The sequence below is a fragment of the Ramlibacter montanisoli genome (assembly GCF_013087525.1).
GTDB classification, from domain to species: domain Bacteria; phylum Pseudomonadota; class Gammaproteobacteria; order Burkholderiales; family Burkholderiaceae_C; genus Ramlibacter; species Ramlibacter montanisoli.
The window spans coordinates 666,257-1,114,156 of record NZ_JABFCS010000001.1; the positions used below are offsets into that span (position 1 = coordinate 666,257).

At 69.3% G+C, this 447,900-nt stretch carries 396 protein-coding genes, 3 tRNA genes and 94 pseudogenes (2 of these 493 only partly in view); 288 read left to right on the forward strand and 205 right to left on the reverse strand.

Annotated features, from left to right (window positions below; translation table 11 throughout):
- Positions 1–383 precede the first annotated feature (383 nt).
- Genes HK415_RS23760 through HK415_RS23770 form a run of 3 tightly spaced genes read left to right on the forward strand, consistent with a single transcriptional unit; the run spans position 384 to position 1,533 of the window.
- The gene (locus HK415_RS23760; RefSeq protein WP_216369724.1) at positions 384–857 is read left to right on the forward strand and encodes a helix-turn-helix domain-containing protein; all 474 of its coding nucleotides are present in this window, start codon (positions 384–386) and stop codon (positions 855–857) included.
- 2 nt (positions 858–859) lie between these two features.
- The gene (locus HK415_RS26125) at positions 860–1,243 is read left to right on the forward strand and encodes an integrase core domain-containing protein (RefSeq protein ID WP_216369725.1); all 384 of its coding nucleotides are present in this window, start codon (positions 860–862) and stop codon (positions 1,241–1,243) included.
- Entirely contained in the window at positions 1,240–1,533 is a 294-nt protein-coding gene (locus HK415_RS23770; RefSeq protein WP_216369726.1) for a hypothetical protein, read from the forward strand. Before HK415_RS26125 ends, HK415_RS23770 begins: the two co-directional genes overlap by 4 nt.
- A 21-nt stretch (positions 1,534–1,554) precedes the next feature.
- On the opposite strand, the gene HK415_RS03495 is transcribed toward HK415_RS23770, so the two are convergent.
- On the reverse strand, positions 1,555–2,022 hold the full coding sequence (locus tag HK415_RS03495; RefSeq protein ID WP_171556792.1) for a hypothetical protein: 468 nt from the start codon (positions 2,020–2,022) through the stop codon (positions 1,555–1,557).
- Between the two features lie 571 nt (positions 2,023–2,593).
- Positions 2,594–2,893 carry a hypothetical protein gene (locus HK415_RS03505; protein WP_171556794.1) on the reverse strand — a complete coding sequence of 100 codons (300 nt, stop codon included), beginning with the start codon at positions 2,891–2,893 and terminating at the stop codon, positions 2,594–2,596.
- 1,250 nt (positions 2,894–4,143) lie between these two features.
- Here HK415_RS03505 and HK415_RS24450 point away from each other — a divergent pair.
- The 3 genes and pseudogenes from HK415_RS24450 to HK415_RS03515 form a co-directional block, all read left to right on the forward strand.
- Positions 4,144–4,419: pseudogene (locus HK415_RS24450) on the forward strand (acyl-CoA dehydrogenase family protein); the annotation flags it as partial.
- A 61-nt stretch (positions 4,420–4,480) separates the two neighbouring features.
- Positions 4,481–5,346 (forward strand): annotated as a pseudogene (locus tag HK415_RS24455) (acyl-CoA dehydrogenase family protein).
- Complete coding sequence (locus HK415_RS03515) at positions 5,343–6,557, forward strand: CoA transferase (RefSeq protein WP_171556795.1); 1,215 nt, start codon at positions 5,343–5,345, stop codon at positions 6,555–6,557. Before HK415_RS24455 ends, HK415_RS03515 begins: the two are co-directional and overlap by 4 nt.
- A 10-nt stretch (positions 6,558–6,567) precedes the next feature.
- Here HK415_RS03515 and HK415_RS03520 read toward each other — a convergent pair whose 3' ends face one another.
- Entirely contained in the window at positions 6,568–6,780 is a 213-nt protein-coding gene (locus tag HK415_RS03520) for a hypothetical protein (RefSeq protein WP_171556285.1), read from the reverse strand.
- Between the two features lie 217 nt (positions 6,781–6,997).
- On the opposite strand from HK415_RS03520, the gene HK415_RS03525 reads away from it, so the two are divergent.
- The 4 genes from HK415_RS03525 (at position 6,998) to HK415_RS03540 (ending at position 8,657) form a co-directional block, all read left to right on the forward strand.
- The gene (locus tag HK415_RS03525; RefSeq protein ID WP_171556796.1) at positions 6,998–7,276 is read left to right on the forward strand and encodes a hypothetical protein; all 279 of its coding nucleotides are present in this window, start codon (positions 6,998–7,000) and stop codon (positions 7,274–7,276) included.
- Positions 7,277–7,487: 211 nt separating this feature from the next.
- Complete coding sequence (locus tag HK415_RS03530; protein ID WP_171556797.1) at positions 7,488–7,670, forward strand: CsbD family protein; 183 nt, start codon at positions 7,488–7,490, stop codon at positions 7,668–7,670.
- Entirely contained in the window at positions 7,667–7,996 is a 330-nt protein-coding gene (locus tag HK415_RS03535; protein ID WP_171556798.1) for a hypothetical protein, read from the forward strand. Before HK415_RS03530 ends, HK415_RS03535 begins: the two co-directional genes overlap by 4 nt.
- Positions 7,997–8,057: 61 nt before the next feature.
- Complete coding sequence (locus tag HK415_RS03540) at positions 8,058–8,657, forward strand: VIT1/CCC1 transporter family protein (protein WP_171556799.1); 600 nt, start codon at positions 8,058–8,060, stop codon at positions 8,655–8,657.
- 31 nt (positions 8,658–8,688) lie between these two features.
- Here HK415_RS03540 and HK415_RS03545 read toward each other — a convergent pair whose 3' ends face one another.
- The 3 genes and pseudogenes from HK415_RS03545 to HK415_RS24460 form a co-directional block, all read right to left on the reverse strand.
- Positions 8,689–9,738, reverse strand: coding sequence for a lipocalin-like domain-containing protein (locus HK415_RS03545; RefSeq protein WP_171556800.1), 1,050 nt, complete (start codon positions 9,736–9,738; stop codon positions 8,689–8,691).
- Positions 9,738–12,304 (reverse strand): annotated as a pseudogene (locus HK415_RS23775) (ABC transporter permease). The gene HK415_RS03545 and the pseudogene HK415_RS23775 overlap by 1 nt, the downstream one beginning before the upstream one ends.
- Before the next feature lie 78 nt (positions 12,305–12,382).
- A pseudogene (locus HK415_RS24460) lies at positions 12,383–12,763 on the reverse strand (hemerythrin domain-containing protein); the annotation flags it as partial.
- Positions 12,764–12,988: 225 nt separating this feature from the next.
- Here HK415_RS24460 and HK415_RS03560 point away from each other — a divergent pair.
- From HK415_RS03560 to HK415_RS03570, 3 genes are read left to right on the forward strand one after another with little or no spacing between them, the layout of a single operon-like run.
- Positions 12,989–13,249, forward strand: a complete 261-nt coding sequence (locus HK415_RS03560; protein ID WP_171556801.1) for a hypothetical protein — start codon at positions 12,989–12,991, stop codon at positions 13,247–13,249.
- Positions 13,250–13,309: 60 nt separating this feature from the next.
- The gene (locus tag HK415_RS03565) at positions 13,310–13,702 is read left to right on the forward strand and encodes a response regulator (protein WP_309246563.1); all 393 of its coding nucleotides are present in this window, start codon (positions 13,310–13,312) and stop codon (positions 13,700–13,702) included.
- Positions 13,699–14,289 (forward strand): thioredoxin fold domain-containing protein, encoded by a 591-nt coding sequence (locus tag HK415_RS03570; protein WP_171556803.1) that lies wholly within the window; start codon positions 13,699–13,701, stop codon positions 14,287–14,289. Before HK415_RS03565 ends, HK415_RS03570 begins: the two co-directional genes overlap by 4 nt.
- A gap of 3 nt (positions 14,290–14,292) precedes the next feature.
- Here the strand turns inward: HK415_RS03570 and HK415_RS03575 are convergent, their stop codons facing one another.
- Both HK415_RS03575 and miaA read right to left on the reverse strand, forming a co-directional pair.
- Complete coding sequence (locus tag HK415_RS03575) at positions 14,293–14,937, reverse strand: ABC transporter ATP-binding protein (RefSeq protein ID WP_171556804.1); 645 nt, start codon at positions 14,935–14,937, stop codon at positions 14,293–14,295.
- Positions 14,937–15,875 carry a tRNA (adenosine(37)-N6)-dimethylallyltransferase MiaA gene (miaA, locus tag HK415_RS03580; protein ID WP_171556805.1) on the reverse strand — a complete coding sequence of 313 codons (939 nt, stop codon included), beginning with the start codon at positions 15,873–15,875 and terminating at the stop codon, positions 14,937–14,939. The genes HK415_RS03575 and miaA overlap by 1 nt, the downstream gene beginning before the upstream one ends.
- A gap of 118 nt (positions 15,876–15,993) precedes the next feature.
- On the opposite strand from miaA, the gene HK415_RS03585 reads away from it, so the two are divergent.
- The 3 genes from HK415_RS03585 (at position 15,994) to aroD (ending at position 17,539) form a co-directional block, all read left to right on the forward strand.
- On the forward strand, positions 15,994–16,380 hold the full coding sequence (locus tag HK415_RS03585) for a response regulator (protein WP_171556806.1): 387 nt from the start codon (positions 15,994–15,996) through the stop codon (positions 16,378–16,380).
- A 109-nt stretch (positions 16,381–16,489) separates the two neighbouring features.
- Positions 16,490–16,696, forward strand: a complete 207-nt coding sequence (locus HK415_RS03590; RefSeq protein ID WP_171556807.1) for a hypothetical protein — start codon at positions 16,490–16,492, stop codon at positions 16,694–16,696.
- Between the two features lie 117 nt (positions 16,697–16,813).
- Positions 16,814–17,539, forward strand: coding sequence for a type I 3-dehydroquinate dehydratase (gene aroD / locus HK415_RS03595; RefSeq protein ID WP_309246564.1), 726 nt, complete (start codon positions 16,814–16,816; stop codon positions 17,537–17,539).
- Here the strand turns inward: aroD and HK415_RS03600 are convergent.
- Together HK415_RS03600 and mutL are read right to left on the reverse strand one after the other, a co-directional pair.
- Positions 17,526–18,371 carry an alpha/beta hydrolase gene (locus HK415_RS03600; RefSeq protein ID WP_171556808.1) on the reverse strand — a complete coding sequence of 282 codons (846 nt, stop codon included), beginning with the start codon at positions 18,369–18,371 and terminating at the stop codon, positions 17,526–17,528. The genes aroD and HK415_RS03600 overlap by 14 nt on opposite strands.
- Positions 18,372–18,438: 67 nt before the next feature.
- Positions 18,439–20,251, reverse strand: a pseudogene (mutL, locus tag HK415_RS03605) (DNA mismatch repair endonuclease MutL).
- A gap of 32 nt (positions 20,252–20,283) precedes the next feature.
- Between mutL and HK415_RS03610 the strand changes: the two are divergent.
- Positions 20,284–20,931, forward strand: a complete 648-nt coding sequence (locus tag HK415_RS03610) for a DedA family protein (RefSeq protein WP_171556809.1) — start codon at positions 20,284–20,286, stop codon at positions 20,929–20,931.
- Positions 20,932–20,950: 19 nt separating this feature from the next.
- Here the strand turns inward: HK415_RS03610 and mddA are convergent, their stop codons facing one another.
- Positions 20,951–21,727 carry a methanethiol S-methyltransferase gene (gene mddA / locus HK415_RS03615; RefSeq protein WP_171556810.1) on the reverse strand — a complete coding sequence of 259 codons (777 nt, stop codon included), beginning with the start codon at positions 21,725–21,727 and terminating at the stop codon, positions 20,951–20,953.
- Positions 21,728–21,815: 88 nt separating this feature from the next.
- Here mddA and HK415_RS03620 point away from each other — a divergent pair, with 88 nt between their 5' ends.
- Positions 21,816–22,538, forward strand: coding sequence for a TetR/AcrR family transcriptional regulator (locus HK415_RS03620; protein WP_171556811.1), 723 nt, complete (start codon positions 21,816–21,818; stop codon positions 22,536–22,538).
- A 9-nt stretch (positions 22,539–22,547) separates the two neighbouring features.
- Here the strand turns inward: HK415_RS03620 and HK415_RS03625 are convergent, their stop codons facing one another.
- Positions 22,548–22,925 carry a hypothetical protein gene (locus tag HK415_RS03625; RefSeq protein WP_171556812.1) on the reverse strand — a complete coding sequence of 126 codons (378 nt, stop codon included), beginning with the start codon at positions 22,923–22,925 and terminating at the stop codon, positions 22,548–22,550.
- Between the two features lie 409 nt (positions 22,926–23,334).
- Positions 23,335–25,090, reverse strand: a pseudogene (locus HK415_RS03630) (cytochrome D1 domain-containing protein).
- A gap of 204 nt (positions 25,091–25,294) precedes the next feature.
- Here HK415_RS03630 and HK415_RS03635 point away from each other — a divergent pair.
- From HK415_RS03635 to HK415_RS03645, 3 genes and pseudogenes are all read left to right on the forward strand, one after another.
- A complete protein-coding gene (locus tag HK415_RS03635; RefSeq protein WP_171556813.1) occupies positions 25,295–27,562 on the forward strand; it encodes a TonB-dependent hemoglobin/transferrin/lactoferrin family receptor in 2,268 nt (755 codons plus the stop codon).
- 75 nt (positions 27,563–27,637) lie between these two features.
- Positions 27,638–28,965: pseudogene (locus HK415_RS03640) on the forward strand (aromatic ring-hydroxylating dioxygenase subunit alpha).
- On the forward strand, positions 28,962–29,441 hold the full coding sequence (locus tag HK415_RS03645; RefSeq protein WP_171556814.1) for an aromatic-ring-hydroxylating dioxygenase subunit beta: 480 nt from the start codon (positions 28,962–28,964) through the stop codon (positions 29,439–29,441). The pseudogene HK415_RS03640 and the gene HK415_RS03645 overlap by 4 nt, the downstream one beginning before the upstream one ends.
- A gap of 82 nt (positions 29,442–29,523) precedes the next feature.
- Here the strand turns inward: HK415_RS03645 and HK415_RS03650 are convergent, their stop codons facing one another.
- The 3 genes from HK415_RS03650 to tsaE form a co-directional block, all read right to left on the reverse strand.
- Positions 29,524–29,730, reverse strand: a complete 207-nt coding sequence (locus tag HK415_RS03650) for a YMGG-like glycine zipper-containing protein (protein WP_171556815.1) — start codon at positions 29,728–29,730, stop codon at positions 29,524–29,526.
- A gap of 195 nt (positions 29,731–29,925) precedes the next feature.
- The gene (locus tag HK415_RS03655; protein ID WP_171556816.1) at positions 29,926–31,251 is read right to left on the reverse strand and encodes an N-acetylmuramoyl-L-alanine amidase; all 1,326 of its coding nucleotides are present in this window, start codon (positions 31,249–31,251) and stop codon (positions 29,926–29,928) included.
- Positions 31,248–31,739 carry a tRNA (adenosine(37)-N6)-threonylcarbamoyltransferase complex ATPase subunit type 1 TsaE gene (tsaE, locus tag HK415_RS03660; RefSeq protein WP_171563132.1) on the reverse strand — a complete coding sequence of 164 codons (492 nt, stop codon included), beginning with the start codon at positions 31,737–31,739 and terminating at the stop codon, positions 31,248–31,250. The genes HK415_RS03655 and tsaE overlap by 4 nt, the downstream gene beginning before the upstream one ends.
- On the opposite strand from tsaE, the pseudogene queG reads away from it, so the two are divergent.
- A pseudogene (queG, locus tag HK415_RS03665) lies at positions 31,722–32,796 on the forward strand (tRNA epoxyqueuosine(34) reductase QueG). The gene tsaE and the pseudogene queG sit on opposite strands and share 18 nt — an antisense overlap.
- A 72-nt stretch (positions 32,797–32,868) precedes the next feature.
- Here queG and HK415_RS03670 read toward each other — a convergent pair.
- A complete protein-coding gene (locus tag HK415_RS03670) occupies positions 32,869–33,792 on the reverse strand; it encodes an AEC family transporter (RefSeq protein ID WP_309246565.1) in 924 nt (307 codons plus the stop codon).
- Between the two features lie 73 nt (positions 33,793–33,865).
- On the opposite strand from HK415_RS03670, the pseudogene HK415_RS03675 reads away from it, so the two are divergent.
- The 8 genes and pseudogenes from HK415_RS03675 to HK415_RS03710 all read left to right on the forward strand — a co-directional run bounded on the left by HK415_RS03675 (position 33,866) and on the right by HK415_RS03710 (position 39,927).
- A pseudogene (locus tag HK415_RS03675) lies at positions 33,866–34,836 on the forward strand (tripartite tricarboxylate transporter substrate binding protein BugE).
- Between the two features lie 22 nt (positions 34,837–34,858).
- A pseudogene (gene xerD, locus HK415_RS03680) lies at positions 34,859–35,734 on the forward strand (site-specific tyrosine recombinase XerD); the annotation flags it as partial.
- A gap of 16 nt (positions 35,735–35,750) precedes the next feature.
- Positions 35,751–36,731, forward strand: a complete 981-nt coding sequence (locus HK415_RS03685; protein WP_171556817.1) for a Bug family tripartite tricarboxylate transporter substrate binding protein — start codon at positions 35,751–35,753, stop codon at positions 36,729–36,731.
- A gap of 106 nt (positions 36,732–36,837) precedes the next feature.
- A pseudogene (locus HK415_RS03690) lies at positions 36,838–37,363 on the forward strand (DUF4142 domain-containing protein).
- Between the two features lie 16 nt (positions 37,364–37,379).
- Entirely contained in the window at positions 37,380–37,679 is a 300-nt protein-coding gene (locus HK415_RS03695) for a cupredoxin domain-containing protein (RefSeq protein ID WP_171556818.1), read from the forward strand.
- 5 nt (positions 37,680–37,684) lie between these two features.
- On the forward strand, positions 37,685–38,377 hold the full coding sequence (locus HK415_RS03700; RefSeq protein WP_171556819.1) for an RNA polymerase sigma factor: 693 nt from the start codon (positions 37,685–37,687) through the stop codon (positions 38,375–38,377).
- Between the two features lie 39 nt (positions 38,378–38,416).
- Positions 38,417–39,229: a DsbA family protein gene (locus HK415_RS03705; protein ID WP_171556820.1), complete on the forward strand. Its 813-nt coding sequence runs from the start codon at positions 38,417–38,419 to the stop codon at positions 39,227–39,229.
- Entirely contained in the window at positions 39,211–39,927 is a 717-nt protein-coding gene (locus HK415_RS03710) for a hypothetical protein (RefSeq protein ID WP_216369727.1), read from the forward strand. Before HK415_RS03705 ends, HK415_RS03710 begins: the two co-directional genes overlap by 19 nt.
- Here HK415_RS03710 and HK415_RS03715 read toward each other — a convergent pair.
- Positions 39,917–40,816 (reverse strand): LysR family transcriptional regulator, encoded by a 900-nt coding sequence (locus HK415_RS03715; RefSeq protein WP_171556821.1) that lies wholly within the window; start codon positions 40,814–40,816, stop codon positions 39,917–39,919. The two genes, HK415_RS03710 and HK415_RS03715, sit on opposite strands and share 11 nt — an antisense overlap.
- A 111-nt stretch (positions 40,817–40,927) precedes the next feature.
- Here HK415_RS03715 and HK415_RS03720 point away from each other — a divergent pair, with 111 nt between their 5' ends.
- The 4 genes from HK415_RS03720 (at position 40,928) to HK415_RS03735 (ending at position 44,121) form a co-directional block, all read left to right on the forward strand.
- Positions 40,928–41,842, forward strand: a complete 915-nt coding sequence (locus tag HK415_RS03720; RefSeq protein WP_171556822.1) for a pyridoxamine 5'-phosphate oxidase family protein — start codon at positions 40,928–40,930, stop codon at positions 41,840–41,842.
- A gap of 61 nt (positions 41,843–41,903) precedes the next feature.
- On the forward strand, positions 41,904–42,794 hold the full coding sequence (locus tag HK415_RS03725; protein WP_171556823.1) for a transglutaminase-like domain-containing protein: 891 nt from the start codon (positions 41,904–41,906) through the stop codon (positions 42,792–42,794).
- 242 nt (positions 42,795–43,036) lie between these two features.
- Positions 43,037–43,324 carry a translation initiation factor IF-1 gene (gene infA / locus HK415_RS03730; protein WP_171556824.1) on the forward strand — a complete coding sequence of 96 codons (288 nt, stop codon included), beginning with the start codon at positions 43,037–43,039 and terminating at the stop codon, positions 43,322–43,324.
- On the forward strand, positions 43,321–44,121 hold the full coding sequence (locus HK415_RS03735; protein WP_171556825.1) for a trypsin-like peptidase domain-containing protein: 801 nt from the start codon (positions 43,321–43,323) through the stop codon (positions 44,119–44,121). The genes infA and HK415_RS03735 overlap by 4 nt, the downstream gene beginning before the upstream one ends.
- Here HK415_RS03735 and HK415_RS03740 read toward each other — a convergent pair.
- Positions 44,118–44,786, reverse strand: coding sequence for a ferritin-like domain-containing protein (locus HK415_RS03740; protein ID WP_373684527.1), 669 nt, complete (start codon positions 44,784–44,786; stop codon positions 44,118–44,120). The genes HK415_RS03735 and HK415_RS03740 overlap by 4 nt on opposite strands.
- A gap of 168 nt (positions 44,787–44,954) precedes the next feature.
- Here HK415_RS03740 and HK415_RS03745 point away from each other — a divergent pair, with 168 nt between their 5' ends.
- Positions 44,955–45,476 carry a gamma carbonic anhydrase family protein gene (locus HK415_RS03745; RefSeq protein WP_171556826.1) on the forward strand — a complete coding sequence of 174 codons (522 nt, stop codon included), beginning with the start codon at positions 44,955–44,957 and terminating at the stop codon, positions 45,474–45,476.
- Positions 45,476–46,436 (forward strand): annotated as a pseudogene (gene hslO, locus HK415_RS03750) (Hsp33 family molecular chaperone HslO). The gene HK415_RS03745 and the pseudogene hslO overlap by 1 nt, the downstream one beginning before the upstream one ends.
- Before the next feature lie 9 nt (positions 46,437–46,445).
- Here hslO and HK415_RS03755 read toward each other — a convergent pair.
- Positions 46,446–47,261: a DUF4399 domain-containing protein gene (locus HK415_RS03755; RefSeq protein ID WP_171556827.1), complete on the reverse strand. Its 816-nt coding sequence runs from the start codon at positions 47,259–47,261 to the stop codon at positions 46,446–46,448.
- Positions 47,262–47,436: 175 nt separating this feature from the next.
- Between HK415_RS03755 and HK415_RS03760 the strand changes: the two genes are divergently transcribed.
- Positions 47,437–47,817, forward strand: a complete 381-nt coding sequence (locus tag HK415_RS03760) for a MerR family transcriptional regulator (RefSeq protein ID WP_171556828.1) — start codon at positions 47,437–47,439, stop codon at positions 47,815–47,817.
- Positions 47,715–48,326: a cobalamin B12-binding domain-containing protein gene (locus HK415_RS03765; protein ID WP_171556829.1), complete on the forward strand. Its 612-nt coding sequence runs from the start codon at positions 47,715–47,717 to the stop codon at positions 48,324–48,326. The genes HK415_RS03760 and HK415_RS03765 overlap by 103 nt, the downstream gene beginning before the upstream one ends.
- Here the strand turns inward: HK415_RS03765 and HK415_RS03770 are convergent, their stop codons facing one another.
- The 6 genes and pseudogenes from HK415_RS03770 to pyrG all read right to left on the reverse strand — a co-directional run bounded on the left by HK415_RS03770 (position 48,327) and on the right by pyrG (position 53,468).
- Positions 48,327–49,004 carry an AAA family ATPase gene (locus tag HK415_RS03770; protein ID WP_171556830.1) on the reverse strand — a complete coding sequence of 226 codons (678 nt, stop codon included), beginning with the start codon at positions 49,002–49,004 and terminating at the stop codon, positions 48,327–48,329. It abuts the gene before it with no gap.
- Between the two features lie 4 nt (positions 49,005–49,008).
- Complete coding sequence (locus HK415_RS03775; RefSeq protein ID WP_171556831.1) at positions 49,009–49,284, reverse strand: septum formation initiator family protein; 276 nt, start codon at positions 49,282–49,284, stop codon at positions 49,009–49,011.
- A 3-nt stretch (positions 49,285–49,287) separates the two neighbouring features.
- A pseudogene (eno, locus tag HK415_RS03780) lies at positions 49,288–50,570 on the reverse strand (phosphopyruvate hydratase).
- A 37-nt stretch (positions 50,571–50,607) separates the two neighbouring features.
- Positions 50,608–50,913 carry a DUF1330 domain-containing protein gene (locus tag HK415_RS03785; protein WP_171556832.1) on the reverse strand — a complete coding sequence of 102 codons (306 nt, stop codon included), beginning with the start codon at positions 50,911–50,913 and terminating at the stop codon, positions 50,608–50,610.
- Between the two features lie 13 nt (positions 50,914–50,926).
- Positions 50,927–51,783 (reverse strand): annotated as a pseudogene (kdsA, locus tag HK415_RS03790) (3-deoxy-8-phosphooctulonate synthase).
- Positions 51,784–53,468 (reverse strand): annotated as a pseudogene (pyrG, locus tag HK415_RS03795) (CTP synthase).
- Between the two features lie 119 nt (positions 53,469–53,587).
- On the opposite strand from pyrG, the gene coaBC reads away from it, so the two are divergent.
- The 3 genes from coaBC to HK415_RS03810 all read left to right on the forward strand — a co-directional run bounded on the left by coaBC (position 53,588) and on the right by HK415_RS03810 (position 55,921).
- Positions 53,588–54,802, forward strand: coding sequence for a bifunctional phosphopantothenoylcysteine decarboxylase/phosphopantothenate--cysteine ligase CoaBC (gene coaBC, locus HK415_RS03800; protein ID WP_171556833.1), 1,215 nt, complete (start codon positions 53,588–53,590; stop codon positions 54,800–54,802).
- 10 nt (positions 54,803–54,812) lie between these two features.
- The gene (gene dut / locus HK415_RS03805; protein ID WP_171556834.1) at positions 54,813–55,259 is read left to right on the forward strand and encodes a dUTP diphosphatase; all 447 of its coding nucleotides are present in this window, start codon (positions 54,813–54,815) and stop codon (positions 55,257–55,259) included.
- Between the two features lie 161 nt (positions 55,260–55,420).
- On the forward strand, positions 55,421–55,921 hold the full coding sequence (locus HK415_RS03810) for an outer membrane lipoprotein (protein ID WP_171556835.1): 501 nt from the start codon (positions 55,421–55,423) through the stop codon (positions 55,919–55,921).
- Between the two features lie 59 nt (positions 55,922–55,980).
- Here HK415_RS03810 and HK415_RS03815 read toward each other — a convergent pair whose 3' ends face one another.
- Positions 55,981–56,475, reverse strand: a complete 495-nt coding sequence (locus HK415_RS03815; RefSeq protein ID WP_171556836.1) for an FKBP-type peptidyl-prolyl cis-trans isomerase — start codon at positions 56,473–56,475, stop codon at positions 55,981–55,983.
- Between the two features lie 24 nt (positions 56,476–56,499).
- On the opposite strand from HK415_RS03815, the gene HK415_RS03820 reads away from it, so the two are divergent.
- The 3 genes from HK415_RS03820 (at position 56,500) to HK415_RS03830 (ending at position 58,543) form a co-directional block, all read left to right on the forward strand.
- Complete coding sequence (locus HK415_RS03820; protein ID WP_171556837.1) at positions 56,500–57,633, forward strand: cupin domain-containing protein; 1,134 nt, start codon at positions 56,500–56,502, stop codon at positions 57,631–57,633.
- Positions 57,630–58,142: a hypothetical protein gene (locus HK415_RS03825; RefSeq protein ID WP_171556838.1), complete on the forward strand. Its 513-nt coding sequence runs from the start codon at positions 57,630–57,632 to the stop codon at positions 58,140–58,142. Before HK415_RS03820 ends, HK415_RS03825 begins: the two co-directional genes overlap by 4 nt.
- A 158-nt stretch (positions 58,143–58,300) precedes the next feature.
- On the forward strand, positions 58,301–58,543 hold the full coding sequence (locus tag HK415_RS03830) for a hypothetical protein (RefSeq protein WP_171556839.1): 243 nt from the start codon (positions 58,301–58,303) through the stop codon (positions 58,541–58,543).
- Between the two features lie 65 nt (positions 58,544–58,608).
- Here HK415_RS03830 and HK415_RS03835 read toward each other — a convergent pair whose 3' ends face one another.
- The 7 genes and pseudogenes from HK415_RS03835 to HK415_RS03855 all read right to left on the reverse strand — a co-directional run bounded on the left by HK415_RS03835 (position 58,609) and on the right by HK415_RS03855 (position 64,131).
- The gene (locus tag HK415_RS03835; RefSeq protein ID WP_171556840.1) at positions 58,609–59,385 is read right to left on the reverse strand and encodes an MBL fold metallo-hydrolase; all 777 of its coding nucleotides are present in this window, start codon (positions 59,383–59,385) and stop codon (positions 58,609–58,611) included.
- Between the two features lies 1 nt (position 59,386).
- Positions 59,387–60,465, reverse strand: a pseudogene (gene bamC / locus HK415_RS03840) (NlpB/DapX family lipoprotein).
- Between the two features lie 31 nt (positions 60,466–60,496).
- A complete protein-coding gene (dapA, locus tag HK415_RS03845) occupies positions 60,497–61,384 on the reverse strand; it encodes a 4-hydroxy-tetrahydrodipicolinate synthase (RefSeq protein ID WP_171556841.1) in 888 nt (295 codons plus the stop codon).
- Between the two features lie 35 nt (positions 61,385–61,419).
- Positions 61,420–61,905: a class I SAM-dependent methyltransferase gene (locus HK415_RS24465; protein ID WP_373684528.1), complete on the reverse strand. Its 486-nt coding sequence runs from the start codon at positions 61,903–61,905 to the stop codon at positions 61,420–61,422.
- A 53-nt stretch (positions 61,906–61,958) separates the two neighbouring features.
- Positions 61,959–62,772: pseudogene (locus HK415_RS24470) on the reverse strand (SDR family oxidoreductase).
- Between the two features lie 10 nt (positions 62,773–62,782).
- Positions 62,783–62,914 (reverse strand): hypothetical protein, encoded by a 132-nt coding sequence (locus tag HK415_RS25845; protein WP_256373038.1) that lies wholly within the window; start codon positions 62,912–62,914, stop codon positions 62,783–62,785.
- Positions 62,911–64,131 (reverse strand): MFS transporter, encoded by a 1,221-nt coding sequence (locus HK415_RS03855; protein WP_171556843.1) that lies wholly within the window; start codon positions 64,129–64,131, stop codon positions 62,911–62,913. The genes HK415_RS25845 and HK415_RS03855 overlap by 4 nt, the downstream gene beginning before the upstream one ends.
- Before the next feature lie 161 nt (positions 64,132–64,292).
- On the opposite strand from HK415_RS03855, the gene HK415_RS03860 reads away from it, so the two are divergent.
- The 9 genes and pseudogenes from HK415_RS03860 to HK415_RS03900 all read left to right on the forward strand — a co-directional run bounded on the left by HK415_RS03860 (position 64,293) and on the right by HK415_RS03900 (position 73,880).
- Positions 64,293–66,257, forward strand: a complete 1,965-nt coding sequence (locus HK415_RS03860; RefSeq protein ID WP_171556844.1) for a DNA topoisomerase IV subunit B — start codon at positions 64,293–64,295, stop codon at positions 66,255–66,257.
- Positions 66,258–66,267: 10 nt separating this feature from the next.
- Positions 66,268–66,819, forward strand: a complete 552-nt coding sequence (locus HK415_RS03865) for a GNAT family N-acetyltransferase (protein ID WP_253261756.1) — start codon at positions 66,268–66,270, stop codon at positions 66,817–66,819.
- Positions 66,816–67,657, forward strand: a pseudogene (locus HK415_RS03870) (lytic transglycosylase domain-containing protein). The gene HK415_RS03865 and the pseudogene HK415_RS03870 overlap by 4 nt, the downstream one beginning before the upstream one ends.
- A gap of 54 nt (positions 67,658–67,711) precedes the next feature.
- Complete coding sequence (locus HK415_RS03875; protein ID WP_171556845.1) at positions 67,712–68,857, forward strand: diguanylate cyclase domain-containing protein; 1,146 nt, start codon at positions 67,712–67,714, stop codon at positions 68,855–68,857.
- A 16-nt stretch (positions 68,858–68,873) separates the two neighbouring features.
- Positions 68,874–71,232, forward strand: a pseudogene (gene parC / locus HK415_RS03880) (DNA topoisomerase IV subunit A).
- The gene (locus tag HK415_RS03885) at positions 71,232–71,432 is read left to right on the forward strand and encodes a hypothetical protein (protein WP_171556846.1); all 201 of its coding nucleotides are present in this window, start codon (positions 71,232–71,234) and stop codon (positions 71,430–71,432) included. The pseudogene parC and the gene HK415_RS03885 overlap by 1 nt, the downstream one beginning before the upstream one ends.
- A 74-nt stretch (positions 71,433–71,506) precedes the next feature.
- Positions 71,507–72,271, forward strand: a complete 765-nt coding sequence (locus HK415_RS03890; protein WP_171556847.1) for an alpha/beta fold hydrolase domain-containing protein — start codon at positions 71,507–71,509, stop codon at positions 72,269–72,271.
- A gap of 323 nt (positions 72,272–72,594) precedes the next feature.
- On the forward strand, positions 72,595–73,005 hold the full coding sequence (locus HK415_RS03895) for a GreA/GreB family elongation factor (protein WP_309246566.1): 411 nt from the start codon (positions 72,595–72,597) through the stop codon (positions 73,003–73,005).
- A complete protein-coding gene (locus HK415_RS03900) occupies positions 73,002–73,880 on the forward strand; it encodes a universal stress protein (RefSeq protein WP_171556848.1) in 879 nt (292 codons plus the stop codon). Before HK415_RS03895 ends, HK415_RS03900 begins: the two co-directional genes overlap by 4 nt.
- Before the next feature lie 7 nt (positions 73,881–73,887).
- Here the strand turns inward: HK415_RS03900 and HK415_RS03905 are convergent, their stop codons facing one another.
- The 3 genes and pseudogenes from HK415_RS03905 to HK415_RS03915 all read right to left on the reverse strand — a co-directional run bounded on the left by HK415_RS03905 (position 73,888) and on the right by HK415_RS03915 (position 77,938).
- Positions 73,888–74,343, reverse strand: a complete 456-nt coding sequence (locus HK415_RS03905) for a RidA family protein (protein WP_171556849.1) — start codon at positions 74,341–74,343, stop codon at positions 73,888–73,890.
- A gap of 25 nt (positions 74,344–74,368) precedes the next feature.
- Positions 74,369–75,280 (reverse strand): transglutaminase family protein, encoded by a 912-nt coding sequence (locus HK415_RS03910; RefSeq protein ID WP_171556850.1) that lies wholly within the window; start codon positions 75,278–75,280, stop codon positions 74,369–74,371.
- 8 nt (positions 75,281–75,288) lie between these two features.
- Positions 75,289–77,938 (reverse strand): annotated as a pseudogene (locus HK415_RS03915) (circularly permuted type 2 ATP-grasp protein).
- Between the two features lie 275 nt (positions 77,939–78,213).
- Between HK415_RS03915 and HK415_RS26130 the strand changes: the two are divergent.
- Positions 78,214–78,558 carry a hypothetical protein gene (locus HK415_RS26130; protein WP_309246567.1) on the forward strand — a complete coding sequence of 115 codons (345 nt, stop codon included), beginning with the start codon at positions 78,214–78,216 and terminating at the stop codon, positions 78,556–78,558.
- 184 nt (positions 78,559–78,742) lie between these two features.
- On the opposite strand, the gene HK415_RS03925 is transcribed toward HK415_RS26130, so the two are convergent.
- The 3 genes and pseudogenes from HK415_RS03925 to HK415_RS03930 form a co-directional block, all read right to left on the reverse strand.
- Positions 78,743–81,229, reverse strand: a complete 2,487-nt coding sequence (locus HK415_RS03925) for a transglutaminase family protein (RefSeq protein WP_444965409.1) — start codon at positions 81,227–81,229, stop codon at positions 78,743–78,745.
- Positions 81,230–81,290: 61 nt separating this feature from the next.
- Positions 81,291–82,469, reverse strand: a pseudogene (locus HK415_RS27400) (transglutaminase family protein); the annotation flags it as partial.
- Positions 82,427–83,428, reverse strand: coding sequence for a hypothetical protein (locus tag HK415_RS03930; protein ID WP_171556851.1), 1,002 nt, complete (start codon positions 83,426–83,428; stop codon positions 82,427–82,429). The gene HK415_RS03930 and the pseudogene HK415_RS27400, both read right to left, overlap by 43 nt.
- Here HK415_RS03930 and HK415_RS03935 point away from each other — a divergent pair.
- From HK415_RS03935 to HK415_RS04025, 22 genes and pseudogenes are all read left to right on the forward strand, one after another.
- Entirely contained in the window at positions 83,415–84,098 is a 684-nt protein-coding gene (locus HK415_RS03935; RefSeq protein ID WP_171556852.1) for a serine/threonine-protein kinase, read from the forward strand. The genes HK415_RS03930 and HK415_RS03935 overlap by 14 nt on opposite strands.
- Positions 84,099–84,177: 79 nt before the next feature.
- Entirely contained in the window at positions 84,178–84,939 is a 762-nt protein-coding gene (locus HK415_RS03940; RefSeq protein ID WP_171556853.1) for a serine/threonine-protein kinase, read from the forward strand.
- Positions 84,936–85,463 carry a hypothetical protein gene (locus HK415_RS03945; RefSeq protein WP_171556854.1) on the forward strand — a complete coding sequence of 176 codons (528 nt, stop codon included), beginning with the start codon at positions 84,936–84,938 and terminating at the stop codon, positions 85,461–85,463. Before HK415_RS03940 ends, HK415_RS03945 begins: the two co-directional genes overlap by 4 nt.
- On the forward strand, positions 85,427–85,819 hold the full coding sequence (locus HK415_RS03950; RefSeq protein WP_171556855.1) for a response regulator: 393 nt from the start codon (positions 85,427–85,429) through the stop codon (positions 85,817–85,819). Before HK415_RS03945 ends, HK415_RS03950 begins: the two co-directional genes overlap by 37 nt.
- A complete protein-coding gene (locus HK415_RS03955; protein ID WP_171556856.1) occupies positions 85,816–86,178 on the forward strand; it encodes a response regulator in 363 nt (120 codons plus the stop codon). Before HK415_RS03950 ends, HK415_RS03955 begins: the two co-directional genes overlap by 4 nt.
- A 17-nt stretch (positions 86,179–86,195) precedes the next feature.
- Positions 86,196–88,412 (forward strand): chemotaxis protein CheA, encoded by a 2,217-nt coding sequence (locus HK415_RS03960; RefSeq protein ID WP_171556857.1) that lies wholly within the window; start codon positions 86,196–86,198, stop codon positions 88,410–88,412.
- 181 nt (positions 88,413–88,593) lie between these two features.
- Positions 88,594–89,838, forward strand: coding sequence for a methyl-accepting chemotaxis protein (locus HK415_RS26010; protein ID WP_309246568.1), 1,245 nt, complete (start codon positions 88,594–88,596; stop codon positions 89,836–89,838).
- Positions 89,769–90,326, forward strand: a complete 558-nt coding sequence (locus HK415_RS26015) for a methyl-accepting chemotaxis protein (RefSeq protein WP_309246569.1) — start codon at positions 89,769–89,771, stop codon at positions 90,324–90,326. Before HK415_RS26010 ends, HK415_RS26015 begins: the two co-directional genes overlap by 70 nt.
- A 208-nt stretch (positions 90,327–90,534) precedes the next feature.
- Entirely contained in the window at positions 90,535–91,044 is a 510-nt protein-coding gene (locus tag HK415_RS03970) for a chemotaxis protein CheW (protein ID WP_373684629.1), read from the forward strand.
- Between the two features lie 59 nt (positions 91,045–91,103).
- Positions 91,104–92,459: a methyl-accepting chemotaxis protein gene (locus HK415_RS03975; RefSeq protein WP_309246570.1), complete on the forward strand. Its 1,356-nt coding sequence runs from the start codon at positions 91,104–91,106 to the stop codon at positions 92,457–92,459.
- A gap of 15 nt (positions 92,460–92,474) precedes the next feature.
- Positions 92,475–94,115, forward strand: coding sequence for a methyl-accepting chemotaxis protein (locus HK415_RS26020; protein WP_171556859.1), 1,641 nt, complete (start codon positions 92,475–92,477; stop codon positions 94,113–94,115).
- A 206-nt stretch (positions 94,116–94,321) separates the two neighbouring features.
- On the forward strand, positions 94,322–94,702 hold the full coding sequence (locus HK415_RS03985) for a hypothetical protein (protein WP_171556860.1): 381 nt from the start codon (positions 94,322–94,324) through the stop codon (positions 94,700–94,702).
- A 211-nt stretch (positions 94,703–94,913) separates the two neighbouring features.
- On the forward strand, positions 94,914–95,381 hold the full coding sequence (locus HK415_RS03990; RefSeq protein WP_171556861.1) for a cache domain-containing protein: 468 nt from the start codon (positions 94,914–94,916) through the stop codon (positions 95,379–95,381).
- Between the two features lie 78 nt (positions 95,382–95,459).
- Positions 95,460–95,987, forward strand: a pseudogene (locus tag HK415_RS27405) (MCP four helix bundle domain-containing protein); the annotation flags it as partial.
- 96 nt (positions 95,988–96,083) lie between these two features.
- Positions 96,084–97,179: pseudogene (locus HK415_RS27410) on the forward strand (methyl-accepting chemotaxis protein); the annotation flags it as partial.
- A 13-nt stretch (positions 97,180–97,192) separates the two neighbouring features.
- Positions 97,193–98,476 (forward strand): methyl-accepting chemotaxis protein, encoded by a 1,284-nt coding sequence (locus HK415_RS04000; protein WP_171556863.1) that lies wholly within the window; start codon positions 97,193–97,195, stop codon positions 98,474–98,476.
- Positions 98,473–99,309: a CheR family methyltransferase gene (locus HK415_RS04005; protein WP_171556864.1), complete on the forward strand. Its 837-nt coding sequence runs from the start codon at positions 98,473–98,475 to the stop codon at positions 99,307–99,309. The genes HK415_RS04000 and HK415_RS04005 overlap by 4 nt, the downstream gene beginning before the upstream one ends.
- Positions 99,310–99,318: 9 nt before the next feature.
- Positions 99,319–99,846 (forward strand): annotated as a pseudogene (cheD, locus tag HK415_RS26825) (chemoreceptor glutamine deamidase CheD); the annotation flags it as partial.
- 70 nt (positions 99,847–99,916) lie between these two features.
- A pseudogene (locus tag HK415_RS24505) lies at positions 99,917–100,983 on the forward strand (protein-glutamate methylesterase/protein-glutamine glutaminase).
- A 52-nt stretch (positions 100,984–101,035) separates the two neighbouring features.
- A complete protein-coding gene (locus HK415_RS04015; RefSeq protein WP_309246571.1) occupies positions 101,036–103,474 on the forward strand; it encodes a DNA internalization-related competence protein ComEC/Rec2 in 2,439 nt (812 codons plus the stop codon).
- Positions 103,475–103,545: 71 nt separating this feature from the next.
- Positions 103,546–105,041, forward strand: a pseudogene (locus tag HK415_RS04020) (circularly permuted type 2 ATP-grasp protein).
- A 14-nt stretch (positions 105,042–105,055) separates the two neighbouring features.
- Complete coding sequence (locus HK415_RS04025; RefSeq protein WP_171556866.1) at positions 105,056–106,009, forward strand: alpha-E domain-containing protein; 954 nt, start codon at positions 105,056–105,058, stop codon at positions 106,007–106,009.
- A gap of 98 nt (positions 106,010–106,107) precedes the next feature.
- Here the strand turns inward: HK415_RS04025 and HK415_RS04030 are convergent, their stop codons facing one another.
- The 6 genes and pseudogenes from HK415_RS04030 to HK415_RS04055 form a co-directional block, all read right to left on the reverse strand.
- Entirely contained in the window at positions 106,108–106,380 is a 273-nt protein-coding gene (locus tag HK415_RS04030; protein WP_171556867.1) for a hypothetical protein, read from the reverse strand.
- Positions 106,381–106,508: 128 nt separating this feature from the next.
- Complete coding sequence (locus HK415_RS04035; protein ID WP_171556868.1) at positions 106,509–107,135, reverse strand: HD domain-containing protein; 627 nt, start codon at positions 107,133–107,135, stop codon at positions 106,509–106,511.
- Positions 107,132–108,256, reverse strand: coding sequence for a lytic murein transglycosylase B (mltB, locus tag HK415_RS04040; RefSeq protein WP_171556869.1), 1,125 nt, complete (start codon positions 108,254–108,256; stop codon positions 107,132–107,134). Before mltB ends, HK415_RS04035 begins: the two co-directional genes overlap by 4 nt.
- A 3-nt stretch (positions 108,257–108,259) precedes the next feature.
- Positions 108,260–110,211 (reverse strand): annotated as a pseudogene (locus HK415_RS04045) (transglutaminase TgpA family protein).
- Positions 110,212–110,260: 49 nt separating this feature from the next.
- Positions 110,261–111,315: pseudogene (locus HK415_RS04050) on the reverse strand (DUF58 domain-containing protein).
- Positions 111,315–112,234 (reverse strand): annotated as a pseudogene (locus HK415_RS04055) (AAA family ATPase). Before HK415_RS04055 ends, HK415_RS04050 begins: the two co-directional pseudogenes overlap by 1 nt.
- 45 nt (positions 112,235–112,279) lie before the next feature.
- Between HK415_RS04055 and HK415_RS04060 the strand changes: the two are divergent.
- Genes HK415_RS04060 through HK415_RS04070 form a run of 3 tightly spaced genes read left to right on the forward strand, consistent with a single transcriptional unit; the run spans position 112,280 to position 115,309 of the window.
- Entirely contained in the window at positions 112,280–113,233 is a 954-nt protein-coding gene (locus tag HK415_RS04060; protein ID WP_171556870.1) for a histone deacetylase family protein, read from the forward strand.
- Positions 113,234–113,261: 28 nt separating this feature from the next.
- Positions 113,262–114,047, forward strand: a complete 786-nt coding sequence (locus tag HK415_RS04065) for an enoyl-CoA hydratase (RefSeq protein ID WP_171556871.1) — start codon at positions 113,262–113,264, stop codon at positions 114,045–114,047.
- Entirely contained in the window at positions 114,044–115,309 is a 1,266-nt protein-coding gene (locus HK415_RS04070; protein WP_171556872.1) for a mechanosensitive ion channel family protein, read from the forward strand. Before HK415_RS04065 ends, HK415_RS04070 begins: the two co-directional genes overlap by 4 nt.
- On the opposite strand, the gene HK415_RS04075 is transcribed toward HK415_RS04070, so the two are convergent.
- Positions 115,290–116,018: an aspartate/glutamate racemase family protein gene (locus HK415_RS04075; protein ID WP_171556873.1), complete on the reverse strand. Its 729-nt coding sequence runs from the start codon at positions 116,016–116,018 to the stop codon at positions 115,290–115,292. The genes HK415_RS04070 and HK415_RS04075 overlap by 20 nt on opposite strands.
- A 310-nt stretch (positions 116,019–116,328) precedes the next feature.
- Here HK415_RS04075 and HK415_RS04080 point away from each other — a divergent pair.
- The 6 genes and pseudogenes from HK415_RS04080 to HK415_RS04105 all read left to right on the forward strand — a co-directional run bounded on the left by HK415_RS04080 (position 116,329) and on the right by HK415_RS04105 (position 122,978).
- Positions 116,329–117,870: pseudogene (locus HK415_RS04080) on the forward strand (ABC transporter substrate-binding protein).
- Positions 117,871–117,877: 7 nt separating this feature from the next.
- A pseudogene (locus tag HK415_RS04085) lies at positions 117,878–118,830 on the forward strand (ABC transporter permease).
- A gap of 51 nt (positions 118,831–118,881) precedes the next feature.
- Complete coding sequence (locus HK415_RS04090; RefSeq protein ID WP_171563145.1) at positions 118,882–119,736, forward strand: ABC transporter permease; 855 nt, start codon at positions 118,882–118,884, stop codon at positions 119,734–119,736.
- Positions 119,733–120,769, forward strand: a pseudogene (locus HK415_RS04095) (ABC transporter ATP-binding protein). Before HK415_RS04090 ends, HK415_RS04095 begins: the two are co-directional and overlap by 4 nt.
- Entirely contained in the window at positions 120,766–121,770 is a 1,005-nt protein-coding gene (locus tag HK415_RS04100; RefSeq protein ID WP_171556875.1) for an ABC transporter ATP-binding protein, read from the forward strand. Before HK415_RS04095 ends, HK415_RS04100 begins: the two are co-directional and overlap by 4 nt.
- Positions 121,767–122,978: an amidase gene (locus tag HK415_RS04105; RefSeq protein WP_171556876.1), complete on the forward strand. Its 1,212-nt coding sequence runs from the start codon at positions 121,767–121,769 to the stop codon at positions 122,976–122,978. The genes HK415_RS04100 and HK415_RS04105 overlap by 4 nt, the downstream gene beginning before the upstream one ends.
- 91 nt (positions 122,979–123,069) lie before the next feature.
- Here HK415_RS04105 and HK415_RS04110 read toward each other — a convergent pair whose 3' ends face one another.
- Entirely contained in the window at positions 123,070–123,558 is a 489-nt protein-coding gene (locus tag HK415_RS04110) for an ureidoglycolate lyase (RefSeq protein WP_171556877.1), read from the reverse strand.
- Between the two features lie 33 nt (positions 123,559–123,591).
- Here HK415_RS04110 and HK415_RS04115 point away from each other — a divergent pair, with 33 nt between their 5' ends.
- A complete protein-coding gene (locus tag HK415_RS04115; RefSeq protein WP_171556878.1) occupies positions 123,592–124,830 on the forward strand; it encodes a Zn-dependent hydrolase in 1,239 nt (412 codons plus the stop codon).
- Positions 124,831–124,882: 52 nt separating this feature from the next.
- Here HK415_RS04115 and HK415_RS04120 read toward each other — a convergent pair whose 3' ends face one another.
- Complete coding sequence (locus HK415_RS04120) at positions 124,883–125,095, reverse strand: hypothetical protein (RefSeq protein WP_171556879.1); 213 nt, start codon at positions 125,093–125,095, stop codon at positions 124,883–124,885.
- 396 nt (positions 125,096–125,491) lie between these two features.
- Between HK415_RS04120 and HK415_RS26830 the strand changes: the two are divergent.
- Both HK415_RS26830 and HK415_RS04130 read left to right on the forward strand, forming a co-directional pair.
- Positions 125,492–126,139, forward strand: a pseudogene (locus HK415_RS26830) (MCP four helix bundle domain-containing protein); the annotation flags it as partial.
- Positions 126,140–126,326: 187 nt separating this feature from the next.
- A complete protein-coding gene (locus tag HK415_RS04130; protein ID WP_290427339.1) occupies positions 126,327–127,139 on the forward strand; it encodes a methyl-accepting chemotaxis protein in 813 nt (270 codons plus the stop codon).
- Between the two features lie 33 nt (positions 127,140–127,172).
- Here HK415_RS04130 and HK415_RS04135 read toward each other — a convergent pair.
- From HK415_RS04135 to HK415_RS24510, 4 genes and pseudogenes are all read right to left on the reverse strand, one after another.
- Positions 127,173–128,463 (reverse strand): annotated as a pseudogene (locus tag HK415_RS04135) (TRAP transporter large permease).
- The gene (locus tag HK415_RS04140) at positions 128,460–128,945 is read right to left on the reverse strand and encodes a TRAP transporter small permease (protein WP_253261759.1); all 486 of its coding nucleotides are present in this window, start codon (positions 128,943–128,945) and stop codon (positions 128,460–128,462) included. Before HK415_RS04140 ends, HK415_RS04135 begins: the two are co-directional and overlap by 4 nt.
- An 89-nt stretch (positions 128,946–129,034) precedes the next feature.
- Positions 129,035–129,826, reverse strand: a complete 792-nt coding sequence (locus tag HK415_RS04145; protein ID WP_309246572.1) for a TRAP transporter substrate-binding protein — start codon at positions 129,824–129,826, stop codon at positions 129,035–129,037.
- Positions 129,823–130,008, reverse strand: a complete 186-nt coding sequence (locus HK415_RS24510) for a hypothetical protein (protein WP_253262374.1) — start codon at positions 130,006–130,008, stop codon at positions 129,823–129,825. Before HK415_RS24510 ends, HK415_RS04145 begins: the two co-directional genes overlap by 4 nt.
- A 301-nt stretch (positions 130,009–130,309) precedes the next feature.
- On the opposite strand from HK415_RS24510, the pseudogene HK415_RS04150 reads away from it, so the two are divergent.
- The 4 genes and pseudogenes from HK415_RS04150 (at position 130,310) to HK415_RS04165 (ending at position 134,997) form a co-directional block, all read left to right on the forward strand.
- Positions 130,310–131,061 (forward strand): annotated as a pseudogene (locus tag HK415_RS04150) (electron transfer flavoprotein subunit beta/FixA family protein).
- Positions 131,062–131,994 carry an electron transfer flavoprotein subunit alpha/FixB family protein gene (locus HK415_RS04155; protein ID WP_171556880.1) on the forward strand — a complete coding sequence of 311 codons (933 nt, stop codon included), beginning with the start codon at positions 131,062–131,064 and terminating at the stop codon, positions 131,992–131,994. It abuts the pseudogene before it with no gap.
- A 125-nt stretch (positions 131,995–132,119) separates the two neighbouring features.
- Positions 132,120–133,910, forward strand: a complete 1,791-nt coding sequence (locus HK415_RS04160; RefSeq protein ID WP_171556881.1) for an acyl-CoA dehydrogenase — start codon at positions 132,120–132,122, stop codon at positions 133,908–133,910.
- A gap of 112 nt (positions 133,911–134,022) precedes the next feature.
- Positions 134,023–134,997 (forward strand): annotated as a pseudogene (locus HK415_RS04165) (NAD(P)H-dependent flavin oxidoreductase).
- 40 nt (positions 134,998–135,037) lie between these two features.
- On the opposite strand, the gene HK415_RS04170 reads toward HK415_RS04165, so the two are convergent.
- The 3 genes and pseudogenes from HK415_RS04170 to HK415_RS04180 form a co-directional block, all read right to left on the reverse strand.
- Positions 135,038–136,051, reverse strand: a complete 1,014-nt coding sequence (locus tag HK415_RS04170) for a cytochrome d ubiquinol oxidase subunit II (RefSeq protein ID WP_171563152.1) — start codon at positions 136,049–136,051, stop codon at positions 135,038–135,040.
- Positions 136,052–136,096: 45 nt separating this feature from the next.
- Positions 136,097–137,449: pseudogene (locus HK415_RS04175) on the reverse strand (cytochrome ubiquinol oxidase subunit I); the annotation flags it as partial.
- 2 nt (positions 137,450–137,451) lie between these two features.
- Positions 137,452–138,036, reverse strand: a complete 585-nt coding sequence (locus tag HK415_RS04180; protein ID WP_171556882.1) for a GbsR/MarR family transcriptional regulator — start codon at positions 138,034–138,036, stop codon at positions 137,452–137,454.
- 104 nt (positions 138,037–138,140) lie between these two features.
- On the opposite strand from HK415_RS04180, the gene HK415_RS04185 reads away from it, so the two are divergent.
- Positions 138,141–139,253, forward strand: coding sequence for a PA0069 family radical SAM protein (locus HK415_RS04185; RefSeq protein WP_216369729.1), 1,113 nt, complete (start codon positions 138,141–138,143; stop codon positions 139,251–139,253).
- Between the two features lie 9 nt (positions 139,254–139,262).
- Here HK415_RS04185 and HK415_RS04190 read toward each other — a convergent pair whose 3' ends face one another.
- The 15 genes and pseudogenes from HK415_RS04190 to HK415_RS04260 all read right to left on the reverse strand — a co-directional run bounded on the left by HK415_RS04190 (position 139,263) and on the right by HK415_RS04260 (position 154,778).
- On the reverse strand, positions 139,263–139,727 hold the full coding sequence (locus HK415_RS04190) for a phosphoethanolamine transferase domain-containing protein (protein WP_171556883.1): 465 nt from the start codon (positions 139,725–139,727) through the stop codon (positions 139,263–139,265).
- 209 nt (positions 139,728–139,936) lie between these two features.
- A pseudogene (gene dnaJ, locus HK415_RS04195) lies at positions 139,937–141,090 on the reverse strand (molecular chaperone DnaJ).
- A 94-nt stretch (positions 141,091–141,184) separates the two neighbouring features.
- Positions 141,185–143,131: a molecular chaperone DnaK gene (gene dnaK / locus HK415_RS04200; protein ID WP_171556884.1), complete on the reverse strand. Its 1,947-nt coding sequence runs from the start codon at positions 143,129–143,131 to the stop codon at positions 141,185–141,187.
- A 105-nt stretch (positions 143,132–143,236) separates the two neighbouring features.
- Positions 143,237–143,722, reverse strand: a pseudogene (gene grpE / locus HK415_RS04205) (nucleotide exchange factor GrpE); the annotation flags it as partial.
- Between the two features lie 257 nt (positions 143,723–143,979).
- A complete protein-coding gene (locus HK415_RS04210; protein ID WP_171556885.1) occupies positions 143,980–144,330 on the reverse strand; it encodes an FKBP-type peptidyl-prolyl cis-trans isomerase in 351 nt (116 codons plus the stop codon).
- A gap of 31 nt (positions 144,331–144,361) precedes the next feature.
- Positions 144,362–145,528 (reverse strand): fumarylacetoacetate hydrolase family protein, encoded by a 1,167-nt coding sequence (locus HK415_RS04215; RefSeq protein WP_171556886.1) that lies wholly within the window; start codon positions 145,526–145,528, stop codon positions 144,362–144,364.
- Entirely contained in the window at positions 145,528–145,848 is a 321-nt protein-coding gene (locus tag HK415_RS04220) for a winged helix-turn-helix transcriptional regulator (protein ID WP_171556887.1), read from the reverse strand. Before HK415_RS04220 ends, HK415_RS04215 begins: the two co-directional genes overlap by 1 nt.
- Before the next feature lie 124 nt (positions 145,849–145,972).
- Positions 145,973–146,413 (reverse strand): annotated as a pseudogene (locus HK415_RS04225) (MarR family winged helix-turn-helix transcriptional regulator); the annotation flags it as partial.
- Between the two features lie 59 nt (positions 146,414–146,472).
- Positions 146,473–147,219: an ABC transporter ATP-binding protein gene (locus HK415_RS04230; RefSeq protein ID WP_171556888.1), complete on the reverse strand. Its 747-nt coding sequence runs from the start codon at positions 147,217–147,219 to the stop codon at positions 146,473–146,475.
- The gene (locus tag HK415_RS04235) at positions 147,219–148,988 is read right to left on the reverse strand and encodes a branched-chain amino acid ABC transporter ATP-binding protein/permease (RefSeq protein ID WP_171556889.1); all 1,770 of its coding nucleotides are present in this window, start codon (positions 148,986–148,988) and stop codon (positions 147,219–147,221) included. The genes HK415_RS04230 and HK415_RS04235 overlap by 1 nt, the downstream gene beginning before the upstream one ends.
- Positions 148,988–150,022 (reverse strand): annotated as a pseudogene (locus tag HK415_RS04240) (branched-chain amino acid ABC transporter permease). Before HK415_RS04240 ends, HK415_RS04235 begins: the two are co-directional and overlap by 1 nt.
- Before the next feature lie 140 nt (positions 150,023–150,162).
- Positions 150,163–151,283, reverse strand: a pseudogene (locus tag HK415_RS04245) (ABC transporter substrate-binding protein).
- Positions 151,284–151,314: 31 nt separating this feature from the next.
- Positions 151,315–152,100, reverse strand: a complete 786-nt coding sequence (locus HK415_RS04250) for an SDR family NAD(P)-dependent oxidoreductase (RefSeq protein ID WP_171556890.1) — start codon at positions 152,098–152,100, stop codon at positions 151,315–151,317.
- Complete coding sequence (locus tag HK415_RS04255; protein ID WP_171556891.1) at positions 152,097–153,977, reverse strand: feruloyl-CoA synthase; 1,881 nt, start codon at positions 153,975–153,977, stop codon at positions 152,097–152,099. Before HK415_RS04255 ends, HK415_RS04250 begins: the two co-directional genes overlap by 4 nt.
- A 25-nt stretch (positions 153,978–154,002) precedes the next feature.
- Positions 154,003–154,778, reverse strand: a pseudogene (locus HK415_RS04260) (crotonase/enoyl-CoA hydratase family protein).
- 103 nt (positions 154,779–154,881) lie between these two features.
- Between HK415_RS04260 and HK415_RS04265 the strand changes: the two are divergent.
- Both HK415_RS04265 and HK415_RS04270 read left to right on the forward strand, forming a co-directional pair.
- Positions 154,882–155,744 (forward strand): annotated as a pseudogene (locus tag HK415_RS04265) (amidohydrolase family protein).
- 89 nt (positions 155,745–155,833) lie between these two features.
- Positions 155,834–157,648, forward strand: a complete 1,815-nt coding sequence (locus HK415_RS04270; protein WP_171556892.1) for an AMP-binding protein — start codon at positions 155,834–155,836, stop codon at positions 157,646–157,648.
- 71 nt (positions 157,649–157,719) lie between these two features.
- On the opposite strand, the gene HK415_RS04275 is transcribed toward HK415_RS04270, so the two are convergent.
- On the reverse strand, positions 157,720–158,328 hold the full coding sequence (locus tag HK415_RS04275) for a 2-hydroxychromene-2-carboxylate isomerase (protein ID WP_171556893.1): 609 nt from the start codon (positions 158,326–158,328) through the stop codon (positions 157,720–157,722).
- A 150-nt stretch (positions 158,329–158,478) separates the two neighbouring features.
- Between HK415_RS04275 and HK415_RS23780 the strand changes: the two genes are divergently transcribed.
- The 8 genes and pseudogenes from HK415_RS23780 (at position 158,479) to HK415_RS04305 (ending at position 166,510) form a co-directional block, all read left to right on the forward strand.
- Positions 158,479–158,799 (forward strand): hypothetical protein, encoded by a 321-nt coding sequence (locus HK415_RS23780; protein ID WP_216369731.1) that lies wholly within the window; start codon positions 158,479–158,481, stop codon positions 158,797–158,799.
- Positions 158,799–158,996 (forward strand): annotated as a pseudogene (locus tag HK415_RS26835) (BadF/BadG/BcrA/BcrD ATPase family protein); the annotation flags it as partial. The gene HK415_RS23780 and the pseudogene HK415_RS26835, both read left to right, overlap by 1 nt.
- Positions 158,962–159,366: a hypothetical protein gene (locus tag HK415_RS24515; RefSeq protein ID WP_253261760.1), complete on the forward strand. Its 405-nt coding sequence runs from the start codon at positions 158,962–158,964 to the stop codon at positions 159,364–159,366. The pseudogene HK415_RS26835 and the gene HK415_RS24515, both read left to right, overlap by 35 nt.
- The gene (nagA, locus tag HK415_RS24520; RefSeq protein ID WP_309246573.1) at positions 159,363–160,496 is read left to right on the forward strand and encodes an N-acetylglucosamine-6-phosphate deacetylase; all 1,134 of its coding nucleotides are present in this window, start codon (positions 159,363–159,365) and stop codon (positions 160,494–160,496) included. The genes HK415_RS24515 and nagA overlap by 4 nt, the downstream gene beginning before the upstream one ends.
- Positions 160,486–161,496 (forward strand): SIS domain-containing protein, encoded by a 1,011-nt coding sequence (locus HK415_RS04290; protein ID WP_171563162.1) that lies wholly within the window; start codon positions 160,486–160,488, stop codon positions 161,494–161,496. Before nagA ends, HK415_RS04290 begins: the two co-directional genes overlap by 11 nt.
- Before the next feature lie 193 nt (positions 161,497–161,689).
- Positions 161,690–163,612: a PrkA family serine protein kinase gene (locus tag HK415_RS04295; RefSeq protein WP_171556894.1), complete on the forward strand. Its 1,923-nt coding sequence runs from the start codon at positions 161,690–161,692 to the stop codon at positions 163,610–163,612.
- 70 nt (positions 163,613–163,682) lie between these two features.
- A complete protein-coding gene (locus HK415_RS04300; RefSeq protein WP_171556895.1) occupies positions 163,683–164,960 on the forward strand; it encodes a YeaH/YhbH family protein in 1,278 nt (425 codons plus the stop codon).
- On the forward strand, positions 164,960–166,510 hold the full coding sequence (locus HK415_RS04305; RefSeq protein WP_253262070.1) for a SpoVR family protein: 1,551 nt from the start codon (positions 164,960–164,962) through the stop codon (positions 166,508–166,510). Before HK415_RS04300 ends, HK415_RS04305 begins: the two co-directional genes overlap by 1 nt.
- 63 nt (positions 166,511–166,573) lie before the next feature.
- Here the strand turns inward: HK415_RS04305 and HK415_RS04310 are convergent, their stop codons facing one another.
- Positions 166,574–167,044 (reverse strand): hypothetical protein, encoded by a 471-nt coding sequence (locus HK415_RS04310; protein ID WP_171556897.1) that lies wholly within the window; start codon positions 167,042–167,044, stop codon positions 166,574–166,576.
- A 137-nt stretch (positions 167,045–167,181) separates the two neighbouring features.
- Between HK415_RS04310 and HK415_RS04315 the strand changes: the two genes are divergently transcribed.
- On the forward strand, positions 167,182–168,057 hold the full coding sequence (locus tag HK415_RS04315) for a DMT family transporter (protein WP_171556898.1): 876 nt from the start codon (positions 167,182–167,184) through the stop codon (positions 168,055–168,057).
- Between the two features lie 31 nt (positions 168,058–168,088).
- Positions 168,089–168,991, forward strand: coding sequence for an SDR family oxidoreductase (locus tag HK415_RS04320; RefSeq protein ID WP_171556899.1), 903 nt, complete (start codon positions 168,089–168,091; stop codon positions 168,989–168,991).
- Positions 168,992–169,075: 84 nt separating this feature from the next.
- On the opposite strand, the pseudogene HK415_RS04325 reads toward HK415_RS04320, so the two are convergent.
- Positions 169,076–170,071: pseudogene (locus HK415_RS04325) on the reverse strand (integron integrase); the annotation flags it as partial.
- Between the two features lie 299 nt (positions 170,072–170,370).
- Between HK415_RS04325 and HK415_RS04330 the strand changes: the two are divergent.
- Positions 170,371–170,823, forward strand: a complete 453-nt coding sequence (locus HK415_RS04330; protein ID WP_171556901.1) for a hypothetical protein — start codon at positions 170,371–170,373, stop codon at positions 170,821–170,823.
- 217 nt (positions 170,824–171,040) lie between these two features.
- Positions 171,041–171,406, forward strand: a complete 366-nt coding sequence (locus HK415_RS04335) for a hypothetical protein (protein WP_171556902.1) — start codon at positions 171,041–171,043, stop codon at positions 171,404–171,406.
- A gap of 735 nt (positions 171,407–172,141) precedes the next feature.
- Here the strand turns inward: HK415_RS04335 and HK415_RS04340 are convergent.
- Positions 172,142–173,293, reverse strand: coding sequence for an integrase core domain-containing protein (locus HK415_RS04340; protein ID WP_253261761.1), 1,152 nt, complete (start codon positions 173,291–173,293; stop codon positions 172,142–172,144).
- Between the two features lie 632 nt (positions 173,294–173,925).
- On the opposite strand from HK415_RS04340, the gene HK415_RS04345 reads away from it, so the two are divergent.
- Positions 173,926–174,267, forward strand: coding sequence for a YciI family protein (locus HK415_RS04345; RefSeq protein WP_171556904.1), 342 nt, complete (start codon positions 173,926–173,928; stop codon positions 174,265–174,267).
- Positions 174,251–174,523, forward strand: coding sequence for a PCC domain-containing protein (locus tag HK415_RS27510; RefSeq protein ID WP_507236447.1), 273 nt, complete (start codon positions 174,251–174,253; stop codon positions 174,521–174,523). The genes HK415_RS04345 and HK415_RS27510 overlap by 17 nt, the downstream gene beginning before the upstream one ends.
- On the opposite strand, the gene HK415_RS04350 is transcribed toward HK415_RS27510, so the two are convergent.
- Positions 174,468–174,854, reverse strand: a complete 387-nt coding sequence (locus HK415_RS04350; protein ID WP_171556905.1) for a VOC family protein — start codon at positions 174,852–174,854, stop codon at positions 174,468–174,470. The genes HK415_RS27510 and HK415_RS04350 overlap by 56 nt on opposite strands.
- Positions 174,855–175,195: 341 nt before the next feature.
- Between HK415_RS04350 and HK415_RS04355 the strand changes: the two genes are divergently transcribed.
- From HK415_RS04355 to HK415_RS04390, 8 genes and pseudogenes are all read left to right on the forward strand, one after another.
- Positions 175,196–175,579 carry a hypothetical protein gene (locus tag HK415_RS04355; protein ID WP_171556906.1) on the forward strand — a complete coding sequence of 128 codons (384 nt, stop codon included), beginning with the start codon at positions 175,196–175,198 and terminating at the stop codon, positions 175,577–175,579.
- A gap of 165 nt (positions 175,580–175,744) precedes the next feature.
- Positions 175,745–176,470: a P-loop NTPase family protein gene (locus HK415_RS04360; protein ID WP_171556907.1), complete on the forward strand. Its 726-nt coding sequence runs from the start codon at positions 175,745–175,747 to the stop codon at positions 176,468–176,470.
- Between the two features lie 137 nt (positions 176,471–176,607).
- Positions 176,608–176,775 (forward strand): class I SAM-dependent methyltransferase, encoded by a 168-nt coding sequence (locus HK415_RS04365; RefSeq protein WP_309246574.1) that lies wholly within the window; start codon positions 176,608–176,610, stop codon positions 176,773–176,775.
- Between the two features lie 48 nt (positions 176,776–176,823).
- Positions 176,824–176,961, forward strand: coding sequence for a hypothetical protein (locus HK415_RS04370; RefSeq protein ID WP_171556908.1), 138 nt, complete (start codon positions 176,824–176,826; stop codon positions 176,959–176,961).
- A 158-nt stretch (positions 176,962–177,119) separates the two neighbouring features.
- Complete coding sequence (locus HK415_RS04375) at positions 177,120–177,320, forward strand: hypothetical protein (protein WP_171556909.1); 201 nt, start codon at positions 177,120–177,122, stop codon at positions 177,318–177,320.
- Between the two features lie 77 nt (positions 177,321–177,397).
- Positions 177,398–177,962 (forward strand): annotated as a pseudogene (locus tag HK415_RS04380) (dihydrofolate reductase family protein).
- Positions 177,959–178,480: a GNAT family N-acetyltransferase gene (locus HK415_RS04385; protein ID WP_171556910.1), complete on the forward strand. Its 522-nt coding sequence runs from the start codon at positions 177,959–177,961 to the stop codon at positions 178,478–178,480. Before HK415_RS04380 ends, HK415_RS04385 begins: the two are co-directional and overlap by 4 nt.
- Before the next feature lie 25 nt (positions 178,481–178,505).
- Positions 178,506–178,772, forward strand: coding sequence for a hypothetical protein (locus tag HK415_RS04390; RefSeq protein WP_171556911.1), 267 nt, complete (start codon positions 178,506–178,508; stop codon positions 178,770–178,772).
- Positions 178,773–178,779: 7 nt separating this feature from the next.
- Here the strand turns inward: HK415_RS04390 and HK415_RS04395 are convergent, their stop codons facing one another.
- From HK415_RS04395 to HK415_RS04425, 7 genes and pseudogenes are all read right to left on the reverse strand, one after another.
- Positions 178,780–179,766: a Vgb family protein gene (locus tag HK415_RS04395; protein ID WP_253261762.1), complete on the reverse strand. Its 987-nt coding sequence runs from the start codon at positions 179,764–179,766 to the stop codon at positions 178,780–178,782.
- A 53-nt stretch (positions 179,767–179,819) separates the two neighbouring features.
- On the reverse strand, positions 179,820–180,158 hold the full coding sequence (locus HK415_RS04400) for a hypothetical protein (protein ID WP_171556913.1): 339 nt from the start codon (positions 180,156–180,158) through the stop codon (positions 179,820–179,822).
- 166 nt (positions 180,159–180,324) lie between these two features.
- The gene (locus HK415_RS04405; protein WP_171556914.1) at positions 180,325–180,867 is read right to left on the reverse strand and encodes a response regulator transcription factor; all 543 of its coding nucleotides are present in this window, start codon (positions 180,865–180,867) and stop codon (positions 180,325–180,327) included.
- 63 nt (positions 180,868–180,930) lie between these two features.
- A pseudogene (gdhA, locus tag HK415_RS04410) lies at positions 180,931–182,275 on the reverse strand (NADP-specific glutamate dehydrogenase).
- Between the two features lie 77 nt (positions 182,276–182,352).
- Entirely contained in the window at positions 182,353–183,465 is a 1,113-nt protein-coding gene (locus tag HK415_RS04415; RefSeq protein WP_171556915.1) for a 5-methyltetrahydropteroyltriglutamate--homocysteine S-methyltransferase, read from the reverse strand.
- 40 nt (positions 183,466–183,505) lie between these two features.
- Entirely contained in the window at positions 183,506–184,462 is a 957-nt protein-coding gene (locus HK415_RS04420; RefSeq protein ID WP_171556916.1) for a PDR/VanB family oxidoreductase, read from the reverse strand.
- A 4-nt stretch (positions 184,463–184,466) separates the two neighbouring features.
- A complete protein-coding gene (locus HK415_RS04425; RefSeq protein WP_171556917.1) occupies positions 184,467–185,507 on the reverse strand; it encodes an aromatic ring-hydroxylating dioxygenase subunit alpha in 1,041 nt (346 codons plus the stop codon).
- A 172-nt stretch (positions 185,508–185,679) separates the two neighbouring features.
- On the opposite strand from HK415_RS04425, the gene HK415_RS04430 reads away from it, so the two are divergent.
- From HK415_RS04430 to HK415_RS24530, 10 genes are all read left to right on the forward strand, one after another.
- A complete protein-coding gene (locus tag HK415_RS04430; RefSeq protein ID WP_171556918.1) occupies positions 185,680–186,432 on the forward strand; it encodes a GntR family transcriptional regulator in 753 nt (250 codons plus the stop codon).
- A 165-nt stretch (positions 186,433–186,597) separates the two neighbouring features.
- Entirely contained in the window at positions 186,598–187,770 is a 1,173-nt protein-coding gene (locus HK415_RS04435) for an ABC transporter substrate-binding protein (protein WP_171556919.1), read from the forward strand.
- A 130-nt stretch (positions 187,771–187,900) separates the two neighbouring features.
- Positions 187,901–188,764, forward strand: coding sequence for a branched-chain amino acid ABC transporter permease (locus HK415_RS04440; RefSeq protein ID WP_171556920.1), 864 nt, complete (start codon positions 187,901–187,903; stop codon positions 188,762–188,764).
- A complete protein-coding gene (locus HK415_RS04445) occupies positions 188,764–189,720 on the forward strand; it encodes a branched-chain amino acid ABC transporter permease (RefSeq protein ID WP_171563165.1) in 957 nt (318 codons plus the stop codon). Before HK415_RS04440 ends, HK415_RS04445 begins: the two co-directional genes overlap by 1 nt.
- The gene (locus HK415_RS04450) at positions 189,717–190,511 is read left to right on the forward strand and encodes an ABC transporter ATP-binding protein (protein WP_171556921.1); all 795 of its coding nucleotides are present in this window, start codon (positions 189,717–189,719) and stop codon (positions 190,509–190,511) included. Before HK415_RS04445 ends, HK415_RS04450 begins: the two co-directional genes overlap by 4 nt.
- On the forward strand, positions 190,504–191,208 hold the full coding sequence (locus HK415_RS04455) for an ABC transporter ATP-binding protein (RefSeq protein ID WP_171556922.1): 705 nt from the start codon (positions 190,504–190,506) through the stop codon (positions 191,206–191,208). The genes HK415_RS04450 and HK415_RS04455 overlap by 8 nt, the downstream gene beginning before the upstream one ends.
- 4 nt (positions 191,209–191,212) lie before the next feature.
- Positions 191,213–192,190, forward strand: coding sequence for a Bug family tripartite tricarboxylate transporter substrate binding protein (locus HK415_RS04460; protein WP_171556923.1), 978 nt, complete (start codon positions 191,213–191,215; stop codon positions 192,188–192,190).
- A 9-nt stretch (positions 192,191–192,199) separates the two neighbouring features.
- Positions 192,200–193,105: an NAD(P)-dependent oxidoreductase gene (locus tag HK415_RS04465; protein WP_171556924.1), complete on the forward strand. Its 906-nt coding sequence runs from the start codon at positions 192,200–192,202 to the stop codon at positions 193,103–193,105.
- Between the two features lie 25 nt (positions 193,106–193,130).
- Positions 193,131–193,664 (forward strand): AEC family transporter, encoded by a 534-nt coding sequence (locus HK415_RS24525; RefSeq protein ID WP_253261763.1) that lies wholly within the window; start codon positions 193,131–193,133, stop codon positions 193,662–193,664.
- Entirely contained in the window at positions 193,625–194,086 is a 462-nt protein-coding gene (locus tag HK415_RS24530; protein ID WP_373684631.1) for an AEC family transporter, read from the forward strand. The genes HK415_RS24525 and HK415_RS24530 overlap by 40 nt, the downstream gene beginning before the upstream one ends.
- Before the next feature lie 32 nt (positions 194,087–194,118).
- On the opposite strand, the gene HK415_RS04475 is transcribed toward HK415_RS24530, so the two are convergent.
- Complete coding sequence (locus HK415_RS04475) at positions 194,119–195,099, reverse strand: LysR substrate-binding domain-containing protein (RefSeq protein WP_171556925.1); 981 nt, start codon at positions 195,097–195,099, stop codon at positions 194,119–194,121.
- A gap of 97 nt (positions 195,100–195,196) precedes the next feature.
- Between HK415_RS04475 and HK415_RS04480 the strand changes: the two genes are divergently transcribed.
- The 9 genes and pseudogenes from HK415_RS04480 (at position 195,197) to HK415_RS04520 (ending at position 203,304) form a co-directional block, all read left to right on the forward strand.
- The gene (locus HK415_RS04480) at positions 195,197–195,904 is read left to right on the forward strand and encodes a substrate-binding domain-containing protein (protein ID WP_171556926.1); all 708 of its coding nucleotides are present in this window, start codon (positions 195,197–195,199) and stop codon (positions 195,902–195,904) included.
- Between the two features lie 2 nt (positions 195,905–195,906).
- Positions 195,907–196,934, forward strand: a pseudogene (locus HK415_RS04485) (amidohydrolase family protein).
- A gap of 1 nt (position 196,935) precedes the next feature.
- Positions 196,936–197,619, forward strand: coding sequence for a 4-carboxy-4-hydroxy-2-oxoadipate aldolase/oxaloacetate decarboxylase (gene ligK / locus HK415_RS04490; protein WP_171556927.1), 684 nt, complete (start codon positions 196,936–196,938; stop codon positions 197,617–197,619).
- 8 nt (positions 197,620–197,627) lie between these two features.
- Positions 197,628–198,431 (forward strand): transporter substrate-binding domain-containing protein, encoded by an 804-nt coding sequence (locus HK415_RS04495; RefSeq protein ID WP_171556928.1) that lies wholly within the window; start codon positions 197,628–197,630, stop codon positions 198,429–198,431.
- 21 nt (positions 198,432–198,452) lie between these two features.
- Positions 198,453–199,391: an amidohydrolase family protein gene (locus HK415_RS04500; protein ID WP_171556929.1), complete on the forward strand. Its 939-nt coding sequence runs from the start codon at positions 198,453–198,455 to the stop codon at positions 199,389–199,391.
- Positions 199,388–201,094, forward strand: coding sequence for a tannase/feruloyl esterase family alpha/beta hydrolase (locus tag HK415_RS04505; protein ID WP_171556930.1), 1,707 nt, complete (start codon positions 199,388–199,390; stop codon positions 201,092–201,094). The genes HK415_RS04500 and HK415_RS04505 overlap by 4 nt, the downstream gene beginning before the upstream one ends.
- A gap of 16 nt (positions 201,095–201,110) precedes the next feature.
- Positions 201,111–201,497 carry a protocatechuate 4,5-dioxygenase subunit alpha gene (gene ligA / locus HK415_RS04510; RefSeq protein ID WP_171556931.1) on the forward strand — a complete coding sequence of 129 codons (387 nt, stop codon included), beginning with the start codon at positions 201,111–201,113 and terminating at the stop codon, positions 201,495–201,497.
- Positions 201,497–202,354, forward strand: a complete 858-nt coding sequence (locus HK415_RS04515) for a class III extradiol dioxygenase subunit beta (RefSeq protein ID WP_171556932.1) — start codon at positions 201,497–201,499, stop codon at positions 202,352–202,354. The genes ligA and HK415_RS04515 overlap by 1 nt, the downstream gene beginning before the upstream one ends.
- On the forward strand, positions 202,351–203,304 hold the full coding sequence (locus tag HK415_RS04520) for a Gfo/Idh/MocA family oxidoreductase (RefSeq protein ID WP_171556933.1): 954 nt from the start codon (positions 202,351–202,353) through the stop codon (positions 203,302–203,304). The genes HK415_RS04515 and HK415_RS04520 overlap by 4 nt, the downstream gene beginning before the upstream one ends.
- Before the next feature lie 21 nt (positions 203,305–203,325).
- On the opposite strand, the gene HK415_RS04525 is transcribed toward HK415_RS04520, so the two are convergent.
- Entirely contained in the window at positions 203,326–203,691 is a 366-nt protein-coding gene (locus HK415_RS04525; protein ID WP_216369734.1) for a nuclear transport factor 2 family protein, read from the reverse strand.
- A gap of 247 nt (positions 203,692–203,938) precedes the next feature.
- Positions 203,939–204,724, reverse strand: a complete 786-nt coding sequence (locus HK415_RS04530; protein WP_171556934.1) for a transglycosylase SLT domain-containing protein — start codon at positions 204,722–204,724, stop codon at positions 203,939–203,941.
- Positions 204,725–205,052: 328 nt separating this feature from the next.
- Here HK415_RS04530 and HK415_RS04535 point away from each other — a divergent pair, with 328 nt between their 5' ends.
- On the forward strand, positions 205,053–206,021 hold the full coding sequence (locus tag HK415_RS04535) for an AfsR/SARP family transcriptional regulator (protein WP_171556935.1): 969 nt from the start codon (positions 205,053–205,055) through the stop codon (positions 206,019–206,021).
- Here HK415_RS04535 and HK415_RS23785 read toward each other — a convergent pair whose 3' ends face one another.
- The 5 genes from HK415_RS23785 to HK415_RS24535 all read right to left on the reverse strand — a co-directional run bounded on the left by HK415_RS23785 (position 206,022) and on the right by HK415_RS24535 (position 211,211).
- Positions 206,022–207,488, reverse strand: coding sequence for a hypothetical protein (locus HK415_RS23785; RefSeq protein ID WP_216369735.1), 1,467 nt, complete (start codon positions 207,486–207,488; stop codon positions 206,022–206,024). It abuts the gene before it with no gap.
- Entirely contained in the window at positions 207,457–207,861 is a 405-nt protein-coding gene (locus tag HK415_RS04545; protein WP_171556936.1) for a hypothetical protein, read from the reverse strand. Before HK415_RS04545 ends, HK415_RS23785 begins: the two co-directional genes overlap by 32 nt.
- A gap of 458 nt (positions 207,862–208,319) precedes the next feature.
- Complete coding sequence (locus HK415_RS04550) at positions 208,320–209,537, reverse strand: hypothetical protein (protein ID WP_171556937.1); 1,218 nt, start codon at positions 209,535–209,537, stop codon at positions 208,320–208,322.
- A 21-nt stretch (positions 209,538–209,558) separates the two neighbouring features.
- A complete protein-coding gene (locus HK415_RS04555) occupies positions 209,559–210,869 on the reverse strand; it encodes a hypothetical protein (protein WP_171556938.1) in 1,311 nt (436 codons plus the stop codon).
- Between the two features lie 27 nt (positions 210,870–210,896).
- Positions 210,897–211,211: a hypothetical protein gene (locus HK415_RS24535; RefSeq protein ID WP_253261764.1), complete on the reverse strand. Its 315-nt coding sequence runs from the start codon at positions 211,209–211,211 to the stop codon at positions 210,897–210,899.
- 116 nt (positions 211,212–211,327) lie between these two features.
- On the opposite strand from HK415_RS24535, the gene HK415_RS24540 reads away from it, so the two are divergent.
- Positions 211,328–211,495: a hypothetical protein gene (locus HK415_RS24540; RefSeq protein WP_253261765.1), complete on the forward strand. Its 168-nt coding sequence runs from the start codon at positions 211,328–211,330 to the stop codon at positions 211,493–211,495.
- A 147-nt stretch (positions 211,496–211,642) separates the two neighbouring features.
- Entirely contained in the window at positions 211,643–211,801 is a 159-nt protein-coding gene (locus tag HK415_RS24545; RefSeq protein ID WP_253261766.1) for a hypothetical protein, read from the forward strand.
- 161 nt (positions 211,802–211,962) lie between these two features.
- Here the strand turns inward: HK415_RS24545 and HK415_RS04565 are convergent, their stop codons facing one another.
- The 8 genes from HK415_RS04565 to HK415_RS04600 form a co-directional block, all read right to left on the reverse strand.
- On the reverse strand, positions 211,963–213,972 hold the full coding sequence (locus tag HK415_RS04565) for a hypothetical protein (protein ID WP_171556939.1): 2,010 nt from the start codon (positions 213,970–213,972) through the stop codon (positions 211,963–211,965).
- Positions 213,973–213,985: 13 nt separating this feature from the next.
- Positions 213,986–215,371 carry a S8 family peptidase gene (locus HK415_RS04570; RefSeq protein ID WP_171556940.1) on the reverse strand — a complete coding sequence of 462 codons (1,386 nt, stop codon included), beginning with the start codon at positions 215,369–215,371 and terminating at the stop codon, positions 213,986–213,988.
- Positions 215,368–216,168, reverse strand: a complete 801-nt coding sequence (locus HK415_RS04575) for a hypothetical protein (protein ID WP_171556941.1) — start codon at positions 216,166–216,168, stop codon at positions 215,368–215,370. Before HK415_RS04575 ends, HK415_RS04570 begins: the two co-directional genes overlap by 4 nt.
- Positions 216,165–216,413 carry a hypothetical protein gene (locus tag HK415_RS04580; RefSeq protein ID WP_171556942.1) on the reverse strand — a complete coding sequence of 83 codons (249 nt, stop codon included), beginning with the start codon at positions 216,411–216,413 and terminating at the stop codon, positions 216,165–216,167. The genes HK415_RS04575 and HK415_RS04580 overlap by 4 nt, the downstream gene beginning before the upstream one ends.
- Complete coding sequence (locus HK415_RS04585; protein WP_171556287.1) at positions 216,413–217,183, reverse strand: hypothetical protein; 771 nt, start codon at positions 217,181–217,183, stop codon at positions 216,413–216,415. The genes HK415_RS04580 and HK415_RS04585 overlap by 1 nt, the downstream gene beginning before the upstream one ends.
- Positions 217,074–222,167: a papain-like cysteine protease family protein gene (locus HK415_RS04590; protein ID WP_171556943.1), complete on the reverse strand. Its 5,094-nt coding sequence runs from the start codon at positions 222,165–222,167 to the stop codon at positions 217,074–217,076. The genes HK415_RS04585 and HK415_RS04590 overlap by 110 nt, the downstream gene beginning before the upstream one ends.
- Positions 222,168–222,186: 19 nt before the next feature.
- Complete coding sequence (locus HK415_RS04595) at positions 222,187–222,519, reverse strand: hypothetical protein (RefSeq protein WP_171556944.1); 333 nt, start codon at positions 222,517–222,519, stop codon at positions 222,187–222,189.
- 248 nt (positions 222,520–222,767) lie between these two features.
- Entirely contained in the window at positions 222,768–223,178 is a 411-nt protein-coding gene (locus HK415_RS04600) for a hypothetical protein (RefSeq protein WP_171556945.1), read from the reverse strand.
- A gap of 199 nt (positions 223,179–223,377) precedes the next feature.
- Here HK415_RS04600 and HK415_RS04605 point away from each other — a divergent pair, with 199 nt between their 5' ends.
- From HK415_RS04605 to HK415_RS04640, 8 genes are all read left to right on the forward strand, one after another.
- Positions 223,378–224,757 (forward strand): c-type cytochrome, encoded by a 1,380-nt coding sequence (locus HK415_RS04605; protein ID WP_171556946.1) that lies wholly within the window; start codon positions 223,378–223,380, stop codon positions 224,755–224,757.
- A complete protein-coding gene (locus HK415_RS04610; protein WP_171556947.1) occupies positions 224,754–226,553 on the forward strand; it encodes a cytochrome c oxidase subunit I in 1,800 nt (599 codons plus the stop codon). The genes HK415_RS04605 and HK415_RS04610 overlap by 4 nt, the downstream gene beginning before the upstream one ends.
- Positions 226,554–226,557: 4 nt before the next feature.
- Complete coding sequence (locus tag HK415_RS04615; protein WP_171556948.1) at positions 226,558–227,253, forward strand: cytochrome c oxidase subunit 3; 696 nt, start codon at positions 226,558–226,560, stop codon at positions 227,251–227,253.
- 24 nt (positions 227,254–227,277) lie between these two features.
- Entirely contained in the window at positions 227,278–227,994 is a 717-nt protein-coding gene (locus HK415_RS04620) for a heme-copper oxidase subunit III family protein (RefSeq protein ID WP_373684632.1), read from the forward strand.
- A 13-nt stretch (positions 227,995–228,007) separates the two neighbouring features.
- Positions 228,008–228,397, forward strand: coding sequence for a cytochrome C oxidase subunit IV family protein (locus HK415_RS04625; protein WP_171556950.1), 390 nt, complete (start codon positions 228,008–228,010; stop codon positions 228,395–228,397).
- Between the two features lie 8 nt (positions 228,398–228,405).
- Entirely contained in the window at positions 228,406–229,890 is a 1,485-nt protein-coding gene (locus HK415_RS26135) for a hypothetical protein (RefSeq protein ID WP_309246575.1), read from the forward strand.
- Between the two features lie 82 nt (positions 229,891–229,972).
- Positions 229,973–230,452, forward strand: a complete 480-nt coding sequence (locus tag HK415_RS04635; RefSeq protein WP_171556951.1) for a VOC family protein — start codon at positions 229,973–229,975, stop codon at positions 230,450–230,452.
- A 6-nt stretch (positions 230,453–230,458) separates the two neighbouring features.
- Entirely contained in the window at positions 230,459–230,887 is a 429-nt protein-coding gene (locus HK415_RS04640; protein WP_171556952.1) for a YciI family protein, read from the forward strand.
- Between the two features lie 5 nt (positions 230,888–230,892).
- On the opposite strand, the gene HK415_RS04645 is transcribed toward HK415_RS04640, so the two are convergent.
- From HK415_RS04645 to HK415_RS04675, 7 genes and pseudogenes are all read right to left on the reverse strand, one after another.
- A complete protein-coding gene (locus HK415_RS04645) occupies positions 230,893–231,537 on the reverse strand; it encodes a ProQ/FINO family protein (protein WP_171556953.1) in 645 nt (214 codons plus the stop codon).
- A gap of 87 nt (positions 231,538–231,624) precedes the next feature.
- A pseudogene (gene bktB, locus HK415_RS04650) lies at positions 231,625–232,807 on the reverse strand (beta-ketothiolase BktB).
- A gap of 50 nt (positions 232,808–232,857) precedes the next feature.
- Positions 232,858–233,217, reverse strand: a complete 360-nt coding sequence (locus tag HK415_RS24550) for a VOC family protein (RefSeq protein ID WP_373684633.1) — start codon at positions 233,215–233,217, stop codon at positions 232,858–232,860.
- Positions 233,162–233,542: pseudogene (locus HK415_RS26840) on the reverse strand (VOC family protein); the annotation flags it as partial. The pseudogene HK415_RS26840 and the gene HK415_RS24550, both read right to left, overlap by 56 nt.
- 124 nt (positions 233,543–233,666) lie before the next feature.
- A pseudogene (locus HK415_RS26845) lies at positions 233,667–234,065 on the reverse strand (class I SAM-dependent methyltransferase); the annotation flags it as partial.
- 54 nt (positions 234,066–234,119) lie between these two features.
- The gene (locus HK415_RS04670) at positions 234,120–234,323 is read right to left on the reverse strand and encodes a hypothetical protein (RefSeq protein ID WP_171556955.1); all 204 of its coding nucleotides are present in this window, start codon (positions 234,321–234,323) and stop codon (positions 234,120–234,122) included.
- Positions 234,324–234,556: 233 nt separating this feature from the next.
- Positions 234,557–235,300 (reverse strand): hypothetical protein, encoded by a 744-nt coding sequence (locus HK415_RS04675; RefSeq protein ID WP_171556956.1) that lies wholly within the window; start codon positions 235,298–235,300, stop codon positions 234,557–234,559.
- Between HK415_RS04675 and HK415_RS04680 the strand changes: the two genes are divergently transcribed.
- Together HK415_RS04680 and HK415_RS04685 are read left to right on the forward strand one after the other, a co-directional pair.
- The gene (locus HK415_RS04680) at positions 235,281–236,234 is read left to right on the forward strand and encodes a hypothetical protein (protein ID WP_171556957.1); all 954 of its coding nucleotides are present in this window, start codon (positions 235,281–235,283) and stop codon (positions 236,232–236,234) included. The genes HK415_RS04675 and HK415_RS04680 overlap by 20 nt on opposite strands.
- Before the next feature lie 111 nt (positions 236,235–236,345).
- A complete protein-coding gene (locus HK415_RS04685; protein ID WP_171556958.1) occupies positions 236,346–238,007 on the forward strand; it encodes a hypothetical protein in 1,662 nt (553 codons plus the stop codon).
- A gap of 6 nt (positions 238,008–238,013) precedes the next feature.
- On the opposite strand, the gene HK415_RS04690 is transcribed toward HK415_RS04685, so the two are convergent.
- Positions 238,014–238,442 (reverse strand): VOC family protein, encoded by a 429-nt coding sequence (locus tag HK415_RS04690; protein WP_171556959.1) that lies wholly within the window; start codon positions 238,440–238,442, stop codon positions 238,014–238,016.
- A 148-nt stretch (positions 238,443–238,590) separates the two neighbouring features.
- Here HK415_RS04690 and HK415_RS26140 point away from each other — a divergent pair, with 148 nt between their 5' ends.
- The 9 genes from HK415_RS26140 to HK415_RS04720 all read left to right on the forward strand — a co-directional run bounded on the left by HK415_RS26140 (position 238,591) and on the right by HK415_RS04720 (position 244,753).
- Entirely contained in the window at positions 238,591–238,845 is a 255-nt protein-coding gene (locus tag HK415_RS26140; protein ID WP_309246868.1) for a hypothetical protein, read from the forward strand.
- A complete protein-coding gene (locus HK415_RS04695) occupies positions 238,761–240,251 on the forward strand; it encodes a sensor histidine kinase (protein WP_309246806.1) in 1,491 nt (496 codons plus the stop codon). The genes HK415_RS26140 and HK415_RS04695 overlap by 85 nt, the downstream gene beginning before the upstream one ends.
- Positions 240,248–240,928 carry an ATP-binding response regulator gene (locus HK415_RS04700; RefSeq protein WP_171556961.1) on the forward strand — a complete coding sequence of 227 codons (681 nt, stop codon included), beginning with the start codon at positions 240,248–240,250 and terminating at the stop codon, positions 240,926–240,928. Before HK415_RS04695 ends, HK415_RS04700 begins: the two co-directional genes overlap by 4 nt.
- 135 nt (positions 240,929–241,063) lie before the next feature.
- Positions 241,064–241,411 (forward strand): serine hydrolase, encoded by a 348-nt coding sequence (locus HK415_RS26850; protein ID WP_373684529.1) that lies wholly within the window; start codon positions 241,064–241,066, stop codon positions 241,409–241,411.
- Positions 241,378–241,902 (forward strand): serine hydrolase, encoded by a 525-nt coding sequence (locus HK415_RS04705; RefSeq protein ID WP_256373084.1) that lies wholly within the window; start codon positions 241,378–241,380, stop codon positions 241,900–241,902. Before HK415_RS26850 ends, HK415_RS04705 begins: the two co-directional genes overlap by 34 nt.
- A 127-nt stretch (positions 241,903–242,029) precedes the next feature.
- On the forward strand, positions 242,030–242,509 hold the full coding sequence (locus HK415_RS04710; RefSeq protein ID WP_171556963.1) for a hypothetical protein: 480 nt from the start codon (positions 242,030–242,032) through the stop codon (positions 242,507–242,509).
- On the forward strand, positions 242,509–243,582 hold the full coding sequence (locus HK415_RS04715) for a hypothetical protein (RefSeq protein ID WP_171556964.1): 1,074 nt from the start codon (positions 242,509–242,511) through the stop codon (positions 243,580–243,582). Before HK415_RS04710 ends, HK415_RS04715 begins: the two co-directional genes overlap by 1 nt.
- A complete protein-coding gene (locus HK415_RS25850; RefSeq protein WP_256373039.1) occupies positions 243,579–243,713 on the forward strand; it encodes a hypothetical protein in 135 nt (44 codons plus the stop codon). The genes HK415_RS04715 and HK415_RS25850 overlap by 4 nt, the downstream gene beginning before the upstream one ends.
- 197 nt (positions 243,714–243,910) lie before the next feature.
- Complete coding sequence (locus HK415_RS04720; protein WP_171556965.1) at positions 243,911–244,753, forward strand: hypothetical protein; 843 nt, start codon at positions 243,911–243,913, stop codon at positions 244,751–244,753.
- A 14-nt stretch (positions 244,754–244,767) separates the two neighbouring features.
- Here the strand turns inward: HK415_RS04720 and HK415_RS04725 are convergent, their stop codons facing one another.
- Positions 244,768–245,700 carry a hypothetical protein gene (locus tag HK415_RS04725; RefSeq protein ID WP_171556966.1) on the reverse strand — a complete coding sequence of 311 codons (933 nt, stop codon included), beginning with the start codon at positions 245,698–245,700 and terminating at the stop codon, positions 244,768–244,770.
- 56 nt (positions 245,701–245,756) lie between these two features.
- Here HK415_RS04725 and HK415_RS04730 point away from each other — a divergent pair, with 56 nt between their 5' ends.
- Positions 245,757–246,599: a formate/nitrite transporter family protein gene (locus HK415_RS04730; protein WP_309246577.1), complete on the forward strand. Its 843-nt coding sequence runs from the start codon at positions 245,757–245,759 to the stop codon at positions 246,597–246,599.
- On the opposite strand, the gene HK415_RS04735 is transcribed toward HK415_RS04730, so the two are convergent.
- Together HK415_RS04735 and HK415_RS04740 are read right to left on the reverse strand one after the other, a co-directional pair.
- A complete protein-coding gene (locus HK415_RS04735; protein ID WP_171556967.1) occupies positions 246,596–247,240 on the reverse strand; it encodes a glutathione S-transferase family protein in 645 nt (214 codons plus the stop codon). The genes HK415_RS04730 and HK415_RS04735 overlap by 4 nt on opposite strands.
- A 121-nt stretch (positions 247,241–247,361) precedes the next feature.
- A complete protein-coding gene (locus tag HK415_RS04740) occupies positions 247,362–247,691 on the reverse strand; it encodes a hypothetical protein (protein WP_171556968.1) in 330 nt (109 codons plus the stop codon).
- Positions 247,692–247,962: 271 nt separating this feature from the next.
- On the opposite strand from HK415_RS04740, the gene HK415_RS04745 reads away from it, so the two are divergent.
- Genes HK415_RS04745 through HK415_RS04755 form a run of 3 tightly spaced genes read left to right on the forward strand, consistent with a single transcriptional unit; the run spans position 247,963 to position 250,502 of the window.
- Entirely contained in the window at positions 247,963–248,451 is a 489-nt protein-coding gene (locus HK415_RS04745) for a hypothetical protein (protein ID WP_171556969.1), read from the forward strand.
- 57 nt (positions 248,452–248,508) lie between these two features.
- Positions 248,509–249,201: a hypothetical protein gene (locus tag HK415_RS04750; RefSeq protein WP_171556970.1), complete on the forward strand. Its 693-nt coding sequence runs from the start codon at positions 248,509–248,511 to the stop codon at positions 249,199–249,201.
- Positions 249,198–250,502, forward strand: coding sequence for a M16 family metallopeptidase (locus HK415_RS04755; RefSeq protein WP_171556971.1), 1,305 nt, complete (start codon positions 249,198–249,200; stop codon positions 250,500–250,502). Before HK415_RS04750 ends, HK415_RS04755 begins: the two co-directional genes overlap by 4 nt.
- On the opposite strand, the gene HK415_RS04760 is transcribed toward HK415_RS04755, so the two are convergent.
- The 3 genes from HK415_RS04760 to HK415_RS04770 all read right to left on the reverse strand — a co-directional run bounded on the left by HK415_RS04760 (position 250,499) and on the right by HK415_RS04770 (position 252,281).
- Complete coding sequence (locus HK415_RS04760; protein ID WP_171556972.1) at positions 250,499–251,764, reverse strand: DEAD/DEAH box helicase; 1,266 nt, start codon at positions 251,762–251,764, stop codon at positions 250,499–250,501. The genes HK415_RS04755 and HK415_RS04760 overlap by 4 nt on opposite strands.
- Complete coding sequence (locus HK415_RS04765; protein ID WP_171556973.1) at positions 251,761–251,988, reverse strand: hypothetical protein; 228 nt, start codon at positions 251,986–251,988, stop codon at positions 251,761–251,763. The genes HK415_RS04760 and HK415_RS04765 overlap by 4 nt, the downstream gene beginning before the upstream one ends.
- Positions 251,989–252,104: 116 nt before the next feature.
- Positions 252,105–252,281: a hypothetical protein gene (locus HK415_RS04770; protein WP_171556974.1), complete on the reverse strand. Its 177-nt coding sequence runs from the start codon at positions 252,279–252,281 to the stop codon at positions 252,105–252,107.
- 245 nt (positions 252,282–252,526) lie between these two features.
- Between HK415_RS04770 and HK415_RS04775 the strand changes: the two genes are divergently transcribed.
- Positions 252,527–253,402 (forward strand): L,D-transpeptidase, encoded by an 876-nt coding sequence (locus HK415_RS04775; RefSeq protein ID WP_171556975.1) that lies wholly within the window; start codon positions 252,527–252,529, stop codon positions 253,400–253,402.
- A 1-nt stretch (position 253,403) separates the two neighbouring features.
- On the opposite strand, the gene HK415_RS04780 is transcribed toward HK415_RS04775, so the two are convergent.
- Both HK415_RS04780 and HK415_RS04785 read right to left on the reverse strand, forming a co-directional pair.
- Positions 253,404–254,189 (reverse strand): MBL fold metallo-hydrolase, encoded by a 786-nt coding sequence (locus HK415_RS04780; RefSeq protein WP_171556976.1) that lies wholly within the window; start codon positions 254,187–254,189, stop codon positions 253,404–253,406.
- 262 nt (positions 254,190–254,451) lie between these two features.
- Complete coding sequence (locus tag HK415_RS04785) at positions 254,452–255,864, reverse strand: S41 family peptidase (protein WP_171556977.1); 1,413 nt, start codon at positions 255,862–255,864, stop codon at positions 254,452–254,454.
- 103 nt (positions 255,865–255,967) lie between these two features.
- Here HK415_RS04785 and HK415_RS04790 point away from each other — a divergent pair, with 103 nt between their 5' ends.
- Positions 255,968–256,351 (forward strand): hypothetical protein, encoded by a 384-nt coding sequence (locus HK415_RS04790; RefSeq protein ID WP_171556978.1) that lies wholly within the window; start codon positions 255,968–255,970, stop codon positions 256,349–256,351.
- A 9-nt stretch (positions 256,352–256,360) separates the two neighbouring features.
- On the opposite strand, the gene HK415_RS04795 is transcribed toward HK415_RS04790, so the two are convergent.
- Positions 256,361–256,909: a YceB family lipoprotein gene (locus tag HK415_RS04795; RefSeq protein WP_171556979.1), complete on the reverse strand. Its 549-nt coding sequence runs from the start codon at positions 256,907–256,909 to the stop codon at positions 256,361–256,363.
- Between the two features lie 80 nt (positions 256,910–256,989).
- Here HK415_RS04795 and HK415_RS04800 point away from each other — a divergent pair, with 80 nt between their 5' ends.
- From HK415_RS04800 to HK415_RS04825, 6 genes are all read left to right on the forward strand, one after another.
- Entirely contained in the window at positions 256,990–257,994 is a 1,005-nt protein-coding gene (locus HK415_RS04800) for an aldo/keto reductase (protein ID WP_171556980.1), read from the forward strand.
- A gap of 139 nt (positions 257,995–258,133) precedes the next feature.
- The gene (locus HK415_RS04805) at positions 258,134–259,174 is read left to right on the forward strand and encodes an ABC transporter substrate-binding protein (protein WP_171556981.1); all 1,041 of its coding nucleotides are present in this window, start codon (positions 258,134–258,136) and stop codon (positions 259,172–259,174) included.
- Positions 259,175–259,193: 19 nt separating this feature from the next.
- Positions 259,194–260,945 carry an ABC transporter permease gene (locus HK415_RS04810; protein ID WP_171556982.1) on the forward strand — a complete coding sequence of 584 codons (1,752 nt, stop codon included), beginning with the start codon at positions 259,194–259,196 and terminating at the stop codon, positions 260,943–260,945.
- Positions 260,942–262,012: an ABC transporter ATP-binding protein gene (locus HK415_RS04815; RefSeq protein WP_171556983.1), complete on the forward strand. Its 1,071-nt coding sequence runs from the start codon at positions 260,942–260,944 to the stop codon at positions 262,010–262,012. The genes HK415_RS04810 and HK415_RS04815 overlap by 4 nt, the downstream gene beginning before the upstream one ends.
- Before the next feature lie 19 nt (positions 262,013–262,031).
- Positions 262,032–263,237 carry a CaiB/BaiF CoA transferase family protein gene (locus HK415_RS04820; RefSeq protein ID WP_171556984.1) on the forward strand — a complete coding sequence of 402 codons (1,206 nt, stop codon included), beginning with the start codon at positions 262,032–262,034 and terminating at the stop codon, positions 263,235–263,237.
- On the forward strand, positions 263,234–264,028 hold the full coding sequence (locus HK415_RS04825; protein ID WP_171556985.1) for an enoyl-CoA hydratase: 795 nt from the start codon (positions 263,234–263,236) through the stop codon (positions 264,026–264,028). Before HK415_RS04820 ends, HK415_RS04825 begins: the two co-directional genes overlap by 4 nt.
- Here the strand turns inward: HK415_RS04825 and HK415_RS04830 are convergent.
- Positions 264,025–264,996, reverse strand: coding sequence for a DMT family transporter (locus HK415_RS04830; RefSeq protein WP_171556986.1), 972 nt, complete (start codon positions 264,994–264,996; stop codon positions 264,025–264,027). The two genes, HK415_RS04825 and HK415_RS04830, sit on opposite strands and share 4 nt — an antisense overlap.
- Before the next feature lie 99 nt (positions 264,997–265,095).
- Between HK415_RS04830 and HK415_RS04835 the strand changes: the two genes are divergently transcribed.
- From HK415_RS04835 to HK415_RS04845, 3 genes and pseudogenes are all read left to right on the forward strand, one after another.
- Positions 265,096–265,461, forward strand: coding sequence for a protocatechuate 4,5-dioxygenase subunit alpha (locus tag HK415_RS04835; RefSeq protein WP_171556987.1), 366 nt, complete (start codon positions 265,096–265,098; stop codon positions 265,459–265,461).
- An 11-nt stretch (positions 265,462–265,472) separates the two neighbouring features.
- Positions 265,473–266,310 (forward strand): annotated as a pseudogene (locus HK415_RS04840) (class III extradiol dioxygenase family protein).
- Between the two features lie 73 nt (positions 266,311–266,383).
- On the forward strand, positions 266,384–266,629 hold the full coding sequence (locus HK415_RS04845; protein WP_171556988.1) for a hypothetical protein: 246 nt from the start codon (positions 266,384–266,386) through the stop codon (positions 266,627–266,629).
- Here the strand turns inward: HK415_RS04845 and HK415_RS04850 are convergent, their stop codons facing one another.
- On the reverse strand, positions 266,630–267,757 hold the full coding sequence (locus HK415_RS04850; protein ID WP_171556989.1) for an NAD(P)/FAD-dependent oxidoreductase: 1,128 nt from the start codon (positions 267,755–267,757) through the stop codon (positions 266,630–266,632).
- A gap of 60 nt (positions 267,758–267,817) precedes the next feature.
- Here HK415_RS04850 and HK415_RS04855 point away from each other — a divergent pair, with 60 nt between their 5' ends.
- Both HK415_RS04855 and HK415_RS04860 read left to right on the forward strand, forming a co-directional pair.
- Complete coding sequence (locus HK415_RS04855; protein WP_171556990.1) at positions 267,818–268,312, forward strand: DUF3299 domain-containing protein; 495 nt, start codon at positions 267,818–267,820, stop codon at positions 268,310–268,312.
- A 31-nt stretch (positions 268,313–268,343) separates the two neighbouring features.
- Complete coding sequence (locus HK415_RS04860) at positions 268,344–269,663, forward strand: M20/M25/M40 family metallo-hydrolase (protein WP_171556991.1); 1,320 nt, start codon at positions 268,344–268,346, stop codon at positions 269,661–269,663.
- An 85-nt stretch (positions 269,664–269,748) separates the two neighbouring features.
- Here HK415_RS04860 and HK415_RS04865 read toward each other — a convergent pair whose 3' ends face one another.
- The 3 genes and pseudogenes from HK415_RS04865 to dnaG all read right to left on the reverse strand — a co-directional run bounded on the left by HK415_RS04865 (position 269,749) and on the right by dnaG (position 274,931).
- Positions 269,749–270,273: a hypothetical protein gene (locus HK415_RS04865; protein ID WP_171556992.1), complete on the reverse strand. Its 525-nt coding sequence runs from the start codon at positions 270,271–270,273 to the stop codon at positions 269,749–269,751.
- Between the two features lie 192 nt (positions 270,274–270,465).
- Positions 270,466–272,835 (reverse strand): annotated as a pseudogene (rpoD, locus tag HK415_RS04870) (RNA polymerase sigma factor RpoD).
- Between the two features lie 243 nt (positions 272,836–273,078).
- Positions 273,079–274,931 (reverse strand): annotated as a pseudogene (dnaG, locus tag HK415_RS04875) (DNA primase).
- 68 nt (positions 274,932–274,999) lie between these two features.
- Here dnaG and HK415_RS04880 point away from each other — a divergent pair.
- Complete coding sequence (locus HK415_RS04880; protein WP_171556993.1) at positions 275,000–276,646, forward strand: acyl-CoA synthetase; 1,647 nt, start codon at positions 275,000–275,002, stop codon at positions 276,644–276,646.
- Here the strand turns inward: HK415_RS04880 and HK415_RS04885 are convergent.
- Positions 276,643–277,620 (reverse strand): Bug family tripartite tricarboxylate transporter substrate binding protein, encoded by a 978-nt coding sequence (locus HK415_RS04885; protein ID WP_253261768.1) that lies wholly within the window; start codon positions 277,618–277,620, stop codon positions 276,643–276,645. The two genes, HK415_RS04880 and HK415_RS04885, sit on opposite strands and share 4 nt — an antisense overlap.
- A gap of 132 nt (positions 277,621–277,752) precedes the next feature.
- On the opposite strand from HK415_RS04885, the gene HK415_RS04890 reads away from it, so the two are divergent.
- A complete protein-coding gene (locus tag HK415_RS04890) occupies positions 277,753–278,613 on the forward strand; it encodes a YihY/virulence factor BrkB family protein (RefSeq protein WP_309246578.1) in 861 nt (286 codons plus the stop codon).
- Here HK415_RS04890 and ggt read toward each other — a convergent pair.
- The 3 pseudogenes from ggt to HK415_RS04905 all read right to left on the reverse strand — a co-directional run bounded on the left by ggt (position 278,610) and on the right by HK415_RS04905 (position 282,394).
- Positions 278,610–280,405 (reverse strand): annotated as a pseudogene (ggt, locus tag HK415_RS04895) (gamma-glutamyltransferase). The gene HK415_RS04890 and the pseudogene ggt sit on opposite strands and share 4 nt — an antisense overlap.
- A gap of 70 nt (positions 280,406–280,475) precedes the next feature.
- Positions 280,476–281,233: pseudogene (locus HK415_RS04900) on the reverse strand (3-hydroxyacyl-CoA dehydrogenase).
- A gap of 118 nt (positions 281,234–281,351) precedes the next feature.
- Positions 281,352–282,394 (reverse strand): annotated as a pseudogene (locus tag HK415_RS04905) (extracellular solute-binding protein).
- Positions 282,395–282,497: 103 nt separating this feature from the next.
- Here HK415_RS04905 and HK415_RS04910 point away from each other — a divergent pair.
- Positions 282,498–283,380, forward strand: a pseudogene (locus HK415_RS04910) (patatin-like phospholipase family protein).
- Between the two features lie 193 nt (positions 283,381–283,573).
- Here HK415_RS04910 and HK415_RS04915 read toward each other — a convergent pair.
- Positions 283,574–284,127: pseudogene (locus HK415_RS04915) on the reverse strand (phasin family protein).
- A 169-nt stretch (positions 284,128–284,296) separates the two neighbouring features.
- On the opposite strand from HK415_RS04915, the pseudogene HK415_RS04920 reads away from it, so the two are divergent.
- The 3 genes and pseudogenes from HK415_RS04920 (at position 284,297) to HK415_RS04930 (ending at position 286,393) form a co-directional block, all read left to right on the forward strand.
- Positions 284,297–285,225 (forward strand): annotated as a pseudogene (locus HK415_RS04920) (histone deacetylase family protein).
- Entirely contained in the window at positions 285,222–285,668 is a 447-nt protein-coding gene (locus HK415_RS04925) for an acyl-CoA thioesterase (protein ID WP_171556995.1), read from the forward strand. Before HK415_RS04920 ends, HK415_RS04925 begins: the two are co-directional and overlap by 4 nt.
- Complete coding sequence (locus tag HK415_RS04930; RefSeq protein WP_171556996.1) at positions 285,665–286,393, forward strand: nitroreductase; 729 nt, start codon at positions 285,665–285,667, stop codon at positions 286,391–286,393. Before HK415_RS04925 ends, HK415_RS04930 begins: the two co-directional genes overlap by 4 nt.
- 7 nt (positions 286,394–286,400) lie before the next feature.
- Here the strand turns inward: HK415_RS04930 and HK415_RS04935 are convergent, their stop codons facing one another.
- Both HK415_RS04935 and HK415_RS04940 read right to left on the reverse strand, forming a co-directional pair.
- Positions 286,401–286,973, reverse strand: coding sequence for a hypothetical protein (locus tag HK415_RS04935; RefSeq protein ID WP_171556997.1), 573 nt, complete (start codon positions 286,971–286,973; stop codon positions 286,401–286,403).
- A 13-nt stretch (positions 286,974–286,986) separates the two neighbouring features.
- Positions 286,987–287,262, reverse strand: a complete 276-nt coding sequence (locus tag HK415_RS04940; RefSeq protein WP_171556998.1) for a CsbD family protein — start codon at positions 287,260–287,262, stop codon at positions 286,987–286,989.
- 203 nt (positions 287,263–287,465) lie between these two features.
- Here HK415_RS04940 and HK415_RS04945 point away from each other — a divergent pair.
- From HK415_RS04945 to HK415_RS04960, 4 genes and pseudogenes are all read left to right on the forward strand, one after another.
- Positions 287,466–288,882 (forward strand): annotated as a pseudogene (locus HK415_RS04945) (sodium:proton antiporter).
- Positions 288,883–288,892: 10 nt separating this feature from the next.
- A complete protein-coding gene (locus HK415_RS04950) occupies positions 288,893–289,858 on the forward strand; it encodes a 2-hydroxyacid dehydrogenase (RefSeq protein ID WP_171563174.1) in 966 nt (321 codons plus the stop codon).
- A gap of 17 nt (positions 289,859–289,875) precedes the next feature.
- A complete protein-coding gene (locus HK415_RS04955; protein ID WP_171563176.1) occupies positions 289,876–291,195 on the forward strand; it encodes a DNA recombination protein RmuC in 1,320 nt (439 codons plus the stop codon).
- 10 nt (positions 291,196–291,205) lie between these two features.
- Entirely contained in the window at positions 291,206–292,354 is a 1,149-nt protein-coding gene (locus tag HK415_RS04960) for an MFS transporter (protein ID WP_171556999.1), read from the forward strand.
- Here HK415_RS04960 and HK415_RS04965 read toward each other — a convergent pair.
- Positions 292,332–293,239, reverse strand: a pseudogene (locus HK415_RS04965) (LOG family protein). The gene HK415_RS04960 and the pseudogene HK415_RS04965 overlap by 23 nt on opposite strands.
- Positions 293,240–293,641: 402 nt before the next feature.
- Between HK415_RS04965 and HK415_RS04970 the strand changes: the two are divergent.
- Complete coding sequence (locus HK415_RS04970; RefSeq protein ID WP_171557000.1) at positions 293,642–293,827, forward strand: hypothetical protein; 186 nt, start codon at positions 293,642–293,644, stop codon at positions 293,825–293,827.
- Entirely contained in the window at positions 293,800–294,015 is a 216-nt protein-coding gene (locus tag HK415_RS04975; RefSeq protein WP_171557001.1) for a hypothetical protein, read from the forward strand. Before HK415_RS04970 ends, HK415_RS04975 begins: the two co-directional genes overlap by 28 nt.
- 3 nt (positions 294,016–294,018) lie before the next feature.
- Here the strand turns inward: HK415_RS04975 and HK415_RS04980 are convergent, their stop codons facing one another.
- From HK415_RS04980 to earP, 5 genes are all read right to left on the reverse strand, one after another.
- Positions 294,019–294,615: an AEC family transporter gene (locus tag HK415_RS04980; RefSeq protein ID WP_171557002.1), complete on the reverse strand. Its 597-nt coding sequence runs from the start codon at positions 294,613–294,615 to the stop codon at positions 294,019–294,021.
- A 65-nt stretch (positions 294,616–294,680) separates the two neighbouring features.
- Complete coding sequence (locus tag HK415_RS04985) at positions 294,681–294,896, reverse strand: hypothetical protein (RefSeq protein ID WP_171557003.1); 216 nt, start codon at positions 294,894–294,896, stop codon at positions 294,681–294,683.
- A complete protein-coding gene (locus HK415_RS04990) occupies positions 294,896–295,687 on the reverse strand; it encodes a heme-dependent oxidative N-demethylase subunit alpha family protein (protein WP_171557004.1) in 792 nt (263 codons plus the stop codon). The genes HK415_RS04985 and HK415_RS04990 overlap by 1 nt, the downstream gene beginning before the upstream one ends.
- A gap of 49 nt (positions 295,688–295,736) precedes the next feature.
- Positions 295,737–296,291 carry an elongation factor P gene (gene efp, locus HK415_RS04995; RefSeq protein WP_171557005.1) on the reverse strand — a complete coding sequence of 185 codons (555 nt, stop codon included), beginning with the start codon at positions 296,289–296,291 and terminating at the stop codon, positions 295,737–295,739.
- 117 nt (positions 296,292–296,408) lie between these two features.
- Positions 296,409–297,452, reverse strand: coding sequence for an elongation factor P maturation arginine rhamnosyltransferase EarP (gene earP / locus HK415_RS05000; RefSeq protein ID WP_171557006.1), 1,044 nt, complete (start codon positions 297,450–297,452; stop codon positions 296,409–296,411).
- Positions 297,453–297,472: 20 nt separating this feature from the next.
- Between earP and uvrC the strand changes: the two are divergent.
- The 3 genes and pseudogenes from uvrC (at position 297,473) to HK415_RS05015 (ending at position 301,095) form a co-directional block, all read left to right on the forward strand.
- Positions 297,473–299,587, forward strand: a pseudogene (uvrC, locus tag HK415_RS05005) (excinuclease ABC subunit UvrC).
- Positions 299,588–299,622: 35 nt separating this feature from the next.
- Positions 299,623–300,189, forward strand: coding sequence for a CDP-diacylglycerol--glycerol-3-phosphate 3-phosphatidyltransferase (gene pgsA, locus HK415_RS05010; protein WP_171557007.1), 567 nt, complete (start codon positions 299,623–299,625; stop codon positions 300,187–300,189).
- 3 nt (positions 300,190–300,192) lie between these two features.
- Positions 300,193–301,095, forward strand: a complete 903-nt coding sequence (locus HK415_RS05015) for a DMT family transporter (RefSeq protein WP_171557008.1) — start codon at positions 300,193–300,195, stop codon at positions 301,093–301,095.
- On the opposite strand, the gene HK415_RS05020 is transcribed toward HK415_RS05015, so the two are convergent.
- Positions 301,049–302,014: a LysR substrate-binding domain-containing protein gene (locus HK415_RS05020; RefSeq protein ID WP_253261769.1), complete on the reverse strand. Its 966-nt coding sequence runs from the start codon at positions 302,012–302,014 to the stop codon at positions 301,049–301,051. The two genes, HK415_RS05015 and HK415_RS05020, sit on opposite strands and share 47 nt — an antisense overlap.
- 76 nt (positions 302,015–302,090) lie before the next feature.
- On the opposite strand from HK415_RS05020, the gene HK415_RS05025 reads away from it, so the two are divergent.
- From HK415_RS05025 to HK415_RS05045, 5 genes and pseudogenes are all read left to right on the forward strand, one after another.
- On the forward strand, positions 302,091–302,975 hold the full coding sequence (locus HK415_RS05025; protein WP_171557009.1) for an alpha/beta fold hydrolase: 885 nt from the start codon (positions 302,091–302,093) through the stop codon (positions 302,973–302,975).
- Positions 302,972–304,057 carry a tartrate dehydrogenase gene (locus HK415_RS05030; protein ID WP_171557010.1) on the forward strand — a complete coding sequence of 362 codons (1,086 nt, stop codon included), beginning with the start codon at positions 302,972–302,974 and terminating at the stop codon, positions 304,055–304,057. Before HK415_RS05025 ends, HK415_RS05030 begins: the two co-directional genes overlap by 4 nt.
- Positions 304,058–304,342: 285 nt before the next feature.
- A pseudogene (locus HK415_RS05035) lies at positions 304,343–304,613 on the forward strand (HU family DNA-binding protein).
- A 16-nt stretch (positions 304,614–304,629) separates the two neighbouring features.
- Positions 304,630–304,705: transfer RNA gene (locus HK415_RS05040), tRNA-Val, on the forward strand.
- Between the two features lie 65 nt (positions 304,706–304,770).
- Positions 304,771–306,687 (forward strand): SurA N-terminal domain-containing protein, encoded by a 1,917-nt coding sequence (locus tag HK415_RS05045; protein ID WP_171557011.1) that lies wholly within the window; start codon positions 304,771–304,773, stop codon positions 306,685–306,687.
- A 10-nt stretch (positions 306,688–306,697) separates the two neighbouring features.
- On the opposite strand, the gene HK415_RS05050 is transcribed toward HK415_RS05045, so the two are convergent.
- Positions 306,698–307,162 carry a thioredoxin family protein gene (locus HK415_RS05050; protein WP_171557012.1) on the reverse strand — a complete coding sequence of 155 codons (465 nt, stop codon included), beginning with the start codon at positions 307,160–307,162 and terminating at the stop codon, positions 306,698–306,700.
- A 136-nt stretch (positions 307,163–307,298) separates the two neighbouring features.
- On the opposite strand from HK415_RS05050, the gene HK415_RS05055 reads away from it, so the two are divergent.
- Together HK415_RS05055 and HK415_RS05060 are read left to right on the forward strand one after the other, a co-directional pair.
- Complete coding sequence (locus HK415_RS05055; protein WP_171557013.1) at positions 307,299–307,697, forward strand: hypothetical protein; 399 nt, start codon at positions 307,299–307,301, stop codon at positions 307,695–307,697.
- Between the two features lie 64 nt (positions 307,698–307,761).
- A complete protein-coding gene (locus tag HK415_RS05060; protein WP_171557014.1) occupies positions 307,762–308,733 on the forward strand; it encodes a transporter family protein in 972 nt (323 codons plus the stop codon).
- 59 nt (positions 308,734–308,792) lie between these two features.
- Here the strand turns inward: HK415_RS05060 and HK415_RS05065 are convergent.
- Both HK415_RS05065 and HK415_RS05070 read right to left on the reverse strand, forming a co-directional pair.
- A tRNA-His gene (locus tag HK415_RS05065) sits at positions 308,793–308,868 on the reverse strand.
- Positions 308,869–308,904: 36 nt separating this feature from the next.
- Entirely contained in the window at positions 308,905–309,891 is a 987-nt protein-coding gene (locus HK415_RS05070; protein ID WP_171557017.1) for an NADPH:quinone oxidoreductase family protein, read from the reverse strand.
- A gap of 94 nt (positions 309,892–309,985) precedes the next feature.
- Here HK415_RS05070 and surE point away from each other — a divergent pair, with 94 nt between their 5' ends.
- The 6 genes and pseudogenes from surE (at position 309,986) to rlmD (ending at position 315,678) form a co-directional block, all read left to right on the forward strand.
- On the forward strand, positions 309,986–310,759 hold the full coding sequence (gene surE, locus HK415_RS05075) for a 5'/3'-nucleotidase SurE (RefSeq protein WP_171557019.1): 774 nt from the start codon (positions 309,986–309,988) through the stop codon (positions 310,757–310,759).
- Positions 310,756–311,526: a protein-L-isoaspartate(D-aspartate) O-methyltransferase gene (locus HK415_RS05080; RefSeq protein WP_256373040.1), complete on the forward strand. Its 771-nt coding sequence runs from the start codon at positions 310,756–310,758 to the stop codon at positions 311,524–311,526. Before surE ends, HK415_RS05080 begins: the two co-directional genes overlap by 4 nt.
- Positions 311,527–311,537: 11 nt before the next feature.
- Positions 311,538–312,414: pseudogene (locus HK415_RS05085) on the forward strand (peptidoglycan DD-metalloendopeptidase family protein).
- Between the two features lie 2 nt (positions 312,415–312,416).
- Complete coding sequence (rpoS, locus tag HK415_RS05090) at positions 312,417–313,427, forward strand: RNA polymerase sigma factor RpoS (RefSeq protein WP_171557024.1); 1,011 nt, start codon at positions 312,417–312,419, stop codon at positions 313,425–313,427.
- A gap of 30 nt (positions 313,428–313,457) precedes the next feature.
- Entirely contained in the window at positions 313,458–314,255 is a 798-nt protein-coding gene (locus HK415_RS05095; protein ID WP_171557026.1) for a 3'-5' exonuclease, read from the forward strand.
- 4 nt (positions 314,256–314,259) lie between these two features.
- Positions 314,260–315,678: pseudogene (gene rlmD, locus HK415_RS05100) on the forward strand (23S rRNA (uracil(1939)-C(5))-methyltransferase RlmD).
- Positions 315,679–315,722: 44 nt separating this feature from the next.
- Here the strand turns inward: rlmD and HK415_RS05105 are convergent.
- Positions 315,723–316,421, reverse strand: a pseudogene (locus HK415_RS05105) (Bax inhibitor-1/YccA family protein); the annotation flags it as partial.
- A gap of 145 nt (positions 316,422–316,566) precedes the next feature.
- On the opposite strand from HK415_RS05105, the gene HK415_RS05110 reads away from it, so the two are divergent.
- A complete protein-coding gene (locus HK415_RS05110) occupies positions 316,567–316,974 on the forward strand; it encodes a GlcG/HbpS family heme-binding protein (RefSeq protein ID WP_171557031.1) in 408 nt (135 codons plus the stop codon).
- 4 nt (positions 316,975–316,978) lie between these two features.
- Here the strand turns inward: HK415_RS05110 and hemP are convergent, their stop codons facing one another.
- The 12 genes and pseudogenes from hemP to ppsR form a co-directional block, all read right to left on the reverse strand.
- A complete protein-coding gene (gene hemP / locus HK415_RS05115) occupies positions 316,979–317,140 on the reverse strand; it encodes a hemin uptake protein HemP (protein ID WP_253262080.1) in 162 nt (53 codons plus the stop codon).
- Between the two features lie 32 nt (positions 317,141–317,172).
- Positions 317,173–317,585: pseudogene (locus HK415_RS05120) on the reverse strand (ExbD/TolR family protein).
- Positions 317,586–317,587: 2 nt separating this feature from the next.
- Positions 317,588–318,301 carry a MotA/TolQ/ExbB proton channel family protein gene (locus tag HK415_RS05125; protein WP_171557036.1) on the reverse strand — a complete coding sequence of 238 codons (714 nt, stop codon included), beginning with the start codon at positions 318,299–318,301 and terminating at the stop codon, positions 317,588–317,590.
- An 11-nt stretch (positions 318,302–318,312) separates the two neighbouring features.
- The gene (locus HK415_RS05130) at positions 318,313–319,005 is read right to left on the reverse strand and encodes an energy transducer TonB (protein WP_171557038.1); all 693 of its coding nucleotides are present in this window, start codon (positions 319,003–319,005) and stop codon (positions 318,313–318,315) included.
- Positions 319,006–319,096: 91 nt separating this feature from the next.
- Entirely contained in the window at positions 319,097–319,357 is a 261-nt protein-coding gene (locus tag HK415_RS05135; RefSeq protein ID WP_171557041.1) for a (2Fe-2S)-binding protein, read from the reverse strand.
- 93 nt (positions 319,358–319,450) lie between these two features.
- Positions 319,451–320,500, reverse strand: coding sequence for an alpha-hydroxy acid oxidase (locus HK415_RS05140; RefSeq protein WP_171557043.1), 1,050 nt, complete (start codon positions 320,498–320,500; stop codon positions 319,451–319,453).
- 1 nt (position 320,501) lies between these two features.
- Positions 320,502–321,179: a Fe2+-dependent dioxygenase gene (locus HK415_RS05145; RefSeq protein ID WP_171557046.1), complete on the reverse strand. Its 678-nt coding sequence runs from the start codon at positions 321,177–321,179 to the stop codon at positions 320,502–320,504.
- A gap of 10 nt (positions 321,180–321,189) precedes the next feature.
- The gene (locus HK415_RS05150) at positions 321,190–323,424 is read right to left on the reverse strand and encodes a TonB-dependent receptor (RefSeq protein WP_309246581.1); all 2,235 of its coding nucleotides are present in this window, start codon (positions 323,422–323,424) and stop codon (positions 321,190–321,192) included.
- 179 nt (positions 323,425–323,603) lie between these two features.
- A complete protein-coding gene (bfr, locus tag HK415_RS05155; RefSeq protein WP_171557048.1) occupies positions 323,604–324,083 on the reverse strand; it encodes a bacterioferritin in 480 nt (159 codons plus the stop codon).
- An 80-nt stretch (positions 324,084–324,163) separates the two neighbouring features.
- Positions 324,164–325,708, reverse strand: coding sequence for an alkyl hydroperoxide reductase subunit F (gene ahpF, locus HK415_RS05160; RefSeq protein WP_171557051.1), 1,545 nt, complete (start codon positions 325,706–325,708; stop codon positions 324,164–324,166).
- A 96-nt stretch (positions 325,709–325,804) separates the two neighbouring features.
- Positions 325,805–326,375, reverse strand: a pseudogene (ahpC, locus tag HK415_RS05165) (alkyl hydroperoxide reductase subunit C).
- A gap of 143 nt (positions 326,376–326,518) precedes the next feature.
- Positions 326,519–327,340: a posphoenolpyruvate synthetase regulatory kinase/phosphorylase PpsR gene (ppsR, locus tag HK415_RS05170; RefSeq protein ID WP_171557053.1), complete on the reverse strand. Its 822-nt coding sequence runs from the start codon at positions 327,338–327,340 to the stop codon at positions 326,519–326,521.
- Between the two features lie 143 nt (positions 327,341–327,483).
- On the opposite strand from ppsR, the gene ppsA reads away from it, so the two are divergent.
- Complete coding sequence (gene ppsA / locus HK415_RS05175) at positions 327,484–329,874, forward strand: phosphoenolpyruvate synthase (protein ID WP_171557056.1); 2,391 nt, start codon at positions 327,484–327,486, stop codon at positions 329,872–329,874.
- Here ppsA and HK415_RS05180 read toward each other — a convergent pair.
- Positions 329,813–330,367, reverse strand: a complete 555-nt coding sequence (locus HK415_RS05180) for a hypothetical protein (RefSeq protein ID WP_171557058.1) — start codon at positions 330,365–330,367, stop codon at positions 329,813–329,815. The two genes, ppsA and HK415_RS05180, sit on opposite strands and share 62 nt — an antisense overlap.
- Positions 330,368–330,535: 168 nt before the next feature.
- Between HK415_RS05180 and HK415_RS05185 the strand changes: the two are divergent.
- The 4 genes and pseudogenes from HK415_RS05185 (at position 330,536) to HK415_RS05205 (ending at position 336,079) form a co-directional block, all read left to right on the forward strand.
- Positions 330,536–332,608, forward strand: a pseudogene (locus HK415_RS05185) (VC_2705 family sodium/solute symporter).
- Between the two features lie 379 nt (positions 332,609–332,987).
- A complete protein-coding gene (locus tag HK415_RS05195; protein ID WP_309246582.1) occupies positions 332,988–333,572 on the forward strand; it encodes a tetratricopeptide repeat protein in 585 nt (194 codons plus the stop codon).
- A 103-nt stretch (positions 333,573–333,675) separates the two neighbouring features.
- The gene (locus HK415_RS05200; protein ID WP_171557060.1) at positions 333,676–333,933 is read left to right on the forward strand and encodes a DUF4212 domain-containing protein; all 258 of its coding nucleotides are present in this window, start codon (positions 333,676–333,678) and stop codon (positions 333,931–333,933) included.
- Positions 333,934–333,937: 4 nt separating this feature from the next.
- Positions 333,938–336,079 carry a sodium:solute symporter family protein gene (locus tag HK415_RS05205; RefSeq protein ID WP_171557062.1) on the forward strand — a complete coding sequence of 714 codons (2,142 nt, stop codon included), beginning with the start codon at positions 333,938–333,940 and terminating at the stop codon, positions 336,077–336,079.
- A gap of 49 nt (positions 336,080–336,128) precedes the next feature.
- On the opposite strand, the gene HK415_RS05210 is transcribed toward HK415_RS05205, so the two are convergent.
- Positions 336,129–336,518 (reverse strand): hypothetical protein, encoded by a 390-nt coding sequence (locus tag HK415_RS05210; protein ID WP_171557065.1) that lies wholly within the window; start codon positions 336,516–336,518, stop codon positions 336,129–336,131.
- A 145-nt stretch (positions 336,519–336,663) separates the two neighbouring features.
- Between HK415_RS05210 and HK415_RS05215 the strand changes: the two genes are divergently transcribed.
- From HK415_RS05215 to HK415_RS05260, 10 genes and pseudogenes are all read left to right on the forward strand, one after another.
- A complete protein-coding gene (locus HK415_RS05215; RefSeq protein ID WP_309246583.1) occupies positions 336,664–338,487 on the forward strand; it encodes a DUF294 nucleotidyltransferase-like domain-containing protein in 1,824 nt (607 codons plus the stop codon).
- Between the two features lie 2 nt (positions 338,488–338,489).
- Positions 338,490–339,128, forward strand: a complete 639-nt coding sequence (locus HK415_RS05220; protein ID WP_171557070.1) for a 3'-5' exonuclease — start codon at positions 338,490–338,492, stop codon at positions 339,126–339,128.
- A 120-nt stretch (positions 339,129–339,248) separates the two neighbouring features.
- A complete protein-coding gene (locus HK415_RS05225) occupies positions 339,249–339,725 on the forward strand; it encodes a hypothetical protein (protein ID WP_171557072.1) in 477 nt (158 codons plus the stop codon).
- A 115-nt stretch (positions 339,726–339,840) separates the two neighbouring features.
- Positions 339,841–340,206, forward strand: coding sequence for a 30S ribosomal protein S6 (gene rpsF, locus HK415_RS05230; protein WP_171557074.1), 366 nt, complete (start codon positions 339,841–339,843; stop codon positions 340,204–340,206).
- A 32-nt stretch (positions 340,207–340,238) separates the two neighbouring features.
- Positions 340,239–340,525: pseudogene (priB, locus tag HK415_RS05235) on the forward strand (primosomal replication protein N).
- Between the two features lie 19 nt (positions 340,526–340,544).
- Positions 340,545–340,826: a 30S ribosomal protein S18 gene (gene rpsR / locus HK415_RS05240; protein WP_171557076.1), complete on the forward strand. Its 282-nt coding sequence runs from the start codon at positions 340,545–340,547 to the stop codon at positions 340,824–340,826.
- Between the two features lie 10 nt (positions 340,827–340,836).
- Positions 340,837–341,289 carry a 50S ribosomal protein L9 gene (gene rplI, locus HK415_RS05245; protein ID WP_171557079.1) on the forward strand — a complete coding sequence of 151 codons (453 nt, stop codon included), beginning with the start codon at positions 340,837–340,839 and terminating at the stop codon, positions 341,287–341,289.
- 247 nt (positions 341,290–341,536) lie between these two features.
- Complete coding sequence (gene dnaB / locus HK415_RS05250) at positions 341,537–342,943, forward strand: replicative DNA helicase (RefSeq protein WP_171557081.1); 1,407 nt, start codon at positions 341,537–341,539, stop codon at positions 342,941–342,943.
- Positions 342,944–343,026: 83 nt separating this feature from the next.
- Positions 343,027–343,212: a hypothetical protein gene (locus HK415_RS05255; protein WP_171557084.1), complete on the forward strand. Its 186-nt coding sequence runs from the start codon at positions 343,027–343,029 to the stop codon at positions 343,210–343,212.
- Complete coding sequence (locus tag HK415_RS05260) at positions 343,179–343,385, forward strand: hypothetical protein (protein ID WP_171557086.1); 207 nt, start codon at positions 343,179–343,181, stop codon at positions 343,383–343,385. The genes HK415_RS05255 and HK415_RS05260 overlap by 34 nt, the downstream gene beginning before the upstream one ends.
- 46 nt (positions 343,386–343,431) lie before the next feature.
- Here the strand turns inward: HK415_RS05260 and HK415_RS05265 are convergent, their stop codons facing one another.
- From HK415_RS05265 to HK415_RS05275, 3 genes and pseudogenes are all read right to left on the reverse strand, one after another.
- Positions 343,432–345,084, reverse strand: a complete 1,653-nt coding sequence (locus tag HK415_RS05265) for a PhoH family protein (RefSeq protein WP_253261770.1) — start codon at positions 345,082–345,084, stop codon at positions 343,432–343,434.
- 245 nt (positions 345,085–345,329) lie between these two features.
- A pseudogene (locus tag HK415_RS05270) lies at positions 345,330–345,807 on the reverse strand (peroxiredoxin).
- A gap of 120 nt (positions 345,808–345,927) precedes the next feature.
- Positions 345,928–346,302, reverse strand: coding sequence for an Mth938-like domain-containing protein (locus HK415_RS05275; RefSeq protein ID WP_171557089.1), 375 nt, complete (start codon positions 346,300–346,302; stop codon positions 345,928–345,930).
- A gap of 103 nt (positions 346,303–346,405) precedes the next feature.
- Between HK415_RS05275 and HK415_RS05280 the strand changes: the two genes are divergently transcribed.
- The 7 genes and pseudogenes from HK415_RS05280 (at position 346,406) to moaE (ending at position 352,962) form a co-directional block, all read left to right on the forward strand.
- The gene (locus HK415_RS05280) at positions 346,406–347,632 is read left to right on the forward strand and encodes a pyridoxal phosphate-dependent aminotransferase (protein WP_171557091.1); all 1,227 of its coding nucleotides are present in this window, start codon (positions 346,406–346,408) and stop codon (positions 347,630–347,632) included.
- Positions 347,629–348,953 (forward strand): annotated as a pseudogene (locus tag HK415_RS05285) (homoserine dehydrogenase). Before HK415_RS05280 ends, HK415_RS05285 begins: the two are co-directional and overlap by 4 nt.
- A gap of 11 nt (positions 348,954–348,964) precedes the next feature.
- A complete protein-coding gene (gene thrC, locus HK415_RS05290; RefSeq protein WP_171557093.1) occupies positions 348,965–350,377 on the forward strand; it encodes a threonine synthase in 1,413 nt (470 codons plus the stop codon).
- Positions 350,374–350,907, forward strand: a complete 534-nt coding sequence (gene mobB, locus HK415_RS05295) for a molybdopterin-guanine dinucleotide biosynthesis protein B (protein WP_171557095.1) — start codon at positions 350,374–350,376, stop codon at positions 350,905–350,907. Before thrC ends, mobB (HK415_RS05295) begins: the two co-directional genes overlap by 4 nt.
- A 95-nt stretch (positions 350,908–351,002) precedes the next feature.
- The gene (locus HK415_RS05300) at positions 351,003–352,229 is read left to right on the forward strand and encodes a molybdopterin molybdotransferase MoeA (protein ID WP_171557098.1); all 1,227 of its coding nucleotides are present in this window, start codon (positions 351,003–351,005) and stop codon (positions 352,227–352,229) included.
- Positions 352,226–352,477 (forward strand): molybdopterin converting factor subunit 1, encoded by a 252-nt coding sequence (gene moaD / locus HK415_RS05305; protein ID WP_171557101.1) that lies wholly within the window; start codon positions 352,226–352,228, stop codon positions 352,475–352,477. The genes HK415_RS05300 and moaD overlap by 4 nt, the downstream gene beginning before the upstream one ends.
- Positions 352,478–352,485: 8 nt before the next feature.
- Positions 352,486–352,962 carry a molybdopterin synthase catalytic subunit MoaE gene (moaE, locus tag HK415_RS05310; protein ID WP_171557103.1) on the forward strand — a complete coding sequence of 159 codons (477 nt, stop codon included), beginning with the start codon at positions 352,486–352,488 and terminating at the stop codon, positions 352,960–352,962.
- Between the two features lie 19 nt (positions 352,963–352,981).
- Here the strand turns inward: moaE and HK415_RS05315 are convergent, their stop codons facing one another.
- Both HK415_RS05315 and HK415_RS05320 read right to left on the reverse strand, forming a co-directional pair.
- The gene (locus HK415_RS05315) at positions 352,982–353,935 is read right to left on the reverse strand and encodes a Bug family tripartite tricarboxylate transporter substrate binding protein (RefSeq protein ID WP_171557105.1); all 954 of its coding nucleotides are present in this window, start codon (positions 353,933–353,935) and stop codon (positions 352,982–352,984) included.
- Between the two features lie 10 nt (positions 353,936–353,945).
- Complete coding sequence (locus tag HK415_RS05320; RefSeq protein WP_309246584.1) at positions 353,946–354,497, reverse strand: MarR family winged helix-turn-helix transcriptional regulator; 552 nt, start codon at positions 354,495–354,497, stop codon at positions 353,946–353,948.
- A gap of 94 nt (positions 354,498–354,591) precedes the next feature.
- Here HK415_RS05320 and HK415_RS05325 point away from each other — a divergent pair.
- Positions 354,592–355,556 (forward strand): annotated as a pseudogene (locus HK415_RS05325) (tripartite tricarboxylate transporter substrate binding protein).
- A 2-nt stretch (positions 355,557–355,558) separates the two neighbouring features.
- A complete protein-coding gene (locus HK415_RS05330) occupies positions 355,559–356,788 on the forward strand; it encodes a flavin-dependent oxidoreductase (protein ID WP_171557108.1) in 1,230 nt (409 codons plus the stop codon).
- 1 nt (position 356,789) lies between these two features.
- On the opposite strand, the gene HK415_RS05335 is transcribed toward HK415_RS05330, so the two are convergent.
- Positions 356,790–357,359 (reverse strand): hypothetical protein, encoded by a 570-nt coding sequence (locus tag HK415_RS05335; protein WP_171557111.1) that lies wholly within the window; start codon positions 357,357–357,359, stop codon positions 356,790–356,792.
- A gap of 101 nt (positions 357,360–357,460) precedes the next feature.
- On the opposite strand from HK415_RS05335, the pseudogene clpB reads away from it, so the two are divergent.
- From clpB to HK415_RS05350, 3 genes and pseudogenes are all read left to right on the forward strand, one after another.
- A pseudogene (gene clpB / locus HK415_RS05340) lies at positions 357,461–360,084 on the forward strand (ATP-dependent chaperone ClpB).
- Positions 360,085–360,269: 185 nt separating this feature from the next.
- Positions 360,270–360,914 (forward strand): response regulator, encoded by a 645-nt coding sequence (locus HK415_RS05345; protein ID WP_171563181.1) that lies wholly within the window; start codon positions 360,270–360,272, stop codon positions 360,912–360,914.
- 4 nt (positions 360,915–360,918) lie between these two features.
- Positions 360,919–362,242, forward strand: a pseudogene (locus tag HK415_RS05350) (NAD(P)/FAD-dependent oxidoreductase).
- 7 nt (positions 362,243–362,249) lie between these two features.
- On the opposite strand, the gene HK415_RS05355 reads toward HK415_RS05350, so the two are convergent.
- The 3 genes from HK415_RS05355 to HK415_RS24555 form a co-directional block, all read right to left on the reverse strand.
- Positions 362,250–363,200 carry a radical SAM protein gene (locus HK415_RS05355; protein ID WP_171557114.1) on the reverse strand — a complete coding sequence of 317 codons (951 nt, stop codon included), beginning with the start codon at positions 363,198–363,200 and terminating at the stop codon, positions 362,250–362,252.
- Between the two features lie 194 nt (positions 363,201–363,394).
- Complete coding sequence (locus HK415_RS05360; RefSeq protein WP_171557117.1) at positions 363,395–363,538, reverse strand: hypothetical protein; 144 nt, start codon at positions 363,536–363,538, stop codon at positions 363,395–363,397.
- Complete coding sequence (locus HK415_RS24555) at positions 363,487–363,930, reverse strand: MarR family winged helix-turn-helix transcriptional regulator (protein WP_171557119.1); 444 nt, start codon at positions 363,928–363,930, stop codon at positions 363,487–363,489. The genes HK415_RS05360 and HK415_RS24555 overlap by 52 nt, the downstream gene beginning before the upstream one ends.
- Positions 363,931–364,093: 163 nt before the next feature.
- Here HK415_RS24555 and HK415_RS26855 point away from each other — a divergent pair.
- The 6 genes and pseudogenes from HK415_RS26855 to HK415_RS05385 form a co-directional block, all read left to right on the forward strand.
- Positions 364,094–364,285: pseudogene (locus tag HK415_RS26855) on the forward strand (protocatechuate 3,4-dioxygenase); the annotation flags it as partial.
- A gap of 76 nt (positions 364,286–364,361) precedes the next feature.
- On the forward strand, positions 364,362–364,814 hold the full coding sequence (locus HK415_RS26145) for a DODA-type extradiol aromatic ring-opening family dioxygenase (RefSeq protein ID WP_309246585.1): 453 nt from the start codon (positions 364,362–364,364) through the stop codon (positions 364,812–364,814).
- Between the two features lie 32 nt (positions 364,815–364,846).
- Positions 364,847–365,203: pseudogene (locus HK415_RS26150) on the forward strand (DODA-type extradiol aromatic ring-opening family dioxygenase); the annotation flags it as partial.
- Positions 365,203–366,378 carry a 4-hydroxybenzoate 3-monooxygenase gene (locus HK415_RS24565; RefSeq protein ID WP_253261772.1) on the forward strand — a complete coding sequence of 392 codons (1,176 nt, stop codon included), beginning with the start codon at positions 365,203–365,205 and terminating at the stop codon, positions 366,376–366,378. The pseudogene HK415_RS26150 and the gene HK415_RS24565, both read left to right, overlap by 1 nt.
- A gap of 12 nt (positions 366,379–366,390) precedes the next feature.
- Entirely contained in the window at positions 366,391–367,389 is a 999-nt protein-coding gene (locus HK415_RS24570) for a Bug family tripartite tricarboxylate transporter substrate binding protein (RefSeq protein ID WP_253261773.1), read from the forward strand.
- Between the two features lie 101 nt (positions 367,390–367,490).
- Positions 367,491–368,186: a hypothetical protein gene (locus HK415_RS05385; RefSeq protein WP_171557122.1), complete on the forward strand. Its 696-nt coding sequence runs from the start codon at positions 367,491–367,493 to the stop codon at positions 368,184–368,186.
- A 4-nt stretch (positions 368,187–368,190) separates the two neighbouring features.
- On the opposite strand, the gene HK415_RS05390 is transcribed toward HK415_RS05385, so the two are convergent.
- Positions 368,191–368,391 carry a DUF3079 domain-containing protein gene (locus tag HK415_RS05390; RefSeq protein ID WP_171563182.1) on the reverse strand — a complete coding sequence of 67 codons (201 nt, stop codon included), beginning with the start codon at positions 368,389–368,391 and terminating at the stop codon, positions 368,191–368,193.
- A 119-nt stretch (positions 368,392–368,510) separates the two neighbouring features.
- Between HK415_RS05390 and HK415_RS05395 the strand changes: the two genes are divergently transcribed.
- Positions 368,511–368,648 carry a DUF3096 domain-containing protein gene (locus HK415_RS05395; protein ID WP_171557125.1) on the forward strand — a complete coding sequence of 46 codons (138 nt, stop codon included), beginning with the start codon at positions 368,511–368,513 and terminating at the stop codon, positions 368,646–368,648.
- A 1-nt stretch (position 368,649) separates the two neighbouring features.
- Here the strand turns inward: HK415_RS05395 and HK415_RS05400 are convergent.
- Positions 368,650–369,434 (reverse strand): annotated as a pseudogene (locus HK415_RS05400) (SDR family oxidoreductase).
- Positions 369,435–369,669: 235 nt separating this feature from the next.
- Here HK415_RS05400 and HK415_RS05405 point away from each other — a divergent pair.
- Complete coding sequence (locus HK415_RS05405) at positions 369,670–370,095, forward strand: hypothetical protein (protein WP_171557128.1); 426 nt, start codon at positions 369,670–369,672, stop codon at positions 370,093–370,095.
- A 28-nt stretch (positions 370,096–370,123) separates the two neighbouring features.
- On the opposite strand, the gene HK415_RS05410 is transcribed toward HK415_RS05405, so the two are convergent.
- Positions 370,124–370,507 (reverse strand): NUDIX domain-containing protein, encoded by a 384-nt coding sequence (locus HK415_RS05410; RefSeq protein ID WP_216369736.1) that lies wholly within the window; start codon positions 370,505–370,507, stop codon positions 370,124–370,126.
- A 147-nt stretch (positions 370,508–370,654) separates the two neighbouring features.
- A pseudogene (locus tag HK415_RS05415) lies at positions 370,655–371,514 on the reverse strand (MBL fold metallo-hydrolase).
- A gap of 92 nt (positions 371,515–371,606) precedes the next feature.
- Here HK415_RS05415 and HK415_RS05420 point away from each other — a divergent pair.
- The 4 genes from HK415_RS05420 to HK415_RS05435 are packed head-to-tail and all read left to right on the forward strand — an operon-like array spanning position 371,607 to position 373,638.
- Positions 371,607–371,945, forward strand: coding sequence for an ArsR/SmtB family transcription factor (locus HK415_RS05420; RefSeq protein WP_171557131.1), 339 nt, complete (start codon positions 371,607–371,609; stop codon positions 371,943–371,945).
- Positions 371,942–372,373 carry a YeeE/YedE family protein gene (locus HK415_RS05425; RefSeq protein ID WP_171557134.1) on the forward strand — a complete coding sequence of 144 codons (432 nt, stop codon included), beginning with the start codon at positions 371,942–371,944 and terminating at the stop codon, positions 372,371–372,373. Before HK415_RS05420 ends, HK415_RS05425 begins: the two co-directional genes overlap by 4 nt.
- Before the next feature lie 11 nt (positions 372,374–372,384).
- A complete protein-coding gene (locus tag HK415_RS05430) occupies positions 372,385–372,825 on the forward strand; it encodes a YeeE/YedE family protein (RefSeq protein ID WP_171557136.1) in 441 nt (146 codons plus the stop codon).
- Between the two features lie 3 nt (positions 372,826–372,828).
- Complete coding sequence (locus HK415_RS05435) at positions 372,829–373,638, forward strand: sulfite exporter TauE/SafE family protein (RefSeq protein WP_171557139.1); 810 nt, start codon at positions 372,829–372,831, stop codon at positions 373,636–373,638.
- Position 373,639: 1 nt separating this feature from the next.
- Here the strand turns inward: HK415_RS05435 and HK415_RS05440 are convergent, their stop codons facing one another.
- A complete protein-coding gene (locus HK415_RS05440; protein WP_171557141.1) occupies positions 373,640–374,464 on the reverse strand; it encodes an AraC family transcriptional regulator in 825 nt (274 codons plus the stop codon).
- Positions 374,465–374,535: 71 nt separating this feature from the next.
- Between HK415_RS05440 and HK415_RS05445 the strand changes: the two genes are divergently transcribed.
- The 4 genes from HK415_RS05445 to HK415_RS25855 all read left to right on the forward strand — a co-directional run bounded on the left by HK415_RS05445 (position 374,536) and on the right by HK415_RS25855 (position 378,119).
- Positions 374,536–375,765 carry an MFS transporter gene (locus HK415_RS05445; protein ID WP_171557144.1) on the forward strand — a complete coding sequence of 410 codons (1,230 nt, stop codon included), beginning with the start codon at positions 374,536–374,538 and terminating at the stop codon, positions 375,763–375,765.
- Between the two features lie 52 nt (positions 375,766–375,817).
- A complete protein-coding gene (locus tag HK415_RS24575) occupies positions 375,818–376,267 on the forward strand; it encodes an ExeA family protein (protein ID WP_253261774.1) in 450 nt (149 codons plus the stop codon).
- A 526-nt stretch (positions 376,268–376,793) separates the two neighbouring features.
- Positions 376,794–377,414 carry a peptidoglycan-binding protein gene (locus HK415_RS24580; protein WP_253261775.1) on the forward strand — a complete coding sequence of 207 codons (621 nt, stop codon included), beginning with the start codon at positions 376,794–376,796 and terminating at the stop codon, positions 377,412–377,414.
- Positions 377,415–377,894: 480 nt separating this feature from the next.
- A complete protein-coding gene (locus tag HK415_RS25855) occupies positions 377,895–378,119 on the forward strand; it encodes a general secretion pathway protein GspB (protein ID WP_171557146.1) in 225 nt (74 codons plus the stop codon).
- A gap of 6 nt (positions 378,120–378,125) precedes the next feature.
- Here HK415_RS25855 and HK415_RS05460 read toward each other — a convergent pair whose 3' ends face one another.
- The 3 genes from HK415_RS05460 to HK415_RS24595 are packed head-to-tail and all read right to left on the reverse strand — an operon-like array spanning position 378,126 to position 379,596.
- Positions 378,126–378,713 (reverse strand): DUF6064 family protein, encoded by a 588-nt coding sequence (locus tag HK415_RS05460; protein ID WP_171557148.1) that lies wholly within the window; start codon positions 378,711–378,713, stop codon positions 378,126–378,128.
- Positions 378,710–379,075: an aldo/keto reductase gene (locus HK415_RS24590; protein WP_253261776.1), complete on the reverse strand. Its 366-nt coding sequence runs from the start codon at positions 379,073–379,075 to the stop codon at positions 378,710–378,712. The genes HK415_RS05460 and HK415_RS24590 overlap by 4 nt, the downstream gene beginning before the upstream one ends.
- Positions 379,075–379,596: an aldo/keto reductase gene (locus tag HK415_RS24595; protein ID WP_253261777.1), complete on the reverse strand. Its 522-nt coding sequence runs from the start codon at positions 379,594–379,596 to the stop codon at positions 379,075–379,077. Before HK415_RS24595 ends, HK415_RS24590 begins: the two co-directional genes overlap by 1 nt.
- A 68-nt stretch (positions 379,597–379,664) precedes the next feature.
- On the opposite strand from HK415_RS24595, the gene HK415_RS05470 reads away from it, so the two are divergent.
- The gene (locus tag HK415_RS05470; protein ID WP_171557151.1) at positions 379,665–380,210 is read left to right on the forward strand and encodes a histidine phosphatase family protein; all 546 of its coding nucleotides are present in this window, start codon (positions 379,665–379,667) and stop codon (positions 380,208–380,210) included.
- A gap of 6 nt (positions 380,211–380,216) precedes the next feature.
- Here the strand turns inward: HK415_RS05470 and HK415_RS05475 are convergent, their stop codons facing one another.
- Complete coding sequence (locus HK415_RS05475; RefSeq protein ID WP_171557154.1) at positions 380,217–380,930, reverse strand: hypothetical protein; 714 nt, start codon at positions 380,928–380,930, stop codon at positions 380,217–380,219.
- Between the two features lie 214 nt (positions 380,931–381,144).
- Between HK415_RS05475 and HK415_RS05480 the strand changes: the two genes are divergently transcribed.
- Positions 381,145–381,693: a bactofilin family protein gene (locus HK415_RS05480; protein ID WP_171557156.1), complete on the forward strand. Its 549-nt coding sequence runs from the start codon at positions 381,145–381,147 to the stop codon at positions 381,691–381,693.
- A gap of 4 nt (positions 381,694–381,697) precedes the next feature.
- Here the strand turns inward: HK415_RS05480 and HK415_RS05485 are convergent.
- The 5 genes and pseudogenes from HK415_RS05485 to HK415_RS05505 all read right to left on the reverse strand — a co-directional run bounded on the left by HK415_RS05485 (position 381,698) and on the right by HK415_RS05505 (position 386,680).
- Positions 381,698–382,575 (reverse strand): annotated as a pseudogene (locus tag HK415_RS05485) (sugar phosphate isomerase/epimerase family protein).
- 2 nt (positions 382,576–382,577) lie between these two features.
- The gene (locus HK415_RS05490; RefSeq protein ID WP_171557159.1) at positions 382,578–383,762 is read right to left on the reverse strand and encodes a dihydrodipicolinate synthase family protein; all 1,185 of its coding nucleotides are present in this window, start codon (positions 383,760–383,762) and stop codon (positions 382,578–382,580) included.
- Positions 383,763–383,772: 10 nt separating this feature from the next.
- Positions 383,773–384,936: a Gfo/Idh/MocA family protein gene (locus HK415_RS05495; protein ID WP_171557161.1), complete on the reverse strand. Its 1,164-nt coding sequence runs from the start codon at positions 384,934–384,936 to the stop codon at positions 383,773–383,775.
- Positions 384,937–384,955: 19 nt separating this feature from the next.
- Entirely contained in the window at positions 384,956–385,930 is a 975-nt protein-coding gene (locus tag HK415_RS05500; RefSeq protein ID WP_171557164.1) for a tripartite tricarboxylate transporter substrate binding protein, read from the reverse strand.
- 100 nt (positions 385,931–386,030) lie between these two features.
- A pseudogene (locus tag HK415_RS05505) lies at positions 386,031–386,680 on the reverse strand (TetR/AcrR family transcriptional regulator).
- Positions 386,681–386,719: 39 nt separating this feature from the next.
- Here HK415_RS05505 and HK415_RS05510 point away from each other — a divergent pair.
- A pseudogene (locus HK415_RS05510) lies at positions 386,720–388,423 on the forward strand (thiamine pyrophosphate-binding protein).
- A gap of 3 nt (positions 388,424–388,426) precedes the next feature.
- On the opposite strand, the gene HK415_RS05515 reads toward HK415_RS05510, so the two are convergent.
- The 5 genes from HK415_RS05515 to HK415_RS05535 form a co-directional block, all read right to left on the reverse strand.
- Positions 388,427–388,816 (reverse strand): thiol-disulfide oxidoreductase DCC family protein, encoded by a 390-nt coding sequence (locus HK415_RS05515; protein ID WP_171557166.1) that lies wholly within the window; start codon positions 388,814–388,816, stop codon positions 388,427–388,429.
- Entirely contained in the window at positions 388,813–389,247 is a 435-nt protein-coding gene (locus HK415_RS05520; protein WP_309246587.1) for a DUF4166 domain-containing protein, read from the reverse strand. Before HK415_RS05520 ends, HK415_RS05515 begins: the two co-directional genes overlap by 4 nt.
- 106 nt (positions 389,248–389,353) lie before the next feature.
- Positions 389,354–390,466: a saccharopine dehydrogenase family protein gene (locus tag HK415_RS05525; protein WP_171557169.1), complete on the reverse strand. Its 1,113-nt coding sequence runs from the start codon at positions 390,464–390,466 to the stop codon at positions 389,354–389,356.
- 77 nt (positions 390,467–390,543) lie between these two features.
- Complete coding sequence (locus HK415_RS05530; RefSeq protein ID WP_171557171.1) at positions 390,544–390,993, reverse strand: SWIB/MDM2 domain-containing protein; 450 nt, start codon at positions 390,991–390,993, stop codon at positions 390,544–390,546.
- Positions 390,994–391,185: 192 nt separating this feature from the next.
- Complete coding sequence (locus HK415_RS05535; protein WP_309246588.1) at positions 391,186–392,046, reverse strand: EamA family transporter; 861 nt, start codon at positions 392,044–392,046, stop codon at positions 391,186–391,188.
- Between the two features lie 87 nt (positions 392,047–392,133).
- Here HK415_RS05535 and HK415_RS05540 point away from each other — a divergent pair, with 87 nt between their 5' ends.
- Entirely contained in the window at positions 392,134–392,631 is a 498-nt protein-coding gene (locus tag HK415_RS05540) for an Lrp/AsnC family transcriptional regulator (protein WP_171557174.1), read from the forward strand.
- A 24-nt stretch (positions 392,632–392,655) separates the two neighbouring features.
- Here HK415_RS05540 and HK415_RS05545 read toward each other — a convergent pair.
- Positions 392,656–393,569, reverse strand: a pseudogene (locus HK415_RS05545) (DMT family transporter).
- 30 nt (positions 393,570–393,599) lie between these two features.
- On the opposite strand from HK415_RS05545, the gene HK415_RS05550 reads away from it, so the two are divergent.
- The 16 genes and pseudogenes from HK415_RS05550 (at position 393,600) to HK415_RS24605 (ending at position 408,444) form a co-directional block, all read left to right on the forward strand.
- Positions 393,600–394,001 carry a gamma-glutamylcyclotransferase family protein gene (locus HK415_RS05550; RefSeq protein ID WP_171557176.1) on the forward strand — a complete coding sequence of 134 codons (402 nt, stop codon included), beginning with the start codon at positions 393,600–393,602 and terminating at the stop codon, positions 393,999–394,001.
- A 236-nt stretch (positions 394,002–394,237) separates the two neighbouring features.
- The gene (gene aceA / locus HK415_RS05555; protein ID WP_373684530.1) at positions 394,238–395,578 is read left to right on the forward strand and encodes an isocitrate lyase; all 1,341 of its coding nucleotides are present in this window, start codon (positions 394,238–394,240) and stop codon (positions 395,576–395,578) included.
- Between the two features lie 107 nt (positions 395,579–395,685).
- The gene (locus HK415_RS05560) at positions 395,686–395,889 is read left to right on the forward strand and encodes a hypothetical protein (protein ID WP_171557178.1); all 204 of its coding nucleotides are present in this window, start codon (positions 395,686–395,688) and stop codon (positions 395,887–395,889) included.
- A 186-nt stretch (positions 395,890–396,075) separates the two neighbouring features.
- A complete protein-coding gene (gene thrS / locus HK415_RS05565) occupies positions 396,076–397,983 on the forward strand; it encodes a threonine--tRNA ligase (protein WP_171557181.1) in 1,908 nt (635 codons plus the stop codon).
- 77 nt (positions 397,984–398,060) lie between these two features.
- Positions 398,061–398,687 carry a translation initiation factor IF-3 gene (gene infC / locus HK415_RS05570; RefSeq protein WP_171563186.1) on the forward strand — a complete coding sequence of 209 codons (627 nt, stop codon included), beginning with the start codon at positions 398,061–398,063 and terminating at the stop codon, positions 398,685–398,687.
- Positions 398,688–398,848: 161 nt separating this feature from the next.
- Positions 398,849–399,052: a 50S ribosomal protein L35 gene (gene rpmI / locus HK415_RS05575; RefSeq protein ID WP_171557183.1), complete on the forward strand. Its 204-nt coding sequence runs from the start codon at positions 398,849–398,851 to the stop codon at positions 399,050–399,052.
- Between the two features lie 24 nt (positions 399,053–399,076).
- Positions 399,077–399,436 (forward strand): 50S ribosomal protein L20, encoded by a 360-nt coding sequence (gene rplT, locus HK415_RS05580; protein WP_171557186.1) that lies wholly within the window; start codon positions 399,077–399,079, stop codon positions 399,434–399,436.
- Positions 399,437–399,535: 99 nt separating this feature from the next.
- Positions 399,536–400,594 (forward strand): phenylalanine--tRNA ligase subunit alpha, encoded by a 1,059-nt coding sequence (gene pheS, locus HK415_RS05585; protein ID WP_171557188.1) that lies wholly within the window; start codon positions 399,536–399,538, stop codon positions 400,592–400,594.
- Between the two features lie 18 nt (positions 400,595–400,612).
- Positions 400,613–403,028, forward strand: a pseudogene (gene pheT, locus HK415_RS05590) (phenylalanine--tRNA ligase subunit beta).
- Positions 403,029–403,075: 47 nt separating this feature from the next.
- Complete coding sequence (locus HK415_RS05595; RefSeq protein WP_171557191.1) at positions 403,076–403,405, forward strand: integration host factor subunit alpha; 330 nt, start codon at positions 403,076–403,078, stop codon at positions 403,403–403,405.
- Positions 403,406–403,563: 158 nt separating this feature from the next.
- On the forward strand, positions 403,564–404,013 hold the full coding sequence (locus HK415_RS05600; RefSeq protein WP_171557193.1) for a MerR family transcriptional regulator: 450 nt from the start codon (positions 403,564–403,566) through the stop codon (positions 404,011–404,013).
- A gap of 35 nt (positions 404,014–404,048) precedes the next feature.
- Positions 404,049–404,125 (forward strand) — tRNA-Pro (locus tag HK415_RS05605).
- 80 nt (positions 404,126–404,205) lie between these two features.
- Complete coding sequence (locus tag HK415_RS05610; protein ID WP_171557196.1) at positions 404,206–405,096, forward strand: adenylate/guanylate cyclase domain-containing protein; 891 nt, start codon at positions 404,206–404,208, stop codon at positions 405,094–405,096.
- Between the two features lie 4 nt (positions 405,097–405,100).
- A complete protein-coding gene (locus tag HK415_RS05615; RefSeq protein ID WP_171557198.1) occupies positions 405,101–406,198 on the forward strand; it encodes a type VI secretion system-associated FHA domain protein in 1,098 nt (365 codons plus the stop codon).
- 69 nt (positions 406,199–406,267) lie between these two features.
- A complete protein-coding gene (locus HK415_RS24600; RefSeq protein ID WP_309246589.1) occupies positions 406,268–407,263 on the forward strand; it encodes a serine/threonine protein kinase in 996 nt (331 codons plus the stop codon).
- The gene (locus HK415_RS24605; RefSeq protein ID WP_253262375.1) at positions 407,245–408,444 is read left to right on the forward strand and encodes a hypothetical protein; all 1,200 of its coding nucleotides are present in this window, start codon (positions 407,245–407,247) and stop codon (positions 408,442–408,444) included. The genes HK415_RS24600 and HK415_RS24605 overlap by 19 nt, the downstream gene beginning before the upstream one ends.
- A gap of 12 nt (positions 408,445–408,456) precedes the next feature.
- Here HK415_RS24605 and HK415_RS05625 read toward each other — a convergent pair whose 3' ends face one another.
- The 8 genes and pseudogenes from HK415_RS05625 to HK415_RS05660 all read right to left on the reverse strand — a co-directional run bounded on the left by HK415_RS05625 (position 408,457) and on the right by HK415_RS05660 (position 416,444).
- A complete protein-coding gene (locus tag HK415_RS05625) occupies positions 408,457–409,005 on the reverse strand; it encodes an NUDIX hydrolase (RefSeq protein WP_171557201.1) in 549 nt (182 codons plus the stop codon).
- Positions 409,006–409,059: 54 nt separating this feature from the next.
- A pseudogene (locus HK415_RS05630) lies at positions 409,060–410,128 on the reverse strand (TRAP transporter substrate-binding protein).
- Positions 410,129–410,193: 65 nt separating this feature from the next.
- The gene (locus HK415_RS05635; protein ID WP_171557203.1) at positions 410,194–411,513 is read right to left on the reverse strand and encodes a TRAP transporter large permease; all 1,320 of its coding nucleotides are present in this window, start codon (positions 411,511–411,513) and stop codon (positions 410,194–410,196) included.
- Positions 411,510–412,004: a TRAP transporter small permease gene (locus tag HK415_RS05640; protein WP_171557206.1), complete on the reverse strand. Its 495-nt coding sequence runs from the start codon at positions 412,002–412,004 to the stop codon at positions 411,510–411,512. The genes HK415_RS05635 and HK415_RS05640 overlap by 4 nt, the downstream gene beginning before the upstream one ends.
- Before the next feature lie 139 nt (positions 412,005–412,143).
- Positions 412,144–412,845: a fumarylacetoacetate hydrolase family protein gene (locus tag HK415_RS05645; protein WP_171557208.1), complete on the reverse strand. Its 702-nt coding sequence runs from the start codon at positions 412,843–412,845 to the stop codon at positions 412,144–412,146.
- Entirely contained in the window at positions 412,842–413,897 is a 1,056-nt protein-coding gene (gtdA, locus tag HK415_RS05650) for a gentisate 1,2-dioxygenase (protein WP_171557210.1), read from the reverse strand. Before gtdA ends, HK415_RS05645 begins: the two co-directional genes overlap by 4 nt.
- A 10-nt stretch (positions 413,898–413,907) precedes the next feature.
- Positions 413,908–415,251, reverse strand: coding sequence for an FAD-dependent oxidoreductase (locus tag HK415_RS05655; RefSeq protein ID WP_171557212.1), 1,344 nt, complete (start codon positions 415,249–415,251; stop codon positions 413,908–413,910).
- Positions 415,251–416,444 (reverse strand): 3-hydroxybenzoate 6-monooxygenase, encoded by a 1,194-nt coding sequence (locus HK415_RS05660; protein ID WP_171557215.1) that lies wholly within the window; start codon positions 416,442–416,444, stop codon positions 415,251–415,253. The genes HK415_RS05655 and HK415_RS05660 overlap by 1 nt, the downstream gene beginning before the upstream one ends.
- A gap of 97 nt (positions 416,445–416,541) precedes the next feature.
- Here HK415_RS05660 and HK415_RS05665 point away from each other — a divergent pair, with 97 nt between their 5' ends.
- Together HK415_RS05665 and HK415_RS05670 are read left to right on the forward strand one after the other, a co-directional pair.
- Positions 416,542–417,030 (forward strand): MarR family winged helix-turn-helix transcriptional regulator, encoded by a 489-nt coding sequence (locus HK415_RS05665; protein ID WP_171557217.1) that lies wholly within the window; start codon positions 416,542–416,544, stop codon positions 417,028–417,030.
- Between the two features lie 75 nt (positions 417,031–417,105).
- Positions 417,106–417,762 (forward strand): annotated as a pseudogene (locus HK415_RS05670) (YiaD family glycine zipper/OmpA-like lipoprotein); the annotation flags it as partial.
- A gap of 99 nt (positions 417,763–417,861) precedes the next feature.
- Here the strand turns inward: HK415_RS05670 and HK415_RS05675 are convergent.
- The 5 genes from HK415_RS05675 to lipP1 form a co-directional block, all read right to left on the reverse strand.
- Positions 417,862–418,164, reverse strand: coding sequence for an antibiotic biosynthesis monooxygenase family protein (locus HK415_RS05675; RefSeq protein ID WP_171563188.1), 303 nt, complete (start codon positions 418,162–418,164; stop codon positions 417,862–417,864).
- Positions 418,165–418,174: 10 nt separating this feature from the next.
- Positions 418,175–418,498, reverse strand: coding sequence for a 2Fe-2S iron-sulfur cluster-binding protein (locus tag HK415_RS05680; RefSeq protein WP_171557220.1), 324 nt, complete (start codon positions 418,496–418,498; stop codon positions 418,175–418,177).
- Positions 418,498–419,976 carry a glutamine synthetase family protein gene (locus tag HK415_RS05685; protein ID WP_171557223.1) on the reverse strand — a complete coding sequence of 493 codons (1,479 nt, stop codon included), beginning with the start codon at positions 419,974–419,976 and terminating at the stop codon, positions 418,498–418,500. Before HK415_RS05685 ends, HK415_RS05680 begins: the two co-directional genes overlap by 1 nt.
- On the reverse strand, positions 419,973–421,361 hold the full coding sequence (locus HK415_RS05690; RefSeq protein WP_171557225.1) for a Rieske 2Fe-2S domain-containing protein: 1,389 nt from the start codon (positions 421,359–421,361) through the stop codon (positions 419,973–419,975). Before HK415_RS05690 ends, HK415_RS05685 begins: the two co-directional genes overlap by 4 nt.
- 80 nt (positions 421,362–421,441) lie before the next feature.
- A complete protein-coding gene (lipP1, locus tag HK415_RS05695) occupies positions 421,442–422,380 on the reverse strand; it encodes a LipP1 family hormone-sensitive lipase (RefSeq protein ID WP_171557228.1) in 939 nt (312 codons plus the stop codon).
- 59 nt (positions 422,381–422,439) lie between these two features.
- Here lipP1 and maiA point away from each other — a divergent pair, with 59 nt between their 5' ends.
- Together maiA and pgeF are read left to right on the forward strand one after the other, a co-directional pair.
- Positions 422,440–423,081, forward strand: coding sequence for a maleylacetoacetate isomerase (gene maiA / locus HK415_RS05700; protein ID WP_171557230.1), 642 nt, complete (start codon positions 422,440–422,442; stop codon positions 423,079–423,081).
- A gap of 4 nt (positions 423,082–423,085) precedes the next feature.
- A complete protein-coding gene (gene pgeF, locus HK415_RS05705) occupies positions 423,086–423,823 on the forward strand; it encodes a peptidoglycan editing factor PgeF (RefSeq protein WP_171557233.1) in 738 nt (245 codons plus the stop codon).
- Here pgeF and HK415_RS05710 read toward each other — a convergent pair.
- Positions 423,755–424,045, reverse strand: a complete 291-nt coding sequence (locus tag HK415_RS05710; protein WP_171557236.1) for a hypothetical protein — start codon at positions 424,043–424,045, stop codon at positions 423,755–423,757. The genes pgeF and HK415_RS05710 overlap by 69 nt on opposite strands.
- Positions 424,046–424,208: 163 nt before the next feature.
- Here HK415_RS05710 and phaC point away from each other — a divergent pair, with 163 nt between their 5' ends.
- Genes phaC through phbB form a run of 3 tightly spaced genes read left to right on the forward strand, consistent with a single transcriptional unit; the run spans position 424,209 to position 427,828 of the window.
- Complete coding sequence (gene phaC / locus HK415_RS05715) at positions 424,209–425,807, forward strand: class I poly(R)-hydroxyalkanoic acid synthase (protein WP_373684634.1); 1,599 nt, start codon at positions 424,209–424,211, stop codon at positions 425,805–425,807.
- A 56-nt stretch (positions 425,808–425,863) separates the two neighbouring features.
- Positions 425,864–427,045, forward strand: a complete 1,182-nt coding sequence (locus HK415_RS05720; protein WP_171557238.1) for an acetyl-CoA C-acetyltransferase — start codon at positions 425,864–425,866, stop codon at positions 427,043–427,045.
- 45 nt (positions 427,046–427,090) lie between these two features.
- Complete coding sequence (gene phbB / locus HK415_RS05725) at positions 427,091–427,828, forward strand: acetoacetyl-CoA reductase (protein ID WP_171557240.1); 738 nt, start codon at positions 427,091–427,093, stop codon at positions 427,826–427,828.
- Between the two features lie 57 nt (positions 427,829–427,885).
- Here phbB and HK415_RS05730 read toward each other — a convergent pair whose 3' ends face one another.
- From HK415_RS05730 to HK415_RS05745, 6 genes are all read right to left on the reverse strand, one after another.
- Positions 427,886–428,290, reverse strand: a complete 405-nt coding sequence (locus HK415_RS05730) for an RNA-binding protein (RefSeq protein ID WP_171557242.1) — start codon at positions 428,288–428,290, stop codon at positions 427,886–427,888.
- 105 nt (positions 428,291–428,395) lie between these two features.
- Positions 428,396–429,739 carry a sigma-54-dependent transcriptional regulator gene (locus tag HK415_RS05735; RefSeq protein WP_171557244.1) on the reverse strand — a complete coding sequence of 448 codons (1,344 nt, stop codon included), beginning with the start codon at positions 429,737–429,739 and terminating at the stop codon, positions 428,396–428,398.
- The gene (locus HK415_RS05740) at positions 429,702–430,736 is read right to left on the reverse strand and encodes a sensor histidine kinase (RefSeq protein WP_216369737.1); all 1,035 of its coding nucleotides are present in this window, start codon (positions 430,734–430,736) and stop codon (positions 429,702–429,704) included. Before HK415_RS05740 ends, HK415_RS05735 begins: the two co-directional genes overlap by 38 nt.
- Entirely contained in the window at positions 430,622–431,098 is a 477-nt protein-coding gene (locus HK415_RS23790) for a hypothetical protein (protein ID WP_216369738.1), read from the reverse strand. Before HK415_RS23790 ends, HK415_RS05740 begins: the two co-directional genes overlap by 115 nt.
- Positions 431,065–431,196 carry a hypothetical protein gene (locus tag HK415_RS25860; protein ID WP_256373041.1) on the reverse strand — a complete coding sequence of 44 codons (132 nt, stop codon included), beginning with the start codon at positions 431,194–431,196 and terminating at the stop codon, positions 431,065–431,067. The genes HK415_RS23790 and HK415_RS25860 overlap by 34 nt, the downstream gene beginning before the upstream one ends.
- On the reverse strand, positions 431,193–432,047 hold the full coding sequence (locus HK415_RS05745; protein WP_171557247.1) for a substrate-binding domain-containing protein: 855 nt from the start codon (positions 432,045–432,047) through the stop codon (positions 431,193–431,195). Before HK415_RS05745 ends, HK415_RS25860 begins: the two co-directional genes overlap by 4 nt.
- 264 nt (positions 432,048–432,311) lie before the next feature.
- Here HK415_RS05745 and HK415_RS26860 point away from each other — a divergent pair.
- The 11 genes and pseudogenes from HK415_RS26860 to HK415_RS05790 all read left to right on the forward strand — a co-directional run.
- Positions 432,312–432,530 (forward strand): annotated as a pseudogene (locus tag HK415_RS26860) (4Fe-4S dicluster domain-containing protein); the annotation flags it as partial.
- 482 nt (positions 432,531–433,012) lie between these two features.
- Entirely contained in the window at positions 433,013–433,462 is a 450-nt protein-coding gene (locus tag HK415_RS24610; RefSeq protein ID WP_253261778.1) for a 4Fe-4S dicluster domain-containing protein, read from the forward strand.
- A complete protein-coding gene (locus tag HK415_RS05755; RefSeq protein WP_171557251.1) occupies positions 433,459–435,927 on the forward strand; it encodes a molybdopterin-dependent oxidoreductase in 2,469 nt (822 codons plus the stop codon). Before HK415_RS24610 ends, HK415_RS05755 begins: the two co-directional genes overlap by 4 nt.
- Before the next feature lie 24 nt (positions 435,928–435,951).
- The gene (locus HK415_RS05760; RefSeq protein WP_216369739.1) at positions 435,952–436,722 is read left to right on the forward strand and encodes a 4Fe-4S dicluster domain-containing protein; all 771 of its coding nucleotides are present in this window, start codon (positions 435,952–435,954) and stop codon (positions 436,720–436,722) included.
- Positions 436,719–437,420, forward strand: coding sequence for an NrfD/PsrC family molybdoenzyme membrane anchor subunit (gene nrfD, locus HK415_RS23795; protein ID WP_216369740.1), 702 nt, complete (start codon positions 436,719–436,721; stop codon positions 437,418–437,420). The genes HK415_RS05760 and nrfD overlap by 4 nt, the downstream gene beginning before the upstream one ends.
- Entirely contained in the window at positions 437,417–437,866 is a 450-nt protein-coding gene (locus tag HK415_RS23800) for a hypothetical protein (RefSeq protein ID WP_216369741.1), read from the forward strand. The genes nrfD and HK415_RS23800 overlap by 4 nt, the downstream gene beginning before the upstream one ends.
- 26 nt (positions 437,867–437,892) lie before the next feature.
- Positions 437,893–438,705 (forward strand): molecular chaperone TorD family protein, encoded by an 813-nt coding sequence (locus tag HK415_RS05770; RefSeq protein ID WP_171557253.1) that lies wholly within the window; start codon positions 437,893–437,895, stop codon positions 438,703–438,705.
- A 10-nt stretch (positions 438,706–438,715) separates the two neighbouring features.
- Entirely contained in the window at positions 438,716–439,288 is a 573-nt protein-coding gene (mobB, locus tag HK415_RS05775) for a molybdopterin-guanine dinucleotide biosynthesis protein B (protein ID WP_171557256.1), read from the forward strand.
- 51 nt (positions 439,289–439,339) lie between these two features.
- Complete coding sequence (locus tag HK415_RS05780) at positions 439,340–439,666, forward strand: ArsR/SmtB family transcription factor (protein ID WP_171557258.1); 327 nt, start codon at positions 439,340–439,342, stop codon at positions 439,664–439,666.
- 10 nt (positions 439,667–439,676) lie between these two features.
- A pseudogene (gene arsB / locus HK415_RS05785) lies at positions 439,677–440,748 on the forward strand (ACR3 family arsenite efflux transporter).
- On the forward strand, positions 440,732–442,015 hold the full coding sequence (locus tag HK415_RS05790; RefSeq protein WP_171557261.1) for a hypothetical protein: 1,284 nt from the start codon (positions 440,732–440,734) through the stop codon (positions 442,013–442,015). Before arsB ends, HK415_RS05790 begins: the two are co-directional and overlap by 17 nt.
- Before the next feature lie 7 nt (positions 442,016–442,022).
- Here the strand turns inward: HK415_RS05790 and HK415_RS05795 are convergent.
- From HK415_RS05795 to yghU, 3 genes and pseudogenes are all read right to left on the reverse strand, one after another.
- Positions 442,023–442,855 (reverse strand): annotated as a pseudogene (locus tag HK415_RS05795) (aldo/keto reductase).
- Positions 442,856–442,864: 9 nt separating this feature from the next.
- Entirely contained in the window at positions 442,865–443,497 is a 633-nt protein-coding gene (locus tag HK415_RS05800) for a glutathione S-transferase family protein (RefSeq protein WP_171557263.1), read from the reverse strand.
- A pseudogene (gene yghU, locus HK415_RS05805) lies at positions 443,494–444,345 on the reverse strand (glutathione-dependent disulfide-bond oxidoreductase); the annotation flags it as partial. The gene HK415_RS05800 and the pseudogene yghU, both read right to left, overlap by 4 nt.
- A 144-nt stretch (positions 444,346–444,489) precedes the next feature.
- Here yghU and dusA point away from each other — a divergent pair.
- Positions 444,490–445,490, forward strand: a pseudogene (gene dusA, locus HK415_RS05810) (tRNA dihydrouridine(20/20a) synthase DusA).
- A gap of 95 nt (positions 445,491–445,585) precedes the next feature.
- Positions 445,586–447,900, forward strand: a pseudogene (locus HK415_RS05815) (bifunctional salicylyl-CoA 5-hydroxylase/oxidoreductase) (it continues 15 nt past the right edge of the window).
- A protein-coding gene (locus HK415_RS05820) for an enoyl-CoA hydratase family protein (protein WP_171557268.1) crosses the window boundary here: on the forward strand, positions 447,899–447,900 show a 2-nt sliver of it. The gene runs 859 nt beyond the window's last position; only 2 of the gene's 861 nt are visible here; its start codon straddles the right edge of the window (only 2 of its three bases are visible, at positions 447,899–447,900); the stop codon falls past the right edge of the window. Before HK415_RS05815 ends, HK415_RS05820 begins: the two are co-directional and overlap by 17 nt.

Genomic DNA, 447,900 nt, shown 5'->3' on the forward strand with positions numbered 1-447,900 from the left:
CATCGGAAGCACAAGAGCGAGGTCTTGAAAGCGCACGCGGTTCGGCGACCAAGAGCCAGACGTCATCCACGCTACCAGCCCCAACGGCAGTAAGGCAACAAGCGCCGATACAAGAAATGCCAGGACGAACTGCGCACGGCTCACGTGAGGTCTAACGTCGGAGTTGACCGGCACGCAGTGGCATTGCGCCGCGGGGCGTACCCTTGCCGACACGCCTCGCGGCGCAATGCCGCTGCGTGTCCGCGTCGAACGACCTGTTAGCGGGCATAGGGGTACGACCGGGGCGGATAGGTGACACTTTCCTCGGGGCGGATGGGTAACACACCGATGGACCATGGGATCCGGACTGGAGGATCCCTATGCCATGGAGTGAGGCCACTGCAATGGGTGAGAGAAAGAAGTTCATTGACGATCTGCTGGATCGGCGGTACTCGGTAAGCGAACTCTGCGCCAAGTATGGCATCAGCCGCAAGACCGGCTACAAGTGGATCGAGCGATTCAGGCTCGAAGGGGTGCAGGGCCTGGAGGACCGCAGCCATGCGCCTGCGGTGGTGCACAACCGCACCAGACCGGAGATCGAACAGGCGCTGATTGCCGCCAGGCACCGGCACCCGACCTGGGGCCCGGCCAAGCTGCTTTATGAGGTGGGCCAGAAGCAGCCGCAGTGGCTGCTGCCACACGAGTCGACGGTGTGCGACATCCTCAAGCGCAATGGGCTGGTGCGAGCGCGGGTTCGTCGGCGTCCTTACGGCCATCCAGGTCGGCCGACGCAGGAAATTGCCCGCCCGAACGACTGCTGGAGCGCCGACTTCAAGGGCCAGTTTCGGCTGGGCAACGGCCAGTACTGCTACCCCTGACTGTGACCGACAACTACAGCCGCTACCTCTTGGAGGTGCGTGGACTCAACGGAACGGTGCACGACGACAGCAAGCGCGTGTTCGCGAGGCTGTTCAAGGAATACGGGCTGCCAGCGCGAATCCGAACAGACAACGGCGTGCCGTTCGCCGCAGCGAGCTTAGGCCGATTGAGCCGGCTGTCGGTATGGTGGATCAAGCTGGGCGTACTGCCCGAGCTGATCGAGCCGGGCAAACCGCAGCAAAACGGCCGCCATGAGCGCATGCACAAGACGCTCAAGGACGAGACCACGATGCCGCCGGCGTACAGCCTGGCCGGCCAGCAGAGAAAGTTCGATCACTTCCGCGGCGAATTCAATGACGACGCCCTCACGAAGCGCTGGACATGACGCCACCGGCGAGCTGGTACCAGCCTTCCAATCGCAGCATGCCGGACAAGCTGCTCGAACCAGACTACCCCGACAGATTCGAAGTGCGATTGGTCAGCGGAAACGGAGGTGTTCGATGGCGCCAGCACTGGGTCAATGTGACCAGCGTGCTGGTGGGCGAGTACATCGGATTTGAAGAAATGGCCGATGGACTATGGGACGTCTACTTCGGTCCGATGCGAATCGGCCGCTTCCACGAAAGGCTACTCAGAATCGAAGACAGCCTTAGTAAACTTAAACGACGCGTGTAACCCATCCGAGGGGGATTCTTGTCACCTATCCGCCCGGTCGCTCAGTACTTCATGTGCCCGAGCGTCCTGTTCGAGAGGAGCGTCACGATAGCCGACCGAGGCGATCTGCGCCAGGTAGACAGGCATGAACGCCTCGATGCTTCCGAACGCCTCGTACTGCTGTACGTGACGCAGTTCATGGGACATTAGCCTTACGTCCCCATAGCCGTCTACGACGAAGATGCCATGACCCAAAGTTAAACCGACCATACCCGGACCGAGAAGGCCTGTACCCAAGGCGACCTTTCGGAGTTCGGGGTCGTCGGGCACCGGTAACTGTGAAACGTACCTGACGCGGACCAATTCCGGACTAAGAACACCAACCTGACGGGCGATCGCGAAGCCCTTCTCGTTCAAGGAGTAGCCCGTGCTTCGGATGTGCTCGGACTGGATCTTCGCCCAAGCAATCGCCTTGGGCACAAGTTCCGGCAGTAGAGGCTGGAGGTCCATCTAGCGGTCTAACGGCGGAGTTGACCGGCGACCTGCGGAGAGGTCCGGAGCGAAGCGAAGGTCCGCCGCTGGGCGTCCGTGTCGAACGACCTGTTAAAGCTCATCGAGCGACTCTCCGGAAATCCACGACAGCCGCGGATTCGCACGCGAATGAGCCGTGGAGCCCATAAGCGGCCTCCAAGCGTACCTCCATGGGAGAGCCATCGGTGAGAACCAGAGCGTCAAGGACATTCTGCTCTCGCAGTTCGTCGAGCTCAGCCCGGGTCACCCGCTCGAAGCGCAGATCGACCTCGCCAGAGCGGCCAGTCATTGCGTCTCCATACCTGACGCTGAGTGAGATGGTGCCAGGTGATTCGAAGAGGAATCGCAGCACCGTTCCGTCTGCGAATTCCGGCCAGTAGCCGAAGTACGAGACGACGGGCTCTGAGTTGGCGACCATGTTCAAGTGAGCTCTAACGTCGGAGTTGACCGGCTCGCAGCGGCATTGCGCCGCGAGGCGTACGCTTACCAGCACGCCTTGCGGCGCAATGCCGCTGCGTGTCCGCGTCGAACGACTTGTTAGGCAGCTTGCTCATGGGACCTCCGAACTGCCGCGCAACGCCCACCTCAGCACGCCAAGGTTCAGACCCACAATGAACGCGAATATTGGCAAAGCCATCGGGTTCAACGCGCCGGTGCAGTTGTGTTCACAGTAGTGGAACATGACATATGCAAAAGTTCCGAACAGCAGTAGCGCGCCCCATCCAAGGAAGACTAGGAAGCGAACTAGAGACTGCCGCCATGAGCCGGTTGACCTTTGCCAGCCGACGACCTGCCCCACGAACGTCGCGAGCCCGAGGGCAATGGAAACATAAAACAGTGCGTGGCCCATGCTGCCTAACGTTGGAGTTGACCGGCGAACAGTAGGCGGGCAACGCCCGCCGATAGTACGTCCGTGTCGAACGACCTGTTATGCGGCACGGCGCTTATGCCTTCGCGCCCTTCGCTCTTGTCGCCGCTCCTCACGCCTTTTCTCCCGCTCCGCAGCGTCTCGGCCAAGCTTCCGGATCTCGTACGAACAAAGAATAAGTCCCAGCAGCACCCAGCCGCCGCAAGCGAAGAACCTGTACCAGAACGCCGTTTCGGAGGGTGAGGTGGCGACCACGCCATAGTTGGAGCCGCGCATGAACCGCAGCGCAGGGTCCGGGACCTCTGGGTAGATCGCGACCAAGTAGATCGGAATCACGAAATACACGAGAAGGTACAAGAGCCCCAGCCAGCTCCGAAAGAAGGCGAGAACTGTCTTCATGCCGCATAACTTGATTTAGACCGCGACCCCGCCGCATAACACCCGTCGATCCTCTTCACAATCCGCCTCCAGTTCCCTTCGCAACCACTCGATTTATAGCAACTACCCGCCGTCCCGCCTACCGCTTCCTCTTCCTAAAACCATCCCAAACCCCGCATTTCTGCGGAATAACATCAGCCACCTGCCTTGGCGTTTTCCGAGGTCAGCTCGCCGTAGGCACGCCCCCTAAGACGCTCCAACCGGAAGTAGGCGACAGCTCGCCGCGAATAACAAGATCCCCAAACCTCGCAGCCGACCGCTCCCCGTGGCCGCGAAGGGGCCCCGCCCGCTGGCGCAAAATCTCCCCAGGAGACGCCATGCAAGACACCCCCGACCGACCACTGGCGGCTGCCCGTCGCAGCCTCGCCGCCCTCCGCGCCGCCTTCGACACCGCCGCCGCCTCCCTCGCCGAGCGCTGCAGCGCCAACGGCAAGCTCAGTGGCCGCAAGCTCGACGCGGAACAGGTCGCTTCCTTCGAGCTCGCCTGGGCCGCCGCCGACCTGCTGGCCGCCGAGAACGCGATCGCCACGCTGCGTGCCGGCAGTCCCGCCCTCGACACCCAGCTCGCGCTGCTGTTCGCCGCCGACGCCGGTGTCGCCGTCCTGTCCCGCCTCGAGTCCCTCTACCTGGACCTGGGCCTGCCGCTCGCCCCGCTGCGCACCCTGCGCGACGACGCCACCTGGGAGTCCCTGCGCCAATCCGCCGCCTGCTCGCAAGCCCTCGACGCGGCCGGCCGCGCCGTTGCCGCCGCGCAAGGCGAGGTCGGCGTGGTCCCGCTCGACGAGCCGCATGCCATGGCGCAGGACTCCTTCCGCCGCTTTTCCGAGGAAGTGGTCGCGCCGCTGGCCGAGCAGATCCACCGCGAGAACCTCACCGTGCCCGAGTCGCTGCTGCAGCCGCTGCGCGAGATGGGCGTGTTCGGCCTGTCGGTGCCGGAGCAGTACGGCGGCAGCGCGCCCGACGAGCACGAGGACTCGCTGCTGATGGTGCTGGTGACCGAGGCCCTGTCCGAAGGCTCGCTGGCCGCGGCCGGCAGCCTGATCACGCGGCCCGAGATCCTCACGCGCGCGCTGCTGGCGGGCGGCACGCGCGAGCAGCAGGCGCATTGGCTGCCCAAGCTGGCAGTGGGCGATCCGCTGTGCGCGATCGCCATCACCGAGCCGGACTACGGCTCCGACGTCGCCGGCCTGTCTCTGCGCGCCACGCGCGCGCCGGGGCTGGCGGCTCACCGGCGCCAAGACCTGGTGCACCTTCGCCGGCAAGGCGGGCGTGCTGATGGTGGTGGCGCGCACCGATCCCGATCGCTCGCTGGGCCACAAGGGCCTGAGCCTGCTGCTGGTGGAGAAGCCTTCCTTCGACGGCCACGACTTCACGGTGCGGCAGGACGCGGGCGGCACGCTCACGGGCCGCGCGATTCCCACCATCGGCTACCGCGGCATGCATTCCTTCGACCTGTCCTTCGAGAACTTCTTCGTGCCCGATGCCAACCTGGTGGGCGGCGAGGGCGGCCTGGGCAAGGGCTTCTACTACACGATGGCCGGCATGGTGGGCGGGCGCATGCAGACCGCCGCGCGCGCTTGCGGCGTGATGCGCGCGGCGCTGCGTTCGGCCATCCGCTACAGCGAGGACCGCAAGGTGTTCGGGCAGGCGCTGGCCGACTATCCGCTCACGCGCGCCAAGCTCGCTCGCATGGGCTCGCGGCTGGCGGCGTGCCGGCAGCTCGCCTGCAAGGTGGCTGGTCTCGTCGACAGGGGGAAGGGCGCATGGAGTCCAGCCTGGTGAAGTTGCTGGCCTGCCGCTCGGCGGAGCTGGTCACGCGCGAGGCGCTGCAGCTGCACGGCGGCATGGGCTACGCGGAGGAGTCGGCGGTCAGCCGCTACTACGTCGATGCGCGCGTGCTGTCGATCTTCGAGGGCGCCGAGGAGACGCTCGCGCTGAAGGTGGTGGCGCGCAGCCTGCTGGAACGCGCCCTCGGCCTGGAAGCGAGCGCGGCATGAGCAAGAGCAACGGCATCCTTTCCGGCATGCGCGTGGTGGAAGCCGCGGCCTTCGTCGCGGCGCCCCTGGGCGGCATGACCCTGGCGCAGATGGGCGCCGACGTGATCCGCATCGACACGCTGGGCGGCGGCCTCGACTACCGCCGCTGGCCCGTCACCGAGGACAACACCAGCCTGTTCTGGTGCGGCCTGAACAAGTCCAAGCGCTCGGTGGCGCTCGATCTTTCCTCGCCGGAAGGGCGCGAGCTCGCGATGGCGCTGGTCACGGCACCGGGCGAGGACGCGGGCCTGTTCCTCACCAACTTCCCGCCGCGCGGCTGGCTGGACCACGACAAGCTGCGCGCGCGCCGCGCCGACCTGATCCAGCTCACGCTGATGGGCGACCGGCATGGCGGCTCCGCGGTGGACTACACGGTGAATGCGCGCGTCGGCGTGACTATGTTCACCGGCGATCCGGGCAGCGAGGAACCCGTCAACCACGTGCTGCCCGCCTGGGACCTGGTCACCGGGCAGATGGTCGCCGTGGGCCTGCTGGCGGCGGAGCGGCACCGGCGCCTGACGGGCGAGGGCCAGCATGTGAAGCTCGCGCTGCAGGACGTGGGCCTGGCCGTGATGAACCACCTGGGCTTCATCGAGGAAGCGCGCCGCGGCCAGCCGCGCCAGCGGCACGGCAACGAGCTGTTCGGAGCGTTCGGGCGCGACTTCGTCACGGCAGACGGGCAGCGCATCATGCTGGTGGGCCTGACGCACAAGCAGTGGCGCACGATCTGCGAATCGCTGGACATGCAGGCGGAAGTGGACGCGCTGGCAGCGCGCACAGGCCTGGACCTGAATCAGGAAGGCAATCGCTTCCGCGTGCGCAAGGAGCTGGGCGAGATCGCCGCTGCGCGCATTTCCAGGCGCAGCTTCGCCGACCTGCAGCAGGTGTTCGACCGCCTGGGTGTGTGCTGGGACCGCTACCAGACCGTCGAACAGCTGGTGCGCGACGACCCGGAGTGCTCTCCGGCCAACCCCATGTTCAGCGCCATCACGCAGCCGGGCGTGGGCGAGACGATCGCGGCCGGCATCCCGCTGGACTTCTCGGCGCGCGGGCGCATTCCCGCGCAGCCGGCGCCGCGGCTGGGCGAGCACACCGAGCAGGTGCTGCAGGAGCTTCTGGGCATGCCGGCTGCCGAATACGGCCGGCTGCATGACAAGGGCGTGGTGCGCTAGCGGCGGTGCTTCAGCGTCGCGCCTTCTTGCGCGGCGTCGAGGGGATCCTGGCGGGCTGCAGCGTCCACAGGTCCAGGAACTGCTGCAAGGAATTGGCTTGCGCCGTGGCGACCTGCCGCCTCGCCGCCGACGTCGCCTTGCCGCGTGCCATGCCGGCCGACCGGTTGAAGGCACTGAGCCACATGCTCATGAAAGGGTTCTTGCTGGTCCAGGGATTCATCATGGGGGCCTTTGGTGTGTCAGCAGAAAGCATGAGGCCGGGAAAGGGCGACGGCACACGGGCATGGGCCCGTTCGCTCGTCGCTCCTGTCCTACGGCTGGCGGCCGATTCGCGCCGCTCCTGATCTGCGTCAATTGCGTTGCCGGGGACGGCTGATGTACGTCAGCCGGCCCCTTGTCTTGCAGGGCGACCATGGGGGCAAGACAAAAGGAGTCCCACCATGGCACGCGTTGCCCACCTCGAACAAACTTTCCACGTCCCGCACATCGGCACTGCCACCGCCGTGGGTGGCGTGCTGTCGGTCCTGGCCGCCGTCGGCTCGGTCGCCTTCAAGGCGGCGGGCGGCGTGCAGCACGCCCTGGCCCACTGGCAGGAGCGTCGCCACGCGCGCGAGGAAGACCGCAAGCTGTGGCAGCTGGCCTGCGAGGACTCGCGGGTGATGGCGGACCTGGTGGCCTTGAGCCAGGCGACGTCGCGGGCCTGGCCGCCGGCGCACTGAGCTGCAAGCTGGGGTTCGCTTTGCTCACCGCCAGCCCACGGGTTCCGGGTTCCCGTAGGCTGGGGTGACGAAGGAACCCCAGCGCTTTCACGGTGCGCGTTAAGTACGCCCGCGTACAGACACGCGCGTGGGCCTGGGGGACATTTTCCGCAGCAGCTGGTCGCGGCAACTCGGCCGGCGTCCCGTCCGTTCTCACTCCAGGGAGGTTGCGATGAACAGGAACCAGGTGAAAGGTGCCGTGAAGGAGGCCGCCGGCAAGGTGCAGGAGCAAGCCGGCAAGGCCATCGGCAGCACGCGGCAGCAGGCCAGGGGCCTGGGAAAACAGGCGGCAGGCAAGATGCAGAAGGCCTTTGGTGACGTCCAGCAGGCCGTCAAGACCCCGGAGCGTTCATGAGCGCCGGCCCGACCGACTCCCGCCCGTCCAAGGCGGCGACCGAAGCGCTCGAGCGCAGCAGGCAATACGCCACCGAGGCGGCCGGCAAGATCCGTGAGGCAGCGCGTGACCTGGGCGGCAGCGCCGGCGACCTGGCGCGCACTGGCGCGGAGTCCGTGAGCGAAGCGGCCGCCGGGGCGCAGCGCCAGCTCGGGAAGTACGCAAGGTCGGCGCGCCGCCACGTGGCCAGGGAGCCCTTGCAGTCGACCCTGATCGCCGCCGCCGTCGGAGCCGCCGTGGCCGTGCTGGTCATGGCGCTCTCCCGCAGCCGGCGCGACGGGGACTGAGGCGCCGCGGGAGGCGGTCCTGCCCCGTCCGCGCGCCACCAGGCTTCACGCATAGCCGCCCATGCGCCACGGAGAACTCCACCGGTCCGACCGCATCGGATGGCTGCGAGCTGCTGTCCTCGGCGCCAACGACGGGATCGTGTCCACCGCCAGCCTGGTGCTGGGCGTGGCGGCGGGCGGCGCCGCGCCGGCCGCAGTCATGATGGCCGGCCTCGCGGGCACCGTGGCGGGCGCCATGTCGATGGCCGCCGGCGAGTACGTCTCCGTGAGCTCGCAGTCTGACACCGAGAAATCGGACCAGCGCCGCGAGCAGCAGGAACTGCTGGCCCAGCCCGCGGCCGAACAGCAGGAGCTGGCGGCCATCTACGTCGCCCGCGGCCTCGACCGCGATCTTGCCGCCCGGGTGGCGGAGCAGCTCATGGCCAAGGACGCCCTCGGGGCGCACGTGCGCGACGAACTCGGCATCTCCCACGCGACGCGGGCGCGTCCCGTGCAGGCCGCTTTCGCGTCGGCCGCCGCGTTCACGGCGGGCGCCGTCGTGCCGCTGGGAGTGGCCGGGCTCGCGCCGGCGGCCGCCGGTGCGTCGCGCGTGGGCTTCTGGGGAGCGCTGGCCATGGCGCTCACCTATGGGGTCGGTGCGTTGTTCGGCGCGGTCGCCTAGGCGCGCCGGCCGTGGGCGGCGCGAACGCCGCTCACATCCGCAACTTGCTCGCATACCCGGTCATCTCCAGGTACCCGCGCCCCACGCGCCGGCCGTTGCTGTCCAACAGGTCGGCGAGCCCCTCCCAGTAGATCGCGCCCGTGGACCCGCGGCTGTCCAGCTCCTGGTTGTCCACCACCGCGCGCACCGTGTAGAAATCCGCCGGCGTGCGCACGGTCCATTCCACCGGATAGGTCGCGTTCGACGCGGCACTCGTCCACTTGCGCTTGGGCCGGAACTCGGTCTCGCCCGGGCTGGCGATGTACACGTCGCCCTTGGCGCTGCGGAACGCGCCGCCATCCCACAAGGTGCTGCCGTCCTTGCGCCGGATGCGAAAGCCCATGAGCGCGCCGCCGTCGTCGAGGTTCATGCCGATCCAGTCCCAGCCCACGGCTTCCGAGGCCAGGTACTCGTCGCTCCATTCGTGGTCCATCCACGCCTTGCCGCTGACCTGGAAGTCCTTGCCCTGCAGCGACAGCTTGCCGCTCACCGCCAGCTGCGGGTGGCTGTAGTAGTAGCTGGCCTGCTTTTCCAGCGGCCCCTTGCGCGACAGGCCCTGCTTGCCTTGCAGCAGCACGGCTTGCGTCGCCGCGCAGCGCAGGTCCAGCGCGAATCCGCTGGCGGGGACCACGGCGCGCCACGCATCGCCTTCGCGCACCAGCGACCAGTCGCGCAGGCGCAAGTTCGCGTCCGTGGTCGCCGCTTCCGCGATGCCGAAGCCCGCGCGCGCGATGCGGTCGTCGTGCCAGAGCTTGCCGCCCTGCACGTCGGTGACGGCGGCATGCGCGAACAGGATCTGCCTGGCCGCGAACTGCGACTGCATGTCCTGCGTGGCGTCCACGCGGCTGCGGAAGAAGGTGACCTGGAAGCCGAACAGCCGATCGCCCGCTTGCGCCTGCCCGGTGATGTACCACCACTCCGTGCGCAGGTCGGGATGCGCGCCGTGGTCGCGCGGGAACTCCATGCGGCGCGGCGGCAGCGCCCAGGCGGCGCGCGCGAAGGCCAGCGCGGGCAGGGCGGCGATCAGGGGGCGGCGGCGCATCACCAATCTTCCTTCACCGCCAGCACCGCGTCGCGCCCGGCCGCGGCGCGGCCCGCGATCCACGCGGTCAGCGTGCCGGCCACCACCACCGCGGCGCACAGCGCGAGCAGCCGCCCCCAGGGCAGCAGCAGGTCCATCGTCCAGTGGAAGCTTTGCGGGTTCACCACGTGCACCAGCACCACCGCGACCGCGAGCCCGAGTCCCAGGCCCGCGAGCGCGCCGATGAAGGTCCAGGCCGCGCCTTCGCCCGCGACCACCGTGAGGATCTGCCGGCGCGTGAGCCCCAGGTGCGCCAGCAGGCCGAACTCCTTGCGCCGCGCCAGCACCTGGGCGCTGAAGCTGGCGGCCACGCCGAACAGGCCGATGGCTATGGCCACCGCCTGCAGCCAGTAGGTGACGGCGAAGCTGCGGTCGAAGATGCGCAGCGAGATGGCGCGCACCTGCGCGGCGGAGGCGAACTCCACGAGGTCGCGGCTGCCCGCCTCGCGCGCGACCAGTTCGCGCACACGGCCCTGCACCTCGTCGGCGGAGGATCCGGGCGCCAGCCAGAGCTGCGCGTCGTTGATGCGGCGGTCGCCCGTCAGGCGCAGGTAGTCGCGCTGGTCGATGATCACGGCGCCGGTCTGCCGCACGTAGTCGCGCCAGACGCCGGCGACCACGAAGGGGCCGGCACCGAGCGCAGGCTCCAGCACGCGCAGCGGCTCGCCGCGCCGCGCGCCGTACAGGTCCACCATCGCTTCGCTCACGTACACGGGAACGGCGCCGGCCGGCACGGGGGCCGTCGCGCCCACCAGCGGCAGCGAGCGCGACGCGTCGTCCACCGAGCGCGCCAGCAGCGTCACCGGCGGCCGCGAGGGATCGAGCAGCAGGCTGCGCACGCGCTGGGTGTTGACGCGCGCCACGCCGGGCAGTTGCGCCAGTCCCTGCACCAGCTGCGGCGTGAGGAAGGCGGTGTCGCCCGCGGCGGTGCTGCTGCTGGTGCGCACATACAGGTCGGCCGGCAGCAGCACGTCCAGCCAGTCGGCCACCGATTGCCGGAAGCTGGCCACCATCACGGTCAGCGCCACCGCCAGGCTGAGCGCCGCCACCACGCCGCTGACAGCGACGGCGGCGCTCTCGCGCACGCGCCGCGCGCGCTCCACCGCCAGCAGCGGCAGCAGGCGATGCGCCACCGCCGGCGCGATGCGGTCGTACAGCGCACCCACCGCGCCGGGCAGCACCGAGATGCCGCCCACCAGCAGCAGGCCGACCGACACATAAGCCGCCAGCGGGATGCCGGCCACCGGCGGCATCAGCGCCAGCACGAAGGCCGCGAGCAGCGCGCCCCATCCGAGCAGGTGGCGCCGGCCACGCGGCAGCGCGGTGCCCAGGCCCTTGAGCGTCTGCGCCAGCGGCAGGCGCGCGGCGCTGCGCGCGGGCAGCCAGCCGCCGGCCATGGCCGCCGCGACGCCGAGCGCGCCGTAACCGGCCGCGGCCAGCGCGCTCCATTGCAGCTTGGGCTGCACGCCGGGGAAGTAGCCGCCGCCGAGATCACCCCCAGCAGCGAGAGCGCGGCCGCGGCCAGCGCGGTGCCGAGCGCGATGCCCGCGGCGCTGCCGATCACGCCCAGCACCGCCGACTCGGCCAGCACCAGTTGCAATCGCTGTTTCGCGGTGAGCCCCAGCACGCCCAGCAGCGCGAACTGCTGCGCGCGCCGCGCGACGCTCAGCGCGAGCACGGAGAACACGAGGAAGGCGCCGGTGAACAGGGCGACCAGCGCCAGCACCGTGAGGTTGACGCGGTAGGCGCGCGACAGCTCGCTGACACGCTCGCCGGCATCGCCGGGCTCCGCAGCCTGCACGTTGGCGGGCAGCTGCAGCTCGCGCAGCCAGGCCGCGTGCGACACGCCGGGCTTCAGGCGCACGTCGATGCGCGAGAGCTGGCCGCCGCGGCCGAACAGGTCCTGCGCCGCGGCGATGTCCATCACCAGCATCGGCCCGCCACCGGCTGTGGTGGTGCCCGCGACGCGCAGCTCGCGCATCGCCAAGCCGGTCTGCAGGTTCAAGCGGCCCGCGGGCAAGAGGCGCTGCGCGGCGGGATTGAGGAACACCGCGTCGGGTGAGAGCACCGACAGGCGATCGACGCCGTCGCCGGGCACCGGCATCAGCTGCGGGGCGACGGTGGCGACCACCAGCGCATCGACACCGAGCACGCGCACGGAGCTGCGCTTGCCCTCGCGGGTGAGGGCGAGCGTCTGCAGTTCGAGGATGGGGCTGGCGGTGGCGACGCGCAGGTCGCCGGCGACGCGGCCATAGAGCGCTTCGTCCATCGCGCCCTGCGCGGCACGCAGTTCGAGGTCCGGCTGGCCGCCGGCGGAGCGCGCGGCGCTGGAGAACTCCTCCAGCGCGGACGCGTTGATCAGGTGGACCGAAAAGGCGAGGGCGACGCCCAGCATGACCGCCAGCACCGCGGTGGCGCTGCGCCAGGCGTGGTGCCGGACTTCCTGCCAGGAATAGGTCGCGAGGAGGGGGGAGCACGGCGGTATTGTGCCGCCGTGCGGGTGGATGGCCTTAGGCCATCTCCCCATCAACTCCTCCTTGCGCGCCATCAACTCGTCGCGCATCGCCACCAGGTCCAGCTTGCGGGCCGAGCGCGCCTTGGGGAACATCTCGTTGCGCTCCTCCTTCACGTGGTGGTCGATGTACTCGCCCAGCACCTTCACCTTGGCGTCGAACATCTCGTCGGCCTCGCCCATGCCCTCGATCTGCGCGATCAGGTCCTTGGCGGTCTGGTGCTCCACTTCCGCCTCGGCCAGCAGGTCGGTGTCCTTGAACACGGCGCGCAGCGCGGGATAGAAGATCTCTTCCTCGATCTGCGCATGCACGGTCAGCTCGTGGCAGATCTGGCGGGCCAGGTCCATCTTCTTCTGCCCGACGGTGCGGCCGCGCGAATTGGTGAGTTCGTCGTACTCCTTGAACATCTTCTTGACCGCCTTGTGATCGGCATCCAGCAGGTCGCAAGCGTCTTTCTCGGCACGGGTCGCCATGGGTCGTTCTCCTTGGAATAAACGTATCAGCACATGATGGACAGCCGCTGTGCCGCGCCTTGTAGGAAAACGGCGGCAGCTTTCCTTGCGCAAAACCGACGGCCGTGCGCTCCTTCTTTCCGGCTTGAAGGGGTTGGTCCGGCGGCGCGGCGCGCACTCGCCTGACGGCTGAGTCTTTCGGCCGGCCCTACCCTTCAGGCGATCGTCAGGAACGAAAGGACCCGTATGACCCGGCTGCCCACCCACACCATCGACGTCGCCAAGTCCAAGACCGACCAGGTGCAGCGCGACCTCGAGGTCGCGAGCGCCGAACTGGGACTCACCCACGGCGCGCTGGAACGGGAACTGCCGCCCGAGGCGAAGACCGGCGACGTTGCCTGGGCCATCGAGCAGAACAAGGTGCTGGAACGCAAGGTGCAGCAGGCCGCGGAGGAGCTCGAGGAGGTCACGGAACTGCTGGAACAGGCACAGTCCGCCCAACCCTGAGGGCCACCCCCGCCGCCGGACTAGAATCCGCTTCGCTGAACATACGGGAGGCAATGCCCAGTGACCGTCCGCGTATTCCTTGTCGAGGACATGAAGCACGTGCAGGAGATCGTGGCGGAACTGCTCACGAGCCTCGGTGATTTCCGCCTGGTCAAGGCCATCGGCAACGAGGCCGAAGCCGGGCTGTGGCTGAGCGAGCACGCCGGCGACTGGGACCTCACCGTCATCGACCTCGTCCTCGACCAGGGCAGCGGCATGGGCGTCGTCTCGCGGGCGCGCGAGTCGGCCGGCCGCGATGGCAGGGTGATCGTGTTCAGCGACTATGCCAGCGACGGCATCCGCAAACACTGTCTGCGGCTGGGTGCCGACGCCGTGTTCCTCAAGTCGCAGACCCGGGAATTCATGGACTACTGCTCCGAACTCGGCGGCCTCGAAGCCGCCCGCGCCTCATGAAGCGGCGCCTCGTCCTCACCGCGGCCGCTTCCGCGGCCGTGCTGGCCGCCTGCGGCAAGAAGGAAGGCGCCGGCGGCGCCGCCGGCGGCAAGGCCGCCGCCACGGTGCCGGTCTCGGTGGAGGCCATCGCCGCCGAAGGCAAGGGCTTCAACGTGGGCTCCACCATGAGCACGCGGGTGATCTACGTGTTCTTCGACACGCAGTGCCCGCACTGCGCGGTGCTGTGGGAAGCCACCAGGCCGCTGCGTCCGCAGGCCCGCTTCGTGTGGATCCCGGTGGGGCTGATCGGCGACAAGAGCGTCGCGCAAGGCGCGGCCATCGTGTCGGCGGCCGACCCGATCGCCACCATGGACGAGAACGAGAAGTCGGTGATGGCCAAGGGCGGCGGCATCGCCGCCATGGGCGTGACCGATGCGCAGAAGGACGTGGTCAAGAAGAACACGGAGCTGTTCAACCGCTTCGGTTTCAGCGGCGTGCCCACCATCGTGGGCAAGCACGCGACCACCGGCGAGATCGTCACCATCGAAGGCTCGCTGCCGGCTCCGGGCCTGGCGCAGCGCTTCGGGCTGAGCCAGCCCGGCGGCTGACGCCTAAGGCGCGATCCCGTCGCTGCGCAGGTGCAGCACGCGGTCGGCCTGCGCGGCCGCCGCGGCGGAATGCGTCACCAGCACCAGCGCGGCCCCGCTCTCGCGGGCCTGCGTGCGCAGCACGTCCAGCACCCGGCCCGCGGTCGCGGGGTCGAGGTTGCCGGTCGGTTCGTCCGCCAGCAGCAGCTTGGGGCCGTGCACCAGCGCGCGCGCGATCGCGACGCGCTGCAGCTGCCCGCCACTGAGTTCCTGCGGCAGCCGGTGGCCGAGCCCGGCCAGCCCCACCGCGTCCAGCATCGCTTCCACCCGCGCCGCATCCGGGCGCTGGAGCAGCAGCAGGGGCAGGCCCACGTTCTGCGCCACGTCCAGGTGCGGCAGCACGTGGAATGCCTGGAACACGAAGCCCAGTTTCTCCCGCCGCAGCAGGGCGCGCGCGTCGTCGCCCAGCGTCGACAGGTCGGTGCCGTCGGCGACGATGCGGCCTTCGTCCCAGACGTCCAGCCCGGCCATGCAGTTGAGCAGCGTGGACTTGCCGACGCCCGATTCGCCGACGATGGCGACGAACTCGCCGGCCGCCACCGAGAGCGACACGTCGCGGAAGACGGCCACTTCGCCGTAGCGCTTGGCCAGGCGCTGCACGTCCAGCATCAGGCGCGCACTCCCGCGGCGCGCAGCACCTGCGCCTGCGCGTCCGGCGCATCGCAGGCGATTACCTGCCGCTGCGGCAGGCCGCGCAACCAGGTGAGCTGGCGCTTGGCGAGCTGGCGGGTGGCGGCGATGCCGCGTTCGCGCACGCTGGACAGCGGCCATTGCCCCTCAAGGGCTTCCCAGGCCTGCCGGTAGCCCACGCAGCGCATGCTGGGAAGCTCCGCGTGCAGGTCGCCGCGCGCCCGCAGCGCGCGCACTTCGTCCAGGAAGCCGGCGGCCAGCATCGCGTCGAAGCGCCGTTCGATGCGTTCGTGCAGCCAGGCGCGGTCGGTGGGTTCGAGCGAGAGGAACAGGTCCGGTTGCAGCGCGGGCTCGCGGGTGGCCGCCTGGTGCACTTCGGACAGCGGCTGCCCGGTGAGCCGGTGCACCTCCAGCGCGCGCTGGATGCGCTGGGCGTCGTGGGGCGCCAGCCGTGCGGCCGTGGGCGGATCGACCTTCGCCAGCTGCGCGTGCAGCGCGGGCCAGCCGGCGTGCGCCGCTTCGCGTTCGATCTGCGCGCGCAGTCCGGCGTCGGCCGCCGGCATCTCGGCCAGCCCTTCGAACAGCGCCTTGAAATACAGCATGGTGCCGCCGGCGAGCACCACGCGCTTGCCGCGTCCGCGGATCTCGCCCACCAGGCGGCGCGCATCGGCGGCGAATTCGGCGGCGCTGTAGGCCTGCGCGGGATCGCGGATGTCGAGGAGGTGGTGCGGCACGCGCGCGCGTTCCTCGCGGGTCGGCTTGGCGGTGCCTATGTCCATCTGCCGATAGACAAGGGCCGAATCCACGCTCACGATCTCGCCATCGAGGGCCTGCGCCAGCAGGAGGGCCGCGGCGCTCTTGCCGGAGGCCGTCGGGCCGGCGAGCGCCACCAGGGCGGGCAGCGCGTCGGTGGACATCCGGTCGAGGTTAGCAGATGCGACAGCCGTGCTGCGGGTACGCAATTGGTTGCAACGCCAACCGTTCGGCAGCGTGTGCACCGAGAATGCGTAAAGTTAATTTTGGATGGAGTTCGGCGTGGAACTGAGGGTGTTCCTGGTGGAAGACCTCCAGCGCATGCGTAGTTTGCTGGCCGACCTCTTCTCGTCCATGGGTGGACTGAAGGTCGTCGGGTCGTCCAGCACCGAGGCAGAAGCGAAGCTCTGGCTCGAGGAACACGGCGGCGAATGGGATGTCGCGGTGATCGACCTGGTGCTCGACCAGGGCGCAGGCATGGAAGTGATCCGCCGCTGCAAGGCGGATCCCGGCGGTGGCAAGATCGTCGTCTTCAGCAGCTATGCGACCCCGGGCGTGCGGCAGCACTGCCTGGACCTGGGCGCGGACGCGGTGTTCGACAAGAGCGAGACCGCGGGCTTCATCTCCTGGTTCAGCGAGCTGAACGACCGCGAGAACTCCGGCCCCTGAGCCGCTGTCCCGCTGTCGGACACTTCGTACAGCAATCTCCGCGCCAGATGACAGCATCGGCCCGGCCAGCCGTTAGATTTACAGTATGAATGGAGATCGATCAGGGGGCATGCACGACGACGGCGACTCGGGCACGTGGACGAGCGAGACGCTACCCCTTTCCGTGCGCAAGGAGTTGCTGGAACGCGAGCTGAAGAAGCTCGGTTTCCGCAAGGGTGGATCCCACGAGGGCGGCAGCGCGCAACAGCAGCAGCCCCAGGGTGGCAGCAGCAGCCATCCCAGCGCCGACGGCGACGGCGCCGGCCACGGCGACTGACCTCCCTTCTTCCCGCTTCTCCCCGCTTCGTACAATTCGCCCCGCGCATCCAGCGCGGGAGCGGCACTTGCATCCACGAGCGATCATCCTGGGGGACGTCCCCTGGCCGGCGGGCGCGTGCCCGCCATCTGCGCGCCCCTGGTCGGGCGCACGCGGGCCGCGCTGGCGGCCGAAGCCGCGGCGGTGGCCGCGCGCCAGCCGGACCTGATCGAGTGGCGGGTCGATTTCTTCGAGCCGCTGGCCGACACCGGCGAAGTGCTGGCGGCGGCCGCGGCGGTGAAGCAGGCCGCCGCCGGCATCCCGATCCTGTTCACGCGCCGCGCCCAACGCGAAGGCGGCCAGCCCATCCCCTTGTCCGAATCCCGGGTCCTCGACCTCTATGCTGCCGTGGCGGCCAGCGGCACCGTGGACGCGATGGACTTCGAGATGGAGAACGCGCCGGCCGACGTGGCCCGGGTGCGCGAACTCACGCGCGCCCACGGGCTGGCGCTGGTCCTGTCCTTCCACGACTTCCAGCGCACGCCGCCCACGCCCGACCTGCAGCAGCGCTTCGCGCAGGCCCAGCGCCTGGGCGCCGACGTGGCCAAGCTGGCGGTCATGCCGCAGTCCATGGAGGACGTGCACCGGCTGCTGGGCGCCACGCTGGCGGCCAGCCAGTCGCTGACCATTCCCGTGGTCAGCATGGCGATGGGCGGGCTGGGGGCGGTCAGCCGCTTGTGCGGCGGGGTGTTCGGTTCGGCCCTGACCTTCGCGGTGGGCGCGGCGGCCTCGGCGCCGGGGCAGGTCCCGATCGACGAAGTGCGGGCCACCCTGGCCGTGCTGCAGCGCGCTACTGGAGCCTGAACAGCTGCGCCAGCGCCTCGCGGTACTGGGAGTGGCCCACCGCCATGGTGCTGAAGTGCGAGCCGCCCTCGACCAGCAGGAAATGCTTGCGCCCGGTGGCCGCCTCGTAGAGCTTGCGCCCCAGCTCGCTCTGGATCAGCGAGTCGTTGGCGCCGTGCACCACCAGCAGCGGCGACTGCAGCTTCGCCACCTTGCGGATCGATTCGAAGCGCTGCGTGATCAGCGGCCCCACCGGCAGCCAGCCCCACTTCATGGAACTGGCGACGTCCGGGATGGAGGTGAAGGTGCCTTCGACGATCACGCCCTTCTCGTCCTCGACCTTGGAGGCCAGGTCGATGGCGATCGCGCCGCCCAGCGAATGGCCGAACACGTAGCGGGCGCGCTGGGGGTACTGCTGCGCCAGCCAGTCCCAGGCCGCGCGCGCGTCCTCGTAGGCCATGTCCTCGGAAGGCAGGCCGGGGCTGGACTTGCCGAAGCCGCGGTAGTCGATGGCCAGCACGGAAAAACCGAGCTGCTGCATGCGGCGGATGCGCGGCGCCGAGCCGGTGACGTTCCAGCGGGCGCCGTGCAGGTAGAGCAGCACGGGGGCGGTGTCGGGCCGCTGGTCGGCGGGCAGCCAGAGGCCGTGCAGCTTCGCTTCCTCGCCGGTCACCTTGGAAGGGAAGGCGATCCAGATGTCCTGCATGCCCTCGGCCAGGGCCGCGCTGCCGCCCCAGCTGCGGTCGCCGGGCTGGAAGATCCACTCGCGCTGGCGCTCGTCCAGCGTGCCGCAGCCGACCGTGAGGGCGGCGGCCACGGTCACGAGGGCGGCGAACAGGTAGGGACGCTTCATGGGAAAGGCAGAGTAACGCGAATCGGTAAAGTTCGCGTGTCTGGGGCTATGCCCGGGCGTCGGGCGACTAGCGGCCGCGCAGGAACAGGGCGTCGAGCTCGCGCAGGGTGAGCTGGCGCCAGGTCGGCCGGCCGTGGTTGCACTGGTCGGAGCGCTCTGTCTCCTCCATCTGCCGCAGGAGGGCGTTCATCTCCTCCAGCGTCAGGCGCCGGTTGGCCCGCACGGCGCCGTGGCAGGCCATGGTGGCCAGCAGCTCGTTGCGGGCGCGCTCGACCACGCTGCTGGCGTCGTGCTGGGCGAGCTCCGCCAGCACGCTGCGGGCCAGTTCCACCGCATCGCCCTGCGCCAGGGTGGCCGGCACGGCGCGCACTGCGAGCGTCTTGGGCGTGAAGGGCGTGATCTGCAGGCCCAGGGTCTCCAGGGCGTCCTGGCAGGCTTCGGCGGTCGCGACTTCGGCCGGCGTGGCCGGGAAGGTGGCGGGGATCAGCAGCGGCTGGCTGCGGATGGCCTGCGCGTCCATCTGGGCCTTCAGGCGCTCATAGACGATGCGCTCGTGGGCGGCGTGCATGTCGACCACGATCAGGCCGTGGGCGTTCTCGGCGAGGATGTAGATGCCTTGCAGTTGGGCGATGGCCTTGCCGAGGGGCCAGGCTCCCTCGGGCATGGGAACCGCGGAACTCGTAGGCTGGTGGTGAGCGGAGCGAACCCCAGCATCCTCCGAGGGCGCGCCGCGCGCATCGCTGGGGTTCCTGTCGTCACCCCAGCCTACGGGTTTCCATGGCGGGCGGGACTCATGCGCGAACGCGATCCCCGGCTGCCGCCACGCGGGCTCCGCCACCGGCAGCTCCGCCTGCGCCCAGCGGCACCGCCGCCGCCCGCGGGGCCGACAGCGCCGACTCCACGGCACGGCGCACCGCCTGGTGCACCTCGCGGCTGTCGCGAAAGCGCACCTCGATCTTGGTCGGGTGCACGTTCACGTCCACCCGCGTGGGGTCGATCTCCAGCTGCAGCGCGTACACCGGCTGGCGCTGGCCGTGCAGCAGGTCCTCGTAGGCGCTGCGGGCCGCGTGCGTGATCACCTTGTCGCGCACGTAGCGGCCGTTGACGTAGGCGAACTGCCAGTCGGCGCGCGAGCGCGCTGCGTCGGGGATGCCGGCGCGGCCGGTCACGCGCAGGGGACCGGCCGTGTGGTCGATCACGACGCTGTCGGCGAGGAACTCCTCGCCCAGCACGTCGGCCAGGCGCTGGTCGCGCGAGCCGGGACGCCACTGCTCGCACAGCTTGCCTTCGTGCCAGACGGTGAAGCCGACGTCGGGCCGCGCCAGCGCATGGCGGCGCACCGCTTCCAGGCAGTGCGCCAGCTCGGTCGCATCGGTCTTGAGGAACTTGCGGCGCGCCGGCGTGCTGAAGAACAGCTCCTTCACCTCCACCGTGGTGCCGGTGGAGCGCGCGGCGGGCCGCAGTTCGCCGCTGGTGGCGTCGAGCAGGAAGGCGCTGGCCTGGCCCGCCGTGCGCGACAGCAGGTGCAGCTCGGACACCGAGGCGATGGCTGCCAGCGCCTCGCCGCGAAAGCCCATGGTGGCCACCGATTCCAGGTCGGCGAGCGAGCCGATCTTGCTGGTCGCGTGGCGCTTCAGGGCCAGCGGCAGCTGCTCGCGATCGATCCCGCCGCCGTCATCCTCCACCGAGATCAGGCGCACGCCGCCGGCCAGCAGGCGCACCGTGACCTGCGTGGCGCCGGCGTCCAGAGCGTTGTCGACCAGCTCGCGCACGACCGACGCGGGCCGCTCCACCACCTCGCCGGCCGCGATCTGGCTGACCAGCTCGTCGGGCAGTTCCCGGATCGGTCGGCGCGGGGCGGGGGAGAGCACGGCACTCATCTGTTCCATTGTAGGCAGGGATAATCGGCCCCATGGAACTCGTCTCCTTCCTCATCGACTTCATCCTGCACGTGGACAAGCACCTGGAGGCCTTCGTGACGAATTACGGCGCCTGGGTCTATGCGCTGTTGTTTCTCATCATCTTCGTGGAAACCGGCGTGGTGGTCATGCCCTTCCTGCCCGGGGACTCGCTGCTGTTCGTGGTGGGCGCGCTGTGCGGCGTGGGCCTCATGAGCTATCCGCTGTCGGTGGGCCTGCTCACCGCCGCCGCCATCATGGGCAACCAGAGCAACTACGCGATCGGCCGCTACTTCGGGCCGCGCGTGTTCCAGTGGGAGGACTCGCGGCTGTTCAACAAGCGCGCCTTCACCTCCGCCCACCTGTTCTACGAGAAGTACGGCGGCATCACCATCGTGCTGGCGCGCTTCATGCCTTTCCTGCGCACCTTCGCGCCCTTCGTGGCGGGCGTGGCGCAGATGACGCGCAGCAAGTTCACCTTCTACGACGTCACCGGCGGCGCGCTCTGGGTGGGCAGCATCGTCACCGCCGGCTATTTCTTCGGCAGCATCCCCTGGGTCAAGGAGAACCTGGACAAGATCATCTGGGCGATGATCCTGATCCCCGGCGTGATCGTGCTGGCCGGCGCCTGGCAGGCCAGGCGCAACGCCGCGCAAGCCTAGGGCCTGCGCGGCAGGGCGGTCAGCGGCCCGCGTGCAGCGGTGCCTCCGGCTGCACCGGCAGGTCGCCCTGCGCGCCCGGCAGGCCGGGGACGAAGGCCGGCGTCCTGCGGCGGTACTGCACGTAGTCCTTGCCGAGCGAGCGGACCAGGTCGCGTTCCTCGTGGTGCACGCCCACCAGGATGTAGACCGTCATGCCGGCGGCGAACAGCAGGTGCCCCACCGTCATGTGCGGCGTGAACCAGAACGCCAGCAGGAAGCCCAGCATGATCGGATGGCGGACGATCCGGTACAGCAGGGTGGTCCGGAAGGCCAGGGGCACCAGCGGGCGATCGAGCAGGTGCATCCAGCTTTGCCGCAGGCCGAACAGGTCGAAGTGGTTGATGAGGAACGTGGACAGCAGCACGGTCGCCCAGCCCAGGGCGAACAGCGACCACAGCAGGATCGCGACGCCGCCTCCCGCCTGCCACACGGTGGCGCCGAGCGGACGCCACTGCCAGAACAGCAATGCGAGCACCAGCGACGCGGCCAGCACGAAGGTGCTGCGCTCGATGGCGGGCGGCACGATGCGCGTGATGCGCCGCTTGAAGGCCGGCCGCGCCATGACGGAGTGCTGCAGGCCGAACAGGGCGATCAGCAGCAGGTCGATCGCCAGCGCGGTCGCGGTGTCGGCGCCCGGGCCGACATCCACCGAGCGCGGCACGCCCAGGTTGCCGACGAAGGCGATCAGGTAGAGGAACACGGCCAGGAACAGGCCATAGGCTCCGAGGCTGTAGAGGAACATCGCTGCGCGGGCCATGGGGGACTCCCTTGCGTGAATTGAACGGACGTTTAAATTAATCCTCCCGGACCGCCACGTCAAATCCCATGAACAAAGGGTGGTTGCCTTGCTGCCGGCTTGCCAGTACCATCAAAACGTTATACATGCGTTCAACTGCCACCCCTCCCATCCCGGCTGCCGACACGGCCCCGCGCGCGGCGACACCAAGGCGCGCATCCTCGAGGCGGCCTACCAGCGGCTGGCGCGCGAGGGCTACGCCGCCCTGAGCGTGCGCGAGATCGCGCGCGACGCCGGCGTGAACTTCGCGCTCATCAACTATCACTTCGCCAGCAAGGACAAGCTGGTGCTGGCCGTGCTGGACGAGGCGAACCGGCGGCTGCTGGAGCGCCAGCAACGCATGTACCGCTCCGGCGGCGGCTACGCGGAGAAGTGGGCGCAGGCGCGGCGCTTCTACGAGAACGACCTGGCTTCCGGCTTCGTGCGCGTGCTGATGGAGCTCTATGCGGCCAGCATGTCCAACCCCTCGCTGCGCGAGGAGTTCCGCCCGCGCATCAACGCCTGGTTCGACGTGATCGGGCAGGTGGTGCGCGAAGCGGTGGCGGAGTACCGCCTGGACCTGCCAGTGCCGCCGGAGGTGATCGGCTGCTGGATCAGCAATTTCTGGATGGGGATGGAGCTGGCCATGCTGGCCGGCACCGGCGATGCGAAGCTGCACCTGCAGTCGCTGGACGCCATGGAGGCGATCCTGCGCAAGCTCGATGACGCGCACCGACCGGCGCCTGCCAGGCGCGCCGTGAAGCCGCGCAAGCCGGCCACCCGGCCGTCCTGAGCCGCGGCCTCAGCAGCCCGCGACGCACTCCAGCGTGGAGCGATCGATGACGACGGTCGCCTCGCCGCCGGCCCGTTCCACCACGACGCTGAGGGTTGCCGCCGCGGTGTCCGCGCGCACCGAGCGCACGGCGCCGATGGCGAAGGTGCGCAGCACCCGGGCTGCCGTGGCATCGACCACCTGCAGTCCCTGGTCACCGCCGACGGCGAGCAGCTCGCTGCCGTCCCGCGCGAACAGCGCCGTGGTCCCGGTGGAGGGCCGCCCTTCGATCGCGGTGCGGGCGATGCGCCGGCGCACGTCCAGGTGCACGAGGTCCAGCCAGGCGCCGCCGCCTGCCCGCGCCGTGGTGGCCAGCACGTGCCGGCCGCCGCCCGCGATGGCCAGCACCGCCAGCGGCGCTGCCAGCGGGTGCGCCGCACGCCGAGGAAGCCGCTGCGCGCGATGCCTTCGCCCATGCGGTAGTCGTGCACCAGGCCGTCGAAGATCGGCTCGGCCTGCAGGTCGTAGGAGATCTCCCAGAGTTCCGGCAGCGTGGTGAAGCTCACCAGGAAGCTGCGGCGCGCCGGGTTGTCGCGCACCTCGGCCACCTCCGAGACGGTGCGGCCATCCAGGCTGGAAGCCTGCCAGGTGCGTGCCCTCTCCAGGGTGGCGTCGTACAGCACCAGGGTGGTGGGCTCGGGAGCAGCCAGCAGCCAGCGGCCGTCGCTGGAGACGGCCGCCGTGCTGCCGGTGGCCGCCCCCGCCGGCGCAAGGCAGGCGAGGGCGAGCAGGGCAGCGAGGAAGCGCCGCCTGTCCGTCAGTACACGTCCTTCTGCGTGTTGTACACGTTGAAGTGGCCGGTGGGCGTGATCAGGCGCGGGTCCTTGATCACGGTCTTGAGCTTCAGGGTCTTGTCGTCCACCACGACCAGGGCCGAGGCCTTGTCCTTGGCCGACCACACCGAGAACCAGACCTCGTCGCCGGCCTTGTTGAACTCCGGTTGCACGACGCGCTTGGCGCCGCCGTCGTTGGGCAGCCCGGCCCATTCGGCGATCGGCAGCACGGTGTAGCCCTTGTCCAGGTTGTTGATGTCGTACACCACCACGGACTGCGAGATCTTCGGGTCCGGGTTCAGCGGTGCGTCCGAGTACAGGTGCCTGGACTTCGGGTGGCTCTTGATGAACAGCGCGCCGCCACCGGGGCCCTTGAGGCTCTGCACCATCTTGAAGGCCGTGGCCTTGCGCTTCGGGTCGGTGGCGATCAGCGCGATGCTCTCGTCGCCCAGGTGGCCGGTGGCCCAGACGGGACCGTACTTCGGGTGGATGAAGTTGGCGCCGCGGCCCGGGTGCGGGATCTTGCCCACGTCCACGATCGCCTGCAGCTTGCTGTCCTTGGCGTCGATCACGCCGATCTTGTTGCTGTTGTTGGCGGCGACCATGAAGTAGCGCTTGCTGGAGTCCCAACCGCCGTCATGCAGGAAGCGGGCGGAACCGAGCTCGGTCACCTTCATCGCGTCGATGTTGCTGTAGTCCACCAGCAGGGTCTTGCCCGTCTCCTTGACGTTGACGATGAATTCGGGCTTGTAGTGCGAGGCGACGATCGAGGCCACCCGCGGCTCCGGGTGGTACTCCTGCGTGTCCACGGTCATGCCGCGGGTGGAGACGATCTTCAGCGGCTCCAGCGTGTCGCCCTTCATCACCACGAACTGGGGGCGGCCAGTAGGCGCCGGCGATCGCCAGCTTGTCGGTGAAGTCGCCCTCCTTGCCCTTGTACTTGGAGGTGTCCACCGAGCGGGCTTCCAGGCCGATGCGGATCTCGGCCACGTTGTCCGGCGTGGGCAGCCACAGGTCGATCATGTTGACCTTGCCGTCGCGGCCGATCACGAACAGGTAGCGGCCCGAGGCCGACATGCGCGAGATGTGCACCGCGTAGCCGGTCTTGACGATGTTGATGATCTTCTTGGTGTCGCCGTCGACCAGCGCCACCTCGCCCGTGTCGCGCAGCGTGGTGGAGAAGATGTTCTCGATGTTGTAGTTGTTCATCTTCCGCTTCGGGCGGTCCTTGGGCGCGACGATGACCTTCCAGGACTTCTTCATGTCGGCCATGCCCCACTCGGGCGGCTGCGGCGGCTCGTGCTGGATGTAGCGCGCCATCAGGTCCACTTCCTTGGCGGTCATCTCGCCGGAGGTCTCCCAGTTCGGCATGCCCGCGGGGGAGCCGTAGGAGATGAAGACCTTCAGGTAGTCGGTGCCCTTGGCGGTGGTGAGGTCCGGCGTCAGCGGCTTGCCGGTGGCGCCCTTGCGCAGCACGCCGTGGCAGCCGGCGCAGCGCTCGAAGTAGATCTTGCGGCCCACCTCGAACTCCGCCATGGTCATCGGCGGTGCCTTCGGGTTGGTGCTCTGGACCATGGGCTCGGCGGCCAGCGGCGAGGGCGCGCCCTGGTAGCCCACCTCGGGCGGCGTCAGGGTCTTGTGCTGCTGCTGTGCCGGGGCCGGTGCCTGCGCGAAGGCGGTACCGAAGGCGGACAGGACCAGTGCAGCCAGGGTGGCCGTTCTTCTCGTTCGCGTTCTCATCTGATCTCCTGTGCGTTCTCACGCAACGATCCGGCACGCGTGCCGTGGGCGCTCCCCGCCGCCCTCCTCGGCGACCGGGGAGCGAGTTCATATTCCCAAAACTGGAATCGCATGGGATTGCGTTGGCTCAAATGAATGCGTCGGTGCGATGGAATAGGCGCGGCGGTCCGCCCGAATAATCGGCCAGCAGACTTCGCCGAGCACATGCAAGAACTCCAACGATTTCCCCCGCGCGCACGGCCTGTCGCGCTCGTAACATCCCTCCTGTGCCTGCTGGCTTCCGGCGTTGCGGCGCAGCCCATCGCCACCTTGCGCGAAGTGGTGGTCAGCGGCAGCCGCAGCGAGCAGTTCAGCGACGAACTGCCCGTGTCCACCGACGTCGTCGGCGAGCGCGCAATCGAGCGGCAGCAGATCCAGGACATCCGCGACCTCGCGCGCGACCTGCCCAACGTCACGGTGCGGCATGCGCCCTCGCGCTTCGCGGTGACCGGGCCCGCCAACAGCACCGGCCGCGACGGCAACGCCGGCTTCAACATCCGCGGGCTGGGCGGCAACCGCGTGCTGATGATGGTGGACGGCATCCGGCTGCCGCGCAGCTATGCCTTCGGCGGCAACGCCTTCGGCCGCGACTCGCTCTCGCTGGACCTGGTCAAGCGCGTGGAGCTGGTGCGCGGCGCCGGCTCGGCGCTGTACGGATCGGACGCGATGGGCGGCCTGGTGCACTTCATCACCTACGAGCCGGCCGACTTCCTGGCCATGCCCGACGGAACGCGCAAGGCGATCGGCGGGCGCGTCGCCGCCGGCTGGAGCGGCGACGACAACGGCCGCAGCCTCGCGGGCACCGTCGCGGCGCGCGCCGGCGACAGCGCCGAATGGATGCTGACCGCCTCGGCGCGGCGCGCGCATGCGCTGGAGAACCAGGGCACGATCGGCACGCCCGACGTGAACCGCACCACCCCCAATCCGCAGGAGGACCGCGACGACGCGCTGCTGGCGAAGGTGGTGCTGCGGCCCACGGGCGCGCAGCGCCACGTCCTGGCCTTCGAGCGGGTGGAGCGCCAGTCCGAGGTGAACCTGCTGTCCAGCCGCGCGGTGCGGCCGCTGACCGGTAACGCAACGACCATTGCATCGGCCGTGCTGGACGAGCGCGGCTCCATGGACATGGTGCGCAACCGGCTGACCTGGGACGGGCGCTGGCGCATCGACACGCTGCTGGCCGACCAGGTGCAGGCGGTGATCGGCCTGCAGGATGCCGCCTCGCGCCAGCTCGGCTCCAGCGACCTCAACACGCGGCCCGACCGCTTCCGCGACGTGCGCTACGAAGAGCGCACCTGGCAGGCGGGCCTGCAGGCGCAGCGCAGTTCGGCGCTGGGCGCGGGCTGGGGGCGCACCGTCACCTATGGCGTGGACTTCACGCGCGCCAAGATCACCAACCTGTACACCGGCATCAACTCGCTGCCGCCGGAGGTGTTCCCGCTCAAGCGCTTCCCCGACACGCGCGAGACCACCGCTGCCCTGTACGGGCAGGCCGAATGGGCGTCGGACCGCTGGAGCGTCGTGCCGGGACTGCGCTACGACCGCTTCGAGCTGGACGTGCTGTCTCAGGACCTGTTCTTCCCGCCCGCGGCGCGGCCGGCGCGCTCGCTGTCGGGATCGGCGCTGTCGCCCAAGCTGGGCGTGCTGTACCGCGCCACGCCGGCCTGGAGCGTGTTCGGCAGCTACGCCGGCGGCTTCCGCGCGCCCAACGCGAACCAGATCAACGGCTATTACGAGAACGCCGCGGAGTTCGTGCAGGTCGTGCCCAACCCCGACCTGCAGCCGGAGAAGAGCCGCACGCTGGAGCTGGGCCTGCGCGGACGCCTGCCCGGCTTCGAACTCGATGCGGCGGTGTTCACCGGCCACTTCTCCAACCTGATCGTGGACAACGTGCTGCTCTCGGGCACCGGCGTCGCCGGCGATCCCAAGCTGTTCCAGACCCGCAACATCGAACGCGCGCGCATCCACGGTTTCGAGCTCAAGGGCCACGCCGGCCTGGGCAACGCGCTCGGCGGCGCCTGGATCACGCACTTCGCCTATGGCCAGGCGCGCGGCACCAACAGCACGACCGGCCGTCCGCTCAACTCGATCGATCCGGCGCAGGCCAGCCTGGGGCTGGAGTACCGCCGCGCCAGCTGGGACCTGCGGCTGGATGCGCGCCACCGCGAGGCCAAGCCGGCCGAGGACATCGACAGCGGCGGCCTGGTGAAGCCGCCCAACACGCAGTTCACCGTGCCAGCGTCCACCACCTTCGACCTGTCGGCGCAGTGGCGCATCCGCCCCGGCCTGCGCCTGACCGGCTCGGTGGTGAACCTCACGGACCGCAAGTACTGGGTGTGGGCGGACGTGCAGGGGCTGGCGGCATCGACGCGTGTAGCCGATGCTTACACGCAGCCGGGCCGGCACCTCAAGATCTCGCTGGTCGCCGACTTCTGAAGCAGGCCGGCCCCCGCGGGCCGGCCCGCCGGACCGGATTGCCAGGCATGCAATGATTGGCGGCAGGAGACCGCCATGAACGCCCCCGAAACCCTGTCGCGCTGGCCAGGCGCCGGCGCCAGCCGCGTGCCTTTCTGGGCCTATACCGACCGCCGCTGTACGCCAAGGAGCTGGAGAGGATCTTCTACGGCCCGCACTGGTGCTACGTCGGCCTGGACATCGAGGTCCCCAACATCGGCGACTACCGGCTCACGTGGGTGGGAGAGCGGCAGGTGATCATGGTGCGCGATCGCGTCGCGCCCAAGGACCGCGGCAGCGACCACGGCATCCGCGTGGTGGAAAACCGCTGCGCCCACCGCGGCGTGCGTTTCTGCCAGCAGCCGCAGGGCAGCGCGCGCAGCTTCGTCTGCCCCTACCACCAGTGGACCTACAAGCTCAATGGCGACCTCGCCGGCCTGCCGTTCAAGGACGGCGTGCAGGCCACCGACGAACAGGGCCAGCCTTGCGTGAACGGCGGCATGCCGGCCGGCTTCGACCTGAAGGACCATGGCCTGACCAAGCTGCGGGTCGCGGTGCTGCATGGGCTGGTGTTCGCCACCTTCAGCGAGGACGCCGAGCCCATCGAGCAGTACCTCGGCCCCGCGGTCATGCCCTGGCTGGAGCGCATCTTCCAGGACCGCCAGCTCACGCTGCTGGGCTACAACCGCCAGCGCATCCCGGGCAACTGGAAGCTGATGATGGAGAACATCAAGGACCCCTACCACCCGGGACTGCTGCACACCTGGTTCGTCACCTTCGGCCTGTGGCGCGCCGACCAGAAGAGCCGCATGGTGATGGACGGCCACGGCCGGCACGCGGTGATGATCTCGCGCCGCAACGAAGGCGGCGAGAACAAGGCGGTGACGCAGGGCGTGACCAGCTTCAAGGCCGGCATGGCGCTGAACGACACGCGCCTGCTCGACGTGGTGCCGGAACCCTGGTGGAAGATCGCCGACCCCTCCAACCCCGGCACCGAGATCACGCCGACGGTCACCATGCTCACGCTGTTCCCGAGCGTGATCATCCAGCAGCAGGTGAACTCGCTGTCCACCCGGCACATCGTGCCGCGCGGCGAGGGCGAGTTCGATTTCGTCTGGACGCACTTCGGCTTCGCCGACGACAGCGAGGAGGAGATGCAGCGGCGCCGGCTGCGGCAGGCCAACCTGTTCGGCCCCGCCGGCTTCGTGAGCGCCGACGACGGCGAGGTGATCCAGTTCAGCCAGGAGGGCTTTCGCCAGTGGGGCGAGGAGGGCGAGACGCTGTGCGAGCTGGGCGGCACGGACACGCAGGGCACCGAGCACATGGTGACCGAGACGCTGATCCGCAGCATGTACGCCTACTGGCGCAAGGTGATGGGCGTATGAACGAGCGCCTGCTGCTGCAGCTGGAGATCGACCAGCTCAATGCCGCCTATGCCGCCGCGCTGGACGAGCGCCGCTTCGACGACTGGCCGCGCTTCTTCCTGGAGGACGGCCGCTACACCGTGCAGGCGCGCGAGAACTTCGACCGCAAGCTGCCGCTGGCGCTGATCGCGCTGGAGAGCCAGGGGATGATGAAGGACCGCGTGTACGGCATCACGCAGACGATCTACCACGGGCCCTACTACACGCGGCACGTGCTGAGCCCCCGCGCGCAGCTGCTGGGGGAGGAGGGCGGCCGCATCCGCGCGCAGGCCCACTACGCGGTGTTCCGCACCCGGCCCGGCGACGCCAGCGAGGTCTACAACGTGGGGCGCTACATCGACGAGATCGTGCGCACGCCCGACGGCCTGAAGTTCGCGAGCCGCAGCTGCGTGTACGACAGCGAGATGGTGCTCAACTCGCTGATCTACCCGATCTGAAAAACGAAAGAGGGCACGGGAGACCCCGGGCCCTCTTCGTCGGTTCGGAAGGCGATGGCCTCAGGCCACGCCTCGAGCCCGATCAGCGCTTGGCAGCCTGGTTGCCCAGGTAGGCACCGGCGCCGGCGCCCAGGATCGTGGCACCCGTGCCACCCACCGCGCTACCGACCAGGCCGCCGACGACGGCGCCGCCCACGGTACCCACGGTCGTGCGGTCCATGGTGGCGCAGCCACCCAGGCCCAGCAGGGAAATCGACGTCACGACAGCAGCAATGAATTTCGTCTTCATGAGGATCACCTTCCAATCGAATTATTCGAACACCGCTCGAGGCGCGGCAACCTGTGCGAATAACTCTAAGGACTCACCGCATGCGGAACTGTAGGAACCGCTCCACCCCCGTGTCGTCGTGCGGCACCGGCCTTTGCAGGGGAGCGGATCAGTGGCTGAGGCAGGATGGGCGCGGTCCTGGCCCAGCCGGGAGGATCAGAGCGGGCGGCTGCGCGCCAGCGGCGGGTTCTTCGCGAAATAGCGCTCGATACCGCGCATGAGCGCGTCGGCCAGCTGCTCCTGGTAGTCGCCGCTGCGCAGCTTGGCTTCTTCTTCCGGGTTGCTGATGAACGCCGTTTCCACCAGCACGCTGGGGATGTCCGGCGCCTTCAGCACGGCGAAGCCCGCCTGCTCCACCTGCGCCTTGTGCAGGCGGCCGACGTTGCCGATCTCGCCCAGCAGCGCGCTTCCGAGCTTGAGGCTGTCGTTGATCTGCGCGGTGGTGCTCATGTCCAGCAGCGCGCGCTTGACGTGCATGTCGTGCGTCTTGATGTTCAGGCCGCCGATCAGGTCCGCCTTGTTCTCCTTGTCCGCCATCCAGCGCGCGGCGGTGCTCGACGCGCCGTTCTGGCTCAAGGCGAACACGCTGGCGCCGCGCGCGGTGGGCGTCATCCAGGCGTCGGCGTGGATGCTCACGAACAGGTCGGCCTGCACGCGCCGCGCCTTGTCCACGCGCACGTGCAGGGGCACGAAGAAGTCGGCATCGCGGGTGAGGAAGGCACGCATCGGGCTGCCCTTGACGCTGGTGGCGTTGATGCGCTCGCGCAGCATGTGGGCGATGCGCAGCACCACGTCCTTCTCGCGCGTGCCGCCGGGGCCGACGGCGCCGGGGTCCTCGCCGCCGTGCCCGGGGTCGAGCGCGACGATGATCAGGCGGTCGGTCTTGGCCATGGACAGCGCAGGCCGGGCCACTTCGGAGGCTTGCACGCGGGTGGTGCGCTGCGTCTGCTGCGCGATCAGCTCGCCCAGCGGGTCGTTCGTGACCTGCGACGGCGGCTCGGGCGCGGTCACCAGCGGCCTGTCCTTTTCCTTCAGGCGCTCGGCGATCAGGGCCGCCAGCGGGTCGGCCGCCTTGGGCGGGAAGAAGTCCACCACCAGCCGGTGCTTGTACGCGGCCACGGGCGGCAAGTTGAACAGCTGCGGCAGGGTGGACTGCTTCAGGTCCACCTGCAGGCGTACCGTGTTGGCCGCGTGCTGCATGACGCGGATGCCGGCAATGTAGGGGTCGTCGGCGCGCACCTTGGCGACCAGTTCGCGCAGCGTGGGGTCGAGCGCGATGCCCTCGATGTCCAGCGCCAGGCGCTGGGGCGAGTGCACCAGCTTGCTGGTGAGGAGGCCATCGGACTCGATGGTCAGGCGCGTGTACTCAGGCGCCGGCCACAGTCGCACGGCGACGATGGTGGCGCCGCGCGCGATCTGGTGCGCGCCCAGCAGCAGTACCACGCTGCCTGCCTGGAGGATATTGCGGCGTTTCAGGCTCATGACAGCAGCTCCGACCCGCGCGCCGTGTTGGCCTGCAGCCGGACGTGTCGGCGCCCATCGTCGGCCAGGGTGAGGTGGATGTCGAGGTCGGCCACCGGCAGCATGGCCGCGGCCTTCTCGGGCCATTCGGCGACCTTCAGGCCGGCGCCGGCGAACACGTCGCGAAAGCCCGCGTCCTCCCATTCGCGCGGGTCGTCGAAGCGGTAGAAGTCGAAGTGCCAGGCGGCCAGGCCCGGGAGTTCGTAGGGTTCCACCACCGCATAGGTGGGCGACTTGATGCGGCCCTGCGCGCCCAGCGCGCGCAGCAGGTGACGCACCAGCGTGGTCTTGCCGGCACCCAGTTCGCCGTGCAGCGCGATGAAGGCGTCGGCGATCGCCGGGTGGCGCGCGAGCCGCTCGGCGAACACGCGCGTGTCCTCCTCACCCTCCCACACGAGGGGTCGGGAGGCGCTTCCTACAATCGGCGCGTGATGAACGACGGCAGTCAGGGCGATGGTCCTTTGCGGGTGCACGATATCCGGGACTGGGCCCGCGCGCTCGGATTTTCCCAAATTGGCGTGACCGGCGTGGACCTTTCTGCGGCCGAACCCGGTCTGCTCGCCTGGCTTGCCAACGGTTTTCACGGCGAGATGGCCTACATGGAAGCCCACGGTGTGCGCCGCGCGCGCCCCGCGGAACTGGTGCCGGGCACCACCTCCGTGATTACCGCACGCATGGATTACCTCCCCGCCACACCCGAGGGCTGGCAGGAGGTGGAGTTCGCGCGTCTGGAGCGGCCCGCCGAGGGCGTGGTCTCGCTTTACGCACGGGGACGCGACTATCACAAGGTGTTGCGTTCGCGCCTGCAGAAACTGGCCGAGCGCATCGCGGCGGCGGTCGGGCCCTTCGGCCATCGCGTCTTTACAGACTCGGCGCCGGTGCTGGAGGTGGAACTCGCCGCGCGCAGCGGCCAGGGGTGGCGGGGGCGCCACACGCTGGTGCTGAACCGCGAGGGCGGCTCCATGTTCTTCCTGGGCGAGATCTACGTGGACCTGGCGCTGCCCGCCACCGAGCCGACCGGCGACCACTGCGGGACCTGCCGCGCCTGCCTGGACATCTGCCCGACCGGCGCCATCGTCGCCCCCTACCGGCTCGACGCCCGCCGCTGCATCTCCTACCTGACCATCGAGCACGCCGGGCCCATCCCGGTGGAACTGCGGCCCCTCATGGGCAACCGCATCTACGGCTGCGACGACTGCCAGCTGGTGTGCCCCTGGAACAAGTTCGCGCAGGCGGCGACGCTACCGGACTTCGCGCCGCGCGAAGGGCTGGTCGGCCAGCCGCTGGTGGCCCTGTTCGCGTGGAGCGAGGAGGAGTTCCTGCGCTTCACCGAGGGCAGCCCGATCCGGCGCATCGGCCATGAGAGGTGGCTGCGCAACATCGCGGTGGCGATGGGGAATGCGCTGCGGCGGGGGAGGACGGGGGATCCGGGAAGCCTTGCAGTCACGGGCGGACCATCCGAGTGATTTGGTGCGCGAACACGTGGCCTGGGCACTCTCCTCATAGGCTGGGGTGACGCAGGAACCCCAGCTTGCTGGCGGCGCCCGATCGCTGGGGTTCGCTACGCTCACCACCAGCCTACGCGGAGACCACGAGCCCCCGCAAGAACCCCAACGCGAACGGCAAGCTCGCCAAGCCCAGCAGCGTCGACAAGGTCACCAGCCCCGCCACGTAGGCCCCGTTGTAGCCCATCCGCGAGGCCAGCACATAGCAGCTGGACGCCGTCGGCAGCGCCGAGAACGCCAGCAGCACCGTGGCCTGCGCCGCATCCAGACTGAAGGCCCAGGCCAGGCCGGCGGCCACCAGCGGCAGCAGCAGGTGCCGGATCGCCAGCACCCCCGTGGTCAGCGCCTTCTGCTGCGCCAGGTGCGCCAGCCGCATGCCGGCGCCGGCCGCCATCAGTCCCAGCGGGATCGAGGCGCCGCCGACCCGGGAGACCGTGGGCTCCAGCCACACCGGCACGCGGAAGCCGGCGAAGTTGGCGGCCAGGCCCAGCGCCGTGGCGATGATCAGAGGATTGCGCACCAGCGCGCGCAGGAAGCCGGTGTCGGAATGGCGGGCCATCGGCCACACCGCGCCCACGTTGAACAGCGGCACGCACACCCCGATCAGCACCGCGATCAGCAGCAGGCCCTGCGTGCCCGCCACCCGCTCCGACAGGGCCAGGGCGATGTAGGAGTTGAAGCGGAAGGCGACCTGCGCGGCGCCGGCGTGCTCGCGCCGGTCGATGTGGCGGCCCAGGCCCGGGAGGTGCGGCAGCAGGTAGGACAGGCCGATGCCGCTGAGCCCCAGCAGCAGGCCGGCGCCGATCAGGCTGGACGTGGCCCCCAGGTCCAGCGGGCTGCGCACGATGGACTGGAACAGCAGGACCGGGAACAGGAAGAAATAGACCAGGCTTTCCACCTGCTCCCAGACCGTGCGGTTCAAGGCGGTGTAGCGGCAGACCAGGTAGCCAAGCAGGATGAGCGCGAAGTCGGGCAGGAGCAGCTGGAGAAAATTCACGGGAGGCAGGATAGCTGTTTACGTTCTGCACTTAGGATTGCAGCTTTCGCATTCCATCGAACCAGGAGAAGCAATGAAACGTCGTGTGTGGATCGCCTTCGCCGCCGCCGGCCTCGCAGCGGCGGCCGGCCCCGTGCTGGCCCAGAGTTATCCGAACAAGGTGGTCCGGCTGCAGGTGCCTTTCGCGCCCGGCGGCACGACCGACATCATCGCCCGCGTGATTTCCGAGCCGCTCGGCAAGAACCTCGGCCAGAGCGTGATCGTGGAGAACAAGGCCGGCGGCGGCGGCGTGGTGGGCGCCACCGAGACCGTGCGCGCGACGCCCGACGGCTACCTGCTGGGCGTGGCCACCGTGTCCACGACGGCCGCGAACCCGGCGATCAACCCGAAGATCCCGTACAACCCGCTGACCGACTTCACGCCGATCATCAACATCGCGCCACGCCCAACGTGATCGCCGTGCATCCGAGCTTCCCGGCCAAGGACTACAAGGCCTTCCTGGCGGAGCTCAAGCGCAACCCGGGCAAGTACTCCTACGCCTCCTCCGGCACCGGCGGCATCGGCCACCTGCAGATGGAGCTGTTCAAGAGCATGTCGGGCTCTTTCGTGACGCACATCCCGTACCGCGGCGCCGGCCCGGCGCTGAACGACACGGTGGCCGGCCAGGTGCCGATGATCTTCGACAACCTGCCCTCGGCACTGCCCTTCATCCAGTCCGGCAAGCTGGTGCCCATCGTGGTGGCCGCGCCGCAGCGCCTGAAGGAGCTGCCCAACGTCCCGACCTTCAAGGAGATGGGGCTGGAGCCGGTGAACCGCATGGCCTACTACGGCATCCTGGGTCCCAAGGGCCTCCCCAAGGACGTGGTGGACAAGGTGCACGCCGCCACCGTGAAGTCGCTGCAGGACCCGGCGGTGCGCAAGCGCATCGAGGACACCGGCTCGATCGTCATCGGCAACACCCCGGAGCAGTTCGGCGCGCAGATCAAGGCGGAGTACGAGGTGTACAAGAAGGTCGTGGATTCGGCGAAGCTGAAGCTCGATTGATGCGCGACACCGACGGGACGCCATGAGCGACGCCGTCAACGCCTTCATCGACGCCCTCTGGCTGGAGGAGGGCCTGTCGCGCAACACGCTCTCGGCCTACCGGCGCGACCTGGAGCTGTACGAGAAGTGGCTGGCCGAACACGGCCGGCCGCTCCAGGCCACCACCGAGTCCGACCTGCACGGCTATTTCGCCGCGCGCCACGCCGACACCAAGGCCACCTCGGCCAACCGTCGCCTGACCGTCTTCAAGCGCTACTTCCGCTGGGCGCTGCGCGAGCGCCTGGTCGACGCCGACCCGACGCTGCGCCTGCAGTCCGCCAAGCAGCCGCTGCGCGTGCCCAAGACCCTGACCGAAGCGCAGGTGGAGGCGCTGCTGGACGCGCCCGACGTGGACACGCCGCTGGGCCTGCGCGACCGCACGATGCTGGAGCTGATGTACGCCAGCGGCCTGCGCGTGAGCGAGCTGGTGGGCCTGAAGACCTTCAACGTCGGCATGAACGAAGGCGTGCTGCGCGTCATGGGCAAGGGCAGCAAGGAGCGGCTGGTCCCCTTCGGGCAGGTCGCGCGCGACTGGATCGTGCGCTACCTGGCCGAGGCGCGCGCCGCCATCCTGGGCGGCCAGCAGACCGAGGACCTGTTCGTCACCGCCCGCGGCGAGGGCATGACGCGCGCGATGTTCTGGGTGATCGTGAAGAAGCATGCGCTGGCCGCCGGGATCACGGCGCCGCTGTCGCCGCACACGCTGCGGCATGCCTTCGCCACCCACCTCCTGAACCACGGCGCCGACCTGCGCGCGGTGCAGATGCTGCTGGGACATGCGGACATCTCCACCACCACCATCTACACCCACGTCGCCCGCGAACGGCTGAAGGTGCTGCACTCGCAACACCACCCGCGCGCGGCTGAGGCCTGCCATGACACGCGCACCCACCCCGATCTCCCGCCGCATGCTGCTGGCCGCGCTCGCCGCGCTAGGCCTTCCGGCGCACGCGCAGCTGTGGCCCGCGCGGCCGCTGCGCATCATCGTCCCTTACCCCACGGGCGGCATCAGTGACCTGGTCGCGCGCGCGATGGCCGAACGGCTGGCCGCGCAGCTCGGTCAGCCGGTGGTGGTGGAGAACAAGGCGGGCGCCAGCGGCACCATCGGCATGGATGCGCTCGCCAAGGCGCCGGCCGACGGCTACACGCTGGCCTTCTCGGCGATCAGCCCGATCGCGCTCAGTCCCGCCCTGGGCAAGGTGCCTTACGACCCCGAGCGCGATTTCACGCCGGTGGCCAGCGCGATGGTGTCGCCGGTGCTGCTGCTGGCGACCAGCGCACTCGCCGCGCGCGACTTCGGCGAGCTGGTGGCGCGCGCCAGGGACTGGCCGGACACGATCCGCTGGGCGACCTCGGGCCAGGCCTCGCTGGGCCACCTGATGCTGGAGCAGCTGCAGGCCGCGGCGAAGCTGCGCATGGTGCACATCCCCTACAAGGGCGGCGGCCAGCAGATCACCGATGCGCTCGGCGGCCAGTTCGAGGTGCTGTCGGTCAACACCAGCCCGGTGCTGATGGAGCACATCCGCGCCGGGCGGCTGCGGCCGCTCGCCGTGGGCGGGCCGCGCCGGCTGGACAGCCTGCCGCAGGTGCCGACGCTGGCGGAGCTGGGCCATCCGGCCGCCAACCTCGCATCGCATTTCGGCGTGTTCGCGCCCGGCAACCTGCCGGTGCGGCTGCTCGACCGCCTCAACAGCGAAGTGAATACCGCGCTGGAACATCCGGACGTGCGCGGCCGGCTGTTGGCCAGCCAGAACGTGCCGACCGGCGGCACCGCGCGCGAGTTCGCGCGGCAGATCGCCTCCGAGGCGGACAACACCGCCCGGGTCGTGCGCGCCGCCAACATCAAGGCCGAGTAGCCGGCCAGGGCGCGCCGCGGGAACGCCGGCGGAACTCGCGGCGTCTATCCCTGCAGACCCGGTGCGGACCTTGATGGTGCGGCCGGGCAACCAGGAGATCTTCCCCATGCGAATGTTCCAGTCCGCGCTGCTCGCCTTCGTCGCCGCCGCCTTCCTCCCCGTCCAGGCCCAGCAGGGTCCCAGCGATCCGCAGATCGCCGCCATCGTCGTCACGGCCAACCAGGTGGACGTGGATGCCGGCAAGCTCGCCAAGCAGCGCAGCAAATCGAAGGACGTGCGCCAGTTCGCGCAGCAGATGATCACGGACCACACCGGCGTCAACAAGCAGGCCACCGCGCTGGTGAAGAAGCTGAAGGTGAAGCCCGAGGCGAGCGACACCAGCCGCAGCCTGAAGAAAGGCGGCGACGAGAACATCGCCCGCCTGAAGACGCTCAAGGGCAAGGAATTCGACAAGGCCTACGTCGACCAGGAGGTGGGCTACCACCAGGCCGTGCTGGACGCGATCGATCGACAAGACGCTGCTGCCCTCCGCGAAGAATGCCGAACTCAAGGCGCTGATCGTCAAGGTGCGGCCGGCGATCGCCGCCCACCTGGAACATGCGAAGCACCTGCAGGCCGACCTGGGCAAGTGACATGCAATTCGCGCGCATGGCGACACTGGGCTTCCTGCTGGCGGCGGCCTTGCCGCTCGCAGCAGGGGCGGCCACCCACACCGTCACCATCGAGGGCATGAAGTTCGTGCCCGACACGCTCACGGTGAAGAAGGGCGACCGCGTGGTCTGGAAGAACAAGGACGTCGTTCCCCACACGGCCACGGCGAAGCGCGGGTTCGACTCGCGCTCGATCGCGGCCGGCAGGAGCTGGAGCCACGTGGCGCGCAAGCCGGGACGCCACGACTACGTGTGCAGCTTCCACCCTGGCATGAAGGCGACATTGGTGGTGCAATGAACCGCATGAAACCCCTGCAGGCGGAAACCCTCCGCCCGGACAACGACGACGCCTCGCTGGCCGCGCGCGTGCTGGCGGGCGACACCGCCGCCTTCGAGCTGGTGATGCGCCTGCACAACCGGCGGCTGTACCGCGTGGCGCGCGCCATGCTGCGCAACGCGGCCGACGCCGAGGACGCGCTGCAGGACGCCTACCTGTCGGCCTTCCAGGCCATGGGCAACTTCCGCGGCGAGGCGAGCCTCGCCACCTGGCTGTCGCGCGTGGTCGTCAACCAGTGCCTGGGCCGCCTGCGGCGCCAGGCGCGCCGCGACAACATCGTGCCGATCGTCAGCATGGGTGCCGCGGAGGAACAGGAGCAGGCCGCCATGCCGAGCGAAGACACCGAAACACCCGACCAGGCCCTGGTGCGTGCGGAACTGCGGGCGGTGCTGGAGCGCAAGCTGGACGAACTGCCCGAAGCCTTCCGCACCGTCTTCGTCATGCGCTGCGTGGAGGAACTGAGCGTGGAGGAGACGGCGCAGAGCCTCAACATCCCCGAGGCGACCGTGCGCAGCCGCCACTTCCGCGCGCGCAGCATGCTGCGCGAGTCGCTGGCGCAGGACATCGACGTGGCCGAGCGCGACGTGTTCTCCTTCGACGGCGAACGCTGCGACCGCATCGTCGCCCGCGTGCTGCAAAGGCTGCGCGACGAAGGCTAGCCGCAACGGGGTGCCGGGGCTGCGTATCATCCTGCGCCCATGAGCACCCGAATCTTCCTCGCCGTCCTGGCGATCGCGCTGGCCGCCGCCATCGGCGGCGCCACCTGGTTCTACTCCGCGGACCGCGCGGGCTCCGGCCCCGCCGTCGTGCGCAACCAGGAGGCGCTGGTGCGGCCGCACGCGCCCACGCTGGGCAACGTGCAGGCGCCGGTGCACATCGTCGAGTTCCTCGACCCCGCCTGCGAGACCTGCGCGGCCTTCTATCCGCTGGTCAAGCAGGTGATGGCGCGCCATCCGGACCGCATCCGCCTGACCATCCGCTACGCGCCCTTCCACCGCGGTTCCGCCGACGTGGTGCGCATCCTGGAAGCCAGCCGCTTGCAGGGCCGTTACTGGGAGACGCTGGAAACGCTGCTGCGCAAGCAGGCCGACTGGACGCGCAACCACAGGGCGCATCCCGAGCTCGCGCTGCAGGCCGTGGCCGGCACCGGGCTGGACCTGCAGCGGCTGCAGGCGGACATGCGTTCGCCGCAGATCGACCGCATCCTGGCGCAGGACGAACAGGACGCGCGCGCTGGAAGTCGAGAAGACCCCCGAGTATTTCGTCAACGGCCGGCCGCTGCCCGAATTCGGCATGGAGCCGCTGGTGGCGCTGATCGAGCAGGAGCTGCGCCGGACCGCCGCGGCGGCGGCCCGCTGACCCGCCCCGACCGCGTTTCCGCGCGGCAATTGACGCAGCGCAAGCGGGCGCGTCGCCCCGGCGTTCGACCGGGCGCGCGGCTCCCTAGAATTTCCGCATGCCAGGCGCTCCCGCCCGGCCCGAAGGAGATCCCGTGTTCCGTTCCGTCCTGATCGCCGCCGCCGCGCTCGCCGTGCTGGGTGGCTGCGCCAAGAAAGACTCCGACGCCGCTTCCGCCGCGGCCCCCGCTCCCGTGACCGCCGCCCAGGCGCCGGCCGCGCAGTCGAACGCCATCTTCGCCGCCGCGCCCGCGCAGCAGGCGCCCGCGCGCAACCTCGGCAAGGTGCTGCAGGCGCAGGACGGCGGCGGCTATACCTACGCGGAAGTGCAGACCGCCGCCGGCCAGAAGGTCTGGATCGCCGGTTCGCAGATCGACGCCAAGCCGGGCACCGAAGTGCAGTGGGGCAATTTCGCCGTCATGCGCAACTTCGAAGCCAAGTCCATCGGCAAGAACTTCCCCGAGATCCTGTTCGTGGACCGCTGGGGCCCGGTCGGCCAGGCGGCCAAGGCGGTCGCGCCGCACGGCACCTTCCCGCAGCCGCAGGCGGCCGTCTCGGGCGCTGCCCCTGCCGCTGCCGGCTCCGGCGCCGGCGGCACCGTCAAGAGCGTGACCAATGCGGGCGGCTACAGCTACATCGAGGTGGACCAGGGCGGCCAGACCGTCTGGGTCGCCGCGACCGAGACGCCGATGAAGAAGGGCGACAAGGTCGAATGGCAGGGCGCCAGCCAGATGAGCAACTTCACCGCGCGCTCGCTCAACCGCACCTTCGACAAGATCATCTTCGCGCAGTCGGTCGCCGTCACGAAGTAGGCGCGCGAAAGCGCGTCAGCTCGCTGCGCGCGAAGGCGATGAAGGCCCGCGTGCGCGCCGGCAGCAGGCGCGCGTGCGGGTAGACGATGCTGATCGGCCGCGGCGCCAGCTCGTAGTCCTGCAGCACGACGCGCAGCTTCTTCTGCGCCAGCAGCGGCTCCACCTGGTAGGAAAAGAACATCCCGAAGCCGGCGCCCTCGGCGCAGGCCTGCACCGCCGGCCAAAGGTGGTTGAACTCCAGGTTGCCGGTCACCGGTACCTGGAACACCCGGCCGTTCTCCTGGAAATCGCCCCAGCCCGTGCGCGTGGACAGCACGCGGATGCAATTGGCCCGCAGCAGGTCGCGCGGGTGGGCGGGCACGCCCGCGCGCCGCAACAGGTCCGGCGTGGCCACCACCACGCGCCGCACCTGGCCGATCGGCTGCGCCACCAGCGAGGAATCCTCCATGCGGCCGATGCGGATGCCCAGGTCCAGGCCTTCCTCCAGCAGGTTCACCACGCGGTCGAAGAGCAGCAGCGAGCAGCCCATGCCCGCATGCTGCTGCACGAAGCGCGTGACCAGAGGCGCCACGTACATCTGCCCGAACAGCACCGGGGCCGTGATGCGCAGCTGGCCGCTGGGCGTGGCCGCACCCGCGCTCAGCGCCGACTCGGCATCCTCCAGCGCCGCCAGCACCTGCCGTGAGCGCTCCAGGTGCTGCCGCCCTTCGTCGGTCAGGGTGATGCGGCGGGTGGTGCGCTGGAACAGCCGCACGCCGAGCTCCCGCTCGTAGGCAGCCAGCGCGCGCACCACCGCCGGCAGCGAGCTGCCCATCCCGCGCGCGGCGCCCGTCAGGCTGCCCGCATCCGCGATCCGCACGAAGGTCTGCATGGCCTTGAACTTGTCCATGGCCCGGGATTATTGCTGCGTGCAGCGCAGGAGTGTTATCCGTTGGACACCATTTATTCAGGGAAATGGAGCAAACAGAATCGGCCCGTCTTCCCTCCACGAAAGCGAACGATGCATCCCGCAGCCACTGCCCGGTCGGTCTGGCACGAGGGCGAACGCGCGCTGCAGCAGCGCACCGGCGTGGCCGCGCGGCTGGCGGAGATCGGCCCGCGCGTACTGCGGGACCACATGCCGCAGCAGCACCGCGAGTTCTTCGCGCTGCTGCCCCTGCTGTTCACCGGCACGCTGGATGCGCAGGGGCAGCCCTGGGCCTCGCTGCTGGCCGGACCTCCGGGCTTCCTGTCCGCGCCGGCGCCGGAGCTGCTGCAAATCGCGGCAGGGCCGCTGCCCGGGGACCCTGCCGCGGACCACTGGAACCAGGGCGCAGCGGTGGGCCTGCTCGGGCTGCAGGCGCACACCGGCCGCCGCAACCGCTTGAACGGCTGGATCGACGGGACCGGGGACGCCACGGCGGTGCGGGTGGGCCAGAGCTTCGGCAACTGCCCGAAGTACATCCACCCGCGCGAGGCCGAGTACGCGCCGCAGGCGCAGGCCCCGGCGCAGGTGCACCGGTCCGGGCAGATGGACGAGCCATCGTTGCGGATCGTGCGCGAGGCCGACACCTTCTTCATTGCCAGTGCCCATCCGGAAGCGGCGGTGTCGCAGGATCCGGCCCGGGGCGTCGACGTGTCCCACCGCGGCGGGCCGGCCGGCTTCGTGGCGGTGGACGGCGACCGGCTGCTGGTGCCGGACTACGCGGGCAACACCTTCTTCAACACGCTGGGCAACCTGCAGCTGCAGGCGCGCTGCGGCCTGCTCTTCATCGACTTCGCGCGCGGCACCCGCGTGCACCTGGCGTGCCGTGCGCAGCTGCTGCCCGATGCCCCCGACCCCGGTCGCTGGCCCGGGGCGCTGCGCCTGCTCGCGCTGCAGGTGCACGAATGCGTGCGCATCGAAGGCGGGCTGCCGCTGCGCTGGCACGGCTGAGAGCCACTTCGGCGTGCGGGACTACGACTGGCGCGGCCGGCGGCGCGTAAACTGTCCAGCCATGCCCAATGAACACCGCGTTTGCCTCGCGTACGAGGTGGAACTCGGTTACCAGGTCGAGGCGCCGGACGCCGATTTCATCTTCAACGTCCAGCCCGCCCGCACCCCGCGCCAGCGGATCGTGCACGACCTGCTCACCGTTTCTCAACCCGTCGCCCGGCACGAATACACCGACCCGGCGACCGCCAGCCGCTTCCTGCGCCTGCGCGCCGGGGTGGGCCCGCTGACGCTGCGTTACTCCGGCACCGTGGAGCTGACGCCGTTCCACGAGGAACCCGAGCGCATTCCGGAAACCTGGATCCCCAACCTGCCCGGCGAGGTGCTGCCCTACCTGTACCCCAGCCGCTATTGCGAGTCCGACGTGCTCAACGGCTTCGCGATGAGCCAGTTCGGCAGCCTGTGGCAGGGCTACGGGCGGGTGCAGGCGATCTGCGACTGGGTCAGCAGCCACGTGGCCTTCGTCTCCGGCAGCTCCAGCGGCACCACCAGCGCCGCCGAGACCCTGCGCACGCGCCAGGGCGTGTGCCGCGACTTCGCGCACCTGATGATCGCCTTGTGCCGCGCCATCAACATCCCCGCGCGCTTCACCACCGGGCTGGACTACGGCGCCGACCCGGCCCTGGGCCCCACCGACTTCCACGCCTACGTCGAAGCCTACGTGGGTGGCCGCTGGTACATGTTCGACCCTTCCGGCACCGCCATCCCGATGGGCTTCGTGCGGCTGGCCTCGGGCCGCGACGCCGCCGATGCGGCCTATGCCTCGATGTTCGGCAAGGTGACGCCCACCACGCGCTGGCTCGGCATCCAGCCGGTCACCGCCAGCGACGGCGTGCTGCGCATTCCCGTCCGCGTGCCGCACGCGATCTCCACCGACGACGGCCCGCCCCACTGAAGGGGCGTGCCGGGAGCGGCTCCAGCGCCACGGGGCGTTCGCCGGTACAATGAGGGACCCGTTCACGTAACGGCGTCCCAGCCAGACCTCTGGCCTCCGCGCGAGGACCACCCCCAAGTCTGCACACCACCGGTCCGCCAGGACCGGCCTGTTGCTCCCGGAATCCAGCCGCCTGGCACGTGCTCCGGCAACGCAGCGTCAAGAAAGCCCAGCGCCAGCTGCTGTGCGAATGAAGGGGCTCCATGGCCAAGGAAGAACTGATTGAAATGCGCGGACGCGTGGAAGAAGTGCTGCCCGACTCGCGCTTTCGCGTCGTGCTGGAAAACGGGCACACGCTGGTCGCGTACAGCGGCGGCAAGATGCGCAAGCACCGCATCCGCGTGATCGCCGGTGACGACGTCACCCTGGAACTCTCGCCCTACGACCTGAACAAGGGGCGCATCATGTTCCGCCACCTGCCGGAGCGCCGCCCCATGGGTGCGCGACCCGGTGCCCCCTCCCGTCCCGGCGGCCCGGGCGCGCGGCGGTGACCGAGCCGCTGCTCCTCAGCACCACGCGGATTTCCACCTTTCGCGGAAAACAACTGCTGACGGCAGCGACGGCCTTCTTCTTCAAGCGATCGGAGCGGCTCTACCTGGTCACCAGCCGGCACGTGCTGCACGATCCGCCCACGGGCCACTTTCCCGACCGCATCGAGATGCGGCTGCACGTGGACCCGCAGAACCTCACCCGCACCGAAGTCCTGTCCGTACCGCTGTACCAGGACGCGCTGGCACTGTGGCGCCAGGGCCGTGACTCCTTCGGCGAGGTGGACGTGGCGGTGGTGGCGCTCGACCGGGACGTGCTGCCCAAGGCGCTGGTGCTGCATGCCTTCGAGCCCGAGCACCTGCTGCACGCCTTCGAGGAGGCCGAGGTCGGCGCGCACCTGCTGGTCACCGGTTTTCCGCTGGGCTTCTACGACACCGTGCACCACCTGCCCGTGGTGCGGCACGCGATCATCGCCTCGGCGTTCGGCGTGCGCTTCCAGGGCGAGGGCTATTTCCTCACCGACGGCCGCATGCACCGCGGCTCCAGCGGCGCGCCGGTCGTGATGCGCCGGCACGCGCCGGGCAGCACCTTGCCCTGGCGCCTGCTGGGCGTGCACTCCGGCCGCATGGACATGGGCACGCGCGACGCCGTGATGGACGAGTCGCTGGGGCTGAACTGCGCCTGGTACGCCGACATCCTGATGACCCTGACCGCCGACACGGCGGAGCCCAATCCCGCGGCCATGGGCCCGCGGCGCGACAAGCGCTCGCCGCTGCGCAGCACCGAACGCAACACCTAGGGTGTTCCGCCGGCCGAGAGCCAGGCGAGCTCCTCCGCACTGAAGCCCGCCCGCAAGCGGGCTTCTTCGTTGAAGGGGGATGCAGGCGCGGCGCGGCGTAGCGCTCCACCAGGGCTTGCGTAATGCGCCACCGGATCCAGCCCGTCGCGCGCGCACAGCCAGCGGTACCAGCGGTTGCCGATCGCCACGTGGCCGACCTCGTCGCGCAGGATCACGTCCAGGATCTCCACCGCGCGCAGCGCCGCCGGCGTTCCCACCTGCCGCAGCTTCGCCTGGATCTGCGGCGTGGCGTCCAGCCCGCGCGCTTCCAGCGTGCGCGGCACCAGCGCCATGCGCGCGACGATGTCGCCCGCCGTCTTCTCGCACATGGACCACAGGCCGTCGTGCGCGTCGAAGTCGCCGTAGGAAAAGCCCAGCGACTGCAGGTGATCGGCCAGCAGCGTGAAGTGAAAGGCCTCTTCGGCCGCCACGCGCAGCCAGTCGTGGTGGAAGGACTCGGGCATGCCCTCGAAACGCCACGCGGCGTCCAGCGCCAGGTTGATCGCGTTGAACTCGATGTGTGCGATCGCATGGAGCAGGGCGGCCAGGCCCTCGGGCTTGGCGGGCGACCGCCGCGGCACCTTGGCGGGATGGATCAGCCGCGGACGCTCCGGCCGGCCGGGCAATCCCTTCGGGGCGGGGGTGCGGTTGGGGACAGCGTCAACTGCGTCGCATGCCCGTGCAGCGAGCGCGCCAGCGCGGCCTTCTCGCGCGGGTCGGCCGTGCAAAGGACCCGCAGAGCCTGTTGGCGTAACTCCATCCCTACAATTGTAGTTTTGCCCCTGGAACAAAGAATGGCTCTCTACGAACTCGACGGCATGGCGCCGCAACTGGGACAAGGCGCCTGGGTCGCCGACAACGCGGAGGTGATCGGGCAGGTCGAGCTGGGCGACAACGCCAGCGTCTGGTACGGCTGCGTCGTGCGCGGCGACACCGAGAAGATCCGCATCGGCCGCAACACCAACATCCAGGACGGCTCCGTGCTGCATGCGGACTTTGGTGTACCCCTGGTCATCGGCGACAACGTGACGGTGGGCCACCAGGTCATGCTGCACGGCTGCACCATCGGGGAGGGTTCGCTGATCGGCATCCAGGCGGTGGTGCTGAACCACGTGAAGATCGGCAGGAACTGCATCGTGGCTGCCGGCAGCCTTGTGCCCGAAGGCAAGGAATTCCCGGATAACTCGATGATCATGGGCTCGCCCGCCAAGGCGGTCCGCACGCTGGATGCGGACCAGATCGCGCGCTTCCAGCCCATCACGCAGCACTACGTGGAAAACGCCCAGCGCCACGCCCGGCGCAAGAAAATCGGCTGATGTCCGAGCTGCACAAGTTCCTGTTCGAAGGCCTGCCGGTGCGCGGGATGATCGTGCGGCTGACCGATGCCTGGCAGGAGATCCTCACGCGGCGCCATGCCGACGACGCGAGCGCGCCCTGGCCCTGGCCGGTGACCTGCATGCTGGGCGAGATGGCCGCCGCCGGCGTGCTGATGCAGTCCAACATCAAGTTCAACGGCGCGCTGGTGATGCAGATCTTCGGCGAGGGCCCGGTGAAGGTGGCCGTGGCCGAGGCAGCACGACCTGAGCCTGCGCGTCACCGCCAAGGTGGTGGGCGAGGTGGCAGCCGATGCGCACCTGCAAGAGCTGGTGAACGTCAACGGCCGCGGCCGCTGCGCCATCACGCTCGACCCCAAGGACCGCGTGCCGGGCCAGCAGGCCTACCAGGGCGTGGTGCCGCTCAACGCCACCTATGGCGCGGGGCAGCCCAACCTGGCCGACGTGCTGGAGCACTACATGCGGCAGTCGGAGCAGCTGGACACCAAGCTGGTGCTGGCCGCCGACGGCAAGGTCGCCGCCGGCCTGCTGATCCAGCGCCTGCCGGCCGAGGGCAAGGGCAACCTCGGTGACCAGGACATGGACGCCGCCGAGCAGCTGGAGCACTTCAACCGCATCGCCACGCTCGCCTCCAGCCTGACCGGCGAGGAGCTGCTGCAGCTGGACGTGGAGACCATCCTGCGCCGCCTGTTCTGGCAGGAGAAGATCCTGCGCTTCGACGCGCAGGCGCCGCGCTTCGCCTGCACCTGCAGCCGCGAGCGCGTGGCCGGCATGATCCGCGGCCTCGGGCAGGAGGAAGCGGAGAGCATCCTGGCCGAGCGCGGCGAGATCGACGTCAGCTGCGACTTCTGCGGCCAGCATTACCGCTTCGACGCGGTGGACGCGGCGCAGGTCTTCATGGCGCCGGGGGACCGGCCGCCGGCGACCTCGACGATGCAGTAGCCGCTGCGCTCACATCGGCGAGCCGCCCACCACCAGCCGCTGCGCCGGCGTCGCGGCGAGCACCGCGTCCTCCTTGTGGCCCACCAGCTCCAGCTGCAGCTGGTACTCGCCCTTGGGCGGGTTGAGCCAGACCTCGGTCTGGCCGCCGCGGAAGTCCAGCACTTCGGCGGGCTTGCCCGCGCGCGCCAGCGTCAGCCGGAAGCGGCCGGTGCCCGGCACCTGCGCCGCCGCGTGCGCCACCTGGAAGCCGCTTGCATGGAACTGCACGCGCAGCGGGCCGCGCACGTTCTCGCCGGGGGCGGGCCGCAGGATCTCGACGCGGGCCGGGCCGGTCGCGCTCTCCGTGGGCGCCAGGGTGCGCCGCTTGGCGACGGTCAGCCGCAAGGGCTTGCTGAACACGAAGTAGGGGATGTGGCCCTGGTCCGCCAGCAGCAGGTTGAAGGTGTAGGTGCCCGGCGGCAGGTCCACCACGTGCTCCATCTGCCCCTTGCCGAAGTGGATGTACTTGTCGGTGAAGGGCAGCGGCTTCTTGAAGTCCAGCGGCAGCGGCTGGTTCACGAGCAGGTGGTGGTGGCCCGCCCGGCCCGCGGTCTTTCCCGCCGGGACCAGGCCGCGCATCGACAATCCGAAGCGCAGCACGAAGGGCGCCTCCACCACGTCGCCGTCCTTCGCGTTGGTGAAGTAGGCCTCCGGTTCGCGGTTGGGCGGGGGCACCACCCAGGGGTGCGCGAGCACCTCGGGTTCGGAGGCGGCCGCCGTGGGAACCACGGCCAGGGCAGCGGTCCCGGCCAGCAGCAGCGCAGCCAGCTTGCGTTCGATATTCATCACGACGTCCTTTGATAAGTGTGTAGCATTGTCGTACGACAAAGATACAATTGCTTGCCTTTGGTCGGAGGCGGGCGGGGCCGGGTTTGGCCGGCGCCCGCCCGTGGTCCACGGCGCGCGAAAATAGACCGATGCCCCCCTGCCCATCGCCGAAGAAGGCCTGCCGATCGCCGCCGTGGAACAGGCCACCGGCATCGCGCGCGCCACCCTGCGCATCTGGGAGCGGCGCTACGGCTTTCCCCAGCCCGGCCGCGACCTGCGCGGCGAGCGCAGCTATCCGGACGAACAGGTCCGCAAGCTGCGCCTGATCGCCGACCTGATGGCGCGCGGCCACCGCCCCGGCCGCCTGGTCGAACTGAGCGCCACGCAGCTCGCCTCCCTGGCGGGCCCGTCGGGGAGCGGCCGCAGGCGGCCGCGCGCAGCGCCTCGCCCTCGGCCGATCCGGTGCTGGCCATGCTTCGCGACCATGACGTTCCGGGTGTCGTCCGGCTCCTCGAGGAATCGATACGCAGCGAAGGGCTGGCCGGATTCATCACCGGGCGGGTGCCGGCGCTGAACGTGGAGGTGGGGCGCGCCTGGGCCTGCGGCGAGGTGCAGGTGTACGAGGAGCACCTCTACACCGAGGTGCTGCAGCAGGTCCTGCGCTCGCACATGGCGCGCATCGGGGAGCCGGCCGCGACCGGGCCGCGCGTGCTGCTGGCCACCTTTCCGGAGGAGTCGCACGGCATCGGCCTGCTGATGGCGCAGTGCATGCTGGCGCTGGCCGGCTGTCCCTGCACCTCGCTGGGCGTGCGGGTGCCGGTGCAGCAGATCGTGGCCGCCGTCTCGGCCTTCCGCGCCGATGCGGTCGGCCTGAGTTTCACCGCCAGCCTGAACCCGGCGCACGTGCTGCGCGGGCTGGAGCAGTTGCGCGGCGAGCTGGCGCCGCACGTGGCCATCTGGGCCGGCGGCAGTTCGCCCGTGCTGGCGCGGCACCGCGTCGCCGGCGTGCAGCACATGCCGCACATCCGCGACCTGCAGCCCGCCGTCGCACAGTGGCGCGGCACGCGCGCCGCCCTGGCCTGATCAGCGCGCCGCGGCGTCCTCGTCGCCCGAGCGCGCCAGCTTGAACAGGCGGTGCTCGCAGGCCGGGTCGCTGCATTTCTCGCAGACCCACACCCAGGCGCGCCGCGCATCTGTGTCCACCGTGCGATCGACGATGCCCGCGGGCAGCACGCCGGCGGAGACCAGCGCCTGCAGCGCCGAGTCCAGCCGCTGCGGGCCCTGGCCGTAGATCACCTGGAAGGCAAGCTGCGCGCCCTGCAGCAGCGAACGCAGCAGCGCGTCCACCTCTTCGCGCGGCTGCGCGGCGTCGCGCTGCAGGCCGTCGGCCACCCAGGGCAGGTCCAGGCCGGTGAGCAGGGTGGTGTCGTAGCGCTTCTGGCGGTCGATGGCGAAGCGCAGCAGCTCGCCCTCGGGGAAGAGCATGCCGGCGTAGACCGCCACCATCAGCGCCGTCGTGTCGGCGATGACGATGTCTGCCTGCGCCGCCGCATCGTCCGTGCGCCGCTCCTGTTCCTGCGCGATGGCGAGCTGTTCCTCCGGCCGGGGCGTGCGTCCCTCGCGGGTGCACCATTCGCGCAGCACTTCGGGCACGGCCACGGCGCGCAGGCCGCGGCCCCGCAGGTGCGCGGCGAGCTCGGTGGAGAGCCGGGTCTTGCCGGTGCTTTCGGCACCGAGCAGGGCGATGCGCCGCGCGCTCACGGCATCACTTCACGATTTGTACGAGGATCTCGTTGGGCTTGACCATGCCCAGTTCGCCGCGCGCCTTCTCCTCGACCATGTCGAGGCCCTCGCGCAGGTCGCGCACCTCGGCGGCCAGGCGCTCGTTGGCGGACTGCGCGATCGCGTTGTGCGCCTTCTGCTCGTCCAGCTTCTGCTGCATCTGCGCGACGTCGCCCACGCTGCCCCGGCCGATCCAGAGCTGCGCCTGCACCACGGCCAGCAGGCCGACGAGCAGGGCGGCGACGACGCGGCTGTTCAACGCCTAGCGCAGGTTGTAGAAGGCCGAGAGGCCCGGGTACTGCGCGATGTCGCCGAGGTCTTCCTCGATGCGCAGCAGCTGGTTGTACTTCGCCATCCGGTCCGAACGCGAGAGCGAGCCGGTCTTGATCTGGCCCGCGTTGGTGCCCACCGCGATGTCGGAGATGGTGGAGTCCTCGGTCTCGCCCGAACGGTGGCTGATGACCGACGTGTAGTTGGCGCGCTTGGCCATCTCGATGGCGGCGAAGGTCTCGGAGAGCGTGCCGATCTGGTTGATCTTGATGAGGATCGAGTTGGCGATCTTCTTCTCGATGCCTTCCTTCAGGATCTTGGTGTTGGTGACGAACAGGTCGTCGCCCACCAGCTGCACCTGGCGACCCATGCGCTCTGTCAGCAGCTTCCAGCCGTCCCAGTCGCCCTCGGCCATGCCGTCCTCGATGCTGATGTCGGGTACTTGCTGGCCCAGGACTGCAGCACCGAGGCCCAGTCGGCGGCATTGAGGCGCTCGCCTTCGGCCGACAGGTCGTACACGCCGTCCTTGTAGAACTCGCTGGACGCGCAGTCCAGGCCCAGCGCGATCTGCTCGCCCGGCTTGTAGCCGGCCTTCTCGATCGCCTGCAGGATCATCTGGATCGCCGCCTCGTGGTTCTCCACGTTGGGCGCGAAGCCGCCTTCGTCGCCGACGGCGACGCTCATGCCCTTGTCGTGCAGGATCTTCTTGAGCGCGTGGAACACCTCGGCGCCGTAGCGCAGCGCCTCGCGGAAGCTGGGCGCCCCCACGGGGATGATCATCAGCTCCTGCAGGTCGAGGTTGTTGTTGGCGTGGGCGCCGCCGTTGACGACGTTCATCATCGGCACCGGCAGCTGGCAGCCGTTCATGCCGCCGAAGTAGCGGTACAGGGGCAGGCCGGATTCTTCGGCCGCGGCGCGGGCGACGGCCATCGAAACGGCCAGCATCGCGTTGGCGCCCAGGCGGCTCTTGTTCTCGGTGCCGTCCAGGTCGATCAGCGTCTTGTCCAGGAAGTTCTGCTCGCTGGCGTCGAGGCCCAGCACCGACTCGGAGATCTCGGTGTTGATGTGCTCCACGGCCTTGAGCACGCCCTTGCCCAGGTAGCGCTTGGGATCGCCGTCGCGCAGCTCGATCGCTTCGCGCGAGCCGGTGGACGCGCCGGAGGGAACCGCCGCGCGGCCCATGGTGCCCGACTCCAGCAGGACGTCGCATTCCACGGTGGGGTTGCCGCGCGAGTCCAGGATCTCGCGGCCGACGATGTCAACGATGGCGCTCATTCAGGTTTTCTTCTTTGAAGTTTTGGGAATCCGCGTCTCAGACCGGGGCTGCCACACCCTCGACCAGGACCATGTTGAAGTATTCGGTGGCGCCCTGGCGGAAGCTGCGCGCCTGCGTGTACATCTCGCCGTCGTAGAAGGCCTTGGCCTGCTCGTAGCTGGGGAAGCGCAGCATCGCCACGCGGTGCGGCTGCCAGTCGCCTTCCAGCGTCTCGTGCTTGCCGCCGCGCACCAGGTACTCGCCGCCCGCCGCCTTCACGGCCTGCGGCGCGCGCGCCATGTATTCCTTGTACTGCTCGGGATTGGAGATGTTCATCTCCACGATCAGGTAGGCAGCGGGCATGGGTCCTCTCCTGTCAGGCCGAGAAGCTGTTCTCGAGGAAGCCGTTCTTCTTGGTGATGCGATCGAGCTCCACCAGAGTTTCCAGCAGCGCGCGCATGTGCTTCAGCGGCACCGCGTTGGGACCGTCGGACAGCGCCTTGGCGGGATCGGGGTGCGTCTCCATGAACAGGCCGGCGACACCGACCGCGACCGCGGCGCGCGACAGCACCGGCACGTGTTCGCGCTGGCCGCCGGAACTGGTGCCCTGGCCGCCGGGCAGCTGCACGGAGTGGGTGGCGTCGAACACCACGGGCGCACCGGTCTCGCGCATGATCGCCAGCGAGCGCATGTCCGAGACCAGGTTGTTGTAGCCGAAGGAGGCACCGCGCTCGCAGGCCATGAAGCTGTCTTCCGGCAGGCCCTTCTCGCGCGCGGCGTCGCGGGCCTTCTGGATCACGTTCTTCATGTCGCCGGGGGCGAGGAACTGGCCCTTCTTGATGTTCACCGGCCTGCCCGACTGCGCCACCGCGCGGATGAAGTCGGTCTGGCGGCACAGGAAGGCGGGCGTCTGCAGCACGTCCACCACTTCGGCGACGGTGGGGATCTCCGCTTCGGTGTGCACGTCGGTGAGGATGGGAACCTTCAGTTCCTTCTTCACCTTGGCCAGGATCTCCAGGCCGCGCGTCATGCCCGGGCCGCGGAAGCTGGTGCCCGAGGAGCGGTTGGCCTTGTCGTAGCTGCTCTTGAAGATGAAGGGGATGCCCAGCGCGGAGGTGATCTCCTTCAGCTGGCCGGCCACGTCCATCTGCAATTGTTCGGATTCGACCACGCAGGGTCGGAAATGAGGAAGAAGGGCTTGTCCAGCCCGGCTTCGAAGCCACAGAGCTTCATTTAAGCGACTGCCTTGAGGGGTTTGCCGCCCGCGCCCTTGTGGGCGCCGGCCTGGTGCTCGCAGGCGGCATGGATGAAGGAGTTGAACAGCGGATGTCCGTCCCAGGGCGTGGACTTGAATTCCGGGTGGAACTGCACGCCCATGAACCAGGGGTGCACGTCCTGCGGCAGTTCGACGATCTCGGTCAGGTGCTCGCGCTGGGTCAGCGCGGAGATCACCAGGCCCGAAGAGCGCAGCTGGTCGAGGTACTTCACGTTCGCTTCGTAGCGATGGCGGTGGCGCTCGGTCACCACGTCGCCGTAGATCTGGTGGGCCAGCGTGCCCTTGGAGACGTCGGAGCTCTGCGCGCCCAGGCGCATGGTGCCGCCCAGGTCGGACTTCTCGGTGCGCGTCTTGATGGTGCCGTCGGCGTCCTGCCATTCGGTGATCAGCGCGATCACGGGGTGCGGCGTCTCGGGATCGAACTCGGTGCTGTTGGCGCCGGGCAGGCCGGCGACGTCGCGCGCGTACTCGATGGTGGCCACCTGCATGCCCAGGCAAATGCCGAGATAGGGCAGCTTGTTCTCGCGGGCGAAGCGGGCAGCGAGGATCTTGCCTTCGATGCCGCGCTTGCCGAAGCCGCCGGGCACCAGGATCGCGTCGAAGCGCGAGAGCTGGTTGACGGTCTCGGGCGTGATCGTCTCGGAGTCCATGTAGTCGATCTTCACGCGCACGTGGTTCTTCAGGCCGGCGTGGCGCAGCGCTTCGTTGAGCGACTTGTAGCTGTCCGACAGGTCCACGTACTTGCCGACCATGGCGATGTTGACTTCGCCCTTCGGGTGCTCCACCTCGTACACCAGGTCGTCCCAGCGCTTCAGGTTGGCGGGCGGCGTGTTCAGGCGCAGCTTGTCGCAGATCAGGCCGTCCAGGCCCTGCTCGTGCAGCACGCGCGGCACCTTGTAGATGGTGTCCACGTCCGGCATGGAGATCACGCCCCAGCGCGGCACGTTGGTGAACAGGCTGATCTTCTCGGCCTCGTCCTCGGGGATCTTGCGGTCGGCGCGGCACAGCAGGGCGTCGGGCTGGATACCGATCTCGCGCATCTTCTGCACGGTGTGCTGCGTGGGCTTGGTCTTCAGCTCGCCGGCGGCCTGGATGAAGGGCACGTAGGTGAGGTGGACGAAGGCGGCGTTGTTGGGGCCGAGCTTGAGCGCCATCTGGCGCACGGCTTCCAGGAAGGGCAGGGACTCGATGTCACCCACCGTGCCGCCGATCTCCACGATCGCGACGTCCACCTGGGTGGAGGTGCCGACGCCGGCGCCGCGCCGCACGAATTCCTGGATCTCGTTGGTGACGTGCGGGATGACCTGCACCGTCTTGCCGAGGTAGTCGCCGCGGCGTTCCTTCTCCAGCACCGACTTGTAGATCTGGCCGGTGGTGAAGTTGTTGGCCTTGCGCATGCGCGTGGACACGAAGCGCTCGTAGTGGCCGAGGTCCAGGTCGGTTTCCGCGCCGTCGTCGGTCACGAACACCTCGCCGTGCTGGAAGGGGGACATCGTGCCCGGATCCACGTTGATGTACGGGTCGAGCTTGATCAGGGTGACTTTGAGGCCCCGCGACTCCAGGATCGCTGCGAGGGAGGCTGAGGCGATTCCCTTGCCCAGGAGGACACCACACCGCCGGTGACGAAGACGAATTTGGTCATGTCAGGTCGGGAGGGCCGCTCCCGGGGAGGTGGTAAAGCGAGATTATAAGGAAGGTGCTCATCCTGGCTTCCTGCTGTGCCGAAAAAGCCGCAGTCGAGGCCCCTTACACTCCCGCCTCATGAACGACCTTGCGGGCAAGCACATCGTCCTGGGACTCACCGGCGGCATCGCCTGCTACAAGTCCGCGGAGCTTTGCCGGGCGCTGGTCAAGGAAGGCGCCACCGTGCAGGTGGTGATGACCGAGGCGAGCGAGCAATTCATCACGCCCGTGACCATGCAGGCGCTGTCCGGACGGCCGGTGTACACCTCGCAGTGGGACCCGCGCGAGCCGAACAACATGCCGCACATCAACCTGTCGCGGCAGTCCGACGCCATCCTGATCGCCCCCTGCAGCGCCGACTTCATGGCCAGGCTGGTGCACGGGCGGGCCGACGAACTGCTGTCGCTGATGTGCCTGGCCCGCCCGATCGACCGCGTGCCGCTGCTGATTGCCCCGGCCATGAACCGCGAGATGTGGGCGCATCCGGCCACCCAGCGCAACATGGAGCAGCTCGCGGCCGACGGCGCCACCATCCTCGGCGTGGGCAGCGGCTTCCAGGCCTGCGGCGAAACGGGCGACGGCCGCATGCTGGAGCCGCAGCAATTGCTGGAGGACCTGGTCGCCTTCTTCCAGCCCAAGGTGCTGGCGGGCCGCAAGGTGGTGATCACCGCCGGCCCCACCTTCGAGGCGCTCGACCCGATCCGCGGCATCACCAACCACTCCTCGGGCAAGATGGGTTTCGCGATCGCCCGGGCGGCGCGCGAGGCCGGGGCCGAGGTCGCCCTGATCGCCGGGCCGGTGAGCGTGGCCACGCCGCGCGGCGTGCGCCGCATCGACGTGAAGTCCGCGCGCGACATGCTGGCGGCGACGCAGGCGGAAGTGCCGGCGGCCGACATCTTCATCGCCGCCGCCGCCGTGGCGGACTGGCGGCCCGTGGCCGAGGCGGACCAGAAGATCAAGAAGGACGGCAGCGGCGAGGTGCCCGTGCTGCGCTTCACCGAGAACCCCGACATCCTCGCGACCGTCGCGCAAGGCGAGCGCGCCAAGAGCAGGGCGCTGTTCTGCGTCGGCTTCGCGGCCGAAAGCCACGACCTGGTCAAGCACGCCAAGGCCAAGCGCGAACGCAAGGGCATCCCGCTGCTGGTGGGCAACATCGGGCCGCTGACCTTCGGCCAGGACGACAACCAGATGCTGCTGGTGGACGAGAAGGGCGTGCAGGAGCTGCCGCGCGCGCCCAAGATCGAATGCGCCCGCCAGCTCGTGGGCGAGATCGCGCGCCGCCTGCCCCGTTGAACGAGAACCCATGAAAGTCGACGTCAAGATCCTCGATCCGCGCATGGCGGACCAGTTGCCCACCTATGCCACGCCGGGCAGCGCCGGGCTGGACCTGCGCGCCTGCATCGACAAGCCGCTGGACCTGGCGCCCAACGCCTGGCAGCTGGTGCCCACCGGCATCGCCATCTGGCTGAAGGACCCGGGCTATGCCGCGATGATCCTTCCGCGCTCGGGCCTGGGGCACAAGCACGGCATCGTGCTGGGCAACCTGGTCGGCCTGATCGACAGCGACTACCAGGGCCAGCTCATGGTGAGCGCCTGGAACCGCAGCGACACGGCCTTCACGCTGCAGCCGATGGAGCGCCTCGCGCAGCTGGTGATCGTTCCGGTGGTGCAGGCCTCGTTCCACGTGGTCACGGAGTTCCCCGCCACGCAGCGCGGCGCGGGCGGTTACGGCTCTACAGGGAAGAGCTGATGTATGCCGGCGTGCGCGCCGGCTGACACCTTGTCCATCGATCTCCTACGCCAAGGAGGGAGATTCCCTGCGCCCGCGCATGTCTTTCCCCCGATTCAATGGCTGTACAGGGCGCCTGCCGGGCTGCCATGTGGAACACGTTTCGAATCAAGGAGAATTTCATGCGCAAGATTTCCCGTCTGTCCTCGCTGGTCCTCGGCGGCGTCGCCGCGTCCATGCTGGCGGCCTGCTCGTCCTATGGCCCGACCGCCCCGGTCTATCCGACGGTGTCGTCCCCGACCTATCCCGCCGCTTCCTACCCGGTCGCCGGCATGGAGTACGGCCGCATCGTGAACATCGAATACATGCCGGTCGGCACCAGCGCACCGCGCAACACGAGCATCCTGGGTGCCGTGGTCGGCGGCGTGGCCGGCGCCGTGCTGGGCAATCAGATCGGCAGCGGCTCGGGCCGCACCGCGGCGACCGTGCTCGGTGGCGTGGCCGGCGCGGCCGTCGGCAACCAGATCGCCCGCAACCAGCAGGGCGTGACCACCACCCCCGGCTACCGCATCACGATGCAGACGGACCAGGGCGTGATCCGCACGTACGAAGTGCCCGCCACGGGCGACCTGCGCGTGGGCGACCGCGTGCGCGTCGACAACGGCGTCATCTACCGCGGCTAAACCCCGCGCATGATGGCAAAACGCCCGGCAGTGCCGGGCGTTTTTCATGGGGGAGGCACTCAGTCGCCGATGCGGAAGAAGCCCGCGCCCAGCGTCCCGCGGCCGGTTTCCTCCTCGGTCGCTTCGCGCACGGCTTCGACCTTGACGTGCAGCCGCAGCGCGATGCCCGCCAGCGGATGGTTGCCGTCCAGCACCACGTGTTCGGGATAGATCTCGGTCACGGTGTAGAGGAGGTTCTGCGGAGCGTCCGGGCTGGTGGCGCCCGCCGGCATGCCTTCGTAGGTCATGCCTTCCTCGAGTTCCTTGGGAAACACCGAGCGCGGCTCGAGGAACACGCGCGTCTCGTCGTAGTCGCCGAAGGCGTCCTCGGGTTCCAGGTGCAGGTCCAGGAGGTCGCCGGGTTCGTGCCCTTGCAGGGCGTCCTCGATCTTGGCCAGCAGGTCGCGGCCGCCGACCAGGAACTCCACGGGCTCCTCCAGGCGATCGAGTTCCTCGCCCAGCGTGTCCTTCAGGGTCCAGGTGAGCGCGACGACGCAGTGCGGTGTGATTTCCATAGGAGAATTGTCGCACCACGCCCGATGCACACCGACCGACCCCTGCCCCTGCTCGGCGGCCTCACGCCCGCCCAGTTCATGAAGCGGCACTGGCAGAAGAAGCCGCTGCTGGTGCGCAACGCCATCCCCGGATTCCAGCCCCTGCTGCCGCCGCGCGAGCTGTTCGCGCTGGCCGCGCGCGAGGAGGTCGAGTCGCGCGTGGTGGTGCGTGAGGGCGCCGGCTGGCGGCTGCAGCGCGGCCCCTTCGCGCGCCGTGCACTGCCGCCCCTGAAGCAGCGCGAGTGGACCCTCCTGGTGCAAGGCGTGGACCTGCACGACCGCCGCGCCCACGAGTTGCTGCACGGCTTCTCCTTCGTGCCGGCCGCGCGCCTGGACGACCTGATGATCAGCTTCGCCAGCGACGGCGGCGGCGTGGGACCCCATTTCGACAGCTACGACGTGTTCCTGCTGCAGGCCCAGGGGCAGCGCCGCTGGCGCATCGGCCGGCAGAAGGAACTGCGGCTGCAGCAGGGCGTGCCGCTGAAGATCCTGGAGGATTTCGAGCCGGAAGAGGAATACGTGCTGGACCCCGGCGACATGCTCTACCTGCCGCCGCGCTATGCGCACGACGGCATCGCGGTGGGCGAGTGCCAGACCTACTCGATCGGCTTTCGCGCGCCGGCGCAGGCGGAGCTCGCGCGCGAGCTGCTGCAGCGCATCGCCGACGAAGCCGCGGAGGAAGAGGGCGAACCGCGCCTGTATCGCGATGCCGGCCAGGAGGCGACCGACGCGCCGGGGGCGATCCCCGCGGGGCTGGGCGCGTTCGCGCGGCAGGCGCTGGCCGCGGCGCTGAAGGACCCGTCCGCGCTGGACAGGGCGCTGGGCGAATACCTCAGCGAACCCAAGTCCAACGTGTGGTTCGAGCCCGGCGCCGCGCCGCGCCGCCTGCGGTCGATCGAACTCGACGCGCGCACGCGGATGCTGCACGATCGCCTGCATGTGTTCATCAACGGACAGGCCTGGCGCGCCGGCGGCCGGGATGCGACGCTGATGCGGCGGCTGGCCGACCGCCGCCGGCTGGATGCGCGCGAGCTCGAAGGCGCGAGCGAGGCCGCGCGCGAGCTGCTGCTGTCCTGGTGCGAAGCCGGCTGGGCGCACGCCAATGGAGGTGCCACATGAACGACGACAAGCCATCGGGTTCCCCCGCGGCACTGCCTTCCCGGCGCTTCGAGGGCCGCGAGGAATTCCGCCAGCTGGTGCGGGACGCGCTCGCCACGGCCGCGCGCGACGGCTGGCACGAGATCATCCTCAGCGATGCCAGCTTCGACGAATGGCCGCTGGGCGAGCGAGCCGTGGCCGACTCGCTGCAGGCCTGGGCGCGCGGCGGCCGGAGCATGGTGCTGCTCGCGCGGCAGTATGACCGCGTGGTGCGGCAGCATGCGCGCTTCGTGCAGTGGCGGGTGACCTGGTCGCACATCGTGACGGCCCACGTGTGCCCGAGCGCCGATCCGCTGGACCTTCCCAGTGCCATCTGGAGCCCGGCCTGGGTGCTGGAGCGGCGGGACATCGAGCATTCCAACGGCTTCTGCGGCAGCGAACCGGAGCGGCGCGTCGCCCTGCGCGAGACGCTCAACGAGTGGCTGCGCAAGTCCACGCCGGGTTTCGCGGCCAGCACCCTCGGCCTCTAGGTCGCGGGCAGCCCGCACCCCACGCTGCAAATGCGGATCAAGCTATAATCGTTGGCTGAGCTGGAAAGGGCTCGAGCCTCTCCGCTCGGTCACTAGCGGCCCCGACCGCCTGGACAAACTTCCGGAAATTGCGTCCCATCCCTAAGAAGGAAACTGAAATGAAGAAATCCCTCGTTCTCGCCATGCTGGTTGCCGCCGCTGCCCTGGCCGCCTGCGGCAAGAAGGAAGAGCCGGCGCCTGCCCCGGCCCCCGCTCCCGCTGCTGCTCCGGCGCCCGCCCCGGCCCCGGCCGCTGCTCCCGCCGCCGATGCCGCCGCTTCCGCTGCTGCTGGCTCCGCTTCCGCTGCTGCCGGCTCTGCCTCCGCCGCCGCGGGTGCTGCTTCCGCTGCCGCTTCGCGCTAAGCACTGCACGCTTGCAGAAAAGCCGCCCTCGGGCGGCTTTTTCTTTGGGCGTTCGAAGAGGGCGATCAGGCGCTGAGCCAGCCGCAGCCGGAAGGCCCGTCGGCCACGTGGACCTCCACCGCGCTGCCCAGCGCATCGGCCAGCGCCTGGCGCACCAGTTCGGGCTTGTTGTTCTGCTCGCTCAGGTGCGCGGCCAGCACCTGGCGCAGCATGCCGGCGCCCACCAGCGATTGCGCCAGCGCGGCCGCGGCACTGTTGGCCAGATGGCCCCAGGCACCGCCCACGCGGCGCTTGAGGAAGGGCGGATAGGACGAGCTCGCCAGCATGGCCTCGTCGTGGTTGCATTCCAGCAGCAGGGTGGCGCAGCCTGACAGTTCCTGCAGCACGTGCGCGCTGACGTGGCCCAGGTCGGTGGCCAGTCCCAGGCGCACGTCGCCGTCGGTGCAGGTGAGCTGCAGGGGCTCGCGCGCGTCGTGCGGGACGGTGAAGGGCCGCACCTGCAGGTCGCCGATGGCGATCGCCTGCGCGTCGCAGGCCAGGCGCAGCAGGCCTTGGAAGTCCGGCTGGCCGAGCGCGGCATAGGTGCCTTCGCTCATGTACACGGGGATGCGCTCGCGCAGGGCGAGCTGGCGCGCGCAACCGATGTGGTCGCCGTGCTCGTGGGTGACGAAGATCGCGTCGACCTGCTCGGCCAGCATGCCGGCGGCACCGAGGCGCTTGTCCAGCTCCCGGATGCCCAGGCCGCAATCGACCAGCAGGTGCGTGAGCCCCGTGGCGCCGCGCGCCTGGATGACGGTGGCGTTGCCGCTGCTGCCGCTGCCCAGGCTCTTGAAGCGCAGCACCTTACTTCAGGTCGTCGGCGATGACCTGCACGATGCGCTGCGCGTTCTGGGAAGCCTCGGGCGCGCCGTTGGCATTGAGCACGGAGACCGTGGTGGTCTGGCCTTCCGTCTTCAGGTTGATGCGGTACTTCAGCGGCTGCTCGGCGGGCGCGTTGCGGCTGAAGATGCGGCCCAGGAAGCCGGGCTCCTTCTTGTCGGCGTTCGGCGGCACGTAGCGCACGAAGTAGGTGCCCTGGCTGCGGTCGCGGTCCTCGACGGTGAATCCGGTGCGGTCCAGCGCCAGGCCGACGCGGCGCCAGGCGCGGTCGAAGGGCTCGTCGATCACCACCACCGGCTGGCTGTTGAGGGAGGCGACGCGCGAGGTCGGGCGCTCGCTGGCCACTGCGGTGGCGGCCTGCGCCTGCACCTGCGGCGCGCCCAGGCGCACCATCAGGCGGCGCAGGAATTCGGCTTCCAGCTCGGGGTCGGCCGCGCGCGGCTGCCAGACCGTCTGGTCCTTCTGCGCATTGGAGTACACCTCGATCATGCCGCGGTGGCTGACGAAGATCTCGGTGCCGCCGGTGGGCGAGCGCTCCAGGCGCGTGCGGAACTTGTCGCGCTCGGCGGTCGAATAGACGGAGTCGAGCACCTTGCCGATCGCGTTGCGGATGAAGTCCTGCGGGATCTTGGCGCGGTTCTCGGCCCAGTCGGTTTCCATGATGCCCAGGTTGGGCTGGTCCATCGCCAGCAGGAAGCCGCTTTCCTGCCAGAAGTCGCGCACGGCGGGCCACACCTGGTCGGCCGGGCGGTTCACCACCAGCCAGCGCTGGTTGCCCGCGCGTTCCACGCGCACGTCGCCGATGGCGTGTGGGCGGTCGGCACGCCGGGCAGCGTCTGCCCGAGGGCATAGGTGCTGGCGGACACCGGGCCGCCGGGCACGACGTAGCGCGAGTCGCGCGACAGCTGGGTCAGGTCGGGCGGCACTTCCAGGGTCTGGCCCTTGGTCGCGCTCCTGTAATCGATCTTGTCGCCGTCCAGCACGGAACAGGCGGACAGGGCGGCAGCCACGGCAACGAGGCCGAACTTCACGGTCAACTTCATGGGATTCCTCTAACTCTCTTGCTCGCGGCGCTCAGCGCAGCAGGCCGCAGGCGCGCAGCGCCTGTTCGACCACGGCTTCGTTGCCCTTGGCCAGCGGCGTCATCGGCAGGCGCAGCGCGCCGCCCATCAGGCCCATGCGGGCCATCGCCCATTTCACCGGGATCGGGTTGGCTTCCACGAACAGGTGCTTGTGCACCGGCATCAGCTGGAACTGGATTTCCATCGCGCGCTTGGCGTCGCCGGCGATCGCCGCGTCGCACAGCTCGTGCATCAGGCGCGGCGCCACGTTGGCGGTGACGCTCACGTTGCCCTGGCCGCCGCACAGCATCAGCGCCACCGCGGTCGGGTCGTCGCCGGAATAGATCGCGAAGCCCTTGGGCGCCTCGCGGATCAGCCACTGCGCGCGCTCGATGTTGCCGGTGGCTTCCTTGATGCCGACGATGCCCGGCACTTCGGCCAGGCGCAGCACGGTGTCGTGCAGCATGTCCGCGACCGTGCGGCCGGGGACGTTGTACAGGACCATCGGCAGGTCGCCGGTCGCTTCCGCGATGGCGCGGAAGTGCTGGTACTGGCCTTCCTGCGTCGGCTTGTTGTAGTAGGGGACGACCTGCAGCTGGCAGTCGGCGCCGACCTTCTGGGCGTACCTCGCCAGCTCGATGGCTTCGAGGGTGGAGTTCGCGCCGCAGCCGGCCATGATCGGCACGCGGCCGTTGGCCTGTTCGACGGCCACGCGGATGATCTCGCGGTGCTCCTCGACGTCCACGGTCGGCGACTCGCCGGTGGTGCCGACCACGCCGATGCAGTCGGTGCCTTCCTGGATGTGCCAGTCGACGAGCTTGCGCAGCGCCGGGTAATCGACGCTGCCGTCGTCGTGCATCGGCGTCACGAGCGCCACGATGCTGCCAGTAATCGGTGTCATGGGGTTGTTGTTCCCGGGGAATACGAGATTCTAGGCTAGAGCAGGTATCGGTTCGGTGTACGGCTGGGCCGCTCGCGCACGGCCGCGATCCGCTGGACGAAGCGGTCGGGCTCCGGGAGGAAGCCATCCTCGTACGCCAGGATGCGCAGGCTGGGGTAGGCCTGCAGCAGTTCCCCCGGCGCCAGCAGGAAGTCCGGCCGCGAGGGCTTGCCCACGGTCTCGTTCCCCTGGGCGAAGGTCTCGTGCAGCAGCAACCCGCCTTCGGCCACCGATTCGAGGATGCGCGGGAACAGCGGCCGCCACAGGTAGTTGGTGACGACCACGGCGGCGAACTGCCGGCCGGCCAGCGGCCAGGGCCCGTTCTCGATGTCGGCGGCGACGGTCTCGCCCACGCCCTGCAGCGTGGCCAGCGCTTCGGCATCGCGGTCGACGCCGACCACCGGGTGGCCGCGCGCGGCGAACCAGCGCAGGTGGCGCCCGCGGCCGCAGGCGAGGTCGAGCACCGTGCCGCCCGCAGGCACCAGCGGGCCGAAGCGGACGATCCAGGGGAGGGGGCTTCGCTTCCGTGCATGGTCTAGTGCGGACGCGCCTCGTCCTTCAGCGCCGCCAGGGCCATGTCGTCCACCACGCCCGGCGCCAGCAAGCTTCAGGAAGCGGCCCAGCTTGCCCTTGGCCGTCATCACCACCTCGCGCTGGCGGCGCTCCATGCCGTCGACGATCAGGCGGGCGCATTCCTCGACCGACATGGCGTCGTCTTCCTTCAGCCCGCTCTTGCCCAGCGGGCGGCCCTGCGCGTTGTAGCCGCGCACGCGGATGTTGGTGGTGACCACGCCGGGGAAGGCGGTGGTGACGCTCACGCCGCGCAGCTTCACTTCGGCCCGCAAGGCCTCGAAGAAACCGGTCATGGCGAACTTGGTCGCGGCGTAGGCGGTGCGGCCCGGCACGCCGATCAGGCCCGACAGCGAGCTGACGGCGACGATGCGGCCGCGGCTTTCCAGCAGGTGCGGCAGGGCGGCGTGCGTGCACCAGACGGCGCCCCACAGGTTCACCCGCATCAGGTCCTCGTACCAGTGCAGGTCCTCGGCCTTCACTTCCTCGAACAGCGCCTGCGCCGACATGCCGGCGTTGTTGACCAGGGCGTCGATGCGGCCGAAGCCCGCCACCGCCTGGTCCACCAGCGCGCGGCACTGCGCTTCATCGGCCACGTCCATGGCGACGCACAGCACCTGGGCGCCGTGCGCGCGGCACTGGGCAGCCACCGCATCCAGCTTCTCGCTGCTGCGCCCGGCCAGGACCAGGGCAATGCCCTGCCGGTGCTTGCCGGCGAGCTGGCGGGCCATCTCGGCGCCGATGCCGTCGGAGCCGCCGGTGATGATGGTGACGTTCATGGGCCGCAATCTACTGGAAGCAGGCCCAGATCATGTCTCCCAGCGCCACCATCATCTGCGGGCGCGTGTAAAGGGCGAACACGGCGAGCAGCGCCACCACGGCGGCGGACCAGGCGGCAAGCTTCTTCGCGCGCAGGCTCATGCCGGCTGCGGCGCGGGGCCGCGTGCGATCGGCGCCTCGCGCACCGGCAGGTTCACCAGGGCCGCGAACACGCCCAGGGCGATGGCGATGTACCAGACGATGTCGTAGCTGCCGGTGCGGTCGTACAGCAGGCCGCCCAGCCAGACCCCCATGAAGGAGCCGATCTGGTGGCTGAAGAACACGAAGCCGCCCAGCATGGACAGGTGGGCCACGCCGAAGATCTGCGCGATCGTGGCGTTGGTCGGCGGCACGGTGGACAGCCACAGCACGCCCATCACCGCGGAGAAGATGTACACCGACATCGGCGTCAGCGGTGCCCACAGGAAGAGGGCGATGGCGATCGAGCGCCCGAGGTAGATCGCCGCCAGGATCTTGCGCTTGGCCAGCTTCTGGCCCAGGCTGCCGGCGAGGTAGGTGCCGAACACGTTGAACAGGCCGATCAGCGCCAGCGCGTAGCTGGCGACCTGCGGCGACAGGCCCTTGTCCTTCAGGTAGCTGGGCATGTGCACGCCGATGAACACCACCTGGAAGCCGCACACGAAGTAGCCCGCCATCAGCAGCTGGAAGCTGGGGTACTTGAAGGCTTCGCGCAGCGCCTGCAGGATGGTCTGGTCCCGCTGGGGCGCCGACACGCCGCCGAAGCCCGGCTCGCGCAGGCCGAAGGCCAGCGGCACGATCAGCAGCACGAACAGCGACAGCGCCAGCAGCGCCTGCTGCCAGCCGAAGCCGCCGATCAGGAAGCCTTCCACCGGCACCATCAGGAACTGGCCGAAGGAACCCGCCGCGGCCGCCACGCCCATGGCCCACGAGCGCTTCGAAGGATCGATCTGCCGGCCGATCACGCCGTAGATCACCGCATAGGTGGTGCCGGCCTGCGCGGCGCCGATCAGCACGCCGGCGGTCAGGGCGAACACCAGCGGCGTGGGCGACAACGCCATGCCCGCCAGGCCGAGGCCGTACAGCACGGCGCCCCCGACCAGCACGCGGAAGGCGCCGAAGCGGTCGGCCGCCATCCCGGCGAAGATGCCGAAGAAGCCCCAGGCGATGTTCTGGATGGCGATGGCGAAGGAGAAGGTCTGGCGGCTCCAGTCCTGCGCCTGCGTGATCGGCTGCAGCCACAGGCCGAAGCCGTGCCGGATACCCATGGAGAGCGTGACGATCATGGCGCCGCAGGCCAGGACCTGCATCATCGACAGCTTGCGTTCGGCGGATTGCATGGGCGGCAACTGTAGCGAGAAGGCCTCACGCCCGCTTGCCGCGCGCCTGACAACCCTGTTGAAATGTTTTCGCGGGATTGATGACGGTGCCGCATGAATGGTATCTTGGCTGTACATTCATCCAGTGGCCGGCGCGGCGCCGACTACAATCCCCACCCTCTATGGCGACCAAACCGAACGAGTACTCCGAAGGTTCGATCCGCGTGCTCAAGGGCCTGGAGCCCGTCAAGCAGCGGCCCGGCATGTACACGCGCACCGACAACCCCCTGCACGTGCTGCAGGAAGTCGTGGACAACGCCGCCGACGAAGCGCTGGCCGGCCACGGCAAGCGCATCCGCGTGACCATGCATGCCGACGGCTCGGTCAGCGTGGAGGACGACGGCCGCGGCATCCCCTTCGGCCTGCACCCGGAGGAAAAGGCGCCGGTGATCGAGCTGGTGTTCACCCGGCTGCACGCGGGCGGCAAGTTCGACAAGGGCAAGGGCGGCGCCTACAGCTTCTCCGGCGGCCTGCACGGCGTCGGCGTCTCGGTCACCAACGCGCTGGCGCGCCGGCTGGAAGCCACCAGCTACCGCGACGGCGAGGCCGCCACCATCACCTTCTCCGGCGGCGACGTCACCGAGAAGCTGAAGAAGCGCAAGGCCGGCGCGGACGACCGCAAGCAGGGCACCACGGTGCGCGTGTGGCCGGACCCGAAGTATTTCGACAGCATCGCGGTGCCGATGGCCGAACTGGCCCACCTGCTGCGCAGCAAGGCGGTGCTGATGCCCGGCGTGACCGTGCAGCTGACCGACGAGAAGAAGAAGGACACCCAGACCTGGCAGTACAAGGGCGGCCTTCGCGACTACCTGATGCAGACCCTGCCGGCGGACCCCGTGATCCCGCTGTTCGAGGGAGAGGGCTACGCGGACAGCAACGAGAACTTCGCCGAGGGCGAGGGCGCGACCTGGTGCGTGGCCTTCACCGAGGACGGCAACCCGGTGCGCGAGAGCTACGTCAACCTGATTCCCACCACCGCCGGCGGCACCCACGACAGCGGCCTGCGCGACGGCCTGTTCAACGCCGTCAAGAGCTTCATCGAGCTGCACAACCTGCAGCCCAAGGGCGTGAAGTTGCTGCCGGAAGACGTGTTCGCCCGCGCTTCCTACGTGCTCTCGGCCAAGGTGCTCGATCCGCAGTTCCAGGGCCAGATCAAGGAGCGGCTGAATTCGCGCGACGCGGTGCGGCTGGTCTCCAGCTTCGTGCGGCCGGCGCTGGAGCTCTGGCTGAACCAGCACGTCGAGTACGGCAAGAAGCTGGCCGAGCTGGCGATCAAGGCCGCGCAATCGCGCCAGAAGGCCGGCCAGAAGGTGGAAAAGCGCAAGGGCTCGGGCGTCGCCGTGCTGCCCGGCAAGCTGACCGACTGCGAGAGCAAGGAGCTCTCGCACAACGAGATCTTCCTGGTCGAGGGCGACTCCGCCGGCGGCAGTGCCAAGATGGGCCGCGACAAGGAATGCCAGGCCATCCTGCCGCTGCGCGGCAAGGTCCTGAACACCTGGGAGGTCGAACGCGATCGGCTGTTCGCCAACACCGAGATCCACGACATCGCGGTGGCGATCGGCGTCGACCCGCACGGCCCGAACGACACGGTGGACCTCTCCGGCCTGCGCTACGGCAAGATCTGCATCCTGTCGGACGCCGACGTGGACGGCTCGCACATCCAGGTGCTGCTGCTCACGCTGTTCTTCCGCCACTTCCCCAAGCTGATCGACTCGGGCAACGTGTACGTCGCGCGGCCGCCGCTGTTCCGCGTGGACGCGCCGGCGCGCGGCAAGAAGCCGGCCTCCAAGCTCTATGCCCTGGACGAAGGTGAACTCACCGCCATCCTGGACAAGCTGCGCAAGGAAGGCGTCAAGGAAGGCTCCTGGACCATCAGCCGCTTCAAGGGCCTGGGCGAGATGAGCGCGGAACAATTGTGGGAAACCACGCTCAATCCCGACACCCGGCGCCTCCTGCCCGTCCAGCTGGGCAAATTCGACTTCACCGGGACCGAGAATCTGATCACCAAGCTCATGGGCAAGGGCGAAGCCGCCGCCCGCCGCGAGCTGATGGAACTGCACGGCGATGCCGTGGAAATCGACATCTGAGACGCACCGCATGATGAACGCCGCAGCCGCTTCCTCCCTCCAGCCGATGCGCGTGCGCCTGCGCCCCACCATGCAGAGCGACCTGGACTACGTGCTCTCGCTGGAGCGCGACCCGGAGAACCTGCCCTACATCACGCCCTGGGAGAAGATCCAGCACGAGGCGGCCATCCGCTTCCCGGACTTCCGCCACTTCATCATCGAGGCCGGCCCCGAGCTGGAGCGCGGCGGCTTCCTGATCCTGATCGGCTGCCGCAACCAGCACCAGTCGATCGAACTCAAGCGCATGGTGGTGCAGAACAAGCACCAGGGCGTGGGCCGCGCGGCGCTGCGCGTGGTCAAGAAGATCGCCTTCGACGACCTCGGCGCCCACCGTTTCTGGCTGGACATCAAGAAGCGCAACACCCGCGCGCAGGCGCTGTACGTCAGCGAAGGCTTCGTGTTCGAGGGCAAGCTGCGCGAGGCGGTCAAGGTGGAGGACGGCTACGACTCGCTGGTCGTCATGTCCATGCTGCAGGACGAGTACGCCCGGCGCCGCAAGACGGCGATGGAGCTGGCGGGATGAACGCCCGGCGGGCCCTGGCCCTGCTGGCCGCGGTGGTCGCCACCACCTGGCTGGCACCCGCGCGCGCGGAGGTCTGGGGCTACGTCGATGAAAAGGGCGTGGCGCACTTCGCCGCCGAAAAGCTCGACGAGCGCTACGAGCTGTTCTTCCGCGGTGGCGAGAGCTTCGACACGGCCAGTGGCGTGCAGACGCCGCGCTCGGTGGCCGTGCCGACCCGCTCCCTGACCAAGCTGCACGCCTACTTCGACATCTCGCCGAAGTACAAGCAGGTCAAGCACCACCTGCGCGAAGCCTCGCAAGAGCACGGCGTGGACCTCGAATTGCTGCAGGCGCTGATCGCCACCGAATCCGGCTTCGACCCGCAGGCCGTGTCGCCCAAGGGCGCCGTCGGCCTGATGCAGATCATGCCGGCCACCGCGCAGCGCTACGGCGTGAACGCGGACCGCAAGGCGCCGATCGCGCTGAAGCTGACCGACCCCGGACCAACGTGCGCACCGGCACCCGCTACCTGCGCGACCTGATCCGGCGCTACCCCGGCCAGCTGGACCTCGCCCTGGCCGCCTACAACGCGGGCGAGGGCGCCGTGCAGCGCGCGGGCAACCGCATCCCCAATTACCGCGAGACCCAGAACTACGTGAAGACGGTCATGCAGCTCTATGGCATGTTGAAGCCGCCGGCCATGGCGGCCGCGGCCGCCAAGCCGCCCGTGCGCGTGCAGATGCAACTGCCGGCGCCGCCCTCCGTGACGGTCGCCCGCCGCAACATGCCCGCGGGCCTGTCGCCCGCGCCGGTGCCCATCCTCGCGCCCGAGGAGCCGCAGGCCGTCCTGGACTACTGAAGGCATGAGCGACTCGCCCGCAGGCGGCCGCTGCCGCCCCGTCCCCTCGCGCGCATGACGGACCCGATCGATCCGGCGCAGCTCTGGCTGGGCGCCTTCGTGGGCGCGCAGGTTCTGCTGGTCTTCTTCTGCGTGATCAAGGCCAACGTCTACCGCGAGCGCGCGCTGCTGCTGCACGGCGCCGCCACGCTGATGTCGGTGGTGGCGGTGCAGTCGCTGATCGGCCAGCATCCGCTGCTGCCGGCCGCCGTGCTGCTGCTGGTGCCGGCGCTGGCCGGCCTGCAGCTGCTGGACCTCATGAGCCACGCGGGCTCGCTGCGCCAGGCGCGGCGCTGGCTGCTGGCGGTGAGCGCCGGCGTGCTGCCCGCACTGGCGGTGGCGGCGGCGTACACCTTGTGGGCGCTGGCCGCCGGCATGGTGGTGTGGGCGGCCGTGGTGTTCCTGCTGCTGCTGCGGGCCTGGCGCCAGAGCCAGCCCTGGGTGTGGTGGCTGGTGCCCGGCTACGCGGCGCTGGTGCTGGCCAGCGGCGTGGTCGCCTTCGACGCGTCGCCGCATTCGATCGAGGACGCGGTCCTCTATGCGGCGTTGCTCACGGTCTGGTCGGCCTGCACCTACCTGGGCACCGGCTGGCGCGGGCGCATCTTCGGCGAGACGCGCGCGCGCGTCCATGCCCGCAACAGGGTGGACCCGCTCACCGGCCTGGCCACGCCGCTGGTGCTGGCCGAGCGCATCATCGCGGCGCGCCACCTGGTGCGCCGCTATGGCCACCCGAGCACGGTGATGGTCGTGCACATCGAGAACCTCCCGGCGCTGGCCGCGGAGTTCGGGCCGGAGGCGGCGGAGTCCGCGGTGCTGGCGGCGGCCAGCCGCGTGCGCGACGCGCTGCTGCGCGACGGCGACGTGGCGGCGCGCCTGACCCACGCCCGCATCGGCGTGCTGGCCGAAGGCACGGCCCCCGCCCAGGCGGCCGCCAGCGTGGCAACGCGTATCCTCTCGGCGGGGCTCAAGGAGCCGCTGGCCGCGGTGAAGGCCGAGTACCTGCGCTTTCGCATCGTGCTGTCGGGCGTGCCGACGGAGGAGATCCCGCCCAAGCTGCTGCTGAACCGCCTGAATTCGCGGATGGACCAGGAGCTGAGGATGGCCTCGGAGCGGCGCATCGCGACGGTGCCGCAGGAAGAACTGACAGTCGACTTGATCTGATCACCAGAAGAAGAGCATGGAGCAGGAACTCATCACATTCGGCAGCGGCGGCGACGACGACAGCGGCCTGGACCTCGCCACCTACGCGCAGCGTGCCTACCTCGAATACGCGCTCAGCGTCGTCAAGGGCCGGGCGCTGCCCGACGTGGCCGACGGCCAGAAGCCGGTGCAGCGGCGCATCCTGTACTCGATGTACCGCATGGGGCTGGCCTTCGGCGGCGGCTCCGGCGCCAAGCCGGTCAAGAGCGCGCGCGTGGTCGGCGACGTGCTGGGCCGCTTCCACCCGCACGGCGACCAGGCGGCGTACGACGCGCTGGTGCGCATGGCGCAGGACTTCGCGCAACGCTATCCGCTGATCGACGGCCAGGGCAACTTCGGCAGCCGCGACGGCGACGGCGCCGCGGCCATGCGCTACACGGAAGCGCGGCTGGCGCGCATCTCCAACCTGCTGCTCGACGAGATCGACGAGGGCACGGTCGAATTCGTCCTCAACTACGACGGCAGCACGCAGGAGCCGGTGGTGCTGCCCGCGCGCCTGCCCTTCACGCTGCTCAATGGCGCCAGCGGCATCGCCGTCGGCCTGGCCACCGAGATCCCCTCGCACAACCTGCGCGAGGTGGCCGAGGCCTGCGTGGCGCTGGTGAAGAACCCCAAGCTGTCCGACGAGGACCTGTTCGCCCTCATTCCCGGGCCGGACTACCCGGGCGGCGGGCAGGTGATCAGCAGCGCGCAGGACATCGCCGATGCCTATGGCACCGGCCGCGGATCCCTGAAGGTGCGCGCGCTGGAAGATCGAGGAGCTGGCGCGCGGCCAGTGGCAGCTGGTGGTGACCGAGCTGCCGCCGGGCGTGAGCTCGCAGAAGGTGCTGGAGGAGATCGAGGAACTCACCAACCCCAAGGTGAAGGCCGGCAAGAAGGCGCTGTCGCAGGACCAGGTGCAGCTGAAGCAGTCCGTGCTGTCGGTGCTGGACGCCGTGCGCGACGAATCGAGCAAGGACGCCGCCGTGCGCCTGGTGTTCGAGCCCAAGACCAGCCGCATAGCGCAGAACGAACTGACCACGACGCTGCTGGCGCACACCAGCCTGGAGACCTCGGCGCCGGTGAACCTCACCATGGTGGGGCTGGACGGCAAGCCGACCCAGAAGTCGCTGCGCCAGATGCTGGTGGAGTGGATCGAGTTCCGCCAGCGCACGATCGAGCGACGCTCGCGGCACCGCCTGGAAAAGGTGCTGGACCGCATCCACATCCTCGAGGGCCGGCAGCTGGTGCTGCTGAACATCGACGAGGTGATCGCGATCATCCGCGCGGCCGACGAGCCCAGGCAGGCGCTGATGGCGCGCTTCCGCCTGTCCGAGCGGCAGGCCGAGGACATCCTGGAAATCCGGCTGCGCCAGCTCGCGCGGCTGGAAGCCATCAAGATCGAGCAGGAACTGAAGGAACTGCGCGGCGAGCAGGCGAAGCTGGAGGAGATCCTCGGTTCGCCCGCGGCGCTGCGCCGCCTGATGATCAAGGAGATCGAGGCCGACACCAAGCAGTTCGGCGATCCGCGCCGCACGCTGATCCAGGCGGAGAAGAAGGCCGTCGCGGAAGTGAAGGTGGTCGACGAGCCGGTGACGGTGGTGGTGTCGCAGAAGGGCTGGGTGCGCGCGCGCCAGGGCCACGGCCACGACGCATCCACCTTCGCCTTCAAGGCCGGCGACGGCCTGTACGGCACCTTCGAATGCCGCACGGTCGACACGCTGCTGGCTTTCGGCAGCAACGGGCGCGTGTACACGGTGCCGGTGTCCATCCTGCCGGGCGCGCGCGGCGACGGCCAGCCGCTCACCACCTTCGTCGAACTGGAGGCCGGCACGCAGCTGGTGCACTACTTCGCGGGCGCCGGCAACGTGTGGCTGCTGCTGTCCAACTCGGGCGGCTACGGCTTCGTCGCCACGGTGGAGAACCTCACGTCGCGGCAGAAGGGCGGCAAGTCCTTCCTCTCGCTGGGCGCGGGCGAGACGGTGTGCCGGCCCTCGCTGGTGGGCGTGCCCCCGGCCGATGGGGCGGCGGCCAGCGGCGGCCCCGGCGGCTTCGCGACGCACGTGTGCTGCGCGTCCACCGGCAAGCGCATCCTGACCTTCGAGATCAAGGAGCTCAAGCCCATGGCCAACGGCGGCCGCGGCCTGATGCTGATGGACCTGGAGCCCAAGGAGGAACTGGCGGGTGCCGCCGCCTACACGCGCTCGGTGAAGATCACCGGCCTGGGCCGGGGCGACAAGGACCGCGAGGAAGTCCTGGAGATCCGTTCTCTGAACAACGCCAAGGGGGCGCGCGGGCGCAAGGGCAAGGTCGCGGACCTCGGCTTCAAGCCGCTGGCGGTGACCCGCGTCGAGTGATGGAACGCCGCAAGCTGCGCGCGGGCCAGCCGATCACGCCGCAGGAGTTCGACGAGCTGTCGGACGAGGAGCTGGAGCGGCTGGTGCCCAGGCGCTACCGGGAATTCTTCCCCGGCAAGGACGGCTGCGCCGACGGCTTCTTCTACCTGCACGATGGCACGGCCTACAGCTTCTACCGCGGCGGCCTGCTCGACGAGTAGCCACCCGCCCCCGGAACTGCGCGATTTCCTTAAGATCAGCCCGCCCCGGCCGTGCCGGAACACGGAGCTTTCGCATGCGGTTTTCGAGGTGGTCGCCCCTGTTGCTGGCTGCAGGCCTGCTGGCGGGATGCTTCCCGCGCAGCGATCCCTCGCAGGCGGTGCCCACGGCCTTCGTCGCCGCGCCGCAAGCGGCCACGCGCATGGTGGTGGTGCTGCCCGGCCGCGCCGACGACATCCAGGGCCTGCGTGAAAGCGGCATCGTGCAGGCAGTGCAGTCCGCGTGGCCGGATGCCGACGTGGTGCTCACGGGGCTCGCGCTGCCTTACTACCTGGAAGGCGTCGCCGAGCAGCGATTGCACCGGGAGGTCATCGCGCCGGCGCGGCGGCGCGGCTACGCGCAGATCTGGCTGGTGGGTGCATCGCTCGGCGGCATGGGTTCCATCATGTACCAGCGCGCCTATCCGGGCGAGGTCACGGGCATGGTGCTGCTCGCGCCTTACCTCGGGGACGAACCCATGCTGGCCAGGATCCGCGCTGCCGGAGGCATCGCTTCGTGGGAGCCGCCCTCGAAGCCCGCAGCCGTGAAGCGCAGCAACTTCCAGGAGGAGTTGTGGCGCCACGTTCAAAGCTGGTCGCGCCGTCCCGAAGCGGCCAGCAACGTGTGGCTCGCCTATGGCCGCAGGGACCAGTTCCGCAACGCGATGCCCTTGCTGGCCGCCGTGCTGCCGCCGGACCAGGTGCTGGTGCGCGGTGGGGGCCACGACTGGGGCGTGTGGTCGCCGGTCACGCGCGAAGTGCTGTCGCAGATCGACCGCCAGCAGAGGGCCAGCGCGGACTGATTGCGCGCGCCGGGCGCGCGCAATCTGGCAAGGACCGCGGGGGCATTCGCCCGGGCGCGGCACGCATGGCCTAAACTCGGCGGCATGAACTTCCAGCGCCACACCTCGTTCGCACGCGCCATCCGCGCGCTGCCCGGGTGCGCGCGAACGCCCGCCCGGATGGCGGCGACGGCGGCCCAGCGGCCGCAGTCGCACGCACTTTCCTGAGCCCGGCGATTCCTCCTTTCTCCCGCTAGCGCAAGCCGAATCGCCGGGCCTCCCAAGCGCCCCTCGCACGCCCCCGCACCCGGGGCGCGTGCCCTTTCGCCGCGAAGGAGACATCCGTGCAAGTCAGCACCCCCGTCGAGCGCACGCTCACCCTGCAGGACTACCTGCAGCTCACCCGGTTCGTTTCGCAGCAGCAGCCGCATGCGGGCGCCGAAGCCCTGCAGGACATGCTGGACCAGAGCGACCTGGTGTCGCTGCCCGAAGTGCCCGCCACCCTGGTCACGCTGCACACGCACGTGCTGCTGGAGGACCCGTCCGGCCGTTCCTACCAGCTGACCTTGTGCTGGCCGCAGGAGGCCCGGCCGGCCGAGGGGCTGGTGTCGGTGCTGTCGCCGGTGGGCGCCGCGCTGCTCGGGCTGCACGTGGGCTCGGTGGCGCGCTGGCGCACGCCCGGTGGCGAGCAAGGCAGCGCGCGCATCCTCGCGGTGCTCGGGCGCCCCGAAACCAAGGTGGGAGGACGCGCATGAACACGCATCCCCTCGGCGAGGTGCTGGTCCCGGTCGACGGCTTCGGTCCGTCCACCAATGCCGCATGGCGCGCGGCACTGGTCGCGCGCGACCTGGGCGCGCCGCTGCGGCTGCTGCACGTGCGGGAAGGCGTCCACGCGGAGGCCGATGCGACGCTGCGCCGGCTGGTGCTGGAGATCGGCGAGCGCACCGGCGTCACGCCGCAGCTCGACACGGTCGCCGGCAAGGTGCTGGAGCAGACCGTGCGCGCCGCGCGCGATGCGGCGCTGCTGGTGATCGGCCCGCGCCGCGGCAATCCGCTGCGCGCCATGGTCGTCGGCACGCAGGCCGAGCAGCTGATCCGCCTGTGCCGCGTCCCGGTGCTGGTGGTGAAGAAGCCCGCGACCGCCGGCTACCGGCGCGTGCTGGTGCCGGTGGAGCTGGTTCCCGCGGCGCGGCCCATGATCGCCGCGGCGGCGCGGCTCGCGCGCGACGGGCTGGAGGTGCTGCATGCGCTGCAGCCCGGCGACGAGATCGGCATGCGCGCCTGCGAAGTCCCCGAGTGGGTGGTGCGCCGCCAGCGCCAGCGGGCCGCCGACGAGGCGCGTGCCGCGCTGCACGGCCTGATCGCGCAGGCCGGACAGCCGCGCGGCGTGCGCACGATGGTGGGCTTCGGCGATGCCGCGCGCCTGGCGCTCGCGCGCGAGGCCGCGATGCGCGCGGACCTGCTGGTGATCGGCAAGCGCACGCGCGGGCTGCTGGCGGACTTCTTCCTGGGAAGCGTCACGCAGCGGGTGCTGGCCTCCGCCCGCGCCGACGTGCTGGTGCTGCCGCGGCCCGCGCGCGCCGGCGCCGTCGAGGCGCCACCGGCCTGGATGTCGCCCGCGCCCGGCTGAAGCGGCGTCAGCCGACCTCGGCGATGAGCTCGATCTCCACGCAGGCGCCCATGGGGATCTGCGCGACGCCGAAGGCGCTGCGTGCGTGCGCGCCCTTGTCGCCGAAGACCTGGCCGAACAGCTCGCTGGCGCCGTTGGTGACCAGGTGCTGTTCGGTGAAGTCCGGCGTGGAGTTCACCAGGCTCATGACCTTCACGATGCGCTTGACCTTGTTCAGGTCGCCCACCGCCGCGTGCAGCGTGCCCATCAGGTCGACGGCGATGGCGCGCGCGGCCTGCTTGCCTTCCTCGGTCTGCATGGTCTTGCCCAGCTGGCCGACCCAGGCCTTGCCTTCCCGCTTGGCGATGTGGCCGGAGATGAACACGAGGTTGCCGGTGCGCACGAAAGGCACGTAGGCGGCAGCGGGCGTGGCCACCGGCGGCAGCGTGATGTTCAGTTCCTTCAGCTTGTCGTAGACGCTCATGGCTGCTCCTTGGTATGCAGGCATTCTAGGGAGCGGCCGGCTCCTCCGGGGCCGCGGCCTCTGCCGGCGTGACGGTGACCGCCACGCGCAGCGAATGGCTGGCGCCGCCATGGATCACGCCGCGCATGGGCGAGACGTCCGAGTAGTCGCGGCCGATGGCGAGCGTGACGTAGTCCTCGCCCGCGGTCCGGTCGTTGGTCGGGTCGAAGTCCACCCACAGGCCGGGCCCTTCCCTGGCCGGCAGGTAGAGCGCGACCCAGGCATGCGATGCGTCGGTGCCCACCAGCCTCGGCTGCCCGGCCGGCGGCTCCGTCAGCAGGTAGCCGCTCACGTAGCGCGCCGGCAGGCCCAGGCTGCGCAGGCATCCGAGCATCACGTGCGCGAGGTCCTGGCACACGCCCTTGCGCAGGGCCAACGCCTCCAGCGCCGGCGTGTTCACGTCGGTGGCGGTGGTTTCGTATTCGAAGTCGGCGTGGATGCGCTGCATCAGCTCGCGCGCCGCCTCCACCACCGGCCGGCCCTCGGGGAAGCTGGGTTGCGCGTAGGCCACGAAGGCGTCGTCGCGCGGCACGTAGGGCGAGGCGAAGATGAACTCGCTGGCCGGGTCGTACTGCGCGCCGCGGTGGTAGCGCATGCGCTCCGTCACCTCCTGCCAGGGCTGGCTGTCCGCGGGCTCTTCGCTGGCGCCCGTCTCCACCAGGCTTTCCGCCAGCACCCGCAGCGTGTCGTGCGAGAACTGCAGGCTGAAGAAGCTGCGCGTGTTGCCGTACACGTCCACCGCTTCGGTCTGCTGCGCCGGCTCCGGATCGACCGTGAGGCGGTGGCTCAGGAGGCGCTGGCGGCCCCTGTTCGCGGGCTTGAGGTGCGCCATGTGCTGCGCGGTCCGCACCGGCGGGACATAGTCGTAGGCGGTCTCGTGCAGGACGTGCAGCAGCATGGGAGTCTTCAGGCGCCGACGCTGTAGCGTTCGTCGAGCGAATGCGCGAAATAGCGCGCGGTGAGGTCGTCGGACAGGCGGTAGGATGCATCGACGCAGTGCTGCAGCAGTTCCAGCAACGGGCCGTAGCGGCCTTGCGCGTCGCGCTCGCACAGGGCGTCGAGCGTCCAGCGTTCCGGGTCCGGCACCGGCATCGCCATCACCGGCATCACGCCCGGGGCGAGCCCGCCAGCTTGGCCAGGCGGCCGCGCAGCGTCTGCGCGACCCAGCCGAGCGAGCGCGGGTTGTCGCGGTCCAGCACCAGCAGGTCGAGCAGGGCGGGGATGTCGTGGCGCTGCTGGTACTGCGCGTGGAAGGTGATGGTGCTGTCGAACAATGCCACCACCGCCTCGAAGCCGCCTTCGTCGTTGATCGCGCCGGTGTCGAAGGCGCTGGCCAGTGCCTGCGCGAGGAATCCCAGGCGCTCCAGGTGGCGCCCCGTGGACAGCAGGCGCCAGCCGTCGTCGCGCGTCATGCGGTCGGTCTGCGCGCCGGTCATGGCGGCGGTGTGGCCGGACAGCACCTCCAGCACGCGCAGCGCCTCCACCGAGGAATAGTCGGCCTCGTCGATGCAGGAGGCGCAGCCGAGGCGGAACTCCTGCTCGGCGCGCATGATCAGGTTCCACTGCTCCTGCGACAGGCGCTCGCGCACCGCGGCGGCGGAATTGCGCAGCGCGCACAGGTTGTAGCCGACGCTGGTGGCCTTCTTGCTGTCGCCCAGCGCCGCGATCAGCGAGCGTTCGAACACGCGCCGCGTGTGCGTGGCCGGCGGCACTGCCGGCAGCACGAGCCCGCTGGCCACCGCGACTTCGCTCAGCCAGGCCATCAGCGGCTGCGAGGACTGGTCCTCGCCATTGAGGCTCTCGATCGCCAGCCGCGCGAGCCGCGCCGTGTTCTCGGTGCGCTCGGTGTAGCGGCCCAGCCAGAACAGGTTCTCCGCCGCGCGGCTGGTCACCGTGCGGCTGCGGTGGCGCGTGTCCACCGAAGGATGGTCGTGGTGCAGCAGGCTGGTGGGATCGACCTCGCCTTCGGTCATCACCCAGGTGTCGGCGCTGCTGCCCCCGCGCTGCATGGACGCGATCTCGAGGTCGCCGGACGCGATGCGCGTCAGCCCGCCCGGCAGCACGCGCCAGCCCTGGGCGCCATCGGACACGGCGAACACGCGCAGCAGCAGCGAGCGCGGCAGGATGCGGTCGCCGGTGCGCGCGCTCTTCCAGGTGGGCATCTGCGACAGCGGCAGGTAGGCCTGCACCGTGTGCTCGTCGGGCTCGCGCATGATGCGGCCGGCCCATTCATCGAGCTGCCGGCGCGTGAGGTTCTTGCCCAGCACCGCGCCGGCCCCCGCGCCCGAATACGTCGTCTTGATCACGCCGCTGGCCAGTTGCGGCAGCACCGACAGCATGGCCGCGCGTTCGCCGCACCACCACGTGGGCAGTGCGGGCAGCTTGAGCTCCTCGCCCAGCAGGTTGCGGCTGAGCGCGGGCAGGAAGCCGAGCAGGGCGGTGGATTCGAGGAAGCCGGAGCCCGGGCAGTTGGCGACCAGCACGTTGCCCGCGCGGATCGCCTGCAGCAGGCCCGGCACGCCCAGGTGCGAATCGGCGCGCAGTTCCAGCGGGTCGAGGAACTCGTCGTCCAGGCGCTTGAGCACGCCGTGCACCGGCTGCAGGCCCTTGAGCGTCTTGAGGAACAGGCGGTCGCCGCGCACCGTGAGGTCGCTGCCTTCGACCAGCGCGATGCCCAGGTAGCGCGCGAGGTAGGCGTGCTCGAAGTAGGTTTCGTTGTAGGGGCCGGGCGTGAGCAGCACGATGCGCGGCTCGCCCTCGCCGGCCGGGCACATGGCCAGCAGGCTTTCGAGCAGCGCGCGGTAGGTCGCGGCCAGCCGCTGCACCTTCAGGTCGCGGAAGGCTTCGGGGAACTGGCGCGAGATGATCAGCCGGTTCTCCAGCAGGTAGCCCAGGCCCGAGGGTGCCTGCGTGCGCTGCGTGACGATCCACCAGGCGCCGGCGGGATCGCGCGCCACGTCGAAGGCCGCGATGTGCAGGCGCCGCCCGCCGGCCGGACGCGCGCCGTGCATCGGCCGCAGGTAGCCCGGGTGCCCCTGCACCAGCGCCGGCGGCAGCAGGTTGGCGGCCAGCAGCTTCTGCGGGCCGTAGACGTCGTCGAGGATGCGCTCCAGCAGCTGCACGCGCTGCAGTACGCCGGCCTCGATCTTCTGCCAGCTGGCCGCCGGGATGATCAGCGGGAACAGGTCCAGGGCCCAGGGTCGCTGCGGACCCCGGCGTCGGCATAGACGTTGTAGGTGATGCCGTTGTCGCGCACCTGCCGCTGCAGGTCGGTGGTGCGCCGGTTCAGGTCGGCGAAGCCCTCGCGCCCGAGGTTCTCGAAGAAGCGGGCCCAGGGCCGCGCGGGCAGGGCATGCGCGCCCACCACCGTGCCCTGCGCCTCGGGCAGCGGGTTCGACACGCCGCCGCGCAGCTCGTCGTAGTGGCCGGCGGCGGCAGGCGGTGCCAGCGCGGCGGCCAGCGCAGCGGGCGTCTCCCCGGCCTGCGTGCCGAACAGCGATTCGTTGGTGGAGTCCACTTCGCGGCCATTCTCCCATCGGGGGCGCCGCGGGTCCATGCGGGTGTTGCCACCCGCGCACGGCCGGCCTCAGCCGACCTGCAGCACCAGGCCGGGGTCGAACAGCGCGTTCTCGATGCGGCCGTCGCGGGCGTAGCCGCGCGGGTTGCAGACCACGCGCGTGCCGGCCACCTCGTAGTCGAAGCTGTCGTGCGTGTGGCCGTGGATCCAGAGCTGGACCCGTTCGCCCCCAGCAGCTGGTCGGCGTCCGACACGAAGCAGAGGTTGACCGGCGACCCCGCGAAGCGCGGATGGATGCTGCGTCGCGAGGGCGCATGGTGCGTGACCACCACCGTCGGGCCGTCGTGCGGCTGCGCGAGGCGGGACTGCAGCCAGTCCGCATGCCGGCGGAACTGGGCCGCGCACGCTTGCGGCGTGAACAGCGCATCGTCGTCCTCCTCCAGCCGGATGCGCTGGAAGTCGCGCATGAAACGGGTCGCGGCATCGACGGCCACGTCGCGTTCCGGCCCCTCGCCGAACAGGCGGAAGTCGGTCCACAGGGTCGAGCCGAGGAAACGCACGCCCTCCAGGTGGAGCTCGCCGTCATCGAGCAGGTGGATGGCGCTGCCCGCGCACAGCTCGCGCGCAGCGCGCGCGTGCCGTTGAGGCTGGCGCCGTAGAACTCGTGGTTGCCGGGCACGTAGAGCACGGGCTTGCCGAGTCCCTTCGCCCAGGCGACCGCATCGCGCGGCCGCGCGATGTCCCCGGCCAGCACCACGAGGTCCGCGTCGGTGGCGGGCGGCTCGAAGCCGGCCTGGCTCAGGTGCAGGTCCGACAGGATGTGCAGCTTCAGCGGCACGGCCTTCAGGCCGCGGTGCGGCGCAGGTCCAGCGTGAACGGGAACTCGCGGCTGCCCGGCACGTCCACCGTTGCCGGCGGCACCTGCAGCCGCCCGGGCGAGTGGCCCATGCGGAAGAAGCGCGCCAGGCGCCGGCTCTCCGCCTCGTACGCGTTGACCGGGAAGGTCACGTAGTTGCGGCCGCCGGGGTGCGCGACGTGGTACTGGCAGCCGGCGATGGAGCGGTTCATCCAGGTGTCGACGATGTCGAAGGTCAGCGGCGCATGCATGCCGATGGTGGGATGCAGCGCCGAGGGCGGCGCCCAGGCCTTGTAGCGCACGCCGGCGACGTACTCGCCGATGGTGCCGGTGGACTGCAGCGGCAGCGCGCGGCCGTTGACGGTGACCACGTGGCGGCTCTCGTTGAGGCCGTTGACCTTGACCTCGATGCGCTCCAGCGAGGAGTCCACGTAGCGCACGGTGCCGCCGGTGGCGCCTTCCTCGCCCATCACGTGCCAGGGCTCCAGCGCGTTGCGCAGCGTGAGCTCCATGCCCATGGCCTGCAGGTCGCCCACCATGGGGAAGCGGAACTCGAAGTGCGGCGCGAACCACGCCGTGTCGAAGCCGTAGCCGGCCTGCCGCATCTCGGCCAGCACGTCCTGCAGGTCCATCCAGATGAAGGTGGGCAGCATCCAGCGGTCGTGCAGTTCGGTGCCCCAGCGGGTGACCGGCGCGCGATAGGGCTCGCGCCAGAAGCGGGCGACCAGGGCGCGGATCAGCAGCTGCTGCACCACGCTCATGCGCGCGTGCGGCGGCATCTCGAAGCCGCGCAGCTCCAGCAGGCCCAGGCGGCCGGTCGCGCTGTCGGGCGAGTACAGCTTGTCGATGCTGAACTCGCTGCGGTGGGTGTTGCCGGTGACGTCGACCAGGATGTTGCGCAGCGTGCGGTCCACCAGCCACGGCGGCATGCCCTGGCCGTACACCTGCCGGCTGCGCTCGATCTCGCGCATGGCGATCTCCAGCTCATACAGCTGGTCGTTGCGCGCTTCGTCCACGCGGGGCGCCTGGCTGGTCGGGCCGACGAACATGCCGCTGAACAGGTAGCTGAGGCTGGGGTGGTTGTGCCAGTACAGCAGCAGGCTGGCCAGCAGCTCGGGCCGGCGCAGGAAGGGCGAGTCCGCCGGCGTGGCGCCGCCCATCACGAAGTGGTTGCCGCCGCCGGTGCCGGTGTGGCGGCCGTCGGTCATGAACTTCTCGGCCGAGAGCCGGCTCTCGAACGCGGCCTGGTACAGGAACTCGGTGTGCTGCACCAGTTCCTTCCAGTCGTGCGCCGGGTGGATGTTCACCTCGATCACGCCCGGGTCGGGCGTGACCTGCAGCACCTTCAGGCGCGCGTCGCGCGGCGGCGGGTAGCCTTCGAGCACGAGCTTCACCCGCGTTTCCACGGCGGTGGCTTCGATCGCCGAGAGCAGCGCGAGATAGTCCTCCAGCCTGGCCAGCGGCGGCATGAAGACGTAGAGCAGGCCGCTCTTGCCGCCGTGCTCGCGTTCGGCCTTCGGGCCGTTGGCGCGCTGCGGGTCGCGCACTTCCACGCACAGCGCGCTGCGCGTGGTCCAGTGCGAGGACTCGAAGCGCTGGGGCGCCCGCGCGAAGTCCGCGGGTTCGGCCTGGGATCCGCGTGCGGCCGCGGCACGCGCCGCGCCTTCACCCTGGGCGAGGCGGGCGCCGTCCTGGAACAGCCGTTGCGCCTCGCCGCGCGGATCCGCCGGCCCCTGCAGGTAGCGCCCGCGCAGGGCGTCGTACACGGGCAGGGGAGCGGTGGGCGCCATCGGGTCGCGCTCCACCAGGTAGGGATAGTCGGCCTTGCTCACCCAGGGCAGGCTCTCCAGCGGCAGCCGGTATCCCATCGGCGAGTCGCCCGGGATCAGGTACATGCGCTCGTCGCGGAAGAACCAGGGACCGGTGCGCCAGGCCGGGCCGCCGAGCGCGGGCGCGGGCGGGGCATCGGGCGCGTCCTCCGCCACCGCCAGCGGCAGCGCGAAGCCGACCACGGTTCCGAGCTTCTGCTCGAACACGCGGCGCAGGCGCGCGCGTTCCATCTCGTCGTCCAGCCGCGCGTCGAAGGGGTCCACGTTCACCGGCAGCTTGCGTTCGCGCCAGAGGAAGTAGAACAGGTCCTCGTAGGCCGGCTGGATGTACTTGTCGGTCAGTCCCAGCTTGCCGGTGAGCGTGCGGATGAAGCGCTGCGCGTCCTCGGTGGTGTAGCGGGCCGGCACGCGTTCATCGGCGAAGAGGGCCGGGTCGCGCCAGCAGGGCTGGCCGTCGCCGCGCCAGCAGATCGAAAGCGCCCAGCGCGGCAGCTGCTCGCCGGGATACCACTTGCCCTGGCCGAAGTGCAGGAAGCCGCCGTCGCCGTATTCCGCGCGCAGCTTGTGCACCAGCTCGGTGGCGAAGCCGCGCTTGGTGGGACCGAGCGCATCGGTGTTCCATTCCGCGGCGTCGCGGTCCTGCACCGCCAACGAAGGTCGGCTCGCCGCCCATGGTCAGGCGCACGTCCTCGGTCTGCAGCTGGTGGTCCACCGCGTCGCCCAGCGCCAGCACCTCGGCCCACTGTTCCTCGGTGTAGGGCCTGGTGACGCGCGGCGACTCGTGGATGCGCGTGACCTGCATGTGGTGGCTGAACTCCACCTCCGCCTCGTCCACCAGGCCCTCGATCGGCGCGGCGCCCGAGGGCTGCGGCGTACAGGCGAGCGGGATGTGGCCTTCGCCGGCCAGCAGGCCCGAAGTCGGGTCGAGCCCGACCCAGCCGGCGCCGGGAAGATAGACCTCGCACCAGGCATGCAGGTCGGTGAAGTCCACTTCCGTGCCGCTCGGGCCGTCCAGCGCCTTCACGTCGGGCCGCAGCTGGATCAGGTAACCGGAAACGAAGCGCGCCGCCAGGCCGAGGCGGCGCAGCAGCTGCACCAGCAGCCAGCCGGAGTCGCGGCAGGAACCGCTGGCGAGCTTGAGCGTGTCTTCCGGCGTCTGCACGCCGGGCTCCATGCGGATCAGGTACTTCACGTCGCGCTGCACCTGCTGGTTCAGGTCCACGAGGAAGTCGATGGTGGCCCGCTTGCGGCGGTCGATCCTGCCCAGGTACTCCTGCACCAGCGGCGTCAGCGGTTCGCACTGCAGGTAGGGCGCGAGCTCCTCCGCGACCACCGCCTCGTACTTGAAGGGGAAGTTGTCGGCGCTGGGCTCGAGGAAGAAGTCGAAGGGGTTGTAGACCGCCATCTCGACCACGAGGTCGACGGTCACCTTGAATTCGGTGGCCGGCTCGGGGAAGACCAGCCGCGCCTGGAAGTTGGCGAAGGGGTCCTGCTGCCAGTTGATGAAGTGTTTCGCGGGCTCGACCCGCAGCGAATACGAAACCACCTTGCTGCGCGAGTGCGGCGCGGGACGCAGCCGCACCACCTGCGGGCCCAGGGTCACCGGTCGGTCGTACTTGTAGTGGGTGACGTGGTTCAGCGCAGCGTGGATGGACATGGCGTTCATCGTAGCAATGGCCGGGCCAGCGATGGGCACCCGCCACACATGCAGTACCGAAGAACCCGCCCGTCGGCACTGCGAACCGGTTGGCGGCTGGCCGATGCCGCCGGTCCGCGTGTCTGTAACAGTCGGAGCGCACCCGATGAGTTGCATCAACGAGGCGTCGCAAACGCGTGACAAAGTCACGTCGGAACGGTTGTGACTAAATGTAGATGCCGGTAGCATGTAACCAAATGCGACAACCTCTCGAAGCCCGCTCTCCCGCCGAAGCGCCCCAGGCGCCGCGGATGGGCGACTTCGCCTCCTCCTCCCACCTGAACTCCACCATGGGGGATGGCAGCATCTGCGACGGCCAGACCGTCGCGACCTTCGTCTATGCCCGGCTGCACAACTTCTCGGCGGTCTGCAACGCGCTCGGGCCCGACGAGGCCGCTTCCTTCGTCAACGAGGTGCGGCGCCTGCTGACCGAACCCATCATGAAGCTGGGTGGCGAGGTCGCGCAGCGCCGGCCCGACTCGATCCTGGCCGTCTTCAGCAACCGGCCGGACGACAAGAAGCCCAACCACGCGCAGCGTGGCCTGCATGCCGCCATCCTGCTGGTGCACGAGGCCGTGCAACTGGCGCAACTGGTGGCCAGCCGGCCGCAACTGGCCAACCTGCCGCTCCTGAGCCTGGCCGCCGGCGCGCACCTGGGCATGGCGGAAATCTCCCGGCGCACCAATGGAGGGAGCTCCAAGGTGCACGCCGCGGGCGACGCGGTCGAAGTGGCGCGCCTGCTGGAAGTGACGGCCATGGACCTGAACTGGAGCGTGGCGACCTCCACCGGCACCCGCCTGGCCGCGGCCGGCCGCGCCGACGCCGGCCGCATCGGCTCGGTGGGCCTGCCGGACAACAGCTTCATCGACATCGTCGAAGTGACCGGCCTGGTGCCGCGCAAGGGCTCCAACACGCCGCCGCGCGTGTTCGAGATGCTGCGCGAATCGCTGGTGACCAACACGCAGGCGCGCAAGCGCGCCGGTGCCGCGGCGCCCGCCGTCAATGCCGCGCCGCTGTCGGGCGCGCAGTTCCTGATCGAGGGTTACCGCGTGCTGCGCAAGATCGGCGAGGGCGGCATGGCCCAGATCTTCCTGGCGCAGGGCGCCGAGGGCGGCCCCGCAGGTGCTGAAGGTGATGCAGCTGGACAAGGCGGTGGAGGCCGACGGCCTGCAGCGCTTCATCCAGGAGTTCGCGCTGCTGGCGCAGATCCAGCACCCCAACGTCGCGCGCATCTTCCGCCAGGACTTCTCGGTGGCGCATGCCTACATCGCCATGGAGTACTTCCCGCAGGGCGACCTGCGCGCGCGCATGAAGACCGGCACCATCACGCCGGAGATGGCGATCTCCTACATCAAGCAGATCGCCGCCGGCCTGTCCGCCATCCACGACGTGGGCATCGTGCACCGCGACATGAAGCCGGACAACCTGATGTTCCGGCAGGACGGCAGCCTGGCCATCGCCGACTTCGGCGTGGCCAAGCAGACCGTCATGAAGATCACCGACACGGGCGACGGCGACATCGTCGGCACGCCGTATTACCTCAGCCCCGAACAGGCGCTCGGCGAACAGGTGGATGCGCGCTGCGACATCTACAGCCTGGGCGTGCTGGCCTTCGAGCTGCTCACCGGGCGCAAGCCCTACCACGCGAGCTCCGCGCAGGAGCTGCTGCGCATGCACGTGCAGGATCCCGTGCCGCTGCTGCCGCCGGAGCACGCGTCGCTGCAGGCGGTGATGGAAAGCATGATGGCCAAGAACCGCGAACAGCGTTACCCGTCCGCCCGCACCCTGCTGGACGACCTTGCCAGGATGGGGCTCTGATGACGGCGGCGACCCTTCCCGCCTGGCGCGCCCCCGTTCCGCCGGCCACGACGCCGAGGGCTTCGATGCGCCCCCGCGCGTGCCGGGCTACCGGCTGCTGCGCCACATCGGGAGCGGCCGCAGCACGACCGCCTGGCTGGCCTTCGACCTGAACCGGCGCGCCGACGTGGTGCTCAAGATCGAGGCCGCGCCCGGCGCCTCGCTGGTGCGCGACTGCGTGATCGCCGCCCGCGTGCAGGGCCCGCACCTGGTGCAGGTGCACGGCCATGGCCGCACGGCGCAGTGGTCCTTCGTGTCGATGGAACACGCCCCCGGCGGCGACCTCGCACAGCGCATGCGCTCGCCGCTGGCGCGCGACGAGGCGCTGTCGCTGTTCTCGCAAGCGGCGCTCGCGCTCGCGCAGCTGCACCGCCAGCGGCTGGTGCATCGCGACGTCAAGCCGGCGAACTTCCTGCTGCGCGGCGACGGCAGCCTGGTGCTGGCGGACTTCGGCCTGGTCGCGGAAGAGGGCGCCGTGGATCCGGGCTTCGCCGAGGGCACGATCGTCGGCACCCCGCGCTACGTCGCGCCCGAACAGCTGCAGGGCGCGCCCCGCTGCCGGCGGCCGATGTCTATTCCCTGGGCGTGCTGCTGTACGAGATGCTGTGCGGCCGCCCCCTTTCGCCGGCGAGACGCTGATGGAGGTGTGCTCCCAGCACCTGCTCGCCCGACCCGCCCCGCTGCCCGCCGAACACGCGGACCAGCAGGCCTTCCTGGACCGCATGCTGTGCAAAGAGGTGCAGTACCGGCTTCCCGACGGGGATGCCGTTCTCGGCCTGATCGGCCAGAGGTGTTGACGTGACCCTGAATGAACAATACCTGGTCGACGTGATCGGCTTCAATCCGGTGGAGCGCTCGATGCTGGCCAGCATCTTCGCGCTGGCCGCCCGGCGCGATCCCGGCTTCGTGCAGTACGACCCTGCCTCCACCGTCAGCGGTTCGGCCGACATCTACCTGGTCGATGCCGAGAACCCGGACGCGCTCAACGAGTTCAAGACGCTGTCCAAGCGCGCCAACCTGCCGGCCGTGATGATCGGCTCCGGCGGCGACAGCATGGGCTTCACCATGCTGCCGCGGCCGCTGCAGTGGGCCCGCCTGCTGCAGGCGCTGGAGGACACGGTGTCCGCCGCCGGCGTCGGCACCAAGGCCAGGCGCGACGAGGAGGACGGCACGCTGCCCCTGGGCAAGACGCTGTCGGCCAGCGGCGCCGGCCGCTCGCACCCCGGCGGCAACCCGCCGCCCCTGGACGAGGCCGCCGCCAGAAGCGCGCGCTGGGCGACACGGTGCTGGTGGTGGACGACAACGCCTCGGTGCGCATGTTCATGAAGGCCAAGCTGGCGCCCTTCAATTTCGAGGTGGACTTCGCGGAGACCGGCGAGGAAGCGGTCGGCCTGACCGGCACGCGCGAATACACCTGCGTGTTCCTGGACGTGGTGCTTCCCGGCATCGACGGCTACCAGGTCTGCAAGCTGATCAAGGCGAACAAGCACGCGATGAAGAAGACGGCGGTGGTCATGCTCACCAGCCGCAGTTCACCGTTCGACAAGCTGCGCGGCTCGCTGGCCGGCTGCGACGAGTACCTCACCAAGCCCCTCGACGAGGACCGCCTGCTCGAGGTGATCGCCCAGTTCCTGCCCTCCAGCCGCAAGAAGCGCGACAAATCCGGGAGCAAACAACAATGAGCAAATCGATTCTGGTCGTGGACGACACCCGCTCCATGCGCGCCATGGTGGCCGCCGTGCTGCAGGGCGCCGGCTACGAGGTCGCCGAGGCGGGCGACGGCCTGGAGGCGCTCGAGCTGGCGCGCGCCCGCGTGTTCGACCTGGTGGTCACCGACCACAACATGCCCAACATGGACGGCGTGACGCTGGTGCGCAAGCTGCGCGCGCTGCCCAACTACGACCCGGTGGCGCTGATCGTGCTGTCCACCGAGGCCAGCCCGGAACTCAAGCAGCGCGGCCGCGAGGCCGGCGCGACCGGCTGGATGGCCAAGCCCTTCGATCCCCAGCGCATGCTGGACATCGTCGGCAAGTTCATCTGACGCGAGCGGGGTAGCGCATGTTCCAGCCCTCCAATGCCTTCGGCGACCCGGTCGCCTTCCGCACCATCTTCTTCGAGGAGGCGCAGGAGCACCTGGCCAACGTCGAGGCGATCCTGCTGCGGATGGACACCGATGCGCCGCACCCCGACGACCTGAACGCCATCTTCCGCGCCGTGCATTCCATCAAGGGCAGCGCGGCGATGCTGGGCTGCGCCGAGATCGCCGCGCTCACGCACCTGCAGGAAAACCTGCTGGACCTGCTGCGCAAGAACGAGCGGCCGATCACCGGCGAGGACGTGGACGCCATGCTCAAGGCCGGCGACGTGCTGCGCCTGCAGGTGCTGCACCGCCGCGGCTCGGTGCCCGATTCGCCCGATGCGAGCGGCGTCGAGGCGCTGCTGCGCGAGCGCGTGGCGCAGCCCTCGTCCGATGCGGTGGACGGCCAGTCGGGCCCGGTGAGCCGCAGCTTCCGCGTCAAGCTGGGGCCGCTGGAGGCGCCGATCGACGAGCTCGAACTGGACATGATGCTGACCGGCCTGTCCGACATGGGGACGGTCACCGGCACGGTGGTGGACAACACCGCCGGCGGCGGCGTGTCCTTCGACGTGCTGCTGCAGGGCGCCGCGGCGGACCTGCAGAGCGTGCTGTCGCTGGTGGTCGCGCCCGAGCAGATCGCGATCGAAACCCTGGGCGTGGCCGCGGCGCAGCCGGCGCCGCAGGAGCAGGCCAGGCCCGCCGCGCCGCAGCTCAAGGCGGTGGCACCGGCCGCCCCGGCCGCCAACGAACTGGACGAGTTCTTCGTCGACCCCGCCGAATTCAAGAAGAAGAAGGGCAACGGCCTGGACGAATTCTTCGTCGAGCCGGCAGACCTGAAGAAGAAGGTCGCGGCCAGGCCGCTGGCCTCGCTGGCGCCCGAGCACGCTCCCGACAACGTGGACCTGTTCGTCTCGCCCGAGCAGTTCAAGAAGGACCGCAAGCCGCGCGCCGCCGCACCCGCGCCGGCCGCACCGGTGGCGGACCTGCACGATGCCGCGCTGTCCGGCTCGCACGAGGCCACCTTCATCCGCGTGTCCACCGAGAAGATCGACCTGCTGGTGAACCTGGTGGGCGAACTGGTGATCACCGAGGCGATGCTCGCGCGCACCGGCGCGCTGGCCGACGCCGGCAACGACGGCCGCTACGCCTCCGGCAGCGGCCTGGCGGACCTGTCGCGCCACACGCGCAACCTGCAGGAGGCGGTGCTGGCCATCCGCATGCTGCCGATCTCCAACGTGTTCCAGCGCTTCCCGCGGGTGGTGCACGAGCTGTCGGCGCGCCTGGGCAAGAAGGTCGAACTGAAGATGGCCGGCGAGGGCACCGAGCTCGATCGCGGCCTGATCGAGAAGATCTCCGACCCGCTCACGCACCTGGTGCGCAATGCCATCGACCACGGCCTGGAAACGCCCGATGCGCGCCTGGCCGCGGGCAAGCCCGCCGTGGGCACCGTCACGCTGCGCGCCAGCCAGCGCGGCGGCAACATCATCATCGAGGTGAGCGACGACGGGCGCGGCCTGGACCGCGAGCGCATCCTGGCGCGCGCCCTGCAGCGCGGCATGCCGATCTCGCCCTCCGCCCCGGACGCCGAGGTGTTCCAGCTGATCTTCGAAGCCGGCTTCTCCACCGCGGAAAAGGTGACCGACGTGTCCGGCCGCGGCGTCGGGATGGACGTGGTCAAGCGCAACATCCAGGCCTTGAGCGGCACCGTGGACCTGAGCTCCACGAAGGGCAAGGGCTCCAAGGTGACCGTGAGCGTGCCGCTGACGCTGGCGATCATGGAGGCCATGACCATCGCCATCGGCGGCGAGACCTACGTGCTGCCGCTGGCCTCGGTGGTGGAATCGCTCAGCGTCTCGGGCAGCGAGCTGCACAAGCTGCCCGGCCACGGCGACACGCTGCGCGTGCGCGAGGAGTACCTCCCGGTGCTGCACCTGGCCAGGCTGTTCCCGCCGAAACAGGCGCGCGAGCAGTCGGCCGGCATCGCGGTGATCGTCGAGACCGACGGCGCCAAGGCGGCGCTGCTGGTGGACGAACTGGTGGGGCAGCAGCAGGTGGTGGTCAAGAGCCTGGAGACCAACTTCCGCAAGGTGCCCGGCCTCTCGGGTGCCACCGTGATGGGGGACGGCTCGGTGGCGCTGATCCTGGACGTGGCCCACCTCGTGCGCCTGTCCGGCCGCGAAGGCGCGATGCTGTTGTAGCGGCACCCGCGCAGGAAGGAAAAGGCGGCTGCGGCCGCCTTTTTCGTGGGTTTGTTCACGGCCCGCCCCTAGGGAAGCCCCCTAAACCCGTTCCAGTTGATTTACATCTAGTGACAGTGCTCCGCAGCGGGCGATCCTGCCCATCGGAGGCCGCCCCCGGCGGTCCGTCGAGGAGTTTGTCGTGTTCCAGAACCTGCGTGTCGCGCACAGGCTTTGCCTGGCCTTCGGGCTGATGATGCTGATGACGCTTGCCATCTGCCTCGTGGGGCTCACCAGCCTGGATGCGCAGGGCGAGCGCGTCGAGGAATTGGCCACCCGCCACATGCCCGTGGTGCAGTCCGCCGGCGAATGGCACGCCCGCGTCGAGGCCGCCGCCAAGGACATGCGGGCCCTGTTCATCGTCGCCGAGGACGACCTGCTGGAGGAGGTCGCCAACATCCGCAACGGCCGCGCCGAGCGCGACCGGCTGCAGATGGCGGTGATCCAGGGCGTGCAGAGTCCGAAGTCGAAGGCCGCCCTGCGCGCCGCCATGGACGTGGGCAAGGTCTACCTCCAGATGGAGCTGGACTTCCTGCAGCTGGCCGAGCTCGGGAAGATGCAGGAGGCGCGCGACCTGCTGCTCAATCGCATCCGCCGCGTGCAGTTCGCCTACATCGAGGCGCTGAACAAGCTCGCGCACGTGATGGCGGAGGAGGCGCGCGAACTGGCCGCTGCCTCCGCGGCGACCTCGCGCGCCAGCATAGTCGCGATGGCGGCGTTCACCGCCGGCTGCATCCTGTTCGGCATCCTGTTCGGCTGGGCCGTCACGCGCTCCGTCACGCGCCCCGTGGGCCAGGCGGTGGAGACCGCGCGCCGCGTCGCCCGCGGCGACTTGAGCGTGGAGATCCCCACCACCCGGCGCGACGAGATCGGCCAGCTGCTGCAGGCGCTGCAGGAGATGACGCACCGCCTGCGCGAGCTGGTGGGCGAGGTCGCCGGCGGCGCCCACACCGTGGCCCACACCAGCGCGCAGATCGCGCAGGGCCACCTGGACCTGTCGCAGCGCACGGAGGAACAGGCGAGCACGCTGGAGGAAACGGCCAGCTCGATGGAGGAACTGACCGCCACGGTGCGGCAGAACGCGGACAACGCGCACCAGGCCGACCAGCTGGCCGCCGAGGCCTCGCAGGTCGCGCTCAAGGGCGGCGCCGTCGTCGGCCAGGTGGTCAGCACCATGAACGGCATCTCCGCGGCGTCCCGGAAGATCGGCGACATCATCGGCGTGATCGACGGCATCGCCTTCCAGACCAACATCCTGGCGCTGAACGCCGCGGTGGAAGCGGCGCGCGCGCCGGCGAACAGGGCCGCGGCTTCGCGGTGGTGGCGGCGGAAGTGCGCAGCCTGGCGCAGCGCAGCGCGCAGGCGGCCAAGGAGATCAAGGTGCTGATCGGCAACTCGGTGCAGCAGGTGGACGCAGGCACCCGCCTGGTCGATGCCGCCGGCCACACCATGGAGGACATCGTCGTCTCGGTGAAGAAGGTGAGCGACCTGATCGCGGAGATCGCCGCGGCCAGCCGCGAGCAGAGCTCGGGCATCGAGCAGGTCAACACCGCGGTGGCGCAGATGGACCACGTGGTGCAGCAGAACGCCTCGCTGGTGGAGGAGGCCACGGCCGCCACCGAATCGATGAAGGCGCAGTCCGAGGCGCTGCTGCAGCTGGTGTCGCGCTTCCGGCTCTCGGGCGACGCCAGGGATGCGCAGGAGGAGGCGCAGGAGGAGGCGCAGGAGGAGGCGCAGGAGGAGGCGCCGGCCGCGCCCCCGCCGCAGGCCACCGGCAGTTACATTTCGGCGCCCCAGCTGCCACCGGTCCTGGACCGCATGCTGCCCGGCACGGCGGTCGTTCAGCGGCCCGGCGGCGCCTGGCGTGAGTTCTGAGCTGTCTGCCAAATGCGACAGCCCAGGGGCGGAAGAGTGGCGCCGCTCGCGCGATGAACGGAAGCGCACCCGGGTTTTCGGGCGGGGCCAGCCCACTTCTGCACACCAACGTGTTTGTAACGAGATTTAACTATTGCAACAACGGCTTCGCGATGGCATTCTTCCATCGGGAGTGACGGGGTTTGCCCCCACAGAGGAGAGAAGAATGATGCAAGCACATGCCCCTTCCGCCACGGCCGACAAGTCCCGCGCCGGCGACGGCGCCGACAGTGAGTTCCTGACCTTCCGCCTGGGCGCCGAGAGCTATGGCATCGAGATCCTGAAGGTCCAGGAAATCCGCGGCTACGAAACGCCCACCTCGATCGCCAACGCGCCGCCCTTCATCAAGGGCGTGATCAACCTGCGCGGCGTGATCGTCCCCATCCTGGACCTGCGCATCAAGTTCCAGCTGAGCGAGGCCAAGTACGACGAGTTCACCGTTGCCATCATCCTGAACATCGCCGGCCGCGTGGTCGGCGTGGTGGTGGACTCGGTGTCCGACGTGCTGACGCTGTCGGAAGAGTCGATCCGGCCGACGCCGGAATTCGCCTCCGCCACCTTCGACACGAAGTACATCACGGGCCTGGGCACGGTGGACGAGCAGATGATCATCCTGCTGGACATCGAGAAGCTCATGACCGGTGCCGACATGGCGCTGGTCGACAGCGCCGTCCACTGAAGCGCGGGGGCGACGACATGCTCTCCCGGAATCACACGGGCGCGCAGGCGCAAGCCGCCGTGCCTGACATCGACGCCGCCGCCCTCGGCTTCTTCCGTCGTTCGACCATCCGCGTCCGCCTGACGGCGGCCTTCCTGTGCATCGCCGCCGTGCTGGCGCTGCTGGGCGTGCTGGGCGTCTGGCAGCTGGAAGTGCTGGCGCAGGCCGCCGTGGCCCATCCCGCGCCCGAAGCGGTGCGCGCCGCCGCGCGCGCGGGCCAGGTGCTGGTGGGCATCGTGTGCCTGACGGTCGTCGCGCTCTGCTTCCTCATCTGCTATCCGCTCACGGTGGCGATCGTCAAGCCGATCCGCGTGGCCGCGCGCATCGCCGCCAAGGTGGCCGCCGGCGACCTGACGGTGCGCGTGCGCACCGGCGGCACCGACGAGGCCGCGCAGTTGATGAAGGCGCTGGCCGACATGACGGGCAACCTGCGCACCGTCCTCGGCAACGTGGTGCAGGGCGCGCACGAAGTGGCCGACCGCAGCGCCGAGATCGTGCGCGGCAACCAGGACCTCTCGCAGCGCACCGAGGAACAGGCGACCACCCTCGAGGAAACCGCCAGCTCCATGGAGCAGCTCACGTCCACCGTGGCGCAGAACGCGGAGCACGCGCGCGAAGCGAGCAAGCTGGCGCTGGACGCGTCCGCGGTCGCGCGGCGCGGCGGCGAGGCCGTCGACCAGGTGGTCAACACGATGGACGAGATCTCCGACGCGTCGCGCAAGATCACCGAGATCATCAGCGTGATCGACGGCATCGCCTTCCAGACCAACATCCTGGCGCTCAACGCCGCGGTGGAAGCCGCGCGCGCCGGCGAGCAGGGCCGCGGCTTCGCGGTGGTGGCGGCGGAAGTGCGCAGCCTGGCGCAGCGCAGCGCGGCGGCCGCCAAGGAGATCAAGACGCTGATCGGCGCCTCGGTGCAGAAGGTCAACGCCGGCTCCAGCATGGTGGACACCGCCGGCCACACCATGGTCGAAGTGGTGCTGTCGGTCGAGAAGGTCAGCGCCCTCATCGCCGAGATCGCGCAGGCGAGCCAGGAGCAGAGCTCCGGCATCGGCCAGGTGAACACCGCCATCGCGCAGATGGAGCGCGTGGTCGAACGCAATGCCTCGCTGGTGGACCAGGCCACGCAGGCCACGGAAGCCATGAACACGCAGACCGCGGGGCTGCTGCAGATGGCCTCGCGCTTCAAGCTGCAGTCCGGCGACGCCGTGCGGGGCGCGGACGGCGCCGCTCCGGGGTCCGCTCAGGCAGCGCCCAGGCCGGCCGGCGCCGCGCCCGCGCCCATTCCCTTCCGCGCCGCGCGGCAGCTGCCGGCCGCGAAACAGGGCAAGGCCGAGGCCAAGGCCAAGGCCAAGGGTCACTGGGCGTCGTTGTAGCGCGCTGCCGCTTCGATGCTGTCGAATCTGAAGATTTCGGCGCGCCTTTTCCTGCTCGTCGCCATCCTGCTGGCAGCCCTCGCGGGCATGGGTGCGTATGCCCTGTACGCCCTGCAGCAATCCGAGGCCCGCAACGCCGCCAGCCTGGAGCTCTCGCGCAAGCTGATGCACGCGGTGGACTCGGCACGTGCGTCCGAGGTGGAGTTCAAGATCCAGGTGCAGGAGTTCAAGAACATCCTGCTGCGCGGCCACACGGCCAGCGACTACGACCGCCACCTGGCGGCATTCCAGAAGCGCCGGGACCAGACCGTCAGGGAACTGGGCGCGACGCGCGCCGTGATGGCCGCACTGGGCCTGCCGGCCGACAGCGTGGACCAGGCGGCGCGCATGCACGCCGAGATCAGCGCCCAGTACCTGGAGAGCCTGAAGAAGTTCAGCCAGGTCGATGTCGAGAGCGGCCAGGTGGTGGACAGCATCGTGCGCGGCAAGGACCGCCCGCTGGAACAGAAGATGGACGCCATCGTCCTCACGCTGGAGAACTTCGCGCAGCAGGAGAGCGCCCGCATCGAGGCCCAGGGCGCTGCCGAATCGCGCCGCGTCATGCTGGGCATGGCCGCGGCGCTGGCGGCCATGCTGCTGTTCGCCATCGTGCTGGGCGTGCGCGTCACGCGCAGCATCAGCGGACCGATCCGGCAGGCCGCTGCCGCCGCCGAGCGCGTCGCGGCCGGCGACCTCACGCAGCAGCTGCAGGCGCGCGGCAGCGACGAGGCCGCGCAGATGATCCGCGCGCTGGCGCGCATGACCGACAACCTGCGCACGCTGGTGGGCGACGTGGCCCAGGGCGCGCGCGCCGTGGCCGGCAGCAGCGCGCAGATCGCCGACGGCAGCGTGGACCTGTCGCAGCGCACCGAGGAGCAGGCGAGTACCTTGCAGGAGACCGCAAGTTCCATGGAGGAACTCACGGCGACCGTCGTCCGGAACGCCGACACCGCGCGCCAGGCCAGCCAGCTGGCGGTGGACGCATCGGAAATCGCGCGGCGCGGCGGCGAGGTCGTGGGGCAGGTGGTGGCGACCATGGACGGCATATCCGCCTCGTCCAGCCGCATCGCCGACATCATCGGCGTGATCGACGGCATCGCCTTCCAGACCAACATCCTGGCGCTCAACGCCGCGGTGGAAGCGGCGCGCGCGGGCGAACAGGGCCGCGGCTTCGCGGTGGTGGCGGCGGAGGTGCGCGGGCTCGCGCAGCGCAGCGCCGGCGCCGCGCGCGAGATCAAGGCGCTGATCGCGGCATCGGTCGACCAGGTCGGTGCCGGCGCCCGGCAGGTGGACGCCGCCGGCCGCACCATGCAGCAGGTGGTGGACTCGGTGCGCAAGGTCAGCGACCTGATCGCCGAGATCGCCGCCGCCAGCCAGGAACAGAGTTCGGGCATCGAGCAGGTGAACCTGGGCGTGGCGCAGATGGACCAGGTGGTGCAGCACAACGCCGCGCTGGTGCAGGAAGCGGCCGCGGCCACGGAAGCCATGAAGGCGCGCGCCGACGCCTTGCTGCAGCTGGTGGCCCGCTTCCGCGTGAGCTCCGGGGCGGTCGCCGCCGTGCCGCACGCCGCGGCGGATGCGCGCGGCAGTTACATTCCGCGCCTTTCCGCGTCCTGACGCCGGCGCCGCGCGCTGCCCACGCTGCCCGTTTGCGGGCTGCCATGCGACGGAAGGCCGCGCGCGGATCACCCAGCGGTGTTGTCCGCGTTGTTTTCCCCTGTGATACTTATTGAAACATTTGTCACAAGGAAACGTCGATGGGACAACAGACACAACGCCAGGCGGGCGGAGCGCGGCGGGTCCGCCGGACTTTTGCCGGCTTCGTGACCATGCTCTTGATGGCCGTCAGCCTGCCCTCGGGGGCCGCATCGCCGGTCGAGCGCGAGTATGCCGACGCGGTGAAGTCCTTCCGCACCGGCCGCCTCTCCGAAGCCTTCGGCCAGTTCATGGCGATCGCCAACCGCGGCGACGTCGATGCGGCCCGCGTCGCGCTGTTCATGCACATGTACGGTCCCGTCCTGTACGGCAAGCAGTGGGACGCCGGCGACCAGAACGTCGCCTACTGGACCATGCTGGTGCGCAACAGCGGGACCTCCGCGCGCGCGATGCCCGAGTTCAAGCCGACGGTGCTGGTTCCTTCCGGGGCGAAGGCCGCGCCTGCCAAGGCACGGGCGCGGGCGACGACCGTCGCCGAGATCGACTGACACAGGATGGCTGTGTTCTGCACGCGACAGATGAGGGCGGGCATGGGCGCCAATAGTGCGCGGCCGGCCATTGTTACCATCACTCACGATTGCAACAGCACGCTCGCGCTGGCATGCTCGGTGGTGGTCCTGCAGAGCAACCGACAGATGCCTGGATAGGCTGGGGCGCCGGCCCATCCGGCACTTTTTCGTGGACCAAAGGAAGAGACAGATGAACAAGCGTTTTGTGGCAGCCGTGGCCCTGGTTCTCGGCGCGTCCCTGGGCATTTCCGCCGTGGCGGCCGAGCGTGTCACCCCGAAGGAAGCCGAAGCGATGGTCAAGCGCGGCGTGGCCTTCATCAAGGCGACCCCGCGTGACAAGGCGATGGCCGAAATCACGGATCCCAAGGGCCAGTTCGTGGACCGCGAGCTGTACCTGACCGTCTACAAGATGGACGGCACGGCGATGGCGCACGGCGCGAACGCCAAGTTCGTCGGCAAGAACATGATGGACCTGCGCGACGGCAACGGCAAGGAACACATCCGCGAACGCATGGAGATGGCCAAGACCAAGTCCGCGTTCTGGCAGGACTTCACCTTCCTGAACCCGGTGAACAAGAAGATCGAGCCCAAGCAGATGTACTGCGAGAAGTCCGACGAACTGGTCGTCTGCGGCGGCATCTACAAGGCGATGAACTGAGGGTTCCGGCGGGGGAGGGGAGGCACCGCGTCCGCCGGGCGCGGTGCAGGCAAAGAGAGACAAAGAGGCAAGCAGCTCATGAGAATCTGGCACAAGATATTGATCGCCCCCGGACTGGCCATCCTGTTCCTCCTGGCGTTCGGACTCATCGCCTACGGCGTGGCCTCGCAGCAGAACGAGGCCCTGCGGGAACTGGCGCAGAAGCGCCTGGCCGGCGTGGTGGCCGCCACCGACGCCTCGCAGGACATCAGCGAGGTGCACTCCAACGTCTACCGCCTGTTCACCTGGATCGCCAACCTCCCCGAGGAGAAGGTGAAGAAGGCGACCGCGGAGCAGAAGGCCAAGATCGACGCCGTCGCCGCCGGCCTCACCGCGTTCCGCGCGCAGCCGCACGTGAGCGCGCAGGAACGCCAGCTGGTCGACGCGGTGCTGCCGATGATGGCCAAGTACCGCAAGCTGCAGGACGACGCCATCGACATGGCCACCATCGAGGTGGCCACCGGCGCGATGATGATGCAGGCCGCCGATTCGCAGTTCCTCACCATGGTGAAGAACCTGGACGAGCTGGTGCAGCTGCAGAAGAAGCTCGCGCAGGAAAGCTACGAAAGCGCGGCCGCCGCCTCGCGCGCGGCCACGCTGCTGCTGTCGGCCATGCTGGTGGTCGCCGTGGCCGCCGCCGCCGCCGCCGCCCTGCTCATGAGCCGCGCCATCGTGCGCCCGCTGCATGCCGCGATCCGCACGGCACAGCGCATCGCGCAGGGCGACCTGTCCACCGAGGTGCACGTGCGCGGCAGCGACGAGACCGGCGACCTGCTGCGTGCGCTGGCCGACATGAACCAGAACCTGCGCCAGCTGGTCGGCGAAGTGTCGGGCGGCGCCCACATGGTGGCCGACACCAGCGCGCAGATCGCCCAGGGCAACCAGGACCTGTCGCAGCGCACGGAAGAACAGGCGAGCACGCTGGAGGAGACGGCGAGCTCGATGGAGGAGCTGACCTCCACGGTGTCGCTCAACGCGCAGAACGCGCGCCAGGCCAGCCAGCTGGCCATGGGCGCGTCCGACGTGGCGCGCAAGGGCGGCCAGGTGGTGGGCCAGGTGGTGAGCACCATGGCCGGCATCTCGGACTCGTCCCGCAAGATCGGCGACATCATCGGCGTGATCGACGGCATCGCCTTCCAGACCAACATCCTTGCGCTCAACGCCGCGGTGGAAGCCGCCGCGCGCGGGCGAGCAGGGCCGCGGCTTCGCGGTGGTGGCCGCGGAAGTGCGCAACCTCGCGCAGCGCAGCGCAGCGGCCGCCAAGGAGATCAAGGGCCTGATCGGCGAGTCGGTCGACAAGGTCGACACCGGCGCCAGGCTGGTGGACAACGCCGGCAAGACGATGGACGAGATCGTGGCATCGGTGAAGAAGGTCAGCGACCTGATCGCGGAGATCGCGGCGGCGAGCGAGGAGCAGGACGCCGGCATCCAGCAGGTCAACACCGCCGTGACCCAGATGGACCAGGTGGTGCAGCAGAACGCGTCGCTGGTCGAGGAGGCCGCGGCCGCCACCGAGTCCATGAAGTCTCAGGCTTCCTCGCTGCTGCAGATGGTGGCGCGCTTCAAGCTCAACGAAGGCCAGGCGCAGTACACGCAGGTGCAGCCGCTGGCCGCGCGCGAGCCGCAGCGTGCGCCGGAGCCGGTGCAGCCCGCGCCCATCGAAGTCAGGCGCAGTGCCCCCAAGCTGTCCCCGAGTGTCAGTGGCGTGCTCGGCGCACCCACCGCGAAGCCGCCCAAGGGGGAGTGGCAAGAGTTCTGAACCCGGTGCTGTCATGAGCCGGCTGTCCCTTTCCCTTGCGCTCCCGGCGGCCGGTTCCGCCGTGGCGGCGTCGCGCGTGGACAACCACAGGGCGCGCAGCCTGTTCCGCCGCGCCACCATCCAGGCCCGCCTCACCCTCGCGTTCTGCGTGCTGGGCGCCATGAGCCTGACCGTCACGCTGCTGGGCGTGTGGCAGCTGCATGCGATGGAGGCGCAGGCGCTGGCCGCCGGGGCCACGGCCCTCCAGGGCCAGGCGATGCAGGCCACCTGGATCCTGCTCGGGGTGACCGGCGTGCTGGCCGCGCTGATGCTGCCCGTGGTGGTGGCGCTGCTGGTGCACATCTTGCGTCCCATGTATGGCGCAGTGCGGATCGCGCGGCAGGTGGCCGACGGCGACCTGAGCGTCAAGGTGCGCACCGGTGGCAGCGACGAGATGGCGCGGCTGATGCTCGCGCTGGACGACATGACGGAGAACCTGCGCCGCATCGTCGGCGAGGTGGTCCACAGCGCCGACGCGGTGGCGCATGCCGGCACCCAGGTGCGGCAGGGGCAGCAGGACCTGTCGCAGCGCACCGAAACGCAGGCGAGCACGCTGGAGGAAACCGCCAGCTCCATGGAGGAGCTGACCGCCACCGTGTCGCAGAACGCGGAGACCGCGCGCAAGGCGACCGCGCTGGCCGCCGGCGCCGCCGGCGTCGCCACCGAGGGCGGCCAGGTGGTCGGGCAGGTCGTGCAGTCCATGAGCGGCATCTCCGAATCCGCCCGCCGCATTGCCGACATCATCGGCGTGATCGACGGCATCGCCTTCCAGACCAACATCCTGGCGCTCAATGCGGCGGTGGAAGCCGCGCGCGCCGGCGAGCAGGGCCGCGGCTTCGCGGTGGTGGCCGCCGAAGTGCGCAGCCTCGCCCAGCGCAGTGCCGAGGCGGCGCGCGAGATCAAGACCCTGATCACCGATTCGGTGGACCGCGTGGAGAGCGGGGCGCGGCTGGTGGACACCGCCGGCCGCAAGATGGACGCCATCGTGTCGTCGGTGTGCGAGGTCAGCGCGCTGATCGCGGAGATCGCCGCGGCCAGCGAGGAGCAGCGTTCCGGCATCGAGCAGGTGAACGCCGCCATCGGCCAGATGGACCAGGTGGTGCAGAAGAACGCGGCGCTGGTGGACCAGACCAGCCACGCGACCGAGACGCTGCACGAGCATTCCGCCGCGCTCCTGCGTTCGGTGGCGCAGTTCCGGCTGGAAGATGCGGCCGGCATGGCGTCGCAGCGCCTGGCCGCACCGGGAGCGGGCGCATGAGCGCGAACCCGGAGATCGCCTTCGACGGCGCCGACGCGCTGAACGACCGCGACTTCGCCACCGTGCGCCAGCTGATCGCGGACTACGCGGGCATCAAGCTGAGCCTGCAGAAGCGCAACATGGTCTACAACCGCCTGCTGCGGCGCCTGCGCGCGCGCGGCGTGGGCAGCTTCGGCGACTACCTGCAGCTGGTGCAGCGCGAAGGCTCGGACGAGCGCGAGGCCTTCGTCAACGCGCTCACCACCAACCTGACCGCCTTCTTCCGCGAGCCGCACCATTTCGACCTGCTGCTGGCCCGCGCCCGCGAGCGCGCCGGCCGGCGCGGCGCGCCCCTGCGCTGCTGGTCCAGCGCCTGTTCCACCGGCGAGGAGGCCTGGTCGATCGCGATGGTGCTGCGCGAGGCGGAGTGCCCCGGCGAGGTGCTGGGCACCGACATCGACACCGAGGTGCTGAACACGGCGCAGGCCGGCGTGTACCGCATGGAACGCGCCAGCACGCTGCCCGCCGAGCGCCTGCGCAAGCACTTCCTGCGCGGCACCGGCGACAACGAAGGGCTGGTGAGCCTGCGCGGCGAGCTGCGTTCCATGGTGCGCTTCGGCCAGCTGAACCTGCAGTCGCCCGTGTGGCCGGCCATGGAGCGCTTCGACGTCATCTTCTGCCGCAACGTGGTGATCTACTTCGACCGCGAGTTCCAGAAGAAACTGCTCACCCGGCTGGCCGACCTGCTGGTTCCCGGCGGGCTGCTGATGGTCGGCCATTCGGAAAGCTTCCCCGCGGCCCATCCCGGCTTCCGCTCCTGCGGACGCACGGCCTACGAACGCCTGGGCGGCTAGGGGACGCGCTTGATCGAATCCTCGGTCCCCCTGCATTACTTCGACCGGGAATTCCGGGTCGACGCGGTCAAGATCCTTCCCGGCCAGTACCACGCCGCGCGCGAGGGCGCGATCACCACGGTGCTGGGCTCCTGCGTGTCCACCTGCCTGTGGGACCCGGTGGAGCGCATCGGCGGCATGAACCACTTCATGCTGCCCGGCGACACCGCCAGCCCGGGCTCGCCCTGGGCCGCTTCGGCGCGCTTCGGCGTGTACGCGATGGAAGTGCTGATCAACGAGATGATCCACCAGGGCGCGGACCGCCGCCGCATGGTGGCCAAGGTGTTCGGCGGCGCGCAGCTGCTGGCCGGCTTCGACCGGCTCGACGTCGGCGCCAAGAACTCCGAATTCGTGCTCGAGTTCCTGCGCGTGGAAGGCATCCGCGTGCACGCGCAGGACCTGCTGGACGTGTGCCCGCGCAAGGTCCACTTCTTCGTCGACAGCGGCAAGGTGCAGGTCAAGCGACTGAGCCTCACGCCGAGCGAGCCCGTCCAGCGCCGCGAGCGCGAATACCTCAGGCGCCTGGCCGGCGGCGGCAGCGGCGAGGTCGAAATCTTCGCACCCCCAGATGATCCGCGTCCTCATCGTCGACGATTCCGCCGTGATGCGCGCCTTCCTCGGGCGCGTGGTCGGCTCGCAGCCGGACATGGAACTGCTCGGCGCCTCTCCCGACCCGCTGCTGGCCATCGACCGCATCCGCCGCAACCCGCCGGACGTGATCACGCTCGACGTCGAGATGCCGCGCATGAACGGCCTGGACTTCCTGCGCAACCTGATGGCGGTGCGGCCGCTGCCGGTGATCATGATCTCCTCGCTCACGCGCCAGGGTGCGGAGACCACGATGCGCGCGCTGGAGCTGGGCGCGGTGGACTTCTTCCCCAAGCCGGACAGCTTCGACCAGCTCGAAGGCAGCGCGCAGGAGATCGCCGAGAAGATCCGCGCCGCCGCGGGCGCCCGCATCATGCGCAGGCGCGCGCCGGTGGCGCACGCGCCCGCCGCCCCGGTGCAGAAGTCGAACTTCGCGCCGCTCACGGGCAGCACCCGCCCTCGGCCTCGGCCGGCCTGCTGCATCGGGTGATCGGCATCGGCGCCTCCACCGGCGGCGTCGAGGCGCTGCGCGACGTGCTGACCTCGCTGCCCGCGCACATGCCGCCGATCCTGATCGCGCAGCACATGCCGCCGGGCTTCACCGAGACCTTCGCGCGGCGCCTGGACACGCTGTGCCGCATCCACGTGAAGCAGGCCGAGGACAACGAGCCGGTGCGTGGCGGCGTCGCGTACATCGCCCCTGGCGGCCGCCACCTGGTGCTGGCGCGGCGCGGCGGCGGCTACTGCCTGCGCGTGACCGACGACCCGCCGGTGAACCGCCACCGGCCCTCGGTGGACACGCTGTTCCGATCGATCGCGCGCTGCGCCGGCACGCAGGCGATCGGCGTGATGCTCACCGGCATGGGCGGCGACGGCGCCGACGCCATGCTGGAGATGAGCCAGAGCGGCGCCTACACGATCGCCCAGGACGAGGCGAGCTGCGTCGTGTTCGGCATGCCGCGCCAGGCCATTGCGGCCGGCGGCGTGCGCGAAGTCGCCCCGCTGTCCGACATCGCCTCCCGGCTGGAAGCGCTGGCCGCGCCCTGATCCGTCCTCCAACCGGAGGACGCCCGCCGCGCCGCTGGCGCGTTGAAGGCGGGTGAGCACGCATGCACGCAGCGGCAGCGCCTTCGCAGCCTGCCTGCTGGGCGTGGTGCTGGGAGCCGCCTGCCAGCTGCAGCAGCCGCGCCTCTGGCCGCTGGCGCTGTACGCGGCGGGCAGCGTGTGTTCCGCACTGCTGCTGGTGCTCGCGCTGCGCATGCCGGGGCGCGGCCTCGCGCGCTGGCTGGCGGTGCTGGCCGCGGCCGGCGCGCTCAGCGCCGGCGTGACCGGCTGGCGCGCGGCGGCGTATGCGGCCACCCGGCTGGAGCCCGCGCTGGAGGGTCGCGACCTGCTGGTCACGGGCGTGGTGGCGGCCCTGCCGCACCGCAGCGAAGCGGGATTGCGCTTCCGCTTCGACGCGGAGAGCGCGCGCGCCGGCACGCAGCCGGTGCGCCTGCCGCCGCGGCTGATGCTCGGCTGGTATGGCGGCGCGGAGGCGGCCGAAGGCCTGTTCTCGCTGGAGCGCCAGCCCGCCGACCTGCGCCCCGGCGAGCGCTGGGAGTTCGCGCTGCGGCTGAAGGCGCCGCACGGCAGCGTCAATCCGCACGGCTTCGACTACGAGCTGTGGCTGTGGGAGCAGGGCGTGCAGGCCACCGGCGCGGTGCGCGCCGGCCTGCGCGATCCGCCGCCGACGCGGCTGGGAGCCACATGGCTTCACCCGGTGGAACAGGCGCGGCACCGCGTGCGCGAGCGCATCCACGAAGGCGTGGCCGAGCCGCGGCTGGCCGGCGTGCTGGCGGCGCTGGTGGTGGGCGACCAAGGCGCGATCGAGCGGGCCGACTGGGACGTGTACCGCGCCACCGGCATGGCCCACCTCATGAGCATCTCGGGACTGCACGTGACCATGTTCGCGTGGGCCGCCGCCGCCCTGGTCGCCGCGCTCTGGCGGCGCAGCGGGCGCCTGTGCCTCGCGTGGCCGGCGCAGCACGCGGCGCTGGCCGGCGGCATCGCGCTGGCCGCGGGCTATGCCCTCTTCAGCGGCTGGGGCGTGCCGGCGCAGCGCACCGTGCTGATGCTGGCGGCGGTGGGCCTGCTGCGCCTGGGCGTGCGCGACTGGCCCTGGCCCTGGGTCTGGCTGTTCGCCTGTGCCACGGTCGTGGCCGTGGATCCCTGGGCGCTGACGCAGGCCGGCTTCTGGCTCAGTTTCGTCGCCGTCGGCGTGCTGTTCGCCAGCGGCCCGGCCCGCCAGGAAGCGCAGGCCGCGGTCCCCTGGCGCCGGCGCGTGCTGGACGCGCTGCGCGGCATGCTGCGGGAGCAGGCCGTGGTCACCGTCGCACTCACGCCCTTGTCCCTGCTTCTCTTCGGGCAGGTGTCGGTGGTGGGACTGGCGGCCAACCTCGTGGCGATCCCGTGGGTGACCCTGGTGGTGACGCCGCTCGGCCTGGCAGGCGTCCTGGCCGCGCCGCTGTGGCCCGTGGCCGCCCAGGCGATCGAGCTGCTCGGCGCCGTCCTCGGCTGGCTGGCGCAGTGGCCCTTCGCCACCTGGTCGGCCGCGGCGCCGCCGGCGTGGGCGGCGGCGGCCGGTGTCGCCGGTGGCGTGCTGCTGGCCGCGCGCCTGCCCTGGCCGGCGCGCGCCTTCGGCGTGCCGCTGCTGATGCCGGTGTTCCTGTGGCAGCCGCAGCGGCCGGCGCCGGGCGAGTTCGAGCTGCTGGCCGCCGACGTCGGCCAGGGCAATGCGATCCTGGTGCGCACCGCGCGCCACACGCTGGTCTACGACAGCGGCCCGGGCTACGGCCGCGACTCCGACGCCGGCCAGCGCGTGCTGGTGCCGCTGCTGCGCGCGCTCGGCGAGAACGTCGACACGCTCGTGCTGAGCCATCGCGACAGCGACCACACCGGCGGCGCGGCAGCCGTCCTGCGCATGCAGCCGCAGGCGCGCCTGGTCAGCTCGCTGGAGGAGGGCCATCCGCTGCAGGCGCTGCGCCCCTCGCAGCGCTGCCAGGCCGGCCAGGCCTGGGAGTGGGACGGCGTGCGTTTCGAGGTGCTGCACCCCGCAGCCGGCGACTACGCGGTGCGCAAGCGCCCCAATGCCCTGAGCTGCGTGCTGCGCGTGGGCAACGCGCGCGTGCACGCGCTGCTGGCGGGCGACATCGAAAAGCCGCAGGAAGCGCTGCTCGCCGCGCAGCCCGAGGCGCTGCGGGCGAACCTGCTGCTGGTGCCGCACCATGGCAGCAAGACCTCCTCGAGCGAGGTTTTCCTGGACGCCGTGCGGCCGGCGATCGCCGTGGCGCAGGCCGGCTACCGCAACCGCTTCGGCCACCCGGCCCCCGAAGTGGTGCAGCGCTATGCCGCCCGCGGCATCGCACTGTCGGCTTCGCCCGTTTGCGGTGCGCTCACCTGGCGCTCGGAGGCACCGGCGGCGGTGCGCTGCGAGCGCGCCGCCTTCCCGCGCTACTGGCACCATCATGCGGCGCCCGCCGACAAGGATGGTGCATAGCAGCGCGGCCGCTGGCCCCTGCCATGGCCGGGAACTTGCTATCCTGTCTGGCAAGAAATGCGCACATGACCATGCAGAAATTCGACGAGATGTTCGCCCAGCTGCCCGGCAACGGACCGGTCCAGTTCCAGGGCCAGTCGATGGGAGGCATGTCGCAGGTGCAGTTCCAGGGCGTGCGCGACCATTACCGCACCTATGCGGACTGGCTGGGACGGCAGTCGCAGGACATGCTGCGCTCGCGCCGCGAGGAGGCGGAAATGATCTTCCGCCGCGTCGGCATCACCTTCGCGGTGTACGGCGCCAAGGACGAGGACGGCTCGGGCACCGAGCGCCTGATCCCCTTCGACCTGATCCCCCGCATCATCCCGGCGGCCGAGTGGCGCCAGATGGAAAAGGGGCTGGTGCAGCGCGTGACCGCGCTGAACCGCTTCATCCACGACATCTACCACGACCAGGAAATCATCAAGGCCGGCCACGTCCCGCTGCAGCAGATCACGGGCAACGCGCAGTTCCGCCAGGAGATGGTGGGCGTGAACGTGCCGAACAACATCTACTCGCACATCGCCGGCGTCGACATCGTGCGGGCGGCCAATGCCGGCGGCGAGGCCGAGTACTACGTGCTGGAGGACAACCTGCGCGTGCCCAGCGGCGTGAGCTACATGCTGGAAGACCGCAAGATGATGATGCGGCTGTTCCCGGACCTGTTCAGCGCCTACCAGGTCGCGCCGGTGATGCACTACCCGGACCTGCTGCTGGAAACGCTGCGCGCCTCCGCGCCTTCGACGACCGACGACCCGACGGTGGTGGTGCTCACCCCGGCATGTACAACAGCGCCTACTTCGAACACGCCTTCCTCGCCCAGCAGATGGGCGTGGAGCTGGTCGAGGGGCAGGACCTGTTCGTGCGCGACAGCTTCGTGTACATGCGCACCACCCGCGGCCCCAAGCGGGTGGACGTGATCTACCGGCGCGTGGACGACGACTTCCTGGACCCGCTGGCCTTCCGGCCGAACTCCACGCTCGGTTGCGCCGGCCTGCTGAACGTCTACCGCGCGGGCAACGTGACCCTGTGCAATGCGATCGGGACCGGGGTGGCCGACGACAAGTCGATCTATCCCTTCGTGCCCAGGATGATCGAGTTCTACCTGGGGGAGAAGCCGATCCTGTCCAACGTGCCCACCTACCAGTGCCGCAATCCAGAGGACCTCAAGTACGTCCTGGCGAACCTCAAGGAGCTGGTGGTCAAGGAGGTGCACGGCGCCGGCGGCTACGGCATGCTGGTGGGGCCGGCGGCCAGCAGCGAGGAGCTCGAGCAGTTCCGCCGGGTGCTGCAGGCGCGGCCCGAGGGCTACATCGCCCAGCCGACCCTCTCGCTTTCCAGCTGCCCGACCTTCGTGGACAAGGGCATCGCGCCGCGCCACATCGACCTGCGCCCCTTCGTGCTGTCCGGCAAGGAGGTGCAGATGGTGCCGGGCGGCCTGACGCGGGTGGCGCTCAAGGAAGGATCACTGGTCGTCAACTCCTCGCAGGGCGGCGGCACCAAGGACACATGGATCCTCGAGATCTGACGGGACACAGGAAGATGCTTTCGCGCACCGCCGACCACCTCTTCTGGATGTCCCGCTACACCGAGCGGGCGGAGAACACCGCGCGCATGCTGGACGTGAACTACCAGACCTCGCTGTTGCCGCAGTCGGCGGCGGTGTCCAAGGTGGGCTGGCAGGGCATGCTTTCCATCAGCGAACTGATGCCGGCCTACCAGGCCAAGCACGGCGACATCGCGCCGCAGCGGGTGATGCAGTTCATGGTGAAGGACGAGACCAACCCGTCGTCCATCCTCTCCTGCCTGCGGGCGGCGCGCGAGAACGCCCGCGCGGTGCGCGGCACGCTGACCACCGAGGTGTGGGAGACGCAGAACCAGACCTGGCTGGAGGTCAACCGCATGCTGCGCGCCGGCGAGTTCGAGCGCGACCCCGGCCAGTTCTTCGAGTGGGTGAAGTTCCGCTCGCACCTCTCGCGCGGCGTGACGGTGGGCACCATGCTGATGGACGAGGCCCTGCACTTCATGCGCCTGGGCACCTTCCTGGAACGCGCCGACAACACGGCGCGGCTGGTGGACGTGAAGTTCCACGCGGTGCAGAGCGACTTCTTCGGCGCGGCCAGCGAGAAGGACCAGGAGTACGACTTCTACCACTGGAGCGCGATCCTGCGCAGCGTCTCCGGCTTCGAGATCTACCGCAAGGTGTACCGCGACGTGATCAAGCCGGAACGCGTGGCCGACCTGCTGATCCTGCGGCCCGACATGCCGCGCTCGCTGCACGCCAGCCTCAACGAGGTGGTGGCCAACCTGGCGATGGTCGGCAACGACCAGTCGGCCGAGACGCAGCGGCGCGCGGGGCGGCTGCGGGCCGAACTGCAGTACGGCGACATCGAGGAGATCCTGGCCAACGGCCTGCATGCGTTCCTGACGCAGTTCCTCGACCGCATCAACGACCTGGGTGCGCGCATCAGCCGCGACTTCCTGATTCCCGCCTGAGGCGGGGAACTGCTAGGGCTCCTGCAGCCAGACGATCGCGGCCCGCTCGTCGTCGAACACGCGCACGTTGACGCCGTTGCGCTGCGCCGCCTTCTCGCTCATGCGGGTGATGCGCTCGGGGGCACGACCGAGGCGATCTTCTCCATGTGCGACAGGCTGGCCGCGGCCTCCTCGCCGATGCGGAAGTGCTCCGGGCGGCTGAAGCGCGTGCGCACCGCGCGCAGGTCCACCATGACGCGGTGTTCGTCCCAGGTCTCGCTCTCCACGCCCAGCAAGTGGATCATGGACAGCAGCTCGCCGAGCGCGGGTTCGCCGGTCACGGCGATCCGCACGAAGTGCGCCCTGGCGTCGATGGCGACATCGAAGTTCATGGCGGTCTCAATTTGCCAGAGCATGCACGCTTGCGGTGATGCACATGTCACGCTTATTCCCCGCCGGGGAAGCTGTTACGCAAGTAACCTTCCCTGCCAGGTCGAAGGCCTGGGCTGGGAGCGGCTGCTCAGCCGTGGAGTTCGGCCAGCGCCTGCGCGAGGTTCTCGCGCGCGCGGTGCTCCAGCGCGTCGTGGAAGGCGGCGGTGGCGTAGATGCGCGGGCGCGCCAGGAAGCCGGAAAGCACGCGCGCGCGGCCGGCGCGGAACGCCTCGTCCGGCACGTGTGCGTATTCCGTGCGGATCTGGCGTCCCGATTCGGCGAAACGGGTGGGCGCCGCGCCCAGGATCGCCAGGTCCACGTCCACCAGCAGCTGGGTATCGGGTTCGTGCGCCGGCGCTTCGTGCGTGCGGGTGGCCAGCACCAGGGCCTGCACCCGCTGGGCGACGTCCTCGCCGCAGCCCGCGGCCAGGATGGCGCGCCAGGCCCATTCGGCGCTGCGTTCCTCGTTGTCGGCGCGGCGCGGGTCGTACACGGCGTCGTGGAACCAGAGCGCCAGCTCCACTTCCGCCGGCCGCTGCGCCAGCGCGGCCGCGGCTTCGCAGTGCGCCAGGCATTCGCGCAGGTGCTGCAGCGTGTGGTAGTGGCGGTGCGCCTGGCTGTAGGCGCCCACGAGCTGGTTGAACAGGCCGCCGTCGATCGTCTCCGCTCCCAGCTCCGTCCACAGCCGTCGCCAGGACGCCCCGGTCACGTTCATGGGTTGCGCGCGGTCTGCCGGCCCAGCGCCTCCTTCACCTCGCGTCCCAGCTCGATGACGGCCATCGCGTAGTAGCTGGACCAGTTGTAGCGGGTGATCACGTAGAAGTTCTCGGTGCCGGCCACGTAGGTCGGTGCTTCCTCGCCGTTCTGCAGCTCGATCAGCGCCAGCGGTCCCTTGTGCGCCAGCGCCGGTCCTTCGATGACCGCGCCCAGCTCCTGGAAGCGGGCGGCGTTGAAGGTGGGCAGGATGTCGGGGGCCAGCAGGCCTTCGAGGTTCAGCTTCGTGGGATCGAAGCGCACGGGGTAATGCGTGGGCATGCCGGTGTTCCAGCCGTAGCCCTTGAAGTAGTTGGCCACCGAGCCGATCACGTCCTCGGTGCTGCGGGCGAGGTCCACCACCTTGTCGCCGTCGTAGTCCACGCCCCAGCGCGCCAGGCTGCTGGGCATGAACTGCGGCATGCCCCAGGCGCCGGCATAGCTGCCGCGCGGCTTGAGCGGGCTGGTGCGCTCCTGGCGGTGCAGCACGAGGAACTGTTCCAGCTCGCCGCGGAAGTACTTGCTGCGTTCCGCCGCGCGCGGATGGCTCTCGGGGAAGTCGAAGGCCAGCGTGGCCAGCGCGTCGATCACGCGGAAGTCGCCCATCTGCTGCCCGTAGATGGTCTCCACGCCGATGATGCCGACGATGATCTCCGCCGGCACGCCGAACTCCTGCTCGGCCCGCTCCAGCGTCCGGCGGTTCTCGTTCCAGAAGCGCACCCCGGCGCCTATGCGTGTGGCGTCGATGAAGCGGCTGCGGTACAGCTTCCAGTTCTTCGGCTGCGACGCCGGCGGTGGCTGCATCAGGCGGCTGACCACCGCGAGGTTCTGAGCCTGCCCGACCATGCTGCGCACCCAGGCGGGGTCGAGATCGCGGCGGGCGGCCAGGTCGTCGGCGAACTGCATCGCCTCCTCGCGCTCGGCGTAGGGCGGGCCGCTGCGTTGCGCCGCCGGCCGGGCGCGCGTGCTCGCGCGCGGCTGGGGCTTGGAGGCGGAGCTGCCGCTGTCGCCTTCCGCTCCTTGGGCGGGGGCGACCAGGGGCAGTGCGAGCAGGAAGGCGAACAGGAAGGCAAGCAAGGGCATCGGTCAGCGGGGCCAGGAAAGCTGTTGGAATTCGCGCCTGAGCGCGGACAAGGTGGTCCCGCGCGCGCGCGCGTACCGCTGGGCTTCGAGCTTCAGCAGCCACTGGGCCAATCCTCGCGCATCTTCGCCGAACCGGGTGCTCACCAGGTGTGCGATCTCGCGCGGGGGTGCGGTGTTCCCCACTTGCAGCCCGGCCTGGCGCAGCCGCTTGCGCGTGCGGCCCAGCAGTCGCAGCCAGGGATCGTGCTGCATGCGGTCCCACCAGCTCCACAGCGCCCCGCCGCTGGCCACCACGACGATGATGCCGATCAGCAGGCGGCTCAGGTCCTCCCAGCTCGGCGACTCGAAGCCCAGGTTGCGCAGCAGGTCGAGCTGGCGGCTCTGCGTGTAGTTCAGGATCCACTGGTTCCAGCTGTTGTTCATCGCCTCCCAGGTGGCGCGGACCATGGCGGACAGGTTGGGATTGACGTTCTCCAGCGTTCCGGCCAGCACGCCGCGCGGCGCCGCCAGGCGCTGGAAGGTGCCGGTGCGGCCGGGGGCCACGGCGCCGGTGGGATCGACGCGGACCCAGCCGCGGCCTTCCAGCCAGACCTCGGTCCAGGCGTGCGCATCGCTTTGCCGCACGATCCAGAAGCCGTCGATCCGGTTCGGCTGCCCGCCCTGGTAGCCGGTCACGATCCGGGAAGGGATGCGCATGCCGCGCATCAGCACCACGAAGGCCGAGGCGATGTGCTCGCAGAAGCCCTCCTTGCGGTCGAACCAGAACTCGTCGGCGGTGTTGTCGCCATAGACGCCCGGCTCCAGCGTGTAGCGATAGCCGCCGGTGCGCAGCAGCCGCAGCGCGGCCTCCACCAGCGCGGCGGGGTCGCCGGACGGGTTCTCGGCCAGCAGGCGCGCGGCCAGCTGCATGGTGCGGGGATTCAGGTCCGGCGGCAGCTGCAGGTACTCCGGCAGCACGAGTGCGCGGCGCTGCGGTCCGTGGCGGAACTCGAGGTGGCTGACCGCGCGGTAGCGCAGCAGGTCCACCACCGGCTGCGAGGTCAGCCACTGCAGGTCGCTGGTCATGGCGCTGTCGCGCCCGGGCACCTGCGGGGGCTGGGACGCGACGTCCAGCGTCAACAGCCAGGGCCGGTTGTTCGGCTCCAGCGTGAGTTCGTAGCGCAGCGGCGGCCCCGACACCTCGAGCTGCGGGTCGATCACCCGCAGCGGCGGGAAGCGGTTGGCCAGCCGCACCAGCGGCCGCCATTCGCGGCCGTCGAATTCGCTGAGCACGGGGCCGCGGAAATAGAGCGCGCTCTGCGGCGGCGCCGGGCCTTCGAAGCTCACGCGGAAGGCGATGCTGTCGTCCAGCGCCAGCGATGCCATGGTGCCCACCTGCATCTGCGCCGACAGGCCGCTGCGACCGGTCATGGCGTCGCCGGGAATGCCCCACAGAGGCGCGAAGCGCGGGAACAGCACGAACAGCACCGCCATCACGGGCGCCCCCAGCAGCGCCATCCAGGCGGCGGTGCGCGCCGGCTGCAGCAGCGGCGGCCGGCCCACCGGCATGTGCGCGTTGACCAGCGCGGTCAGCAGCCCCAGCAGCGCCACCAGCATCCCCGCGGCCACCGGCAGCGACTGCGAGAAGAAGAAGTTGGTGAGCATCGTGAAGAAGCCCAGGAAGAACACCACGAAGGCGCGCGCCGCGCGCGCAGCTCCAGGGTCTTGAGCGCCAGCAGCGCCACGATGAGGGTCACGCCCGGGTCGCGCCCGAGCAGCGTGCGGTAGGACCACCAGGTGCCGAACAGCGTGAGCACCAGCAGCGGCAGCAGCCAGTAGCGCCCCGGCAGCGGGCGGCCGCTGATGGCCAGCGAGCCGCGCCAGGCCAGGATGGTGAACACCAGCAGCGAACACCACCAGGGCAGGCGGCCCACGTGCGGCAGCACGATCCAGCCGATCACGAACAGCAGGAACAGCGTGTCGCGCGCCTCGCGCGCGGCAGCACGGGCAGGCGGGCGGCGAGGTTCAGCACAGCGCCAGCGCCTCCAGGCAGCGGCGCTTGTGCGCCTCGCCCGCGCCCGGGGCGAGCTGCTGCCCCGGCAGGCGCAGGCCGTAGTCCAGCCCCAGCTTGTCGGCCTGCAGCACCCACGCGGTCAGGCGCGACAGGCGCGCCTCCCGCTCGGCGAGCCGGCACTGCTCGAAGTCCAGCCAGAGCTCCATGCGCTGCGCCTGCAGGGTGTCGCGGCTGACGAGTTCATCGGTCTTGGCGGCCTTCTTCCAGACCACCAGCTTCATCGGGTCGCCGCGCCGGTAGCCGCGCACGCCCTCGAATTCGCCGCTGGTCTGCACCCGCGCCATCGCGGCACCGCCGGAGCGCGGTTCGCCCGCGGGCAGCGGCGGCGGCTGCGGCTCGGGCCGGGGATAGACCAGCACCTGCGCCGCCGGCCGCCAGACCGTCCAGACGCGGAAGGTGCCCAGGGGGAAGCGCGTTTCGGCGCGGTCAGCGGCGGCACCCGGTGCAGGCCGCGCCGCTCGGGCCGGAAGGCCACCTGCACCGTGCAGCTGCCCTGCGCGGGCACGTCGGTCCAGGTCCAGTGGTCCTCGTGCGTGACATCCAGCACCGCCAGGCCGATGCCGATGCGCGCGGTCTTGCGCGTGTTGCCCAGCACCAGGGACAGCGGAGCGCTGGCACCCGCGAACTGCGGCGCCGGCGGCATCAGGCTGAGCGTCATGCCGCGCAGCGTCGCATGGCACACGTGCATGCCGACGATGGCGCAGCCGGCCAGCAGGAAGGTGAGCAGGTAGCCCAGGTTCAGCTGGTAGTTGATGGATCCCACCAGCAGCACCAGCAGCGTCGCGCCCATCATGAAGCCGGCGCGCGTGGGCAGGATGTACACGTTGCGCTGGGTCAGCGTCAGCGTGTCGGTGAGGGGCAGGCGTGCCTGCCACCACTGGCGGAAGCGGCGGCGCGCGAAGGAAAACGGGTTCCATGGCCGCCGGCCGCCGTGGAACCGGCTTCGCCGGGCCACTGGGGGCGCCCCTCGAGGGGAAGCGCCGAAGGCGCTTCGGGGGTGGGCCATTACGGCAGGGGGACGGCTTCCAGCATGGCACGAACCTGCTCGATCGGCCCGCGGCCGGCATCGCCCACGGGCACCATCCGGTGGGCGACGGTCTGCGGGAAGACGGCTTGCACGTCGTCCGGCGCCACGTAGTCGCGGCCGGACAACAGGGCCTGCGCCTTGGCCGCGCGGATCACCGCGATCCCCGCGCGCGGGCTCAGGCCCTGCAGGAACCAGCGGCCCGAGCGGCTGGCGGCCACCAGGTCCTGCACGTAATCGAGCAGCGGTTCGGCGGCGTGGACCTTCTGCACCTGCTCCTGCAGCACCTGCAGCTCGATCGGCGACAGGGTGTTGTCCAGGTGCTCCACCATCTCGCGCCGGTCGGCCCCGGCATACAGGGCGCGCTCGGCGGCGCGGTCCGGGTAGCCGAGCGAGATGCGCATCAGGAAGCGGTCCAGCTGCGACTCGGGCAGGGCGAAGGTGCCCAGCTGGTCGTGCGGGTTCTGGGTGGCGATCACGAAGAAGGGCGAGGGCAGGGCGCGGGTCTCGCCTTCCACCGTCACCTGCTTTTCCTCCATGGCTTCGAGCAGCGCGCTCTGGGTCTTGGGGCTGGCGCGGTTGATCTCGTCGGCCAGCAGCACCTGCGCGAAGATCGGGCCCGGGTGGAACACGAAGCCTTCCCGCCCGCGGTCGTACACCGACACGCCGGACAGGTCGCTGGGCATCAGGTCCGCCGTGAACTGCACCCGCGAGAACTGCAGGCCGAAGGCGCGCGCCAGCGCGTGCGCCAGGGTCGTCTTGCCCACCCCCGGAACGTCCTCGATCAGCAGGTGCCCCCTGCCAGCAGGCAGGCCACGCAGTCCCGTACCTGCGAAGGCTTGCCGACGATCACCGTGTTAAGCTGGTCGAGGAGCGTTTTGAGTTTTTGTCGTGCTTCCATACAAGCGCGACCTTATCCGAAATTTGAAGAGAGCCGAGGCGAGCCATGCACAAGACCGGCTATTTCACGCACCCGGACTGCAGGAGGCACGACATGGGCCGCGGGCACCCCGAGTGCCCCGAGCGGCTCGACGCGATCGAGGACCGGATGCTGGCCTCGCACCTGCTGGACGTGGTGGACCGGCGCGAGGCGCCCATGGCCAGCACCGACCTGCTGGAACTCGCGCACGACCGCATGCACGTCGCGGCGGTCCGCGGCCTGGCCCAGACCGTGATCGAGGAGGAGGACGCCGGCGGCGACGGCCTCATGTACATCGACCCGGACACCGCCATGAACCGCCACAGCTGGAACGCGGCGCTGCGCGCGGCCGGCGCCGCCATCGCGGCCACCGACGCGGTGATCACCGGCGAGCTGGAGAACGCGTTCTGCGCGGTGCGCCCGCCCGGCCACCACGCCACCCGCAGCCGCGCGATGGGCTTCTGCATCATCAACAACGTCGCCGTCGCCGCGCGCTATGCGCTGGACCGGCACGGCCTGCAGCGCGTGGCGGTGGTGGACTTCGACGTGCACCACGGCAACGGCACCGAGGACATCCTGGCCGGCGACCAGCGCGTGCTGATGGTCGGGATCTTCCAGCATCCCTTCTACCCGTACAGCGGCTTCGGCTCCCACGCGGAGAACATGGTGAACGTGCCGGTGCCGGCCTACACCAAGGGCGCGGCGATCCGCGAGCTGGTGGAAAAGCACTGGATGCCGCGGCTGGAGGAGTTCCAGCCGGAGATGATCTTCATCAGCGCCGGCTTCGACGCCCACCGCGAGGACGACCTCGGGCAGCTGGGGATGGTGGAGGCGGATTACGCCTGGATCACGAAGCGCCTGAAGGAAGTGGCGGGCAGGCACGCCAAGGGCCGGATCGTGTCCTGCCTGGAAGGCGGCTACAACCTGAGCGCCCTGGGCCGCAGCGTCGAGGCGCACGTGCGGGCGCTGGCCGATCTCTGAACGGGCGCAACGAGGAGAGGAGGGAGCGATGGAGCAGCCGCTGATCGAGGCGCGGGATGCGCGCGGCGTGGTGACCCTGACGATGAACCGGGCCGCGAGCTTCAACGCCCTGGGCGAGGAGATGCTGGGGGCGCTGCAGGCGGCGCTGGCCCGCATCGCCGGCGACGAATCCGTGCGCGTGGTGGTGCTCGCCGCCGCGGGCAAGGCCTTCTGCGCCGGCCACAACCTCAAGGAAATGATCGCGACGCCGGAACTGGCGTACTACCAGCGGCTGTTCGCGCAGTGCAGCCGCATGATGCTGGCGATCCAGGAACTGCCGGTGCCGGTGATCGCGCGCGTGCAGGGCATCGCCACCGCCGCCGGCTGCCAGCTGGTGGCGCAATGCGACCTGGCGGTGGCATCCACCGAGGCGCGCTTCGCTGTCAGCGGCGTCAACTACGGCCTGTTCTGCGCCACGCCCAGCGTGCCCCTGCTGCGCAACGTGCCGCCCAAGCAGGCCATGGAGATGCTGGTGACCGGTGAATTCATCTCGGCGCAGCAGGCGCAGGAGCGCGGCCTCGTCAACCACGCCGTGGCGCCGGACCAGGTCGACGCGGAGATCGAGCGGCTGGTGAAGAGCATCCTGGCCAAGCCGCGCGTGGCGCTGGCCATGGGCAAGGAACTGTTCTACCGCCAGCGCGAGATGGGCATCGCCGCCGCCTACCAGCTGGCGGCCCAGACCATGGCCGCCAACATGATGGAAGGCTGCGCGCTGGAAGGCGTCACCGCCTTCACCGAGAAGCGCAAGCCGAACTGGGCGCAGTCCACCGGATGAACGCACTGGAACTGTTGATCCGTGACGCCGGGCACGGGGCCCTCGCGTGGGAGGCCGCCGTGCTGCTGGGCTGCCTGGCCGTCGCCTGGGGCATCTGCTGGCTGAGCGGCCGCAAGGCGCCGGCCGATTCCGTCTGGTTCGGGCGCGCCACCGTCGATGGCGTGCTGTTCCCGGTGCTGGCCCTGGCGCTCACCTACAGCGCGCGCCTCGCCCTGGGCTCCTTCCGCGAGGTGCCGCTGCTGCGCATCGCGGTGCCGGTGCTGGTGGCGCTGGCCGGCATCCGCCTGCTGGCGCGCGTGTTCACCGTGGTGTTCCCGCGCTCCGCCCTCGCGCGCGTGGCCGAGCGCCTGTTCTCCTGGCTGGCGTGGATCGCCGCGGTGCTGTGGATCCTGGGCCTGCTGCCGGCCGTGCTGGAGGAGATGGAGGCGATCCAGTTCGCCTTCGGCAAGTCGGAGATCAGCCTGCTGTCCATCGTGCAGGGCGTGCTGTCGTCCGGCCTGGTGATGGTGCTGGTGCTGTGGATCTCGGCGGCGGTGGAGCGCAAGGTGCTGCGCGACGCGGTGTCGGACCTCTCGCTGCGCAAGGTCGCCGGCAACGCGATCCGCGCCGTGCTGCTGCTGGTGGGCTTCCTGTTCGCCCTGTCGGCGGTGGGCGTGGACCTGACGGCCTTGTCGGTGCTGGGCGGCGCGCTCGGCGTCGGCCTCGGCTTCGGCCTGCAGAAGCTGGCGTCCAACTACGTCAGCGGCTTCGTGATCCTGGCCGAGCGCAGCCTGCGCATCGGCGACACGGTGCGCGTGGACAACTTCGAGGGCGTGGTGGCGGACATCAAGACCCGCTACACGCTGATCCGCGCCGGCAACGGGCGGGAATCGATCGTGCCCAACGAGAAGCTGATCACCGAGCGCATCGAGAACCTGTCGCTGGCGGACACGCGGGTACTGGTCACCCTGGACGTCGCCGTCGGCTACGACAGCGACACGGACCTGGTGCAGCGCGAGCTTACGGCCGCCGCGCTGGATTCGGTCGACGCGCTGAAGGAGCCGCCACCGGCGGTGCGCCTGATGCGCTTGGGCGCCGACGGACTGGAGTTCCAACTGCTGTTCTGGGTGAACAATCCCAACGCGCAGGTGCCGGCCCGCTCGGACGTGAACCTGGCCGTGCTCCGGCGGCTGCGCGCCGCCGGCATCGACATCCCCTACCCGCAGCGGGTGGTGCACGTGGTCGGCACGGGCGGCCGGGAGCTCACCAGCCCAGGTGGCTGACGCAGCCGGCGTAGGGCTTGGGCGGCGGCGACGCGTAGTCGCCGCGCCTTGAGGTCCGCAGGCCGAGCGCGGCCAGCGCTTCGGCGAACTTCACGGCGGCCGCCACGCCGTCGATCACCGGCACCCCCAGCCGTCCGCTGAGTTCCGCGCACAGCGGCGCCATGCCGGCGCAACCCAGCACGATCGCGCCGCTGCGGTCCCGCGCGATCGCGGCGCGGGCGGCCTCCTCGATCTGTCCGACCAGCGCCTCGCCCGCCCCCTCGAGGTCCAGCACCGGGATGTCCGTGCCGTGGACGCCGGCACACTGCGCCTCGAAGCCGTAGCGCTGCACCAGCCGCTCGGCGATCACGCAGGTGCGGGTGAGGGTGGTGACCACCGAGAAGCGGGTGGCGAGGAAGCTCGCCGCGTGGAAGGCGGCCTCGGCGATGCCGAGGACCGGGGCGGCCGTCGCTTCGCGCGCGGCGTCCAGGCCGGGGTCTCCGAAGCAGGAGATCACCACCGCATCGGCCGCGGCGGCGCCCAGGCGCACCTGTTCGGCGACGCCGGCGGCGGCAATGGCCTCGTCGTAGTGGCACTCGATCGAGGCCGGGCCGAAGCTCGGTTGGGCCGCCACGATCTCGGTGCCCGGGGCAGCGACCGCGCGCGCCGCCTGCGCGATGGCCTGCGTCATGGACGCCGTGGTGTTGGGATTGATCAGCAGGATCTTCATGGCGGCCTCCAAGCAAGACGGACGCCCGCCCGAGCGCGCCGCATCGGTGCATCTTGTGCCGCACGCATGGGGCTGGTGCACAGAGGGTTTTCTCCAGTGATTTCGCGCGGTGCGGGTGCGCTAATCCCTGGTGCATGGATGCTGGCACACGCCTTGCAGTCAGGTTTTCGTTCTTACCTCCGGGAGCCCCGATGAAGCCTATGACCCTCCTCCCCGCCTTGCAACCCGCGCCGGCCTCGCGCTGGCCGCCGGGCTCCTGGCCTTCGCCTCACCCACGGTGCTGGCGCAGGAAAAAGTGCTACGCATCGCGATGACGGCGGCCGACATCCCGCGCACGCTGGGGCAGCCCGACCAGGGCTTCGAGGGCAACCGCTTCACCGGCATCCCCATGTACGACGCGCTCACCCACTGGGACCTGTCCAAGTCGGACGCGCCCAGCGTCATGGTGCCGGGGCTGGCCACCTCCTGGGCGGTCGACGCCAAGGACAAGACCAAGTGGATCTTCAAGCTGCGCCCGGGCGTGAAGTTCCACGACGGCTCCGAGTTCAACGCCGACGCCGTGGTCTGGAACGTGCGCAAGGTGCTGGACAAGGACGCGCCGCATTTCGACGCCAGCCAGGTCGGCGTGACCGCTTCCCGCATGCCCACGCTGCGCAGCGCCCGCAAGATCGACAACCTCACGGTGGAACTGACCACCAGCGAGCCGGACGCCTTCCTGCCGCTGAACCTGACCAACCTGTTCATGGCCAGCCCGGCTCACTGGCAGAAGAAGTTCGACGCCGCCGCCGGCGCGCCGGCCGACAAGGCCAAGGCCGCCTGGAACGCCTTCGCGGCCGACGCCTCCGGCACCGGCCCGTTCAAGATGGTGCGCTTCGTGCCGCGCGAGCGCCTCGAAGTGGTGGCCAACAAGGCCTACTGGGACCCGAAGCGCACGCCCAAGATCGACCGGGTCGTGATGCTGCCGATGCCGGAGGCCAACGCCCGCACCGCGGCCCTGCTGTCCGGCCAGGTGGACTGGATCGAGGCGCCGGCGCCGGACGCGATGGCGCCGATCCAGGCGCGCGGCTTCAAGACCTATTTCAACCAGCAGCCGCACGTCTGGCCCTGGCAGCTGTCCTTCGCCGACGGCTCGCCCTGGCTGGACAAGCGGGTGCGCCAGGCCGCCAACCTGTGCGTCGACCGCACCGGCATGCTCAAGCTGCTGGGCGGCATGATGGCCGTGCCCAAGGGCACGGTGCCTCCGGGCCACCCGTGGTGGGGCAACCCGAAGTTCGACATCAAGTACGACCCGGATGCGGCCAAGAAGCTGATGTCCGAGGCCGGCTACAGCGCCGCCAAGCCGCTGAAGGTGAAGGTGCAGATCTCCGCCAGCGGTTCCGGCCAGATGCAGCCGCTGCCGATGAACGAGTTCGCGCAGCAGTCGCTCAAGGGCTGCTACTTCGACGTGCAGTTCGACGTGATCGAGTGGAACACGCTGTTCACCAACTGGCGCAAGGGCGCCAAGGACCCCTCGGCCAACGGCGCCAATGCGATCAACGTCAGCTTCGCGGCCATGGACCCCTTCTTCGCGATGGTGCGCTTCTCCAGCACCAAGGCCTTCCCGCCGGTCAGCAACAACTGGGGCTACTACGGCAACGCGGAGATCGACAAGCTGATCGCCGAGGCCCGCACCTCCTTTGACGACAAGGCGCGCGACGCCGCGCTGGCCAGCTGCACGCCCGCATCGTCGAGGACGCGGCCTTCGTCTGGATCGCCCACGACGTCGGCCCGCGCGCCATCAGCCCCAAGGTGAAGAACGTCGTGCAGCCGCGCAGACTGGTTCATCGACCTCGCCACCATGACGATGGACTGACGCACGGATGACGGGATTCCTGCTGCGGCGGCTGCTGTACACGCTGCCCATCATGGTGGGCGTGGCGCTGGTGTGCTTCACGCTCGTGCACCTGGCACCGGGGACCCCCTGGTGTCGGTGCTGCCTCCCGACGCTTCCGCGGAACTGCAGGAGCGCATGCGCGAGATGTACGGCTTCAACCGCTCCTACCCGGAGCAGTTCGGCAGCTGGGTCTGGCGCGCGCTGCAGGGCGACCTGGGCATGTCGATCGCCTCCGGGCGGCCGGTGGCCGACGAGGTGATGCGCGCGGTCGGCAACACGCTGCGCCTGGCGGTGCTGGCGACCTTCATCGGCTTCATCCTCGGCAGCCTGTTCGGCTTCGTCGCCGGCTACTTCCGCAACTCCTGGGTCGACAAGGCCGCTTCGCTGACTTCCGTGCTGGGCGTGAGCGTGCCGCACTACTGGCTGGGCATGGTGCTGGTGATCGTGTTCTCTGTGCTCCTGAACTGGATGCCGCCGGGCGGCGCGGGGCCGGGCGGCTCCACCCAGTGGAGCTGGGACTGGGAGCACATGCGGCACATGGTGCTGCCGGCGGTGACCATGAGCGTGATCCCCATGGGCATCATCGCCCGGACGGTGCGCGCGCTGGTGGCCGAGATCCTGTCGCAGGAGTTCATCGTCGGCCTGCGCGCCAAGGGCCTGACCGACACCGGCATCTTCCTGCACGTGGTGAAGAACGCGGCGCCCACGGCGCTGGCGGTGATGGGCCTGCAACTGGGCTACCTGCTGGGCGGATCCATCCTGATCGAGACGGTGTTCTCCTGGCCGGGCACCGGCTTCCTGCTGAACTCCGCCATCTTCCAGCGCGACCTGCCGCTGCTGCAGGGGACCATCCTGGTGCTGGCGATGTTCTTCGTCGTGCTGAACCTGCTGGTGGACGTCGTGCAGACGCTGCTGGATCCGCGCATCGCGCGCGCCTGAGGGACCGTCCATGCTGCAAGCCACCGTGGAACCCCGGTCGATCTCGCGCCGATCGCCTTCGAGCGTTCGCCAGGCTACTGGGAGACCGTGCTGCGCCGCTTCGTGCGCGACAAGGTCGCCCTCGGCGCCGGCGTCGTCATCCTGCTGCTGCTGGGGATGGCGGTGTTCGCGCCCCTGCTGGTGCCGGCCGACCCCTATGCGTCCTCGATGCTCAGCCGGCTGAAGCCGATCGGCACGGCAGGCTACCCGCTGGGCACCGACGAACTGGGGCGGGACATGCTGTCGCGGCTGATGGTGGGCGCGCGGCTGTCGCTCTTCATGGGCATCACGCCGGTGGTGTTCGCCTTCTTCCTGGGCTCGCTGATCGGCATCACGGCGGGCTACGCCGGCGGGCGCACGAACAACGTGATCATGCGCACCATCGACGTGTTCTACGCGTTTCCCTCGGTGCTGCTGGCGATCGCGCTGTCCGGCGCGCTGGGCGCGGGCATGACCAACTCGCTGATCTCGCTGACGGTGGTGTTCATCCCGCCGATCGCGCGGGTGGCCGAGAGCGTGACCACGCAGATCCGCAACCGCGACTTCGTGGACGCGGCGCGCGCCTCCGGCGCCGGGCCCTTCACCATCGTGCGGGTGCACGTGCTGGGCAACGTGCTGGGGCCGATCTTCGTCTATGCCACCAGCCTGATCGCCGTGTCCATGATCCTGGCCTCCGGCCTGAGCTTCCTCGGCCTGGGCGTCAAGCCGCCGGAGCCGGAGTGGGGCCTGATGCTCAACACGCTGCGCACGGCGATCTACGTGCAGCCCTGGATCGCGGCACTGCCCGGCGCGATGATCTTCATGACCTCGGTCGCCTTCAACCTGCTCGCCGACGGCCTGCGCTCCGCCATGGAAATCAAGGAATGACGAACGACGACGTGGGCGGGCCCGCGCAGCCGCTGCTGGCCGTCAAGGGACTGGTCAAGCACTTTCCCTTGAAGAAGGACGTGCTGGGACGCGGCGGCGGCGTCGTGCGCGCGGTGGACGGCATCTCCTTCGACGTGCGCAAGGGCGAGACCCTGGGCGTGGTCGGCGAATCGGGCTGCGGCAAGTCGACGACGGCGCGCCTCCTGATGCACCTGATCGAACCCAACAAGGGCGAGATCGTGTTCGACGGCCGCACCGTCGGCGGCAGCGCGCTGCCCTTGAAGGAGTTCCGCCGCCAGACGCAGATGGTGTTCCAGGACAGCTACGCCTCGCTCAACCCGCGCCTGACGATGGAGGACTCGATCGCCTTCGCGCCGCAGGTGCACGGCGTGCCGCGCAAGGAAGCGGTGGCGCGGGCGCGCGACCTGCTGGCGCGGGTGGGACTGGAGCCGCGGCGCTTCGCCGAACGTTACCCGCACGAGCTGTCCGGCGGCCAGCGCCAGCGCGTGAACATCGCGCGGGCGCTCGCCCTGCAGCCGCGGCTGGTGATCCTGGACGAGGCGGTGTCGGCGCTGGACAAGTCGGTGGAAGCGCAGGTGCTCAACCTGCTGCTGGACCTGAAGCAGGAGTTCGGCCTGACCTACGTCTTCATCAGCCACGACCTCAACGTGGTGCGCTACATGAGCGACCGGGTGATGGTGATGTACCTGGGCGAAGTGGCGGAGATCGGCCGCAGCGAGACCCTGTTCAAGCATCCGGCCCACCCGTACACGCGGGCGCTGCTGTCGTCGATCCCCACCATGGACCCGGACCGGCGCACCGAGCAGCCGCCGCTGGCGGGCGATCCGCCCAACCCGATCAACCCGCCCTCGGGCTGCCGCTTCCACACCCGTTGCGCGCACGCGCAGGCCGTGTGCGCGCAGCGCGCCCCTCGCTCGGCCTGGTGGACGCGGGGCAGGCCGTCTCCTGCTGGATGCACGTGCCCGGCAGCGGGCACACGGAAGCGGCGCCGGCGCTGAAGGAGGCAGCATGAGCGAAGCCTTCGTCGACATCCGCGACCTGCGCGTGAGCTTCACCGGCGGCCGCAAGGTGGTGCAGGCGGTCAACGGCGTGGACCTGCAGGTGCAGCGCGGCGAGGTGGTGGCGCTGATCGGCGAGTCCGGTTCCGGCAAGAGCGTCACCCTGCGCAGCATGCTGCGGCTGCATCCGCCGAAGCAGACGCGCATCGAAGGCAGCATCCGCGTGGGCGCGCACGATGTGTTGAAGCTCGCTCCTGCGGCACTGGCCGACTTCCGCGGCAAGGTTGCCTCCATGATCTTCCAGGAGCCGCTGCTGGCCATGGACCCGGTCTATACCGTCGGCGCGCAGATCGTGGAGGCGATCCGCCGCCACGAGCCGGTCAGCGAGGCACAGGCGCGGCAGCGCGCGCTGCAGCTGTTCGAGCGCGTGCGCATTCCCAGCCCCGAGCGGCGGCTGCACGCCTATCCACACGAGCTCTCGGGCGGCATGCGGCAGCGGGCGATGATCGCGCTGGCGCTGGCCTGCGGCCCGCAGCTGCTGCTGGCCGACGAGCCGACCACCGCGCTGGATGCGACGGTGCAGATCCAGATCCTGCTGCTGCTGCGCGAGCTGCAGCGCGAGCTCGGACTCTCGGTCATGTTCGTCACGCACGACATAGGCGCGGCGGTGGAAGTCGCGGACCGCATCGCCGTGATGTACGCGGGCCGCATCGTGGAAGAGGGGCCGACTGCGACCCTGCTGCGCGCGCCCCAGCATCCCTACACGCTGGCGCTGCTGCGCAGCCGCGCCGACGGCGCACTGGCCAAGGGCACGCGCCTGCAGACCATCCCGGGCGCGCCGCCCGACTTGAGCGCGCTGCCGCCCGGCTGCGCCTTCGCCGAGCGCTGCGGCTACGCGCACGCCGGCTGCCGCCAGGCCCAGCCCGAGGTGACCTGGCCCGAGCCCGGACACGCGGTGCGCTGCCTGCGCGCGGACGCGAGCCTGCTGCCCTCCGCCCTGGGAGCCCTCTCATGAACCAGCACACCGACGTCCTGCACGATCCCGCGCATGCCTTCATGCCTTACCCGAAGGTGCCGGTGCCGCACGCCCCCACCGGGCCACTGGCCGGGTTGAGCTTCGGCGTGAAGGACCTGTTCCACGTCGCCGGCTATCCCACCAGCGGCGGCCAGCCGCTGCTGCTGGCGCTGCTGGGGGTGCAGGACCGCACCGCGCCCACCGTGCAGGCGCTGCTGGCCGCCGGCGCGCGCTTCGCCGGCAAGACCATCACCGATGAACTCGCCTTCTCCATGAACGGGCAGAACGCGCACTTCGGCTCGCCCGTCAACGGCGCGGCGCCCGACCGGATCTCCGGCGGCTCGTCCTCCGGCTCCGCGTCGGCGGTGTCGAACCGCCTGTGCGACTTCGCGCTCGGCACCGACACGGGCGGCTCCGTGCGGGCGCCCGCCAGCCACTGCGGACTGGTCGGGCTGCGGCCCACGCACGGCCGCGTGAGCCTGCGCGACTGCCTGGACCTGTCCCCCAGCTTCGACACCTGCGGCTGGTTCGCGCGCGACGTCGCCACCTTCGCGCGGGTGGCCGAGGTGCTGCTGGATGCGGATGCCTTGGTGCTGCCGAAGAAGCTGCGCGTGCTGGCCCCCACCGAGCTGTGGGCGCTGGCGCTGCCGGCGGCGCAGGACGCGCTGCAGCCGGTGCGCCAGCGCGTCGAGGACATCCTGGGCCACGCGACGCCCGTCACGCTGGCACTGGGAGGCGTGGACGTTCCGTACTGGCACTACCGCCACCTGCAGGGCTACGAGGCCTGGCAGGTCGACGGCGGCTTCATCCGGCGCTTCGCGCCGCCGCTCGGCCCCGGCGTGGCGCAGCGCTTCGCGTGGTGCGCCGAGGTCACCGACACGCAGGTGGCGCAGGCGCGCAGCTTCCGCGAGGAGTTCCGGGCGCGTTTCACCGACCTGCTGGGCGACGACGGGATCCTGCTGCTGCTGCCGACGATGCCCGACATCGCGCCGCTTTGCAGCGAGCCGGAGCAGGCGCTGGACGATTATCGCCAGCGGGCGATCCGGCTGCTGTGCAACGCGGGCCTGACCGGCCTGCCGCAGCTGTCGCTGCCGCTGGCCCGGCGCGCGGGCGCGCCGCTCGGCCTCTCGCTGATCGGGCCGGCGGGCAGCGACCGCAGCCTCATTGGCGTGGCGGAGCGGATCGGTGCAGCATGGCAGGACTCGTAGGCTGGTGGTGAGCGCGCGCAGCGCCGAACCCCAGCGTTCAGCGCATCGCTGGGGTTCGCCTGCGGGCTCACCCCAGCCTACGGGGGCCCCATCACTCGAGGCGCACGGGAACCTCCAGTTGCACCACCTCGCAATCCACCGCCGCCCCCTTGCGCTCGATCACCAGGAAGCTCCCATCCTCCAGAGCGATCAGCGGATGGTGCCAGGTCCCCGCATGCAGCGTGACGCCCTGCCGCGCCGTGGCGCTGAACGCCGCCAGCGTGCCCAGGTCGGGATGCGTGTGGCCGCGCGCCACCAGCACCACCCAGCGCCCCGCCTGCAGCGGGACGAAGGTCTGGCTGCCCCACAGGTGGCGCTCCAGCATCTTCCAGGGGCCTGCGAGCGGCTGCGCCCGCGCGCGGAAGGTGGCCAGCACCGGGCTGCCGCCGTGCCGCGTGAGCTCCAGCGTGGAGGGCAGGTCGTGCCGCTGCGTGGTGCCCTCGTTGATGCTGCGCGTGGGCCCCTCGGCCAGGTCCAGCACTTCGCCGTAGGCGGCGAAATCGTGGGCGGACAGCGGGCGCAGGCGCAGGACAGGCGGCATGATGGAATGCGTTGAAAGAGCCAGGAGCACAGCATGAACCCTTCCAGCCTCCGCATCAACGGGCAGCGCCTGTGGGACTCGCTCATGGAGCTGGCGCGCATCGGCGCCACGCCCAAGGGCGGGGTCTGCCGGCTGGCGCTGGGCGACCTCGACCGGCAGGGCCGCGACCTGGTCACTTCCTGGGGGCGGGCGGCCGGCCTCACGGTCACCGTCGACCGCATCGGCAACGTCTTCATGCGCCGGCCGGGCCGCAACGGTGCGCTGCCGCCCGTCATGGCGGGCAGCCACATCGACACCCAGCCCACCGGCGGCAAGTTCGACGGCAATTACGGCGTGCTCGCCGCTCTGGAGGTCGTGCGCACGCTGGACGATCACGGCATCCAGACCGAGGCGCCGATCGAGGTGGCCTTCTGGACCAACGAGGAAGGCTCGCGCTTCGTGCCCGTGATGATGGGCTCGGGCGTGTTCGCCGGCGCCTTCACGCTGGAACACGCCTACGCCGCCAAGGACGCGGAGGGCCGCACGGTGAAGGAGGAGCTGGCGCGCATCGGCTACATCGGCGAGCAGGTGCCGGGCGAGCATCCCATCGGCGCCTACTTCGAGGCGCACATCGAGCAGGGGCCGGTGCTGGAGGATGCCGGCGTCACCATCGGCGTGGTGCACGGCGTGCTGGGCATCCGCTGGTTCGACTGCACGGTCACCGGCATGGAAGCGCACGCCGGCCCGACGCCGATGGAGCTGCGCAAGGACGCCTTGCAGGTGGCCACGCGGCTGATGCAGGAGGTGGTGGCCTCCGCGCTGCGCCACGGCCCGCATGGCCGCGGCACGGTCGGCATGGTGCAGGTGCACCCGAACAGCCGCAACGTCATCCCGGGGCAGGTGCGCTTCTCGATCGACCTGCGCAATGCCAGCGACGAGCTGGTGGACCGGCAGGCGTCGGAGGTGAAGGCGCTGGCCGAGCGGCTGTCCGCGGAGAGCGGCCTTCCCATCCACATCGAGCAGGTCTCCAGCTATCCCGCGCAGCAGTTCGACCGCGAGTGCGTGCAGGCCGTGGCGAACGCGGCGGCTCGCCTGGGCTACTCGCACATGGCCGCGGTGTCGGGCGCCGGGCACGACGCGGTCTACGCCGCGCGGCTGGCCCCGACGGGGATGATCTTCATCCCCTGCAAGGACGGCATCAGCCACAACGAGATCGAGGATGCGAAGCCGGAGCACCTGGAAGCCGGGTGCAACGTCCTGCTGCAGGTGATGCTGGATCGGGCCGGGGCGTAGCGCTTCCACCGCCCTGGCGCGTGGCCCCCGGGCCCGGCAGCCCGGCGCGGCATTACCAGGGGCTGATCTGGGCCTGGCGCATCAGTCGCTTGGCCCGCGGGCTGAGCTGCGCCGGGTTGATCCCCTGGGGAAGCTCCACTTGGGTCAGGGCAGTGCGGCCACTGCCGACGGAGCATGCCTTGACCGCCATTTCGCAGACCAGCGCCACCAGATGCCGCATCGGGACGCCCCTGCGGGCCCCGACGACGAGAACAGCCTTGTACATGTCCCAACTCCTCTCCGGTTTGGTTAAGCCGTTTCCCTAAGGATCAGGCAGGCCGACTGTGGCGACAATTGCTACGAAGTGCAACAGCCGCCAGGGCCCTGGGTCGGCAATAACGCCACAAATTCACAACCTTTCCAGGTGCGTACAGTTAAGAGATCGAGAAAGTGTGCGGGAGATCACGGACCTACGGGAGTTACTTATTGCAACTCGTGGTTGCATCTGGAATTCTGCGATGCGCACCGCAGAGGTGCATGGGACCGGCCCACCGGGCCGCGGTTGAAACGGGAGCGAGGAGACAAGCGTGGGGACCAAGAGATTTGGAAGGGGTTCGGGGGATTCACGATCCGGACGCGGCTGGGGCTGGCATTTGCCCTGTTCGTCGCGATGTTCGTGACCATGACGGCGGTGGCGACGCTGCACCTGCAGGAGCTGGACCGCAAGACGGCGGAGCTGGCGACCGTCAACCTGAAGATGGAACGCCTGGTCGGCGAGTGGCTGTCGTTCACCCGCGCGAACGCGGTGCGCGCGACCGTGCTCACCCGCTCGGACGACGAGGAGCTCAGGCGCCTGCTGACGCCGGAGGTCGAGGCGACCACCAAGCGGATCTCCGAGCTGCAGGCGCAGATCGAGAAGATGCTGGACAGCGCCGAGGCCAGGCAGCTGTTCGAGAGCGTCGGCGAAAAGCGCAAGGCCTACCTGGGGGCGCGCCAGCAGGTGCTGGAGAAGAAGAAGTCCGGGCAGCCGGGCGAGGCCAACGCCCTCATGGACAGCACGATGCTGCCGGCGCTGCGCACCTACATCGATTCGATCCGGACCCTCGCCGAGCACTACGGCACCGAGGTCGCGAACGATGCCGCCGCCGCGCATGCGGCGGCGATCACCGGCCGCAACGTGCTGACGGGAATGTCGGCGCTCGGGGTGGTGCTGGCGGTGCTGTTCTCCATACTGCTGATGCGCTCCATCACCCGTCCGCTCGACGAAGCGGTGCAGGCGGCGCAGCGGGTCGCCGGCGGCGACCTCAGCGTCGACGTGCAGCCAAAGACGCGCGACGAAATGGGGCAGCTGCTGGGCGCGCTGGCCGACATGACCGCGCGGCTGCGCGAGCTGGTGAGCCAGGTCGCCGGCGGCGCGCGCCGTCGCGGAGACCAGCGCGCAGATCGCGCAGGGCAACATCGACCTGTCGCAGCGCACCGAGGAACAGGCGGGCACGCTGGAGGAGACGGCGAGCTCCATGGAGGAACTGACCTCCACGGTCGCCCAGAACGCCAGCAACGCCCGGGAGGCGAGCGTGCTGGCCGCCAGCGCCTCGGAAGTCGCGCGCAAGGGCGGCGAGGTGGTCGGGCAGGTGGTGAGCACCATGAGCGGCATCTCGGAGTCCTCGCGCAGGATCTCCGACATCATCGGCGTGATCGACGGCATCGCCTTCCAGACCAACATCCTCGCGCTCAATGCCGCGGTGGAGGCCGCGCGTGCCGGCGAACAGGGCCGCGGCTTCGCGGTTGTGGCCACCGAGGTGCGCAACCTTGCCCAGCGCAGCGCCCAGGCGGCCAAGGAGATCAAGGTCCTGATCGGCACCTCGGTGTCCCAGGTGGAGGCGGGTGGCAAGCTGGTGGACGCCGCCGGCAGGACCATGGAGGACATCGTCGGGTCGGTCCAGAAGGTCAACGACCTGATCACCGAGATCGCGGCGGCGAGCCAGGAGCAGAGCTCCGGCATCGAGCAGGTGAACCAGGCGGTCACCCAGATGGACCAGGTGGTCCAGCAGAACGCCACGCTGGTCGAGGAGGCCACGGCTGCGACCGAATCGATGAAGGCGCAGTCGGACGCGCTGCTGGAGCTGGTGTCTTCCTTCAAGCTGGGCGGCGCCGCGTCCGGCTACACGCCCGTGACTCCGCTGAAGGCAGCGCCGCAAGCGGATGCCCGTCCGGCCGTCACCCCGATCCGGGTCGCGCCGTCAGCGGCCAAACTGGAAGGCGCCCACCCGGCGCCGCTGGCCATGCCCGGTCTGCGCGCGACGCCCCAGGGGGCCTGGCGGGAGTTCTGATCGCAGCGCGGGGGAGGGCGGCGCGCGGCGCCGCTACTTCATCAGCGAAGGCAGCCAGAGGCTCAGCTGCGGGAACGCGATCAGGATGCCGAGGACCAGCACCATCGTCAGCACCAGCGGCCAGCAGCCGCGGAAGATCTGGTTCAGCCCCACCTTGGGCAGCAGCGCATTCAGCACGAACAGGTTCATGCCGACCGGCGGCGAGATCAGGCCGATCTGCACCACCATCACGATCAGCACGCCGAACCAGATCGGGTCGAAGCCCAGCCCGGTGACGATGGGGAAGAACAGCGGGATGGTCAGCAGCACCATCGTCAGTTCCTCCATCACGGTCCCGAGGATCACGTAGACGGCCATCATGGCCACGATGATCATGGTGGGCGACAGGCCGGCCTGCGTGATCCAGTTCTTCAGGTCGCCGGGCAGGGTCGTGAAGTTCACGAAGTTGGCGAACAGCGTGGCGGCGATCAGCAGCGTGAACAGCATCGCGGTGGTGCGCGCGGACTCCACCAGCACTTCGAGCAGGCCGGCCCAGGTGAGCCGGCCGCGCAGCAGCGCGAACAGGAAGGCGCCCGCGGCGCCGAAGCCGCGCCTTCGGTGGCGGTGAAGAAGCCGCCGTAGATCCCGCCCAGCACCACCAGCACCAGCAGCACCACGCCCCAGATCCCGCGCAGGGCCGCCCAGCGCTCCGGCCAGGTCGCCCGCTCGCCGGGCGGCGCGTGTTCGGGATCGCGCGAGGTGATCACCACCACGGCCAGCATCAGCATGGCGGCGGTCAGCAGCCCCGGGATCACGCCCGCCGCGAACAGCTTGCCGATGTTGGTCTCGGTGACGATGCCGTAGATCACCATGATGGTGGACGGGGGATCATGATGCCCAGCGTGCCGCCGGCGGCCATCACGCCGGTCGACAGCGAGTCGCTGTAGCCCAGCTTGCGCATCGACGGGTAGGCCACCTTGCTCATGGTGGCCGCGGTGGCGATGGAAGATCCGCAGATCGCGCCGAAGCCGGCGCAGGCGGCGATGGTGGCGTGCGCGAGGCCGCCGCGCACGTGGCCGATGAAGGCATAGGCGGCCTGGAACAGCTCGTGGGCCAGGCCGGCGCGCGCCACGAAGTTGCCCATGAGGATGAAGAGAGGGATCACCGACAGCGTGTAGGCGAAACCGGTCTCGTACACGACCTGCGCCGTGCTTGCCGTGGCCGGCACCCAGCCGCGCGTCAGGCCGATGCCGGCGAAGCCGACCAGCCCCATCGCGAACGCCAGCGGAACGCGCAGCAACGCGAGCAGGAAGATGGCACCGAAGCCGAGCAGCGCTTCCGTCACAGCGCCGCCCCCTCGCCCTCGAAGCGGTCATGCGGTTTCGCGCCCACCAGGGCCAGGTGCACGAAGCCGGTCAGGGCGCACAGCACGCCCATGCCGTAGAGGAAGGGGTACTTGGGGATCTGCAGCTGCGCGGTCGTCTCGCCGGTCTGCCGGAACTCCCCGCCGGTGCGCCACATCAGCCAGGCCAGGCCGAGCAGGACCGCCGCGCACAGCAGGTGCACGATCACGCCCTGCAGCCGGCGCAGCCACATCGGCAGGTAGGGATCGAGCGAATCGAACTCCACGTGCTCGCCCCGGCGCGAGACCAGGGGCAGGGCGCCGAAGATCACCACCACCATCAGCAGCTCGGTGAGCTCCAGGGAGCCGGGAATGGAATGCGAAACGGCCTTGCGGCCGATCACGTCGAAGAAGGTGAGCGCCATGATCGCGAACAGCGCGATCGAGGACAGCAGCCCGCACAGCAGGTCCAGCAGCTTGGTCAAGTCTCTTGGTCCGTCTCGTTATGGGGGCGCAGCAAAAAGCGGCACCCGGGGACCTCCCCGGTTGCCGCCTTTGTACCAGAGCAGCGGGCTTACTTCGCCTGCTTCGCGATCTCGGAGCGGAACTCCGCCAGCACCTTGGCGGCGTCCTTCATGCCCTTGGCCTCGGCGTCCTTGGCCCACTTCTGCTCGAGGGTCGAGGTCTTGGCCTTGATGTCGGCCACCAGCTTGGCGTCGGCCTTCACGACCTGCACGTTGTTGGCCTGCATCAGCGCGTAGGCGCGGCGGTCGAACTTGTCCCAGCTGCGGCCGATGATGCGCGCGGCCACCTCGCCGGACGCCGCATCCACGGCCTTCTTCTCGTCGGGGCTCAGCTTGTCGTACTTGGCCTGGTTCATCATGAACACGAAGCTGGTGTTGTACAGGCCGCCGGGGAAGACGGTGGCGTGCTTGATCAGCTTGTCCAGCTTGAAGGCCTCGATCGATTCGGCGGGGAACAGGGTGCCGTCCATCACGCCGCCGGACAGCAGCTCGTAGGACTCCGGCGCCGGCTTCAGGGTCACGTTCATGGACAGGGCCTTGGAGATCTCGTTGACCATGCCGCCGCCCACGCGCCACTTCAGGCCCTGCAGGTCCTCCAGCTTGGTCACCGGCCGCTTGGTGTTGAACACGATGCCGGGGCCGTGGGTGAAGTAGGCCAGGACCTTGACGCCCTCGTGCTCCTTCAGGATCTCGGGGCGCTTCATCGCCACGCGGTTGAAAGCCACCGACATCGGCTCGGCGGCGTCGCCCAGGAAGGGGAACTCGGCCATCTGCGTCAGCACGAAGCGGCCCGGCGTGTAGCCGTGCACGGTGAAGGAGACGTCGGCCAGCCCGTTCTTCACGGCGTCGAAGGTGCCGGGGGCGCCGCCACCGCGCGCGGCAGGTGGTTGCAGCGGATCTTGCCGTTGGCGTTCTTCTCGACCAGGTCGCACCATTCCTTCTGGGCCAGCGTGAGCGCATGGGTCGGGGGACCCAGCTCGACGTGGTCAGCACGGTCTGGGCGCCGGCGGTGCCGGCGGCGCAAAGGGCGGCCGCGGCGAGGGGAAGCAGGCTTCGTTTCATCCAACGATCTCCGGTGTTCATGTGTGGAGGGACTGTAAGGCGGCCCCTTAAGGCGAACGGTCCTGACTTTCCCGCATCGCTGAATGTCGGCCCCGTGACAGTTGGATGCGGCGCTCTAGCGCTTTCGCGGCGGTGCCGGGCCTATAATCAAAAACGAACGGTCGTTCTTTTTGCTTCCCCTGGGCGAAGCGCGGGGGGCACCCGCCCCCGCATAGAATTTCCGGTTTACGTACACGTCAATTCAAACTCTAGGAGTGCCCAGCATGAAGGTCCTGGTCCCGGTCAAGCGGGTGGTGGACTACAACGTGAAGGTCCGGGTCAAGTCGGACAACACGGGTGTGGACATCGCGAACGTCAAGATGAGCATGAACCCCTTCGACGAGATCGCGGTGGAGGAAGCTGTGCGCCTGAAGGAAAAGGGCGTGGCCACCGAGGTGATCGCGGTGTCCTGCGGCGTGCAACAGTGCCAGGAGACGCTGCGCACGGCGATGGCGATCGGCGCCGACCGCGCGATCCTGGTGCAGACCGACGAGGAACTGCAGCCGCTGGCGGTGGCCAAGATCCTCAAGGCGCTGATGGACAAGGAGCAGCCGGGCCTGGTGATCCTGGGCAAGCAGGCGATCGACGACGACTGCAACCAGACCGGGCAGATGCTGGCGGCGCTGGCCGACCTGCCGCAGCCACCACCTTCGCCTCCAAGGTGGAAGTGGCCGACGGCCGTGCCAAGGTCACGCGCGAGGTGGACGGCGGCCTGGAGACCATTTCCGTGTCGCTGCCGGCCGTGATCACCACCGACTTGCGCCTGAACGAACCGCGTTACGTGACGCTGCCCAACATCATGAAGGCCAAGAAGAAGCAGCTGGACATCGTCAAGCCCGAGGACCTGGGCGTGGACGTCAAGCCGCGGCTGAAGACCCTGAAGGTGACCGAGCCCGCCAAGCGCGGCGCCGGCGTGAAGGTGCCCGACGTGGCCACCCTGGTTCAGAAGCTCAAGACCGAAGCGAAGGTGATCTAAGTGGCCTCTCTCGTCATCGCGGAACACGACAACCAGTCGATCAAGCCCTCCACCCTCAACACCGTGACGGCCGCGGCCGCCTGTGGCGGCGACGTGCACGTGCTGGTGGCCGGTGCCAACGCTGCGGAGGCCGCCAAGGCCGCTTCGCAGATCGCGGGCGTGGCCAAGGTGCTCCACGCCGAAGGCGCGCAGTTCGAACACGGCCTGGCCGAGAACATGGCCGCGCAGGTGCTGGCCATCGCCTCGAACTACTCGCACATCCTGTTCCCGGCCACGGCCAGCGGCAAGAACATCGCCCCGCGCGTGGCCGCCAAGCTGGACGTGGCGCAGATCTCCGACATCACCAAGGTCGATGCCGCCGACACCTTCGAGCGCCCGATCTACGCGGGCAACGCGATTGCCATCGTGCAGAGCGCCGACCAGATCAAGGTGATCACGGTGCGCACCACCGCCTTCGATCCGGCCGCGGCCACCGGCGGCAGCGCCGCGGTGGAGAGCGCAAGCCCCGTGGCCGACAGCGGCAAGAGCAGCTTCGTGGGCCAGGAGATCGCGCAGAACGACCGCCCGGAACTGACCGCCGCCAAGATCATCGTGTCGGGCGGCCGTGCCATGGGCTCCAGCGAGAAGTTCCACGAAGTGCTGGAGCCGCTGGCCGACAAGCTCGGTGCGGCGATCGGTGCGAGCCGTGCGGCGGTGGATGCGGGCTACGCACCCAACGACCTGCAGGTCGGCCAGACCGGCAAGATCGTGGCGCCGCAGCTGTACATCGCCTGCGGCATCAGCGGGGCCATCCAGCACCTGGCCGGCATGAAGGACTCCAAGGTGATCGTGGCGATCAACAAGGACCCGGAAGCGCCGATCTTCAGTGTGGCCGACTACGGGCTGGAAGCGGACCTGTTCACGGCGGTGCCGGAACTGATCAAGGCGCTGTAAGCGCTGTGTGTGAGTGAGAAAACTCCCTCCCCCGGGGGAGGGCTGGGGTGGGGGCAGCGCGCGCCCCGGTGCGCCCCCACCCCCACCCTCCCCCAGAGGGGGAGGGGGCAAGACAGGAGATCGCCATGAGCTACACCGCCCCCGTCAAGGACATGCTGTTCGACATCGAGCACCTCGCCGGCATCGAACAGATCGCGCAGCTGCCCGGCTTCGAGGAAGCCGGCCTGGAAACGGCGCAGGCCGTGCTGGAGGAGTGCGCCAAGTTCAACGAAGGCGTGGTCGCGCCGCTGAACGTCGAGGGCGACCGCAATCCTTCCAGCTGGAAGGACGGCCGGGTCACGACGACGCCGGGCTTCGCGGCCGCCTACAAGCAGTACGCCGAAGGCGGCTGGCAGGGCCTGCAGCACCCGGTGGACTTCGGCGGCCAGGGCCTGCCCAAGGCGATCGGCGCGGCCTGCGGCGAGATGCTCAACTCGGCGAACCTGAGTTTCGCGCTGTGCCCGCTGCTCACCGACGGCGCGATCGAGGCGCTGCTCACCGCCGGCTCCGACGACCTGAAGGCGGTGTACCTGGAAAAGCTGGTGACCGGCGAGTGGACCGGCACCATGAACCTCACCGAGCCGCAGGCCGGCAGCGACCTGGCGCTGGTGCGCAGCCGCGCCGAGCCGCAGCCTGACGGCAGCTACAAGGTCTTCGGCACCAAGATCTTCATCACCTACGGCGAGCACGACATGGCGGACAACATCGTCCACCTGGTGCTGGCCAAGATCCCCGGCTCGCCCGAGGGCGTGAAGGGCATCAGCCTGTTCGTGGTGCCCAAGTTCCTGGTCAACAAGGACGGGTCGCTGGGCGCGCGCAACGACGTGCACTGCGTCAGCATCGAGCACAAGCTCGGGATCAAGGCCTCGCCCACCGCGGTGCTGCAGTATGGCGACAACGGCGGCGCCGTGGGCTACATCGTCGGCGAGGAGAACCGCGGCCTCGAGTACATGTTCATCATGATGAACGCGGCCCGCTACGCCGTGGGCGTGCAGGGCATCGCGGTGGCGGAGCGGGCCTACCAGAAGGCCGTGGCCTATGCCCGCGACCGCGTGCAGTCGCGCCCGGTGGACGGTTCCGTCAGCGGCCCCGCGCCCATCATCCACCACCCCGACGTGCGCCGCATGCTGATGACGATGCGCGCGTACACCGAAGGCTGCCGCGCGATGGCCAGCGTGGCCGCCGCCGCCTACGACGCGGCGCACCACCACCCGGACGCCGCAGCGCGCAAGCAGAACCAGGCCTTCTACGAATTCCTGGTGCCGCTGGTCAAGGGCTACAGCACCGAGATGAGCCTGGAAGTCACCTCGCTGGGCGTGCAGGTGCACGGCGGCATGGGCTTCATCGAGGAGACCGGCGCCGCGCAGTACTACCGCGACGCCAAGATCCTGACCATCTACGAAGGCACGACCGCCATCCAGGCCAACGACCTGGTGGGCCGCAAGACGGCGCGCGACGGCGGCCAGACGGCACAGGCGATCGCCGCGCAGATCGAGAAGACCGAGGGCGAACTGGCAAAGCGTGACAGCGTGGCCGCGCGGGCCGTCGCGAAACGCCTGACCGCCGCCCGCAAGGCCTTCCTCGACGTCGTGGCCTACGTGGTGCAGCAGGGCAAGGCCTCGCCGAACGCCGTGTTCGCCGGCTCGGTTCCCTACCTGATGCTCGCCGGCAACCTGGTGGCGGGCTGGCAGATGGCGCGTGCGCTGCTGGTGGCGGAGGACCTGTTGCAAAAGGGACAGGACGCCGCCTTCATGCGCGCGAAGATCGCTACCGCGCGCTTCTACGCCGACCACATCCTGGCCAAGGCGCCGGGCATGCGCGACAGCATCGTCGAAGGCGCGGACAGCGTCACGGCGTTGCCGCTGGAAGCTTTTTGAAGACAGCGCGCGTCGCGCGCATCGCTGGGGTTCCTGCGTCACCCCAGCCTACCGCTTGTGAACTCGTAGGCTGGTGGTGAGGCAAAGCCGAACCCCAGCAACAGGAGCCCGAATGTCGAAACTGCCGCCCGTCCTGCAAAACCTCCCCTGCCGGTCATCGCCTCGCCGATGTTCATCGTCAGCACGCCAGCTGGTGATCGAGCAGTGCAAGGCGGGCATCGTCGGCTCCATGCCGGCGCTCAATGCCCGGCCCGCTTCCCAGCTGGACGAGTGGCTGCACGAGATCGAGGAGACGCTGGCGGCCTGGAACCGCGCGCATCCGGAACAACCGGCGGCGCCCTACGCCATCAACCAGATCGTGCACAAGAGCAACGACCGGCTCGAGCACGACATGGAGGTGGTGGTCAGGCGCAAGGTGCCCATCATCATCACCTCGCTGGGCGCGCGCACCGACGTGAACGATGCGATCCACAGCTACGGCGGCATCGTGCTGCACGACATCATCAACAACTTCTTCGCCCGCAAGGCGGTGGAGAAGGGCGCCGACGGCCTGATCGCCGTGGCGGCCGGCGCCGGCGGCCACGCGGGCGTGAAGAGCCCGTTCGCGCTGGTGCAGGAGATCCGCGAGTGGTTCGACGGACCGATCGCGCTGTCCGGCGCGATCGCCAACGGCGGCGCCGTGCTGGCGGCGCAGGCCATGGGCGCCGACTTCGGGTACATCGGCTCGGCCTTCATCGCCACGCACGAGGCGCGGGCCAGCGATGCCTACAAGCAGGCGATCGTCGAAGGCACCTCCGACGACATCGTCTACTCCAGCCTGTTCACCGGCGTGCACGGCAACTACCTGAAGGCGAGCATCCGCGCCTCCGGCCTCGATCCGGACAACCTGCCGGAAAGCGACCCCAGCAAGATGAGCTTCGGCGGCGGGGAAGGCAGCAAGAAGGCCTGGAAGGACATCTGGGGTTCGGGGCAGGGCATTTCCGCGGTGAAGGAAGTGATGCATGTGGCGGACTACGTCGCGCGGCTGAAGCGCGAGTACGCCGAGGCGCGGGCGCGGCTGTCGCTGCCTTCGCTCGCTGTCGCCTGAGCGCTGGGGTTCGGCTGCGCCTCACCGCCAGCCTACCGAATCACTTGCCCGGCCCGTAGCTCAGGGCCGAGGCCTTGCCCCAGAACACGCGGTACATGAACACCGTGTAGACGATGATCGCCGGCAGCGTGATCGCCACGCCGACGAAGATCACCACCAGCGACTCGTGCGCGCTCGCCGCCTGCCACACCGTCAGCTTGTCGATCACGATGTAGGGGTAGATGCTGTACGCCAGCCCGAGGAAGGACAGCACGAAGATCAGCACCGTGCTGGCGAACACGATCCAGCCGTAGCCCGCCTGCACGACGTTTTCGCGGCTGGTCACGTGCCACGCGGCGAAGAAGGCCGCCGCGCAGGCCACCGGGATCGGCAGCAGCCCCAGGAACTGCGGCATCGCGAACCACTTGTCGAACACGTTGGGGCTCACCAGCGGCGTCGCCACCGAGATGCCCACCAGCGCCGCGCCCATGGGCCACAGCACCAGGCGGGCCCAGCGCACCGCCTTCGCCTGCAGCGCGCCCTCGGTCTTCATGATCAGCCAGCCCGCTCCCAGCATCGCGTACGCGGTCGGCAGGGTGACCGCGATCAGCACGGTGAACAGCGTGGGCCACAGGCCGTGGTCGAAGGCCGTGAGATAGCGGCCCAGCATCCAGCCCTGCGAGGCCGCCGCCATCAGCGAGCCGAGTGAGAACAGGCGGTTCCACATCTCCTTGCGCGCCGCGCGCGCCTTCACCCGGAAGTCGAAAGACACGCCGCGCAGCACCAGGCCGATCAGCATCACCGCCACCGGCAGGTACAGCGCCGACAGCACCAGGCCGTGGGCCGAGGGGAAGGCGATCAGCAGAATGCCGACGCCCAGCACCAGCCAGGTCTCGTTGGCGTCCCAGAACGGACCGATGCTCGAGACCATCACGTCCTTCTGTTCGTCGGAGGCGAAGGGCAGCAGCAGCCCGACGCCGAGGTCGTAGCCATCGAGCACGACGTACGCGAGCAGCGCGAGCCCCATCACGGCCATGAAGACCAGGGGCAGCAGGGTGGGCCAGTCGAAAGTCATCTGCGTGCTCCTCAGGCGGGTCCGCCCACCGGCATGGCGGCCTTGGGACTCTGGGGGTGTCGGGGTCGGCATCGCGGGGTGCTCCGCCATGTACATCAGCACCCGCACGTAGGCGCCGAGCAGGAACACGTACACCACGAGGTAGGACACGAGCGTGGCCAGCACCGTGCCGGGCGGATGCTGCCCGACCAGGTCCGCCGTGCGCAGCTGTCCGTAGACCAGGAAGGGCTGGCGGCCGACCTCGGTCACCACCCAGCCGGCGAGCGTCGCCACCCAGCCGGAGAAGGTCATCGCCGTCAGCAGCCGCAGCTGCCAGCGGGAAAGCAGCGTGCCGTCGGCGCCCGCCGCGCGCCGCCGTCGCCAGAGCGTCCATGCGCCCCACCACGACACGGCGAGCATCAGCATGCCCACGCCGACCATGATGCGGAAGCCCCAGAACACCGGCGCCACCGGCGGGTGCGCGTCCGGGAACTCGTTGAGGCCCTTCAGCTCCGCGTCCAGGTCGTGCGCCAGGATCAGGCTGGCGAGCTTGGGCACCTGCAGCGCGTAGTCGGTGCGGCCTTCCTTCTCGTTGGGCCAGCCGAACAGCGTGAGCGGCGCGCTCTTTTCCGTGTGCCAGATGCCTTCGATGGCGGCGATCTTGGCCGGCTGGTGTTCCAGCGTGTTCAGGCCGTGCATGTCGCCGGCCAGGATCTGCAGCGGGATCGCGATCGCCGCAGCCATCACGCCCGATCGCAGCGCGCGGTGCGTGCCCCCGTTCGCGGTGCCGCGCAGCAGCTGCCAGGCCGACAGGCCGGCGATCAGGAAGGAGGCCGTCAGCGTCGAGGCGAGCAGCTTGTGCACGAGCCGGTAGGGGAAGGAGGGGTTGAAGACGATCTGCAGCCAGTCCTGCGCGTGGTACACGCCGTCGATCACCTTGAAGCCGACCGGCGTCTGCATCCACGAGTTGAGGCTCAGGATCCAGAACGCCGACAGCGTGGTGCCCGCCGCCACCATCAGCGTCGCCACCATGTGCACGCGGCCGGACACGCGGTTGCGGCCGAACAGCATGATCCCGAGGAAGGTCGCTTCCAGGAAGAACGCCGTCAGCACTTCGTACCCGAGCAGCGGGCCCGCGATGTTGCCCACGCGTTCCATGTAGCCGGGCCAGTTGGTGCCGAACTGGAAGGTCATGGTGATCCCGGTGACCACCCCCAGCGCGAAGCTCAGGGCGAACACCTTGGTCCACAGGTAATAGGCCTCCTCCCAGTGGCGCGCGTCCTCCACGTCCTTCGCCGCGCCGTGGCGCAGGCGGAAGTACACCAGGAACCAGCACAGCGCGATGTTGATGGTGGGAAAGAGGATGTGGAAGGAAATGTTGGCCGCGAACTGCAGCCGCGACAGCATCAGGGTGTCCATGCTCACGATTCCTTGTTGTTGCCGCCGCGGACGCCGCGGCCGGTGACGCGGTCCTTGAGTTCCAGCACGCGCGTCACCGCGCTGCCCATTCCCATCAGCTGCATGGCCGTCTCGGGGGCGAGCCTCTGCACGTCGTCGAACCAGGTCATGAGGCGGTCGATCAGCTCGTACATCTCGCGCATGCGCTGCTGCGCGTGACGCTCGGCGTCGGTGCCGGGCTGCTCCAGCAGCGCCATGCGCAGCATCGACAGGGTGGGCTCGACCTCGCGCCGGCGCCGCTCCTCGGCCAGCACGCGGAAGATCTCCCACACGTCCGCGGGCGCCTCGAAGTATTCGCGCCGGTCGCCCGGCAAATGCTTCATGCGCACCAGCCGCCAGGACTGCAGTTCCTTCAGGCCCATGCTCACGTTGGAGCGGGAGAACTCCAGCGTCTCGGCGATCTCGTCGGCGTTCAGGGCGCGCTGCGACACGAACAGCAGCGCGTACATCTGGCCGACCGTGCGATTGATCCCCCAGCGGCTGCCCATCTCGCCGAAGTGGGACACGAACTGCCGGCTCAGCGGCGGGAGGTGGTCCTGCAATGACATGGGTCAGATTTTGCGCAGATTGCTTTTGAATTTTCAGGAAGTTCTGAAATTTCAGGCATGCACGCAGGGCTTTCCCTTCACCCGACATCCGTCATACTGTATGCATGAACAGTATCGACCGTAGCAGCTCCAATGAAGTGGAGGAGGTGCGCGTGCCGCTCTCGGCGATCAAGGGCCGCGGCACCGCGACCCGGTTCGCGCACCGCTTCGAGCGCGACCTGCGCGAAGGCTTCGACGACGGCTGGGAGCGCAGCGAAGCCGAGGCCGCGGCGATCCCCCGCACCGAAGTCACCTGGGAGAACGCGCGCAGCATCATCGCCAGCAACGACTCGCCCGACATCCAATTCGGCAAGTCGATCAACCCCTACCGCGGCTGCGAGCACGGCTGCATCTACTGCTACGCGCGGCCGACGCACAGCTACCTGAACCTGTCGCCGGGCCTGGACTTCGAGACGAAGATCATCGCCAAGCGCAACGGCGTCGCGCTGCTGCGCGAGGAACTGGCGCGCCGCGCGTACCGGCCGGAGCTGATCGCGATCGGCACCGCCACCGACTGCTACCAGCCGGTGGAGCGCGAACTGCGGCTGACACGCGGCCTGATCGAGGTGCTGCACGAGACGAACCACCCGTTCGCGCTGGTGACGAAATCGAGCGGCGTCGAGCGCGACCTGGACCTGATCGCGCCGATGGCGCAGAAGGGCCTGGCCGCGGTGTACGTGACCATCACCACCTTGAACGCGGAACTGGCGCGCACGCTGGAGCCGCGCGCGGCGGCGCCGCACCGCCGCCTGCGCATGCTCAGGACGCTGGCCGAACACGGCGTGCCCTGCGGCGTGAGCCTGGCGCCGCAGATCCCCTTCCTCAACGACGACATGGAGCAGGTGCTGGAAGCGGCCTGGGAGGCCGGCGCGCGCGAGGCCTTCTATCACGTGATCCGGCTGCCCTGGGAGGTGGCGCCGCTGTTCCGCCAATGGCTGGAAACGCACTACCCGCAGCGGGCGCAGCGCGTGATGCACCGCATCCAGGAGATGCGCGGCGGCAAGGACTACGACAGCGACTTCGCCACGCGCATGAAGGGCTCGGGCACCTGGGCGGCCTTGCTCAAGCAGCGCTTCCAGAAGACCGCGAAGCGGCTCGGCTTCAACGCGAAGAAGGTGGATTTCCGCACCGACCTGTTCCGACCGCCTTCACCGCCGGGGCAGGGTGCGCTGTTCTGAACTGCGCGTTCAGCGCAGGAGGAAGATGCCGCAGCCCAGGACGATCGCGCCGAGCAGTGCGCCAGTGATGTTGGACTGCAGCTGCTTGGGGCCCGGCATGCGCCGTATGCCGTGGTTCCACAGCCAGACGATCGGGACCACGGCCAGCACCAGCACGATGCCCAGCACGTCCCAGCGCATGAAGCTCGTCCAGGCGGGCAGCAGCGTGCGCGGCGGGCCCTGCCACAGCGTGTCGATCGGCAGCTGCTGGCTCCAGAGGCCCGCGGCCACCAGGCTGGCGGCGATCAGCGAGAAGGTGATGGCCGGCTTGAGCGTGCGCCGCCAGCCCAGGAGGCTGAACAGGGCACCGGTCGCGCCGGCGATGACGAGGATGGACGCCAGGGCGTGTCGCCCGTCCAGGCTGCCGCCCAGCCAGCGCCACACGCCCACGTTCGCCACCACCCCCAGCCAGAGGCTGGCCCACAGCACCAGCATCGCGGGTGCGTGGCAAGGCGGGACTCCCCGGCATGAGCAGGGTGGAGTAGCCGGTGGTCCGAAAGAGCCGCAGCGCCATGCCGGCATTGTCGCCGGGGCGCTGGGCCTTGGCACCCGGCACGTGGGCAAGCTGCGCGCGGTTGTGCTATGGAAACGACAGCACTGCCTCGAACGCCTTGGGTCCCCGCCTCCGCGGGATGACGAAATCCTCAGGCGCTGAAGAAGCCCTTCAGCTTGTCGGCCCAGGATTCCTCGTTCGGCGAGTGCTTGGCGCCCCCTTTCTTCAGGGATTCGTCCAGCTCCTTGAGCAGCTTGCGCTGGTGCTCGGTCAGCTTGACCGGCGTTTCCACCGCGATGTGGCAGTACAGGTCGCCGGCCACGCTGGAGCGCACGCCCTTGATGCCCTTGCCGCGCAGGCGGAACTGCTTGCCCGCCTGGGTGCCTTCGGGGATGTCGATGGCCGCCTTGCCGTCCAGAGTGGGCACCTCGATCTCGCCTCCCAGGGCGGCGCGCGCGATGCTCACCGGCACCACCACGTGCAGGTCGTCGCCGTCGCGCTCGAAGATCGCGTGCTTCTTCAGCCGGATCTCGATGAACAGGTCGCCTGGCGGCCCGCCGTTGGTGCCCGGCTCGCCGTTGCCAGCGCTGCGGATGCGCATGCCGTCGTCGATGCCCGGGGGATGCGCACTTCCAGCGTCTTCTGGCGCTTGACCTTGCCCTGGCCGTGGCAGCTCTGGCAGGGCTCGGGAATGATCTTGCCGGTGCCGCGGCAATGCGGGCAGGTCTGCTGCACGCTGAAGAAGCCCTGGCGCATCTGCACCACGCCCGCGCCATGGCAGGTGGAGCAGGTCTTGGCCTGGGTGCCGGGCTTGGCGCCCGTGCCGTGGCAGTTCTCGCATTCGTCCCAGGACGGGATGCGGATCTGCGCGTCCTTGCCCTTGGCCGCTTCCTCCAGCGTGACTTCCATCGCGTACGACAGGTCGCTGCCGCGATAGACCTGGCGGCCGCCGCGGCCGCCTGCGCCGCGCTGCTGGCCGAAGATGTCGCCGAAGATGTCGCCGAAGGCCTCCGCGAAGCCGCCGAAGCCTTCCGCGCCCGGGCCGCCCGGACCGCGCATGTTGGGGTCGACCCCGGCATGGCCGAACTGGTCGTAGGCCGCGCGCTTCTCGGCGTCCGAGAGCATCTCGTAGGCTTCCTTGGCCTCCTTGAAGCGCGCTTCCGCCTCCTTGGCGCCCGCATCCGCACCCTGGTTGCGGTCAGGGTGGTGCTTCATCGCCAGCTTGCGATAAGCCTTCTTGATCTCGTCGTCCGAGGCGTTCTTGGGGACGCCCAGGATTTCGTAGTAGTCGCGTTTCGTGGCCATTGTTGGTGTGAGCTACAGCAAGAACGCCGCGTTGACCTGTGCCGAAGGCATCAGTGTCGAACGCGGCGAGTTGAACCGGCGCGCAGCGTCCGGTTCAACCTTTCTTCACTTCCTTGACTTCCGCGTCCACGACGTTGTCGTCGTTGGCCGGCTTGGAAGACGCACCGGCGGCAGCCGCTTCGGCATCCCCGCCCGGCGCGCCCGCGCCACCCGCGGCCTGCTGCGCCTCGTACATCTTCTCGCCCAGCTTCTGGCTGGCGGTCATCAGCGCGTTGGTCTTGGCCTCGATCTGCTCCTTGTCCTCGGACTTGAGCGTCTCTTCCAGTTCCTTGGCGGCGGCCTCGATCTTGGACTTCTCGCCCGCATCGAGCTTGTCGCCGTACTCGGTGAGGCTCTTGCGCACCGAGTGCACCATGGCCTCGCCCTGGTTGCGCGCCTGCACGAGTTCCAGCTTCTTCTTGTCCTCGGCGGCGTTGACCTCGGCGTCCTTCACCATCTTCTCGATCTCGGCTTCCGACAGGCCCGAGTTCGCCTTGATGGTGATCTTGTTCTCCTTGCCGGTGCCCTTGTCCTTGGCGCCCACGTGCAGGATGCCGTTGGCGTCGATGTCGAAGCTCACCTCGATCTGGGGCAGGCCGCGCGGCGCCGGCGGGATGCCTTCCAGGTTGAACTCGCCCAGCAGCTTGTTGCCGGTGGCGATGTCCCGCTCTCCCTGGTAGACCTTGATGGTCACGGCCGGCTGGTTGTCGTCGGCGGTGGAGAAGGTCTGCGCGAACTTGGTCGGGATGGTCGTGTTCTTCTTGATCATCTTCGTCATCACGCCGCCCAGGGTCTCGATGCCCAGCGACAGCGGGGTGACGTCCAGCAGCAGCACGTCCTTGCGCTCGCCCGAGAGCACCTGGCCCTGGATGGCGGCGCCGACGGCCACGGCCTCGTCGGGGTTCACGTCCTTGCGCGGCTCCTTGCCGAAGAACTCCTTGACCTTGTCCTGCACCTTGGGCATGCGCGTCATGCCGCCCACCAGGATCACGTCCTGGATGTCGCTGGCGGACACGCCGGCATCCTTCATGGCGATCTTGCAGGGCTCGATGGTGCGCTGGATCAGTTCATCGACCAGCGCTTCGAGCTTGGCGCGCGTCAGCTTGATGTTCAGGTGCTTCGGGCCCGAGGCATCGGCCGTCACGTAGGGCAGGTTGATGTCGGTCTGCGTGCTGTTGGACAGCTCGATCTTGGCCTTCTCCGCCGCTTCCTTCAGGCGCTGCAGGGCGAGCACGTCCTTGGTCAGGTCGACGCCCTGTTCCTTCTTGAACTCGGTGACGATGTAATCGATGATGCGCTGGTCGAAGTCCTCGCCGCCCAGGAAGGTGTCGCCGTTGGTGGACAGCACCTCGAACTGCTTTTCGCCTTCCACATCGGCGATCTCGATGATCGAAATGTCGAAGGTGCCGCCGCCCAGGTCGTACACGGCGATCTTGCGGTCGCCCTTGCCGTGCTTGTCCAGTCCGAAGGCCAGGGCCGCGGCGGTGGGCTCGTTGATGATGCGCTTGACTTCCAGGCCGGCGATGCGGCCGGCGTCCTTGGTGGCCTGGCGCTGCGAGTCGTTGAAGTACGCGGGCACCGTGATCACGGCTTCCGTGACCTCTTCGCCGAGGTAGTCCTCGGCGGTCTTCTTCATCTTGCGCAGCACTTCGGCGCTGACCTGCGGGGGCGCCAGCTTCTTGCCGCGCTCTTCCACCCAGGCGTCGCCGTTGTCGGCGGCCAGGATCTTGTAGGGCATCAGGTCGATGTCCTTCTGCACTTCCTTCTCGGTGAACTTGCGGCCGATCAGGCGCTTGATCGCGTAGAAGGTGTGGCGCGGGTTGGTCACCGCCTGGCGCTTGGCCGAGGCGCCGACCAGGATCTCGCCGTCCTCCTGGTACGCGACGATCGAAGGCGTGGTGCGCGCGCCTTCCGAGTTCTCGATGACCTTGACGTTGTTGCCTTCCATGATGGCAACGCACGAGTTGGTCGTGCCCAGGTCGATGCCGATGATCTTTGCCATTTTCTTCTCTCCTAGATCTCTCTAAATCTGTAGCCCACGGGGGCTGTGAACCAGTCTGTGCGGTAGTTGTGGATAACTGCTATGGATTCAAGGCCGGGCTTGGGTTCACTTCGGCGCGGTCACCGTGACGAGGGCGGGCCGCAGCACGCGCTCGGCGATCGAATAGCCCTTCTGCAGAACCGTCACCACCGTGTTGGGCTCCTGGTCGGCAGGGACCACGGAGATCGCCTGGTGCTGGTGCGGATCGAACTTGGTGCCGGCCGTGGGATTGATCTCGAGGATGCGGTTGCGCTCGAGCGCGGCCTTCAACTGGCGCAGCGTCGCCTCGGCGCCGGCGCGGATCTGCTCCACCGTCTGGTCCTGGTGGTGCAGGCCGGCTTCCAGGCTGTCGCACACGGGCAGCAGGTTCTCGGCGAAGCTTTCCAGGGCGAACTTGCGGGCCTTGGAGACTTCTTCCTCGGAGCGGCGGCGGATGTTCTGCATCTCGGCCTGGGCGCGCATGAACTGGTCCATCAGTTCCGCGTTCTTCGCGCTGAGGGCGGCCACCTGGGCCTGCCAGTCCTGCGGGGAGGGCTGCCCGTCGTTGGCGGCTGGATCCTGGGCCCGGACCCGCGTCCTGCGGCAGTTCGCTTTCGGTTTGGACGTCGTTGGACATGGGAAGGGATTCGGGTTGAAACGTCGGTCGCGGAGGAGCTTGGGGCGGGGAGGCCCTTTTCAAGGCGGGGGCTTGGGATTTCCTGCTGGGCCGGTGGGCCGTAGGCTGGTGGTGAGCCGCAAGGCGAACCCCAGCGTTTCGCGGGATCGCTGGGGTTCGCCTTGCGGCTCACCACCAGCCTACGGGTTGCGGATCAACGGGTTTCGAGCAGCTCGACGTCGAACTTCAAGGTCGCGTTCGGCGGGATCACGCCGCCGGCGCCGCGTGCGCCGTAGCCCAGTTGCGGCGGGATCAGCAGGGTGCGCTTGCCGCCCACCTTCATGCCGGCCACGCCTTCGTCCCAGCCGCGGATCACCATGCCGGCGCCCAGCGAGAACTCGAAGGGGTCGTTGCGGTCGCGGCTCGAATCGAACTTCGCGCCCTGCACGCCGTTGTTGTACAGCCAGCCGGTGTAGTGCACGCGCACGTCCTGGCCGGACTTGGCCTCGGGGCCCTGGCCGATGAGTTCGTCTTCGTACTGCAGGCCGCTGGGGGTGGTGATCATGTTGTTCTTTCGGTGGTGGAGCCTGGGCTCCCTAGAGCAGCCGCCGGCGGGCGAGGTCGCGCATCAGCGCGCCCAGGCCGTAGCGCCAGGGTTCGATCCGGTCGCTGGTGTTGACGCGGTTCACCAGTGTACCGAGGCGCTGCGTCGAGATGGCGACGACATCGCCCACGGCATGGGTGAAGCCCTGGCCCGGCCCGAAGCGGTCTTGCGTTGGCGCAAACATCGTGCCGAGGAAGAGCACCAGCCCGTCCGGATACTGGTGGTTCGGGCCGATCGCATGGCCGACCAAGTCAAGCGGGTCGCGGCTGATCAGCTTCAGGCTGCTGGCGCCGTCCATCTGGAAGCCTTCGGGGCCGACCACCTTCATGGCCAGGTCGGCCTGGCGCACGTCGGCGATGCCGAACTGCGCGTCGAACAGGCGGATGAAGGGGCCGATGGCGCAGCTGGCGTTGTTGTCCTTGGCCTTGCCCAGGAGCAGGGCGCTGCGGCCCTCGAAGTCGCGCAGGTTGACGTCGTTGCCCAGCGTGGCGCCCACCGTCTCGCCGCGGCTGTTGACCACCAGCACGATCTCGGGCTCGGGGTTGTTCCACTCGCTCTTGGGGTGGATGCCGATCTCGGCGCCCGTGCCCACCGCGCTCAGGGGCTGCGACTTGGTGAAGATCTCGGCGTCCGGGCCGATGCCGACTTCGAGGTATTGCGACCACAGGTTCTTGGCCAGCAGCACCTTCTTCAACTGCGCGGCCTCGGGCGAGCCGGGACGCACGCGCGAGAGGTCGTCGCCGATCACGGCCACCACTTCCTTGCGCACGGCCTCCGCCAGCGCCGGGTTGCCGCGTGCCTGCTCCTCGATCACGCGTTCCAGCATGGAGGCCACGAAGGTCACGCCCGAGGCCTTGACCGCCTGCAGGTCGCAGGGCGCGAGCAGCCAGGGCGTCTCGTCCACGCGGGCATCGGCGCCGCTGTTGGCGATGACGTCCGCGACCGCCGCGATGCGCGGCGCCTTGAAGTCGCGCACCGCCGCCGCCGGGTCGGGGAACTCCATCAGCGCGCTGCAGGTCGGCGCGAGCAGCGACAGGTCGTAGAGCGATTCATGGTCCGCGCGCACCAGCACGGGCCCCTGGCCCTCGATCCAGACACGGCCCACGAGCGTCGCCTGCTGCGCATCGGCGGGCAGCGTCGCCTTCAGGAAGGATTGCATCAGCTGGCCTGTTGTTTCTTCTTGGCCTGGGCGGCCACCCACTTGGCGGCAAAGGGCTGCAGGTCAGCCAGGCGCTTCAGGAGGTCGGTGCCGCTCGCGGTGACACTGTAGCCGTCCCCGTTGTGCTGCATCAGCCCGGCCTCGCGCAATTCCTTGATGCGCGTGTTCAGCGTGTTGGGCGTGATGCCGCCCACGCTGTCCTGCAGCAGCCGGAAGGTCTGCGGATGGCCGTCGCGCAGCGCCCAGAGCACCCGGATCGCGTAGCGCGCCTCCAGCAGCGCCAGCAGCTGGTTGGTGGCGGCATTCTCCTTCGCACTCATTCGCGGGGCTCTCCAGTCGTCCCGCGAAAGCGAGGCGGGGGAACGGAGTGTACGCAGCTTGCGCTATGCAAACAATAGCAGCGTGACGGAGGCGCAACGCGGCCTGGGCGACCGGCGCGGCCGTTCATCCGGTCTTGTAGACCTTTTTCAGCAGCGTGATCAGCGTGCGCTGCTCGGCCGGCGTGAGGCGTGCGGCCACATCGGCTTCCAGGGCCGCGGCGGTCCGCTCCGCATCGCGCATCAGCTTCTGTCCCGAAGGCGTCAGCTGCAGGCCCATGGCACGGCCGTCGCGCGGATGGGGTTTGCGCACGATCAAGGCGCGCTTCTCCAGCGCGTTCACCATGCCGACCAGGTTCGGCGGCAGGATGCCCAGCGTGGTGCACAGCTGGCGCGAGGTGATGCCCGGGTTGTGCGCCACCAGCGACAGCACCGAGAAGTCCACCGGCTTGAGTTCGAAGGGTGCCATGCGCTCCAGGAACACGTCGATCACGGCGAGCGCGGCGCGCCGAGCGTTGTAGCCCAGGAGCGTTTCGAGGAAGCGCGTGTCGACTTCCTCGACGGCGGGGGCGGCGTGGCGCGGCCGGCGGCTGGCTGGCGGGGCATGCGCAGCGAGGGCACGGCCACTTACTCCGCCCGGGCGCGCGCGGCGCCCAGGTAGGTTTCGATCACGCGGGGATCGCCGGCCAGCTGCGAGGCGGGACCGTGCATGCTGATCTCGCCGGTCTCCAGCACGTAGCCGTAGTCGGCCACCTGCAGCGCGGCGCGGGCGTTCTGTTCCACCAGCAGGATGGACACGTCCTGCGCGCGCAGCCGCTCGATGATCTGGAAGACTTCGCGCACCACCAGCGGCGCGAGGCCCAGGCTCGGCTCGTCCAGCATCAGCAGCTTGGGCCGCGACATCAGCGCCCGCGCGATCGCCAGCATCTGGCGCTCGCCGCCGGAGAGCGTGCCGGCCAGCTGCGCGCGGCGCTCCTTCAGCCGCGGGAACATCTCGTAGACGCGCTCCAGCTGCGAGCGCCAGTTGGCGATGCGCAGCTTCATCGGCCGGTAGCCGCCGAGGACCAGGTTGTCCTCCACCGGCATGGTGCCGAACAGCTCGCGCCGCTCCGGCACCAGCGCCAGCCCCAGCATCACGCGCTCCTCCAGCGTGGTGTCGGCGATGTCCTGGCCGTCGAAGACGATGCTGCCGCGCGCGGGCAGCAGGCCCATCAGGGCATTGAGCGTGGTGGACTTGCCGGCGCCGTTGGGGCCGATGACCGTGACCACCTTGCCGCGATCGAGCTGGAAGGACAGGCCGGTCAGCACCTCGGCGCGGCCGTAGCCGGCGTGCAGGTCCTTCACCTGGAGCAGGGGCGTCGTTGCATCGGCCATCAGTGTTCCGTTCCCAGGTAGGCGGCGCGCACCGCGGGACTGGCCTGCACCTCGGGCGGCGTGCCTTCCATCAGATTGGTGCCGAACTCCATCACGACGATGCGGTCGGTCAGGCCCATGACGAATTCCATGTCGTGTTCCACCAGCAGCAGGCTCATGCCTTCGCTCTTCAGCTGGCGCAGCACGTCGCCCAGCGCCTGCTTCTCCTTGTGGCGCAGGCCGGCCGCGGGCTCGTCCAGCAGCAGCAGGGCGGGGTCCGTGCACAGCGCGCGGGCGATTTCCATCAGCCGCTGCGGGCCGAGCGCCAGGTTGCCGGCGAGTTCGTGCATGCGGTCGGCCATGCCGATGCGCGCAAGCTGGCGTTCGGCTTCGGCGAACAGGCGCTTCTCCTCGTCGCGGTCCAGCCGCAGCATGGCGCGCACGCTGCCGGTCCGGCCGCGCAGGTAGCCGCCGAGCGCGACGTTCTCCAGCACGGTCATCTCCGGGATCATCTTCACGTGCTGGAAGGTGCGCGAGATGCCCTTGCGCGCGATCGCCCGCGAGGGCAGGCCAGCGATGTCCTGGCCGCGGTAGCGCACCTGGCCCGAGGTGAGGCCCAGCACGCCGGTGACCAGGTTGAAGGTGGTGGACTTGCCGGCGCCGTTGGGGCCGATCAGGCCGACGATCTCGCCGGCGCGCAGCTCGAAGCTGACGTCGTTCACCGCCACCAGGCCGCCGAACTCCTTGCGCACGGCCTGCACCTGCAGCAGCAGTTCGCCGTGCGCCGGCTTGTCGCGCGCGGGCAGCGGCGGCGCGCCTTCCCAGTCGCGCACGCGGTCGGCGCGCGGCAGGCGGCGCTGCACGAAGGTCCACAGGCCGTCGGGCGCGTACTTCAGCACCACGACCAGCACGATGCCGAAGACGATGGTCTCGAAGTTGCCGCTGGTGCCGATCAGCCTGGGCAGCAGCACCTGCAGCTGGTCCTCGGTCAGCTTGACCACCGCGGCGCCGAGGAAGGCGCCCCACACGTGCGACACGCCGCCCAGCACCGCCATGAACAGGTACTCGATGCCCTTGTTGATGGAGAAGGGCGAGGGGTTCACCGTGCGCTGGAAGAAGGCGAACAGCCAGCCGGAGACGGCGGCCAGCACCGCGGCGAGCACGAACACGTTGAGCTTGTAGCGGAAGGTGGAGATGCCCATGGCCTCGGCCATCGTCGCGCCGTTCTTCATGGAGCGGATCGCGCGGCCGGGACGCGAGTCGAGCAGGTTGGCGCAAGCCCAGGCCGCCAGCAGCGCGATCGCCCAGATCAGTGCATGCAGCCCGCGGCCGGTGCCCAGGTCCATGCCGAACAGCTTGAGCGTGGGCACGCCCAGGATGCCGTCGTACTTGCCCAGCCAGTCCATGTTGCCCATGGAGTAGTACAGGACCAGGCCCCATGCGATGGTCGCCAGCGGCAGGAAGTGGCCCGACATGCGCAGCGTGATCGCGCCCAGCAGCATGGCGGCGGCCACGGCCAGTCCGACCCCGATCAGCAGCGCCAGCCAGGGCGAGGCAGACAGCTTCACCGCCATGAAGGCCGCGGTGTAGGCGCCGATGCCGACGAAGGCCGCCTGGCCGAAGGAGGTGAGGCCCGCCACGCCGGTCAGTAGCACCAGGCCGAGGGCAACAAGCGCATACAGGCCGATGTAGTTGCTCTGCGTGATCCAGAAGTCCGGCACCGGCAGCGCCGGCAGGGCCAGCATCAGCAGCGCGAAGGCGGGGAAGGCGAAACGGCGCAGGCCCGTCATCAATGCTCCTCCCCGTGCGGGTCGGACAGCGAGCGCCACAGCAGCACCGGCAGGATGGAGGCGAACACGATCACCTCCTTGAAGGCGCTCGCCCAGAAGGAGCTGAAGCTTTCCAGCAGGCCGACGCCCAGCGCGCCGACCAGCGCCAGGGGATAGCTCGCCAGCCCGGCGAACACTGCCGCGACGAAGCCCTTGAGGCCGATGAGGAAGCCGCTGTCGTAGAAGATCGTTGTGGTCGGTCCGATCAGCAATCCCGACAGCGCGCCGATCAGCGCCGCCATGGTGAAGGCCAGCCGGCCGGCGCCGCTGGACGAGATGCCCATGAGGCGCGCGCCCGCGCGGTTGACCGCGGTGGCGCGCAGCGCCTGCCCGTGAGCGTGCGCTCGAAGAACAGGTAGAGCAGCACGATCAGCGCGAAGGAGGCGACGAAGATGATCACGGCCTGGCCCGTGAGCGCGAGCGCACCGGCGGAGAAGCGGCTGTCCCAGAAGCTCGGGTTGCGAAAGCCCTCCGCGCCGAAGAAGAACAGGCCCAGGCCGACCAGCGCGAAATGGACGCCGACGGACACGATCAGCAGCACCAGCACCGAGGCGTCCGCCAGCGACTCGTAGGCCAGGCGGTAGATCAGGGAGCCGAAGGGCGTGACCAGGGCCATCGTCAGCAGCGCCTGCACCAGCAGCGGGAAGCCGCGCGGCGCCGCCCAGATCGCGATGGCGGAGGCGATCACCGGGAAGGCGAGGGCGCAGCACCTGCTTGGCGACGCGGGCGGGCGGCAGGTGATGGCGCCATCCGTGCAGGACGTCGGCAATCGCCGCCATGCCCGCCAGGATCAGCAGGAACCACACGGTGCCCGGGACCTTGCCGGTCTGGAACAGCGCCAGCGTCAGCGCGCCGAAGGCGACGAACTCGCCCTGCGGAATGAAGATCACGCGGGTGACCGCGAACACCAGCACCGTCGCCAGGGCGAGCAAGGCGTAGATGGCGCCGTTGGTGAGGCCGTCGATCGCGAGGATGCCGGCGATGGAGAGATCCATGGATTCGTTGTCTTTGTTCCCTCCCCCTCTGGGGGAGGGTCAGGGTGGGGGCGCCCGCAGGCGCAGGTCGGTGTCGGCGCGCAGCGCCCCCATCCCAGCCTTCCCCCAGAGGGGGAAGGAGCGTTTGTCTTTTCCTTGTCCTACTTCTCGACGACGAACTTGCCGCCGGTGACCTTGAGCATCACGCCGGTTTCATTCGTGTAGCCCCAGTGGTCGTCCTTGCTCCAGTTCATCACGCCGTGCGCGAAGACGGTGCGGCCCATGGTCTCGAAGGCGTCGCGCAGCGCGGCGCGGAACTCGGGCGTGCCGGGCTTGGCCTTCTTCAGCGCGATCGGCACGGCCTTCTCCAGCGCGATGGCGGCGTCATAGGAGTGGCCGGCGAACTGGTTGGGCGCGCCGAAGGCCTTGTCGTACTTGCCGAAGAAGTCCATCGCCACCTTCTTGGACGGATGGTTGTCGGGCGCTGCTCGCCGACCATCGCCGGGCCGGACACGACGTAGGTGCCTTCCACGGCCTTGCCGCCGATGCGCATCAGGTCCTGCGTGGCCGCGGCGTGCGTCTGGTAGATCCTGCCCTTGTAGCCGCGCTCGACCAGCGCCATCTGCGGCATCGCGGCACCGGAGCCGGAAGCCACGACCAGCATCGCGTCCGGGTTGGCCGACGTCAGCTTCAGGGCCTGCGGCGTGACGCTGGTGTCGGTCCGCGCGAAGCGCTCGGCGGCAACGATCTTCATGCCGGCCTTCTCGGCCAGCGGCGTCAGGGCCTTGAGCCACAGCTCGCCATAGGCGTCGGTGTAGCCCAGGAAGCCGATGGTCTTGATGTTCTGCTTCTTCATGTGCTCCACGACGGCGTGGGCCATGACGTCGTTGCCCTGCGGCAGGCGGAACAGCCACGGGCTGTCGCCACCGACCGGGGAGGCGGCGAGCTGCACCGTCTTGAACTCCGTCGCCACCGGCGTCATGGCGCCGGCCACGGGCGTGAGGCAGGAGCCGATGATCAGGTCCACCTTGTCCTCGGTGACGAAGCGGCGCGCGTTGCTCACGCCCTTGCCCGGGTCGGACGCGTCGTCGAGGATGATCAGGTTGACCTTCTCGCCCGCGATCTCCTTGGGGAAGAGCTTGAACTGGTTGTTCATCGGGATGCCGAGGCCGGAGCCCGGGCCGGTGAGCGACAGGCTCACGCCGATGTTGATGTCCGCGAGGGCGGCGCCGGCGGCGGCGAGGGTGACCGCCGCGGCGATCAGGGAGCGTACGAGTTTCATCTTCTGTCTCCGGGTTGAAAGTTTCTCAAGATCAGCGCGGCGCCATGCGCAGCGCGCCGTCGAGGCGGATCACCTCGCCATTGAGGTGGGTGTTGGTGACGATATGGCAGGCGAGCTGGGCGAACTCTTCGGGTTTGCCCAGGCGCTGCGGGAAGGGAATCGACGCCGCCAGCGACTGCTGCACAGTCTCCGGCAGTTGGCGCATCAGCGGCGTGGCGAACAGGCCCGGCGCGATGGTGCACACCCGGATGCCGTGCTGCGCGAGGTCGCGCGCCATCGGCAGCGTCATGCCCACCAGCCCGCCCTTGGACGCGCTGTAGGCCTGCTGGCCGACCTGGCCGTCGAAGGCTGCGACCGAGGCGGTGAACAGCATGACGCCACGCTCGTTGTCCTCCAGCGGCGCGAGCTTCGCGCATTCGGCGGCGAACAGGCGGCTGGCGTTGTAGGTGCCGATGAGGTTGATGTTCACGACGCGCGCGAACTCCTCCAGCGGCGCCGGGCTGCCGTCCTTCTGCACGATGCGCCTGGCGGTGCCGATGCCGGCGATGTTCATCAGGATGCGCGCCGGGCCGTGTTTCGCGGCGGCCTTGGCAATGGCCGCGGCCATGCTGTCGGCGCTGGTGATGTCGCACTGGCAGGCCACGGCGGAGCCGTTTCCAGATTGCCCGCCGATGTCCGCCGCCACCTTTTCGGCCAGCTCCATGTTGACGTCGAGCACCGCGACCTTGGCGCCCATGCGCGCCAGCTCGCGCGCGGTGGCTTCGCCGAGGCCGGAGGCGCCACCGGTGACCAGCGCGGCCTGTCCCTGGATGTTCATGCGTTCTCCTTGGTGGGCTTGAGCGTGAAGGGCAGGCGCTCGTCGTGGAAGGCCTGCACCAGCGCGTCGCGGTGCTTGAGCACGGCGCGCTGGTTGATCGATCCCTTGTCGGTGACCTCGCCCTTGTCGATGGAGGGTGGCTCGTGCATCAGGTGCAGGCGCGCGACGCGGTTGGCGCTGCCGGTGCCGCCCGGCGCGAGCGCGTCGACCACGCCCTGGAAGTGGTCCTGCACTGCCGCGCTTTCCAGCACTTCCTTCAGCGGCGCATCGGCCGGCAGGTGCGGCGCGAGCTGCCGGATCTTCTGCGTGGGAAACAAGAGGGCTCCCACCTCGTTGCGGTTCAGCCCGGTGATCACGGCGTCCTGCGTGTAGGGCGCGCCGGCGGCGATGATCTTCGCGCGCAGCGGCCCGACGCTGACGAAGGTGCCGGTGGCGAGCTTGAAGTCCTCGGCGATGCGGCCGTCGAACTTCAGGCCCAGGTGCGGGTTGGCCTCGTCGATCCAGAGCACGGCGTCGCCGGTGCGAAAGAACCCTTCCTCGTCGAAGCAGTCCTGGCTGGCTTCCGGGTTGCGCCAGTAGCCCGGCGTGACGTTCGGGCCCTTGTAGCGGATCTCGGTCTTGCCTTCCAGCGGCACCAGCTTCAGTTCCATGCCGGGCGTGGGCAGGCCCAGGTAGCCGGACTTCACCTCCGGGTTGGTGATGAACACCGCGAAGGGCGAGGACTCGGTCATGCCCAGGCCGGTGCCCATCACGATGCGCTCGCCGATCTCCGCTTCCTGCACCTCGTGCAGCAGGTCCCAGATCGGCTGCGCCAGCGCGGCGCCGGCGTAGAAGAACATGCGAACGCGCGACAGCAGCTTCTTGCGCAGCACCGCGTCGGACTGCATGGCATGCGCGATCGCCTCGAAGCCGGTCGGCACGTTGAAGTACACGGTGGGCGCGATCTCGCGCAGGTTGCGCAGGGTCTCCTGCACCAGCGCGGGCGTCGGCTTGCCGTCGTCGATGTAGAGCGTGCCGCCGTTGTAGATCGTCAGGCCCACGTTGTGGTTGCCGCCGAAGGTGTGGTTCCAGGGCAGCCAGTCCACCAGCACCGGCGGCTCCTCGGCCAGCACCGGCATGGACTGGCGCATCTGCTGCTGGTTGGCGCACCACATCGCATGGGTGTTGATCACCGCCTTGGGCAGCTTGGTGGAGCCGGAGGTGAAGAGGAACTTGACGATGGTGTCGGGCCCGGTGGCCTGCATCGCGGCCTCCACGGCGGGTGTCGGCTGCGTGGAGAGCAAGCTTGCCAGCGGCGTTGTTTCTCGGCCTTCGATGCGGCCCTCGCCGAGCACCACTTCCACGTCCTGGCCGACGGCGGCCTGCACGGCGCGGGCATAGCGCGCGTCGGGGGCGAACACGAGACCCGGCGTCAGCGTGGTCAGCACGTGCCGCAGCTTGTCGAAGTCCTGGCTGACCAGCGAATAGGCGGGCGACACCGGGCAGTGCGGGATGCCGACGTAGAGCGCGCCCAGTGCGACGAGGGCGTGCTCCAGGCTGTTCTCGCCGAGGATGGCCACGGGCCGCTCGGCATTCAGGCCGCGGTCCAGCAGCGCCTGGCCGATGCTGCGCGCGCGCTCCAGTGCCTCGCGCCAGGTGACGGTCTGCCAGTCGCCGGTGCTGCCGTCGGCGTTGCGCTTGCGGCGCGCCATGAAGATGCGATCGGGCTGCTTTTCGGCCAAGTGCACCAGCCGGTCCGTCATGCGGCGGGCGTGGTCCTCCAGCGGTTGCTCGGCGCGCAGGTAGCGCACGCCGTTCGCGCCCTCGCGCAGGATGGCGCGCGTCACGCCGAAGCGCAGCGGGCGGTATCGGGCGTGGGCACTCTGCGGCGCTCTCATGTCGTCTCCTCGCATGCGGGTGCGCTCAGCTCTTGCCGACCTTGGCGGCACGGCCTTCCAGGAAGTCGCGCACGCGCTCCTTGGCCTCGGGCGCGCTCTGGGCGATGGCGGCCATGAGCGCCTCCGTGAAGAAGCCCTGGTCGGCGGGCTGCTCGGCGATGCGCGGCAGCGCGTGCATCAGCGCGTAATTGGTCAGCGGCGCGTTCTCGGCGACGCGGCGCGCGAGTTCGATCGCCTTGGTGACCGCCTGGCCGGCGGGCACCAGGTACTGCGCGAAGCCGGCGCGCTCGCCTTCCTCGGCCTGGTACACGCGGCCGGTGAGCATCATGTCGGCCATGCGCGCCGCGCCGATCAGGCGCGGGATGCGCACCGCGCCGCCGCCGCCCACGAAGATGCCGCGCGAGCCTTCCGGCAGCGCGTAGAAGGTGGTGGCGTCGGCCACGCGGATGTGGCAGGACGCGGCCAGCTCCAGGCCGCCGCCGACCACCGCGCCGTGCAGCGCGGCAATGACGGGAACGGGGCCGTATTGCACCTCCTCCAGGCAGGCGTGCCACATGCGCGAGTGGTGCAGGCCGGCGCCGGCGTCGCGCTCCTTGAGTTCGGACAGGTCCAGCCCCGCGCAGAAATGGTCGCCGGCGCCGTCGAGCACGGCCGCGCGCACCGTGGTGGGCAGGTTCTGGAAGGTGTCGCGAACGCCGAGCACAAGCGCGTCCGACAGCGCGTTGCGCTTGGCCGGCCGGTTCAGGCGATGATCGCGATCTCGCCGTCGATCTCGAGCTGGATGTCTTTGATGGGGGTCATGAAGCGTTTGCGGAGTGGGCGGATTGTTTGTTATAAACAATAACCAAATCAAGGCCGCCAACCTAGGGGATTACCCTGGGAAGGCACAGATCCCGGAGACAAGATGGACCACGCGAACCTGGTCGCGATCGACGTGCACACGCATGCCGAAGTGAGCTGCTGGAACCCCTTCGACAACTACGGCGAGGAGTACGACCGCGCGGCGGACAAGTACTTCCGCAGCAACCGCCGGCCGACGATCGCCGAGACCATCGCCTACTACCGCGAACGCAAGATCGGGCTGGTGATGTTCACGGTGGACAGCGAGTCCAAGCTGGGCCGCCGCCGCATCCCCAACGAGGAGATCGCGCAGGCCGCGCGCGAGAACAGCGACATGATGGTCGCCTTCGCCAGCATCGATCCGCACAAGGGCAAGATGGGCGCGCGCGAAGCCGAACGCCTGATCAAGGAAGAGGGCGTCAAGGGCTTCAAGTTCCATCCGACGGTGCAGGGCTACCACCCCTACGACAAGATGGCCTGGCCGATCTACGAGGTGATCAACGCGCACAGGATGCCGACGATCTTCCACACCGGCCACAGCGGCATCGGCTCGGGCATGCGCTGCGGCGGCGGCCTGCGGCTGGAGTACAGCAACCCGATGCACCTGGACGACGTCGCGATCGACTTCCCCGACATGCAGATCGTGATGGCGCATCCCAGCTTCCCTGGCAGGACGAGGCGCTCTCGGTGGCCACGCACAAGCCCAACGTGTGGATCGACCTCTCGGGCTGGAGCCCGAAGTACTTCCCCAAGCAGCTCGTTCAGTACGCCAACACGCTGCTGAAGGACCGCATCCTGTTCGGCAGCGACTACCCGCTGATCACGCCGGAGCGCTGGATGAAGGACTTCGAGGAAGCCGGCTTCAAGCCCGAGGTGATGCCCGGCATCCTGAAGGGCAACGCGGTGCGCCTGCTGGGGCTGGCGTGAGCGCCGCACGGCCGCCCGAAGGCGCTCGCCCCCTCCGCTTGCGGAGGGGAGGCGCAGGCCGCGCAGCGGGCAAGCCTGGGGGAGGCTTCGTGAGAGCCTTCTTCCGCGGCCTCGCCGACATCGAGGCCCTGGAGCGCACGCCGTATGAAGAGGCGATCCCGGCGCGCACGACCTACGGATTGATCGCGCGTGCGGCGCAGCGTTTCGGCGAGCGCATCGCCTTCAGCTACCTGCCGGATGGCGAGCTCGCGAGCGCGCCGCAGCGCATCACGTACGCGCAGCTGCTGGCGAACGTCCACCGCGCGGCCAACCTGTTCCGCCGGCTCGGCGTGGGCCCCGACGACGCGGTCGCCATCCTCGCACCGAACATTCCCGCGACGCACTACGCGCTGTGGGGCGCGCAGGTGGCGGGCCGCGCCTGCCCGATCAACTTCATGCTGCAGCCCGACCACGTCGCGGCGCTGCTCGATGCCAGCGGCGCCAAGGTGGTGGTGGCCCTCGGGCCGGACGCGGAGCTCGACGTCTGGTCCGCGGTGCAGAAGGTGCCGGGCCTGTCCTCTCGCACCGTGCTGGCCATCGGCGGCAGCTTCGAGCAGGCGCTGGCGCAGGAAGCCGAGGTGCTGGACTTCGATCCCCAGCTCGCGCCGGAGCGCATCGCCGCGCTGTTCCACACCGGTGGCACGACCGGCGCGCCCAAGCTGGTACGGCACACGCACGGCAACGAGGCGCACACGGGCTGGTTCGCGCACCGCTTCTACGGCTTCGACCAGGAGACGGTGGAGGTGAACGGCTTCCCGCTGTTCCACGTCGCCGGGGCCTTCGTCTACGGGCTGGCGCTGCTGGCCATCGGCGGCACGCAGGTGCTGCCCACGGTCAGCGGCATGCGCAATGCGGCCTTCCTGCGCAACTACTGGAAGTTCTGCGAGCGCGAGCAGGTCACGGCGCTCGCCTGCGTGCCGACCATCCTGGCGGGCTTGTACAACCTGCCGGTGGATGCGGACATCTCGCGGGTGCGGGTGGCCTACACCGGCGGCTCGCCGCTGCCCACCGAGCTGGCCGCGCGCTTCGAGAACACGCTGGGCATCGCCGTGCGCAACATCCTGGGCATGACGGAGTGCGCCGGGCTGGTGTCGATCGAACCCTTCCACGCGCCGCGCGTGCCCGGTTCGGCCGGGCTGCGGCTGCCGTACACCGAGGTGCGGATCGTGCCCTGGGGCGGCGCCAGCCTGTCACCGGGCCGGCAGTGCGCCACGGGCGAGACCGGCGTCGTCGTGCTGCGCGGGCCGAACGTCAGTCCCGGCTACACGGATGCGGCGCGCAATGCGGGCATGTTCGAACAGGGCTGGCTGGTGTCGGGCGACCTGGGCCACATCGACGCGCAGGGCTACCTGCACGTCACCGGCCGCGCCAAGGACGTGATCATCCGCGGCTCGCACAACATCGATCCGGGGCTGGTGGAGGACGCCTTCCTCGCGCATCCCGCGGTGGCCATGTGCGCGGTGGTCGGCGAGCCGGATCCGCATTCGGGCGAGGTGCCGGCGGCCTTCGTGACGCTCAAGCCGGGCATGCAGCTGGCAGGCGAGGCGGTGCTGCAGGACGTGGCCGGCAAGGTCTACGAGCGGCCGGCGGTGCCCAAGCGCGTGGTGGTGCTGGATGCGCTTCCGCTCACCGCGGTGGGCAAGGTGTACAAGCCGGCGCTGCGGTTGCGGGTGACGGAGCTGAAGCTTCAGGAGGTGCTGTCGGCGGCGGCGCCGGGGGTGGCGCTCCAGGTGACGGCGCGGGAGAAGGGCGCGGGATGCGTTGCCGACGTCACCGTGGACGCGGCGCGGGATCCCCGATTGGAGCAGCGCCTGCGCGAAGCACTCGGCGCGATTGCGGTAGAGACGACGATCGTTTTCCGGTAGGTTGGGCTTCGCGCCAGCGAACCCCAACGGCGGGGTGCGGCGAAGCCGCAGCCCACCCTACGGCAGGCGCGTCACCAGCCACCCTCCGCAAGCCACGCATCGACGTCGGCCAGCCGGTCATTCCCCCAGAACGGCTCGCCATCCACCACGATGGTCGGCGAGCCGAAGATCCCCGCCTTGATCGATGCCGCCACCGCATTGCGCAGCAGCGTTGCCGCCTCGTCGCTCGCGGCTCCCGCGATCACCGCTGCCGCATCCAGCCCCTCGGGCAACCGGATCGCCCCCACCGCCTCCGGCGTCGACAGGTCGCGTCCCTCGGCCCAGAACGCGTGGAAAAGCGCATGCGCCATGGGCGCCGCCAGTCTCGGGTGGTGCTGCTTGACCCAGTAGAAGGCCCGCGCCGGCGGCAGCGGATTGCCCACCGACGCGTTCAGGTCGCGGCCGAGCCGCACGCCCGCGCGGCGGGCCAGCCGCAGCACGTCGCGCCGGACGTAGTCGCCCTTGAGCGGCGTGTCCAGCAGGGGCTTGAGGCCCATGACCTTGAGCACGGCCACGCCGAGCAGCATGGGCCTCCAGTCCACCGTCCGGCCGTGGTGGGCTGCCAGCGCCTCGATCCGCCGGCTGGCGAAGTAGCCATAGGGCGAGATGAAGTCGAAATAGAAGGCAAGCGGGGCGGCCATGGCCGGAGCTTACAGTTTGTGCTCGACCGTTGCATCGGCTCACGCGCCGACGGCATCGCCGCTGACGCGGACGAGCTGCAACTCCAGGGAATAAGCCCGTTCTAACCCCCATGGAACAGCTGAAAGCCAGCGGGGGAGGGGACCTATCTGATGGTGGACTACCTCATCGGCGTCGACGGCGGTGGCAGCGGCACCCGCGCGCTGGTCCACCGTGTCCGCGGCGAAGTGGTGGGCACCGGCCTGGCCGGCCCGTCGGCGCTGCAGCAAGGCATCCCGCAGGCCTGGGACAACGTGCTGGCGGCGGTCCGCCGCGGCTTCGAAGCCGGCGGCGTGGCGGTGCCGCCCTGGCAGCGCTGCGCGCTCGCCGCCGGCCTGTCGGGCGTGAGTCACGCCCCTGGCGCGAGGACTTCCTCCTGCGCAACCCCGGCTTCGGCGTGCTCGAAGCGGAGACCGATTCCTTCACCATGCTGATGGGCGCGCACGGCGGGCAGCCGGGCGCCATCCTCATCGCCGGCACCGGCAGCATCGCCGAAGCGCTCCGCGCCGACGGCAGCCGCGCTACAGTCGGTGGATGGGGATTCCGCGTGGGTGACGAAGGAAGCGGCGGCTGGCTCGGCCTGCAGGCCGTGCGCCATGGCCTGGCCGCGTTCGACGGGCGCGTCAACGCCAGCCCGCTGGCGCGCCGCGTCTGGATGCATTGCGGCGACGAGCGCGAGGCGCTGCAGGAATGGTGCGCCACCGCCGGCCAGTTCGAATTCGCCCAGCTTCGCCCGCGCCGTCTTCGAATGCGAAGCGACCGACCCGGCCGCCGCCCGCCTGCTGGAGCAGGCGACGCTCGCGCTGGAGGACCTCGCGCTGGCCATCGATCCGCGCGGCAAGCTGCCGCTGGCCGTCAGCGGCAGCATCGGCGAGCGGCTGGTGCCCCGCATGCGTCCGTTCGTGCGCAGCCGCATCGTCGCGGCCAGGGCCGGGGCCGCGGAGGGCGCGCTGATGGTCGCGCGCCGCGCCGCCAGGAAAGAGACGGAAGCCGCCCTGTGACGCGCAGCCTGAAGGGTCGAATCCTCACGCCTGCCGGCCTGGTGGATGGCACCCTTCGAATCGGCAGCAACGGCCGCATCGAGGCCGTCGAAGGCACGCCGGTCGCACCCGAAAGCGCTCGCGACACGGCCGGTCCCTTGCTGCTTCCCGGTTTCATCGACCTGCACGTGCACGGTGCCGCCGGGCGCGACATCATGGAAGGCGGGGACGCCGCGCTGCAGGTGGCGCGCAAGCACGCCGAACACGGCACCACCGCGCTGCTCGCCACGACGATGACCGCACCGATGGAGGACCTGCGCGCCTCGCTCGCCCCGGTCGGCGCGCTGGCGCGCAAGGGTGAACCCGGCGCGGCGCGCGTGCTGGGCATGCACCTCGAAGGTCCCTACATCAGCAGCGAGAAGCTGGGCGCGCAGCCGCCTTATGCGCGGCCGGTGTCGCTGGACGAACTGAAGGAGCTGGACGCGCTGGCGCCGATCCGCCTGCTGACGATCGCGCCCGAAGTGCCCGGCAACCTGGACGCGATCCCGCGGCTGGTGGCCGCCGGCTTCCGCGTGCAGATCGGCCACACCGCCGGCACCTATGAGGACGGCGTGCAGGCGCTGCAACGCGGCGCGCGCGGCTTCACCCACCTGTTCAACGCCATGACGCCGCTGCACCACCGCATGCCCGGCATGGTGGGCGCGGCGCTGGCGCACGCGCAGTACGCCGAGATCATCCCCGACCTGCTGCACGTGCACCCCGGCGCGATCCGCGCCGCCATGCGCAGCATCCCCTGCCTGTATTGCGTCACCGATTCCACCGCCGCCACCGGCATGCCCGACGGCGAGTACCGCCTGGGCCGCCAGCCCGTGACCAAGTGCCTGGGCGGGGTGCGGCTGGCCGACGGCACGCTGGCCGGCTCCACCCTGACCATGGACCGCGCGCTGCGCAACCTGGTGGACGTGATCGGCCTGGCGCTGGACGACGCCGCACGGAGGCTGTCCACCCACGCCGCCGATTTCCTGGAACTGCCGGACCGCGGCCGCCTGGCCGCGGGAGCCTGGGCCGACGTGGTGGTGCTGGACCGCGACCTGCGCGTGCAGGAGGTCCTGATCGAAGGAGGAAGCACCGATGTCGCGCATGCTCGATGAGGCGCGGGAAGCGCCCGCCGCCGTCGCCCGCCAGCTGGCCGAGAACCGCGACCGCTGGCGCGGCTTCGGCGAGCGCCTGCGCAAGCAGCCGCCGACCTCGCTGCTGACCATCGCGCGCGGCAGCTCCGACCACGCGGCGCATTACGCCGCCTACCTGATCATGGCCCGCATGGGCCGGCTGGTCACCTCGATGCCGATGTCGCTGGTGACGCTGTACCAGTCGGAGATCCGCTGCGAGGGCCTGGCCTCGTTCGCGTTCTCGCAGTCGGGGCAGAGCCCGGACCTGGTCGGGCCGACGCAGTACTTCCGCGAACGCGGCGCGGTGACCTGTGCCTTCGTGAACGATCCGGACTCGCCGCTGGCGCGCGCGGCGGAATGGCTGTTCTGCCTGCATGCGGGGCAGGAGAAGAGCGTGGCGGCCACCAAGAGTTTCATCGCGCAGCTGGTCGCAGGGGCGCGGCTGGTGGCGTCCTGGCAGGATGATGCCGCACTTGCGGCGGCATTGGAAGAGCTGCCCGCGGCCATGCAGCGGGCGGTGGACACCGACTGGTCGGACGCCCTCGCTGTCCTACAAGGCGCGAACCGCCTTTTCGTGGTCGGCCGCGGCCTCGGTTTGCCGGTCGCCATGGAGGCCGCGCTGAAGTTCAAGGAGACCTGCGGCATCCAGGCCGAGGCCTTCTCGGGCGCCGAAATCCAGCACGGGCCGATGGCCCTGATCGACGAGGGTTACCCGCTGCTCGTGTTCGCGCCGCGCGGCCCCGCGCAGGCCGGCCTGCTGGAAGTGGCGCGCACCATGCGCGCACGTGGTGCACGCGTGCTCCTCGCTGCGCCGGCGGGCACTCCTGAAGCGAACCTGACGCTTGCGGAGGGGCCCATCCCCGAGCTCGATCCGGTGTGCGCGATCCAGAGTTTCTACCCGATGGTGGAAGCGCTCGCGCGAGCGCGCGGCAACGATCCTGACAGCCCGCCGCACCTGAAGAAGGTGACGCGCACCAGCTGAGGACAAACGCACTGTCGTTTACACGCCGCTCTCGTTTCCCCTAGCAACTCTCACCTCTTGTTTTTATCTACCGTTCACCTACAGTGAAGTCGGCGTTCGGCCTACATGGCGCGTTGAGGCAGAACCCGGGTGTGAGAGTACAGTGACAGCCGCACTGCACGAATGGCCCTGCAGTACGCTCAAAGGAGGCTTCATGGACGTCGTCCGCAATTTCCTCACGCGTTACGAGACCAAGCGCGAGGAAGAGTTGTCGATCGAGGAATACCTCGACCTCTGCAAACGGGATCCGCTGACGTACGCCACGGCCTCCGAACGCATGCTCGCCGCCATCGGCGAACCCGAGATGGTCGACACGCGGCACGACCAGCGCCTCTCGCGGATCTTCGGCAACAAGGTCATCCGCGTCTATCCCGCGTTCAAGGACTTCTACGGACTGGAAGAGCCGATCGAGCAGGTCGTCTCGCACTTCCGCCATGCCGCGCAGGGCCTGGAAGAGAAGAAGCAGATCCTGTACCTGCTGGGCCCGGTGGGCGGCGGCAAGTCCTCGATCGCCGAGCGCCTGAAGCAGCTGATGGAACAGGTGCCGTTCTACGCGCTCAAGGGCTCGCCGGTGAACGAGTCGCCGCTCGGCCTGTTCTCCAACGACGAGGATGGCCCGCTGCTGGAGCAGCAGTTCGGCATCCCGCGCCGCTACACGCAGCGCATCATGTCGCCCTGGGCCGTCAAGCGCCTCGAGGAATACGGCGGCGACATCCGCAAGTTCCGCGTCGTCAAGCGCTTCCCCTCGATCCTCAAGCAGATCGGCATCGCCAAGACCGAGCCGGGCGACGAGAACAACCAGGACATCTCCTCGCTGGTCGGCAAGGTCGACATCCGCAAGCTGGAAAGCTTCGCCCAGGACGACCCGGACGCCTACAGCTACTCCGGCGGCCTGTGCCTCGCGAACCAGGGCCTGCTGGAATTCGTGGAAATGTTCAAGGCGCCGATCAAGGTGCTGCACCCGCTGCTGACGGCCACGCAGGAAGGCAACTTCAAGGGCACCGAAGGCTTCGGCGCGATCCCCTTCGACGGCATCGTGATGGCCCACTCGAACGAGAGCGAGTGGAAGGCCTTCAAGAACAACAAGAACAACGAAGCCTTCCTGGACCGCATCTACGTGGTCAAGGTGCCGTACTGCCTGCGCGTCACCGAGGAAGTGAAGATCTACGAGAAGCTGATCTCCAACTCCTCGCTCAAGGACGCCGTGTGCGCGCCCGGCACGCTGAAGATGATGGCGCAGTTCTCGGTGCTCACCCGCCTGAAGGAGCCGGAGAACTCCAGCATCTATTCCAAGATGCTGATCTACGACGGCGAGAACCTCAAGGACACGGACCCCAAGGCCAAGAGCTACCAGGAGTACCGCGACTACGCCGGCGTCGACGAGGGCATGAACGGCATCTCGACCCGCTTCGCCTTCAAGATCATCTCGAAGGTGTTCAACTTCGGCTCGGAGGAAGTCGCCGCCAACCCGGTGCACCTGATGTACGTGCTGGAACAGCAGATCGAGCGCGAGCAGTTCCCGGCCGAGACCGAGCAGAAGTACCTCTCGTACATCAAGGAACACCTGGCCGCCCGCTACGCGGAATTCATCGGCAAGGAGATCCAGACGGCCTACCTGGAGTCCTATTCCGAGTACGGCCAGAACATCTTCGACCGCTACGTCACCTACGCCGACTTCTGGATCCAGGACCAGGAGTTCCGCGACACGGACACGGGCGAGATCTTCGACCGCGCCGCGCTGAACAGCGAGCTGGAGAAGATCGAGAAGCCGGCCGGCCTGTCGAACCCGAAGGACTTCCGCAACGAGATCGTCAACTTCGTGCTGCGGGCGCGGGCCAACAACGCCGGCAAGAACCCGGTGTGGACCAGCTACGAGAAGCTGCGCACGGTGATCGAGAAGAAGATGTTCTCGAACACCGAGGAGCTGCTGCCGGTGATCAGCTTCAACGCCAAGGCCTCGGCCGACGAGGCGAAGAAGCACGAGGATTTCGTCAACCGCATGGTCGAGAAGGGCTACACGAAGCGGCAGGTGCGTCTGCTGTGCGAGTGGTACCTGCGCGTCCGCAAGAGCTCCTGAACACGCGGCGAACACACTTGACTAGAGGAAGGGCCGCCCAGTGACCAACAGCAGTGGTGGCGAGCGGTCCATGCTCCACCAGGTCATCGACCGCCGCCTGTCGGGCAAGAACAAGTCGATAGGCAACCGAGAGCGCTTCCTGCGCCGCTACCGCGAGCAGATCAAGGAAGCCGTGCGCAAGGCGGTGGGCGACCGCAGCATCAGGGACATCGAGGACGGCGCGGACATCACCCTGCCCAGGCGGGACGTGACCGAGCCGACCTTCGGCCACGCGCCCGGCGGCAGCCGGGAGATGGTGCACCCGGGCAACGAGGAATACATCCGCGGCGACCGCATCCAGCGGCCGCAGGGCGGCGGCGGTGGCGGCTCCGGCGGCAGCGGTGCCAGCCAGGACGGGCAGGGCGAGGACGACTTCGTCTTCCGCATCAGCCGCGAAGAGTTCATGAACTACTTCTTCGACGACCTGGCGCTGCCCCGCATGATCCGCACGCAGCTGCTGGCCGACGTGCCGGAGTGGAAGCTGCGGCGCGCCGGCTATGTCTCCGAAGGCAATCCCACCAGCCTGCACGTGGTGCGCTCCATGCGCGTGGGCCTGGCCCGCCGCATCGCCATGGGCGGCGACGCCCGCACCGAACTGAAGCAGGCCGAACGCCAGCTGGAAGACCTGGAACGCCGGCCGGAAGGCCCGCCGCCCGAAGTGGAAGTGCTGCGCAAGCGGGTCGCCGAATTGCGCGAGCGCATGAAGCGGGTTCCCTTCCTGGATCCCTTCGACCTGCGCTACCGCAACCGCGTGCGCGAGCCCAAGCCGACCAGCAAGGCGGTGATGTTCTGCCTGATGGACGTGTCCGGCTCCATGGACGAATCGCGCAAGGACCTCGCCAAGCGCTTCTTCATCCTGCTGTACCTGTTCCTCTCGCGCCACTACGAGAAGACCGAAGTGGTCTTCATCCGCCACCACACGCAGGCGGCCGAAGTGACCGAGGACGAGTTCTTCCACGCCACCGAAAGCGGCGGCACCGTGGTGTCCTCGGCGCTCACGCTGATGAACGACATCATCCGCTCGCGCTACATGGGCAGCGAGTGGAACATCTACGGCGCCCAGGCCTCGGACGGCGACAACTGGCAGCAGGACTCGTCCAAGTGCCGCGAGCTCCTGGACAGCAAGATCCTGCCGCTCGTTCGCTACTACGCCTACGTGCAGGTGGCCGACGAGGACCAGAACCTGTGGGAGGAGTACACGCGCGTGCGTGACGCCAACCCGCAGTTCGCCATGCAGAAGATCGTGACCCCGTCGCAGATCTTCCCGGTGTTCCGCGACCTCTTCAAGAAGACACCCCAGGCGGCATGATGGAAGACGCACTCCTGACACCCTCCGACGTCAAGAAGCCCAAGGACGACGCGAAGCGGCTGCCCAGCCCGTCCGACTGGAACTTCGAGCTGATCGAGACCTACTTCCAGGCGATCCGCGCCACCGCGGAACGCTTCGGGCTGGACACCTACCCGACGCAGCTGGAGCTGATCACCGCGGAGCAGATGCTCGATGCCTACGCCTCGGTGGGCATGCCGGTGAACTACCGCCACTGGTCCTACGGCAAGCACTTCATCCAGAGCGAGAAGAGCTACCGCCGCGGCCACATGGGCCTGGCCTACGAGATCGTCATCAACTCCGATCCGTGCATCGCCTACCTGATGGAGGAGAACACGATGCCGATGCAGGCGCTGGTGATGGCGCATGCCTGCTTCGGGCACAACTCCTTCTTCAAGGGCAACTACCTGTTCCGCATGTGGACGGACGCCAGCTCGATCATCGACTACCTGGTCTATGCCAAGAGCTTCGTCACCGAATGCGAGGAGCGCCACGGCATCGACGCGGTGGAACAGGTGCTGGACGCCTGCCACGCGCTGATGAACTACGGCGTGGACCGCTACCGCCGGCCGCAGAAGATCTCGATGGTGGAAGAGGAAAACCGCCGCAAGGACCGCGAGGCCTACCTGCAGCAGCAGGTCAACGACCTGTGGCGCACGCTGCCGGCCAAGGCGGGCAAGGCCGCCGAGAAGAAGACGCGCCGCTTCCCCGAGGAGCCGCAGGAGAACATCCTGTACTTCATCGAGAAGAACGCGCCGCTGCTGGAGCCCTGGCAGCGCGAGATCGTGCGCATCGTGCGCAAGATCGCGCAGTACTTCTATCCGCAGCGGCAGACGCAGGTGATGAACGAGGGCTGGGCCACGTTCTGGCACTACACGCTGCTCAACACCATGTACGACGAGGGCAGGCTCTCGGACGGCTACATGATGGAGATCCTGTCCTCGCACACCAACGTGGTGTTCCAGCCGCCGATCACGCACCCGGGCTACAGCGGCATCAACCCGTACGCGCTGGGCTTCTCGATGTTCACGGACATCCGTCGCATCTGCGAGAAGCCCACCGACGAAGACCGCCAGTGGTTCCCCGACCTGGCCGGCACCGACTGGGTGAAGTCGCTGGACTACGCCATGCGCCACTTCAAGGACGAGAGCTTCATCGGCCAGTACCTCTCGCCCAAGCTGATGCGCGAGATGCGCCTGTTCGCGGTGCTGGACGACGCGGCGCAGTCGGAACTGGAAGTCTCCGCCATCCACGACGAGAACGGCTACCGCCGCCTGCGCGAAGCGCTGTCGCGGCAGCACGACCTGGGCTGGCGCGAACCCAACATCCAGGTGTGGAACGTCAACGCCCGCGGCGACCGCTCGCTGACCCTGCGCCACATCCGCAACGCCGACCGCCCGCTGGACAACAGCGCGGAGGAAGTGGTGAAGCACGTGGCGCGCCTGTGGGGCTTCCGCGTGCGGCTGGAGAGCGTGGACGGCCACGACCGCGTGATGCAGCACTGGGAAGTGACGCCGCCGGCGCACCACTGAGTGCGGCGACGGGAAAGGAAGAAGCGCCGCGATGCGGCGCTTTCTTCATGGCGCAAGCGCGTCCTATTGGGCGCTCAGCGGCGGCGGCGGGGAGTCGTCATTCCGCCAGTCTTCGATGACGGCGAGCACGATGCCGGCGATCCAGAGTCCGACCACGGGATCCATGCCCGCCAGCATCCCGGAACGCGACTGGCCCATGACGGCCGTGGAGGGCGGGTTGCCCGCCACCGGCAGCACGGGTTGCACGGCCGCCTGGAGTTGCGCGCAGGTCTGCGTGGAAAGCACGGTCACGCCGTGGCCTGGCGGCACGTTTACCGTGCACCCGTTGTTCATGCGCAGGGTGGCGGAAGAAGCGGACGTCGTCACGACGCGGGAGCCGTGGAGGATCGGCGTGCCGGCGACCAGCGCCGCATTGCCGGTGCTGGTGGTGAAGGTGGCCACGCCGTTCACGGTGGTCACCGTGCCGAGCGCCTGCGCGAAGACCGGCCCGGCGGCGAAGGCGGCGATGGCGATCAGGGAAGTTCCGATGCGCATGGAAGGCTCCGGGAGGGACGAAGTGCGCCAAATTAGCACCGCCGCGGCGCCGCCGCAATCACATTAGTTAGTCCCTCGGTTACTCCGCTGGGCCGTCCCGCAAAGGACGAGCACGCGGGATGGCATGATGCCCGTCCATGCAGCGCACCCCCGCGGCGAGGGCACTGCCCCTCGTGCTCATCCTGACCATCGTGTGGGGCACCAACTGGTCCCTCTTTCCCCTGGCCGTGCGCGAAGTGTCCGTGTGGACCTTCCGCGCCGTGAGCCTGACCGGCGCCGGCATCTTCCTGCTCGCGTTCGCGCGCATGCGCGGCATGTCGACCGTGATCCCGCGCGCGCACTGGGCCGCCGTCACGGCGGCGGCCGTGATCTACCTGGTGGTGTGGAACCTCGCGAGCACCTACGCGGCGATCCTCATCCCCTCCGGCCAGGCGGCCATCCTGGGCTTCACCATGCCGCTGTGGACCGTGCTGGTGGTGTGGGCGCTGTTCGGCGAGAAGCCGGCGCGCCGCATGCTGCTGGCCATGGCGCTGGCCGCCGTGGGCGTCGTCCTGCTGATGATCCCGGCGCGCGAGGCCTACCGCGATGCGCCCGCCGGCTTCCTGCTCGGGCTCACCGCCGGCCTGGGCTGGGCCCTCGGCACGGTGATCCTCAAGCGCGCCAACGTGCCGGTGCCTGCGCTGGTGCTCACCGGCTGGCAGCTGCTGATCGCGGCGGCGCCGCTGTGGGTGGGCGCGCTCTGGCTGGGGCGGGGAGAGTGGTTCATGCCGTCCTGGCAGACCGTGCTGGTGATCGGCTACATCACGGTGGTGCCCATGGCGATCGGCAACCTGAGCTGGTTCGCCATCGTCGGGCTGCTGCCGGCGAGCGTCGCCGGCATCTCGTCGGTGATGGTGCCCATCGTCGCGATGGTGACCGGCGCCATCGTGCACGCCGAGCCGTTGGGCCCCTTCCAGCTCGGGGCCATGGCGTGCTGCGGGAGTGCGCTGTTCCTCGCGCTCTCGAAAAGGTAGAGTGCCCCATCCTCGCGCGCAAGGAGAAAGCATGTACGCAAGCGATCTGTTCGCGGGCCAGCGCATCCTGGTCACGGGTGGCGGCACCGGCCTGGGCAAGGCCATGGCCGAGCACTTCCTCTCCCTCGGCGGCGATGTCGCCATCTGCGGGCGCCGCCAGGCCGTGTGCGACGAGACCGCGGCCGCATGGCGCGAGCGCTTTCCCGGCCGCCGGGTCGACACCTTCGGCGTGGACATCCGCGTGGCGCAGGCGGTCGACGAGCTGGTGCAGGCCCTGTTCGACAGCGGCGGGCTCACGGGCCTCGTGAACAACGCGGCCGGCAACTTCATCGCGCCCACGGAGAGCCTGTCGCCGCGCGCCTTCGACGCCATCGCCAACATCGTCTTCCACGGCAGCTTCTACGTGACGCAGGCCGTGGGCAAGCGCTGGATCGCGCAGGCGCGGGCAGGGGAGTGGAAGCCGGGCCAACCCTGTCGCAGCGTGATGAGCATCATCACCACCTGGGTGGACAACGGCAGTCCCTACGTCGTCCCCTCCGCGATGAGCAAGGCAGGCATCGACGTCATGACCAAGTCGCTCGCGGTGGAGTGGGCGCGCCATGGCATCCGCCTGAACGCGGTGGGCCCGGGCGAGATCCCCACCGAAGGCATGAGCAAGCGCCTCAACCCCGGCGAGGAGCCGGGCGCGCGCAGCCGCAAGAACAACCCGATGGCACGCGAAGGCAGGATGAGCGAGCTGCAGAACCTGGCGGCCTTCCTGATGGCACCCGGCCAGTGCGACTGGCTCACCGGCCAGAGCATCATGATGGACGGCGGCAACGCACTGGCCACCGGCGGCAATTTCTACGAGCTGCGCTCGTGGAGCGAGGCGGACTGGCAGGAAGCGCGCGAGCGCATCGAGTCGCAGAACGCAAAGGACCGGGCGCAGCGCTGAAGCAGAAGCACTGCAGGTCTGCGGCGAGTGGGCGCTGGTTGTGGCGAGGGATGCGAACCTGCTCGGCGCGCCGGAGCCCGCGGGCTAGGAGGCGCCGGGGGCGCGCTGCACGAGCAGGGTGTCCAGCGGGCTGCAGGTGCCGCCGGCGGCGATCTTGAGCACGTGCGTGTAGATCATGGTGGTGCTTACGTCGGAGTGGCCCAGCAGCTCCTGCACGGTGCGGATGTCCGTGCCGGCCTGCAGCAGGTGGGTGGCGAAACTGTGGCGCAGCGTGTGGACGGACACCGGCTTCGCGATGCCGGCCTGCGCCACGGCGCGCTTGAGCGCGCGGGCCACGCGCTCTTCGAACACGTGATGCCGTCGCTCCAGCCCGTCCCGCGGATCCAGCGACAGGCGCGGCGAGGGAAAGACCCAGTGCCAGGGCCACGACTGGCCCGCGCGCGGGTACTTCGCCTCCAGCGCATGCGGCAGGTGCACGCCGGCCCGGCCGGCTGCGCGATCGGCGGTCCAGAGAAGGTGAGAATGCCGAAGCTGTTCGCGCAGCGGCTCGACGAGCGTGCGCGGCAGCATGACCACCCGGTCCTTCCCGCCCTTTCCTTCGCGCACGATGATCAGGGCCCGCGCAAAGTCGACGTCCTTTACGCGCAGGCTGAGCGCCTCCATCAGCCGCATGCCGGTGCCGTACAGCAGACGCGCCAGCAAGGCGGCTTCGCCCTCCAAGAAGGCGAGCACGCGTTCGACCTCGGCGACGGTGAGCACGCTGGGGATCCGCTTCTTCGGGACGGGACGACCCAGCTCCGCGAGCCATGGGAGCTGCTGATCGAGCACTTCCCGATACAGGAACAGCAGCGCGCTCAGCGCCTGGCGGTGCGTCGAGACGGACACGCGCCGCCCGGTCGCCAGCATGGTGAGGAACGACTCCACCTCCGGCTGGCCCATTTCGCGCGGATGGCGCAGACCGTGGAACTGGATGAAAAAGCGGACCCAGTAAACGTAGCTTTCCTCCGTGCGAAGGCTGTAATGCAAGTAGCGAAGCCGCTCGCGCAACTGGCCCAGGATGCGGGTTGCCTGCAACGCCGGGCGGGGGCGAGCTTGCGGACTTTGGCGGCGTTGTTATGGCTGTACACGCATACAGTATCGCGCTGCGAGGCGCGTGGCGCAAGCCCCTTCCGAACCGCGGACAAGTGGGGTTCAGATGTTATTCCGCGCACTTGCGGGGTTTGGTCCGTTTAGGCGGATGGCTCGTTGGTGGGGCGCCGCAAGACGGATATAAATCAATGAGTTGCGATGATCGGGGAGGGAAGGACGATGCAGTGGTGTTGGTGTTATTCGGTGGGGTGGTGGTCTAAATCAAGTTAGATTGCACGCCAAGCAGCACCATGCAACCACAGTCCCTGGACGCCGACGAACTGCGCGCTGCATTGATTGCCGTCGCTTTGGAATGGGAGCAGCGCTACGGCGTGGCCCCTGCGATAACGAGTGTCATCTCCGAATACGACGCGGCGCGGCTCGTCGGTCACTCTCCCGAATCACTGTCACACGATGGGGTCGGGCGCACGGCGGTAACTCGCGGCGTCGATTTCCGTCACAACGGTATCCGGTATCAGGTCAAGGCGTGCCGCCCGAGTGGGAAGCCTGGCTCCATGATCACAAAGGTTCCTAAAGCTTCAAACTACGACTGGGACCGCTTGATCTGGGTACTCTACGACCGTGAGTTTCGGGTGCTTGAGGCGTGGGAGTGGGGTGTGGAGGCGTACAAGTCCTCCTTCGACGGGGTCGAACGGCTGAATCCTGCAATGATGCGAAAGGGCCGTGCGTTACATGCAATCTAACTGGTCGTTCGACACGGACACGCAGCGGCATTGCGCCGCGAAGCGTCCTGGTGAGCGTACGCCTCGCGGCGCAATGCCGCTGCGTGCCGGTCAACTTCAACGTTAGACAGCACAATCGGCGCATGAAACTCCTTTCAGAACAAGATCAAGGCACGAGGGAAGTGCTCGGGGCACGTATCCAGCAACGCTGGACGCAGTTGTACGAACTGGACAAGGAGTGGTCAGAGCGAGCGCTCAAGTACTTGTTGCTAACGAACTCAGGCGGCGCAATCGCCACTCTGAGCTTTCTGGGGCTGCACCCGCCGCCATTGGAATGCTCGGGGCGAAGGTTGCCCTGTCACTTTTCATCCTCGGTGTCGTTCTGGTTGGAATCGCAACTGCCAAGACGTTCCACCACATGCGCAACCTCTTCGACGCCTGGAAGGTTGACGTGGACAAGTACTACGCCGATAAGGCCACGTGGGACCAGATTCAGGATGAAGACGACAAGCGTGCAGTGACTGACTGGTGGGACTACACCATTCCATACGCTTCGTTCGCTTGCTTTATTGGCGGATGCGTTGGCGGGGGTGGAGCCTGCTGACGCGCGTTGGCACGTGAGCGTGCTGTCTAACAGAACGGTCGACTCGGACACGTTGCAGCAAGGCGCCGCGAGGCGCTGTTGGATATCCTGCACCTCGCGGCGCCTTGCCGCAACGTGCCGGTCACCTTTACGTTAGACAGCTTTGCCAGCGCTCTCGCCAATTGAGGTCCTAAAGTTTTGCCAGTACTGCGACTGGGCCGAACAGTGCTGGCACCTGCGGAAGGGACTCTTCGACGAAAATCCAAAGAGGGAGTCGCTATTCGAGCCGAGGCATGCACACTTCTTCCATAGGCTCGAACGCATTCTGCAGGCGCACTGGCTGCACGAGGTCGCAAAGCTACACGATCCCCCAAACAAGCCGGCCGGTGGAATCTCACGATTGACTATGTCCTCGAATGTGGTGGCTGGACCGACGAAGTACGCGAGCGACTCACGGAGATGAGAGGCCGGTTGATGCCTTTAGCCGATGCAGTTCGCGGGGCGAGAAACAGATTGCTCTCTCACAATGATCTTGAGATCATTTCGACAGGAGAATCGCTTGGAGAGTTCGAAGAGGGCACGGACGTAGAGTACTTTGCGGCCCTTCGAGAGTTCGCATCTACCGTGCATGAGGTTGCCCTTGGAAATCCGTATGAGTTCGACGGTCTCACCGGAAATGACGTCGAGGCATTCATGTCTCAGTTTCTGCGGGTGAGCGACCGGGCGGATAGGTGACAAGAATCCCCCTCGGATGGGTTACACGCGTCGTTTAAGTTTACTAAGGCTGTCTTCGATTCTGAGTAGCCTTTCGTGGAAGCGGCCGATTCGCATCGGACCGAAGTAGACGTCCCATAGTCCATCGGCCATTTCTTCAAATCCGATGTACTCGCCCACCAGCACGCTGGTCACATTGACCCAGTGCTGGCGCCATCGAACACCTCCGTTTCCGCTGACCAATCGCACTTCGAATCTGTCGGGGTAGTCTGGTTCGAGCAGCTTGTCCGGCATGCTGCGATTGGAAGGCTGGTACCAGCTCGCCGGTGGCGTCATGTCCAGCGCTTCGTGAGGGCGCTCGTCATTGAATTCGCCGCGGAAGTGATCGAACTTTCTCTGCTGGCCGGCCAGGCTGTACGCCGGCGGCATCGTGGTCTCGTCCTTGAGCGTCTTGTGCATGCGCTCATGGCGGCCGTTTTGCTGCGGTTTGCCCGGCTCGATCAGCTCGGGCAGTACGCCCAGCTTGATCCACCATACCGACAGCCGGCTCAATCGGCCTAAGCTCGCTGCGGCGAACGGCACGCCGTTGTCTGTTCGGATTCGCGCTGGCAGCCCGTATTCCTTGAACAGCCTCGCGAACACGCGCTTGCTGTCGTCGTGCACCGTTCCGTTGAGTCCACGCACCTCCAAGAGGTAGCGGCTGTAGTTGTCGGTCACAGTCAGGGGGTAGCAGTACTGGCCGTTGCCCAGCCGAAACTGGCCCTTGAAGTCGGCGCTCCAGCAGTCGTTCGGGCGGGCAATTTCCTGCGTCGGCCGACCTGGATGGCCGTAAGGACGCCGACGAACCCGCGCTCGCACCAGCCCATTGCGCTTGAGGATGTCGCACACCGTCGACTCGTGTGGCAGCAGCCACTGCGGCTGCTTCTGGCCCACCTCATAAAGCAGCTTGGCCGGGCCCCAGGTCGGGTGCCGGTGCCTGGCGGCAATCAGCGCCTGTTCGATCTCCGGTCTGGTGCGGTTGTGCACCACCGCAGGCGCATGGCTGCGGTCCTCCAGGCCCTGCACCCCTTCGAGCCTGAATCGCTCGATCCACTTGTAGCCGGTCTTGCGGCTGATGCCATACTTGGCGCAGAGTTCGCTTACCGAGTACCGCCGATCCAGCAGATCGTCAATGAACTTCTTTCTCTCACCCATTGCAGTGGCCTCACTCCATGGCATAGGGATCCTCCAGTCCGGATCCCATGGTCCATCGGTGTGTTACCCATCCGCCCCGAGGAAAGTGTCACCTATCCGCCCCGGTCGTACCGGGGAGTTGCCTAACATGGCAGTCGACGCGGACGTCCTATCGGCTGGCTTTCGCCAGCCTACTGTCCGCCGGTCACTTCTACGTTAGACCGCATGTGGCCTTGGCTGCTCCTAATCCTCACAGGTGCCTGCGCTGCGCTGACGGTGGACGCGTTTCGTTTCGGAGGGCCAATGAAGGAGCCGTCGGCTCGTTTCTGGCCGCGGGAATGGAAGCGAGGGCAGGACCATTTACCCTTGGTGGAACAGGAGCGAAACTACCGGTTAATGCGATATCCGCTGCTCGGAACAGCAGCGCTTGCCTGGATCTTCCTTGCAATGACTATCCTCTTGGCCATCTTGACCGTCGAAGCCTTCCTCGCATGAGTCTGTTTCACAGCGCTCCGATCGTCGTGCGGTCTAACAAGTCGATCGACACGGACGTGGAGCTTGCATCGGTTTGGTGGACACCTTCACCTAGCGGAGTTGCGGGTGGGGATGCCGCCTCGCAACAAGCATTCAGGTTGCCGCCAGAGGAGCAGACCATGACGAAGTACTTGATCTCCTTCCCCGCGCCGGCGATGGACATCCCGGACGAAGACTGGGTCGAAGTCGGCGAGGCATCGCGGGCGGTCATACGCGAGGCGAAGCATGCCGGCGCCTACGTGTTCGGTGGTGGGATCAACGCGGACGTTGAGCCGCTGATGGTCGCTGCCGACGGGGGTGTCGCACACGGTACCTATCCACAGAGCAAGGAGCTCTCCGGCGGCTTTTGCGTCCTGGAGCTCCCGTCCCGAGACGCCGCCATCACGTGGGCCGCGAAGCTCGCCAAAGCCTGCCGCTGCGCGCAGGAACTCCGCGAGTTCCACCATGACCCTGAGAGTTGAGAATCGATCAACTCCAACGTCACGCGGCCTGTCCCCCATCACGCACCCCGGGACTCGATCGCGGTTCCTCCCGCTACGCCTGCATCCTGGCGCGGATCTCCGCGGAGCGCTCGAGGACGCCGCGACCAGGCAAGGCGCCGAGGCGGCCTTTGTCGTTTCCGGTATCGGCGGCCTGGATTTGACGAATCTACGCCCAGGCGTCACGCAAGCGGAACGTCTTCGTGGAGGCAGAGGTAGTTGCCCTCGGGATCCTTGAACCAGGCAGCCTTCTCCGCGCCGAGCACGCAGACATGATTGACTGTCTTGAGGCCCGGGAAATCGTAGTCCTCGAACACGACTCCCTTGCGCTTCAATTCATCGATGCTTCCGGCAATGTCCGCAACCTGAAAGCTGATCGCCGTATGGTCAGCCTTGGTGCCATCGGGCTTCGGGAACAGGGCCAGCCGGCTGCCGCCTACCTCATAGACGAACTTCCCGTCGGGTCGCAACTCTCCCCGCGTCAGGCCCAGGCACCCCTCGTAGAACGCCCGTGCACGGTCGAGGTCAATCACCGGCAGCATCGTCGTGACAGCAGAGTTGGTCAGCATCGTGGCTCCTTTCACTCGCAGCAGCCAGGCTGGCGGCCGTTGATCGAGCGCATCCAGCTTAGGCGTACATTCCGCCGTATTCCAGCCATGCCAGTGCCGCCGGTCGTCCAAGGTCAGGCGTCCCCAGACCCCACGCTTGTGCGCCTTCCAACGCTGGGAAATCCGACTGCCTTGTGGTGAGGGCAGGCGAGGGCTATTGCCGTGGCTGATGCGTCACTCGCGTCATGCGTGCGTTGACGGCATCTCATGCATGACTCGCGGCGCCGCGATGCATGAAGAGTCTGGCGTCGCGCGCCCGCCTGGCCTACAGTGGCCTCCCACCACCCCCGAGGAGCTGACCCATGCCGATCCGCATTTCATCCGTCAACAAGAAGATTGCCGCCAACGGCCAGGCCCTGCATCGCGCAATGATGAGCCGCCAGGACGCGGGCGGCAAGGACAAGCAGCCGTCCGAGGCCGAGGCCGCCCTGATCGAGGAACGCCGGGCGCTCAAGGAAGAACGGGACAAACGCAAGGCGCAGGCCCTGCTGCCCAAGCCGAGCGCGCTCGACCGGCTGGTGCGCACGCACCACCCGCAGGCGAAGGACAAGAAGGTGACGAAGGAAGCGCAGGCCGCCAAGGAGACGAAGAAGACCAAGCCGCACAAGTCCCGCGCCGAGAAGCACGCGGAGAAGGCGGAAGCGCTGGAAGCCGCGCGCAGGGCGCCGAAGAAGCCGGCGAAGTGATCCTGGCGGGGCGTTGCCGCGCGCATGCGCCCTGGAGGTCACGCTGCATAGTCCCGAAGTCAGGCGCGACCCGGTTGCCCTGGGCGCGCTGCTGCACCCGGAGTTCCGCGCGTTGATGCGATTCCACCAGGGCACGCTGACCGCTGCCGTCGGGAGGAACGAAGCTTGACGTGGCCGCCGCCCGCATCCTGCCGCCTTCTGATCTTCGAAGGGATCATGGGATCCGGGAAGTCCACGGCCACCCGCCGTTACGGCGAGCGCATCGCCGCGTCGGGGCTGCAGGTCGCCGCGTACACGGAAGCGGCGGATCCCCATCCCGTGCGAGCTTCCGACGACCTCGCCGATCCTTTCCGGCCGTGGAGCCTGGTCTCTGCATCCGAACTCTCGCTGCGCATACGCGAGAAGTGGGCGAGGTACGTGCAAGGGCGTCTCGCCGACGAGGTCTTCACGGTCATGGATGGCCAGCTGTTCCACGGCGACCTGAGCAACCTGTTCATGATGGAGATGGCGCCCGCCGACATCGCGGTGCACGCCGCCGACCTGATGCGCGTGCTCGCGCCGCTGGATCCGACGCTGGTCTACCTGCGCCAGCACGATGTGGGGCGTGCCATGCGCACGGTCTTCCAGGCCCGCGGCCCCCGATGGGAGGCCTACCAGCTTGGCTGGAAACTGCATTCGCCCTACGCCACGCGCCGGCTGTTCGCGGGCTTGGGCGGGCTCACTTCCATGTACCAGGACTACCGGTCGCTCACGGACACGCTGTTCGAGGCGCTTGACTGTCGCAAACTCGCCATCGAAACTGACGGCGGCAATTGGCCTGCGTACTACACGCAGGTCGACGAGGTGTTGCGGCAAGCCCGGGTGCCGCTCTCTCCGCCTCCCACTCCATGAACACCGTCGCCCCCTTCTACGACAAGCTCGCTCCGTATTAGCACCTGCTGTACGCGGACTGGGAAGCTTCGATCCAGAGGCAGGGCGCCGCACTCGCCCAGCTGCTGGAGCAGGGCGGCATCGTCGCAGGCGCCCGCGTGCTCGATGCGGCCTGCGGCATCGGCACCCAGGTGCTCGGGCTGGCCGAGAAGGGTTACGAGCTCACCGCGTCCGACCTCTCGCCGGGCGCGCTCGAGCGCCTGCGGCAGGAGCTGCACAGGCGCGGTTTGCAGGCGCGGGGGCCTCGCGATCTTCTCGGTCCGTGACTACGCGGCGATCCCGCGGGTGAGTCCCGACGTCCGGCCCATGCGGCCATGACCGCAGCTGCCGGCCTCGTCGCCGCCTTGTCCGCGTTCGCGCTCGAGGTTCCGGAGGCCGAAGCCTGCGTGGGCGAACTGCGCGTCCGCTGCGACCCGTCCTGCGCGCTCGGCCCGCCGGCCCGCGACGCGTGACAATTTGTTCCTGCGGAACCCGCGTTCCGTCCACGCCCCGGCACGCGCCGTCCAGCGCCTTGCGCGGTGACTTCCCAACGTTTCACGCATTCGGCGGCCGCTCCAGCTTGCGCTGCGCATGGGCCTTGTCTAGTCTGCGCGGACACAGGAGGACAGTCATGGGACAGCAGTGGACTGACAGCTTCGAGGAGTTTCCCGAAGAGAACGCGGCCAATTACGTGAACGGCCGCTTCGACCCGATGGCGGCGCAAGCGCGCCGCGCCAGCCAGCGCAAGCTGGCCGAAGTGCAGGCGCGCCTGCAGGCCGAGGCGCGCACCATCGCCCAAAGGCACAGGCCGCAGCGCGCGGCCGGCAAGTAGCCGCGTCCGGCGACCACCCTTGGCCGCGACCCGGGAAGGAGTTGCGGCCTCCTCGCGCAGGTCCTACATTGGTCTTCATGCGCACCCAGTACTACACCGCCAGCAGCCTGGACGGCTTCATCGCCACCGAGGACGATTCGCTCGAATGGCTGTTCCCGCTGGGCGACGTCAACGACACCAGCTACCCGCAATTCATCCGGCAGGTCGGCGCCCTGGCGATGGGCTCCGCCACCTACGAGTGGATGCTGCGGCACGTGGTCAAGCCGGGGTCCGCCCAGCCGGGCGCCTGGCCTTACACGCAAGCCACCTGGGTGTTCTCCAGCCGCGCGCTGCCGCTGGTGCCGGGCGCGGACATCCGCCTGGTGCGCGGCGACGTGCGGCCGGTGCACGCGCAGATGCGGCGCCGCGGCGGGCGAGAAGAACGTGTGGATCGTGGGCGGCGGCGGACTGGTGGGCCAGTTCCACGATGCCGGCCTGCTGGACGAGATCATCGTGCAGGTCGGTTCGGTGACGCTGGGAGCGGGCAAGCCGCTGCTGCCGCGCCGCATCACCTCGCCGTCGCTGAAGCTCACCGGCGTGCAGCAGTTCGGCCCCGGTTTCGCGGAGTTGCGCTACGAGGTCCCGAAGGGGAGGTCCGCATGAAACTGGTGGACTGCAGCTACGACGCGCATGCCGGCGCGATCCTCGCCATCATGAACGAGGCGATCGTCACTTCCACGGCCCTCTACGACTACCACCCGCGGCCGCCCGAATCGATGGTGGGCTGGTTCAAGGCCAAGGTGGACAAGGGCTATCCGGTCATCGGCGCCGAGTCGGACGGCGGCGAGCTGCTCGGATACGCCAGCTACGGCAGCTTCCGCGCCTGGCCGGCCTACAAGTACACGGTGGAGAACGCGGTGTACGTGCACAAGGCCCACCGCGGCAAGGGCATCGCGCGCGTGCTGATGCGCGCGCTGATCGAGCGCGCCCGCGCCCAGGACTACCACGTGATCGTGGCCGGCATCGACAGGGACAATCGCGTGAGCATCGCGCTGCACGAGTCGCTCGGCTTCGAAGCTGCGGGCACCATCCGCCAGGCGGGCTTCAAGTTCGGCCGCTGGCTGGACCTGGGCTTCTGGCAGCTGGTGCTGGATACTCCGCGCACGCCCCACGACGACTGACCCATTCCATCCACGCCTGAAATCCATGCGCAGAAACCTCGCCCTCACCCTCGGCATCCCGGTCGCCGCCCTCCTGCTGGCGCTCGTGCTCAATCCCTCGCCCGAGCGGCACCGGCAGAAGATCAAGGACACGATGGGGCAGCGCAGCCCGGTGGCGCGCGCGCTGGGCATGGGCGCGCTGGCGGCCTTCGCCTCCAACTACCACTCGCTGGGCCTGGCCTCGTACACCACCGCCGGCGACCGCACGCTGTCCGTGGGCGCCTTCGGCCTGGTGTACGTGCTGCAGCAGTAGCCGCCGCTCAGGCGGTGCGGATCACCGCGATGTGTTCCGTGCCGCTTTCGGGCAGCCACACCTCGCCCTTGCGGCCCAGGATCTGGCGCACGTTGGCGCTGTCGCGCGGCATGGCGATCCTGTCGAACTTCTCGCTGCGCGGGTCGAAGGACCACATCGCGTTGCCGCCGAAGTCGCTCAGCCAGACGATGTCGCGTTCGTCCACGTACACGGCGTAGATCCGCGGATCGTTCCCCGGCACCTTCCAGGCGCGCCAGCTGTTGGCCGCGGGGTCGTGCACCGAGACCTGGCCGCTGTTCCATTCCGACACCCAGATGCGGCCGCGGCTGTCGCTCCACACGCGGCGCGCGCCCTGGTTGCGCGTGGGCGGTTCCACCACCCGCGAGTCGCCGGTGCGGCGATCGATCTGCGCGATGAAGGAGCCGGCCAGCGAACACCACCAGATGTCGCCCGCAGGCGTGCTGCAGATGCCATAGGGCCCGCGGCCGCGCGGCGACTGCTTCACCGACACCTCGCCGCTGCCGGTGGCGACCCGCCCCACGAAACCGGACTGGCCGGTGAACCAGCAGTTGCCCTCCTTGTCGAAGGCGCAGGTGTTGAGGTTGGCGTAGGGCGTGCCGGCGGGCAGTGGGAACACCGTCACCTTGCGGTCGGGCCAGGTGACGCGCACCATGGCGTTCTGCCCGCTGTCGGTGATCCAGGCGGCGCGGTCCGGGCCCTGGATCACGCCGTGCGGCGAGGACCCGGAGCCGAGCGCGATCAGCTCGGTGCGCCCGCTGGCGGGATCGAACCAGCCGAGATGGCCGCTGGCCTGGGCCGAGAACCAGACGCCGCCGTCCGGCGCCGGCGCCACGTCGTGGATGCCGGTGCGGCGCGAGGTCGCGAGCTTCCAGGACTGCAGGCTCGGCGTGGCCTGCGCGAAGGACAGCGCGGGAAGGGCGGCGGCGGCGGTGAGGGCCAGTGCGGCGCGGCGGCTGAGGGTGGAAGGCAGCATGCGTGGACTCCTGCGTTCGGGCCGGCTCATTCTGAGCGCGCCGCGCCCGGGCCTCAAGCGGGTGTGGCCGCGACCACCTCGACCGCGGGGTCGCCCCGCGCGGTGGTGCCTGTGCGGCCCGGCGCAAGTTCGTCCTGCAGCAGGGCCGCCACGGCTTCGCTCGCGGCGATCCGCCAGCCCTGTGCCGCGGCGAAATCGTCGAGCGCGGCGGTCGCGTGCACGGTTTCGCCGGGGACCAGCGCGTGCCCCTGGTTGCCGTGCAGCCCGTCGTGCAGGGCGACCAGCGCCATGGGCCCGGTGTGCAGGGCGACGGTGACGGGCCGGTCGCGGCCGGCGGCGGTGGAGAGCGCGAGGGCAGCGCGCAGCGCGCGCAGGTGCGCCGGCGTGCCCACCTTCTCCTGGTCGCGGGGAAGATCGCCAGCAGCCGGGCGCCATAGGGCAGCACCTGCGCCGCGCCGAACAGGTAGAGCGTGTCGCGCGCGGCCTGCTGGGCCTGCTTCACGCGGGTGGCCAGGCCGGCCTCGTCTTCGTCGGCCGCGCCGGCGAGCAGGTCCGCCATCAGCACCAGGGCATCCGGATACTGCAGGTCGGTGGCCGCCTGGGCCGAATCCCATCGGGCATTGATCTCGCGTTGCAGGTGCCCTTCGTACTGGCGGCCCAGCGTCTCCTTCTGCTGTTCCAGCGCCGACTCCACCATGCCCGTGAGCGAGCTGCGGAAGGCCTGCTCCTGCACCTGGCGGCGCGCCAGCACGGCCTCCACGGCCTCGCACACTCCTCGGGGCGGTAGGGCTTGGTCAGGTAGTCGTCGGCGCCAGCGGTCATGCCCTTGCGCATGTCCTGCCGGTCCGACATGGCGGTCAGCAGGATCACAGGCACGGTGGCGAGGCCGGGATCCTGGCGCAGTTCCGCCAGCAGCTCGTAGCCGCTCATGCCGGGCATCATCACGTCGCAGACGATCACGTCGGGCTCCAGGTCGCGCGCGGACGCCAGGCCTTCCGGCCCGTCGGCCACCTCGCGCACGGCGTGGCCGGCCTTGCGCAGCGCCAGGCCGGCCACGGCCCGCTGCATGTCGTCATCCTCGATCAGCAACACATCGGACATGCGCGCATTCTGGCGAAAAAAAAGCGCCGCGGGTGCGGCGCTTTCCGTAACGGGCAGCGACGGTCAGACCACGCCCTGCGCCAGCATCGCGTCGGCCACCTTCACGAAGCCGGCCACGTTGGCGCCGTCCACGTAGCTGACGGAGCCGTCCTCGCGCTGGCCGTGCTTCACGCAGGCGGCGTGGATGCCGCGCATGATGTCCAGCAGGCGCGCGTCGACTTCCTCGCGCGGCCACGACAGGCGCATCGCGTTCTGGCTCATCTCCAGGCCGGAGGTGGCGACGCCGCCCGCGTTGCTGGCCTTGCCGGGCGCATAGAGCACCCCGGCCTGCTCGAACACCTGGATCGCGCCGAGGGTGGACGGCATGTTGGCGCCTTCGGCCACGCAGACCACGCCGTTCTTCACCAGGGCGCGCGCGTCTTCCTCGCCGAGCTCGTTCTGCGTGGCGCAGGGCAGGGCCACGTCCACCTTCACGCCCCAGGGCTTGATGCCGGCGTGGAAGCGGCTCTTCGTGCGCTCCGCGTATTCGCTCACGCGGCCGTACAGGTGGTTCTTCACCTCCATCAGTTCGGCCAGCTTCTCCGGCGTGAAGCCGTCGTTGTCGATCACGGTGCCGCTGGAGTCGGACACGGTGACGACCTTGGCGCCCAGCGCCATGGCCTTCTCCACCGCGTACTGCGCCACGTTGCCGGAGCCGGAGACGCTCACGCGCAGGCCGTCGAAGGAGCGGCCGCTGCGCGCGAGCATCTCGCGCGCGAAGTACACCGTGCCGTAGCCGGTCGCCTCCGGGCGGATGAGCGAGCCGCCGTACGACAGGCCCTTGCCCGTGAACACGCAGTCGGCCCGGTTGGTCAGCTTCTTCATCATGCCGTTCATGTAGCCGACCTCGCGGCCGCCCACGCCGATGTCGCCCGCCGGCACGTCGGTGTCGCCGCCGATGTGGCGGAACAGCTCGGTGATGAAGGCCTGGCAGAAGCGCATCACCTCGCCCGGGCTGCGGCCCTTGGGATCGAAGTCGCTGCCGCCCTTGCCGCCGCCCATGGGCAGCGTGGTCAGCGCGTTCTTGAAGGTCTGCTCGAAGGCCAGGAACTTCAGGATCGAGGCGTTCACCGAGGGGTGGAAGCGCAGGCCGCCCTTGTAGGGGCCGATCGCGGAGCTGTGCTGGATGCGGTAGCCGCGGTTGACGTTCACCTCGCCCTTGTCGTCGACCCAGCTCACCCGGAACTGGATCAGGCGCTCCGGCTCGACCAGCCGGTCCAGCAGGCCGTGCTCGGCGTACTTCGGGTGGCTGCAGATGAAGGGCCAGAGGCTCTCCATCACTTCGCTCACGGCTTGCAGGTACTCGGGCTGGCCGGGGGTTGCGCGCGGCGACCTGGGCCATGAACTCATGGGCGGACTGGTATTTCACGGGTGGGGCAGGCAGGAGGCAAACGGGTATTCTGCCTCCCCGCACCAAGTGAATGCCTAAGGCCTAAGTGGCGCGACTCAGTCCCCGCCCCACATCTCGCGAGCCGTCTCGATCACCAGGCGCAGCTTGTTGCGCTGGTCCTCCACCGCGATGTTGTTGCCGTGGACGGTGCTGGAGAAGCCGCATTGCGGCGACAGCGCCAGCTGCTCCATTGGCGCGTACTTGGCGGCTTCCTCGATGCGGCGCTTGAGCGCGTCCTTGCTTTCCAGCTGGCCGAACTTGGTGGTCACCAGGCCCAGCACCACGGTCTTGCCCTTGGGCAGGTAGCGCAGCGGGCGGAAGTCGCCGGAGCGTTCGTCGTCGTACTCCATGAAGTAGGCGTCGATGTCCATTTCCTTGAGCAGCGCCTCGGCCACCGGCTCGTAGTTGCCCGCCGCGGCGTGGGTGCTCTTGAAGTTGCCGCGGCACAGGTGCATGGCCAGCAGCATGCCCTGCGGCTTCTGGGCCACCACCTTGTTGATGAACTTGGCGTAGCGGTGCGGCAGCTCGTTGGGGTCGTCGCCGCGCTGGCGGGCCGCTTCGCGCATCTTCTCGTCGCAGAGGTAGGCGAGGTTGGTGTCGTCCATCTGCACGTAGCGGCAGCCGGCCTCGTACAGCGAGCGCAGCTCGTCGCCGTAGGCCTTGGCCACGTCGTCGTAGAAGGCCGGCTCGAGCTCGGGATAGGCTTCCTTGCTGATGCCCGCGCGGCCGCCGCGGAAGTGCAGCATGGTGGGCGAGGGGATGGTCACCTTGGGCGTGCGGCCGGCGGAGACCTGCGACTTCAGGTACTCGAAGTCGGCACGCTGGATGTCCTTGGCGTGGCGCACCTTGTCGATCACGCGGATCACCGGAGGGGCGAGTTCCTCGCTGCCGTCCGGCTTCCTGATCGTGACCGGGATGTCGGTCTTCACGCCGCCCAGTTTCTCGAGGAAGTCGATGTGGAAGTAGGTGCGGCGGAACTCGCCGTCGGTGATGCTCTGGAGGCCCACGTCCTCCTGGAACTTCACGATCTCGGAGATCGCCTGGTCCTCCACCTTGCGCAGCTGCGCGGGGGTGATCTCGCCCTTGGCCTTCTGGGCGCGGGCTTCGAGCAGGTATTTCGGGCGCAGGAAGGAGCCGACGTGGTCGTAGCGGGCGGGGAGTTTCATCATGGTGTGCCTCTCTCTTTGTCGATGATGTGAATCCGTGTCCTCAAAGGTCCAGCACCAGCAGCGGACTCTTCGCCCGCGAACAACAAGGCGTGAACTGGTCGTGCTTCGCCTTCTCTTCGTCGGTGAAATACAGGTCGCGGTGGTCGCACTCGCCCTGCAGCACGCGCGTGATGCAGGTGCCGCACACGCCTTGTTCGCAGGAGGTGAGGATCTCGATGCCGTGCTGCTGCAGCGCCTGCACGATGGTCTGCCTGGCCGCCACTTCCACCACCGCGCCGCTGCTGGCGATCTTCACCTGGAAGGGGCGGTCGCCGCCGGTGTCCTGCGCCGCTGCGCCGAAGTACTCCAGGTGCACCCGGTCCTTGGGCCAGCCGAAGCCGTCGGCGGTCTTCACCACCCAGTCGATGAAGCCGGTGGGGCCGCAGATGTACAGGTGCGTGCCCGGCTCCGGCTTCGCGATCACGCGTTCCAGCTGCAGCTTCTGCGAAGGCGGGCCGTCGTCGAAGTGGAATTTCACGCGGTCTTTCCAGGGCGAGGCCGCGATCTCCTCGCGGAAGGCCGTGCGCTCCGCCGAGCGCGTGCAGTAGTGCAGCGTGAAGTCCGCCCCGATCGTCGACAGCCGCTGCGCCATGCACAGCAGCGGCGTCACGCCGATGCCGCCGGCGAACAGCAGCGCGCGCTCGCCGTGCACCAGCGGGAAGTGGTTGCGCGGTTCGCTGATCAGGAGCGTGTCGCCCTCGTGCACGTGGTCGTGCATGGTGGATGAACCGCCGCGCGAGCTGGGATCGCGCAGCACGGCGATGCGGTAGCGGTGCTGCTCCGCCGCGTCGTTGCACAGCGAGTACTGGCGCGTCAGGCCACCCGGCACCTGCACGTCGATGTGCGAGCCGGCGCTGAAGCCGGGGAGGGCGGAGCCGTCCGGCTTGCCGAGTTCGTAGCTGGCGATGTCCAGCGCTTCCTGCGTGCGGCGCAGGACCTTGACGGCGATCTGGGTCATGCGATCAGGCTACCAGCTTGGGCTGCTCGGCCGCGATCATGCGGTCGATGATGCGGCGCGACTGCACGCCGCCGGCGTCGATGTTCAGCATCAGCAGCTTGCGCTCCGGGTACTTCGACAGGTTGCGCTGCTGCGCCTCCAGCACCGCGGTGTCTTCCGCGAACACCTTGGCCTGGCCCTCGCGGATCTGCGCGGTGAGGTTGGTGTCCTTCACGTTGAAGTTGCGCGCCATGCCCCAGAAGTACCACATGCTCGTCTCGGTCTCGGGGGTGAGGAAGTCCACCACGATGCTGGAGACCTTGTCCTTCGCATCGGCGTGGTAGCCGCCCTTGCCGGCGTGCGCCACGCCCACCTCGATCATGATGTGGCTGGGCGGGTAGAAGTGGCAGACCTGCCAGCGGTCCACCGGCACGTCGTCGGCCAGGTGGTTGCCGCGCAGGTTGGCGCGCCAGAAGGGCGGCGGCATCACGTTCTCCATGAAGCGGCTGGTGATGACGTGGTCGCCTTCGGTCTTCGTGGTCACCGGCGTCTGGTCGATCTCCTTCTGGCCGATGCTGGTGGTGTGCACGTAGGTCTCGTGCGTCAGGTCCATCAGGTTGTCGACCATGAGGCGGTAGTCGCACTGGATGTGGTACAGCCCGCCGCCATAGGCCCACTCGGGGTTGTTCGCCCATTCCAGGTGGTGCAGCCTGGCCGCGTCGGCCTGTTCGGCATCGCCCGGCCAGACCCAGACGAAGCCGTACTTCTCGATCACCGGGTAGGCACGGATCTTCGGGAAGCCCTGCACGCGCTGCCCCGGCATGGAGACGGTCTTGCCGTCGCAACCCATGACCAGCCCGTGGTAGCCGCACACGAGGTTGCCCTCGCACACGTAGCCCAGTGACAGCTGCGCGCCGCGGTGCGGGCAGAAGTCCTCCACCGCGGCGACCTGGCCTTCGCTGCCACGGTAGAAGACGATCTTCTCGTTGCAGATCGTGCGGCCGAGCGGCTTGTCATCGATCTCGTCGGGGGTGCAGGCGACGTACCAGGCGTTCTTGGCAAACATGGGGAATCTTGGGGAGGTCGTGGCGGCGGATGATAGGCGAGGGCGGGCCTCGTTGTATACAGCGCATGCTACGGGTTTACCCTTGCTGCTTGTGATCCGCTCTCGGTGGCGCCGCCGTTGACGCTGCGCGCATCCACCGCTAACCTGCGAGGATGTATACAGAAGACTCCGCATGAGCGCCCGCCTGCCCGTCCCCGCCGCCGACGATTCCGGCGGTTCCCAGGGCGTGAAGGCGCAATTGCGCCTGCGCGAGATGATCCTGGCCGGCGAGCTGCCCGGCGGCGCGCGGATCGCAGAACTCACGCTGGTGGAGATCCTGGGCGTGTCGCGCACGCCGATCCGCGCCGCGCTGATGCGGCTCGAACAGGAGGGCCTGCTGGAAGCGCTGCCCAATGGCGGCTACGCGGTGCGCACCTTCTCCGAGCGCGACGTGGCCGATGCGATCGAGCTGCGCGGCACGGTCGAAGGCCTGGCCGCGCGGATCGCGGCCGAGCGCGGCGTCGCGCCCGAAGTGCTCGCCGAAGCACGCGACTGCCTCGCTTCCATCGACCGGCTGCTGGAACGGCCCGCCCTGGACGACGAAGCCTTCACCCGCTACGTGGACCTCAACCAGCGCTTCCACAACCTGCTGTCCGACATGTGCGCCAGCCCCGTCATCGTGCGCGAGATCGAGCGGGTGGTGAACCTGCCCTTCGCGTCGCCATCGGGCTTCGTGGTGGTGCAGGCCAACTCGCCGCGCGCCCGCGACATGCTGATCGTCGCGCAGGACCAGCACCGGCAGGTGCTGGCCGCCATCGAGCAGCGCGAGGGCGCGCGCGCCGAGGGGATCATGCGCGAGCACGCGCGGCTGGCGCAGCGCAACCTGCGCGAGGCGGTGCTGGGCCAGGTCCGGATGCCCGGCGTGCGGCTGATCCGGCCGCAGTGAGGCCCCGTCCATCGTCATAACGCGGACGGCGCTATTGCATTTCGTCATAACTGCTAGAGTCCCCGCCGGGCTTGCACGCCCGTGGCGTGCGACCAGAATCCGCAGCGAGCCATAGCCAGGCGAGGCCGTGCACATCCGCCTGCCCAAACCATAGGAGAACCCGCCATGCACAAGAGAAGCTTCCTCCGGACCGCGATCGCCCTGGGCCTGCTGGGCGCCAGCGGCCTGACCATGGCGCAGGACAACGTGTTCAAGATCGGCCTGATCCTGCCGATGACGGGGCAGCAGGCCACCACCGGCCGCCAGATCGAAGCGGCCGCGCGCCTGTGGATGGCGCAGAACGGCGACACCATCGCCGGCAAGAAGGTGCAGCTGATCCTGAAGGACGACACCAGCGTGCCGGACGTGACGCGCCGCCTGGCGCAGGAACTGGTGGTCAACGAGAAGGTGAACGTGCTGGCCGGCTTCGGCATCACGCCCTCGGCGCTGGCCGTCGCGCCGATCGCCACGCAATCGAAGACGCCGCTGGTGGTGATGGCCGCCGCCACCTCCAGCATCACCGAGGCCTCGCCCTACGTGGTGCGCACCAGCTTCACGCTGCCGCAGGCCGCCGTGGCCATGGCCGACTGGGCGCCCAAGAACGGCATCAAGAACGTGGTGACCCTGGTGACCGACTACGGCCCGGGCCTGGACGCCGAGCGCTTCTTCAAGAGCCGCTTCGAGTTCAACGGCGGCAAGGTCCCCGAGGCGCTGCGCGTGCCGCTGCGCAACCCCGACTTCGCGCCCTTCCTGCAGAAGGTGCGTGACCTCAAGCCCGATGCGCTGTTCGTGTTCGTGCCCTCCGGCGCGGGCGCCGCGGTGATGAAGCAGTTCGGCGAGCGCGGCATGGACAAGGCAGGCATCCGCCTGATCGGCACCGGCGACGTGACCGACGACGACCAGCTGAACGACATGGGCGACGTGGCCCTGGGCGTGGTCACCTCGCACCACTACTCCGCGTACCACCCGTCCGCGGCGAACAAGAAGTTCGTGGCCGACTTCCAGAAGGCCAACAAGGGCATGCGCCCCAACTTCATGGCCGTGGGCGGCTACGACGGCATGCGCGTGATCTACGAAGCGCTGAAGAAGACCGGCGGCAAGGGCGGCGGCGACGCGCTGCTGGCCGCCATGAAGGGCCAGATCTTCGAAAGCCCGCGCGGCCCGGTGTTCATCGACGCGCAGACCCGCGACGTGGTGCACAACATCTACCTGCGCAAGGTGGAGAAGAAGGACGGCCAGTTGCACAACGTGGAGTTCGACGTGATCAAGGACGTCAAGGACCCGGGCAAGACGAAGTAGCCTGCATTTGAGTTTCTCCCCCCCCTCTGGGGGAGGGTTGGGGTGGGGGCGCTGCGGCGCACTGGCAGCGTGGAGCGCCCCCTCCCAACCTCCCCCAGAGGGGGAGGAGCAACCCCACACCTCCCGAGCCATGCTCACCATCCTCTTCGACGGCATCGCCTACGGCATGCTGCTGTTCGTGCTGGCGGTCGGACTGGCCGTCACCATGGGCCTGATGAATTTCATCAACCTGGCCCATGGCGCCTTCGCCATGACCGGCGGCTACATCACCGTGCTGCTGATGCAGCGGCTGGACGTGCCCTTCCTGGTCTGCCTGCCGCTGGCCTTCCTCGGCGCGGCGCTGCTCGGCGCGGTGCTGGAGCGCACGCTGTACCGCCCCCTGTACCGCAAGCCGCACCTGGACCAGGTGCTGTTCTCCATCGGCCTGGTGTTCATGTCTGTGGCCGCCGTCGATTACTACGTGGGCTCGACGCAGCAGATCATGCAGTTGCCCGAATGGCTCAAGGGCCGCACCGAGATCGGCTCGCTGGGCATGGGGCACTACCGCCTGTTCATCATCGCCGTGTGCGCGGCGCTCACGGTGGGCCTGCAGTTCATCCTGGCGAAGACGCGCTTCGGCAGCCGCCTGCGCGCTTCGGTGGATGACCAGCGCGTGGCCGCCGGCATGGGCATCAACGTCAACGTGGTGTTCCTCTCCACCTTTGCCTTCGGCTCCGGCCTCGCGGGACTGGGTGGCGCGCTCGGTGCCGAGGTGCTGGGCCTCGACCCCTCCTTCCCCCTGAAGTTCATGATCTATTTCCTGATCGTGGTGGCCGTGGGCGGCACGTCCTCGATCACCGGGCCGCTGCTGGCGGCGCTGCTGCTCGGCATCGCCGACGTGGCGGGCAAGTACTACATCCCGCGCATGGGCGCCTTCATCGTCTATGCGCTGATGATCGTGATCCTGCTGTGGCGGCCCAACGGCCTGTTCGTGCGGCAAGGGGGCAAGGCGTGATCCCCGCACAAACCGACCTGCTGCGGGCGAGCCGCATCAAGGCCTGGGAGCCGCTGTTCTGGCTGGCGGCCTTCGCCGTGCCGCTGCTGCTGCCTTCGCACGCGCTGATCGTCAACGAAGTGGCGATCGTGGCGCTGTTCGCCGTGTCGCTCGACCTGGTGCTCGGTTACGGCGGTATCGTGTCGCTGGGACACGCGGCCTTCTTCGGCATGGGCGCGTACACCGCGGCGCTGTTCTGCAAGCACGTGTCGCCCGACCCGCACCTGGGCCTGCTGGCGGGCACCGGCACGTCCGCGGTGCTGGGCCTGCTGGCCAGCTTCACCGTGCTGCGCGGCAGCGACCTCACGCGCCTGATGGTGACGCTGGGCATCGCGCTGATCCTGTTCGAGCTGGCCAACAAGCTGGACTGGCTCACCGGCGGCATGGACGGCATCCAGGGCCTGATGTTCTCGCCCATCCTGGGCAGGTTCACCTTCGACCTGCAGGGGCAGGTGGCGGCGTACTACTCGCTGGTGGTGCTCGTCGTGTTGTTCTTCGTCGCGCGGCGGATCGTGCATTCGCCCTTCGGCGCCACGCTCAAGGCGATCCGCGACAACCGGCTGCGCGCCATGGCCATCGGCATCCCGGTGCACGCTCGCCTGATCTCCGTCTACACGGTGGCCGCGGCGATCGCGGGCGCCGCCGGTGCGCTGTTCACGCAGACCTCCGGCTTCGCTTCCATCGACGTGTTCGAGTTCCACCGCTCGGCCGACGTGATGCTGATGATCGTGATCGGCGGCGTGGGCTGGCTCTATGGCGGCGTCGCCGGTGCGATCGTGTTCAAGCTGATGCAGGACCTGCTGTCGCAGATCACGCCGCAGTACTGGACCTTCTGGCTCGGGCTGTTCCTGGTGGTGCTGGTGCTGGTCGGCCGTGACCGGCTGTTGAAGCCCTGGACCTGGTGGAGGAAGGCATGAGCGATATCGTGCTGTCCTGCCAGGGACTGGTGAAGAAGTTCGGCGGCATCACCGCCACCAACAAGGTCTCGCTGAACCTCAGGCGCGGCGCCCGCCATGCCCTGATTGGCCCCAACGGCGCCGGCAAGACGACGCTGATCAACCTGCTCACGGGCGTGCTCGACGCCACCGAAGGCCGCATCACGCTGGAAGGCCGCGACATCAGCGACCTGGCTCCGCACCAGCGCGTGCGCCTGGGCATGGTGCGCACCTTCCAGATCAACCAGCTGTTCGCCTCCATGACGCCGCTGGAGACGCTGGCGCTGGTGGTGTCGCAGCAGCGCGGCTACGGCGCACGCTGGTGGAATCCCCTCGGCAAGGACGCGAAGGTCGCCGAGCGCGCGCAGCAGCTGCTGGAGCAGTTCCACCTGGCCGAGGTCGCCAACCAGAAGACCGAGGTGCTGGCGTATGGCAAGCGCCGCCTGCTGGAGATCGCGATCGCGCTGGCCTGCGAGCCGCGCGTGCTGCTGCTGGACGAACCGGTGGCCGGCGTGCCCGCGGGCGAGCGCGAGGAGCTGCTGCAGACCGTGGCCGCCTTGCCCGCCGACGTCTCCGTGCTGCTGATCGAACACGACATGGACCTGGTCTTCAGCTTCGCCGACCGCATGACCGTGCTGGTCAACGGCGGCGTGCTGACCGAGGGCACGCCCGACGAGATCGCCGCCAACCAGGACGTCAAGGCGGTGTACCTGGGCCACGGCGACGAGATCAATGCCGCCATGCCGACGATCGCGGAGCATGCCCATGTCTGAACTGCTCAAGGTCGAACAGCTGCGCGCCGGCTACGGCGAGGCCGTGGTGCTGCACGACATCTCCTTCGCGCTCGGCGAGGGCCAGACGCTGGCCCTGCTGGGACGCAATGGCACGGGCAAGACCACGCTGATCAATACGCTGGCGGGCGCCACGCGCCAGCATGGCGGCACCATCGCGCTGGGTGGGCGGGCGCTGCACAAGCTGCCCTCGCACGAGCGCGCCGCCGCCGGCATCGGCTGGGTGCCGCAGGAGCGCAACATCTTCAAGTCGCTCACGGTGCACGAGAACCTGACGGCGGTGCAGCGGCCGGGCCGCTGGACGCCCGAGCGCGTGTACGAGATGTTCCCGCGCCTGGCCGAACGCAAGGGCAACCTGGGCACGCAGCTTTCGGGCGGCGAGCAGCAGATGCTGGCCATGGGGCGCGCGCTGGTGGTCAATCCGCGCCTGCTGCTGCTGGACGAACCGCTGGAAGGCCTGGCCCCCATCATCGTGACCGAGCTGCTGCGCGCCATCTCGCGCATCACGCGCCACGAGGGCCTGTCCGCGATCATCGTGGAGCAGCACCCGCAGGCCATCCTGGCCATCTCCGACAGCGCGATCGTGCTGGACCACGGCACCGTGGTGCATGCCGACGCCGCGTCCACGCTGCGTGCGGCGCCCGAGCTGCTGGACCGGCTGCTCGGTGTGGCACGATAGGCCGATGCAAGTTCGTCGCAGAATCGCGCTGGCGGGACTCGGCGCCGCCCTGGCCGCGCCCTGGCTGAGGGCGCAAAGCAGCTGGCCCACCAAGCCCCTGCGCATCGTCGTGCCCTTCGGCGCCGGCGGCGTGGCCGACCTCACTGCGCGCGCCGTGGGACAGAAGCTCGGGGAGCAACTCGGGCAGAGCGTCGTCATCGACAACCGGCCCGGTGCCGGCGGCGTGACGGCGGGCTCGCTGGTCGCGCAGGTGGAGCCGGACGGCTACACGCTGCTGCTCATGAGCAACGGCACGGCGGTCAGCGAAGGCATGTTCGCGAAGCTGCCCTTCGACGCGCGCAAGGACTTCGCGCCGATCTCGCTGCTGGGCACCTTCGACATCGCGCTGGTGGTGGCGGAGAACTCGCGCTTCCGCACGCTGGCGGACCTGCTGGCGTACGCCAAGGCGAATCCGGGCAAGCTGAACATCGCGACGGTTGCCGTCGGCAGCACGCAGAACCTGGCGGCCGAACTGTTCAAGACCACCGCGGGCATTGCTGCGCAGGTGGTGCCCTTCAACGGCACGCCGGCGGTGATCACGGCGCTGCGCGGCGGCGAGGTCGATGCGGGCGTCGAGATCCTGGCGCCGGTGAAGGCACAGATCGCCGCCAAGGCGCTGCGTGCGCTGGCCACCTTCGGCGAGAAGCGTGCGACGGGCCTGGGCGACGTTCCCACTGCTGCGGAGAGTGGCGGCGCGCTGGCGAACCTGCACGTGTCGTCCTGGAACGCGCTGGCCGCGCCGGCGAAGACGCCGCCGGCGGTGATCTCGCGCCTGAACACCGAACTGCGCACCGCGCTGGCCAGCCCGGACCTCAAGAAGCGCCTGGCCGACCTCAACGTCGACGCCCGCTGGAGCACGCCCGAGGACCTGGGCAGGCTGCTGGCCGGCGAGATCAGGCGCTGGGGCGAGGTGATCGTGCGCGCGAAGATCCCGCGCCAGTAGGAGGCACACATGCAGGCAGCACGCATCGGCATCGTCGGCTACGGCGAGGTCGGCAAGGTCTTCGGCGCCGGGCTGAAGGCGCAGGTCGCGCAGGTGAGTGCCTGGGACCTGAAGTTCGCGCAGGCCGCCGCCGCGCCGGCGGAGAAGCGCCATGCGCAGGGGCAGGGCATCCGCGCCTGCGCCTCCATGCAGGAGCTGTGCGAAGCCAGCGAGCTGCTGATCTCCGCGGTCACGGCCTCGAACACGCTGGCCGTCGCGGAGGAAGCCGCGCATTTCATCCACCCCGGCGCCGTGTTCCTGGACCTCAACTCCGCCTCGCCCGGCACCAAGCAGAAGGCGGCTGCGGCGATCGAGGCCCATGGCGCGCACTACGTCGAAGCGGGCGTGATGACCTCGGTGCCGCCCTATGGCATCAAGGTGCCCATGCTGCTGGGTGGCGCCAGGGCGGCGGAGCTGGCGCAGGTTCTGGCCGGCTTCGGCTGCGACGCGCGCGCCGTGAGCGAGAAGCTGGGAGTGGCCAGCGCCATCAAGATGTGCCGCAGCGTGATGATCAAGGGCCTGGAGGCGCTGGTCATCGAGAGCTATACGACCGCGCGGGCCTACGGCGTGGAGGACCACGTGCTGCCCACGCTGCAAGAGACCTTTCCCTCGATCGACTGGAGCGAGCAGGGCGCCTACTTCTTCAGCCGCGTCGTGCAGCACGGCCAGCGCCGCGCCGAGGAGATGCGCGAGGCCGCCAATACCGTGCGCGAGGCCGGCTTCGCGCCGCTGATGGCGGCCGCCATCGCCGGCAAGCAGCAGTGGGTGGCCGACCAGGCGCGCGATGGCGTGTTCCGCGAACTGCCCAAGGGCGCGCGCTGGCAGGAGTACGCCGACCGGCTGCTCGCGGCGCGCGACCCGGGTAGGTCGGGGTGAGCCCGAAGGCGAACCCCGGCGGTTGATGTTCGACGTTCTCGCCATCACCGGCCCGATCTACTTCGTGGTCGCGGTGGGCTGGGCCTGCACCCGCGCCGGCCTGTTTGAGCGCGCCGACATGCGCGTGTTCGGCAAGTTCGTGATCAACATCGCCCTGCCGGCGCTGCTGTTCAACGCGGTGGCCCAGCGCAGCGTGGCCGAGGTGCTGAACCCGGTGTTCATCGCGGCCTATGCCATCGGCTCGGTCGCCGCCAGCCTGGCGGGCGTGTTCTGGGCGCGCCGCATCGCGGGCAAGGGCCTGTCGGAGGCGGGGGTCGTCGGCATGGGCATGTCGTGTCCCAACAGCGGCTTCATCGGCTTCCCGCTGGTGGCACAACTCTTCGGCCCGTCAATGCGGGCATCGCCCTGGCGCTGGCGATGCTGGTGGAGAACTTCGTCTCGCTGCCGCTGGCGCTGGCGATCTCGGACAGCGCGGCCGGCGACGCGGCCGCTTCCCGCGGCGCCCGCCTGCGCGCCGCCCTGGCGCAATCGCTGCGCAGCGTCGCGCGCAACCCGATGATCTGGGGCATGGCCGCCGGCTTCGTGTTCTCGCTGGCGGGCTGGCGCCTGGCCGAGCCGGTGGCGCGCACGGTCAACCTGTTCGCCGCGGCCACGGGCGCGCTGTCGCTGTTCGTGATCGGCGGCTCGCTGGTGGGGCTGCGGCTGCGCGGGCTGGCGCGGGACGTGAGCGTGATCGCGGCGGGCAAGCTGCTGCTGCATCCGCTGTGCGTGCTGGCCGCGGTGCTGCTGCTGCCGCCCATGGCACGCGAGCTGCAGATGATCGTGGTGGTGATGGCGGCCGTGCCGATGCTGGGGATCTATCCGATCCTGGCGCAGCGGCACGGGCATGAAGGCGTGGCCGCGGCGGCCCAGCTGGCGGCGACGGTGGCGTCGTTCTTTACCTTGACGGCGTTGATCTGGGCGGTGCGGCAGTATCTTTGACGCGCGCGAGCTGTCGCGGTTCGCCTTCGGGCTCACCACGACCTACAGGGGGCGCGTAGGTCGTGGTGAGCCGCGCCAGCGCGAACCGCGACACCCTCAGACCGCGTGCGCCACCACCCCCGGCGCCTTCGCGCGCGAATGAGTTCCAGCGTCGCCTTCTGCACCGGCGTCGCCGGCCGCTGCAGGCTGGTGGCCAGCGACAGGCGGATCCGCAGCGGCGGCGTGCCGATCTGCTGCGCGGTGTAGGCCGAGGGCCGCGGCGTGTTCAGCAGCGCGTTGCGCGAGAGGATGGCGCAGCCGGCGCCATCGAGCACCAGGTCCAGGATCGCCGAGACGCCATCGATCTCCAGCACCACGTTGGGCCGGCAGCCGATGTCGGCCATCTCGGCCTCCACGTACATGCGGATCGCGTTGGGCCGCGTCGGGATCACCAGCGGCAGCTTCGCCACTTCCGACAGTTCGATCGGCCCCGGCGGCGGATCCTCGTGCAGGCCCGGCGGGCGGGCGCGCACCAGCAAGAGGTCTTCCTCCATCAGCGGCGTCACGTCCATCTCGCGCGAAGGCTGCGCGTTGTAGAGGACGACGATGTCCAGCCGGCCGCTGGTCAGCCCCTCCTGCAGGCTGCCCGACAGGCCCTCGCTGATCGACAGCCGCGCCTCCGGCAGGGCCTCGCGGAAGGCGCGGGTCAGCGGGACGGTGAGAACGCGGGCCACGCTGGTCGGCATGCCGACCGCCACCCGCCCCGCCAGGCCGCCGCGCAGCCGCCCCAGGTCTTCCCTGGCGCGCTCGACCTGGTACAGGATGCCTCGGCCATGCTCCAGCAGCAGCTTGCCCGCCTCGGTGGGCACGGCGCCCCGGCCGTTGCGCACCAGCAGGTTCTGGCGCAATTCCACCTCGAGCAGGCGCACCTGGCGGCTGAGCGCCGGCTGCGCCACGTCGAGCTCGATCGCGGCGCGCGTGAAGCTGCCGAGCTCTGCCACGCGGACGAAATATTCGAGCTGCTTGAGGTCCATGAACCGCTATACCTTGGGATCGATTATGCCGAAGCGATATAGCTGCTAGTCGCCTGTCCGGCTTTGAGCCCCCGGGCCCCGCCACCACAATGCCGCCATGACCGCCACCCTCCAGGGAATCTCCTCCATGGCCACGCGCCAGGTGCTGGGCGAACTGGCGCAGGCCTGGGAACGCCAGGCCGGCATCCCGGTGGCGATCGAATCGGTGGGCGGCGTCGATGCCGCCAGGCGCGTCGCGGCCGGCGAGTCCTTCGACTTCGCGGTGCTCGCTTCCGATGCACTGGACAAGCTGGTCGCGGGCGGCCACGTGCTGGCCGGCAGCCGCGTGGACATCGTCGATTCCGGCGTTGCGATCGCGGTGCGCAGCGGCAGCAGGCAGCCCGACGTCTCCAGCGAAGAGGCGCTGCGCAGCGCCGTGCTCGCAGCCGACACCGTCGGCTATTCCACCGGCCCCAGCGGCGTCGCGCTCGTGAAGCTGTTCGAACGCTGGGGCATCGCGCAGGACCTGCAGGGCCGCCTGGTGCAGGCGCCGCCCGGCGTGCCGGTCGGCTCGCTGGTGGCCCGCGGCGAGGTCGCCCTGGGCTTCCAGCAACTGAGCGAGCTGATCCACCTGCAGGGCATAGCCATCCTCGGCATGCCGGCCGCCGTGCAGATCACCACCACCTTCGCCGGTGGCGTGTGCAAGACCTCGCCCCAGCCCGAGCGCGTGCGCGAGCTGCTCGCCTTCATGGCCTCGCCCGCCGCCGAAGAGGCCAAGCGCCGCAACGGCATGGAACCCGCCCGACCCCAAGGAAGACCCGAATGAGCCTGATCATCGATTGCCACGGCCACTACACGACGGCGCCCAAGCAGCTGGAGGAATGGCGCAACCGGCAGGTCGCCGGCATCAAGGACCCCGCGCTGGTGCCCAAGGTCTCCGAGCTGAAGATCAGCGACGAGGACATCCGCGAGTCCATCGTCAACAACCAGCTGCGCCTGATGAAGGAACGCGGCAACGACCTGACGCTGTTCTCGCCGCGCGCCAGCTTCATGGCCCACCACATCGGCGACTTCAATGTCTCCAGTACCTGGGCGGCCATCTGCAACGAGCTTTGCTTCCGCGTGAGCCAGCTCTTCCCCGAGCACTTCGTGCCGGTGGCCATGCTGCCGCAGTCCCCGGCGTGGACCCGCGCACCTGCCTGCCCGAGCTGGTGAAGTGCGTCGAGCAATACGGCTGCGTGGGCATCAACCTGAACCCCGATCCGTCCGGCGGCCACTGGAAGGAGCCGCCTCTCACGGACAAGTGGTGGTACCCCATCTACGAGAAGATGGTGGAGTACGACATCCCGGCGATGATCCACGTGTCCACCTCGTGCAACCCCTGCTTCCACACCACGGGCGCGCACTACCTGAACGCGGACACCACGGCCTTCATGCAGTGCGTGCAGGGCGACCTGTTCAAGGACTTCCCGACGCTGCGCCTCCTGATCCCGCACGGCGGCGGCGCGGTGCCCTACCACTGGGGGCGCTTCCGCGGACTGGCGCAGGAAATGAAGCGGCCGCTGCTGGACACGCACGTGATGAACAACATCTTCTTCGACACCTGCGTGTACCACCAGCCGGGCATCGACCTGCTCAACACCGTGATCCCGGTCAAGAACGTGCTGTTCGCCTCCGAGATGATCGGCGCGGTCCGCGGCATCGACCCCACCACGGGCCACTATTACGACGACACGAAGAAATACATCGACGCATCCAGGATCCTCTCGCCCGAGGACAAGCACCAGATCTTCGAAGCCAACACGCGCCGCGTGTTCCCGCGCCTCGACGCGCGCCTGAAGCAGCAAGGACGCTGACATGTACGAACTGGGCGTTGTCTATCGCAACATCAAGCGGGCCGACCGCGAGGTGGCCGATGCGCTGGCGCAGTACGGTGCCTCCACCGTGCACGAGGCCATGGGCCGCGTCGGCCTGATGAAACCCTACATGCGGCCTATCTATTCGGGCGCGCAGGTCTCCGGCACCGCCGTCACCGTGCTGCTGCAGCCCGGTGACAACTGGATGCTGCACGTGGTGGCCGAACAGCTCAAGCCGGGCGACATCGTGGTCGCCGGCTGCACCACCGACAACACCGACGGATTCTTCGGCGACCTGATCGCCACCTCCTTCAAGGCGCGCGGTGCCCGGGCGCTGGTCATCGACGCCGGCTGCCGCGACGTGAAGACGCTCACCGAGATGGGCTTCCCGGTGTGGAGCCGCGCGATCAGCTCCAAGGGCACGGTGAAGGCCACGCTGGGCTCCGTCAACATCCCGGTGGTGTGCGCGGGCGCCCTGGTGCACCCGGGCGACGTGATCGTGGCCGACGACGACGGCGTGGTCTGCGTGCCCGCCGGCATGGCGAAGAAGGTGCTCGATGCCGCCGCCGCGCGCGAAGCCAACGAGGGCGAGAAGCGCGCCAAGCTGGCCTCCGGCGTGCTGGGCCTGGACATGTACAAGATGCGCGAACCGCTGGAAAAAGCGGGCCTGCGCTACATCGACTGAAGCGCGCCATGGCCGCCGCCACACCGCGCCGCCGCCTGCTCGCCGGCCTTGCGCTGGGCGCGACGCTCTGGCTGGCGGGCTGCGCGAGCACGCCCGCAATCGACCCGCAGGCGCGGGCCGTGCTGGCGCCCACCGGCACCCTGCGCGTGGCGGTCTACCAGGGCAGCCCCACCTCCTTCGTGCGCAAGCCCATGGGCGAGGGCGTCGGCGTCGCCTACGAGCTGGGCCAGGCCCTGGGCCGCGAGCTCGGCGTGCCGGTGCAGGTGATCGAGTTCGATCGCGTGGCGCAGGTCGTGGATGCCCTCAGGACCAACCAGGCCGACTTCAGCTTCACCAACGCGACGGCGGCGCGCGCCCGCGACGTCGACTTCAGCGATCCCCTGGTGCGCCTGGAGCTGGGCTACCTGGTGGCGGGCGACTCGACCTGGCGCAATGTCTCCGAGGTCGACCGGCCCGGCGCCAAGATCGGCGTCAGCCAGGGCAGCACCTCGCAATCCACGCTCCCCGGTCTGCTGAAGTCCGCCACGCTGGTGCCCGTGCCCTCGCTGGGCGTCGCACAGCAGCTGCTGAAGGACCACGTGCTGGACGCCTTCGCCACCAACAAGGGCATCCTGTTCGAGATGTCCGACCAGGTGCCGGGCTCGCGCGTGCTCGAAGGCCGCTGGGGCCTGGAGAACCTGGCCATCGCCATTCCCAAGGGCCGCGAGGCCGCGCTGCCGGCGCTGCGCGCCTTCGCCCAGCGCATGCGCGCCTCCGGGCAGCTGCAACGCATCGTCGAGCGCGCCGGCCTGCGCGGCACGGCGCGCGACTGATCCACGAGAAGAGTGAAACCGATGTCCAAACCCACCTCCGGCAACTTCACCAAGACGCCCGGCTGGCTCGACTGGTACGCCGGCCCGAGCAAGCCTCGGTTCCAGCTGCCGCCCAACGCCGTGGACGCGCACTGCCACGTGTTCGGCCCAGGCGAACACTTTCCCTATGCGCCCGAGCGCAAGTACACGCCCTGCGACGCGAGCTGGCAGCAGCTGTTCGCGCTGCGCGACCACCTGGGCTTCAGCAAGAACGTGATCGTGCAGGCCACCTGCCACGGCGCCGACAACAGCGCCATGGTCGATGCGCTGCAGCGCTCCAAGGGCAAGGCGCGCGGTGTCGCCACCGTCAAGCGCACCGTGACCGACCAGCAGCTGCAGGAGATGAACGCCGCCGGTGTGCGCGGCGTGCGCTTCAACTTCGTCAAGCGCCTGGTGGACTTCACGCCGCGCGACGAGCTGATGGAGATCGCCGCGCGCATCGCGCCGCTCGGCTGGCACGTGGTGATCTACTTCGAGGCGGTGGACCTGCCGGAACTGTGGGACTTCTTCACCGCGCTGCCGACCACCGTGGTGGTGGACCACATGGGCCGGCCCGACGTGGCCAAGCCCATCGACGGCCCCGAGTTCGCGCTGTTCCTGAAGTTCATGCGCGAGCATCCCAACGTCTGGAGCAAGGTGAGCTGCCCCGAGCGCCTGTCGGTCTCCGGCCCGCGCGCGCTGGATGGCGAGCGCAATGCCTACCGCGACGTCGTGCCCTTCGCGCGCAAGGTGGTGGAGAGCTTCCCCGATCGCGTGCTCTGGGGGACCGACTGGCCGCACCCCAACCTGAAGGATCACATGCCCGACGACGGCCTGCTGGTGGATTTCATCCCGCACATCGCCACCACCCCGGAACTGCAGCGCAAGCTGCTGGTGGACAACCCGAACCGCTTGTACTGGCCTGAGGAGGGCCGCGCATGATCCGCACAGCAACCGTATCGACCCTGGCGACGCTGGCCTTGCTGGCGGGGTGCTCCACCACCACCAACATTCCCGTGGTCACGCCGGCGTCGATCGCGCCGCTCGCCTACCACCCGCAGGCTTTCTGCGACGGCCTCGTGGGCCAGCGCATCTCGCCGGTGGACATCGGGCTGCCGAGCGGCTACGCCACCATCGACAGCGCCAGCCTGCTGGCCGCGACCGAGATGCGCGTGCTCGAGCGCGGGCCCACGCCGGCCGCCACCATCGTTCCGGCCATGCCGCAGCGCTGCAAGGTGCTGGGCCACATCGCCCCGGTCGACCCGCAGGCGCCAGTGATCAACTTCCAGGTGAACCTGCCGGTGCGCTGGAACCACGCCTCGGTGCAGTACGGCGGCGGCGGATTCAACGGCGTGCTGATTTCCGGCGAGGCGCTCGTGCCCGCCGCGCGCTTCGACCAGCTGTCCCCGCTGGCGCAGGGCTTCGTCACCTACGGCACCGATTCCGGCCACCAGAACAAGCCGGGCGAGCCGCCGCAGGCCTTCGCGATGAACGACGAGGCGCTGGTGAACTTCGCGCACGCCTCGTACAAGAAGGTGCGCGACGTCGCGGTGGCGATCATGCGGCAGGCCTACGGCGTCGGCCCGCGCAAGCTCTATTTCGTCGGCAGCTCCGAAGGCGGCCGCGAAGGCCTGACCATGGCGCAGCGCTATCCGCGCGACTTCCACGGCATCCTGAGCCGCGTTCCCGTGATCCACTGGACCGGGCTGCAGCACGCCGGCCTGCGGGACGGCCTGGCGCTCACCAAGGGCGGCTGGATGAACCCGGCGCAGGTGAAGCTGGTGCACGACGCGGTGCTGGCCGCATGCGACGCGGCGGATGGCGCCGCCGACGCCGTCGTCTCCGACCCCGTGGGCTGCCGCACCCGCTTCGACGTGAACAAGCTGCGCTGCACCGGCGCGCAGGCGGACAGCTGCCTGACCGAGCCGCAGATCCGCGCGGTGCAGACCCTGCACACGCCGCTGGACATGGGAATGGAACTGGCCAATGGCCTGCGCCGCTACCCGGGCCGCGGGCCCAGCGGCGAAGGCACGCCGTCCTCCGGTCCCACCGGCGGCTGGCAGTCGTGGTGGACCGGCAGCGCCGCGCCCGCCTTCCCGCCGGTGCAGGCGAACGGCATCGCCTGGTTCTACGGCGGCGGCGCCATCCAGTATTTCTACGCTCGCAATCCGCAGCTGGACCTGCGGACCTACCGCGCGGCCGACCACGCCGCGCGCATCCGCCAGGTGTCCGAGCTGATGGACTCGACGAATCCGGACCTGTCGGCCTTCCGGGCGCACGGCGGCAAGCTGATCCTGCTGGAGAACCTGGGCGACTACGCGCAGAGCCCGTACGCGGGCATCGAATACCACGCCAGCGTCGTGCAGCGCATGGGCCGCGCCGCCGTCGATTCCTTCTTCAAGCTCTACACCGCGCCGGGCGTGGACCACGTCGGCACCGGCGCGCCCGGCAATGCCGACCTGTTCCCCGCGCTGGTGGCCTGGGTGGATCAGGGCCGGGCGCCTGCCGGCCTCACGCTGGTCGAACAGGATGCGCGCCCGCCCTTCGCGGTCAAGCGCAGCCGCCCGCTGTGCGAGTGGCCGCAGGTCCCGCGCTACCGCGCCGGCGACATCAACGCCGCAGGCAGCTTCGCCTGCGCGCCCTGAACATAAGGAGGCAGCCATGCCCTTGGACAAGCCCTATGCCGGCATCCCCGGCACGACCATCTTCGACGCCGACCAGAGCCGCAAGGGCTACTGGCTCAACCAGTTCTGCATGTCGCTGATGAAGGCCGAGAACCGAGAGAAGTTCAAGGCCGACGAGCGCGCCTACCTGGACCAGTGGCCGATGAGCGAGGACCAGAAGCAGGCCGTGATGGCGCGCGACCTCAATCGCTGCATCTCGCTGGGCGGCAACATCTACTTCCTGGCCAAGATCGGCGCCACCGACGGCAAGAGCTTCCAGCAGATGGCCGGCTCCATGACCGGCATGAGCGAGGACGCGTACCGCGAAATGATGATCGGCGGCGGCCGCCCGGCCACCTGGACGGGGAAAGAGGAGAAGAAGTAATGGCCCGCATCACCGCATCCGTCTACACCTCGCACGTGCCCGCCATCGGCGCGGCCATGGACCTGGGCAAGACGCAGGAGCCGTACTGGCAGAAGGTCTTCTCCGGCTACGACTTCTCGCGCCAGTGGATCAAGGCCAACAAGCCGGACGTCGTGTTCCTGGTCTACAACGACCACGCCACCGCCTTCAGCCTGGACATCATCCCCACCTTCGCGATCGGCACTGCCGCCGAGTTCGCGGTCGCCGACGAGGGCTGGGGCCCGCGCCCGGTGCCCAAGGTGGAAGGCGCGCCCGAGCTCGCCGCGCACATCGCGCACTCGGTGATCCAGCAGGACTTCGACCTCACCATCGTCAACCGGATGGACGTGGACCACGGCCTGACGGTGCCGCTGTCGCTGATGTGCGGCCAACCCAGGGAGTGGCCCTTCAAGGTGATCCCCTTCGCCGTCAACGTGGTGCAGTACCCGGTGCCCAGCGGCATGCGCTGCTTCCGCCTGGGCCAGGCGATCCGCAAGGCGATCGAGAGCTTCGACGAGGACCTCAACGTGCAGATCTGGGGCACGGGCGGCATGAGCCACCAATTGCAGGGCCCGCGCGCCGGCCTGATCAACAAGGAGTGGGACAACCGCTTCCTGGACCGGCTGGTCGAGGACCCGGAAGGACTCGCGGGCGTGAACCACATCGAGTACGTCAAGGAAGCGGGCAGCGAAGGCATCGAACTGGTGATGTGGCTGATCGCGCGCGGCGCGATGGCCGACGTGGCGGGCGGCCCCAAGCCCACCGTGAAGCACCGCTTCTACCATGTGCCCGCGTCGAACACCGCCGTGGGCCACCTGATCCTGGAGAACAAGCAATGAGCAAGACCGTCCGCATCGCACTCGCCGGGCCCGGCGCCTTCGGCATCAAGCACCTCGACGCGCTCAAGCTGATCGAGGGCGTGGAAGTCACCTCCATCATCGGCCGCGAGCTGCCCAAGGCGCAGGAAGTGGCGCAGAAGTACGGCGCGAAGCACGTGACGACTAACCTGGACGAAGCACTCGCCCGTCCCGACGTGGACGCCGTGATCCTGTGCACGCCCACGCAGCTGCACGCGCAGCAGTCCATCGCCACCATGAAGGCCGGCAAGCACGTGCAGGTGGAGATCCCGCTGTGCGACAGCCTGGCCGAGGGCAGGGCAGTCGTCGAGACACAGAAGCAGACAGGCCTGGTCGCCATGTGCGGCCACACGCGCCGCTTCAATCCGAGCCACCAGTACGTGCACAGGAAGATCCAGGCCGGCGCGTTCGCGATCCAGCAGATGGACGTGCAGACCTACTTCTTCCGCCGCACCAACATGAACGCTCTCGGCCAGCCGCGCTCGTGGACCGACCACCTGCTGTGGCACCACGCCGCGCACACGGTGGACCTGTTCCAGTACCAGACTGGGTCGCGCGTGGTGAAGGCCAATGCGATCCAGGGTCCGGTCCACCCGAACCTGGGCATCGCCATGGACATGAGCATCCAGCTGAAGGCGGAGAACGGGGCAATCTGTACGCTGTCGCTGTCCTTCAACAACGACGGGCCGCTGGGCACCTTCTTCCGCTACATCGGCGACACGGCGACCTACATCGCGCGCTACGACGACCTCTTCAACGGCAAGGAAGAGAAGATCGACGTGAGCAAGGTGGACGTGTCGATGAACGGGATCGAGCTGCAGGACCGCGAGTTCATCGCCGCGATCCGCGAGGGCAGGGAGCCGAATGCGAGCGTGGCGAAGGTGCTGCCTTGCTACGACGTGCTCGACCAGCTGGAGCAGCAGCTGCAGTAGGCGCTGCGATCCGTGCGCGTGCTACTGGGGAGACGCGTAGTGCACGTACGACTCGCGGACCATGCCGTCCGCGTCGAAGAACAGCACCTCGACGACATGCGTGCCCGTGATGCCCTTGTAGTGGATCGCGATGCTGTCGACGCCGCGCAGCACGTCCAGCACGGTGAAGTCGATGTGGTCGAACACCTCGAAGCCCTTCTTCACATAGGCGCGCAGCGCCGCCTTGCCATGCACCGTGCCGCTGGGGTCGTGGCTCAGCCGCGCAACCAGCGGGGAGTGAAAGATGACATCGTCGGTGTAGAACGCCAGCACGCGATCCAGGTCCTTCGACTCGAACGCGGCGACCCATCGCTTGACGTAGTCAGCCGTCTTCTCCATCGTCAGCATCGGCTTCTCCTTTGAGGCGGGTTGCGGGCGCCCGATCCAGGCCGGGCGTCCGTCAAGTGTGCCACGTGCCCACGTCCGCAACGGCGCGCGGTCGACGCACGTAAGGTTGAGTTGCCCGCCCCCTGCCGCTCCCTTTCGGCCTGAAGGAGTCATGGGGATCCGTCATCCCCCAATGGAAAAAGCGGCCGTCGGGCCGCTTTCCTCTGGTCGCGCACCGCGCCGGTCGCGTGGCTGCCCCATCGCGCGCTCAGGTCCGCAGCATCCGCGCCAGCTCCATCGCTTCCTTCGCGCCCATCGCCGCATTGCGGATGTGGCGCTGCGTCTCCACCGGCAGTTGCGCGGTGTTGAGGCCGTTCCACTTGTTGCGCCCCTTGATCGACAGGTTGTAGTGCACCGACACGCCTTCGCGCAGCTTGGCGGCGTAGAGCGCGGGGTCCGACTTCAGGTGGCCGATCTTGCCGCTGGCCCATTGCGCGCCCATCTTCATGTACTGCGCGGCGGCGAACACGGCTTGCACCGGATCGCTCGGGTCCTTCAGGCCCATGCCCGCGGCCGTGCGCGGCTCGAACTGCGCCAGGCCGAGGTTGGGGGTGCCGTTCTTGCTGGAGCCGGTGCGCGGGATCCAGGACGTCTCGGCTTCGATCACGCCGTACACGTCGTGGTAGCTCAGCCCCACTTCGCGCAGCCCTGCCTTTTCGGCCGCGGCCTTGGCCAGCAGGATGCGCGACGCCTCGTCGAGCGTCTGCACGGGCTTGCCGCCCCAGCGCACGGTCTGGAACTTGATGGCGGAGCGCACGGCATCCGCGGAAGCGAACTTCAGGGTCGGCTCGGTGGTCGCGGCAGGCGCGGCGAAGCGGATCGCGCTTTGCGCGCCCGGCTTGACGGCCTGGACCGCGGCGGCCGCCGGCTGCGTCTTGAACTCGACGGCGACACGCGGCTCGGCACTCGAGACCTGGCTCGTCAGGGTGACCACGCCGACGGCAGCGGCGGAGAGAATGGCCCGGGCGGAGGAGGTCGTGAGGAATCGGCGCATCGTGTGTAGGTCCTTCTTGATCAGCGTGTAGGCGGTATCTGATAGACCGGTAGGACGCGTGGAAGTTCGAAGCTCAGCACGGACCTATTCGCGCTTTGGGCACCTGAATCCGCCTGATTCGAATGCTTCAACGTACTGCTGTGCTCCCTGTGCGGGCACACACGCGGTTACGTGGCGCATGGCGTGTTTCCATAAGCGCCGCCACCGGTACGGAAAGCTCTTAATGCGGCGCGGAGCACGCTGCCCAGAATCGCTACCTCATCGTGCAAGCGACCTTGCAAGCGCTGCCGATGCGGTTCCAGGCACACGCAGGAGGGGAGGGGCACCCATGCTGTATCTGTACCTGTTCGGGCATCTCTCGGTCGCCGGCGGCGACGGGGCCGTGGCCGGCGCGGCCGTCGAGCTGCCGGGCCGCCCCGGCAGCCTGCTGGCGTATCTCGCGCTCGCGCGCGGCCGCTTCTTCGCGCGCAGCGAGCTGGTGGCGGCGCTGTGGCCGGAGCAGACCGAAGGCGGCACCATCCGTTCGCTCAACACCGTGCTGTGGCGGCTGCGCAAGGCGCTGTCGCGCCCGCCGCTGCAGCAGCGTGAAGTGGTCGTGTGCGACCGGCGCGGCGCGATCGGCCTGCCGGTCGAAGCGGACCTGCACCTCGACGTCGACGAGTTCTCGCGCCTGGTGGGGCCCTCGCTCGCCAGGCCGCTGGAGCAGCTGCAGCCGGCCGACGTGGAGCACCTGCGGCGCGGCGTCGGCCTCTACCGCGACGACATCCTGGCCGGCTTCGGCGAGGACTGGGCGCTGCGTGCGCGCGAGCTGCACCGGCGCACGCTGCTCAACGCGCTCGGCCGCCTGATGCAGCTGAGCGCGCTGGCGCAGGACTACCCGCGCGCGATCGGCTATGCGCAGGACATCCTGGATCGCGACGCGCTGCGCGAAGACGTGCATCGCGAGCTGATGCGCCTCTACCTCCTGAACGGCCAGCGCGCCCGCGCGCTGCAGCAGTTCGAGACCTGCCGCGCGTCGCTGCGGCGGGAACTGGCGATCGAGCCGATGCGCGAGACGATGGCGGTGTACCAGCGCATCGCCGACAGCGCCGTGGGCCGCGCCAGCGAAGCGCAGTCCGCGCCCGAGTGGCCGGCCCAGCCCGCCTGGCTGGCGATTCCCGGCGACCACGCCTTCGCCAGTCCCGAGGGGCAGCTCACCTTGCGCGAGCTGGTCGGGCGCGCGCACTGGTACGTGGCGCAGGCGGACGCGCGCTTGCGCGGCACGAACGAGGAGCCGGACGCGCGGCCCTCCGCCTGACTATCGACGCGGCGCGGTGGTGGGCCGTGGCGTTGCCGCCGGCGCAGTGGTGGGCCGCGGCGTCGCGCCGGGAGCGGACCTGGGTGCGGGCGTCCCGGTCGGCGCGGGCGTCGGGGCCGGCGTCCCGGTCGGAGCAGGCGTCGGCGTCGGTGTGCCGGTCGGCGCGGGTGTCGGCGTCGGCGTGGGCCGCGGTGTCGGGCTCGGCGTCGTCGTCGGCGGCGGCCGCAGCGGCTCCGCGGACAGCGCCGGCGGCGTCCCCCGCGCACGGCCGTGTCCACGCCGGCGCGCCGCGTGTCCTCCGAGGTCCGTGCCGCCGCGATCCGCTCGTTGGTGCTGCGCGCCGCGGCCAGCTCGATTTCGCGGTCCGGGTTGAGGCTCGCATTGCGCACGCGGTCGGCCTGCGCCTGCGCGGCCAGCCGGTTCAGCGGGATGGCGTCGGTGTGGAAGTTCAGTTCGACCGAGGAGGTCAGGTCCGCGCTGGTGTTCATCTCCTCGGTGGTCTGCGAGCGATCGGTGCTGACGTAGGAGATGGTGTTCTCCACGTCGGCGCTCACGCCCCAGGCGCCCATGCCGAAGCTGCCGCTGGCGCGCACCCGGTTCTGCATGCCGAACTGGCTGCCGCGGTCGCGCGTGGCGGCGCTGCGCGTGTCGATGTGGAAGCGCATGGCGGCGTTGATGCGGCCGGAATCGATCACGATGCGCTGCATCCCCCATCTGCACCATGGTGGCCAGCATGCCCTGGCGCTGGCGCGCGAGCTGCCGCCGCGCCAGCGGCACCAGCGCCTCGGGGTTGCCGCCGGCGCTGAACTCCTCTCCCTCCTGCACGCCGAGCGCGGCGCGCAGGGCCTCCTCCGACGGCATGCTGCCGCCGGCCTTCAGGCGCAGGCGCGGCGGCTCCACGTCCTCGGGGTCGGGCGGTTCCTCGCCGGGCTCGGGCGGCTCGGGCAGGTCCATCTCGAAGCTGGCCGGGAAATGGTCCACCAGCCAGGCGCGCACCTGCACCTCGTTGGTCTGCGTCTGCTCGAAGCCGCCGGCGGTGCTGGACACGGCGTTGAGCAGCTGCAGGTACTGCTGCAGCTGCGCCTGGCTCGAGTCGTTCATGGCGCGGAATACGCCATTGAGCAGGTCGGTCACGAAGCGCGGGAAGGAGATCGCCTCCAGCGTGTCGCGCGTGACCTGCGCCATGCGCGAGGCCGATTCGCCGAAGCCGGGGTCCTGCAGCGCGCGGGCCACCGGCCGGGCGTCGATCTGCGCCTGCGCCGCGCGTTCCTCGGCGATGCAGTCGGCGGCCAGCTGTCCCACCTTCACCATCGCCTGCGCCAGCTCGCGCCGCTGCACCGGATCCAGCTCCTGGTAGGCGGGTGTTCCGAGCAGCACGCTGCGCACGGCGCCGCGCAGCCAGTCGGGCGGCGTGGCGCGCAGCGGCGCCTGCGCTTCAGGCCGCGAGGGCGTGGCGACGCTCGTCATGGCGGTTCAGCGAAGACCAGGCCAGGCGCCAGCCCTGTGCGGACGCGAGCAGCCGCTGCCCCTCGGCACTGGCGGGATCGAAGGCATAGGCCTGCGTGATGCCGCGTGCCAGCCACTGCAGCACCTCGGCCCCATGCCGCCCCAGCTCCACCCGGTCGCGCGACTGCTGCACGCCCTGGCCGTGCACGCTGCCGACCGCGCCCACCAGTCCCCACAGGTCGTGCACGCCGAAGGCGCCTTGCAGCATGCGGTCGCGCAGGAAGCGCGTGGCCTGCGAAAGCGCGATGACGATGTCGTTGGCGGCGAACTGCGCCATGCCCACCACGCGCGGGGACAGCCAGGCGCCCAGCGCGTCCGCGGCCTGCTCCAGCACGATGCGGGCGCGGATGTCCCCGGGCGCGGCGGGTGGTCCAGCGTGTCCGCCAGCGCATCGCACAGTGCCTGCATCAGCGGATAGAAATCCGCCGGCTCGAACACCTGCGCGAACAGCGTCTCGCGTTCTTCGGCGGTGAGGCGTTCGCGCCGCCCCTGCCAGAAGGCGGCGATCAGTTGGGCGGTCGGCCCGAGCGGCTGCGTGATGGCGCCGCTGGCGAACAGGCCGGCCACCAGCTCCGCGGTGCGCAGCAGGCCGGACTGCTCCAGTTCGCTGGCCAGGTACAGCGGGGCCAGCACCTCCAGGTTGCGCGCGTCCTCCTCGGTGGGCGCGGAGTCCGGCAGCTCGATGTCGCCCAGGTCGGCCAGCGCGCGGGCGAGCGCGCGCAGCAGCGGGGCATCGCGGCGCGGCGCCTGCGCGGGCGGGGGAAGATCGCGACCGCGTGCATGGCGCGGGCCTCATCGCGCCGCCACCGCAGCGGGCGCCGGGGCCGCGGCGCGCGCCGAAGGCGTGGTGTTGGGATCGACCGGCAGCGAATTGCCCTGGATGGCGGCGATCATGCCCGGCGAGGCCATCTTCTCCATCGGGAAGTAGTCGCTCTTGAAGTTCACGCGCACCTCGCCACTGAGCTTGGCCTTGACCTCGGCCTTGGACTCCGAGGTCTCGTCCACCGCGGAGGCCACCGTCGTGACGTGACGCTGCACGTTCTCGTTGACCGAGCCGGCCGCGCCCCAGCCGAAGTGGACGCCGGCGGCGCTGGTGTTGCGGTTCATGCTGGAGGCGCTGTCGTACAGCGAGGCGCGCGCTTCGCGCTTGGCCTGGTCGCTGGCCTTGAGGTCGAACACCACCTTGGCGTTGATCGCGCCGTCGGTGACCACGATGCGGTTGATGCCCAGCACCACCATGGAGGCCAGCAGCTGCTGGCGGCTGCGCGCCATCTGCAGCCGCGCGGCCATCACCAGCCGGCTTTCCTGCTCGGGATCGGACAGGTCGGTGACCGGCTCGGCCAGGCCCATCTCCGTGTTGATCTGCTGCAGCACCGCGTCGGCGTTCTCCGCGGTGACGGCCAGCCGCGGCTGGCCGCTCTCGTCCTCCTGCGCCGCTTCCTCGTCCAGGCCGATGGATTCCGGGTACTTGTCGACCAGCCAGTCGCGCGCGTTGTTCAGGCTGATGTTGTCCTGCGCGAACTGGTCCACCGTCTGCGCCACCGACTTGAGCAGCTGCCCGTAGGCGTTCATCTGCTGGATGCTGGCGTTGACGATGGCCTGGAACACGTTCTGGATCAGGCCGCCCACGAAGTTGGGGAAATCGACCGAGCCCACCAGGTTGCGGAACTGCTCCACGCCCTGGCGCACCGCGCCGGCCTGGAAGTCGGCGCCCGCGAAGGTGCCGATCTTGTCGGAGGCCTTGCCCTTCGCGTTTTCCACGGCGCCGGCCTGCGCGCGCGCCAGCGGCGCTTCCTGGCCGCGGGACAGCACGCCCTGGCCGGGCGTCAGTTCCTGCTTCGCCAGGCCGTCGGGATTGGCCATGTACGAGGCGACCCGCACCATGGTGCGCGCCAGGTCGCGTTGCTGCTCCAGCGGCATGGCCCGGAAGCCGGGCGAGCGCTCGAGCAGCCGGCGCACCGGCGGCCGCACAGCGGACAGCGTTTCGTCGTCCAGCCAGGCTTGGCTCATGGCGGTTCTCCGCGCCCGGGTTCAGCGGGCAGGCGCCGCCGCGGCGGCGGGGGCAGGGGCGGGCGCGGTGGCGGCGGGTGCCGGCGCGGTGCCGGGCACCGGCCGCGAGGCGAGCGTCTTCACCATGCCGGGCTGGGCATTCATCTGGATCGCGGCGATGTTCTCCGGGTTGGCCATCTTCTCCAGCGGCAGGTAGTCGCTCTTGAAGTTCACCTCCACCGCGCCGGTGAGCTGCGCCTTGGTCTGCAGCTGCGAGTCGTCCATCAGCTTCTGCGTGCTCATGAGCTTGACCACGGGCTGCTGCGAGTACTTGTAGTTGCCCTTGGCGTAATAGCTGCCGTCGCGCCGCTCTTCGCCTTCCTCGCTCTTGCTGTAGCTGCCGCCCTCGCTCTTGCTCTCGTAGTCGCCCGACCAGGTGCTGGTGGTCTGCAGGTTGCCGTAGCGGTCCTTCTCGTGGTCGAACTTGGTGGCGCTGAAGGCGTAGCGGCGGCTGTCGCTGGCCTTGAAGTCGAACACCACCTTGGCGCTGATCTTGCCGTCGGTGACCACGATGCGGTTGATGCCCATCATCACCATGGTGGCGAGCAGCTGCTGGCGGCCGGTGGCCAGCTGGGTGCGCGCGGCCGGCACCAGCGCGGCCTCCACCACCTCGTCGTCCAGGCTGGTCAGCGGGCGCTCCAGCGGGAGCGAACGGTTCAGGCGGTCCACGGCGGAACGCTCGTCCACGCCTTCGCGCAGCGTCACCCGCGGCTGCGCGGAGCCGCCGTCGCCGCCGAAGTCACCGAAGCCGTCGTCGCCGGTGCCCAGCTCGAACAGGTCGGGGAACTGCTCGATCAGGTGGTCGCGGCCCTGGTTGTCGGTGGTGTTGTCGTCGCGGAACTGGTTCAGGCTCTTGCTGACGTCGGCCACCAGCTTGGCGTAGGCCTCCATCTGCTGGATCGAGCTGTCGACGATGGAATGGAACACGCCCTGGATCAGGCCGGACACGAAGCCGGGGAAGTTCACGCCCTGCACCATCCCGACCATGTTCTCCACGCCGGCGCGCACGGCCTGGCCGAACTGCGGCGGCTGCGGGTCGCCCGCCAGCGCGCGCACCTGCGGGCTCTGGCGCTTCAGGCGCACGCCGTCGGGCTCGGCCAGGTAGCTGCCGATCTGCACCAGGTCGTGCGCGAGCTGGCGGCGCGTCGTGTCCGGCAGCGCGTTGAAGGCCTGGCTGCGCTGCAGCAGCCCGCGCACCGCCTGGCGCGCGGCATCGACGGTCTCGCGGCTCGCGACGGGCGCGGCCTGCGGCGGCGGGCGGCGCGCGGAGACGGGGAACACGGAAGCGGTCATGGGGGGCTCCGTTTCGGTTCGGGGCGGTCAGGCTTCGTAGGCGCGCGATTCCTCGAGCGTGTCGCGCATCTCGAACTCGATCGGCCGCACGTACAGGCTGATGCGCGCCGGCGAGCTCGGGGTGACGCGCACCGAGAGCACGGAGAAGTGGCCCTGCTCGCTGGCGTCGTCGACGCCGAAGGCGCTCAGCCAGCGCTCCAGCGCCGCGACCTGGCGCGGGCGCTCCGCCAGGCCCAGGCGCAGCAGGTCGAGGAAGCGCGCCGGCAGGTCGGGCACGGCCGCCAGCAGGATCTCCAGCTTCATCTCCACGCCTTGGGGCGTGTCGCGCATGCCGACCAGCACGCCGCCATTGGGCAGCTCGAAAGCGGCCGCCCAGGGCCACGCCGACCACGCGCATCAGGCTGGGCAGCTGGTGGCCGATGCCCAGGCGGTTCATCAGGGGGCCGAGCGCCGTCAGCGTGAGCGGTCCCTTGTGCAGGAAGGTCACGCGCTGGCTGGCCGCGTCCTTCTTGCAGCCGATCGAGGTGAAGATCGGCGACAGCGTCGGCATCTCGGTCATCACCATGCGCGTCAGGCGCGCGAGCCGCGGCGCCAGCGCATCGATCTGCGAGGGCGCGAGCTCGTAGTAGATCTTGGCGGCGAACAGGCCGTCCTCGTCGAAGGCGCTGCCGAACCAGGCGCCGTAGTTCATCCAGCCCAGCCCGCCGAAGCCGCGCCATTCCTCGCTGCGCGCGTCGAACCAGTTCAGGGCGTCGCGCCCGAAGAAGGGCGAGATGAGGCGCCGCATCTCGCGCGTGGCCTCGTCGCGCCGCGCCACCGGCGAGGCGCCGGGGCCCAGCGGCTCGATGGTGAAGCGCAGCGTGTCGGGCTCGGTCTCCGAGAACGAGGGCTCGAAGGGCACCGCGCCCGGCGTCAGCTGGTTGTGCGCGTAGGCCAGGTCGTCATCGGGCCGGTAGAAGGTGCGCTCGATCAGCGGACCCATGATGGGCAGCGGGTCGCGCACGCCCAGGGCGCGCGAGGCCTGCGCCAGCGACTGCTTCACGTGCGCGGCCATCGACGGCCTGGAGTGGTCGGCGTATGCCATGGCCGCTCCTTACTGCAGGCCGGCCGGCAGGCCGCCGGCCAGCCCGGCACCGTTGAGGCCGAGGCCGTTGAGGCCCGCGCCCAGGCCGCCCAGCATGTCGCGCGCGATCTGCGGCATCTCGATCGGCCGGCTGGTCATGGTCGGCGCCTCGATCGGCTGCGAGTACTGCTCGATGCTCTGGTCCTGCACGCCGCCCACCGCCAGCCACTGCTCGCAGGCGTTGACCAGGTCCCAGTCGCTCGGATCCACGGTGGGGTTGGCGCCGCCGCTGGTGGCCCGCAGTTGCGGGTTGACGATTTGCTCGATCTGGATCACCGGGCCCGAGATGTTGGACAGGCGCTGCACGTTGTTGGCGATCCAGCGGATGATGATCGCGCCGGCGCGGCTCTGCGTGCGGTGGCGGTGCGTGTTGCGGGCGCCGCCCAGGTAGTTCACGTTCACCTGGTCGATCACCTGCCACATGTCGCGCGCGCCGAAGGCATTGCGCAGCTCCGGGTTCTGCAGGATGTCGCGGAACTCCAGGATGCTCTGCTGCAGCTCGGTCGCCGCGAAGTAGGCGATGCCGTAGCCGTTGCGCGAGAGGTTGGTGCCCAGGTCGCGCGCCGACTTGCGCACCTGCTCCTGCGACACCGCCATCGGGATGGTGTTGCGCAGCATGCGTTCCACCGTGAGCTGGCGCGCGAAGCTGGAAACCGCCGAGACGAAACGCAGCCAAAGTTCGTTGAAGTCGCGGTTGGGCTCGTTGGCCGGGTTGCCGCCGGGCGCGCCGAACACGCGCATGTAGAGGTCGCGCCGCTCGGACTCGGTGATGCGCTCGGCCGCCTTCTTGTAGTAGTTGAACAGGTAGTCGCCCACCGAGCCGCGGCCCAGCGGCAGCAGGCCCTGGCGGAACAGCTCCACGATCCGCTCGACCACCTGGAACATGCGCATCTCCTCCAGCTGGTAGGTGAAGTAGATGGCCTGCACCGCATGCAGGTTCTCGGTGACGATCTCGACGTCCACCGATTCCTCCAGGTCGGGCAGCATGATCTCCAGCGCGGACGGCGGCGCGCCGTCCACCACGCCGGTCTGCATGTTGTAGGCGCTCTCCAGCCGGCTGCTGATCCAGGGATCGTTGGCGGTGACGCCCTCGCGCACCAGCTTGCGCACGACGGCGGCGATGTTGCGCGCCGACAGCACGAAGGCGCTGGGCGGCGCCGGCTGCGCCGCGGACGCGGCGGCGGCACCGACCATCAGGGGCTGGATGGCCACCGGCGGCCGGATCACCTTCAGGATGTCCGGGTTCACCAGCTTCTTGTCGATCTGGCTTTGCACCGTCACGCCGAAGTTCTTCTCGAACTTCTCGTAGGCCGCGTTGAACAGGGCCTGGTTCTGCCGGTACTCGCCCTGGGCGGCGGCGACCCGCTTGACGAAGTCGGGCGCCGTCGGCAGCGTGAGGTTGTCCAGCGCCAGCAGGCCGCACACGAACGCGATCTCCTGCTCCAGCGGGCCGAGGGTCGTGCCGGGCGTCACGTCGTACTGCGAGCCGAACAGGCCGTGCTTGAGGAGGTAGTCCTTGCCGGTGCGCAGTGCCTCCCAGGGCTTGCGCGCCACGACGGCGGCGACGCCCTGGTAGAAGGGATCGACCGGCTCGTCGCTGGCCAGCATGGCGCGGTACTTCGCCTGTTCCGCCTGCTGCTCGGTGGTCAGGCCGCCGCTGGTGGCGGCGGTGCGTTGCAGCGCGTCCAGCCGGTCCAGCCTGGATTGCAGCTTTTGCCGCTCTTGCAGTTCGCGCTGGCTCAGATCGATCAACAGGATGGGTGACATGGTCCGACCTCCAGGTGTGTTGGCGAGGTTCAAGGGGTTGGGAATCCCACCGGGAGGTGGAGGGTTCGCGGCGACGGAAGGGCCCGCCGCAGGCCCGGGTGACTTGACGCGGATCGGCGGCACGGTCTGGGCGGGCGCCGGGTTGGCGGGGTGCGCCGGCTTGCCGCCCTTGCGGCCGCCCTTGCTGCCGGTACTGGTGTGGCGTGTGACCATGATGTCTTCCTTCCTAGGTTGGGGCGACGAGCGCCGCATCGATGCGTTGATCCAGCAGGGCGAGGGCCGCCGCGGCGTCCAGCACGCCGGCGCCGCAGCCATCGCTGGCGCGCCCGGCGCCGAAGGGCCGCACGCTTTCGACCAGGATGTCGCGCGCGCTCTGCGGATCCAGCGGCCAGGCGCGCGCCTCGGCGTGCGCCGCCAGCAGCGCGCAGGCCGCGGAGACGAAGGGGGCGGCGAAGCTCGTGCCGCTGACGCAGGCGTAGCCGGCCAGGCCGCAGGTCCAGATGTCGCGCCCCGGCGCGCACAGCGCCACGTGCGCGCCGCGCGTGCTGAACGAGGCGGGCGAACCGTCGTCCTCCACGGCGCCGACGGCGATCACGCCCTCGTGCGCGGCCGGGTAGTAGCGTTCGGCCAGGCCGGAGTTGCCGCTGGCTGCCACCAGCAGCACGCCGCGCGCCAGCGCGTAGCGCACCACTTCTTCGTGCGGCCGCGGGTCGTCGGCGACCAGCGCGGATTCCGGCGTGCCGAAGCTCATGTTGATCACGCGCACGCCCAGGTCGATCAGGCGCTTCATGCCGGCGTCGATGTTGGCCAGCGCGCCGATGCCCACGCGCTTGCCGCCCTGCAGCGCGGCGCCCAGCACGCGCACCGGCGTTAGGCCGCACAGGCCCGCGCCGCCCGCAGGCAGGCCGGCGCCGTTGGCGCGCAGGATGCCGGCGCAGGCCGAGCCGTGGCCCACCTCGTCGTCGGGTTGTTCGTCGCGGCCGGTGTTGTCGCCCACCAGCGTGAGGTCGCCCACCGTCGCCGCGTCCAGGTCCACCGTGTCGAAGCCGCGGCGCAGGCGCCGGCTCAGCTCCAGGTGGCCCGCCACCACGCCGGTGTCGGCCAGGCCCACCACCACGGAAGGATCGCCACGCTGCAGCGCGAGCGCCTGCGGCAGCCGCACCATGGCGCGCGGCCGGCGGGCGGCGACCGGGTCGATCTCTCGCAGGGCGCGCGCGGGCGCATCGAAGGGCGTGGCGCACAGGCGGTCCGGCTGCACGCGTTCGACCACGGGCAGTTGCTGCAGGGCCCGCAGCAGGGTGGGCAGGCCGGCGTCGCGCGCGATCTCGATGCGCAGCACGCGGGCCACGCCGCTCAATTGCTCGGCGTCGTCGAAGCGGCGCGCGCCGGGCACGCCGGGGCGCTGCAGGCGCGTGATGCGCGCGCTGTGCAGGCGAACGGTGCGGGCGGAGCCGCCGTGGTGCGCCAGCAGGCGGTCGAGCGGCCCGCCGTCGATGCGGGCGGCCATGGGCTGGCCTTCCTGGCGCACTTCGCGCAGGCTGGGCAGGTGCTCGGGCAGCTCGCCCAGCCGGATGGTGAGCAGCAGCCGGCGCGGGGCATGCAGCGCGTTCATGCCGCCTTCCTTTCCGCGCCCTCGGCCCAGCGGCCGATGCGGCCTGCGGCCAGCGGCACGTGGGCCACCTCGCCCTCGCCGAAATCGATCTCCGCGTCCAGGCCCATCTGCGTGGCATGCGGCGCCAGCACCAGGCGGCCGTCGTGCGCTTCCAGCACCGGCACGTCCTCGCCGGCGGCGCGCACGAAGGGGATGCGGCCGGCGCGCAAACCCGGCGCCTGCAGGTGCACGCGCGCGTTGCGGCCGAAGCGGCCTTCCTGGCCCGGCGCCTCCACCTGCGTCACGCGCGGCGCGGCGGCGGCCAGCAGGGCCTGCTGCAGCCGGTTGACGGGCATGCGGGCGATGCGGGCGACCACGTCGGTGCCGGCGGTCTTGCGCAGGTCGGACAGCTGCTCCACGGTGCGTACGCCGATGCGTTCCAGGCGGCGCTGGTCCTCTTCGCTGATCTGGCCCTTGAGCGCCTCGCGCAGGCTGAACTGCGGCTCCTCCGCCTTGAAGTCCACCGCGTTCTCTTCCACCATCGAGCGCGTCACGGTGGTCAGCGTCAGCTTGATGGTGCTGGCCTCGGTGTCGCCCGGGCTGGAGGGGCGCACGAACACGTCGTCGTCGATCATCTGCACGAAGGCGCGCAGGTCCAGCGACACGTCCTTCACCGCGAAGGTCAGGGGCAGGCGGGCCACGCGCGCCTTGAGCGCCATCGCCGCCTGCGCCTTGTCCAGCTGCTCGGTGAGCGACTGGATCAGGACGTCGAAGGGCACGCCCGCGTCCTGCACGAAGCCCTGCACGGAATTGGTCATGGCAGGGCCTCCGTCGGCAGCTGCTGCCAGACCAGCGAAAGGCGGCAGGACTGCTGGTGCCAGCCGGCGTCGGCGTACGAGCGCGCGACATCGGCCAGCAGCACGCAACCGCCGTCCTTCAGCGTGAGCGCCGTGTCCACCGGCAGCGTCATCTCGGCCTGCGTGACCTGCACGCCGGCGCGTTGGGCGGCGCCCTGCAGGCCGTTGTGCAGGTCCATCAGGACATCGGAGAGGTTGCGCAACATCACGCACCTCCCTGCTGCGGGCCGGGCTGCGCCGGGGCGGCGGGCGCGGCAGGTGCTGGCAGCGGCGCCGCGCTGCGGGCGACCGCGGAATTGCGCTGCACCAAGGCGATCTTGGCGGCGTCGGCCAGCCGGTCCAGCGGCAAGGTCTCGCTGACGAAATTCAGGCGCACCTCGCCGAACAGGTCGGCGCGCAGGCTGGTGTCGCTCTGCGCGTTCACGCCCAGCGTGGACACCATGGTCGAACTCGCGCCGCTGTAGCTCAGGGCGCCGCGCTCGCCCCAGTCGGCCACGCTCTTGGGGTCGCTGCCGGTGGCGTAGCCGACCTTGGCGGCCTCGTTGGCGCTGGCGCGGAACATCACCTTGGCGGTGATCGAGCCGTCCTTCACCGCGACCCGGTTCATGCCCAGCATCACCATGGTGGCCAGCAGCTGCTGGCGCTCGGCGCCGACCCTGGTGCGCACCTGCGGCAGCACGCGTTCTTCCAGCAGTTCGCCGGTGAGCTCCTCGCCTTCGGCGCCGTACTCCGCCAGCCAGGCCGGCGCGAGTCCCTCGGCCGAAGGCGCCAGCAGCGGCTGCGGCTGGTCCGCGCTGGGCGGCATCACGCGCACTTCGCCCGGGTAGCGCTGCGCCAGCCAGTCGCGCGCCTGGTTGGGGGTGACGTTATCCTCGGTGAACTGGTCCACCGTCTTGGCCACCGCGCTGACCAGGCTGGAGTAGCTCTCCATCTGGCGGATCGAGGCATCGACGATCGCGTCGAAGGTGCCGTGCACCAGGCCGGCGACGAATCCGGGGAAGTCGATCTCGCTGACCAGCGCGCGGGTGCGCTGCGCCAGCGCGTCGGTGGCCGAGGGCTTGGGTGCGGGCGCCGGCGCGGCGGCGGCCGGCACCGGGTCGGCCAGCGCACGCACCCGCGCCGCGCCGTTGGCCAGCGGCGGGAAGATCGAGCGTGTGCGCGGCTGCGTCATGGCGGGCTTTCAGTGCTTCACTGCCAGCTGCTGTCCAGGTCGTAGCGACCGTTGCCCACCAGGCGCAGCCGCGTGCGGGCCGTGACGTTGCCGCTGGGCGTGCCGCTGAAGTCCACGTCCACCGTGACCCGGAGCGCCGCCTGCGGGCTGGCGAGCCCGGGGATGGTTTCGGTTTCGTCCTCGATGGTCGCGGTGACGTTGACGTCGTAGGGCAGGTCGGCCGGCGTGCCGGCGCTGATGCGCACGTTGCCCACCGCGCCGCCGCCGGCGTCGAAGCGCACGGTGACGGGAAGGGGCACGGCGTCGCGGGCGATGCAGGGCCACTGGTCCAGGGCGATCGTGGTCGGAACCAGGCCGGCACCATCGCCGCGGCGGGATCGGGCAGCTTCACGCCATCGAGCTGGTCCAGCGCCCAGGTGGTGCGGCCACGGTTGCCGCGGGTGCGGCGCATGGTGGTGCCGGGAACGCGCGAGGGCTCGATCGGCTCGTCCACCGGTGCCGTGTCTTCCAGGGCGAAGGCGCGGATCGATTGCGGCGGCGTCGCCAGCGCAGCGCGCGAGCTGGCGGTGGCACGGCGCACCGCGGCCTTGGCCAGTGCCTGGGCGGAAGCGGCCTGCGCGGGCAGGTGCAGCACGCGCCAGTTGCCGTAGTCGGCCTCGGCCATGTTGCCGAAGTCGGAGGCGAACTGCTGGAAGGGCAGCCAGTCGGCGTAGCCCTGGTTGGCGGGACGGAACTCGGTGGGGTCGTCGTCGAAGGTGACGCGGGTGTCCCAGGGATTGAGCAGCTTGACCTCGCAGCGCGCCGGGTCGTCGGTGTTGCCGCGCAGGCCGCTCACCACCACGGCATGCGGCATGCCCACGATCACCACCCACAGCGGGCCGAAGTCGCGCAGCCAGGTCGCCCACTGCGCGGGTGAGAAGTACAGACTGGTGTTGGACGGCACGTCGATCGCGGTGAAGCCGTAGCGGTCGCGCACGGCCTGCAGCAGGTCCCAGCCGTAGCTGGTCATGAGCGAGCCGCCGACCTCGCCGGCCAGCGTCTCGGGCTCGTAGGACGCATTGCGGCGGAAGGACAGCAGCATCGCCATCGAGGCCGCCCAGCAGGCCAGCTTGTTCGGCTGCGGCACCAGCTGCACCGGGTACTCGATGCTCTCGGTGGCGAGCGCCTTGGCGCGTCGTCGCCTGGGCGCGCTGCTGCGGCCGGAACGGGCCGGCCGCTCGTTCGGCGCACGGACCTGCGATGCGGACAGCGCCAGCGCGAACGGCGCCGCCGTCGCGGGCGCGCGGCCCTGGGCACCGTCGGCATGCAGGATCTGCACGTCCACCACGCCGCCGCTTTCGGTCATGCGGCCTTCGTACAGCTGCACGAACTCGTTGAAGGGCACGCGGATGCGCCCCGGCGTTCCCGGCCACGGGTCGTACAGGAACATCGTGGTGTCGCTGCCGTCGGGATTGCCGTTGCTTTCCATGCCCACCAGCACGCGGGCATGGCCGCCGCCCTGCTTGTCCCAGTTCATGCCGACGTACATCGGGCCGTAGTCGGACAGCATCTGCCGGAAGGCTTCGATGGTGTAGGAGGCCGGAGGCTCGGCCACCAGGCCCCAGGCGTCGGCCAGCGTGATGCGGTTGCTGGGTGGCAGGCCGTTGCGGTAGGCGTCGATCACCGGGACATGGCGCGCGATCTCCGAGTCGGCGATGCAGACGCGGTCGCGCCAGCCGACCACCATGGCCGCGGCGGCGGCCCAGCACGAGCTGTCGCTGCTTTGCGGCTGGTAGGGCGTGTCATCCCAGTGCAGCGAGAAGGACTGGCCGGACAGGGCCTGCGCCACGGTGCCGTGGCCGAAGAGGATGTCCACCACGCGCGGGTGGAAGCGCTCGCTGAAGGGCGTGGGCGCGCTGGCCGCACCGCCCTGGCCGTTGACGAACTCCACCACCTTGCGCTGGAAGCTTTGCCACAGGTGGTCGGCGCCGAAGAAGGCGATGCTCTCGCCGATGCCGTCGGTGGCGCGGTCGGCGCCGCGCGTGTAGATCACCGTGGCGCCGTCGGCGTCGGTGCGCACGCCGAACTCGCGGTGGCCGCTGACCGGATGCGCGCCCGACCAGGGCGTGCGCACGGTGGTGAAGCGCCAGCGGCGCGCTTCGCGCAGGCTGCAGACCACCGCGGCGTTGTCCGGGCCGACGATGTCGATCTTGAACACGGTGCCGGTCGGCGCGGCCGAGGCCCACTTCAGGTCGTCGTCGCCGGTGGTGTAGGGGATGAACTCGCTGTTGTCGGTGTCCAGGAAGTCGTTGATGTGCAGGCGCACGTGTTCCAGAAGTTGCTCGTCGCTCCAGCCCGAGGGCAGCGAGGTGACGCGGATCTCGTAGCGATCGAGGTTGAGCGCGCCGATCGCCTCGGTCATGCGCTGCACGCTCATGTCGCGGCCGGCCAGGTAGCCGGGGATCCAGTCGGGCACGCTCCAGTTGAACAGGTCCGCCCATTGCGGCGCGTAGCGCTGCGCCTGCTGCACGTCCTCGGGCCCGATGATCAGAGGACGCGCGCGCAGGGCAGGGCGCTCGGCGACGGCGGCGCGGCCGGGGACCGCCTGCGGCCGCGTGAGCAGCTTCGGCGGCGCCACGCGCGTGGCCAGCGCGAAGGCGCTGGCGCGGCCTTCGATCCAGTCGATCTTGTTGGGCGTGATGAAGCAGCCTCGGTTCAGGCCGGAAGCGGCCGGCTCGCCGGTGACGTGCACGGCGCAGACCAGCGCCTGCAGCGTGCCGCTGCTGCTGTCCAGGTGGTACACGGGCGAGCCGCTGTTGCCTTTCAGCGTGAGCAGCGGGTAGTCGAGCACTTCGAGGTTGCTCTGGCTGCTGGCATAGCCGCCGTGCAGGTGCTGCCGGTCGCCGTCGATGGCGTGGGTGAGCTGCGGCACGGTGACCGAGCGCTTGGCATAGCCGCACACCACGATCGGCAGCCGGTCCGAGGGCGTCGCGTTGAGGAAATGGAACCACTGGCCGTTGGGCGCGGCCAGCGACACGTTGTCGATCACGGCGAGGTCGTTTTCCCAGTTGCCGTCGCCGGTGTAGGGCGGCCGCGGGATCCGCCAGGAGGAACTCTGCACCGTGCACTCGCCGAAGGGCTTGTCGCTGCCGCTGCGCCCCGGGATGATGGTGACGCTGGACATGCCGTCCAGGTTGTGCGCGCAGGTGAGCACGCGGTTGGCGCCGATGTAGAAGCCGGTGCCGATGTAGCGCTTGCCGTCCGGGGCCGTCATGCGCAGCTGGCAGATGGCCGAGTGCGGGAACTGCGTGGTGTCGGCCACGCCCATGAACCATTCCTCGCGCGCCAGGCTGAAGGCGTTGTCCTGGCAGGTGAGCGCCGTCATCGGATCGCTCTGGTCGTAGAAGGGCTCGATGATCTCCTGCGCGGTGGACCGCACCGAGCGGCCCAGGGCCTGGGCGGCCGCGGGCGCCGACTGCGCGGCCAGCGCCGCGGCCTCTTCTTCCACCATCGGCAGGTAGCGGTCCCAGTCCCACACGGCGTTGGGGCAGCTGGTGTGGGTGGTGCGTGTGTCGGCCTCGGCGTGGCCCAGCACGTGCGTGCGGTCGACAGGCAGCCCGAAGCACTGGCACAGGAAGGCGACCAGGCGGGCCGAGCCGCGGTACTGGTCCTCGGTGGGCACCAGGCCGCGCGTGTTGGCGACGTGCTCGATGCCGATGCTGTGGCCGTTGGCGCGGTTGGCGTGCCAGGCGACGTCGTTGTGGCGCACCATCTGCACCACCTCGCCGTCCTGGCCGACCACGTAGTGCGCGCTGACGTGGATGGGCTCGCCGCGGCGGTTGCGCTGGTTGGGGTTCTGGAACCAGCCGATGGTGCCGGTGATGCGCGTGCCGCCGTCGGTGATGTGGATGACGATCTGGCGGATCTCGCGCGGCGTGCGGCGGGCGCGGTAATTGGACGCATGCGCGGGTGCGAAGCGGCTGGCGCCGGGGTACTCCGGCTGCGGCGTGTCGAGGCCGCGCGCGCGCAGTTCCTGGGCGACGGCCAGCGCCGTGGCTTCGTCGTCGGGCACGGGCTCGTCGATGCCGCCGCCTTCCTCGGCGTCGGCGTGTTCCTCGAGCGCGTGCGAATGGCGGCCCAGGCCCTGCGCCGTGGTGGTCGGTGCGGTGGGTGTCGTGAGCTGGGGCGAAGGCGCGGTCGCGTCAGGTGCGGCGTTCGCGGGGAACTCGCCGAAGCCGTCGTCGTAGTTCGCGGGCGGCGTGGTGGCCGGCGTGGAGCCGTTCGGCCGGGTCTGGATGGGCGCGATCGCCGTCGCGGGCGCCGGCTGGGCGGCCGCGGGCTGCTGCCGCGCATCGCCACCCCAGTCGAGGCTGGCGTCGTGGCCCTCCGTCCCGCCGTAGCTGCGCGTGGTCGGCCGCAGCGCCAGGCGGCGCAGGCCGCGTTCGGTCAGGCCCGACAGGTTCACGTACATGTTGCCTTCGCTCGGCGCCTGCACGAAATCGGGCACGCCGCCGCTGGCTTCGCGGTAGGTGGCCAGGCCGAAGTACAGGCGCGGCTGGCCGGCGAAGTTGGCCAGCGCGTCCGGCGGCACCAGGTACACGGCTTCGCCGCGGCGGGCGCGGATCGCGCCGCCGGCGGAGCGGCTGGAGTGGAAGTTGCGCTGGTTGCGGCGGGCGCGGTTCTCGCTGCGGAACAGGGCGGGGTCGGTCGCCACCGCCACCTCGAACAAGGGGCTTTCGGTGCGCACGGTGAAGCCGAGCACGCTGAAGCGGTCGTCGATGTTCTCGCGGTTGGCCTGGATGCGGGGCATGGCGCTCTCCTGTGTTCGCTCAGGTCGCTTCGGCGGCCGGGGGTGGGGTCGTGCTGTCGGGCAGCGGGGAGACGGCGGAGGCGCCGGTGACGCCGGGCGCGGCGGCGGCGGCAGGCGGATCGCCGAGGTCCCCCATGTGCTCCCAGAACCGCGCGGGATCCTCGATGCCCAGCGCCAGCAGGTGGGGTCTCATGAATGCGATCACGGCATGCAGCTCCGTAAAGAAACTTCGTTCCCCGCTGGCGACGTGCTCGATCGAGCCGCGCCAGGCCCGCACTGCCCCCGGGACCTCGCCGCTTTCGCACCACACCCTGACGATGAAGGCGGCGCTGCGGTCTTCGAACAAGGGCATGACGTGTGTTCCGGATCGGCGAAGCGGCGGGGGCTCTTGCTCGTTGCAGGGGAGTCTGCGCAGGGCCGGTCACAGGGCGGTCACACCCGGATCACGCGGGCATCACGCGGGGTGGCGGCTTGGTGTGATGGGGACGAGCGCGTGCCGCGGGCAGGGGCACGCCCGCCCGGTGGGTGCGGATGGATAGGACGTGCAGGATCAGCCGGGGCGCCGGCCCCGGCGATCCTTACCCCGACTGCAGGGAGCTCTCAGGCGACCAGGTCCTCGATCACGAGGAAGCGGTAGCGCTGGCCGTAGGAGATGTGCGTGTCGTGCAGCAGGTCCAGGACGTGCTCGGACCGCAGCTTCGCGCTCGCGTGCACGATCAGGGCGTGGTGCCCCTCGTGCGCCAGCTGGCGGAAGTGCCGCGCGGTCTCCGACTCGGTTCCCACGGACGGCAGCAGCATGTCGTCGTCCTCCTCGTCCGTGGAGCCGATGATCTGGCGCTCGAACTCCTCCGGCTTCGCCATGCACAGGTCGTCCTCCTTCACCCCGTCGTGCCGCAACAGCTCGCACGCATGGCGGGCATCCGCCTCGGTGGGGAACATCAGCACGATGTGCCCGGTGGGATAGAAGACGCCGCGCATGTTCCTCATGCGTTCCATGCTGAAGGGCTTCATGTGCCACTCCTGTGCGAACCCCGGAAGACTTAAGCATAGGCCTCCGGTTCGCTTGCGAACAAACCCCCGGTATGACATCTGCGGCCTCATGGGATTGGACGGCCTTTGCATCCCCCTGGCGGCAGGTGTACAACTTGCCGCACTGCGCTGCCGGGCGCGAAGGAGGCTGCATGGACAATCTCCTGAGGTTGCCATAGCCATGGCGATCGCGATCGCGCTGATCGTGCTTGCCCTTGGCTCGGTGCTGTTCCACTTCCTGAGCCCCTGGTACTTCACACCGATCGCCTCCAACTGGGGCGCGATCGACACCACCATCACCATCACCTTCTGGGTGACCGGCGTCGTGTTCGTCGCGGTCAGCCTGTTCATGGCCTGGTCCGTGATCCGCTACCGCCATCGGGAAGGCGGGCGTGCGGCCTACCAGCCCGAGAGCAAGAGGCTGGAATGGTGGCTGCTCGTGCTCACCGCCGCCGGAGTGGCGGCCATGCTGGCGCCGGGGCTGCTGGTCTGGGCCGAGGTGATCAAGGTGCCGAACGACGCGCAGGTGGTGGAGGCCGTCGCCCAGCAGTGGCACTGGAGCTACCGGCTGCCGGGCAAGGACGGCAAGCTGGGGACGGTGCACTCCCGCTTCGTGACCGACCAGAACCCGTTCGGGATGAACCCGGCGGATCCCAACGGCCGCGACGACGTGCTGCTGGCCAGCCCGGAGCTGCGCCTGCCGCTGGGCAAGCCCGTCAAGCTGCTGCTGCGGTCCAAGGACGTGCTGCACAACTTCTCGGTGGCGCAACTGCGCGTGAAGATGGACCTGGTGCCGGGCCTGGTCACCTATTCCTGGTTCACGCCGACGCGCACCGGATCCTTCGACCTGCTGTGCGAGGAACTCTGCGGCGTCGGCCACTTCGCCATGCGCGGCCGGCTCGTGGTCGAGGAGCCCGCCGTCCACCAGGCCTGGCTGGACCGGCAACCCACCTTCGCGCAGGCCAGCACCCGGCTCGCCGGCGATGCCGCGGCCGGCAAGGCGGCGTATGCCACCTGCGCGGCCTGCCATGGCGCCAACGGCGGCGAGGGCAACGTGGCCCTCAACGCGCCGAAGTTGAGCGGGCAGGGCGCCTGGTACCTGCAGCGCCAGTTGCACCTGTTCAAGCAGGGTGCCCGCGGCACGCACGAGAAGGATGTCTACGGCAAGCTGATGGCACCCATGGCCGCCACGCTGGTGGACGAAGGCGCCGTCGCCAACGTCGCCGCCTACATCGCCAGCCTGCCGGACACGCGGGTGGCCACCACCATCAAGGGCGACGCCGACAGCGGCCGCCGGCGCTACGCCACCTGCGCCGCCTGCCACGGCGCCGACGGCGGCGGCATCGCGGCGACCAATGCGCCGCGCCTGAAGGGCATGAGCGACTGGTACATGGCCACGCAGCTGAAGAACTTCAGGGACGGCGTGCGCGGCCACCATGCGCAGGACATCTATGGCGGCCAGATGGCGCTGATCGCCGGCATGCTGGGCGACGACGCGGCGGTCGGCGACGTCCTGGCCCACATCAACGGGCTTCCGGCCCGGAACGGGGAGCCGCGATGACGACCCACGTTGCCCACGACGAATCGGACTTCGCGCCGCCCGCGGAAGTCGGCGAGGTCGAGCTGTACCACCCGAAGACCTTCATCGGCAGGTACATCTGGAGCCAGGACGCCAAGGTGATCGCGCTGCAGTACGCGGTGACCGCCATCGCCATCGGGCTGGTGGCCCTGGTGTTTTCCTGGCTGATGCGGCTGCAGCTCGGGTTCCCGGGCCGCTTCTCCTTCATCGACCCCAGCACCTACCTGCAGCTGGTGAGCATGCACGGGATGATCATGGTGATCTACCTGCTGACGGCGCTGTTCCTGGGCGGCTTCGGCAACTACCTGATCCCGCTGATGGTGGGGGCGCGCGACATGGTGTTCCCCTACGTGAACATGGTGAGCTACTGGCTCTACCTGCTGGCCGTGCTGCTGCTGGTCGCCAGCTTCTTCGTGCCGGGCGGGCCCACGGGCGCGGGCTGGACTCTGTATCCGCCGCAGGCCATCCTGGACGGCACGCCGGGCGCGCACCTGGGCATCATCCTGCTGCTGGTGTCGCTGATCGTCTTCGTGATCGGCTTCACCATGGGCGGACTGAACTACGTGGTGACCGTGCTGCAGGCGCGCGCGCGGGGCATGACGCTGATGCGGCTGCCGCTGACGGTGTGGGGCATCTTCATGGCGACGATCCTGGCGCTGCTGGCGTTCCCGGCCCTGTTCGTCAGCGCCCTGATGATGCTGCTGGACCTGACCCTGGGCACCAGCTTCTTCATGCCTGCGCTCGTGTCCAAGGGGCAGCAAATGAGCTACGCGGGCGGCAACCCGCTGCTGTTCCAGCACCTGTTCTGGTTCTTCGGCCACCCCGAGGTCTACATCGTGGCGCTGCCCGCCTTCGGCATCGTGTCGGACCTGATCAGCACGCACGCGCGCAAGAACATCTTCGGCTACCGCATGATGGTCTGGGCCATCCTGATCATCGGCGGCCTGAGCTTCATCGTGTGGGCGCACCACATGTACGTGAGCGGGATGAACCCCTACTTCGGCTTCTTCTTCGCCACCACCACGCTGGTCATCGCGGTGCCCACGGCCATCAAGGTCTACAACTGGGTGCTGACGCTCTATCGCGGCAACATCCACCTGAACGTGCCGATGCTGTTCGCCATCGCCTTCATCTTCACCTTCGTCAATGGCGGCCTGACCGGCCTGTTCCTCGGCAACGTCGTGGTCGACCTGCCGCTGTCGGACACCATGTTCGTCGTGGCGCACTTCCACATGGTGATGGGCATCGCGCCGATCCTGGTGGTGTTCGGCGCCATCTACCACTGGTACCCCAAGATCACCGGGCGCATGCTGGACGACACCCTCGGCAAGCTGCACTTCTGGGTGACCTTCGTCGGCACCTACGCGATCTTCTATCCCATGCACTACCTGGGATTCATGGGCATCCCGCGCCGCTACTACGCCATAGGCGGCACCAACTTCATCCCCGACTCGGCGCACCTGCTGAACGCCTGGATCTCGATCGCCGCCTTCGTGGTCGGCGCGGTGCAGATGGCCTTCCTCTACAACCTGGTCGTCAGCTACTTCCGTGGCCGGCCGGCCGGCCCCAACCCCTGGAACGCCACCACCCTGGAGTGGCAGACGGCGGACACGCCACCGAAGCACGGCAATTTCGGCCCGGAACTGCCGGTGGTCTACCGCTGGGCCTACGACTACGGCGTGCCGGGCATGAAGGCCGACTACATCCCGCAGAACGTGCCGCCCGCGGACGTCGCGGCCGAAGCCTGGACGCGCGGCGCGCAGCCGGCCGGAGTGTAGCGGCATGACCATCGGCCTGGTGTTCCTCACCCTCATGATGGCGGTCATCGTGTGGTGGCTGCTGCGCCAGACCATCAACGTGCAGCCCTGGCATTCCCCGGCAGTGGCACTGCCGGTGGAGGAGCCCGCTGTCCGGCCGTCGGTGAAGACGGCCTTGTGGGTGTTCCTGGGCGTCGCGACCTCGCTGTTCGTGCTGTTCGTCAGCGCCTATGCCATGCGCCTGGGCCTGGCGGACTGGACGCCCTTGCCGCGGCCCCGCCTGCTGGTGCTGAACACCGCCCTGCTGGTCGGCGCCAGCCTGGCGATGCAGTGGACGGTGCATGCCGCACGGCGCGGGGCCGGTGGGGACGTGCGGCGCGGCCTCGCGGCCAGCGGGGTCCTGACGATGGGCTTCCTCCTCGGCCAACTGGTCGTCTGGAAGCAGCTGAACGATGCGGGCTTCCTGGTCGCCAGCAGCGCCGCCGCGTCCTTCTTCTACGTGTTCACGGCGGTGCACGGCCTGCACGTGCTCGGCGGCCTGGTGGCCTGGCTGCGCGCCGTGCGGAGGTCCTGGCGGGGTGCGGATGCGGCCGCGGTGCGCCTGGGCGTGGAACTGTGCGCGACCTACTGGCACTACCTGCTGGCCGTCTGGGTGGCGCTGTACGCGCTGCTGGTGTCGGACGAACTCGGGCTGGCGATCTGTTCGTCGGTCCCCTTGTGAGCGGCAAGGGAGGACACGCAAATGATGGTGCACCAGGCAAGCGAAACGGCCGGCGCGCTGCCCGCAGCGGGCTGGCGCAGCGCGGTGGCGGACGTCTCGTCGGACCAGCGGGCCTTCAAGAACGTGCCCTGGGGCAAGCCGATGATGTGGATCTTCCTGCTGAGCGACACCTTCATCTTCGGCAGCTTCCTCATCTCGTACATGGCGGTGCGCATGTCCACCACGGTGGGCTGGCCCAATCCGAGCGAGGTGTTCTCGCTGGTGATGTTCGGCAAGAACGTCCCGCTGCTGCTGATCGCGATCATGACATTCGTCCTGATCACCAGCAGCGGCACCATGGCGCTGGCGGTGAACTTCGGCTACCGGCGCGACCGCAAGACCACCGCCATCCTGCTGCTGGTGACGGCCGCCCTGGGCGCCACCTTCGTCGGCATGCAGGCCTTCGAGTGGTCCAAGCTGATCTCCGAGGGAGTGCGCCCCTGGGGCAACCCGTGGGGCGCGGCCCAGTTCGGATCGTCCTTCTTCATGATCACAGGCTTCCACGGCACGCACGTGAGCATCGGCGTCATCTTCCTGGTCATCGTGGCGGTGAAGGTGATGCGCGGCGACCTCGAGAAGCAGCGGCCGGGCTTCCTGACCGGCCGCAGGGGCAACTACGAGATCGTCGAGATCCTGGGCCTGTACTGGCACTTCGTGGACCTGGTCTGGGTGTTCATCTTCGCGTTCTTCTATCTCTGGTAGCGGGGAGGCAGCCATGGAACACGCGGTTCACCATCCGGCGGCGGGCGACCCACCCGCGGCGCAGACGCACGGCCAGCAGCACCCGCTGGGCATCTACTTCAAGATCTGGGCGCTGCTGTTCGTGCTGAGCGCCATGTCGTATGCGGTCGACTACTTCCACGTGCAGGGCCTGCTGCGCTGGTCGCTGATCATCCTCTTCATGCTGCTCAAGGCCGGGCTGATCGTCGCGGTCTTCATGCACATGCTGTGGGAGCGGCTGGCGCTGGTGTACGCCATCATCATCCCGCCCCTGCTGCTGGTGACGCTGGTGGGGATCGGCGCGCTCGAGGCCGACTACACCTGGCTCACGCGCGGCACCTTCTTCGCCCCCGAGGCCCAGCAGACGGCGGCGCCTGCCCATTAGGAACGGCCATGCGCAGGCGCGTCTACTGGCTCCTGCCGCACCTGGCCAGCGCGCTGGGCACGATGGACGACCTGTTGCTGGCGGGCGTGGACGTGCACCAGATGCATTTCATGGCGCGCGACGACTGCGACCTGTCCGAGCTGCATGCCGCCAGCCTGCTGCAGACCTCCGACCTGGTCCGCTCGGCCGAAGCCGGCCTCGTGATCGGGGCCGCCGTGGGCGGCCTGCTGGGCGCGCTGGTGGCAGGCATCTACCCGGGCCCCGACGGCATGCCGCAATGGAGCCTGATCCCCACGCTGGTCGCCGCGGGCGCGCTGTTCGATGCCTGGACCTCGAGCATGATCGGCATCTCCGTGCCGAACAAGGGCCTGGAGCGCTTCGCGGCGCCGATTGCGCAAGGCTGGATCCTGCTGATCCTCGACCTGCCGGTGTGGCGGGTCGCGGACATCGAGCAGCGACTGCGGGAGCTGCATCCCGAGGCACGGAGGCAGCGGGGGAGGAGGGGGTGCCGGTGTTTCGGTGAGGAACGGGCGGCATGCCCTCGAGGCGCATCAAGGATTCCCGGCGGCGCGCAGCGATCATGGGAGCCGATGCGATGGGGAGGTGCTGCAATGGATGCGTCGCGCAGGCGGTTCCTTTCCCTCGGCTTCGTCCTGGCAGCCGTGGGTTGCGCGTCCACGGAAACGGTCAGGCAGGCGGAGGGGCAGGGAACGAACCGGATCTACGAACGCGGCTTCGAGCCGGTCTTCGACGCGGCCCTCGCCGCCGCGAAATCCAGGAAGCTGGAGGTGGTGGAAAGCGACAGGGCGTCCGGCAAGCTCGTGCTTTCGCACGGGGTCACGCTGTGGAGCTGGGGAGAACGCATCGCGCTGTTCGTCCGGCCGGTTGCGCCGCAGCGCACCCAGGTGGAAATCGTCAGCAGGCCCGTGCTCGCCCCCTCAATTTCCCGCCGGACTGGGACCGCATCCTGCTGGAAGAGATCGACGCGCGCCTGCGAAGCGGAGGCTGATGCCGCTGCAGGGCGCTGCATGCGCTCAACGCTGCACCAGCACCCCCAGCACCACCGCCCCATTCAGCAGGATCCACCCGATGCACGCGACGTAGATCGCCTTGTCGCGGCGGGCGAGACCGTGCACGAACCAGAGGCAGGCACCCAGCAGGTAGGTGCCCCAGGACAGCACGGACACGCCCGCGACCTGGCCGTCCACCCACACCGTCCAGATCTGGGGCAGCGTCATCACCATGGTGGCGATGGACACGAAGGGGGGAGCTTCGCCACCGGGCTGTCCGGTGGGTCCGCGGGTCGCGAGGCGCCGGGGCCGTGGTCCATGGGACGCTCCCTTGAGGCCGGCATGCGATGCCGGGCACCCGATTGTGGCCATGGCAGCGCGCCCACAATGGGCCGGCGCGGGCGAAGAGAATCGTTACATTTTTGGAGGCTGCGGCTGTCGATCCGGACGCGGCTCGTTCGTCGTCCGGGAGAAGGCCGGTGATGCAACAAGTTTCGCATCGACCGGGTTCTGGATGGTCCAGACGCGACGCACCTGCGTTATGTGCGGAACTGAAGGAATGCAAATGCCAAGCAAGAACACGATCTGTCTCTGGTACGACCGCGACGCGCTGGAAGCCGCGCAGTTCTACGCGAAGACCTTTCCGGACAGCACCGTCGGCGCCGTGCATCGCGCGCCAGGCGACTTTCCCTCGGGCAAGGAGGGCGACGTGCTCACCGTCGAATTCACCGTCATGGGCATTCCGTGCCTCGGACTGAACGGCGGGCCGGCGTTCCGGCACGACGAGGCATTCTCGTTCCAGGTGGCGACCGACGACCAGGCGGAAACCGATCGCCTGTGGAACGCGATCGTCGGCAACGGCGGGCAGGCAAGCGCCTGCGGCTGGTGCAAGGACAAGTGGGGCCTGTCCTGGCAGATCACGCCCAGGGCGCTCACGGCGGCCATCACCGACCCCGACCGCGCCGCGGCGAAGCGCGCGTTCGACGCCATGATGGAGATGGGGAAGATCGACATCGCCACCATCGAGGCTGCCCGCAGGGGCTGAGGACGAATGGAAGGACAAGCCCGGCTGCCGACGACTTCTTCCACCAAGGAATACCTGCTGCTGTCGCGTGGCCAGTGGGACGCCGACAAGTCGCCCGAGGAGATCCAGGCCGCCATCGACGCGTTCTATGCCTGGCACGCGCGGCTGGTGGCCGAAGGCCGGTTCAAGCCCGGACAGCGCCTGGCGAAAACAGCGAAGCTCGTGACGCGCTCCGGCATCGTCGACGGGCCGTTCACCGAAGCCAAGGAAGTGGTCGGCGGCTACTGGTTCGTCCTGGCCGGCAGCCTGGAAGAGGCCGCCCGCATCGTGGCGGACAACCCCTGCCTCGCCTGCGGCCTGGCCTTCGAGATCCGCCCGATCGAGGCCGAGCGGGCGAGCGCTTGGCGCGAGACCAACGAGACGCCGGGCCGGGCCGGGCAGGCCGGGCGTGCCTGATCCGCTTAGGCCAGCAGCCTTTGCGCTTCCGCCGGATCCAGCCCGTACATGTCGGCGAACTCGGCCACCGTCTTGCCGCTGGCCTTGAAGGCGCCATGCAGGGCTTCGCGCCGCGCGCTTCTTTGCGCCACGATCGCCAGGGCGTCTTCCAGCAGCGATTGCAGCTGGTCGTCGAACGAGGCGAAGCGCTCCCGGTACGCTTCGCGGCCGAGCCCCGAGGCCTCGATGGCAGCCGCCAGTTGCTCGACGGCACGCTGGCGGGCGCGCTCCGGCTCCTTGCCACTGCGGCGTCTGTACAGTTCCAGGATCGCGTGCTGCACGTGCTCCGGCGCCACGGGCTCCACCGGCCGGGCCTGCAGGTCGTGGCGGGGCAGGCCGGAGGCCACCGCCTCGATGTAGCGGGTCGAGCGTGTGTGCAGCCCGAGCGCCACCTTCAGCTCCGCCGCAGGCAGCGCCTGCGGGTGCGCCGCCACGAGGTCTTCGAAGACGCCGAGCTTGAGCGGAAGGAAGCGGGCACCGAACAGCCGCGGGTACAGCTCGAACAGCTTGTGGAGCAGCGGATGCACCGGTCGGGGCGCCTTGCGCACGGCGGCCTTCGGCTTCCCGGGCGAGGCCGGGGCAGGAGCGGTCGGGTCTTGGGGTGAGGTCATGTTCTTGGTGGACATCCGCGCGCAGTTTAGTTGCCACCGGCGAGGGCGCCGGTGGCAGGCTTCACGCGCCTCCCCTGCGGACCGATTTCAGGTCCGCTCGAAGATCGCCGCGATGCCCTGGCCGCCGCCGATGCACATCGTCACCAGCGCATAGCGCCCGCCGATGCGATCGAGTTCGTGCAGCGCCTTCACCGTGATCAGCGCGCCGGTGGCGCCGATCGGGTGGCCCAGCGAGATGCCGGAGCCGTTCGGGTTGACCTTGGCCGGGTCGAGCTGCAGGTCCTTGAGCACTGCGCAGGCCTGCGCCGCGAAAGCCTCGTTGGCCTCGATCACGTCCAGGTCGCCGGCAGCGATCCTCGCCTTTTCCAGCACCTTGCGCGTGGCGGGCACCGGGCCGATGCCCATGTACTTCGGGTCCACGCCGGCATGCGCCCAGGCAACCAGCCGCGCGAGCGGCTTCAGGCCGCGCTTCTCGGCGACGCTGCGCTCCATCAGCACCACCGCCGCGGCGGCGTCGTTGATGCCCGAGGCGTTGCCGGCCGTCACCGTGCCGTTCTCCTTGGCGAACACGGGCTTGAGCTTGGACATGTCCTCCGGCTTCACGCCGGCACGGAAGTGTTCGTCCACCGCGAACAGCGTGTCGCCCTTGCGGGACTTGAGCGTGACGGGGACGATCTGGTCCTTGAAGTAGCCGGCCGCCGTCGCGCGTTCGGCGCGCTGGTGGCTCTCCACGGCCAGGCGGTCCTGGTCCTCGCGGCTGATGCCCCACTTGGTGGCGATGTTCTCGGCGGTCACGCCCATGTGGATGTTGTGGAAGGGGTCGTGCAGCGCGCCGACCATCATGTCCACCAGCCTGGCGTCCCCATGCGCGCGCCCCAGCGGGCGGTGAGGTCGGCGTAGGGCGCGCGGCTCATGTTCTCGGCGCCGCCGCCGATGGCGATGTCGCAGTCGCCCAGCAGGATGCCCTGGGCCGCCGAGATGATCGCCTGCAGGCCGGAGCCGCACAGCCGGTTGACGTTGAAGGCGGGCGTGCCTTCGCCGCAGCCGCCGTTGATGGCCGCCACGCGCGAGAGGTACATGTCCTTGGGCTCGGTGTTCACCACGTGGCCGAACACCACGTGCCCGACGTCGGCGCCGGCCACCTGGCTGCGGGCCAGCGACTCGCGCACGACCAGCGCGCCGAGTTCGGTGGGGGAATGTCCTTCAGGCTGCCGCCGAAGGTGCCGATGGCCGTGCGCACTGCGCTGACGGCGACGACTTCACGGGTCATGAGTCTCTCCAGGTTCGGGGGAGGCCGGACTTTAGCGCGGCCACCCTTCGCTATCCCTTACGCCGTGTCCACTGGCGCAGCTCGATCGGGTTGCCGTCCGGGTCCCGGATCTCGGCGCGCGCGTAGTCCGCGCGTTTCACCGGGCCCCAGGCAGCCTCCACGCCTTGCAACTTGAGGCTGCGGAGCGCGTCGTCGATGTCGTCCACCTCGAGGGCGAGGCACTGCCAGCCGAGGCGCTGCTCGCTGCCGCGCGGCGGATGGCCTGCACGTGCGGATAGCACATGACTTCGACGGTCGTCCCCCGAGTTCGAGATAGACGAGGTCCAGCGGGCCGGATGGCGTGTCGGGGATGGTCGTGCGTTCGCGCTCGCGGAAGCCGAGGACGCCGGTGTAGAACGCGATGGTCCGATCCGGCGAGGCCGTGAGCAGTTCGATGTGGTCGATTCGCTTGAACATGGGCGCTCCGGCCAGGGCTTGGACCAGTCTGGCCTGGGCATGGCCGGAGTAGGGATTGCCGCCCGCCTGCGCGAGCAGCGCGGCGGTGGCATCGATGACACCCTCCAGCGCCACGCCCCGCTCCAGCAGCAGTGCGCTGCGGGGCGTGCCCGTACCTGGCCTTCGGCCAGCACGTGCGGGTCGACCCCGTGATGGGAATCCGCACGGTCTCGATGGCCGGCTCGCTGAAGTGCGCCGAAGCGAGGAGTTCACGCAGCACGCCCTCGTCGTGCAGCTCATAGGGCAGCCGGAACCTCATTTGCGGGTCGCCCGGAAAGAGCGCTTCGACGATGCGCGCATTCGCCAGCGCGTGCGGGTTCTCCTCGATCCGGTCCCACACGCTGAAGAACAGGCGGCCGCCGCTCGCGAGCACCCTGCGTGCCTCCCGGAAGGCGAGGGCGCGATCCGGAGCGAACATGAAGCCGAAGCCGCAGACGATGGTGGCAAAGCTCCCATCCTCGAACGGCAGCTGCTGCAGGTCCGCAACCTGCCAGCGGAGGCCGGCAGCGTCGCCCGAGCGCGCGCGCGCGTAATCGAGCATGGTGGGACTGAGGTCGGTGGCGACCAGCTCGGTGGAACGGGGCAGTCGGGCACGCAGGAGGCGCGTCACCGCCCCGGTGCCGCACGCGAGTTCCAGCACCGGGCCGGCGCAACCAGCGGGTACACGGGCCACCAGCTCACGCGCGAAGGGCCCGAACGTGATCGGCGCCAGTTGCTCGTCGTAGGAACGCGGCGCATTGAAGCTCACGGAGCTGGCGGGCATCGATCCTCCGGATCGCAAGAAGAGCTTGCGCCGCCACTCTAGCACCGCGGTGGATCAGGACTTGCCGCCTCCCGAGTCGGATCCGTTGCGGTCACCGCGCTGCCTGCCGGCGTCCTCTCCTTGTTGCGCGCCTTGGCCGCCTTGCTGCACGGAGGCGTCGTCCAGCGGTGTGGAGCCCTGCTTCTGCGAGTTCTGTTCGTTTCCCTGCTTGCTTCCGTCTTCGCGACGCTGGTTGCCGGGGCTCTTGTTGGCTGACATGGACTTGCCTTTCTACGTAAGGGCCGCAAGGCGCGCGGCTGTGCCTGGTTTTAGCCCGGCGCGAAGCAACGCAACGCGGGAGAGCGCAACGCTCGCGCGTCAGCACTGTCCGACGCGACCGGATCCACGCGACCCGCAGCGGATTCGCACGTGGGAACCCGTTGCGAACCGACATGCGCCGTCCAATGCATTCCTACGAACTTGTGTGACTGCCGCGGCAAACCATTCGTGCCTCATCCCTGTATCGAGGTTCGAACGTCATGCGTACTGCCCGATTGCTCTGCCTGCTGGCGGCCTGCCTCCTGCCTCCGCTCGCGATCGCGCAGAAGCAGACCGTCTGCACGATCACCATCAACTCCGCCGACGAGAAGCAGACCTTCCGCAAGTTCCTGCCGGCGGACAAGTACCAGTTCGTCGAGCTGGTGGAGAAGAACCGCAAGGACTGGCTGGCGTCCTCGTGCGAAGCCAAGGTGTCCTGCGACGTGCTGGTCATCTCGGGCCACCACGGGGAGGGCAACGTGTTCTTCTCCGATTCGCTCGAGAAGCACGAATTCCTGCCCATCGAGGAGCTGGAGCGCGTGTCCTGCTCCGGCTCCTGCCCCAGCCTGTTCGCCAACCTCAAGGAGGTCTACCTCTTCGGCTGCAACACGATGAACACGCAGGCGCAGCACACCATCTCCGGCGAGATGGCACGCAGCTACGCGCGCGAAGGCAGTTCCGCCGATGAGGCAGCGCGGCTCGCCCGCACGCTGGGCCAGCAGCGCGGCGAGAGCAGCCGGGACCGCATGCGCCTGCTGTTCAAGGACGTCCCCGTGATCTACGGCTTCGCCGGCGTCGCGCCGCTCGGGCCCGTGGCGGGCTCGGTCCTGAACCGCTACTTCCAGGGCACCGGCAGCGGCGAAGTGGGCAAGGGGCCGCGCCAGCGGCAGCCTGCTGCGCGCGTTCTCCCAGCACGGCATGGTGGCCGGGCGCGGCATCGGCTCCGGCGATCCGCTGATGCCCCTGCGGCAGGACGTGTGCATGTTCGCGGACGACCGCGTGTCGCCCGCGCAGAGGCTGGCTTCCGTTCACAAGCTCCTGCAAAGGCCGACGGCCGAATCGCGCCTGCTGCTGGAGCGCATCGAGAAGTTCACCGACACACTCACGCCCGCCGAGCGGCAGCAGCCCGAGGTGGTGCAGGCGATCGAGCGCATCGCGAAGGACAGCGGTTCGCGCGATCGCTACCTGGCCTACGCGCGCGATGCGGACCAGCCGGTGACCCGAGCGCGCATGATCGACGTGGCGCAGGACATTGGCTGGCTGTCGACGGGCCAGCGCCGCGAGGAACTGGTGAAGATGTTCGGCGACATGCTGGCGCGCAAGGAGGTGGCCGGCCCGGACGTGGAACTGGCCTGCGCCGTGAACAAGAATGGCGAGCTCGATGGCGTCCTCGACAAGGTCGCGATGCAGCTGCGCACGGACAACGTCGGACACTCCGCCGTCCTGGCCTGCATGGGCAGCGCCGGCGCGCGCGACCACGTGCTCGAGCGGCTGGCCAGCCCGGTGGACGCCGACGTCCGCGTGGCGCAGGCCTACCTCCGGCACCGGCCCATCACCGACCCCAACGAGCTGCGCGTGGTCACCAAGGCCATCGCCCGCATGAACGCGCCCGAAGCGCAGGTCCGCGCGCTCGACGTGCTGGCCCGGCACTACCTGTCCGACCGCGAATCGGTGGACACGCTCAAGCAGCTGTTCGCCAGGACCCGGAACTGGACCGTGCAGAACGCCATTGCCGGGGTGCTGCTGCGGGCCGACCGCAAGTCGGTCCACTCGGGCGAAATGCTGCGCACACTGCGTGAAAATCGCGTGAAGGCGTCGCCCGGCGACAACATGGTGGACGCGCTGATCCAGCGGCTGCAGGAATCTTCCTGAACCGGGCGGGCCTTGGCTCGGCTGGTGTGTATCAGTCGCGGCTGAGCCAGGTAGCTGTGGAATACTGGCCGCCTTCGCGGCCCCGAGCTGCAGCAGTCCACGCTCATGCCCATGCAAATGTCGATCCCCAGAACGCTGGCGCTGTTCGGCGCGTTTCTGGCCGCTGCCGTGTCGTTCGCCGCGAACGCCGCCCCCAGGACCGTGTGCACCATCACGGTCAACTCGCCGGACGAGCGCGAGAGCTTCCGCCGCCACCTGCCGGCGGGCGACTACAAGTTCGTCGAGCTGGTGGAGCGCGGCCGTCCCGACTGGCTGGCATCGGCCTGCGAGCAGAAGGTGCAGTGCGACGCGCTCGTCATCTCCGGCCACTTCGACGGCGGCACCGAGTTCTACACCGACCGGCTGGACCAGAGCGAGTACCTGTCGGTCGAGGAGATGGAGCGCGCTTCCTGCAGCGGCTCCTGCCCTGGGGTGTTTGCGAACCTCAAGGAGGTCTACCTCTTCGGTTGCAACACGCTCAAGCCCGAGGCCCGGCAGACCGTCACCGAGGACATCGTGCGCGGCCTGCTGCGTGCCGGCCACTCGCCGGCCGACGCCGCGCGCGTGGCGGGGATCCTGGGCGAGCGGCATGCCGAGAGCAATCGCGACCGCATGCGCCACATCTTCAAGGACGTGCCCGTCCTCTACGGCTTCTCGTCGCTGGCGCCGCTGGGGCGCACGGCGGGCCCGCTGCTCGATCGCTACTTCCAGTCGGTCACCGCACCCGAGATCGGCAGCGGCCAGGTGAGCGGCAAGCTGATGGCGGCGTTCTCGCAGACCGCCCTGACCGTCACGCCCGGCCTGTCCGACACCGAGTCGCAGGCCAAGGTGCGCAGCGAGGCCTGCCAGTTCATCGACAACCGGCTGAGCGACGTGCAGAAGGTCGCCTTCATGCACCAGGTGCTCAAGCGCGACATGAGCGAAGTGCGGATGTTCCTCGGCCACCTGGAGCGCTTCGCGTCTTCCATCGGGCCGGTGCAGCGCGTCTCCGCGGCGACGACCGCCGCCTTCGCGAAGGTGGCCGCTGACCACGCCACGCGCGGGCGCTACCTGGAAGCGGCGCGCGACGCCGACGAAGCCTCGGTGCGCATGCGCATGATGGCGCTGGCGCGCAGCATCGGCTGGCTCACGCCTGCGCAGGAGCAGGCGGAGCTCGTGCGGACCATCGCGGACCACGTGGCGCGCGACCGCATCGGCCGCGACGAGGTGGACATGGCGTGCAAGCAGGCGCGCCCCGAGGAGACGGGTCCCTTGCTGCACACGCTGGCGCCGGGCGCGCTGAAGTCCGGCAAGGTGGCGTCCGCCGCGGCGCTGGCCTGCCTGGGCAGCACCGAGGCGCATGGGCGCGTCGTGCGTGCGCTCACCAGTGCCAACCCGGACGACATCGCGATGGCCAAGTCCTACCTGCGCCACAAGCCGCTGGTGGATGGCGAGCTGCGTGCGATCACCGCGGGCATCGCGAAGATGCCGGCGGCCGATGCGCAGGTGCGCGCGCTGGAAACGCTGGCGCAGCAGCGCCTGGCCGATCCGGAAAGCCTGCGCGAGATCGCGCGCCTGTTCCCGGTGGCCAAGTCGGTGCACGTGCAGCGCGCGATCGCCAGCGTCCTGATCCGCTCGGACTACCGGGTGCTGGGACGCACCGACCTCGCGCGCTCGCTGCAGCAACACCGCCTGAAGTCGCCGGACGGCAACGACGTCATCGACGCGCTGATCCGGATCCTGCAGGCAGGCTGAGGCCGCTCAGAACTTGATCTTCACCGAGGGCGCGCTGCGGTGCGCCTCGCCGTGGTACACGGCCTCGATGTTGTTGCCCTCCGGATCGAGCACGAAGGCCGCGTAGTAGCCCGGGTGGTAGGGCCGCTCGCCGGGCGCGCCGTTGTCCTTGCCACCGTTGGCCAGCGCCGCCTTGTGGAAGGCGTCCACCATCGACCGGTCCTGCGCCTGGAAGGCCAGGTGGGTGCGGCCGGTCAGCTCGCCTTGCGCGGCCTCGCTGCCGGGCGTGGAGATGAACAGCTCGTCGGCCCAGAAGTAGTCCTTGCCGGTGCCGCCCATGGGGATCTTCAGCACCTCGAACACGGCCGTGTAGAAACGCTGCGATGCCGGCAGGTCCCGCACGACCAGCTGGACGTGGTCGATGAGCCTGCCACGGTGGAGTTCCATGGTTTCCATGCGCCTTCCTTGCGAGTGGGTCCGCGCATTTCTACGGGTGCCGCGCGGCAACGTCAAGCACGTGCGCAAGCTCTTGCAGGCGACGCTATAGTTGCGCATGCCTCCGATGGACGTTCCCGACCTTCCCTTCCTGCGCGAAGGCGGAGCCATGGGCGCACTGATCCGCACCTTCGACTGGTCCACCACGCCGCTCGGTCCGCTCGCCGGCTGGCCACAGTCGCTCAAGACGGCCGTCAGCCTCATCCTGCGCGCGCAGCAGCCCATGTTCATCGGCTGGGGCCCGGATTACATCTCCTCTACAACGACGGGTACATCGCGATCCTCGGCGCCAAGCATCCGCAGGCGCTCGGCCATCCGATGGCCCAGGTGTGGAGCGAGATCTGGGACGAGCTGCGGCCGCTGAACGACGCCGTCATGCGCGGCGAGTCGCACTCCTTCGAGAACCGGCCGTTCCAGCTGGCGCGCCGCGCGGATCCGGGCCCGAGCTACTTCAGCTTCACCTACACGCCGCTGCTGGACGACGACGGCCGTGTGGCCGGCATCTTCTGCGCGGCGATCGAAACCACCGGCACGGTGCGCCTGGCGCAGGAGGCGCAGGCAGCCCGTGCGGCGCAACAGGCGCTGCAGGCCAGCGAGGAGCGCCTGCGCCTGGCCACCGACGCCGCCGAGATTGCTTTCTGGGACGTGAACGTGGTCGATGGCACGCTGGTGTGGCAGCCGCGGCTGCGGCAGATGTTCGGCATCACCGGCGAGGATCCGCTCACGCTGGACGACTTCTTCAACGGCCTGCATCCCGAGGACCGCGAGGCCGTCGCCGTCGCCTTCGCCGCCGCCTGCGACCCGCGGCGCCGCGCGCTCTACAACGTCGAGTACCGCACGGTCGGGCGCGACGACGGGCGCGTGCGCTGGGTCGCCGCCAAGGGCCGGGGCCTGTTCGACGAGTCCGGCCGCTGCGTGCGCGCCAACGGCACGGCCATCGACATCACGGCCCGCAAGGCCGCCGAGCAGGCCATGGAGGTCGCGCTGGAGGCCAGCCGCACCGGCACCTTCCACTGGGACATCCAGGAGAACACCCTCTGGTGGGACACCGCGCTGGACGCCCTGTTCGGCCTGCGCCCGGGCGAAGCCGTGCGCAGCCTGGACCAGTTCATCGCGCTGGTGCACCCGGACGACCGCGCCGAGGTGATCCGGCGCTGCGAACGCTGCCGCGACTTCGGCGACGACTTCGAGATGGAGTTCCGGGTGGTATACCCGGACGGTTCGCTGCACTGGCTGTACGACCGCGGCCGCACCTTCCTCGACGCGTCCGGCCGCGCCAAGACGATGACCGGGGCCTGCGTCGACATCACCGACCTGTGCCGCGCGCGCGAGGCGCTGCGGCTCGCCGACCGCCAGAAGGACGACTTCCTCGCCACCCTGGCCCACGAGCTGCGCAATCCGCTCGCGCCGCTGCGCACCGGCCTGCACCTGCTGCAGGGCGGGACCGTCGCGCCCGAACAGGCGGCCAGGGTGCACGGCATCATGCAGCGGCAGCTGGACCACATGGTGCGCCTGGTGGATGACCTGCTGGACATCGCGCGCATCAGCCAGGGCAAGATCGCATTGCGCAAGGAACAGCTGGCGCTGCACACCATCCTGGAGCAGGCCGTGGAGGTCTCGCGGCCCCTCATGGACGCGCAAGGCCACACCCTGGTGTGGGAGGGCGTGGACCCGCAGCTGCAGGTGTCGGGCGATGCGACCCGGCTGGTGCAGGTGGTCGGCAACCTCCTGAACAACGCGGCCAAGTACACGCAGCCGGCGGCCGGGTGACGCTGCGCGCGGGCGTGGAGGACGGCATGCTGCGCATCGAGGTCGAGGACACCGGCATCGGGATCCCGCCTGACCTGCTGGAGCGTGTGTTCGACCGTTTCGCCCAGGTGCAGCAGCACCTCGAGCGCGCCCAGGGCGGCCTCGGCATCGGGCTGAGCGTGGTCAAGAGCCTGGTGGAGATGCACGGCGGCCGCGTCGCCGCCGAGAGCGCCGGCGTGGGCACGGGCAGCCGCTTCGTCGTGTGGCTGCCCCGCGCGCCCTCGCTGGAGGAGGGCGCCGGCGAGGCCGGCCGCGTGCCGGCGCCGGTGGCCACCCGCCGCAAGGTGCTGGTGGTGGACGACAACCACGACGCGGCCGAGACGCTGGCGATGGTGCTGGAACTGGGCGGGCACGAGGTGCTGCTGGCGCATGACGGCCACGCGGCCCTGGAGCTGGCGGCGCTGCACCAGCCCTCCGTGGTCTTCCTGGACATCGGCATGCCCGGCATGAGCGGCTACGACACGGCCGGCCGCATGCGTGCGCTCCCGGGCGGCGCCCAGCGCACGTTGGTGGCCCTGACCGGCTGGGGCAGCGAAGGCGACCGGGCGAAGAGCCTGTCGGCCGGCTTCGACCTGCACCTGACCAAGCCGGTGGAGATCGGCGCGGTGGACAGCGTGCTGGCGGCACTGCCGCGGTGACAGCCTGCGGCTGACGCCGCCTTGCGGACTTTCCCTGCCATGGCCGCGCAGCGGCCATGCGACGCTGCGGCCATCGATGGCTCGCGGGTCCCTGCCTGGCCCCGCGCCATGAAGAAAACAACTACGCTTGAACGCATGCCCGAGGCAACGCTACGCGACACCATCCTGAGGATCGGCGAAGAGGCCAACGCGGCCGCGGTCGCGGTCGCGGCCTATGACTTCGAACACCACACGACGTGGTCGCTCAATGCCAGCCGCTGGTTCCACGCCGCCAGCACGATCAAGGTGCCGGTGCTGCTGGCCGTGTCGAGGCGATCGAGCAGCACCGCTTCGCGCCCTTCTCGCGCGTGCACGTGCGCAACCGCTTCCTCGGTGTTGTGGACGGCAAGCCCTACCGCGTGGGACCCGAGCGCGACGCGAATGCGGCCGTGCATGCCGCCATCGGCCGCATGCTCACCGTGCACCAACTGGCCGAGCACATGATCGTGACCAGCAGCAACCTGGCCACCAACCTGCTGCTGGACCTGGTCGGCGTCGAGGCCGCGCGCGCCTCGCTCGCGCGCCTGCATCTGGGCGGAATCGACCTGCAGCGCGGCGTGGAGGACGAGGCCGCCTGGGAGGCCGGGATCAACAACCGCGTGACGGCTGCCGGCCTGTGCGATGCCATGCGCCTGATCGAGGAGGGCAGGGCGATCTCGCCCGAGGCCTCGCAGGCCATGCTCGACATCCTGCACGAGCAGCAGTTCCGCAGCGGCATTCCCGCCGGCCTGCCGGAGGATGCACGGGTGGCCAACAAGACCGGCGAGATTTCGACCATTGCCCATGACGCGGGCATCGTGTACCTCGACGGCCGGGACGCCTACGTCGTCGTCATCCTCACCGAGTGGGCGCCGGAGGTGAGCGGCCGCCGGCAGGAGACCATCGCGCGCATCTCCCGTGCCGTGTACGAATACATGACCGGGCCCCGGCGATGAACACCCTGCCGCTTCCCCTGGTGCTCGCCGAGGACCTTCCCCGGAGTGGCGGGAACTGCTGCGGCCCGGCCAGGCCCTGCGGGATCGTTCGGGCGCCGCGCGCGTCCTGCCCTCGGCGTTCCTGCGGGTGGACTCCTGGCACCAGGCGCTGGAGACGAGCCTGACCGCGAATTTCAAGTGCTGGGAACTCATAGGCGTGGACGTGCGCGAAGCGATGCTGGCGCGCTCCTTCCCGCGCTACGTTCCCTGCGCGGTCCTGTTGCTGGCCGCCGGGCTGGAGCTGTTCCGCCTCGAGGTGGGGACCCTGGTGCACGTGGCCGCCAACGGCGGCTACCGCTCCCCGGGCCACGGCCTGACGCGGCATGCATCGCGCCACTGCTGGGGCACGGCGGCGAACATCTACCGCGTCGGCGACACCTGGCTCGACACCCGCGAGGAGATCGAGAAGTACGCGGCGATCGCGCGCCGCGTGATCCCCGGCGTGTGGGTGCGTCCCTTCGGCCTGGAAGACGGCGAGGCGGACGACCACCTGCACCTGGACATCGGCTACACGGTGTTCGATCCGGTGGACGGGCCGGACAGCGTAGCCCCCACGGAAGAAAGCTGATGGCCGAGCGGAAGAAACTGGAACATCCCTCCGCGCCGCAGCAGCTGCGCCTCGCGGCGATGGGCATGGAGGCCGAGTGCTCCCTCATGCTCGACGACCAGCCGGTGCGGCCGGAGAGCCTGTTCGGCAGCCCGCGCGACTTCATCCGCGGCGAGCTGATGCACCGCCAGGGCACGTCCTACCACCTGCCCACCGGGGGTGCCGTGTACTTCGATACCGGCGTGATCGAGGTGGCGACGCCTGTGGTGGAGATCGAGCGGGGCTGCGCCGCGCGTTCGGGCCGCTCGCTGTGGGAGGCGCTGCAGTTCATCCGCGGCGAGCTCGACGCGTGGGACGCGCGCCAGGGCAAGCGCACGCGCCTGGTGGGCTTCAGCGCGCACTACAACGTGTCCTTCGAGCTGCCGCCCGGCGAGCCCGCCAACGGCCGCAGCATCGAGAAGCTCGCGCACCTGCTCACCTTCATCCTGCCGGCGCCGGTGATGCTGCTGGCGACCAACCGGCGCTCCACCGGTGTCGGCGTGCGCCCGCGCACGGACCGCATCGAGATCACATCCGATTTCACGCCCAGCCCCTCGCTGATGATCGCGACGGCGACCTTGATCGCCGGCGTGGTGCGCGAGGTGATGAAGTGGCCGACCTACGAGCTGGACGAGCTCGCACGGCACGACATCGCGGTGATCCGGGGCTTCCATCCCGTGCCGCACACCTCGCGCAAGGGCTGGCTGGCGCGCTTCAGCTGCTATCCGCAGAACCCCTTCACCTGCGACATCGACAAGGACTTGTGGCGCACGGAGGGGCACGGCGAATTGAGCCTGCGCGAGATCGCGGGCCGCACGGTGCGCCAGTTCTGGCGCCCGATCCGCCGCCTTTCCGATCCCTTCACCTTCCGGCTGATCGGCTCCGTCCTCCGCGGCCACACGCCCTCGTTCCTCGAGCTGGATGACCGGCCGCCGGAGTACGAGGACGTCGGCACGCTGTGCGCGTGGGACGCCGTGTCGCCGCCGGCGCAACTGGGTCGCTCGCGCTACGAGCGCGTGGTGATCCGCGCGATCTCGGGGAGCAGCTGCGCGTGAACGGCCGGCGCCTGCGCCCGGTGGGCATGAGCGGCTGGTCGGCGATCGTCTTCCAGCGCGAGGACAACCGCCGCGAGCTGATCGCCATCGACGACCTCCTCCCGCACCTGGACGCCTGGGAGCGGCAGTAGCGCGCGCCGCCGGGGCCGGCCCGTTCACGTTTTGCACCAAGCAAGTTAAGGGTTTACAAGTCGCAGGGAAACAGCTGGAGGTTCTCCAGTCCTCTTACATTCGGCGCGTTGATTCGCAGCCTCAACTGCAGCAGCATCCTTGCTCACCCCTGCTGTTGGCGCGAGGAGGCGATATGGCACAGCGTTCGAAGTTCTGTTTGCTGGGACTGCTCTTCCTCGCGATGGGCGCGTCGGCCACCACGGTCGGCCAGGTCGAGGGGAGGGTGGTCTCGGGCCGCCCCCTCGAAGTGAACATCCCGTTCGTGCTGGACAAGGCCAGGGACCGCGCCTGTGCCAGCGCCAACGTGCGCTACGGCAACATGCGCGTGGCCGGCGTGATCGTCGATGTCCAGGGCAGCGGCCCGAACCGCAACCTGCTGGTGAGTTCGCGGGCGGTCGTGAAGGAAGAAAGCGTCACCATCGATGCGCGCGTCGGCTGCGGCGCGAAGTCGGTCACGCGCCGCTTCGTCCTGCTCACCAACCTGGCGCCCGCCAGGAATCCGCCGGTGGCCAGGCTGCGCACCCGCCAGGATGTTCCGGTGGTGGTGGCACCCAGGACCCCGCCGAAGACGGTCGTGCTGGGCGCCCCGAGGGAGCCCCTGTTCCCGCCGCCCGAGGCCGAGTCGCCGCCGGCACCGGAGCCCGTCGCGCCCAAGGTGGACGGCTCGATGTGGCAGGACCTGCAGAAGGCGCGCACGGAAGCGGCGACGGCGACTGCGCAGCTGGAGTCCGCACGCAAGGAGCTGGCGGCGGTGCTCGATGTGGAGCGGCGCAGCCGGCAGACCCTCATCAATTCCGACAACCAGGCCAGGGAGGCGCAGTCGGAAGTGGCCCGCATGCGGCTCGTGCTGAAGGGCGTCGCCTTCGTGCTGGCACTGGGCGCCGCAGGCCTGGTCTGGTGGGAGTTCCAGCGCGTGGCGTCCCGCATGCGCCGGCCGAACGCCCGGCCCGCGCAGGATCCGACCATCCTTTCGATGGAGGCCGAGCCTAGCCCCTCCTAGTTGCCCGTCCCGCTTCAGCGTTGCAGGCGAAGCTGCAGCCCGGTCATCCTGACCGTGGCGAGCTCGAAGGCGAAGCGCACCTTGCCGCCTTCGACGAACAGGCGCAGCGTGAGCGCGCCCGTGATCTCGTCGCAGCGGGTCTCGATGCCGCCGGAACCGAAGACGGCGTTCTTCACCGACAGTGAAGCGATCTCGAGGGTGAGCCCGCGCCCGACCGCTTCCGAATGCAGCCGCACCGCGTTGCGGCCCTCGGCGCGCCCCGCCAGGTCGGCCTGCACGCCGGGCGCGGCCAGCTTCCCGTCGGCCAGCCGCACCTCGCCGGACACCTTGGTGCGGTCGAACAGCATGCGCGCCTGCTCGGGGACGCCCAGCAGCTGGCCGCTGGCCGGCTGGCGCAGCAGCCATTCAACGAAGGGCTGCAGCTGCAGCCTGCCGCGGTCGGTGACCCAGGGCCCCAGCATCGCGCCGCGGCTCTCGTACTCCACGCCGGCGACCGGCGCGGACGCGAACTGGTACAGGTAGCTGCGGCCATTGGGCGCATCGACATAGATCCCCATGCGGCTGGCGCCCATGCGCGAATCCGGGCCCACGTGCTCCACGGTCGCGTCCTTGAAGTCGATGGCGCCCTGGCGGATCGGCACCGTCACGTCGGCGTCGAACCCGAGATGCGCGTCCACGATCTCCGCGCGGATCGCGCCCTCGGCGCCGGCGAGCGGGGCTAGCGACCAGGTGCCCGCTGCCAGCGACAGGTCCAGGGGGCCGCCCAGCTTCAGGCCCGAGAGTTCGGCGCGCGCCACCGTCAAGGCCGTCCCGCGGGGCTTGCCGGCCTCCTCGAGGACCTGCAGCGCCATCCCGTGCAGGGCCAGCTCGCCCACCTCCAGCGCGAGCGGTCCGGAGGAAAGCCGCTGGACGACGTCGGCGATCGAGGCGGGAAGCGCGGTGGCCATATGCGGGCCAATCTACCCCACAAAGCGCCGGCGGTGGGGCGCCTACACTCCACCGCGTGAGCACTGAACTCTTCGGATCCGATGCCTACTCGCCGAGCGAAGTCGCCCGCCGGGTGGAGACCGTGGGTGTGGCCAAGGCGCAAATGGCGCTGCTGCCGCTGGCCATGCTGGGCGTGCTGGCCGGCGCCTTCATCGGCCTCGGCTCCATGCTGTTCGTGCTGGTGCGCTCCGACCCCGGCCTCGGTTTCGCGGCCTCGCAGCTCCTGTCCGGGCTGGTGTTCTCGCTCGGCCTGCTGCTGGTGGTGGTCGCGGGCGCGGAGCTTTTCACGGGCAACAACCTGCTGGCGATGGCCTGGGCCGACGGCAGGATCAGCTCGCGGCAGGTGCTGCACAACTGGGTGGTGGTCTGCGCTGCCAACTTCGTCGGCGCCGCCGGCCTGGCGCTGCTGGTCCACCTGAGCGGCCACACCGGCCTGGGCGGCGGCGCCGTCGGGCGCGCCGTCGTGCGGATCGCCCTGGCCAAGCAGGAGCTCGGATGGCAGGAAGCGTTCTTCCGCGGCGTGCTGTGCAACGTGCTGGTGTGCATGGCCGTGTGGATGGCCATGGCCGGACGCAGCGTGGTGGACAAGGCTGTGGCCGTGGTGTTCCCGGTCACCGCATTCGTGGCCGCCGGCTTCGAACACAGCATCGCCAACATGTACCTCATGCCGCTGGCGATGCTGGTGCAGGCGGGCAGCGGCATTGCTGCGGGCTCGCCGGCCCTCACGCTCGGGGGCATGGGCGCCAACCTCGCGGCGGTGATCGCGGGCAACCTGGTGGGCGGCAGCGTGCTGGTGGGACTCACCTACCACGTGATCTATCGCAGGAAGCCCCTGGTGGCGGGAGCGCGGGAGCCCTAGCGCTTGCGCGGCGGGATGCGCTCGCCCGGCAGGCAGTCGTACGGGTCGCGCCACCCGTGCAGGGCCTGGATGCGCTCCAGCCACTTGCCGATCGCCGGGTACCTCGCCCGCACGTCGCAACCGCTCTCTTCCACGGGGTAGAAGAGGTAGCCGCACATGGAGAAGTCCGCGATCGTCGGCGCGTCGCCCACCACGAAATCGGACTGCTGAAGGTGCCGGTCGGCGACGCCGAAGGCCGTCTCGAAGCGCTGGCGCAGGAAGTTCATGACCGCGGGGTCGGGCGCCGCCTCCGCCAGCGAATAGAGGAAGCGGTAGGTGGCGAAGTAGCTGGTGAACTTGTGGTTGTCGTACAGCAGCCAGCGCAGCACCTCGCGCTGCTGCGCCTCGCCCTCGCCGCCGAAGCGGCCGTGCTTGCGCGCCAGGTGCGTGAGGATCACGCCGGACTGCGTGAGGCGCAGCACGCCGTCGTCGAGGACGGGGGCTTCGCCCAGCTCGTTCACGCTTTCGCGGTACTGCACCGATCGGGTCTGGCCGCCGAAGAAGTCGATGAGGACGGGCTCCCAGGGCTGGCCGAGCAGGTCGAGCATCAGCGCGACCTTGTAGCAGTTGCCGGATTGGGCGAAGGCGTGGAGTTTGACCATCCGGCATTTGTACGTGAAATGGCCGGGGCGCGCAGCCCTCGCCGGGCAGCGCCCCTCGTCCCAGCCCTCTCCCCGGAGGGAGAGGGAGCCGGACCGCCCTGGGAGGGCAGGGGGCGTCCGGCTAATGCGCGTGGTGGTGCGCGTGCGCGCGGCGGCCCGTGTTCACGTAGGGCACCACGAAGCACACGTACAGGCAGAGCACCACGACGTGGGTCATGGAGATGATCGAGGCCGTGTACCAGCGGAAGGCGAAGGCGAAGACGATGGCGCCCACCATGCAGGCCAGCGACCACACGGCCGCCCAGCGCCACAGCATCTCCGCCACCAGCCACTTGCCGCGCAGCCGCACGAAGAAGCGGCTGCGGCCCTTGATCAGCAGGTACAGGCCCAGCACCGCCAGGGTTTCGACGATCGCCTGCGCGATCACCACGTAGAACTCGAATCCATTCATGTTTTCCTCCAGCCCGATGACCGGACCATACGCAGGGGGTGGGGGCCGCCATTGACGAGCCTCAAGTGACGGTCCGGTCGGGCTGGGCCAGCCGCCATACGGTGCGGCTTGCACGAAGAGCGGCGCAGCCGCGAAGGGGTGTGCGGTAACAAGCCACACCACGCGCCCGCCGGCGCCACCGAAGCTGCCGTCCGTCCCTTGGCGCGCGCTGTAGCACGACAGGCAGGCGGCGCCCCACTAGGATCGGCACATCCAAAAACAAGGCATCCTCGTGATGCGGGACGTCGTGGAACTGATCGGTTCGTGGCTCGCGGCCGCCGGGACGGCCCTGTTCAGCGCGGGGGCGATCTGCCTCTTTCGCCGCCGGCGCGGCATCGATGAAGAGCGCCAGGTCCTGCGCCTGGCCTCCGACATCGTGGCCGTGGCGGGCACGGTCGATGCAGACCTGTCGCGCGTCGCCGAGGACCGCTCCTTCACCCGGTTCGCGAACCGCTGCCGCGAGTGCAGCGAGCGCGCCCACGAGGCGCTGCAGGAAGGCAAGGGCCTGCGCCAGCTGGAGGCGGGGCGCCTCACCGGCATCCTGCTGCTGCTGCACGACGACCACCGGCGCATGGTGGACCTGCGGTCCGAACTGGACCGCGCGCTGGCCGCCTGGCTCGACGCCCGCGGCGAGGACGGCCCGCCGGTCTTCAGGTACGTGCGGCCCAGGCGCTCGTCCTGGCACAGCAGCATCAGCACCCGGCCTTCCACCCTCGGCTGAGGCCTGCGGCGCGCCCCGCTCCGCGTTCGCCGCCGCAGCGGCGACAATCCGGCCTCGATGAACAGACTTGAAGCCGAACTGCAACGCCTTTTCCTCTTGCCAGGGCAGTCACGCGAGGACGCCGCGGCGAGGGCCCTGGTGCTGGAAGTGGCCGGACCCGGTGCCTGGGACGAGCTCGCGAAGGCCTGGCAGGGCGTGCAGGCGGACCTGCAACTGCCGGCGCCGGCCATCGCGGTCTCCGGCAGCGATGCCTACCAGCTGTGGTTCTCCGTGGCCGAGCCGGTGCCGGCCGCGCAAGCGCTGGCCTTCCTGGACGCACTGGAGAAGCGCTACCTGGGCGAAGTGCCCGCCGAGCGCATCCGCACCAGTCCCTCCGCGACACCGGGGGCGAAGATTTCCCGGGTGCCGCCGGTGCAGGTGGCGGAGGGCCGCTGGTCCGCCTTCGTGACCGTGGACCTGGCCGCCATGTTCGCCGACGAGCACTGGCTGGACCTGCCGCCCACGCCCGATGCGCAGGCCGACGTGCTGTCGCGGCTGCAATGCACGCCGCCGGCCGACCTGCTGCGGGCGACGGAGCGGCTGGCTTGCGCCGCGGTCCCGGGATCGGAAGGTGCCGCACAAGGCGCGGGGGCCAGCCAGGATCCGCGCAGCTTCCTGCTGGGAGTGATGAACGACCGCAGCGTCGCCCTGCCACTGCGCATCGAGGCCGCGAAGGCGCTGCTGCCCTACGCCGGGACGCAGCGCCCATGAACGCACCCATCGTCCACACGCTGCCCAACGGGGTGCGGCTGCTGGCGCTTCCCCTGCCGCACGTCCAGAGCGCCAGCGTCGGCGTGTTCCTGCGCGTCGGCTCGCGCGACGAGACCCCGGACACCAACGGCATCAGCCACGTGCTGGAGCACATGGCCTTCAAGGGCACCTCGCAGCGCTCGGTGCAGGAGATCAACCTGGATGCCGAGCGGCTGGGCGCCGACGTGAACGCCTTCACCAGCAAGGACACCACCGGCTACTTCATGACCGGGCTGGGCCGGCACGCCGACCGCTTCCTGCGCATGATCGCGGACATCGTGCTGGACAGCACCTTCCCGCCCACCGAGCTGGCGCGCGAGCTGGAGGTGATCCGGCAGGAGGCGATCGAGTACGACGAGGACCCGCAGGAAAGCTCCAGCGAACTGCTGGACCGCGCGATCTGGGGCGCGCATCCCATGGGCATGCCGGTGATCGGCACGGTGAAGAACATCGAGCGCTTCACGCGCGAGGACCTGGTCGCCCACGTGGCGTCGCACTACGTGGCGGAAAAGACGGTGGTCGCCGCGGCGGGCAACTTCGAGGTCGACGCCTTCCTGGCGCTGGCCGGCGAGTTGTTCGCCGGCATGCCGCGCTCGGCCGATGGCGTCCCCGTGGCGCCCGCGCTGCCGGCAGGCTATGTGGGCAGCGCGATGGGCCGGCGCTTCACGCAGGTCTCGCAGGTGTTCGTGAACCTGGCCTACCCACTGGCGCCGGCGACGCCGGAAGAACTGCGGCAGCCGCGCTGGCGCCTCACCGCCTCGCTGGCCGCCACGCTGTTCGGCGGCGGCATGTCCGCGCCGCTGGTGGACACCGTGCGCGAGCGCATGGGCCTCGCCTACAACACCCATGCGAGCACGGAAAGCGGCGACGCCTGGTCCAACTTCGTGGTCAACGCCGTGACGACGCCGGACAAGCTGGAGCAACTGCTGGCCGCCACCGGCGGGCTGCTGCGCCAGCACGCGCAGGAGACCGACCTGGTGCACCTGGAGCGTGCGAAGAACCAGCTGACGGTGTCGCGCGTGCGCTCCTCCGAACGCACCTACGCCACGATGGAGCGGGCGGTGGAGGAGCTGTTCGCGCGCGGGACCGCCACGCCGCTGCAGGAGACGATCGCGATGATCGAGGACATCACGGCCGACGAGGTGCGCACCGTGTTCCAGCGCATGCTGCAGCACCCCGCGGCACTGGCGATCACGGGCAAGGGCGCGACGGCCCGGTCCGCCAAGCAGCTCGCCGCGAGCTTCGCAGCGGCCACCCGCTAGCCGGGCCCGGCGCGCCGGGCCGCCGCCGCGGCCGCCGCCCGCAGCTTGTCCTTCTTGCTCGGGCGCTTGCCCTTGATGCCGCCCACGCCCTTTTCCGCGACCGGCGCGGCGGTCTCGACGGGCTCGAAGCCCGGGACCTGCTCGCGCGGCAGGCTCAGGTGCTGGCGCGACGCGATCAGGCGGAAGTGCGCGTCGGTGTCGGCGCTGACGAAGCTCACGGCCAGGCCCGGGGCGCCGGCGCGGCCGGTGCGGCCGATGCGGTGCACGTAGTGGGTGGGCGAGCGGGGCAGGTCGTAGTTGACCACCACCTCCAGCGCTGGAATGTCGATGCCGCGGGCGGCCAGGTCGGTGGTGACCAGCACGTCGGTGCGGCCGGCCTTGAAGGCGTCCAGCACCTCGGTGCGGCCGCCCTGGCTCATCTCGCCGTGCAGCGGCGCGGCGGGGATGCCGGCGTCGCACAGCTTGCGGGCCAGGTGCTCGGTGGCATAGCGGGTGGCGACGAAGACCAGCGCGCGCCGCCAGCGCTCCTGCCGCACCAGATGGCGCAGCAGCTCGGTGCGGCGTGCCGCGTCCACTTCGACCACCCGCTGCACGATGGCGGGCTGCTCCAGTTCGGGCGCCGCGGCCTCGATGCGCACCGCGTCGTGCAGCAGGCCGCCGGCCAGGGCCTGCACGCCGCCGGCGAAGGTGGCCGAGAACAGCAGGTTCTGGCGCCGCGCGGGCAGCTCCTGCAGCACCCGCTGCAGTTCCTCGGAAAAGCCCAGGTCCAGCAGGCGGTCCGCTTCGTCCAGCACCAGGGTCTCGACCCGCGAGATGTCGAGGGCGTTGCGCTCCAGCAGGTCCAGCAGGCGCCCCGGCGTGGCGACCACGACGTCGGCGCCGCCGCGCAGTCCCATCATCTGCGGATTGACCGACACGCCGCCGTACAGCACCGCCACCTTCAGCGGCGCGGGCAGTGCATGGCCAAGGCTGCGGAACACCTCGCCGACCTGCGCGGCCAGCTCGCGCGTGGGCACCAGCACCAGCACGCGGACGGTGCGGCGCCAGCCGCGGCTCTCCGCGGCGAGCCTTTGCAGCAGGGGCAGGGCGAAGGCGGCGGTCTTGCCCGAACCGGTGGGCGCCAGGCCCAGCAGGTCCTGCCCGGCCAGCACTGCCGGGATGGCTTGCTGCTGGATCGCGGTGGGCTGCGCGAAACCCGCCTGGACACAGGCGCGGGCCAGGGGTTCGGACAGGCCGAGCGACGCGAAGGTGCTGTCCGTCACGGCGAGCGGTGCAGGCGCGGCCCCGCCAGTGCGTCGATGGTGTCGCGGATCGCCACGTCCACGTCCTTCCAGCGGCCGGCGAGCTGGCCAGCGGCCAGCGCCTTCTCCAGCGCGCGCAGTTCACGGGCGCTGGGCGCCACCTTGATCTGGGCGATGGCGGCATCGGGGTTGCCGGCGCGCAGCAGCGCGATGACCTTGTCGGGCCAGGCGGTCGGTCTTGCCAAGTCGCATTCCTTGTGGGTTGGGACTGCGATTGTCCTCCGGCCGCGCCGGGCAGCATTTGCGGCTGTCGGGGTTCGGGCTTCGCCGCTCACCCCGACCTCCGGGCAACGGAGCCGGATTACTCCGATGCCGGCTTCTGCTCCTTCGGGTCCGCCTCCAGCTCCTTGCGGCCTTCGCGGGCCAGGCGCGCGGTTTCGTCCAGCACCTTGTCTTCGGAGGCGGCCGGGATGGGCTCGTCCTCGCGGGTGCTCGCCTCGTTGCCGCCTTCGGAGTTGCGCTGGTTTTCGGTGGGCATGGTGGCTCCTTCGTTGTGAAGGCCCGATTGTTGGGCCGCCCCGGCAGCTGTCAGTCGGCCGCTGCGCGTGTCGGGCGGTAGGCTGCGGACTACTTGGCGGTGCGGAAGTCCGCCGGGCGCGCGCCTGGACCCTGCTCCTACAGCCGGTGCCGCCCTCGGCGCACTTGCCGCGCACGCGGCGGCGTTACCGTGGACGCCATGCAAGTGCTGTCCCCAACCCCCGCAAGTCCCCGCTCGCCGCCGCCTTGCGCAACGCCCTGTTGCTCGGCGCGGCGCTCCTGATGGTGCCCACCTTCGCCTCCGCGCAGGAGGAGGAGGCCAGCGACGCTGCGGCCGATGCTCCGGCCATGGTGAAGACGGCGGAGGCGCCGAAGAAGGCGAGCAAGCCCGCCACCAAGGCGAGCACCAAGCCCAAGGCCAAGGCCGAAGCCTCCGCGGCGAAGGCCAGGCCAGCGGGGAAGTCCGCCGCGGCCAAGGGCCACGACAAGAAGACGAGCGCAAAGAAGAAAGCATCCCCGGAGGACCTGAAGCCCGGCCCGCTGGCCAACTTCAACGGAGTGGACGCCCCGGCCGACGTGGTGCACGTCGCCAACTGGGTCTCCTACACGCGCAACGCGAAGAAGAAGGCCTTCGTGCTGATCGACAAGAAGCAGGCGCGCATGTACGTGTTCGACCCGCAGGGCAAGCTGAAGAGCCAGACGCCCATCCTGCTGGGCAAGGCGGTGGGTGACCACACCGTGCCCGGTATCGGCAACAAGCCTTTCGCGCAGATCAAGGAAGACGAGAAGACCACGCCCGCCGGCCGCTTCCTGGCCCAGCCTGGACGCAACACCAAGGGCGAGGACATCATCTGGATCGACTACAACGCCGCCGTGTCCATGCACCGCCTGCGCAAGGTGAAGGAAGAGGAAAAGCGCGCGGACCGCATGGCGACCCCGGAGGCGGACGACAACCGCATCTCCTACGGCTGCGTGAACGTGCCGGCGCCCTTCTACAACAGCGTGCTGCGCCCGACGGTGAGCAAGCAGGGCGCCTTCGTCTACGTCTTGCCGGAGACGAAGACGCCGCAGCAGCAGTTCGGGTCCTTCGACGTGCCGCCGGAGAAGGTGGCCCTGAAATAGTTCAGGTGCCGCGGCCCCAGTAGCCGCAGTAGCGCCGTGCGATGAACTGGAGGTTGGCCGCGTAACCCGGCCAGCCTTCATAGCCCGGCAACTTGAACTCGCGCTCCGCGGTGTCCCAGCACTTGCCTTCCTGCGCCAGCTTCTTCATCTCCGCCGAGGCGGTCTGCAGCAGTTGCAGCTGGTCGGCCACGTCCTTCTTGGTTCCGAGGCGGTCGTTCGGTCCGGGGTGTCCGGGGATGTAGCGGTCCCAGTCCAGGGTCATCACGCGGCGCATGAACTCCTCGGTCTCCACCGGGTAGAAATCGATCATTCCGCGGCCGGGAACCTGGCCGACCGGGATGGTGTCGACGATGAAGGCGAGCTTCTCGCGCGGCAGCAGCATCACCACGTTGGTGTCGGAGTGGTTGGCCCCCAGGTAGCGCAGCTCCAGCGTGGTGCCACCGAGGGTGAGCGTGCGGCCCTCGTCGCCGAACACCTCGTCGGGCAGCGGCGTGTGCGGGTCGGCGATCGGCGCCAGGCGCTCGCGCACGCGGCGGTGCGCGACGATGGTCGCGCCCGCGTCCTTGAAGGCCTTGCCGCCGGCGATGTGGTCGAAGTGGTGGTGGCTGTAGACCAGGTAGCGGATCGGCTGGCTGGTGACGCTGCGAATCGCGTCCACGTACTGCTGGCCGCCCGTGGGCCGGCCGTAGGCGACCGGGTCGGTGGCGATCACGCCGGCCGGCGTGACGATGAACATGGCCTGGTGGTTGACGTTGCGGAACACGTAGACGTTGTCCGTGCCGTCCACCTTGGTGACGGCGATGGCCGGCCGTTGCGGCGCGGCCGGTGCGGCGGGGGGGCTGCTGCTGCGCGGGGGCCTGCGCCAGGGCCACGAGGGGCAGGGCGGCAAGCAGGCAGGCGAGGGTGTACTTCATGGCGGCGGGTCCTCTGTTGCGGGGTGCCGCGGATGATTGCAGAAGGCATGGCGCGCGGGAACGCGCGCGACCTCCGCCATAGGGCGGATGGAATAAACGCGGCCCGTCGAACGTGGGCCTGCGGCCGCGCAGACTCTAACGGCGGCCGGCCACGGCGCCGAGGAAGGCGTCGAGCGTGCGCGCCTGCAGGTAGGCGACCGCGCAGGACAGTGCCGGGTCGGCGGCCTTGTACACGGCGGCGCAGCGCCCCTGGTCCACGCGCGCCTGCGAGGCCGGCGCCGCGGGTGCCTCCCCTGGCGCCGATGCGTCCTGGCCCCAGGCTTCGCCGCGCGCTTCCGTCTTCGGCGCACCGGTCAGTTCGACATCGGGCGTGATCCCTGCGTGGTGCACCGAGCGGCCCGAGGGCCCGTGATAGAAGGCCGTGGTGAGCTTGAGCGCGCCGCGCGCTTCCTCGCCCAGGCCGAAGGTGGTCTGCACGCTGCCCTTGCCGAAGCTGCGCTGCCCCATCACGAAGGCCCGGCCGTTGTCCTGCAGGGCGGCGGCCACCAGTTCCGAGGCCGAGGCCGAGCGCCGGTCCACCATGACGACCATGGGCACGCCGGGCAGCAGCTCGGCGGCGTCGGCCTGCCAGCTGCGCTGGTTGCTCGCGGTACGGCCGCGCAGCGAGACGATCTCGCCCTGGCCCAGGAAGGCGTCGGCCATGCGCACCGCCTCGGTCAGCAGCCCGCCGGGATTGCCGCGCAGGTCGAGCACCACGGCCTGGGGCGTGCGCGTGGCAGAAGCCTCGGTGACCGCCTGCCGCAGGGCCGCCGTCACCGCGCCGCTGAAGGTGGAGACGCGCAGCACCAGCACCTCGCCTTCCATGCTCCAGCGCACGGCCTGGCGGCGGATGGTGTCGCGGGTGAGCGAAACGGTGAATTCCTCGCCGGTGCGGCGGACCGTGATCGCCACCACGGTGCCCGGCTCGCCGCGCATGCGCGCAATGGCGTCCGACAGCGGCAGGCCGGTCAGCGGATGTTCGTCCACCCGCACGATCAGGTCGCCCGCGCGCAGGCCGGCACGGTCCGCCGGGCTGCCGGGGATGGGCTCCACCACGCGCACCGCGCCGTCGCCCGCTTCGACCTGCAGGCCGAGGCCGCCGAAGCCGGGGCCGAAGCTGTCGCGTTCGTTGCCGCGCGCGCGGGGATCGAGGTAGCGGGAGTAGGGGTCCAGCGTCTGCAGCGCGGCGTTCATCGCTTCGCTGAACACCGCCGCCGGGTCGGCGCCGCCGGCAGCGCGCCGCTCCACCACCTTCTTCGCCTCCGCGGCCAGCGCGGGCAGGTCCACCTCGCTGGCGTAGCTGCGTTGCACGCGCTGCAGCACGGTGGCGAACAGCTCGCGGTACTGGTCGGCCTGCGCGCCGGGCGCGACCTTCAGCACGTAGGCGTCCTGCAAGGCAGTGACGGCGGCGTCGGGCGCGGGCGCCGTCTGGGCCAGGGCGGCGCTGCCGGCGAACAGCAGGGCAGCGGCGAGGGCAGGAACGCGGAGGGTGGCGAGGAAGCGTCTCATGGCATTTCAGGAGAGCTGTGGCCGCGGCAGTATGGCACCGCTTGGTGTGCGGCGTGTGAAGGCGCCATCCCCGGGCAGACCCTGATGCCGACCATAATCGGGCATGACGCTGCAGCCCTACGTGCAGGTGGACGACACGCCCTTCTCGGTGTCCAGCGCGGACATCGAGCGGCACCGCGGCAAGCCCTGGCGCGCCGGGCGCAACGGCGTCGGCCTGAACGAGCTGGATTACGGCGAGGTGATCTTCCGCTTCCAGGACTGCGGGCGGCTGGAGGAAATCACCCTGCAGGCCAAGGTGGTGAAGCTGGGGAACGTCGCCGTGCCCTTCGAGGCGCTGGCCGGCTTCATCCGGGGCCAGGATCCTCAGGCCTTCGACCGCGCGGGTTTCCTGGTGAGCCCCGCCTTCGGCGTCGCCTTCGATCCGGCCGAGCCCTTCTGGGTGACGGCCCTGGCGCGCCACTGCATTCCCGAGTGGGAAAAGCTCTGAGCCTGCGGCTCAGGGGCTCCGCTTCGGGCCGAAGAACACCAGCAGGCCGTCTTCCACCACGGTGAGCTCCTGCGGCTCGAAGCCCATGGTCTGCGGCAGCGCGAGCTCGCGCGGCGTGAAGCGGTGCAGCACGAACTCGCCCAGGTCCTGCGCCACGCGGGGCAGCATGCCTTGCAAGGCGCGCAGCACTTCCGGCGGCGCGCCCGGCCAGCGCACGTCGAGGATTTCCGGGTTGCGCGCGCGCACGGTCTGGTCGGACGGCTCGTAGCGCAGCGAGAACACCAGGTCCATCTCGCCCGCCTGCAACTGCCGCACGCCGCGCAGCTCCGCCAGCAGTGCGGCACCGAGCTGGTTGCGGTCCGGCCGCAGCAGCAGCTGCGTGGCGCTGATCTCCAGCGCCAGCATGCCCGCGAGTCCCCGGCGCACCGGGAAGCGGGACGAGAGCGCTTCGTACAGCTCGCCGGCGGAGATCTTGTGGCGCGGGCGCGCAGGCGGCTGCTGCGCCGCGCAGGCGGTGGCGCACAGGGCAAGGGCGGCGACGATCTGCCGGCGGCGCATGGTGCAGCCATTGTGGCGCGGCCGGCGCGCCATGGCAGCCTGCGCTAAGCTGCTTCGCCTGCCGTTTACACATGCCCTCCATGCACACCAGAACCATCGGCCCCTTCACCGTCACCGCCATCGGCCTCGGCTGCATGAACCTCAGCCATGCGTACGGCGTCCCTCCGCCTGCCGAGCAGGGCGAAAAGGTGCTGCGCGCCGCGCTGGATGCCGGGGTCACGCTGTTCGACACGGCCGCCCTGTACGGCTTCGGGAAGAACGAGGAACTGGTCGGCCGCGTGCTCAAGCCGCACCGCCGCCAGCTCACGCTGTGCAGCAAGGGCGGCCTGGCCGGCGTGCCGGATGCCGATGGCGTGCTCAAGCGCGTGATCGACGGCCGGCCGGACACCCTGCGCCGCAACTGCGAGGACAGCCTGCGCCGCCTGCAGACCGACGTCATCGACCTGTACTACCTGCACCGCTGGGACAAGAAGGTGCCGATCGAGGAGAGCGTGGGCGCGATGAGCCGGCTGGTGGAGGAGGGCAAGGTGCGCACCCTGGGCCTGTCCGAAGTCTCCGCCCCCACGATCCGCAAGGCGCACGCGGTGCACCCGATCACCGCGGTGCAGAACGAGTATTCGCTGTGGACGCGCAACGCCGAGATCGCCGCGCTGGACACCTGCCGGGAACTGGGCATCGCCTTCGTGGCCTTCAGCCCGGTGGCGCGCGGCTTCCTGTGCGACGCGGTGCCGGACGTCGCCGGCTTCGACGCCAAGGACATCCGCCGCACCATGCCGCGCTTCGACGCCGCGAACCACGCGCGCAACCTGAAGCTGCTGCCGCCGTACCGGGCGCTCGCGCGCGAGGCCGGCTGCACGCCGGCCCAGCTTGCGCTGGCCTGGCTGCTGCACAAGGCGCCGCACATCGTGCCCATCCCGGGCACCACCAGCGTCGACCACCTGCGGGAGGACCTGGCCGCGGCCGACGTGCGCCTGGCACCCGAGCTCATCGGGCGGCTGGACGCGCTGATCAACGAGAAGACGGTCGCCGGCAACCGCTACAGCGAGCAGGCCAACCGCGAAGTGGATACCGAAGTGTTCGCCTGACCGATGCCCGGGCGTGATGGCCCCATAACTTTCGATTGCGCACCCGATGCAGGAAAGTCCTATGTGGGTTGGCATGCCACCTCACTAAAGTCGGCTGCTCGACACAAGCGGCACCCCCTCCAGCCGCAAGGAGACAGCGATGAAGTACCTGGCGAAATGGATCCTCGCCGGCGCGGCCGCCTGCATGGCGTCCGCGACGGCCCTGGCGCAGATGCAGCCCTGGGAAAAGGAGCTGTACGACGCGGCGAAGAAGGAAAAGCCGGTCACCGTCTACACCGCGCACTACAACACCGAGGAAGCGGCCGCGCTGTGCGCCGCCTTCGAGAAGAAGTACCCGGACCTGAAGTGCAACTTCGTGCGCACCACCGCGCAGGTGGCCTACCAGCGCCTGCAGCAGGACATCCAGGCCAACGCCGCGGTGGCCTCGGTGTTCAGCAGCACCGACGTCAGCCACTACCCCGACCTGAAGAAGAAGGGCCTGCTGCTGCCCTACACGCCGAAGAACACGGCGAACATGGTCGATTCGCTCAAGGGCTACAACGACAAGGACGGCCAGTACTGGGTGACGGCCGCAGCGCTGATGCTCCTGACCTACAACAACAGCGTGGTCAGCGAGAAGGATGCGCCCAAGAACTGGCCCGACCTGCTGGACCCGAAGTGGAAGGGCAAGGTCTCGATCGGCCATCCGGCCTTCAGCGGCTACGTGGGCACCTGGGTCGTGCTGATGCAGAAGCTCTATGGCTGGGACTACTTCACGAAGCTGGAGAAGAACCAGCCGCAGATCGGCCGCTCGGTGAACGACACCGTGACCATGCTGAACTCCAAGGAGCGGCTGGTGGCCGCGGGGCCGGAAGCGACCACGCTGCTGTCGCGCGACAAGGGCAATCCGCTGTCGGTGGTCTATCCCACCGACGGCGCGCTGCTGATGGTGTCGCCCAGCGCGATCCCGAAGAACGCGCCTTCGCCCAATGCCGGCAAGCTCTACATGGAGTTCCTGCTGTCGAAGGAAGCGGCGGAGGTGCAGGTGAAGTCGCACTCGCTGGCCGTGGTCAAGGGCATCGCGCCCGCGCCCGGCGCCAAGCCGCTGGAGCAGATCAAGGTGGTGCGGCCGACCGAGGACGAGATCACCAAGGGCATCCCGGAAGTCAAGGAGAAGTTCCGCGACACCTTCGGCATCTGAGCGGCGGCCGCCCCGGTCCATGGCCTACGTCAAGACCACGCTGGACGAGGCGGCGCTGCCGGCCGGCGGCTTCGCGCAGCGCTGGCGCCACTGGGACAAGTCGGCGATCGTCTGGCTGGTGGCGATCGCCGTCCTGGTGTTCCTGGTCGTCAACCCGCTGCTGCGCCTGTTCGTCGTCAGCTTCCAGGACGCCAACGGCGCCTTCACGCTCGCCAACTACGCCGGCGCCTACGGCCGCAGCCGCTACCTGGAGGCGCTGCTCAACTCGCTGATCCTCGGCGTGTCCGCGGGCGCGCTGTGCCTGGTGTTCGGCGTGCCGATGGCCTGGGCGCTGTCGCGCACCGACATGCCTTTCAAGGGGTTGGTGTGGGTCGCGATCCTCGGCACCTTCATCATCCCGCCCTACCTGGGGGCGGTGGGCTGGATCCTGCTGGCGGGGCCGAATGCGGGCTGGTTGAACAAGGCCTACGTCGCGCTCACGGGTGCGTCTTCCGGGCCCTTCAACATCTATTCGATGCCCGGGCTGGTGCTGGTGGTGGCCTGCTACAGCTTCCCCTACGTGTTCGTGCTGACCAAGTCGGCGCTGGACCTGGTGTCTTCCGAGATGGAGGACGCGGCCAACATCCTGGGGGCCGGCAACCTGCGCACCACCTGGCTGATCACGCTGCCGCTGGTGCTGCCGGCGATCCTGGGCGCCTTCATCCTGGTGTTCCTGGAGGCGATCGCGCTGTTCGGCTCGCCCGCGCTGATCGCGCTGCCGGCACGCTTCCACGTGGTGACCACGCAGTTGTGGCAGTTCTTCGAGTTCCCGCCCAAGATCGGCCTGGCCGCGGCCTACGCCATGCCGCTGCTGGTGATCACCATCCTGCTGTTCTGGGTGCAGCGGCGCATCACGCACCGCAAGGGCTACGTCTCGCTCACCGGCAAGGGCGGCGAGCGGCGGCCGGTGCCGCTGGGCCCCTGGAAGTGGCCGATGCTGGGCTGGTGCCTGTTCGTCTGCACGCTGTCCTTCTTCATGCCGCTGGTGGTGATCTGCCAGGCCGCCTTCGCCAAGGCCTGGGGCCGCGGCTTCTCGCTGGACAACCTGACGCTGCGCAACCTGGTCGCGGTGGTGGTGGACAACGACCTCACGCGCACGGCCACGCTGCACACCTTCCTGTACGCGGGCACGGCCTCGCTGATCGCGCTGGTGCTGGCCATGTGCATCGCCTACATCACCAACCGGAACCTGGTGAACCGGCACGTGGGCAGCGTGCTGGGCTTCCTGACCATGGCGCCCTTCGTGGTGCCGGGCATCGTGCTGGCGATCGGCTTCTATGCGGCGTACACGCAACCGCCGCTGGTGCTGTACGGCACGGCCTGGATCCTGATCCTGGCCTTCACGACGCGCTTCCTGCCGATCGCCTACGTGAACAGCAATGCCGCCATCCGCAGCATCAACCCCGAGCTGGAGGAGGCGGTGCGCACGCTGGGCGGCTCGCGCCTGACGGCGATCCGCTACGTTGTGATGCCGGTCCTCAAGCGCAGCATGGCGGGCGCCTTCATCCTGGTGTTCATCCCCGCCACGCGCGAGCTGAGCACGGCGATCTTCCTCTACTCGATCAACACCCAGGTGCTCTCGGTGCTGCTGTTCGACAAGAGCGACGAAGGCAATTTCGAGATGCTCGCCTCCATCGGCCTGGTGCTGGTGGTGATCACGGTGTCGCTGATCCTGCTCGGCTTCCGTTTGATGGGGCGGGACTTCATGTTGAGAAGGACGACGGTCGCATGAGCCAATTGGTGTTGAAGAACGTATCGAAGACCTTCGGAAGCGTGAACGTCGTGGAAGGTTTGAACCTCTCCCTGCGCGACGGCGAATTGGTGTCGCTGCTGGGGCCCTCGGGCTGCGGAAAGACGACGACGCTGCGCATGATCGCCGGCTTCATCTCGCCCAGCGAGGGCACGATCGAGCTCGATGGCCGGGTGATCTCCTCGCCGCAGTCGACGCTGCCGCCGGAGAAGCGGGGCATGTCCATGATCTTCCAGAGCTACGCGATCTGGCCGAACATGACGGTGTACGAGAACGTGGCCTTCGGCCTGAAGCTGCAGAAGGTGGCGGTGGCCGATGCCCAGAAGCGCGTGGAGAAGATCCTCGACGTGGTGCAATTGAAGCACCTGCGCGACCGCTACCCCGCCGAACTGAGCGGCGGCCAGCAGCAGCGCGTGGCGCTGGCCCGTGCCATCGTGGTGAACCCGGCCGTGCTGCTGCTCGACGAGCCGCTGTCCAACCTGGACGCCAACCTGCGCGAGGAGATGCGCTACGAGATCCGCCGCCTGCACGACGAATTCAACATGACCATGGTCTACGTCACGCACGACCAGGCCGAGGCCATGGTCACCTCCGACCGCATCGCCGTGATGAACAAGGGCCGCATCGAGCAGCTCGATGCGCCCTTCGAGCTGTACCGCCACCCCAAGACGCGCTTCGTGGCCGGCTTCATAGGCCGCACCAACTTCCTGACCGGCGCGCGCCGCGACGACGGCGTCGATTTCGGCGGCTTCCGGCTGCCGGCGGGCGCGCTGGCCAGCGACGGCCCGCTGCCGCAGGAAGTGCAGATCTCGATCCGGCCGCAGTGCATCGCGCTGTCGCGCGACAAGCCGGCCGAGCGCGACCAGCGCTGCTGCGTCGAGGCGAGCGTGCAGCGGCGCTCCTATCTCGGCGAGTCGTGGGATTACCACATCACCGTGGCACCATCGGTGGAACCGATCCGGGTCAGCGCCCGCCCGGCCGACGTGTTCGAAGTCGGGCAGAAAATCTACGCCGAGATCGATTGTTCCCAGATCACCGTCCTCCACTGAACAGAAAGACAGCCTCCCCATGCCCCTGCCCCTCGAAGGCATCCGCGTCCTCGACCTGACCAACGTGATGGCGGGCCCCTACTGCACGATGGTGCTGGGGGACCTGGGCGCCGAAGTGATCAAGCTCGAAAGCCTGGATGGCGACAGCACCCGCAATTTCGAACCCAAGGTCAACGACGAGTCCTACTGCTTCGCGGTCCTGAACCGCAACAAGAAGAGCATCTCGGTGGACATGAAGGCCGCCGAAGGCAAGGCGATCGTGATGATGCTGGCCGCGCAGGCGGACATCATGATCGAGAACTTCCGCCCCGGCGTGGTGAAGAAGCTGGGCGTGGGCTACGAGGACGTGAAGAAGGTGAACCCCGGGATCATCTACGCGTCCATGTCCGGCTTCGGCCAGACCGGCCCGTACGGCAAGAAGGGCGGCTTCGACATCATCGCCCAGGGCATGTCCGGGATCATGATGATGACGGGCCATCCGGGCGGCCGGCCGGCCAAGGTCGGCATCGCGATGAACGACATCGCCTGCGGCGTGACCACGCTGTACGGCATCCTCGGCGCGCTGATCGGCAAGCTGCGCCACGGCCAGGGCCAGTACCTGGAGACCTCGCTGCTGGAGGCCGGCCTGGCCTGGAGCATCTGGGAGTTCGGCGCCTGGTTCGGCGGCGGCGAGAAGCCCACGGCCACCGGCACGCGGCACCGCCGCTCCGCGCCCTACCAGGCCTTCCGCTCCAAGGACGGCTACGTCACGGTGGGAGCCAGCGGCGACAAGCTGTGGCGCGCCTTCGTGGAGCAGGTGGTGAACAGGCCCGAGTGGCTGCAGGACCCGCGCTTCGAGAAGAACCCGCTGCGGGTGAAGAACGTCGAGGCCCTGCAGGAACTGATCGAGTCGGTGCTGGTCACGCAGCCCACCGCCCACTGGGTGGAGAAGCTCGATGCCGCCGGCGTGCCGGGTGGTCCCGTCTACACCTACGACCAGACCCTGTCCGATCCGCAGGTGCAGCACCGCCGCATGGTGTACGACATCGACCATCCGAAGATCGGGGCCATGAAGACGCTGGGCCTGCCGGTCAAGTCGAGCGGCGAGCTGACCGAGATCCGCAAGCCCGCGCCCCTGCACGGCCAGCACACCGAGGAGGTGCTGCGGGCCGTCGGCTACAGCGAAGCGCAGGTGCGCAGCCTGCTGGCCGAAGGCGTCGTGAAGTCCACCGGAGTGCCGGCATGAAACTGCAGACCGACCGCATGATCGCGCAGAAGGACGGCGGGATCGGCTGGATCACCTTCAACAATCCGGCGCGCCACAACGCGGTCTCGCTGCCGATGTGGCAGGGGCTGTTCGATGCCGTCAGTGCGTTCGCCGAGGACCCCGAGGTGCGGGTGATCGTGCTCAAGGGCGCGGGCGAGAAGGCCTTCGTCTCGGGCGCGGACATCTCCGAGTTCGAGGAGAAGCGTTCCAGCCAGCAAACCATCGAGGCCTACAACGCGGTATCGCACCGCGCGACCGCGACGCTGCACAACGTGAACAAGCCGACCATCGCCATGATCCGCGGCTACTGCGTGGGCGGTGGCGTGTCGGTGGCCCTGTCCTGCGACATGCGCATCGCGGCGGAGGGTTCGACCTTCGCGGTGCCGGCGGCCAAGCTGGGGCTGGGCTACGAGTTCGACGGCGTGCGCAAGCTGGTCGACGTGGTCGGCCCTTCGTTCGCGCGCGAGATCTTCTACACGGCCCGCCAGTTCAGCGCGCAGGAAGCGGTGACCATGGGGCTGGTGAACCGGCTGGTGCCGGTGGACGGGCTGGAGTCCTATGTGCGCGACTACGCCGGCACCATCGCGGCCAATGCGCCGCTGACGGTGGGTTCGATCAAGACGCTGGTGGCGCAGGCGCTGAAGGACGAATCGCAACGCGACGACGCGCTGTGCGAGGCCGTGGTGCGGCGCTGCTTCGAGAGCGCCGATTACGTCGAAGGGCGCACGGCGTTCATGGAGAAGCGCAAGCCGAAGTTCACGGGGCGCTAAGGATTCGTCATCCCCGCGGAGGCGGGGACCCAAGGCTTGCGCCTTGGTCTTCCGACGCCTCGGGTTCCCGCCTCCGCGGGAATGACGGTCCCCGGCCCTGGCCGTGCAGCACGTACAGGCCAGCCGCCACCAGCAGCGCTATCCCCACCCACGCAATCACGTTCGGGATGTCCGCCCACACCGCATACCCCAGCACGATCGCGAACAGCAGCGCCGTGTAGCGGAAGGGGGCGATCAGGCTCATCTCGCCGCCGCGCATGGCCACCGTCAGCAGGAAGTAGCCGCCACTGAGGAACACGCTGGCGGCCGCCAGCAGGCCCAGCTTGCGAGGCGCGGAAGTCGCGCCATTCCGAGAACAGGCTCCACGCGCCCGCCAGCACGGTGACGGCGATCGCCGTGCTCAGCGTGATCAGGATCGAGGGGATGCCGCGATCGATGACGCGCGTCATCAGGTCGCGGCTGGCGTGCAGCAGCGTGCCGCCCAGGCAGAGCAGGGCGTAGGCATTGAAGGCGGCACCCGTGGGTTGCACCACCAGCAGCACGCCGGTGAAGCCGGTCGCGATCGCCAGCCACCTGCCGGCGCCGACCCGCTCCTTGAAAGCCACCACCGCGAACAGCGTGATGAACAGCGGCGTCGCCATGTTGATCGCGGTGGCGTTGGCGATCGGCAGGTGGAACAGCGAGGTGAGGTAGGCCATCGTGGCGAAGGCGTCGAACAGGGCGCGCAGCAGCACCCGCCGGTCCAGCAGGTCCTGCAGGCGCGCCGTGGCGCGCATGCCGTGCGCGATGGCCACCAGCAGCAGGGTGGCGAAGATGCCGCGCAGGAAGATCAGCTGCGGGCCGGGCAGCGACTCGCTGACGTGCTTGACGAGGGAGTCGTTGACGACGAAGCAGGCCATGCCGCCCGCCATCGCCAGGATGCCGCGCCGGTTGGCCGCGCGCGCCGCGTCCGTGGTGGGAAAGTTCATGCGAGGCGCCATGTTAGCGCCGCCGCGGCCCGTGTTTGATCCAGATCAGTCGGAAGCCAGTTTCCGGCTTCCATACTGGTTCGCGAAAGGAGACACGGCATGCAGAACAAAGCCGGCATTCCCGGGACCATCATCTTCGACGGCACGCAGGCCCGCAAGGGCTACGCCCTCAACCGCATGTGCTTCTCGTTCAACGACCAGGTGAACCGGGACAGCTTCCAGCGCGACGAGGAGGCCTACATGGCGCACTACGGCCTCGCGCCGGCGCAGGCGGAGGCGATCCGCAAGCGCGACGTGCTGGGGCTGCTGGCGGCCGGCGGCAACGTCTACTACCTCGCCAAGTTCGCCGGGATCCTCGGCCTGGACGTGCAGGACCTCGGCGCGCTGCAGACCGGCCTGTCCAAGGACGAATTCAAGGCGCGGCTGGTGCGCCAGAACGACCAACCCGCACCGCGCGCGGCCTGAGGAGGACACGCATGGCGAAGATCGTCGGTGGCCTGACCACCTCCCACGTGCCCGCCATCGGCGGCGCTATTGCCAAGGGGCTGCAGGGCGAGCCCTACTGGAAGCCCTTCTTCGACGGCTTCCTGCCGGTGCACGAGTGGCTCAAGGACGTGAAGCCGGACGTGGCGGTCGTCTTCTACAACGACCACGGCCTGAACTTCTTCCTGGACAAGATGCCGACCTTCGCGATCGGCGCAGCGCCCGAATACCGCAACGCCGACGAAGGCTGGGGCATCCCGACGCTGCCGCCCTTCAAGGGCGAGCTGGACCTCTCGTGGCACATCATCGAGCACCTGGTGGACAGGGAATTCGACGTCACCACCTGCCAGGAGATGCTGGTGGACCACGCGTTCACCCTGCCGCTGAAGCTGTTCTGGCCCAAGGGCGTGCCCGTCGCCACCGTGCCGGTGTGCATCAACACCGTGCAGTTCCCGCTGCCGAGCGCGCGCCGCTGCTTCGCCCTCGGGCAGGCGGTGGGCGAGGCGATCCGCGCCTGGGACAGCGACAAGCGCGTGGTCGTGATCGGCACGGGCGGCCTGTCGCACCAGCTCGATGGCGAGCGCGCCGGCTTCATCAACAAGACCTTCGACCTGAAGTTCATGGACAGCCTGGTGAACGACCCGGAATGGGCCACGCAGTACAGCATCCATGAGCTGGTGGAGAAGACCGGCACCCAGGGCGTGGAACTGCTGATGTGGCTGGCCACGCGCGGCGCGGTGCCGGGGCGGGTGCGCGCAGGTGCATGCGAACTACCACATCCCGATCTCCAACACGGCGGCGGGCATGATGGCGCTGGAGCCCCTGGCGTAGGCAGCGGGCGCCTTGTGGCCGCGCGGCCGCGGGCGCATACTGGCCGGGTCCGTCTTCACCAGAGGAGGACCCCATGAAACATGCCATGGAGCCCGCCATCACCGGGAGCCTGAGCATCTTCGAGCGATCCTGCGGCTACTGCGGCGCGCGCTTCCGCGTGCTGGCCACGCAGGTGCCCGACCATCCCCACCGGGAAGAGTACGCCTGCCCCGAATGCGGCAAGTGCTACGTGGCCGAGGCGAGCGCGGAGCCGGAGGTGCAGTTGCTGCGCCCGCGCAGCGACGGCAAGAACGACCGGTACCAGGAAACGATGTTCTGATCAGCGCAGGCGCGCGGGGCTGAGCATCGCTTCGGTCAATCCGAACTCCGCGATCTGCTGCGGCAGCGGCAGGCCGCGCGCCAGCGCGGCGCAGGCTTCGCCCATCGCCGGCGAGGTCTGGATGCCGTAGCCGCCTTGCGCGGCCAGCCAGAAGAAGCCCGGCGCGGCAGGATCGAAGCCGCCCACCAGGTCGCCATCCGCCACGAAGGAGCGCAGTCCGGCCCAGGTGCGCGCGGGCCGGCGGATCTCCAGCGTGGTCATCTGCTGGATGCGGTCGATCGCCAGGGCGATGTCCAGTTCTTCCGGCTGCACGTCCTGCGGTTCCACCGGGTCCGCATTGGCCGGCGAGCCGAGCAGCATGCCCGCGTCCTGCTTCACGTACCAGGTTTCGTCGGCACTGATGAGGCAGGGCCAGTGGCGCGTGTCCACGCCGGCCGGCGGCGCGAAGGTGAAGGCGGAGCGCCGCCTCGGCTGCAGGCCGATGGTGGGGACGCCGGCCAGCGCTGCGACCACGTCGCACCACGCGCCTGCGGCATTGATCACAATCGGCGCGCGCCAGGTCCCGGCCGGGGTGGCCACTTCCCACGCGCCGTCCTTGCGCGCAAGCCCGGTGACTTCGGCATCGCACACCACCGCGCCGCCGGCACGCCGCAGTCCGCGCAGGTAGCCCTGGTGGATCGCGTGCACGTCCATGTCGTTGGCTTCCGGCTCCAGCACCGCGCCGATGAGGCGATCGCGGCGCAGCACCGGCACCAGGTCCAGCGCCTCGGCGGCCGTCAGGCGGCGCGCGTGCGGCGTCATCGCGCGCAGCAGCTCCCAGTGCTCCTGCAGCAGTTCCTCCTGCCCCGGCGCCGCGACCAGCAGGCAGCCGCGCGGCCCCAGCACGGGGTGCTCGGAGAAGCCGGGTGGCGGCGCGTCCAGGAAGGCGCGGCTGGCGCGCGTGAGGGCGCGGACCTGCGGGGTGCCGTAGCTTTCCAGGAAGAGTGCGGCCGATCGCCCGGTGGAGTGGTAGCCGGGTTGCGCCTCGCGCTCCACGACCACCACGCGGGCATGGGGCGCCAGGAAGTAGCCGACCGAGGCACCGGCGATGCCGCCGCCCACGATCACGAAATCCGCTTGCTGCGTCATGGGGTTGATTCTAGGTAGCATGCCAACGGCTCGGCCCCGCGGCGCAGTTAAACTCGCTGGATGCGTTGGGACGTCCTGGAAAAACTCGCCCGCGGGGCGGCCGGCCTCGTGCTGGCGTTCGCCGCGGCGGCCGCGTCCGCCCAGGCACCGCAACCGCCGCACGACCCGCAGACCAGCATGTTGCCCGATGCCAAGGGGGCCGTGCCCTGGTCGCTGCTGTCGAAGACGGCGATCCGCCGCGTCGACGGCAAGCTCGGTCCCGATTTCCCCGGCCCGCTCAGGCCCTTGCACGGCAAGGCCGTGAAGGTGCAAGGCTACATCCTGCCGCTCGAAGCGGGGCAGGTGCACCGCCGCTTCCTGCTGTCCGCCTGGTCGCCCAGCTGCCCGTTCTGCCTGACCGCCGGCCCGGAGGCCATGGTGGAAGTGCAGGCGAAAAGCGCGGTGAAGTATTCGCTCGAACCCGTGGTCGTGCAGGGCCGGCTGGAACTGCTGCCGAACGATCCGGCCGGCATGTTCTACCGCCTCGTCGATGCCGAACCCGGCACGCTGAACTGAATTCCTTTCCCTCCCTCCTGAAGACAACGACATGATGAGACGACAGCTCGTCGCCGCGCTCGCGGTGGCGTTCAGCACGGCCCTCGCGGCCCCCGCCTGGGCCCAGGATCCGCCCGCGATCCATCCCGCCACCGAGGCCGCCTTCGGCCGGCTGGCCGCGGCGCCCGCCGTGAAGCAGGCGCTGGACTTCATCCGCGCCGAGGACGAGCGCACGCTGAAGGACCAGATCGAACTGACAGAGATCCCGGCGCCGCCCTTCAAGGAATCGGTGCGGGCCGCCGAATACCTCAAGCGCCTGAAGGCGCTGGGGCTGGCCGACGCGCGCATCGACGCCGAAGGCAACGTGATCGCCGTGCGCAAGGGCACCGGCCGCGGCCCGGTGCTGGTGGTTTCGGCGCACCTGGACACGGTGTTCCCCGAGGGCACCGACGTCAAGGTGAAGGTGAAGGACAACCGCTATTCCGCCCCCGGCATCTACGACGACGGCCGCGGCCTCGCATCGCTGCTGACCATCGTGCGGGCGCTGAACCAGGGCAACATCCGCACCGTGGGCGACATCGTGTTCGTCGGCACGGTGGGCGAGGAGGAACTGGGCGACCTGCGCGGCGTGAAAGCCTTCTTCCGCGAGAACCGCAACGTCGACGGCTTCATCTCCTTCGACGGCATCGACATCAGCCGCATCGTCAACCAGGCGACCGGCAGCCGCCGCTACCGCATCATCTACACCGGCCCGGGCGGCCACAGCTTCTCCGCCTTCGGGCTGCCCTCGGCCACGCATGCGCTGGGCCGCGCGATCGCCAAGATCAGCGAAGTGCGCACGCCGGACAGCCCCAAGACGACCTTCACCGTCGGCACGCTCAAGGGCGGCACATCGGTCAACGCCATCGCGGCGGAAGCGGAGCTGGGTCTCGACATGCGCTCCAACAGCGCCGAGGAACTGAAGAAGCTGGAAGAGCGCATGCTGCAGCTCGCCCGCGAGGCAGCCGCCGAGGAAAACGCCCGCTGGAACCAGAAGGACGTGATCAAGGTGGAGTTCAAGCTGGTGGGCGACCGTCCCGCAGGCGCCGGGTCCATCGATTCGGCGATGGTGCATGCCGCGCGCAAGGGCATCGCGGCCGTCGGCGGCGAGGTGAAGTCGATCATGGCGTCGAGCACCGACTCGAACCTGCCGATCTCGCTGGGCATCCCGGCGGTGACGCTGGGCAGCGGCGGCATCGGCGGCGGCTCGCACGGCCCCGGGGAGTGGTACTCGCCGGTGAACGCCTGGCTGGGGCCGCAAAGCCAGTTCCTCACCATCGTGTCGCTGGTGGGGATCGATGGGGTGGTGCAGCCGCTGCTGCCGAAGCGCTGACGTGACCGCTGGGGTTCGGCTTCGCGCTCACCCCAGCCTACGAAACGAAAAAAGCGGCCCGAAGGCCGCTTTTTCGTTGGGCGCGTTACCAGTAACGCCGGTCGTCCGGCCAGCGGTCCTGCGCGTTGGCGACGCCGTCGCCGTCACGGTCCCAGCTGCTGTAGCCGCCGCCATAGGTCGTCGTGCCGTAGGTCGTGCTGCCGTACGTGGTGCTGCCGTAGATCGGCCGGCCCCACTGGTCGTAGCCGGTGATGGCGTAGCTGCCCGTATTCGGTTGCACCAGCACCTGGCGGCCGTACTGGTCGATCGTCACCTGGCGGCCGTACTGGTCGACATAGACCTGGCTGCCATAGGTGGTGCCGCCATAGGTGTTGTTGCCGTACACGTTGGCGCCGTAGGTGCCGTAAGGCTGCGTGTTGTAGGGCTGCGTGCCCGCCACCACCGCGGGGATGCCGCGGTTGCTGTAGGCCGGATAGCCCGGGTAGGTCTGGTAGGTCGGCTGGCCATAGCCGAAGATGCCGCTGAGGACGCTGCCGATGTCCTGCGCGGAGGCCGCCCCGCCGACGGCGAGTGCGCCCGCCGCCACGGCCGTGAGGATGAACTTCTTCATGGTGATTTTCTCCTTGTGGGTGCGAAGCGCCGCTTCGCGATAGCACCATTGCACCCGCAGCAGCGCACGCGGGCTATCGGTGCACCGCCCTCGCGGCGTGCGTCCAGCGCGGCCATGGGCGTAGGCCGTGCCTGCTCAGCGGGTAACAGGCATGAAAAAAGGCCCCGAAGGGCCTTTGTGGAGCTGCAATCTTTACAGCGTGTCGATGAAGCTGCGCAGCTTGTCGCTGCGGCTCGGGTGCTTGAGCTTGCGCAGCGCCTTGGCCTCGATCTGGCGGATCCGCTCGCGGGTGACGTCGAACTGCTTGCCAACTTCCTCCAGCGTGTGGTCCGTGCTCATCTCGATGCCGAAGCGCATGCGCAGCACCTGGCTTCGCGCGGCGTGAGCGAGTCGAGGATGTCCTTGACCACGTCGCGCAGGCCGGCCTGCATGGCGGCCTCGATCGGCGCCGTGTTGCCGGTGTCCTCGATGAAATCGCCCAGGTGGGAATCGTCGTCGTCCCCGATCGGCGTTTCCATGGAGATCGGCTCCTTGGCGATCTTCATGATCTTGCGGATCTTGTCTTCCGGGATCTCCATCTTGGCCGCCAGGATGCTGGCGTCCGGCTCGAAGCCGAACTCCTGCAGGTGCTGGCGCGAGATGCGGTTCATCTTGTTGATGGTCTCGATCATGTGCACCGGGATGCGGATCGTGCGCGCCTGGTCCGCGATCGAACGGGTGATCGCCTGGCGGATCCACCACGTGGCATAGGTCGAGAACTTGTAGCCGCGGCGGTATTCGAACTTGTCCACCGCCTTCATCAGGCCGATGTTGCCTTCCTGGATCAGGTCCAGGAACTGCAGGCCGCGGTTGGTGTACTTCTTGGCGATGGAGATCACCAGGCGCAGGTTGGCCTCGATCATCTCCTTCTTCGCCTCGCGCGACGAGGCCTCGCCCTCGTTCATGCGGCGGTTGATTTCCTTCAGTTCGTGCAGCGGCACCACCACCTGCGACTGCAGGTCGGTCAGCTTCTGCTGCAGTTCCTGGATGGCGGGCACGTTGCGCGCGATGATCACGCTCCACGGCTTGCCGGCGGCGGCCTGCTTCTCCACCCAGCGCAGGTTCAGCAGGTTGGGCGGGAATTCCTTGATGAAGGTTTCCTGCGGCATGCCGCACTTGTCCACGATGATGCGGCGCAGCTCGCGTTCCTTCTTGCGGATGTCGTCCACCTGGCCGCGCACCATGTCGCACAGCTTCTCGATGGTCTTGGCCGTGAAGCGGATGCTCATCAGCTCCTCGGACAGGGCCTTCTGCGCCTTGTGGTACGAGGGCGTGCCCCAGCCTTCCTTGTCGTAGACCTTGTGGACCTTCTCGAACAGGGTCGCGATACGGTCGAAGCGTTCCAGCGCCTGGGCCTTCAGCTCCTCGAGCTTGCGGGTCAGCGCCTTGGAGCCGCCCGAGCCGTCGTCATCGTCGTCGGCGTCGAACTCGTCGAAGTCTTCTTCGGCCACGTAGTCGTCGGCTTCGTTCGGGTTGGAGAAGCCGTCGACGATGGTGGAGATGACGATCTTGCCTTCGCGGATCTCCGCGGCCAGGCGCAGGATCTCGGCGATGGTGGCGGGCGAGGCGGAGATCGCCTCCATCATGGCCATCAGGCCGCCTTCGATGCGCTTGGCGATCTCGATCTCGCCCTCGCGCGTGAGCAGTTCCACCGTGCCCATCTCGCGCATGTACATGCGCACCGGGTCGGTGGTGCGGCCGAACTCGCTGTCCACGGTGGACAGGGCGGCTTCGGCTTCCTCTTCGGCTTCTTCCTCGGTCGCGGCGGTGGGGCCGGTGTTCGTCAGCAGCAGCGTCTCGGCATCGGGCGTCTGCTCGTACACGGCCACGCCCATGTCGTTCAGCATGGACACCACGACTTCCAGCGTCTCGGCGTCCACCGCTTCTCGGGCAGGTGGTCGGTGATCTCGGCGTGCGTCAGGTAGCCGCGCGTCTTGCCCAGCTTGATCAGGCTCTTCAGGCGCTGGCGGCGCTTGAGCATTTCCTCTTCGGTCAGGATCGTCTCGTCCAGGCCGAATTCCTTCATCAAGGCGCGTTCCTTCGCCTTGCTGATCTTCATGCGCAGGGGCTTGGCCTTCTCCGCGACCGCGGCCACTTCCTCGACGACCGGCTCGCCGTCCTCGAATTCGGCTTCGACGTCGGCCAGGTCCACGTCTTCCTCGCCCTTGGCGGCAGGTTCCGCCGCCTTCGGCTTGCGGCCCCGCTTGGCACCCGTGGTGGCCTTGGGCGGCGTCGCGACCTCGGCGCTCGCCTTGGGCGGACGGCCCGGTTTCTTCTTCACCGGTTCATCGGCAGGGGCGGCGCCCTTGGCGGGCTTCTTCGCTTCTTCCTTGGCGGAGGCCTTTTCGACCTTGGCGGGGACTTCGTGGGCACGTTCTTGGCTGCTTTCGTCGCGGGCTGCTTCTTGTCGGTCTTCACGACCTTCAGCTGGGCCTTGGCGGAGGTTTGGGATGTGGATTGGACTGACTTTCGGTCGGCAGGTTTCGCAGCGGGAGACGGCTTCGCGGACTTTTGAACGGGCATACGACCTCTGAACAGGACAGCAGGAACAAAAATGCGCCACGACGAACCCGGCGCGGGTGAAGAAAGGCCGACCTGGGCCTTACGGGCAAGATGGGTGGGCGAACATTTGGTGTGCAGTCCTTGCGGTGATGTGGCCTGTGCCCGCTTGGGGCGCCGCGCAATGTGCGCGGAGGGCCGGTCCGGAGGTGCTGCTGTCGCTCTTGCCGCGTAGCAAACCCTACATTATACCGTTGACCAGGGAATTCAAGGATTGGGCCCCGGTTTTTGGCGTTCCTGCAACTCCTGCTGCTTCCGGCTGAGTTCGTAAAGCCGCTCGACGCGGCCCGGTTCCGAGGCGGGGAGCTTGCCCACCCGCCGGATTTCCTCGGCGACCGCGTCCAGGTGGATCTCGGTGATGGCCCGGCGCAGTTCCCGCTCCCCCATCTCCTCGACGTCGTGGGCGCGGCCACTGGGCTGCATCTCGTCCAGCGCGTTCAGGCGGCCCGCCAGCTCGGAAAACGGCTGGCCTTCGATCCCCAGCTGCAGCACCGCCCAGGGCTCGCCCCCGTGCTCGTGGTACCGGGTGTCGATCCAGGAGAACAGGTCGCCGTGCGGGGCCTCGAGCTCGCACAGCAGGTGGTGGTCGTCGTTCGTGAGCAGGTCCCAGGCCTGGGAGTTGCGCAGGACGGCGCGCGCGATGTGTTCCGCCATGGCCACCGTCTTGGGCTTGATCGCATGCCGCCGGCCGGCGCCGTAGGCCCGCTGCTTGTACGGCGACTCCGCGTCCTTGCGCTTCCTCTGGGCCGGCTTGCCTTCGGGACGGGCCAGGCCCCACAGCTCCATCAGGTCGTGTTCGCCCAGCTGGGCCCGTTCGGCGATGGTCCCCAGCAACTGCTTGCGCAGCGCGCCTTCGGGCAACTGCTTCCACAAGGGGCCGGCGTTGCTGACCATCTTCGAGCGCCCTTCCGCGGTGCCCAGGTCGCAGCCTTCGGCCGCCGAATCGACCAGGAACTCGCTCAGGGGCACGGCCTGCCGCACGAAGCGGGCGAAGGCCTCGTGCCCGTGCTCGCGGATGTAGCTGTCCGGGTCGTGCTCCGAGGGCAGGAACAGGAACTTCACGCTGCGCACGTCGCTGGCATAGGGCAGGGCGCCATCGAGCGCCTTGCGGGCGGCGCGCCGGCCGGCGGCGTCGCCGTCGAAGCTGAAGACCACGCTGTCGGTGAAGCGGAACAGCTTCTGCACGTGCTCGGTGGTGCAGGCCGTGCCCAGCGTCGCCACCGCATTCGGGAATCCGAGCTGCGCCAGGCCAATGACGTCCATGTAGCCCTCGGTGACCAGCACGAAGCCGTGCTCGCGCAGCGCATTGCGCGCCTCCCACAGCCCGTAGAGCTCGCGGCCCTTGCTGAAGACCGGGGTCTCCGGCGAGTTCAGGTACTTGGGCTTCTCGTCGCCCAGCACCCGGCCGCCGAAGCCGATGCATTCGCCCTTGACGTTGCGGATCGGGAACATCACGCGGTCGCGGAAGCGGTCGTAGCGCTTGTCGTCTTCCTCGTTGACGATCACCAGGCCGCTTTCCGCCAGCAGCGGGTCGTCGTACTCGGGGAACACGCTGGCCAGGGTGCGCCAGCCCTCGGGAGCGTAGCCCAGGCCGAACTGCTTCGCGATCTCGCCCGAGACGCCGCGCTTCTTGAAGTACTCGATGGCCCGCGGCGAGTTCTTCAGGTGCTTGCGGTAGGCGGCGCCCGCCTTTTCCAGCACGTCGCTCAGCGTCGCCTGCTTCTGCTTCTGTTCGGCCAGGCGCGCGCGTTCGGCCGGGGGATGTCTTCCTCGGGGACCTGCATGCCGTACTGGCCGGCGAGGTCCTTCACCGCCTCCACGAAGTTCATGCCCGCGTAATCCATCAGAAAGCCGATGGCATTACCGTTCTTGCCGCAGCCGAAGCAGTGGAAGAACTGCTTCGAGGGACTCACGGTGAAGGACGGCGTCTTCTCCCCGTGGAAAGGGCACAACCCGGAAAAGTTCGCCCCCGTCTTCTTCAACTGCACATAGCGCCCGACGATCTCCACGACGTCGGCGCGCGCAAGCAGTTCCTGGATGAAGTTCTGGGGGATGGCCACGATCCCGGGTATTCTGCACCGCCCCCGAAAACGACTACGCTTCGCTTACATCAGCCAGGAGACCCGGCATGGCCAGCATCTTCGACCAGGACCTTGGGCGCAACGCCGCCAACTTCACCCCGATCTCGCCGCTGTCCTTCCTGGAGCGCGCCGCCGAGGTCTACCCGCACCGCACCGCGGTGATCCACGGCTCGCTGCGCCGCAACTGGCAGCAGACCTACGAGCGCTGCCGGCGCCTGGCCAGCGCCCTGCGGCGCGCGGGCCTGGGCAAGGGCGACACCGTGGCCGTGATGCTGCCCAACACGCCGCCCATGGTGGAGGCGCACTTCGGCATCCCCATGGCCGGCGCCGTGCTCAACACGCTCAACACGCGCCTCGACCCGGAAGCCATCGCCTTCATGCTGGAACACGGAGAGGCCAAGGCGGTGATCGTCGATCCGGAGTTCGCGCCGGTGATGCAGAAGGCGATCGCCCTGCGCAAGGACGCCAGGCCGCTGCTGGTGATCGACGCCGAGGACGCGCTGTTCACCGGCAACCCCCAGCGCATCGGCAGCACCACCTACGAGGACCTCCTGGGCAAGGGCGACCCGGCCTTCGCCTGGGAGCTGCCCGGGGACGAGTGGGACGCGATCGCGCTGAACTACACCAGCGGCACCACCGGCAACCCCAAGGGCGTGGTCTACCACCACCGCGGCGCGGCGATGAACGCCATCTCCAACATCCTCGAGTGGGACCTGCCCAAGCACGCCGTGTACCTGTGGACGCTGCCCATGTTCCACTGCAACGGCTGGTGCTTCCCCTGGACGCTCGCGGCGCGCGCCGGCGTGAACGTCTGCCTGCGCAAGGTGGAAGCCAGGGCGATGGCCGATGCGATCCGCGAACACGGCGTCACGCACTACTGCGGCGCGCCGATCGTGCACGGCCTGCTGGTGAACGCGCCGGACGAACTGAAGCAGGGCCTGCCGCAGGGCGTGAAGGCGATGGTGGCGGGCGCCGCGCCGCCGGCTTCTCTGATCGAAGGCATGGAGAAGATGGGCTTCGACCTGACGCACGTCTATGGCCTGACCGAGGTCTACGGCCCCGCGACCGCCTGCGCCAAGCACGAATCCTGGGACCGCCTGGACATCGGCGAGCGCGCGCGCCTGAACGCGCGCCAGGGCGTGCGCTACCACCTGCAGCGCAGCGCGCAGGTGCTGGACCCGCAGACCCTGCAGCCGGTGCCCTGGGACGGCGAGACCATGGGCGAGATCATGTTCCGCGGCAACATCACGATGAAGGGCTACCTGAAGAACGCCAAGGCGACGCAGGAAGCCTTCGCCGGCGGCTGGTACCACACGGGCGACCTCGCGGTGCAGTACCCCGACGGCTACATCAAGATCAAGGACCGCAGCAAGGACATCATCATCTCGGGCGGCGAGAACATCTCGTCGATCGAGGTCGAGGACGTGCTGTACCGCCACCCCGACGTGCTGGCGGCGGCGGTGGTGGCCAAGCCCGACGCGAAGTGGGGCGAGACGCCGTGTGCCTTCGTCGAACTGAAGGCGGGCTCGAAGGCCACGCCCGAGGAGATCGTCGCGCACTGCAAGAAGCACCTCGCCGGCTTCAAGGTGCCCCGGGCGGTGGTGTTCGGCGAATTGCCGAAGACCTCCACCGGCAAGATCCAGAAGTTCGAGCTGCGCAAGCAGGCGGGGTCGGCGAGCGCGATCGACGTCTAGGTCTTCATCGCCAGCCCCAGCCGGTCGATCAGCACCTTCTCCTTGACGTACTGCTCGCGGATGAACTTATCGTAGTCCGCGCTGTTCATGTAGATCACCGACTGGTCGTACTTCTCGAAGGTGGCCAGCACCGCCGGGTCTTCCAGCGTCCTGCGGAAGGCGTCGTGCAGGCGGCGCGTGACGGCCGCGTCCATGCCCTTGGGGCCGCCGATGCCGAAGGGCGATTCGGAGATCGTGTCGAAGCCCAGCTCGTTGAGCGTGGGCACGTTCGACCACTTCTTGGTGCGCTTGGCGCCGTAGGTGGCCAGCAGGCGCGCGGTGCCGCCGTCCACGTGGCCCGACCAGCCGGTGGAGTCGCTGTGCGCCATGGTGTGGCCGCCCAGCATGGCCTGCATGCCGTCGGCGAAACCCTTGAAGGGCACGTGCTGCAGCTTGATGCCCGCCTTGTCCGCGAACTCCTCCACCGCCAGGTGCGGCGTGGTGCCCTGGCCGGGCGAGCCGTAGGTGAACTTGCCCGGGTTGGCCCTGGCGAAGTCCACCAGGTCCTTGACCGACTTGATCGGCGAGTCGGCCTTCACCACCATGCCGAAGGTGTAGCCGGTCATGTTCAGGACGTAGGTGAAGTCCTTGAGCGGGTCGAACTGCATCTTCTGCATGTGCGGCAGCCGCGCGACGCCGATGGTGAGCTGCGACAGCGTGTAGCCGTCCGGCGGCGCCTTCACCAGTTCGTTGGGGCCCAGCATGCCGCTGGCGCCGGCCTTGTTCTCCACCACGATCTGCTGGCCCAGGGTCTTGCCGGCGCTCTCGCCGATCGCGCGCATCACCGCATCGGTCGCGCCGCCCGCGGGCCACGGACAGATCAGCTTGATCGGCCGCGCCGGGAAGGCCTGGCCGAAGGACGGCAGCGCGACGAGCGCCGGCGAGGCGAGGGCGGCGCGCACCAGCTGGCGGCGCAACCGGTTGGGACTGGACATGGCTTGTCTCCTTGGTGGTGCGCCAATCTAGCCCAGCACCCCGCGGGGCCCATGAGGGAAAGCCTGTAACGCGCCGCCTTGGCGTCCGTGGCTGGAGGCATACTCGGCCGGATGCGAGTGCTGAGCCCTGCCATGGCCTATGTGGCTGCCAATCCCGGCACCTTCACCAAGCGCGTGCTGAAGGGCTTCCAGGCGAACCAGGGGCTGTTGCTCGCGGGTGCGGTGGCCTATTACGCGCTGCTCTCGGTGGTGCCCCTGCTGATCCTGACCGTGATCGCGCTCGCGCGCATCCTGGACCCGCAGGAACTGCTGTCCACCCTGGGCGTGTACCTGGAGTGGCTGATGCCCGGCCAGTCCAAGGCGATCGTCGTCGAGCTCTCCAACTTCGTCGCCCACCAGGAGGTGATCGGCTGGGTGCTGCTGGTGACCATGCTGTTCTTCAGCTCGCTGGCCTTCACCGTGCTGGAAAAGGCCATGGCGGTGATCTTCCTGCACCGCTTCGCCATCAAGCGCCGGCGCTTCGTGGTGTCGGCCGTGCTTCCCTACTGCTACATCCTGTCGCTCGGCTTCGGGCTGCTGGTCGTCACGCTGGTGGCCGGCAGCATCCAGGCCCTGGGCCAGAACAACGTGCGCTTCCTCGGGCACGAGTGGTCGCTGGAAGGCGTCTCGGGCGTGCTGCTGTACCTGCTGGGGCTGGTGGGCGAGATCTTCGTGCTCACCTCGGTGTACATGGTGATGCCGGTGGGACGGCTGTCGTGGCGCCACGCGCTGCTTGGCGGAGCGACCGCGGCGCTGCTGTGGGAGATCACGCGCCACCTGCTGGTGTGGTACTTCGCCACGCTCTCGCAGGTGAACGTCGTCTACGGCTCGCTCACCACCGCGATCGTCGTGCTCCTGAGCTTCGAGATCGCGGCGACGCTGCTGCTGCTGGGGGCGCAGGTGATCTCGGAGTACGAGCGGATCGAGCGCAAGGAAGTGGTGAAGGCGACCTAGTCGCCCATCACGATGCCCTCGCGGCGCGGATCCGCGCCGCCGAACCATCCGGTGGGCGTGCGCTGGATGGCCTGCAGTCCGCTGGTCATGTCCTGCTCGCGCACCTCGTGGCCGCGCGCCTGCAGGGACTGCACCACGCCCGGCGTGAAGCGGCGCTGCTCCAGCAGCGTGGGGCCGTTGTTGGAGCCGAAGTTCGGCAGGTCGATCGCCTGCTGCGCGTTCAGGCCCCAGTTCAGCACGCCATAGAGCGTCTTGGCCGTGTAGTGGATGATCAGCGCGCCGCCGGGGCTGCCGCCGCTCATCACGATCTGGCCGGTCGCCTTGTCGAACACCAGCGTGGGCGCCATCGAGGAACGCGGGCGCTTGCCGGGCTGCACGCGGTTGGCGATCGGCCGGCCCTGCGCATCGGCGGGCGCGAAGCTGAAGTCCGTCAGTTCGTTGTTCAGCATGAAGCCGCGCACCATCTGGCGGGCGCCGAACTGGTCCTCGATGGTGGTGGTCATCGCGATCGCATTGCCGAAGCCGTCGACGATGCTGATGTGCGAGGTGCCGTACTCCACCTGCTCGGCACTGGGCGCATAGCGGCTCGCGCGCTGGCCCGGCGTGCCCGGTTGCGCAGTCTTCATGCTCTGAACCGCGATCTGGCCCGCGCGCGCCCGGAGGTAGGCCGGATCGAGCAGGCTCATCCCAGCCGGCCGGCCGGCGGCTGCACGAAGTCGGGATCGGCCAGGTACTGCGCGCGGTCGGCGAACGCCAGGCGCGCCGCTTCCGTGTAGAGGTGCAGCCAGTCGGCCGGGGGCAGGCCGTCCACCAGCGGCAGCGTGTCGGCCGTGGTGTTGGCCAGGATGCCGAGGATCTGTCCGACCGCGATCGCGCCGGAACTCGGGGGCGGGAAGCCGCAGATGCGGTAGTCCTTCGCGCGCGCACGGTAGTCGTGGCAGATCGGCGCGCGCTTCTTGGGCTGGTAGGCCGCGAGGTCGGCGAGAGTCAGCTTGCCGGGATTGGTGGGATGCTTCTGCACCTTGTCGACGATCGCCTGCGCGATCTCGCCGGCATAGAAGGCGCCCGCGCCTTCGCTGGCGACGCGCTTCAGCACTGCCGCGAGTTCCGGATTGCGCAAGGTGCTGCCCACGGCGAGCGGCTCGCCACTGGCCTGGAAGAAGTAGGCCCTGGCCGTCGGGTCCTTCTGCAGGTGCGCGTCGGCCTTGGCCAGCGTGTTCAGGCGCGGGCTCACGCGGAAGCCCTGTTCGGCCAGGCGGATCGCCGGCTGGAACAGCGCGGCCCAGGGCAGCCGGCCGTGTTGCCGGTGCGCCATCTCCAGCATCTTCAACGTGCCCGGCACGCCCACCGAGCGGCCGCCGACCACGGCCTCGTAGAAGGGCAGCGGCTTGCCGTCGGCGGCGAGGAACAGGCGTTCGTCGGCGGCGGCCGGCGCGGTCTCGCGGCCGTCGAAGGCCTCGACCTCGCGGCCGTTGGAATGCAGCAGGAAGGCGCCGCCGCCGATGCCGCTGGACTGCGGCTCCACCAGCGTCAGCACCATCTGCACGGCGATGGCGGCGTCGATCGCCGAGCCGCCGGCGCGCAGCACCTGGTAGCCGGCGTCGGTGGCCAGCGGATTGGCCGCGGCCACAGCGAACTTCGTCGTCGCCCAGCCGGGCTTGGCCGTCAGGCCGGACGCGGCCTCGGGCTGCTGCGGGACGGTGTAGCTGAAGCCGGAGGTGGGGGCGGTCGGGCTGGCGCAGGCGGCCAGCAGGCTCGCGGCGGCGAGCCAGGTGAGGACGGGGCGGCGCATGGGTTCTCCTTGTCCCTGGTGGTGCGTGTCCGGGGACTATAGGGCGGCGCCGCCCCGCGCGGGCTCCGGCTTACTTCGGTGCCAGGCGGATCGCGCCGTCGAGGCGGATCACCTCGCCGTTGAGCATGTCGTTCTCGAAGATGTGCTTCGCGAGCTTGGCGTAGTCCTCGGGGTGCCCAGGCGCGAGGGGAAGGGCACGCTGGCGGCCAGCGCGTCCTGCACTTCCTTGGGCATGCCGAACAGCATGGGCGTGCCGAAGATGCCGGGGGCGATGGTCATGTTGCGGATGCCGTTGCGGGCGAGGTCGCGCGCGACCGGCAGCGTCATGCCCACCACGCCGCCCTTGGAGGCGCTGTACGCGGCCTGGCCGATCTGGCCGTCGTAGGCCGCGACCGAGGCGGTGGAGATCATGCAGCCGCGCTCGCCGGTGGACTCGGGCTCGTTCTTCGCCATGGCTTCGGCGGCCAGGCGGATCATGTTGAAGGAGCCGATCAGGTTCACGGTGATGGTCTTGGTGAACAGCGCGAAGTTGTGCGCGCCGTTCTTGCCGACGGTCTTCTCCGCGGGCGCGATGCCGGCGCAGTTGACCAGTCCCATCAGCTTGCCCTGGGAAACGGCCTTGGCGACCACGGCCTGCCCGTCGGCTTCCTGGCTCACGTCGCACTTGACGAAGGTGCCGCCGATCTCCCTGGCGACCTGCTCGCCCTTCTCGACCTGCATGTCGGCGATGACGACCTTGCCGCCGGCGGCGGCCAGCATGCGCGCCGTGCCTTCGCCGAGGCCCGATGCGCCGCCGGTGACGATGAAGACCTTGCCCCGAATGTCCATCTCTGCTCCTGGTGTGACGTTGACGTAAACGTCAATTATGAGGCATGAAAAAGCCCGCGCGAGGCGGGCTTGGAACCGGTGCGGGAGGGTGTGGCGACCGGGTTTCCGCGTTTAGGAGTTATTTGAAGCCGACGCGGTCCAGCATTTGCTGCACCTTCACGGTGTTCGCACCGACGGCGGCCAGGGGATGGTCTCCGCCTTGAAGTCGCCGCCGCCGCTCAATGCCTGCAGGGCGGGATTCTGCACCTTCACGCCCTTGGCCGTGGGCCACTCGTTGTTGCCGTTGGCGAAGTAGTTCTGCGCTTCGGCCCCCGCGAGGTACTCGAGGAACTTCACCGCGTTGGCGGTGTTCTTGCTGTTCTTCGCGACGGCCCCGCCGGCGATGTTCAGGTGCGTGCCCCAGGACTGCTGGTTGGGGAACACGATGCCCACCTTCTCCATCAGCGCCTTGTCTTCCGGCGCGTTGGAGCGCAGCAGGCGGGCGATGTAGTAGGTGTTGGTCACGGCAACCTGGCACTCGCCGGCGCCGACGGCCTTGATCTGGTCGGTGTCGCCGCCCTTTGGCGCGCGCGCCATGTTGTCGACGATGCCCTTGAGCCAGGCTTCCGTCTTCTGCTCGCCGATGTGCGTCATCACCGAGCCGAACAGCGACAGGTTGTAGGGGTGCGAGCCGGAGCGCAGGCAGACCTTGCCCTTGTTCCTGGCGTCGGCCAGTTCCTCGTAGGTGTCCACGTCCTCGCGCTTGACCTTCACCTTGTCGTACACGACGACGCGGGCGCGCGTGGAGAAGCCGAACCAGCTGGTGCCTTCGGGCGTGGCGGCGGAGCGGTACTGGGCCGGGATGGCGTCTTCCAGCACCTTGGACTTCACGGGGCGGAACAGGCCGTCCACTTCGCCCTTGTACAGGCGGGCGGCGTCGACCAGCAGGATCACGTCGGCGGGGGAGGCGGAGCCTTCGGCCTTCAGGCGGGCGAGAATGCCGGCATCGTCGGCATCGACGCGGTTGATCTTGATGCCGGTGGCCTTGGTGAAGTTGCTGTACAGCGCCTCGTCCGTCGAGTAGTGGCGGGCGGAGTAGAGGTTCAGCACCTGTTCCTGCGCGGCGACCGAGGTCACCGTGGCAAGGAGCAGCGTCGCGATGCCGGCGGCCTTGGAGATCATCTGTTCTTTTCCTTTCACGGAAGTCTTTGGGTTGCTGTTGTCCGCGATGATAAAACAAACGCGAATCATTCTCAATAATATTGGCGACCGCTTGACGCAGGTCATGGTTTTCGGGTTCATGGTGCTGCTCGCGGGTTGCATGACCCCCGAAACCCGCGCCGGACGTGGTCCAGCCACCGCCGGTGGTGGTGGCCAAGGTCCCGCCCAAGGTCGGGCTGGCGCTGGGCGGCGGTGCCGCCCGCGGATTCGCCCATGTCGGGGTGATCCAGGTGCTGGAGGAGGCCGGGATCAAGCCGGACCTGGTGGTCGGCACCTCGGCCGGCAGCCTGGTCGCGGCGCTGTACGCCAGCGGGCGGTCCGGCCCCCAGCTGCAGGCGGTGGCGATGAACATGGACGAATCCGCCTTCGCCGACTGGACGCTGCCGATCTTCAGCCGCGGCGTGCTGCGGGGCGAGGCGCTGGCGCGCTACGTGAATGCCCAGGTGGGCAGCCGGCTGATCGAGAACATGGCGCTGCCGCTGGGGATCGTCGCCACCGACCTGAACTCGGGCCAGGGCGTGCTGTTCCGGCGCGGCGATACCGGCACGGCGGTGCGGGCGTCCAGTGCGGTGCCGGCGGTGTTCCTGCCGGTGAAGATCGGCAGCCAGGAGTACGTCGATGGCGGGCTGGTCTCGCCCGTGCCCGTGCGCTATGCCCGCCAGATGGGCGCGGAAGTGGTGATCGCGGTGGACATCTCCAGCGCGCCGGAAGGCAATCCTTCGGCCGACCCGCTGCAGATCCTGCTGCAGACCTTCGCCATCATGGGCAAGAGCATCAACAGCTGGGAGCTCAAGGACGCGGACATCGTGGTGCGGCCGGCCCTCACCGGCATGGGCAGCGGCGACTTCGCGGGCAAGCGCCGCGCCATCGACGCCGGCCGCGCGGCGATGCTGGCGCTGCTGCCGCAGCTGCGGGCGGCCCTGGAAGCCAAGGCCCACGCCCACTGAGGCGGCCATGAAAAAAACCTCCAGCCTTGCGACTGGAGGTTCAAGGGATCCCTGAACCCGTGTTCGGAAGGACCCGAGGAGACAACCTGAAGAACTCCCGGTTCGAGAACCGAAAGTATCGAATAGATGCCACTCTATGAGTAGAGTTCCCGCTCCACACAATGGGTGTCAGGAACTCTCAAGCCTCGGAGGCTCAGGCGGCGCGCTTGGCCTTGCCCGGGGTCTTGGAAGCGTTCACGGCCGTGTTGGCAACGGCGTTGAAGTTGGCTTCGGCGACGTCGGCAGCCTGCTTGACGGCCTTCTGCACGGATTCCAGGGCGTTGTTGCCGGCGGCAACGGCGCTCTTGAACACGGCGACGGCGGTCTCGGAGCCGGCCGGGGCGTTCTTGGCGGCGTTGTCCACGACAGCCAGGAACTTCTTCTGGGCGTCGGCGACCTGGCCTTCGAACTGGCGGGTGAACTCGGCTTGCGTGCCGGAGGCGATGTCGTACAGGTGACGGCTGTAGGCAGCGGTCTTCTCGGCCAGGGGCTGGAACAGGGAAGCCTGGAGGGCCAGCAGTTCTTGCGCGTCCTTGACACCCAGGATGCTCTGGCTGGTTTCGGCGGCTTCGGCCAGGGCGGCCTTGGAAGCGGTGACGTTCAGCTCGACGAGTTTTTCTCGACGCCTTCGAAAGCCTTGGTGGTCAGGCCGAACAGGGTTTCGACATTGGCCTTTTGGGCGGCAAGCAGTTGCTCAGCGGTCAGCATGTGGGTTTCTCCGTTAGTGAAAAGGGTGGGTTCTCTCTGGCATCTGCGCTGGCATGTTGCAGTGCAGCATGTGTGAAGTATAGGGGTGCCGGCGGCCATTGCAAGAGGTTTTTGCGCCGCAGCAATCTAGGCGGGCTTCCCTAGGTCGCCGACCCCGGAAAATGCCGCAATGCAGGTCTTCTATACCGACCAGTTCGTGCTGCCCCTGCCGCCGGGACATCGCTTTCCCATGGGCAAGTACCGCCTGCTGCGCGACCGCCTGGCCGCCGAAGTCCCGGACGCGCGCCTGGTGCCCGCCCCCGCGCTACCGACGGCGAGCTGGCCCTGGTCCACACCCCGGGCTACATCCAGGCGATCACCGACGGCTCCATCGACCCCAAGCTCATGCGCGAGATCGGCTTTCCCTGGAGCAGCGCGATGGCCGAGCGGGCGCGGCACTCGGTCGGCGCGACCATCTCCGCCTGCCGCGCGGCTTTCGCCGAGGGCGTGGCGGCGAACATCGCCGGCGGCACCCACCACTCCTACCCTGACAAGGGCGGCGGCTTCTGCGTCTTCAACGACGCCGCCGTGGCGGCGCGTTTGCTGCAGGCCGAAAGCGCGCGCCACAGCCGCCAGCCCCTGCGGGTGGCGATCGTCGACCTCGACGTGCACCAGGGCAACGGCACGGCGCGCATCTTCCGCGACGACCCCACGGTGTTCACGCTCTCGCTCCATGGGCAGAAGAACTTCCCGTTCCGCAAGGAGGCCAGCGACCTCGACGTGGACCTGCCCGATGGCACCGGCGACGACGCCTACCTGCAGGCCCTGGAGCGCGCGCTGGAGGAACTGGCCCACCGCTTCGACCCGGGCCTGGTGATCTACCTGGCCGGTGCGGACCCGCACGAAGGCGACCGCCTGGGCCGCCTGAAGCTCACCTGGGACGGGCTGGAAGCGCGCGACCGGCGCGTGTTCGACTGGGCCTGGCAGCGCCGCGTGCCGCTGGCCTTCGCCATGGCGGGCGGCTACGGCCACCGGCTCGAGGACACCGTGCAGGTGCAGGTCAACACCTTCCAGGTCGCCGTGGGCTACGCGCGCCGCTGGCACAATCGCGCGCGATGAGCGAACCCACTCCGCCCAAGCCGCAGCCCGAGGGCCGCGGCGGCTACAAGGCCTTCCGCACGATCACCACCCGCTGGATGGACAACGACGCCTACGGGCACGTGAACAACGTCGTCTACTACAGCTGGTTCGACACCGTGGTCAACGCGCACCTGATCGAGCAGGGCGCGCTGGACATCCACCACGGCGAGACCATCGGGCTGGTGATCGAGACCCAGTGCAACTATTTCGCGCCGGTGGAATTCCCGCAGGCGGTGGAAGCGGGGCTGCGCGTGGCCAGGATCGGCAACTCCAGCGTCCGCTACGAAGTGGGCCTGTTCATCGCCGGCGAGCCGCTGACGGTGGCCAAGGGCCACTTCGTGCACGTGTACGTCAACCGCGCCGACCGGCGCCCCACCCAACTGCCGCAACGCCTCAAGGCCGTGCTGGAGACCCTGCAGTGACCCTCTCACGCGTTGCCACCGTCGTGGCCGACCCCGGAAGCGTCGACGCCGCCATCGCCAGCCGCTTTTCCTGCCGCGCCTTCCTGCGCGACCGCCCCGTGCCGCGGGCGACGATCGAGGACATCCTGGCGCTGGCCAGCCGCGCGCCTTCGGGCACCAACACGCAGCCCTGGAAGGTGTACGTGCTGCAGGGCGCGGCGCGCGATGCGCTGGTGGAGAAGGCCTGCGCGGCGCACGACGCCATGTACGCCGACCCCGCGCTCGCGCAGGAGTACCGCGAGGAGTACGACTACTACCCCACCAGGTGGGTGTCGCCCTACATCGACCGGCGGCGCGAGAACGGCTGGGGCCTGTACGGGCTGCTGGGCATCGCCAAGGGCGAGAAGGACAGGATGCACGCGCAGCACCAGCGCAATTTCCGCTTCTTCGATGCGCCCGTGGGCCTGATGTTCACCATGGACCGCGTGCTGGGACGCGGCTCGCTGATGGACTACGGCATGTTCCTGGAGAACGTGATGCTGGCGGCGCGCGCCCGCGGCCTGCACACCTGCCCGCAGGCGGCGTGGAACGGCTTCGCGAAGATCATCCTGCCGCACGTGGGCGCGGGCGAGGACGAGATGCTGCTGTGCGGGATGTCGCTGGGCTACGCCGACCTCGACGCGCATGTGAACACCTTCGACACGCCGCGCGAGCCGGCGGCCTCGTTCACGCGCTGGGTCGAATAGGCGCGGCTCAGGGCCGGCCGAAGCGCTGCCTGGCGTCCGTCAGGCAGGCCGCGCGGGCCTCGCCGGGCAGCATCTCGCAGCGCTCGCGCGCCGCAGTGAACTGCGCCTGCGCGATCCGGTCGGCCTGCGCGGCGCGCTCGCGCACCTGGTTCTCGGAGTTCAGGGCCTGCGCGACGACTTCCTGCTGCAGCTTCGCCTCGGCCTTGGCCGACTCGAACACCGCCCTGGCATCCTCGCGGCAGACGCTGCGGGCGGCACCCAGGATGGCCTTGCACTTCACGAGGGCCTGCGCGTAGGCCGCTTCGGCCTTCGCGAGGCGCAGCTTCTGGCCGTTCGCCGGCGTCGGCTCGGCGCGCAGCTGCAGTTCGGCCGCCTGGACGTCGCGCTCGCCGCGCGCCTGCTCGTTGCACAGCTCGCGGGCGTGCCCTTCCACGTGCTTGCAACGGATCTGCGCCTGGTCGTACTGCGCCTCGATGCGGACCTTGTTCGCCTTGAGTTCGTCCTTGCCCAGGAGCGGCGCGGCGGACGCGGCGGCGCTGCAGGCGAGAGCGGCGGCCAGGCAGGCGATGCGGAAGGTCATGGCGTTCCGATCCTCAGCGGGGCTTGTCCGTCGGGCGGACCTTCTCGCTGGCCCGGTGGCTGTCCTTCGGGGAAGCCTCCAGCGCGAAGTCGGGGTTGCTCTGCTCCCAGCTGGAGACCTGCCGGTCGGCTTCGTCCCGGGCCAGGCCATGGCGCTGCTGGATGCGTCCGAGCAGCTGGTCGCGCCGGCCGGCGATGACGTCGAGGTCGTCGTCGGTCAGCTTGCCCCACTGTTCCTTCACCTTGCCCTTCAACTGCTTCCAGCGTCCCTGGATGCGGTCCTGGTTCATCGTGTTCTCCAATGCACGGCCCGGAGCGGTGGCTCCCTTGGGCGGGATCGTGGCGCGCCCACGTGGCTCAACCGGTAGGAAGCCCTCCGCACGCACGGTAGGCTGCCGCCTACCTGTTGCCGCGGGCAGCCTCTGCCGATTGGTTATGCTCGGCGCCGCTGCAAGAAAAACCACCGGGTGCGCCCGGGCCAAGAGGAGATCCGATGACCCGCTTCCGGCCGCTGCTGCTGGCCTGCCTGCTGCTCGCGCCGCTCTGGGCCGGTGCGGCGGAGCTCGATGCCAGCCGGATGTCGCCGCTCTGGGGCGTGCCCTTCGCCGGCATCCTGCTGTCGATCGCGCTGTGCCCGCTGCTGACGCCCTGGTTCTGGCACCACCACTTCGGCAAGATCGCGGCCGCCTGGGCGCTGGCCTTCCTGCTGCCCTTCGCGGTGGTGTACGGACCGTCGGTGGCCGGTTCCTCGCTGGTGCACGTGATGCTGGGCGAGTACATCCCCTTCGTGATCCTGCTGACGGCGCTGTTCACCGTCTCGGGGGCATCTACATTCGCGGCAACCTGCACGGCAGCCCGGGGCTGAACACCGCGGTCCTCGCCATCGGTGCCTTCCTGGCGAGCTTCATGGGCACCACGGGCGCTTCGATGCTGCTGATCCGCCCGCTGATCCGCGCCAACGACAACCGCAAGCACGTCGCGCACACGGTGGTCTTCTTCATCTTCATCGTCTCCAACGCGGGCGGCTCGCTCACGCCGCTGGGCGACCCGCCGCTGTTCCTGGGCTTCCTGCAGGGCGTGGACTTCTTCTGGACGGTGCGCCACATCTTCCCCGAGACGCTGTTCCTGGTCGGCTCGCTGCTCGCGATCTTCTACGCGCTGGACTCCTGGTACTACCACCGGCGCGAAGAGCTGATCCCGCAGGACCCGACGCCCGACACGCGCGGCATCGGCTTCGACGGCGCGCGCAACTTCTGGCTGCTGGCCGCGATCGTCGGCCTGGTGCTCCTGAGCGGCTTCTGGAAGTCCGACGTCGGCTTCAGCGTGCTCGGCACCGAGGTGCGCCTGCCGGGCCTGGTGCGCGACATCGGCCTGCTGGTGGTGACCTTCGTGTCGCTGCAGGTCACGCCGCGCTCGGTGCACGAGGACAACCAGTTCTCCTGGGGACCGATGCAGGAGGTGGCCAAGCTGTTCGCCGGCATCTTCCTGACCATCATCCCGGTGATCGCCATGCTGCGCGCCGGCATCGACGGGCCCTTCGGTCCCATCATCGCGGCGGTGACGCGGCCCGACGGCACGCCCGACCCGGCGATGTACTTCTGGGCCAGCGGCGCGCTCAGCTCCTTCCTGGACAACGCGCCCACCTACCTGGTGTTCTTCAACACGGCCGGGGGCAACCCGCAGCAGCTGATGAACGAACTGGCGCCGGTGCTGGCCGCGATTTCCGCCGGCTCCGTCTTCATGGGCGCCAACAGCTACATCGGCAACGCGCGCCCAACCTGATGGTCAAGTCCATCGCCGAGGACCGCGGTGTGAAAATGCCCAGCTTCTTCGGCTACATGGCCTGGTCGATCGGCATCCTCGTGCCGCTGTTCATCCTCATGACCTTCATCTGGTTCCGCACTCCATGACCAAACCCCCATCCTGGTGGCCCGGGCCGTGTTCCCGGAAACGATCGCCTTCCTCGAGCAGCACTTCGAGGTGGAACACAACCAGGCCGACGCGGCCTGGAGCAAGCAGGACCTGATCGCCCGCCTGCAGGGCAAGGTGGGCGCCTTCACCACCGGCACCGAACGCATCGACGCCGAGGTGCTGGCGGCCTGCCCGCAGCTGAAGGTCTGCGCCAACATGGCCGTGGGCTACAACAACTTCGACCTGCCGGCGATGACCGCCCGCAAGGTGCTGGGCACCAACACGCCCGACGTGCTGACCGAGACCACCGCGGACTTCGGCTTCGCGCTGCTGATGGCGACGGCGCGCCGCGTCACCGAGAGCGAGCATTACCTGCGCGCCGGCAAGTGGACCAAGTGGAGCTACGACATGTTCGCCGGCGCCGAGGTGCACGGCAGCACCCTGGGCATCCTCGGCATGGGCCGCATCGGCCAGGGCATCGCGAAACGCGGCGCCCACGGCTTCGGCATGAACGTGATCTACCACAACCGCTCGCGTCTCTCCCCCGCGCTGGAGGCGGAATGCAAGGCGCGTTACGTGAGCAAGGAAGAACTGCTGAAGACCGCCGACCACCTGGTGCTGGTGCTGCCGTATTCGGCCGAGTCGCACCACACGATCGCCGCGAAGGAGATCGCGCTGATGAAGCCGACGGCGACGCTCGTCAACATCGCGCGCGGCGGCATCGTCGACGACGCGGCGCTGGCGCAGGCGCTGCGCGACAGGAAGATCGCCGCCGCCGGCCTCGACGTGTTCGAGGGAGAGCCCAAGGTCCACCCCGAGCTGCTGGCCGTGCCCAACGTGGTGCTCACGCCCCACATCGCCAGCGCCACGGTCCCCACGCGCAAGGCCATGGCCAGGCTCGCCGCCGACAACCTGGTCGGCTTCCTGGTGAACGGCAAGCCGCTCACGCCCCTGAACCCTGAAGTCCTGAACTAGTGGAAATCTGGATCGTGATGGCGCTGGCCCTGGCCAGCGTCGTGTTGCTGGTGGCGGTGCTGATGCGCAAGCCGCCGGTCGTGGACACCGGCCGCGCCGAACTGATGGCGGCCAACGAACGCCTGGAGCGCGAGCTGCGCCGCGAGATCAGCGAGTCCTCGCGCGGCATGCGCGGCGAGCTGACGCAGACGCTGGCCACCTTCCAGGAAACGCTGACGCGGCAGGCGCAGGAAGCCACCCGCACGCAGAACGCGCAGATCGACGCCTTCTCCGACAAGCTGACGCTGATGCAGAAGACGCTGTCGGACACGCTCAACACGCAGCTGCAGGGCCTCAGCGAGGCCAACGCCCGCCGGCTGGCCGAAGTGCGCGGCACGCTGGAGACGCAGCTCACCTCCATGCAGCAGACCAACGCCGCCAAGCTGGAGGAGATGCGCAAGACGGTGGACGAGAAGCTGCAGCACACGCTGGAGACGCGCCTGGGCGAAAGCTTCAAGCAGGTCGCCGAGCGGCTGGAGCAGGTGCACCAGGGCCTGGGCCAGATGCAGTCGCTGACCAAGGGCGTGGGCGACCTCCAGCGGGTGCTGACCAACGTCAAGACCCGCGGCATGTTCGGCGAGGTTCAGCTGGAAGCGCTGCTGGAGCAGGTGCTGACCCCCGAGCAGTATTCCAAGCAGGTGGAGACCAAGCCGCGCAGCAACCAGCGGGTGGACTTCGCCATCAAGTTTCCCGGCCGCAGCAGCGACGGAACGCCGGTATGGCTGCCTATCGACGCCAAGTTCCCGCGCGAGGACTACGAGCGCCTGCTCGACGCGCACGACCGCGCCGACGCGGCGGGCGTGGAAAGCGCCGGCCGCGCGCTCGAGGTCCGCATCCGCGAGGAAGCCAAGTCGATCTGCGAGTACTACCTGTGCCCGCCCTTCACCACCGACTTCGCGATCCTGTTCCTGCCGATCGAGAGCCTCTACGCTGAGGTGCTGCGCCGGCCCGGCCTGATGGACAAGATCCAGCGCGACTACCGCGTCACGCTGGCCGGCCCCACCACGCTGCTGGCCATGCTCAACAGCCTGCACATGGGCTTCCGCACGCTGGCGCTGGAGCAGCAGGCGTCCGAGGTGTGGAAGGTGCTGGGCGCGGTGAAGACCGAATTCGAGAAGTACGGCGAATGGGTCGCCCGGATCAAGGAGCAGGTGCAGAAGGCCGCCGACACGGTGGACAAGGCCGACACCCGCGCCAAGATGATGCGGCGCGCGCTCAAGGACGTCGAGGCGCTCCCCGACGCGCAGGCCCAGGCGCTGCTGCCGCCGGCCGACAACGGTGACGACAGCGACGCCTGAACATCGGGGCTTGACGCGCGAGCTCGCGCGCCTGATCGCCGGCCACGTCTTCTTGCACGCCTGCATGGCCGGCATGCGCATGGCCTCGCCGCTGCTGGCGCTGCGCGAGGGCTACAGCGAGGCGGCCGTGGGCGTGCTGCTGGCGCTGTACGCGCTGATGCAGGTGTTCCTGGCGCTGCCGGCCGGACGCTATGCCGACCGGCATGGCCTGAAGCGCCCCGTCGGCTGGAGCGTGATCGCCGCCGCCGGCGGCGCCGCGATGGCGGTGGCCTGGCCCATCTTTCCGGTGTTGTGCGTGAGTGCGCTGCTCACCGGCGGGGCCACGGGCGCGGCGGTGATCGCGCTGCAGCGGCACGTGGGACGCGCCGCGCAGACGCCCACGCAGCTGAAGCAGGTTTTCTCCTGGCTGTCGATCGGCCCGGCCTTCTCCAACTTCCTGGGGCCCTTCGTCGCGGGCCTCGTGATCGACCATGCCGGCTTCCGCTGGGCCTTCTTCGTCATGGCGGTGCTGCCGCTGGTGGCCTGGGCCTGGATCCGCGGCGCGCACGAACTGCCGCTGCCGCAGCGGCCGGCCAACGCCGCCCCCAGCCGCGCCTGGGACCTGGTGCGCGAGCCCATGTTCCGCCGCCTGCTGATCGTCAACTGGTTCCTGTCCTCGGCCTGGGACGTGCATACCTTCGTGGTCCCGGTGCTGGGGCACGAGCGCGGGCTGTCCGCGTCGGTGATCGGCACCATCCTGGGTGCCTTCGCGATCGCGGCGGCGGCGGTGCGCGTGCTGCTGCCGGTGATCGCGGCGAAGGTGCGCGAGTGGGCGATGGTGGCCGGCGCCATGGTCGCCACCGCGCTGATCTATGCGGTGTACCCGCTGATGCACACGGCGGTGGCCATGGGCGTGTGTTCGGTGCTGCTCGGGATCGCGCTCGGTTGCGTGCAGCCCATGATCATGAGCATGCTGCACCAGATCACGCCGCACCACCGCCACGGCGAGGCGGTGGGCATGCGGCTGATGGTGATCAACGCATCCAGCGTGGCGATGCCCATGCTGTTCGGCGCCGCCGGCACCGTGGTGGGCATCAGCGCCGTGTTCTGGACGATGGCCGTGATGGTCGGGGCCGGCTCGCGCCTGGCCGCCGGCCTCAGAGGCGATAGAAGGTCTTGATGATGTTCCAGGCGGTCGCGGGATCGTCGGCGAACTGGAACAGCTCCAGGTCCTTCTCCGAGATCACGCCTTCGTCGACCAGCATCTCGAAGTTGATCAGGCCCTTCCAGTAGTCGGTGCCGAACAGCACGATGGGCACCTGGCGCGCCTTGCGCGTCTGCACCAGCGTGATCACCTCGAACAGCTCGTCCAGCGTGCCGAAGCCGCCCGGAAAGGCGACCAGGGCCTTCGCGCGCATCATGAAGTGCATCTTGCGCAGTGCGAAGTAGTGGAACTTGAAGGACAGCGCCGGCGTCACGTAGGTGTTGGCCGCCTCCTCCATGGGCAGGGCGATGGACAGGCCCACGCTGATGCCGCCGGCCTCGTGCGCGCCGCGGTTGGCCGCCTCCATGATGCCGGGGCCGCCGCCGGTGCAGACGAACAGCTGGTCGCGCGGTTCCTTGTCGGCGCTGTACTCGGCGACGATGCGGCCGAAGGCGCGCGCCTTCTCGTAGTAGTGGGCGTTGCGCGCCAGCGCGCGGGCACGCCGCGCATCGACCGGCGCCGGGCCGGTCTCGCCACCGGCATCCACCGGCTGCTGGACGGCGGGGCCCTGCGAGGCCGCCTGCTGCGCGAGCGCATCGGCCGCGGCCTGGTCGCGGAAGCGCGCGCTGCCGAACACCACGATGGTGTTCTCGATGCCGTGGGCCTGCTGCTCCAGGTCGGGCTTGAGCAGCTCAGCTGGAAGCGGATGCCGCGGGTTTCGCGGCGCAGCAGGAATTCCGGGTCGACGAAGGCGAGGCGGTTGGCCTCGGGGTCCAGCGGCAGCCCGGCGTCCGCGTGGGCCTTGAGGGTGGCCCAGGCATCGGCCAGCCGCCGGTCGTGAATGTTGCGGGTCGAAGACATAAGGGCCGATTGTGGCCGCAATCGCGACCCGCCCGGGCTTCCCGACTGCCGAGGATTGCCGCTATCCTGTCGTCAAACAACAGGGGAATCGGTGGAGAACCCGGTCTACCACGTGCTGCTCGAGGGGCGCAAGGTCGGTCCCTACGACCGCCGCACCATCGTCGGCATGCGGGTGAAGAAGACGCTGACCAGCAAGAACGTGCTGCTCGGCTCCGACGGCACCCGGATCACCGTCGCCGACCTGGTCCACCAGCCGGCCGACAGCGGCTTTGCCGCCAGCGGCAACAGCCGCCTGTCCAGCGGCGGCAGCAGCTACTCCGTCGTCCAGGGCATCCATGCCGCCCGCCTGCTCAAAGTGCAGGGCAAGGGCTACGCCATTCCCCGTTCGCGGAAGAACTCGAAGTGCGCGTGCAGACCAAGGTGCTGCGGGTGTCCGGGCGCTTCCGCGAGGGGCGCGACTGGAAGGAAGACCGCGTCAAGTTCCCGCTGCAGGACATCGCCCATGCGCGCCTGCGCGGCACGGTGGTGGACCTGTGGGTGCGGCCCCCGACAAGCCGGGCATGCAGCGCATCAGCCTCGACCTGCTGACGCCCGCCGCCGCCGGGGAGCTGGCGGAAAGCCTGCCCTTCGCCGCGCCCTGGCCGGGCAGCGAACCCCTGGCCGGGCGGCCGCTCCTGGCCGCCAGCCCGCTCAATCCCCTGCTGTGGGCTGCGGTCGTGGGCACGGCGGTGTTCGTGGCCGTGCTGCTGGTCTGGGTGCTGACGCGCCGCTCCTGAGCCTCAGAGCGCCAGCGCCAGCCCGAGCGGCACGAAGACCACCGCCAGCGCATTCCCCAGCAGGATCATCGCCGCCACCCGTTCCGGCTCCTGCGCGTAGCGTTCCGCCAGCAGGAACTGCATCACCGCGGGCGGCAGCGCCGCAAACAGGATCAGCTGGGCGCGGGCCATGCCTTCCAGTCCCAGGGCCCAGGCCAGCGGCACGCCCACGGCCAGGCCGATCATGGGACGGGCGAAGGCGCCCAGCAGCCCGCGCGGCACGTCGCGCCGGCGCAGCTGCGTCAGGCGCACGCCGAGCGCGAACAGCATCAGCGGCACCATCGCATCGCCCAGCAGCTTCATCCCGGTGAAGATGGTCTCGGGCGGGCGGACGCCGCTCACCGCACTGGCGAAACCGAGGGCGCTGGCGATCATCAGCGGGCTCAGCAGCAGCTCCTTGGTGCTCGCGCTCGCGCTGGTGATGCGCGCCCCCAGCGAGAAGTGGATCAGGTTGCTGATGGAGAACAGGGCGACGGCGGCACCGAAGCCCTGCGGCCCGAAGGCCAGCAGCGCGAGCGGCAGGCCCATGTTGCCGCAGTTGGTGAACATCACCACCGGCACCAGCGTGCGCGCCTCGGTGCGCGCGGCGCGCGACAGCAGCCAGGCGACCAGGCCGGTCAGCAGGATCAGCAGCGCCCCGCCCCCAGCAGCGGCACGTGGTCCTGCCAGCGGAACTCCTTGCCGGCCAGCGCCGTGTACACGATCAGCGGCGACAGCACGTCCAGCATGATGCGGTTGAAGCCGCCCATCTCCGGCCGCGCGCGGCGGGCGTACACGTAGCCGATGCCCACGATCAGGAAGACCGGGATGATGACCTGCGCGATGCGCGCCAGCAGCTCCATCAGGCGCCCCGCGCCGCCAGCCAGGCCAGCAGCGGCGCCCGCGCGGCCGCGAGGTTCTTGTAGGCCAGCACGGCATCGCTCATGGAGGCGAGTGCAGCGTGCAGGCGCCGCGCGTCGTCCGGCGTCGCCACCGCCTCGGCCAGCGGCTGCAGCATCACGCGGATGGTGAACACCGCCTGGGAACGTCCGGGCAGGGGCAGGAAGGTCTGGCGCTCGGCGCGCAGGAAGCACTGCCGCGCGAAGGCCTGTGGGTCGGCCGCATCCGGCCAGGGCGTGCGCGCATGCCGCCCGGGGTGCTGGTCGTAACGGCCGCTGGGCGTGACGGTCCACACGAAGCGTTCGAAGCGCTCGCCGCCCGTGACCAGCTGCACCAGCTGGCGGCTGGCCGCCAGGATCGCCTGGTTGTCCGCCACCGGCGCATGCACCGCCGCGAAGGGCTGGCCCAGTTTTTCCTCGGGCGCCCAGTGCGAGGGCACGCACACGCACAGCCAGGGCAGGGTGGAGCTGGCACCGTCGAGGACGGCGAAGTCTTCCTCGAACGCGAGTTCGAGGGGCTCATGGGCGGCGATGCCCTCCGCCTTCGCCTGGGCCAGGATCGCATCGATCGCCGGCTGCGGGTCGAAGCCCGGGACCGCGAGCCGGCTGGCGCCGCTTTCCAGCACGCGCCTCTTCTCCAGCCACAAGGCGCTGCCGGCGGCCAGCGGCGTCAGCTGGCGCGCATCCGGCACCAGCCGCTGCAGGCCCGGCTGCATGCGGAAGGGAGCGGCGATGCGGGAGAGCGGAAAGTCCATGGCCAAAGAAAAAGGCTCCTTGCGGAGCCTCTTCGTGGATTGTGGCGCCTCAGACGCGGCGGCGGTACTCGCCCGTGCGGGTGTCGATTTCGACCTTGTCGCCCTGGGCCACGAAGATCGGCACGCCGATCTCGTAGCCGGTGGCCAGCTTGGCCGGCTTGAGCACCTTGCCGGAGGTGTCGCCCTTGACGGCCGGCTCGGTCCAGGTGATCTCGCGCTCGACGCTCGTGGGGATTTCCACCGAGATCGCCTTGCCTTCGTAGAACACCACTTCGGCCGGCATGCCGTCTTCCAGGTAGTTCAGCGCGTCGCCCATGTTGTCGGCTTCGACTTCGTACTGGTTGTAGTCGGCGTCCATCCAGACGTACATCGGGTCCGCGAAGTACGAGTACGTGCAGTCCTTCTTGTCCAGGATGATCTGGTCCATCTTGTCGTCGGCCTTGAACACGGTTTCCGTGCCCTGGTTGTTCAGCAGCGACTTGAGCTTCATGCGCACGGTGGCCGCGTTGCGGCCGCCGCGGGAGTATTCGGTCTTCAGCACGACCCAGGGCTGGCCGCTGTGCATGATCACGTTGCCGGCGCGGATTTCTTGAGCGATTTTCATGGCGATGTCTTCGGTGAGAGGCCCGGCCCCGCGGGCCGTCTTCGGGCCGTTGCCCGCAAGGTGGCGTGCGGCTGGCGGCGAGGAGTGTGCGCCAGGCAGGGGCCCGCGCGCAGAGCCCTATATTCTAGCCTGCCCGGCCACGAAGCGCTCCAGCCCCGTCGCGAGCTCGGGCAATGCTTGCGCTCGGTCAAAGGCACTGCGCGCAGTGGGCTGCCATCCGGGAAGGTCCAGTGGCGGCAGGGGGCTGTCGTCGATCCCGTTCCACGCCAGGAAAAAATCACGCAAGTCCGCGGGTGGCTGCAGCCAGCGCAGGAAGGCGTCGAGCTTCGCGTGGTGGGCCTCGTCGTCCTGCGGATAGATCTGCCACACCGAGGGGACGCCGGCCAGCAGCCCGCGCACGAAGGAATCCTCGCCCCGGACGAAATTCAGGTCGCAGGACCAGAGCAGGTGGTCGTATTCGCGCTGGCTCAGCAGGGGCAGCGCGTGCAGTTGCAGACTGCCGGTGCAGCGGGCGCCGAGCGCGCGCACGGCCTCCGCGGCCCGGCCGGCCGTGACGAGGAGGTGGGTGGTTCGCTCGCCACCGGCGAGCTGCCGCAGCAGCTCCGCCAGCGCGGGCGGCTCGTAGCAGAACAGGCTGAGCACCTGCGCGCCCGGATCGGCTATCGACCACTGGCGCAGCCAGGCCCGGCGGTCGAATGCAGCCCGTCGCGAGGGCAGCTCGCGCTCGCGCAGCAGCCCGCCGGTGCGCGGGGTGAAGCCGGGATAGAAGAAGTGCTTGGTCATGCCGGCCCCGGGTCCGGCCATCACGGGCGAGGGCAGGCCGTGGCTGCGCTCCACGTAGCCTTCGGCGGAAAGGTATTCGAGGTTCAGCCACGCGGGAGCCCGGGGCGCCGCCGCCATGCGGGCGACGAAGGCCGGCGGCGGGTCGCAGCCGAAAGCCTCCACCACCACCTCGCCCGGCACCGCGTCGATCGCGGATTCGGTCCACGGGACGACTTCGACGCCCGCCGCGCCTTGCGGCGCCAGCCACTGCACGGGCGAAGGGTCGTCCATCCACAGGCGCACGTCGTGCCCGCGTGCGCCCAGTTCCGCGGCCAGGCGCCAGCAGACGCCGGCGTCGCCGTGGTTGTCGATGACCCTGCAGAAGATGTCCCAGCGCATGCCGTCCCGATAATAGGGCCATGCATTCGGAAGAAATCCTGGCGCAGGTGGCGGCCCTGCCGGCGCTGCCCGGCGTGTACCGCTATTACGACGGGGACGGCGGCGTGCTCTACGTGGGCAAGGCGCGCAACCTGAAGAAGCGGGTCTCCAGCTACTTCCAGAAGAACCATGGCGGCACGCGCATCGGCCACATGGTGGGCAAGATCGCGCGGCTGGAAACGACGGTCGTGCGCTCGGAAGCCGAGGCGCTGCTGCTCGAGAACAACCTGATCAAGACGCTGGCGCCGCGCTACAACATCCTGTTCCGCGACGACAAGAGCTATCCCTACCTGAAGATCACGGGCTCGGCCGACAAGCAGGCCCTTGCGGCGCGCGGCGGCGCAGCACCCTCGGCCGTCGCGTTCCCGCGCGTGGCCTACTACCGCGGCGCGGTGGACCGCAAGCACCGCTACTTCGGCCCCTACCCGAGCGCATGGGCGGTGAAGGAGTCGATCCAGCTGCTGCAGAAGGTGTTCCGCCTGCGCACCTGCGAGGACACGGTGTTCGCCAACCGCACCCGTCCCTGCCTGCTGTACCAGATCAAGCGCTGCTCGGGGCCGTGCGTGAACCTGGTGTCGCCGGCGGACTACGAGCACGACGTCGAGAACGCAGAGGCCTTCCTGCGCGGCGACACCCAGGCGGTGCTGCAGGCGCTGGAGCAGCGCATGATGGCGCACGCCGACAAGCTGGAGTTCGAGCAGGCCGCGGAACTGCGCAACCAGATGGGCGCGCTGTCCAAGGTGCTGCACCAGCAGTCGGTGGAAACCGCTTCCGACAAGGACGTCGACATCCTGGCCGTGCAGGTGCAGGGCGGCAAGGCCTGCGTCAACCTGGCCATGGTGCGCGGCGGCCGCCACCTGGGCGACCGCGCCTACTTCCCGAGCCACGTCGAGGACGCCACGGCGGTCCAGGAGTTCGACGATGCGGCCGATGCGGTGAAGGCGCAGCCGGTGGAGGTGCAGGTGCTGGAGGCCTTCATCGCCCAGCACTACATCGGCGTGCCGGTGCCCTCGGCCCTGATCACCAGCCACCCGGCCGATCCGCAGCTGGTCGAGGCGCTGGCGCAGCAGGCCGGCGGCCGCATCACCGCCGTCCACAATCCGCGCGGGCAGCGGCGCCTCTGGCTGGAGATGGCGGAGAAGAACGCGCAGCTGCAGCTGGCACGGCTGCTGGCCGAAGAGGGCTCGCAGCAGGCGCGCACCCGCTCGCTGGTGGAGGCGCTGGACCTGGCCCCCGACAACCTGGACACCTTCCTTCCGGGTCGAGTGCTTCGACATCTCGCACACGGCCGGCGAGGCGACCCAGGCCTCCTGCGTGGTGTTCCACCACCACCAGATGCAGAACCGCGAGTACCGCCGCTACAACATTGAGGGCATCACGCCCGGCGACGACTACGCCGCCATGCGGCAGGTGCTCACGCGGCGCTACGCGCGCCTGGCGCAGGAGGGGCGCGACACGCCCGATGCGACGCCGCCGGAGGAGCCGGCCGAGGCCGGGGCCGCGGCGGAACCAGCGCCCACCGAAGATGTCGAACTTGCGGCTCCGCCCGAAGTGCTGGTGGCCGCCGAAGCCGCGCCCGCCGGCGAAGTCGCCGCGGCGGCGAAGCCCAAACGCGAGAAGGCCGGTGGCGGCGGCAGCGCGCAGCGCCTGCCGGACCTGGTGCTCGTGGACGGCGGCCGCGGCCAGGTGAGCATGGCGCGCGAAGTGTTCGCGGAGCTGGGGCTGGACCTGTCGGTGATCGTCGGCGTGGAAAGGGGCGAGAGGGCCGCAAGGTCGGCCTGGAGGAACTGGTGTTCGCCGACGGGCGCGAGAAGGTCTACCTGGGGCGCGAATCCGCGGCCCTGATGCTGGTCGCGCAGATCCGCGACGAAGCCCACCGCTTCGCCATCACCGGCATGCGCGCCCGCCGCGCCCGCGTGCGCGTGGGCGGCAGCCAGCTGGAGGAGATCCCCGGCATCGGCGCCAAGAAGCGCGCCCGCCTGCTGCAACGTTTCGGCGGCGTGCGCGGCGTGGCGGCGGCGAGCGTGGAGGACATCGCCACGGTGGAGGGAATCTCGCGCGAGCTGGCGGAGCAGATCTACCGGGCGCTGCACTGAAACGGGGGTGCGGGTCCGGCATGCCAGAATCGGCCATGTTCTTCACGGTCCCGACCCTCCTCACCTGGACGCGCATCATCGCCATCCCGCTGCTGGTGGGGGTGTTCTACATCGGGCTGGAGCACCGGCTGCAGAACCTCATCGCCACCACCATGTTCGTCGTCTTCGCGGCGACCGACTGGCTGGATGGCTTCCTCGCCCGCAAGTTGAACCAGACCTCGTCCTTCGGCGCCTTCCTGGACCCGGTGGCCGACAAGTTCCTGGTCTGCGCCGCCCTGCTGGTGCTGGTGCACCTCAAGCGCGCCGACGTGTTCGTGGCGCTGATCATCATCGGCCGCGAGATCGCGATCTCGGCGCTGCGCGAGTGGATGGCGCAGATCGGCGCGTCCAAGAGCGTGGCGGTGCACATGCTGGGCAAGGTGAAGACCACCGTGCAGATGATCGCCATCCCCTTCCTGCTGTTCGACGGCGAGCTGTTCGGCGCCATCGACACGCTGCAGTGGGGCACCTGGCTGATCTGGCTGTCGGCCATCCTCACCGTCTGGTCGATGATCTACTACCTGCAGAAGGCCCTGCCGGAGATCCGGCGCCGGGTGAAGTAGCCCATGACCGGCGCCGCGCGGGTCGACCCGCTGGTGCGGGCCATGCCCGTCGTCTTCGTCCTGGTCTGGAGCACCGGCTTCATCGTCGCGCGCTACGGCATGCCGCACGCCCCGCCGATGAAGTTCCTGGCGCTGCGCTACGCGCTCTCGGTCGCCGCCTTCCTCGTCTGGGCCCTGGTCGCGCGCGCCGCCTGGCCGCGCAACGGCCGCCAGCTCGCCCACCTCGCGGTCACGGGCTTCCTCATGCACGGCGGCTACCTCGGCGGTGTGTGGGCTGCGGTCAAGGCCGGCATGGGCGCGGGACTGGCGGCGCTGCTGGTGGGATTGCAGCCGGTGCTGACCGCGGTGTGGATTTCCCTGTGGGGCGGCAAGGTGGCGGCGCGCCAGTGGGCCGGGCTGGCCCTGGGCCTGGCGGGCCTGCTGCTGGTCGTGTGGCAGAAGCTGGGGATCGGTGAAGTCAGTGCGCAGAACCTGGTGTTCGCCCTCATCGCGCTGCTGTCCATCACCGCCGGCACGCTGTACCAGAAGCGCTTCGTACAGCCCTGCGACGTGCGCACCGCCAACCTGGTGCAGCTCGCGGCCGCCTTCGCCATCACCATGCCGCTGGCGCTGCTGGAGGCGGAAGCGATGCGCTGGGCGCTGGCCGACGGCTCGCTCAACGGCGAACTCGCGGGGGCGGTCGCCTGGTCCGTGCTGGGCCTGACTCTCGGCGGCAGTTCGCTGCTGTACTTGCTGATCCAGAAGGGCGCCGCGACCACGGTCACCAGCCTGATGTACCTGGTGCCGCCCACCACGGCGCTGATGGCCTGGCTGCTGTTCGGCGAGCCGATCACGGTGCTGATCGTCGCCGGCATGGCGCTCACCGCCGTGGGCGTGAGCCTGGTCGTGCGGCCGGCGAAGCGGTGAGCTTCCAGGGCTCGCCGCGGAAGCGCTCCGCCAGGAAGTCCACCAGCAGACGGATGCGCTTGGGCGTCGAGGCCGTGTGCGGCGCCAGCCAGTGGATGTCCGCATCGGTCATGGCGTAGGCGGGCAGCACGCGCACCAGTTCGCCGGCGGCCAGCGCGCCGGCGATGTCCCAGAGGCTGCGCAGCATGATGCCGCGGCCGGCCAGGCACCAGTCGCGCACCAGCTCGCCCGAATTGCTGGAGAGCGGGCCGCCGACGCGCACCCGGACCTCCGCGCGATCGCGCTCGCGCTGCAGCCGCCAGATGTCGAACTGCTCGTTCTCGCGCACCACCAGGCATTCGTGCGCCGCCAGCTCCTCGATGCTCGCCGGCGTGCCGCGCGCGCGCAGGTAGGCGGGCGATGCGACCAGCACGCGCTGGTTGCGCGCGAGCCGCCGCCCGGTCCACTCGGTCGCCCGCTGGCCGCGCACGGCCCACAGCCACACGGCGCCGTCGAAGCCCTCGACGGCCAGGTCGGGCAGCTGTTCGGTGAGCTGCAGCTGGAGGTCGAGTTGCGCATGGCGTTCCTGGAATTCCGCGAGGGCGGGACCCAGCCAGGCGCGGCCGAAGCCGAAGGTGGCGGCCAGCCGGATGCGGCCGACCGGTTCCTTGTGCCGCTCCTGCAGCTCGGCCTCCATGGCCTGGAAGCCGGCCAGCAGGCCGGTCGCGCGCTCGCACAGGGCCTCGCCTTCCGCGGTGGGAACCACGCGGCGCGTCGTGCGCTGGAAGAGCTTGAGGCCCAGCCGCGCCTCCAGCGCCGCCAGCCGCTTGGTGATCACGGAAGGCACGACGTCGGCGGCCGAGGCGGCACCGGCCAGGCTGCCGTGCGCGCGGATGGCCAGCAGCAACTCGAGGTCGGCGCGATCCAGTTGGGGGTTCATTGCTGCCGTTATGGAAAGAATGGCTTGCCGGATTATTGCTTGTCCGTGCACGCCGGCGGGTGCCAGAATCCCGTCCATGTTGGAAGGCTTCGAATCCCTGCGCATCGCACGCGACGGCGTCACGCTGAACGTGCGGCGGGCGGGGCAGGGCGCGCCGCTGCTGTTGCTGCACGGGCATCCGCAGTCGCATGCCATGTGGCACCTGGTCGCGCCGCAGCTGGCGCAGCGCTTCAAGGTGGTGCTGATGGACCTGCGCGGCTACGGCGATTCGGGCCGGCCCGACGCCGGTCCTGACTCGGTCGCCTACTCGAAGCGCGAGATGGCCAGGGACGCCGTCCACGTCATGCGGCACCTCGGCCACGATCGCTTCCAGGTGCTCGCCCACGACCGCGGCGCGCGCGTCGCGCACCGGCTGGCGCTGGACCATCCGCAGGCGGTCGAGCGCCTCATGCTGCTGGACATCGCGCCCACCCTGGCCATGTACCGCCACACCACGGAAGCCTTCGCCCGCGCCTACTGGCACTGGTTCTTCCTGATCCAGCCGGGGCTGCTGCCGCAGGCGCTGATCGAATCCGATCCTGTGCGCTACCTGCGCAGCGTGATGGGCGCGCGGCATGCGGGCCTGGCCGCCTTCACACCCGAAGCCCTGGCCGAGTACGAACGCTGCGCCGCGATCCCCGGCACCGCCGCGGCCGTGGTGGCCGACTACCGCGCCGGCGCCGGCCTCGACCTGCAGCACGACCAGGCCGACCTGGACGCCGGCCGCCGCCTCGCGCAGCCGCTGCGCGTGCTGTGGGGCGAGCACGGGGTCGTGGCACGCTGCTTCGACGTGCCGGCGCTGTGGCGGCCGTGCGCCGACGACTTTTCCGGCCGCAGCCTCGCCTGCGGCCACTACATCGCGGAAGAGGCGCCCGCCCTTCTGCTGGACGAGATCCTCACCTTCTTCAGGAGCACACCGTGAGCAAGAAACGCATTGCAGTCATCGCCGGCGACGGCATCGGCAAGGAAGTCATGCCCGAGGGCGTGCGGGTGGTGGACGCCGCCGCGCGCAAGTTCGGCATCGACCTCGCCTTCGACCACTTCGACTTCGCCAGCTGGGACTACTGCGAGAAGCATGGCCGCTACATGCCCGAGAACTGGAAGGACCAGGTCGGCGGCCATGACGCCATTTTCTTCGGCGCGGTCGGCTGGCCCGAGAAGATCCCCGACCACGAGTCGCTGTGGCAGTCGCTGCTGCTGTTCCGCCGCGAGTTCGACCAGTACGTGAACCTGCGCCCCGCGCGCCTGATGCCCGGCATCATCGCGCCGGTCGTGCGCAAGGACGGCACCCCGCGCCAGCCGGGCGAGATCGACATGTACATCGTGCGCGAGAACACCGAGGGCGAGTACTCCGCCGTCGGCGGCCGCATGTACCCGGGCACCGAGCGCGAGATCGTGATGCAGGAGACCATCATGTCCCGCCATGGCGTGGACCGCGTGCTGAAGTTCGCCTACGAGCTGGCCAACTCCCGCCCCAAGAAGCACCTGACCAGCGCCACCAAGTCCAACGGCATCGCGATCACCATGCCCTACTGGGACGAGCGCGTCGCCGAGATGGCCAAGAAGTACCCCCAGGTCAAGACCGACAAGTTCCACATCGACATCCTGACCGCCCACTTCGTGCAGCGCCCGGACTTCTTCGACGTGGTGGTGGCGACCAACCTGTTCGGCGACATCCTGTCCGACCTGGGCCCGGCCTGCACCGGCACCATCGGCATCGCGCCCAGCGCCAACCTGAACCCGGACCGCAAGTTTCCCTCGCTGTTCGAGCCGGTCCACGGCTCCGCGCCGGACATCTACGGCCGGAACATCGCCAACCCGATCGGCCAGATCTGGTGCGGCGCGATGATGCTGGAGTTCCTGGGCCACAAGGAGGCGCACGACGCGATCCTGAAGGCGATCGAGGCCGTGCTGGACCCGAAGTCGGGGGCGCCGCGCACCGGCGACATCGGCGGCAAGGCGAGCACCACGGACGTCGGCAAGGCGATCGCCGCCGCGCTGTAACGGTTTGCTGCTGCGCACAAGGCGCGGCGCGAAGCATTTGTCCATGCGACGAACGCGCGGCCCGGCGCGCACGCGCCGTCAGCTTGCCGCTAGAATCCGCCCCCGCGTGTTGTATTGCCGCATGGTGTATTGACACCCCGCGCGACGCTGTTCTCTAATCGTCGCCAGTGGCTGCAAGGCCGCCCGCACTGTCTCCCCTTCCCGCCACGCCGAGCGTCCCGGGAACGGGAGACAAATTTTGAAGAGACAAGACCGTCCACAACTCATTCCGCACGAGGGGCCCCTGTGAACAAGACCGAACTGATCGAGCACATCGCCAAACACGCCGACATCTCCAAGGCCGCCGCCACGCGCGCTGGAGTCGATGATCGGCGCGGTGAAGACCACGCTGAAGAAAGGCGGTTCGGTTTCGCTCGTCGGTTTCGGCACCTTCGCGGTGGGCAAACGCGCCGCGCGCAGCGGCCGCAATCCCCGGACCGGCGCCCAGATTAAAATCAAGGCTGCCAAGGTGCCCAAGTTCCGTCCCGGCAAGGCGCTCAAGGATGCGCTGAACTGAGACGGCTTCCCCGGTGGGGTGCTTAGCTCAGCTGGTAGAGCGGCGCCCTTACAAGGCGTAGGTCGGCGGTTCGATCCCGTCAGCACCCACCAAATGAAGAAAGGCGAACCGCGGTTCGCCTTTTTGTTTGTCCCGAAGACCGCGAGTCACAAAGACCATGTTCGATTTCGTCCGCAAGCACACGAAGATCATGCAGTTCCTGCTGTTCCTGCTGATCGTGCCGTCCTTCGTGCTGTTCGGCCTGCAGGGCTACGAGCGCATGCAGGAGAAGGGGGAGACGGTGGCCAAGGTGGACGGCCACGAGATCTCGCAGCTCGATTGGGACAACGCCCACAAGGCGGAAGTGGACCGGCTGCGCGAGCAGATGCCCACCCTCGACGCCAAGATGCTGGACTCGGCCGAGGCGCGCTACGGCACGCTGGAGCGGCTGGTGCGCGACCGCGTGCTGGCGGCCGCCGTGCAGAACTCCAACCTGATGGTCACCGACCAGCGCGTCGCCCGCGAGCTGCAGGGCAACCAGCTGATCGCGGCGCTGCGCGGCGCCGACGGCAAGCTGGACATCGAGCGCTACCGCCAGCTGCTGGCGCAGCGCGGCATGACGCCGGAAATGTTCGAGAACCAGGTGCGCAACGACGTCGCGCTGACCCGGGTGCTGGGCGGCGTCACGCAGTCCGCGTTCGCGCCGCCCTCGCAGGTGGGCGTGGCCGTCAACAGCTTCTTCGAGCGCCGCGAGGCGCAGGTCGCGCGCTTCAACGCCGCCGACTACAAGGGCAAGGTGACGCCGACCGACGCGGACCTGCAGGCCTTCTACAAGGACAACCCGAAGCTGTTCCAGGCGCCCGAGCAGGCCAGCATCGAATACCTGGTGCTGGACCTCGCGGCCGCGCAGCAGGGCATCACCATCAACGAGGCCGACCTCAAGACCTACTACGAGCAGAACGCCTCGCGCATCGGCGGCCAGGAAGAGCGCCGCGCCAGCCACATCCTGGTGGCCGTGCCCAAGGGCGCGCCCGAGGCCGACAAGGCCAAGGCCAGGGCGAAGGCGGACGAACTGCTGGCGCAGGTGAAGAAGAATCCGGCGGGCTTTGCCGAGCTGGCGAAGAAGAACTCGCAGGACGAAGGTTCGGCCCAGCGCGGCGGCGACCTTGACTTCTTCACCCGCGGCGCGATGGTCAAGCCCTTCGAGGACGCCGTGTTCGCGATGAAGGACAAGGGCGAGATCGCGGGCCCGGTGGAATCCGAGTTCGGCTACCACGTGATCCAGCTGACCGACGTCAAGGTGCCCAAGCAGCGGACCTTCGAGGAAATGAAGCCGGAGCTCGAGGCCGAACTTCGCAAGCAGCAGGCGCAGAAGAAGTATGCGGAAGCGGCCGAGTCCTTCAGCAACACCGTGTACGAGCAGTCGGAGTCCCTCAAGCCGGCCGCCGACAAGCTCAAGCTGCAGATCCGCACCGCGGAGAAGGTGACGCGCACGCCGGCACCCAACACCACGGGTCCGACGGCCAACGTGAAGTTCCTGGCCGCGCTGTTCTCGCCCGACGCGGTGGAGCGCAAGCGCAATACCGAAGCCGTGGAGATCGGCCCCAACCAGATGGCGGCCGGCCGCGTCACGCAATACTCGCCGGCGCGCACGCGGCCCTTCGAGGAAGTGAAGGACCAGGTGCGCGAGCAGGTGGTGGCGGCCAAGGCCGCGGAACTGGCGCGCAAGGACGGCGAAGCAAAGCTGGCGGCCTGGAAGGCCAGTCCCGCGACGGCCGAACTGCCCGCGGCGGTGCCGGTGTCGCGCATGGATGCCGGCCAGCCCCGCCAGGTGATCGAAGCCGCCCTGCGTGCCGACCCGGCCAAGCTGCCGGCGCTGGTGGGCGTGGACCTCGGCGCCGAGGGCTACGCGGTGGTGAAGGTCAACAAGCTGCTGCCGCGCGATACGGTGGCACCGCAGCAGGCGCAGCAGGAAGCGGGGCAGTACACCCGCGCCTGGGGCACCGCGGAGGCGATGGCGTACTACGAGGTCCTGAAGAACCGCTTCAAGGCGCAGATCAACGTGCCGCGGCCGAAGGAAGCGGTGGCCCAGTGAAGGGCTTCGCCTACTGTGCCGCCAGGTGGCGGCGCAGGAAGGCGAGCAGCTTCGCCTCGTCGTAGTCGCGGCCGGACTCGAGTTCGCCGGAAGGCTGCGACGCGACGACCTTGCCGGCGGCGTCGAGCAGGTAGAAGTGCGGGTAGCCCCTGGCCTTGGGCCATTGCGAGAGCACGGCCTCGTTGCGGTTCTGCGGCGAGTAGTTGACCTTGACCAGGATGTAGTGGTCCTGCAGGGCCTTCTGCACCGCCGGGCGCGCGGCGACGAAGCGGTCGAAGATGTGGCACCACGCGCACCACTCGCCGCCGACGTCCACGAACACCATCTTGCGCTGGGCCTGTGCGAGCGCGAGCGCCTGTTGCACGTCCGCCGCCGCGTCGCGCTGCGGATCGAACTTCTCCGGCAGCGCGTGGAACGCCCACGCGGGTGCGAGGGCCATGGCGGCCAGGGCGGTGAGCAGGGCTCTCCTGTGCATGGGTGCATTCTAGGAGGGGGCGACCCTTGCGCGCTGCACTTCCCGGAATCCGGCTGATTCAGATCAAGCGCCAGCACCGGGCCGGCAGTGGGCGCGGTCCCTGCCTTGGCAGAATCCAGCCTGAACAACGCACTCCATGAACCAGCTGCGCCGCTCCACCCGACTCGCCCGCCTCGTCGCGGCCTGGGTGCTGGCATGGTTCGTGGCGATGGCCGCCGCGCCGTTCGCGTCCATGGCGCAGGTTTCGGGCGGTTGCGAGGCGGCCGCCGCGCACGCGGGCCATGAAGGACACGCCGCTGCCGCCTGCGACTCCGACCCGGCGGACGAAGTCCATGCCGCGCATGCGGAGCGCGGCTCCGGTGCGGGCGCCCATTGCCCGGTGTGCATGCACGCCGCGGCACCGCCGCCCGCGCTGCCTCTCGCACGGCTGGCCCATGCGGCTCCCGACACGGCCGCTGCGCCGGCCCCCATCGAACCACCGCGCGTGCACACCGCCGCGCCGCCGCCGCCGCGCGGCCCGCCACGCTTCTCCTGACCGATCGCTTCGCTCTCCCGCGCACGGGCGCCGGGAGCGACCCTTTCTTTTCCAGGAGATTCACGTGCACCAGTTCCACGGGGCCGCGGCGCGCGCCGCTGCCGCCATCCTTCTCGCCGCCTGCGCGGCATCCGCCCAGGCCAGCTGCGGCGCCGCCTTCTGCTCGGTCAACACCGACTGGACCACCGAGGCCGCGGGCCTCGCCGAGGGCAGCGTGTTCGACCTGCGCTACGAGCACATCCGCCAGGACCAGCCGCGCGCCGGTTCGCGCCGCATCGCCGTCGGCGAGATCCGCCACCACCACGACGAGGTCGAGACCCTCAACCGCAACCTGGTGGCGACCTACACGCGCACCTTCGCCAATGGCTTCGGCCTGTCGGTGTCCGCGCCCTTTACGGACCGCGAGCACCTCCACATCCACAACCACCGCGGCGCGCAGATCCCGGAGCAGTGGGACTTCCGCAAGTTCGGCGACCTGCGCGTCACCGGCCGCTACCAGCGTGCGCTGGGCGGCAGCGATGCCGCGCCGAGCACCGCGGGCGTCATCCTGGGCCTCAAGCTGCCCACCGGCAGCACGCGCGTGGCCAACACCGGCGGCGACATCGCGGAGCGCACGCTGCAGCCCGGCACCGGCACCACCGACCTGATCCTCGGTGCGGTCTTCCACCAGCAGCTGCCGGCCAGCGGCGCCTCCTGGTTCGCGCAGGCCCAGGTGCAGCGCGCGCTGAATTCGCACGACGAGTTCCGGCCCGGCACGCAGCTGACCGCCGACGTCGGCTACGCGCACCCGCTGGCCGACAAGCTCGATGGCATCGTGCAATTGAACGTGGTGGCCAAGCGCCGCGACCGCGGGGCCGAGGCCGAAAGCGCGGACAGCGGCAGCCGCGCCGTGTTCCTGAGCCCGGGCCTGAGCTACCGGGTGACCGACGCCGTACGCGTGTACGGCTTCGTGCAGCAGCCGCTGTACCAGTACGTCAACGGCGTGCAGCTGACGCCGGATCGCGCCTTCGTGCTGGGCGTGTCCACGCGCTTCTGAGGGCGCGCATAAGGAAAAAGCCCCGGATGCTTGCGCTTCCGGGGCTTCGTTCTATTCGATGGGGTGGCTGATGGGACTCGAACCCACGACAACAGGAATCACAATCCTGGACTCTACCAACTGAGCTACAGCCACCGCGAGCCCGGGATTATAGCCGGGCGCGACGCCCGCTCAGGGATTGACCATCACCAGCTTGCCGCGCACGCCGCGCGAGCCCATGTGCGCGAAGGCCGCCTTGAGCTCGGCCATCGGCATGGTGCGGTCGATCACCGGCTTGACCTTGCCTTGCGCGTACCACTGCGCCAGCTCCCCCATCATGGCCGCATTGGCCTTGGGTTCGCGGCGCGAGAACTCGCCCCAGAACACGCCGACGATGGACGCGCCCTTGAGCAGCGGCAGGTTCAGCGGCAGGCTGGGGATGGGGCCGGCGGCGAAACCGATCACCAGGTAGCGGCCGCGCCAGGCGATGGAGCGGAAGGCCGGCTCGGCGAACTCGCCGCCCACCGGGTCGTAGATCACGTCCGGGCCCTTGCCATCGGTGGCCGCCTTGACCGCCTCGCGGAAGGCATTGGGCACCGCATGCTGCGTGTAGTTGATCGTCGCGTCGGCGCCGATCGACTTGCACAGCTCGCACTTCTCGTCGGTCGATGCGGCGGCGATCACGCGCGCGCCAACCGCCTTGGCGATCTGGATGGCGGAGGTGCCGACGCCGCCGGCCGCGCCCAGCACCAGCACCGTTTCGCCCGCCTTGAGCTGCGCGCGGTCGACCAGGGCGTGGTGGGACGTCGCGTAGATCATGATGAAGGCCGCGGCATCCACGAAGGGAAAGCCCGGTGGCAGCGGCATGCAGCGGTCGGCCGGCGCGATGGTGTGCGTGCCGAAGCCGCCGGTGCCCGAGAGGCAGGCCACCGGTTGCCCCACCTTCAGCGCGACGCCTTCGCCCACGGCTGCGATGGTGCCCGCGTATTCGGAGCCCGGCACGAAGGGCAGGGCCGGCTTGTGCTGGTACTTGTTCTGCACGATCAGCAAGTCGGGGAAGTTCAGGCTGGCCGCCTTGATCTCCACCAGCACCTCGCCGGCCTTGGGCTGCGGCGTGGGCAGCTCCTTCCATTGCAGCGCGTCTACGCCGACGGGGTTCTCGCAAAGCCAGGCATGCATGGGTTGGTGTCTCCGGTTCTCGATCCCCGCATGATAGGCAGGTCGCCCGTGGTGGCGATGTCCCTGCGGCGACCGCGCCTACAATGCCCCGCAGATGAAGATCCTGCTCTCCAACGACGACGGCTACCAGGCGCCCGGCATCGTGGCGCTGTACGATGCGATCCGCGACCTGGGCGAGGTGGAGGTGGTCGCGCCGGAGCACAACAACAGCGCCAAGTCGAACGCGCTCACGCTGCACGCGCCGCTGTACGTCAACGAGGCGTCCAACGGCTTCCGCTACGTGAACGGCACGCCGGCGGACTGCGTGCACATCGCGCTGACCGGCCTGCTCGGTTACCGCCCCGACCTGGTGGTCAGCGGCATCAACAACGGCGCCAACATGGGCGACGACACCATCTATTCCGGCACGGTCGGCGCCGCGATGGAGGGCTACCTTTTCGGCATCCCCGCCGTCGCCTTCTCGCAGACCGAGAAGGGCTGGGCCAATCTCGATGCCGCGGCCCGCAAGGCGCGCGAGCTGGTGCAGTTCCTCGCCGCGCACCACCGCACCGACGGCGCGCACTGGCTGCTGAACGTGAACATCCCGAACAAGGCCTACGAGGAACTCAAGCCCTTCAAGGTCTGCCGGCTGGGCCGGCGGCACGCGGCGGAAAAGGTCATCGCGCAGGACAGCCCGCATGGCCAGACGATGTACTGGATAGGCGCGGCGGGACCGGCCAAGGACGACGCCGAGGGCACCGACTTCCATGCGGCGCTACAGGGGCATCCGACGATCACGCCCTTGAAGGTGGACCTGACCGACCACGACGCGCTGCGTTACTGGTCGCAGGCCGCTTCCCAACTGCCGCAGGGCAAGGCAGGCGCATGACGCGCCGGCCCGGCTTCCCGGCCCGCCTTTCGAATGTTCCGGCGGCCCAGCCCGCGCGCGGTGCCGCGCCGGGTGCAACTGCGACCGCGGCGCGTTCCGCGCCCTCCGGGCTGGGACTCGACTCGCAGGCCGTGCGTGCGCGCATGGTGCAGAAGCTCGCCGAAGGCGGCATCTCCAACGCACGCGTGCTCGCCGCGGTGAATGCCGTGGAGCGCCACCGCTTCGTGGACAGCGCGCTGGTGAACCAGGCCTACGAAGACACCAGCCTGCCGATCGGCCTGGGGCAGACCATCTCCAAGCCCAGCGTCGTGGCGCGCATGATCGAACTGCTGCTGGCCGCGCCCGGTGCGGCCGGCGGGCGCCTGGGCCGCGTGCTGGAGATCGGCACCGGCTGCGGCTACCAGGCCGCCGTGCTGAGCCAGGTGGCCAGCGAGGTTTACAGCATCGAACGCCTGCGCGGCCTGCATGAGCGCGCGCGCGAGAACCTGCGGACCTTTCGTCTGCCCAACGTGCACCTGCTGTTTGGCGACGGCATGGCCGGATTCGCCAAGGGCGCACCGTATGCGGGCATCATCGCTGCAGCCGGTGGCGAGGCCGTGCCTGCCACGTGGACCGATCAGCTCGCGGAGGGAGGGCGCATCGTCGCGCCCATGGTGATGGCCAACCGCCAGCAGGCGCTGGTCATCGTCGAGAAAGAGGCGGGACGGCTGAAGCAGACGATTCTTGAGACCGTTCACTTTGTCCCCCTAAAATCGGGCATCGCATGAGGATCAAGACAATGGAACTGCGCGAGCGCGCGCTCAGGGGTTTGTGGCTGCTGGCAGCCTGTTCGCTGCTGGCTGCCTGCGCCGCGCCGCGCCGCATGCCGGCCCCGGTGGAGGACCGTTTCGGCGGCCGCCAGCCCGCGGTGGTGGCGGATGCCCAGCGCGCCGCTGCCCTGCCGGGCGCGGAGAACGCGGGCAAGCCGGGTTTCTACACGGTCAAGCCCGGCGACACGCTGGTGCGCATCGCGCTGGAGTCGGGGCAGAACTGGCGTGACGTCGCCCGCTGGAACAACATGGACAACCCGAACGTGCTCGAGGTGGGGCAGGTCCTGCGCGTTGCGCCACCGGCGCCCTTGGTGCCGGCGCCGGGAACCACCGTCGTGGGCGCCTTGCCGCCGGCCTCGGCCGCGCTGCCGCCCGCGAGTGCCGCCAGCAGCGTGCCGCGCGGCACGGCCACCACCGCGACGCCGGCTGCCGCCACCGCCACGCCCGGCCCCGCGGCCAACGGACCGGACGAGGATGTCGCCTGGGGCTGGCCCACGGCGGGCGGCGCCACCGTGCTCGCGGGCTTCGACGAGCAGAAGAACAAGGGCATCGACATCGCGGGCCGCGCCGGCGACCCCGTGGTGGCCGCCGCCGATGGCCGCGTGGTCTATGCGGGTGCGGGCCTGCGCGGCTACGGCAACCTGATCATCCTGAAGCACAACAACACCTACCTCACCCGCCTATGCGCACAACCAGGCGCTGCTGGTGAAGGAAGACCAGACGGTGCGCAAGGGCCAGAAGATCGCGGAGATGGGTTCCACCGACACCGACCGCGTGAAGTTGCACTTCGAAATCCGCCGGCAGGGCAAGCCGGTCGACCCCACCCGGTACCTGCCACCGAGATAACGATGAAACGCCGCAACGGGCACGAAGGGACTCCGACGCCAGGAGGCGCCCGCCCGGATGCGGACGACGTTCCCACGGATGAGCCGCCGCCCGTCGAGGCGGAGGCCGTCCCCGACATCCCCCTGCGCGAGATCCCGGCCGACCTGTCCGGCGAGAGCAGCGACACGCTGACGCTCTACCTGCGTGACGTGCGCCGCACGACGCTGTTCACCGCCGAAGAGGAATTCGAGACGGCCACGCGCGCGCGCGCCGGCGACTTCGCCGCCCGCCAGTCGATGATCGAGCACAACCTGCGCCTGGTGGTGAGCATCGCCAAGGGCTACCTCGGGCGCGGCGTGCCGCTGTCGGACCTGATCGAGGAGGGCAACCTCGGGCTGATGCACGCCATCGACAAGTTCGAGCCCGAGCGCGGCTTCCGCTTCTCCACCTACGCGACCTGGTGGATCCGCCAGTCGGTGGAGCGCGCCGTGATGAACCAGGGCCGCGTGATCCGCCTGCCCGTGCACGTGGTGCGCGAACTGCAGCAGGTGCTGCGCGCGCGCCGCACGCTGGAGAACGATCCCGCCTTCGCCGCCGCCCGCAAGAGCGACAGCGAGGGCGTGCGGGTGGAGGACGTCGCGGCGCTGCTGGGTCGCGACGTGCACGAGGTCGCGCAGCTGCTGGCGATGGCCGAGACGCCCAAGTCGCTGGACGCGGTGATCGACAAGTCGGACGACGAGCACACGCTGGGCGACTTCATGGCCGACGAACTCGCGCTCGACCCGACCGGCGTCACCCACAACCACGAGGTCGAGCGGCTGCTGGCAGGCTGGATCGAAACGCTCTCGCAGCGCGAGAAGGAAGTGCTGGAAGGCCGCTTCGGCCTGCGTCACCGCGAACCGGAAACGCTGGAGGTGCTGAGCGACCGACTCGGGCTCACGCGCGAACGCGTGCGGCAGATCCAGAACGAGGCCCTGACCAAGCTGAAGCGGCAGATGGCGCGCAGCGGCGTGGACCGCGACTCGCTGTTCTGAGGCGGGCCCAGCGGCTGCTAAAGTCGGGCGATGGCCTGGCCCGTACTTGTCTTCGATATCGAATCCATTCCCGACGTGGCCGGCCTGCGCCTGCTGCGCGACGCGCCCGCGGAAGCCACGGATGCCGAGGTTTATGCGCAGTGGCTGCAGCAGCGCAAGGAGGCCGGCCAGAGCGACTTCATGCCGCTGCACCTGCAGCGCGTGCTGGTGATCAGCTGCGTGTTCCGAAATGCCGAGGGCATCCGCGTGCATTCCTTCGTGGACCGCGACAACGCGAGCGAAGGCAAGGTGATCCAGAACTTCTTCAACGCGCTGGACAAGCACGTGCCGCAGCTGGTGAGCTGGAACGGCGGCGGCTTCGACCTGCCGGTGCTGCACTACCGCGGCCTGCGCCACGGCGTGACCGCCGACCGCTACTGGTGCATGGGCGAGGGCGGCGGGCCGGACGACCGCGAGTTCAAGTGGAACAACTACATCAGCCGCTACCACATGCGCCACCTGGACCTGATGGACCTGCTGGCGATGTACCAGCCGCGCGCCAGCGCCCCGCTGGACGCCATGGCCAAGCTGTGCGGCTTCCCCGGCAAGCTGGGCATGGACGGCTCGCAGGTCTACAGCGCCTTCCTGGAAGGCAAGCTGGAGGAGATCCGCCGCTACTGCGAGACGGACGTGATGAACACCTACCTGCTGTACTGTCGCTTCCAGAAGATGCGCTGCGGCTTCAACGAGGCGGAGTACGAGCAGGAAGTCACCCTCGTCAAGCAGACGCTGGCCGACCTGGCGCATGCGGAGCCGCACTGGCAGGAGTACCTGGCCGTCTGGATGTGAGGGCCTGAGACAATCCGGGCATGACAGAGAAAGTGGCGCCCCCGCGCATCCGCAGGGCTGGCTGGAAATCGAGTCGCTGGACATCGAGGCGCAGGGCGTGGCCCGGCGCGCGGACGGCAAGGTGGTGTTCGTCGATGGCGCCTTGCCGGGCGAGCTGGTCACGGCCAACGTCCACCGCAGGAAGAACAACTGGGAACAGGCCTCGCTGGTCGCGGTGCACCGCGAGTCGGCGCAGCGGGTGCGTCCGCGCTGCCCGCATTTCGGCCTGCACGAGGGGCGCCTGCGGCGGCTGCAAGATGCAGCACCTGCACGTGGGCGCCCAGGTCGCCATCAAGCAGCGGGTGCTGGAGGACAACCTCTGGCACCTGGGCAAGGTCAAGGCCGAGACCCTGCTGCCCGCCATCGAGGGCCCGGCCTGGGGCTACCGCTGGCGCGCCCGCTTCTCCGTGCGCCACGTGCGCAAGAAGGAGACGGTGCTGGTGGGCTTCCACGAGCGCAAGAGAGCCGCTATGTGGCCGACATCCGCGAGTGCCATGTCGTCCCGAAGCACGTGAGCGACCTGCTGCTGCCGCTGCGCGGGCTGATCGGCTCCATGGACGCCATCGAGACCTGCCCGCAGATCGAGCTGGCCGTGGGCGACGAGGTCACGGCCCTGGTGCTGCGGCACCTGGAACCGCTGTCGGCGGGCGACCTGGCCAAGCTGCGCGCCTTCGCGCAGGAGCACGCCGCGGCCCGCGTGCAGTGGTGGCTGCAGCCCAAGGGTCCCGACACGGTGCAGCTGCTCGACCCGGGCCCGGAGCTGGCCTACACGCTGCCCGAGTTCGGCATCACCATGCCTTTCAGGCCGACCGACTTCACGCAGGTCAACCCGCACATCAACCGCGTGCTGGTGGACCGGGCCGTGCGCCTGCTGGACGTGCAGCGCGGCGAGCGGGTGATCGACTGGTTCTGCGGCCTGGGCAACTTCACGCTGCCGCTGGCCACGCGCGCCGGCGAGGTGCTGGGCATCGAGGGCAGCGAGGCGCTGGTGGCGCGTTCGCGCGAGAACTACGCGCGCAACCAGGCCGGCCGCGCGCAGCCGCTGGCGCCCACGCGCTTCGAGGCGCGCAACCTGTTCGAGATCACGCCGCAGCAGCTGGTGGCCGACGGCCGCGGCGACCGCTGGCTGGTGGACCCGCCGCGCGAAGGCGCCTTCGCGCTGTCCAAGGCGCTGGCCGACCTGCACCAGGACCACGTGCTGCGCGAGCACGGCTGGACGCCGCCGCGCCGCATCGTGTACGTCAGCTGCAACCCGGCGACGCTGGCGCGCGACGCGGGGCTGCTGGTGCACCAGGCGGGCTACCGCTGCACGGCGGCGGGCGTGGTGAACATGTTCCCGCACACGGCGCACGTGGAGTCGATGGCGGTGTTCGACCTGCAATGAAAAAGGGCCCCGCGGGGCCCTTTTCTTCGCCGAATGCGGCTTACTCGTCGCCCGCCGTCATCCCCAGCAGCGCCAGCCAGCAGGCTCTGGAACACGTTGAAGATGTCCAGGTACAGCGCCAGCGTGGCGCTGATGTAGTTGGTCTCGCCGCCGTCGATGATCTGCTTGAGGTCGTACAGCATGTACAGGCTGAACACGCCGATCGCCAGCGTGCTGATCACCATCATGCCGACGCCGGAGCCGACGAACACGTTGATGATGGCGCCGAAGAAGATCACCATGGCGCCGACGAACAGCCACTTGCCCATGCCGGAGATGTCGCGCTTGATCACCGAAGAGAGGGTGGCCATCACGAAGAACACCGCCGCCGTGCCGCCGAAGGCCGTCATCACCAGCCCGGTGCCGTTCTTGAAGCCCAGCACCATCGCGATCAGGCGCGACAGCATCAGGCCCATGAAGAAGGTGAAGGCCAGCAGCACGCCGACGCCCGCCGCCGAGTCCTTGGTCTTCTGGATCGCGTAGAGGAAGCCGAAGGCGCCGCCCAGGAACACGATCAGGCCCAGCCCGCCGGACAGGCCGCGGGTGATGCCGGTGGCCACGCCGACCCAGGCGCCCAGCACCGTGGGGATCAGGCTGAGGGCCAGCAGCCAGTAGGTATTGCGCAGGACCTTGTTGCGCTCTTCCGGCGTGGTGACCGCGCCGTAGCTTTCGTAGGGGGTAACAGTCTGGACCCGGTCGTTCACTTCAGCTCTCCTGTGCCTTGACGGCCATTAGATGCGCGCATTCTAGGTGGGTTCCCGCCCGGTTCCGCAAGCGGTATTCGGCAGGCGGTGCATGCCAGGCGCTATGCTCGCCGCTTTGCCGCCATTCGTATCAAGAACCATTCCCATGAAGACCCAATCTGCCCTCGAACTCGCCGATATCAAGGCCATTGCGGCCGCCGCCGAAGCGGAAGCGCTGGCGAACCAGTGGGCGGTGAGCATCGCCATCGTCGACAACGGCGGCCACCTGCTGTGGTTGCAGCGGCTGGACGGTGCGGCGCCGGTCTCCGCGCAGATCGCGCCCGCCAAGGCCCAGACGGCCGCCATCGGGCGGCGCGAGAGCCGGCTGTACGAGGAGATGATCAACGGCGGCCGCATCTCCTTCCTGAGCGCGCCCGGCCTGCAGGGCCTGCTGGAGGGCGGCGTGCCGATCCTGAAGGACGGCCAGTGCATCGGCGCCGTCGGCGTCAGTGGCGTGAAGTCCACGGAAGACGCGCAGATCGCCCGCGCGGGCATCGCGGCGCTGGGCCTGTAAGCACTTATTTCGTGAGGATCAGCTTGCCCAGGCGGGTGGACTGCAGGCGGTAGACCTCGCCGTTGTGCGAGATCTCCACCAGCCGGCGTCCGCGCAGCAGGGCTTCGCTGGGCAGCGGTGCCGGCCGCGGGGCATCCGCATGCGCGTCCGGAGCACGCAGTTCCATCGCCCGCACCTGGGCCGGTGGCAGGGTGCCGCTCATGGCGCCTTCGGCTCCGTGATGAAGCCGATCTTGCGCAGGCCGGGCGCTGCGCGGCCGCCAGCGCCTGGGCGACGGCCTCGTAGCGGGCGTCCTTGTCGCCGCGCAGGTGCAGCTCGGGCTGCGGAGTGCGCTGCGATGCCGCCTGCAGGCGCGGCAGCAGCTCGGCTTCCGCCAGCGGCTGCTCGTTCCAGAAGTAGCGGCCCTGCGCGTCCACCGAGAGGCGGATCGTCTCCGGCTTCGCGTCCTGCGGCGTGCTGGTGGCGCGCGGCAGGTCGATGTTGACCGAGTGCTTCATGACCGGCACGGTGATCATGAACACGATCAGCAGCACCAGCATGACGTCCACCAGCGGAGTCATGTTGATCTCGTTCATCACCTCGTCGGTGTCGTCCTGGGTGCCGAAGGCCATGGTCAGCTGCCTTTCTTCATGGCCACCACCTTGGTGGTGCCGCCGCTGGCGACGCGCGAGCCGGTGACGAAGTAGGCGTGCAGGTCGTGCGCGAAGCGGTTCAGCTTGTTCAGCACGCCCTTGTTGCCGCGCACCAGCGCGTTGTAGCCCAGCACCGCGGGAATGGCCACCGCCAGGCCCAGCGCGGTCATCACGAGGGCCTCGCCGATCGGGCCCGCCACCTTGTCGATGGTCGCCTGGCCCGCCGCGCTGATGGACAGCAGCGCGTGGTAGATGCCCCAGACCGTGCCGAACAGGCCTACGAAGGGCGCGGTGGAGCCCACCGAGGCGAGTACCGCCAGGCCCGATTGCAGGCGCGCGGTGGCATCGTCGATCGAATTGCGCAGGGCGCGCGTGAGCCACTCGCTGGCGTCCAGAGAGTCGTGCAGCTGGCTCTGCGCGTTGTGGTGCGCGGCGGCCTCGCGACCTTCCAGCGCCAGCGTGCGGAAGGGGTTGGGATCGGCGCCCAGCTTGTTGAGGCCGTCGGCGAAGTCGGCGGCGTGCCAGAAGCTCTCGATGCGGCGCGCCTGCTGCAGGTGGCGGCGCAGGTCCAGCGCCTTGACGATGATCACCATCCACGAGGCCAGCGACATCGCCAGCAGCAGCACGAACACGGCGCGGGTGACCACGTCGCCCTGGCTCCAGAGGTGCACGAGCCCGAAATCATTGTTGTTCATCGTTTCTTCTTTCAGTCCTTCTTGATTTCCCACTTGATGGGGACGTTCACCCACATCGCTTCGGGCACGCCGCCGCGCTTGCCGGGCACGTAGCGCCAGCCGCGCGCCGTGGCTTCGGCCGCCTGGTCCAGGCGGGTGAAGCCGCTCGATTTCGCCACCTGCGCGTCGAGCGCGCGGCCGTCGGTGCCGATCAGCACGCGCACGATGGTCGTGCCCTCTTCACCGAGCTTGAAGCTCATGCGCGGATAGGCCGGTGCCGGGTTCTGCAGGTAGTCGGCGTTGGTGGTGGGCAGTTCGACGCGGGCGGGAGCCGCCGGCGCGGCCGCGACAGCAGGCGCCGGATCGGGCGCCGCCGTCATGGGCGTCGTCACGGGCGGCGCGGCCGGTTGTGGCTCGGCGACGGCGGCGGCGGGCGCGGCAGGCGCCGGGATGCGGTCGGGGACTGCGACCGGGCGCGGCGCGGGCGGCGGCGTGGGCACGCTCTTGCGCACGACCGCGGGTTGCTGCACGGGTTCCGGTGCCTTGGGTTGCGGCGCGGGTGGCGTGGGCGCGGCGGGCGGCGTGAGAATGGCGCTGAGCAGCTCCACCGGCACCACGACCTCGTAGGCGCGGCGCAGCAGCCCGCTTTGCAGGGCCCAGAGCGCGGCGACGTGCAGCAGCACCACGCCGCCGGCGATCAGCGCATTGCGCGCGTTGTGCGACATGGCATCTCGAAAAGTCGGCAGGGAGGACATTGTCGGGCAGGCAGCGCTCACCGGCCGCTGCAGGCCCACCACGCGGCCGCCAAGGCGAAGATCAGGCCGCCGCCAAGGGCGATTGCGGCCACGCGCGGCTCTCCGTGATGCTGGAATCCAGGTGCACCGTCGATTCGCGGTGCAGGGCGGCCACCGGATGGCTGCCGCAGCACTGCGCCACCACGTCGCGGGCGCAGCCCTCGCACTGGCCGCACTGCGTCGCGACGCCGAGCTCCATCTGGATCTCGTCGAAGCTCATCCCGGCCCGGGCATGGCGGGCGATTTCGCGGTCGGAAACCCGGTGGCAGACGCAGACGATCATGGCTTCGGTACAGGCAGGCGTTGGGACTGGGGGAAGTATAAATGCGAATCCTTCGCATTTGCAATGACTTTGGCGGAGTGGGGTTGAGCAGGATCAAGGGAAGGCAGGAAATAGCAGTTCGGGAGTGAGTTCGGCCAGCTCGGCAGCGCCGCACTGGGCCATCGCGAGCCGGAGTTGGTCACGGATGAGCCGCAGGACGTGGGCGGCACCGGCGGCGCCGGCGGCGGCCAGGCCGTGGATGACCGGGCGACCGAGCAGCACGGCACGGGCGCCCAGGGCAAGCGCCTTGGCTACGTCCGTGCCCTGCGCGATGCCGCCGTCCACCAGCACGGGCAGGCGGCCGCCCGCGGCTTCGACGATGCGCGGCAGGGCCTGGGCAGTCGCGACGGCGCCGTCGAGCACGCGGCCGCCGTGGTTGGAGACGACCAGGCCCGCCAGGCCCATGCGCGCGCACTGGGCGGCATCGGCCGGATGCAGCACGCCCTTGAGCAGGACGGGCAGGGAGCTTGCGGATTGCAGCCAGGCGACGTCGTCCCAGCCGGGCGCCGGGTGGAAGGCGGCACCGGCGGGCAGGTGCACGGGCTGCACGCCTTGCGGCAGCACGAGCGGCCGGGGCGCGCGAATCGTGGCGTCCACCGTGAGCACCAGGGCCTCGTAGCCGGCGGCTTCGGCCTGCCGCACGATCGCCAGCGTGGCGGCGCGATCCTGCAGGAGGCAGAGCTGGAACCAGAGTGGGCCGCGCCCCTCGTCGTTGCGCACGGCGGCGGCGATCTGCTGCAAGGGCACGCTGGACTGCATGCTGGCCACGAAGCCCGCGCCCTGGCTCGCGGCGGCGAGGGCGCTGCCCAGTTCTCCATCCGGGTGCGCGAGCCGCTGCAGCGCCATCGGCGCGACGAGCAGCGGCGAGGGCTGGTTGCGACCGAGCAGTTGCATGCGCGTGTCGACGTGGGCGACCGCACGCAGCACGCGCGGCACCAGGGACACGCGGTCCCACGCGCGCCGGTTCGCGCGCCGCGTCAGGCCGCTGCCGGCGTGGTCGTCGAAGTAGTCCCAGGCCTGGGCGTCGAGCCGCGAACGCGCGTGCGCCGCGTAATCGCGCGCGCACCGGATCGACAGCGGCAGGGCTTCGAGGGCGGGCTGCATCTCAGGTGTCCGCCCACATGCGCAGGAGGTTGTGGTACGTGCCGGTGAGGGCGATGGTGGCCGCGCTTTCGCCCTGCGCGTTGCGCAGCGCGGTGATCGTGTCGTCCAGCTCCAGCAGCAACTGGCGCTGCGCGTCGCCGCGCACCATGCTCTCGATCCAGAAGAAGGACGCGAGGCGCGCGCCGCGCGTGACCGGCGTCACCTCGTGCACCCTGGTGCCGGGATAGAGCACGGCGTGGCCGGCCGGCAGCTTGACCCGGCGGCGCGGTTCGCCCGCGCCGTGGATCACCAGTTCGCCGCCTTCGTAATCCTCCGGGTCGGCGAGGAACACCGTGCAGGAGAGGTCCGTACGCACGCGCAGGTTGCCGCTGAAACGCACCGCGTTGTCCACGTGCGGGCCATAGGCGTTGCGGCTGCCGGTGTAGCGATTGAACTGCGGCGGAAAGAGCTTGCGCGGTAGCGCAGCTGCCAGGAAGCGCGGCGATCGTTCCAGCGCGGTGGTCACCAGCGATTGCAGGGCGAGCGCCTGTGCGCTGCCGGCGGCCAGCTGCTCGTTGTTCTTGGCCTGCGCGGCCTGCATTCCCGCCGTGGCCTTGCCGTCGTTCCAGGGCGCGTCCTTCAGGAGCCGGCGGGCCTCGCGCAGCTGCACGGCGTCGAGCACGGGGAAGGTCAAAAGCATGGCCCGGCGTTCAGAAGCGCGAGCTGAGGCTCACCTGCACCAGCCGTCCCGCGCCCGGCACGTAATGCCCGCGGTACAGGGCTTCGGCGTAGTACTTGTCGCCCACGTTGCTGACGTTGGCCTTCACGCTGAAGCGGTCGTTGACCAGGTATTCCGCCATCAGGTCCGCGGTGACGAAGCCCGGTGCTTCCCAGCCGGGCGCGGTGACGTCGGCCGGGGCCTGCTTGCTGCGGAAGTTCAGGCCGCCGCCCACGCGCCACTTCGGCGTGAGCTGCCAGGTGGTCCACACCGTGCCGCTGTGGCGCGGGCTCAGGCCGGGACGGTCGCCGACGCGGTTGCCGACGGTGGTGGAAGTGGAAGCCGCCTCGTCGACGCGCGCGATCGGCATCCACATGTAGGAGCCGAACACTTCCCACTTGGGCGTGAGGCGACCCACGACGTCCACCTCGAAGCCCGCGGTATGGCGGCGGCCGGACAGCAGCAGGCGCGTGGCCGCCGTGTCGGGATCGGTGTTGCGCTCGTTCTTCTTGGTCGCGTGGAACAGTGCCAGGCGGGTGGAGAAGCGCTTGTCCGCCGAGTCGATCTTCGCGCCCAGCTCGATGTTCTCGCTCTGTTCCGGCGGCGTGTTGGCGCTGAGCGCGTTGTACGAGTAGGTGTCGCCCGAGGTGTTGAACGAGGTGCCGTACGAGAAGTGGAAGGAGTGGCGCTCGGTGGGCTGGTACAGCAGGCCCACGCGCTTGCTCCAGTTGGAGATCTTCTGCTGGAAGCTGGTGGTGGTGGTCGGGCCGGGCGCGGTGGTCGGGATGCCGAACTGGTCGTAGCGGCCGTCCAGGTGGTCGAAGCGCACGCCGGCGAGCACCTTCCAGGCGGGCGCCACCTGCACCAGGTCCTGCAGGTAGGCGCCCCAACCCCTGGCGTCGAACTGGTTGCCCGCGCGCAGCACGCGCCGGGCCTCGTCTATGGACGCGCCGTCGTCGGGCGAGCCCAGCGTCGTGTTCGGCTTGGCGATGTCCACGCCGCCTTGCGCCGCGGAGCGGGCGGCGTACACCACCTTCTGTTCATGGGCGAAGTCCACGCCCGCCTGCACCTCGTGCTTCAGGCCCAGGGCCTCCAGCTTGGTGCTGAAGTCGCTCTGTGCATGCAGCGTGTCCACGTCCTGCACCTTCAGGTTGGTGCCCCGGCGCAGCACGGTGGCGGGAGAGAGGTTCGCGAGCGTCGTGGAGGCGTCGGCGAAGCGGATGGAGCTGGCGCGCTGGTCGCGCTCGAAGCTGCCCTTGCGGACCTGGCTGCGCAGCTCGCTGCCGCCGGTGAAGCGGTGCAGGTGCGCGAAGCTGGCCATCTTCGCCCGGCCGGCGTTGGCGTCGCTGGCCATGCCGTAGTAGGCGGTGGGCGCGAGGCCGGGAATCAGCGTGTTGGACGCGCTGGTGGCGCCGGCCCTGGGACGGATCCAGGGCAGGCCGTAGTTGATGCCGTTGTCGTTGTCCAGGGCGAACAGGCTGACGAGGAATTCGTCGGCCGTGCCTATCCCCCAGCGGTAGGCCCCGGCGATGCCTTGCTTGTCTATGCTGCTCCCGGAGCCGTTGTTGTCGGCCTTGGTCTTCATGACGTTCAGCCGCAGCGCCGCGTTCTCGCCGGTGTGGAAGTTGAAGTCGCCGGTGAGCCGCCCGTAGCCGTGGTTGCCCACGGTGGTGGCGACTTCGTGCTCGGTCATCAGGCGAGGTACCTTGCCGACCTGGTTGACGGCGCCGCCGGTGGAACCGCGGCCGAACAGCATGGATGCCGAGCCGCGCAGTACCTCGATGCGGTCCTGGTTGAAGGTGTCGCGGTCGTAGAAGGCCGGGTCGCGCATGCCGTCCAGGAAGATGTCGCCGGTGCCGGCCAGCGAGAAGCCGCGCAGGCGGATGTCCTCCTCGCCGCCCTCGGCCGCCTGGAAGGTGATGCCGGCGGTGTTGCGCAGCGCTTCCTTCACGGTATCGAGGTTGCGGTCGTCCATCAGCTTCTCGGTGACGACGGTGATGGACTGCGGGATGTCGCGCAGCTGCTGCCGGCCCTTGCCGATGGTGGTGGTCGTGGCGCGCAGCGTGTCCTTGCCTTGCGCGGCTTCGGCCTGCTCCTGCACGACGACGGTGGACAGCGTGGTGGCCGCTGGCGGGGCGGCCTGGGACCACGCGCCGGTGGAAGCGGCCAGCATCAGGGCGCCCAGCGGCAGCAGGGCGGATTCGTTCGAGGGGCGGTTTTGCGCCAAGGGAGCCTCCGGTCGGGCCCGCGGATGGCGGGCGGTTGGTTCGGAAGGCTGGCTGGCGCGCGGAGCGCGGATGGCTGGCCGGGAGAAGCGTTCGCCGGCGATTCTACATGCAAATGCGAATTGCTCGCATTTGGAAGAGGCGCGCGTCGCGTGAGGGCGACGCGAGGCTCAGGAAATTGTCAGGAGGAGGCTTCGCCCATCTGCGACTGCAGGTAGTTCTGCAGGCCGACCTTGTTCAGCAGGTCGAGCTGGGTCTCGAGGAAGTCGATGTGCTCCTCGGTGTCTTCCAGGATGCGCTCCAGGATCTCGCGCGAGATGTAGTCGCGCACGGACTCGCAGTGGGCGATACCCGCCTTCACGGTGGCCTGCGCGCCGCGCTCGCTTTGCAGGTCGGCGTTGAGGATCTCCGGCACGTCCTCGCCCACCAGCAGCTTGCCCAGGTCCTGCAGGTTGGGCAGCGCGTCCAGCATCAGGATGCGTTCCATCAGCTTGTCGGCGTGCTTCATCTCGCCGATCGACTCCTCGTATTCCTTTTTCGCCAGCCGGTCGAATCCCCAGTGCTTCAGGATGCGGTAGTGCAGGAAATACTGGTTGGTCGCGGTGAGTTCGTTCTTGAGCTGCGCCTGGAGGTGCTGGATGACTTGCGGATCGCCTTGCATGCTGTGGCCCTGTTGGTGTTGTGCGGCGATTGTGGCGCGAAAAAAAGGGGGCCGCAGCCCCCTTTGGTATCCGTCCCGGATCAACTGCGGATCAGGTGGTCGAATGCGCCGAGCGCCGCCTTCGCACCGTCGCCCGCGGCGATGATGATCTGCTTGAAGGGCACCGTCGTGCAGTCGCCGGCGGCGAACACGCCGGGCAGCGAGGTCTCGCCGCGCGGCCCGACGATGATCTCGCCGAACTTGGACAGTTCCACCGTGCCCTTGAGCCATTCGGTGTTGGGCACCAGGCCGATCTGCACGAACACGCCTTCCAGATCCACGCGCTTCTCTTCGCCGCTCGCGCGGTCCTTGTAGACCAGGCCGTCGACCTTCTGGTCGCCGGTGATCCGCGTCGTTTGCGCGTTGGTGAGCACCGTCACGTTGGGCAGCGAGTGCAGCTTCTTCTGCAGCACCGCGTCCGCGCGCAGCCTGGTGTCGAACTCCACCAGTGTCACGTGGGCCACGATGCCGGCCAGGTCGATCGCCGCTTCCACGCCGGAGTTGCCGCCGCCGATCACCGCCACGCGCTTGCCCTTGAACAGCGGGCCGTCGCAGTGCGGGCAGTAGGCCACGCCCTTGTTCCTGAACTCCTGCTCGCCGGGCACGTTGATGTTGCGCCAGCGCGCGCCGGTGGAGACGATCACGCTCTTCGCCTTCAGCGTCGCGCCGCTTTCCAGCTGCACTTCGATCAGCGAACCCGTGGGCTTGAGCGCCTTGGCGCGCTGCAGGTTCATGATGTCCACGTCGTAGGTGCGCACGTGTTCTTCCAGCGCATGGGCGAACTTCGGGCCCTCGGTCTCCTTGACCGAGATGAAGTTCTCGATGCCCAGCGTGTCCAGCACCTGGCCGCCGAAGCGTTCCGCCGCGATGCCGGTGCGGATGCCCTTGCGCGCCGCGTACACGGCGGCCGCGGCGCCCGCGGGGCCGCCGCCGACGATCAGCACGTCGAACGGGTCCTTGGCGGCGATCTTCTTCGCCTCGCGCTCGGTGCCCGAGGTGTCGATCTTGGCCAGGATCTCCTCCAGGCTCATGCGGCCGTTGCCGAACATGGTGCCGTTGAGGAACACCGTGGGCACGCCCATGATCTGGCGTTCCTTGATCTCGTCCTGGAACAGGCCGCCCTCGATCATCGTCGTCCTGATGCGCGGGTTCTGGATCGCCATGAGGTTCAGTGCCTGCACCACGTCCGGGCAGTTGTGGCAGGTCAGCGAAACGTAGACCTCGAACGCGAAGTCGCCGTCGAGCGCGCGGATCTGCTCCAGCACCGCTTGTTCCACCTTGGGCGGGTAGCCGCCGACCTGCAGCAGCGCCAGCACCAGCGAGGTGAACTCGTGGCCCATGGGCAGGCCGGCGAAGCGCGGCCCGTGGTTCTCGCCCGGGCGGTTGAGGGAGAAGGACGGCTTGCGGTGCGGCCCGCCCGTGGTCTCGCTCACCTTCATCAGCGGCGAGGCCTCGGCGATGTCCTTCAGCAGCGAGCGCATCTCCTGCGAGGCCGGCGAGTCGTCGAGCGAGGCGACGATCTCCACCGGCTGCGAGATGCGTTGCAGGTAGGCGGCGAGTTGCGCTTTCGTGGTGGTGTCGAGCATGGGTGGTCCTTCCGACTTGTTGTTCGTGGATGCGAATGAAAAAGGCCCGGGCGCTCGTGGCGCGCCGGGCCTGTCGTGGCGGCGGGCGCGGGGCGCTTAGATCTTGCCGACCAGGTCCAGCGAGGGCTTCAGCGTCTCGGCGCCTTGCTCCCACTTGGCCGGGCAGACTTCACCCGGGTGCGCGGCCACGTACTGGGCGGCCTTCAGGCGGCGCAGCGTTTCCTTGGCGTCGCGGCCGATGCCGTTGTCGTGCACTTCGATCGTCTTGATGCGGCCTTCCGGATCGATCACGAAGGTGCCGCGCAGCGCCAGGCCGGTGTCCTCGCCCTCGGTGATCAGCACCTGGAAGAAGGGCCAGCTGGTGGCTGGGGTCGCCGACCAGGGGGTACTGCACCTTCTTGATGGTGTCGGAGGTGTCGTGCCAGGCCTTGTGCGTGAAGTGGGTGTCCGTGGACACGCCATAGACTTCCGCGCCCAGCTTCTGGAACTCGGCGTAGTTGTCCGCCAGGTCGCCCAGCTCGGTCGGGCACACGAAGGTGAAGTCGGCGGGATAGAACACGACCACGGACCACTTGCCCTTGAAGTTCTGTTCCGTGACCGGCACGAACTTGCCGTTGTGGTACGCGGTGGCGCTGAAGGCGGGGATTTCGGTGTTGATCAAAGACATTTAGTTTTCCTCTATAGCTGAGCGCGTGTTCATCAAGCGCGCCTATGAAGTATGGGGCCTTCCGGCGCGCTTCCCCATTGAAACGGGGCATGGCGATGTTAGGCAGGGGCTATGGCGGCGCCTGGCACGCCGTCAGGGGCGCGTCAGTACTCGAGACGCTCCGGGCGGATCTCCTGCAGGATGGTGGTGGCGATCTCCTCGATCGACTTGGTCGTCGTGGAGAGCCAGCGGATGCCTTCGCGCCGCATCATCGCCTCGCCTTCGGCCACTTCGTGGCGACAGTTCTCGAGCGAGGCGTACTTCGAATTGGGCCGGCGTTCGTTGCGGATCTCCGAGAGCCGCTCGGGCGCGATGGTCAGGCCGAAGATCTTCTTGCGGTGCGGCGCCAGCGCGCCGGGCAGCTGCTTGCGGTCGAAGTCTTCCGGGATCAGCGGGTAGTTGGCCGCCTTCAGGCCGTGCTGCATGGCCAGGTACAGCGAGGTCGGCGTCTTGCCGCTGCGGCTGACGCCTACCAGGATCACGTCGGCCTGCTCGAGGTCGCGGTTGGACTGGCCGTCGTCGTGCACGAGGCTGAAGTTGATCGCCTCGATGCGGTCGTGGTACTCCTTGCTCTTGCTCACGTCGGAGAAGCGGCCCACGCGGTGGCTGGACTTCATGCCCAGCTCGATCTCCAGCGGCCGCACGAAGGTGCCGAACATGTCGAGCACCATGGCCTTGCAGCCTTCCTCGATCACCTGCAGCACCTCGACGTTCACCAGCGTGGTGAACACCACCGGCCGCCGGCCCTCGACCTCCGCGGTGTGGTTCACCTGCCGGACGATCTGGTGCGCCTTGTCGACGGTGTCGATGAACGGCAGCCGGACGTGGCGGGGCTTGAACTCGAATTGCGCCAGGATGGCATTGCCGAAGGTTTCGGCGGTGATGCCGGTGCCATCGGAGACGAAGAAGACAGTACGGGTGTGCATGTGGCGCCTACAATCCCGCCCATTATCCGAATTCCCGCGCCCATGGTCCGCCGCCGCCCCTTCGAACAACTACAAAGCCCATCGGCGGGCCTTGGCGCAGTGCGCTTGTGCGCAGACCCAGTTTCAACTTCCGGAGTCTCCCCATGTCTGCACGTTTCGACGCGACCGCCCTGGTCGTACCGTTTGAGAACCTGAGAATGACGGATGTCGAGGTGGTCGGCGGCAAGAACGCCAGCCTCGGCGAAATGATCTCGCAGCTGCCGCACGGCGTGCGCGTGCCCACGGGCTTCGCCACCACCGCGCATGCCTTCCGCGAGTTCCTCAAGTACGACGGGCTCGACACCCGCATCCGCGAACGCCTGGCCACGCTGGACACCGAGGACGTGCGCGCCTTGGCTGCCGCCGGCGCAGAGATCCGCGGCTGGGTCGAGTCGCAGCCCTTCCCGCCGGCGCTGGAGCAGGCGATCCGCGCCGAGTTCGAGACGCTATCCGCGGGCAACCGCGACGCCAGCTTCGCGGTGCGTTCTTCCGCCACCGCGGAAGACCTGCCCGATGCCTCCTTCGCCGGCCAGCAGGAGACCTTCCTGAACGTGCACGGCATCGAGACCGTCCTGCACAAGATGAAGGAGGTGTTCGCCTCCCTCTACAACGACCGCGCGATCAGCTACCGCGTGCACAAGGGCTTCGCCCACGAGCACGTCGCGTTGTCCGCCGGCGTGCAGCGCATGGTGCGCTCCGACCTCGGCGCCGCCGGCGTGATGTTCACCATCGACACCGAGTCCGGCTTCGACCAGGTGGTCTTCATCACCTCCAGCTACGGCCTGGGCGAGACGGTGGTGCAGGGCGCGGTGAACCCCGACGAGTTCTACGTGCACAAGCCCATGCTGCGCGCGGGCAACAAGGGCGTGATCCGCCGCAACCTGGGCTCCAAGCTGATCCAGATGGTGTTCACCTCCGACGCCGAGAAGGCCAAGGGCGGCAAGCTGGTGAAGACCGTGGACGTGCCGCTGGAGCAGCGCAACCGCTATTCGCTGAGCGACGAGGACGTCGAGCAGCTGGCGCGCTACGCGCTGGTGATCGAGGAGCACTACGGCCGCCCCATGGACATCGAGTGGGGCAAGGACGGCACCGACGGCCAGCTCTACATCCTGCAGGCGCGGCCCGAGACGGTGAAGAGCCAGGGCGAGGGCAAGGCCGAAGTTCGCTATAAATTGAAGAGCAAGGGAACGGTGCTGGCCGAGGGCCGCGCGATCGGCCAGAAGGTGGGCACGGGCCCGGTGCGGCTGGTGCACAGCACCGCGGAGATGGACCGCGTGCAGCCCGGCGACGTGCTGGTGACCGACATGACGGATCCCAACTGGGAGCCGGTGATGAAGCGCGCCAGCGCCATCGTCACCAACCGCGGCGGCCGCACCTGCCACGCGGCCATCATCGCGCGCGAGCTGGGCATCCCGGCGGTGGTCGGCTGCGGCGACGCCACCGAGACCCTCAAGGACGGCACGCTGGTCACCGTGAGCTGCGCCGAGGGCGACACCGGCTTCATCTACGACGGCCTGCTGGAGACCGAGGTCACCGAAGTCCAGCGCGGCGAAATGCCGAAGATCAAGACCAAGATTGCGATGAACGTGGGCAATCCGCAGCTCGCCTTCGACTTCGCGCAGCTGCCCAACGACGGCGTCGGCCTGGCCCGCCTGGAATTCATCATCAACAACAACATCGGCGTCCACCCGAAGGCCATCCTCGACTACCCGAACGTCGACGCCGACCTGAAGAAGGCGGTGGAGTCGGTGGCCCGCGGGCATGCCTCGCCGCGTGCCTTCTACGTGGACAAGGTGGCCGAGGGCGTGGCGACCATCGCCGCCGCCTTCTGGCCCAAGCCGGTGATCGTGCGCCTGTCGGACTTCAAGTCCAACGAGTACCGCAAGCTCATTGGCGGCAGCCGCTACGAGCCGGAAGAGGAGAACCCGATGCTGGGCTTCCGCGGCGCGGCCCGCTACATCAGCGCGGAGTTCAAGGAAGCCTTCGAGATGGAGTGCGAGGCGCTGGTGCGCGTGCGCCGCGACATGGGCCTGAAGAACGTGCAGGTGATGGTGCCCTTCGTGCGCACGCTCAAGCAGGCCGAGCGCGTGACCGGCCTGCTGGCCGAGCATGGCCTCCAGCGCGGCGTGGACGAGCTCAAGGTGATCATGATGTGCGAGATCCCGAGCAACGCGATCCTGGCCGACGAGTTCCTGGCCTTCTTCGACGGCTTCTCGATCGGCTCGAACGACCTGACGCAGCTCACGCTGGGCCTGGACCGGGACTCCGGACTGGAACTGCTGGCCGCCGACTTCGACGAGCGCGACCCGGCGGTGAAGGCGATGTTGTCACGCGCCATCAAGGCCTGCGTGGCGCAGGGCAAGTACGTCGGCATCTGCGGGCAAGGCCCCAGCGACCATCCGGACTTCGCGGCCTGGCTGGTGGAGGAGGGCATCACGTCGATCTCGCTGAACCCGGACAGCGTGATCGCCACCTGGCAGAAGCTGGCGAGCTGATGCCCGCCGCCGGGCGTTCAGGACGCGCGGACGCTGTCCACGTCGGACAGGAACTGCGCGGCGCGCTGCGCCCCAGCGCTTCGCGCAGGATCGCCTCCACCCGCTTGAGCGCAGCACGGAACTCCTCCGCGCTGCGCGCTGCTTCCAGCTTGATGCACAGGGTTTCGGCACTGGGGCCGAGCAGGTCCGTCAGGCGGCGCACCGCCACGTTGCGGGCCTGGAGGTAATGCGTCGGCGGCTTCGCGCCGGCCGGCGTGGCTGGCGCGGCTGCGCTCTTGCGTTCCACGGGTTCGATGAAGCCCTGGTTGAGGAGCGGCTGCAGCAGTTCCTCGACGTCGCCGAAGCCGGACGCGAGGGCGGCCAGTTCGCGCGTGTCGCGGCGGCCGTCGACCAGGATCAGCAGGGAACGATGCCGCTGGCTGAGCCCGGGGTGCCGTGCCGCGATCGCCTCGCTGCCGCTCGTGGTCTTGCGATACGTGGTGTCCTTGTCCATCGTCGCCTCCATCCCGGTCTCCCGTCCGGGCATGGAAGAGTATGGTTGGCTGCCAGAGCCAGGCTTTAGGCAAATTGCCTACACCCGTGAACTCCCTTCCCTCCCGGTCATCTCGGCAGTGCGATGATCCCCGCATGGGTGTGGCTGTGCGACGGATGAGGAGCGCGGGTGGCTGAGGCCGGCGCCGTCTACGCGCGCCGCCTGCACCGTCGGCTGGCCGTCTACGTGGGCGGCTTCCTCGGATTTCTCCTCGTGCTGGCCTGGGCCGAGCAATACGCCGGCCTGTCGCGCTTCTGGCTGGGGCCGATCTTCATGTTCTCCACGGTCATGATGTACGCGGCCATCGGCATCACCAGCCGCACCACGGACCCGGAGGAGTACTACGTGGGCGGCCGCCGCATCCCGCCCATGTACAACGGGATGGCCGCGGCCGCCGACTGGATGAGCGCGGCCTCGTTCATCAGCCTGGCGGGCGGCCTCTACCTGCAAGGCTTCGCCGGCGGCGGCGGGCAGCCGGGGGCCTGGCCTACGTGCTGGGATGGACCGGAGGCTTCGTGCTGGTCGCGCTGCTCGTCGCGCCCTACCTGCGGCGCATGGGGCTGTACACGGTGCCCGACTACTTCCACGTGCGCTACGGCGGCGAGTGGCCGCGGCGGCTCGCGGCGCTGGCCGCGATCATCTGCTCCTTCACCTACGTGGTGGCGCAGATCTACGGCATCGGCCTGATCGCCTCGCGCCTGACCGGCGTGCAGTTCGAGATCGGCATCCTGCTCGGCCTGGGCGGCGTGCTGCTCTGTTCCTTCCTGGGCGGCATGCGGGCGATCACCTGGACGCAGGTGGCGCAGTACGTCGTGCTGCTGCTCGCCTTCCTGATCCCGGTGTCCTGGCTCGCGTACACAAGCAGCTGGGCAACCCGATGGCGCCGCTGGTGTACGGCAAGCAGCTGGCCAAGATCGCAGAACTGGAGCGCCAGCTGGTGGTGGCGCCGGAGGAGAAGGAGGTGCAGCAGGAGTTCCTGCGCCGCGCCGCGGACTACAAGGAGAAGCTGGCGAACGTGGACGAAGCCCTGGCGCGCGAACGCGCGGCCGCGCGCGAACGCATCCGCCAGCTCAAGACCAACGACGCCGACTCCGGCCGCATCGTGGCCGCCAACCGCGAATTCGCGGCGCTGCCCCGGGACCCCGCCGCGGCGCGCGAACTCTGGACCCGGCAGATGCACGAATCGCTGCAGCGCGCGCAGCCCTGGGCGGCCTGCCGGCGCACGGCACGCCCTTCGCGGGCGATCCCCAGGGGACGCCGCAGGAGCGCGAGGCCTTCGACAATTCGCGCGCGAACTTCCTCGCGCTGATGTTCTGCCTGATGGCGGGCACCGCGGGCTTGCCGCACCTGCTCACGCGCTTCTACACCACGCCCTCGGTGGCCGACACGCGGTCCTCGGTGACCTGGGCGCTGTTCTTCGTCGGCCTGCTGTACCTGAGCGTGCCGGCCCTGGCGGTGCTGGTGAAGTACGAGGTGATGCAAAGCCTGGTGGGCAGCAGCATCGAGGCGCTGCCCACGTGGATCGTGCAGTGGGCGAGGGTGGATTCCTCGCTGGTGTCGATCATGGACGTGAACGGCGACGGCCGCGTGCAGTTCGGCGAGATCCGGATCGGCGCCGACATCATCATGCTGGCCACGCCGGAGATCGGCGGCCTGCCCTACGTGGTGTCGGGGCTGGTCGCCGCCGGCGGACTCGCCGCCGCGCTGTCGACGGCCGACGGCCTGCTGCTCACCATCAGCAACGCGCTGGTGCGCGACCTGTACAGCCACGAGGTGGGGCACGACAGCACGCCGGAGCAGCGCGTGATCCTCTCGAAGTTCGCGCTGCTGGGAGTGGCGCTGCTGGCGGCCATGGTGGCCACGCTGAAGCCGGCGGAGATCCTGCCGCTGGTGTCCGCGTCCTTCTCGCTCGCGGCGTCCGGGCTGCTGCCGGCGATGGTGCTCGGCATCTTCTGGCGCGGCGCGACGCGCGCCGGCGCCGTGTGCGGCATGCTCGCCGGCTTCGGCGTGACCGTGTACTACATGACCGCGAAATCGGCGCCCGTGCGCGCGGCGATGGGACTGGCCGGGGAGCCCACGCTCTGGTTCGGCATCCAGCCCGTCGCGGGAGGGGTGTTCGGGGTCGCCATCGGCGTCGCGATGGCGGTCCTCGCCAGCCTGCTCACCCGCAGGGAATCCGCCCTGCGGGCGGGTAATCCCTAGACGAGCAGTTGTGTCAGGGCGGGCTTTTGTAAGGAACGAGTAAGCGCCTGTACGAACCATTCGCCAACCCTGACATGGCCGTAAGGAATACGCGTGCTGCTGTTCGTTGAGGTGGTGAAGCTGCTGGCCGAGATCGCACTCCTGTGCCTCGCGGGGCAGTGGGTCCTGGGCCTGCTGGCGGGCAAGCGCCGCGAGGAGAACCTGTTCTACCAGCTGTTCCAGGTGCTCACGCGCCCCGTGCTCCGCGGCGCGCGGCTGCTGTCCCCCGGGTCGTCCTGGACCAGCACCTCCCGCTGGTGGCCTTCCTGCTGCTGTTCTTCGTCTGGCTGGCCGCGACGCTCGCCAAGATCGACATCTGCGTGCGCATCGGGGTCCACCTGTGCAAGTGACCCGCACGCTGCGCTACCGCGGCTTCAAGTGGCGCGCCATGGCCAACCTGGTGTTCGGCCGGCAAGCCGCGGCGCTCGCGCTGTTCGACGAGATGCTGCACGAGTTCCCCGGCGACGCCTACGCTCTGGCCAGCATCGCGCACCTGCAGGGGCAGGGCGGCGACCGCAACGCGGCGCTGCGCACGATGGACCGCCTGCTGCAGCTCCACCCCAACGAGGGCAGCCACTGGTTCAACCACGGCTACCTGCTGGAGGAAGCCGGCGAGTACGAGCGCGCCGAGGCGGCCTTCCGCCGCGCCACCGAACTGTCTCCCCAGCTCGATCGGGCCTGGTACGGCCTGGGGCTGGTCCTGATCCGCCTGCAGCGCCTCGACGAAGCCGTCGCGGCCCTGAAGCGGAACACGCAATTGCAGCCCATGAGCCCGTACGGCTGGTACCAGCTGGCCCGGGTCCATGTGGACAGGCAAGAGCCGGAGGAGGCCAGGCGGATCATCCGCCACCTCCAGCGGTTCGAGCCGAAGGTCGCCGCCCAGCTGGTGCGCGAGACGGGCCTGTCCGTCGAGCCCGCCCGCTGAGAGGCGACTTCCCGGGGCGGCCCGGTTGCAGCCGGCGGCGCGAGCCGCCGGGGGCCGCATGGCAAGAGCGAGAAGAGGACCCTCGGTCCAAGGAGACAACGCAATGCAGATGACCGCAAGGCATCGCGAGTACTGGCAGAGGAACCTGCGGATCACCGGCATCCTGCTGGCGATCTGGTTCTTCGTGACCTTCGTGATCGGCTACTTCGCCCGCGACCTCAGTTTCAACTTCTTCGGCTGGCCCTTCAGCTTCTGGGTCGGCGCGCAGGGCGCGCTGGTCGTGTACGTCGCGCTGATCTGGTTCTATGCGCACTACATGAACAAGCTGGACCAGGAATACGGCGTCGCCGAGGAGGACTGACAGCATGGCCACCCTCAACCCCGACCGCGCCCAGCCCAACGTCTCCACGGCGTCCACTGCCTCGTTCAAGAAGCAGCTGAACAAGGTCTACGGCTTCTACACCGGAGGCTTCATCGCCTTCGTCATCGTGCTCGCCGTCCTCGAGCAGATGGGCCTGAACCGCGACTGGATCGGCTTCATCTTCCTGCTCGCCACCATCGGCCTGTACGCCGGCATCGGCATCATGAGCCGCACCACCGACGCCGCGGAGTACTACGTGGCAGGACGCCGCGTGCCCGCCGTGTACAACGGCATGGCCACGGGCGCCGACTGGATGTCGGCGGCATCGTTCATCGGCATGGCCGGCACGCTGTACCTCACGGGCTACAGCGGCCTCGCGTTCATCATGGGATGGACCGGCGGCTACGTGCTGGTGGCACTGTTCCTCGCGCCCTACCTGCGCAAGTTCGGGCAGTTCACCATTCCGGACTTCCTGGGCGAGCGCTACGGCGGCAACCTGCCGCGCTTCATCGGCATCGTCGCGGCCATCCTCTGCTCCTTCACCTACGTGGTGGCGCAGATCTACGGCGTGGGCATCATCACCACGCGCCTGACCGGCGTGGCCTTCGAGATCGGCATCTTCCTGGGCCTCGGCGGCATCCTGGTGTGCTCCTTCCTGGGCGGCATGCGCGCGGTCACGTGGACGCAGGTGGCGCAGTACATCATCCTGATCATCGCCTACCTGATCCCCGTGGTCTGGCTGTCGGTCAAGCAGACCGGCGTGCCCGTCCCGCAGGCCGTGTACGGCTACCAGCTGGAGAAGGTTTCCGCCAAGGAGGCGCAGCTGATCGCCGACCCGAAGGAGCTGGAGGTCCGCAAGGTGTTCGCCGACCGCGCCAAGGGCCTGGCCGAGAAGCTGAAGGACCCGAAAGCCGCACTGGCAGCCGACCGCGCGGCCGCGGAGAAGAAGGTCGCCGACCTCAAGGCCAGCAACGCGCCGGTGCCGGAACTGCAGGCCGCCGAGAAGGCCCTGGCCGGACTGCCGAAGGACGAAGCGGCCGCCGTGAAGTCCTGGACCGCCGCGAAGACCGCCGCCGAAGCGAAGGACAAGCCTTTGGGCGGCATGCCGCGCCACGGCCAGATCTTCGCGGGCGACCCGAACGGGGACGCGGCGGCGAAGACCGCGTACGACACCTCGCGGCGCAACTTCCTGGCGCTGATCTTCTGCCTGATGGTGGGCACGGCGGCGCTGCCGCACATCCTGATGCGCTACTACACGACGCCCAGCGTCAAGGAGGCGCGCAGCTCGGTGACCTGGTCGCTGTTCTTCATCTTCCTGTTGTATTTCACGGCGCCCGCGCTGGCGGTGCTGGTGAAGTACGAGATGTTCAACACGGTCGTGGGCAGTTCCTTCAACAGCCTGCCATTCTGGATATCGGCCTGGAACAAGGTGGATCCGACGCTGCTGTCGGTGGTCGACCTGAACAAGGACGGCATCCTGCAGTTCGGCGAGATCACCATCGGCGGCGACATCGTGGTGCTGGCGACCCCGGCCATCGGCGGCCTGCCCTACGTGATCTCGGGCCTGGTGGCGGCTGGCGGCCTGGCCGCGGCGCTGTCCACCGCGGACGGCCTGCTGCTGACGATCGCCAACGCGCTGTCGCATGACCTGTACTACAAGATGATCGACCCGAACGCACCCACGGCCCGCCGCGTGATGCTGTCGAAGATCCTCCTGCTGGTCGTCGCGCTGGCTGCCGCCGGTGTCGCTTCGCAGAAACCGGCGGACATCCTGTTCCTGGTATCCGCGGCGTTCTCGTTCGCGGCCGCGGCCTTCTTCCCGGCGCTGGTGCTGGGGATCTTCTGGAAGCGGGCGACCGGCATCGCAGCGTCGCTGGGCATGATCGCCGGCCTCGGCACGACCTTCTACTACATGGCCACCACGCAGCCCTGGATGCGCAGCATCTTCGGCGTGACCTCGCCGATCGCGGACAACATCTGGTGGGGCATCCAGCCGATTTCCGCCGGCGTGTTCGGCGTGCCGATCGGCTTCGCGGTCATCATCCTGGTCAGCCTGTTCACGCCGGCGCCGGACAAGAAGACGCAGGAGCTCGTCGAGCACGTGCGCTACCCCGAACTGCGGGGAACCGCCGCACGCGCCGCCTGAACGATCGCGCTCGAGTGACCAAGGCCCCGGGCTTGCCCGGGGCCTTTTTTCATTTCAGGGCGGAGAACACCCAGTCGCGCGAGCACTTGCGGCAGCGCAGGTCGATCTCGTGCACGCGCGGGCGGTGGCCCACGACGTGGAAGCGGCCGTAGTCGCCGCAATCGGGGCAGCTCGCCTGGTTGGCGGCTTGCTCGGCGCGCATCAGCAGGAAGATGTAGCGGCGCAGCGCCCAGGCGCCGATGGCGGCGCACACCACCACGAACAGCACGTTGGCGAGCTGCGCATCGCCCTGCGCGGTGCGGAACGCCTCCATCGCCCCCACGAGCGCGATCACGCTCAGGAACGCCAGCACCATGTGGGCGTGGCTGGAGAGCAGCTGCCGTTCGTACCACTTGCGGAAGCCGATGCGCTTGAAGTTGTCGACCAGGCGGTTTTCCATGCGAGCCTCACCTTCGGAATGAACCGATTCTGCCTAGCGCGGATGGCTGCGCTTGTCCGGATTCATCCATAATTTGCCCATGCTCGACAGCAGTGGCCGCCCGCCGCCACCGCCCAGCCTCATGGCTGCGCTGAGGCCCGAGCTCGTGCGCCATCCGCCGTTCGCGCACATGGTCCCCGCCGCCGTCGATTTCTTCCTCACCCGTTCGGAGCAGCGTTACTACGCACCCGGCGAGACGCTGGTGGAGCCGGCCAGCGGACCGGTCGAGGAGATCTTCCTGGTCCGACAGGGCGCGGTCACCGGCGAGAAGGGGCTGGCCGAGGTGGGGGGCGCCTTCGAATACGAGGCGGGCGACCTGTTTCCCATCGGCGCGGCGATGGCGCGGCGCGCGGTGACCGCCACCTACCGCGCCACGGCCGACACCTTCGTGCTGGTGCTGCCGGGCGCGGCCATGAAGGAGCTGGCCGCGCAAAGCCCCGAGTTCGCCGACTTCCTGCACCGGCGCATCGGCCGCTTCCTCGAGCTTTCGCGGCGCGCGCTGCAGGTCGCGTATGCCTCGCAGACGCTTGCGGAGCAGTCGCTCGAAACCCCGCTGGGCGAACTGGCCACCCGCGCACCCGTGACCTGCGCGCCCGACACGCCGCTGCGCGAGGCGCTCTCGCAGATGAAGCAGCGGCGCATCGGTTCGATCATCGTCACCGAGCCTGGCGGGAGGGTGCAGGGCATCCTGACGCGGCACGACGTGATCGGCCGGGTGGCGCTGGCCGGCGTGCCGCTGGACGCGCCCGTCGCGCAGGTGATGGTGCGCCCCGTGCACACGCTCACGGTGGCGCACACCGCGCAGGACGCGGCGCTGCTGATGTCCGCGCAGTCCATCCGGCACGTGCCGGTCACGCGCGATGGCGCGGTGGTCGGCATCGTGTCCGAGCGCGACCTGTTCGCCATGCAGCGCCTGTCGCTCAAGCAGCTGAGCGCCACCATCCGCGCCGCGCCCGATGTGGCGACCATGAAGCTGGTGGCGCAGGACATCCGCCGCTTCGCGCGCAACCTCCTCAGCCAGGGCGTGCAGGCCCGGCAGCTCACCGCGCTGATCAGCCACCTCAACGACGTGCTGACGCAGCGCCTGGTGGAGATCAAGGCGGGCGAGCACGGGAACGCGCTGCACCACCTGTGCTGGCTGGCCCTGGGCTCCGAGGGCCGCGGCGAGCAGACCATCGCCACCGACCAGGACAACGCGCTGATCCTTCCGGACGGCATCTCCGATGCGCAGCGCAGCGCCGCGCGGGCCTTCGGCCATGAAGTGAACCTGGCGCTGGCCGAATGCGGCTATCCGCTGTGCCGCGGCGGCATCATGGCCGGCGAGCCCGACTGCTGCCTCACGCTGCGCGAGTGGCGCGAGCGCTTCTCCGGCTGGATCGAGCACGGCGGCCCCGCCGACCTGCTGAACGCCAGCATCTTCTTCGACCTGCGGCCGCTGGCCGGGGACGAGCAGCTGGCGCAGGCGCTGCACGCGGAGGTGCTGGAGAACGCGCGTCGCACGCCGCGCTTCCTCAAGCAGCTGGCGCTGAACGCCATCGCCCACGCGGCGCCGCTCAACTGGCTGGGCGCCATCGACACCGACGCCGCGGGCACGGTGGACCTGAAGCTGCAGGGCACCGCGATCTTCGTCGACGCCGCGCGCCTGTACGCGCTGGCGCACGGCGTCGCGGCCACCGGCACGCGCGAGCGGCTCGAGGCCGCAGGCGCCCGCCTGGGCCTGGGCAGCGCCGAATACGAGGCCTGGGTGGGCAGCTTCGAGTTCCTGCAGATGCTGCGGCTGCGCGTCCAGCTGGAAGGCAGCAGTGCCGCGGGGCACCCGAACCGGCTGGAGGTGGCCACCCTGAACGACATCGACCGGCGCATCCTGAAGGAGTCTTTCCGCTTCGCCCGCCTGCTGCAGCAGCGGCTGCACCTGGACTACGAGCGCTAGCCGTGGACTGGCTGCCCTGGCGCAGGACGCCCGCGACCCAGGAGCCCTCGCGCTGGCTGATGGTGGACGTGGAGACCAGCGGGCTCGATCCCGCCCGCGACCGCCTGCTGGCCATCGCCGCCATCGGCATGAAGGTCGACTGGCAGGTGCGCCGGCTTTCGGTCGTGCTCGCCGACAGCTTCGAGGTCGTGTTGCGCCAGGAGGCGCCGAGCGGGCGCGACAACATCCTGCTGCATGGCATCGGCGTGCAGCGGCAGAAGGAGGGCGTGCCGGCGCCGGAAGCCCTGGGTGCCTTCGCCGCATTCGCCGGGTCCGCACCCCTGCTGGCCTTCCATGCGGCCTTCGACGAGGCGCTGATCGGCCGCCATGCGCGCGCGGCGCTGGGCGGCGCGCTGCCCAACCCCTGGCTGGACATCGAGCAGCTGTGCGGCGTGACGCACCCGGAGGTGCGCGCGCGCTCGCTGGACGAATGGATGGCGCACTTCGGCATCCGCTGCGCCGCCCGCCACCAGGCGATCGCGGACACGCTGGCGGAGTGCGACCTGCTGCTGCGCATCTGGCCGCGCGTGGTCAGGGAGTGCGCGAGCTGGCGCGATGTCGAACGGCTCGCCGCCCGCCATCGCTGGGTGGCGCGCGGTTGACTAGCACATGGGCGCCATCGGGGCAGGTGGACAAGCCCGAGCAGACGCCCGATCATTTCCCTGCGGGCTGCGGAAAAAGCCCGCCTCCCGCCTGCCGTTTGCTGGCGTAATGAGGCCCTGATGACCACATCGAAGACCACCGCCGGGCACCAGGTGCTGAAGGACCGCTCGGCAGGCCTGTCGCCGCGCCAGCGCGCCGCCCTGATCCTGTTCGACGGCAAGCGCACCGTGCAGGACGTGCTGGCGGTGACCTCGCCCACGGGCGTGACGCCGGCCGACATCGACCGCCTGGTGCAGATGGGGCTGGTGGCGGAGCAGGGCGCTGCGGTCCGGCCGCCGGAGTTCGGCCCGGACTCGCAACCGGCCAGCCTCTGGGTCAGCGTGTCCCCCGCCCCCTCGGCGAACGAGCGCTACCTGCGGGCCTACGAGGTCGGGATCCAGCTCACCGCGGAGCTTGGCACGCGCGCCAGCCACCTGCTGCTGGCGGTGGAAGCGGCAGAGAGCCTGGACGAGCTGGTCGAGCTCGCGCCGCGGCTGCGCGCCGCCCTCCTGCCCCTGCAATTCGCCCGTTTCGAGGCCGCCCTCCACGGCCGCTGAAACCCCGCCGACCCCACGGCCGGGCAGCCTGCGCCCATGCAGGCTATAATCGCGGGCTTTCCGCCTTGCCGCACCCACTTCGACGCCGGGGCGGCTCTCATCCACAAGGAGTCTTATGCGTCACTATGAAATCGTCTTGCTGATCCACCCGGATCAGAGCGAGCAGGTTCCGGCCATGCTGGAGCGCTACAAGGGCATGATCACCGCCGGCAACGGCAAGGTGCACCGTGTCGAGGACTGGGGCCGCCGCCAGCTGGCCTACCAGATCAACAAGCTCGCCAAGGCCCACTTCCTGTGCATCAACATCGAGGCCGACCAGGCCGTGATGAGCGAGCTGGAGCACGCCTTCCGCTTCAACGATGCCGTCCTGCGCCACCTGACCGTGGTGAAGAAGAAGGCCGACACCGGCCCGTCCTCCATGATGAAGACCGTGGAGCGCGAGGAAGCCCGCAAGGCGCAGCAGGCGGAGTTCCAGTCGTAATCGGCGAGGACCAGGCAGCCTAGCGCCGGGTTTTGAACCAGACGATCCTGAGCGCACGTATCGCGGAGGCCAAGGCCCTGCGCTACACGCCGGCCGGCCTGCCCGCCCTCGACCTGACGCTCGAACACGAGTCGCAAGCCCTGGAGGCCGGCTCGCAGCGCCAAGTGAAGGTGGAGATCCGGGCGGTGGCCTTCGGGACGGATGCGGAAACGCTCTCGCGCCAGTCGGTCGGCAGCGGATTCCGGTTCACCGGTTTCCTGGCCGCCCCCGCCACGGCAAGCACCCGGTCCTGCATATCCAGTCATTTCAGCAAGATTAATTTTTCGTAGAGGTCCACCATGGCCACGTTCAAGAAGTTCAACAAGGACAAGCGTCCGAAGCGCAACACCCAGTCGCTGCTGTTCAAGCGCAAGCGTTTCTGCCGCTTCACCGTCGCCGGCGTCGAAGAGATCGATTACAAGGACATCGACACCCTGCGCGACTTCATCTCGGAAAACGGCAAGATCATCCCGGCCCGCCTGACCGGCACCCGCGCGATCTACCAGCGCCAGCTGAACACGGCGATCAAGCGCGCCCGCTTCCTGGCGATGATCCCGTACTCCGACCAGCACCGCATCTGAGGAAGTAGCCATGCAAGTCATCCTGCTCGAGAAAGTCATCAACCTGGGCAACCTGGGCGAGATCGTGAAGGTGAAGGACGGCTACGCCCGTAACTACCTGATCCCCCACGGCCAGGCCCGCCGCGCCACCGAAGCCAACAAGGCCGAATTCGAAGCCAAGCGCGTCGAACTCGAGAAGCAGGCCGCCGCCAAGCTGTCCGAGGCGCAAGCCCTGGGCGAGAAGCTGGCCGGCCAGACCGTCAAGCTGACCCAGAAGGCCGGCGTGGACGGGCGCCTGTTCGGCTCGGTCACCAACTTCGACATCGCCGAGGAGCTCACCAAGACGGGCTTCAAGGTGCAGAAGTCCCAGGTGCGCATGCCCAACGGCCCGATCAAGACCGTCGGCGACAGCACCGTGTCCGTGGCGCTGCACACGGACGTGGTGGTCGACGTCAACGTGACGGTGTACGGCGAGACGGCCTAAGTCCCACCGCCTCGCGAAAAGCCGCCTCCGGGCGGCTTTTTTTTTTGCTCCCTCTCCCCTCCGGGGAGAGGGCTGGGGTGAGGGGCGCTGCCCGGACTTATCCCGCACTCCCCACCGCTTTTCCCGCCCTTGGCCACAGGGTTCGCGGCCACTGTCCACAGCTTGCCCAGAGAAGCTCCCCAGTGTTATCACTGGACATGCTTACAGCCCCGGCAGGACAATCCCCCTTTGAGGAGAGAACGAGCCCATGTCCGCAGTCCTGAGCGCCGTCGACGACGATTTCCCACGCGACCGGCAGGTGGCGCAGCTGCGCATCCCGCCGCATTCGGTCGAGGCGGAGTCGAGCGTGCTGGGCGGCCTGCTGCTGGACAACCAGGCCTGGGACCGCGTGGGCGACCTGCTGGTCGACGGCGACTTCTACCGCTACGAGCACAAGCTCGTGTTCGCGTCCGTCGGCGCGCTGATCAACGCCAGCAAGCCGGCCGACGTGATCACCGTCTTCGAGCACCTGCAGGCGCAGGGCAAGGCCGAGGAGGTCGGCGGGCTGCCCTACCTGAACTCGCTGGCGCAGTACGTGCCCAGCGCCGCCAACATCCGCCGCTACGCGGAGATCGTGCGCGAGCGCTCCATCCTGCGCAAGCTGGTGTCCGCCAGCGACGAGATCGCCACCGCCGCCTTCAACACCCAGGGCAAGCCGGTGGAGAAGATCCTCGACGAGGCGGAGCAGAAGATCTTCAACATCGGGGAGGAAGGCTCCCGGATGAAGCAGGGCTTCCAGGGCATGGACAGCCTGGTGGTGCAGCTGCTGGACCGCGTCCAGGAGATGGCCGACAACCCGAACGACATCACGGGCGTGCCCACCGGCTTCTACGACCTGGACCGCATGACCTCGGGCATGCAGGCCGGCGACCTGATCATCCTGGCGGCGCGTCCCTCGATGGGCAAGACCTCGCTGGCGGTCAACATCGCCGAGCACGTGGCGCTCAACGAAGGCCTGCCGGTGGCGGTTTTCTCCATGGAAATGGGCGCCTCGCAGCTGGCGGTGCGTATCGTCGGTTCCATCGGCCGCATCGACCAGGGCCACCTGCGCACCGGCAAGCTGACCGACGACGAGTGGCCGCGGCTCACCGAGGCGATCGAGAAGCTGCGCAACATCTCCCTGCACATCGACGAGACGCCCGGCCTGACGGTGAGCGAGCTGCGCGCCAACGCGCGCCGGCTGGCCCGCCAGTGCGGCGGCAAGCTCGGCCTGATCGTGGTCGACTACCTGCAGCTCATGAGCACGTCCTCCAGCATGAGCGAGGAGAACCGCGCCACCGCCGTGGGCGAGATCTCGCGTGGCCTGAAGATGCTGGCCAAGGAGCTGGGCTGCCCGCTGATCGCGCTGTCGCAGCTGTCGCGCGGCGTCGAGGCGCGCACCGACAAGCGCCCCATGATGTCCGACCTGCGCGAATCCGGCGCGATCGAGCAGGACGCGGACGTGATCATGTTCATCTACCGCGACGACTACTACAACAAGGACTCCAAGGAGCCCGGCGTCTCCGAGGTGATCATCAGCAAGCAGCGCAACGGCCCCACCGGCACGGTGAAGATGGCCTTCATCAAGCAGCTGACCAAGTTCGAGAACCTGGCGTCCGGCAACGCCGATTTCTGACGCATCGGTTTCACGCCGCTTTCCTACGCCGCGCGCCGGCCGGCCGCGCGATCCTTCGCTCCAGAACCCCTGGAGAGAAGACCATGGAAGAGATGAACCTGATGCCGACCCTGGCCGAGGCCAACGTGCCCATGGTCACCGAGGCGGTGCCCCCGAGCTGGACGAGCCGTCTCCGCTGGAGAAGATCAAGGCCGCCGACGAGGCGCGCAAGGGCTTCCCGGGCGAGCACTGGCTGGTGCTGGCGATCGGGATCGGGCTGTGGCAGGTGACGCGCAAGCACCGCCACGCCCTGGTGCGCAGCGCCGGCCTGCTGGGCGCGAGTGCCCTGGTGGCGCGGGCGGCCAGCGGACGTGAGGGCCTGTCGAAGGTGCTGCGCTACACGCCTTTCGGCAGCCGGATCTCGGCCTGCCCGCCGTGTGACGTGAACGCGCAGCAGCGCTGAAAGAAAAAGCCGGGCTGGGCCCGGCATTCTTCGTCCCTGCGGGGTCCTAGAGCACTTCGCTCGCGAAATCCGCCAGCCGCGAGCGCTCGCCGCGCGCCAGCGTGATGTGCCCGCTGTGCGGCCAGCCCTTGAACTTGTCCACCGCGAAGGTGAGTCCCGAGGAGCCTTCCGTGAGGTAGGGCGTGTCGATCTGCGCCAGGTTGCCCATGCAGATGATCTTGGAGCCCGGGCCTGCGCGCGTGATCAGCGTCTTCATCTGCTTGGGCGTGAGGTTCTGCGCCTCGTCGATGATCACGTACTTGTTCAGGAAGGTGCGCCCGCGCATGAAGTTCATGCTCTTGATCTTGATCTTGGAGCGGATCAATTCGTTGGTCGCCGCGCGGCCCCATTCCCCGCCCGTGCCTTCGGTCTTCCCCAGCACCTCGAGGTTGTCGTCCAGCGCGCCCATCCACGGGCCCATCTTCTCCTCCTCGGTGCCGGGCAGGAAGCCGATGTCCTCGCCCACGCTCACCGTGGCGCGGGTCATGATGATCTCGGTGTAGCGGCGCTCGTCCAGCACCTGCGTGAGGCCCGCGGCCAGCGCCATCAGCGTCTTGCCGGTGCCGGCCGTGCCGGTCAGGGTGACGAAGTCCACTTCCGGGTCCATCAGCAGGTTCATCGCGAAGTTCTGCTCGCGGTTGCGCGTGGTGACGCCCCACACCGCATTCTTCAGGTGCCCGTAGTCCTTCAGCGTCTTGAGCACCGCGGTCTTGCCGCGGATTTCCGTCACGCGCGCATAGAGGCTGGGCTCGCCGGGCGCCTCGAAGTAGACGAACTGGTTGATGAACAGGCTGGGCACGATCGGCCCGCTGATGCGGTAGAAGGTGTGCTGGCCCGACTGCCAGCTCTCCACCGTCTTGCCGTGCTTGGACCAGAAGTCCGCGGGCAGGGCGAGCGAACCCGAATACATCAGGTCCAGGTCGTCCAGCGTCTTGTCGTTCTTGTAGTCCTCGGTGACCAGGCCCAGCGCGCGCGCCTTGACGCGCATGTTGATGTCCTTGGACACCAGCACCACCTGCCGCGGCGCGTGCTTTTCCTGCAGCGCCTGCACCACGCTCAGGATCTGGTTGTCCGCCTTGCCGGGGGCAGGCCCATGGGCAGGCCGGTGGGCGACAGCGGCATGGTCTGGAAGAACAGGCAGCCGCCGGCTTCCTTGTGCCCCGTGCTCTCCAGCTTTCAGGCCGTGGGCGATGTCGGTGCCGGGCGCGCCGGCCAGGGCGTCGAGCGAGCGGCTTGCCTGGCGGGCGTTGCGGGCGACTTCCGTGGTGCCCTTCTTGTGGCCGTCCAGTTCCTCCAGCACCACCATGGGCAGGAAGATGTCGTGCTCGTCGAAGCGGAACAGGCTCATCGGGTCGTGCATCAGGACGTTGGTGTCCAGCACGAACATCTTGGAGGGGCCCGAAGGCTTCTTCTTCTTGGGCGCCGGCTCGGGGACCGTCAGGTCCTTCTTCTTGCGGCCCGGTTGCGGCTCGTCCAGGTAGGTCTCGACTTCCACGTCGAAGCTGCCGGCCGGCACGTCGCCGCCTCCGGCGCGCGGGTCGAACTCGTCCTCGGCCTGCGGGTGATCCGCCACCGGCCTATCGGCCGAAGGCGCCTCCGATTTTCGCGCCGCCTTGTGCGAGGAACGGGCCGGAGCATCGAAGGCTTCCGGCGGGAGCATGGCGGCGCGCTTGGTCGGGGCGGGGGCAGGGGGGGCATGGGTGGTACGGCTTCCGGATGAGGTAGTCGAAAAACAAAAAAGCCGCCAGGCGGGCCGGGCGGCTTCTTTCGGGCTGACGGTGATGACGCGTCGCGTCTGGATCAACGGCATGAATTCATTATGCACATGCCCAGCTTGGGAACAACGTCAGCCGACGCCCTGTTGTGTCTTTACGTCAAGCCCGGCAGTGCGGGCGCGCAAGGGACTCAGGCGGCCTTCTTCAGCAGCTTCACGGCCTTGAGCACCTCGTCCACGTGGCCGGGGACCTTCAGGCCGCGCCATTCCTGCTTGAGGATGCCGTCGGCGCCCACGAGGAAGGTGCTGCGCTCGATGCCCTTGACCTTCTTGCCGTACATGATCTTGTTCTTGACCACGCCGAACATGTGGCACATCTTTTCCTCGGTGTCGGCGATCAGCTCGAAGGGCAGTTCGAGCTTGGTCTTGAACTCGTCGTGCGACTTCATGTTGTCGCGCGAGACGCCGAACACGACGGCGCCGGCCTTCACGAAGTCCTTGTATTTGTCACGGAACTGCATCGCTTCCGTGGTGCAGCCGGGCGTGTTGTCCTTCGGGTAGAAGTACAGGACCAGGATCTGCCCCACGTGCGTGGTGTTCGTGACCTTGGTGCCGCGCGGTGGCGTTCGCTTCGAATTCGGGAAGGGGTTTGTTGACAACGATCGCCATAGAGTCCTGAGTCGGTATGTGGTTCTGTGTGACAGTCTTGCTCGTTGGCGGCAGGCTTCGCGCAGGCCCGGCCGCAACACGAGATTTTACCGCGAAAAGCCCCGCGCAGGCCGCGAGGGCTCAGGGTTCCGCATCGAGCAGCAGGGCCACTGCCACGTCCCGGCCCTCCTGGGCCAGGATGTTGTAGGTGCGGCAGGCCGCCGGCGTGTCCATGGTTTCGACGCCGATGCGGCGCGCCGCCAGGGGCGCCAGCCACGCCGGCTGGGGAAAGCGGATGCGGCGGCCGCTGCCGAAGATCACCACTTCCACCTTCAGTTGCGCCAGCGCCGCGAAGTGCTCCGGCCCCAGCTGCTCGAAGCTGCCGGCCCATTCGATGCGCTCCCCGTGCGAGCCGAGCACAACGTTGTGCGTGATCTTTTCCGCCCCTACGGCCACCCAGCCCGGGCCATAGGCGCTGATGGTCTGGGCGTCGGATTGATCGGGTTGGAGCTTCAAGAGGTGTCGCGAGGGTGAGGAGATCGCCGCGTGCCGAGGGGCGGATGCGGACTTATGGTCAAATTATAGGTTTCACCTCGTGTCACCGCCCCCGGGAGGGCCATTGAAGACCGTCCAAAAGTCCACCAAGCTCGCCAACGTCCTGTACGACATCCGCGGTCCCATCATGGACGCCGCCCGGCAGATGGAGGAAGAAGGCCACAAGGTGATCAAGCTGAACATCGGCAACCTCGCCGTGTTCGGCTTCGACGCGCCGGAGGAGATCCAGCAGGACATGATCCGCAACCTGCCGAATTCGGCGGGCTACTCGGACAGCAAGGGCATCTTCGCCGCGCGCAAGGCGGTGATGCACTACACCCAGCAGCAGGGCATCAAGGGCGTCACGCTCGACGACGTGTACCTGGGCAACGGCGCCAGCGAGCTGATCGCGATGGCCACCAACGCGCTGCTCAACGAAGGGGACGAACTGCTGTTGCCCTCGCCGGACTACCCGCTGTGGACCGCCAGCGCCGCGCTTTCCGGCGGCACCCCGGTGCATTACATGTGCGACGAGGCCAACGGCTGGATGCCCGACCTCGACGACATCCGCCGCAAGATCACGCCGGCCACCAAGGGCATCGTCGTCATCAACCCGAACAATCCCACGGGCGCGCTGTACTCCGACGAGCTGCTGAAGGAGATCGTGGCGATCGCGCGCCAGCACGGCCTGGTGATCCTGGCCGACGAGGTGTACGACAAGGTGCTGTACGACGGCGTGAAGCACACCGCCATCGGCAGCCTGTCGGAGGACGTGCTGACGCTGACCTTCAACTCGCTGTCCAAGAGCTACCGCTCCTGCGGCTACCGCGCCGGCTGGATGGTGGTGTCGGGCGACAAGAAGGTCGCGGCCGACTACATCGAGGGCCTGACCATGCTCTCGAACATGCGCCTGTGCGCCAACGTGCCGGGCCAGTGGGCGATCCAGACCGCGCTGGGCGGCTACCAGAGCATCAACGAGCTGGTGAACCCGGGCGGGCGCCTGCGCCGCCAGCGCGACCTGGCCTACGAGCTGATCACCGCCATCCCCGGCGTCAGCTGCGTCAAGCCGCAGGCGGCGCTCTACATGTTCCCGCGCCTCGATCCGAAGATGTACCCGATCGCGGACGACCGCCAGTTCTTCCTGGAACTGCTGCAGGAGACGCGCGTCATGCTGGTGCAGGGCACCGGCTTCAACTGGCCGCAGCCCGATCACTTCCGCATCGTGTTCCTGCCGCACGAGGACGACCTGCGCGAGGCCGTCGGCCGCATCGCCCGTTTCCTCGACAACTATCGCAAGCGCCACTCGAAATGAAACCGATCCAAGTCGGCCTCCTGGGCATAGGCACCGTGGGCAGCGGCGTCTTCAACGTCCTCAAGCGCAACCAGGCCGAGATCCAGCGCCGCGCCGGCCGCGGCATCGCGATCACCATGGTCGCCGACCTCGACACCGCGCGCGCGCCGAGGCGGTGGTGGGCGGCAACGCCAAGGTGGTCAAGGACGCGCGCGAGATCATCGCCAACCCCGACATCGACATCGTCATCGAGCTGATCGGCGGCTACGGCATCGCCCGCCAGCTGGTGATGGAAGCCATCGCCGCCGGCAAGCACGTGGTCACGGCCAACAAGGCGCTGCTGGCCGTGCACGGCACCGAGATCTTCGCGGCGGCGCATGCGAAGGGCGTGATGGTGGCCTTCGAGGCGGCGGTGGCCGGCGGCATCCCGATCATCAAGTCGCTGCGCGAGGGCCTCACCGCCAACCGCATCGAGTGGATCGCCGGCATCATCAACGGCACCACCAACTTCATCCTGTCGGAGATGCGGGACAAGGGCCTGGACTTCGACGTGGTGCTCAAGGAAGCGCAGCGCCTGGGCTACGCCGAAGCGGACCCCACCTTCGACATCGAGGGCGTGGACGCGGCGCACAAGGCGACCATCATGTCGGCCATCGCCTTCGGCGTGCCGGTGCAGTTCGACAAGGCCTACGTCGAGGGCATCACCAAGCTGTCCTCGGTGGACATCGAATACGCCGAGCACCTGGGCTACCGCATCAAGCTGCTCGGGATCTCGCGCCGCACGCCCAAAGGCATCGAACTGCGCGTGCACCCGACGCTGGTGCCCTGCAAGCGCCTGATCGCCAACGTGGAAGGCGCGATGAACGCGGTGATGGTGCAGGGCGACGCCGTCGGCACCACGCTGTACTACGGCAAGGGCGCCGGCAGCGAGCCGACCGCCAGCGCCGTGATCGCCGACCTGGTGGACGTGACGCGCCTGCACACCGTGGACGCGGCGCACCGCGTGCCGCACCTGGCCTTCCAGCCGGACCAGATGAGCGACGCGCCCATCCTGCCCATGAGCGAGGTCGTCACCAGCTACTACCTGCGCCTGCGCGTGGCCGACCAGGCCGGCGTGCTGGCCAAGGTGGCCGGCCTGCTGGCCACCGCCGGCATCAGCATCGACGCCATGCTGCAGCGGGAGGCCTCCGCCATCGGCGGCAAGGGCTCCACCCAGACGGACCTGATCCTGCTGACGCACAGCGTTCGCGAAGGCACGATGAACGAGGTGATCGCGCAGATGCAGGGCCTGGCCACCGTGCTGGCGCCCATCACCCGCATCCGCAAGGAAGAACTGGCCTGAAGGCCCCGACCATGCTGTACCTCTCCACCCGCGGCCATCCGGACCGCAAGCATTTCTGCGAGATCCTGCTGGAAGGACTGGCACCGGACGGCGGCCTCTACCTGCCCGAGCGCTATCCGAAGGTCGATGCCGCGACGCTCGCGAAGTGGCGCGGCCTGCCTTATGCGGACCTCGCCTTCGAGATCCTCTCGCTCTACATCGACGACATCCCGGCCGAAGACCTGCGCGCCATCTGCCGCAAGACCTACACCGCCGAAGTGTTCGGCACGCGCGAGATCGTCCCGCTGAAGCAGCTGGAAGACGGCGTGTATCTTGAAGCCCTGTCCAACGGGCCCACGCTGGCCTTCAAGGACATGGCGATGCAGCTGCTGGGCAACCTGTTCGAGTACGAACTGGCGCGCCGCGGCGAGGAGCTGAACATCCTGGGTGCGACCTCGGGCGACACCGGCAGTGCCGCCGAATACGCGATGCGCGGCAAGAAGGGCGTGCGCGTCTTCATGACCTCGCCCCAGGGCCGCATGAGCCCCTTCCAGCAGGCGCAGATGTTCAGCCTGCAGGACGCCAACATCCACAACCTGGCGGTCGAAGGCGTGTTCGACGACTGCCAGGACATCATCGTCAAGGCGGTGTCGAACGACCTGGCCTTCAAGCGCAAGTACCGCATCGGCACCGTCAATTCGATCAACTGGGCGCGGCTGGTGGCGCAGGTGGTCTACTACTTCGCGGGCTACTTCCAGGCCACGAAGTCCAACGAGGAACGCGTTTCCTTCGCCGTCCCCTCCGGCAACTTCGGCAACATCTGCGCCGGCCACGTCGCGCGCATGATGGCCCTGCCGATCGCGCAGCTGGTGCTGGCGACCAATGAGAACGACGTGCTCGACGAGTTCTTCCGCACCGGCACCTACCGCGTGCGCGGCTCCAAGGACACCTACGAGACCTCCAGCCCTTCGATGGACATCTCCAAGGCCAGCAACTTCGAGCGCTTCGTGTTCGACCTGCTCGGACGCGACGGCGCCAAGGTGCGCGCGCTGTTCTCCGAGGAACTGGCGGCCAGGGGGCAGTTCACCCTGGGCAGCGAAATGCGCAAGGCGCGCGAGGACTACGGCTTCGTCTCCGGCCGCAGCACGCACGCCGACCGCCTGGCGACCATCCGCGATACCTGGGAGCGCTTCGGAACCATGATCGACACGCACACCGCCGACGGCCTGAAGGTCGCGCGCGAACACCGCCGCGCCGGCGTGCCCATGATCGTGCTGGAGACCGCGCTGCCCATCAAGTTCGCCGAGACCATCGTCGAAGCGCTCGGGCGCGAGCCCGACCGGCCCGCGAAGTTCGCCGGCATCGAGGACCTCCCCAAGCGCGTGACCGTGCTGCCCGCCGATGCCGAGCGCGTGAAGCAATTCATCGCGGCGCACTGCGCATGAAAGCCGTAGGCTTCGCCGGCTATTCCGGCTCGGGCAAGACCCACCTCGTCGAGCGCCTGATTCCCGCGCTGAAGATGCGCGGGCTGCGCGTTTCGGTCGTGAAGCACGCGCACCACGATTTCGACATCGACCATCCCGGCAAGGACACCTGGCGCCACCGCGAGGCGGGCGCCTTCGAGGTGGTGGTCGCCTCCGATCGCCGCCTCGCGCTGATGCGCGAGTTCGAGCGGCCGTCCACGCTCAAGGTGCACCACCTGATCGCCGAGCTCTACGAGGGCGTGGACTGGGTGCTGGTCGAGGGCTTCAAGGAAAGCAACCTGCTCAAGGTCGAGGTGTGGCGCGCCGCATCCGGCAAGCCGGTGCGCTACCCGGACGACGATTTCATCGTCGCCATCGCCACCGATTCGGCCGACCAGCTGCCGCAGTCCACCCTGCGGCCGGTGCTGGATCTCAACGACCCGGATGCGGTTGCGCAATGGCTGGTCGACAATGGCGACCGGTTCGAGTACGACCCGGAGAGATACGTGTGAACATGAGCGCCGCACGGCCGCCCGAAGGCGCGGGCCCCCTCCGCTTGCGGAGGGGGAGGCGCAGCCCGCTCGGCGGGCAAGCCTGGGGAGGTTCGATGAATTCCCGCCCGCCGCTGCGCCCGCTGGATGACGCCCTCGAGGCGCTGCTGGCGCAGGCGCGGCCGCTGGCGGAGACCGAGAGCGTGGCATGTTTCGATGCCGACGGCCGCGTGCTGGCCGAGGCGCTGGTGTCGCCGCTGCAGGTTCCCCCGCAGGACAACAGTTCGATGGACGGCTACGCGGTGCGCAGCGCCGAGGTCGCCGACGAGGGCGTGCCTTTCCCGGTGAGCCAGCGGATCCCGGCCGGCGCCGCGCCGCAGCCGCTGCAGCCCGGCACCGCTGCCCGCATCTTCACCGGCGCGCCCGTGCCCGCCGGCGCCGACGCGATCGTGATGCAGGAAGACACCGAGGCCATCGACGAGGGCCACGTGCGCATCCTGCGCGTGCCGTCGCCGGGCCAGTGGATCCGCCGCAGCGGCGAGGACATCACGCGCGGCAGCACGGTGCTGGCGAGGGGTGAGCGCATCGGGCCCGCCGCGCAGGGCCTGGCCGCCAGCATCGGCCGCGACCGGCTGCAGGTGACGCGCCGTCCGCGCGTGGCGCTGTTCTCCACCGGCGACGAGCTCGTGATGCCGGGACAGGTGGCCCCCGAGGCGATGAAGCCGGGCGCCATCTACAACTCCAACCGCTTCTTCCTGCGCAGCCTGCTGCAGCGCCTCGGCTGCGAGGTACAGGACCTGGGCATCGTGCCGGACCAGCGCGAAGCCACCATCGAGGCGCTGCGCACTGCTTCCGCCAACAACGACCTGATCCTCACCAGCGGCGGCGTGTCCGTCGGCGAGGAGGACCACATCAAGCCCGCCGTGCAGCACCTGGGCTCGCTGGACCTGTGGCAGATCGCGATGAAGCCCGGCAAGCCCTTTGCATACGGCCATGTGGGCAACGCGCACTTCATCGGCCTGCCGGGCAACCCGGTGTCCAGCTTCGTCACCTTCCTGCTGCTGGTGCGGCCCTTCCTGCTGAAGCTGCAGGGCGCCACGCGTTTCGCACCGCGGGCGGTGCAGCTGCCCGCGCATTTCGAATGGCCGCGCGCGGACAAGCGCCGCGAGTTCCTGCGCGCGCGCCGCGATGCGCAGGGCGGCCTGGAGCTGTTCCCCAACCAGAGTTCCGGCGTGCTGACGTCCACGGTGTGGGCCGACGGCCTCATCGACGTGCCGGCGGGCAAGACGATCGCGCGCGGCGAACTGGTGCGCTTCCTGCCGATGGCGGAGCTGCTGGGATGAACCTCCGGATCAAGTACTTCGCATCGGTGCGCGAAGCCGTGGGGCAGGGCGCCGAGACCGTGCAATCGCGCGCCGAAACGCTGGGCGCGCTGCGCGACGAACTGATCGCGCGGGGCGAGCCCTATGCGTCGGCGCTGGCACGCGGCCGGAACGTGCGCATGGCGCTGGACCAGGTCATGAGCGACGATGCCGCCGTGCTGCGCGAAGGCTGCGAGGTCGCGTTCTTCCCGCCGGTCACCGGCGGCTGAGGCGAGCCATGGCCGCAACCCGCGTCACCATCCAGGCCGAAGACTTCGACGTCGGCGCCGAGATCGCGGCGCTGCGCGGCCAGGATCCCGGCGTCGGCGCCGTCTGCAGCTTCATCGGCACCGTGCGCGACCGCAACGACGGCAGCGCGGTGAGCGCGATGGAGCTCGAGCACTATCCCGGCATGACCGAGAAGGCCATCGAGCAGATGATCGACGAAGCCTTCCGCCGCTTCGACATCCGCGGTGCACGGGTGATCCACCGCGTCGGTCCCTTGCAGGTGAAGGACCAGATCGTGCTGGTGGTCGTGACGTCCTCGCACCGCGGCGAGAGCTTCCGGGCCTGCGAATTCCTGATGGACTACCTGAAGACGCAGGCGCCGTTCTGGAAGAAGGAGAGCACGCCGGACGGCGAGCGCTGGGTGGACGCGCGGGTCGCGGACGACGCGGCGCTGGCGCGCTGGGGCATTGCCAGCAAGAATTCTTGAGCGCGGGCCGCGGCGGCGGCTACTTCGGCTGGAACCCGCTCGCCTTGATGATCCGGTCCCAGCTCTGCGTGTAGCCCCGCACGCGGTTGGCGAACGCGGCCTGCGGCTGGAACGCCACCGTCAGCCCCATCGCGGTCAGCCGCTCGCGCACGTCGGGCATCGCCACGACCTTGGCCAGCGCCTGGTTGAACTGCTCGATCACCGCCGGCGGCGTGCCGGCCGGCGCGAACAGGCCGTAGTAGGGCAGTTCCTCCAGGCCGGCGATGCCCAGTTCCGCGAAGGTGGGCACGTCCGGCAGGATGGCCTGGCGCTTGTCGCCGATCACGGCCACCACGCGCAGCTTGCCGGCCTTGTGGTTCTCGATGAAGTCGGGAATGGACGCCACGCCGGCCTTGATCTGGTTGCCCAGCATGTCGGCCATCATGGGCGCGCTGCCGCGGTAGGGCGCGGCCTGCACGTCGATCCGGTACTTGCCGCCGATCATGCCGACCATGAACTCGGGGATGGACGCGGGCGCCGGGACGCCGATCGTGTCCTTGCCGCCGTTCTGCTGCACGAAGCGCACGTATTCGGCGACCGACTTCGCCGGCGTGCCACCGGAGACGGCCAGCGCATTGGCGAAGGTGGCGAAACCGGCGACCGGGATGAAGTCCACGGCGGGGTCGAAACCCGCGTTCTTCGTCACCAGCGGCAGGATGGAGATCGAGTGGTCGTGGCTCAGGAACAAGGTGTGGCCGTCCGGGGCCGCGACCTTCAGCGCCTGCGCGGCGATCTGGCCGCCGGCACCGGCGCGGTTGTCCACCACCACCGGTGCGCCGAGCTGGTCCTTCAGCTTGTCGGCCAGCGCCCGTGCGATCGCGTCGGTGCCTCCGCCCGGCGGGAAGCCCACGAGGATGCGGATGGGCGCGGGCGCCTGCGCATGCGCCAGGCCGGTGGCCAGGGTGAACAGGCCCGCCAGCAGCAGGCGGCGCAAGGGGTGGAGCTCAGGGACGGGTTCGGCATGCGACCAAGCATACCGGCGCGGACTTACGCGGCCTGACGCGGAACTGGCACCGCGGGGGCACGAAGGCGGCGCGCGCCTCCTCCTCCAGCTCGCCGGTCAGCAACTGCAGCAGCTCCAGCAGCTGTTCCTGCTGCTGCTTGTCCAGGGGCGCCATCAGCCGCTTGTACGCCTTCTCGGCGGGCTTCTGGGCCTGCTGCAGAAGCAGCTCGCCCTCCGCCGTGAGCGAGACCGACACGTTGCGGCGGTTCTCCTCCGCCGGCCCTCGGGTGACGAAGCCGCGCGCCTGCAGGCCGCGCAACACCCGCAGCACCGTCACCTTGTCGAAGCCCAGCGCGCGCGCCAGGCTGGACTGGCCCATGCCGGGATGGGCCTGCAGCACCGTCAGCACGCCGAACTGGGCCGGCGTGAGGCCCAGGTCACGGCAGGCGTCCTCGAACACGGCGGCCGAAATCTGGTGCGCGCGGCGCAGCAGGAAGCCTGGGCGGGCGTACAGCCGCGACAGGCTGGAGGGAATCTTCTGCGCTGCACTCACGTGGTGGGGCCCTGGTTGCGGGTATGCGCGAATTGTGCACCGGGCGCGCCCGTTCCATACTCGTTAGCATGCCAACTAGCAAGCCGGAATATCAATGAACCTGCTCATGCGTACGGCCGCCGCCGCCCTGGCGCTGCTCAGCTTCAGCGTTTTGGCCCAGGCGCCCCAGGCGGGGGTGCCCCTCAAGCTGATCGTTCCCTTCACCCCGGGACGGGCATCGACATCGTCGCCCGCACGGTCGGGCCCAAGCTCGGCCAGCGGCTGAACCGCCCCGTGGTGGTGGAAAACCGCGCCGGCGCCTCGGGCAACATCGGCACCGAGGCGGTGGTCCGCGCGCCGGCCGACGGCAACACGCTGCTGGTCAGCGTGAACACCCTGGTCATGAACAAGGGCCTGTATCCGCACCTGCCCTTCGATCCGGTCAAGGACCTGGTGCCGGTGTCGCTGACCAGCTGGGGCCAGCTGATCCTGGTGACCCATCCCGGCACGGGCTTCAGGAGCGCCGGCGAGCTGGTCGCCGCCGCCAAGGCCAGGCCGGGGCGCATCAACTATGCCAGCCCGGGCGTAGGCACCCCGCACCACATGTCCATGGAGCTGTTCAAGCAGACCGCGGGCGTGTACCTGACCCACATCCCCTACCGCGGGACGGCGCAGGCCGTGACCGACATCCTGGGCGGCCAGATCGAAGCCATGTTCCTGCCGATCCACGTCGCGCTGCCGCACGTGAAGACCGGCAAGCTGGTGGCGCTGGGCATCGGCAGTGACAAGCGCCATCCCCTGCTGCCGGAACTGCCGACGCTGAAGGAAGCCAAGGCCGGCGATGTCAACGTGGACATGTGGTTCGGCATCTTCGCGCCGCCCGGCACGCCGCCGGCTGAAGTTCAGAAGCTGAACCAGGAGCTGCGCGACATCCTCGCTTCGCCCGAGGTGCGGACCGCGTTTTCCACGCAGGGCATGGACCCGGCGTCCAGCTCGCCGGAAGAATTCCGCCGGCTGGTCGCGAGCGACGCCGACCGCTGGGCGGGACTGATCCGCAGCGCCAAGATCAAGGCCGACTGACCATGCGCATTGCCATCGTCGGGGGCGGCATCGGCGGCCTCGCGCTCGCGCTCGGCCTGCAGCAGCGCGGCATCGCCTGCGAGGTGTACGAAGGCGCGCCGGAAGTCAAGGAACTCGGCGTGGGCATCACGCTGCTGCCGCACGCGGTGCGCGAGCTCGCCGCGCTGGGCGTGCAGCCGCAGCTGGAGGCGCAGGGCATCGAGAACCTGGAGAGCGTGTTCTTCAACCGCTGGGGCCAGTTCATCTACCGCGAGCCGCGCGGCCGCCACGCCGGCTACAGCGTGCCGGAGATCGGCATGCACCGCGGCCGCCTGCACGGCGTGCTGTACAAAGCGGCCCTGCAGCGCCTGGGCTCCGCGCGCATCCACCTGGACCACCGCTGCGTGGGGCTGCAGCAGGACACGCAGAAGGTGACGCTGGCCTTCCAGGACGTCAAGGGGCAACTGCGCCCCTCGGTGGAGGCCGACATCGTCATCGCCTGCGACGGCGTGAATTCGGCCGTGCGCCGGCAGTTCTATCCGCAGGAGAAGCTGGCCTTCGCCGGCATCAACACCTGGCGCGGCGTGACGGTGCACAAGCCGATCCTCACCGGCAAGACCTACCTGCGCATAGGCACGGTCGATACCGGCAAGATCGTGATCTACCCGATCATCGACAACGTGGACGGCCACGGCAACCAGTTGATCAACTGGACCACCGAGATCCGCCAGCCCGAAGCCGGCATGAACGACTGGAACCGGCCGGGGCGGCTGGAGGACTTCCTGCCGATCTACCAGGACTGGAAGTTCGACTTCCTCGACGTCCCCGCGCTGCTGCGCAACGCGCGCGAGATCCTCGAGTACCCGATGGTGGACAAGGACCCGGTGCCGCGCTGGACCTTCGGCCGCGTCACGTTCCTCGGCGACGCGGCGCACCCCATGTACCCGCGCGGCTCCAACGGCAGCGCGCAGGCGCTGATCGACGCGGCAACCCTTGCGAAACTGTTCGCGCAGGGCGGCGACCCGGTGCAGGTGCTGCAGGACTACGAGGCGAAGCGCCTGCCGGCCACCGCGAAGGTGGTGGAGACCAACCGCACCGTGCCGCCGGACTTCATCATCATGAAGGCCGACGAACTCAGTGGCGGCCAGCCCTTCCCGGGGACGATCGAGGACCTGGTGAGCGAAGAGGAGCTGCGCCGCATCTCCGACGAGTACAAGCGGGTGGCGGGCTTCACGCTCGATAACGTGAAGTAGCTCAGTTCAGGTAGCGCGGCCGCGTCGCGTCATCATCCGCCGCCGGCTCCACCGCCGCCACCGGCACGAAGGGCTCGCGCCATCCGGACTGCAGCAGGGCCTGGTCCAGCAGGTGCATCAGGCCCTGCATCAGCTTGGGCTGCATCTCCATCTGGAAGCTGCGCGGCTTGGCGGCGCCGCCCGGCGCCCGTTCGTTGAAGTTCAGGCGCAGCGGCCCGTTGGCCAGCGGCGTGGCGTCCACGTCGGTCACCAGCAGCGGCTCCTCCCCCAGGGGCAGGCGCTGTTGTCCTTCCTTGTACGGGGTGTCGAAGTCGGCGTGCTGCAGGAACTCTTCCTTCCGGAACTCGGCGAGCATCTTCTTGAGTTCCGGATTCGCGCCCGCAAGTGAGGCTCCGGCGGATTCCAGCTTGAGCAGGTGCTCGGTCAGCAGCTTGGAAAGCAGCGGCCACAGGCCTACCATCAGCCGGCGCGTGAGCCACATGCGCATCTCCTCGCCCTCGACGGTGTTGATGCGCATGAGGATGCGGTCCTGCTCCGGCAGGTAGGTGACCGACATCTGGTGGATCTGCATGAGGTTTGATTCTAGTCACGCCCCGGTTTCGCAGCCGCGGCCTACAGTCCGCCCTTGAAAAGTACCGGGCTACGCCTATCTGGGCCGTAACGGAGTATTTCATGCGACTCGACAAACTGACCACCAAGTTCCAGGAAGCATTGGGCGATGCGCAGAGCCTTGCGCTCGCCAACGACCACGCGTACATCGAACCGGCGCACCTGCTGGTGGCGATGCTGCGGCAGGAGGACGGGCCGCGCGCGCTGCTGCAGCGCGCCGGCGTCAACGTGCAGGGCCTGCTCGCCTCCGCCGAAGGCGCGATGCACAAGCTGCCGCAGGTGCAGGGCCAGGAGCAGGTCCAGGTGGGCCGCGACCTCGCTGGTCTGCTGCAGCAGTCCGAGAAGGAAGCGCTCAAGCGCAACGACCAGTTCATCGCCAGCGAGAACTTCCTGCTGGCCGTGGCCGAGACCAAGCAGGACATCGGCCGCATCGCGCGCGAGAACGGCCTGTCGCGCAAGTCCTTCGAGTCCGCGGTGGACGCCGTGCGCGGCGGCCAGAACGTGAATTCCGCCGAAGCCGAAGGCCAGCGCGAGGCGCTGAAGAAGTACACGCTGGACCTCACGGAGCGCGCCCGCATGGGCAAGCTGGACCCCGTGATCGGCCGCGACGAGGAAATCCGCCGCGCCATCCAGGTGCTGCAGCGCCGCACCAAGAACAACCCGGTGCTGATCGGCGAGCCGGGCGTGGGCAAGACGGCCATCGTCGAAGGCCTGGCGCAGCGCATCGTCGCCGGCGAAGTGCCGGAAACGCTGAAGAACAAGCGCGTGCTCTCGCTCGACATGGCGGCCCTGCTGGCCGGCGCCAAGTACCGCGGCGAGTTCGAGGAGCGCCTGAAGACCGTGCTGAGCGAACTGGCCAAGGACGAGGGCCAGACCATCGTCTTCATCGACGAACTGCACACCATGGTGGGCGCGGGCAAGGCCGAAGGCGCGATGGACGCCGGCAACATGCTCAAGCCGGCGCTGGCCCGCGGCGAGCTGCACTGCGTGGGCGCCACCACGCTGGACGAATACCGCAAGTACATCGAGAAGGACGCCGCGCTGGAGCGCCGCTTCCAGAAGATCCTGGTGGGCGAGCCGACGGTGGAGGCGACCATCGCCATCCTGCGCGGCCTGCAGGAGAAGTACGAGGCCCACCACGGCGTGGACATCACCGACCCGGCGATCGTCGCCGCGGCGGAACTCTCGCACCGCTACATCACCGACCGCTTCCTGCCGGACAAGGCCATCGACCTGATCGACGAGGCCGCCTCCAAGGTGAAGATCGAGATCGACTCAAGCCGGAGGCGATCGACCGCCTCGACCGCCGCATGATCCAGCTGCAGATCGAGCGCGAGGCGATGAAGAAGGAAAAGGACGAGGCCTCGCAGAAGCGGCTGGCCCTGATCGAGGAAGAGATCGCCCGGCTGAAGAAGGAGACCTCCGACCTGGAGGAGATCTGGAAGTCGGAGAAGGCTTCCGCGCAGGGCAGCGCCCAGATCCGCGAGGACATGGACAAGCTGCGCCACCAGATCGAGGAGTTCACCCGCAAGGGCGACTTCAACAAGGTCGCCGAGCTGCAGTACGGCAAGCTGCCGGCGCTGGAAAAGCAGCTGAAGGAGGCGCAGGCCGCGGAAACGAACAAGGGCAAGAGCGGCAAGCCGCAGCTGCTGCGCACGCAGGTGGGCGCCGAGGAGATCGCCGAAGTGGTGGCGCGCGCCACCGGCATCCCCGTGTCCAAGCTGATGCAGGGCGAGCGCGAGAAGCTGCTGATGATGGAAGACAAGCTGCACGATCGCGTGGTCGGCCAGGACGAGGCGATCGCCGCGGTGGCCAACGCCATCCGCCGCTCGCGCTCCGGCCTGTCGGACCCGAACCGCCCGACCGGCTCCTTCCTGTTCCTCGGCCCCACGGGCGTGGGCAAGACCGAGCTGTGCAAGGCGCTGGCGCACTTCCTGTTCGATACCGAGGAGCACCTGATCCGCGTCGACATGAGCGAGTTCATGGAGAAGCACTCGGTCGCGCGCCTGATCGGCGCGCCGCCCGGCTACGTGGGTTACGAGGAGGGCGGCTACCTCACGGAAGCCGTGCGCCGCAAGCCCTACAGCGTGATCCTGCTCGACGAGGTCGAGAAGGCGCACCACGACGTGTTCAACGTGCTGCTGCAGGTGCTGGACGACGGCCGCCTCACCGACGGCCAGGGCCGCACCGTGGACTTCAAGAACACGGTGATCGTCATGACCTCGAACATCGGCTCGCACATGATCCAGGCGATGGTGGGCAAGCCCTACGAGGACGTGAAGGAAGCGGTGTGGGACGAGCTGAAGAACCACTTCCGCCCGGAGTTCCTGAACCGCATCGACGAGACGGTGGTGTTCCACGGCCTGGGCGCCGACCACATCGCCAAGATCGCGAAGATCCAGCTGCGCGTGCTGGAACAGCGCCTGGCCAAGATGGACCTCAAGCTGGAGGTCTCGCCGGCGGCGCTGGAGGAACTGGCCAAGGTCGGTTTCGACCCGGTGTTCGGCGCGCGGCCGCTCAAGCGGGCGATCCAGCAGCGCATCGAGAACCCGCTGTCGCGGCTGATCCTGGAAGGGCGCTTCCCGCCCAAGAGCGCGATCCCGGTGGAGGTCGACCCGGTGCGCGAGCCCGGCGTCTTCCACTTCGGCCCGGCACAGGGCAGCCGGCGGGAGGCGGCGACTGCGTGAAAGGAAGCAGGATGCAAAAACTGCTTACATCTTCGTAGGAGGACGACTACAAGGCGCGGGCGGCGCATCGATACCTAATGGACGGGTCGGGCCGACGGGCCCGGTACAGCCCCACCACAGGAGCAGCCGTGAAGCTGCAGCGCTTCGGCGATCGCGAGCACACCGGGTCCCCGCCTCCGGGGGCGATGCTGGTGCGTGCGGTGCGCGTGGGCATCGCGGACGACCATCCGATCACGCGCACGGCCCTGCGCGGCTACCTCGACGACCAGGGCGACATCCGTGTGGTGGCCGAGGCAGCGTCGGGCCGCGAAGCCATCGACCTGGTGCGCACGCAGCAGATCGACGTCCTGCTGCTCGATCTCGACATGCCGGGGCAGAGCGGCATCGACGCGCTCACCATGATCAAGGCGAAGGCGGAGCACGTCGCCGTGCTGGTGCTCTCGGGCTATCCCGAACACCAGTACGCGGTGCCGCTGATCCGCAACGGCGCCAGCGGCTACTTGAACAAGGCCTGCGAACCCAGCGAGATCTGCACGGCGATCCGGCGCGTGGCGCAGGGCGGCCGCTACATCACGCCGGTGGTGGCAGAACTGCTCGCGTCCCAGGTGATCACGCCCACGCCCGGCGGGCTGCACGAGCAGCTGTCGGCGCGCGAACTCCAGGTCTTCCTCAAGCTCGCGCAGGGCTGCACCGCGGGCGAGGTGGCGGCCGAACTGTCGCTCAGCGCCAAGACCGTCAGCACCTACCGCGCTCGCCTGATGCGCAAGCTGGAGGCGCGCTCCAACAGCGACCTCACGTACTACGCGCTCAAGCACCGGCTGCTAGACTGAGCCGGTGCCTCCCACGAGCAAGCCCCGCATCGTCATCATCGGGTGTGGATTCGGCGGCCTCGAAGCCGCCCGCGCCCTGCGCGCCGCCGACGTCGACATCACCATCGTCGACCGCACCAACCACCATCTGTTCCAGCCGCTGCTGTACCAGGTGGCCACCGCGGGCCTGTCGGCGCCGGCCATCGCGGCGCCGGTGCGCCACCTGTTCCGGCGGCAGGCCAACGTCACCACGCTGCTGGGCGACGTGGTTGCCATCGACGCGCAGGCCAGGCACGTGCGGCTGCGCGATGGCGCCGAACTGCCGTACGACCACCTCATCGTCGCCGCCGGCGCCACCCACAGCTACTTCGGGCGCGACGACTGGGCGCCGCTGGCGCCCGGGCTCAAGACGCTGGCCGACGCCTTCGAGATCCGCCGGCGCGTGCTGCTCGCCTTCGAGGCGGCGGAAAAGGAGCAGGACCCCGAGGCGCGCGATGCCTGGCTCACCTTCGTCGTGATCGGCGCCGGGCCCACCGGCGTGGAAATGGCGGGCACGCTGGCCGAGATCGCGCGCCGCACCCTGCCGGGCGAGTTCCGCCACATCGACCCGGCGCGGGCCCGCATCCTGCTGCTGGAAGGCGGGCCGCGCGTGCTGCAGGCGATGCCCGAGGCGCTGAGTGCGAGCGCGCAAAGGCAACTGGAGAAACTGGGCGTGGAAGTCCGGGTCGATGCGCGCGTGGTCGCGATCGATGCGCAGGGACTGGACGTCCAGCCGCCGGCCGGCGCGGCAAGCGAGCGCATCGCCAGCCGCTGCGTCGTGTGGGCCGCCGGTGTCGCCGCCTCGCCGCTGGGGCGGCAGCTCGGAGGCGACGGGTGCGCAGGCGGACCGCGCGGGCCGCGTCGCCGTCGAGCCCGACCTCAGCCTGCCGCGCCATCCGGAGATCAGCGTGATCGGCGACCTGGCCTCGGCGCGCAGCCACCTGCCGGGACACGATCCGCGCCCCGTGCCCGGCGTGTCGCCCGCGGCCAAGCAGATGGGCCGCACCGCGGCCGGCAACATCCTGCGCCGCCTCGCGGGGCAGGCCACGCAGCCTTTCCGTTATCGCGACTACGGCAACCTCGCCACCATAGGCCGCAATTCAGCGGTGGTGGACCTGTGGACGCCGTGGCGCCGCATCCAGTTCAGCGGCTGGCTCGCCTGGGTGTTCTGGCTGTTCGCGCACATCTACTTCCTGATCGGATTCCGCAACCGCCTCGTCGTGCTGATCGACTGGGCTTCGGCCTACTGGAGCGAGCAACGCTACGCGCGCGTGGTCACCGGCATCGACCCGCGCGCGACCGACAACTGAAGGCGCCTCAGGCGGCCATCTGCGCCTTCACGTAGCTCACCGCCACCCGCGCGAGTTCCTTGGGGCCATAGCGGCTGCGCAGGTTGCACTGGCTGCAGAGGCGCCCTTCCTCCTCCATCTGCTCGCGCCGCTCGAGAGCTTCGCGCAGGCTCGTGTCGCGCACGTGCCCGAGGCTGCGGCTCTCGCTGATGTCGTTGAAGCAGTAGGTGTAGTCGCCGGTCGCCGAGATCAGCATGTTGGTGTTGCGCGGCACGCACTTCACCCGGTTGGAGCGCCACTGCCGGAAGATCTCCGCGGCGCCGGGGATGAAGGCGGTTTCCTGGCTGCCCAGGCCGTGCCGGCGGATCTCGGTGCGCAGGCGCTCCGTGTCGGGCTGGCCTCCGGTCTGCTGGGCGCCCGCGCGGTCGTAATAGGTCGGCGACATGTGCAGGTCGTTCACGCCGTTGGAGCGCAGCCAGCCCACGGTGTCGTCCAGCGTGTCCAGGCATTCGTGCGTCGGCGACAGGTTGATCACCAGCCGCGTCTTGCGCAGCACGCGCGCCGCGGCGAGGATGTTCGCCATCACCTCGTCCTGGTCCAGGTTCGTGTGCACCGACTGGTAGACCTGCGGGTCGACGCTGGAGAACGAGACCATGAGGGTGCGCAGGACGCCGTCCATGGCTTCCAGGCGCGCTTCCGGGAGGCGGCTGCCGTTGGTGGCCATGTCGAAGGTCACGGGGTGGCCGCGCAGCCTGCGCAGGTAGCGATCGAACAGCGGATGCGTCGTCGGTTCGCCGTAGCCGGCGATCACGCAGCGGAACACGTCGCGCGGGTCCAGGCGCGCGAGTGTCTGCTCGAAGCTGTCTTCCCTGGAGATGGTGGGGTTCGCGATCGCGTGGCGTGGGCACATGGCGCAGCGTGCATTGCACTTGCTGGTCCATTCCCAGTTCACCACGACGCGGTAGGGGGCCTTGCTCATTCCTGTTCCTTCTCCGGTTCCGGCGGGTTGCCGGCGTGGGAGCGGAGACTCGGGCGGCAACTTAAGCGGCACTTAACCGCGGCGGCCGAAGGCGGCAAGGTGCCCGGCGCGCGAGCAGCCCTTGACGTGCATCAAGCAGGCTGCCCGGTCGTTCCCTCGGCATGGTTGCACCAGCAGGCGTGGGCAGTGCGCACTCAGCGTTCGCGCAAGCGGCGCGCGCCGCCGTGGCGCCGGTCGGCCTTCTCGGTCACGGGACGGCCCGCCGCGATGCGCTCGGCGTTCTCGGTCAGCTTGGCGAGGGCCGCTTCGAAGGCCTGCAGTTCGCCCGCGGACAACACGGACAGGACCTCGCAGTTGAAGCCGACCGATTGCGGGAACAGCTCCTCGTAGAGCCTGCGGCCCTCGGGGTGAGGTCCACCTGCGCGCGCCGGCCGTCTTCCGGCACCGGCACGCGCCGGATCAGCTTGCGCGCGGTGAGCTCGGTGATGTGGCGCGAGGTGCGTGCGCGCTCGAGGTGCGCGCGTGCGGCCAGGTCGGACGGCGACATCGCGCCGTGCGCGGCCAGCAATGCGATCAGCCGCCACTCGCGCCGCGTGATGCCGTACTTGCCCTCGCACAGGCGGATCACCATCGCGCCGCTGGCCGCGAACAGGCGGCTCAGCCGGTAGTTGAGCAGGTCGTCGACGGTGCGCGGGTCGGCCAGGGACATCGGAGTCTTTCTCGGGAACACGCGGTAGTTGTATAGATGAATTATCGGGTCGGCGCCTAGACTGGACACCATCCTTTCAAGCCCCGACCACATGCCCAAGCCCCAGCTCGCCCCCGGTGTCCGCATCCAGGGATCCGAGGTCTTCGACCTCGCCCAGTCCTGGCGCGGCTACCGCATCAACAAGATGTGCAACGCCCTGTCGCACGCCGCCAACCGCGAGGCCTTCAAGCGCGACGAGGAAGCCTTCATGGCCGCCCATCAGCTGCGCGAAGACGAGAAGCAGCTGGTGCGCGACCGCGACTTCTCCGGCCTGCTCGCCGCCGGCGGCAACATCTACTTCCTGCTGAAGCTGGGGGTGGTGACGGGCAACGGCCTTTACATGATGGGCGCGAAGATGCGCGGCGAGAGCTACGAGCAGTTCCTGGCCACGCGCAACGACAGGGGGCCACCTGATGGGACGCATCGTCGCCGGCATCGGCACCTCCCACGTTCCCTCCATCGGCGGCGCCTACGACCGCGGCAAGACCGCCTTGCCGGCGTGGAAGCCCCTGTTCGACGCCTACGTGCCGGTGCGGCAGTGGCTCAAGGAGCTGCGGCCCGACGTCTGCATCATGGTCTACAACGACCACGGCGCCGACTTCTTCTTCGACAAGTACCCCACCTTCGCGGTGGGCTGCGCGGACAGCTACCCGATCGCCGACGAGGGCTTCGGCGTGCGGCCGCTGCCGCCCATCCGCGGCGACCTCGCGTTCTCCCAGCACCTGTGCCGCTCGCTCGTGTACGACGAGTTCGACATCACCGTGTGCCAGGAAATGGCGGTGGAGCACGGCTTCCTCGTGCCCAGCACCTGTGCTTCGACCCGTCGGAGGACGGCTGGCCGGTGGCCTCGGTGCCGGTGGAGGTGAACGTGCTGCAGCACCCGCTGCCCACGGCGCGCCGCTGCTTCCGGCTCGGGCAGGCGATCCGCCGCGCCGTGGACAGCTACGAGAAGGACATCAAGGTGGCGATCATCGGCACCGGCGGCATGTCGCACCAGCTCACCGGCCCCGGCTTCGGCGCGATGGATCCGGACGCGGACCTCGACTTCCTCGAACGGATCGAGCGCGACCCGGAGAGCCTGACCGAACTCACCCACCAGGCGATGATGGAAAAGTTCGGCGTCGAAGGCATCGAGCTGATCATGTGGCTCGTCATGCGCGGGGCGCTGTCGGCCGGCGCGAAGCGGATGCACCGCAACTACTACGCGCCGATGACCACTGGCATGGGCCTGGTCACTCTCGAGGAGGCCGCCTGATGCGCACGCAGGTCGGCATCATCGGCGCCGGGCCCGCGGGGCTCATGCTCGCGCAGATCCTGCATCTGCAGGGCATCGAGTCCGTGATCCTCGAGCGGTCCAGCCGCGAGCACGTGCGCACCCGCCTGCGCGCCGGCGTGCTGGAGCAGGGCACCGTCGCGATGATGCGGGAGTTCGGCGTCGGCGAGCGGGTCACGAGCGAGGGCCTGAAGCAGCGGGCGATCGATTTCCGCTTCAACGGCGAATCGCATCCCATCGATTTCGAGGCGGTCTGCGGCCGCAACACCTGGGTGTACCCGCAGCACGAGGTGGTCACCGACCTGATGGCCGCGCGCGACCGCAGCGGCCTGCCCGTGCTCTACGACGCGCCCGTGACGCGCATCGAAGGACTGGAAGGGCCGCGTCCCGTGATCCACTTCGAGCACGGGGGCGAGAGGGCCACGCTGGAGTGCGACTACGTCGCGGGCTGCGACGGCTTCCGGGGCGTCAGCCGCTCGGCCATCCCCGCGGACCGCATGAGGGTCTACGACCGCATCTATCCCTTCGGCTGGCTCGGCATCCTCGCGGAAGCCAGGCCCGCCATCGAGGACATCACCTGGGGCTGCCATGAGGACGGCTTCGCGATGATGAGCATCCGTTCGCCGAGCGTCACGCGCCTTTACCTGCAGTGCGCGCCGGACGAGAACCCCGACGACTGGTCCGACGACCGCATCTGGTCCGAGCTGCACAAGCGCCTGGACGTCCCCGGCCTGCCGCCGGTCCAGGAGGGGCCGATCACGCAGAAGGGCGTGACCGCGATGCGCAGCTTCCTGGCCGAGCCCATGCAGCACGGCCGCCTGTTCCTCGCGGGAGACGCGGCGCACATCGTGCCGCCCACCGGCGCGAAGGGCCTCAATTCGGCGCTGGCCGACGTGAAGGTGCTGGGGCGCGCGCTGACCGAGCGGTACCGCGAGGGCCGCGGCGAGTGGCTGGAGCGCTATTCCTCCGTGTGTCTCAAGCGCATGTGGCTGGTGCAGCGCTTCTCCGCGGGGCTCTGCACGATGGTGCACCAGTTCCCGGGCGAGAACGACTTCGTGCGCCGCCTGCAGCGCGCGGACCTGGAGTACATGACGACGACCGTCCCCGGACGGCTGGAATTCTCGGAGAACTTCACCGGCCTGCCGGTGGAGGCATGACAAGGAGCTCGCATGGTTGACGATCCCGACTTTCCGCGCCGCCGTTTCCTCGTGGGAGCCGCCGCCGGCGCCGCGACGCTGGCGCTGCCCACCGTTTCCCGTGCCCAGGCGGATGCATGGCCTGCGAGGCCGGTCAAGGTGGTCTGCAACTTCCCGGCGGGCAGCTCGCCCGACGCGCTGGTGCGCGCGGTCTCGCAGCCGCTGCAGCAGGCGCTGGGCCAGCCGCTGGTGATCGACAACCGCGCGGGAGCCAGCGGCATGATCGGCGCCGACCTCGTCGCGAAGGCGCCGGCCGACGGCCACACGCTGCTGATGACGGCGGGCAGCACGATCACCACCAACCCGCACGTGTTCGCCAAGATGCCTTTCGACCCGGCCAGGGACCTCGTTCCGGTGGCGGCGCTGGCGCGCCTGAACCTGTTCCTGGTGGCGCGCGGCGACTTCCCGGCGAACAACGTGCGCGAGTTCCTCGCGCACCTGAAGAAGAATCCCGGCAAGGTCACCTACGGCTCCGCGGGCAATGCCACCGGCCTGCACCTGGCGGGGGAAATGCTCAAGAGCCAGGCCGGCGTGTACGTGGTGCACGTTCCCTACCGCGGCGCCTCGCTCGCGCTGCAGGACCTGCTGGCCGGGCAGATCGACTTCTACTTCGACCCGGGCATCGCGCTGGGCCACGTGAAGGCAGGTAAGCTGAAGCTGCTGGCCATCGGCGCGCCGCAGCGTTCGCCCGCGTATCCCGACGTGCCGACCTTGCACGAGGCGGGGCTGAAGGGATTCGATGCCGGCACCACGCACGGCCTCTACGCGCCCGACGGCACGCCGGCGGCCGTCGTCGAGCGCCTGAACCGCGAGGTGAACGCCGCGCTCGCGCTGCCCGCGGTGAAGGCGCAGATCGCCACGCTGGCGGCCGACCCGACTCCCATGTCGACGGCGCAGTTCGCCGCGATCATGCGCGAGGACAGCAAGCGCTACGGCGCCGTGATCCGCGAGCGCCGCATCACCGCGACCTGAGCACACAGGATGGTTGACGCAGCGCAAGGCGCTGCCGCGCCTGGCTGCCCAGAATGGGCGGCATGCGAAGCGCCCCTGTCATCGGTATCCGCAGGCGGAGCATGCTGCTCTCGGCGGCGGCAGCGCTCGCGCCCTGGCCCTCGTTCGCTGCCGGCGTCTGCACGCCGCGGGAACTGTCGCAGCGATTCGCCGCCGGCGTCGCGCAGAAGCTGGACGTGCCGCAGAACGAGGTGTGGATCTATGCGGGCCTGGCCGAAGCCGAACTCGCGGGCCATCCCGACGGCCTGTTGCAGCCGCAATACCTGCTGGTGGTGGACAGCTGCCCCTCCATCCAGACCGCCTTCCTGTTCTTCCGCCTGCTGCCCGGCCGCTTCCAGCTGGTGGGCGCCACGCCCGCGTCCACCGGCAGCCCGCTGCGTCCCGGCTGCCTGGAAACGCCGTGCGGCGTGTTCCCGCAGGCCTCGGTGTCCGATGCCGGCCGCGCGATGGCCTCGCGGGTCTATGACTTCGGCACGCAGCGCGCACGTCGCGCGTCGGGCCTCGGCTACGGCGCACTGCACCTGCAGGCGCGCGCCGCCGTCGGCCGCAACCGCGCGCTGCTCGGCACCGCGCATTCGGACGGGCGCGTGCTGCTGCCGCCCAGCCTGGTGGCCTTCCTCGACACCTACGGCGTGCTCGACGCGCAGCGCACCGACCGCACCACGCCCGAAGGCGACCACATGCCCTTCGCCGGCCAGTACTTGGTGGTGATCGACAGCGAGCGCGAGGAACGCCCCGACTGGGCGATCGCCTCCTGAAGCATCAGCGGCCGCCGGCCGCTTCCTCGTCCGGCTTCACCGGATCCAGCCCCTCGCGTTCCCAGCCTTCGCCGAAGGTCTCGATGGGATGCTGCGTGCGTTCCGTGCCGTTGCCGCAGATCATCTGGTCGGCCGCGCAGTAGCGGTCGCAGCCCCAGCAGGTGCGCTGCGGGTTGGCTGGGTGGATGGGGAACTTCTTGGCCATGCTGCGGGCCATTCTGGGTACCCACTGGCGTCAGGGGATTGCTCTGCGTCAACTGCGTCCGTTCCCCCGGCGCGCGCACGCCGCCGCATACTGGCCCGCTCACCACGGCGGGAGCCACCATGCAATACCTCAACCAGCTCGGCCCGGTCGCGGCCCTGATCGCCGGTGTCCTGATCCTCATCATGCCCAAGCTGCTGAACTACATCATCGCCCTGTACCTGATCGTCACCGGGCTGATCGGCATCTTCGGCCGCTAGTTCAGCGCTGCGGCGGCTGGCCCATGTGCTGCGCGTACAGCTTCTGCATGCCGCCCAGCCAGCGGTCGTAGTCCTGCCCCTTGGCCTGGAAGTACTGCGCCACCTCGGGGTGGGGCAGGGCGAGGAAGCGCTCGTCGCGCATGGTCTGCACCACGACCTCGGCCACCTGTGCGGGCGTCAGCACGCCGTTGATGCCCGCCGAGCCGGTGCCGTCGCGGGTCATGTCCGTCTGCACGGACTGCGGGCACAGGCAGGACACGCGCACCCCCGGCGCCCGTAGGCGATGCGCAGCCACTCGGCGATGGCCACGGCGGCGTGCTTGGTCACGCCATAGGGCGCCGACTCGACGATGTTCAGCAGCCCGGCGGCGGAAGCGGTCACCAGGAAGTAGCCTTCGCCGCGCTCCACCATCTCGGGGATCACGGCGCGCGCGGCCCACACGTGCGCCATGCCGTGCACCTGCCACATCTTGTCCCAGAGCGCGTCCTCCAGCTCCAGGCCGCCCAGGCGGCCGAGGATGCCGGCGTTGGAGAAGTAGATGTCGATGCGGCCGAAGCGCTCGCGCGCCTGCCGCACCAGTTCCTGGATGTCGGCCTCGCGGCTCACGTCGCAGCGCAGCGCCACGGCCTGGCTGCCGATGCCCCGCGCCACGCCTTGGGCACGCTCCAGGTCCAGGTCGGCGACGACCACGCCACGGGCACCTTCGCGCGCGAAGCGCTCTGCCATGCCGGCGCCGATGCCGCTGGCGCCGCCGGTCACCACGACCACCTTGTCCCTGATTTCCATGCTTGCCTCCGGAAAGTGGCGCCAGTATCCGGGCTGTGCGGGCGCGCGCAAGCCGCCCAGGCGACACGCGGCGCCGCGGGTGGCTCGGCCGATGGCGCCTTTCGCTCGACCCCGGGGGAGCCGCCTGCACTTCGCAGGTGCGGCCTCCGACAGCATCGCGGCCGGGACGTCCTACACGGCCGGGCTGCCTCTTTTCGGATCATTCGTCCCAGCAAACACACACGGAGAGACGGCCATGACCGCCATCGCACAGGATTTCTGGCAGGAACAAGCAGACGAACCCGAGGTCCGCATCGACGGCCGCGTCAACCCGGACCGGGAGGACGCCTACTGGCAAAGCGTCTACTGGGCCCAGCCGTACTTCCGCGGTGAGTGCTGCTATGAAGACTACGCCCCGGCCTACTGCGTCGGCTACATCGGATACGCCCAGTACGGCGGCCGCTTCGAGGAAGCCGAGAAGTCCCTGTGCGCCAACTGGGTCCGCATCAAGGGAGACTCCTGCCTGAGCATCGAGGAAGCGATGCAGGCCATCCAGGCGGCCTGGGAGCACGCCGCGCTGTCCGAGCAGCGCATCCGTGAAGAGGAAGAGGAACTGGCCGACGTCGGCTACTTGCCCGCGAACGCGGGCGCCGCCAACCAGCCGGTGTACGCCACCGCCTGAGCGCGCCGGCAGCACGCAGGACCGAGCGTCAGGATATCGCGGGCACCTCGGCGGCGGGGCCGCGGCCCTCCAGGCACTGCACCAGTCTGTCGATGAAGGGGGCCTGCCCAGCGATCAGCTTGCGGCGCGCCTCCTCCAGCCCGAACCAGCGCACGCGGTCCACCTCCGGGAAGGACTGCATGCGACCGGAACGCGGCGGCCACTCCATTTCGAACAGGTTGCTCACCAGCGCGGCGGGATCCGCATCGCCTTCGAAGGCCCAGGCGCTGATGCGCTTGCCGCTCTTCTGGCGCAGCTCGCCCAGCGGCAGGAAGGGCGGCGCGCTGGCGAAACCGGTTTCCTCCAGGAACTCCCGCTGCGCGGCGGCCAGCGGCTCCTCCCCGGGGCGATCTCGCCCTTGGGCAAGGTCCACGCAGCCTCGTCGCGCCGCGACCAGAACGGTCCGCCGGGATGCGCGAGCAGCACCTCGGTCACGCCCGGACGGCGACGGAACATCAGGAGGCCGGCACTGCGGATGGTGGACACGCAGCGAGTGTAGGACCTCCCGGCGCGCAGGCTGCTACAGCGCGTCCACCGGGATCTTGAGGTAGGTCACGCCGTTGGCTTCCGCCGGCGGCATCTGGCCGGCGCGGATGTTCACCTGGATCGCGGGCAGATCAGGTGGGGCATCTCCAGGGTCGCGTCGCGCGCGGTGCGCATGGCGACGAAGTCCTCCTCGGTCACGCCGTCATGCACGTGGATGTTGGACGCGCGTTGTTCGGCCACCGTCGTTTCCCAGCGCGGCGCGCGCCCGGCCGGCGGGTAGTCGTGGCACATGAACAGTCGGGTGGCCGGCGGCAGTGACAGCAGGCGGCGGATCGAGCGATACAGCTGCACCGCGCTGCCGCCGGGGAAGTCGCAGCGGGCCGTGCCCACGTCCGGCATGAAGAGCGTGTCGCCCACGAACACCGCGTCGCCCACCTGGTAGGCCACGCAGGCCGGCGTGTGGCCGGGCATGGCGAGTACCCGCGCCTCCAGCGAGCCGATGCGGAAGCTCTCGCCGTCGGCGAACAGGTGGTCGAACTGGCGGCCGTCCGCCGCGAAGGAGGGTTCCAGGTTGAACAGCTGCCGGAAAACGCCCTGCACGCGCGTGATGCCGGCGCCGATGGCGATGCGGCCGCCGAGGCGCGCACGCAGCCACGCCGCCCCACTCAGGTGGTCGGCGTGGGCATGCGTTTCCAGGATCCATTCCACCCGGAGCTGCTGCGCGCGTATGAAGTCCGCCACCTTTTCCACGGAGGCCGTGCCCGTGCGACCGGACTTGGCGTCGAAATCCAGAACCGGGTCTACGATGGCGCATGCGGAGCCGGGCTTTTCGTAGACCACGTGCGTGACGGTGCCGGTGGCGGGGTCATGGAAGGATCGGACCTGGGGGTGCATCGCGGGACCTCCGTGCAATTGAATTAAGTTGGTGATAGTATATCGATTAATAGATTGTTGCGCACGGGATGCGAACGGAGAGGATGACAGTAATGGATGAACCGCTGGTGGACAAGGTCGCGATGCGCGAAGCGGCGGAGAGTGCATGCGCGCTGATGAAGGTGCTGTCCAACCCGGACCGCATGCTGCTGCTGTGCGAGCTGGCCGAGGGCGAACGCAACGTCGGCGAACTGCAGGACGCGGTGGGGGTGCAGCAGCCCACGCTGTCGCAGCAGCTTGCCGTGCTGCGCGAGGAGAACCTGGTCGAGACGCGGCGCGAAGGCAAGAACATCTACTACAGCATCGCCAGCCCGCAGGCGATGGCGGTGCTGCAGGTGCTGTACGCCCAGTTCTGCGTGCCCACCGGCAAGACGAGGAGATCACGCAAATGACATTGGACTGGACCCACTTCACGCCCTGGACCTCGCTGGCCGGCGGCATCGTGCTTGGCGTCGCCGCCGCGCTGTTCATCCTGCTCAATGGCCGCGTGCTGGGCATCAGCGGCATCCTCGGCGGCCTGGTGCGGCCGCGGCGCGGCGACGCCGGCTGGCGCATGGCCTTCCTGGCGGGCCTGCTGCTCGCGCCCGTCCTGTGGTCGCTGTTCGCCACGCCGGTGGCACCGCGCATCGAGGCCGGTCCCGCGCTGCTCGTGGTGGCGGGGCTGCTGGTGGGCTGGGGCACGCGCTACGGCTCGGGCTGCACCAGCGGCCACGGCGTCTGCGGCCTGGCGCGCCTGTCGCCGCGCTCCATGGTCGCGACGCTCGCGTTCATGGCCGCCGGCTTCGCCGTCGTGTTCGTGCTGCGGCACGTGATGGCCTGAGGAGGACTGGCATGAAGAACCGTTTCGTCGAATTCCTCGTGGGCCTGCTGTTCGGGCTCGGCCTGATCCTCTCGGGCATGACCGATCCCGGCAAGGTGCAGGGCTTCCTGGACCTCGCCGGCGCCTGGGACCCTTCGCTCGCCTTCGTGATGGGCGGCGCGGTCGTGGTCGGCTTCTTCGCCTTCGCGCTCGCGCGCCGGCGCACCACCGCTTTCCTGGGCGGCGCGATGCACCTGCCCGCCAGCGGCGAGATCGACCGCCGCCTGGTGATCGGCAGCGTGGTGTTCGGCATCGGCTGGGGCCTGGCCGGCTTCTGCCCCGGGCCCGCACTGGTGTCGCTGGGCGCCGGGCACTGGCAGGCGCTGGTCTTCGCGCTGGCCATGCTTGCCGGCATGGCGGTGCACGACCTGAGCGCGCAAGGTGCCGCGCCGGCCCTGAACGCCGGAAAGTAGGCCATGGGCGCCACCCTGCTCGCACCGGCCCTGGGGCTGGGCGTGGGCCTGGTGCTCGCGCTCACGGGCGCGGGCGGCGCGATCCTCGCCGTGCCGCTCCTTCTCTTCGGGCTGCACCTGACCGTGGCGCAGGCCGCGCCGATCAGTCTGCTGGCGGTCGCGCTCGCCGCCGGCGTGGGGGCGGCGCTCGCGCTGCGCGCGCGCACGCTGCGCTACCGCGCCGCCGGCGTCATGGCCGCCGCCGGCCTGCTGATGGCGCCCCTGGGGCAGTGGCTCGCGCATCGCCTGCCGGAGCGGCCCCTGGTCCTGCTGTTCGCCGCGGTGCTCGCGCTGGCCGCGACGCGCATGCTGCTGCAGGCGAACCGCGAACTGCGCGGCGAGGAACCCGCGCGCCCGCCCACGACGCCTTGCCGGCGCGATCCCGCCACCGGCCGCCTGCGTTGGACCGCGCCGTGCGCGGGCCTGCTGGTGCTCACCGGCGGCGTCACGGGGCTGCTGTCGGGCCTGCTCGGGGTCGGCGGCGGCTTCGTGCTGGTGCCGGCACTCCTGCTGCTGACCGACCTGACCATGCAGGGCGTGATCGCCACCTCCATGGGCGTGATCGCGCTGGTGTCGCTCGGGACGGCCGGCTTCGCCGCCGCGCAGGGCCACGTGGCCTGGGGCGTGGCCGCGCCCTTCGCCGCCGGAGCGGTGGCCGGATTGCTCGCCGGCCGGGCCTGGGCGCAGCACCTGCGCGGGCCGCGGCTGCAGCAGGGCTTCGCGGTGGTCTCGCTGCTGGTGGCGGCGGGCCTGGTCGTGCGCGCGGCGCTCTGACTCAGGCCGCGGCGCGCGGCTGGAAGCGGCTGGGCGGCTGCCCCATCGCTCCCTTGAACATGGCCGTGAAGGCACTCTCGCTCGCATAGCCGGTGGCCAGCGCCACCTGGCCGACCGGCACGCCGCGCGCGAGCAGGGGCAGGGCGTGCGCCAGCACCGCCTGCTGCCGCCACTGCTGGTAGCCGGTGCCCAGCTGCTCGCGGAACAGGCGCGCCATGGTGCGCTCGCTGGCACCGACACTGGCCGCCCATTGCGCCAGCGTGGCGCGTTCGGCGGGGGCGGCCAGCACGGCTTCGCACAAGGCGCGCAGGCGCTTGTCGCCGCCCTGCGCGGGCGGCAGCGGCACGCCCAGCTCCTGCGTGCCGGCGCCGCGCAGTTCGTCCAGCAGCAGCTCGGTGAGCAGCGCCTCGCGCGCGCGCGGCAGCTGCGGCTCGTCCAGCGCCGGCACCAGTTCGCGGAACAGCGGCGACACGACCAGCACGCGGCAGCCGTTCCAGTCCGGCGGGGCCACCGAGGCGTCGATGTACACGGTGCGGAAGTGCGCGGCCTCCAGCACGTGCACCGAATGCAGGGCGCGCGGCGCGATCCACACCGCGCGCGAGGGCGGCACGATGTAGGTCACCTCGCCGCTGGCACTGCCCGCGTCGGCGGCGCTCACCTGCAGGATGCCGGTGGCGCAGTAGGCGATCTGCCCCCAGGCGTGGCGGTGCGGCTCGAAGTGCGCGTCGGCGGCGATGTTGCGCGAGCGCACGCGCACGGGCCGGCCGCGGGTGGGCTGGAACAGGTCGGCATCGCTGTGGAGCACGACGGAGCGGCGCGGCGGCATTGGCGGATTTTCGACGATTTCTGTCCTTCCATCGCATTCCGGAAAACCCGCGCCGCCCGTACGATCCCGCCATGACGTCCGCCACCCTGTCGCACCCGGTGCCCTTCAAGCGCGATGCAGGCGTGATCGGCCTGGTCGGCATCGCCCACATGGTGAGCCATTTCAGCCAGCTCATCCTGCCGCCGCTGTTCCCGTGGCTGAAGGACGCGCTGGACGCCAGCTACACCCAGCTGGGCTTCCTGATGACGATCTTCTTCGTCGTCTCCTGCGGCATGCAGACCGCATCGGGCTTCCTGGTGGACCGCTTCGGGCCGCGCCCGGTGCTGTTCGGCGGCCTGTCGCTGGTGGCCGCCGCCGCCTTCGGTTTCGCGCTGGCGCCCAGCTACTGGGTGATGGCGCTGATGGCGGTGGTGGCGGGCATCGGCAACGGGGTGTTCCACCCGGTGGACTACACGCTGCTCAATCGCAAGGTGAGCGCGCCGCGCCTGGGCCACGCCTACAGCGTGCACGGGATCACCGGCGCGCTGGGCTGGGCGCTCGGCCCGGCGGTGGTCGTGCCGATCGCGATCGCGTTCCACTGGCGGGTCGCGCTGGCGGTGGCCGGCGGCGTCGCGCTGGTGGTGCTGGCCGTGCTGTGGCTGCAGCGGGCCAGCCTGGAGCTTCCGCCGGCTCCCAAGCCGACGGCGGCCGCGGCGGCCGGCGACGGCGGCAGCCTCGGCTTCCTGCGCATTCCCGCCGTATGGATGTGCTTCGTCTTCTTCCTGGTCTATGCCGGCGTGCTCACCGGCGTGCAGACCTTCGCGCCCATGGCGGCACGCCAGATCGTGGGCATGCCGGTGGCGCTGGTCGCGGTCTGCGTCACGGCGTACATGGTCTGCAGCGCGGGCGGCACCGTTCTGGGTGGCTTCCTCGCCTCCGATCCGGCGCGCTGCGAGCGGGTGGTGGCCGTCGGTTTCGGCATCGCCGCGCTGCTGGCGCTGATGATCGCCTTCGCCCCGGTGGCGGCCGCGGCGGTGCCCGTGATGTTCGGCGCCATGGGCTTCGCCAGCGGCACGGCGGGACCCTCGCGCGACATGCTGGTCAAGCGTTCCACCCCTGAAAACGCCACCGGCCGGGTCTACGGCGTCGTGTATTCCGGGCTGGACGTGGGGCAGGCGATCGCGCCGCTGGTGTTCGGCGCGCTGATGGACAGCGCGCGGTACCGCGAGGTGTGGATGGTGCTGGTGGCTCTGCAGCTGCTGCTGATCGCCAGCGCCTTCAACGTGCGCCGGGTGCGGCGCACCGTGCTGGCCCCGGCCTGACCCGGGCTTGTCCCCGCGCGCTCCGTTACATGGGCGCGCTATCCTAGTGCCCATGTATGCCGCGTATTTCGGGCTGAGGCAGGAGCCGTTCTCGATCGCTCCCGACCCGCGCCTGCTCTTCATGAGCGAACAGCACCGCGAAGCGCTGGCGCACCTGTTGTACGGGGTGCAGGGCGGCGGCGGCTTCGTGCTGCTCACCGGGGAGATCGGCACCGGCAAGACCACCGTGTGCCGCTGCTTCCTGGAGCAGGTGCCGGCGCACGTCAACCTCGCCTACATCTTCAATCCCAAGCTCACCGTGCTGGAGCTGCTGGAGACCGTGTGCCACGAGTTCGGCGTGGCCGTGGCCATCCCCGCGCAGCGGCCGGCGACGGTGAAGGACTACCTCGACCCGCTCAACGCCTTCCTGCTGCAGGCGCATGCGGCCGGACGCAACAACGTGCTGGTGATCGACGAGGCGCAGAACCTCGCACCGGAGGTGCTGGACAGCTGCGCCTGCTGACCAACCTGGAGACCAGCGAGCGCAAGCTGCTGCAGATCATCCTGATCGGCCAGCCCGAGCTGCGCGACATGCTGGCGCGCCCCGAACTGGAACAGCTCGCGCAGCGCGTGATCGCGCGCTACCACCTGCGTGCGCTGGCCGAGGAGGAAAGCGCGCAGTACGTGCGCCACCGGCTGGAAGTCTGCGGCCTCGAGCGGCCGCTGCCCTTCGACCGTGCCGCGCTGCGCCGCGTGCATGCGGCCAGCGGCGGCGTGCCGCGCCGGATCAACCTGCTGTGCGACCGGGCGCTGCTCGGCGCGTACGCGGGCGGGCAGGCGCAGGTGACGCGGCGCATCGTGAACCGGGCCGCGGCGGAAGTGTTTCCGCAGGGCTCGCGCGTGCGCCGCGGCTGGTCGCGCACCGCGCTGGCGGGCGCGTTGGGCCTGGCCGCCGGTGCCGGCCTGCTCGCGGCGGCGAACCGCGCGATCGAGCCGGCGCCGCGCCCCGTGTGCTCGCGGCGGCACCCGCCCTGCAACAGCCGGCGCCCGTGGCGGCGCCGCTGCGCGTGGCGGCCGCCCCACGCCCCACGCTGCTGCGCGACGAGCAGGAAGCCTGGCGCGAACTGGCGCAGGCCTGGAAGGTGCCGGTGCCCCAGGGCGAGCCCTGCGCGGCGCTCGCGCGCGAGCAGGTGCTGTGCTTCAGCAGGAACGTCAGCCTGCCCCTGATCCGGCAGCTGGGACGGCCCGGCATCGTCACGCTCGACGCGCAGACCGGCCAGCCTTCCTACGCCATCCTCACGTCCCTCACTTCGCAGACGGCGACGCTGCGTGCCGCCGGCACCGAGCAGACCGTCACGCTGGCGGCGCTGGCCGAACGCTGGCAGGGCGACTTCGCCACCCTGTGGCGCGCCCCGGACGGCTACCGCGAGCGGCTGAAGGACGGCGCGGGCGGGCCGTCCATCGAATGGGTCGCCGCCCGGCTCGCGACGGTGCGGGGCGAGCCTGCGCCCGCCGGTGCCGCCAGGCTCGACGCGCGGCTGCGCGCCGAACTGCGCGCCTTCCAGGTGGCGCAGGGCCTGCCGGCCGACGGCCGCCCGGGCCCGCTGACCTACATGCAACTCAATCGCGTGACCGGCGTGGAAGAGCCGCGCCTGCGCGAGCAACCCTGAAGCAGCAGCGCATGTCGTACATCCTCGATGCATTGCGCAAGGCCGACGCGGAGCGTGAGCGCGATCCGGCACGCGGCATCCATGCCCAGCCCTCGGCCGGTAGCGCGACGCAGGCGTCTGCCGGCGCACCGGCCTGGCTGTGGCCGGCATTGGTGATCCTGGCAGGCGTCGTCGGCGCGGCCCTCATCTGGCAGCAGCGCAGCGCGACTGTGCCCGTCCCCGCGCCGGTTCCGGTGCGGCCGGTCGCGATCACCTCGGCACCTCCAGTGCCGGCGGTGGCGGTGCTGCCGCCCGCGCCGGTGACGCTGCCCGCGCCCGTGGCCGAACGCCCGATCACGCGCGGGTGGCCGCGGCGCCGGCCGCGGTACCGGCGGCCACGCCGCTCGCGCCGTCGCCGGACGCTTCGGCGCCGGTCGCGGCTTCGGCACCCCCGCGGTCGCTACCGCGCGTCCCGCCGCGACGGCACCCGCAGCCGATCGCGTGTATGCGCAAGCCGAACTGCCGGCAGAGGTCCAGAAGGATCTTCCCAAGCTCGCGATTTCCGGCGGCGTGCACTCCGAGAACGCCGCGCAGCGCATGCTGGTGGTCGGCGGGCAGGTGCTGTCGGAAGGCGCCGAGGTCGCACCCGGCGTGGTGCTCGAACAGATCCGCGCCGGCACTGCGGTGCTGCGCTTTCGCGGCTACCGCTACAGCGTCGGCTACTGAGCCTTCCTAGCCGACCAGCGAGCGGGTCGCGATCCCGAGCGACAGCGAGGCCAGCGGCAGCACGGCCAGGCCGGCGCGGCACCACCACGGCAGGCCTGCGAGGCCCAGCAGCGCTCCGAGCGTGGCGATCGCCGTGGGATCGGGCATGAAGGCGAACACCTCCGCCTCCTGCCATGGGTGGCCGGTGACGGGGGCGAGCAGCGGATACAGCAAGGCCGCGGCCAGCAGCAGGGACGCGCCGGGGCCGGAACCGCGTCCACCGTCATGCCCCGGCCGCGCGGCGGCCACCACGAGCAGGGCGGCTTGCCCCGCGCAGGCGGTTGCCAGCCACGGTGCGGCCAGGAAGACCTCGCTGTAACGCTGCCAGTGGAAGGCCCAGCCCACCCACGCCCAGGCCAGCGCGAGCAGCAGCAAGGTGCCACGCGTCGCCCACGCGCGGGGCGTGCACAGCAGCAGCCACAGGATGGCAGGACCGGCTGCGGCCAGCACCTGCCCCGGCCACCAGGCGGCGTTGTAGCGCGCCACCAGCCGCCAGTAGGTCTGCGGCGAGAACATCAGGAAATCGGACAGGCCGTAGCCGGCCCACTCGCTCATAGGCCGGCGACGTGCGCGGCCATGCGGCGGCGCATGGCTTCGTCGGGCATGCGGCCGCGCGCCGCCGCCATGTTCTCGCGCACGTGGTCCACGCGCCGCGTCGCGGGAATCGCGCAGGTCACCGCCGGGTGGCTGATGGCGAACTTCAGCGCGAACTGCGCCCAGCTCGCGCACTCGATCTCCGCGGCCCACGGCGGCAGGGGGTGGCGCTCCAGCCGGCGCAGCAGGGCGCCTTCCTGGAAGGTGCGGTTCACGAGGACGGCCATGCCGCGCTCGGCGGCCAGCGGCAGCAGCCGCTCTTCCACCTCGCGGTCCAGCAGGTTGTAGGTGAACTGCACGAAGTCCAGCCTGTGGCTGCGCATCAGCTGCTCGAACTCGCGGTGGCGCCGGCCCTCGGAGGTGGTGATGCCCACGTAGCGCGCTGGCCGCGCTCCTTCATGGCCTGCAGCAGCGGCAGCTGCTTCTCCCAGGCCAGCAGGTTGTGGACCTGCAGCAGGTCGAAGCGCGGCACCTGCCACAGCTTGCGCGAGTTTCTCGCCTGGGACGCGCCATCGGCACTGGTCCAGACCTTGTCGGCGGAGAACACCTTCTGTTGCGCGCCCAGGCCGCGCAGCGCATCACCCACGACGCCCTGCGAGGACCCGTACATGGGCGAGGAATCGACCAGCCGGCCGCCGGCTTCGAGGAAGGCGCGCACCACCTGCGCGCACTGCGCACGGGCGGGCGGATCCTGGCCCACGTTGAAGGTGATCCAGGTGCCCAATCCGACGCGGGGAAGCTGCTCGCCGGAGGACGGGATGGCGCGCGTGAGCGGCCCGCCCTGGGCGAGTGCGGGGCCGGCGGCCGCCAGCGCGGACCATTGCAGCAGCGTGCGGCGCTTCATGGCGGCACACTACCATGCCCGCATGTCCCCGCTGGAGGTGATCCCATGCAACGCAGAGCGATCCTGCAGTGCCTGCTCGTCGGTGCGGCTGCGTCCCCTGGGGCACGGCGCGCGCCGACGAAGCCCTTTGGCGGCTGCTGCAATCGGGTGGCCAGGTGGTGCTGGTGCGCCATGCCGTCACCGATCCGGGCGTGGGCGATCCGCCGGGCTTCCGGCTCGAGGCCTGCGGCACGCAGCGCAACCTGAGCGACGCCGGCCGCGCCGATGCACGCCGCCTCGGCGAGGTGCTGCGCGAGCGCCGCGTGCCGGTGGCGCGGCTGCTTTCCAGCCCCTGGTGCCGCTGCCTGGAAACGGCGCGGCTGGCCTTCGGGCGCGAAGCCGAGGTGGAGCGTTCACTGGGCAACCTGTTCGGCCGGCGCGAGCTGGAGGCACAGCAGGTCGCCGAGCTGCGCAAGCTGGTGCGGCGTCCCGAAGGGGGCAACCTCTTCATGGTCACGCACGGGTCCACGACCCATGCGCTCACCGGCGAGTCGCCGGGCACGGGCGAGATGGTGGTGCTGACGCCGCAGCCAGGGGGCGGCTTCCGCGTCGCGGGCCGGCTCTCGGCCGGCTAGGCCCCTTCAGTCGGCCGGCTTCTGCGGCGGCTGGAACACGGACCAGCGACCGTCCTTGAACAGGTACAGGCCCGAGGAGATGCGCGTGCCCTCGTTGCTGGCGAACAGGGCGGCGGCGCTGAAGCGCAGCGTGGCGACCGCGGAGTCGTCGTCGGCGCGCGCGAACACCAGGCCACCGCGCCGGGGCACGGCGGCGACCACGCCGGCGGGCGAGTCGCGCAGCTGCTCCAGCCAGAAGCCGCGGTCCAGGAAATAGCTGCTATCGAGTTCCGGCGCGTTGCCGTGCACCTGCATCAGGCCGCCGCTCCACGGCTCGGCCACGGGCGCGCCGTAGCGTCGGCGCAGGTTGTCCACCGCCTGCTGCAGCGCTTCGTCGGGGGACAGCTGAAGCTTCTCGAGGTCTTCGGGCGAGGCGCTCTGCACGCGGCGGCTGCCGTCGAACACCAGGCGCAGGTGCATGTCGCCCAGGTACTGGAACCAGCTGGCCTCGAATTCCACCTCGCGGCCGTCCGGCAGCGTCGCCTGGATCTTGCCGAAGGGGGTGAGGGTCTCGTCCTGCTTGTTGGCGCCGGGGCTTTCGCGCAGCACCACCAGCAGGTTGGCCACGCTCACCTCGAATTCGTCGTGGTCGCGCGCGGCGTCGGCGGCCAGCGCTCCCGTCATGCCCGCCAGCAGCGCGCCGGCGCCGCACAGGATCCGCAACCAGGAATTCTTTCGCATTGTTCCCTCCGTCCTCGCCCACATGGTGAAGGCAGGCGCGGCAGCATGCAAGGAGCGAATGCACGGCAACGCGGGGGATTGCGCGCGCGCTGCGGAAAGCGTAGGCGCCCTGCAACGCCATTGGTTACCCTTCTTGCGCCACGCGTTGAACTTGTAAGGGCCCTGCTGCGTAGCATCGCAGCTCTTCGCTTTCATTCTCAGAGGAAACAGCTTCATGGCCCTGCAATCCCCGTTCTTCAACAACAACAACAAGCGCGAAGACGCATACCCCCGTACCGGCGTGAGCCCCAACGCCGCCGCCGCCGCGGGCCAGGCACCGGCCGCCGCCGTGCAGAACACGCCGGTTCCCGCCGCCACGCCGACCAAGGAAGGCGAAAGCAAGCTGACCGTGGGCCCGAACATCAAGCTCAAGGGCGTGGAGATCACCGACTGCGACACCCTGGTCGTGGAAGGTTCGGTCGAGGCCACGATGGACTCGCGCGTGATCCAGATCTCCGAGCGCGGCTCCTTCAAGGGCTCCGCCGAGATCGACGTGGCGGAGATCCGCGGCCTGTTCGACGGCAACCTGACGGTGCGCCAGAAGCTGGTGATCTTCGCCACGGGCAAGGTCACGGGCAAGGTCCGCTACGGCAAGGTGGTGATCGAGGAGGGCGGCCAGCTCTCCGGCGAAGTCGAATCCGCCGCTGCCGCTGCCACCAGCCCGCGTCCCGCTGCCGCCGCCGAGAAGCCGGCCGCCACGCGCCCGCTGCAGCCGGTCCAGTAAGCGCCTAGACGGCGCTGCGGTGCCGCGCGATGCAGGTGTCCAGCACCTCGTCGTGCGCCCGCTGCCACCAGTTCGCGGTGGAGAAGATCTCCACCTCGCTGTAGCCTGAGAATCCCTGTTCCTCGACCCAGCCCCGGATGCGCGGGATGTCGATGACGCCGTCACCCATCATGCCGCGGCCGTTCAGCAGATCGGCCGTGGGCGTGAGCCAGTCGCACACGTGGAAGGCGAGCAGCCGGTCTCGGCCCGCGCGCGCGACCTGCTGTTGCAGCTTGGGGTCCCACCACACGTGGTACACGTCCAGCGCCACGCCGAGCGCGCCGGTGCGTGCCGGGTCGAGCGCGTCGCAGGTGTCGAGCGCCTGCTCCATGGTGTTGATGCACGCGCGGTCGGCCGCGTACATCGGGTGCAGCGGCTCGATCGCCAGCGGCATGCCCGCCTTCCTCGCGTACTCCAGCAGTTCGGCGATGCCGTCGCGCACCTGCGTGCGCGCCAGCGCGATGTCCTTGTGCGCCGGCCGGCCCTGCAGCGCGCCGGGCAGTCCCCCACCACCAGCACCAGGCACTTCGCCTGCAGCTCCGCGGCCTCGTCGACGGCGCGGCGGTTGTCGTCGCGCGCCGCCTGCAGGCCGGCCGCGTCGGCCGCCGGGAACATGCCGCCGCGGCAGTAGCCCGAAAGCTCCAGGCCGTGCGTGCGCACCAGGCGCGACACCGTCCCAAGCCCGGCCGCCGCCACCTGGTCGCGCCAGGGCGAGATCGCGCGGATGCCGCGGCGCGCACAGGCCTCGATGATCTCCGGCAGCGGCAGGTCGACACCCCGGCTCTTGCGCACCGTGGCGGTGTTGATGGAGAGCCAGCGGTGGTCCCGCGAGAAGTCGCGCATGCTCATTCGACCCCGTGCAGCGCCAGCAGCGTCTTCATCCGCCGTGCCGCCAGCTCCGGCTGTTCCAGCAGGTTGGCCGCGTCGGCCAGGCGGAACAGTTCGGCCAGGTGCGGCAGGCTGCGCGTGCTCTGCTGCCCGCCCACCATGGTGAAGTGCTTCTGGTGGCCATTGAGCCAGGCCATGAACACCACGCCGGTCTTGTAGAAGCGCGTCGGCGCGGCAAAGATGTGGCGCGACAGCGGCACAGTGGGGCCGAGGATCGCGTGGAACTTCGCGATGTTGCCTTGCGCGAGTTCGCCCAGCGCGGCGCTCGCGGCGGGCGCGATCGCGTCGAAGATCCCCAGCAGCGCGTCGCTCCTGCCGTGCACCGGGGTGTCGCCCCAGCCGTCGCCGGCGATCAGCTCGGCATAGTTGAAGTCGTCGCCCGTGTACATGCGCACGCCCGCGGGCAGGCGCCGGCGCATGGCGATCTCCTTGTGCTTGTCCAGCAGCGAGATCTTGATGCCATCCACTTTGGACGGATGCGCGGCGATGATGCCCAGCGCCGTGTCCATGGCCGCGTCCACGTCCCTGGTGCCCCAGTAGCCGGCCAGCGCCGGGTCGAACATGTCGCCCAGCCAGTGCAGCACCACCGGCTGCTTCGCCTGCGTGAGGATGCGGCCGTAGACGCGCTCGTAGTCGGCGGGACCCTTGGCCACGCGGGCCAGCGCGCGGCTGGCCATCACGATCAGCTTGCCACCGAGCTTCTCGATGGCGGCCATCTGCTCCTCGTAGGCGCGGATCACGTCGTCGACGCTCTTCGCATCCTCGGGCGCCAGGTGGTCGGTACCGCAGCCGGACGCCACCAGCGCGCCGGGAACGTCACGCGCGGCGTCCAGCGAGCGGCGGATCAGCTCCAGCGAGGTGGGCCAGTCCAGGCCCATGCCGCGCTGCGCCGTGTCCATCGCTTCCGCCACGCCCAGGCCCAGGGACCACAGGCGCTGGCGGTAGGCGATGGTCGCGTCCCAGTCCACCGCGCACTGCAGCCAGGGGTCGATGGCCGCCAGCGGGTCGGCCACCACGTGGGCCGCGGAGTAGGCGATGCGGTTGAACTTCACGCCCTTGGTGGGGTGCACCGGCGCGGTGCCGGCCAGCGTGTAGGTTTCCAGCGCGCCGGCGCGCGTGGGCAGCTTCAGGGTCAAGGCCATCGCGCGGTCCTCAGAACTGCAGCGGCGGGACGTCGACGAAGCGGCGTTCCTTCCAGCTTTGCAGCGCGGCTTCCACCAGCTGCACGCCCTTGGCGCCTTCCGGCAGCGTCCACTGGTAGGGCGCGTTTTCCACCACGTGGCGGATGAAGTGCTCCCACTGGATCTTGAAGCCGTTGTCGTACACCTGCGTGTCCGGCACTTCCTGCCACTGTTCGCTGAAGTTCATCGTCTGCTTGACGTCCGGGTTCCACACCGGGCGCGGCGTGTTGACGCGGCTCTGCGCCTTGCACTCGGTGAGCGTCGCCACCGCGGAGCCGTGCGTGCCGTCGACGTGGAAGGTGACCAGGTCCTCGCGGTTCACGCGGGTGGCCCAGGACATGTTCAGCTGCGCCACGACCGGCTCGCCGTTGTGCCCGACCAGTTCGGCGATCGCGTAGGCGGCATCGTCTGCGGTGGCCTGGTAGGGCTTGCCGTCCTCGTCCCAGCGCTGCGGGATGTGGGTGGCGCCCAGGCAGGTGATGGACTTGACCTCGCCGAACAGGTTGTCCAGCACGTAACGCCAGTGGCACATCATGTCCAGGATCATCCCGCCGCCGTCCTCGGCCCGGTAGTTCCAGCTGGGGCGCTGGATCGGCTGCAGGTCGCCCTCGAACACCCAGTAGCCGAACTCCAGCCGCAGCGACAGCATCCGGCCGAAGAAGCCGGCGCGGCGCAGCATGTCCAGCTTGCGCAGGCCGGGCAGGAACAGCTTGTCCTGCACCGCGCCGTGCTTCAGGCCGGACTTCTCGGCGATCTTGGCGATCTCCACCGCCTCGCCCAGCGTGGTGGCGATCGGCTTTTCGCAGTACACGTGCTTGCGCGCGCGCAGCGCCTTGGCCAGCAGCTTGGGGCGCATCTGCGTGGTGCCCGCGTCGAAGAACACCGTGTCGTCCGGGTTGGCCAGCGCGGCGTCGAGGTCGGTGCCCCAGCGCGCGATGTCGTGGGCCCTGGCGAGCGCCTCGATCTTCTCGGCGTTGCGGCCGATCAGGATCGGGTCGGGCATGACCTTGTCGCCGTTGGACAGCGTCACGCCGCCCTGCTTGCGGATGGCGACGATGGAGCGGATCAGGTGCTGGTTCATGCCCATGCGTCCGGTGACGCCGTGCATGATGATTCCGAGTCTCTGGGTGGGCATGGGATGGCTTCCTGTGCGTTCAGTTCTGCACTTGCAGGCCGGCGGCCTTGACGAGCGCGGCGTTGCTCTTGATTTCGTCGCGGATGTAGGCGTCGAACTGCGCCGGCTCCAGCGTCCAGGCGTCGGCGCCCAGCGTGTTGAAGCGCTCCTTCACCTCGGGCGTGGCCAGCGCCTTGACCACCTCGTCCTGCAGGCGGTTGACGATCGCGGCCGGCGTGCCCTTGGGCGCGAACATGCCGATCCAGAAGTTGAATTCCGAGCCGGGCACGCCGGCTTCGGCGGTCGTGGGCACCGCGGGCAGGGCGGCGGCGCGGCGCGGCGAGCCCACGGCCAGCGGCAGCAGCTGGCCGCTGCGGATCTGGCCGATCACCGGGGCGATCGGCGAGAAGTAGTAGTCGACGCGGCCGGACATCACCTCCGTCACCGCTTCCGCGGAGCCCTTGAAGGGCACGTTCACGGCCTCGATCTTCGCGGCCAGCTTGAACTTCTCGGCGTTGAGGTGGGTGGCGCTGCCCTGGCCGGCGGAGGCGAAGTTCAGCTTGCCGGGATTGGCGCGGCCGTAGGCCAGCAGTTCCTGCAGGGTCTTGATGTTCTTGGACGGCGAGATCACCAGCACGTTGGGTGTGGAGGAGATGGGGGTGACCGGCACGAAGTCGGCGACCGTGTCGAAGGGCAGCTTGGCGAAGGTGTGCGGGCTGACCGTGTGCGACGAGGAGTGGACCATGATCGTGTAGCCGTCCGGCGCGGCCTGGGCCACGAGCGCCTGGCCGATCGTGCCGCTGGCGCCGCCGCGGTTTTCCACCACCACCGGCTGGCCCAGGCTCTGCGCCATCTTGTCGCTGATGGCGCGGGCGATGATGTCCGTGGTGCTGCCCGCCGCGAAGGGAACGATCACGCGGACCGGCTTGTTCGGGTAGCCGGACTGCGCCGTGGCGGCGAAGGGGGCGGCGAGGGCGAAGGCGGCGAGCGCCAGGGTGCGGCGGGTGAATTTCACGGGCTTGTCTCCTGTGGATGGGGGTGGTCAGTTCACGGGTCTAATTCACTAAACGGTGAATTATAGGGCCGACGGCGGCCTTGGCAAGCACGGCCGCCTGCTAGCGGGAGAGGTAGCCGAGGATCACCTCGGTCATGTGCGACAGGCGCTCGCTGCGCGCCTTGGGCGCCAGCAGGTCGCGGCCGAAGATCGCCGACAGCGTGTAGCTGTTGGAGAGGTAGAAATAGGCCATGCCGGCGATCGACACGTAGAGCTGCACGGGGTCGACGCCGCCGCGGAAGCTGCCGTCGCGCCGGCCCCGCTCCAGCACGCCGGCCAGGGTCTCGATCAGGGGCGAGTTGAGTTCACGCGCCCGCTTCGATTCGGCGAGATGGCGTGCCTTGTGCAGGTTGGCGCTGTTCAGCAGCGTCATGAACTCCGGGTGGGCCAGGTAGTAGTTCCAGGTGAACTCGATCAGGCGGCGCACGGCGGTGGCCGGCTCGAGGTCCAGCAGGTGCAACTGCGCCTCCTGCTCCCGGATGTCGCGGTAGGCCTGCTCCAGCACCGCCTGGAACAGCTTTTCTCCTTGTCCTCGAAGTAGTAGTAGATCAGCCGCTTGTTGAGGGCCGCGCGTTCGGCGATGCGGTCCATGCGCGCCCCGCCCAGCCCGTACTCGGCGAATTCGTCGCGGGCGGCCGCTAAGATGGTGTTCTGCGAGCGGTCGGCATCGCGCAGTCGCTCTTCGCCGGCAGGGCTTGTCTCTCGGGCCATGCCGGATAATTCACCATCCAGTTAATCAAGTCAAGCACCATGTCCCAAGACAGCCAGCTCGCAGGTCACCTGATCGTCGAATGCCTCGTGGCCCAGGGCGTCACGCACGCCTTCGGCGTGCCGGGCGAAAGCTACCTCGCGGTGCTCGACGGCTTCCACAAGTACCGCGAGCAGATCCAGTTCGTGATCAACCGGCAGGAAGGAGGCGCCGCCTTCATGGCCGAAGCGGCCGGCAAGATGACCAACCGCCCGGGGTGTGCTTCGTCACCCGCGGCCCCGGCGCCACCAATGCCTCGATCGGCGTGCACACGGCCTTCCAGGACTCGACGCCCATGGTGCTGTTCGTCGGCGACGTCGCCAGCGACCAGCGCGACCGCGAGGCCTTCCAGGAAGTCGAATACAACAGCTTCTTCGGGCCCAGCACCAAGGGCATGGCCAAGCGCGTGGAGCGCATCGACGACCCCAATCGCATCCCCGAGTACGTGGCCCGTGCCTTCGCCACCGCCATGAACGGCCGCCCCGGCCCGGTGGTGCTGGTGCTGCCGGAGGACATGCTGACCAAGGAGACCGCGGCCCGACCCATGCCGCGCGTGGAAGCGGTCGAGTCCTGGAGCGACCCGGGCGCGCTGCGCACGCTGCGCGAGATGCTGCTGGCGGCGAAGAAGCCCTTCGTGATCGCCGGCGGCGGCGGCTGGACGCCGCAGTCCGCGCAGGCCCTGCAGCGCTTCGCCGAGAACTGGAAGCTGCCGGTGGGCAATGCCTTCCGCTTCCAGGACACCTTCGACAACCACCACCCGCAGTACGCGGGCGACGTGGGCATCGGCATCGCCCCGAAGCTGGCGGCGCGCGTGCGCGAGAGCGACCTCATCATCGCCATCGGCCCGCGCCTGGGCGAGATGACCACCAGCGGCTACACGCTGCTGACGCCGCCCAAGCCGGCGCAGAAAGCTGGTGCACATCCACGCCAGCGCGGAGGAACTGAACCGCGTGTACCAGGCCGACCTCGCGATCAACGCCACCATGAACGCCGCCGCGCGCTCGCTCGAGGTGCTGACGGCACCGCCGGACCTGCCTTGGGCCGACTGGACCGCTGCCGCCAACGCCGACTACCTGGCCAACCTGGTGCCGCAGAAGCTGCCGGGCAGCATCGACATGCCGGCGATCGTCGCGACGCTGCAGAAGCGCCTGCCGGCCGATGCGCTGGTCACCAACGGCGCGGGCAACTTCGCGTCCTGGACGCACCGCTTCTTCAAGCACCACGGGCTGGTCAAGGGCCACAAGACGCAGCTCGCGCCGACCTCGGGCGCCATGGGTTACGGCGTGCCGGCGGGCATCGCGGCCAACATCATCTCCGGCCGCATCGCGCTCACCGTGGCGGGCGACGGCGACTTCCTCATGAACGGCCAGGAACTGGCGACGGCCTCGCAGCACGGCGCCCGCTCCATCATCGTCCTGCTGAACAACGGCATGTACGGCACGATCCGCATGCACCAGGAGCGCGAGTACCCCAGGCGCGTGGAAGGCGCCGGCACGCAGCTGGCCAACCCCGACTTCGTGGCGCTGGCCAAGGCCTACGGCTACGAAGGCATCCGCATCACGCGCACCGAGGAGTTCGAACCGGCGCTGCTGGCTGCGCTGGAGCGCAAGCAGGGCACGGTGATCGAGGTGATGCTGGACCCGGAGGTGATCACCACCCGCGGGACTCTGACGGGGATCCGGGAAGCGGCGCTGAAGAAGGGCTGACCTTCAGTCGATGAAGCGGCCGGCCTCGGCTGCCGGCGGCACCAGGCAGGTTTCCGAACGGCCGAAGATGGCGTAGCGATTGCGCGCGACCAGGCGGTAGGCCGCGTCGCGCAGGGGCGCCGGAACCAGCCAACCGAGCCAGGCGGCGCGCCATGGCCAGCCGAGAGCGTGCAGGACCCGCAGGATCGCACCGGTCTGCTGCCAGGTGCGCTCGCCGTCCACCAGCAACAGAGTCTGCAGCCCGTCCGGACTGAGTCCGGCGCGCGCCAGCAAGTCGCGCCCGTGCGCTCCCTGGATGGACGCGTAGCGGAAGATTCCGCGCCTGTCATGTTTCAGCAGGAATTTCACCCAGCGGCTGCACAGCAGGCATTGCGCGTCGAACACCACGATCACGGCGCATCCTCCGCCACGGGCAGTTCCAGGTAGCCGCGGTAGCTGGCGACCGTTCCCAATACGGGCACCGATGCGTGCACGCGGAAATTCAGCCGGCCGCCGGTGCCGGACTCCTCGGCGACGATGTGCGGCATCAGCCAGCGCGGGCAGGGCACGCGCAGGAATTGCAGGCGCACGAGCCGCATCACCAGACCCGGATCCGCGGCGGCCAGGGCGAAGGTCAGGCGCGCGGGACCCAGCTGCTCCACCAGCAGCGGTCCGCCGCTCAGGCGCGAGCGCATGGTCTTGCCCGGGAAGTGCCGCGTCCACACTTCCGCGTCCGGGTTCGCGTCCAGCTCGAAGCGCAGCCGGCCCTGGTGCGCGCGCTGCGGCGAACCGAGGCACCAGGCAAGCAGTCGCGCGGGCGCCGACGCGGGCGCATCCGCTTCCACCAGCCGGCAAGCCGGTGGCTTCCGGCCAGGGAATGGAAGCTGCGCAACGCGGGTGCGAGCCGGGAAAATTCCGCGCCGAGTGCGCGCTGGTAGAGCGATGGCTGGCTCATGCGACGGTTTCCGTGGTGATGTGCAGGCCGTCGGCCTCGTGCAGGATGTCTTCCAGCGTCAGCAGGCCGACGCAGGGCATCGCGCCTGCGGGCAGCGGCGCGCCCGCGCGCATCTTGCGCACCAGCGCGGCCGCCGCGAGCGTGGGGACAAAGGGACCATCCCCGTGGCTGGCGACCAGCTGCCAGGTTCGGGTGACGGGTTGTCCATCCGCGGCCAACCCGGTTGCCGTGACATGCATCGCCCCGGCATCGCTGCCCCGATGACGGAACAGGTCCGCGGCGCGCTTGAGTGCACGCGCGTGCTTCGCCCAGTCGCGCACCAGCCCCTTGCGCGCGCACCAGGCCATCAGGTTCATCCCCCGGTGCAGGAACTCCAGTTCCAGTCCGGCTCCGAACTGCACCGCCGGGGCGCCTGCGTAGCGCTGCGGCAGCAGCGCGAGGTCGGGCACGTCGCAGGGCGAAAGCAGCCGGCTGCCCACCGGCGCCGGATAGCGGTGGCGCCGGCTTCCCGACCATCCTGTCGCGCGGTGGCCGCGGGCCGCGGGCAGGGGTTGTCCGCAGTAGCTCAGGATCGCCTGCACCGTCGAGAGGCCGCGTTCGGTGCGGTTGCCCGGGCTGATGCCGATGTCGATGGCCTGCACCGTCCGCATGCCGCGCACGAGGTGGTCGGCGGCCGCGCTGGAGAGCGCCGGCACGGAACTGGCGCCGCTGGTCACCAGGACTCCGGCAGCCAGCGCCTCGGCGTCCAGTTCCGCGATGCCGGTCACGTAGGCGCGGCCGTCGGCGAGGTCGATGGAGTGGCAGCCGCCAGCGATGGCGGCGCGGGGAATGCGGTAGTCGTGCCGCTGGAAGGGGCCCGAAGCGTTCACCAGGATGTCCGGCAGCAGCTGCAGCAGCCGGGGGCCCAGTGCCTGGTCCAGTGCGTCCAGCTCCACGGCTTCGAGCGTGGCCCCGGAACGCGGCCGCAGCTCCTGCACCAGCGCAGCGGCCGCCTGCGCCGACCGTCCGGCCACCAGAACGTGCAGCCCCGGCATGCGCGCGAGCCGTTGCACCAGGCGGCGGCCGAAGAAGCCGTAGCCGCCGATCACGAGCACGCGGCAGGTGGACATGGGTACAAGTCTAGCGGGCCGGCGCCAATGAAAAAGGCCGGCGTCAGCCGGCCTTTCAAGCGATCGGTGAGGCCCGATTACTTGACGTGCTTGCCGATCAGGCCAGCCATTTCGAACATGGACACCTGGCCCTTGCCGAACAGCACGCGCAGCTTGTCGTCCGCATTGACCATGCGCTTGTTCGCCTGGTCCTGCAGCTTGTTCTTCTTGATGTAGGCCCACAGCTTGCTGACGATCTCGGTGCGCGGCAGGGGAGCCGAGCCCACGACGGCGGCCAGCGACTGGTCCGGGGTCAGCGGCTTCATGAATGCTGCGTTCGGGGTGCGCTTCTTGGCGGGAGCCTTCTTCGCAGCAGCCTTCTTGGCCGGAGCGGCCTTCTTCGCAGTTGCCTTCTTGGCCGGTGCGGCCTTCTTCGCAGGAGCCTTCTTCGCTGCGGCCTTCTTCGCCGGAGCCTTCTTCGCGGGAGCCTTCTTCGCGGCGGCCTTCTTCGCCGGGGCCTTCTTTGCCGCCTTCTTTGCAGTTGCCATGATTGAATTTCCTTCTAGAAGTTTGGTTGGAACCTACCAGTGGAAAACTGCACTCTCACTGGCACTGCGGATGCTAATGGAGAAAAACGGCGTGTCCAAGCGGAAAACGGGTTTTTCATTGGGAAATGTTGCTTTTTCATCCGCGCGGCGAGGCCGTTTTCCCTCTGAAGATCAGCAACACGCCCGCGAGGATCACTCCGCACGCGAGCCATTCGCCCCCGAGAGCGCCTCTCCACCGAGGGAAACGCCCAGTGCGAGCGCGATCACGGGGTTCACGAAGGCGTAGCTCGTGGCCACCGCGGGGCTCGCATGCGCGAGCAGGTAGAGGTACGCGCTGAACGCGATCAGCGAGCCGAACACCACGAGATAGATCCACGCCGCGAGCGCGAGCGGCTGCGGCGGCGCGACGAACTGCTCACCCAGTGCGAGAGAAAGCGCCATCAACACCGCGCCGCCACACAACATTTCGCTCGCGAAACCCGCGGCGCCCGCAGCCAGCGGCAGGCGCGTCGTCGAGAGCACGGAGCCGAGCGACCATGCGAGCGTGGCGCCCGCGATGCTGGCCAGTGCCGCGGGCGAGGCACCGAAGCTCGCGCCGCGCACCAGCAGCAGCACACCGGCGACGCCCACCACCATGCCGGCCAGCTCGAGGCGGTGCGGCCGCTGGCCGAACAGCAGGCCCCAGCCGCAGACCAGCATCGGCGTCACGGCGATGAACGCCGCCACCAGGCCGGAGCCCACGTGCTGCTCCGCGCTGGCGGTCAGGCCCATGCCGCCGCCCAGCATCAGCGTGCCGATCACCAGCGCGTTGCGCCATTCCCGCAGCGTCGGCAGGCGCACCGCGCCGCTGCGCGCGCGCCACAGCACCCACGCCATCAGCAGCGCGCCGGCGGCCAGGAAGCGGGTGCCCATCTGGAAGAAGGGCGGAAAGCTCGCCAGTGCCAGACGGATCGCCAGGTAGGTGGAGCCCCAGATCACGTAGCAGGCGAGCAGGGCGGGCAGCAGCAGCGCGGGCGTGCCGGCGCCGCGGGCGGGCAGGGCGGTGGTGGTCATGCGGGAGATGCTAGGTTGCCTTCGCCGGCTGTTCCATGCATGATTCAAGGTCGCTGGCGCAAGTCGCCTTTGTTTTGAAGGTTATCGATGCCATCGACCGAAGTTCCCGAACTGGACGCCTATGACACCCGCATCCTGGAAGAGCTGCAGCGGGACGCCCGCACCAGCATGGCGGAGCTCGGGCGCAAGGTGCACCTGTCGCAGCCGGCGGTGACCGAGCGGGTGCGCAAGCTGGAGATCGCCGGCTTCATCAAGGGCTACCGGGCGGTGGTGGACTACCAACGCCTGGGCTACGGCATCCGCGCGCTGGTGCGGGCCGGCCGGGTGGAGTACGGTCGGATGCTGCAGCTGATCGAGCAGACGCCGGAGGTGGTCAATGCCTTCAACGTGACCGGCGAGGACAGCTGGATCCTGGAAATCGCGGTGATCGACGTGGAGCACCTGGACGCGGTGGTGACCAAGTTCTGCCTGCTGGCCGAAACCTCGACCTCCATCGTGCTGAACATGCCGCGCGAGCACTTCGCCGTGCTGCCGGCGCGGCGCGAGAACATCAAGCCGGCGATCAGGAAGGTGACCGGGCGCTAGCGCCGCGCAGCAGCGCGCGACCGGTCATCCCCGCGCAGGCGGGGATCCATAAGGCACCGTAGCCAGCACCACGCCCACCAGCGCCGCCGCGAACGCGAGCAGCTGCAGGCCCCCAGCGTCTCGCCCAGCACCAGCACGCCCACCAGCGCCGCCGACACCGGCAGCATCACGGTGAACACGCCGGCCTGCGCCGCCGGCACCACCTTCAGCCCCGTCATCCACAGCCACACCGTCCAGATGCTGGCCGCCAGCGCATAGAACACCAGCAGCAGCCAGGCGCCCGGCGCTACCGAGCCGAAGTCGAACTGCAGTGCCGCGTACAGGCCGAAGGGCGTGACCAGCACGAAGCCCCAGAGGTTGATCAGCGAGGTGATGCGCTTGGGCCCGAGCACGCCGGTGAGCGCCTTGCCGATCACGGCATAGGAGGCCTCGCAGACCACCGCGCCCAGCACCAGCAGGTTCCCCAGCCACGCGAGCTCCCCGGCGGACGGGCCGTCGGCGGGCTTGGCCACGGCAAGCAGCCCGATGCCGCCCGCGGCGCAGGCGATGGCGGCCCAGGTCCGGCCGGTGATGCGTTCGCGCAGGAAGATCCAGCTCAGGAGCGCCACCGTGGCCGGGATCGCCGCCATGATCACGCCCGCCGACACCGCGCTGGTGAGGCTCACGCCGTACAACATGCACAGCGAGAACAGGAAGTTGCCGAGGAAGGATTCGAGGAACAGCAGCCGCCGCGTCTTCGGCGTGAGGGGCGGCTCGCTGGCGGGCTTGCGCAGCCAGTGCAGCATGGCCAGGCCGCCGATGCCGAAGCGCAGCCAGGCGAGCAGCAGCACCGGGATCGCCGCCGCCAGCGGTTTGGAGAGCGCAACGTAGCTTCCGACCAGCGACATGCTGAGGGCCAGGCAGGCGTAGGCAAGAGGTCGGCTGGGGACGAAGCTCATCGACAATGCGGGTCGCAAAACCGCCGCATCATGCCTGAAGCCCCCGAGCGCCTCGTCTTCGTCTACGGCACCCTGCGCCGCGGCGGGCGCAACGACATCAACCGCCTGCAACCCGCGCCGCACTACGTCGGCATGGGAGAAGTGCGCGGCATCCTGTACCACATCGACTGGTACCCCGGACTCACGCTCGGTGGCGAGGAGGCCGTGACGGTGGTCGGCGAGGTGTACCGCATCACGCCGGAACTGGAGGTGGTGCTGGACGCGATCGAGCAGATCGTGCCCGGCGCGGACAGCGAGTACTTCAAGCGCAAGGTGGACGTCTTCGTGGACGGCAGGCCGCTGCACTGCCTGCTGTACGAGATCAACCCGGCGCGCGTGCGCGGCAAGCGGGCGATCGGGCACGGCGACTGGATCGTGTTTCACACATCGTGAAAGACGTTTCGCAATGCGGAAAATAATGATTGTGCGGCGCCGCAAAATTTCTCGATATAAGAAAGCACTTGCCGCATTGCGAAAAGACCGCCGCAAGTCATTGATTGTTGGTCAGAAAATATTTAGTCTTCTATAAGACACAAGAGCCCACGAAGTCTTCTACAAGACTTAAAGTTCATTCCAAGGCGCGACGGCGTTCCGCCCCCAGGTTTCGACATCAACCCAACGGAGTGAACATGAGCAACTGGACCCACCTGACCCGCGAACAGCAGATCGCCCAGCTCGAGAAGGACTGGGCCGAGAATCCGCGCTGGAAGGGCATCAAGCGGGGCTACAGCGCCGCCGACGTGGTCAAGCTGCGCGGCTCCCTGGCCATCGAGCACACGCTGGCCCGCCGCGGCGCCGAGAAGCTGTGGAACCTGATCAACACCGAGCCCTTCGTCAACACGCTGGGCGCGCTGACCGGCAACCAGGCCATGCAGCAGGTCAAGGCCGGCCTGAAGGGCATCTACCTCTCCGGCTGGCAGGTGGCGGGCGACGCCAACAGCAACGGCGAGATGTACCCCGACCAGTCGCTGTACTCGGTGGACTCCGTGCCGAAGTGCGTGAAGAAGATCAACGCCACCTTCGCCCGCGCCGACCAGATCCAGTGGAGCGAAGGCAAGGGCCCCGGCGACGAGGGCTACATCGACTACTTCGCCCCCATCGTGGCGGATGCGGAAGCCGGCTTCGGCGGCGTGCTGAACGCCTTCGAGCTGATGAAGGCCATGATCGAGGCGGGCGCCGCCGGCGTGCACTTCGAGGACCAGCTCGCTTCCGTGAAGAAGTGCGGCCACATGGGCGGCAAGGTGCTGGTGCCCACGCGTGAAGCCGTCGCCAAGCTGGTGGCCGCGCGCCTGGCCGCCGACGTGATGGGCACGCCCACCATCCTGCTGGCCCGCACCGACGCGGAAGCCGCCGACCTCGTGACCAGCGACGTGGACCCGATCGACCTGCCCTTCTGCACCGGCGAGCGCACGGTGGAAGGCTTCTACCGCACCAAGAAGGGCTTTGACCAGGCCGTGAGCCGCGGCCTGGCCTACGCCGAGTACGCCGACCTGATCTGGTGCGAGACCGGCACGCCGGACCTGAAGTTCGCCAAGGACTTCGCCGACGCGATCCACGCCAAGTTCCCGGGCAAGCTGCTGGCCTACAACTGCTCGCCGTCCTTCAACTGGCGCAAGAACCTGGACGACGCCACCATCGCCAAGTTCCAGAAGGAGCTGGGCGCCATGGGCTACAAGTTCCAGTTCATCACGCTGGCCGGCTTCCACAGCCTGAACTACTCGATGTTCGAGCTGGCCTACGGCTACGCCCGCAACAACATGAGCGCCTTCGTGGAACTGCAGCAGAAGGAGTTCGCCGCCGCCGAGAAGGGCTTCACCGCCGTGAAGCACCAGCGCGAGGTGGGCACGGGCTACTTCGACGCCGTGACGACCACGATCGAGGCGAATGCCTCGACCGCGGCGCTCAAGGGCTCCACGGAGGACGAGCAGTTCTTCGAGGACGACGGCCACGGCGCGCGCAAGGCCGCCTGAGCGTTACCGCCAGGAGACAAGCCCGCGGCCGTCCGGCCGCGGGCTTTTGCATTTGAGGCCATCCTCAGTACAGTCGGGCTATCCGAAGCAGGAGCAGGAGGGGTCGCATGGGGGATTCCACGGATCTGGAGAAGACCGGCACGTTCAACGTGAGCGAGCTGCGCATGGGCAACACCTGCCCCGACTGCGAGGGCCGGGGCCAGTTGCACATCGACAGCGAGAACATCAACGAGAAGTTCGAGGTCGAGAAGCAGACGGTCATCACGCAATGCCCCCGCTGCCGCGGCACGGGGCAGCTGCCCACGAGTTAGAATCGCGGCACTCGGACTGCAACAAGAGCGAGAAAGGCACCATGGTTATGACACCGCGAACTACTCCGGAAGGAACCACGGCCCCCTAGCGGCCGGGTAGTCGCGCGTCCAGGGTTGCATCGTCCCCACTGAAAAAGCGCGGCTCCCCCGCGCTTTTTCGTTCCTGCAGATCCCCGAACCGCAACCATGATCAACATCACGCTCCCCGACGGCTCGCAACGCCAGTTCCCGCAACCCGTGACGGTGGCCGAGGTCGCCGCCTCCATCGGCCCCGGCCTGGCCAAGGCCGCCCTTGCCGGCAAGGTCGACGGCAAGGTGGTCGACACGGCCTACCGGATGGACCAGGACGCCAAGCTCGCCATCCTCACGGCCAAGGACCCCGAAGGCCTGGACGTGATCCGCCACTCGACGGCCCACCTGCTGGCCTACGCGGTGAAGGACCTGTTCCCCGAAGCCCAGGTCACGATCGGCCCGGTGATCGAGAACGGCTTCTACTACGACTTCGCGTACAAGCGCCCCTTCACGCCCGAGGACCTGCAGGCGATCGAGAAGCGCATGGGCGAACTCGCCGCAAAGGACGAGCCGGTCACGCGCCGCGTGCTGCCGCGCGACGAGGCGGTGCAGCACTTCCTGCAGATGGGCGAGAAGTACAAGGCGGAGATCATCGGCAGCATCCCGGCGGGCGAGGACGTCTCGCTCTACGCCGAAGGAAAGTTCGAGGACCTGTGCCGCGGGCCCCACGTGCCCAGCACCGGCAAGCTCAGGCACTTCAAGCTCATGAAGGTGGCCGGCGCCTACTGGCGCGGCGACCACCGCAACGAGATGCTGCAGCGGGTCTACGGCACGGCCTGGGCTTCCAAGGAGGAGTTGCAGCAGTACCTCACGATGCTGGAGGAGGCCGAAAAGCGCGACCACCGCAAGCTCGGCCGCGAACTGGACCTGTTCCACATCGAGGAGATGTCGCCCGGCGTCGTGTTCTGGCATCCCAGGGGTTGGGCCATCTGGCAGGCCGTGGAGCAGTACATGCGCCAGGTCTACCGCGACAACGGCTACCAGGAGGTCAAGGGGCCGCAGATCCTGGACAAGTCGCTGTGGGAGAAGACGGGCCACTGGGACAAGTACCGCGAGAACATGTTCGTCACGGAGTCGGAAAAGCGCGAGTACGCGCTCAAGCCGATGAACTGCCCCGGCCACGTCCTGATCTTCAAGCAGGGCACGAAGAGCTATCGCGACCTGCCGCTGCGCTACGGCGAGTTCGGCCAGTGCCACCGCAACGAGCCCTCGGGCGGCCTGCACGGGATCATGCGCGTGCGCGGCTTCACGCAGGACGACGGGCACATCTTCTGCACGGAAGACCAGATCCTGCCGGAGTGCGAGGAATTCACGAAAGTCCTGCACAAGGTGTACGCGGACTTCGGCTTCACGGACATCATCTACAAGGTCGCGACGCGGCCGGACGCGCGGATCGGCTCCGATGAGCTATGGGACAAGGCGGAAAGCGCCCTGATGGAGTCCCTGCGCCGCAGCGGCTGCGAATTCACGATCTCCCCGGGCGACGGCGCCTTCTACGGCCCCAAGATCGAATACACGCTCAAGGACGCGATCGGCCGCCCGTGGCAGGTCGGCACGATGCAGGTGGACTTCAACCTGACGACGCGGCTGGACGCCGAGTACGTGGGGGAGGATGGCGCCCGCCACCGCCCGGTCGTGCTGCACCGGGCCATCGTGGGCAGCCTGGAGCGTTACATCGGCATCCTGATCGAGCAGCACGCCGGCGCGCTGCCGGCCTGGCTGGCCCCGGTGCAGGCCGTGATCCTCAATATCACGGACCAACAGGCCGATTACGTCAATGAAATCGCCAAATCGCTGAGGAATCAAGGGCTTAGGGTGGAGACGGATCTGCGCAACGAGAAGATCACGTATAAAATACGGGAGCATTCGATGCAAAAGCCGCCTTACCTCCTTGTCGTGGGTGACAAGGAGAAGGCGGCTGGTGCCGTCGCCGTGCGGGCCCGGGGCAACAAGGACCTCGGGGTGATGAGCCTGCAGGCGTTCCAGGAAAGGATCGCCGGGGACATCGCCAGCAAGAGCTGATCTTAAGGGAAAAGCTTCGCGGGCCTGCCAGGATTGACGGTAGTGCTACAGCTTTTGTAGCTATCTGAACTGAAGGACTGAAGACCATCGCTACTGAATTTCGCGACCGCCGCCAGCGCGAGGAACGCAAGCACCGCCTGAACCGGGAAATCATGGCCCCGGAAGTCCGCCTCAGCGGACCCAACAACGAGCCCCTGGGCATCGTGAGCCTGCAGGAAGCCCTGCGAATGGCCGGTGAGGCCGACGTCGACCTGGTTGAAATTGCCGCCACTGCGAATCCGCCGGTCTGCCGGCTGATGGACTACGGCAAGTTCAAGTACCAGGAGCAGAAGAAGGCCGCGGAAGCGAAATCGAAGCAGACGGTCATCGAGATCAAGGAAATCAAGTTCCGCCCCGGGACGGATGACGGCGACTACAACATCAAGTTGCGCAACATCCGCAGGTTCCTGGCGGAAGGCGACAAGTGCAAGATCACGCTGCGCTTCCGGGGGCGCGAGATCACGCACCAGGAAATCGGCATGGCGCTGCTGCAGCGCATCCGGGACGACCTCGGGGACACCATCCTCGTCGAGCAGTTCCCCAAGCTCGAAGGCCGGCAGATGATCATGATGATCGCGCCGGGCAAGAAGAAGCCGGGCCCGGTCAAGCCGGCGACCGAAGCCGCTCCGGCGGCAACGGCCACGACGGCGACGACGACGTCGTAAGACAGTTTCTAAGCCATCACGGTTGGTCGCCGCGGTGGCGGTGAAGGGGGCCTTTGGGCCTCCCGGCTTCGCAAGGAGCCGAAACAAAAAGTGGCTCGGGGCCATCAAGGCGCGGGAGTTTCCCGCGACGCCTCACGAGCACAAGGTAGAAGGAGCATTCAATGCCCAAGATGAAGACCAAGAGCGGAGCGAAGAAGCGCTTCCGCGTGCGTCCCGGCGGGACCGTCAAGCGCGGCCAGGCCTTCAAGCGTCACATCCTGACCAAGAAGTCCACCAAGAACAAGCGCCACCTGCGCGGCCCCACGGCCGTCCATGAGACCAACATGGGTCACATGGCGCAGATGTTGCCGTTCGCCGGCATCTAACGTAGACGAAGAAGGAGAACACACATGCCTCGCGTCAAACGTGGTGTAACCGCCCGCGCACGTCACAAGAAGGTCCTCGCGCTCGCCAAGGGTTTCCGCGGCCGCCGCGGCAACGTCTTCCGCATCGCCAAAGAAGCGGTGATGAAGGCGGGGCAATATGCCTACCGCGACCGTCGTGCCAAGAAGCGCGTCTTCCGCCAGCTGTGGATCGCCCGTATCAACGCCGCCGCGCGTGCCAACGGCCTGACCTACAGCCAGTTCGCCAACGGGATCCGCAAGGCGGGCATCGACATCGACCGCAAGGTCCTGGCCGATATCGCCTACCACGACCCCGCGGCGTTTACCGGCATCGTGAACCAGGTGAAGGCCAAGCTGGCTGCTTGAGTTCGCGGTGGCCGCCGTGCCCCTCACGGGAACGGCGGCTGGTGCAACCCATTGAAACGGGGCTAGGGCTGCGAGGCGCTAGCCCTGTTTTTTTCTCCCATGACCCAAGAATTCGATCCGATCGTCGCCGGTGCGCGTGAGGCCTTTGCCAAGGCCGGCACGCCCGCGGAGCTGGAAAACGCCAAGGCGCAGTACGTCGGCAAGGCCGGCCGCATCACGGAGCTGATGAAGGGCCTGGCTGCCCTCTCCGTGGAGGAGAAGAAGACGCGCGGCGCCGCGATCAACCAGGCCAAGCAGGCGATCGAGGCCGCCCTCGCGGAGCGCCGCCAGGCCCTGGCCGACGCGGAGCTGGAATCGCAATTGCAGGCCGAGGCGCTGGACGTCTCGCTGCCCGGACGCGTGCGCGAACCTGGCGGCCTGCACCCGGTGTCGCTCACCATGGAGCGCATCGAGCAGATCTTCGCCAGCATGGGCTTCGACGTGGCCGACGGCCCGGAGATCGAGTCCGACTGGCACAGCTTCACGTCGCTCAACAACCCGCCGAACCACCCCGCGCGCTCGATGCAGGACACGTTCTACGTGGACATCGACGGCGACGACGGCATCCCCTACAACCTGCGGCCGCACACCAGCCCGATGCAGGTGCGCTACACGCACCAGCACATCAAGCGCTACGCCGACGCGGTCCAGCGCGGCGAGCCGATGCCCGAGATCCGCGTGATCTGCCCGGGCCGCACCTATCGCGTCGACAGCGACGCGACGCACTCGCCGATGTTCCACCAGTGCGAAGGCCTGTGGCTGGGCGAGAACGTGAGCTTCAAGGACCTGAAGGTCGTCTTCACCGACTTCTGCCGCACCTTCTTCGAAAGCGACGACCTCGCGCTGCGCTTCCGTCCGAGCTTCTTTCCCTTCACGGAACCCAGCGCCGAGATCGACATCCAGTTCCAGAGCGGGCCGCTGGCCGGCCGCTGGCTGGAGGTGGCCGGCTCCGGCCAGGTCCATCCGCAAGTGGTGCGCAACATGGGGCTGGACCCCGAGAAGCACATCGGCTTCGCCTTCGGCATGGGCCCGGACCGCCTGACCATGCTGCGCTACGGCGTGAGCGACCTGCGCCTGTTCTTCGACGGCGACGTCCGCTTCCTCCGCCAATTCCGCTAACCGGTTCCCAGAGAAGACATGCAATTCCCCGAGTCCTGGCTGCGCGCGTTCTGCAACCCGCCGCTGACCACGCAACAGATCGCCGACACGCTCACCATGGGTGGGCTGGAAGTGGAGAGCTGCGCCCGCTGGCGCCGCCCTTCACGCAGGTGGTGGTGGGCGAGATCAAGGAAGCCGTGCAGCACCCCAACGCCGACCGCCTGCGCGTGTGCCAGGTCGACGTGGGGCAGGCGCGCTGCTGAACATCGTCTGCGGCGCGCCGAACGCGCGCGTCGGCATCAAGGTCCCGACCGCGCTGGTGGGCGCCGAACTGCCCCCGGGCGAGGACGGCAAGCCCTTCGCCATCAAGCTGGGCAAGCTGCGCGGCGTCGAGAGCCAGGGCATGCTGTGCTCCGCACGCGAATTGAAGCTCAGTGAGGACCACGGCGGGCTGCTGGAGCTGGACCCGTCCGCGCCCCTGGGCCGGAACGTGCGCGAGGTGCTCAAGCTCGATGACCACGTCTTCACCCTCAAGCTCACGCCCAACCTGGCGCACGCGCTGTCGGTGTACGGCGTGGCGCGCGAACTTTCCGCGCTGACCGGCGCGCCGCTGGTCGAGCCGAAGTTCGAGCCGGTGCAGCCCCGGCACGACGCGAAGCTCAAGGTCAAGGTGAGCGCGCCCGACCTGTGCGGCCGCTTCTCGGGCCGCATCATCCGCAATGTCAACACCCAGGCGAAGACGCCGCAGTGGATGGTGGAACGCCTGGCCGGCTGCGGCCAGCGCAGCGTGACCGCGCTGGTGGACATCTCCAACTACGTGATGTTCGAGTTCGGCCGTCCCTCGCACATCTTCGACCAGGACAGGATCCACGGCGGGCTCGACGTGCGCTGGGGCCGCAAGGGCGAGCAGCTCAAGCTGCTGAACGGCACCACCATCGAGGTGGACGAGAAGGTCGGCGTGATCGCCGACGACCGCCAGGTGGAGTCGCTGGCGGGCATCATGGGCGGCGACGCCACGGCGGTGTCCGACGACACGAAGAACGTGTACGTGGAAGCCGCCTTCTGGTGGCCGCAGGCCGTGCAGGGCCGCTCGCGCCGCTTCAACTTCTCCACCGACGCCGGCCACCGCTTCGAGCGCGGCGTGGACCCGGTCGAGACCGTGGAGCACATCGAACACATCACCCGCCTGATCCTGGAGATCTGCGGCGGCGAAGCCGGCCCGATGGACGACCACCTGGTCAAGCTGCCCGAGCGCAAGCCGGTGCAGCTGCGCGTCGCGCGCGCGGCCAAGGTGATCGGCATGCCGGTCACCGAGCAGCAATGCGTGGACACGCTGGCGCGGCTGCGCCTGCCCGCGAAGTCGGACCGCGGCATCATCACCGTCACGCCGCCGCCCTACCGCTTCGACCTCTCGATCGAGGAGGACCTGATCGAGGAGGTGGTGCGCGTGATCGGCTACCAGCAGCTGCCCACCACGCCGCCGCTGGCGCCCATCACGGCCAAGCTGCCGCCGGAAAACCGCCGCAGCCGCTTCGCGGTGCGCCGCCTGCTGGCCGCCCTGGGCTACCAGGAAACGATCAACTTCAGCTTCGTCGAGGAACACTGGGAGCAGGACCTGGCCGGCAATGCCGACCCGATCAAGCTGCTGAACCCGATCGCCAGCCAGATGAGCGTGATGCGCTCCTCGCTGCTCGGCTCGCTGCTGCAGGTGCTCAAGTTCAACCTGGACCGCAAGGCAGAACGCGTGCGCGTGTTCGAGCTGGGCCGGGTGTTCGTGCGCGATGCCACCGTCCAGACCACCGACACCACCGTGCGCGGCGTGCGCCAGCCGATGAAGGTGGCCGGCCTGGCCTACGGCTCGCCGGACGGCCTGCAGTGGGGCCGCAAGTCGGCGGCGGGCGATTTCTACGACATGAAGGGCGACGTGCAGGCGCTGCTGTCGCCGCTGCAGGCCGAGTTCGTGCCGGCCGCGCATCCGGCCATGCACCCGGGCCGCTGTGCCGCCATCCGCGTGGACGGCCGCGAAGTCGGCTTCGTCGGCGAGCTGCACCCGCGCTGGCGCCAGAAGTGGGAGCTGCCGCAGGTGCCGCTGCTGTTCGAGCTGGACCTGGACGCCGTGACCGCGCGCCAGGTGCCCGCCTTCGAGCCGGTGCCGCGCTTCCAGCCGGCCGAGCGCGATCTGGCCGTGATCGTGGGCGAGCAGGTCACGCACGACCAGCTGCTGGCCGCGATCCGGTCCGCCGACACGGGCGGGCTGCTGCGCGAAGCCATGCTGTTCGACGTCTACAAGCCGCAGCAGGCGACCGCCGGTCTGGCCATGAACGAGAAGAGCCTCGCGGTGCGCTTGACGCTCGCGCGCAGCGACGCCACACTGACCGACGAGCAAATCGAATCGGCCGTGCGCGCGGTGGTGGAGAGGATCACAGCGCGGCTCGGCGGCCGACTGAGGGGATGAGCATGGCCGACCTCGCGACAACAACAGCGCTCAGGACAGAGGACATCATGGAGTTTGCCGTCGAGAGCCTGGAAACCCCGGCACTGACGAAGGCGCAGCTCGCCGAGCTGCTGTTCGAGCAGATCGGGCTGAACAAGCGCGAGTCCAAGGACATGATCGACGCCTTCTTCGACCTGATCTCGCAGAGCCTCGTCGAAGGCCAGGACGTCAAGATCTCGGGCTTCGGCAACTTCCAGATCCGCACCAAGGCGCCGCGCCCTGGGCGCAACCCGCGCACGGGCGAGGCGATCCCGATCGAGGCGCGCCGCGTCGTCACCTTCCACGCCAGCCACAAGCTCAAGGAACAGATCCAGGGCAACGGCGAGGGCAAGGCCTGAGGCTTCGCGCCCGGGCCGCTTTTTCCCATCCGGCAGGAACGCCCGTCGCGGCGGCGCTACCGCAGGGCAGGGGCGCAACAGCCGCTGCTCCGACGCGCTTTGCATCCTCCCCGAGTTAGAGTAACCTCAAAGCTTTCTCTCCTAGTAGATTGATTTCAATGGAGAAAGGCCTCCCGGCTATCCCCGCCAAGCGCTACTTCACCATCGGTGAGGTCAGCGAGCTGTGTGGCGTCAAGCCCCACGTGCTACGGTATTGGGAGCAGGAGTTCACCCAGCTGCGCCCGATGAAGCGCCGCGGCAACCGCCGCTACTACCAGCACCACGAGGTGCTGATGATCCGGCGCATCCGCGACCTGCTGTACGACCAGGGTTTCACCATCAGCGGCGCGCGCAACAAGCTGCAGGAAATCGTGCAGGTCGAGCGCGACAAGCGCCGGGCCGGCGAGGTCATGCTCGATGGCGTGGAAGTGATCGAGGTGGAGGAGTCCACCTTCGGCGAGAGCCAGTTCGAGGAAGCGCCGCCGGAAGAACGCGATGCCATGTCGCAGAAGCTGCAGTTGTTGCGCCGCGAACTGTTCGAAATCCGGGACCTGCTGGGCCTGCACTGAGAAGAGGCGATTTTTAGCGGTTAGAATAGCGGGCTCGGCGTGTAGCGCAGCCTGGTAGCGCACTTGCATGGGGTGCAAGGGGTCGCGAGTTCGAATCCCGCCACGCCGACCAACAACACAGGACAGCCGGTTGGGCCACTTGGTCCAACCGGCTTCTTCGTTTCTGCAGGCCTGCGGGCATAATGGCCGCGCATGGCCTCCGTCGTATTCGCTGATCTCGTAGGGAGCACAGGCATCTTCGAGCGGCTCGGTGACGAGACCGCCGGGCGCTTCGTCACCCAGCTGACCACGGCGCTCGCCAAGATCTTCGAACAGCACAACGGCCGCGTCGTGAAGATGCTCGGCGACGGCCTCTTTGTCGTGTTCCCGGAAGAGGCGCAGGCGCTCACCGCCTGCATCGCCATCCAGGAAAGATTGCTGCAGAAGCCGGTTCGCCCGGGCGGCCTCGGCCGTCCGGTGCAGATGCAGATGGGCATCGAATCCGGCGAAGTCGTGGAGATCCAGGGCGACTGCTACGGCGACGCCGTCAACTGCGCCGCGCGCCTGGCCGACCTCGCCGGCGCCGACCAGATCCTCACCACCCAGCGCGTGCGCGACGCCCTGCCGCACGGCCAGCAGGACCAGTTGCGCAGCCTCGGCCCCATGTACCTGCGCGGCAAGGCCGAGGCCACCGAAGTGTTCCGCGTCGAATGGCAGCCCGAGCGCGATGCGGAAGCCACCGTGATGGGCGTGTCGATGTTCGGGCAGCCGCCGGAGGCGCACCTGGAGCTGAGCATCGCCGGCGAGACCCGCCGCATGGGCCCGCGCGGCGAAGCGCTCACGCTGGGCCGCTCCGCCACCGCGGACCTGCACGTCAATGACTCGCGCGTGTCGCGCGTGCACGCCACCGTTGAATGGCGCGGCGGCCACTACGTGCTCAGCGATGCCTCCAGCTTCGGCACCTGGGTCTATTTCGCCAACCAGCCCGAGCCCGTGGTGCTGCGCCGCACCGAGTGCTACCTGGTGGGGCAGGGCCAGATCGCCCTGGGCTGCGACCGCAACGCGGAGGCAGCGCCGGTCGCGACGTTCGCGCTGGTCAGCTAGCGCGATGGCGCTGGACCTGCACATCGCCGGCCCGGGCCTGGACGTGCGCCGGCGGCTCGAGCCGGGCGACCCCGCGCTGATCCTCGGCCGCGACACCGACTGCGCGGTGTGCCTGCCCGATCCCGAACGCAACATCTCGCGCCGCCACCTGAGCGTGTGGAACGAGGGCGACCAGCTGCACTTCCACGTGCTGTCGGTGGTCAACGGCGTCGACACCGCCGGCGGCGAGTTGCCGCCCGGCGCGCGTGGCGTCCTGCCTCCGGGCGAGATGATGGGGCTGTCGGCCTTCCGCATCGTCGCCACCCCGGTCGCGGTGCCCGCATCGACGCCCGACATCGCCGATCCTTGGGCCGAATTCGAACGCGTGGCGGCGCAGCTGGTGCCCGACATGGGGCCGGAAACGGTCCCGGCCGCGGGCGACGAGGACCCGTTCGGCGACTGGGGCTTCCAGAGCACCTTCGGCCCCGGCTCGCCGACGGGCAGCCTGCGCGCCGATGCGCTGCAGCCGGCGACCGACATCGCGCCCTTCTTCTGCGGCCTGGGTCTGGAGTCGACGATGCGCGCCGGCATCACCAATGGCGAGCTGGAAGCCATGGGCCGGCTCACGCGCATCGCGCTGCTCGGGTTGCTTCAGGCCGTGCATGCGGCCGCATCGGCGCGACAGGAGGTGCGTTCCGAGGAACGTACGGTCGCCGAAGGCCGCGACCTCAATCCGCTGCGGATGGACACTTCCATGGAGACCAAGCTGCACTACCTGTTCGGCGGGCAGGCGGCGGGCGCGGGCTGGATGCCGCCGGACCGCGCGGTGGCGCAGGTCGTGACGGAACTCACGATGCACGAGCAGGCGATGGGCGAGGCGGTGCGCGAGCTGGCGCAGAAGATCCTCGAGGAGTTCGAGCCGGAAGCGCTCAAGAAGCGGCTGCTGGGCGGCGGCACGCGCATCTTCGAGTCGGCGCGTGCCTGGGACGCATTCGCGCGCGACTATGCCGGACAGGCATCCGCGGACCCGGCGTGGGCCCAGGAGCTGCTCGACCGGCACTTCGCGCGGGCCTACGCGATGGCGCTCATGCGTGCGAAACGCAACACACCGGGCCGCTCCTGAGGGGCCAGAACTCGGCTTTACAGGGGGCGGCGCTTAGAATGGGTTTCCATCTGTTAACACGGCGATGACGTGAGTCTGAAAAAGCTGGGTCGGTACGAAGTGATCCGGGTCCTCGGCAAGGGTGCCATGGGCGTGGTTTACGAAGGCCGCGATCCCAACCTGGACCGGCGCGTCGCGATCAAGACGGTCAAGGTCGAGAACCTGTCCGAAGAGGCCGCGGCCGAATACGAGCACCGGTTCCGCACCGAGGCCCGCTCCGCCGCGCGCCTGCAGCACCCGAACATCGTCAGCGTCTACGACTCCGACCGCGACGCCGATGTCGCCTTCCTGGTGATGGAGTACATCCAGGGCGACGACCTCAAGCACCACCTCGACCGGGGCGTCCGCTACTCGCTCGAACAGTCGCTCAAGATCATCCGCGACCTGCTGTCCGCGCTCGACTACGCGCACAAGCAGGGCATCGTGCACCGCGACATCAAGCCGGCCAACCTGCTGATCGAGCCGGGCGGCCGCGTGAAGCTCACCGATTTCGGCGTCGCGCGCATCCAGGACTCGGGAGAGGCCACGCGCACGCAAGGCAGCATGGTCGGCACGCTGAAGTACATGGCGCCCGAGCAGGTGCAGGGCCAGAAGATCGACTCGCGCGCGGACCTGTTCTCCGCCGGCGTCGTGCTGTACCAGCTGCTCACCGACAAGCGCCCGTTCGACGGCGACAACGACTTCTCGATCATCCACCAGATCATCGGCCACAACCCGCCGATGCCGACCTCGGTCAACCCGAAGCTGCCGCCGGCGATCGATGCGGTGGTGTCCCGCGCGCTGGCCAAGACGCGCGAGGAACGCTTCGCGACCGCGCGCGATTTCGCGGTGGCGCTGCAGGCCGCGATCCGGCGCGCGGAGGACCAGACGGTGGTGCCGCCGCAGAACCCGAACAAGAAGGTGGAGCCGGCCGCATCGCGGCCGCTCACCGTGCCGGGCACGGTTCCCCGGGCGGCACGACGCCCTCGATCGGCGGCGCGACCTCGGTCACGCAGGAACTGGAGCTGGTGTACTGGAAGGACGTGAAGGACTCCAGCGACCCCGAGGAACTCCAGGGCTTCCTGGAGAAATTCCCGGCCGGCATCTATGCGGACCTGGCGCGCCGCCGCCTGCGCAAGCTCTCCGGCGGCGACCAGACCGTCCTGAGCCAGCCCGGCATGGGCACCGCCAGCGTGTTCGCCGCCACGCAGTTCCCGGACAACGAAGCCACGCGGATGCGCACCGATGTGTCGCGGCCCGCCGTCTCCATGGGCGGCCCTGCGGCGTCCGTGGGCGAGAACGGCACGGACCTGCGGCCCGCGAACTGGGTCGACGAGGAATACACCAAGACGATCTTCCAGCCGGCCGGCGCGAGCCTGCCGCTGGCGAGTCCCGCCGCTCCGGCCGGCGCGCCGGCAACGGCCCCGGTCGCGGCCGCAGCGATCGTCGCGCCCGCGGCAACAAGCGCGCCCGCGGTGGTCCCGACCGTGACCCAGCCGATCGTGGAAGCCGCGCAGCCCGTGCCGGTGCCGCCGCCCATCCAGCCCGCGCCCGCGCCGATGACGCGTGCCAAGGCCGTCGAGGCCGACGAGGACAGCGTGCCGCCGCAGCCCGCCAAGAAGAAGATTCCGGTGGCGGCGCTGGCCAGCGCGGGCTTGCTGGCCGTCGCCGGCCTGCTGGCGCTGGTGATGGGCCGCAGCACGCCGCCGCCCGAGGGCGCCACCGCGCCGGTCGCAACCACGGTCCCGGCAACGGGAAGGCCCGCGGCCGTGACGGCCCCCGCGGCCCCTCCGCCGGCACCGCCCGACCTCGCCGCGCCCGCAGTGACAGCACCTCCGCCGCCGGTGACGGCTGCCGCGCCTGCCGCCAGCGCCCCGTCGGCGAAGGCGGCCGCCGCCGCCAGGAAGGCGGCCAGCCAGCCCACTTTGACCGCCAAGGCCAGCGTCGCCCCGGAGCCCGCGCCGGCGCCGCGCGCCGCGGTGGTGACCGCCCCCGCGCGCGTCGACCCCGAGCCGGCCCCGGCGCGCCCGCTGCCGGCCCCGGTGACCGCCAGTGCGTCCGCCCTGCAGGCCGTCGACCAGTGCAAGGACAAGGTGTTCATCATGCGCGAGCTGTGCCTGGCGGAGAACTGCGCCAAGGCCGGCACGCGCAACCATCCCCTGTGCATCCGCCACCGCGAAGAGGTGCGGGTGCGCGAGGAAGGCAAGATCCGCCAGGGCCCGCAGTAGCGGGCCGCGCCGCTAGAGGATGTCGAACGCGTGCACGCCGAAGTGCCCGCGCGCGCGGTCGGCGAAGTAGCGCTCCAGCGTCTCCCTGACCGTGCGGAAGGCGATCTCCTCCCAGGGGATCTCGTCCTGCGTGAACAGGCGCGCCTCGATGGTCTCGAAGCCCGGGTCGAACACGTCGCTGAGCAGGCGCGCGCGGTAGAACAGGTGCACCTGGCCCACGCGCGGCACGCTCAGCACGGTGAACAGGCCCTCCATCTCGATCTGCGCGCCGGCCTCCTCGTGGGTCTCGCGCGCGGCGCCTTCGGCGGTGCTCTCGCCCAGTTCCATGAAGCCGGCCGGCAGCGTCCACTTGCCCCAGCGCGGCTCGATGTTGCGCTTGCACAGCAGCACGCGCTCGCCGAGATAGGGCACGGTGCCCACCACGTTCAGCGGGTTCTCGTAGTGGATGGTGTCGCAGGCCGGGCAGACGGCGCGCTCGTGCGTGTCGCCGTCGTCGGGCACGCGGTAGACCACGGCTGCGCCGCAATTGCGGCAGTGCTTGATGGGGCTGCGGATCGTCACGGCTGAAAGAAAAGGGCTCCCGAGGGAGCCCTGGTGCGGGGACCGGTGACGAGTTTAAGCCTTCTTCGCCGGGGCCGGGGCGGCCTTGCCGTGCTTCTCGATCAGGCCGCGCGCGGTGTCCAGCAGCTTTCTTGCCGTCGAAGTTGCGCTTGTTCATGTCCTCCACCCACTCCACTTCGACCAGGCGCGCCTTGCGCTTGAATTCCTGCGCGTCGGCGGCGGAGATGGTGTGGATGGTGTTCTTGCGGTCCACCGCGGACTTGCGGCCGATGCCGTCGTTGCCCTGCTGGACCTTGCCCAGCCAGGCCGAGGTGGCCAGGCCGGAGTTGGCGTCGATCACCTTCTTCAGGTCGGGGGCCAGCGCGTTGTACTTCGCCTTGTTCATCGCCATCACGAAGGTGGTGGTGTAGAGGGCGCCGCCGGCGGGATCGAACTCGCTATGGAATTTCGTCAGTTCGTGCACCTTCACCGAAGGCACCACTTCCCAGGGGATCACGCAGCCGTCGATGGTGCCCTTGGACAGCGCATCGGGGATCTGCGGCAGCGGCATGCCCACGGGCGTGGCGCCGAGGAAGCCGAGCATCTTGGTGATCTGGCGGGTGGGGCCGCGCACCTTCAGGCCGCGCAGGTCGTCGGCCGTCTTCACCAGCTTTTCCTTGGTGTGGAACATGCCGGGGCCGTGCACGTGCAGGGCCAGCACCTGGGTGTCCTTGAATTCATCGGGCGCGACCGTCTGGTAGTACTCCCAGTACGCCTTCGACGTGGCCTCGGCGTTGTTCATCATGAACGGCAGCTCGAACACCTCGATGCGCGGGAAGCGGCCGGCGGTGTTGCCGGGCAGGGTCCAGACGATGTCGACCACGCCGTCCTTGGCCTGGTCGTACAGCTGCACCGGCGTGCCACCGAGCTGCATCGCGGGGTAGCCCTCGAACTTGATGCGGCCGCCCGAATCCTTTTCCACCTTGTCCATCCATGCCTTGTGCATGGTGAGCCACACGTTGGACTGCGGTGCCATGAAGGTGTGGAACTTCAGGGTGACGGCCTGCTGCGCGAGGCCGCTCAGGCCCGGCGCGCCGAGCGCCACCGCGGCGGTGGATTTCAGGAGGGTGCGTCGCTGGATCATTGTGAATCTCCGGATGGATGCATGAACTTAACTGCAGGCGTGCCCGTGTGCCACGGGGCTTTCCCTCAACGGATGAACCCCACCAGCCACAGCGGAATGATGGGGAAGAAGAGGAACAGCAGCGTGCGCAGCACGTCGCTGACCAGGAAGGGCATGACCCCGCGGTAGGTCTCGCCCATCGGCACGTCGCGGGCGAGGCCGTTGACGATGTACACGTTCAGTCCCACCGGCGGCGCGATCAGGCCGAAGCCCACCGTCATCAGCACCATGATGCCGAACCAGATCGCCACCGACTCCTTGGGCATGCCGAAGTCCAGGCCCACGATGATCGGGAAGAAGATCGGGATGGTCAGCAGCAGCATGGACAGTTCGTCCATCACCGCGCCCAGCAGCACGTAGAACAGCAGGATCGCCACCACCACCAGCACCGGCGACACGCCCCAGCTGCCCACCACGGCGGCGAGCTGGTTGGGCACCTGCGTCAGCGCGAGCGCCGAGTTCATCAGGTCGGCGCCGAGGAAGATCAGGAAGATCATGGCGGCGCTGACGGCCGTGCCGTAGAAGCACTCCTTGAACTTGTCCAGCGTCATCTCGCCTTTGGCCAGGGCCGTGAGGAAGGTGGTGGCCGCGCCGACGGCCGCGCCCTCGGTGGGCGTGAACAGGCCGCCGTAGATGCCGCCGAACACCAGCGCGAAGATGATGGCGATGGGTGCCACGCCCAGCACCGCGCGCAGCGTCATCGGCGGCGGCGCGTCCTCCACGTCCGGCGCGTGGCCCGGCACCAGCCGCACGTAGATCGCCACCGCGATCATGTAGCCGACCATCGCGATGATGCCGGGGATCACCGCGGCGGCGAACAGCTTGCTGATGTTCTGCTCGGTCAGGATGGCGTAGATCACCAGCACGATCGAGGGCGGCAGCTGGATGCCCAGCGTGCCGCCGGCGGCGAGCGTGCCGGTGGCGATGCGCCCCGAATAGCCGTGGCGGCGCATCTCGGGCAAGGCCACGCTGGTGATGGTGGCGGCGGTCGCCACCGAGGACCCGCTGATGGCGCCGAAGGCGGCGCAGGCCAGCAGCGAGGCCATCGCCAGCCCGCCCTTGAAGCGGCCCATCACGGCCGCCGCGAACTCGAACAGCGACTTGCTGATGCCGCCCTTGGTGGCGAAGTGCCCCATCAGGATGAACAGCGGGATCACCGACAGGTCGTAGCTGGCGAAGCGGGCGAAGGCCTGCGTGTTCAGGAAGTTGGAGTAGGGCAGCCAGCCGGTCTGCGCCAGGTAGCCGATGGTGCCGGCCGCGAACATGCTGGCGGCGATCGGGATGCGCACCGCCATCAGCAGCAGCATGGAGCCGAAGATCAGCGCCGTGAGCGCCAGCGGGCTCATATCGCCCCCTCCCCGGCGGCGTCCTCGGGCACGGTGAAGCCGAACACCGCCTGGTGCAGCGCGATCAGCCCGGCCAGCACGAAGGCCGGCACCATGAAGGCGAACACGATCCACTCGGGGAAGCCCATGATCTGGGTCTCGGAGCCGGAGGAATGGCTGTTGAGGCCGCCCAGCGTGGAGCGCCAGGCGAGCAGGCCGAAGATCAGCGCGATCACGAAGGCGCCGAGCCGGTCCATGCCGGCCTGCGCGCGCGCGCTGGCGCGGGCGGTGAAGAAGTCCACGATGATGTTGCCGCGCCGCGCCTGGCAGATCGGCATGAACATCGCGATCGCCGCGCCGGCCGCGACTCCCGTGAGCTCGAAGGCGCCGACGATGGAGACGCCGACGGTGTTGCGGCCGATCAGGCTGCCGCAGGTCATCAGGGTGATGCCGGTCAGCAGGACGCCGGCCAGGATGGCGCAGAACTTCGCCAGGGCTTCCAGTGCGCGCAAACGCTGCTCCTCTTTGTTGTGATCGATTCTTGGGCGGGCGTGGCCGCCGGCCCGGCGGTGCCTCCGCGGGGCTGCGCGATTATCCGGCAAGGCGGCCGCGTCCCCCGCGTCCCCCGCGGGCCGCGCGCCGCCGGCGGCTTCAGGCCGCCTGGATCTTCACCGAGATCTCGGTCAGGCCCTTGACGCCGCCGACCAGCGTGTCGCCCGCCACCACGGCCGCCACGCCTTCGGGCGTGCCCGTGTAGACCAGGTCGCCGGGCTGCAGCTCCCAGGCGGCGGACACGTGCTCGATGATCTCGCCGATGTTCCAGATCAGCTTGGACACGTCGCTGCGCTGGCGGTCCTTGCCGTTCACCTGCAGCCAGATCTCGGCCTTCTCGATGTCGCCGGCCTGCGCGGCGGGCGTGATCGGGCCGATCGGCGCGGAGAAGTCGAAGCCCTTGCCGATGCACCAGGGGCGGCCCTGCTTCTTCATCTCGCCCTGCAGGTCGCGGCGGGTCATGTCCAGGCCCACGGCGTAGCCGAAGATGTGCTTCTTCGCGTCGGCGGCCTTGATGTTCTTGCCGCCGGTGCCGATGCAGGCCACCAGCTCGATCTCGTGGTGCAGGTCCCTGGTGAGGCTGGGGTAGGGGATGGTCGCGGTCTTGCCCGCTTCCACCACCACGGCGGCGTCGCCCGGCTTCAGGAAGAAGAAGGGCGCCTCGCGGCCGGTGAAGCCCATCTCCTTGGCGTGTTCGACGTAGTTGCGGCCCACGCAGTAGATGCGGCGGACCGGGAAGCGCTCGGAGCGGCCGACGACAGGCACGCTGACGGTCGGCGCGGGGTTGAAGACGTAGCTCATGACAACCTTTCTTCGTTGTGGATGCCCAGCGCCTGGTGGACGGGGCGGTCGGAAAAACTGAACAGGACGCAGCCCTTGCTGCTGGAGAGGCGGGCAGTGTGCCATGAGGGCACCACGAAATGATCGCGCGGGCCGAAGGCGTGGCGGGTCTCGGTCTCGCCGCTGGTGATGACGACTTCGCCCTCGCCCTCGACCACGCTGTAGACCGCGCCATCGGTCTGGCGCCAGCCCTTGCCGTCGAAGCCCGCCGGCAGCTTCTGCAGGAAGGTGCCGATGGTGGGCATGGTCCAGCCGCCGGTGAGCGGGTTCACGTAGCGCAGCTTGACGCCGTCCCAGGCGTCGATGGGTGTGTTGCGTTCCAGCTGCTCGAGCGCCTCGCGGCTGCGGGCGTAGGGATAGCTGAAGATCGGAGAGGTCTTGCCGTAGGGCGCGTCGCTCGTCACGGGCGCCATGTTGTGCCCGTAGCGGGCGAAGCTCGTGCCTTCGCCGCGCGTGACCTTCTGCGACTTGCTGGCGTCGTTCTGTGCGAAGCCGGCGTCGAAGAAGCGGATCATCGGGATGTCCAGGCCGTCGAGCCACACCACCGGGCCCTGCGCTTCGTGGCCGTGGTCGTGCCAGGTCCAGCTCGGCGTGATGATGAAGTCGCCCGGATGCATGGTGGTGCGCTCGCCATCGACCGCCGTGTAGGCACCGGAGCCCTCGACGATGAAGCGCAGCGCGCTCTGCGTGTGCCGGTGGCTGGGTGCCACTTCGCCGGGCAGGATCAGCTGCAGGCCCGCGTAGAGCGACTGCGTGACGGCCGACTGTCCGCGCAGGGCCGGGTTCTCCAGGATCAGCACGCGGCGCACCGCCTCCTCGGCGGTGATCGCCTCGCCGGCGCGCATCAGGAAGGGACGGACATCGTCGTACTTCCAGAACGCCGGCACGCAGGGCGTGCGCGGCTGCGGCGGCACCAGCGCGTGCAGCACCTCCCACAGCGGCGTGAGGTTGTGCGGGTCCATGTCGCGGTACAGCTGCTGGCGCAGCTGCGCGGTGGGGTGGGGTGCGTTCATGCGTTTTCCTTCACCAGGTGCGGCCCAGCCAGGCGCCGTCGCGTTCGAGCCGCGTCTGCAGGGCGGCGGTGTCCACGGCCGCGGCGGTGCCCTTGGCCTGCAGCGCCAGGTCGGCCGCCGTGCCGACGGCCTGGCCCATGACGAAGCAGGCGCCGGTCACGCGCGCGGCCGATTGCGCTTCATGCGACATCGAGGCGCAGCGGCCGGCGACCCACACGTTGTCCAGTCCCTGCGGCACCGTCATGCGATAGGGCAGGTGGTTGAAGCCGCGCGATTCGGGGATCTTCGGCCAGCGGAATTCCACGTCGCCCTTGAGGTGCAGCTCCAGCGGCCAGCCGTTGACGCCGATGGTGTCCTCGAAGCTGGCGCATTCCAGCACGTCGGCCTCGGTCAGCTGCGCGATGCCGCGCACGCGCCGCGTCTCGCGGATGCCGACCTGCGGCGCGATGTCCACGATGTAGCTGCTCTCGAAGCCGGGCACCTCGCGCAGGAAGCCGGCGACCTCGGCGATCTGCCGCCGGCCCAGCACTTCCGCATCGCTCAGGTCGCGCGCGTCGGTGCCGTTCATGGCATTGCCTTCGCGGTTGGCCAGCTGCGTGAGGTTGACGCGCCACTCGATGCCGCTCTTCTGCGGCCGCACGATCGGCGTCTTGCGCGGGAACTTGTAGCGGCCCGCGGCCTCCGCCTCCAGCATCAGCTTCGGGATCACTTCCCAGGCCTTGCCCGCGCGTTCCGGGTTGATGCCGTTCAGGCGGAACATGGTCGATGGATAGAGCATGTTGCCCGCGCCGTCGCCTAGCTCGTAGGGCGCGCCGGCCCAGGCGGCCAGGTCGCCGTCGCCGGACGCGTCGATGAAGGCCTGGCCGAGGACGGCGAAGCGCCCGGACTTGGTTTCCACCAGCAGGGCCTGCACTCGCCACGGGCCGTCCATCACGACGCCGGCGGCCAGCGCATGGAACAGGATCTCGACACCGGAGGACAGCAGCAGCTCGTCGGCCGCGATCTTGTAGGCCGCGGTGTCGTAGGCCTGCGCGACGGTCTTGCCGAACAGGCCGTGCGGCTGGTTCAGGCCGCCCAGCCGGTCTATGCGTTGCAGCAGGTCGTCGGCCACCCCGTGGACCACCTGGCGGATCTCGCCGTGCACGTTGGCATGCAGGCCGCAGAAGTTGGTGACGCCGGCGGCGGTGCCCATGCCGCCGAGGAAGCCGTAGCGTTCCACCAGCAGGGTCTTGCGGCCGGCGCGCGCGGCCACCACCGCGGCGGCCATGCCGGCCGGCCCGCCGCCCAGCACCACGACTTCGTATTCGCCCCAGACCGGCGTCTGCCGGGCGGGCTCGCTGAGGGTTCTTTGCATCAGTCGAACAGCCGATTCAGGTCCACGCCCTTGTACATCCAGGACAGGCCGGCGAAGCCGGCGGACTCCTCGCCGCCCTGGAACATGCGGTTGCGCAGCTCGCGCGCGACGCCGGACGCATGGTAGATGTCGCCGTAGAGCCGCGCGGTCAGCTGCACGCGGCCGGTGCGGAGATACCGTGCCTTCTGGTACTTCTGGAAGGCGCTGGCGACGTCGTTGCGGGTGTGCTTCAGGGCCTCGCCCAACACCACCGCGTCCTCGATCGCCTGCCCGGCGCCTTGCGCCAGGTACTGCAGCATGGGATGCGCGGCATCGCCCAGCAGCGTGACGCGGCCGTCGCTCCAGTTCTTCACCGGCTCGCGGTCGCACAGCACCCACATCTTCCAGGTCTCGATCTTCTGCAGCAGTTCGCGCACCTGGGGCACGGCGGCGGCGAAGCGCTCGTTCAGTTCGGCGGTGTCGCCGAAGGTGTTCCAGCCTTCGTCGTACTTGTTGCTGTGGAAGACGGCCACCAGGTTGAACAGCTCGCCGCGGCGCAGCGGGTAGTGCACCAGGTGCGTCTTCTCGCCACCCCACAGCAGCACGTCGTCGCTCCACAGGTGCGTGGGCACCTCCTCGCGTTTCAGCACGGCGCGGTAGGCGATGTGGCCGGAGACGCGCGGCTTGCCGTCGCCCACGATGGACTGGCGCACGCGGCTCCACAGGCCGTCGGCGCCGACCAGCGCATCCGCGCGCAGCGACTCGCCGCCGGCCAGCTGCACGGTCACGCCTTCGGCATCCTGCGCGTAGCTCTCCACCTTGCTAGCGGTGCGCAGCTTCACTGTCGGCTGCGCCTTGCAGGCGTCCAGGAAGACGTTGTGGATGTCCACGCGGTAGATCACGCCGTAGGGGTAGCCGTAGGCCGCGCGCTCGGCGCCGCCCAGCGGCACGCGCACCACCTGCTCGCCGGTGCGCACGTCGTTCATGCCCAGGCCGGCGGGAAAGAAGGCGACCTCATCGATGGCGGCCGTGAGCCCCAGCAGCTCGAACATGCGGAAGATGTTGGGCCCCAGCTGGATGCCGGCGCCGATCTCGCCGAAGGCGGCGGACTGCTCCAGCACGGTCACGTCATGGCCCTGCCGGCCCAGCACCAGGGCCGCGGCCAGTCCGCCGATGCCGCCGCCCGCGACCACCACGGAAAGGGGCTTGCTCATGTGTGTCTCCTCGCGGCTCCCGGGTGGCGGAGCGGAATAATGCTAAGCATACATATTAGTTTGACCCGGCGCAAGGCAGGCCCTTACACTTCCTGCGATGGGGAAGAGCTTCGATTTCCGGCACGCGCCCGGGCACCTGATCCGGCGTGCCCACCAGGTGGCCGTGGCGATCTTCATGGAGGAGACCGGTGACTTCGACGTCACGCCGGTGCAGTTCGCGATCCTCAACGCGCTGCTGGAAGACCCGGGCGAGGACCAGGTGACGCTGGCCGGCAAGGTGGCCTTCGATGCCGCCACCTTCGGTTCCGTGATCGGCCGGCTGGAAGGCCGCGGCTGGGTGCGGCGCGAGCCCGACGTGGCGGATCGCCGGCGCAAGCTGCTGTGGGTCACGCCGCAGGGCGCCGAGATCGCGCAGAAGATGAAGCGTTCGGTGGCCAGGGTGCAGCAGCGCATCCTGGCGCCGCTGGAGGAGGGCGAGCGGCAGCAGCTGATCACGCTGCTCGATCGGCTGGTGGGCGGCCATGGGCATGTTCCCCCACGCCCGAGTAAACAAACGCAACATCCCGCATTTCGGGCGTTTTGTTGATCTTGTCCGGCATCAATCGCGGCTCAGGTGGCCTTCAATGCAAGGTGCTTCGGCATGCATGAAAGGAAAACCACAATGAACAAACACACCATCCGCACCGGCCTGCTGGCCATCACCGCCGCCGCCTTCGGGCTGGCCGGCTGTGCCGACATGAACATGGGCGGCATGAGCGACACGACCAAGCGCACCGCGATCGGCGCCGGTGTCGGCGCGCTCGCCGGTGCCGCCATCGGCGGCGATGCCAAGGGCGCGCTGATCGGCGCCGGCGTCGGCGCCGCGGGCGGCTACATCTGGTCGCGCCAGATGGAGCAGAAGAAGCTGGCGATGGAACGCGCCACCATGGGCAGCGGCGTGGCGGTCGTGCAGACGCAGGACAACCAGCTGAAGCTGAACGTGCCCGGTGACCTGTCCTTCGACACCGGCCGCGCCGACATCAAGCCGAACATGCGGCCCATCCTCGACCAGTTCGCCAACGGCCTGTCCGGCCAGCCGAACACCGAAGTGCGCATCATCGGCCACACCGACAGCACCGGCGGCGACGAGCTGAACAACCGACTGTCCATGGACCGCGCGCAGGCCACCAAGAACTACCTGGTGTCCCGCGGCGTCAACCCGAACCAGGTGATGGTGGCGGGCCGCGGCGAGCACGAGCCGGTGGCGGAAAACACCAGCGACGCGGGTCGCGCGCGCAACCGCCGCGTGGAGATCTTCCTGGGCGAGCGGAACGCTCGTCGCTGCGCGCTAAGACCGTGTTGGGGTCCGCTGCGCGGAGCCCAACCTACCGGTTTTCGCAGGGTGGGTTGCGCGACAGCGCAACCCATCGTCCCCAATTCAATCGCTCTTCGCCACCAAGGTGAAGTGCTCCACCACGGGCGGCTGCGCGAAGAACGGCCCCACGATCGCGCGCCATTCCGGGAACAGCGGTCCCTGGCGGAACGTCACCGTGTGGTGCTCGAGCGTGTCCCAGAACACCTGCAGGATGTAGCGCTCCGGGCTCTCGATGCCCTTGTTCACCTTGAAGCCGCGCATGCCCTCGGCGCGCGCGATCACGGTGCGCAGTCCGCGTTCGATCGCGGCGTCGAATTCGGCCTGCTTGCCGGGCTGGATGCGGATGTCGGCGAGTTCCAGGATCATGTCGTTCCCCTCAGTATTGCTTGGCGGGCAAGTCTACCGTCAGCCCGTCCAGGTCCTGCGTGAGTTCGAGCTGGCAGCTCAGGCGGCTGTTCGGCTGGCGCGGCGAGGCGGTGAATTCGAGCATGCCCAGTTCCTCCGCCGAAGGTGGCGGCAGCCGGGCCGCGAAGGGTTCCCGCACGTACACATGGCAGGTCGCGCAGGTCATGAGGCCGCCGCAGTCGGCCGCGATGCCGGAGACGTTGGCAGCGGTCGCCGCCTGCATCAGGCTGCCCTTGGGCTTCACGGACAGCGTGGTCTCGACCGCGTCGGCGGCCACCAGGTGGATCTTGATCATCAGAAACGGGCGAAGTATTCGCGGCGCTGGAATTCGTCGGGGTCCTCGGCCGCCTCGAAGCGCTGCTGCTCGGACTGCTTGATGCGCGTGAAGTAGGCGACGAAGTCGCGGCCGAAGGCCTCGCACAGGACGGCGTCCGCCTGCAGCGCGGCCAGTGCATCGCCCAGGCTGGTGGGCAGGCTCTCGCCGGCGCCGGCATAGGGGGCGTCGGTGGCAGGCGGCGCCTTCAGGCCGCGCGCGATGCCGTCCAGCCCGGCGTGGACCTGCGAGGCGAAATACAGGTAGGGGTTGGCCGCCGGTTCGCCGATGCGGTTCTCGATGCGCGTGGCCTCGTCGCCGCAGGCGCCGATGACGCGCAGCATGGCGCCGCGGTTGTCGCGGCCCCACAGCACCGACTGCGGCGCCAGCGCGTTGGGCCGGAACCGTCCGAAACCATTGGCCGTGGGCGTGCAGAACACCGTCATGCCGCGCGCGTGCGCCAGCAGGCCGGCGAGGAAGTGTTCGCCGAGCGCGGACAGCGTGTGCGCGGCGTGCGTCACGTCGGTGCCGGGCTCCGGCGCTTCGCGGCGGAACACGTTGCGGCCGGTGCGCGCATCCAGCAGCGACTGGTGCAGGTGCCAGCCGCTGGACATGATGTTGGGGAAGGGCGGCCGGCACATGAAGGTGGCGTGGTAGCCGGCGCGCCGCAGCGCCATCTTCACGGCATTGCGGAACAGCACCATGTTGTCGGCGGCGGTCAGCGCATCGGTCGCCTCGAACACCGCTTCCACCTGGCTGGGCCCGAGCTCCACTTCCAGCGACAGCAGCGGCAGGCCCAGCGCCTGCGCCGTGTGCTGCACGATGCGCAGCGGCTCCTCGGCGAGGTCGTACCAGCCCTCGGCCAGCAGGTTGTACCCCGGGTGCACCAGGCTGACTTCGGGTGCGGGACCCGGCCAGGCCGCCAGCATCGGGTCGAGCTGCGGCTGCGCGTCCTTGAGCTTGTAGACGTGGAACTCCACCTCCAGGCCGCACTTCATCGTGTAGCCGGCATCCGCCAGCTTCGCCAGCGCGCGTTGCAGCACCCGGCGCGTGTCCAGCTCCACCGGCTGGCCGTCCTGGAACCAGGGTTGCGCGCGCAGCCAGCCGCTCGAAGGCGTCCAGGGCAGCTGCTGGAAGCTCTCCGGGTCGGCCAGCAGCATCAGGTTGGGGGCGTTGCCGAAGCCGGGCAGGGTGGCCGTGCCGCCCGGCTCGAACACCTTGAAGGCCGTGCGGTCGGAGGTGTCCTTGAGCATCAGCGTGCTGACCAGGCCCACGCCCTCGCGCAGCGCGCGCTCCACGGCGGAGGCCACCAGCGTCTTGCCGCGCAACACGCCGTGCAGGTCGCACCAGGAAATGCGCACCAGCTCGGTCCCCTGTTCCCCGAGCAGGCGACCCAGCCGCCGCACCGCCTGCTCGCGCGCGGCGTCCTGGATGCCGCAGCGTTGGGCGAAGCTGCTCACGAAGCCTGGGCTTCCGCCGAGCGCACGGGGCCGCCCAGCCAGGGCGCGCCCGCGCGCCTGGCCTGCACGCGCTCCTGCCACCAGCTGCCCCAGCTGCCCGCGGGCGCGATGCCATCCACCGTGTCGGGGCCCTTCATGTGCGCGGCGAGCGCCGCATCGGCGACGCCGGGGGCGGTCCCGCCCGACTGCACGGCCTCGATCGCCTGCAGCAGCATGCGGCGGTTGGCCATGATCACCTTGTCGCTGGTGCCCAGGTGCTCCCGCGTGCGGTCCTGGATGGGGCCCATGCTCTCCACGGCCCACTGGTCGTGCACGTTGATGTCCTCCTCGCCCATGCCCAGGTAGGTCTGCGTGCGCTGCTCCTCGGGGTTGAAGCCCCAGTTGTTGTGCCGCCCCGATTTCGGCACGTAGTCGGGCAGCGAGATGAACTGCAGCCGCTGCCTGCGCATCGCCTCCCTGTCCACCGGGCCGGCGAAGCTGGTGAAGATGGAGTACCAGTAGGTGTGCTCGTCGTCCACCGGCAGGTGCATCTGCGTGATGGTGAGCGTCTCCGACAGCGGGATCACGAAGGTGTGCGGGAAGATCGCGTTGGTGACGCGCACGTGCGTGAGTTCGTCCGTCATGGTCCGCAGCGCGGTGAGCTGCAGGCCCCAGGGCTTGCTCTCGTAGGAGATCTCGGGCCGGTGGAACTCTCGCATGATCCGCGTCATCGGCCACTTCTCGCCGACGAACTCGCCCGCGCTGGCGCTGCGGAACTGCTTGCCCGCGGGGTTGTCGCCGATCGCTTGCAGCGCGGCGTCGTTCAGGAAGCGGTGCAGGAAGGAGGGATGCGCCGGGTCGATGCCGACCTCGAAGGCCTGCAGCCAGTTGCAGTGCCACAGGCCCTTGAACGCGAAGGTGTGCGTGGCGGGCGCGGCGAAGCAGTCGAATTCCGGGAAGGGCGGCTGCTGGCCCGGCTCGCCCAGCCACGCGAACAGCACGCCGCTTTTCTCCAGCACCGGGTAGCTGCGCTGCTGCACGCGCTCGCACAGCTTGCTGCCGGCGGGCTCCGCCGGCGTCTCCAGGCAGCGCCCCGTTGCATCGAACTTCCAGCCGTGGAAGGGGCAGCGCAGGCCGTCGCCTTCGTGGCGGCCGAAGGAGAGGTCGGCGCCGCGGTGCGGGCAGTCGCGATCGAGAAGGCCCCAGCGGCCGGACGCGTCCTTGAACAGGACCAGGTCCTGGCCCAGGGCGCGCACGGCCTTCACCGGACGCTGCGCCATGCGCGGGTCCAGGCGCGGCTCGAACTCGTCCACCAGCGCCACCGGCTGCCAGTAGCGGCGCATCAGCGCGCCGCAGGGCGTGCCCGGGACTATGCGGGTGAGCAGTTCGTTCTGTTCCGACTTCATCGCGGCCGCCTCAGACGGCAGCCAGGACGGGAAGGAGCAGGCGAAGGCGGATGGTCATGGCGTTCTCCTCGGACGTTCGTTCAGGACAGGGCTTGCTTCAATTGGGCGGCGCACAGTTGCACGGCGACGTTCGCCTCGTCGATCACCCGGCCCATGGTGATGAAGCCGTGGATCTGGCGCTCGAAGTTCACGAGGGTCGCGCGGTTGCCGGCCTCGGACAGCCTGTGCGCGTACTGCAGGCCCTCGTCGCGCAGGGGATCGTAGCCCGCGGTCAGCACGAAGGCGGGCGGGAGCTTCGCATGGTTCTCATGGAGCAGGGGCGAGGCGCGCCAGTCCAGGTCCTGCGCCGGGTCCGGGATGTAGTGGTCGTGGTAGTAGTCCATGCTCTCCTTCGTCAGGAGGTAGCCCTGGCCATTGGCGGCGTGCGAGGGTGCGCCGCGGCGCTGGTCGGTGGCGGGATAGATCAGCAGCTGGAAGGCGATCGGCAGGTCGCCGGCCTCACGCGCCGACAGCGCCACCACGGCCGCGAGGTTGCCGCCCGCGCTGTCGCCGCCCACCGCCAGCCGCGCGGGATCGAGCTTCAGCTCGCGCGCCTGGCTGCGCACCCAGCGCGTGGCCGCCAGCGCATCGTCCACGGCGGCCGGGAAACGGTGTTCCGGGCCCAGGCGGTAATCGACCGCGACGACCGCGCAGCCCGACAGGTTGCACAGCTGGCGGCACAGCACGTCGTGGGTATCGAGATCGCCGATCACCCAGCCGCCGCCGTGGTAGTAGACGAGCACGGGCAGCACCGCGTCGGCGGGCGCGCCGGCCGGCCGGTAGCTGCGCAGCGGGATGGGGCCGGCGGGGCCGGGCACCCGCAGGTCGCGCACGGAGGCGACTTCCGGCGGGTCCGGCTGCGTGAAGGTGCGCCGTTCGCGGTAGAACGCGCGCGCCTCGACCGGCGCCAGGGTGTGGGTGGGCGGCACGCCCTTCTCCTCGATCAACCGCAGCAGTGCGCGGGCCTGGGGATGCAGCATGTAGCGGTCTCCTTGTGCGTTTCGCCCAGTGTAGGGGACGGCGGTTTATGCTTGGCGCCATGAAGCTCCACAACTACTTCCGCTCCTCCGCATCCTTCCGCGTGCGCATCGCGCTGGAGCTCAAGGGACTGGCCTACGACTACCTGCCGGTGCACCTGGTCAAGGGCGAGCACAAGAGTGAGAAGTACGCGGCCATCTCCGCCTCCGGGCTGGTCCCGGCGCTGGAAACCGACGACGGCGAGCTCCTGAGCCAGTCGATGGCGATCATCGAGTACCTCGATGAAACGCATCCGCAGCCGCCGCTGCTGCCCGCCGACGCGCTGGGCCGTGCCCGCGTGCGTGCCCTGGCGCAGCTGATCGCCTGCGAGATCCATCCGCTGAACAACCTGCGCGTGCTCAAGTACCTGGTGCGCGACCTGAAGGTGGAGGAGGAGGCCAAGAACACCTGGTACCGCCACTGGGTGCGCAGCGGCCTGGAGCTGTTCGAAAAGGAACTCGCGCGCCTGCCCGCAGCCACCTACTGCTACGGCGACGCGCCGACGCTGGCCGACTGCTGCCTGGTGCCGCAGATCTTCAACGGCCAGCGCTTCAACGTCGACTTCAGCGGGCTGACCCGCACCATGGCCGCCTTCGAGGCCTGCATGAGGCATCCCGCCTTCCAGAAGGCGCAGCCTTCCAACTGCCCCGACAACGAGGGTTGAACGCATGAGCCCGCAGTGGCCCGCGCCGCCGGGAGTGCTGGCGTTCTGCAGCGAACGCGCCGGCGGCGTGTCCGCGCCGCCCTACGACAGCCTGAACCTGGGCGACCACGTCGGCGACGACGAGGCAGCGGTGGCCGAGAACCGCTCCCGGCTCGCCTCCCAGCTGCAGGCGAGGCCCGTGTTCCTGAAGCAGGTCCACGGCTGCGGCGTGGTGCAGCTGACCCGCGACACGCCCGACGGCATCGAGGCGGATGCCTGCTGGACCACCGAATCCGGCGTCGCCTGCACGATGATGGTGGCGGACTGCCTGCCGGTGCTGCTGGCCGATCGCGCGGGGCAGGTGGTGGGCGCGGCGCATTGCGGCTGGCGCGGGCTGGCCGGTGGCGTGCTGGAGGCGCTGTGGGCGCAGATGGCGCCGCTGGCCGGCGCGCCGCAGGAAGTGGTGGCGTGGCTCGGTCCCTGCATAGGTCCCGAGGCCTTCGAAGTGGGACCCGAGGTCCGCGCGGCCTTCCTGGAGCAGGATGCCGGCGCGGCCCGGGCCTTCCGCCCGCACGGCGAGGGCAAGTTCCTCGCCGACCTGCAGGCGCTGACGCGGCAGCGCCTCGTGGCGTTGGGCATCACCGGCATCCACGGCAACGACGGCAGCCTTGCCTGGTGCACCGTCGGCAATGGCTCAAGGTTCTTTTCGCACCGGCGCGACCGGGTCAGCGGGCGCTTCGCCGCCGGCGTCTGGCGCGCCTGAAACAGCCGCGGCTTCGGCCGCCGCGTCGGCCGCGGCTTCCCGCCGCAGCCGTGCCGCCCGGCGGGCCGGGCGCCCCATCAGGTAGACGATGAGCGCGACCGGGCCCACGCCATAGAGCAGGAAGGTAAAGACCGCGCCCAGCACGGTGCCATTGGGGTGGCCGGCCTCCGCCACCGCCATCATCACTGCCACATAAAGCCAGGCGATGACTACGATGTACACGACGCGGGCCCTTGGTTAATGTTGCACTGCAACATGAATACTGTAATACTCCGGGAAAACCCCGAATAAGCAGGAGACATCGGATGAATTCTGACGTGGACTGGTCCGTCCAGGCGAAGCAATTCCAGCAGGACCTGGGCAAGCAGTGGTCGCAGGCCCTGCAATCCTTCCAACACGGCGCCGCCCCCTTCCCAACCTCCAGTTCTCCGCGGACAGGCTGCTGCAGGAGCTGCAGCAGGCCTACGTCCGCGAAGCCACCGAACTCTGGAACCAGGGCCTCACCGAGCGGGCCGCACCTTCCGACAAGCGCTTCGCGGGGGACGCCTGGTCCCGCAATCCGGTCGCGGCCTTCTCCGCCGCCCTCTACCTGCTCAATGCCCGCACGCTGCTCGGGCTGGCCGAGGCGGCCGACACCGACACCAAGACCAAGGCCCGCCTGCGCTTCGCGGTGGAGCAGTGGATGGCCGCCTCCGCGCCCAGCAACTTCATGGCGCTGAACGCCGAGGCGCAGCAGAAGGCGCTGGAGACCAAGGGCGAGAGCATCGCCCGCGGCGTGAAGAACCTGCTGGCGGACCTGCAGCAGGGCCACGTGTCGATGACCGACGAGAGTGCCTTCGAGGTCGGCCGCAACGTCGCCACCACCGAGGGCGCCGTGGTGTTCGAGAACGAGCTGTTCCAGCTGGTCGAATACAAGCCGCTGACCAAGCAGGTGTACGAGTCCTACCTGGTGGTGCCGCCCTGCATCAACAAGTTCTACATCCTCGACCTGCAGCCGGAAAACTCGCTGGTGCGCTACCTGGTGGACCAGGGCCATCGCACCTTCGTCGTCAGCTGGCGCAACCCGGACGCGTCCATGGAGGACAAGACCTGGGACGACTACATCGCCGACGGCCCGCTGAAGGCGATCTCGGTGGTGCAGGACATCTCCGGTTCGAAGCAGATCAACGCGCTGGGCTTCTGCGTGGGCGGCACCCTGCTGGGGACGGCGCTGGCGGTGCTGGCCGCGCGCAAGGAAAAGCCGGTCGCATCGGCCACCTTCCTCACCACCTTCCTGGACTTCAGCGAGACCGGCATCCTCGACGTGTTCGTCGACGAGCCCTTCGTGCAGTTCCGCGAAATGCAGCTGGGCAAGAAGGGCCTGCTGAAAGGCCAGGAGCTCGCCTCCACCTTCAGCTTCCTGCGCCCGAACGACCTGGTGTGGAACTACGTGGTGGTCAACTACCTCAAGGGCGAGACGCCGCCGCCCTTCGACCTGCTGTACTGGAACAGCGACTCCACCAACCTGCCGGGCCCGATGTACGCCTGGTACCTGCGCAACACCTACCTCGAGAACAACCTCGTCAAGCCGGGCAAGGTCACGGTCTGCGGCGAGAAGGTCGACTTCTCCAAGGTGGATGTGCCGGCCTACATCTACGGCTCGCGCGAGGACCACATCGTGCCGATCGCCGGCGCCTACGCCACCGTCAAGCACCTCCCGGGCAAGAAGCGCTTCGTGATGGGCGCCTCCGGCCACATCGCCGGCGTGATCAACCCGCCGTCCAAGAACAAGCGCTCCTACTGGACCAACGACAAGTTGCCCGCCACCTACGAAGCCTGGCTGGCCGGCGCCAAGGAGCATCCCGGCAGCTGGTGGACCGACTGGGCCAGCTGGCTCAAGGGCCACGCAGGCAAGCAGATTCCGGCCCCCAAGGGCTACGGCAAGGGCGCCAAGTACAAGGCCATCGAGCCCGCGCCCGGCCGCTACGTCAAGGCGAAAGCCTGACGCAAAGAAACCCGGTTAACGTCCCCAGCCCGCCCCCAGTCCGCAAGGAGTCCCCCATGGAAGACATCGTCATCGTTTCCGCCGTCCGCACCGCCGTCGGCAAGTTCGGCGGCTCGCTCGCCAAGATCCCCGCGACGGAGCTCGGCTCCATCGTGATCAAGGAAGCGCTCGCGCGCGCCAAGGTGGATCCGGCGCAGGTCGGCGAAGTGATCATGGGCCAGGTGCTCGCCGCCGGCGCGGGCCAGAACCCGGCGCGCCAGGCGCTGCTGAAGGCGGGCCTGCCCAAGGAAGTGCCCGGCCTGACCATCAATGCCGTGTGCGGCTCCGGCCTGAAGGCCGTGATGCTGGCGGCGCAGGCGATCGCCTGGGGCGATGCGGACATCGTCGTGGCCGGCGGCCAGGAGAACATGAGCGCGGCGCCCCACGTGCTGCCCAACTCGCGCGACGGCCAGCGCATGGGCGACTGGAAGCTGCAGGACACGATGATCGTGGACGGCCTGTGGGACGTCTACAACCAGTACCACATGGGCGTGACCGCCGAGAACGTGGCCAAGGAAAACGGCATCGACCGCGCCGCGCAGGACGCGCTGGCCCTGGCCAGCCAGCAGAAGGCCGCCGCCGCGCAGGACGCCGGCAAGTTCAAGGACGAGATCGTCCCGGTGTCCATCCCCCAGAAGAAGGGGGACCCGATCGTCTTCGCCAGCGACGAGTTCATCAACAAGAAGACCAGCGCCGAAGCGCTGGCCGGCCTCCGCCCGGCCTTCGACAAGGCGGGCTCGGTGACCGCGGGCAATGCCTCCGGCCTGAACGACGGCGCCGCCGCGCTCGTGCTGATGAGCGCGAAGAAGGCCAAGGAACTCGGCCTGACGCCCCTGGCCACCATCAAGGCCTTCGGCACCACCGGCCTGGATCCCAAGGTGATGGGCCTGGGTCCCGTGTCGGCGACCAAGAAGGTGCTGCAGCGCGCCGGCTGGAAGGCCTCCGACGTGCAACTGTTCGAGCTGAACGAAGCCTTCGCCGCCCAGGCCTGCGCCGTCAACAAGGCGCTGGACATCGATCCGGCCAAGGTCAACGTCAACGGCGGCGCCATCGCGATCGGGCACCCGATCGGTGCGTCCGGCGCCCGCATCCTGGTGACGCTGCTGCACGAGATGCAGCGCCGCGACGCGAAGAAGGGCGTGGCCGCCCTGTGCATCGGCGGCGGCATGGGAGTTTCCCTTGCGGTGGAGCGCGCCTGAGCGCGCAGAATGATTTTTCCCCAACGAGACAAAAAGGTGAGCAACATGGCCCAGAAAGTGGCATACGTGACCGGTGGCATGGGCGGGATCGGCACCGCGATCTGCCAGCGCCTGCACAAGGACGGCTTCAAGGTGATCGCGGGCTGCGGCCCCACGCGCGACTTCGAGAAGTGGCTGGGCGAGCAGAAGGCGCAGGGCTACACGTTCTACGCCTCCGTCGGCAACGTCGGCGACTGGGACTCCACCGTGCAGGCCTTCACCAAGGCCAAGCAGGAACACGGCGCCATCGACGTGCTGGTGAACAACGCCGGCATCACGCGTGACCGCATGTTCCTCAAGATGAGCCGCGAGGACTGGGACGCGGTGATCGAGACCAACCTCAACTCCATGTTCAACGTGACCAAGCAGGTCGTGGGCGACATGGTGGAAAAGGGCTGGGGCCGCATCATCAACATCTCGTCGGTCAACGGCGAGAAGGGCCAGGCCGGGCAGACCAACTACTCTGCCGCCAAGGCCGGCATGCACGGCTTCTCGATGGCGCTGGCGCAGGAACTTGCCGCCAAGGGCGTGACGGTCAACACCGTGAGCCCCGGCTACATCGGCACCGACATGGTCAAGGCGATCCGCCAGGACGTGCAGGACAAGATCGTGGCCACGATCCCGGTCAAGCGCTTCGGCGAGCCGAGCGAGATCGCTTCCATCATCGCCTGGCTGGCGGGCGAGGAAAGCGGCTACACCACCGGTGCGGACTTCTCCGTCAACGGCGGCCTGCACATGGGGTGACGCCTCGCGGCGTCGACGCAAAAGGCCCGCACGCGCGGGCCTTTTTCATTTCCGGTCTCAGGCGACGATGTCCTCGATCACCAGCTTGCGGTACTTCTGCCCGTAGGAGATCGGCGCCCCCTTCAGCAGTTCGACGACGCGGTCGGAGTCCTCGCTGTGCGGGGCATGGACCATCAGGCCGTGGTGGCCTTTGGAAGCGCATTCGACGATCTTGCGCACGGTGTCGCCCTCGGTGCCGGCGGACGGCAGGATGGCGTCGTCGCCCTCCGTGCCGGCGAGCTCGCGCTTCACGTCCTGCGGGCTCATCAGCATCATGGCGTCGCCGCCGAAGCCGTTCTGCTCGAGCGTCCGCACCGCTTCCCGGGCGTGCTGCTCGCCGTCGAACATCAGGACCATCCAGCCGGTCGGGTAGAACACGCCGCGCATGGTCTTCATGCTGTCGTCGATGTGAAAAGGTCGCATGGGGAATCCTTTCTCTTCTTCGTGTCCCCCATTGCAGCGCGCACGGCCGGGCTTGGCTGTAGTCGCCCGCGGCAGGGCGGGGTAGGGCCCGGCGTACAAGCCCGGCTAGCGCGCGGCCTCGATGCCCAGCCGCTTCATCTTTTCCCAGAGGTTCTTGCGGCTGATGCCCAGGTGCGCGGCCGCCTGCATGATGTGGCCGCTGCAGTGCGCCAGCGTCCCTTCGATGTAGCGGCGCTCGCATTCCCGGATGTACTGGTCCAGCGTGCCGACCGCGCGCGCGTCGGGCAGCCGGTCGTCGCGCCAGTCCTCGAACAGGTCGGGCGGCTGCAGCTCCGCCGCGCCGCACAGCACGCAGGCGCGCTCGATGCAGTGGCGCAGTTCGCGCAGGTTGCCGGGCCAGGGATAGGCGAGCAGCGCATGCTCGGCGGCCGGCGAGAGCGTGCGCGGCTCGCCGCCGTGCAGCTCGGAGAACTCGCGCAGGAAGCGGCGCGCGAACCACAGGATGTCCTCGGGCCGGTCGCGCAGCAGCGGGATGCGCACGTGGACCACGTTGATGCGGTAGTAGAGGTCTTCGCGGAAGGTGCCGGCCTCCACGCGCGCACGCAGGTCCTGGTTGGTGGCGCAGATGATGCGCAGGTCCACCGGCACCGCCGTCTCGCCGCCCACGCGCACGATGCGGCGGTCCTGCATCGCCCGCAGCAGCTTCACCTGCATGGCGAAGGGCATGTCGCCGATCTCGTCGAGGAACAGCGTGCCGCCGTGCGCCTGCTCGAACACGCCCTTGCGCTGGCGCGCCGCGCCGGTGAAGGCGCCGCGTTCGTGGCCGAACAGTTCCGCTTCGATCAGGCTCTCGGTGATCGCCCCGCAGTTGACGGCCACGAAGGGGCGCTCGCGCCCGGCGCAGGCCATGTCGTGCAGCAGTTGCGCGACGTGTTCCTTGCCGACGCCGGACTCGCCGGTGATCAGCAGCGTGCTGGCATGCGTGGCGAGGCGCCGCAGCGTCGCTTCCACCCGCTGCATCGCCGGCGACAGGCCCAGGGGATGGCTCACGGGTGCCGGCGGCGCGGGCGCGTGGTTGCGGCACAGCTGGCGCACCTTCAGCACCAGGTCGTCCAGGTCGAAGGGCTTGGTCACGTAGTCGGCGGCGCCGGCCTTGAGGAGCGACACGGCGCGTTCGATCGAGCCGTGGCCGGTGATGAACAGGAAGGGCGGCGGCTCGATAGCGGACTCGTGCAGCCGCGCGAACAGGATGTCGCCGGCGAAATCGGGCAACCGGATGTCGCTGATGACGGCGTGGTAGCCCTGGCGGCCGATGGCGCGGTGGGCGTCGGCGGCACGGCGGTGCCATTCGATGTCGAAGCCTTCGAGCCGGAAGCGGTCCACCAGGGACTCGCCCATGATCTCGTCGTCCTCAACCAGGCACAGCTTCGGCGACGGCTTCGGGTTCATGGGTGGTCCTCACGGGCAGGCGGATGCGGAAGACGGTGTGGCCCGGCACGCTGGTGGCACTGATCTCGCCGCCGAGCTGCTGGACGATCTGGTAGGTGACCCACAGGCCCAGGCCCTGCCGCTCGCCTTCGGGCTGCAGGAAGGGCTCGAACAGGTAAGGCAGGCGTTCGGGCGGGACATGGCGGCCGTCGTTGACCACCTCGATCTCCAGCGCGTCCTTCACCCGCACGGTGCGGCAGCTCACGTGCCCGCCGTGCCCGGCGGCCTGCACTGCGTTGTACAGGAGGTTGATCAGGATCTGCCGGGTCGGCGTGGACGGCAGCGGCAGCGGGGCGTCGATGCCGTTGTGCCACTGCAGGTGCAGCCCCTTCTCCTGCGCCACCGCGAGCAGCAGCGTGCGCGTGTCCTCCACGTCTTCGCGGGTCAGGGCATGGCTTTCCACCCGGGCCTCCACCAGCAGGGCGGCCACGGTCTCGCGCACCTGCCGCAGCCCGCGTTCGACGAGGGACAGTGTCCTGGTGGTCAGCTCGTCGCGCGGCCCGTGCCGGCGGAAGGTGCTGATGGCATTGAGCATGCCGCCCAGCGGGTTGTTGATCTCGTGCGCGATGCCAGCGGTGAGGCGCCCGATCGCCGCCAGCCGGTCGGACGCGATCATCTGCCTTTCCAGCGCTTCCTTGTCGCGCAAGGCGCGCAGCATGCGCTGGAACTCCGTGCCCAGGCGGCCGATCTCGTCCTGGCCGCGATAGCGGTGGACGTAGGCGACCTGTTCGGCCGCATGCGGTCCCACCTTGCCCATGGCGTTGGCCAGGTCCACCAGCGGGCGCGCCACCAGCCGGCCCCAGAACCAGCCCGCCGGCAGCAGCAGCAGCAGGACCAGCGCGGTCACCGTGGCGGCGCGCTGCGCCAGCGCCGTGAAGCGCGGCGCGAACACCTTGCCGGAATAGGCGAGCACCAGCGTGCCCATCTCGACGCCGTCGTACAGGATGGGCAGCACCATGTAGAGCCGGCCGCTGCCGGGGTGACCACGGAAGTGGGTTCGCCGGGCGGCGCGGCGGCGATCGCCTGTTCGACCTGCGCGTAGTCCGAGTCGATGTGGCCCGGCTCGCCCAGCATGGGGTAGCGCGTGGGCTGCGTCGAGACGTAGATGCGGTGGCGCGCGTCGAGCAGCATCACGAGCTCGGGCGCGGGGCCGGGCGCGGCGAGGGAGTCCGGCGCGGCCTGGAAGGGTGCGTTGATGATCTCGTAGGCGCGCCAGGCATCGTCGTGCACGATCGGCTCCACCAGCGTGTTGGCCAGCAGGCGCGCCACGCTCTCGGAATGGGAGATCAGGTCGCGCCGCAGTTCGTCGCGCTCGCGCATGACCAGGAGGCCGTGACCAGCACGGCCGTCACGATCACCAGCGCGCAGATGCGCAGCGGTGTCTTGTACGACAGGCTGAGGTCGTGCAGGAAGTTCACGTGCCCTCCACCAGCTGCGCCATCGCCCGCACGCCGTCGTAGAGGGCGGGTCCGCCCAGGACGAAGCCGTCGAGGTTCAGGCGCCGCAGCAGCGCGCGGCCGTCCGGGTCCGCGCCCATGCCGAGCAGCACCGACTGCATGGTGCCGAAGGCCGATGACGACACACCGGCCGAGGCCACGAAGGGCGGGAAGCCGAACTCGGGCGAGCGTTCCACGATGCGGGTGCGCGCCGTGAATTCGGGATGCAGCAGCTGCAGCGAGTCCCAGACATAGCCGTCGACCGCGCCGCCCTGCGCCAGTCCGACGCCCACCGCGTCGACCACCTTGCGGTGGCCGTAGGTGAAGAAGGTCCGGCCGAAGAAGCTGGCCGGCGATTCGCGCGCGCGCAGCAGCGAGTGCAGCGTGAACAGGTGCCCGGAATTGGAATCCGGGTCCGAGTACGCGAACACCTTGCCGCGCAGGTCCGCCAGCGACTCGGTGCGGCGGTCGCCCGCCGGGACGATCAGGTAGGACTGGTAGAGCGGCGCGCCGCGATAGGCGGGCACGGCCAGCAGCCGCATGTGGCGCGCGTTGCGCACGAAGGGGTAGCCGCACACCCAGGCGAAGTCGAGCTGGCCCTGCTGCAGCAGGCCGATCACGTCGCGGTAGCTGCCCCGCTGCACGAAGCGCACCGGGCGCTGCAGGCGCGCATGCAGGTAGCCGCGCCAGTCGTTCAGGAAGGCGAACTGGTTGTCCAGGAAGACCGGCGTGAGGCCCACGCGCAGGCCCGAGGCATCCGCATGCGCACGCCCGTGCACGGCCGCGGCCGCGCAGAGGGCGGCCAGGAAGTGCCTTCGGGCGAGGGCGGTCATGGTGGTGGCGAAAAGCTTGCAGCCAATATGGGCGGCATGGCTTGCGCTGCGTTTGACGCACATCAGCGGTGGGCCGCTGGCGGGCGGGGATTACCCGCGGGCGGGGCGGCGCGGGCGTCCCTTTCCGGTAACGCCCGCAGCCCGGCCGTGTTACCCGACGGTAACCTCCGGCGTCGCACGGATCCTCGCCTCACTGGAGAGCTCGGGGTTCACCCGCGGTGGCACGCTTGATGCCTTTCATGGTGCATGGACCCGCATGACGCCATGGCGCCCTCCCGCACGGCCGATGCGCGCAGCACACGCAGCGCGCCGGTGGCCGTGCGCGCCAGCCGCTGCCTGCATGCACGCCTGAACGCATCGTCCTGCCGCGCCTGCGCGGACGCATGCCCCACCGGGGCGCTCGGGATGGATGCGCAGGGCCCGGTGATGCGCGAGGGGTGCACGGGCTGCGGCCGCTGCCAGGCCGCCTGTCCCACCGGGGCGCTGGCCGCGCGCGGTTTCGAGGGCCTGCACGTGCGAGGCGATGCCGCTGTCCCCCGGGTGATCGCCTGCCTGCACGGCGCGGAGGTGCAGGAGGCCGGCACGCTGCGCGTTCCCTGCCTCGGCGGGATTGCGGATGCGCAACTGCTGCAGCTGTGCGTCGCCACGCCCGACCATGCGGTGGTGCTGCTCGATCGCGGGACGTGCGCCGGCTGCGACAGCGGCGGCGCGCAGCATCCTGCCGCCGCGACCGTGCAAAGGGTGGCGGGCTGGCTGCGCGAGGCGGGCATCGCCGAGGACAGGCTGCCGCGTCTGCGGCGCCGCATGGCGCGCACGGCCGCCGCTTCCATCGATCCCATGCAGTCCCAGGGGCGCGCGCGCCGCGGCTTCCTGGACGCCATCGTGCGCCCGGCCGACGCGCCGCCAGCCGTGCCGGCGGACGACCAGTCCACCCCCGCCAGCAGGCCATCCGCACCCTCACCGCCTTGGCCGCGGAGCACGGCGGCCGCGTGGCGCCGGAGCTGCTGCATCGCATGGAGATCGGTCCGGACTGCCAGGGCCTGCGCATCTGCGCCAGCACCTGCCCGACGGGCGCGCTCCTGCGTTACCGCGATGAGCGGGCGGGCGTGGCCGGTGTCTCCTTCGACGCTGCCGACTGCATCGCCTGCGGCAACTGCGCCGCGGCCTGCCCGCAGCAGGCGCTGCGCCTGCGGGCCGGCGAGGGTGCCGCAAGAGGCCGGCAGGTGTTGACCCGCATCGCCCAGCGCGAGTGCGCCGACTGCGGCGCCCGCTTCCTGTTGACGGACGCGGAGGCGCACACGCGCTGCGACCGCTGCCGCAAGACAGCCGCCCTGGCGCGCGCTGCCTTCCAGACCCTGTTCGCGCAGGACACCCACTCCGGGGCCCGGAGTGCATCACCAGAGGAGCATCGATGACCATCCTGAAGACGAGAACGTCGCGCCGCACGTTCCTGCAGGCGACCGGAGCCGCCGGGGCGGCCGCGGGCGCCGCGCATCTGGGCGGACTGACGACCGCCGGCGAGGCGCAGGCAGCAGCCGCCAAGGGAGACGGCAAGACGGTCGTGACCAAGAGCATCTGCGCGCAGTGCCCGGCCCGCTGCGGCATCGACGTGCACACCACGGACGGCCGCGTGCACGGCATCTACGGCAATCCGGACCACCCGATCTCCAACGGCAAGCTGTGCCCCAAGGGGCCGCTGGGCCTGTACGTGCTGTACGACCCCGACCGCGTGAAGGGGCCGATGAAGCGCACCAACCCGGCCAAGGGCCGGAACGAGGACCCGAAGTTCGTGCCGGTGTCCTGGGACGAGGCGCTCAACACCGTGGCGGCTCGCCTGAACACCCTGCGCGAGAAGAACGAGGCGCACCGCTTCGCCCTGCTGTTCGGCCGGGGCTGGGGTGCTTCCGAAGTGGGCGTGCCGATCAACAGCTTCGCCGCGCTCTACGGCTCGCCCAACGTCGGCATCGGCCACTCCTCGCTGTGCTCGGACGGCTCGGTGCTGGCCAAGCAGTGCACCGACGGCAATGCCTCGTACAACTCCTACGACTACCGCAACGCCAACTACCTGCTGATGTTCGGGGCCAACTTCCTGGAAGCCTTCCGCCCGTACAACAACAACATGCAGGTGTGGGGCTACATCCGCGGCGACAAGGCGCCGAAGACGCGCGTGACCGCGGTGGACGTGCACATGAACCAGACGCTGGCGGCGGCCGACCGCGGGCTGATGGTCAAGCCCGGCACCGACGGCGCGCTGGCGCTGGCCATCGCCCACGTGATCCTCACCGAAGGCCTGTGGGAGCGCAGCTTCGTCGGCGACTTCGCCGACGGCGTCAACCAGTTCAAGTCCGGCCAGGCGGTCGAGCCCGGTGCCTTCCGCGAGAAGTGGGTGCACGGCCTGGTGGACTGGTGGAACGCGGAGCTGAAGGACCGCACGCCGCGCTGGGCCGCCGGCGTCACCACGCTGGCCGAGCGCGACATCGTCGCCACCGCGCGCGAGTTCGGCTCGACCCGGCCGGCCATCGCGCTGTTCGAGCGCGGCGCGCACAACCACAGCAACGGCGTCTACAACGGCATGGCGATCCACACGCTCAACGCGCTGGTGGGCTCGCTCTATTCGGAAGGCGGCCTCGCCTACCAGATGGGCCCGGCCTACGGCGACATGCCGGTCAAGGAGGACGAGTTCAAGGACGCGCTGTCCAAGCCGACCCAGCCGCGCATCGACCTCAAGGGCCATGCGGACGGCTATCCGCTGGCCAAGAACATGATCCAGGAGATCCCGAAGAACCACCTGGCCGGCAAGCCCTACAAGCTGGACACGGTCATGTTCTACATGACCAACCCGGTGTTCTCGGCGCCCAACGCCACCGAGTGGGAAAGGATGATGAAGGAGACCTTCGTCATCGACACCTCGCCCTTCCCGAGCGAGACCTCGATGTACGCGGACCTGATCCTGCCGGACCACACCTACCTGGAGCGGCTGCAGGACGCGCCCACCTATCCCTTCCAGGGCTTCCCGCTGGCGCAGCTGCGCACGCCCGCCGTCAAGCCGCTGTACGACACGAAGTACTTCGGCGACACGCTGATCGAGATCGGCAAGCGCATCAAGGCGCCGATGGCGGGCTACTACAAGGCCATCGACAACACCGAGAACATCATCCGCCACCTGGCCAAGGGCTTCGAGAAGCAGCCGGGCGACAACGGCGTGAACAGCTTCGAGAGCTGGAAGGAAAAGGGGGTCTGGTACAGGAAGCCCTACCACTGGCGCCAGGTGCGGGGCGACTTCTTCGAATGGGACGGCAAGGCCTATGCGAAGGCCATGTCGCCGGAGGAAGTGAAGGCCAAGCTGCTGAAGACGCCGTCGGGCAAGTTCGAGATCCGCTCCAGCTACCTGGAGAAGAACGCGGCCTACGTGACCAGGCACTTCGGCATGCCCGCCGAGAAGGTGGGCTATCCGCAGTGGGTCGAGCCGCGCCACACCGGCGGCGGCGACCTGCACTTCATCACGCCCAAGAACGCGCTGCATGCCGAAGGCCGCAGCGCCAACATGCCGCACGCGATCGCGCTCATGCAGCCCGCCGCGGGCGGCCAGCGCCAGACGCTGATGGAGATGCATCCCGACACCGCGCGCGCCCGCGGCATCCGCGACGGCGACACGGTGAAGGTGTCCACCGACCTCGGCAGCATCACGGCCGTGGTGCGCGTGACGCAGCTCACGCGGCCCGACACGGTGGTGCTGCCCTTCGAGCACGGCCACTGGGCGCACGGGCGCTGGGCCAAGGGCCGCGGCAGCTTCGTCGACTCGATCGTCGGCAACCAGTCGGACCGCATTTCCGGGATGGCCAGCTACTACACGGCCAAGGTCAAGGTCGAACGGGCCTGATGCCCACCATCACAGGAGACAGACATGGCTAAGTGGGGAATGGTCATCGACCTCGAGAAGTGCGCCGGCTGCCAGGCCTGCACCACCTCGTGCCAGATGGAGAACACGCGCCAGCCGGGCGAGAACTGGCAGGACGTGCTGTATTACACCGAGGGCAGCTTCCCGAGCGCGGAACTGAAATGGTTCCCGCGCCCGTGCATGCACTGCGAGGAGCCTTCGTGCGCCGCGGTCTGCCCGACCAAGGCGACCTACAAGGACCCGGACGGCTTCGTGCTGGTGGACTGGGACAAGTGCATCGGCTGCAAGTTCTGCATGGTGGCGTGCCCCTATGGCGCGCGCTTCTACACCGACGAGAAGGCCGCCGTCGAGCCCGGCGTGAAGAGCGTGTTCCCGGGCGACCGCTCGCGGCAGTGGAACCCGCCCTGGAAGATGCCGGATGCGCGCGAGGACATGGCCAAGGGCGTGGGCGTGCAGCCGCCGGGCGTGGTGTCCAAGTGCACCTTCTGCAACCACCGCGTATCCAAGGCACCGGCCGGCACCATGGACCTGGATCCGGCGAACCCCGCCACGCGCGACTTCACGCCGGCGTGCGTGGTGACCTGCGCACCGGGCGCCCGCGTGTTCGGCGACCTGGGCAACCCGAACAGCCAGGTGAGCCGCCTGATCGCCGACCGCGGCGGCGTGCGCCTGCTGGACCACACCGGCAACAAGCCGCAGGTCTATTACCTCTCGGGCGGTTCCGCCGGCGCCGTGCCGGCCACCCGCGCCACGCACAAGGGCCAAGGAGAAGCATGATGATCACGCACAACAAGGTTCCGGGGCCGGTCAACACGGTCCTGCTCGTGGCGGGCATCGGCCTGCTGGCCAGCCTCGCAATCGCGCTGGGTGCGCTGCTGACGCAAGGCCACGCCGCCTTCAACACGGCCAGCCACGGCGTCACCTGGGGCCTGCCGGTCGCGGTGTACGTCTTCTTCGTGCTGACCTCCACCGGCCTGACCTTCGTCGCCTCGCTGGCGATGGTGTTCGGCTTCAAGGCCTTCTACCCCATCGCCAAGCGCTGCATCTGGCTGGCGCTCGCCACACTGGTCGCCGGCTTCGCGACGCTCGCGCTCGAACTGGGGCACCCGTTCCGCATGCTGTGGGCCATCCCGCTGAACTTCCAGGTGAAGTCGCCGCTGCTGTGGATGGGCGTGTTCTACGCGGCCTACCTGGTGCTGCTGCTGCTGAAGTTCCGCAAGGTCAATGGCGGCGACTGGAGCAGCACCACCTCGCGCCGGCTCGGGGCGTGGTCCTTCGCCACCGACCTGCTGGCCAGCGCCACGCTGGGCGCGGTGTTCGGCATGATGGCCATGCGGCCCTTCTGGTACGGCCCGCTGATGCCGCTGTTCTTCCTGGTCACGGCCTGCGTGTCCGGCGGCGCCTTCGCCATCCTCATCACCTACCTCGCCTACGGCAGCCAGCAGGCCATGCCCCGCAGGTGCGCACGCTGGTGACGGGCGCCTTGCCCAAGGTCTTCGCGGGGGTGCTGGCGGTGGCGCTGCTGGCCTCCGTCTCGCGCGCGGCCAACGGCCTGTGGAGCAACGCGGACGGCCTGCAGGTGTGGCAGCAGGTCGTGCGCGGGCCCTGGTTCTGGCTGGAGATCGGCGGGCTGGCCGCGGCCTTCTTGCTGATGGCCAACGCGGGCCTGCGCATCCGCCAGGGCGCGCAGCTGGCGGCGGCCCTGCTGGCCGTGGGCGCCGCGGCGATCGGCCGCTACGAGTTCGTCATCGGCGGACAGCTGGTGCCCATGTTCAAGGGCTCGTGGGTGCAGGGCCTGGTGCAATACACGCCCTCGGGCACGGAATGGATGCTGGCGCTGATGGCCGTGTCGCTCGTCTTCGTGGTGTACGCGCTGGGCGAGCGCCTGCTGGACCTTTCCGCCACGCCCGACACGGCCTGAGCCGCGGCAAAGCGCAGGAGCCCCCGATGAACACGGACGAAGAAGCAGCGGCACGGGCCGACCTGTACCTGGCGCTCGCGACGGCCTTCCAGGTGCCGCACCTGGCGGGCTTCGCGGAAGCCATGCGCCTGCACCTGGCCGACGACCTGCAGGAGCTGGCCGGCGAGCTGGGGCTGGACTGCGGGGAAGCCGTGTCGCAGCTGCGCGAGGAGATGGCGCGCGTGCCGGACCAGCTCGCGCTGCTGCAGTGCTACAGCGCCTTGTTCCTTGCCACGTCCGCGCCGGCCTGGATCAACGTGGGGCGCTACCTGGACGGCGCCCTCAATGGCGGCACGGTGCGGGCGATGGAAGAGGCCTACCTCGCGTGCGGGCTGGTGCGCAACGCCGCCCTGCGGGACCTGCCGGACCATCTCTCCGTGGTGCTGGAATTCCTGTCCGGATTGTACGGGGCCATGGCCGAGGGGACACCCGCGGTGGACCCCGGCCACTTCCTGTACGGCCTGGTCGCGCCCTGGATGGCCCGCTTCGAGGGCGACCTGGCCCATGCAGCGGCGCAGGACCCGCAGCCGAATCCCTACCATCCGCTCGCCCGCATCCTGTGCGCCGCCGTCCAGCGCCACGCGGTGGAGCCGCCCATGGATCCGGCGCTGCGCCGCAAGCACCAGGCCATGCTGCGCGCGCGCGGCATGTACGCGGCGCGCGGCATCACGGCGGAGGACCTGGAGGAGATCCGCGCCAAGCTGCAGGAGCGCGGGCTCTCCACCGCGCACATTCCCGCCTCGGCGGAGGAAGCCGCGCAGCGGCTGCAGTTGGCGACGGGCCGCGCGGCCCACGCCTGAAGGAGCCGGCATGAAGGTCTTCGGCATCGCCGGCCACTCCGGCATGGGCAAGACGACGCTGCTGGAGCGGCTGTTGCCCGAGCTGCGCGCGCGCTCCCTGCGCGTCTCGCTGGTCAAGCAGAGCGGCAAGGACATCGAGGTGGACCGGCCAGGCAAGGACTCCTGGCGCCTGCGCGAGGCCGGCTGCCACGAGGTGCTGCTGCTCGGGACCCGGCGCTGGGCCCTGATGCGCGAGCTGCCGCCGGCGCAGGAGCCCTCGCTGGAAGAACTGCTCGCGCGCCTGGACACCTGCGACCTGGTGCTGGTCGAAGGCTTCCGCCATGGCGACCTGCCCAAGCTCGAGGTCTGGCGCGCCGCGGAGGGCAGGGCGCCGCTGGCGCCCGGGCTGGACATCCGCGCGGTGGCGGCGCCGGCCGCCGATGCGCGCGCCCTGCGTGCCCTGTCACCGAACTGCCGGCGCCTGCGCCTGGAGGACACCCACGCGATCGCCGACTTCGTGCTCGCCGCGGCACGGCCGGTCCGCGGCGTGGAGTCTGCCATCCCGCGCTACCAGTTGCACGCCACCGCCCGCACGCTCCAGTAGCGCCCACCCCTCGCCGGTGGGGCCTTTCCAGATTTCGATAGAATTCGAAATATGGAAGAGAACTCCGCCGTCGCCTGCCTCGCGGCCCTGGCCCAGCCCGTTCGCCTGCGCGTCTTCCGCGCGCTGGTCGGCACCGGCCCGGGCGGCATGACGCCCACCTCATTGGGCGCGATGCTCGACGTCCCGCCTTCCACGCTGTCCTTCCACCTCAAGGAACTGATGCACGCCGGCCTGGTGCAGCAGGAGAGGGACGGGCGCAACCTGATCTACCGCGCGGCGCTGGACCGCATGTCCACGCTGATGGACTACCTCGCCGCCCACTGCTGCCTGGGCGCCGGCTGCGAGGAGATCACCGCCGTTTCCTGCCGCAAATGCTGAACCCCTGCCGATGAACCTCTTCGAACGCTACCTGACCGTCTGGGTCTTCCTCTGCATCGTCGCCGGCATCGCGCTCGGCCAGTTCTTCCCCTCTGTCTTCCAGGCCGTCGGCCGCATGGAAGTGGCCAGCGTCAACCTGCCGGTCGGACTGCTGATCTGGGTGATGATCATCCCGATGCTGGTGAAGGTGGACTTCGGCGCCTTGCACCAGGTGCGCCGGCACTGGCGCGGCATCGGCGTCACGCTGTTCGTGAACTGGGCGGTGAAGCCCTTCACCATGGCGCTGCTCGGGTGGATCTTCATCCGCCACGTGTTCGTGCCCTGGCTGCCGGCCGGCCAGGCCGACAGCTACATCGCCGGCCTGATCCTGCTGGCGGCCGCCCGTGCACGGCCATGGTGTTCGTGTGGAGCCGGCTGACCTCGGGCCATCCGCTGTTCACGCTGTCCCAGGTGGCGCTGAACGACACCATCATGGTGTTCGCCTTCGCCCCGATCGTGGCGCTGCTGCTGGGCCTGTCCTCGATCGTGGTGCCCTGGGACACGCTGATCACTTCGGTGGTCCTGTACATCGTGATCCCGGTCGTGCTGGCGCAGTGTGGCGCAAGAGCCTGCTCAAACGCGGCCAGGCCGCCTTCGACGCCGCGCTGGCGCGCATAGGCCCCTGGTCCATTGCGGCGCTTCTCGCCACGCTGGTCCTGCTGTTCGCGTTCCAGGGCAAGGCGATCCTGGAGCAGCCGCTGGTGATCGCGATGCTGGCGGTTCCCATCCTGATCCAGGTCTTCTTCAACTCCGCGCTGGCCTACTGGCTCAATCGCCGGCTGGGCGAGTCGCACAGCGTGGCCTGTCCCTCGGCCCTGATCGGCGCCAGCAACTTCTTCGAACTGGCGGTGGCTGCCGCCATCAGCCTGTTCGGCTTCGAATCGGGTGCGGCCCTGGCCACCGTGGTGGGCGTGCTGATCGAAGTGCCGGTGATGCTGCTGGTGGTGCGCGTGGTGAACCGGACCAAGGGCTGGTACGAGGCCGGGCCCGCCGTGCGGCCGCTTCTTTCGGAACCGGGAGTGCTCCATGAACGCGGTCGTTGATTCCTTCCTCTCGATCGATGCCCTGAACGCCGGCTGCTTCTGCGTCAGCCTGGACCAGGCGAGCCTGGCCCGCGCGCTGGAGCAGGAGTTCGGCTCCCCCGCCATCGTGCAACTGGTGCGCGAGCGCTGCCCCTACCTGTTCTCCGCGCGGCCGGTGTTCGTGGCGCACGCGCACATGGAGCGCATGGAAGCCGTGGTGAAGGCGGTGGAGGCGATGGTGGCGCTGCCGGCCTACCGCGAGCGGGTGCTGGCGCGCGCGCCGGCCATCGCGCGCCATGCGCAGGGCGGCTCGCGCGGCGTCTTTTTCGGCTACGACTTCCACGTGGCGCAGGACAGCTTCGGCCTCATCGAGGTGAACACCAACGCGGGCGGCGCCATGCTCAACGCGATCCTCGGGCGGGCGCACCGTGCCTGCTGCGTGCCGGTGGAGCGGCTGGGGCCGTCCGTGGCGAGCGCGGAAGCCTTCGAGCGCGCGATCGTGGACATGTTCCATGCGGAGTGGCGGCTGGCCGGTCGCACCGGGCCGCTGCGCACGATCGCGATCGTCGACGAGGCGCCCACGGAGCAGTACCTGTATCCCGAGTTCCTGCTGTTCCAGCGGCTGTTCGAGCGCAATGGCCTGCGGGTGGTGATCGCGGACCCGGGCGAGCTGCGCGTGGAAGGCGATGCGCTGTTCGCCGGCGAGGACAGGGTCGACCTGGTCTACAACCGCCTGACCGACTTCTACCTCGAGGCACCTGCGTCGCAGGCGATCCGGCAGTCCTTCGAGGCCGGTGGCGTGGTGCTGACGCCGCATCCCCAGGCGCACGCGCTGTACGCCGACAAGCGCAACCTGGCGCTCTTCAGCGATGCGCAGGCGCTGGAGGCGCTCGGCGTGCCGGAAGCAACGCGCGCGGTGCTGCTCGCGGGCGTACCGCGCACGGTGCTGGTGGATGCGCAGAACGCCGACGAGCTCTGGAGCCGACGCAAGCAGCTGTTCTTCAAGCCTTTCGCCGGCTACGGCAGCCGCGCCGCCTACCGCGGCGACAAGCTGACGCAGCGCGTCTGGTCCGAGATCATTGCGGGCGGCTACGTGGCCCAGGCCCTGGTGGCGCCCGGCGAGCGTGCGGTGGACGCATCCGCCGACAGGCCGCTGAAGTTCGACCTGCGCCAGTACGTGTACGACGGCCACGTGCAGTGGAGCGCCGCGCGCGTGTACCAGGGGCAGACCACCAACTTCCGCACGCCCGGTGGCGGTTTCGCGCCGGTGTACGCAGGGCCGCCCTGAGCGCGGCTCAGAGCATCGCGAGCGGGGAAGGTCCCGCCGGCGGCGCGAACAAGGCGTCGAGTTCCTGCAGCTCCTCTTTCGACAGAGCGCGTGCGGCGGCCGAGGCGTTCTCCTCCAGCCGCTGCGGGCTGCCGGTCTTCGGGATCGCGATCACGCCGTCCTGCGCCAGCAGCCAGGCGACCGCCACCTGCGCCGGCGCCATGCCGTGCTTCTTCGCGAAGGCAGCCAGCGGGCGCTTGCGCAGCAGTCGCCCCTGGTCGAAGGGCGAATATGCCATCACCGGGACGCCGCGCTCGCGCAGCCAGGGGCGCAGGTCCCACTCGATGCCGCGCTCGCCGAGGTTGTAGAGCACCTGGTTCACCTGGGCGGCGGAACCGCCGGGGTGGCCCAGAGCTGCTGCATCGTCGCGCCATCGAAGTTGCTGACGCCCCAGTGCCGGATCTTGCCGGCCTGCCGCAGCGCCTCGAAGGCTTCCACGGTCTCCGCCAGCGGCACCGCGCCCGGCCAGTGCAGCAGGTACAGGTCGATCGCCTCCACGCGCAGGCGCCGCAGGCTGGCCTCGCAGGAGCGATGCATCGCGCGCAGCGAGGCGTTGTGCGGATAGACCTTGCTGACCAGGAAGACCTGGTCGCGCCGGCCCGCGATGGCTTCGCCCACCAGCCGTTCCGAGCGGCCGTCGCCGTACATCTCCGCCGTGTCCACGAGCGTCAGGCCCAGGTCGATGCCGCGGCGCAGGGTGGCGATCTCCTCTTGGCGTACCTGCGGGTCGTCGCCGATGTTCCACGTGCCCTGGCCGAGGGCCGGCACGCTTTCGCCGCAGGGCAGCTGGATGCGTTTCACGCGGCCTTCCTAGAGCGCCATCGCGGGCCGTTCGGCCATGGCGGCGCGCCAGCGCTGCAGGTGGGGATGCTGCTCGCCCGGCTTCACCTTCACCGCGCGGGCGAAGTCCACGGCCACCACGGCGGTGATGTCCGCCACGCTGAAGCGGTCCGCGGCGATGAAGGCGTGGCCGGCCAGGTGCGCGTCGAGCATGGTGAAGAAGTCCTGCGTCCGCACGCGCCCGCGCTCGGCGAGTTCGGGGATCTGCGCGTAGTCGCGCGGGCCGGGCAGCGCGCGGTTCGCCATCGCGGGCGAGCCGTTGCGCAGGCCTTCGGCGATCGCCATGAAGCCTTCGAATTCGATGCGCCAGTTCCAGCTGGCGATCTCGGCCTTTTCCAGCGGCGTGCTCCCGAGCAGCGGCGGATCGGGCTTCAGGGCTTCCAGGTAGGCGGTGATCGCCGCGTTGTCGGTCAGCACGCGGCCTTCCTCGGTCTGCAGCGCAGGCACCGTGCACTGCGGGTTGATGCGGCGGAAGGCCTCGCCGAGCTGCTCGCCGCTGCGCAGGTCCACCTGCACGGTCTGGTGGGCGATGCCTTTTTCCGCCAGCAGGATGCGCGCGCGGCGCGGGCTGGGCGCGGTGGCGCAGTCGTAGAGGGTGATCATGGTGCCAGCTTGTCCTGGGTCCTGGTCTGGAAGTCGCTCGCGTCGTGGCGCTCGCGCAGCTGGCTGGCGGGCTCGCCCGAGACGCGGTTGACCATCCGCCCGCGTTTGGCCGCGGGCCGCTGCGCGATCTCGTTGGTCCAGCGCAGCACGTGGGTGTACTCCTGCACCTGCAGGAACTCGCCCGCCCCATAGAGCTGTCCCTTGGCCAGCGCGCCGTACCAGGGCCAGATCGCCATGTCGGCGATGGTGTACTCGTCGCCGGCCACGTAGCGCGTCTCGGCCAGGCGCCGGTCGAGGACGTCGAGCTGGCGCTTGACCTCCATCGCATAGCGGTCGATCGCGTATTCGATCTTGGTCGGCGCATAGGCGTAGAAGTGGCCGAAGCCGCCGCCCAGGAAGGGCGCGCTGCCCATCTGCCAGAACAGCCAGGACAGGCACTCGGCGCGCGCGGCGCTGGCTTCGGGCAGGAAGGCGTGGAACTTCTCGGCCAGGTACATGAGGATGGCGCCCGATTCGAACACCCGCACCGGCTGCGCGGTGCTGCGATCCACCAGCGCGGGGATCTTGGAGTTCGGGTTCACGGCCACGAAGCCGCTGCCGAACTGCGCGCCTTCGGAGATAGGGATCAGCCAGGCGTCGTATTCCGCGCCGGCGTGGCCGAGTTCCAGCAGCTCCTCCAGCATCACCGTCACCTTCACGCCGTTCGGCGTTCCCAGCGAGTACAGCTGCAGCGGGTGGCGGCCCACCGGCAGCTCCTTGTCGTGCGTGGGTCCGGCCACGGGGCGGTTGATGTTCGCGAACTTCCCGCCGTTGTCCTTGTTCCAGGTCCAGACGGCGGGCGGGGTGTAGACGGGGAGTCGCTCATGCGAGAAACCTTTCCTGGGGAGCGGGGGCCAGTATAGGGAGGGGGCAGGCCGCGCGGGCCCACCTGTCAAAATCGGGGCTGAGCCATGAAACAACCCCCTGCTGCCTGGCGCATGTCCGTCGCACCGATGATGGACTGGACCGACCGGCACTGCCGCTTCTTCCACCGGCTGCTCTCGCGCCGCACCCGCCTGTACACCGAGATGGTGACCACCGGCGCGCTGCTGCATGGCGACGTGCCGCGCCACCTGGACTTCGACGCGAGCGAGCACCCGGTGGCCCTGCAGCTGGGCGGCAGTGAGCCGGCCGACCTGGCCAGGTGCGCGAAGCTCGGCGTGGAGTGGGGCTATGACGAGATCAACCTCAACTGCGGCTGCCCCAGCGAGCGGGTGCAGCGCGGCGCCTTCGGCGCCTGCCTGATGGCCGAGCCTGCGCTGGTGGCCGACTGTGTCAAGGCCATGGTCGACGCGGTGGATGTGCCCGTGACGGTGAAGCACCGCATCGGCATCGACAAGGTGGAGAGCTACGCGTTCGTGCGCGACTTCGTCGGGACCGTGGCGCAGGCGGGCTGCGGCGTCTTCATGGTGCACGCGCGCAATGCCTGGCTCAAGGGCCTCTCGCCCAAGGAGAACCGCGAGGTGCCGCCGCTGCGCTACGAGATGGTCCACCGCCTCAAGCGCGAGTTTCCGGACCTGGTGATCGGCATCAACGGCGGCATCACCGACGACCCCACCGTGCACGGGCAGCTCGAGGAACTGGATGGCGTGATGATCGGCCGTGAGGCCTACCACCACCCTTGGTGGCTGGCACGCTGGGACGAGCTGTTCTACGGCGAGCCCGCGTCGGGCCTCGGTCGCGAGCAGGTCGAGGAAGCGATGGTCGCGTACATGGAGCGCGAGCACGCGCAGCGCGGCACCCCTGGCATTCCATCGCCCGCCACATGATGGGCCTGTACAACGGGCTGCCCGGCGCGCGGCGCTGGCGGCAGGTGTGGAGCGACCACCGGCTGAAGGGGGAATCTCCGCGGGAGGTGATGCGGCTGGCGCATGAACATTCCTTCGTTGCGCAAGCGGGGCAGGATTCCGTCATCCCCGCGCAGGCGGGGAGCCAAGGCTTCCCCACTTCCTGAACGCGTTGGGTCCCCGCCTGCGCGGGGATGACGATGAGCACTTGGTCGGTCCCCTGAAATGCTTTAAACTTAAATTATCTAGGCGCGGAGCAACCATGAACATCGTCTGCATCGGCGGCGGCCCGGCGGGCCTGTACTTCGCGCTGCTCATGAAGAAGCAGGATCCCTCGCACCGGATCCGCGTCGTCGAGCGCAACCGGCCCTACGACACCTTCGGTTGGGGCGTTGTCTTCTCCGACCAGACGCTGGGCAACCTGCAGGCCGCCGATCCCGAGACCGCCGCCGAGATCCTGGGCGCCTTCAACCACTGGGACGACATCGAGGTCAACATCCGCGGCCACAGGATCGTGTCCGGCGGCCATGGCTTCTGTGGCATCGGCCGCAAGCGCCTGCTGAACATCCTGCAGCGGCGCTGCGACCAACTGGGCGTGGAGCTGCTGTTCGACCGCGACGTGCAGGGCGACCAGGAGTACCCGGACGCCGACCTCATCATCGCCAGCGATGGCCTGAACAGCCGCATCCGCACCAAGTATTCGGAAACCTTCCGGCCCGACATCGACGTCCGCAGGAACCGCTTCGTCTGGCTGGGAACGACCAAGAAGTTCGACGCCTTCACCTTCGCCTTCGAGGAAACGCCGCACGGCTGGTTCCAGGTGCACGCCTACCAGTTCGACGCCGACACGGCGACCTTCATCGTCGAGACGCCGGAGGAGGTCTGGCAGAAGGCCGGGCTGGACCGGATGGAGAAGGAAGAGGGCATCGCCTTCTGCGAGCGCCTGTTCGCGAAGTACCTGGACGGTCACGCTCTGATGTCGAATGCCGCCCACCTGCGCGGATCGGCGCAGTGGATCAAGTTCCCGCGCGTGGTCTGCCGCAGCTGGGTGCACCACAACGGCCGCGCGCCGGTGGTGCTGATGGGGGACGCCGCACACACCGCGCACTTCTCGGTAGGCTCGGGCACCAAGCTGGCGCTGGAAGACGCGATCGAGCTGGCCCGTTGCATCGCCCGCGCGCCCGGCGACCTGCCGCAGGCGCTGCGCCAGTACGAGGCGGTGCGCAGCGTGGAAGTGCTCAAGATCCAGAACGCCGCGCGCAACTCCACCGAGTGGTTCGAGAACGTCGCGCGCTACGTGAACCTGCCGCCGGAGCAGTTCGCCTATTCGCTGCTCACCCGCAGCCAGCGCATCAGCCACGAGAACCTGCGCCTGCGCGACCGGAACTACGTGGAGCAGTACGAGGACTGGATCGCCGAGCGCTCCGGCACCCAGCGCAGCCCGCAGCAGCAGCCCATCCCGCCGATGTTCACGCCCTTCACGCTGCGTGGCGTGACGCTGAAGAACCGCGTGGTGGTCTCGCCCATGGCGCAGTACTCCTGCGTGGACGGGCTGCCGGCCGACTACCACCTGGTGCACCTGGGCGCCCGTGCCATGGGCGGCGCAGGCATGGTGGTGGCGGAGATGACCTGCCCGACCCCGGATGCCCGCATCACCCCGGCTGCCCGGGCCTGTGGAACGAGCAGCAGCGTGACGGCTGGAAGCGCATCGTCGATTTCGTGCATGCGAACTCCGACGCGAAGATCGCGCTGCAGCTCGGGCACGCGGGACCCAAGGGTTCCACCCGCGTGCCCTGGGAGGGCGAGGACCTGCCGCTGGAAAGCGGCAACTGGCCGCTGCTGTCCGCCTCGCCGCAGCAGTACATCGACGGCGTGAGCGACTGGTCGCGCGCCATGACGCGGGCCGACATGGACCGCGTGCGGGACGACTTCGTGCGCAGCACGCGCTTCGCCGCCGAGGCCGGTTTCGACTGGTTGGAGCTGCACTGCGCCCACGGCTACCTGCTGTCCAGCTTCATCTCGCCCCTGACCAACCAGCGCACCGACGATTACGGCGGCTCGCTCGCCAAGCGCCTGCGCTATCCGCTCGAAGTGTTCGGTGCGATGCGCGCCGCGTGGCCACAGGACAAGCCGATGTCGGTGCGGATCTCCGCGCACGACTGGGTCGAAGGCGGCATCACGCCCGACGACGCGGTGGAGATCGCGCGCCTGTTCAAGGCCGCCGGCGCCGACCTGGTGGACTGTTCCTCGGGCCAGGTGAGCAAGAAGCAGCAGCCGGTGTACGGCCGCATGTACCAGACGCCCTTCGCCGACCGCATCCGCAACGAAGCGGGCATCGCCACGATGGCGGTGGGCGCGATCTCCGAAGCCGACCACGTCAACAGCATCATCGCGGCCGGCCGCGCCGACCTGTGCGCGATCGCGCGGCCGCACCTGGCCAACCCCGCCTGGTCATTGAACGAAGCGGCGAAGATCGGCTACCGCGACCTGCCGTGGCCCAAGCAGTACCTGTCCGGCAAGACCCAGCTCGAACGCAACCTGGAGCGCGAGCGCGCCCAGACCCAGGAGACCCCGAAT

Bases quoted from the DNA above. Each gene is read 5' to 3' on its own strand.
- HK415_RS24515 (WP_253261760.1), top strand. From the start codon at position 158,962: ATGGCCTGGCCGCGTTCGACGGGCGCGTCAACGCCAGCCCGCTGGCGC.
- HK415_RS04440 (WP_171556920.1), top strand. From the start codon at position 187,901: ATGCTCACCATCCTCTTCGACGGCATCGCCTACGGCATGCTGCTGTTC.
- HK415_RS04800 (WP_171556980.1), top strand. From the start codon at position 256,990: ATGCACACCAGAACCATCGGCCCCTTCACCGTCACCGCCATCGGCCTC.
- dut (WP_171556834.1), top strand. From the start codon at position 54,813: ATGAAAGTCGACGTCAAGATCCTCGATCCGCGCATGGCGGACCAGTTG.
- HK415_RS03545 (WP_171556800.1), bottom strand. From the start codon at position 9,738: ATGCGCCGCCGCCCCCTGATCGCCGCCCTGCCCGCGCTGGCCTTCGCG.
- coaBC (WP_171556833.1), top strand. From the start codon at position 53,588: ATGAACGACCTTGCGGGCAAGCACATCGTCCTGGGACTCACCGGCGGC.
- HK415_RS05595 (WP_171557191.1), top strand. From the start codon at position 403,076: ATGGAGTTTGCCGTCGAGAGCCTGGAAACCCCGGCACTGACGAAGGCG.
- earP (WP_171557006.1), bottom strand. From the start codon at position 297,452: ATGCGCTGGGACATCTTCTGCAGGGTCATCGACAACCACGGCGACGCC.
- HK415_RS05140 (WP_171557043.1), bottom strand. From the start codon at position 320,500: ATGCAGCCCGCCCTCGAAGCCCTGCCGCTGTCGATCCGGTGCGCGCGC.
- HK415_RS05110 (WP_171557031.1), top strand. From the start codon at position 316,567: ATGAAGACCCAATCTGCCCTCGAACTCGCCGATATCAAGGCCATTGCG.
- HK415_RS04480 (WP_171556926.1), top strand. From the start codon at position 195,197: ATGACCGCCACCCTCCAGGGAATCTCCTCCATGGCCACGCGCCAGGTG.
- HK415_RS05050 (WP_171557012.1), bottom strand. From the start codon at position 307,162: ATGCACAGGAGAGCCCTGCTCACCGCCCTGGCCGCCATGGCCCTCGCA.
- HK415_RS04465 (WP_171556924.1), top strand. From the start codon at position 192,200: ATGCAGGCAGCACGCATCGGCATCGTCGGCTACGGCGAGGTCGGCAAG.
- HK415_RS04600 (WP_171556945.1), bottom strand. From the start codon at position 223,178: ATGAAGCCCTTCAGCATGGAACGCATGAGGAACATGCGCGGCGTCTTC.
- HK415_RS05550 (WP_171557176.1), top strand. From the start codon at position 393,600: ATGCCTGAAGCCCCCGAGCGCCTCGTCTTCGTCTACGGCACCCTGCGC.
- HK415_RS03720 (WP_171556822.1), top strand. From the start codon at position 40,928: ATGCATCCCGCAGCCACTGCCCGGTCGGTCTGGCACGAGGGCGAACGC.
- HK415_RS04350 (WP_171556905.1), bottom strand. From the start codon at position 174,854: ATGCTGACCAACTCTGCTGTCACGACGATGCTGCCGGTGATTGACCTC.
- HK415_RS05405 (WP_171557128.1), top strand. From the start codon at position 369,670: ATGACCGCCATCGCACAGGATTTCTGGCAGGAACAAGCAGACGAACCC.
- HK415_RS04105 (WP_171556876.1), top strand. From the start codon at position 121,767: ATGAACCAGCACACCGACGTCCTGCACGATCCCGCGCATGCCTTCATG.
- HK415_RS04315 (WP_171556898.1), top strand. From the start codon at position 167,182: ATGCAGCGCACCCCCGCGGCGAGGGCACTGCCCCTCGTGCTCATCCTG.
- HK415_RS05435 (WP_171557139.1), top strand. From the start codon at position 372,829: ATGGGCGCCACCCTGCTCGCACCGGCCCTGGGGCTGGGCGTGGGCCTG.
- HK415_RS04030 (WP_171556867.1), bottom strand. From the start codon at position 106,380: ATGAACTTCGATGTCGCCATCGACGCCAGGGCGCACTTCGTGCGGATC.
- HK415_RS04755 (WP_171556971.1), top strand. From the start codon at position 249,198: ATGAACGCACCCATCGTCCACACGCTGCCCAACGGGGTGCGGCTGCTG.
- HK415_RS05525 (WP_171557169.1), bottom strand. From the start codon at position 390,466: ATGTCCACCTGCCGCGTGCTCGTGATCGGCGGCTACGGCTTCTTCGGC.
- HK415_RS04825 (WP_171556985.1), top strand. From the start codon at position 263,234: ATGAAACTGCAGACCGACCGCATGATCGCGCAGAAGGACGGCGGGATC.
- HK415_RS04785 (WP_171556977.1), bottom strand. From the start codon at position 255,864: ATGAGACGCTTCCTCGCCACCCTCCGCGTTCCTGCCCTCGCCGCTGCC.
- thrC (WP_171557093.1), top strand. From the start codon at position 348,965: ATGCTGTACCTCTCCACCCGCGGCCATCCGGACCGCAAGCATTTCTGC.
- HK415_RS03890 (WP_171556847.1), top strand. From the start codon at position 71,507: ATGCGGTTTTCGAGGTGGTCGCCCCTGTTGCTGGCTGCAGGCCTGCTG.
- HK415_RS04290 (WP_171563162.1), top strand. From the start codon at position 160,486: ATGCTCGATGAGGCGCGGGAAGCGCCCGCCGCCGTCGCCCGCCAGCTG.
- HK415_RS03560 (WP_171556801.1), top strand. From the start codon at position 12,989: ATGACCCGGCTGCCCACCCACACCATCGACGTCGCCAAGTCCAAGACC.
- lipP1 (WP_171557228.1), bottom strand. From the start codon at position 422,380: ATGCTGCATCCCCAGGCCCGCGCACTGCTGCGGTTGATCGAGGAGAAG.
- ppsA (WP_171557056.1), top strand. From the start codon at position 327,484: ATGTCTGCACGTTTCGACGCGACCGCCCTGGTCGTACCGTTTGAGAAC.
- HK415_RS05055 (WP_171557013.1), top strand. From the start codon at position 307,299: ATGAACCAGCTGCGCCGCTCCACCCGACTCGCCCGCCTCGTCGCGGCC.
- HK415_RS03755 (WP_171556827.1), bottom strand. From the start codon at position 47,261: ATGAATATCGAACGCAAGCTGGCTGCGCTGCTGCTGGCCGGGACCGCT.
- HK415_RS04735 (WP_171556967.1), bottom strand. From the start codon at position 247,240: ATGGTCAAACTCCACGCCTTCGCCCAATCCGGCAACTGCTACAAGGTC.
- HK415_RS03505 (WP_171556794.1), bottom strand. From the start codon at position 2,893: ATGGGCCACGCACTGTTTTATGTTTCCATTGCCCTCGGGCTCGCGACG.
- HK415_RS04025 (WP_171556866.1), top strand. From the start codon at position 105,056: ATGCTTTCGCGCACCGCCGACCACCTCTTCTGGATGTCCCGCTACACC.
- HK415_RS05480 (WP_171557156.1), top strand. From the start codon at position 381,145: ATGGCCCTGCAATCCCCGTTCTTCAACAACAACAACAAGCGCGAAGAC.
- HK415_RS04210 (WP_171556885.1), bottom strand. From the start codon at position 144,330: ATGATCACCACCCCCAGCGGCCTGCAGTACGAAGACGAACTCATCGGC.
- HK415_RS04810 (WP_171556982.1), top strand. From the start codon at position 259,194: ATGGCCTACGTCAAGACCACGCTGGACGAGGCGGCGCTGCCGGCCGGC.
- moaE (WP_171557103.1), top strand. From the start codon at position 352,486: ATGGCCGCAACCCGCGTCACCATCCAGGCCGAAGACTTCGACGTCGGC.
- HK415_RS03705 (WP_171556820.1), top strand. From the start codon at position 38,417: ATGAGCACCCGAATCTTCCTCGCCGTCCTGGCGATCGCGCTGGCCGCC.
- bfr (WP_171557048.1), bottom strand. From the start codon at position 324,083: ATGCAAGGCGATCCGCAAGTCATCCAGCACCTCCAGGCGCAGCTCAAG.
- HK415_RS05020 (WP_253261769.1), bottom strand. From the start codon at position 302,014: ATGAACCCCCAACTGGATCGCGCCGACCTCGAGTTGCTGCTGGCCATC.
- HK415_RS04550 (WP_171556937.1), bottom strand. From the start codon at position 209,537: ATGAGCCAAGCCTGGCTGGACGACGAAACGCTGTCCGCTGTGCGGCCG.
- HK415_RS04320 (WP_171556899.1), top strand. From the start codon at position 168,089: ATGTACGCAAGCGATCTGTTCGCGGGCCAGCGCATCCTGGTCACGGGT.
- HK415_RS24545 (WP_253261766.1), top strand. From the start codon at position 211,643: ATGAGGCGCCGCATCTCGCGCGTGGCCTCGTCGCGCCGCGCCACCGGC.
- HK415_RS05355 (WP_171557114.1), bottom strand. From the start codon at position 363,200: ATGAGCAAGGCCCCCTACCGCGTCGTGGTGAACTGGGAATGGACCAGC.
- HK415_RS03590 (WP_171556807.1), top strand. From the start codon at position 16,490: ATGCACGACGACGGCGACTCGGGCACGTGGACGAGCGAGACGCTACCC.
- HK415_RS04990 (WP_171557004.1), bottom strand. From the start codon at position 295,687: ATGGACTTTCCGCTCTCCCGCATCGCCGCTCCCTTCCGCATGCAGCCG.
- HK415_RS05345 (WP_171563181.1), top strand. From the start codon at position 360,270: ATGCTGGTGCGTGCGGTGCGCGTGGGCATCGCGGACGACCATCCGATC.
- HK415_RS03860 (WP_171556844.1), top strand. From the start codon at position 64,293: ATGGCGACCAAACCGAACGAGTACTCCGAAGGTTCGATCCGCGTGCTC.
- HK415_RS05490 (WP_171557159.1), bottom strand. From the start codon at position 383,762: ATGGCCTTGACCCTGAAGCTGCCCACGCGCGCCGGCGCGCTGGAAACC.
- HK415_RS05615 (WP_171557198.1), top strand. From the start codon at position 405,101: ATGGCGCTGGACCTGCACATCGCCGGCCCGGGCCTGGACGTGCGCCGG.
- aceA (WP_373684530.1), top strand. From the start codon at position 394,238: ATGAGCAACTGGACCCACCTGACCCGCGAACAGCAGATCGCCCAGCTC.
- HK415_RS03495 (WP_171556792.1), bottom strand. From the start codon at position 2,022: ATGGACCTCCAGCCTCTACTGCCGGAACTTGTGCCCAAGGCGATTGCT.
- HK415_RS05095 (WP_171557026.1), top strand. From the start codon at position 313,458: ATGGCCTGGCCCGTACTTGTCTTCGATATCGAATCCATTCCCGACGTG.
- HK415_RS03725 (WP_171556823.1), top strand. From the start codon at position 41,904: ATGCCCAATGAACACCGCGTTTGCCTCGCGTACGAGGTGGAACTCGGT.
- HK415_RS05740 (WP_216369737.1), bottom strand. From the start codon at position 430,736: ATGGTGCTGCCCATCCTGTACGACGGCGTCGAGATGGGCACGCTGGTG.
- rplT (WP_171557186.1), top strand. From the start codon at position 399,077: ATGCCTCGCGTCAAACGTGGTGTAACCGCCCGCGCACGTCACAAGAAG.
- HK415_RS03535 (WP_171556798.1), top strand. From the start codon at position 7,667: ATGAGCGCCGGCCCGACCGACTCCCGCCCGTCCAAGGCGGCGACCGAA.
- HK415_RS04670 (WP_171556955.1), bottom strand. From the start codon at position 234,323: ATGTCAGCCAACAAGAGCCCCGGCAACCAGCGTCGCGAAGACGGAAGC.
- HK415_RS05680 (WP_171557220.1), bottom strand. From the start codon at position 418,498: ATGATCAAGATCCACCTGGTGGCCGCCGACGCGGTCGAGACCACGCTG.
- HK415_RS04110 (WP_171556877.1), bottom strand. From the start codon at position 123,558: ATGCCGCCTGTCCTGCGCCTGCGCCCGCTGTCCGCCCACGATTTCGCC.
- rpsR (WP_171557076.1), top strand. From the start codon at position 340,545: ATGGCCACGTTCAAGAAGTTCAACAAGGACAAGCGTCCGAAGCGCAAC.
- HK415_RS03970 (WP_373684629.1), top strand. From the start codon at position 90,535: ATGCAAGCACATGCCCCTTCCGCCACGGCCGACAAGTCCCGCGCCGGC.
- HK415_RS04535 (WP_171556935.1), top strand. From the start codon at position 205,053: ATGCTGTATCTGTACCTGTTCGGGCATCTCTCGGTCGCCGGCGGCGAC.
- HK415_RS04645 (WP_171556953.1), bottom strand. From the start codon at position 231,537: ATGACCTCACCCCAAGACCCGACCGCTCCTGCCCCGGCCTCGCCCGGG.
- HK415_RS05535 (WP_309246588.1), bottom strand. From the start codon at position 392,046: ATGACCACCACCGCCCTGCCCGCCCGCGGCGCCGGCACGCCCGCGCTG.
- HK415_RS04070 (WP_171556872.1), top strand. From the start codon at position 114,044: ATGAACGCACTGGAACTGTTGATCCGTGACGCCGGGCACGGGGCCCTC.
- HK415_RS03830 (WP_171556839.1), top strand. From the start codon at position 58,301: ATGAAGAAATCCCTCGTTCTCGCCATGCTGGTTGCCGCCGCTGCCCTG.
- HK415_RS03700 (WP_171556819.1), top strand. From the start codon at position 37,685: ATGAAACCCCTGCAGGCGGAAACCCTCCGCCCGGACAACGACGACGCC.
- ahpF (WP_171557051.1), bottom strand. From the start codon at position 325,708: ATGCTCGACACCACCACGAAAGCGCAACTCGCCGCCTACCTGCAACGC.
- HK415_RS04295 (WP_171556894.1), top strand. From the start codon at position 161,690: ATGGACGTCGTCCGCAATTTCCTCACGCGTTACGAGACCAAGCGCGAG.
- HK415_RS04615 (WP_171556948.1), top strand. From the start codon at position 226,558: ATGACCATCGGCCTGGTGTTCCTCACCCTCATGATGGCGGTCATCGTG.
- HK415_RS24565 (WP_253261772.1), top strand. From the start codon at position 365,203: ATGCGCACGCAGGTCGGCATCATCGGCGCCGGGCCCGCGGGGCTCATG.
- HK415_RS04860 (WP_171556991.1), top strand. From the start codon at position 268,344: ATGATGAGACGACAGCTCGTCGCCGCGCTCGCGGTGGCGTTCAGCACG.
- HK415_RS05210 (WP_171557065.1), bottom strand. From the start codon at position 336,518: ATGGAAAACCGCCTGGTCGACAACTTCAAGCGCATCGGCTTCCGCAAG.
- HK415_RS05560 (WP_171557178.1), top strand. From the start codon at position 395,686: ATGGGGGATTCCACGGATCTGGAGAAGACCGGCACGTTCAACGTGAGC.
- HK415_RS04855 (WP_171556990.1), top strand. From the start codon at position 267,818: ATGCGTTGGGACGTCCTGGAAAAACTCGCCCGCGGGGCGGCCGGCCTC.
- phbB (WP_171557240.1), top strand. From the start codon at position 427,091: ATGGCCCAGAAAGTGGCATACGTGACCGGTGGCATGGGCGGGATCGGC.
- HK415_RS04185 (WP_216369729.1), top strand. From the start codon at position 138,141: ATGAACAGTATCGACCGTAGCAGCTCCAATGAAGTGGAGGAGGTGCGC.
- HK415_RS05135 (WP_171557041.1), bottom strand. From the start codon at position 319,357: ATGATCGTCTGCGTCTGCCACCGGGTTTCCGACCGCGAAATCGCCCGC.
- HK415_RS05540 (WP_171557174.1), top strand. From the start codon at position 392,134: ATGCCATCGACCGAAGTTCCCGAACTGGACGCCTATGACACCCGCATC.
- dnaK (WP_171556884.1), bottom strand. From the start codon at position 143,131: ATGGCAAAGATCATCGGCATCGACCTGGGCACGACCAACTCGTGCGTT.
- HK415_RS05440 (WP_171557141.1), bottom strand. From the start codon at position 374,464: ATGCCGCCGCGCCGCTCCGTCGTGCTCCACAGCGATGCCGACCTGTTC.
- HK415_RS04715 (WP_171556964.1), top strand. From the start codon at position 242,509: ATGGCCGAGCGGAAGAAACTGGAACATCCCTCCGCGCCGCAGCAGCTG.
- HK415_RS04565 (WP_171556939.1), bottom strand. From the start codon at position 213,972: ATGGTCACACGCCACACCAGTACCGGCAGCAAGGGCGGCCGCAAGGGC.
- HK415_RS04955 (WP_171563176.1), top strand. From the start codon at position 289,876: ATGGCGCTGGCCCTGGCCAGCGTCGTGTTGCTGGTGGCGGTGCTGATG.
- mddA (WP_171556810.1), bottom strand. From the start codon at position 21,727: ATGGCCCGCGCAGCGATGTTCCTCTACAGCCTCGGAGCCTATGGCCTG.
- HK415_RS03570 (WP_171556803.1), top strand. From the start codon at position 13,699: ATGAAGCGGCGCCTCGTCCTCACCGCGGCCGCTTCCGCGGCCGTGCTG.
- HK415_RS05780 (WP_171557258.1), top strand. From the start codon at position 439,340: ATGGAAGAGAACTCCGCCGTCGCCTGCCTCGCGGCCCTGGCCCAGCCC.
- HK415_RS04000 (WP_171556863.1), top strand. From the start codon at position 97,193: ATGAGCCGGCTGTCCCTTTCCCTTGCGCTCCCGGCGGCCGGTTCCGCC.
- pgsA (WP_171557007.1), top strand. From the start codon at position 299,623: ATGTTCTTCACGGTCCCGACCCTCCTCACCTGGACGCGCATCATCGCC.
- HK415_RS04430 (WP_171556918.1), top strand. From the start codon at position 185,680: ATGAGCGCCCGCCTGCCCGTCCCCGCCGCCGACGATTCCGGCGGTTCC.
- HK415_RS04385 (WP_171556910.1), top strand. From the start codon at position 177,959: ATGAAACTGGTGGACTGCAGCTACGACGCGCATGCCGGCGCGATCCTC.
- HK415_RS03855 (WP_171556843.1), bottom strand. From the start codon at position 64,131: ATGCAATCCGCCGAACGCAAGCTGTCGATGATGCAGGTCCTGGCCTGC.
- HK415_RS04190 (WP_171556883.1), bottom strand. From the start codon at position 139,727: ATGCTGGTGCTGTGGGCCAGCCTCTGGCTGGGGGTGGTGGCGAACGTG.
- efp (WP_171557005.1), bottom strand. From the start codon at position 296,291: ATGAAAATCGCTCAAGAAATCCGCGCCGGCAACGTGATCATGCACAGC.
- HK415_RS05635 (WP_171557203.1), bottom strand. From the start codon at position 411,513: ATGAGCCCGCTGGCGCTCACGGCGCTGATCTTCGGCTCCATGCTGCTG.
- HK415_RS04815 (WP_171556983.1), top strand. From the start codon at position 260,942: ATGAGCCAATTGGTGTTGAAGAACGTATCGAAGACCTTCGGAAGCGTG.
- HK415_RS04305 (WP_253262070.1), top strand. From the start codon at position 164,960: ATGGAAGACGCACTCCTGACACCCTCCGACGTCAAGAAGCCCAAGGAC.
- HK415_RS05770 (WP_171557253.1), top strand. From the start codon at position 437,893: ATGAACACGGACGAAGAAGCAGCGGCACGGGCCGACCTGTACCTGGCG.
- HK415_RS05675 (WP_171563188.1), bottom strand. From the start codon at position 418,164: ATGATCCTGGAACTCGCCGACATCCGCATCCAGCCCGGCAAGCAGGCC.
- HK415_RS03525 (WP_171556796.1), top strand. From the start codon at position 6,998: ATGGCACGCGTTGCCCACCTCGAACAAACTTTCCACGTCCCGCACATC.
- HK415_RS03650 (WP_171556815.1), bottom strand. From the start codon at position 29,730: ATGAAGACGAAATTCATTGCTGCTGTCGTGACGTCGATTTCCCTGCTG.
- hemP (WP_253262080.1), bottom strand. From the start codon at position 317,140: ATGGAACTGCGTGCTCCGGACGCGCATGCGGATGCCCCGCGGCCGGCA.
- HK415_RS05200 (WP_171557060.1), top strand. From the start codon at position 333,676: ATGCAGATGACCGCAAGGCATCGCGAGTACTGGCAGAGGAACCTGCGG.
- HK415_RS04705 (WP_256373084.1), top strand. From the start codon at position 241,378: ATGCTCACCGTGCACCAACTGGCCGAGCACATGATCGTGACCAGCAGC.
- HK415_RS03785 (WP_171556832.1), bottom strand. From the start codon at position 50,913: ATGCCCGCTGCCTACCTGATCGTGGAGATGAACATCTCCAATCCCGAG.
- HK415_RS05205 (WP_171557062.1), top strand. From the start codon at position 333,938: ATGGCCACCCTCAACCCCGACCGCGCCCAGCCCAACGTCTCCACGGCG.
- HK415_RS05130 (WP_171557038.1), bottom strand. From the start codon at position 319,005: ATGTCGCACAACGCGCGCAATGCGCTGATCGCCGGCGGCGTGGTGCTG.
- HK415_RS05145 (WP_171557046.1), bottom strand. From the start codon at position 321,179: ATGCTTTTGACCTTCCCCGTGCTCGACGCCGTGCAGCTGCGCGAGGCC.
- HK415_RS05495 (WP_171557161.1), bottom strand. From the start codon at position 384,936: ATGCCCACCCAGAGACTCGGAATCATCATGCACGGCGTCACCGGACGC.
- HK415_RS04115 (WP_171556878.1), top strand. From the start codon at position 123,592: ATGAACCCTTCCAGCCTCCGCATCAACGGGCAGCGCCTGTGGGACTCG.
- HK415_RS05180 (WP_171557058.1), bottom strand. From the start codon at position 330,367: ATGGACAAGGACACCACGTATCGCAAGACCACGAGCGGCAGCGAGGCG.
- HK415_RS03745 (WP_171556826.1), top strand. From the start codon at position 44,955: ATGGCTCTCTACGAACTCGACGGCATGGCGCCGCAACTGGGACAAGGC.
- infA (WP_171556824.1), top strand. From the start codon at position 43,037: ATGGCCAAGGAAGAACTGATTGAAATGCGCGGACGCGTGGAAGAAGTG.
- HK415_RS04820 (WP_171556984.1), top strand. From the start codon at position 262,032: ATGCCCCTGCCCCTCGAAGGCATCCGCGTCCTCGACCTGACCAACGTG.
- mltB (WP_171556869.1), bottom strand. From the start codon at position 108,256: ATGCCCTTGCTTGCCTTCCTGTTCGCCTTCCTGCTCGCACTGCCCCTG.
- maiA (WP_171557230.1), top strand. From the start codon at position 422,440: ATGAAGCTCCACAACTACTTCCGCTCCTCCGCATCCTTCCGCGTGCGC.
- HK415_RS03635 (WP_171556813.1), top strand. From the start codon at position 25,295: ATGCAAGAACTCCAACGATTTCCCCCGCGCGCACGGCCTGTCGCGCTC.
- HK415_RS23790 (WP_216369738.1), bottom strand. From the start codon at position 431,098: ATGCGCGAGCGCGACGAACTGCGGCGCGACCTGATCTCCCATTCCGAG.
- HK415_RS04940 (WP_171556998.1), bottom strand. From the start codon at position 287,262: ATGAACCAGGACCGCATCCAGGGACGCTGGAAGCAGTTGAAGGGCAAG.
- HK415_RS04475 (WP_171556925.1), bottom strand. From the start codon at position 195,099: ATGGACCTCAAGCAGCTCGAATATTTCGTCCGCGTGGCAGAGCTCGGC.
- HK415_RS04725 (WP_171556966.1), bottom strand. From the start codon at position 245,700: ATGGCCACCGCGCTTCCCGCCTCGATCGCCGACGTCGTCCAGCGGCTT.
- HK415_RS05610 (WP_171557196.1), top strand. From the start codon at position 404,206: ATGGCCTCCGTCGTATTCGCTGATCTCGTAGGGAGCACAGGCATCTTC.
- HK415_RS05745 (WP_171557247.1), bottom strand. From the start codon at position 432,047: ATGACCGCCCTCGCCCGAAGGCACTTCCTGGCCGCCCTCTGCGCGGCC.
- HK415_RS05225 (WP_171557072.1), top strand. From the start codon at position 339,249: ATGACCACATCGAAGACCACCGCCGGGCACCAGGTGCTGAAGGACCGC.
- HK415_RS05760 (WP_216369739.1), top strand. From the start codon at position 435,952: ATGGCTAAGTGGGGAATGGTCATCGACCTCGAGAAGTGCGCCGGCTGC.
- HK415_RS04620 (WP_373684632.1), top strand. From the start codon at position 227,278: ATGGTGCACCAGGCAAGCGAAACGGCCGGCGCGCTGCCCGCAGCGGGC.
- HK415_RS05025 (WP_171557009.1), top strand. From the start codon at position 302,091: ATGTTGGAAGGCTTCGAATCCCTGCGCATCGCACGCGACGGCGTCACG.
- HK415_RS04640 (WP_171556952.1), top strand. From the start codon at position 230,459: ATGGAAGGACAAGCCCGGCTGCCGACGACTTCTTCCACCAAGGAATAC.
- HK415_RS04865 (WP_171556992.1), bottom strand. From the start codon at position 270,273: ATGAAGAAGTTCATCCTCACGGCCGTGGCGGCGGGCGCACTCGCCGTC.
- HK415_RS03655 (WP_171556816.1), bottom strand. From the start codon at position 31,251: ATGAGCCTGAAACGCCGCAATATCCTCCAGGCAGGCAGCGTGGTACTG.
- HK415_RS04975 (WP_171557001.1), top strand. From the start codon at position 293,800: ATGCAGCGCATCAGCCTCGACCTGCTGACGCCCGCCGCCGCCGGGGAG.
- HK415_RS04035 (WP_171556868.1), bottom strand. From the start codon at position 107,135: ATGAACGTGACCGGGGCGTCCTGGCGACGGCTGTGGACGGAGCTGGGA.
- HK415_RS04170 (WP_171563152.1), bottom strand. From the start codon at position 136,051: ATGACTTTCGACTGGCCCACCCTGCTGCCCCTGGTCTTCATGGCCGTG.
- HK415_RS03815 (WP_171556836.1), bottom strand. From the start codon at position 56,475: ATGGAAATCACACCGCACTGCGTCGTCGCGCTCACCTGGACCCTGAAG.
- mobB (WP_171557256.1), top strand. From the start codon at position 438,716: ATGAAGGTCTTCGGCATCGCCGGCCACTCCGGCATGGGCAAGACGACG.
- HK415_RS04375 (WP_171556909.1), top strand. From the start codon at position 177,120: ATGGGACAGCAGTGGACTGACAGCTTCGAGGAGTTTCCCGAAGAGAAC.
- HK415_RS04625 (WP_171556950.1), top strand. From the start codon at position 228,008: ATGGAACACGCGGTTCACCATCCGGCGGCGGGCGACCCACCCGCGGCG.
- mobB (WP_171557095.1), top strand. From the start codon at position 350,374: ATGAAAGCCGTAGGCTTCGCCGGCTATTCCGGCTCGGGCAAGACCCAC.
- HK415_RS04675 (WP_171556956.1), bottom strand. From the start codon at position 235,300: ATGCCGCGCCCGGCCACCATGCCGTGCTGGGAGAACGCGCGCAGCAGG.
- HK415_RS23770 (WP_216369726.1), top strand. From the start codon at position 1,240: ATGACGCCACCGGCGAGCTGGTACCAGCCTTCCAATCGCAGCATGCCG.
- HK415_RS04880 (WP_171556993.1), top strand. From the start codon at position 275,000: ATGGCCAGCATCTTCGACCAGGACCTTGGGCGCAACGCCGCCAACTTC.
- HK415_RS04885 (WP_253261768.1), bottom strand. From the start codon at position 277,620: ATGTCCAGTCCCAACCGGTTGCGCCGCCAGCTGGTGCGCGCCGCCCTC.
- HK415_RS24595 (WP_253261777.1), bottom strand. From the start codon at position 379,596: ATGAAGCGCCGCACGCTGCTGCAATGGTCCGCGCTGGCGGCCGCCGGC.
- HK415_RS04395 (WP_253261762.1), bottom strand. From the start codon at position 179,766: ATGCTGCCTTCCACCCTCAGCCGCCGCGCCGCACTGGCCCTCACCGCC.
- ligA (WP_171556931.1), top strand. From the start codon at position 201,111: ATGCCCTTGGACAAGCCCTATGCCGGCATCCCCGGCACGACCATCTTC.
- HK415_RS05730 (WP_171557242.1), bottom strand. From the start codon at position 428,290: ATGCGACCTTTTCACATCGACGACAGCATGAAGACCATGCGCGGCGTG.
- HK415_RS03600 (WP_171556808.1), bottom strand. From the start codon at position 18,371: ATGAAGCGTCCCTACCTGTTCGCCGCCCTCGTGACCGTGGCCGCCGCC.
- HK415_RS05390 (WP_171563182.1), bottom strand. From the start codon at position 368,391: ATGGCCAAGAAGTTCCCCATCCACCCAGCCAACCCGCAGCGCACCTGC.
- ppsR (WP_171557053.1), bottom strand. From the start codon at position 327,340: ATGCACACCCGTACTGTCTTCTTCGTCTCCGATGGCACCGGCATCACC.
- HK415_RS04500 (WP_171556929.1), top strand. From the start codon at position 198,453: ATGTCCAAACCCACCTCCGGCAACTTCACCAAGACGCCCGGCTGGCTC.
- HK415_RS04230 (WP_171556888.1), bottom strand. From the start codon at position 147,219: ATGGCCGATGCAACGACGCCCCTGCTCCAGGTGAAGGACCTGCACGCC.
- HK415_RS03810 (WP_171556835.1), top strand. From the start codon at position 55,421: ATGCGCAAGATTTCCCGTCTGTCCTCGCTGGTCCTCGGCGGCGTCGCC.
- HK415_RS04530 (WP_171556934.1), bottom strand. From the start codon at position 204,724: ATGCGCCGATTCCTCACGACCTCCTCCGCCCGGGCCATTCTCTCCGCC.
- HK415_RS04345 (WP_171556904.1), top strand. From the start codon at position 173,926: ATGACGAAGTACTTGATCTCCTTCCCCGCGCCGGCGATGGACATCCCG.
- HK415_RS05080 (WP_256373040.1), top strand. From the start codon at position 310,756: ATGACGCGCCGGCCCGGCTTCCCGGCCCGCCTTTCGAATGTTCCGGCG.
- HK415_RS04220 (WP_171556887.1), bottom strand. From the start codon at position 145,848: ATGAGTGCGAAGGAGAATGCCGCCACCAACCAGCTGCTGGCGCTGCTG.
- HK415_RS04845 (WP_171556988.1), top strand. From the start codon at position 266,384: ATGAAACATGCCATGGAGCCCGCCATCACCGGGAGCCTGAGCATCTTC.
- HK415_RS04635 (WP_171556951.1), top strand. From the start codon at position 229,973: ATGCCAAGCAAGAACACGATCTGTCTCTGGTACGACCGCGACGCGCTG.
- HK415_RS05335 (WP_171557111.1), bottom strand. From the start codon at position 357,359: ATGCAGATCCACCAGATGTCGGTCACCTACCTGCCGGAGCAGGACCGC.
- HK415_RS04215 (WP_171556886.1), bottom strand. From the start codon at position 145,528: ATGCAATCCTTCCTGAAGGCGACGCTGCCCGCCGATGCGCAGCAGGCG.
- moaD (WP_171557101.1), top strand. From the start codon at position 352,226: ATGAACCTCCGGATCAAGTACTTCGCATCGGTGCGCGAAGCCGTGGGG.
- HK415_RS04505 (WP_171556930.1), top strand. From the start codon at position 199,388: ATGATCCGCACAGCAACCGTATCGACCCTGGCGACGCTGGCCTTGCTG.
- HK415_RS03575 (WP_171556804.1), bottom strand. From the start codon at position 14,937: ATGCTGGACGTGCAGCGCCTGGCCAAGCGCTACGGCGAAGTGGCCGTC.
- HK415_RS04685 (WP_171556958.1), top strand. From the start codon at position 236,346: ATGCAAATGTCGATCCCCAGAACGCTGGCGCTGTTCGGCGCGTTTCTG.
- HK415_RS23785 (WP_216369735.1), bottom strand. From the start codon at position 207,488: ATGACGAGCGTCGCCACGCCCTCGCGGCCTGAAGCGCAGGCGCCGCTG.
- HK415_RS04570 (WP_171556940.1), bottom strand. From the start codon at position 215,371: ATGAACGCGCTGCATGCCCCGCGCCGGCTGCTGCTCACCATCCGGCTG.
- pgeF (WP_171557233.1), top strand. From the start codon at position 423,086: ATGAGCCCGCAGTGGCCCGCGCCGCCGGGAGTGCTGGCGTTCTGCAGC.
- gtdA (WP_171557210.1), bottom strand. From the start codon at position 413,897: ATGAACGCACCCCACCCCACCGCGCAGCTGCGCCAGCAGCTGTACCGC.
- HK415_RS04005 (WP_171556864.1), top strand. From the start codon at position 98,473: ATGAGCGCGAACCCGGAGATCGCCTTCGACGGCGCCGACGCGCTGAAC.
- HK415_RS04525 (WP_216369734.1), bottom strand. From the start codon at position 203,691: ATGCTGACGATGGAGAAGACGGCTGACTACGTCAAGCGATGGGTCGCC.
- HK415_RS03825 (WP_171556838.1), top strand. From the start codon at position 57,630: ATGAACGACGACAAGCCATCGGGTTCCCCCGCGGCACTGCCTTCCCGG.
- rpoS (WP_171557024.1), top strand. From the start codon at position 312,417: ATGAAACGCCGCAACGGGCACGAAGGGACTCCGACGCCAGGAGGCGCC.
- HK415_RS04130 (WP_290427339.1), top strand. From the start codon at position 126,327: ATGGAGGAACTGACCTCCACGGTCGCCCAGAACGCCAGCAACGCCCGG.
- HK415_RS04790 (WP_171556978.1), top strand. From the start codon at position 255,968: ATGACGCTGCAGCCCTACGTGCAGGTGGACGACACGCCCTTCTCGGTG.
- HK415_RS05255 (WP_171557084.1), top strand. From the start codon at position 343,027: ATGGAAGAGATGAACCTGATGCCGACCCTGGCCGAGGCCAACGTGCCC.
- HK415_RS03645 (WP_171556814.1), top strand. From the start codon at position 28,962: ATGAACGAGCGCCTGCTGCTGCAGCTGGAGATCGACCAGCTCAATGCC.
- HK415_RS05735 (WP_171557244.1), bottom strand. From the start codon at position 429,739: ATGAACCCGAAGCCGTCGCCGAAGCTGTGCCTGGTTGAGGACGACGAG.
- pheS (WP_171557188.1), top strand. From the start codon at position 399,536: ATGACCCAAGAATTCGATCCGATCGTCGCCGGTGCGCGTGAGGCCTTT.
- ligK (WP_171556927.1), top strand. From the start codon at position 196,936: ATGTACGAACTGGGCGTTGTCTATCGCAACATCAAGCGGGCCGACCGC.
- nrfD (WP_216369740.1), top strand. From the start codon at position 436,719: ATGATGATCACGCACAACAAGGTTCCGGGGCCGGTCAACACGGTCCTG.
- HK415_RS04120 (WP_171556879.1), bottom strand. From the start codon at position 125,095: ATGTACAAGGCTGTTCTCGTCGTCGGGGCCCGCAGGGGCGTCCCGATG.
- HK415_RS05430 (WP_171557136.1), top strand. From the start codon at position 372,385: ATGAAGAACCGTTTCGTCGAATTCCTCGTGGGCCTGCTGTTCGGGCTC.
- HK415_RS04830 (WP_171556986.1), bottom strand. From the start codon at position 264,996: ATGAACTTTCCCACCACGGACGCGGCGCGCGCGGCCAACCGGCGCGGC.
- HK415_RS03865 (WP_253261756.1), top strand. From the start codon at position 66,268: ATGATGAACGCCGCAGCCGCTTCCTCCCTCCAGCCGATGCGCGTGCGC.
- HK415_RS04355 (WP_171556906.1), top strand. From the start codon at position 175,196: ATGCCGATCCGCATTTCATCCGTCAACAAGAAGATTGCCGCCAACGGC.
- HK415_RS23760 (WP_216369724.1), top strand. From the start codon at position 384: ATGGGTGAGAGAAAGAAGTTCATTGACGATCTGCTGGATCGGCGGTAC.
- HK415_RS26145 (WP_309246585.1), top strand. From the start codon at position 364,362: ATGGGACGCATCGTCGCCGGCATCGGCACCTCCCACGTTCCCTCCATC.
- dapA (WP_171556841.1), bottom strand. From the start codon at position 61,384: ATGACACCGATTACTGGCAGCATCGTGGCGCTCGTGACGCCGATGCAC.
- HK415_RS03990 (WP_171556861.1), top strand. From the start codon at position 94,914: ATGAACAAGCGTTTTGTGGCAGCCGTGGCCCTGGTTCTCGGCGCGTCC.
- HK415_RS04160 (WP_171556881.1), top strand. From the start codon at position 132,120: ATGAGCTACACCGCCCCCGTCAAGGACATGCTGTTCGACATCGAGCAC.
- HK415_RS05665 (WP_171557217.1), top strand. From the start codon at position 416,542: ATGGGGAAGAGCTTCGATTTCCGGCACGCGCCCGGGCACCTGATCCGG.
- HK415_RS05125 (WP_171557036.1), bottom strand. From the start codon at position 318,301: ATGAACAACAATGATTTCGGGCTCGTGCACCTCTGGAGCCAGGGCGAC.
- HK415_RS05475 (WP_171557154.1), bottom strand. From the start codon at position 380,930: ATGCGAAAGAATTCCTGGTTGCGGATCCTGTGCGGCGCCGGCGCGCTG.
- HK415_RS03610 (WP_171556809.1), top strand. From the start codon at position 20,284: ATGGAACTCGTCTCCTTCCTCATCGACTTCATCCTGCACGTGGACAAG.
- HK415_RS24525 (WP_253261763.1), top strand. From the start codon at position 193,131: ATGTTCGACGTTCTCGCCATCACCGGCCCGATCTACTTCGTGGTCGCG.
- HK415_RS24590 (WP_253261776.1), bottom strand. From the start codon at position 379,075: ATGCGCAGCCACAGGCTGGACTTCGTGCAGTTCACCTACAACCTGCTG.
- HK415_RS04610 (WP_171556947.1), top strand. From the start codon at position 224,754: ATGACGACCCACGTTGCCCACGACGAATCGGACTTCGCGCCGCCCGCG.
- HK415_RS04605 (WP_171556946.1), top strand. From the start codon at position 223,378: ATGGCGATCGCGATCGCGCTGATCGTGCTTGCCCTTGGCTCGGTGCTG.
- HK415_RS27510 (WP_507236447.1), top strand. From the start codon at position 174,251: ATGACCCTGAGAGTTGAGAATCGATCAACTCCAACGTCACGCGGCCTG.
- HK415_RS04460 (WP_171556923.1), top strand. From the start codon at position 191,213: ATGCAAGTTCGTCGCAGAATCGCGCTGGCGGGACTCGGCGCCGCCCTG.
- rplI (WP_171557079.1), top strand. From the start codon at position 340,837: ATGCAAGTCATCCTGCTCGAGAAAGTCATCAACCTGGGCAACCTGGGC.
- HK415_RS04795 (WP_171556979.1), bottom strand. From the start codon at position 256,909: ATGCGCCGCCGGCAGATCGTCGCCGCCCTTGCCCTGTGCGCCACCGCC.
- HK415_RS04275 (WP_171556893.1), bottom strand. From the start codon at position 158,328: ATGGCCGCCCCGCTTGCCTTCTATTTCGACTTCATCTCGCCCTATGGC.
- HK415_RS03515 (WP_171556795.1), top strand. From the start codon at position 5,343: ATGAGCAAGAGCAACGGCATCCTTTCCGGCATGCGCGTGGTGGAAGCC.
- HK415_RS04255 (WP_171556891.1), bottom strand. From the start codon at position 153,977: ATGAGAGCGCCGCAGAGTGCCCACGCCCGATACCGCCCGCTGCGCTTC.
- surE (WP_171557019.1), top strand. From the start codon at position 309,986: ATGAAGATCCTGCTCTCCAACGACGACGGCTACCAGGCGCCCGGCATC.
- HK415_RS26130 (WP_309246567.1), top strand. From the start codon at position 78,214: ATGGTGCGTGACCACCACCGTCGGGCCGTCGTGCGGCTGCGCGAGGCG.
- HK415_RS05425 (WP_171557134.1), top strand. From the start codon at position 371,942: ATGACATTGGACTGGACCCACTTCACGCCCTGGACCTCGCTGGCCGGC.
- HK415_RS05530 (WP_171557171.1), bottom strand. From the start codon at position 390,993: ATGGCAACTGCAAAGAAGGCGGCAAAGAAGGCCCCGGCGAAGAAGGCC.
- HK415_RS04450 (WP_171556921.1), top strand. From the start codon at position 189,717: ATGAGCGATATCGTGCTGTCCTGCCAGGGACTGGTGAAGAAGTTCGGC.
- HK415_RS03900 (WP_171556848.1), top strand. From the start codon at position 73,002: ATGAACACGCATCCCCTCGGCGAGGTGCTGGTCCCGGTCGACGGCTTC.
- HK415_RS03820 (WP_171556837.1), top strand. From the start codon at position 56,500: ATGCACACCGACCGACCCCTGCCCCTGCTCGGCGGCCTCACGCCCGCC.
- HK415_RS04060 (WP_171556870.1), top strand. From the start codon at position 112,280: ATGCACAAGACCGGCTATTTCACGCACCCGGACTGCAGGAGGCACGAC.
- HK415_RS05755 (WP_171557251.1), top strand. From the start codon at position 433,459: ATGACCATCCTGAAGACGAGAACGTCGCGCCGCACGTTCCTGCAGGCG.
- HK415_RS05690 (WP_171557225.1), bottom strand. From the start codon at position 421,361: ATGAAGTCGGAACAGAACGAACTGCTCACCCGCATAGTCCCGGGCACG.
- HK415_RS23780 (WP_216369731.1), top strand. From the start codon at position 158,479: ATGGTGGACTACCTCATCGGCGTCGACGGCGGTGGCAGCGGCACCCGC.
- HK415_RS05420 (WP_171557131.1), top strand. From the start codon at position 371,607: ATGGATGAACCGCTGGTGGACAAGGTCGCGATGCGCGAAGCGGCGGAG.
- HK415_RS04250 (WP_171556890.1), bottom strand. From the start codon at position 152,100: ATGAACATCCAGGGACAGGCCGCGCTGGTCACCGGTGGCGCCTCCGGC.
- HK415_RS04515 (WP_171556932.1), top strand. From the start codon at position 201,497: ATGGCCCGCATCACCGCATCCGTCTACACCTCGCACGTGCCCGCCATC.
- HK415_RS04065 (WP_171556871.1), top strand. From the start codon at position 113,262: ATGGAGCAGCCGCTGATCGAGGCGCGGGATGCGCGCGGCGTGGTGACC.
- HK415_RS05460 (WP_171557148.1), bottom strand. From the start codon at position 378,713: ATGAGCGAGTGGGCCGGCTACGGCCTGTCCGATTTCCTGATGTTCTCG.
- HK415_RS26140 (WP_309246868.1), top strand. From the start codon at position 238,591: ATGGGCGCACTGATCCGCACCTTCGACTGGTCCACCACGCCGCTCGGT.
- HK415_RS05330 (WP_171557108.1), top strand. From the start codon at position 355,559: ATGCGCATTGCCATCGTCGGGGGCGGCATCGGCGGCCTCGCGCTCGCG.
- HK415_RS04405 (WP_171556914.1), bottom strand. From the start codon at position 180,867: ATGTCCGATGTGTTGCTGATCGAGGATGACGACATGCAGCGGGCCGTG.
- HK415_RS04925 (WP_171556995.1), top strand. From the start codon at position 285,222: ATGAGCGAACCCACTCCGCCCAAGCCGCAGCCCGAGGGCCGCGGCGGC.
- HK415_RS05045 (WP_171557011.1), top strand. From the start codon at position 304,771: ATGTTCGATTTCGTCCGCAAGCACACGAAGATCATGCAGTTCCTGCTG.
- HK415_RS05645 (WP_171557208.1), bottom strand. From the start codon at position 412,845: ATGAGCTACGTCTTCAACCCCGCGCCGACCGTCAGCGTGCCTGTCGTC.
- HK415_RS05655 (WP_171557212.1), bottom strand. From the start codon at position 415,251: ATGCAAAGAACCCTCAGCGAGCCCGCCCGGCAGACGCCGGTCTGGGGC.
- HK415_RS04555 (WP_171556938.1), bottom strand. From the start codon at position 210,869: ATGACCGCTTCCGTGTTCCCCGTCTCCGCGCGCCGCCCGCCGCCGCAG.
- HK415_RS05385 (WP_171557122.1), top strand. From the start codon at position 367,491: ATGCTGCTCTCGGCGGCGGCAGCGCTCGCGCCCTGGCCCTCGTTCGCT.
- HK415_RS26020 (WP_171556859.1), top strand. From the start codon at position 92,475: ATGCTGTCGAATCTGAAGATTTCGGCGCGCCTTTTCCTGCTCGTCGCC.
- HK415_RS04100 (WP_171556875.1), top strand. From the start codon at position 120,766: ATGAGCGAAGCCTTCGTCGACATCCGCGACCTGCGCGTGAGCTTCACC.
- HK415_RS04520 (WP_171556933.1), top strand. From the start codon at position 202,351: ATGAGCAAGACCGTCCGCATCGCACTCGCCGGGCCCGGCGCCTTCGGC.
- HK415_RS04770 (WP_171556974.1), bottom strand. From the start codon at position 252,281: ATGCCCACCGAAAACCAGCGCAACTCCGAAGGCGGCAACGAGGCGAGC.
- HK415_RS05395 (WP_171557125.1), top strand. From the start codon at position 368,511: ATGCAATACCTCAACCAGCTCGGCCCGGTCGCGGCCCTGATCGCCGGT.
- HK415_RS03520 (WP_171556285.1), bottom strand. From the start codon at position 6,780: ATGATGAATCCCTGGACCAGCAAGAACCCTTTCATGAGCATGTGGCTC.
- HK415_RS24570 (WP_253261773.1), top strand. From the start codon at position 366,391: ATGGTTGACGATCCCGACTTTCCGCGCCGCCGTTTCCTCGTGGGAGCC.
- HK415_RS24575 (WP_253261774.1), top strand. From the start codon at position 375,818: ATGTATGCCGCGTATTTCGGGCTGAGGCAGGAGCCGTTCTCGATCGCT.
- HK415_RS04310 (WP_171556897.1), bottom strand. From the start codon at position 167,044: ATGCGCATCGGAACTTCCCTGATCGCCATCGCCGCCTTCGCCGCCGGG.
- HK415_RS05660 (WP_171557215.1), bottom strand. From the start codon at position 416,444: ATGAGCAAGCCCCTTTCCGTGGTGGTCGCGGGCGGCGGCATCGGCGGA.
- HK415_RS05300 (WP_171557098.1), top strand. From the start codon at position 351,003: ATGAATTCCCGCCCGCCGCTGCGCCCGCTGGATGACGCCCTCGAGGCG.
- HK415_RS04415 (WP_171556915.1), bottom strand. From the start codon at position 183,465: ATGATGAAACTCCCCGCCCGCTACGACCACGTCGGCTCCTTCCTGCGC.
- HK415_RS04575 (WP_171556941.1), bottom strand. From the start codon at position 216,168: ATGACCAATTCCGTGCAGGGCTTCGTGCAGGACGCGGGCGTGCCCTTC.
- HK415_RS04590 (WP_171556943.1), bottom strand. From the start codon at position 222,167: ATGCCCCGCATCCAGGCCAACCGCGAGAACATCGACGACCGCTTCAGC.
- HK415_RS04935 (WP_171556997.1), bottom strand. From the start codon at position 286,973: ATGACCTTCCGCATCGCCTGCCTGGCCGCCGCTCTCGCCTGCAGCGCC.
- rpmI (WP_171557183.1), top strand. From the start codon at position 398,849: ATGCCCAAGATGAAGACCAAGAGCGGAGCGAAGAAGCGCTTCCGCGTG.
- HK415_RS04435 (WP_171556919.1), top strand. From the start codon at position 186,598: ATGCACAAGAGAAGCTTCCTCCGGACCGCGATCGCCCTGGGCCTGCTG.
- HK415_RS04340 (WP_253261761.1), bottom strand. From the start codon at position 173,293: ATGGGTGAGAGAAAGAAGTTCATTGACGATCTGCTGGATCGGCGGTAC.
- HK415_RS04805 (WP_171556981.1), top strand. From the start codon at position 258,134: ATGAAGTACCTGGCGAAATGGATCCTCGCCGGCGCGGCCGCCTGCATG.
- HK415_RS04740 (WP_171556968.1), bottom strand. From the start codon at position 247,691: ATGAATGGATTCGAGTTCTACGTGGTGATCGCGCAGGCGATCGTCGAA.
- HK415_RS03960 (WP_171556857.1), top strand. From the start codon at position 86,196: ATGTTCCAGCCCTCCAATGCCTTCGGCGACCCGGTCGCCTTCCGCACC.
- HK415_RS04420 (WP_171556916.1), bottom strand. From the start codon at position 184,462: ATGACCCAGATCGCCGTCAAGGTCCTGCGCCGCACGCAGGAAGCGCTG.
- HK415_RS03935 (WP_171556852.1), top strand. From the start codon at position 83,415: ATGCAGCTGGACAAGGCGGTGGAGGCCGACGGCCTGCAGCGCTTCATC.
- HK415_RS26135 (WP_309246575.1), top strand. From the start codon at position 228,406: ATGCGCAGGCGCGTCTACTGGCTCCTGCCGCACCTGGCCAGCGCGCTG.
- HK415_RS03695 (WP_171556818.1), top strand. From the start codon at position 37,380: ATGGCGACACTGGGCTTCCTGCTGGCGGCGGCCTTGCCGCTCGCAGCA.
- HK415_RS04495 (WP_171556928.1), top strand. From the start codon at position 197,628: ATGGCCGCCGCCACACCGCGCCGCCGCCTGCTCGCCGGCCTTGCGCTG.
- HK415_RS04370 (WP_171556908.1), top strand. From the start codon at position 176,824: ATGACCGCAGCTGCCGGCCTCGTCGCCGCCTTGTCCGCGTTCGCGCTC.
- HK415_RS25845 (WP_256373038.1), bottom strand. From the start codon at position 62,914: ATGAGCCTGCGCGCGAAGAAGCTTGCCGCCTGGTCCGCCGCCGTGGTG.
- HK415_RS04455 (WP_171556922.1), top strand. From the start codon at position 190,504: ATGTCTGAACTGCTCAAGGTCGAACAGCTGCGCGCCGGCTACGGCGAG.
- HK415_RS04580 (WP_171556942.1), bottom strand. From the start codon at position 216,413: ATGTTGCGCAACCTCTCCGATGTCCTGATGGACCTGCACAACGGCCTG.
- HK415_RS05070 (WP_171557017.1), bottom strand. From the start codon at position 309,891: ATGCATGCCTGGCTTTGCGAGAACCCCGTCGGCGTAGACGCGCTGCAA.
- HK415_RS05445 (WP_171557144.1), top strand. From the start codon at position 374,536: ATGACGTCCGCCACCCTGTCGCACCCGGTGCCCTTCAAGCGCGATGCA.
- HK415_RS05790 (WP_171557261.1), top strand. From the start codon at position 440,732: ATGAACGCGGTCGTTGATTCCTTCCTCTCGATCGATGCCCTGAACGCC.
- HK415_RS05015 (WP_171557008.1), top strand. From the start codon at position 300,193: ATGACCGGCGCCGCGCGGGTCGACCCGCTGGTGCGGGCCATGCCCGTC.
- HK415_RS03910 (WP_171556850.1), bottom strand. From the start codon at position 75,280: ATGCTGCTGCACGTCCTGCACGAGACCGCCTACGACTATGTCCCGCCG.
- HK415_RS03530 (WP_171556797.1), top strand. From the start codon at position 7,488: ATGAACAGGAACCAGGTGAAAGGTGCCGTGAAGGAGGCCGCCGGCAAG.
- HK415_RS04690 (WP_171556959.1), bottom strand. From the start codon at position 238,442: ATGGAAACCATGGAACTCCACCGTGGCAGGCTCATCGACCACGTCCAG.
- HK415_RS04595 (WP_171556944.1), bottom strand. From the start codon at position 222,519: ATGCCCTTGTTCGAAGACCGCAGCGCCGCCTTCATCGTCAGGGTGTGG.
- HK415_RS04330 (WP_171556901.1), top strand. From the start codon at position 170,371: ATGCAACCACAGTCCCTGGACGCCGACGAACTGCGCGCTGCATTGATT.
- HK415_RS05600 (WP_171557193.1), top strand. From the start codon at position 403,564: ATGGAGAAAGGCCTCCCGGCTATCCCCGCCAAGCGCTACTTCACCATC.
- HK415_RS03765 (WP_171556829.1), top strand. From the start codon at position 47,715: ATGCTTCGCGACCATGACGTTCCGGGTGTCGTCCGGCTCCTCGAGGAA.
- HK415_RS05800 (WP_171557263.1), bottom strand. From the start codon at position 443,497: ATGATCACCCTCTACGACTGCGCCACCGCGCCCAGCCCGCGCCGCGCG.
- HK415_RS03885 (WP_171556846.1), top strand. From the start codon at position 71,232: ATGGAACGCCGCAAGCTGCGCGCGGGCCAGCCGATCACGCCGCAGGAG.
- HK415_RS04390 (WP_171556911.1), top strand. From the start codon at position 178,506: ATGCGCAGAAACCTCGCCCTCACCCTCGGCATCCCGGTCGCCGCCCTC.
- HK415_RS03685 (WP_171556817.1), top strand. From the start codon at position 35,751: ATGACACGCGCACCCACCCCGATCTCCCGCCGCATGCTGCTGGCCGCG.
- HK415_RS03540 (WP_171556799.1), top strand. From the start codon at position 8,058: ATGCGCCACGGAGAACTCCACCGGTCCGACCGCATCGGATGGCTGCGA.
- HK415_RS04180 (WP_171556882.1), bottom strand. From the start codon at position 138,036: ATGTCATTGCAGGACCACCTCCCGCCGCTGAGCCGGCAGTTCGTGTCC.
- HK415_RS04750 (WP_171556970.1), top strand. From the start codon at position 248,509: ATGAACAGACTTGAAGCCGAACTGCAACGCCTTTTCCTCTTGCCAGGG.
- HK415_RS03715 (WP_171556821.1), bottom strand. From the start codon at position 40,816: ATGGACAAGTTCAAGGCCATGCAGACCTTCGTGCGGATCGCGGATGCG.
- HK415_RS04075 (WP_171556873.1), bottom strand. From the start codon at position 116,018: ATGAAGATCCTGCTGATCAATCCCAACACCACGGCGTCCATGACGCAG.
- HK415_RS05720 (WP_171557238.1), top strand. From the start codon at position 425,864: ATGGAAGACATCGTCATCGTTTCCGCCGTCCGCACCGCCGTCGGCAAG.
- thrS (WP_171557181.1), top strand. From the start codon at position 396,076: ATGATCAACATCACGCTCCCCGACGGCTCGCAACGCCAGTTCCCGCAA.
- HK415_RS04985 (WP_171557003.1), bottom strand. From the start codon at position 294,896: ATGGAGCTGCTGGCGCGCATCGCGCAGGTCATCATCCCGGTCTTCCTG.
- HK415_RS26850 (WP_373684529.1), top strand. From the start codon at position 241,064: ATGCCCGAGGCAACGCTACGCGACACCATCCTGAGGATCGGCGAAGAG.
- HK415_RS03905 (WP_171556849.1), bottom strand. From the start codon at position 74,343: ATGAGCGTCTACGACAAGCTGAAGGAACTGAACATCACGCTGCCGCCG.
- dnaB (WP_171557081.1), top strand. From the start codon at position 341,537: ATGTCCGCAGTCCTGAGCGCCGTCGACGACGATTTCCCACGCGACCGG.
- HK415_RS04680 (WP_171556957.1), top strand. From the start codon at position 235,281: ATGGTGGCCGGGCGCGGCATCGGCTCCGGCGATCCGCTGATGCCCCTG.
- HK415_RS04850 (WP_171556989.1), bottom strand. From the start codon at position 267,757: ATGACGCAGCAAGCGGATTTCGTGATCGTGGGCGGCGGCATCGCCGGT.
- HK415_RS04300 (WP_171556895.1), top strand. From the start codon at position 163,683: ATGCTCCACCAGGTCATCGACCGCCGCCTGTCGGGCAAGAACAAGTCG.
- HK415_RS05265 (WP_253261770.1), bottom strand. From the start codon at position 345,084: ATGCTCCCGCCGGAAGCCTTCGATGCTCCGGCCCGTTCCTCGCACAAG.
- HK415_RS04425 (WP_171556917.1), bottom strand. From the start codon at position 185,507: ATGTTTGCCAAGAACGCCTGGTACGTCGCCTGCACCCCCGACGAGATC.
- HK415_RS04235 (WP_171556889.1), bottom strand. From the start codon at position 148,988: ATGACGGGCCTGCGCCGTTTCGCCTTCCCCGCCTTCGCGCTGCTGATG.
- HK415_RS04890 (WP_309246578.1), top strand. From the start codon at position 277,753: ATGGCCTATGTGGCTGCCAATCCCGGCACCTTCACCAAGCGCGTGCTG.
- rpsF (WP_171557074.1), top strand. From the start codon at position 339,841: ATGCGTCACTATGAAATCGTCTTGCTGATCCACCCGGATCAGAGCGAG.
- HK415_RS03875 (WP_171556845.1), top strand. From the start codon at position 67,712: ATGACGGACCCGATCGATCCGGCGCAGCTCTGGCTGGGCGCCTTCGTG.
- HK415_RS04835 (WP_171556987.1), top strand. From the start codon at position 265,096: ATGCAGAACAAAGCCGGCATTCCCGGGACCATCATCTTCGACGGCACG.
- miaA (WP_171556805.1), bottom strand. From the start codon at position 15,875: ATGTCCACCGACGCGCTGCCCGCCCTGGTGGCGCTCGCCGGCCCGACG.
- HK415_RS03955 (WP_171556856.1), top strand. From the start codon at position 85,816: ATGAGCAAATCGATTCTGGTCGTGGACGACACCCGCTCCATGCGCGCC.